The sequence below is a fragment of the Polaribacter sp. NJDZ03 genome (genome assembly GCF_019263805.1).
Taxonomy (GTDB): Bacteria; Bacteroidota; Bacteroidia; order Flavobacteriales; family Flavobacteriaceae; genus Polaribacter.
In genome coordinates this window covers 3,731,442-4,078,668 of the sequence record NZ_CP079195.1, presented here as the reverse complement: position 1 = coordinate 4,078,668, position 347,227 = coordinate 3,731,442, and the positions used below count along the sequence as shown (strand labels likewise).

Genomic DNA, 347,227 nt, shown 5'->3' with positions numbered 1-347,227 from the left:
TTAATTTTAGCGATTTTTTTGTTATAATAAAGGGTATAAAAAGGGCTTTTGATGCCTTTTTTAAGGTGGTACAAAAATGTGAATAAAATTCAGTATAAAAAAATCAATTTGCTATTGATTATTAACTATTTTTTACGTAGAATACACAAAACACTAATTAATTATATCACTTGAAAAAATCTATAACAAAAACTAGAATTCGATACTCAGAAACCGATCAGATGGGGGTTGTGTATCACGGTAATTACGCGCAATTTTTTGAACTAGGCCGCACAGAATGGATGCGATCTTTAGGGGTTACATACAAAGATATGGAATTAAGCGGGATAATGCTTCCTGTTATTTCTATAAATTTTAAATTTATAAAATCGGCCTTGTATGACGATGTTTTAACCATAAAAACAATATTGAAAAAGAAACCAATGGTTAAAATTGAGTTTGAGTATGAAATTGTAAATCAGAATGACGAGCTCATTTGTACAGGAAGTTCTGTTTTAGCTTTTATGAATTCTAAAACGATGAAACCAACTCGCTGTCCAGATCATTTATTAAAAGGTTTGGGGTATTAACAGTTTAATAAAAAAAAGGCTTTTCTTAAACTAAACTATTACTCTAATTCTTTAATATCAACTTTATATAAAGTATCAAAAATAGTATAAATTGCTTGTGCATCTTTTTTTCTGATAGAAATGGTGTACTCGCAATTCATTTCTAATTTTTGATTGGTAATCTCAATATTTTTCTCTTTGACAACTCTTTGTACAGCATTCATCATATCGTACTCAAAAGTTAACTTATAAAAAATATTGATGGTTTTTTCTAAAATATCAGCAGCTTCTAAACTAATTTGAGCAGACGTTTTGTACGCAGAAATTAAACCTCCAACACCTAATTTTGTACCTCCAAAATAACGGACAGAAACAATTAAAACATTCGTTACTTCAAATGATTGTATTTGACCATAAATAGGTAAACCTGCAGAATTATTAGGTTCTCCATCATCATTTGCTCTAAATTTTACATCTTCAATACCTAATTGATAGGCATAACAAAAATGACGTGCAGCATGATGTTTCTTTCTTAACTCTTCCAAATGTTCTTTTACATCTTCTTCTGATAAAACAGGGAAAGCATACCCAAAAAACTTAGACCCTTTTTCTTTAAAAAGCGTTTCTTCAGATGGTTTTTCTATAGTTTTATAAACGTCTTCTAACATATTAAGCAATGGTTACCAATACAATTCCTAAAATTGCCAATGCAACTCCTATTTTATTTTTTAAACTAAATTTTTCTTTAAACAACAATAATCCAACCAAGGTAGATACTACTACAACAGATACATTATTTATGGTAAACAAAGTAGAACTTTCAATTCCTGCTGTTTGCATTGCTTTAATTAAAAATACAATGGTAAAGTAATTAGGAACTCCTAAAATAATACCTGCAATTATATTTTTAAATTCAAAGGGTTCTTTTTTCTGAATCGTTTTAATTAATAAAATTAGCAATCCAAATATTGCTGCAAAACCAAATAAACTACCAGAAAAAAGAGATGCTTCATTTTTCTGAACAAAATTAACTTCTACATATTTAAGAGTTGTATCTATAGCTCCAGAACCAAAAAAGAGTAATATAGGAAATAATAATCCTGCTTTTTTTAAGCTGTTCTTATCCTCTTTTACAGAAGCTAAATACACAGAAACTAACGCAATTAAAATTCCTATAATTTTTAAATATGTTACTGATTCATCATATAGTAAAACACCAAAAACTACCGGAATAACTACAGACATTTTACCTGCAACAGAAGCCACTGAAACTCCATTTTGCTGTGCTGTATTTGCCATTACAAAAAAGATAGCAACAAATAATGCTCCTAAAACAATAGCTCCAAAAAACCATGGTTTTTCAGGTATCTCATTAATAGAAAATGTAATTTCAGACAAACCGAAACCAAAAGCGAAAGCAACCAAATAATTTACAACAATTGCTTTTAAAGTATCAATTTTATAAATATCAAAATATTTAAAGATGACAAATAGTGAGGTTGAAAAAAGAATGCTGAAAATTAAATAAATCAAAATAAATTTTCCTTTTTTGTAAATAATTCTGTTACCTCTTCTTTACCCGGAATTAAATTCCAAGTATGAATGCCTAAAGTATTTGCAGAAACTGTATTTTCTTTAGTATCATCTATAAAAAGTGTTTCTTCTGCAATTAAATTATTCTCATTCAACACAAATTCATAAATATCAGTATTTGGTTTTCTTAAATGAATTTCGTGTGTTAAATAAAACTGTTCGAAACAAATTTTAAAGGAATTATAGAATTCCATTCCAACATTATTTTGAATCCAAGAAATATGTAAATCATTGGTATTGCTTAATAAAAATAATCTATACTTTTTACTTTCTGCTAATTCCTGAATAAACTTTAATCGGTTTAACGGAAAATCTAACAGAATAGAATTCCAAGCTTTTACTAATTTTTCTTTTGGAACATTGAACTTAGCTTCAAAAAAAACAACAAACTCTTCTGTAGAAATCAGTCCCATTTCATACTCGTTCAAAATTGGCAAATTGACTTCTGCTTCTTGCGAAATCCCTAAGTCTAGTAATTCATTTGCAAAACGTTTTTTATCTAGGTTGATAAAAATATCGCCAAAATCGAAAATGATGTTTTTAATCATTTGTATATATTTTTAAAACATCTGTTTTGATGTTTATTTCTTCTTTAACTACTTTCTTAAAAACAGGTGCCTTCACTCCTACTTTAAATGTGGTTTCTCCAACAAAAACACGAGCTTCATCCCAAATATTTTCATCAATAAAAGTTTGTAAAGTTTGACTACCTCCTTCTATAATTACAGATTGAATTTGGTGTTTTTGTAAAACATCGCAAACTTGTTTTGCTATATTATTTTGAAAATCAATTGCTTCAAAAATGATTTTATTTCTATTTTCAAGGGGTTGAAACCCCTTGCTATTCAGTATTTTTTTATCACAAATAACAATCGTCTTTACACTTCCGTCTAGAATATTACTGTCTTCCGGAATTCTTAAAGTACCATCTAAAACAATTCTAACAGGGTTATGCCCCGTCCAACTCCTTACATTTAACTTCGGGTTGTCTGCAATAACCGTATTTGTCCCTACTAAAATTGCGTGTTCTTGTGCTCTCCATTTGTGGACTAATTGCTGAGAGTATGGATTGGAAATCCAAACTGGTTTCTGTTCAACTTTTGTTAAAGGAGCTACAAATCCGTCTTTAGTTTGTGCCCATTTTAAAATAATATAAGGTCTTTTTTTATTCTGAACCGTAAAAAAACGATTGTGATCTTCTTTACATTCATCTTCTAAAACCCCTACAATAACATTAATTCCTGCATTTATAAGACGTTCAATTCCTTTACCTGCAACCAAACTATTAGAATCTACACAACCAACAACTACATTTTTCAGTTGATGTTTTACAATTAAATCTGCACAAGGAGGCGTTTTACCAAAATGAGAACAAGGCTCTAAAGTTACATAGATCGTTGCCTTTTTTAAAAGCGCTTTGTCTTTTACAGCATTAATTGCATTTACTTCTGCATGATTACCTCCATAAGCGGATGTAAAGCCTTCTCCAATAATTTTATTTTGATATACCACAACTGCACCAACAGAAGGATTAGGACGAGAAGTACCTATTCCGTTTTTGGCAATTTGCAAACAACGTTTTATGTAAGTTTTATGATCGATAACTATAAATTAAAATTTTATTTCCTGAATTTGATCTATCGGATATACACTAGAATACCCAAAAACCTTGTATTTTAAATCTCCTGTAAATTGCACTTTTATAGATTTATTTAAAAATGAATTTAACAAGCCTCCTAATATTCCGTTTTTGTTATTGTCAAACACTTTTCTTGCAGGAATAACTACCGTTAACGGAATAGAAAATTCCTTTTTTGCAGGCACTTCAAATTCATCTGAAGAAACCTGAGCAACTTCCGCTCCATTAATAATTACCTTAATTTCATCCGTAGAAAGTACACCACCAACATCATTAGGGTTTTCAAAAAAAGCTGCTGCTTTTAAACGAATAGTATCTCCTTTAAAAGAAGCTACCTTTACATTATCTACCTTTATAAAAATGGGTTTTTCTCTTACAGAACAACTTGTAATTAATGTAAAGAAAAGTATAAAATATAAAAGATTTTTCATGTTCAATTTTTAAAAAAATAGGTAACTTGCTCCTGCAAAAATACAGTAATAAATGACAAATTCAGATTTTATCATAAGAGAAATTCAACCTAAAGACAACCCACAATTGGCAATTGTTATTAGAGAAGTACTTTTAGAAATGGGTGCGCCAAAAATTGGTACTGCTTACGAAGATAAAGCAACAGATTTAATGTTTGAAAAATATAACACACCTAATTCTTTTTACTATGTTGTAGAGCATAATAACAAGGTAGTTGGAGGCGTAGGAATTGCACAATTAGATAATTTTGAAGGGAATACGTGCGAGCTTCAAAAAATGTATTTTTTACCGATAACACGAGGAAAGGGTTTGGGTTCTAAATTAATAAATACTTGCTTAGAAAAAGCAAAAACAATTGGTTTTGAAAATTGTTACTTAGAAACTATGCCTTATATGAATGCTGCACAAGCATTGTACAAAAGGAATGGCTTTGTAAATCTTGATAAGCCTATGGGAAATACCGGACATTATTCTTGCCCTGTTTGGATGTTAAAAAAATTATAAAATTTTGATTTACACTATTCTTTTATCTGTTCACCTTTTACTCTTTAGTTGGGCTTTTTATAATATTTTATATTTTGGTGTAAAACCGTCTAAATCTTTAAGCTGGATTTTAATTACACTCTTATTTCCTTTCATGGGTGTTTTTGCTTTTATTTTATTCGGAATTAATAGAAGAAAAATAAAATACTTTGAACTTAAAGAAACTAAAAAAAGGAAAGATTATATTGAAAAGAATCTCAAAAATGAAAAAAATAAAAATGTAGCTTTACTTAAGAGCCACAAAGCCTCTAAAATATCTAATCTAATTTTTAATAACACAAATTTACCACTACAATTAAATAATGATGTTGTTGTTTTAAAAAGCGGAAAAGAAACTTTTGAAGCACTTTATAAAGCCATTAAAAGCGCTACATCATTTATTCATTTACAGTATTATATTCTAGAAAATGGAGAAATTTTAAATAACATAATTACTTTATTAGAAGAAAAACGAAAAGAAAATGTAGAAGTTCGTGTTTTATACGATTCTATAGGAAGCTTTCCGTTAAACAAAAAAACCATACAACATCTTAAAGAAATAGGTGTAGAAATTTACCCAGAAACTCCTTTTAAATTTGGAAGTTTTCTTTTCTCTTTAAATTATAGAAACCATAGAAAAATTGCCATTATAGATAATAAAATTGGTTTTACAGGTGGCGTAAATATTTCTGATGAATATATTACAGAAGACACCAATTTAGGTATTTGGCAAGATGCACATGTACAAATATCTGGTTGTGCAGTAGCAGACTTACACGACACTTTTTTAAAAGATTATTACTACGCAACCGATATCAATTTAAGTCAGAAAGAAAAATACAACACTGTTTGTAACGCTGAAGGAAACACTACAATGCAAATTGTTTCTAGCGGTCCAGATTACAAACAACCGGTTGTAATGCAACAATATTTAAGCCTTATTAATTTAGCAGAAAAAAGTATTTGTGTTTTAAACCCGTATTTTATACCTACGTATTCTATTTTAGAAGCTTTTAAAATTGCTGCTTTAAGCGGAGTAAAAGTTACTTTATTATTGCCTAAAGTTACAGACTCTAAAATGGCTACCTATAGTATGTATTCTTATTTTGAAGGTTTATTAAAAGCCGGAGTAGAAATTTATTTAAGGGACGATTTCTCGCATAGTAAAGTTATATTTATTGATGATGAAATTACCTCTATCGGCTCTACCAATTTTGATTGTAGAAGCTTTGAACACAATTACGAATTAAATGCTTTGATTTTTGATGAAGTAATTACCTCTGAAATTTCTACTGAATTTAACGAAAGAAAAAATTTAGCTAACAAAGTAACTCTAGAAGATTTCTTAAACAGATCTAACAAACAAAAAACACTTGAACGTCTTGCTAGATTTTTAAGCCCTTTATTATAAATTATCTATGACACTTCAAAATTTTCGTATTTTTTTTAATAGTGAATTATCAACGATGTATCCAAAAACAGAAATTGATTCTTTCTTTTTTTTGTTGATACAAGCAAAACTGAACCTACAAAGAATCGACACCGTTTTAAAACCAGACTTTTTAATTGATGAAAGTATTTTATCAGAATTAAAAAGTATTGTAAAAAGACTTCAAAAAGAAGAACCTATTCAGTATATTTTAGGAGAAACTGAGTTTTATAGTTTGCCCTTTTTAGTAGATGAGAACACCTTAATACCAAGACCAGAAACCGAAGAACTATTAGAATGGGTTATCAATGAAGTTCTAGAAATAAGAAGTAAGAATCAAGATAAAAACTTAAATATTCTTGATATTGGAACAGGTACAGGTTGCATTCCTATTTCTTTGGCTAAGAACTTAAATAACGTTTCTATTTCTGCTATTGATGTTTCTTCGGAAGCTTTAAAGAAAGCAAAACAAAATGCAGTTTTAAATAAAGTTGACATTACTTTCTTAGAAATAGATATTTTAAAAACTAAAGAATTACCTAAAAAATATGACTTCATAATTTCTAATCCTCCTTATGTTAGAGAATTAGAAAAAGTAGAAATCAATAATAATGTATTACAAAACGAACCACATTTAGCCCTTTTTGTTGATGACGAAAACCCATTAATTTTCTATAAAAAAATTGCAGATTTAGCAAAACAAGACCTTACCAAAAACGGATTGTTATTTTTTGAAATCAATCAATATTTAGGAAAAGAGACCGTAGAAATGCTACAACAAAAAGGGTTTAAAAATATAGAGCTAAAAAAAGATTTTTCTGGTAATGATAGAATGATAAAAGCTGCATATTAAAATAAAAATTAGATCTTATTAAAAACGATTATCACCATCTAATAAATCTCCTATTCCACCTAATACACTACCTTCTCCTCGTTTTCCGCTTCCTGTTCTTGGCGCCATTGCCAAAACTCGTCCTGCCAATCTGCTAAAAGGTAAAGATTGAATATATACCGTTCCTGGCCCTTTTAACGAAGCAAAAAACAATCCTTCACCTCCAAAAACGGTGTTTTTAATACCGCCAACAAACTCAATATCATAATCTACATCTTGGGTAAAACCAACAATACAACCAGTATCTACTTTTAAAACTTCACCAGGTTGTAATACTTTTTTTGCCATGGTTCCTCCTGCATGAATAAAGCTTAAACCATCTCCTTCTAATTTTTGCATAATAAAACCTTCGCCACCAAATAATCCTCTACCTAGTTTTTTAGAGAATTCTACTCCTATAGAAACACCTTTTGCAGCGCATAAAAATGCATCTTTCTGGCAGATGAATTTCCCGCCAAACTCAGTTAAATCAATCGGAATAATTTTACCAGGATATGGAGAAGCAAATGAAATTTGTTTTTTACCAAAGCTATCATTTGTAAAAACAGTCATAAATAAACTCTCTCCGGTCAAGATTCTTTTTCCTGCAGAAAAAATCTTCCCTAACAAACCCGTTTCTTGATTAGAACCATCTCCTAAAATAGTATTCATTTTAATATGGTCATCCATCATCATAAAAGTTCCTGCTTCTGCAACAACTCCTTCTTGCGGATCTAACTCTATTTCTACAAACTGCATTTCTTCACCAAAAATTCTGTAATCTATTTCGTGTGCATTTTTATTTGATGAGTTTTGTGAGGTTCTATCTTGAAACATAATAGCTATTTTAAGGTTTATATATTAATTAGATGATTTAAGTCTGTTTTTGTTACAAAAACACCTATTATATTTTTATAATTTAATAAAAATACCAGTAACAAAAACAACATTTATAGACAATAATTATTCTATAAAATTAGCGTAAATAAGTAAAAGATTGTTTTAATAACACTAAATTAACCTTTAATTATTTCTATCCTTTCACAAAACTATTACTTTTGATATCAGATAAGTTAAACAGTAATAAATCTAATATTAAAAATAAAAACTATGAAATATTTATCTCCAGAAATAGAAGCTTTTTACAAGAAATTTGAAACTTCAAAACCATTAGCACGTACAAATGTATCTTGTGGTATTTTTCAAGATTGTGATTATAATGAAGAAAGACCTGAGCTATACAAAAAGAAAGACTAATACCAATTAACGTAAAATTACTGATTGAATTTGTTTCTTTTCACTTAGTAACTCAATAGAAAATAGCATCGTAACTGTAACTATTATTCGATTTTTCATTTCTTAAGATGAATACATAATGCAAATTTATGTATCAATCATTTTAAAATTCATTTCTAAGAAACTATTTCTTCACTCTTAAACTCCAATGGAATTGAAATCTAGAAACAACCACTCCTTCTTTATTTTTCCCTTCGGATGTTAAAACAATAACTTGCCCTTCTCCCGTCTTTATAGATGCTTTAATTGCCTCTCTAATTTCATTACCTCCCTTACAAGAAAAAAGAATTCTTCCCGTAGCTTTTTTAAAAAACTGCGCTTCTTGTTTTGTCACTAACATAGATACTTTTACTTTAGAATCATCAATAGCTTTCATTACCAAGACACCTGTTGGCATTTCTGCCGCCATACCTTGTGCTGCCCAAAACATACTTCTAAACGGATTTTGATTCATCCACCTATATTTTATAGAAACTACCACTTCTGTATCTGTAATTGTACGCACTCTTACGCCTCCTAAATATGCTAAAGGCAATTTTACAAGGTTAAAAAGATTGACTTTTCTTGGGGTAAATTTCATTTTATATATTTAATTAATTTTAGAAACTTCTATTAAAGTTGACAAGGTAGTTAAAATAAACGAAACAAAAACTCAATAAAAACAGTAGTTACAAGCCTTTTTTACCAATTTTATGTCACAATAAAAAATGTTAACAAAATGTTAAATAAAAAAATAAACAGTACTATGCTTTGCATAATACCTTCTTAAAGACATATATTTGCATAAGAAAGTATTATATAGTTTATAAATTATGAAACAAAATAACGAAAACACCAATGCCTTTTTAATACATATTTCTGCTTTCGCAGGATTTATTTTTCCTTTTGGTAATATAATTACACCATTAATTGCATGGCAAACGTTAAAAGACAGAAGTAGCTTTTTAGATAAACACGGCAAAGAAGCAATTAACTTTAATATCAGTTATTCTCTCTATATTTTTATTTTGACATTATCTTTTATTCCTGTTTTTATTGGTTCAATTTTTAGAAACTTCGATAATCTTGACAACTTTAATCATATTAACATCAATTTTGAGACTTTTAATTTCTTCGGAATTATGGGTATTGCATCTCTAGCAGGAATTGTAGGCATCATTAAAATTGCATTGATAATTATAGCAGCATTAAAAGCTAAAGAGGGAGAAAGTTATAAATATCCTTTCACAATAAAGTTTATTAAATAATCATTTAAAATCACAATAAATGAAGATAGAAAACACAAAAGCACAAATGCGAAAAGGTGTTTTAGAGTATTGTATTTTATCCATCTTAAAAAATGGAGATGCTTATACATCTGAAATTTTAAAAACGCTAAAAGGTGCAGAAATGATTGTGGTTGAAGGTACCATATATCCTTTATTAACACGTTTAAAAAACGCAGGTTTATTAACCTATAGATGGGAAGAATCGACCTCTGGACCACCAAGAAAATATTATGTTTTAACAGAAAACGGCGGTCTATTTATAAAAGAATTAGACAAAACATGGAGCAATTTAGTAAGTGCAGTTAACCAAGTAATCAGCAAAAAACCAACCACAAATGAATAAGACAATCAACATAAATTTAGGCGGATTTTTCTTCCACATAGATGAAGTTGCCTATCAGAAATTAAAGCGATATCTAGAATCTATTTCTAGATCGTTAAGCGATGATCCACAAGGAAAAAATGAGATTATTGCAGATATAGAAGCACGTATTAGCGAATTGTTATCAGAAAAAATAACAGACGCAAGACAGGTTATTAATGAAGGTGATATAGAAGATATCATTAAAATTATGGGCCAACCAGAAGATTATGCTGGTGCCGAAGAAGAATATAGTGACGCTAATTATTCTTACACTAGAAATAACACTACCGGAAAAAAATTATTTAGAGATGGTGAGGATAAATTTTTAGGTGGAGTTGCCTCTGGTATTGCTCATTATTTTGATATTGATACCATCTGGGTTCGTCTTGGTTTGTTAGCCCTTTTCTTCGGAGCTGGTTTTGGAGTAATCTTATACATTATCCTTTGGATTTTGTTGCCAGAAGCTAAAACTACGGCAGAAAAACTACAGATGGAAGGTGAACCTGTAAACATCGATAATATCGAAAAAAAGATTCGTGAAGAGTTTACAAATGTTTCTGAAAATGTAGCTGATTTTGCCAACAAAGCATCAGAGAAATTTAAAGACGGAGCCAATGAGTTTTCAGAAAAAATGAATAAGACTTTTTCGGGAAAGACAAAAAAAAATAACGGATTACAAGATTTTATCAACACTATAGGCAAGATTATTCTGGTATTCTTTAAAGTGATTGGTAAGTTTATTGGAATTCTACTGGTATTTATTGCTGGTGCGGTTATTTTATCACTAATTATTGGTGGGTTTTCAATAGGAAGTTTAGAAGTATTAAATGTTAATGGCGAGTTTTTACAATATCCACCATTTTTCTATGATGCTATTTTACCAAAATGGGCACTAACACTTGCTGCTTTTTTATTAATAGGTATTCCTTTTTTAATCTTATTTGTACTGGGTTTACGCATATTATCTAGTAGTATAAAACAAATAAGCAAGCCAACATCACTAACCCTTTTAGGTATTTGGGTAATCGCTTTATTAACCATGATTTTTACAGGAATAGAATACGGAACCTCTCATGTAAATGATGGCCAATTTGTTAAAAAATCATCATTAAATATTGTAGAAAATGATACCGTCTCTTTAAAAATGGTCAATAATGATGAAATCTATTATAAACATAATTTAAATAGAAGTTCTCGTATACAAGAGGTTGAAATAGACGGAACAAATAAAATATACTCTAATAATGTTAGCGTTGATGTTAAAAAAAGCAATACAGATGAGGGATATATAATTCTTGAAAAAGAATCCTCTGGAAAAACAAGAAATAGTGCAAATGCAAATGCTGAAAAAATTGAATATAAATTTGAAATCATCAATAATACTATTGTTTTAGATGCTTATTATTTGTCTGACTTTAAAAATATTTGGAAAGATGAAGAAATTAATATAACAGTTTATATACCTAAAGGTAGCACTGTTTATTTTGATCATTCTGTAAAAAACTTTTTAAATGACGTAGAGAATCAAACAGATATTTACGACAAAGATATGGTGAATCATTATTTTAAAATGACCGATGAAACCTTACAATGTACAGATTGTGTAGATGATTTAGATGCAGAAGAAGTTATTTAATACAATTCAACCAAAAAAAACAACAATTGAGTAACCAATCATTGATTTTAAGCGTCTATTAAAAGAAATTTACAATCTAATTAAATCCAAACTCATGAAAAATTCAGTATCAAAAATTATTGCAATTCTATTTATAGCAACTCTTTTTACATCTTGTAATGTAGATATGATAAATAGAATTAATGGAAATAAAAATGTAATTACCAAAACAAGAAAAATTGCAGATCAATTTACTGGAATAAAAGTAAGCACAGGTTTAGATGTCTACATAACCCAAGGTTCTAATAATAAAGTGATTGTAGAAGCTGATGAAAATTTACACGATATTATTATTACGGAAGTTGAAGATGGTATATTAAAAATATATGCTGATAAAGGAATTTGGAGAGCAGAAGCCAAAAAAGTACATGTTACCATTAAAGATTTAACTCTTTTAATAGCCACAAGTGGAAGTGATGTATATGGAAAAGAAGTTATAGATACCGATGAAATTTCTATCTCAGCTACAAGCGGAGCAGATATAAATATTAAGGTAAACGCAACAAGTGTAGAAACAAATTCTACCAGTGGGTCTGATATTAATATTTCCGGAATTACAATAAATCATGCTTCTAACGCAACAAGCGGAAGTTCTATAGATGCTTATGAATTAGAAAGTGAAAACACCATAGCTAAAGTAACTAGTGGAGCTAATATTAATATTTTTGCATCAAAAAAACTAGAAGCTAGAGCAACTAGTGGTGGAGATATTGATTTTAAAGGAAACCCAAAAACAGTTGATAAAAAAACAACTTCGGGCGGAAGTATTTCAAAAAAATAATTAACTTTAATTAAGTAAGCAACCAAACTATGGACTCTTTTTTAGAACCTTTTAGAAAATCTATTTTAATAAAAGTAGTACTGTTTTTAGCGATGTTGTTTTACAACTTTGTTTTAAATGCACAAGTTGATACAAATTCAAACTTGTTTAAAACATTAAAAGATAAAGACAGTATTTTATTTGAAAGAGCGTTTAATAATTGTGAAATTGAAAAACTAACCCCAATTATTGCTGATAATTTTGAATTCTATCATGATGTTGGAGGTATCCAAAATAAGGAACAATTTATTGATGCTATTAAAAAGAACCTATGTACTAACCCAGGAAATAACACCAGACAATTAGTTGATAATTCTTTAGAAGTACATCAATTAAACAATAATGGCATTATTTATGGCGCTATTCAAAAAGGAAAACACACGTTTCAACAAAAACAAAAAGGTGTATTAAAAACTGTTGGAATTGCAGATTTTACACACCTTTGGATTTTAGAAAATAAGATTTGGAAATTAAAAAGGGTGCTGAGTTATAATCACCAACCTTATACCAAATAACAATTTATTAGAAAGCTAACTTCTAATATTTATACTAATACTTGGTTTTATTAGTTTACTTGGTAAGTCGTCGTTTTGTAAAAAACGACGCTTACTTTTTTATATACTATAATTTATTTTACTGGCTTTTCAAAAAATGAATCTTTTAAAGTATTTTTACTGATTGCTGCATCTGTAAATACTGCTGCAGGACTTGCTGGTTCTGTTGGCACACCGTTTTCATCAACTTTAAACCAAGTAATTTCTGATGGTAAAATCAATCCGTTTACATTATTCCATTTACCATATTTAATGATATTAAACTTATCACTTGGTTTTTTAGACATAAATGTAGCCGTGTATGCTAACCATTCCATTTTATAAGTTTCTGCATTAAAATACAACTTGTAATTATCATCAGGAGAACTACCAATATTAGATTTAAAAGACATTTTATAACCAGGATAATCTACACCATCAAAAGTTAAAGGTGCAATTTTTTCATACGTAATACCTTCATCCGCTAATACAAAAGGCATTGCATAGAAATAAAAGAACAGGTTATGATAAAAAGCAGGGTTACCTTTAAAAGTTCCTTCTTCTGCTTCGTCTAACCAAACATTTTCTCCGTCGAAACCTACAGAATAATTAGGCGCATTAATTACATTTACACGAGATTGTAAATCTATTGTATGTACTTCATCTCCTTTTTTAAAGGATAAAACCTCAGTATTTCTCCAAGTGTCAATTCCGCCGTGAGCTTCAAAAACTTTCCCTAATTCTTCCGGAAAACTTTCTTTTTTAACTTCAACTTTTTGTACTAATTCCTTAACCTCCTTTTTAGCTTCATTCTTACAAGAAATAGCAATAACTACAACTAACAATAAAAGTACTTTTTTCATAATTCGATGATATATTTAAATTCGATACTTTAAGAGTCGGTTTTATTGTATTTCTTTACAAAAGAAGTGGAATTTAAATGTTAAATTAGAAGTTAGACCATATTTGCATAAATTATAGTCTCTTAAATTTAAGAAAAATGTCAGGTTGAGCGCAGTCGAAACCTATTTTGAAAATCAATTAGTTCTCGACTGCGCTGCGCTCGAACAGACAGTAAGATTGTTATCCACTAATTTCTATCTTATATTTTAGATTGATACGTATACAAATCATAATATCTGCCTTTTGCAGCAATCAACTCATCATGCGTACCTCTTTCTGCAATACTTCCCGCTTCTACTACTAAAATCTGATCTGCTTGTTTAATAGTGCTCAACCTGTGCGCAATAACAATTGTTGTTCTGTCTTTTACCAATTCAGACAAACTTTTCTGAATTAAAGACTCGCTTTCGGTATCTAAACTAGAAGTTGCTTCATCTAAAATAATAATTTTTGGATCTGCTAAAATAGCTCTTGCAATTGCCAAACGCTGACGCTGACCTCCAGAAAGTTTTACACCTCTTTCTCCAATTAAAGTATCTAAACCATCATCAAAACGATCTGTAAACTCATTTACATAGGCTGCATTTACAGCATTTTGTAATTCGTCTTCTGTAGCATCTGGTCTTGGAAACAGAATATTTGCTCTAATTGTTCCTTCAAATAAAAACTCATCTTGTAAAACAACACCTAAATATTTACGATAACTAGATAGCTTTATTTTAGACATATCTTTATTATCAATCGTAATGGTACCCGATTCCGGATTTAAAAATGTTGCAGATAAACCAGCAATAGTAGATTTCCCAGAACCAGAACTACCAACCAAAGCCGTTACAGAACCCGCAGGCACATTAAAATTAATGTTTTTAATCACCTTCTTTCCTTCTTCATAAGAAAAAGAAACATTATCAAAATTAATTTCTCCTTTTAAGTCTTCTAAAACAACCTTTCTATTTTCATCATCTTCCTCTGCAGCCATGTTCATTAATTCTTCGGTTCTATCTAAACCTGCCAAAGCTTCGGTTAACTGGCTACCAATATTGCTCATTTGTACAATTGGCGCCACCATAAATGCTAACAAGAATGTAAACTGAATAAAATCTCCAAAAGTCATGCTGCCTTGTATCATATAATAACCGCCAATTCCCATCACTCCGGTAGTTGCCAAACCAATTAAAAAGGTAGACGAACTAGTCATAATAGCAGTTGCAGTCATACTTTTTTTAACATTCTGATATATATTATCAACACCTTCTTCAAAAATTTTGCTTTCTTGTTCTTCTGCATTAAAGGCTTTTATTACTCTAATTCCGCCTAAAGTTTCTGTTAAACGTCCTGTTACTTCTGCATTAATTTTTCCTCGTGCTCTAAAAATCGGACGAATATATTTAAATGATTTTAAGGCGATTATTCCAAAAATAGATAACGGCACAAATGTAAAAATGGTCATCCAAACATTCATTTTCAACAAAATAACCAACGTTAAAATTGCCGTAAACGAACCTCCAATTAACTGTACCAAACCAGTACCTATTAAATTTCTTACACCTTCTACATCGTTCATAATTCTAGAAACCAATGCGCCAGATTTTGTATTGTCGAAAAAACTGATTGGTAAAGACAAAACCTTCTTTTGCACCTGTGTTCTTAATTCTGATATTAAATATTGCGCCTGAATACTCAATACTTTTGTCAATAAAAAAGAAGTTACTGCTTGCACAAAAATGGCTCCAATAACAATAAATATTAAATTGTATAACTGGCTATAATCCTTATTAGGTATCACCTCATCCATTAAAACCTTACTCTGCATTGGCAGTATAAAGCCAGATAAACTTCTAATAATTATTAAAATTAATCCTAAAAACACCAAATTTCTTCTTGGCCAAATAATGGTTATAAAAGCTTGTTTTAAGGTTACTTTTGGTTTTGTTTTATCTTTTTTAGATTCTTTATAATGTTGCATAATTTATTTTAAAATGTAGAGAAATTTATTGCTCAATTTACATGCCATTAAGTTGAAGTCTGACATACTTGCAAAGTTACAACAAACAAAAGTTGCAGTCTAAAAAGTAATAAACATTGTCTTACAGAACTTGTTTGAGTATCTTAATTGAACACAGCTTAACCTTCCTAAAATTCTAAAATAAATTTAAGTTGAAAATAAATTTATTTTTTCAAACACCCTATAAATCATCAAACACCCTATAAATCAATGGTAGTAATATAAAACGATTCCTTTTTTTATTTCAACATCATATTTAGGGCGTTCCCCAAAAGGGTCGGGCTATTCGCTATATCTTTTTTACAAAAAATAAAAAAGGATGCCGCTTCTATCCCTAACGCAAAACAAAAAATAACCTCTATATTTAATTTTGATTTTCTTGTTTTTAAATTTTCATCAATACTAAAAAACACTTTAAAAACTAGTTCTTAAAAATAGTACGCATCAATAAAAAATCAGTATTTTTTATCATAAAACAATATCATTTCACCAAGTTTTACATAAACCACTTAAAAAGAAAACTTTAAAAAACATATATTTACAATAATCAAATTCTGAAAAAGTGAAAAACACCTATCAAGTAGCAGTAAACAACACCTTCGATTTTAAGATTGACCAAAAAGCGGTTTTAAATCTAGATGTCTTAAAGGTTTCAGATTCCGAATTTCATGTACTAAATAATAATGTTTCTTACAAAACTGAAATTACAAAAGCCAATTTTCAAGAGAAATCATATTCTGTAAAAGTAAATAATACAGTTTATAATATTAACATACAGAACGAACTAGATACCCTCATTAAAGAAATGGGGTTCGAAATTGGTTTTACAAAAGAAATCAACGAAATTAAAGCACCCATGCCAGGGTTAATACTAGACATTACCGTTTCAGTTGGTATGGAAGTAAAAGAAGATGATACCCTTTTAATTTTAGAAGCCATGAAAATGGAAAATGCATTAACATCGCCAAGAGCCGGAATTATAAAATCTATTTCAGTTATTAAAGGAGAGGCGGTTGACAAGAATCAATTATTAGTTGAATTTGAATAAATAAGATTTTTTTTATCCTGCAAGGTTTTCAAAACCTTGTAGGTATCAACCTTTCTATGATTACCATATTTCATAAAACCACTAAATATTATATGAAAAAACTTTTAATAGCCAACAGAGGAGAAATTGCCATTCGTATCATGCGAACTGCAAAAAAAATGGGCCTAAAAACAGTTGCTGTGTACTCTACTGCAGATAGAAATGCACCTCATGTTCGTTTTGCAGATGAAGCTGTTTTAATTGGTGAAGCTCCTTCCAATAAATCTTATTTATTAGGCAATAAAATTATTGAAGTTGCTAAAGATTTAAATGTAGATGCCATTCATCCTGGTTATGGCTTTTTATCTGAAAATGCCAACTTTGCAGAAGCTTGCGAAAAAAACAACATCATATTTATTGGTCCCAAATCTAAGGCTATAAAAATAATGGGAAGCAAATTGGCTGCAAAAGAAGCCGTAAAAGCATATAATATCCCTATGGTTCCTGGTACGGAAGAAGCCATTACAGACATTCCAAAAGCTAAAAAAATAGCCACAGAAATAGGATTTCCTATTTTAATTAAAGCATCCGCCGGTGGCGGAGGAAAAGGAATGCGTGTTGTAGAAAATGATGCCGAATTTGAATCGCAGATGCATAGAGCTATTAGCGAAGCTACTTCTGCTTTTGGAGACGGGTCTGTATTTATAGAAAAATATGTAACCTCACCAAGACATATTGAAATTCAGATTATGGCAGATGCACACGGCAATGTTGTACACCTTTTTGAACGTGAATGCAGTATTCAACGTCGTCATCAAAAAGTAATTGAAGAAGCTCCTTCTACTGTTTTAACCCCAGAGTTAAGAGCAATAATGGGAGAAGCTGCAATTAAAGTAGCAAAATCTTGCGATTATTTAGGTGCCGGTACAGTTGAGTTTTTATTAGATGAAAAACACAATTTCTATTTTTTAGAAATGAATACACGTTTACAAGTAGAGCATCCGGTAACAGAATTGATTACAAATACAGATTTAGTGGAATTACAAATTCGAGTTGCTCGTGGTGAAGCTTTACCTATAACCCAAGAAAATTTAAAAATAAACGGACACGCATTAGAGTTGCGTGTCTATGCAGAAGACCCTTTAAATGATTTTTTACCAAGCGTAGGGAATTTAGAAATATACAAATTACCCGAAGGCAAAAATATTCGTGTAGATAATGGATTTGAACAAGGCATGGACATTCCTATTTATTACGACCCCATGTTATCTAAATTAATAACCTACGGAAAAACAAGAGCAGAAGCCATTGAGCTAATGATTACTGCCATTGAAAATTATCAAATAGAAGGAATTGAAACTACTTTACCTTTTGGACGTTTTGTATGTAAGCACAATGCTTTTCGCTCTGGAAATTTTGATACCCATTTTGTTAAAAAACACTATTCTCCTGAAGCTATAAAAAATCAGCAGAAAGAAGAAGCTAGAATTGCCGCAATTATTGCAGTGAAAAAGTATTTAGAAGATAAAAAGTTATTGAGAATACCTGTTTCTAGCAGGCTGTAGCAGTATTAAGTCGCAGTCGCAGTCGCAGTATTCAAAAAAATAAAAATTAGACGTGTAAATTATTATTTCATATAAAAGTAATTCAAAAATAGTCAACAACAACAACAACAACAACAACAACAACAACAACAACAACAACAACAACAACAACAACAACAACACAAACCTTTGCGTCTTTGCGCCTTTGCGAGAAAAAAAACACACAACACAACTAGCAAAACTTTGCGCCTTTGCGTCTTTACAAGAAAACAAACACAATAATGGAATCAAAAATAAAAATCCTTAACGAAAAAATTGCTCTCGCTTATTTAGGAGGCGGACAAGAAAAAATTGATAAGCAACATCAAAATAAAAAACTAACCGCCAGAGAACGCGTTATGTATTTATTAGATGATGGTTCTTTTGAAGAAATTGGCGCTTTAGTTACACATAGAACGAAAGATTTTGGCATGGAAAACCAAATCTTTTATGGCGATGGCGTAGTTACTGGTTACGGAACCGTTAGTGGAAGATTAACCTATGTTTTTGCACAAGATTTTACAGTTTTTGGAGGTTCTTTATCAGAAACACATGCAGAAAAAATTTGCAAAATAATGGATTTAGCCCTAAAGGTTGGAGCACCAATAATTGGTTTAAACGATTCTGGTGGAGCCAGAATTCAAGAAGGGGTTCGTTCCCTTGGTGGTTATGCAGATATTTTTTACAAAAATGTACAATCTTCGGGTATCATTCCGCAGTTATCCGCAATTATGGGACCTTGTGCTGGTGGTGCGGTATATTCACCTGCAATGACAGATTTTACCATTATGGTAGAACATACAAGTTATATGTTTGTAACAGGTCCCAGTGTAGTAAAAACAGTTACTAATGAAGAAGTAACTAGTGAAGAATTAGGTGGTGCAAGTACACATGCTACTAAATCTGGAGTGGCACATAAAACGTCTTCTAATGATGTAGCGTGTTTAGAAGACATTAAAAAACTTTTAAGTTATTTGCCTCAAAATAATAAAGAAACTCCTACCCTTTTGCCATTTAAATTAGAGGATGAAATTAAGGAAGAACTATCAACAATAGTTCCTTTAGATGCCAATAAACCATATGATATGCATACCGTAATATCAGGAATAATTGACAAAGACTCTTTTTATGAAATACATAAAGATTATGCTGAAAATATTATAGTTGGTTTTGCTAGGTTAGGTGGAAGAAGTATTGGTATTGTAGCCAATCAACCAAAGTTTTTGGCTGGAGTATTAGATGTCAATAGTTCAAAAAAAGCAGCCCGTTTTGTCCGTTTTTGTGATGCTTTTAATATTCCGCTTTTAGTACTAGAAGATGTACCCGGTTTTTTACCCGGAACAGACCAAGAATGGAATGGTATTATTGTACACGGAGCAAAATTACTTTATGCTTTTAGCGAAGCTACCGTGCCAAGAGTTACTGTAATTACCCGAAAAGCTTATGGAGGCGCGTATGATGTTATGAACTCTAAACACATTGGAGCAGACATGAATTTTGCATGGCCAAGTGCAGAAATTGCAGTGATGGGAGCCAAAGGAGCAGCCGAAATTATTTTTAAACGTGAAATTAAATCCGCAGAAAACCCAGATGCAAAATGGAAAGAAAAAGAAGCTGAATATGCCGACCATTTTGCCAACCCTTATAGTGCTACTCAACGTGGTTTTATAGATGAAGTAATTCTGCCAAAAGATACCCGAAGAAAATTAATAAAAGCTTTTTCTATGCTAGAAAATAAAGAAATAGTAAGACCAGATCGTAAGCATGGAAACATCCCACTATAACATCAATTTTATGTGGTAAAAGATGGCACAATCAGTTTATTACTAGTAATTCAGTATCTAAGATATAGATTAGATTTAAATTCCCTCAATTTTTATAATATGAATTGGTTTAGAAAGAAAATATATCCACTTTTTTTGAGAATCCTATAAACAATGTTTTTCTAAAGAAACTAAGTGCTGAAGTTAAAAGTATTCGTTTTGTAGTTTTTTTTAAATAAAAAAAGGCAGCTCCAAATCTAATTTGGAGCCACCTACAAAAAAACTAACTTAACAATAATTAAATTAAATCATATTCCTTTTTCAAGTTTTTATAATCATTAAGATGTTCTATAAATAAATTTCTATTTTTTTTATGCTCTTTGTAAAAAAATAAATCACACGCTAAATCAATACATTCAGTTGGGTTATCTAAGTCATTTTTATATTGTAAAAGTGTACGATATATCCTCTTGTTACTCTCAATAATAGTAGAAACTTCTTTATTTAAAAGATCTCCGTCTAGACTATTCCTTTCAAGGTCATTACATTCTTGTGAAATTTCATTCAGATCTAACATCCATCTATTTACTTCGTTTAGACTACGTTTTTGAATTATTTGATTTTCAGTTTGTTCATTATTTATCTGCATAATTATTATTTATTTTGTTATACTTTCTGGCTGCATTACTTCTAAAACTTTTAATTCTTTTAAGCCTCCTGGAAAATCCCATAAAATTAAATCATCTTTGGCATACCCTAAAACTGCAGTACCCATAGGTAACAATAATGATATTTTGTTTTCTAAAATGTTCCCTTTGGAAGGTACAACCAACTCAAAAGTTTTCTCCCATAAACCATCTAAAGAACAAACTGTAACTAAAGAATTAAGCCTAACTACATCTAAAGGCATTTCTTTTTTCGTTACAACTTTGGTTACATTTCTTAATTCTTCTTGTAGTTTTAAAATATGACTTTTTACCGTTTTTGATTCTACTACTTTGTTTAAATTTAAGAGTTTTTCTAGTATTAAAAACTCATTTTCTTCTATAATTAACTGACCATACTTCATTTTTTCAAAATTTAATTCTATGGAAAACACCACGTTTTACATACACTCTTTCTAATACTTCTGTTACCAAAAGTTAGGCTGCAGAACATAAATCTATTTGCCTATCTTTAATTACGTTTAATACTTTTCCTTTTTGTCTATTAAGCCTAATATGAAGACATTAAAAATAACCATCTAAAATACCTCCAGAATAATATAAAATACTTGGAGTTATAACAATACTATTTTTAACGACACCTTCACTCTCCATCCCTAAAGGAATATGAAAAGTAGATTCAATATTGGTTATATCAAATATTGTTTCATTAGGGTTTCCTTTTACTAATTAAATAGACTCAGAAACTACTTTAAAACGTTTTCTTAAACCTAATTTAGCTAGCTTATTTTTTACATTTCTACACTCAATATCTTTATAATTAAATGAGTTCAATTTCTTTCTCACTTACTTAAAAGCTAAAATCTGATATTGTATTTGTTTCTAATAAATCCTTTTTCTCATACTCACTACAAGACCAAATAGCATTTTTATTTGATGTTAAACTACAGTCTATTTTATGAACACAAGTATTACATAAACTATTATTATTGAAAACCATAATTATCGTTTTAATTACAACTACCTTATGGCAAGCTATATGCCACTTATTTTAAAACATTAAAACACCTGCTCAATTATTTAAAAATCAATAAGATACACGAAATTAATATGTGTCACAAAAAAAAACAGTTGAGGAAATATTCCTCAACTGCTACTTTTTTACTCGTTTTTAAAAATATTTATTTTAATTTTTCTCGAAGTGTTTTTCTATCAATTTTAAGAATTTCTGCAGCTTTTGTTTTGTTGTTGTTTGTGGCTTTTAATACCTTTAAAATATAGCTTTTCTCAAATTCTTTTAAAGACAGTAACTTGTTTGTTTTAGAAAAATCTATTTGATATTTGATATGCTCTGGCAAATGCTCTACATCTACAAAGCTATCAGACATAATAATAGCTCTTTGTATTACATTTTCTAATTCTCTAATATTACCTGGCCAATAATAATTTTTTAAAACCTCTAAAGCTTCTGGTGTAATTTTTAAAAAACGGTCTTTATACTCTATTCCGTATTTAAATAAAAACTTTTCTACCAACAACGGAATGTCCGAAATTCTTTCTACTAAAGTTGGTACTTTAATTTCTACAACTGTTAATCTATAGTACAAATCTTCTCTAAAACGCTTTTTCTCAATTAAATCTTTAAGGTTAATATTTGTTGCAGCAATTACCCTTACATCCACTTTTTCTGCTTTTTGCGAGCCAACTCGTACTACTTCTTTTTCTTGCAAAACACGCAATAATCTTAGCTGAGTTGCTAAAGAAGCATTGCCTATTTCATCTAAAAAAATAGTCCCATTATTGGCTGCCTGAAAAAAACCTTTTCTATCTTTTTCTGCTCCCGTAAATGCTCCCTTTACATAACCAAACAATTCTGATTCTAATAAATTTTCTGGAATTGCTCCGCAGTTTACCGCAACAAAAGGTGCTGAGGAATATTTACCCATATAATGAATAGAACGTGCCACCAACTCTTTTCCCGTTCCGCTTTCTCCATGAATAAAAACTGTTGCTTTGTTATTTTTTAACCGTTCTATTACATCTGTAACCTTTTTCATTGCAGGCGATGAACCTATTAATTCGCCATACGGTTTATGAGTTTCTGCTACTTTTATCTTGGTAATTGTATCTTCTTTCGGTTTTATTTCTAAAGATTTTAAAATAGCCGTTTTAAGTTCTTCTTTTGTAAAAGGTTTTGTAATATAATCTACTGCTCCAGATTTCATTACCTCTAAAGCACCTTCTATAGAAGGAAAACCGGTAACTACTAATTTTGGAATTTTAGGATAATGCTCAGACGTGTATTTAATTAACTCTAAACCATCTACATCGGGCATTTGTAAATCTGTAATTAATAAATCTATAGAAGTGTCTTTTAAAATCTCTAATGCTTCTTTTACAGATATCGCTTTATAAGTATGGTAATTTAAGGATTGTAAATGCCGTTGAATGAGTTCTAAAATTAGAATATCATCATCTACAATTAATATATTTTCTTTGTTTAGCATCTTTTAACTTTTAGGAAAACTAACAACAAAAATAGTCCCTTTTGGTGAATTTGGTTGATGAATTATAGTGCCTTTATGACTTTTAATAATTCCGTGTACAACACTTAAACCTAAACCAGAACCATCTCCAGTAGGTTTGGTTGTAAAAAAAGGATTAAAAATATTTTCAGAATTAGCAGGTTCTATTCCTGAACCTTCATCAGAAATTCTAATTTGTACCTTTTTAGATTTATCAATAACAGCAATATGTATTTTACCCCTTTCTGGTGAAAAATAAATAGCATTGATTACCAAATTAAAAATTACTTGCGTTAACTGAATTTTATCAACTTTTAAATAAATTTTATCAACTGAAAAAGTGACGATACAGCGTATGTGTTTTTTATTAAAACTAGGTTTTAACAAACTAATTGCCTCATTTATAATAATATTGATATCTACAGATACCATTTGCTGAGGCATTTCACAAGAAAAAAACATTAATTTTTTAACAACTTCTCTAGAATAAATAGCACTATTTATTATTTTATTTAAGTCTTCACGCCCAACTTTATCGCCTTTATATTGTTCTTTTAATAATTCTGAAAAGCCTAAAATATTAGCTAAAGGTGTATTTAATTCGTGTGCAATTCCCGCAGTAATTTCTCCTAAAATAGTTAATCTACCTACTCTTTCTATTTGTCTTTTAGCAATCTCTTCTTTTTCATTGATTTCTTTTCGTTCTAAAAAATCTCCAATTTCTGAAGCAATCTGATGTAACAATAATTTTTCTTCTTCTAAAAAAGAGTTTTCAGAAAATTTTTGCTTGGAATAACCTATCGTTACAGATCCTTTAATTTTTCCAAAAGATTTTATAGCAGAAATAATAAAAATAGCATCTTCTCTTTTTTTCCCTTCAATAAAAATAAAATTATCTACTTTAATTTCTACAAATGCTTCTTCAGGAAATCGAACTGCTTCTTTTAAACTTATGGCTATTTCTTTTAATAATTCTTTTAAATCATTAAAACTACTATCTTTAATTAAAGAACTAACTCTATACAAACAAGTTAGTTCTTTAATTCTTTCTTTTAATTTATCTTCTAGCGTAATCTGGTTTTCCATCTACAAATAAAAAATATATCTAATTACTTTCTATTATCAATAATACTTTGTACTATTTCTGGATTTAACAGCGTACTTGTATCTCCTAAATTATCCATTTCGTTACAAGCTATTTTACGTAAAATACGTCTCATAATTTTACCTGAACGTGTTTTTGGCAATCCTTCTGTAAACTGAATTTTATCTAATTTAGCAATAGGACCAATTCTATCTGTAATTAATTGATTGATTTCTTTTTCTAAATTATCATGATTTCTATATTCTCCAGCATTTTTTAAGGTAATATAGCCATATAAAGCACTTCCTTTAATATCATGCGGAAAACCAACGATAGCAGATTCTGCAATTGCAGGATGTTCGTTAATAGCATCTTCAATTGGTGCAGTTCCTAAATTATGTCCAGAAACAATAATTACATCATCTACTCTACCTGTAATTCTATAATAACCAACCTCATCTCTCAGCGCTCCATCACCTGTAAAATACATGTTTTTATAGGCAGAAAAATAAGTCTCTTTATATCGTTGATGATCGCCCCAAATAGTACGTGCAATACTTGGCCAAGGAAACTTGATACACAATCTTCCTTCTACTTGATTTCCTTTTAATTCTCCTCCGTTTTCATCCATAATTGCAGGTTGAATTCCTATAAACGGTAAGGTTGCATAGGTTGGTTTTGTTGGGGTTACATACGGAATTGGTGTAATCATAATTCCACCAGTTTCTGTTTGCCACCAAGAATCTATAACAGGACTTTTTCCCTTACCTACATTATCATTATACCAGTGCCATGCTTCTTCATTAATTGGCTCACCAACAGACCCTAGAACCTTTAAAGAAGATAAATCATACGTATCTAATAATTCTGTTCCGTGTTTTGCCAAAGCTCTAATGGCAGTTGGAGCTGTATAAAATTGATTGATTTTATGTTTTTCTATAATATCCCAAAAACGTCCAAAATCTGGATAACTTGGTACGCCTTCAAAAAGTACGGTTGTTGCTCCGTTTGCTAACGGTCCATATACAATATAAGAATGCCCAGTAATCCAACCGATATCGGCAGTACACCAATACACATCGTTTTCTCTGTATTGAAATGCATTTTTAAATGTATATGCTGTATACACCATATAACCAGCAGTTGTGTGAACCATTCCTTTTGGTTTCCCTGTAGAACCAGATGTGTATAAAATAAATAAAGGATCTTCTGCATCCATTATTTCAGGATTACAATCCGTAGAAGCATTGTCTAATAATGGTTGTAACCATTTATCTCTTCCTTCTTTCATGTTTATATTTGCCTTGGTTCTTTTTGCAACCAATACATTTTCTACTCCCGGACATTTTTCTAAGGCTTCATCTACGATTCCCTTTAAATCGATAGATTTTTTTCCTCTAAAAGAACCATCAGCAGTTATCACCATTTTACAATCAGAATCGTTAATTCTTGTTGCTAAAGCTGTTGATGAAAAACCTGCAAAAACAACAGAATGTATAGCTCCTATTCTTGCACAAGCTAACAAAGAAATTGCTAATTCTGGAATCATAGGAACATAAATACAAACCCTATCTCCTTTTTTAATTCCGTGATCTTTTAAAACATTGGCAAATTGATTTACTCTTTCTGATAATTGTTTATAAGAAATATGCTCTGCAGGTTCATTCGGGTCATTAGGTTCAAATAAAATAGCTGTTTTGTCTGCTTTTGTAGATAAATGCCTATCAATACAATTTTCTGTGATGTTTAATTTTGCACCTTCAAACCATTTAACTTCTGGTTTAGAAAAATCCCAATCTAATACATTGTCCCATTTTTTTCTCCATAAAAAATGCTCTTCTGCTATTTCTTCCCAAAATACTTCTGGCTCTCTTATTGATTTTCTATATACTTTAAAATATTCTTCTAAATGTTTTATGTGGTAATTGCTCATTGTTATTTAGTTAATTGTATTTGATATTCTAAAAATAGAAATTATATTTCTGTTTTAAAAGAACAATGTATTTATTTATGTATTTTTTTAACATAAAAGTCAAAAATAGCTTCTTATTTTATCATTCTAACACTATAAATGCAAACTTATTTCGAAATAACAAACCTTGTTTTATGCCTTGATAATACTACTTTTTATTAAAAAAAACTTCCTCTTCTTTGGTCAATAACCTAGAGTGAATAAAAAAACGAAGTCCTAAAGGAATCTCTAAAGAAAAACTAGCACCTCTACCTTCTGTAATATCTACTGTTAAATGTGTGTGTTTCCAATATTCAAATTGATCTTGGTTCATATAAAAATTTACACCTTTTAAAGTTCCTAAAAGAATATCACTTTCATCTAAATACATGTCACCTTTTTCAAAAATCATTGGAGCAGAACCATCGCAACAACCACCACTTTGATGGAAAATTAATTCGCCATGTTTCTCTTTTAATAATTCTAAAATTTTAGTTGCTTTTTCTGTTATTGTTACTCTTTCCATAATTTCTTGGTATTAAAAAGACTGAATTAAATTAATAATTCAGTCTTTAAGATTATTGACTAACTACTAAAAGAAACCTAATTTATTTTTATCATAAGAGATTAACATATTCTTCGTTTGACGATAATAGTTTAACATCATCACGTGGTTTTCTCTACCAAAACCAGATTTTTTATATCCACCAAAAGGTGCATGTGCAGGATATGCATGGTAACAGTTTACCCAAACTCTACCGGCTTTTATTGCTCTAGGAATTTGATATAATTGATGTGCATCTCGCGTCCAAACTCCGGCTCCTAAACCATAAAGTGTATCGTTTGCAATTTCTAAAGCTTCTGCTTCATCTTTAAACTTTGTAACACAAACAACAGGTCCAAAAATTTCTTCTTGGAAGACGCGCATTTTATTATGTCCCTCTAATATAGTTGGTTTAATATAGAATCCGTTTGCTAAATTACCAGATAATTTATTTGCAGAACCACCAGACAATACTTTAGCGCCCTCTTCTTTACCTATTTCTATATAAGATTGTATTTTTTCGTATTGATCTTTAGATGCTTGTGCACCCACCATGGTATTTACATCGTACGGATTGTCTTGAATGATGGCATTTGTTCTTTCAATAACACGTTTCATAAATGCATCGTAAATATCTTCTTGAACCAAAATTCTAGACGGCGCAGTACAAACTTCTCCTTGATTAAAAGCAAATAAAACCGCACCTTCAATCGCCTTATCTAAATACGCATCATCATGATCCATCACAGAATTAAAAAACACATTTGGAGATTTCCCCCCCAATTCCATGGTTACGGGATTTAAATTTTTAGATGCATATTGCATAATTAATTGTCCGGTTGTGGTTTCTCCTGTAAAGGCAACTTTATCTACTTTAGAACTAGAAGCTAAAGGTTTTCCTGCTTCCGGACCAAAACCATGAACGATATTGATAACTCCCGGAGGAAAAACACCTGCTATTTTCTCCATTAATAAAGTTGCTGTAGACGGAGTTTGTTCTGCTGGTTTTAAAACCACACAATTACCAGTTACTAAAGCCGGAGGTAATTTCCAAGACAACATTAATAATGGAAAATTCCAAGGAATAATTTGCCCAACAACACCTAACGGCTCTTTAATTGTTAATGATAATGTATGTTGATCTAATTCTGATGCGCCTCCTTCTTCCGAACGAATACAAGCTGCAAAATAACGCCAATGATCTACGGCTAAAGGAACATCTGCATTTAAGGTTTCACGAATGGGTTTTCCGTTATCGCACGTTTCTACCAATGCAAACTCTTCTAAATTAGCTTCAATAATATCTGCTACTTTGTTTAACATTGTTGCTCTTTCTGTTGCAGACGTATTTCCCCAGGCTTCTTTTGCGGCATTGGCTGCATCTAAAGCCAATTCTACATCTTCTTTTTGAGAGCGAGGATATTTAGCTATAAAACTATTATCAATTGGTGAGGTATTATCAAAATACTGTCCGCCTATTGGCGCAACAAATTCTCCATTGATAAAATTGTGATACTTGTCTTTAAACTTAGGTTTAGAATAACTCATAATTTAGTGTTTTTTATATATGATTTACCTCTTTTACAAGAGATCTATTAATTAGTATATTGATAATATTATTGCTCAAATAACAATACATTATCAACTTTTGTAAAGTTATTTTATTACATTCACTATAAATTGAACATATTTATTATATTGTAGAACAATTCTATTATTTACAAGAATGTCATTTTATTTTTTATACATTTAATTATGAGTCACTTATTAGAGCAACATAAAAAGCATAGAAAACTAACTACATTAGTAGAAAACAGAACAACTTATAATGCAGATTATGCCGAATTAAATATTTATGAAACTCATAAATATGCAGAAAAAGTGGCTTTAAAGTTCGATTTTCCTATCATTGCAAGTATGCTTACCGGTAAGAAAATAATGCATATAGAAGGCATTCCTTCTTTTGAATTTTACCCTGGAGAATCTGTGGTGATGCCAAGAAATAAAGAAATGATTATTGATTTTCCGTTGGCTAAAAAAGACAATCCTACACAATGTTTAGCCTTAGGTATTGATGGTACAAAAATTAACGAGGTTGTAGATAGATTCAATCAAAATGTTGCCATAGAAAACAAGAATAATACATGGAGTTTAGATAAAAGCAGCAGCCATTTAACTAATAATAACGACGTTAATCAACTTATAAAAAGACTAACCTACACCTTTACCAACAATAACACCTCTAAAGATGTTTTGTTAGATTTAATGATTCAAGAACTTATTGTACGCTTACTACAAACCAATGCAAAAGCTATTTTATTAAACGATACATTGCCTACTTTTAACGGTACAAGAATAGGTATGGTTATTAAATATATAAAAGAAAACCTAACCAATAAAGACATTAATGTAGATGTTTTAGCAAAAAAAGCACACATGAGCGCTTCTCATTTTCATAAAAAATTTAAAAATACTTTAGGTATTTCTCCTATTGATTTTTTAAATTCTGAAAAAATAAAATTCTCTAAAAAATTGATAAAAGAATCTAAAGATTTTAGAATGTCTGAAATTGCATTTAAATCTGGTTTTAATAACACTAGCTACTTTAACAGACAATTTAAAAAAATGGAATTAATGACTCCTCAGCAATTTAAGAAGTCAATTAATTCTTAAATTTTATCAATATTTATTCTACCTTTATTTTTAATTTATAGTGGTAAAAATACAACTACATTATTAAACCTAAATTTTGTTAATAGACTCATTATTTACTTATTGGCACATCATTTTACTGTTTTTTACAGTTGCAGTTTTATATTCTTCTGTCGGTTTTGGTGGTGGCTCTAGTTATTTAGCAATTTTAGCACTAACAGGAATCGTTTTTACTCAAATTAGAGCTACTGCTTTATTGTGTAACATTGTAGTTGTTTCTGGAAACGTGTTCTTTTTTATACAACAGAAAAAATTGAACTTTCAAAAAATAATTCCGGTTGTTTTATTTAGTGTTCCTCTCGCGTATATAGGAGGTAAATTAAAAATAAGTCAGCAATTCTTTTTTATATTATTAGGCGTTACATTACTTTTTGCTGCAATTACTATGTGGATTTCTAAGAGAATAATTTCTTCGGATGAAAAAAACAACAATTCTAAACCGATTAAAAGTGGCCTTTTTGGCGGAACTATAGGTTTTATTTCTGGAATGGTTGGTATTGGAGGAGGTATTTTTTTAGCACCATTATTACATCTTACAAATTGGGACACTCCTAAAAAAATAGCCGCTACGGCAAGTGTTTTTATTTTAGTAAATTCTTTAGCTGGTTTATTAGGGCAATATTCAAATCCTGATTTTATAATTGATTGGAATTTAACTTCTATTCTATTAGTTACCGTTTTTATTGGCGGACAAATAGGCAGCAGAATGAGTAATACGTACTTTACTCCTATTCAATTAAAAAAAGCAACCGCAATATTAATTGCCTTTGTGAGTGTGCGTATTCTTTGGAAATATCTTTTTTAAGAAACCAACTAAATAGTTTTCTACTGCGCTTACACTGTTTTTTTTTAATACATAGGCAAATAGAAAACATAGTTTTTTCATAAAAATGCACTTTTATTAGAGTCCTATTTCCTTCCTTCTTGTCTCTTGTGTTTGTCTCTTGCTTCATGGTTTCTAAATTCTTCTCTTCTGTCTCTAAAAATCCAAACTTTAAAACTAATTCAAATAAAAATTGTGTATTATCTTCAATCAAAATATCTTTGAATCTATCAATTATAAAAAATAAAAAATGTTAGGAATTCTTTTCACGTTATTAATGTTAGTGCTTTTACAAGCCGTTTTAGGATTCGACAACCTACTTTATATTTCTTTAGAATCTAAAAAAGCGCCACTAGCAGATCAAAAAAGAGTGAGAAAAACAGGTATTTTAATTGCCATTGTTTTAAGAATTATACTCCTTTTTGTTTTAGTTTCTATTATTGATTTTTTTCAAGAACCTTTTTCTTTTTTATCCGGAGGAATAGAAAACATCATTCATTTTGCTTTTAACGGCCATAGCATCATTGTTTTGTTAGGTGGTGGTTTTATTATTTTTACAGCCATTAAAGAAATTTGGCACATGATTTCGACCAAAGGAATGGAAGTTTCTGATATGGCTTCAGACAAAGGCACTAAATCTGCTAATGCAGTAATTACAAGTATTGTTATTATGAATTTAGTATTTTCTTTCGATTCCATTTTAGCAGCAATCGGTTTAACGAGCGAAATAGAAAACACTACAACCGCATTTATTGTTATGGCAATTGCTATTGTAATAAGTGGTTTATTAATGTTAATTATGGCTGATAAAATTTCTACTTTCTTATCTAAAAACAGAATGTATGAAGTACTTGGCTTGTTTATCCTTTTTATTGTTGGAATTATGCTAGTTACTGAAGGCGGGCATTTAGCACACATTAAACTTTTTGGCGAAGAAATTGTACCAATGAGTAAAACAACCTTCTATTTTGTATTGGCAATTTTAATTATTGTTGATGTTGTACAAGGTAAATATCAAAAGAACTTATTAGCAAAAAAAAGCAAATAATATATTTTTAAAAACTAAATTTAAGAGGCTCTCTAAAAAGTAATAAATCTTGTCATACTGAACTTGTTTCAGTATCTAAACTTACTGAATTTCATTACTCATAAGAATCTGAAATAAATTCAGATTGACAAAAACTTACTTTTTAGATAACCTCTTTTTTTTATATTTAATTAGTATTGAAGAATTTTAGAAAGGAAATACCATTAATTAGTATTCGCTTTACTTACATTATTATCTACTTTCTCTCCAAACCATATCTATGGTTATTGCACTAGATAGAATTACTATTTTATTGGACTCATCAGTAAAACCTGCTTTTAAATCTACTTTATACTTGTCTGCTGTGGTAAAAATTTCTTTCAGAGGTCCATTCCATTTTTTAGTTATGGTTCCTATTTCTTTCTCAGAAGCATCATTTATTTGAAAGTTCCAAGCTTTCATATCTCCAGTAATTACAGCAACAAGTTCTTCGGATTTGTTATAAATTTTAAAAGTTGGTTTTAATAACTTAAATTTTTGTTTTATGGTACCAATAGTATTGCCTTTAGAATCATCAATGCGAATTGTAGACATAAAGAAAGTCCAACCTCTAGATATGGATGCTTGTAAATTTCCTGACGCATCTTTTATTTCTAAATGAAAAGGCAACATCGTTTTGTTTAATAATAATCTAATCGCTTTTTGTCCTGAAGTTAGTTTTTGATTTACAGAACCAACCTCATTTCCTTTATCATTAAATACTTTATAACAATTTTTAAACTTAAAAATATTGACTTTTTCATCAATAAAATAAGTCTTTAAATCAAAAAAACTTGAATTCATTTATTATCTAATTTTAATCTCCGTTTAAAAATATATAACCTTTAAACTTTTACAAACCTTATTTTTGTTCTTTAAAAAAAGACGAAATATTCATCTTTTTCTTAGCTTCTAATTTTTCATTATTTTGTTTTTGCAACAAATAATCTGTTAAGATTTTTTTTACATAAAGTTCAGAGCTATTGTCTGAAGGTAATCCATTTGCACCAAGTTTAGAAACGCCTAATTCTTCTCTTTTCTTTTCAGCTTTTAAGATATATTCTTCATTCATTGGATTAACTCCATTTTTCCTTCCAGCAGCTTCAGAACTAGAATCGTATCTCTCTACATATTCTTCTTCAAATAATTCAGAATGCATAGATTTTTCAATTTCTTTAAAAAAATTATCTAATTTTTTATAATACTTTTCTTTAATTTCATTCATAGTTTTCTTTTTTCGATGTTATTATATTCAATCCACGTTTTTAGTCTTGCTATATAGAACATTTTAAGATAATTCTCGGACAAGAAGATATTAGACCAATCAAACCTTTTTGCTTGTACACCAAGATAAAAAACAAAAACAGCTAAACCAGCTTTAGGAATCATTTTCAATTCTTTTTCAGATAATTGTCTCATACTTTGGTAGCCATCTAAAAAATATTTCTTTTTTATTTCGTACTCTTTCTTATCCGTTTCAATGTGAAATAACTGGTTACAAAAATAGCCAACATCTAAAACAGGTTCTCCATTTCCACAAAAATCAAAATCATAAATAGTAATTTCTTTTTCATCAGACACCGCCATATTATCATACCAAATATCTAAATGAACAACTCCTTTTTTACAATTTTCAAAATCGGTTTTCTCAAAGAATCCATCAATTCCTTTTATAAATTCCATTTCTGGTAACTCTTCCGAAAAGAATTCTTTTAAATATGTATACGGTAATTTTAACAGTGATTTTTTATCATAAGAAATTCGATCTATAGTTTTGTTAGCTGTAAGATTATGAATTTTAGCCATTAATTCTCCAATTAATGAACATGTTTCAGTATCCAAAAATCTAACCTTATTCCCTTTTGCAAACGAAAAAAGCACAACAGATCTAATTCCTTCTGGTGCTTTTATTTCTTGAATAAATTCTCCATTTATATCTTTAATAGGAAAAGAAACCCCTAAGTTATTTTCACTTAATAAATTTAAAAGTTCAATTTCTTCATTAATTTCAGATTTTGACCTCCAATTATGACTATAAACTCTTAACACATACTTTGTTTCGTTATCTGAAAGGAAATACGTGTGATTCATTCCTGTTCTAAATAATTTGCAATCGAAGTTTTTATGTAGTCCATATTTTTCTTTTGCAAACTCACCCAATTCTTTTGCTGAAATTGTTGAAGCTATTACTGGAAATTCTGTCATTTTTATTTAGTTGTGGTTGAGATCCTTTGTGTTCTAAGAAATTGCGTTTAAATATAATAACCTATCGCCTCTATAATATTTGATAAGATATAAACCGCATTAGACTCAAAAAATTAGTTAAAACAATTATTAATGTTGATAAATTATATAGTCCCTCACTATAATAATGTAATTTTCATCCTATTCATCAATCGCCAAGTATCTCGTATTTTGTAAGTTTTCCTTATAACTATTAGAAATTTTTTATCATTGCTTTTGCATACCAAAGTAATATCTCCTCTCTCTATTTCTAAACTTGGGTCTGGGTTGGCATCATAGCGCACTTTCTGTAAAATAATATCTTTCCATTCAATTCCAAAATCATTACCTTTTTTAATTACTTTTTTAAAATTTTCAGAGGCATCTGTTTTAAAGTTTGAAATTATGGTATTTACATCAGGAATCTCTTTGTCCGGTTGCGTAGCGTGTCCTATCGGAATGAGGTAAGTAATTTCATCTTTAGTAGGCAAACTCTTTAAAAATATTTTTACTTTCTGCTTTTTTAGCGCTTTAAAGACATTGGTTACAATCTTTGTTTTTTCGAAGTTCTCTTGCCCAAAAGAAGTTTGACAGACAAGAAAGGAAGTTATAAAAAATAGGAAGTATATAGGACTTTTCATTTATGAAGTGTTTCGTGTTTTTTAATTTTTACTTTACTCGTTTTCAAATTCACTTTTTCAAAGAATGCATAAATTACTGAATGAATAAAAACAATAATAAGATTTAAACAGTGTTGGTAGTCGTTATTTTTTTAACGTTATATGATACATTTTTTCAAAATCTTTTAAGATAATTGTGTCCTTGCTTTCATATAAAATATTTACACCATTTCCGTTGTTTGCATTTTTTGCTTTAAACTTTGTTATTTCGTTATGCAATGAAAGTGCTACATAATTGTAGCCATAAGAAGTATAACCACCTACATAATGATTTCCTGAAAATGAATTCCCTAAAACAACTTTATCAAATGATTTTGGACTTTTCTCTAAATTCCATATTGGTTTTAATCCATTAAGGCGTGTTTTTTCTAACTCGTCTTTAAATTCACTCGTATGATCATATCTTGTATATAATGCGAATTCTTTCTCCTTGAATTTTAAAACACTTACTGAATTTGATAAAGGATAAATTGAAACTAGATTTGGTTTTAATTTTTTTATTTTATCAGAAGTTAAATTATTTTCTTTTTGATAAACAACATGAACCAAACTATCTATATGACTCTTGATTTTAATATTGTCTTTATCATTTATTTTACACTTATAAACTACATTTAAAGAATCTCTTATTGAAAATGGTTCTCTAGAATTGATGATTAAATTACTTAATTTTTCTTTTTTGAAATTATTTTCAATAGACATTTTATAAACCTCAATTAACTCAGGTTTTTCATTAGGTTGCATAAAATAAATAGTTCCATCTTTACTAATGTAATTATTAGGGACGTTTAATTCTTTTATTTTATTAAATTTTCGGTCTAAAATTATCAAATCACCTTTTTCATTATTGGCAAATAAGTTTTTCTCATTGTACTTAATATCTATTAAATTAGTGTTGAATTGTTTTATAGATATCTTATTATTGGTATGCTCTGGGAAAACTGGAATTTCGGGATGTTTATCTTCCTCCGTTTTTTGATATCCACAAGAAATAAATATCAGAATAAATAATAGAGATGTTATTTTTAGGGCGTAATTCATTTGGTAATTATTGATAAGGTGTTTTATGTTCTAGGAAATTGCGTTTTTTGTACTCTGAGTTAAATCTAATTATTTTACGTTTTGTTCAAACTTAAATGACTCTTTTCCATTTGTTACTACAATTTCATAAATTCCTTTTTTTAAACCTAGATTACAGTTTTGCTTTTTTTCATGCATTTCAGTTATATCAACCGGAACAGCTACATCTATATTTTCTCCTTTCTTAAAAGCTAAAACCATCACAGGAAATTCAATTTTTATCTCTGTTAAATCAATTGAAACATTTTCATTACCGTTTTTAAATAACCAACCAGGTCTATTATCAACGTATTTTGTATTCGGATGAAAAACAGCAATATCAGTCCAAGTTTCTCCTCTTTCATATCTAAACGGATTATTATCTTTATCAATTAAAACAGATGATTCTTTTATATTTAAAGCCTTTAACAAAGGATTATTAAACTCAGATTTACTTTTCTCACTATAAACGACCTGATTAATAGTTAAAGGATTTATGTTTGTGAATTCTGCAAGTCTTCCTGCCATCGCTTTCTCCCAGTAGCTATGTATTCCTTCTGAAGCATGATCAAAACCACAATGAATTAAAAATTTCTCATTCGGCTTCGCATTTATTACTTTTTCAATATTTTTTGCTTGTTCAATTTCTCTAAGTTTTCCATTTACATCTTCTACACTTTCATATGCGAATAAATTATACCCAATCTCTAAAGCATCTCTAACCAAATTCCCAAATTGCGGATCTTTAATATAATGACCTGTTTTAAGAATAGGATATTTTCTATTATTAAGTAATGTATCTAAGTACTTTCCATTCCCTAATGCTTCTAAACCTAAATTTTTATATCCATTATCGTATAGTCCCTGAAGAAGTGATTTTGTAAATACGCGATGATAAGAATTGTGATGCGCTTCATTTATAATTATCACTTGATTCTTCTTTGCAAGTTCAAAAATATAATCTGTAGCTTTAACTTTAGAATACTTTTGGTTTATAGAATCTACTTGATTTTCTGTAAATTTTCGATCCTTTGTTCCCATAGCCAAATCCCATTGGATTAAAGCATTTTTGTAATCTCCTTTTGTTGCATAATCTGAAGCCGAAATTTGATATTTCCAAGCTATAGTGTCTTTTGCTACTTTAGTCTCTATTTCATTAGAAAATTTATATTCTGTTGTAAAATCAATTTGCTCAATCGTTCTTTTTTCTTTTTTACAAGAACTGACTAAAAGAATGACTGTTATTATGTATAATGCTTTATTCATAATTATTGCTAATGTGTTTATGTTCTTGGAGATTACGTGTGTTATCTGAACCTCTTTTTTGAAGAAAAATCGAAGCAACAAAAAACATAACACACTGTAGTTTAGTCGTTTTCACTTAAATGTGTTCTTTAATTCAGAATCATGAATTTCAAATTTTATATTGAATTGACTAATTATCTTCTCAATATTTTTTTTATGCCACTCTTGACATTCTGGATGATAAATAATTTCAAAAGGTAGTTTCTTGAAATTATTAAATTTTAAATATTTTACTTTTATTTCATTAAAATTATTTAATTTATCTACATCTTCGTCTAACAATACTCCTCGATTCTCTAAATATTTTTTTTCAGAATCTTTATTTTCAACCATTATTCGAAATTCTCTTTCGTGATCAAAACTTGAATCTTTAATAAAACCTTGAATGTCAGTTTCTATATTATTCTTTTCAACGTTAGCTATATTTTTAAATCTATGATAAGAAATGGCACCGAATTTTAATTTTTCATATTTACCATTAATTTCAAAATTCCCCTCCAATAATTCTTTATTTAAAACCTTATAAGGAATTTTTATAGCGACACTATCAGGTTTTGAATATAATTGCCACATTGCAACAGACTCATAATTATCAATATACCAACAACTTGCGTAGTTCGTGTCTTGAAAAAGTTCTCTGTGTCGACTTCGTTTATTCCTTTCTGTTGGATTAACCGTTAGAGAAATACTAGCAAAAGTTCCACCTTGTTTTTGCATATCTTTTTTAGCGAGTTCACTAAAATGATTTAAGCGCAAATGTTTTAAAGAACTACCTTCTAATTTATCATCAAACAGATTAAGTCTAACAAGAGAAATTCTTTCACTCAATAGTAAGTCTAATAGTTTGTCAATTGTTAAATATCTGTATAAGAAGGAATTTTCATTAGGTTGATTATAATATGGTTCAATTTTCAATTCATTCATTTTATACGGTTTTCATAAATTACATATAACTCCCAATACCTCTATTTTCAACTAGGTTTTTTTAATACTATTAAACACCTATACTAATTCCAAAATACTATCTTTTAATCTTTGCGTAACAATTTGCAAAATTCTTCTATTAATTTCTGATGCATTATCAGCATAAAAAGTAAATTCATCCGAAGAAAAATGACCAATAATTATCCCTAAAGTAAAGTTCTTATAATTGTTATCCGTTTTAAAAACAGCAGTAATTTTACTTCTTCTTTTCTTATCCGTTAAATCGGTAAAATCTACTTTTCTTTTTATAAGATGGTGCTTAAATGAACTAATCAACAAACTGTGCTGCATTTTTATTACAGGTCTTAATACTTCATTCTGAAATTTTTCCATTTCAGAAGTTCCTTCATTCACTAAATCCGTTAATACTGGTCTCTCTTTTTTATTCATCTAATAATTCGTCTAATTCTAGTTGATAATCGTATTGTAAATCTTCGTGTAACGTAGCAATTGCTTTTTTAATTAAAACCACTTGCCTATCAAAAGTTGCTACTAATCTTACACTCCCTTTTATAGATGGTTTAAATTCTTTTAAACAACGACAAAAATGGAGCAATAACGCCACTTCTGTTTCTTTCTTTTTAGAATACCGAATAAATTTTTTATTGAGCGTTAAAATCTTCCGAACACTTTTTCTAATATAAAAATAACTCTTTGTGTTAATCTCAGAAAACAATACTTCGTTTTGATCTTTTACACTTTGTATGTATTGTTCTTCGTCATGAGATTCGAATAACAAATACGTTAGTAATTCTTTATTCTCTTTTTTAAATTTTGATAAATGCAAACACAACTCTTTCAACTCATTGGCAGATTTATGAGAAAGTTCGTCTTTTAATTGTTTTACAGTTACTGCTTTCATCAACTTTAATTTTTTACAAGATAAAAAAAACCTCACAATAGTTGCCGAAATAAATGCAGCATTAACTGTGAGGTTTGTATTTTAGTTTCCGCTATCGCGGGATAATAATCTTACTGAATACTTGGTACGTTTACTACTTCATTTACATCAGCATCATAATCTACATCAGCAACTTTAAAACCGAAAAGGTTGTAAAAATCGTTGCTATAGCCTTCTAAATCTCCAATTTCAGATAAGTTTTCTGTAGTTGCAGTTTCCCAAAGCTTGTTCACTTCTGCTTGTACATCTTCTCTCATTTCCCAATCGTCAACTCTAATTCTTCCTTTTTCATCCAAAGCTAAATCACCTCCAAATAAACGCTCGCTATACAAACGCTGAATTTGTTCGATACAACCTTCGTGAATTCCTTTTGCCTTCATCACTTTATACAATAAAGAAATGTACAATGGAATTACAGGAATTGCAGAACTTGCTTGTGTTACTAAGGCTTTATTTACAGAAACATACGCTTTTCCTCCAATCGATTTTAAATCGTCAGAAATAGTAAAAGCAGTTGCTTCTAAATGATCTTTTGCAGCTCCAATAGTTCCGTTTCTATATACTGGCTTTGTTACTTCTGGGCCAATATAAGAATAAGCAACTGTTGTAGCGCCTTCTGCTAATAAGTTTTCAGATTGTAATGCGTCCATCCACATTTTCCAATCTTCACCACCCATTACATTTATCGTATTTTCTACATCTTCTCCTTCTGCAGGATTGATAGAAATTTCTGAAACTTTACCTGTATGGAAATCTACTGTTTTATTAGAAAAAACATCTCCAATTGGTTTTAAAACAGATTTATATCTTGTTCCTGTTGTTGGATGTGTTCTTACTGGTGATGCTAAACTGTAAATTACTAAATCAATCTGACCTAAATCTTCTTTAATTAAGTTGACAACTTGTTCTTTTATTTCATTAGAAAACGCATCTCCGTTAATACTTTTTGCATATAAACCTGCAGCAGTTGCTTGTTTTTCAAAAGCTGCAGTGTTGTAAAAACCTGGCGAACCTGGTCTTCCTTCTGTTGCTGGTTTGTCAAAGAAAACTCCAATTGTTGCAGCATCAGAACCAAATGCGCTAGATATTCTTGAAGCCAATCCAAAACCTGTAGAAGCACCTATTACGAGTACTTTTTTAGCTCCGTCTATTTTTCCTTTCGATTTTACATATTCTATTTGATTGATCACGTTTTGCTCACAACCCGTTGGGTGCGATGTTAAACAGATAAATCCTCTTGTTCTTGGTTCTATAATCATGGTTGTTGGTTTTTTACTACTAATAAAGACCTCACAGGTTTTAAAACCTGTGAGGTCTAATCTAATTAGTTTATTTTTATTTCTGTGCTAAAAAAGAATTTACATTCTCTTCAATCCTATTTAATACATTATCTGTGGAAGCTTTTATAAAAGCTTCTCCAGTAATTTGCTCGTATAATTCTATATATCTGTTAGAAATTTCGATGACTTTATCATCTGTCATTGCCGGAATTTGTTGTCCGTCTTTTCCTTGAAAACCGTTTTCAATTAACCACTGACGTACAAATTCTTTAGACAATTGTTTCTGCGCTTCTCCGCTATCTTGTCTTTCTTGATATCCATCCGCATAAAAATAACGAGAAGAATCTGGTGTATGAATTTCATCAATCAATACAATTTTACCCTCTTTCGTTTTCCCGAATTCGTATTTAGTATCCACCAAAATTAAACCACGTTTTGCAGCAATTTCTGTTCCTCTTTTAAATAAAGCTCTTGTGTAATTTTCTAAAACAATGTAATCTTCTTCAGAAACAATTCCTTTTGATAAAATGTCTTCACGAGAAATATCTTCGTCATGCTCTCCATTATCTGCTTTTGTAGACGGCGTAATTAAAGCTTCTGGGAATTTATCATTCTCCTTTAATCCTTCTGCCATGGCAACACCACACAAAGTTCTTTTTCCTAATTTATATTCACGTGCTGCATGACCAGACATATAACCACGAATTACCATTTCTACTTTAAATGGTTCACATAAATGACCTACGGCAACGTTTTCATCTGGATTTGCAAGTAACCAATTCGGAACAATATCTGAAGTATCATTCATCATTTTTGTTGCAATCTGATTTAAAATCTGACCTTTAAACGGAATTTGACGTGGTAAAACAACGTCGAAAGCAGACAATCTATCTGTTGCAATCATCACCAAAAGAGCGTCATTTATATTATAAACTTCCCTTACTTTACCTATATATACAGACTTCTGGTTAGGAAATTTGAAATTAGTATTGTTAATTGTATTCATTATATGTTATGTTGTTGTGGCCGCAAAAATAAACTAAAGACTAGTTACTAACAACTAAAATTTTTATTCTGTTTCTATACTCTTATAAGCACCAATAATTTTACGTACCAATTGATGTCTCACCACGTCTTTATCATCTAAATATACTTGTGCAATTCCGTCTATATCTTTTAAGGCTAATAAAGACTCTTTTAAACCAGAAATTTGTTTTCTAGGTAAATCTATCTGACCAGGATCTCCCGTAATAATAAACTTTGCACTTTTACCCATTCTTGTTAAAAACATCTTCATTTGATTATGGGTTGTGTTCTGCGCTTCATCTAAAATTACAAATGCATTGTCTAAAGTTCTACCGCGCATAAATGCCAAAGGTGCTATTTGTATAACGCCTTTTTCTATATAAGATTCTAAACGCTCATGCGGAATCATATCTCTTAATGCATCATATAAAGGTTGCATATATGGATCTAATTTTTCCTTTAAATCTCCTGGTAAGAAACCTAAATTCTCGCCAGATTCTACTGCGGGTCTTGTTAAAATAATTTTTCTGACCTCTTTTTCTTTTAAAGCTTTAACCGCCAAAGCAACCGCTGTATAGGTTTTTCCTGTTCCGGCAGGACCAACAGCAAACAACATATCATTCTTTGCCATTAAAGCAACCATTTTACGCTGGTTTTCGGTTTGTGGTTTTATCAATCGTCCACTAACTCCATGCACCAAAACTTCTTTCGCTTTTTTAGTTGCTGTAGTTTTTTCTTCATTTCCGTTAGACGTTAAAATTTGTTCAATGCTATTTTCATCTAACTTATTGTATTTATTATAATACTTTATCAATCGCTCTAAACGGGTTTCAAACTCATCTAAAATTTCTGGTTCTCCATAAATTTTTAATTTAGAGCCCCTAGCAACGATTTTAATTTTTGGAAAGTATCTCTTTAATTGTTCAATAGTACTGTTTTGTGCTCCGAAAAAATCTTTAGGACTAATTTCTGTAAGCTCTATAGTGCGTTCGTTCAAATGATTAATTTTTATTAATAAATTACATTTATATTTCAACTAAAAATAACCAATAAATTTTTTAAAATGATTAGATTTGCGTAAAATAATTAACAACTTTTACACAATTAATTAACAGCCCATTTTTTAATGTCTATAATCACTTTAACAACAGACTTTGGCACAAAAGACCACTTTGTTGGCGCTGTAAAAGGAGCTATTTATTCTGAATTGCCAGATGCTAAAATTGTAGATATTACACATGAAGTATCTCCTTTTAGTATTACCGAAACGGCTTATATTTTAAAAAACTCTTACAAAAGTTTCCCTAAAGGAACCATACACATTGTTGGTGTAGACTCAGAATTAAGTGATGAAAACAAACACATTGCGATAGAGTTAGATGGTCATTTTTTTGTATGTCCAGATAACGGTTTAATCTCTATGATTGCTTCGGAAATTCAACCAAGTAAAATTGTAGAAATCAATATTCATGATAGAATAGAAAGTAGTTTTCCTGTTTTAGATGTATTTGTACAAGTAGCTTGTTTTATTGCTAGAGGAGGAAACTTAACGGTTATAGGAAAAGAAATTCCTGAATTTAAAAAGATTGTTGAAATTCAGCCAAAGACAAATCAGCAGCAAAATCAAATTTCTGGAGGTATTATTTATATTGACAATTACGGAAATGTAATTACCAATATCAGTAAAAAAATGTTTAAAGAAATTGGCAAAGGAAGAAATTATATTGTGCATGCAAGAAAACATTCTTTTACAAAAATATTCAGTAAATATAATGAAGTAGTAAGCAATGAATCTTACAGCAACCAGCAATATGAAGGTCATAAATTGGCTATTTTTAATTCTGCTGGTTATTTAGAAATTGCAATTTACCGAAGTAATCTAGATACAGTTGGTGGCGCATCTACCCTGCTAGGTTTAGGTTATAGAGATGCTATAATTATCGATTTTATCGATGACATAAAACCAGATTTCACTCACTTAACCTAAAAACATGTTTGTTAGAATTGTAAAATTAAGTTTTCATACCAAACACATCGAAGAGTTTTTATTAATGTTTGAAGAAAAAAAAGCATTCATTAGAGCTTCTAAAGGTTGTAACTTATTAGAATTATATCAAGACAAAACAAACCCAGAAATCTTTTTCACCTACTCTTATTGGGAACAAGAAGAAGATTTAGAAAATTACAGAAACTCAGCTCTTTTTAAAGATGTTTGGGCAAAAACAAAGGTGTTTTTTAACGACAAACCACTTGCATGGAGCGTTGATAAAAAAGTGAGCTTACAATAAAAAAATTAAGACAAATATAAATAAATAATGGATTTCGATTTTACTACTTTTCCTGTTTTAGAAACAGACAGATTAACATTAAGAGCAATAAACTTAGAAGATGCTAAAGCAGTTTTTGGTTTAAGAGCAAACAAAGAAGTTAACAAATATATACAACGTGAGTCTCTTAAAAATCTTTCTGAAGCTAGAGCTTTTATAGACCAAGCCACTAATTTAGTAGCAGACAACAAAGGGGTTTTTTGGGTTATTGAATCTAAAAATAGTGCAGAATTATTAGGTACAATTGGTTTACGTAATTTTGATGTTGCAGAAAATTATGCAGAAATTGGATACGAAATTCACCCAGACTACCAAGAAAGAGGTTATATGACGGAGGCTTTTGAAGAAGTATTAGAATATGCTTTTGAAAAAATGGAATTAAAAACCATAGAAGCTTTTACGCACAAAAATAATCTTGCTTCTATTACGTTATTACATAAACTAGATTTTGATTTGCAAGTAGACAGAACAGATGAAGGTTTTGAAGACAATAGAATTTATAAGTTAGAAAAATAGAAACTAGAGATCAAAATAAAGAGTCTTCGACAAGCTCAGACTGACATCAGAAATATTAATTGGTTCTTGAAATTAATTTAGTAACATCTTAAAAACTAAGAACAATTAAAAAAGCAATGTCACACTGAACTTGTCGAGGTGCTTTTGATAAATAAAACTAGTCTGCTACAAGCTTAGACTGATATTATATAGATTCATTGTCATTTCGAATTAACAAAATTAGAAATAAAAAGAACCAAGTAAACGCATAAACATTTTACATTGATAGCGATCTTAAAGAAGGAATTCAACTCATTTTTTGCAAGCCCAATTGCCTATTTAGTTATTGGTGTTTTCTTATTGTTAAACGGTTTGTTTCTGTGGGTTTTTAAAGGCGATTTTAATATTTTAAACGCAGGTTTTGCAGATTTAACTTCGTTTTTCTTCTTAGCTCCCTGGGTATTTTTATTTTTGATTCCGGCAATTACCATGAAAAGTTTTGCTGATGAATTTAACAACGGAACCATAGAACTCTTAAAAACAAAACCAATTTCCGACTGGCAAATTGTACTTGGTAAATTCTCGGCTTCCCTCCTATTAGTTATTGTTGCTTTAATACCTACACTAACTTACATTTACACCATTTATCAATTAGGAAACCCTGCCGGAAACATAGATTTTGGTAGTACAATTGGTTCTTATCTTGGCTTATTATTCTTAGCCTCAACCTATACTGCTATTGGTTTATTTACATCTACACTTTCTAAAAACCAAATAGTAGCCTTTATTTTAGGTGTTTTTATCACCTTCTTTTTATTTTATGGGTTTGATGTAATTTCCGATTCTATCGGTAATAATTTAACCCTTAAAAAAATGGGATTAAACGAACATTTTAAAAGTATTTCTAGAGGTGTAATTGACACACGAGATATTGTATACTTTTTAAGTGTAACTGTATTCTTTTTATTCAGCACTAAAACACGTTTAGATAATGAATAAAAATATAAAAAATAGCATCCTTATAATTGTTGGATTGATTCTCTTAAATGTCATCAACCAATCAATTTACAAACGTTTCGATTTAACAGCAGATAATCGTTACACACTTTCCGAAACCACAAAAAACATACTTTCTAAAGTAGACAGTCCTTTATTTGTTACCGTTTATTTAGAAGGAGATTTCCCATCAGAATTTAAAAGACTGCAAGCAGAAACAAGACAGTATTTAGAAGAGTTAGCAACAACTAATTCTAACATAAAAATCAATTTTGAAAACCCAGATAATCAACGAGAGGAGCTGATTAAAAGAGGTATGTTACCTAGCCAGTTAACCGTTGAGGAAGATGGTAAATTATCTGAAGCTATTATTTTTCCGTTTGCAGAAGTAGCACACGGTAAAAAATCTACCGTTGTTTCTTTATTGCCAAATGCCATTGTAGCATCGCAAGACGAACAACTACAAAAAGCCATTGAAAACTTGGAATATAGCTTTTCTAATGCGATTAATTCTGTTACCCAAAATAAACAAAAAAGTGTGGCTGTAATTACTGGAAACGGAGAGTTACAAGATATTTATCAATATAGTTTTTTAAGTGAAGTTGCTAAGAAATATAAATTAGCAAAATTTACATTAGACTCTGTAGAAATCAATCCGCAGCAAACTCTTAAAGATTTAACGTCTTTAGATTTGGCAATTATTGCAAAACCAACTGAAAAATTTACTGAAAAAGAAAAACTGACTTTAGATCAATTTATCGCCAATGGCGGAAAAACATTGTGGATGCTAGACAATGTGCAAGCAGATCAAGATAGTTTGTTCAATTCTGGAAAGATGTTAGCGTATCCAAGAGATTTAAACTTAACAGATCTATTATTTTCTTACGGAATAAGAATTAACACCACTCTGATTAAAGACTTATTTGCTGCTCAAATCCCTTTAGCAACTGGTAAAGTTGGGAATCAAACGCAGTTTAAAAATTTAGATTGGTTTTTCCATCCTTTGGTTGGTGGAAATCCAAATCATCCAATTACAAAAAATGTTTCTCCTGTTAGATTGCAATTTGCAAACCAGATAGATACGTTAAAAAACAACATTAAAAAAACACCTTTATTATTAAGTTCTACTTTAACGAAAAGAATTGGAACACCTAGTTTTATTGAGCTTCAATCTATTGCTGATGAAGTAATTGAAGATGAATACAGAGGCGGAAATCAGTTAGTTGCAGTTTTACTAGAAGGTAATTTTAAATCGGCTTATAAAGACAGGGTAAAACCATTTGAAACTCCGCTTTTTAAAGAGCATGCAACCAAAAATAAAATGGTTGTAATTTCTGATGGTGATATTGGAAAAAATCAGATTTTAAAAAAGCAACCGTTTGATTTAAATAGAGATAAATGGACGAATCAACAGTTTGGTAATAAAGATTTTCTTTTAAATACTGTCGATTATTTATTAGATGATGCAGGTTTAATTCTGCTTAGAAACAAGACTTTACAGATTAGAACATTAGACAAACAAAAAGCGTTTAAAGAACGTACTTTCTGGCAGTTTTTAAATGTTGTTCTCCCATTGATCCTTTTATTTACCTTCGGGTTTGTATTTAATTATTTGAGAAAGAGGAAGTATAGTAGGTTGTAACACGGAGATTCACAGAGAGAAAACGCAGAGATTCGCTGAGTTTTTTCTACAAATTAGCGCTACTTATTTTTACTTATTGAATCACTATTTTTATCTAGGGTTCTGTCATTTCGAAATGAGCGTTTTTTAGTCTTTCGACTTCACTCAAGATAAACTAAAAGAGAAACCTCGTAAAGTTGTTCTGTTTTGCCTTATCACTCATATGAGACTTCTCATTACTTCGAAGTGACAATTTGAACTCACACTTAGCTGATCTAAAAAGTTTTCAATATCGTCTATCAAAAAAAACACTCACCTCCACAAACGCACTGTCATTTCGAACGAAGAATGAGGAGAAATCTCACAACAATTAGCTAATTAAAAAGACTTCTCAATTGTAAAGAAAAGCTTATTTCAAAATGACACTAAACTCTCTAAATATCTAACAAGTCATCATGAATAAAAGTATACCCTAAAACTTCTTGTACTTTTTTAGAGCTGATAATTTTCCATTCATAGACTTCATTATCTTCAAATTCTGGCATTTCAAAATCGTTGCTTAATTTTGCTATGGTATAAAACTCTCTTCTTGTTGGATGATGATTAGAGCAGGCATTAAAAGTTTCATTCCAACAATCTTGTGCTATTATTTCCTGAATAATTTCTATACAATCGTCTTTATGAATCATATTCACAAATCCTTTTGGCTGCGGAATTTTTCGTCCATTTTTAAACCAATTGTAAGGTTGTCTAACATCACCAAATAAACCAGCAAAACGAATTATTGTGGTTTCAAAAAAAGTGTTTTCTCTAAATAAATTTTCAATTTCAGTTAAAGGCGTATTTAAAACGGCATCTTCTTCTGTCATTACTTTATTCAATTGTCCGTAGACAGAAGTAGAACTGATAAAAATTACTTTCTGAACTTCAGAATTTTCAATTTGAGAAATTAAGTTTTCAAAACCATCCACATCTTTAGAAGTTATGGCAATGATTAAAATATCTGTATGTAAGAAATCATCAAACTCTTCAAATTCAGAAATATTAACAATATAAGGTTCTATACTATTCATTTCTAAAAGTTCTAGCTTCTCTTCACTCGTAGTAGAACCTTTTACAAAACAGCCTTCATCTAACAATGAAATCGCTAAAGATTTTCCTAACCAACCACAACCTAAAACACTAACATTTCTCATAAAAAAAGACTTTTTAATTCTACAAACTTAACAAAGATACAATCCTTTTTAAGGTTTTGTTAACAATTCTATTATTTTGAAGTTGTAATTTCGACTATCAATAAAATCACTAAATAACCATTAATTATGAGTAGAATTATTTTATCATTATTTGTCGCAATTTTTACATTATCTGTAAATGCACAAATTAAAACACCAGCACCAAGTACAGCTCAAAAAATTGAACAACAAGTAGGTTTAACAGACGTAACTATAGAATACTCTAGACCAGGAGTAAAAGGAAGAACTATTTTTGGAGATTTAGTACCATTCAATGAAGTTTGGAGAACTGGGGCAAATGAAAATACTAAAATTACATTTTCTACAGATGTTACAATAGATGGTAACGAATTAAAGAAAGGAACCTATGCCGTATACACAAAACCAGGAAAAGAATCTTGGGATGTATATTTTTATGCAGATGCTACAAATTGGGGGAATCCAGAAAATTGGGATGAAGCTAAAGTAGCTGCACATGCAAAAGCAACTCCACAAACAATGCCAATGGTAATTGAGACTTTTACAATTAGTTTTGATGACATCACAAATAATTCTGCTGTTTTAGGAGTTATGTGGGAAAATACCTACGTAGGTTTTAAAGTTGAAACACCAACAGACACTATGGTTTCTAAACAAATTACAGCTATTATGAACGGTCCTGCTGCTGATGATTATTATGCAGCTGCATCTTACTACTTAGAATCAGATAAAGACATTAAAAAAGCGCAAACTTGGATTGATAAATCGGTAGAAATGATGTCTGATTCACCTAAATTTTGGGTATTAAGAAGACAAGCATTAATTCATGCAAAAGCAGGAGATAAAAAAGGAGCTATTAAAGCTGCGAAAGAATCTTTGAGACTTGCGGAAAAAGCAGGTAATGCAGGTTATGTTAAAATGAACACAGCATCTTTAAAAGAATGGGGAGCAATGTAAATTATTTTCCCTTTTAATATAATTTAAAATCTCAAGCTTTCACTTGAGATTTTTTTGTTTCTATACTATTTTCATCTAATTTCGCCACCTATTTTTATATTTACAAATCGATAAGAAAAATGAAAATTAAAAGAAAAAGAAAATTAATTTCATATTCTAACCTACTAGACCAACCCATAAAATTTAATCCATTTGTTTTTAATCGCACCTTTTTACTTTGGGCGCTCGTAGGATTGATTGGTGGTATAATTGCAGGTACTTATTGGATTGTTTTAGAATTTTTAATTCATAAAATCGCTTTTTTTGAAGGCTTCTTAGTAATCCCTACAATGGCTATTTGTGGTTTATTAGCTGGATTAATTATCCATTATATTGGAGATCCTGGAGAGATAGATTTAATTGTAAATAACATCCGTTTTAATAAAGGAAAATTAACTCCAAAAAACAACCCATCAATGGTACTTTCTTCACTACTTTGTGTTGCCTCTGGAGGAAGCCTTGGTCCGGAAGCCCCTTTAGTACAAGTTACAGGTTCTACTGGTACATGGTTAGGAAAAATTTTTAGATTAAAAGGAGAAGAATTACGCTCTCTAAGTATTGCTGGTATGGCTTCTGGTTTTACTGCTTTGTTTGGAGCTCCTTTAGGAGGAAGTTTATTTTCTTTAGAAATATTACATCACAAACATGCGGTAGAATATTACAAAGCTATAATGCCTGCTTTGGTTGCAAGTTGTTTTAGTTATATTGTTTTTTCTTTAATTATCCATTTAGGCTTAGGTGCTACTTGGACTTTACCTACGTATCAATACTCTGGAACCTTTGATTTTGGTATTGCCGTTTTATTAGCAATAGCAGCAACAATTGTGGGTTGGATATTTATCTATTGTACAAAATTTTTAAAATCTGTTTTTAAAAAAATAAAAACAGCTATTTATATTAAAACCTTAATTGGCGGTATAGTACTTGGTATCATTTCTTATTATTTCCCTTTAACAAGATATTTTGGACATGAGGAGATTAACTCTCTATTAAACCGTGATTTCTCTATTACCTCTTTATTTTTAATACTCATTTTTAAAATTATTGCTATTTCTGTAACCGTAACGTCTGGTTGGCGAGGTGGTTTTATAATACCATTATTCTTTGTAGGCACAACACTTGGTTTAATAATTCATCATTTTTTTCCGTCTATAAGTGTTTCCTTAGCAATTATTTGTTGCATGGCAGGAATAAATGCTTGTGTTACAAGAACACCAATGAGTACTACTATATTACTAGCTACATTAACTGGTTTCTCTTATTTTATACCCATTCTATTTGCTAGTTTAACAGGTTATTTTTTAGCACCAAGAACTGCATTTATTGGTTCTCAAATGGACAAAAAAGCATAGTATTTAAAGATTAGGAATAAACAGACTAGAACGTTTTATTTTATTCAATAAACAAACGTGTTATCTATAAATTGACAATTAAAATCTATTTAAACATCATTCTTTTTAGTTATTCGTAAATATTTAAACCTACTTTATTATCTACTCTTTTTGATATAACTTTGTAGGCTGTTTATCTACAAAACTGTAAAGAAAAAATAGATGGTACAAAAAAAATTAAAAAGAACGTATAGGGTTACTAAATATATAATCTACAAAGAAACTTTAATAGATTATAAAGAAAAATTTTGGTCTTTTCTTGGTGCTTTTATCGGTATCTGATTAATTGCTTTTATACAATCTCAATCATTCAGCAAAGTAGAAAACATCTTTTTAATTGGTTCTTTTGGTGCCTCAAGCGTTTTAATTTATGGGGCAATACAAAGTCCTTATTCACAACCTAGAAATCTTATCGGTGGACATCTATTATCCGCCTTTGTTGGTATTAGCGTTTTAAAATTTTGTCCTGATATTATTTGGATCTCGGCTCCTTTAGCTGTTTCAACTTCCATTATACTAATGCAGTACACAAAAACATTGCATCCTCCAGGAGGAGCAACTGCCTTAATACCAATTATAGGAACAGAAAAAATCACTTCTTTAGGCTATTTTTATATTTTATCTCCTGTTCTAACAGGCGTTTTAATATTGTTTGTAACCGCTATTATTTTTAATAATATGACTAAAAATAGAAGCTATCCAACAAACAGAAAGTCTACCAGAATATTTAAAACGAAAAAAAGATTAGCAAAAATACTCTCTAATTTTACTGTGAAAGTAAAATAATTTCATCTTTATTATTTTTCTAAATGCTCTTCAATATCTTCAATATGATGTTGCAGTGCTTGTATAGAAATCTGTAATTCCTTTATCAATAATCCAAGAGAAATAATTAATAAAATTAACGCAAATCCGAATACCCAAGCTGCCACTATATTTAAACCTATATAAATTAAAAACATGGTTACCACGCAAAATAACAAACTAGAAATTCCGAATATTTGCATCCATCTTGTTAAGTTTAAACGCAACTTTAAGTTCTTAATTTGCCTTAATAAGGAAGTGTCTTTCTTTTCTAAATAAATATCATGTAAATTTCTTATCACCGCTGCATAGGCCAAAAACCGATTTGTATATGCTAGCATGATTAAAGATATTGCCGAAAATAAAAGCGCTGGTGTTGTTAAAGTTAGTTCTTCCATATAACTAACAAATTTAAGAAATAATGAACATCTAATAAAAAATCAAGCACTATTTTATTACTAAAACAGGTATTTAAAAATCCAACAAAAATAGTACATTTGCGGCATGCGTATAGATATTATTTCAGTAGCCCCAAATTTATTAGAGAGTCCGTTTAATCACTCAATTATTAAACGAGCTAAAGACAAAGGTTTGGCAGAAATTATAATTCACGATTTACGTGAATATGGTTTGGGAAATTACAAACAAATAGACGACACCCAATTTGGTGGTGGTGCTGGTATGGTTATGATGATTGAGCCGATTGCAAGTTGTATTAAAAAGTTGCAAGCAGAAAGATTGTACGATGAAGTTATATATATGACTCCAGATGCAAAAACATTAAATCAATCTACCGCAAACACACTTTCTTTAAAAGAGAATATACTTATATTAACAGGTCATTATAAAGGTGTAGATCAAAGAATTCGTGATAAATACATAACCAAAGAAATTTCTATTGGAGATTATGTTTTAACAGGAGGAGAATTAGCCGCTGCGGTACTAGTAGATGCTGTTGTTCGTTTAATTCCGGGTGTTATTGGAGATGAGCAATCTGCACTTACAGACTCTTTTCAAGACAATTTATTATCGCCACCAGTATATACAAGACCTTCGGAATTTGAAGGAATGAAAGTTCCTGACATTCTATTGTCTGGAAACTTCCCTAAGATTGATGACTGGAGAAGTGACCAAGCCTATAAAAGAACAGAAGAAATAAGACCAGATTTACTTGATGAAACTTCTTAAAGAAGTATTATCAAAAGAATGTTTAGCCATAAAAAGTACAATCTTTTATTAAAATTAATAATGGAACGTCTATAATTTTTTAGCTTTACTATTGAGCTAATTATCAGGTTAAAAAATAATTAGTTTTTATTTTATCAACAAAAAATAATGACTACTTTTGCAACCGCTAAATTAACCTCTGACGAAAAAATCGTGAACGTTGTTTTACAAAACCAATTAAATTAAAAGATATGGAATCTTTAGTAAAATTTGTACAAGACGAATTTGTAGCAAGAAAAGAATTTGCAGAATTTGCAGCAGGTGATACAATCACTGTTTATTACGAAATTAAAGAGGGAGAAAAAGTACGTACTCAGTTTTTTAGAGGTGTAGTTATTCAAAGAAAAGGAGTTGCAGCTTCAGAAACATTTACTATCAGAAAAATGTCTGGTACTATAGGTGTAGAAAGAATTTTTCCTGTAAACTTACCTTCTATTCAAAAAATTGAAGTTAATAAAAGAGGTAAAGTACGTAGAGCTCGTATTTTCTACTTTAGAGGTCTTACTGGTAAAAAAGCTAGAATTACTGAAAAAAGAAGAAAATAATCTCTTTTTACTTAGATTTAAAAAAAGCGTTGTGAGAAATCACAACGCTTTTTTAGTACACAATTATTAACAACTACAGTTAACAGATTGTTAACAACAAAAATGTTAAAAAAGAAATATATCTATAAACAAATCGTATATTTATGATATAATTTACAAGTTAACTACTAAATAACCTGTAAATAGATAAAGTAACGTTCTTTATATAATATTGTTAATCATAAAAACTAAACTGAAACTTCTATTTATTTGAAAGAATAAAAAGAAAATTAGATTTATTCATTGTGTAAATAGTTCTTAAGTCTAAAAAGATTTATTTTTAATGATTACAATTGAAACATTAATAAAAATTTTAAAAAAGTAGAATGCTTGATTAAAATTAAGGATGTTTCAAAAACTGAAATAGCAATAAGTAATCTCTTTATTAAAGAGGTATAAAAGGTAACTTTTATTTGATATTCTAGTAATACAAACAGTACTTAAACACTATTTCGAAGAAGCCATATCATTACAAGAAATTGTATGATATGGCTTTTATTTTGTTTTTAACTCACATTCTTAGCAATACACTTAATTTATTATTAAAAACACACCAAATCAACATAATTAATGATAATTAATCAACAAGAGTATCATTATTAATTCATAAATTTGTTCCACTTTTTTTTACGAAATGCATTTCGTTAAAAACAAAATAACATATAAAAATATATCTCAAAATGAGTAAAATAGCTAAAATTGTTTACACTAAAACTGATGAAGCTCCTGCTTTAGCAACACGATCTTTCTTACCTATCGTAAAAGCTTTCACAAAATCTTCTAATATAGAAATTGAAGTAAAAGATATCTCTTTATCTTCAAGGATACTTGCTAATTTCTCAGATTATTTAAAACCAGAACAACAAGTAGAAGATGCTTTAGCTTTTTTAGGTGATTTTGCAAAAAATCCAGAAGCTAACATTATTAAATTACCAAATATTAGTGCTTCTGTACCTCAATTAAAAGAAGCAATATCTGAGTTACAAGAAAAAGGTTTTGCTCTTCCAAATTATCCCGATGAAGTTAAAACAGACGAAGATAAAGCTGTTTTAGCATTGTATAATAAAGTAAAAGGTTCTGCTGTAAACCCCGTTTTACGTGAAGGAAACTCAGACAGAAGAGCTCCTAAAGCAATTAAAAATTACGCTCGTAAAAACCCACATTCTATGGGTGCATGGTCTTCAGACTCTAAAACGCATGTTGCAACAATGACAGAAGGTGATTTTGCAAATAATGAGAAATCTGTAACTGTAAAAAATGCAACTTCAGTAAATATTATTCATACCTCAGAAAAAGGAACTAAAACTATTTTAAAAGAGAATTTAGCCCTTTTAGATGGTGAGATTATTGATGCTACTATAATGAGTAAAAAAGCATTAATATCTTTCTTAGAAGAGCAGTATGAAGATTCTTTAGACAAAAACGTATTGTTTTCTTTACACATGAAAGCAACGATGATGAAAGTAAGTGACCCAATAATTTTTGGTCATGCAGTTCGTGTATTTTTTGCAGATTTATTTAAAAAGCATGGAAAAACTTTTAAGAAAATTGGTGCAGATGTAAACAACGGTTTAGGAAACCTTCTTTCTAAATTAAGTGAGTTACCTAAAGAAAAACGTGACGAAATTAGACAAGAAATAAGATATGCTATAGATCATGGTCCGGAATTAGCAATGGTAAATTCTGATAAAGGAATTACAAACTTACATGTACCTTCTGATGTTATTATAGATGCTTCTATGCCAGCTATGATTAGAACTTCTGGTCGTATGTGGAATGCTGATGGAAAATTACAAGATACGAAAGCAATTATACCAGATAGTGCTTATGCAGGTATTTACTCTGCAACCATAGATTTCTGTAAAAAACATGGTGCTTTCGATCCTACAACTATGGGGACTGTTCCTAACGTTGGTTTAATGGCTCAAAAAGCAGAAGAATATGGTTCTCATGATAAAACTTTTGAAATTGCTGCTGCAGGTAAAGTCTCTGTAATTGATGCTTCTGGAAAGAAACTTTTAGAGCACAAAGTTGAAGAAGGTGATATCTGGAGAATGTGTCAAGCAAAAGATTTACCAATTCAAGATTGGATTAAATTAGCAGTAACAAGAGCAAGAGCTTCAGAAACTCCTGCTGTTTTTTGGTTAGACAAAAACAGAGCTCATGATGCAGAAATTATTAAAAAAGTAAAAAAATATTTACCAGAACATAACACTGAAGGTTTAGATATTAGAATTTTATCACCAATAAAAGCAACTGAATTTACTTGCGAAAGACTTATAAAAGGAGAAGATACTATTTCTGTTTCTGGTAACGTTTTACGTGATTATTTAACAGATTTATTTCCAATTTTAGAAGTTGGTACTTCTGCTAAAATGTTATCTATTGTTCCGTTAATGAATGGTGGTGGATTGTTTGAAACTGGTGCTGGTGGTTCTGCTCCAAAACATGTACAGCAATTTGTTGAAGAAAACCACTTGCGTTGGGATTCTTTAGGTGAATTTTTAGCTTTAGCAGTTTCTCTAGAACATTTAGGAACAGCAAATAATAATTCTAAAGCATTAATTTTAGCTGAAACGTTAGATGAAGCTACAGATAAGTTCTTAGAAAACGATAAATCTCCTTCAAGAAAAGTTGGTGAAATAGACAATAGAGGAAGTCATTTTTACTTAGCTTCTTATTGGGCAGAAGGTTTAGCTGCACAAGATAAAGATGCTGAATTAAAAGCTACTTTTTCTAAAGTTGCTGTAGAGTTAAAGAATAACGAATCTAAAATTGTTGCTGAATTAAACGAGATTCAAGGAGACTCGGTTGAAATGGGCGGTTATTATTTACCAAACGAAAATTTAGCGGATGCTGCAATGAGACCTAATGCTACCTTAAATATTATTTTAAACGCTATTTAGACTTCTAAATACAATATTTTTAATAAAAGCCGATGTTTATACATCGGCTTTTATTGTTTATAAATCCTATATAAAAAAAATAGAATTCACTTTATATTAAATTTTAGAACCGTATTTTTATTTTACAAATTAAATCATTAAACAAAATGTTTCGTTTTAAAAAAGCACTTTTACTACTACTCTTATTTAGTTTTACGGCTTTTAGCCAAGAAAAGCATACTGTTAGTGGTACTATTTATGATAATAGTAATAATGAAACTTTAATTGGTGTTTCTATATATTTCCCAGAATTAAACTCGGGTACTACTACCAATCAATATGGATTTTATTCCATTACACTCCCAGAAGGTACATACAAAATACAGGTTAGTTACTTAGGGTATTCTACAATTATTGAAACCATTAATCTAAAAGATAAAGAGATTAAAAATTTCAATTTAAAAGAAGAATCAGAAAGTTTAGATGAAATTATCATAGAAGGAAATGTAGAAAACTTAAATGTTAAAACTCCACAAATGAGTGTTAACAGACTTACATCTGCAACGATTAAACAAATACCTGTAGTCTTAGGAGAAGCAGATATTATAAAATCTTTAATCTTACTACCCGGAGTAACAAGCGCCGGAGAAGGCGCATCTGGTTTTAACGTAAGAGGTGGTGCTGCAGATCAAAATTTAATTTTATTAGACGAAGCAATTGTTTTTAATTCATCACATTTATTTGGTTTCTTCTCCGTTTTTAATCCAGATGTAATAAAGGATGTAAAATTATATAAAGGAGGAATTCCTGCAAATTACGGAGGTAGGTTGTCTTCTGTTTTAGATATTTATCAGAAAGAAGGAAACAGTAAAGAATTTAAAGTTACTGGAGGAATTGGCTTGGTATCCTCTAGATTATTAATTGAAGGACCAATCAAAAAAGAAAAAATTTCTTTTTTAGTGGGTGGTAGATCATCTTATGCACATTTGTTCTTACCGTTATTTGATATGGATAACAAAGCATATTTTTATGATTTAAATACCAAAATAAATTATAGAATTGATGACAGAAACAGTGTGTTCTTTTCTGGTTATTTTGGAAAAGACGCTTTTGAAATTAGTGATAATTTTGTAAATACTTATGGAAATAAAGTTGCCAATTTACGTTGGAATCATCTTTTTTCTGATAAACTATTCTCTAACCTATCAGTTATTTATTCTGATTACTTTTACGGATTAACTCTAGATTTTGTTGGTTTTGAATGGGATTCTGGTATAACAAACTACAACCTAAAATATGATTTTAACCATTACATCAATAATAAATTTAAATTGAGTTATGGTATAAACAACATCTACAACAAATTTAATCCTGGAGAAATTGTACCAAACAGAGAGGATTCTGGAATTCTACCTGAAAAATTAATTGATAAATATGCCAACGAATTTGCAGTCTATTTAGATGCAGAACATAAAGTAAGTGAAAAGCTAAGGTTGCAATACGGACTTCGTTTTAGTAATTTTACAAGACTAGGCCAAGATGAACTAAATGTTTACGCAAATAATGAAGCTGTACTTTATAATAGTGAGTTTAAAAAATATGAATCTGCAGATGCTACAGACACAGAATCATATAAAAGAAGTGATGTTATTAGCAGTTTTAATAACTTTGAGCCAAGAATTTCTATGTCATATATTTTAGATGACAATACATCTATAAAAGGAAGTTATAACAGAATGGCACAGTATTTACATTTATTATCTAACACCTCTTCCCCTACTCCGTTAGATGTTTGGGCACCTAGTGGAAAATATATAAAACCACAACTTTTAGATCAATATGCTGTTGGGTATTTTAAAACTTTAAAAAAAGGTGATTATTCTATAGAAACAGAAGTTTTTTATAAAGACATTCAGAATAGAATAGATTACATAAACGGCGCTAACTTGGTTGCCAATAATGAAATTGAAACGGTAATTTTAAACGGAAAAGCAAGAGCTTATGGCTTAGAGTTTTTGCTTAAAAAAAACGCAGGAAAATTTAAAGGTTGGTTTTCTTATACCTTATCTAAATCTGAACAATTAACACCTGGTAGAACAGCTGCAGAACCTGGTATTAATAACGGAGAATGGTACAATACTGCTTATGACAAAACACACGATTTTTCTATTAATGGAAGTTACGACTTTAATAAAAAATGGAAGTTTAATGCAAACTTTGTTTTTCAGACAGGGCAACCTACAAATTACCCTGTTGGACAATATGAATACCAAGGTTTAAATGTGCCAATTTACAATGATAATAGAAGAAATGCAGATAGGTTACCGGCCTATCACAGACTAGATATTTCTGCAACCTTAACTCCAGAAAAGAATGCGAATAGAAAATGGCAAGGAGAATGGGTTTTTGGAGTTTATAATCTGTACGGACGCCAAAATGCAGCATCTATTAATTTTACTCAGAATAGTGAAACTTATAGAAATGAAGCAATACAAACTTCTATTTTTGGCTTAGTGCCTTCTGTTACTTATAATTTTAAATTCTAAACCTCTTAGAAAGGTTTAAGTACTATTACTCTTATGAAAAATGTAAAAATTATTATCGTTTTATGTATCATCCTTTTTGCAAGTTGCGAGAAAGTTGTAGATATTGATGTACCCTCTATAGAACCAAAATTAATTATTGATGCTTCTTTTGAAGTACTTTTTAGTGAAAGTCCTGTTGTTGCAAATACGAATGTAAAGCTTAGTTTATCTGCAGATTATTTTGATGATGAAATTCCGACTGTTACAAATGCAATTGTTACTTTAACCAACTTATCAACTAACACCATAATTCCTTTTGTAGACACAAATGCTAATGGAAGTTTTAGTCCAATAAATTCTTTTATTCCTGAGGATGATACCGAATATGAATTAACTGTAATCTACAATAATGAAACCTACAAAGGAAAAGCTACCAAAATAAAATCTACCGTTATAGATAACATTACACAAGGTGATGAAACTTTTTTTTCTGAGGATCAAATTGAGTTGAAAATTTTATTTTCGGATAATGAAAATGAAGAAAATTACTACATTTTTAAGGTTAATAAAAATAATTTTGTAAATATAGACGATACCTATTTTAATGGTTCTAATTATAATTTCTCTTATTTCTATGAAGATGAAAAGATGGAATTACCTAAAGAAATTGACATTAAATTGTATGGAGTCTCTAAAGATTACTACACTTATTTTGCCATTTTATCTAGTCAGAGTGGAGAAAGTGGTGGTGGTCCTTTTCAATCTATTCCTTCATCATTATTAGGTAATATTGTTAACACTACAAACGAAGATAATTTTCCATTAGGCTATTTTCATATTGCAGAAACAGATACATACACCATAGGCTTGGTAGAAAAAAAGTAACTGTCTAGTACTGTTATTGGCGCTGCGTTAGGGATTGAAACGGCATCCTTTTTTATATTTAGCGAGTTAGCTTCTTGTTACTAAACAATGTACTAATATTACTTATGCAGTTACTTACATAAATAAAATTATAAAAAAGATATAGTGTAAAGCCCGTTAAAACGCCCAAAAACATTTAAGATTCGTATGGAATTCTGTATTTTTGACCAATGAATTTTATAAAAACAACAGAGCAAGATTCTAACTACAATCATCTAGAAAAGATGTCTGTAACAGAACTATTAAGCAATATAAATAACGAAGATAAAACGGTACCTTTAGCCGTAGAAAAGGCTTTACCAGAGATTGAAAATTTAACGACACAGATTGTAACTAAATTACAAAACGGTGGAAGGATTTTCTATTTAGGGGCAGGTACATCGGGCAGATTGGGTGTTTTAGATGCCTCTGAATGTCCGCCTACTTTTGGTGTTTCGCCAGAAATGGTTGTTGGTATTATTGCTGGTGGAGATACTGCTATTAGAAATGCTGTAGAATTTGCAGAAGATTCTAAAAACCAAGGTTGGTTAGATTTACAGGCGCACCATATTTCTAGTAAAGATGTGGTTGTTGGTATTGCTGCTTCTGGCACCACACCTTATGTGATTTCTGCTTTGGAAGCATGTAATAAAAACAATATTGTTACGGGGTGTATTGCTTGTAATAAAAATAGTCCTTTAGGCAACGTTGCTCAATTTCCTATAGAAGTGGTTGTGGGACCCGAATTTGTAACCGGAAGCTCTAGGATGAAAGCAGGAACTGCTCAGAAATTAGTGCTAAATATGCTTTCTACAGCAACCATGATTTTATTAGGTAAAATTAAGGGCAATAAAATGGTAGACATGCAACTTTCTAACAAAAAATTGGTAGAAAGAGGTGAAAAAATGTTAGTTTTAGAACTAAATATAGACCAAACCGAGGCAAGTGCGTTACTTACTAAATATGGTAATGTTAGAAACGTCCTTAAAAACTATAAAAATGAGTACTAATTATAACTTATTGGGTAAGGGTTTAAGAAATTTAAGTATTTTACTTATTCTTTTTATAGCTTCACCTGTATCACTTACAATGGGTTTTAAAGCTTTAAAAAAGTTTAACAATACACCTCAAGCATACCTCTCTTACCTTATTCTATTTGCTGCTGTAATTATAATTATATTTACCTTGTACTTTGCTTTTAAAACTTTTAACATTCTACTAAAAGCTATTTTTAATAATTAATGAGTACAGACAAGACTAACGGAATTATAGTAATTCTCTCTTACCCAGACACTGTTGTAAGGCCTGCTTATTGGGAGCCTTCTAGTAAAATATGGCCCCTAATTGGTATTGGTAGTAAGCACGCTGTGCAAGCTGGTCATGCGGCATTATTGTTGATAAAAAAAGACGAAACTGAAATTAATTATTTCGATTTTGGCAGGTATATTACAAGTTACACTAATGGCCGTGTTAGATCTAAAGAAACAGATCCCGAGCTTTTGGTTTCTATAAATGCTGAATTTGAAAATGCAAAATTAACCAACTTAAAAGAAATTTTACTTTGGATTGAAAAGCACCCTGAAAAGACACATGGAGACGGAAGATTGGTTGCAAGTATGCATACTGAGATTGATTTTGAAAAAGCGAATAATTATATTTTTCAATTAATAAATGAAAAAGAAATTCCATACGGAGCTTTTATAAAAAATGGTACCAATTGTGCTCGTTTTGTAACAGATACAATTATTGCCTCTTCTTCAAATAAAAAAATTAGAAAGCTGTTAAAAAGATCTAATTTACTAACACCAAGCCCTATTGGAAATGTAATTAAGGGAAATACGGATAACCTTATTCATAGTATTTACAATCAAAAAATTGAAGATTATAAGAATAGATCTATTCTTAAAGAATACAATACTTCTTTTTTTAATAAATTTGATATTGAACCTAACTTAATTGGCACAGAGCATCCAAATAAAAAGGTTTTTGAATTAAAAAAAGGTACTTGGTTGGGCGGAATTGGAAGTGGTGCCTGGTTTAAGATTGAAGCACAAATTGATGCTGAAACCTATAGCATATCTAGATTTGATTCTGAAGGAACAAAAGATTTTTATGCTAATTTTAGCATTGATAAAAAATGTTTTAATTATTTAGAAGAGCATCAATTTATGTATCCTACCAATTGTAAAGAAGCTGTTATTATGCAAAACAATAAGTTGTATATTTTACAAATTAACGCCTTAAATAGGTTTTAACTTCTTTCTATAGTTACTTTTGGTGTTGTTGGATTAAAACCAAAATCTGCGTCTGGTAATTCTATTCCTAATTGATAAATAATATAACCAATACTAGCAAAATGATGAATTGCATGACTGTGTGCTTGCATTAATATAGCTGCTAGGGTATAATTTACCGACTTTACTCCCAAACCTAAATCATCCGTAACCAATACTGTATTTTCTAAATCTAGCGTATTAATTTCTTTTAATTTATAAATTGTTTCATTAAAATATTCAATACCTAATTGAGTATGTAATTCTAATAATTCGTTTCTGTTTCTTTTATTTAGGTAAATAGACTTTGTCTCTAATCCGTCTAAAATACAAGAAAATACGTCTAAAATATGACGCATATGGCAACCTATGCTAGAGTAATAAGGAGCTACCGAGTTGTCTGAATATTGTTCATTAGAAATTGTATTTAATAAAGAGATACCTCTCTGTAAGTTTTTCTCAATAGCTTCAATCATAAAAAATAATTTTCCTTTTTGTCGTTAATTTTTTCATGAATTTACGAGTTCTTATCTATATTTTCTAATAAAACACAAACATTAAGCTAATTAATTCATAATCAATAAATTAAATAGTAAGTAAAAAAGTATATCTAAGACCAGTAAATGCCTATTTCCTTTTTTGGCACGTTCTTTGAAATTATAATAATCAAATACGGAAGCTGAAAAGTATATTAGAGTAAGCAAAACCCTAAAACCATATATTATGAAAAAAGGTATACTTATATTCATAGGAATGTTCTTTCTTGTAGCAACTACTAAAGCAGAAAACAATAAAGAAATACCTAATAAAATTAGGTTTAATTACTCATACGAAAATACAGTAAATTTTATAGAACGCGATGTTGAATTCTTTATTTTTACCAACGGTGAATTTGATTTTAATACGCATTATACTTCTAATAGAAATAGAAAAGGTGTATACATAACTAGAGATTATAGAGGTAGAATTCAAAGAATAGGAAACTCTTTTATAAACTATGATCATTATGGAAATGTAACCAGAATTGGAAACGTTTTTATGAAGTACTATAGAGGACAATTAACCGATGTAGGAAATTTAAAAATTAGATATGATTATTGGGGAAACCCTGAATTTTACGGAAATGTAAAAGATAATTATTATCACCATAACGGTATAAGAGTCAACTTAAATATTGGAAATATATTTGATTATAATAATTCTTATTTTTCACACAGAGATTTTTCTAGACATTACTCTAAAATTAGAGAAGACCATAATTATTATTACTATAGAGCAAACCCAAATGCTAAAATTGGTAAAAAAAGTAAAATTTTAAGAAGAAGAAAACAAGCGCCAGCTACCAGAAGAAATAATACTACTTATAGAAAATCGGCTACAATAGATAGTAATAGAAGAACTGTAGTAGACAGAAGAAATAATGTAACAACAAGAAGACCTGCTACCTTAAATACAAAAAAAAGTAGTACCATTAACAGAAGAAGTAATAATACCTCCTCTAGAAGACCAACAACAGTAACTAGAGGAAAGACAACTTCTATTACAAGAAATGATAATAGTTCTAGTAGAAAACCAACTGTAGTTAAAAGAAAAACTAAAAAGCAGAAAGAAATTAAAAAGGATGAAAAGAGCAGAAAAAGAAGAAATTAAAATAACAGGTATTTATACATTATAGTAATAAAAATTATTTTTTGATTTTTTAGTATAATTACTTAAATAATATCTCAGTAAACCTACTACTGATTTGTTATAATATTAAAAAATAAAGGCCTCATTTTTTTAAAGAAATGAGGCTTTTATTTTTATCTATTTTATTTTTTAAAATTTACTGACTAGTACTTAAAATTGAATAGAAATCTAAATAAGTCCAAAATCTTTAGCAATAGCAACCAAATGCGCGGGGTTGTTAGCATTAAAATGTATTTTTAGAGTCTTTAATCTTTTTTCTATAGCACTAATACTAGAAGGAGATATCTCTTTTTCTTTTAATTTTTTACTAATTGCTTCTTGTAATAAACCTTTAGACAAACATTCCATAAGAAAAATATCTGTATCTGTTATCTCTATTGCCTTTTTGGGGTGAATTGCAGAGTTTAAATCCGGAGAAATATAAAATTCATCTGAAGTAGAAATAAAGTGAATTGCTTTTTTTAAATCTTTTAATCCATTTCTACTTTTCCAAACATACCCTTGAATTTTAAGTTTTTTGTATAAACTCTGAATTCTATATGATTTATCTTCTACAGAAAAAACAATGATTTTTAAATCAGAAAATTCTTTTCTAATTTTTTCTATGAGTTCATCACCAGATTTTAATTCTTGTGGAGTTCCGTCATTTTCAAAGGATAAATCAGAGATAATTAATTGATAAGGTTCTCCATTTAAAAAAGCTTTTTTAATTTTAAGAAAAGCTTCATCACAATAAGAAATATAATCTACTTCTTTTATGTTTAACCCTTCTAAGGCCATTTTAATTCCGCTATTAATAACATCAAAATCTTCTACAACTAAAACTTTTTTAAACATTCTTAATTTTTAAATTGAATTTTTACTTTTAAACCTTTGTTGGATTTATTTTCAAAGTTAATGGTTCCATTAATAGTTTTTATACGGGTTTCCATATTTTTAAGTCCATTTTTTAAAATAATAGTATCTTCCTTAAATCCTACTCCATTATCTACATAACTTATTTCTAAATTATTATTTATTTTCTTACAGGCTAAAACCACTAAACTTGCTTTGCTATGTTTTTTCATATTTACAAACAACTCATTAAAAACTCGATACAGAACAATCTGTTTGTCTTTATTTAAGTTATTTAAACCTAAAGAAGACATGTCTTTTAAAATAATTTTACAAGCATCAGAATTATAACTTGCCACTAAATTTCTAAAATAATTTTCAAAATTACCACCTGTTTCTATGGAGTCATTTTGGTGAGAAATTGCTCGTGTTTGTAAATAGATTTTATCTAAATCATTTATAATTTCTTCGGTTTTAATTTTAGGGTTTTGAACTTTTGTAAGCGTATTAAAAATATCATTCCCTAATTCGTCGTGTAACTTTTTTGCTATTCTTGTTTCTGTATTATAACTTTCTTCTAAAATTCGTTTTTTGTGTTGTACTTTTCTTCTATAAATTAAAAACAATAAACCAGAAATTAACACTACTCCTAAAATTAAAACATTCTTTTTCAGATTCTCCTCTCGCTCTGCAACTAATTTATTTTCTATAGCAAGGGTTTCAAATTTTAGTTTTTGCTTCTCCTCTTCTTCATAATTGTATTTAATTTTAGCAAACTTATATTGACGCTTAGTTTCTGCCGTTTGTAAACTATCTCTTAAGCGAATGCTCTCTTTATAATAATTAATAGCATTTTGGGGTGTTTGCAGATTTACAATTTTATCTAGTGCTTCTATTTGATCTTGTGGACTTTTTTCTTTTTTTGATATTTCATACATTTTATTCGCATAAAACAATGATCTACTCCTATTCTTCTCATTAAAAAATTCTGATAAATGACTGTAGCTTGCGATCAATCCAAAGTTATCTTTTTGTTCATTTCTTATTGATTCTGCTAATAATAATTCTTTTAAAACATGCCTATTTGAATTACTTAACCATTTTGTATGTGCTAAATTATCAATAATTCTAGCTTTAGTTCTTTGATTTGAAATAGTATCTTTTAATAAATCTTCTAGAATTGAAATTGATTTTGAATACTTCTTTTGCTCTTTAAAAACAAGAGCGATATTGTTTTTATAAATAATTTTTGAGCCTTTACTTTTAGAAATACCAATACTTTTATTATAGTAAGAAATCGCATCTTTATATAAAGACTGGTAGGTAGAATTTAAAGCCATACAATTAAATACTCTTGCTCTTAAATTTACCTCTTTATCATTTAAATACTTTAAAGCTTGTACGGCCGTAGAATCGCTAATAGAATAGCTACCAAAATCTGATTCTAAAATTGATAAATTAATTAAAACTTTACTTGTATAGATGCTGTCTTTAGTATTAGTAAAATGTTTTTTCGAATTAGAATAAAAATAATAGGCACTATCCTTTAAACTTATCCTATTAAAATAAGAACCTAATTTAAAAAAGATTTTTCCTTTTAAATTATCATCTTTTTCTACATTTGGTAAGTTTAACATTTTTTTTGAGAAGAAGATAGCACTGTCTATTTTATGCAACTTGCTATATAAATAGCTAATATTATTATAGATAAAATACGTATCTGCAATGTCTAAATTTATATCTTCAGAGATTCTTTTTGTAAAGCGAACTTTCTCTTTATAATCTAATTTTGAATAATCAGATGTTCTAAATAAGTCCTTAACATGAGACTTTTTTATTAAATTATTTTCAATTTCAACCTCTTTTTTACACGAAAAAAATGATAACAGTATCAAAAAGAGGAATGTAACTTTTACTTGGTTCATTCCTCTAAAATACTATTTATATTTAGAAATACTAATTCTGCTTTACAGGATCTTCTTCCTCTATAGGATCTTGCCCTCCTTCACCTCCAGTTGCAGAAACCTCTAATTTTACAGGTGCTATTTCTAAGTTTTCATCTAAATCTGTACAGGATGTAAAAACACTGTTTGTTAGTACTATTGCAAATACTAAAAATACTTTATTCATGTTACTTTCTTTTAAAAATTAAACAAAAGTGTTGCCCTCCGAATTTTAGAATTCAGCTTATTTGTTATTCACAACACATTAAAATTTAAAAGAGTCGCGCGCCTCTTTAACGGGAAGTTGTAGCATGAAATAGCTTTGTAATCTTGTTTTCCCAATCAAAAAAACATCACTATGTCATTCTAGTTTTTTAGTAATAATTTCCTTTCTTTTTTTTAGAAAACTATTCCTGCTGCAAATATCCGAAGTGAGTTAAAGTTAGCAGTAGTCAAATAATAGTCAGTTTTTAACCAATCTAAAATTGTCTATTTTTAGACAGTGTCAATCTTGTTCTGTCTAAATTGTCTACTTTTGGACAACCAAACAACTAAGGATGATTAAAGTACTTGTGACTGATTTTTTCAATGAAATTGAAAAAAAAGAACTTAAGAAGAATAAAAATGCACAGGCCACTTTTTGGGTAGAAGAACTACAAGATGTTAGTTCTAATGATAAAAATTATGTCAGTGTAAGAAAAGCTACACGATTATATAATAAGTATGTTGAAGAAAGAGAACAGGTAATTGTTAAAGAACCTAATAAATATCTTTTAGACTTTATGTCTCAATATTTGGGTTGGTCAGACTTTGAAGCATATCAATCTAAAAAAGAATCAACAAAAGAAATTATTGAAGAAAAAGTAAATTTTATTTCCAAGGTCTTTGAAAAGGAATTTGTGCTAAAAAAACACAAGAAAAAATTTATTGGAAGTTCTATTTTAATGCTTTTCCCTGCATTGTTTGTTCTTAATAGTTACAATACAAATAATTCTGAAACATGTATTCTGTGGAAAAAAACACATTTTGAAAAGAGTGATTGTACCCTGAAAAATACAATAGATAATTCTTTTTATAATATCAATATCGAAAATTTCAAGAAAATTGAAGTCACCAAAGAAACTCCTTTCTTTAAAAATGGAAAGCCATTAATTTGGTATGGAAAATCTGCTAAAAGAAAAATGGAGTATTTTACACAAAGAGGTGTTCATCCAGAAACATTAAAGGAGCTAGATCCAATTACAAAATATATTATCGACAAATATGTCGTTTGTGAAAAAAATGATGAAACTATTGCAAACTAGAAAGAGGTCATCTAAAAAGCAATAAACTTTGTCATGCTGAACTTGTTTCAGCATCTCAACACAATGATAAGCAAGCAATATGATAACCTGTAATAAATTCAGGTTGCAAAAAAGAGGTTGTCTAAAAAGCAATAAATCTTGTCATACTGAACTTGTTTCAGTATCTTAATTTACTGAATATCAAATTTCAAAAGAATCTGAAATAAATTCAGATTGACAAAAACTCACTTTATAGACAACCTCTTTGTAAAATATAATTTCGAAATATTATCGAATTAATTTTCTATATTTAATTCGTTTTGGCATTAAATCTCCACCTAAACGTTTCTTTTTGTTTTCTTCATATTCAGAGAAACCACCTTCAAAGAAATATACTTCACTATTCCCTTCAAAAGCTAAAATGTGTGTACAAACTCTATCTAAAAACCATCTATCGTGACTAATTACAACCGCACAACCTGCAAAGTTATCTAAACCTTCCTCTAATGCTCTTAGTGTATTTACATCTAAATCATTGGTAGGCTCATCTAATAATAAAACGTTTCCTTCTTCTTTTAACGTCATTGCTAAATGCAAACGGTTACGCTCTCCACCAGAAAGTGTATTTACTTTTTTGTTTTGCTCACTTCCAGAGAAATTAAAACGACTTAAATAAGCACGAGAATTTACTTGCTTGCCTCCCATCATTACTAAATCTTGTCCGTCAGAAAAGTTTTCCCAAATTGTTTTTTCTGGGTCAATATCTGAGTGTGCTTGATCTACATATGCAATTTTAGCAGTTTCACCTACATTAAAGCTTCCTGCATCTGGAGTTTCCTCTCCCATAATCATTTTAAAAATGGTAGTCTTACCAGCTCCATTGGGACCAATAATACCTACAATTCCTGCTTGCGGAAGATTAAATTCTAAATTGTCATATAATAATTTATCTCCAAATGCTTTAGAAACACCGGTTGCTTCTATAACATTTGTTCCTAAACGTGGTCCATTAGGAATGTAGATTTCTAATTTTTCGTCTGTTTGTTTCTGGTCTTGACTCATTAACTTGTCATAATTCTTCAAACGTGCTTTTTGCTTTGTTTGACGACCTTTGGCTCCTTGACGAACCCAATCTAATTCTCTTTCTAATGTTTTTTGATGTTTAGAAGCTGTTTTACTTTCTTGTGCCATTCTCTTAGATTTTTGATCTAACCAAGCAGCATAATTTCCTTTCCAAGGAATTCCTTCACCTCTATCTAATTCAAGAATCCAACCAGCAACATTATCTAAGAAATATCTATCGTGCGTTACAGCAATAACAGTTCCTTTATATTGTGCTAAATGGTGCTCTAACCAGTGTACAGATTCAGCATCCAAGTGATTGGTAGGCTCATCTAATAATAAAATTTCTGGTTCTTGTAATAATAATCTACACAAAGCAACACGTCTTTTTTCTCCACCAGAAAGTACCCCGATTTTCTTATCAGAATCTGGCGTTCTTAACGCATCCATTGCTATTTCTAATTTGGTATCTAACTCCCAAGCGTTTGCTGCATCAATTTTATCTTGCAAAACCGCTTGTTGTGCCATTAGTTTATCCATCTTATCTGCATCAGAATACACTTCTTCCAAACCAAACATGTCGTTTATTTTATTGTACTCTTCTAAAATTGCAACTGTTTCTGCAACTCCTTCTTTTACAACTTCTAAAACTGTTTTCTCTGGATCTAATTGTGGTTCTTGCTCTAAGTACCCAACTTTATAACCTGGTGCAAAAGTAACTTCACCTTGAAAATTCTTTTCTACACCTGCAATAATTTTTAATAAAGTTGATTTTCCTGATCCATTTAAACCAAGAATACCAATTTTTGCTCCATAATAGAAGCTTAAGTAAATATCTTTTAAAACTTGTTTCCCTGTTGATTTATAAGTTTTAGACAACTTATTCATCGAAAAGATTACTTTCTTATCGTCGCTCATTGTATTATATATTAAAAAATTGAAAATTAAAAAGTTCTAAGCATCTGCTTAAAACCTAAAACTATTACTGTAAACTAAGACTGTATATTATTTTATACTCTACCTTTTAATGCATTAAAAACCCATGCAATACAAAAGAAACCAAAACCAACTGCCGCAAATCCCCATCCAGCAACTTCATTATATCTAAAAGCCCCTAAAGCTATTAAGCCTAAGCCAACAAGTATCATAATAAGCGTAGCAAAGCCTAATACTGTATTTTTATTCATTCCCATAATTCGTAATTCGTTAGTTTGATTGGCAAATATCGGTAATTATTTGGTATTGCCCAATTATAGCCTTTAGTAAAAAGCCTTTAAAAATAGTAAGTAATAAAGTAACTCGGAATAAAGATTTAGTTTCTTCCAAGTTTACGCACTGCTACCCATTGTTTCATTTTTTCTCTAGAATCACATGCAGGATAACCAACAACCGATTTACCAGCAGGAACATCTGCAATAACACCAGAGCCAGCACCTACTTTGGCACCAGAATGTATAGTAACATGATCTTTAATAGAAGCACTTCCGCCAATAATTACGCCATCTCCTAAAGTTACAGAACCTGCTAAACCACTATGTCCTGCCATAATACAACATCTTCCTAAAACAGAATTATGACCTATTTGCACCAAATTATCAATCTTGCAACCATCACCTAAAATAGTAGAACTAAATTTACCACGATCTACACATGAATTTGCGCCAATTTCTACTGCGTTTCCAATTACAACATTTCCAATATGAATAATTTTTACTAAACCTCTACCATCCGGACTTGGTCTATAACCAAAACCATCTGCTCCAATACTTACATTTATATGAAAAATACAATGACTTCCTATCTTAGTACGTTCTCTAATAACCGTTCCAGACCAAATTACAGTCTCGTTGCCAATTGTGGTGTCATCAAAAATAGAAACATTAGGATAAATTGTTACATTATCTCCTAAAACTACATTTTTACCGATATAAGAATTTGCACCGACTTTACATCCTTTTCCTAATTTAACTGTTTTATCTATTACTGCCGTCGGATGAATATCCGTTTCAAAATAAGGAGACTCTGGCTCAAAAGCTTCTAATAAAACTGCCATTGCCAAATCTGGATTCTTCACTTTTATAAATGCTTTTCCTTCTTCTGGAGTAATTTTTATTCCATCATAAACAATAGCAATACTAGCGTTAGAGGTTTCCCACAATTTTGCATATTTAGAATTCCCTATAAAAGTAACATTCCCTTTTATGGCATTTTCTATTTGTTCTGGAGCATTAATTTTGTCTTTACAAATACCAATTTGTTCTCCTTTTACAAGCGATGTTATTTCTTCTACAGAAAATGATTTCATAGATTATTTTTAATTTTTTCTAAATGTACTATAATATTTATTAACACAAAAAAATCCTATAAACATAGGATTTAATTCAGTTATTGTCTTCTCATTCCGCTACCTCTACTAGGTCTAGAATTTTGATTATTGTTTTCTGCTTTTTTAGGCTGTAACCTTTCTATGATGCTCTTTTGATATTTTAACCACTTCTTATCTTGTTTTTCTGATAAAACACCTCTTAGAATTTCATTGAGTTCTTTTTCATGTTCATGAACATTCTCTTTAATTGGTCTAGTGACTTCTCTTATCTTTTCTCTTATGTTTTTATTACTTTCACTATCTCTTTCATTAGACATTGCGTTCATTAAAAGATCTAAATCCGTAAATTTTTCAGCATTTAAGAATAAAATTTCTTTTACTTTAAAATTATAATTTCTTAATGCTTTGGTTGCTGAATATTTTTTGTCATCATCTTTAATCTTAACTTTCTTTATCACCTCATCAACATCATAATAAAAAATACCCGCAATTTCTTTTGCACTCAGTTTTTTAACCTCTTTTGTTTGATTCAATTCTGGGTTTTGTCCTTGTTGTCTTCCTCCACCACCACCTCTAGAGCGTTGTGCTACAATATTAAAAGTAAAAAAAAGGATTACAATAAAAAGTATTTTCTTCATTATCTAGTTTATGTTTCTTATTTAGGTGCAAGCTACTAAAAAAACTTCTACTTCTATTTTTTGAAAATATAATAATTTATTAAAATATTTTATACTTTAAAGGTTTGCCGCTAATCGTGCACCCTGATTAATTGCTCTTTTTGCATCTAATTCACTTGCAAAATCTGCACCACCAATTACATGCACCCTTTTACCCGCATCTAATAAAGGTTGATACAATTCTTTAAAAGGAACTTGACCTGCACAAATAACAATGTTGTCTACTTTTAAAATTTCTGCTTTTTCATTCTGAATATAATGCAACCCTTCATCATCAATTTTTGTGTAAGAAACTTCACCAATAAATTGGACTTTCTTTTTCTTTAAAGTCGATCTATGAATCCAACCGGTAGTTTTACCAAGGTTGCCACCAAACTTACCTTTACTTCTTTTAAACATAAAAACTTCTCTAGGAGACGCTTCAAATTCAGGTTTCACTTCTTCAATTCCAGCTCTTGCTTCTAAAGATTTATCTATTCCCCATTCTTTTAACCAAGCATCAATATTTAAGGATGTCGATTCTCCTTCATGCGTTAAATATTCTGAAACATCAAAACCAATTCCGCCTGCACCAATTACTGCAACACGTTTTCCTACTGGTTTTTTCAATTTTAAAACATCAATATAACTTAATACTTTTGGGTGATTAATGCCTTCTATTTTTAACGCTCTAGGTTTAATTCCTGTTGCAACAATAATTTCTTCAAAATCTGAATCTTTTAAATCTTCTACAGATACCCTAGTATGTAATTTTACAGTTACATCATGGAGTTCTATTTGTTTGTTATAATAACGCAAGGTTTCATAAAATTCTTCTTTACCCGGAATTTGTTTTGCTATATTAAACTGACCACCAATTTCTTTGTCAGCATCAAATAAAGTAACCTTATGACCTCTTTGTGCCGCAATTGTAGCTGCAGATAAACCCGCAGGACCTGCGCCAATAACTGCTATTTTCTTTTTAAATACGGTTTCATAATAATTCAATTCTGTTTCATGGCAAGCTCTAGGATTTACCAAACAACTTGCCACTTTTTGTTGAAACACATGATCTAAACAAGCCTGATTACAACCAATACATGTATTTATTTCATCTGCTTTTTCTTCAGCTGCTTTATTTACCCATTCTGGATCTGCTAAAAAAGGACGCGCCATAGAAATCATATCTGCATCTCCTTCTGCCAATATTTTTTCTGCCGTTTCGGGCATATTTATTCTGTTAGAGGTGATTAAAGGAATCGATAATTCTTCTTTCATTTTTTTAGTAACCCAAGTAAAAGCTGCTCTAGGAACTGATGTAGAAATCGTTGGTATTCTGGCTTCGTGCCAACCAATTCCAGTATTTATAATGGTTGCTCCTGCTTTTTCTATCTCTTTTCCTAATTGTACTACTTCTTCCCAAGAAGAGCCGTTTTCTACCAAATCTAGCATCGATAATCTATAGATTATAATAAACTCTTTACCAACAGCATCTCTTGTTTGTTTTACCAATTCAATTGGTAAACGCATTCTGTTTTTATAACTTCCTCCATAATTATCGGTTCTTTTATTGGTTCTTTTTACAATAAATTGATTGATTAAATAACCTTCAGATCCCATAATTTCAATACCATCGTAACCTGCTTCTTTAGATAATCTTGCTGAATTTACAAAATCTCTAATAGTTCTATTAATTCCAGATTGTATTAACTTAAAGGGTTTAAAAGGTGTTATTGGCGATTTTATTTTGGAAGGTGCAACATTAAACGGATGATAACCATAACGACCTGCATGTAAAATCTGCATACAAATTTTCCCACCTTCTTTATGTACTGCAGCTGTTATTTTCTGATGTTCTTTCGCATGCTTTTTTGTAGACATTCTAGCTGAAAAAGGAGCTGTCCAACCTTGTATATTAGGTGCAATACCTCCAGTAACAATTAATCCAACTCCTCCTCTTGCTCGCTCTGCATAATAAGCCGCAATTTTTTCTAAACCGTTTTTTTCTTCCTCTAAACCTGTATGCATAGAACCCATTAAAATTCTATTTTTTAACGTTGTAAAACCTAAATCTAAAGGTTCAAAAATGTGCTTATATTTCATAATCTTGGAATTAAATTTACTATGCATGCATAATACTTTGCAAGATATGTTTATTTTTTGAAAAGAAAAAACCTCAAAGAAATGATTCTTTGAGGTCTTATTTATTTAAATAGATGTTACTTACATTGGAACTTCAATCAATAGTAATTCAGAATTAGCGAGACTGTTAATTATAAAACTATCTGTTTCATAAATTCCTATTGCATCTCGACTACCTAGTTTTGTTGAATCAATTTCAAAATCACCAGAAATATTCATTACATATACTCCACGATTCTTACTTTTTAACTGATACTTAAAATCTTGATTTTTATCTAAATCAATTCTAAAAATTTGTGCATCTTGATGAATTTTCAAACTATTTTCATCGTCAGAATTAAAAGAATTCACCAATAATTGTAATTTATTTTTTCTATCTTTTATATCAAATTCCTTTTGATCATATCTTGGAGTAACTTCATTTTTTTCTGGCATTATCCAGATTTGAAATAAAGCTAAATGTTCATTTGCAGAACCATTTATTTCTGAATGATAGACTCCTTTTCCGGCAGACATTACTTGTACTTCACCAGGCAAAACGGGAATCCAATCATTTGCCATGTTATCTTTATGTTTTAAAACACCTTTTAATGGAATAGTAATAATTTCCATGTTCTTATGAGGATGTGTACCAAACCCCATGCTTGGTGCAATTAAATCGTCATTTAAAACTCTTAACGCTCCAAACTGTATTCTCTTAGGATCATAAAAATTAGCAAAACTAAACGAATGATTTGCTTCTAACCATCCATGATTTGCATTTCCTCTTGTGGCTGCAGTATGAATTATTTTTTTCATAATTATCTAATTTTATCCAATAAATCACTTAAAAGAGTTGCTTCCTCTTCCGTTAATTTTTCTAAAAAAGAAAGATTTTTATTATCATCTATGTTAGATAATAATTCTAAACCTTTTTCATTAATTTTCACATATACAACTCGTCTATCCTGCTCACAACGTTCTCTTTCTATTAAGTTTTTTTCGCAAAGTTTGTCCATTAAACGCGTTGCATTTGGCGCTCTCTCAATCATTCTATCCTTTACAATCTGTACCTTAATTCTATCTTTTGCTCCACGTAAAATTCTTAGAATATTGTATTGCTGTGGCGAAATTCCAAAAGGTTTAAAAAACTCATTCTCTTTGCTACTTAACCAATGTGCAGTGTATTTAATATTGATTAAAGCCTTTAACTTATTACTTGCAAATTTCGATTTTATGTCTTTAGAAATGTCTCCCATGTCTCAGTATTCAGTATTCAGTATTCAGTATTCAGTATTCAGTATTCAGTATTCAGTATTCAGTATTCAGTATTCAGTATTCAGTATTCAGTATTCAGTATTCAGTATTCAGTATTCAGTATTCAGTATTCGAAAATTAAAAAATGTCCTTTAAATAACAACATTTATTCTTCTTTTTTTGTCATTTATCTTATGTCTGAAGCCTTCTTTTTCTTGTTTCTTGATTCTTGTTTCTTGTTTCTTGTTTATTGTTTATTGTTTATTGTTTCTAAAACTTTTAAAAAACCACCACATAGTAACATAGAAAACATAGCTTTAGTCTTATGTCTTATGTCTTTTTTAGTCCGCAGTCTTATCTCTTATCTCTTAAAACTAAAAAACCTACGCTCTTAAACTTAAATCTTGCATTATTTTATTAAACTCTTCTGTAGTTGGAGTTAAATACACTTTATCATCTACAAACAACGTTGGATACTTTGCTACGCCATCATACAATTCTTTGCTATGCTCTCTTGCTTCTACATCTTTAGAAATATCTTTATAGATATAAGGAACATCGGTTGAATTCAAAAAATTTTTAAATGCTACTGTATAGGCATGTCCTGCTCTTCCGTATAAAACTATTTTCATTTTATTATTGATTTACTGCGTTTTCAAATGTTGTTACCTTCTCCTTTAAGCTTGATAAAAATGCTATATCTACAATTGTACCTTCTTTAAAATTATCATGAAAATTAGGTAAAGAGAAAGAAATTAATTCTTTAGCTCCTTGTCTAGAAAATCTTGCAATAGCTGTTTCTAAAACTGAAAGTCCGCCTCTTGCTCCTGGTGATGTTGCCATTAACAATAAAGGTTTGTCTCTAAAAACATTTCCTTCTATTACCGAACTCCAATCGAAAATATTTTTAAAAGCAGCTGCATAAGATCCGTTGTGCTCTGCTAAAGAAAGGATAAAACCATCGTAATTATCTAATAAAGAAGTAAACTTTTTAGCATCCTCTGGAATTGCTTTTCTATGCTCATCTTCACTATAAATTGGTAATATAAAATCTCTTAAATCAATTATATCAAATGAAGTATTTTCTAAATTTTCTGTTGCAAATGTTGCCAATTGTTTATTGATAGATGTAGAACTTGTGCTACCTGCAAATGCTAATATTTTTTTCATATTCTAAATTTTATTAGTTTTCTATACTATTACATCGAAAAAGCGTAATCACTCAAACTGACTTTCTGTAACTGAAAACAGTAAACTATATTACAAAATACTGCTAACTATTCTGGTTTCTCCTTTTACCATTTTTGCAACGGGGCATTTCCCTGCAAAGACCATCAGTTTTTTTCTTTGTTCTGCTGTTATTTCTTTTTCGAAAGCTATTTCTTCTGTTAAATACGTTCCGTTTTCGTCTTGATGCTGGGTAACATTTACTGTAATTTCTCCAATATCCCAACCTCTTAACTCTGCATAGGTTCTTAACGTCATAGAAACACAACCGCCAATTGCCGTTAATAAATATTCTACTGGAGTTGCTCCACTATCATCTCCTCCAGCTGCAACAGATTGATCCATTGTTAAAAAGTGATTTCTTGTTTTTGCTTCTGCTAAATAGTTTTTGTTTCTTAAAACTACTTCTGCTGTTTTAAGCTCTTCCATTTGTTATTTTTTTGTGAGTAACATAAGAAGTAATTAAAAAGATCATTGCTGCAATAGATGCTCCTTGTTCTCCGTCTCCAATCATTACATGAGCAAAAAAAGCAAAAATAAATGCGAAGAAAAAACCTGCATACGCCCACTCTTTTATTGTTTTATTTGATAAAAACCATAATGCGACCAAACCTAATAATTTTGCTATTGCATACGGATAAATGATGTATGTAGGGTAACCAAAATTAGTAAACATACCTACTACTGCTTCATGATTGAAAATATACATGCCTGCAGAAAAAAGCATGATTACAGTTAATAATGCCGTAGAAATATAGTATATAATTTTAGTAGTCTTCATCTCGAATGGTTTTTAAATTCTCGACAAAGATATAATATAAAAAACTATTTACCAAGGAAAATAAATCCAAGGAAGTATTTTTAACTAAAACAATACAACATACTGTTCAGATAATTTAAAAAAAATTAATCATTGCCGTAGACAAGAGCTGTAAAGTCTGAGTTTTCTAATTTTCCAAAATAATCTGCAATTGTAATATGGCGTAACTTATTAGTGATTTCATTTTTATTATAAGGAACACCAATTAATAACTTTTCAAGATTAGCAATGGGTTGTCTGCCAAAGAAATCTCCAAAAATTTTAAAGTCAGAAATATGTCCTTTTTCAACAAAAATACGCACATCTATTTCTCCGATTGGAAAACGCTTATTACGTTGGATATTAAACTTAGGTGAGTTTCCAAAATTCCAATCCCACAAATCATATTTTGTTGCTTTTAATTCTTTTACAGCTTTCCACTCTGCTTCGGTTAATTTATGAATTTCAAAATCTTCTTTAGCTTCATACAAACCTGTTAGTAATTGCTTTTTAAAATGATCCATGGTGATAGGTTCTTTTAAAAATTCACTAATATTTGCTACACGACTTCTAACCGATTTATGTCCTTTAGATTGAATTTTACTCATTTTTACTTGAAGTGCTTTCCCTACTTCGCTCATATCTGTATCAAACAATAAAGTTCCATGACTAATCATTCTTTTTCCTGTAGAAAATTGAGCTGTTCCAGAAATTTTCTTTTCATCAACTAGAATATCATTTCTACCTTTTAACTCGGCATGTACGCCCAATTCATTTAAAACACGAATTACAGGTTCTGTAAACTTTTTAAAATTACTAATACTTTTTCCGTCATGATTGGTAATAAAACTGAAGTTTAAATTTCCTAAATCGTGATAAACGGCTCCTCCGCCAGAAATACGTCGAACTACTTTTATATCATTTTTATCGATATATTCTTGGTTAATTTCTTCTATCGTATTTTGATTACGACCAATAATTATAGATGGCGCATTAATATAAAATAATAAATAATCTGTAGAAGCATCAAAATTTCTTAACGCATATTCTTCTAATGCTAAGTTTAATTTAGGATCTGTACCCCCCTCATTATCAATAAAAATCATAGGTTTTATTTAGTATACCAATTTAAGTATTTAAAGTCGCTTTAAAATACATTTTTAGTTTTTAACTATTATAATTATAAAAATGACTTGTCTGTCTGAGCAATTCGACTTTGTTCAATACAAGCTTATTCGAAGACTTTTTTTGGTTATTGAATGTCCTTCGACAAGCTCAGGAAGACATTTAGATTCTCAATTGATTTAGCGACGTAATAGAATAAAATTAGTATTAATTACAGCTAACAAATATAACGATTTTCTAAAGTTTTTCTAAGTATATAAACCTAAAATAACAAATGCACAAGGGAATTTCAGAACCAAAAAAAAGTCAACTTAAAAAAACAAAATTGACTGTTTTATATAAGTTGGCAAACAAGCTTAGCCCCGATTGAATGGTCTGTTTGAGCTCTTTTTTGTTTTTTTAACAAAAAAAGCGAGTAATGAAAGCGGGAAATAGCTACAAAAACTACTGATTCTCTTTAATAGAATCTATTTTTCTTTGAAGCTTTTCTATTTCTGTACGTTTTTTATCTTGTGCAGACATTAGCTTAATTGAATCTAATATTTGCTGATTTTTATCTTGATTAGAAATTAATTTTATAGAATCTAAAACTTGTTTGTTCTGCTCTAAAATTGTTTTTTGCTTTTCGAAGTACAAATTAGATCCTTCACTCGTTTTCCAAGCTTCATTTAATTGGTTGTAAACTTCCTCGTTCCACGTACTTGGTTTTTTAGCATTTATCCAAACAACATCTCTATATTCACTGTCAATTAAGGCTAAATCTGGCGTTGCAGAACCATCAAATTGTTCTGGATTGTCTGAACTTATTGTAGAAACTGTTCCTAGAAAAAACATCCGTTTTCTACCTGCAATATTCTTAATATAAGGTCTAAATTCTACGGGTGTATTTGAGTTCCAATCGTACTCTTTTTTAGATTCTTTTACTTTTAAAGGCATTGCAGAAACGCCTGCATATCCTTGTTTTTTTGATGCATGATCGTAATAATAAAACCTATCTGTACCGTCTGCGGGGATAAATACACTGTAACTTAAACTGGTTCTTTCATTACCTACTGGCTCTAAACCAAACCAGTGATATAAGCCGCTAAAAGCAGCTGTTTTGCTGTCTGAAAAATCGAAATCGGTTACGTAAGGTTGTGCATTTTGATCTTTTGGTACGGTAGGAATTTTTACGGCACTTTCCATGTTCCAAGGTAATGGATCTGAAAAACCTGCTAAAAATTTTAAACTTTCTGCTTGCAAACGAGATACGCGCTCTGACAATGTGTTTTGCTTGGTTAAATAGGCATAATTTTTCATTTCATCTGGCGAAATATAGGTTCCTTTACCAATGGTAATTCTTTCTAAATAATCTGTAAAATTATGTTCTCCGTTATCTATAACCACAACACCGCCAAAACTTGGGTATGGAAAAAAGAAGCCTTTCCACTTTATTAAACTCACCACTTCTACCCAAGCGCCTTTATCATTTTTCATGTAATACGTGTCACTTGGCTCATAATTAAAAAGCATCCAAGGGTTTAAACGTTGCACAACAGCATTGTAGGTATTTCTACTGAATTTTAAAGATTCTCCGATTGAAAATGTAACTGAAATTCTATTTTCTGATGAAAAACGCGGAAAAGGTGTGGTACTTGACACAGAAAAAATCTCTTCTGTATTGTCTTTTAGTCCTTGCCAATAATATTTTTCTGTTGGCTGAATTGCCATGGTCCATTGATTGTTTCCATCTACTCTTACCAAATGTGGTAGTGATACATCTTTGGTTTCTCCTACCGACTCATTTGCCATAGAAAAAATGTTTCTTAATGGCTGAATTCTTTCATTTTGAGTTAATGGCAACTCATGAATTTCTATCTTATTTAAATCATTAAAAACATTATAAGTCTTCATATAATCGTAGAAATTTAAATTAAAACCTACATAATATAAGATTCCGAAAAATGCTGATAATAAAAATAAAATTCCGATTCTTTTACCAACACCTACCGATCTTCTGAAACCACGTAAACCTAGAAACAGTAATGAAAAGCATAATAAAATTATGAAAATAAATTTTCTAACAAATATTAATGCTGGCTGATAATCGTCTCTAAAAAAGAATAATAAAGCCAACAATATTATAAAAAACATAATGACTCTCTTCTTTTGCTTTGCTCCTTTACTCCAATAATTCTTAATCATAATTTTATCTTGTCATTGCGAGGCTCTTGATAAAAAGTCGTGGCAATCTATTTATTTATTTATTATTTCTATTTAAAGATTACTTCGTTGTAAAACTACTCGTAATGACGAATCTTTACAATAATCCTTTATCTTTTAATCGTTCTCTTGCGCTTTTCTCCTCAACTTTTGGTACTTCTTTTGTTACCTCAACTTCTTTAGCTTCTTTTGTTTGAAAATCTTCTATAAAATCTTTTCCTTTTTCTATAACTTCTTCTAGTTTATCTTCAAAAGCTTCGGTTTGTTCTTCTATAATTTCTGATGATTTAAAAACAACTCCTGCAATATAAGTTCCTAACAAAGTTCCGAAAATCATGGATGCAAACAATGAAATTGTTGCATAATTTATAGGAATTAAAAATTGTACAATTAAAATACCTATTAGAAATAAAACAGCGATATAAACAAACCTTAAAACAAAGTTTTGTTGAAATACAAACCCTTTTGTGTCTGTATCTTTCATTTGTAATTCTTCTGAATTCATTACTTTATTGAAGAATAGATACATTTTATTACCTCTTGATTCTCTCCAATAAATAACAATTCCGAATAAAATTGCTGCAATAAATATGATGATTTCTATGGTCATTTTTTTATAGATTTTCCTGCAAGTTTTTTTTTAACCTTGTAGGTTTATTGACTAACTAATACTTTTTATACCTACAAGATTTTTGAAACCTTGCTGGGTTTAGTATTTAATTTATTTATCCTTTATAAAAATACACAAATTTAAAACTATAAAGCCTAAAACCCACTCTTAACTGTTTCTATTACCCAATCTTGTGTTGAATTTTCTAAAGTTTTAAAAACTTTGTAAAACTGCTCTTTATCATACCAATACAGAAACAACATATCTTTCGGAGCAATATTAACCAATAAATACCAAATTAAATCTTGATGATTCGGTTTTAATGATGAATGTGGTTTGTGCAATGCAGTGTAAACTACCTCATCAATAATATCTTTTGGGTTTGCATTTTTAGAAATCTTCTTTTTTTCTAAGAATCGCTCTAATCCCATTATTTTTTTTCTTGATGAAATATCAATTTTGTTTAAATAGCTTTTAAATAAAATTTCTTCTTCTAAAATATCTTTTACAGGATGCGCTGTTTCTTTTAAATATGAAGAAAAAATAAATTTCTGAATTCTTTTATATCTTTTCTTAGTAATTTCTTCTTCTAAATCTAATTCTAAAACATTATAACTGATTAATTTATCAATCATTTCTTTATGAGAAATATGATACATTAAAACATCATACGTTGTGTCTTTTATAGCTTCTTTATACGTAGCTTCATTTTCGAAAATAAGCACCGGAGTTACTAAATCTCTTAATAAAAAAACACCTTCAAAAGCTTTTGTATAAAAGGAATCTGTTGTAAAAGTTATTTCTTCTATGTTTAGATTTCGTTCTCTTAAATCTCCATATTTTTTTGCTGATGTTATCAGTTTTTCATGAACTTTTTCATCAATAAAGTTGTTATCAGTATAAAATAAAGCTACCAACTTTAATTGTTCTTCCTTGGCTTTGTGTAAATTATCAATTAAATGAAATTTTATGGTAATGTCTTTATACCTTAAAACATCTAAAGGTTCATAAAAAACATCTATTTTTTGATCAAATTCTACACAAACTGCCGAATCTCTTGTAATATCATTGATGGTTTTTTCGTGTTTTTTAAACACCATTTTCATCAATTCTCTGTCAAAAGAATTAAACGGATTATACACTGGTAATCCTTTTTGCTTTGGTGTAATAATTATGGCATACGTATTTGCTTCACCATTATTTAAGTAAAAAGAGACTCCTTTTTCTTCTGCTATTTCCGGACTCCAACCTACTCCGTCTATGGTAAATGAAGTTAACTTAGTAGCTGTAAAACCTAGTTTAATTAAACATTTATTATAGCGTTCTACCAATTTTCCGCTAACGGAAATAGACTCGCTTCTGTATAATTTGGCTTTTATTAGTTTTTGCATAGTATTATTACACTGAGTTTCACTGAGAACTCACAGAGATACACAGAGTTTTTTCAACATTATTCTCCGTGAAACTCTTTAAAAACTCTGTGTATCTTTGTGTTATTATTTTTAATTTATCAATTTATGAATAATAGCATATTGCAACAACACAATGGTTCTTGTATCTACTATTTCACCTTCATTTAACATTCTTACAGCTTCGGTAAACAGAATTTCTAAAACTTCAATATCTTCTGTTTCACTTTCTAAACCTCCACCTTCACTCACCTTCATATCGTCTGTATATTCAGCAACAAAAAAGTGCATTTTTTCGGTTAAAACTCCCGGTGATGAATAGCCTTCATATACTTTTTTGACGGATTTTAAACGGATTCCAACCTCTTCTTCTGTTTCTCTTATGACACATTGTTCTGGATTATCTAAATCTAATAATCCAGCAGGAATTTCAATTAAAAATCCGTCTTTATTATCATGTAAAAGAGTCGGCAATCTGAATTGCTTGATTAAAACTACCGTTTTTTTAGTGGTATTGTACAATAAGATTCCTGCTCCATGACCACGCTCATAAACTTCTCGCATCTGGTTTACCCAACTTCCATCAGACATTTGATACTTAAACTTGAATTTATTTAACGTGTAATAATTATCTGACAATAATGTCTTTTCTATATCTTTTATTCGATTACTTTCCATGATCAAATGTTTTTCTTGCTTCTAAATCGATATTCATTTGGTTGACTCTCGCATCTACTTTTCTCTTAAAATCTGTATCTGCAATCGTGGCTACATTGTCTAAATAACGTACGACTTCTTGTCTTCTTATTTCAGAAAAATTTAATCCTTTCATGTTGCTTTTCATCAATTCTTGCAACATATTAAACTTGGTTTCATATTTCTGTTTGAAGTAAGTTTCCGGATTTTCAAACCAATCTTGTTCTAAATCGAAATCTGTTAATCGCAATGAAATTGCAGATTGAATATTTCTAATATCTCTTGATGAAAAGAAAGGAAATATATGTTGAATTTCTTTATATAGACTCGAAAAAAACTGATGATCTGTCGTTTTATGAAGTTTTTCTGCTTTATCGTACGCTTCTAAAACTCTTGCTTCAGATGGTTTTTCTACAGAACCCAAAACATCTCCCATATTTTTTGACAATCCTTGGTCTTTTAAAAACTGATAATTAGCTGGGTTTTGCATATTCACAAAATCTGGCATTGTTTTTTCTAACTTTTTCCACCAAATATAATCTTGATCTAGAAAATCGTGTTCTGTTCTTGCTCCATCAATTTTGAATCTACCTTGTACTCGAGAAATAACTGCCTTGTCTAACATTTCTGGTAAATTGGTAAATAATCCGATAGACGAATTTCCATAATTTACAGCATAAGCACCTTCTGTGTATCGTAAGAAAACTCCGATTACTTCTTTTACTCCGGCAGAAACTCCTTGTGTAGTTCTTTCTTGTAAATTATTTTCTGCATCGTCAATAGGTGCAAAAATTAATTTTGTTGGGTCTTGCATTGGCTTCATCCATTCTACCATTTTTTCTGCAGATCCTCCTTGAAAAGTAGAAATCAACGTGTCTGGCATTGGATGAAATAAAAACGGAATCTCTAAATTATCTGCATGTTCTTTTAGTCGTGTTGCTATCGCCGCAATTAACATGGATTTTCCCGTTCCTGGGATTCCATACCCCATAAAAACTGGCATAAAACCGCCTAATTCCTGAAACGGATTTTTCTTTGCATCAAAATCGTAACTCAACATTCTTTCTGTTAATCTACGTGCAAAATGTTTGGCATCTTTATTCCCTACAATTTGCTCGAACTGAATTTTATTAAAGGCTATACTTTTAGCGGTTCCCGAAAAAACATTGTCCCAACCTGAAACAGCAAAATCAGATTTTTCTAATTTATACGTTCTATCTACAATGGTTTCTGTGTATTCTAAACTGCTTTTTCTAAGTTGAATTTCATCAATTAAAGCCTCGTAAAAAACCACCGTAAAATCTATCACATCTTTGTCGGATTTTACAATCTCTGGATGTCCTAAATATTTATCGAAATAAAACAAAGAACATGCTATTCCTTTTAAAGGTGATAAAAGCGAAACTTCTGGAATTCCCGCAAACTTTTGCTTCATCACAGATAAATCATCTGAAGCATGTGGTTTTAAATCGTGTAAAATTTTATAGGAAGTCGCAAATAATTGAAAAGCTGTTGCTGTTTGCATCTTACTTTCAAACTCTCTTTTTCCTTGAGAATCTAAAGCAGATTTTCGTTCGTGTAAAGATGATAAACCAGACGAATCATAATAATTATCTTTAATCCAAATTCCTAAAGTGAGTCCTTCTTGCACTGCATACAAAGTCTGATTCAAATACACAGGAATTGCAATTGAATCTGGTAATAAGCGCTTTTTTAAAGCTAAAATAGTTTTAGAAACTGAAGTAACCTCTACATTGCTTCCAGAATTAGCTCTCGACAAATACAATAAAATTGATTCGTCTTTTGCGTCTTTGTCTTTATTTTTTGCTCTAGCACTTTGTTCCCATTGAATACTTTTTAAATAACCAGAAGCTTCATCTCTGAGCATATCTAATTCGTTTTGTTTTATTGGGAAAGTTGAGTTTTTTTGCATCTTTTATTTAATTTTCATTTAACTGAACAAACTTTATATTTTTTAGACGTTTTTTAAAAAAAGTTTGGAAGACTTTTTCAACGTTTAGTTTAGCATTTTTTTCGCAATAATTTGGCTAAAGCCAATATAATATTCAATAACTAAACACAGGTTAAAACCTGTGACAATTCAAAATTTTAATAAATACAATCTTATGATAGTTTTTAATAGCTTGTCAATTTATCAACAGGTTTAAAAATTTAAACAATACAAGGGCTTTAGCCAAAATTATATTTTTTTTTCAGGTATTTAACTCCAAAATAAACATTCCATACACACAGGTTAAACCTGGGACAATTCAAAATTTTAATAAATAATATTACGATGGATTTTAATAGCCTGTGGATTTATCCACAGGTTTAAAAATTTAAACAACATAAGGGCTTTAGCCTAAATTATATTTCTTTTTCAGGTATTTAACTCCAAAATAAACATTCCATACACAGGTTAAAACCTGTGACAATTAAAAATTTTAATAAATACAATCTTATGATGGTTTTTAATAGCCTGTCAATTTAACAACAGGTTTAAAAATTTAAACAATACAAGGGCTTTAGCCAAAATTATATTTTTTTTTCAGGTATTTAACTCCAAAATAAACATTCCATACACAGGTTAAACCTGGGACAATTCAAAATTTTAATAAATACAATCTTATGATAGTTTTTAATAGTCTGTAGATTTATCCACAGGTTTAAAAAATTAAACAACATAAGGGCTTTAGCCGAAATTATATTTCTAACTTATATTTTTTTTAACCTTTAAAAGAGTTCTCAACAACCCTATTTTCATACAAACTGTAGACTGCAAACTGCCTACTTTAATCCACTCAACTCTATCGGTGGTTTCGCCAATTTATCTAATGTTCTTGGTGTCTGATTATACAATAATTGAATAATTCTATGAGGCGCTAAAACGTATTTTTGTTGAATTACCTCACTCCATTTTTGCATGGTTTGCTTCGAGAAAAAACTTCCTTCTGTAAACGTATCTCCAGAAAAAACCTCATCTATTTTTAAGGATAAAGCATACGATTCTAAAGGAATTTCTTTTTTAGCAATTCCGCCTAAAATAGTATGTGTTATTTCGTTTTCGTCTTTTGCAAAAACATTATGAAAAGGTCCTAAATCGATTCTTTTTAGATGCTTGGGTTGAATGTCTGGTAATTTTCGATCAATATTATACGCCATTGTGTCTAAAGACATTTCTCTATCGGCACTTTCTTTTAAGACTTCGTAAATTTTTTCTTTGTCAATTTTTCCATCGTAATCAAAATATAAATAACAAATAAAAGGTCGGTTATGACTTACATCATAGAAACTCCAACTTGTCATATATTGATAATTATCTCCTTCTTTTGCCGTTGTAATTTTACCTTGTACAAAACGGTTGAAAATGTATTTTTTTTCTACGGATGTATAATAAACAATAGAAGAAGCTTTAAATAAATCTAATCTTTTAATTGGTTGTTTTTTTACTAAAAGTGTATTTAAAAATTCTGCTTTTAGAATCTCTGTATCCTTTAAATTATTTACATAATCGTTTTTTAACTCTAAATCGTTGTACAAAAACCGGAATTCTAAATAATTAGGGAAACCAGAATCTGTTAAATCGACTTTCATATTATCCTCTTCGTCGTACATATATTTAATACGCATGGCTTCGATAGAATATAAAAGTAAATCTGAATATTGCTTAAAAAGTAACAACTCTTGGTATGTACATAATTGCTCTTGTTGTACACTTACAATGAGTTCTTTTAAGACAAAATCTACCATTTTATGGTAAAAAACATATTGTTCTTTTGAGTCTAAAAGTGCAGAATCTAAAGGTGTTGTAATCATTTTTAAAATTTAAGAATATCGTTTAAAGTTTTTTTAATTACTTCAATATCTTTTAATGGAATTTTACCTATTTTTTTATCCAATCTGGTTTTTGAAACCGAACGAACGTGAAACGTTAATACTTCAGAAATTTTAGTCAACCCGTTTATTTCATTTGGGTTGATAATTAAATTTCCTTTATAATTTTTCACACTTGTGGTTAACGGACAAACAATTACAACTTGTAAATGTTTGTTTAACATATTACCACTTATAATAACTGCGGGTCTTCTGCCACTTTGCTCACTTCCTTTTACAGGGTTTAAATACAGTTCCCAAATTTCTCCTTGCTTCATTTAGTTCGCATCTGCATCGTTAAGTTCTGTAAAATACTCTTGCATCCCTTCTTCTGCAACCTTTAAAATATCTTTATCTGTAGCTGCTTGTTGATACGATTTTATATAACTCGCTTTTTCTACTTGCTCTAAATACAGTTCTAAAGCATTTTCTATGAGCCTATTTTTAGGAAGTTGTAACTCTTTTGCCAAAACAGATAATTTTTCTAAAAGACTATCTGGTAAAGAAGATGTAAATGTTGCCATTTTATATTTATTTTTTACAAATATAATTTATATTTATGAATTATATTTATAAGTATTAATAAAAACCAAGCTTAACCATTTTATTTTCAACACGATAGACAATTAAAAACCTATTTAATATTCAAATAATTAGCAAGTACGCCTGCGTTAAGGATTGAAATGGCATCCTTTTTTCTTTTTCAGAAAAAAGATATAATGGAAAGCCTGACCCCAATTTTTCATTGGGGTAACGCCCAAATTATTATTAGTCTATATATATTAACAGATTGCTTCAATCGTACCTCTTTCGCAATGACGTTAACTTAACAAATCATCATTAGAAGTAGCTGCTTTTGGTTTTGCTGCCGGAGCATCATCACCTTTTGGTGCAGTTGCATCTGCTTTGTAATAGTCTTCGAAAATCTCTTTCATGTCTATTCCGTAACGGTCTGCAAAGTTCTTTTGAATGTCGATATCTTTCTCTCTAATTTCGTGCAAAGCCTCTGCGTACGAGCTGTAAACACCTGTCATAACTTTTTCGTGTACCGGAATATTGTCCATCATTTCTTGACGGGCTCTGGCACTTGCAGAATGCATAGATGCTAACGTTTCTCCTATATGTTCATCGGTTTTAACACCTAAATGTTCTAAAATTGCTGCAAATTCTTGATCTGTTCTTGCCTTTAACGCCACCACATAACCATCGTAATACTTTAATCTTTCTTCGGTATCCGACTTTAATTTTGCTCTGTGGGTTTGTAGATTAGAACGTAAAGAAGTCAATACTTTAATAGTTAAATTATGCTTGTGCACAAAGCTATCTTTACTTGCCGCTAAGGTTGTGTAGGCATTTTTAAGCCCTTCTAGCTCCTCTACTTTTTGCTCAATTGCGGTCATTTTGCCAATCGCCTCTGAATAAGCGGTAGATTGTTTATCTGCAATTTCTTCTAATTCTTGACGAGATTGCTTTAACAATGCATATTGCTCTTCTAATTGATCTTCTACTTCTTTCTTTTTTGCTAACGCTCTGGTATGATTTTTAGATGCCTCAACAATGGCATCTTTTAACTTTTCTTCTACTTCTTTAATTTCTACTTCTCTATTTTTAAGTCGGGTTACGGCTGCTTGAGATTTGTAGGAAAGCTCGCTTAACAAAGTCTGAATATCGGCACTTTCTATACGTTGCTGAAACAATGCTTTTGCTTGATTATCTGCACCTGCACGTAATTTTTCTGCTGCTGCAAATTCTACTTCTTCTTTTTTAATCTTCGATTTTCTTCCCCATAAATTGTTCCACCAAGTATCTGCTTTATTTTGAGCATCTTCTAATTCTATTCTAGCTCTCTCTAATCCTTTTTGAGCATCGTCAATCACTTTTTGTTCTGATGGATTTAAAGCCGAAAATTTCTCGAACATGATACCAACTTCGTCTTGGTAATCTGTTAGGTCTTTAATAGCATCTAAAAGTGTACTTCTGTCTTTTTCTGCCATGTGCACAACATCATCTAAGGTTGCGTTCAGTATTTTTTGGCGAGATTCTGGATCGTCTTCTTGTGCCAATTTAGATTTCATGGTGTCAATTGCTTTTCCCCAGTTTACATCTACTGTTTCCGTTTTTTTGTTGGCACTCGTTTCTAGTAAATCAAAATCTTCTGACATAGTATTTTTGGTGTTTTTTTAAGTTGAACAATTTTTAGACAACCAATTTCGTTAAAAATTTTCAAATAAAAACAAAATCGCCTCTAAAATATAAGTAGCTAAAGTTCTTTATTTGTTACAATAAATTGAATATTTATTAAAAAATGATGCCTAATTATCACAGAAACCTAGCGTTTATTAAATTTTAGCATCTGAAATTAAATATTTTTTAATATTGAAAATCTTGTATTCTCTACCCTAACCTTGTAGAGAATTATTTAACGATTACCATAGATTTCGACTGCGCTCAACCAGACATGTTACTTATTTTTAAGTAAAATTCACATAATTAATTACCACTAGTACAAACCACACTTTAAAGAAGATTAAATCACCTTTTAAAACTTAAATAATACAGATCCTTTTTTATAAAGTATCCGTATTTTTACATCATGGAATTTAAATTGGTATCAGAATTTTCTCCTACGGGAGATCAACCACAAGCAATAAAAGAACTTACACAAAGTATTAATGATGGTGAAAAATATCAAACGCTTTTAGGTGTAACGGGTTCTGGTAAAACATTTACCGTTGCAAATGTGATAAAAAACGTAGATAAACCTACCTTAGTTTTAGCGCACAACAAAACATTGGCGGCTCAATTGTATTCTGAGTTTAAGCAATTTTTCCCTAATAATGCCGTAGAATATTTTGTTTCTTACTACGATTATTATCAACCAGAAGCCTATATTCCCGTTACCGGAACCTTTATTGAAAAAGATTTATCTATTAATGATGATATAGAACGTTTGCGTTTAAGCACTACTTCTTCCCTACTTTCTGGTAGACGAGATGTTATTGTAATTGCATCGGTTTCTTGCTTGTATGGTATTGGAAATCCGGTAGAATTTAAGAAAAACGTGATTCCTATTCATGTAGATCAGCAAATTGCACGAACAAAATTTTTACATCAATTGGTGCAAAGTTTGTATTCTAGAACCGAACACGAGATAAAAAGTGGAACCTTTAAAGTAAAAGGTGATGTAGTTACTATTTATCCTTCTTATGGTGATAATGGTTATAGAGTCCATTTTTTTGGTGATGAAATTGAAGAAATAGAATCATTCGATTTAGAGAATAATACCGTTTTAGAAAGCTTTAGTGAACTGACCATTTATCCTGCAAACTTGTTTGTAACGTCGCCAGATATTTTACAAAATGCCATTCATCTTATTCAGGAAGATATGATGAAACAGGTAGATTATTTTAAAGAAATCGGGAAACATTTAGAAGCAAAACGTTTAAAAGAACGAACTGAATTCGACTTAGAAATGATTCGCGAATTAGGCTATTGTTCTGGTATTGAGAATTATTCTCGTTATTTAGACGGACGAGAACCGGGTACAAGACCGTTCTGTTTGTTAGATTATTTTCCGGATGATTATTTAATGGTGATTGATGAAAGCCACGTTACCATTCCGCAAACGCACGCTATGTATGGTGGCGATAGAAGTAGAAAAGAAAACTTGGTTGAATATGGTTTTCGTTTGCCTGCGGCGATGGACAATCGTCCTTTAAAGTTTGAAGAGTTTGAGGGTGTACAAAACCAAGTAATTTATGTTTCTGCAACGCCTGCAGATTACGAACTAGAGAAAACTGAAGGTATTTTTGTAGAGCAAGTAATTAGACCTACCGGTTTATTAGATCCTGTAATTGAAATTAGACCAAGTCTGAATCAGATTGATGATTTAATTGAAGAAATACAACAAAGAGTAGAAAAAGACGAGCGTACTTTGGTAACCACCTTAACCAAAAGAATGGCAGAAGAATTGACTAAATATTTAACAAGAGTAGATATTCGTTGTCGTTATATTCATTCTGATGTTGATACTTTAGAGCGTGTAGAAATTATGCAAGATTTGCGTAAGGGTATTTTTGATGTTCTAATTGGCGTCAACCTTTTGCGTGAGGGTTTAGATTTACCAGAAGTTTCTTTGGTCGCTATTTTAGATGCTGATAAAGAAGGTTTTTTACGTTCGCACCGTTCTATTACACAAACTGTTGGTAGAGCTGCAAGAAATGTAAATGGTTTGGCTATTTTATATGCTGATAAAATGACCAACAGCATGCAAAAAACCATTGACGAAACCGAACGCCGACGAGAAAAGCAAATTGCCTACAACACCAAACATGGCATCACTCCGACTCAGATTAACAAAAAAATTGATGATACTTTGTCTAAATCCGCCGTTTCTAGTTATCATTATGATAATGCAAAACAGGTGGCAGCAGAACAAGATTTACAGTATTTACCAAAAGAGGAAATAGAAAAACGTATTAGAGAAAAACGCAAACACATGGAAGCTGCCGCTAAAGGTTTGGACTTTATTGTTGCTGCTAAACTACGTGATGAAATTGCTCTTTTGAGAGAGAAGTTGTAGTGGTTTGATTGTAAATAAGAAGCTTAGAAACTTTTTTTGTATTTTTGCTTAAAAGGATATACTATGCACACAATACAATTAAAAATCAGCGAAAAAGTTTATGACAAATTTATTTGGTTGTTAAGCAAGTTCAATAAAGACGAAGTTGAAATTGTTAGTGAGAGCGCTGATTTTAATGGGACAAAAGATTATTTACAACAAGAATTAAATGAAATTGAAAGCGGAAAAGCTAATTTTATTTCTCAACAAGAATTTGAAGATCGGTTAAACGAAATAGCCTAGCCTTCTTATGAATATTATTTATAAAGATACTTTTATCGAAAGGTTAGAAAAGCAATTAAAATACATTTCTAAAAATAGTCCGAATTCTGCTCAAAAATTAAAAAAAGAACTAATTCAAAGGATAAAGGACATCCCTAAATCTCCGTATTCATTCCGAAAATCAATTTATTTCGAAAACGACTCTATACGAGACTTAATATACAAAGGCTATACGATAGTCTTTAGAATTAATGAAAATCAAATTGAAGTATTTGGATTCACAAAATTTCAAAATAAACCTACAGAATGAACATCATTATAAAAAAATACTTTAAAACGTTATTCAGAGACAGCAACTTTATTATATAATGCCTAGTAATGCTAAAATTATGGGAGTAAATATGGCAGTAAACAATCCGTTTAAAATAAGTCCCATACTAGAATATGCTCCAAATCGTTGACTTATAGCCATCGCTTGAGCCGTTCCAAGCGCATGACCTGCAGTACCCATTGAAAGGCTTCTAGATATTGGGTTTTTCACTTTAAAAAGTTGTAAAATTTTAAAACCTGCTACGGAACCAAAAATTCCTACCATAACAACCATTGATGCCGTAAGAGATGGAATCCCTCCTATTGACTGAGAAATATCAATAGCAAGCGGAGTCGTAACAGACTTAGGTGCTATCGAAATTATTACATCATCTGATGCTCCTAACCACTTAGCAATAAGAACCCCCGAAATGATACCTACTATAGAACCTACTAATTGTGAAATAAAAATAGGGATCACTTGTTTTTTAATTTTGCTTAATTGAAGATATAAAGGTACTCCTAATGCTACAATAGAAGGTTTTAGAAAAAACTCAATAAACTTACCTGCCTCATGATAAGTTTCATAAGAAATACCAGCTAATTTTAAAATGCCTATTACAGCAATTATTGTTATTAATATAGGATTTAGAAGAACTGAGTTGGTTTTATTTTGAAGATATTTTGTCAACCAATAAATACCTACAGTTATGGTTAATAACATATAAGGTTCTGAAATCAGTTTCATTTTTTGTCTTTTGCTAGTTTCTTTAATTTTATTTTTCTCAACACCTGATGTGTAAAACTAGTGCTTAGTAAAACTAAAACAGTACTCCCCAGAATTGCTGCTAGTATTGGTACTAATTCTTTTGAAATTAAATCTAAATAACACATAATAGCTACGCCAGGTGGTATAAAGAAGAATACCATGTTATCTAAAAGAAAATCAGCAACCTCCTGTATCCATTTAAGTTTAATGATTTTAAAATGAAGTCCTGCTGTTAATAACAACATTCCTATGATACTTGAGGGAATTTTAATTCCAGTGAAATAAACGATTATCTCACCTAGAGCAAGACACATCAGTATTATAAATAATTGTCTAATCATACTATTATTTTTCTACTACAAAAGTAATGTTATATAAGAATAAAGAACTATTAATTAATATTAAACAACAATATTATTTTCTCTAATATTTACTTAAAAAAGAAAGATTCACTAATAGAATTTTAAGGATAAAAAAAATGATTTTAAAAGAAAAAACGAACCTTATAAGAAACAATACACTGTACAACTACATTATACTTTTTTCAAAAGGAAAACCAACTTTATATATTTCTTTTAGAATAAGACATATGTCTATTAAGACTCACTGCGAAAATTTTTAGATTATTTTATAAATAAACATAAGCACCATTGACAAAAATTTAAAGTTTATCATAGTCGTTAAACCAGTGCTGTTTTATGATAGAACCTGTCGGGTTTTGATAAAAAAAAGAATGTTTTAATTATTGATTTCTTGGCTTAAAAAAGTAAATTAGCTAACTATGAATATCAAACATTGAAACCTTGGATATTCTTATTAATGTTCTACACAATTAATGAAAAAAAATACAGACATAAAAAATAAGATATTTTCATTTATAAAATTTGGAAACAAAGACAATATGATTGACTTTATTGAAAATGGAACAATTTATTTTAATACTATAGAATATTTTAAAAAATTAGAGGAACAAATTGCAAGAGGTGATAAATATGAAGGAACTACAAGAATTCAGAATTTTCATGAATCTGACAATTATACATTAACTATAACTGATCCTGAAACAAAAAAGGAAATTAAAATAAAAAATTCTAAAATTCATTATCACCAATCTTTAAATGATATTAAAGGAAATTTATTTTCAATGTATTGCTTAAAAACTCCTGAACTACTTGCAAAGGACTTTAAAATTGATCAAAAAGTTAAAAATTTTGGAAGTCATTTTGTCATGATAAGGGATTCAGATAAATTCTTAGAATTAGTATCTAAAGAGCTGGAAAAACAAAATATTCCATTCAAAGGAAAATTAGTTAACTATTATCAAAAGGAAAAAATAAATGGAGAGATAACTCCTTTTGACAAAACAACAGAGTATGAATATCAGAAAGAATATAGAATTGTTTTATTTTCAAATGAAATAAAGCCAATTATCATACAAATTGGAAATTTAAGAAAGATTGCAGAAATATTTGAAATTAAAGTAATAGATAAAATAAAGTTTAAATGGGAAAAAAAAACTGTGTAGAACACCGTATAAACTTTATTGCTGGTTTTAGCTCACTTGGGAAATTCCTTCGGAATTTCGCCGTTCGTACTTTATTTACTAAATTCACTGCTTAAACAACGTAACAAAGCTTATACAACAACGCTGTAACACATATAAAATTCTAGAATGATAATCTATAACAACCATCAAGACTTAAGATTAATCAATGATGAAAAAATAAGGGAATTAGCATTTTATTTTTTATCTAAATTCAAAAGCGAAACTACTTTTGAGTTAAAAGTTAAACCAATAAAATCAAATGGAGAACTTAATAAATATGATTTTCAAATTAGAGATAGAGAAAAAAAATATATAGATTTTTTTGGAAAACATAACACACACGAATTTGCTCTTTCTCTTGGAAAAAAAGCTTTTACATTTTACTTTCGACTATATCATAAAAAATTTGCTAATAAACAAAAATTTAAACATATCGAAATTATTGAATCCAAATCCCAAATTAAAAGACATAACTCAGTAGGAGAAAGCTATATTCTAGTGAAGAAAAAAGAGGATATTGATGAATTAATAAATTTTGTTTTTACAAAAATTTTAAAGAATAATAAAATCGTCAAAAAACCTCATCAGACATGGGACGAACATAAAGCATTACAACAAAAAGAACTAGAAGAAGTTGAAGAACTAGAAGAAGTTGAAAAACTATCAAAAAAAGAAAGAATAGAAAAATTAGCTTTATCAAATCCAATCCCTGAAAAAATCACAACCATTAGAACCGAATACAAACATAATCCAATAGTAGTCATAGAAGTTTTAGAAAGAGCATTAGATAAATGTGAAAGATGTGGAAACATAGCTCCTTTTATTAAAGACAGAAATAACTTACCTTACTTAGAAGTTCATCACAAAATACAGTTATCAAATGGTGGCGAAGATACTATTGAGAATGCAATAGCTTTATGCCCTAATTGTCATAGACACGCACATTTTGGTAAGAAAACATATAATCAAATAGAGAATAAATAACGTGTTACAGAACTGGTATATTTTATTGTTTCGATCTAGTAAACTTAAAAAAATCCTCGCACACAAAAACAGAACTTTCGAGATATACAAACTCATCAGCATTTAAAAATGACAAAAAAAGAACAAGTAACAGACCAAAAAATATCAACAGAAACGATATACATTGCAGGCGGTTGCCTTTGGGGAGTACAAGAGTTCTTAAAATACATCCCTGGTATACTTGAAACCCAAGCTGGAAGAGCTAATGGCATTACCAAATCTACCAAAACACCCTATGATGGTTTTGCCGAATGTGTTAAAACAACCTTTAACGCTAAGATTGTTTCAGTTGAAGATTTAATACATCATTTATTAGAAATCATAGATCCTTATAGCATCAACCAACAAGGAAACGATATCGGCGAGAAATACCGCACAGGTATTTACAGCAATCATCAAAATCATCTATTAAAGGCAAAAAATTACATTCAGAAAGTAGAAGAGACATTAAATCTCAAAAATAAAATCATCAAAAAAATAGCAATTGAAGTCCTTCCTTTAACAAATTTTATCCCAAGTGATGCAGAACATCAACATAGATTAACCTTGCACCCTAATGACCATTCGTATTGTCACATTCCTTTAGATATATTGCATAAGTATAAAAAAAATAGCAACTAATAGTTAGCTAGGTGGCTAAAAATATATCAAAATTGTAATTTAAACGAAATATAGAAAAGAGAATCTTAATCAGTCTTTATACTTTTAATTATCGAGGATTTAGAGCTATTTCTTTTATTAAGGTACTCATTAAGTGCAAGAGAAGCGAAAATAAGACTTCCACCAATTAAAATCTTTTGAATATCTGCTTCTTTATTCCATATAACAAGGTTGACAATTAAGCCTATTGGAACTAATGCATTATTCATAATTGCTAACGAGCCTGCATTTACCATGACCACACCTTTGTTCCAAAAAAAATAACCTACACCAGAAGCCACAGCTCCTAAATATATTAGTATTCCCCACTGAACGAATGTAGTTGGCAACTTTTCTGTTGAACCAAAAATGAAAAAAGCAATAAGCGCTACTATAAACGCACCAATAAAAAACAATCCAAAAATAGTATGCTTTGGGGTACTTTCTAATTCAGGTGTCGATTTTAATAAATGCTTGTAAGCAACTTGACCAACAGCAAAGCAAAGATTAGCTCCCTGCGTAATCATAAAACCTAAAAACACGTTTTCATTAATGCTTGAGTATTGAATATAAGCAGCTCCTAAAACAGCTATAGAAGCAGTAAGCAGGTGTCTTTTATGAAATTGTTTGCTTAAAATATCATTTATTAAAGTAATATAAATTGGTGTCAGTACACTAAAAAGTAACACTTCTGGCACCGTAAGAAATTGAAACGATTGAAAGTAAAAACAATACATCAAGCCTAATTGAACCGATCCAATTCCGATTAGTTTTAAAATTATGTCCGCTTTAATTTTCTTCAACCTTAAAAAAGGTAAAAATAACATTGTTGCGATACCAATACGCATCAATACAGAAAACCATGCATCTACATAGCCAGAAAGATAGACACCTATTAAGCTAAACGAAAAAGCCCAAACCATAGTAACGCCAAATAAATACTTCATAAATAAAAAACTGATAAACAATAAACAATTAATTAGACATCACTTCAAAGCTAATCTATACTTTTTTCAAACAGCAAACCACCTTTATACATTCCTTTTAAAACAGGACGAATATCGATTCCTAATTGTGTTAGGCTATATTCTACTCTAGGCGGAACTTCCGGAAAAACCGTTCTAATAACTAAACCATCATGCTCTAACTCTTTTAACTGTTTAGACATCATGCGTTCGCTAATATCCGGCATAAGCCGAACCAATTCACTATACCGTTTATCACCCTGAAAAAGATGTAAAATAATGGTGCCTTTTCTTTTTCCTTTAATGGTATTTATAAAAGTATCTATAGGGCAATAACTTTTTTTCATTTTTTTTTCGGCTTACACGCTTTATAAACAGACAAAACAGCACAAAATGTTCGTTAGGGTACAATTTGTAAGTTCTTGTTTATCAGTTTAATTTAAGCGAACTTTGATGTAAAAATAAGAATAATACACAAAAGAACAATATGGATAATCAATCGAATTACAAAGCTTTTAGAGTAGAAGAAAAAGATGGAAACTTTATTTCTTCCATTAAAGAAATTGCCTTTACACCATTAGAACAAGGCGAAGTCTTAATAAAAGTACAATACAGTTCTTTAAACTATAAAGACGCGTTGTCTAGCATTGGAAATAAAGGTGTAACTAGAAATTATCCGCACACCCCAGGAATTGATGCTGCCGGAACAGTAGTTTCTTCAGAATCTACTAAATTTAAAGAATCGGACAATGTTATTGTCACTAGTTACGATTTAGGAATGAATACAGACGGAGGCTTTGCAGAATACGTTAAGGTGCCCGCAGATTGGGTAGTGAAGTTACCAGAAAATCTTTCTATGAAAGAAGCAATGACGATTGGAACAGCAGGATTAACTGCAGGAATGTCTGTATTTAGATTAAGCGAAATGGTAAAACCCACAGATGGCGCTATCGTTGTTTCTGGTGCTACAGGCGGCGTTGGATCTACAAGTATTGCTATCTTAAAAAAAATGGGCTATAAAACAGTGGCAATTACAGGTAAAGAATCTGAAATTGACTTTTTAAAGAATCTTGGAGCTGATGAAATTATAATGCGAAAAGATTTTGAAGAAATGGCTAAAAAACCACTTTTAAAACCACTCTTTGCTGGAGGAATTGATACCGTAGGAGGCGAAATTCTTGAAAATATTATAAAATCTACCAATCTAATGGGTGTTGTAACTTGTTGTGGAAATGTAGCTTCACCAAAACTTGAGTTAACCGTGTTCCCTTTTATTTTAAGAGGTGTTACTTTAATTGGTATTGATTCTCAAAATTACCCAATGACCTACAGAGAAAAAATATGGAACAAATTAGCGAACGAATGGAAAAATGATCGTTTAACCGAAGCTTCTGCAGAAATATCTCTACAAGAATTAAACGAAAAGATTGCTTTAATGTTACAAGGAAAATTAAAAGGAAGAACCTTGGTAAATTTGGATTTGTAAAATATTAAATAATTGATAAAAACCTTCTGATATTAGAGGTTAAAAATATCAAATAAAATGCCCCCAATGTTTAGATTTTCAACCATAGGGAGAAATCACATAAAGTTACCTAATATCAGGTTTCTCCTTATCTCGAAATGATACTATTTTGGTTTTAATAAAAACCTAAATAGTACTTTCTTTAAGAAGGTTATAATCAATATTTAAAAACTAAATTAAGTTTAGTTTCATAAAGAACTTACTTTTTCAGATACACAAACAGTAAAAATAAAATAATGCTAATACCTTCTTATATAAAATTCAAAAAGAATATTTCTTAACTAAATTATTTATCGTAATATTGCAATGAATAAATAAAGAAACAAAATGGGATTAGCAAAAACTGAAATGTTTACCGATCAACAAAATGAAATTGCCTTGTTTGCAAAAGTTTTTGGTCATCCAGCAAGAGTTACTATTTTACAACATTTGTTTAAAATTGATTCTTGTGTATGTGGAGATTTAGTAAGTGAAATAGGATTGGCGCAACCAACAATTTCTCAACATTTAAAAGAATTGAAACATTTAGGGTTGATAAAAGGAAACGTAGAAGGAACTCGCGTTTGTTACTGTATTCACAAAGAAAACTGGACAGCAATGAAAACAGTGATGTCAGAGTTTTTAGATCAAGATGTATCTCAAAAAACAGATTGCTGTTAAAAAAATTTATAAATATTAATCGCAAAATTGCAATAAACAAATATAAGAATATGAACCTATCAGAAGTAAAAGTAGCATTAAAAGCTTTAAAAACAATTGGTTTTCAATTACCAAACGGAGAATTAGTACCCAATCATTTTCATGTTACAGAAGTTGGAAAAATTACCAAAAATTTTATTGATTGTGGAGGAACCGTTAGAAACGAAGAAGTAGTAAACTTTCAACTTTGGAACGCAGATGACTATAACCACAGATTGCATCCAGAAAAACTATTAAACATTATAGAACTTTCTGAAAAGGTTTTAGGCATCGGAAATCTAGAAATTGAAGTGGAATACCAAGCAGAAACCATTGGTAAATTTGGTCTTGATTTTGATGGAACAAACTTCTTACTAACTTCTAAACAAACAGATTGTTTGGCAAAAGACAATTGCGGAATTCCGGAAGAAAAACCAAAATTACAATTTTCAGACATACCAGTTGCAAACACTTGTACACCTGGAGGCGGTTGTTGCTAAATAGAACATGAAGTTCTATTAATTTTAATTATAATACTCAAAAAAATCTGCGAACATCTGCGCAATCTGCGGGAAATAATATTAATCTATCCAATATTACCCCACAGATTTCACAGATTTACGCAAAATAAAACAACACTCCTATTGTTTTAAAAAAAACTTAACAAGCTTACCAAAAATAAAAAAAATCAACTTTTAGAAATAATGATCACAACACAAACTACCCTATTTTCAGAAATAGAAAAGGTAATTAAAGGTTTAAACTTTGCCTCGATTACAGAAGAACGTAAAACTGTTTTACAGCCGTTAGCAGATTTTATTCAGGAAAAAGTTTCTAATCAACAAGAAATTAGAATCAACTTTATTTGTACCCACAATTCTAGAAGAAGTCATTTATCACAAGTTTGGGCGCAAGCAATGGCGAGCTATTTTAACGTTAAAAATGTATTTTGTTATTCTGGCGGAACAGAAGCTACTGCTCTTTTTCCAATAGCTGCTGAAACGTTGAAAAATCAAGGTTTTCAGATTAAAAGAATTGCTGAAGGTAAAAACCCTGTTTATAGCATAAAATACGGAGACAATGCACATCCTATAATTGGGTTTTCTAAAAGGTTAGATGACGATTTTAACCCGAAATCTGAGTTTGCAGCAATTATGACTTGCTCGCAAGCAGATGGTGGTTGTCCGATTATTGCAGGTGCAGAAAAACGCATTCCAATTACTTTTGATGATCCAAAGGCATTTGACAACACACCTCAACAGGCAGAAAAATACCAAGAAAGAAGCTTGCAAATTGCAACGGAATTATTTTACGTTTTCTCACAAGTAAATTTATAAAAATGGCTTCAAAAAAATTAAGTTTTCTAGATAGTTATTTAACCTTATGGATATTTGTTGCCATGGCAATTGGAGTGAGTTTAGGGTATTTTATTCCTACTTTTCCAAATATTATCAATTCATTTAGCAGCGGAACCACAAATATTCCTATTGCCATCGGATTGATATTAATGATGTATCCGCCTTTGGCGAAAGTAAACTACACACTTTTACCTAAGGTTTTTAAGAACACCAAAATCTTATCCATTTCACTAATTTTAAACTGGATTGTTGGTCCTGTTTTAATGTTCTTTTTGGCGATTACTTTTTTACGCGACTACCCAGAATATATGGTCGGACTTATTTTAATTGGTTTGGCGCGTTGTATTGCCATGGTTTTAGTTTGGAATGATTTAGCAGAAGGAAGTGCTGAATACGGAGCAGGATTAGTCGCTTTAAACAGTATCTTTCAAGTCTTTGCATACAGTTTTTATGCGTGGCTATTTATCACGGTGCTTCCACCCTATTTTGGTTTTGAAGGTGCAATTGTAGATATTTCAGTTGCAACCATTGCAGAGAGTGTGGCTATTTATTTAGGAATTCCGTTTGTATTGGGAATTTTAAGTCGACTTATTTTAGTTAAATTAAAAGGAGAAGATTGGTACACAAATAAATTTATTCCTACTATTTCGCCTATGACATTAATTGCATTGTTATTTACAATTGTGGTAATGTTTTCTTTAAAAGGAGAATTAATTGTAGAAATACCAATGGATGTTTTAATTATTGCGGTGCCACTTTTAGTCTATTTTACTATTATGTTCATCATCGGCTTTTTTGTTACTAAAGCAACAGGAGCAGAATATGACAAAACAGCTGCCGTTGCATTTACAGCAGCGGGTAATAATTTTGAATTAGCAATAGCTGTTGCAATTGCTGTTTTTGGTCTAAATTCCGGACAAGCATTTGCAGGTGTCATTGGTCCATTGGTTGAAGTACCTGCTTTAATACTTTTGGTGAGAGTTTCTTTTTGGTTGCGTAAAAAATATTATTTAAAAGCGTAATTATTTTCAGTAATTTAATATCTAAAAAACTAAATTTGCTTTTACGTATTTAAGATCTTAAAATAATGAATTTAACCATTGAGAACATATTATTAGTTGGCTCTATATTACTTTTTATAAGTATTATTGTTGGTAAAACTTCTTATAAATTTGGAGTACCAACTTTAATCCTTTTCTTAGCAATAGGTATGATGGCGGGTTCAGAAGGTATTGGAGGTATTCGTTTTGACGATCCTAAAATGGCACAATTTATAGGTGTTGTTTCTCTAAACTTCATCTTGTTTTCTGGTGGTTTAGACACCAATTTTAAAGCGATAAAACCAATTCTTAAAGAAGGGTTTGTTTTATCTACCGTAGGGGTTTTACTTACTGCACTTACCTTAGGTACTTTTGTTTGGTATGTTACAGATTTTACAATCTATGAAAGTTTGTTGTTAGGTTCCATTGTATCCTCTACAGATGCTGCAGCTGTTTTTTCTATTTTAAGATCTAAAAATTTAGCTTTAAAAAACAATTTAAGACAAACCTTAGAACTAGAAAGCGGAAGTAATGATCCTATGGCCTATGTGCTAACATTGGCTTTTTTAACTTTAGTAATCAACCAAGATTTAAGTATTACTTCTATAATTCCAATGTTTTTTCAGCAAATGATTTTTGGTGGAATTGCGGGTTTTGGTTTTGGTAAGTTAAGTAAGATTATCATTAATAAAATTAAACTAGACTTTGAAGGATTGTATCCTGTTTTAGTAATTGCCCTTATGTTTATTACTTTTTCGGCTACAGATGCTGTTGGTGGAAACGGGTTTTTAGCAATTTATATTTGTGCTGTTTATTTAGGAAACCAAGATTTAATACATAAATCTACCATTTTAAAAATGTTTGATGGTATGGCTTGGCTTATGCAAATTGTATTATTCCTTACCTTAGGTTTGCTTGTTTTTCCTTCAGAAATAATCCCTTATATGGGCGTTGGAATGTTAATTTCTATCTTTTTAATTTTAGTTGCCAGACCTGTAAGTGTTTTTATCAGTTTACTGTTTTTTAAAATGAAACTTCGCAGGCGTTTGTATATTTCTTGGGTTGGTTTACGTGGCGCTGTGCCTATTGTGTTTGCAACCTATCCGCTTTTAGCGGGAATAGATAAGGCAAATGTTATTTTTAATATTGTATTTTTTATCTCCGTAACCTCTGTATTAATACAAGGTACCACATTATCTCTTTTTTCTAAATGGTTAAATGTTGCCTTACCAGAAAAGACAAAACCTTTTGCAGAGAATGAACGCTATATTTTAAATTTACCTAAATCTGCTATGAAAGAATTAGAAATTCCTGCAGATAGTACCGCTGTTAATAAACGGATTGTAGATTTACACTTTCCAACCTGTGCATTTATTAGTATGATAAAAAGAGATGGTAAATTTGTACGCCCTGGAGGCGCAACTGTTATTGAAGCAAACGATACGCTTGTTATTTTATTAGATAATGACCACAGTTTAAAAGAAGTTTGTGACGCATTTGATAAAAACGGAATGAGTTATCGTGAAAATATATCCGAAGAATAAATAGTAACCATTTTTATAAAAAACAACCTTTTATTCTATCATAAAATTAAAAAATATTTAGGCATTATATAAATCTAAGGCAGATTAAATTCAATCATCTATTTGCAATACCATTGCAACAATAAGTTCTTATATTTGCATCAATGAAATTTTTAACATTTTTATTAGCCATTTATATTTTTGCGCTCAACTTAACACCTTGTGCAGATTTTGTGGTGCCTAATGATATTGTTAAAACTAAAACGTCACAGATAACAGACGATCATCAGCATGAAGGCACAGACTTGTGCTCTCCTTTTTGCATTTGCCAATGTTGTCATGTAAATGCTACAGATCTTCAAGTAACATTTATAAAAAATAAGGTTTCTGAGATTTCTACACAAGATTTTTTCTTTTTAAACGGCTCAGAGAAAAATTATACTTCTTCTATTTTACAGCCTCCAATAGCATAATTCAGTTTTTTAGAGGATACTTATATCCAAACTTGAGCATTTAGCTCATTTAATTTCGAACAATTCTAATTGAATTGTATCGAGAAATCTCACTGAATTAAACCTTTTTTTATGATTAATAAAATCATTGATTTTTCAATCAATAATAAATTTATTATTGGTTTGCTCACGCTTACCATTGTTGTGGCAGGTATTTGGAGCATGACCAAAGTACCTATTGATGCCGTACCCGATATTACCAACAACCAAGTACAAGTAATTACCCAAGCACCTAATTTAGGTACCGAAGATATTGAGCAAATAATAACCTATCCGGTAGAAGTTGCTATGAGTAACCTACCAAATGTTCAAGAAATTCGTTCTATTTCTCGTTTTGGTTTATCCGTAGTTACTGTTGTTTTTGATGACGCTATGGGCACGTATTTACCACGTCAATTAGTTGCAGAAAAACTGAACGATATTAAAGCTCAAATTCCCGAAGGATTTGGAGAACCATCTATGGGCCCCATCTCTTCTGGTCTAGGAGAAATTTATCAGTATACCTTAAAAGTTAAGCCCGCATTTAAAGACAAATACTCAATTACCGATTTGCGAACTATGCAAGATTGGATTGTACAACGTCAAATGGCCATGGTAAAAGGTGTTGTTGAAGTTAACGCCATAGGCGGAAAAATTAAGCAATATGAAGTTGCCGTAGATCCGAATGAATTAAAAGCAATTGGATTAACCATTACCGATGTTTTTGAAGCTTTGGAAGCTAATAATCAAAATACTGGAGGTGCTTATATCGAAAAAAATCATCAAGCAAACTTTATTCGTGGAGAAGGATTGGCTAGAAATTTAGAAGATATTAGACAAATTGTTATAAAAAACACCAATAATATTCCAATTACTATTGGTGATATTGCAACCGTTCAATATGGAGCAGCCATTCGTTATGGCGCATTAACCCAAGACGGAGAGGGCGAAGTTGTTGGTGGTTTGGTAATGATGCTTAAAGGTGCAAACTCTAACGAAGTTATAGAAGCCGTAAAGTTAAGAATGACTGAAATAGAAAAGTCGTTACCAGAAGGCGTTGTTATAGAACCGTTATTAGATAGAAGTAAATTAATTGGCGAAACCATTTCTACCGTTTCCGGAAATTTAGTGGAAGGGGCTTTAATAGTCATTTTTGTGCTGATTTTCTTATTAGGAAACTGGCGCGGTGGTTTAATTGTTGCCTCCACAATTCCGTTGTCTTTATTATTTGCTTTTATACTAATGCACGTTTTTGGCGTTTGGGCAAACTTAATGAGTTTGGGTGCTATCGATTTCGGAATTATTGTTGATGGTGCTGTAATTATTGTAGAAAGCACCGTTTTCTTAATAACATCACAAGTACTTAAAAAGAAAAAATTATCTCAAGAAGAACGTAACGGAATTGCTTCTAAATCTTCTAAAAAGATGATGAATGCTGCCTTTTTTGGTCAGCTTATTATTCTAATAGTTTTTCTACCAATTCTTGCACTAGAAGGTATTGAAGGAAAAATGTTTAAACCAATGGCATTGACTTTCATCTTCGCTATGATTGGTGCTATGTTATTATGTTTAACCTATGTACCAATGATTTCTGCCTTAATTTTAAGAGCTCCAAAATCTGATAAAAAATCGTACGGAGATCGTTTTGTGCATTGGGCAGAACGCAAGTATCAACCTTTATTAGAAAAAGCCTTAAAAAAAGGGAAATTGATTATTGGTGTCTCCGTAGTTTTATTCGGAATTACAGTATTTATGTTTACAAAAATGGGTGGCGAATTTATTCCACAATTAGATGAAGGTGATATTGCTTTTCATGCCATTTTAAAACCAGGAAGTTCACTAACAGAAACCATTGAAACGACTACAAAAATTGAGCAAATTGTAAAAGCCAAGTTTCCTGAAGTAGAAAAAGTTGTGAGTCGTATTGGTGTTGCAGAAATACCTACCGACCCAATGCCAATGGATATTGCTGATGTTTTTGTAATTCTAAAACCTAAAGATCAATGGACAACGGTAACTTCTAAAGATGAGTTGATTGATAAAATGAAAAAGGCTATTGAAATGATTCCTGGGGTAAATTACGAATTTACACAACCTATGGAAATGCGTTTTAATGAGTTATTAGAAGGAGTCCGTGAAGACATTGCCATAAAAATTTATGGCGAAGACATTGATATCCTTTCTCAAAAAGCCGAAGAAATTACTAAAATTATTGCAGGAACAGAAGGCATTGGTGATATGAAAGCGGAAGCTACCACAGGTTTACCACAAATAACCATTACGTATAACAGAAGTAAGTTAGCGCAATACGGCTTGCAAATAAACAGTCTGAATAAGATTGTGCAATCTGCATTTGCAGGAGGAAATGCAGGTATTATTTTTGAAGGTGAAAAACGTTTTGATCTAGTAGTCCGTTTAAATTCTAATAATAGAAAAGACATCTCAGACGTACAAAACTTATTTATCAACTTGCCTTCTGGTGTACAAATTCCGCTTCGCGAAGTTGCCGATGTAAGTTATAAATCGGGTCCAATGCAAATAAGTAGAGACAACACCAATAGAAGAACCTATGTTGGTATTAATGTTAGAGGACGTGATGTAAAATCTTTAGTAGAAGAAATTAAAGTAAAATTAGATGCAAAATTAAAATTGCCAGCTGGTTATTTTATCCGCTATGGCGGTGCTTTCGAAAACTTAGAACGTGCTAGTAATCGTTTGCAAACTGTTGTTCCGATAGCATTGTTACTTATTTTTGTATTGATTTATTTTGCCTTAAAATCATTACCACAAACCTTAATAATTTACATCGCAATACCTATGGCAACCATTGGCGGTGTGGTAGCATTATGGCTTAGAGATATGCCTTTTAGTATTTCGGCAGGCGTTGGTTTTATTGTGCTCTTTGGTGTTGCTGTTCTTAACGGATTGGTAATGATTAGCGGATTAAATGAACTAAAAGAAGAAGGTGTTACTAATTTAAAAGACCGAATTATAGAAGGTACAAAAAGACGTATTAGACCCATAATGTTAACGGCCTTTACAGATGTTTTAGGTTTTTTACCAATGGCAATTTCCGCATCTGCAGGCGCAGAGGTACAAAGACCTTTAGCAACAGTTGTAATTGGTGGGTTATTGACCTCTACGCTATTAACATTATTCGTTTTACCTATTTTATATCATTGGGTAGAAAACAAAACATTAACTTTTAAAATGAATAAAAAACTCGTAACAACTACAGCTGTTATCGTTTTTATGCTCTTGTTGCCAATTGCAAGTAATGCACAAGAATCTACAGATAAACTACCAGTTATTTCTATAGAAGATGCGGTTCAATTATCAAAAGAAAACTATCCGAGTTTAAAACAACGTCAGTTAGAAATTGATAAACAACAATCACTAAAAAGTACTGCGTTCGATTTTGGAACCACTCAAATATATACAAGTGGAGAAGAAATCAGTAATGATTCTGGTGTGTATACCTCCATAGGTTTGGGGCAATCTAATATTGATGTATTAGGAATTTCATCAAAATTAAAATTACAAAAACAACGCATTCAATTGGCAGAAAAAGCATTTCAGCTTTCTGAATTAGATTTAGAACTAGAAGTTAAAAAAGCGTGGTCTAAAGTATTTCAGAATAAAAGGAATTATAAATTATACAAAGAATTAGATTCCATTTATGTTAATTTTGAAAAATCGGTAGCATTGAATTATGAAGTAGAAACTATTTCTAAATTAGAGTATTTAGCGGCTAAAAACCAACGTTTACAAATTCAGAATAAAACAGAACAAGCCTATAGCACTTATATTATTGCGCTACAACAGTTTAATTTATGGTTTGTTTCTGATGAATTTTTCACTGTTTCTGATCAATTTGATGGTTTAAACACCATCAATTTAAAGACAATTACCGCTGAATCGCATCCTTTATATGGTCTTTCTCAATTACAGGTTGCAGAAGCAGCTGCTAATTATAAAGTTGCAAAAGCAGCAAATTTACCAAAATTAAATCTTCAAGGTGGCTTACAAAAAGTTGGAGGAAATTCTGGGTTTTACACCTATCAAGCAGGTGTAACTATTCCGTTTTTATCGGGAACTACGAAAGCACAAATTAAAACGGCTAAAATAGATAAAGCCATTGCTGAGGCAAATGTAGCGTTTCAGAAAAAAGAAGTGCAATCTAAATTATTTAAAGCGAAAGAAAATTATCAAAAATGGAAATCCTCTTGGTTATTTTATAAAGAACAAGTTTTACCGCTAATAAAAGAACAAAAAACGGGTGCTTTATTTGCATATAAAGAAGGTGAAATAGATTATACCGCTTTTACACAACTAATAAAAGAGGCTATTCAATCTGAATTAGAGGCACAAAACGCATTAACAAATTATCTAGAAAGTACTTTTGAATTACAATATTTTAAAAATTAAGAAAATGAAAAACACAATATATAGCATCTTAACCGTAGTTCTGTTTTCTACTTTATTAGCCTCTTGCGGACATAAAAAAGGCGATGGACATACAGATGATAAAGAAGTTAGAACGGAAGTAAAGGAAGAAGAACATTTTGAAGAAGCGATGCTTTCTGCGCAACAATTTGAAGCTTTAAAAATGAAAGTAGCTATCATTGCTTTAAGGCAAATGAGCGGTTATGTAGAAGCAAATGGAACCTTAGAAGTTCCGCCACAAAATGAAGCAGCAATTACAACCGTTGTAGGTGCAAATGTGGTTTCTATTGAAGTGATTGAAGGAGACCAAGTACATAAAGGTGAGGTTGTGGCCTATTTATCTCATCCGAATATTATTAAAATGCAAACGGAATACTTAAATGCTTTTAGCAATCGTAATTTCTTGCAAAAAAGTTTTGACCGACAAGATAAATTATACAAAGCAGGTGTTGGTTCTGGAGCAAATTTTCAGAAAGCAGCAGCAGAATATGAAGCTTCAAAAGCGTTAGTAAACGGAATGGCAGCTCAATTAAAATTATTGAATATTAATACTGCATCGGTAAGAAACGGCACTATTTTTCAACGTATTGCATTACGTACACCTATTGAAGGTTTTGTACAAAAAGTTGAAGTAAAAATGGGACAATATGTAGATCCACAAACAGAATTATTCGAAATTGTAGACACACATCACGTACATGCAGATTTAATGGTTTTTGAAAAAGATGTGTATAAAGTTAAAAAAGGACAAAAAATAACTTTTAACTTAACGTCAATGCCAGATCAAGATATGACTGCTGAAATTTACTCGGTAGGTAAAACTTTAGAAGAGAATTCTAAAGCTGTTCATATACACGCAGAAATAGAAAACAAAGAAGGACATTTAATTCCGGGAATGTATATTAAAGGGAGAATTCAAGTACAAAATACAGAAACAACAGCATTACCTGAAAGTGCAATTACAAAAGAAGGTGAGCGGTTTTATGTGTTTACTGTAGAAAAAGAAAATGATGCTTGGAGTTTTAAGCCTGTAGAAGTTATTCCTGGCCAAAAAGATGGAAATTGGATTGCGGTAACATTTCCAACAAAAATAGACATAAACACTAAATTTGCTTATAACAATGCGTATTACCTTATTGCAGAAATGAAAAAAGGAGACGCAGAACATTCACATTAATTATGCAAACAATAGAACAATTTTTAGAATCAAACAATATACGAGTTACGGCAATGCGCTTGCTTATTTACAAGTTTCTTGCAAAGAAGCAAGTTGCTGTTACCTTAACGGATATTGAAAATGCTTTTGAAAAAGCAGATCGCACAACATTATACAGAACCATTAAAACTTTTGAAGAAAAGTCCATTGTACATCAAATTGATGATGGAACAGGTATTACAAAATATGCACTTTGTGAACAAGGCTGTAATTGTGAAATTGAAACAGATTTGCACCTACATTTTCATTGCAATCATTGTAATGAAACGGTCTGCTTAACAGATCATAAAATTCCACAAATAAAAGTACCCGATGGTTTTATTTCAGAAAACATCAACCTTGTGGTAAAAGGTATTTGTGATAAATGCAGCGGACAATAATGCACTTCCGTTGCATTGTATTTTATAGCACCTTTGATTTATAATTAAAAACCTAATGAAAAAACAGCAACTCAATTTAAGAGATATAAAACCAAGTTCAGAAAAAGAACATCATCATCACCATGATCATGATGATGGCCATAATCACGATGGAGGTCCAGGTGGTTTTAAAGCCTATATTCCGGCAATTGTTAGTTTTACAATACTGATGATTGGTATTGCCTTCGATTATTTTGATATTTCTTTTTTTAAAGATTGGCTCAGAATTATTTGGTACGGAATTGCATATCTACCCGTAGGACTTCCTGTAGTTAAAGAAGGATGGGAAAGCATTAAAAAAGGAGCTGTTTTTACTGAATTTTTCTTAATGTCTATCGCAACTGTTGGCGCATTTGTTATTGGCGAATATCCAGAAGGAGTTGCGGTAATGTTATTTTATGCCGTTGGCGAATTGTTTCAAAGTGCCGCAGTAAATAGTGCAAAAGGGAATATCAAAGCACTGTTAGATGTCCGCCCTAAAGAAGCCAATGTTTTTAGAAACGGAAAAATAGAAAGCGTAACACCAGAAGAAGTTGCTATTGGAGAGAAAATTCAAGTTCGAGTAGGAGAGAAAATTCCGTTAGATGGTATTTTAACCTCAACAAAAGCATCTTTAAATACCGCTGCGATATCAGGAGAAACCAAACCGAATACCATTACAAAAGGCGATACTGTATTTGCAGGAAGTATTAATTTAGAAAATGTAATTGAAATTGAAGTTACCAAAGAATTTAAAGATAGTTCTATTGCTAGAATCTTAGATTTGGTACAAAATGCGACTGCTCGTAAATCTAAAACGGAATTGTTTATCAGAAAATTCGCACGGATTTACACGCCAATTGTGGTGTATTTAGCGATTGCCATAACATTTGTACCTTACTTTTTTGTAGCTAATTATGTGTTTACAGATTGGTTATATAAAGCCTTAATCTTCTTAGTAATTTCTTGTCCTTGTGCTTTGGTTATTTCTATTCCGTTAGGCTATTTTGGCGGATTAGGAGCTGCTTCTAAAAACGGAATCTTATTTAAAGGCGCTTCATTTCTAGATACCATGGCCAAAATAAACACGTTGGTTCTAGATAAAACAGGAACCGTAACGAAAGGTGTTTTTAAAATTACAAACATTAAAACGATTGGTTGGGAAGAAAAGGAATTTATGAAATACCTTTTTGCCATAGAAGAGCAATCTACACACCCAATTGCCAAAGCTATTTTAGAATATAAAGCCGATACTCCACATTTTAAAGTAACTGAAGTCTCGGAAATTGCAGGAAAAGGTTTAAAAGGAACCGTTAATGGAAAAGCTATTTTGGTTGGCAATAAAGCTTTAATGACTACTCATAAAATTGAAGTTCCGAAAGAAGTTGAAACCATTGTAGAATCGAATGTTTTAGTTGCTATTGACGGAGTCTTTGCTGGTTATGTAGTAATTGCAGATGAATTAAAAGACGATGCAAAACAAACCATTATCAACCTACATAAAGTTGGTATTAAAAACATTATAATGCTTTCTGGTGATAAAAATTCTATTACGCAAAAAGTAGCATCAGAATTAGAAATTAAAATCGCCAAAGGTGGATTATTACCAGAAGACAAATTACATGAAGTAGAATTATTAAAGCAAAATCCTGCAAATAAAATTGCATTTATAGGTGATGGTATTAATGACGCACCCGTTTTAGCAGCAAGTGATGTTGGTATAGCTATGGGAGGTTTAGGGAGTGATGTTGCCATTGAAACTGCTGATGTTATTATTCAGACAGATCAACCATCAAAAGTAATTAAAGCGATAAAAATAGGACGTTCTACACGACAAATTGTATGGCAGAACATTGCGTTAGCATTTGGAGTAAAATTAATTGTAATGATTTTAGGTGCTAGTGGATTAGCAACCATGTGGGAAGCTGTATTTGCGGATGTTGGTGTAGCTTTACTTGCAATTTTAAACGCTGTTAGATTGCAAAGAATGCATTGGGATTAAAGATTATATTCTTCACTTTTTATCAAAAAAAACGTCTCAAAGAAATAGAACTTAATTCATTTCTTTGAGACGTTTTTAAAGACCTTTAAACTTCTTAACTTTTATAGTCTTTACTATTAAGATTAGTTTTCACTACCCCAAGGAGCAGAAGGTGTTTCAATTTCTTTTGTGATATCAAACTTTACAGAAAAGTATCTTTCAGAACCAATTCTTCTTAGACTATATGTAAAACTTGTTTTATCAATAGTTACCCACCAAACATTGGTAGCTGCTGCCGGAATTAATTCTGCAGTTAGTTTATCCGCAGGAAAAACTTGAAGATTTGCTAATCCAACATTCGAACTCAAACCTCCATATTGTGTAATCTTATATTCTGATCCATCTTTGTGCCTATGATCGTGTTTTAACTGAATCAAATTATCTTTATCCCTTGTAAAAACCCATGTTCTAGATTTGTCATCACCCACAAAAAAAGGAATTCTAATGGTATTTTCTTCACAAGAACGCACATGCATTACTAACTTCTCACCAGTAAAACCATCGCCTTCTTTTCCGCCTGCAACAATTTCTCCTTCATAAGATTTGCCACAATGTGTTGTTAAAGCATCCCAAAACACTACAGAATTTGGTACACCTTGTGCCAATAATTGAATTGGTAACAATAATAGAATTACTAATTTTTTCATATTTTAATTTTAAATAATCAGATGAAGATACACTTTTTAAGCATAAAAAAACGCCTCATTTACATGAGGCGTTTTAAATATTTATAAAACTTTAAATATTAAGCTCCTAAAACTTCAGCAACTTTATCTGCAGCTTCTTGAAATTCTGTAGCAGAAATAATTTCCATTCCAGAATTGTCTATTAATTGTTTTGCTTCTACAGCATTTGTACCTTGTAATCTACAAATAATTGGCACCGTAATTTTGTCTCCCATACTTTTGTAAGCATCTACAACACCTTGTGCAACTCTGTCACAACGTACAATACCTCCAAAAATATTTACTAAAATTGCTTTTACATTTGGGTCTTTTAAGATAATACCAAAAGCAGTTTCAACTCTTGCAGCATCTGCAGTACCACCAACGTCTAAAAAGTTAGCAGGCTCTCCTCCAGATTCTTTAATTAAATCCATAGTTCCCATTGCCAAACCAGCTCCGTTTACCATACAACCAACATTTCCGTCTAAATCTACATAGTTTAAACCTGCAGCTTTAGCTTCTACTTCAATTGGGTTTTCTTCACGTAAATCACGCATTGCTGCATAATCTTTATGTCTATATAATGCATTTTCATCTAAAGAAACTTTAGCATCAACTGCCATAATTTTAGAATCAGATGTTTTTAATACTGGGTTAATTTCAAACATAGCAGAATCAGAACCAATATATGCGTTGTATAAATTAGTAACAAATTTTGTCATTTCTTTAAAAGCAACTCCAGATAAACCTAAGTTAAAAGCTACTTTACGTGCTTGAAAAGGCATAATCCCTAATAAAGGATCTATTTCTTCTGTAAAAATTAAATGCGGAGTTTCCTCTGCAACAGTTTCAATATCCATTCCACCTTCTGTAGAATACATAATCATATTTTTACCAGTTGCTCTGTTTAATAAAACAGACATATAATATTCATCTGGTTCAGCATCTCCAGGATAATATACATCCTCACAGATTAAAACTTGATTTACTAATTTTCCTTCTGCAGAAGTTTGAGGAGTAACTAACATCATCCCTAAAATATCATCAGAAATACTTTTTACTTCGTCTAAGTTTTTAGCCAATTTAACTCCACCACCTTTACCACGACCACCTGCGTGAACTTGTGCTTTAATTACATGCCAACCAGTTCCTGTTTCTTCTGTCAGTTTTTTTGCAGCTTCAACTGCCTCAGCAGGAGTACTTGCAACAATTCCACGTTGAATTCTAACGCCAAAACTGTTTAATATTTCTTTTCCTTGATATTCGTGTAAGTTCATCTGTAAATGTTTAAAAACGGATTCAAAAATACAAATTCAAATATAAAAAGGTGCATAATTTTGATTAAAAAAAAATCTTATGGAAATACACCTATTTTATTTAAGATAACTTTAACATTTAAAGATTGTAACACTCTTAACCTTAAGTAGTCTTTCTTGTAGTTAACATTATTTTATGATATTCTAAAAAAGGATACATATAGTAGTTTTACATACACATAATCAACCAAAAAATTATATGTTTAAAAAAATCATTTTTTCACTAATTACAGTACTAGCAATTCCTAATTTGTCTGCACAGTATAAAGAAAATCGAAAAAAAATAAAAACGACAAGAGTAGATAAAGCTCCTAAAATAGATGGAATTTTAAACGATAAAGCTTGGGTAAATGCAGAATTATGTACAGACTTTGTTACATTAAGACCAGATAACGGTAAGCTTGTATCTAAAGAATACCAAACAATTGTTAAGGTTATTTATGATGATGAGGCTATCTATATTTCTGCCCAAATGAACGACCCTGATCCGGAAGGAATTCCGCAAGAATATACAACTAGAGACAATTTTAGTCAGGCAGATTTCTTTTTAGTTACCATAAACCCTAATGACGATGGTCAAAACCCCTTTCAATTTCTAGTACAAGCTACCGGAAATCAAGGAGATGCTAAAGTTTCTAACGGAGATGAAGATTTTAATTGGAGTGCTGTTTGGCAAAGTGCCGCAAAAATAACAGAGAAAGGCTGGAATGTAGAAATGAAAATTCCCTACAGAGCACTTCGTTTTGCAAATAGACCTGTACAATGTTGGGGTTTTAATTTCCACCGAAGGTTAGAAAAATTAAACGCCCAACATACATGGACACATATTAACAATGCTGTTGGAAGATGGACACAATATGATGGTTTAATTGAAGATTTTAGAGACATTAAACCACCAACTAGATTAAATTTTTATCCGTATGCATCTGCAACTGCCAATACTTTTGAAGGACATACAGATTATGATTGGAGTTTTGGTATGGATATTAAATATGGTTTAACAGAAAATTTCACTTTAGATGCTACTTTAATTCCAGATTTTAGTCAGGTTGGTTTTGATGATGTTGAATTAAATTTAGGTCCGTTTGAGCAGCAATTTACAGAGCAAAGACAGTTTTTTACGGAAGGCACAGAATTATTTAACAAAGCAAATCTTTTTTACTCTAGAAGAATTGGTAGTTCTCCAATAGATCAATTTAATGTAGAAAGCACCTTATCTGCCGATGAAGAAATTACAGATTACCCTGGTAAAGTGACCATGTTAAATGCTATTAAAGTTTCCGGAAGAACAAAAAGCGGATTGGGAATTGGATTTTTTAACGCCATCACCGAAAAAACAGACGTAACTATAAAAAATAATGACACAGGAGAAACACGAAAAGAAGTTATAAATCCATTTACAAACTACAATATTTTAGTTTTAGACCAACAGTTTAATCAGAATTCTACGGTAACATTAATCAACACAAACGTAACAAGAGACGGCAAATTTAGAGATGCAAATGTAACTGCTTTAGATTGGCACATAGAAACCAAAGACAGTAAATACAATGCAGATGGTTCTGTTAAAATGAGTAACATTTCTGATGATATAAACAACCCAAATACCGGGTATACGTTTGATAATAGCTTCGGATATAATTCTGGACACTGGAACTGGGAGTTGGGTTATAATTTTGAAAACAAAGATTTTAATCCGAATGATTTAGGGATTCTTTTTAGCAACAATGAGCAAACAATTTACGGAAGCTCTGGCTGGAAAACCTTGCAACCAACAAAAAGGTTTAACAATTATAATTTTAGCTTTTATAACCAAGTAAATTTTCAACATTTTTCTGGAATTTATACAGGTTATAATGCTGGCTTTGGCGCTAGTGCACAAACAAGAAATCGATTTACTTTTGGTGGAAACTTAAATTATAACACAGAAGAAAAAGATTATTTTGAACCGAGACAAGGATCTACAAGCGGCATTTATTTTCTGCAACCAGAAAGAAAAAATATAAATGTATGGATTTCTACCAACTCACAAAAAAAACTAGAAGTAAATGCAGATTTTTATTACTCTGCTTATAACAACTACAATAAGGCCGCTTATGGCTTTAGTATTGCGCCTCGTTACAGATTTACAAATCAGTTTTCACTACAATACCAATTAAATTATAATAAAAAAAATAACGATTTAGGTTATGTAGATAAAGTAAACACCAATATTATCTTCGGTAAAAGAGATCGAAAAAACTATACCAACACCATTGCAGGTAAATATAGTTTTAGCACCAATTCTTCTTTATCACTTAGTTTTAGACATTATTGGGGTGCTGTTAATTATAATGATTACTACAACCTTAACACAAACGGAGAATTAGATGTGAACTCAACATATACAAGCGAAAATGTTAATTTTAATAGCTGGAATTTAGACCTGAATTATATTTGGCAATTTGCTCCCGGAAGTCAGTTAATTGCTTTTTACAGAAATGCTATTTTTAATGAAGACACAAACGCAGACTTAAATTTCAGTAAAAACCTAGACAACTTATTTGAGGAATCACAAAGACATACGTTTTCTTTAAGACTCGTTTATTTTATTGATTATAATAAATTGAAAAATATATTTTAAACTTCTTACCTTATAAACACAACGGATATTCTTAACAACTAAGGATATCCGTTTTTTTATGAGTAAAATTAAAGTCTTTTTTATACATTCGTTACAAAGTTTTAAGTATGATAATAGGTAAAAACATTCACAAATATTATGGGGATGTAGAAGTTTTAAAAGGAGTAGATTTACACATAAAAAAAGGAGAAATTGTTGCTATTGTTGGTCCGTCTGGAGCAGGTAAAACAACCTTACTTCAAATTTTAGGTACTTTAGACAAACCTCAAAAAGATGAAAACTATGAACTGAAATTAAACAACGTTTCTCTTAAAAACTTAGCAGATAAAGAACTTTCTTCTTTTAGAAACCAACATATTGGCTTTATTTTTCAATTTCATCAATTATTGCCAGAGTTTACAGCATTAGAAAATGTTTGTATTCCTGCTTTTATTGCAAAAAAATCGAAATTAGAAACCGAAACAAGAGCTAAAGAAATACTTACTTTTTTAGGTTTATCTCACAGAATAAGCCATAAACCCAACGAACTTTCTGGAGGAGAACAACAAAGAGTTGCCGTAGCTAGAGCATTAATAAACAACCCTTCTGTTATTTTAGCAGATGAACCTAGTGGAAACCTAGATAGCGAGTCTGCCAAAAACTTACACGAATTGTTCTTTAAATTGCGTGACGAATTTGGACAAACCTTTGTAATAATTACACACAATGAAGAATTGGCTAACATGGCAGACAGAAAACTAACCATGATTGACGGTAAAATTATAGAATAGTGTAACATTTCTAAGTTTAATACTACTTATAAATAAACCTAGATAATGAAAGAAACCTTTAAGAATGTAATTACCTATTTAAAAAACCCAGTACCAGGCCTAGATACCAATAAAAATACTGGTTATCGTATTAAAATATTCTTTCACTTATTTGTTATTAGCATAGCAACTAGCATTATAATAACTCCTTTATTTAGTGTACTTCAAGAATTACAATTGGTAGATTTTGAAACGCATAAAATAGAAGAAATGTTTAAAGACATGTCTTTTATTCAAATTTTACTACTAGGTTCTATCCTTACTCCTATTTTAGAAGAAGCTTTATTTAGAGCACCAATCACTATTTTTGTAAAACCAAAATCGTTTAAATATGCCTTTTATATTTTTACACTAATTTTTGGTTTTATACATATTAGCAATTTTGAAATCACCACAAACGTACTATTACTCTCTCCTATATTAATATTACCACAATTATTAGTTGGTGGTTATTTTGGATATATAAGAGTAAAATTTGGCTTATTATGGGCCATGTTACTTCATGGAAGTTATAATGGTTTTTTATTTTTAATGAGTTTTTTATTTGAATAGATAAATATGAAGAAATCTGAATTAAAAGAATTTTTAGACGAGAAAGTAGTTCTATATAACACCCCAAATTTTATTGAATCTGATCCGATTCAGATTCCACATTTGTTTACAAAAAAGGAAGATATTGAAATTTCTGGCTTTTTAACGGCAACTATTTCTTGGGGAAACCGAACCATGATTATTAAAAATGCCAATAAAATGATGGATTTTTTTGATCATTCTCCTTTTGATTTTGTGATGAATCATGAAGAAAATGATTTAAAATCTCTTGAAAACTTTGTGCATAGAACTTTTAATGCAATCGATTTACAACAATTTATAAGGTCTTTAAAACACATTTATACGCATCACAATGGATTAGAAAATGTGTTGTTGGTTGATAAAAAACAGACCGATTACAAGAATGCAATTCATCATTTAAAACAAGTTTTTTTTGAAGTTGACCATCAACAAAGAACTCAAAAACACATCTCAGATCCACTAAAAAATTCTGCTGCAAAAAGGATAAATATGTTCTTAAGATGGATGGTTAGAAACGATAATTCTGGAGTAGATTTTGGCCTTTGGAAAACACACAAACCTGCAAATTTATCGTGCCCTTTAGATGTACATTCTGGTAATGTTGCACGTAAATTAAAACTACTTTTAAGAAAACAAAACGACTGGAAAGCACTTGCTGAATTAGACACAAATTTGCGAAAACTAGATCCAAAAGATCCTGTAAAATATGATTTTGCTTTGTTTGGTTTAGGAGTATTTGAAAAGTTTTAGAAATCTTCTCCCTTAAAAAAAAGGCAAATAAAACAGTCTATTTTACACTAATTAAAGGTTCCCATTCATCCCTTTCTCTGCTATTTCTATTTTAGAATTAAAGACTATTATTTCGTTTTAATTTCAAAAGATTATCTTACACCTTTGTAAATCTATTTTTAAAATTTAATTATTTTCGATTCACATCTAAACATTATAAATGCAGTTTAAAAACCCAGAAATATTATACTTTTTAACACTATTAATCATCCCGATTATAGTGCATCTTTTTCAACTGCAAAGGTTCGTAAAAGTTCCTTTTACAAACGTAGCATTTTTACAAAAACTAGCACAGCAAACACGTAAAAATTCACGCATAAAAAAGTGGTTAATACTGGGTACTAGAATGCTTTTATTCACTGCTATTATTTTTGCTTTTTCACAACCTTATTTCAGCAATAAAACCGCGAACCAAAAGCAACATAACTTTATCTATTTAGACAACTCTTTAAGTACAAATACAAAAGGAGAAAGAGGTAATTTATTACAAATAGTAGCCCAAGAAATTATTAAAAACACATCAGAAAAAGATGTATATTCGCTGCAAACAAATTCTAATTTCTACGACAGAATTACAAAAGAAACTCTAAAAAATGTATTGTTACAGGTTAAAGAAACTTCAAAAAAATTAGATTTAACCACCGTTTTATTAAAATTCGACTCCAACACACAGGATAAAACAAACACTCTAAATAAGATACTATTAATATCTGATTTTCAGAATACTTATAAAAACGAGTTTACAAATGTAACACCCTCTTTTTCTACAATAAAACTAGAATCTTCAATAAAAACCAACATTTCTATAGACAGTATTTTTATCAATAATTCTGATGCTAATAATGCTACACTTAATGTTCTTATAAAAAACCAAGGAGCAGCAAAAAACAATATTCCTATTGCTGTTTACAATAACAATAAACTAATTAGCAAGCTCTCCTCCTCTTTTAAAAAAGACACCATAGAAACCATTCAATTTAAAGTTCAAAATCAGGCAGAATTCAATGGTAAAATAGTCATTAATTTTAGCGATACTTTCGCCTTTGATAACGTGTTTTATTTCACCTTAAAAAACGATCAAAAAATCAATGTTTTATCGATAGGAAAAAAGACTCAATTTCTTCCGAAAATTTACACTAAAAACGAATTTAACTTCACACAATCTACGGCTCAAAACACCAACTATAATTCCATTTTAAAACAGCAATTAATTGTACTAAACGAGGTAGAAAATATAACTGAAATTTTATCAAATAAAATAATTGAATTTTCTAAAAACGGAGGAAGTCTTGTAATTATTCCACATAAAAACCTGAACATAAACTCATACAATTCTTTATTTAAAAACTTAAATATAGGCCAAATTCAACCTAAAAAAACAGACAGTTTAAAAATTACAAATATCAATTACAAGCACCCACTTTTTCAAAATGTATTTTCTAAAAAAGTAACTAATTTTCAATATCCAATAGTGCAACATTATTATCCTTTCATTTCAAATAACACAAGTACAATTGTTGCTTTTGAAAATGGTACCCCCTTCATTTCACAAATTAAAAATGGAGAAAATAAGACCTTCTGGATATCGAGTTCTCTAGATCTAAAAAACAGTAATTTTATTAATTCTCCTTTAATAGTTCCTGTGTTTTTCAACTTCGGAAAAATGAGTTTTAAACACCCTAAATTATTCTACAGAATTGCATCAGAAAACACCATTGATATTGAAACAAATATTGAAAAAGACAAGGTATTGAAAATTGCAAATTCTGAAAATTCTTTTATTCCGTTGCAACAGAAATTTCAAAATAAAGTAAGCATCACCACAAAAGAACAACCCTTAAAATCTGGCTTGTATAGCATCTTAAAAAACACAGATACAATTCAACATATTGCATACAATTATGCCAAAGAAGAAAGTTCGCTAAACTTTCTAGATTTGAATGAACTCAAAAAAAACAATAAAAATATTACAGTTTCTAATTCGGTTGCAGACGTTTTTAAAGAAATCAATAAAAAAAATAAAGTTCATTGGCTTTGGAAATGGTTTTTATCGTTGGCAATTGTATCTTTGCTTTTAGAAATTTTGATTTTAAAATTCTATAAACCATGACCACGCTTTTAAAATCGGCTACGATTATAGACACTTCAAGCCCATATCATCATCAACAAAAAGACATTTTAATTACCAACGGAATTATCGACAAAATCGAAGATTTGATAGAAAACAATAATTATCAAGTTATAACACTAGATAATTTACATGTTTCTTGTGGTTGGTTTGATACGAGTGTTTCTTTTGGAGAACCTGGCTTTGAAGAACGAGAAAATATTAAAAACGGCTTAAACGTTGCTGCAAAAAGTGGCTTTACAGCTGTCGCAGTAAACGCAAACTCAAACCCTGTTATAGATAACAAGGCTGCGGTTGAGTATTTAATACACAAAGCAAACGGATTTGCTACCAACCTCTACCCTATTGCTGCGCTAACGCAAAACAGCAAAGGTGTTGACATGGCAGAATTGTATGACATGCAACAATCTGGCGCTATAGCTTTTGCAGATTACAACAAACCAATAGCAAATGACAATTTGATGAAAATTGCGCTTTTGTACGCTCAGAATTTTGATGGTTTGGTATTTAGCTTCCCTAAAAACAACTCTATTGCCGGAGAAGGAATTGCAAATGAAGGTGTTAATAGCACCAGATTAGGCCTAAAAGGAAGTCCAGCTTTAGCAGAACACATACAAATTGCAAGAGATTTATATTTATTAGAATACACAGGCGGAAAATTACATATTCCAACTATTTCTACCACTAAATCTGTTGAGCTAATAAAAGAAGCTAAAAAGAAAGGATTGCAAGTTACCTGTAGTGTTTCTGTGCATCATTTAACTTTATCTGACGATGAATTACATGGTTTTGATAGCAACTTTAAAGTAAACCCTCCTTTAAGAACTAAAACCGATTTAAAAAGCCTGATAAAAGGTATTAAATCTGGCGTTATAGATATTATTACCTCAGACCACAACCCAATTGACATTGAGCATAAAAAATTAGAATTTAGTGAAGCAAAAGATGGAACCATTGGATTAGAAAGTTCTTTTGGAGCAATTAATTCTGTTTTAGAATTAGAAGATTTTATAGAAAATATTACAAGCAAACCAAAAGCTATTTTTGGTATAGAAAATCTTTCTATTCAAGAAAACAATAAAGCTGAAATTACTTTATTCAATCCTGAACAGAATTACACTTTTACAAAAGAGGATATTTTATCAACCTCTAAAAACAGCGCTTTTTTAGATAAAAAATTAAAAGGAAAAGCTTACGGAGTTTACGCTAACAATCAATTAATATTAAAATAAACAGTATGCAAAATCAAACAGCAAACGAAGGAAAAACAATGGCAATTATAAGTCATTTTTGGATTATAGGTTTAATCATAGCTTTTTTCATGAACAACAGCACAAAGAATTCTTTTGCTAATTTTTACATCAGACAAATGATAGGCTTAAATTTAATTCAATTTTTAAACGGATGGATTGTCTATAAGTACCTAGGAGGAACAGCAGGAGTAATTGTAAGTGCTATTTTATTGGTTTTATGGGTTATTTCATTAATGGGAGCCGTTAAAGGTGAAGAAAAAATTATTCCTGTAGTTGGAGATCAATTTCAAGAGTGGTTTAAAAACATATAATCAAAACAAAAAACACAGTATACAAAATGAGCAATTTAAATTACCTGGTAAGACAACCAAAAACACCAACAGAAAATCCACCTTTATTAATTCTTCTACATGGTTACGGAAGTAACGAACAGGATTTATTTTCTTTTGCTGAAGAATTACCAGATAATTTATTAATAGTAAGCGCTCAGGCACCTTATACAATGGGATCTGGAGCTTATGCATGGTACGCTATTAACTTCGATGAAATAAATGGTAAGTTTTCCGACTTAAAACAAGCTAAAGAATCTGTAGATAAAATTGCTGTTTTTGTTGATGAAATAAAAGCAAAATACAAAACAGACCCTAACAACACTTTTTTATTAGGTTTTAGTCAAGGTGCTATTCTAAGTTATTCTTTAAGTTTTTTCTATCCAAATAAAGTACAACATGTAATTGCACTAAGTGGTTATATTAATAAAGAATTACTCCCTACCAACATTTCTAAAGAAATTACCACTAACTATTATTGCTCTCACGGAACAGTTGATCAAGTTTTACCAATAGATTGGGCAAGAGAAAGCAAACCTTTTTTAGACAATTTAGGCTTTAATAACACCTATTCAGAATATCCGGTAGGTCATGGTGTTGCACCACAGAATTTTTATAGTTTTAAAACCTGGATTGAAGAACGTTTATAGTTTTGTTTATTTTCGATAAACAAACCACCCAACCCAATAAAACGAAAGAATAAGATTTTAAAAAACCTCAAACATTCGTTTGAGGTTTTTTATTTACAAACAAATTAAACGGATCACTAGTCTAAGATTTATCTTTTGATAAATTTTAAATACAAATAAAGACTAATAATGCATCCATCATTAAATTATAAAGCATGAATACGCTAATAAAAGTAATTGAAGTAGAAGAAATTTTGACAATAATTCCGCTTTTAACAAAATTAAACTCAAAAACTCCTTTAGAAATTTTAAAAGAACGAGTTATAGAAATGTCAAAAAACACCAATTACGAATGTATTGGCTTATATGTTGATGAAAAATTAGTAGGAATTTCTGGACTTTGGTACACTACAAGACATTATATAGGAAAATCTGCAGAACCAGATCATGTAATTATAGATGAATCTACCCGAGGACAAGGACTTGGAAAACAATTCTTTAATTGGATAAACAACCATGTTAAAAACAAAGGATGTGAAGCAATAGAATTAAATGCCTACTCAGGCAATACGAAGTCTCATAAATTCTATTATAATGAAGGATACGACATTTATGGTTTTCATTTTTTAAAGGTATTAAGAGCTGATAAAAAATTTTATTAATTTTTTTAAAAAAAAGCTTGCGGAACTCAAAAAACATATTATATTTGCAACCGCTTACCAATAATGCGAAAGTAGCTCAGTTGGTAGAGCGTCAGCCTTCCAAGCTGAATGTCGCCGGTTCGAACCCGGTCTTTCGCTCAAAAGACTTCATATTTTATATGAAGTCTTTTTTTTTGTTTATTATATTAAAAAGATTTAGCGGTTTTTTAAACCTCTAAATTCTTATCATAAGGAATACGATCTAAAATATGATTAATCACATTTATACGCGCTTCCGTTTTTCTATTTGCTCTAATTATCTTCCAAGGAGAAAGTCCTGTATTTGTTTTTTGAAACATTGCTTTCTTATACTCTGTATAATCTTCCCAAAGCAATTGTGCCTTCTCATCTAACTTAGTCATTTTCCATTGCTTTAATGGATCGCTTTTTATGTCTGCAAAACGTTTTGCTTGCTCTTTCTTAGAAATAGACATATATATTTTAACTAAATGAATACCCGATTCTAAAATCATTCTTTCAAAATCATTTACCTGATTCATAAAGACATTATATTCTTCTTTAGTACAAAAATTATTAACAGGCTCTACAACCGCTCTATTATACCAACTTCTATCAAAAAACACTATTTCTCCTGCTTTAGGAAACTGCTCTACGTATCTTTGAAAATACCATTGAGACTGCTCATCTTCCGACGGTTTCGGCAATGCTACAATACGCATATGACGCGGATTGATACGCTCTGTTAATCTTCTAATTGCTCCTCCCTTACCTGCAGCATCTCTTCCCTGAAAAACAATAATTATTCTTTCATTATTATTGATAGCCCATTTTTGTAAACGGATCAATTCTACCTGTAAACTGTCAAGCTTTCTTTGGTAATCTACATATCTAATGGCTCTATCTATATTTAGAGGTTCTTTAGATAAAAGAGCCAACAAGCCTTTCTTAGAATTTAATTTTTTTAAATTTTTAGGTGATATTTCCATATTAAATTTAATCTATATTAGTGTTAGATCTATAATAACGCATTACAACATTAGGATCTGGGTTTAAAACTGTTTTTGCTTCTTTATCGTCATAATCAAATTGAGATAAAACATGTCTAATAGCTTCTAGCCTTGCTACTTTTTTGTCATTCGTTTTTATCATCATCCAAGGACTGTAAGAGGTGTGTGTCTTTGAAAACATTTCTCCCTTATAATGCGTATATCTGTCCCAAAGAATTTGACCTTGTTTATCTACAGGGCTAAATTTCCATCTTTTTAATGGATTTTCTTTTCTGCCCTCAAAACGTTTTAGCTGCTCATCTTTACTAATTGATAGCCAAAATTTAATAATAACAACACCATCTTCATACATCATGTGCTCAAACTCTGGCACTTGTACCAAAAACTGTTTGTATTGTTGGTCTGTACAAAACCCCATAACAGGCTCTACAACTGCTCTATTATACCAACTTCTATCAAAAAAAACAATTTCACCAGGGTTTGGTAATTCTTTAATATACCGCTGAAAATACCATTGTCCTTTTTCTATTTCTGTAGGCTTATTTAAGGCCACCAATCTACTAGAACGTGGGTTTAAGTGCTCCATAAATCTACGAATATTACCACCTTTACCGGCAGCATCTCGTCCTTCAAAAATAATTGCAACTCGCTTGTTATTATTCGAAATCCACCTTTGTAATTTAACCAACTCTATTTGAAGTAACCTTAGCTCTTCATTATATATAATTGTTTTCTTTACTTTCTTACAAGCCTCATTCTTTTCACCTATAAGCGCTAACAATTCTTTACTGTTGGTAACACCCTGAAAGTCTTCTGAACTTAATCCTTCTTTAATATCCATAAATTCTATTTACTCGGACTAAAATAACTACTTTTTTTTAGAAATACATGAAAAAAAAATCATTTTAAATAAGTTATTTTATATTTGTTACTTATGAAATACTTAATACTAAGCCTAGTTGTCTTTATATCATCCTATTCAATTGCTCAAGAAAAATTTTCAAAAGAAATTAGTCTAATTACAGACAACGATTTATATGTTTCTACCGTTAGAGATCGATATTATACAAGTGGAGTCTTTTTAAGTTATAGCTATCTTTCTAAAAATAAAAAAGAGTCTTTAGAAAAACGTATTTTAGAATGGAAAATAAGTCAAGAAATGTACAGTCCATTTAAGGCCACTGTGCAAGACATTAATAACCATGATAGACCTTTTGCAGGTTATTTATATGGAAGTTTCGGAATAAAAAGAATCTATAAAAATAACCAAATTTTTAGCACCACTGCCCAAATTGGAGTAATTGGAGCTAATTCTTATGCCGAAGAATTACAAGAATTTATACATAATGTTTATGGTTTTAAACAAGCAATAGGCTGGGAATATCAAATAAAAAATGCTTTTGCGTTAAACTATAATGCAGAATATTTAAAAACAATTTTAAAAAATAAAAGTAATAATTTTGACATTACCTGGACCAATCAAGTAAACCTAGGCACAGTTTACACCAATATTTCTACCGGAGTTTATAGTAGAATTGGGTTAAAGCCTCTGCAAGACTTAGCAAACTCTATTGCATTTGATACAAATCTAAATAATGAACAAACAAATTATTTTAGAGAAGTAGAATCTTTTTTTTACATAAAACCAACGCTACGTTACGCCGCCTATGACGCTACTCTACAAGGAAGCTTCTTAAACAAGACTAGTCCAATTACCAACTATTTAATACCTGTTGTTTTTGACCTAGAATTAGGATTAAAATTTACCGTAAACCGTTTTAACTTTGGATACTCATTTCATTACAACACAAATAAATCTAAAGATTTAAGATTTACAAACGGACATAGATATGGCAGAATTGCAATTAACTATCTACTGCATTAAAATAGCAATAGTTAGTTGTATTTATTTATAGGTTTAGCAACGAACTACAATTCATAATAAAAACAACCTTATAAGGCTACTTTTACTTCAACCTAAAATTATTCCTCAAAAAACTCCCCTTTAAAACCAATTAAATATAATTTTTCTTGCGCTCTAGTTAATGCAGTATACAACCACCTATAATATTCTTTAGAAACACCTTCTGGTAAATAAGGTTGCTCTATAAACACTGTTTTCCATTGTCCTCCTTGAGATTTATGACACGTCATAGCATAAGAAAACTTAACTTGTAATGCATTAAAAAACAAATTCTTTTTAATTTCCATAAACTGTTTAGACTTCGATTTTAAGTGAGCATAGTCTTCCTTTACTGCTTGATATAACCTATTAGATTCCTCATAAGTTAAAGAAGGGGTTTCACTTGTTAGGGTATCTAGCAATAAAACAGTTTCAAAAGGCTGCATATCTGGGTAATCAATCATCCTTACCTCTACTTCTGCAAATTTAAAACCATACAACTCTTTAATAGAAAATATTTTTAAGACCTCGCAAATATCTCCATTGGCAATAAAACCTGCGGTTGAATTTTCTTTTAACCAGAAATAATTGTTTTTTACGACCATTATATAATCCCCAGCAGAAATTTCATTTTCTTGCCCACGAATTTTCATTCTAATTTGCTGATTATAATCATTAGCTCTTTTGTTAGAACGCACAATAAATGCAGTATCCTCTACTCCATCACTCTCATAAGCAGTAACCAAAGCATCTTCTATATCATAACCATCATCTAACCTTACAATATCGGGAAAATCGATATCAAACTTAAAATTAGTAGTATCATTTTGAATCATTAACCTCAACAAAGTAGCATTTGCTAGAATACCAGAATCTTCATGCTGACGCATAACTTCATCTAATTCAATTTCTGTTACATTTTTATGATAATCATACACCAAAGTATCTTCTTCTAAAGCAGGACTAATATTTAACTTTACAGGAGGTAATTGAGCAGTATCTCCTATAAATATCAACTTACATTGATGACCAGAGTATACATACCTAATTAAATCATCTAATAAAGAACCAGAATCAAATAATTGCTGATTTTGTCTACTATCTGGAATCATAGAAGCTTCATCCACAATAAAAATAGTATTTCTATGCTTATTAGGTTGCAAAACAAAACCTACAGCACCATTTGACTGTTTTTTTGGAAAATATATTTTTTTATGAATTGTAAATGCTGGTCTTTTAGAATATAAAGAAATTACTTTAGCCGCTCTACCAGTTGGTGCTAGTAAAACTGCCTTCTTACCAATAGTACCCAAACTATTAACATAAGCACTAATACTTGTTGTTTTCCCAGTACCAGCGTATCCCTTTAATAAAAACAAAGCATCTGTATCTTCTGTAAAGCTAAAATTGCTTAGAAGATTTAGTAATTTATTCTGTTTAATTGTTGGTGAAAATTGAAATTTTTTCAATAATTCTGCGTAAAAATCAGTCGTTTTATTTATCATATAAAAATTAATACAACAAAGATACATCGATTTGTAAATAAAAGTTTTTATCATTAAAAAAAAATTGTAGATTTGCCTTAGGACTATTAAAAAAAATACTTAACAATGGGATTACTTGGAATGATTTTGGCAGCGGTTATAGTTGCAATATTACTAGCTTTTATTATAGTTAAATTTTTACCATTAAAATTAAGGTGGATTGCCTCTATATTACTTTTGGCTTTAACCGCTTTTTTAGTTTCTAAAATATACTACGGTATAATGGAACCTATTATTTTTAACAAAACCAAAGTGGTTAAATACAGCAAAGTTGTTAACAACTTAAAAATAATTAGAGATGCAGAAGTTAAACATTTTGAAGTAACAGGACAATATACTAAAGACAAAAACGCTTTAATACAGTTTATTGATACGGCAAGATTAGCCTTAACAGAAACAAAAACTGTTGTAGAGAAAGAAGATAGAGGTGGTGGAATTATTATTGATGTAGAGAAGAAACAAACAGACACTATTGGTTACGAGCCAGTTTCTAAGTACTTTAAAGGTAAAAACTACAAAGAGATGTTTAAAGTACCTGGTGTAGATGGAAAAGAGTTTGATATTGAAGTAGGAACAGTAGAAAAAGTACCAGGAATGGTAGTACCAACTTTTTATGTTAAAACAGGTAAAGAAGACATTTTAAAAGGGATGAATGAATCGCTTCTAAAACAAGAATTAGAGCAAGTTGCAACAGACCAAATTAGAGGAGAATATGTTTCTGTTGGTTCTTTAGATGAAGTTTCAACTGGTGGTAATTGGCCTCCTGCTTATGATAAAAAAGACAGTGATAAAGAAGAATAGTAGAAATACTGTAACACACTCAAAAGATACAAAGTTATCCATCCAATTTAATTTGGATGGATTTTCTTTTTGTATCATAAATAATACTACAAAAGAAACAAGTTACTTTTCTGAATATATTTTTAAGGAAAAACAACTAACTCCAGAAAATCTCTTAAAGAAAATAGAAGAAATTTTTAAAACAGATATTCATTTACAAAAAGATTTTTTATCTGTATTAGTAATTCATCAAAACAATTTATTTTCACTGGTACCTGATCCATATTTTTCTGAAGACATACTTTCTGAATATCTTAATTTTAATATTAAAACATTAGCCACAGATTTTATAGCTTATGATGATATAGAAAGTATAAATGCAAAAAATGTATATGTACCCTATGTAAATATTAATAATTACTTATTTCAAAATTTTGGAGCGTTTGAATACAAACATCATTTAACTGTTTTAATTGAAAAATTAATTTCAGCTAATAATACTGCTGATAAAAAAGTGTTTGTAAATGTTTCTAAAGAAAATTACGATATTGTTGTATTAGAAAATAAACAATTACAATTTTCAAATTCATTTAATTTTCAAACAAAAGAAGATTTTATCTACTATATCTTATTTACATTTGAACAATTAAAGTTAGATGTAGAAAAAATAGCTGTATTTTTTACGGGAAATATTGAGCCAGAATCTGAAATATACAAAATCACGTATCAATACATTAGAAATGTTTCTTTTTTAGAAAGTAAGAACCCAATTTTTAATGAATTAGATACTTCTAAACATTCAAATTATATCCTTTTAAATTCATGAGAATAATTTCTGGAAAACACAAAAGCAGACGTTTATCAGCGCCTAAGAACTTACCTGTTCGCCCTACAACAGATATGGCAAAAGAATCGTTATTTAACATCTTAAACAATACATATTTCTTTGATAGTATTGCTGTTATAGATCTTTTTTCTGGTACAGGAAACATTAGTTATGAATTTGGTTCTAGAGGAACAAAAGATATTTATGCCATAGATGCACACTTTGGTTGTATCAAATACATTAACGAAACTGCTAAAGTTTTAGACCTACCAATAAACACTTTTAAAAGTGATGTTTATAAATTTTTAGAAAAGACTTCTTTACAAGCAGATGTTATTTTTGCTGATCCTCCTTACGATTTTGAAGAAGAACAATTTTTAAAAATTGTAGATTTAGTTTTTACTAGAAAACTACTAAAGGAAGAAGGTGTACTAATTGTAGAACACTCTAAACACACCGACCTTTCTAAACACGAAAACCACAGCTATGATAAGCGTTACGGAGGAAATGTATTTAGTTTCTTTGAAAACGAATAATTCTCATCAATTAAAAGTTTACTCATAAAAAAACACGGCAAATGCCGTGTTTTTTTATGTTTGAAAAATATAATATATCTACAAAAGAGACTTTATAATATCTGCAACCGTAATTCCCTCTGCCTCTGCTTTGTAATTTTTTACAATTCTGTGCGATAAAATAGGAATAGCTACTGCCTTTACATTTTCTATATCTGGAGAAAACTTTCCGTTTACAGCTGCATGTGCTTTAGCTGCTAAGATTAAATTTTGAGATGCTCTTGGCCCTGCACCCCAGTCTAAGTAAGATTTTACTAGATCTGTTGCTTCTTTAGATTTTGGTCTTGTTTTACCAACTAAACCAACTGCATATTCTATTACATTATCTGCAACAGGGATTTTACGAATTAATTTTTGAATTTCAACAATTTCTTCCGCAGAAAATAATGGGTTTATAGTAGTAATTTTATTACCTGTTGTACTTTTTACAACTGCTACCTCTTCTTCAAAAGAAGGATATTCTAAATAAATAGAAAACATAAATCGATCTAATTGAGCTTCTGGTAAAGGATAAGTTCCTTCTTGCTCAATTGGATTTTGCGTTGCTAATACAAAGAACGGTAAATCTAATTTATAATGATTTCCAGAAACCGTTACTGAACGCTCTTGCATTGCTTCCAATAAAGCTGCCTGCGTTTTTGGTGGAGTTCTGTTAATTTCATCAGCAAGAATAATATTAGAGAAAATAGGGCCTTTAATAAATTTAAAATGCCTGTTTTCGTCTAAAATTTCACTACCTAAAATGTCGGAAGGCATTAAATCTGGTGTAAATTGAATTCTTTTAAAACCCAATCCTAAAGCATCTGACACTGTATTTACTAATAAAGTTTTAGCCAAACCAGGTACACCAACTAATAATGAGTGACCTCCGCAAAAAATAGATAGTAAAGTAAAATTAACAGCTTCATGTTGACCAATAATTACTTTACCTATTTCTGTTTTTAGTGCGTTGTATTTGTCTACTAAATCTTTTACAGCTTTAACGTCAGACATTATTTATTTACTGCTTTTTTCCAATTCTTATCAAACGTACATTTACTATGTGTAGGTCCGATGTTAATATAAGTATCTTTTATTTTTTCTTTAGACCATTTTGTAATGGTTTCTTCTTTCTTTTTTTGAAGTGCTAATTGCTGTACTTTAACATAATCGTCAATAATATTTGCAACATGCGTATCTGTTCTACCTTTCATTAAAATGAATTTAAACATTTTATCTCCAGATCTTTCTTCATCATAAAAAGGGTCTGTCATTTCACCTTTTTTAAGATCACTAACTCTTGCATAAAAAGCAGGATCCATTCTTGTTAAATCGAATTTAGATTCTCCTGTAGATGGGTTAATAATAAGCCCTCCACTATTTCTAGTGTCCTCGTCATCAGAATATTTTTTAACAGCTTCCTCAAAAGTTAAAGCTCCTTCTCTAATTTTTTGAACAATACTATCTGCTTTTACTTTAAGTTCATTCATTTTAGAATCTGGAACTTCTGGTTGCATTAAAATATGAGAAGCAACTCTTGTATTTCCTTTAACTGCATGTAATTGCATTATATGATAACCAAATTCAGATTTAAATGGTTTAGAAACCTGACCAACATCTAAAGTAAAAGCCATTTCTTTAAATTCTTTAATAAAAGCAGATTCTTTTGTTACCGAATATTCACCTCCATTGGTAGTAACTCCAGGATCATCAGAATTAATAATAGCTTTCATTCTAAAATTAGAACCTTCTTCTATTTCTTTTTTTAATTCATTAAGTTTATTAATAACTCTTTCTGTTTCTTCTTTGGTAGGTACTGCTTTTAAAACTACTTGAGCTAATTCTATTTCTGCAGGAAACTGAGGTAATTCATCTTTTTCTTTTAATCCATTAAAATACAAACGAACTTCCTCTGGAGTAACATCTATTTTTTCAGTAATCTTTAATTGCTCTTTTTCAATTAAAATATTTTCTGTTTGCACGGTTGTTAATTCCTTTTTTAAATCTTCTAAATCATTAAAACCATAGGCTTTAATAACTTTATCTACATTACCATATTGTTGTGTAAAATACTGGATACTTCTCTCTACTTTATCTGAAATTTCGGCATCTGAAACAGTAACACTATCTACAACAGCATGGTGTGCCATTAATTTCTGTTGCATTAATTCTTCTAGCATTTCGCAGTCTGTAATTTGCACTTTTCCTTCGCTCCTTACCTCTACTTCTTGCTTAAATTTAGCAATATCAGAATCTAAAACAATGTTTTTACCAATAACAACGGCTACACCATCTATTTTTACTTTTTGTGCAGAAGTTTGCAGTCCTAAAAAGCATAAGAATAGTGCTAAAATTGATGATTTAATATATTTTAAAATTGTTGTTCTGTGTTGCATCTTTTACTATTATTTTTTCTATCTCTCTTAATAATTCAATTTTACGTTTATGTAAAATCATTTGTTCTATAGTTGGGGTAATATAACTTAATGGTGCAATAGAATTACGTTCTAACACGTCATTAATAGCCACCAAATATAAACCTATTGAGTCTTGTTTTTCGATGAATTTTGTTTTTTTTAACAGTATTTCCTTTGAAAAAGGAAGTTTTAACAAAATGTTATCTAATTGTGTCCAAACAGAGTCGTTAAATTGATGAGATTTAAAACTCAACTCTTGTTTTTCTAATTTTTCTAGATCACTAATATCATCAGATTTAAAGAGTTTTAAAATATCCTTTTTATCTTTAATATTTTTATCTACATGAAGATATCTTATTTTAACAAGCTCTTCATTTAGTTTAAAATTCTCCTTATTCAACATATAATATTCCGCTAATTCCTCTTCAGAAATAACAGTATCTAATTGTTGTTTTACAAGTTGTTCTTTAAAATTATTAATTAATAAACTTTCTTTATAATCTTTAACTAGATTGTCTATTTGGTTTAACGATTCTAAAGAAATATTATTCTTAGCTTTTTCTAGCAAGAGTCTTTTAATTGCCCAGTTTTGAATATAGCTTTTTACCAATACAAGGCTGTCTACACTGCTTATATTTTTAGGTAATACGTTTACTAAATCTTTTTTAAAAAGCTTTCCCGTATTAACAGAAGCCACAACTTCTGAGGTATTTATTTCCTTTTCTTTCATTGTAAAAAAATCACAAGAAGAAAATAGTACTACACAAAATAGAAAAGCAAAATATTTCATCATTTATTTTCGTAAAATTTAATTAACTTTTTCAATTCCTTTTTATTCACCTTCACTTTACTTTTCTTTCTTAAATCTGCAATCCAATTTTTGTCTAAAAAGTTTTGGTAATCATTAATTACCTGTCCTTTAACACTATTTAAATCGGTTGTTGCATAAGTATCCGTTTGGCTCTCAAAGAACTTTTGCAAGCCAATTGAATCATTAGAAGACTTTGCCCAAATTTTTTCTTGCATCAATTCAAAAAGCAATAAACCATCTTCATACTCTTTTAAAGTATAGGCATATTCTGGTTCCGTATAAATTAAATTCTCTTTATAGTACGTAAGAATTTGATCTTCTTTAAACATTTCAAAAAGTTTAAAAACAGCTAAATGTCTTCTATTTCTAATATAGCTTATAAAAGTTTCTTGTGTAATATTTTTATCATTTATACTAATTAAAGTATTCTGTAATGAATCTTTTGGAATTGCTCTTAGATTTTTACGATCTAAAATCTTTTTAGCTTCCTCGTATTCTGTAATTGTGTACTCTTTTTTTAATTTATTTACAACTGCATCTTCAGACAACTGCATTCTAGAGCTCTTTTTTATTTTTTCTTTTAATTCAACTTTCATTTCATCAAAAGATTGAATAGGATGTCTTTTTAACAATTTAACAATATGCCAACCAAACTGACTTCTAAATGGTTTAGAAAAATCTGATACGTTTTCTAAGGCAAAAGCTGCATCATCAAATGATTTTACCATTTTCCCTGCTCCAAATTTACCTAACTTACCTCCATTATTTTTAGAACCAGGATCTTCTGAATATTTTTTGGCTAAATCTTCAAAAAGCTCTTTATTCTTTAATTTTACATAAATACTATCTATCTTCATTTTACCAACAGCAGTGGTGTCTCTTATTAAAATATGTGCTGCTTCAATTTCTCCTTTAGATTCTTTTATATCATCAACTTGCATAATATGATAGCCAAATTGTGTTTTAAATGGCATAGAAATTTCACCAACCTTAGTAGCATACGCGGCAACTTCAAAAGGATACACCATATTAAAAGCAGAGAAATAGCCTAAATTACCACCATTTCCTTTTCTGCCTGTTTTAGGATCGTCTTGCGCAGACCTATCTTCTGAATATTGTGCAGCTATTGCTTCAAATTTTTCACCTTTTATAATTCTTTCTCTTAGCTCTAAGATTTTATTATAAACCATTAAAGTATCTCTGGGAGATGCTTCTCTTGGCAGTCTCATTAAAATATGTTTTGCTTTTACCTTATTTTTTGTTCTAAAATAAGCCTCTTTTACCAATTGATCTATAAAAGTAGTGTCTTGTAAATAAGGTGCAGAAAGTTGGTTTTTATAAGACTCCATTTCTCTTTTATAAGAGGGCAACGTATCTAAATGAATAGCATAAGCTTCTTTTACTTTTAGCTTATAATTAATGTATAAGTCTAAATTATTTGTAATGCTTTTGGCTTCTTCATTATCTATAGCGTCTAAATTTTTTTCATAGATTCTTTTAAATTCAGAAACAGTTGTTTTTTCTCCATCTATTGTAATTAACGTTTTCTCTTTCTTTTGTGAGAAGACAGATATGGATGCAACTAAAACAAATAATAAAACTATTTTTTTCATAAACACTTAATTATAATGATATGATTCCTTTAATTTTTTCAGCTTTTAAATAATATGAAATTACTTTATCTGAACTTTCTATCTTTAATACGATAGAAACACTCACATATTTCCCTGTCTTAGACTTTTTTGTATTTATTACTGCTCCTGAGTCATTAAATAAATCTTCTACTTCTTGAACCTGATTACCATCTGTAGGCACAATAAATTTATACATATAATCTGCAGGAAAGCTAGTAGTATCATCTAATTGATCTTTTAACTTTGCGTAAAATTCTTTTTTATCACTCATAAAAATACTTTCTTAAATCTAAATTAATTATAGATAACAAGCCACAAAATTACATTAAAAATTAGTTTTATAAAGAGATTCATTTATTTTTGTGAAATGCAACAAAAAATAGTCTTAATAGGTGGACCTGGAACAGGAAAAACTTCCGTTATAAATGAATTAACAAATAGAGGGTGTTTTTGTATGCCCGAAATTTCTAGAGAAGTAACCTTAGAAGCACAAAAAAAAGGAATAGATCAACTGTTCTTAACAGAACCTTTATTGTTTAGTCAAATGCTTTTAGAAGGCAGAGAAAAACAATTTATAGAAGCAAATAATAACAATAAAGAACTTGTTTTTTTTGATAGAGGAATTCCGGATGTCCATGCATATATGGACTTTTTTAAAACCGACTACCCATCAACTTTTTTCGAAAAAAGCAATCTTTACAAATACACTAAAATTTTTCATTTTGCTCCCTGGAAAGAGATACACACCACTGATAATGAACGCTATGAATCTTTTGAAGAAACATTAGAAATTGACAAGTTTTTAATAAAATCTTATACAGATTTAGGATACGCAATAATTAATGTTCCATTTGGAAATTTAAAAGAAAGAACCGATTTTGTTATGAATTCGCTTGCTTGCGAATTATGATTTCGCCAAAAGAAATATTAAAAAAATATTGGGGCTTTTCTGAATTTAGACCACAACAAGAAGAAATAATTACGGCATCTTTAGCTCAAAAAGATGTCATTGCATTACTGCCAACAGGTGGTGGAAAATCTATCTGCTTTCAAATTCCGGCTTTGGCAAAAGAAGGTGTCTGTTTGGTTATTTCACCTTTAATTGCTTTAATGCAAGATCAAGTAGAAAACTTAACTCAAAAAGGAATAAAAGCCACAACCATTAAATCTGGTGCTACACAAGATGAAATGATAACGTTGTTTGACAATGTTAAATTTGGAGGCATAAAATTCTTATATCTTTCTCCAGAAAGGTTGCAGTCCTATTTTATTCAACAGAAAGTAAAAGAATTAAACGTTAATTTAATTGCTATTGATGAAGCACATTGTATTTCTGAATGGGGACATGATTTTAGACCTTCATACAGAAACATCAATATCTTAAGAGAGTTAAAACCAAATATTCCTTTTATCGCTTTAACAGCAACAGCAAACCAAAAAGTTCTTAGTGATATTGAAAAAAACCTTGAATTAAAAGAACCGCTACTTTTTAAAAAATCTTTTTATAGAGAAAATTTAGCCTATCAAATATTTACTATTGAAGATAAATTACAACGTTTACTTCAAATATTTACAAAAACAAAAACTCCGGCAATTGTTTATGTCAATTCTAGAAAAAAAACGACTCAGATAGCCTCATTTTTAAACGCAAATAACTTTAAAAGTTCTTTTTATCACGGTGGATTATCATCCGTAGAAAAAAATATTTCCTTTGAAAACTGGATGACAGAAAAAACACCTATTATGGTGGCAACAAATGCCTTCGGAATGGGAATTGACAAAGCAAATGTTGGTTTGGTTATTCATTTAGACTTACCTACAAGTATAGAAAATTACGTACAAGAAACTGGTAGAGCTGGTAGAAGTGGTAAAAAATCGTTTGCGGTTTTGTTATTTAATAAAAGTGATATTTTATTATTTAAAGATCGATTAGAAAAAACACTGTTAAGCATTACAGAAATTAAAGAAATACATAAAAAATTATATCAATATTTTAGAGTTTCTATAGGTGAATTAAACGAAGAATCGCATTCTTTTAATCTTTTAGAATTTTCTAAAAAATATAATTACTCCGTATTAAAAGTAGATACTGCTCTTAAAATATTATCCAACAACGGAATTATAGAAATTAGCAATCTATATAACAAAAAATCTACGTTGCAATTTATTGTAAACAGTAAAACGGTATTAAATTATCTAGATAAAAATTCAATTATTAAAAATTTTACCAACTCTATATTAAGAACCTATGCTGGTTTATTTGAGGAAGAAGTAAAGATTGATGAATTTTTTATCGCAAAAAAAGCGGGTTTAACCACTAACCTTGTTTTAGCAAATTTTGAACGTTTAGAAAACGATAATATCATTGCATATAAGCCTGTAAAAAATGATGCCGAACTTGTTTTTTTATTACCTAGAGAAGATGATTACACCATAAATAGGTGCTCTAGAGAAATGAAGCAATTCATCCATCAGAAAAAACAAAAATCTGAAGATTTAATTGCTTTTGTAAATAACAATTCCGTTTGTAGAAGTAATCAGGTTTTAAGTTATTTTGATGAAATAAAAACAGAAAAATGTGGTATTTGCGATGTTTGTATTTCAGAAAACAGAAAGCCTACTAAAAATTTATCATCAGAAATAATGCTACTTTTAAAGAATAAGCAAGTTTTATCATCCCAAGAAATTAGTGCTTCTTTAGTAGCAGATGAAAAAGACATTTTAATACATTTGCGACAACTATTAACAGATGATAAAATAAAAATTAATCATCAGAATAAATACCAATTAATCCACTAATTATGAAAGATATGCGTATTGTTTTTATGGGAACTCCAGATTTTGCTGTTACTATTTTAAAGCATTTGGTAGAAAATGATTATAATGTAGTTGGTGTTATTACAGCGGCAGACAAACCAGCAGGAAGAGGACGAAAATTAAATGAATCTGCCGTAAAAAAATATGCAACTTCTGTAAATTTACCGGTTTTACAACCTACCAATTTAAAAAACGAAGCTTTTAATATAGAATTAAAAAATTTAAATGCTGATGTACAAATTGTAGTTGCTTTTAGAATGTTACCAAAAATAGTTTGGCAAATGCCTAAATATGGTACTTTTAATTTACACGCTTCTTTACTACCAGAATATAGAGGTGCAGCACCTATACATTGGGCAATTATAAATGGAGAAACTAAAACGGGTGTAACTACTTTTTTTATTGATGATAAAATTGATACCGGAGAAATTATCTTACAAAAAGAAATAGCGGTTTCGGAAACAGAAACAGTTGGTACGCTACATGATAAATTAATGTTTTTAGGAGCCGATTTAGTTGGTAAAACAATAGACCTAATTGCTACAGAAAAAGTAAACACTACAAAACAACCAGATTTAGAAGAGAAATCTGCATCTAAATTAAATCCAGAAAATTGCAGAATAGATTGGACAGATTCTTTAGACAACATCTATAATAAAATTAGAGGTTTAAATCCTTTTCCAGCATCTTGGACTATCATTAAAAATGAAGAAGAAGAAATAACTGCTAAAATTTATGCCATTAGAAAAGAAATAGAAGAAGAAGTTCATGTTTTTGAAATTGGTAAAATTATAGCGACTAAAAAAGAATTAAAAGTGGCTGTTCATGGCGGTTTCATTATTATTGATGAAATAAAACTATCAGGAAAGAAAAAAATGGATGCCAAAAGTTTATTAAATGGCTATACTTTCTCGCCAGAAGCAAATGTCTTCTAAAGCCTTTATCTGTAAGGTTTTTACAGGTTTTTGTGTTTTACAACTACCTTTATTAACAATTTACACATATTTATTAACAAAAAGGTGCTTTTTTTGCACTCAAATTTGCGTAAACCCTTAATCCATCTATATTTGTTAAGCTATTAAGCAAAAAATATTCAATTAATATTAAAAAATTTATTTATTATGAACAAGTCAGATTTAATCGATGCAATGGCTGCTGATGCAGGAATTTCTAAAGTAGCAGCTAAAGCGGCATTAGAATCTTTTACAGACAATGTAACTTCTGCTTTAAAAGGTGGTGATAAAGTTGCTTTAGTTGGTTTTGGTACATTCTCTGTTTCTAACAGAGCTGCTAGAACAGGAAGAAACCCTCAAACAGGAAAAACTATTGAAATTGCTGCTAAAAACGTAGCTAAATTTAAAGCTGGAGCTGGTTTAAGCGACGCTGTAAACTAAAACATATAGTTTTAAAGTATATAAAAAGCTCTCTTTTTTAAGAGGGTTTTTTTTTATGCTTTTTTTTATTATATTTAACATATCTTTTTTAAATCAAAAATTTGAAACTAAATAAAGGAAAATTATTAATTGCAGAACCAGCTATTTTAAATGATAGCGCTTTTAATAGAACTATAGTCTTATTAACAGAACATACCTCAAGTAATTCTGTTGGGTTCATTTTAAATAGACCTTTAGAGTATACTATTAATGATTTACTGCCAGAAATTGATTGTAATTTCCCGGTATATCAAGGTGGCCCTGTAGAACAAGATAACTTGTACTTTGTACATAAGGTACCACAACTCCTTCCAGACAGTATAGAGGTTGCTAACGGAATATTTTGGGGAGGCAGTTTTGAGTGTTTAAAAGACTTATTAAATAATGACACCCTAAAAGCATCAGACATTCGTTTTTTCTTAGGATATTCTGGTTGGGAAAAAGAACAACTAGACCAAGAAATGAATCAAAATTCTTGGTTTGTAGGTGACAATGATTTTGAAAATATTTTTTCTATGGATGATGAAAACCTCTGGAAAAATAAATTATTACAAAAAGGAGGTAATTATAAGCTTTGGGCAAACGCTCCTAGTGATTTCAATTTAAATTAAATACCTGTAATTTGTAATACTTTTAAATTACCTGCTATTTTATTTCCTATTTCCGTAGTAAACACTTTTTTCTTATAACCAGTAACTGGTTGTACACCAATAATTGCATTTGTTATAAATACTTCATCAGCTTTTTGTATTTCAAAAGGTGATATTGACGTTTCCTCTAGCGTAAAATCTTTATTTTTAGATAAAATCTCTATTACCTTATTACGGGCAATCCCTTTTATACAACCTTCAGAGAGTGCAGGCGTTTTAATAACATTTCCTTTAATTACAAATATATTTCCATTAGTAACCTCTACTACTCCCTTTTTTTCATTTAATAAAATACAATTGTCTAAATCATTTTCATCAGCAAAAATACTAGCTAAAGTATTCAGCATTCTATTATTGGTTTTTATGGTTGATAAAAGCCCTGAATAATTGTAAAAATCTTTATAAACATCTAAAGAGTATGATTCTTTTATCTGATAAGAGCTTTCGGTAGCTTCTATAGTGTAATCTATTTTATTGGTTTTAGGTGTATACAAACCACCGTCTTTTCTAAAAACATTTAATCGGACTCTATACGTATTTGCATCCTTTTGAGTTGCAACTGTTTTTAAAATTTCTTGTTCTAAAAATTCTAGCGTAAACTCCATAGGAATTTTCATACGTAACATTCTCATAGAGGCCATTAATCTAAAATAATGATCTTCCCAAAAAACTACTTTTTTATGCATCACTTTTACAGTTTCAAAAATGGCATCACCATATTTAAAAGCTCTATTTTCTGATGATAATTTTATATTTTCTGGACTTATTAACGCTCCATTAAAGTTAATCATAAATACATTTTTTTAGAGTTGCAAAATTAATGTTTTTTAAAATATTTTAGCATAAAAAAACTCAACAATAATGTTGAGTTTTTTATTTTAATAATATGTGTTAAACCACAAAGAATGCAACGTTTTTTAACTGAATAATACAGTGCTGCCAATACATACTAAAACCTATGCTCCAATTGTGTGTCTTAATTCATCTATCTGATTTTCCCATAGTTGTTTTGACTCTTCTACTTCATCTTCATCATCTGCAAAATCTGTAATAATTAAAGAAACATCTTTAGTTAATGCATCAACTTGAATCTTAATTTCAAAATAACTGTCATCTCCTTCACTCTCTACCCATTTAAAACGGACTCTATCATCTGTTTTTTTTGTGATTAACTCTGCAATCTCTTCTTCTCCTTCCCAAGTAAAGCTATATTCTTTACCTCTAGAGTTCACTTTATCTGCAAACCACTCTTGCAAATTAGAAGGTGATGAGATGTACTGATACAACATGTGAGGCGATGCGTGAATAGCTATTTCTAGTTCGAATTTTATTTTATCCATTATTATTTTCTTAGGTTGACAATATAGTTATTAATTCTTTTTAAAAAAAATTTAAAACAGTTCTTGCCAGTTTGTAAAATTCTATTATATTTGCAGCCTCAAAACCATGGCGAGGTAGCTCAGTTGGTTAGAGCGCAGGATTCATAACCCTGAGGTCACGGGTTCAAATCCCGTTCTCGCTACAAGTATAGTACGAAAAGTCAAGATTTATATCTTGACTTTTTTTGTTTAGGTACAACATAGGTACAACAAATTGATTTTTTTTACTCATCATAGTAGAACAATACAAATTACCTTAAAAGCTATTAATTGCTATAATAAGCATTCAAAACAAGACATCTTTGTGTCAATATTCTTATTTAAAAAAAAATAACCTCTTTATTTCTATATACATACTCTTTTTAAATTTATTTTTTTTTTAAAACTTCATGACTTACTGTGAATTGATTTCAAATTGTATTTTTACGTGAGCAATCACAAGCTTCTTTACGTTCCTCCTTACTCTCACTATGTTGTGAATTGATTTCAAATTGTATTTTTACGTGAGCAATCACAAGGGCGGGAATCCAAACCACAATGAGAGGTTGGTTGTGAATTGATTTCAAATTGTCTTTTTCTCCTTTGATACCAAGCAATAGAATTTCATCTGCTACCACTTCCGTAACATATCGTTTTTCACCTTCTTTGGTTTCGTAAGAACGGGACGTTAATTTACCTTCAATTGCAACTTCTTTTCCTTTGCCAACATATTCCGCAACTATTTCAGCAATTTTCCCCCATGCTACAATAGCATGCCATTGGGTATTTTGTACTTTTTCTCCATCTGAGTTTTTATAAAACTCATTCGTTGCCAATGAAAAATTAACAACTTTTTTCCCATCCTCTAGGGTCTTAACTTCGGGTACATTTCCTACATTCCCGATTAACTGTACTTTGTTTTTTAGTGTGCTCATAATAATATATTTAAAGATTAATTAAACCCTATCTGAACTATTCAGACAGTTTGCTATTATTTTTTTTTGAAGTGATTTACTTATTATATCTAGAGCGTTTTCCTTTTTTGTTTTTTTTGGTGCCGCTTCCTTTTTGATGTTTTTGTATGATTTCATAAGTTTTCATTTTGATTTACTTCCCATAGTGCCTTCGCTGTTTCCTTTTTTTGTTGCTGATACATTTTCATTATTTTGAATTGAGAAAGACTTATAAAAAGTGAGGCGCAGCAAAACGGTTTATGCAGTCTGTTCAACTTCAAAATCTTGGTATTTTGCTGTCAAAAAAGGAAGAAATAGTGAGGTCTGGACTTTAATCGAGATATCTATGTGAAGTACAAAAACATAGGAAGTGGCTCCAAATGATAAAATAATATTCCTATGTAGCGGAGGCATTCATAATTTTTGCTCAGGAATGAAGTGCACCATTCAGCGGTAGCAGAATGGGTAACGAAATGGAAAGCGAGAATTATGAATTGTGTCCAAGACTTTTTTAGAGAAGCTTTTTTTACGAAATGAAGCTTTTCGCGAAATGCAGAAAAATGTGCTGAACGAGGTCTAAAACAATAAAAATGTACTTCAATGGGTCTTGAATACTTACAAAGATATCATCCGAAAAAAAATAACTAACATTATTAAACACCAAGTTTTTAAAATTTATTTTTTTTTATAAATAATATGAAAATTAGCCGATTCTAAGTATTATATCAATTAAAAAACTCATCTTTTCACTAGAATTAAACTGTACAAACACCTAAAACACTTCCTTTATTAATATAAATTTCTTTACTTGTAGAGAGAATAGTTTTAAACATGAATAACAATCTATTACACACTGTAATACAAAAGATTAACACTATCTGTCAAGTTGTATCTGTACAACACTAAATTCTATAATTATATTAAACCAAAGCAAATATGAAGGGAAAATACAATCTTTTTAAAACTGTCAGAAAATTGTTAATGTTAACATTTATTTCTGTGGTATTTTTTTCATGTAAAAAAGAAACTACACAAAATGAAGTTTGGAGTTCAAAATCAGATATCTTGTTTTTAGATTTCGAAAAAGAAGACATTAATAACAATTTCATTGACATAAAAGGAAGTCACAAAATTGTTAAAAATAATAGAAATCATGCATTAGAAATTTCCTTTAAAAAAGATGAAAAAATTACAGGAGTTAAATTAACACCGAAAAATAATTTCAAATTAAATAAAAGCAAAAAATATAGTTTAGTTTTTGATGCAAAAAGTTTAGGGGACGAAACTACTTTTTTAACAGTTTATGCCGAAAACGGAAATGGAGAAAGAGTAAGAAGAATTACAAACATTGATACAGGTGAATTCAAATCATATTTCTTTGAACTCACCTCAAATAAAACTGACATAAATAGTGGTTTAAGAGATACTCCTAAAGCTTGGAAAACCGAAGCAACTCATATGAAAATTAGTGGACTTCTATATAATATGGATTTTTCTGAAATAGCAGGAATAGACTTTTTTAGATTAGAAGGTTTAAAAGACAAAACTATTTTAGTTGATAATATTAGAATTGTAGAAAGCCCAGAAAGAGATCCAAATTTTTTAAAAGGAATTGTAGATAAATTTGGGCAAAATGCAAAAAGAGATTTCCCTATAAAAGTACATTCTGATGAAGAACTAAAGAAAATTGCTGATGTAGAATTAAAATCTTTAGCAGAATATACGTTAATGTCAGATAGAAGCCAATATGGTGGATGGAAAGATGGTCCTAAATTAGATGCAACGGGTTATTTTAGAAAAGAAAAAGTTGATGGAAAATGGGCTTTAATAGATCCAGAAGGTTACTTATATTTTTCAATTGGTTTAGCAAATGTACGTATGGCAAACACTACAACGTATACAGGTATCGATTATACAGATGAAAAATTATATCATAGAGACCCGGAAGATGTAACTCCTGAAGACTCTAAAGGTATTATAGAAATACCTACAGAAACCATGAAAACAGCTCATGTAGTTAATAAACTTAGAAATGACATGTTTCTTGAATTACCAAAAATTGATGATGCTCTAGCTAATCATTATAGTTATAGAAGAGAATCTCATTTTGGGCCTATAGAACATGGACAAACATATAGTTTTTATAGAGCGAACTTAGAACGTAGATATGGAGAAACAAGCAAAAATTCTTTTTTTGATAAATGGTTAGAAGTTACAGAAAACAGAATGCGTAATTGGGGATTCACGTCCTTTGGAAACTGGATTGACCCAGCATTTTATCACAGAAATAACTTACCTTATTTTGCTAACGGATGGATTATTGGAGATTTTCAAAAGGTATATTCTGGTTCGGATTATTGGGGACCAATGCCAGATCCTTTCGATCCAGAATTTGAAAGAAGAGTAATAAAATCAATTGATGTTGTTTCTAAAGAAGTCGAAAACAATCCTTGGTGTATGGGTGTTTTTGTTGATAACGAAAGAAGTTGGGGGAATGAAAGTTCTACAAAAGCACATTATGGATTGGTTTTAGATGGTTTATCTAAAGGAAAAGATAGCTATTTAAAGCAACAGTTTATGACTATTTTAAAGACTAAGCACAAAACTATTGGAAACTTAAATAAAGCTTGGAAAACAAATATAGCTAGTTGGAAAGAACTTGAAAAAGGTGTTGATTATAAAAAACAAAATGAATTTCCTGAAGGTATGGTGGCAGATTTTTCTGTAATGCTCACAGCTTTTGCTACCAAATATTTTAAAACTGTTCATGATATTTTAGAAGATAAAATGCCAAACTATATGTACATGGGATGTCGTTTTGCTGTTTGGGGAATCACAAAAGAAGTTCGTGAATCTGCAGCTAAATATGTTGATGTTTTTAGTTACAATCATTACAAAGAAGGTATTGGTACTAAGTACTGGAAATTTTTAGAAGAAATAGATATGCCAACCATTATTGGAGAATTTCACATGGGAGCACCAGATTCTGGGTTATTTCATTCTGGTTTAGTTCATGCAGCAGATCAAAAAGATAGAGCTAATATGTGGGCAGATTATGCAAACTCTGCAATAGACAACCCATATTTTGTAGGAGTACATTGGTTTCAATATTTAGATTCTCCACTTACTGGTAGAGCCCACGATGGTGAAAATTATAATGTAGGTTTTGTCTCTAATACAGATATTCCTTATCCACCAATGATTAAAAAAGCAAAAGAAGTAAATTCAAATTTATATACAAGAAGGTTTGGTAAAAAAATAAAAAAGTAATTAAAAAATGAAACGTTTACTTAAAACAAAATCGAAACAATTATTAGCCCTTGGGTTTCTATTAATTTCTCTTATCAGTTGTAATAAAGGTAAAGAGAAAAACAATCCTATAAAATTTATAGACGTAACTAAAGAAGTCCATTTAAATACAGAAAAAAACTGGAAATATGGCGGACCAACTATCGCAGACATCAACAATGATGGAAAATATGATTTACTTTTAGGTAATCATGACAACACACCTATTCAATTATTTTGGGCACAAGAAAACAATACTTTTAAAGAACAAAAAGGGCTTTTCCCAAAAGCAGATTTACATGGAATGGCTGCAGGTGATTATGATAAAGATGGTGATTTAGATTTGCTAATTTCTTTAGGAGGCGGAAACGGGTCAACACCACAACCTCAACGCTTGTTACGTAATGATAATGGGAAATTTGTGGATGCTACAGAAGAAACTGGGTTATCAGAAATGGGAGCTCGTGGTCGTTCTGTAAGATGGATAGATTTAGATAATGATGGTGATTTAGATTTTCTTCAAATTAATGCAGAACAAATGGTCAATGAAGAAATTCCAAGAAATCTATTATTCGAAAATAATGGAAACGGAACATTTACTTATAAAAAGAGTGAAGCTTTTGAACAAATTAATGCAGAACGTTTACTAATTACAGATTTTAACAATGATGGAATACTAGATTTACTAACATTTTCTCCTTATGCTGCCGCAGAATTTTGGAAAGGAAATAACGATTTTTCATTTACCAACTTATCTAAAGAATGGTTACCTAAAGAGTTACAGAATATAGACCAGATGAGTACTGCTGCACAGGCAGACATAGATAATGATGGTGATTTAGATTATTATTTAGCAAGAGGTAAAAGTTATTATCAAATTGCAAATAATTCTATTTCTTTTGATGAAAAACTGAAACGATTAGATTTAAGAGATGAAGGAAACAAAAGTCATGATGGTATAACTTTTTATGCGGATGCAGCTATACAACTTTCCGATTTTTATCGTTTTCCTAGAGGCCCTGAAAAACCAAGTATTCCGTTGTTTATTGGAAGTTCTAAAACCGAACATAAAATGCCTTTTGACATTCAAAAAGTAACGCAAAATGAAGCGAATGGATTTCCCGAAAATTTAGACAAAAGCGGATGGTACTTAGGCTATTTGGGTGAAGGAAAATGGCGTTTAGAATGGTTATTAAAAACCAATTTAGCATGGGATGTGAGAGCATCTGTTGTTGGTGTTACAAAAGTAGTACCAGATTGGACTCCTCAAGACTTGGGTGTTCCAGATGTTTTGTTGATTAATGAAGGAACTCATTTTATAGATGGGTCTAAACATTTGCCTAAAGAAAGCTTGGAAAACAATTGGGGAATAACTACAGGAGATTTTGACAACGATGGCTTTAATGATTTCTTCTTATATCGTTTTGGTGGTTTAATCCAAAGAAGTGAAGACGTGATTTTTAAAAATAAAGGAAACTTAGAGTTTGAATCTATTTTAACACATGGAGCAAACAATATTCCATCTAAATCTCATGGAGATATGGGGGCAACTTTCGATTATAATTTAGATGGTAAAATAGATATTTTAAGTGGAGATGATGATAATGGACAATGGCATTTATACGAGAACGAAACAGTTTCTGTAAACAATTATGCCCTATTTAGAGTTGGTAATTCTAAATCTAATGTAGATGCTTATGGCGCTAAAGTTTACATAACAACAAAAATTGGAAAACAATTCAAACTTATTGGTTCTAGTAGTGCTTCTCATGCTCAAAGCTTTTTAAATACTGTTCATTTTGGTCTAGGAAAAGAGAAAGTAATTGAGAAAGTAGAAGTGGTTTGGAGAAGTGGAGAAAAATCAACTCTTACCAATTTAAAAGCAAACAAAATCTATCAATTTTAAATAAGATGAAACAAATTAGACTAGAAATAGAAAACAAAGTTGGCTATATCGTTATTAACAAACCAAAAGCCAACAGTTACGACCTTGATTTTATGACCTCTTTATCAGAAATTATTGATGAAGCAAATCGTAATAACAATGTAAAAATAATAGCCATAAAAAGCGAATTAGAAAAGTTCTTTTGTGCAGGAGCAGATGTAAAGGTTTTTCAACAAAATTCTGTTGCTGAAAACAAAAAGATGGTTATACAAGCCAACTTGGTAGCCTACAAAATTTCTAAAAGCCCTAAAATAGTAGTTGCTTTATTAGATGGTCATACTTTAGGTGGTGGTTTAGAACTGGCATTAGCTTGCGATATTCGTTTGGCAAGTGATGGTCAATATTTAATAGGGTTACCAGAAATCAATTTAGGATTGATGCCAGGAAATGGTGGAACTCAAAGATTAATCAGAATTGTAAACCAAAGTAAAGCTTTAGAAATTTTAATTTCAGGAGAACCAATCATAGCAAAACAAGCTTTTGATATTGGATTGGTAAATCAATTATATGCTAAAGAAAATTTTAAAGAGCAATCTAAATCTTATTTAGAAAAATTAGCAAAAGGACCATTATTGGCAATGATAGCCATTAAAGAATCTGTTCATAAAGGAATAGAGCTCTCTCTTGAAGAAGGATTAAAATTAGAGACACAATTAGCAGATGGATTGTATGATACTCCAGATGCACAAGAAGGATTAAAAGCCTTCGTAGAAAAAAGAAAAGCAATCTTTAACTAAAAATAGTATTTATGGAAACAACAGTATACAGATGTTACATTAACGGAGAGTGGATTGAAAAAAGTTCAGGAGAAAAGATTGATGTAGAAAACCCAGCAAATGGAGAAGTATTTGCTGAAATTTACTCGAGTAGTTTAGACGAAGTACAACAAGCATTAGAAGCTGCTGATAAAGCGCAATTTGCTTGGCAAATGTTACCAACTCAAGAGCGTGCAAATTATTTGTATAAAATTGCAGAGAAGTTAGAAGAAAGAAAAGAGCATTTTGCCAAGTTACTGGTAATGGAACAAGGAAAAACTCTTGTAGAAGCTCGTTACGAAGTTGATGATACTATAAGATATATGACGTATTCTGCTGAAGCAGGAAGACGTATACAAGGTGCTATTTTTCCTTCAGACCAACCTAACGAACAACTTACTATACACAAAGTTCCTTATGGAGTTACGGTAGGTTTAATGGCTTTTAATTATCCTTTGGCTTTAATTGGACGTAAAATTGGTCCTGCTTTAATTACAGGAAATACAATGGTTATAAAACCATCAGAATTAACACCAATAACTGCATCTGAATTTTGTAAAATAATTGATGAAGTTGGCTTACCAAAAGGAGTTATTAGTATGGTTGTTGGTCATGGACATACTGTTGGTGCTGCATTAGTAGAAAATCCAATTACGAGGTTAATTTCTATGACTGGAAGCACAAGAGCAGGACAAGCTATTTACAAAGGTGCTTCGCAAAACGTGGCAGGATTAGTATTAGAATTAGGTGGAAAAGCGCCTTTTATAGTTTTAGAAGATGCTGATATTGACAAAGCTGTTGAAGCTGCTGCTATATCTCGTTATGCAAATTGCGGACAAGTATGTATTTGTAATGAAATGGTTTTTGTTGATGAAAAAATTGCAGACGAGTTTACAGAAAAATTAATAAAAAGAGTTCAAAAAATTACAGTAGGTAACCCAATGACAGATGTAAACATGGGACCAAGTTTAAGCGCTGCTGCCTTAAAAAGAATCGATGAAGTTGTTCAAAAAAACATAGCACAAGGAGCAGAATTAGTTTTAGGTGGTAAAAGACCAGAAGGTAAAGAATTTGAAAAAGGAAATTGGTATGAACCAACCATTTTAACAAATGTAAAACCAGGTGATGCAACCGTGCAAGAAGAAATGTTTGGACCGGTTTTACCAATTGTTAAAATTAAAGGTTTTGAACACGCTAAAGAATTATTAAATAAACGAGATGATAGTTTATCTGCTTATTTATATACAGAAAATCATAAATTAATAATGCGATCTATTCAAGAGTTTGAAATAGGAACCATTTTTATTAACAAACAAATTGTAGGCTACATTCAAGGGCATCATTCTGGTCATAAAAAAGCTGGTATTGGTGGTGAAGATGGAGTTTACGGTATCGAACAGTATTTACAGAAACGAACAATTTACATGAGTTACGAATAAATTATAAACCTTCCATAACTAACGTCAATCAATAGGAAATGACTCAATGGAAGCCACATGTAACCCATAAAAACAAATAATATTAGTACATGAAACAATTAAAAGGAATAACTTGGAATCACAGTAGAGGATTTACATCAATTGTAGCCGCTGCCCAACGTTTTACAGAATTAAACCCAGATGTTGAAATCGTTTGGGAGAAAAGATCATTGCAAGCATTTGCAGATGAACCAATTAATGAATTAGCAAAACGCTACGATTTTTTAATTATTGACCATCCTTGGACTGGCTTTGCTGCTAGAACAGAAGTAATTTTACCATTAAATAAATTTTTATCAGATGAATACTTAAAAGACCTAGCAGTAAACACTGTTGGTAAATCTCATGAAAGTTATTCTATAAAAGGAAAACAATGGGCTTTAGCTATTGATGCTGCTACACCTGTTGCAGCGAGCAGACCAGATTTGTTCGAGAAATTAAATTTAAAATTCCCAGAAACTTTTGATGATTTAATAGAATTGTCAAAAACAGGAATGGTTGCAATTCCAGGAATCCCACAAGATACTTTAATGAGTTTCTATATGATTTGCTCTACACTTGGTGAAGATGTTTGTACTTCTGATAAAGAAGTTATTTCAGAAAAAACTGGAATAAAAGCACTTCAAATATTAAGAGCTCTTGGTAAAAATATCAAAAAGGAAAATTATGATTGGAATCCTATTAAAGTATATGAAGCAATGACTTTAACGGACGATTATATTTATAGTCCTTTCGCTTATGGTTACACCAATTATTCTCGTGAAGGCTATGCTAGAAAGCATTTAAAGTTTCATGATATGGTTGCAATTGATAATCAAAAATTAATAACAACTTTAGGAGGTACTGGATTAGCTATTTCTGCAAATACTGAGCATCAAGAAATTGCTGGTAAATTTGTAGAATATGTAGGTTCAGAAGCAACTCAAAAAGGTGTGTTTTTTGATAACGGAGGTCAACCAGGACATAGACAAGCTTGGTTAGATAAGCGTGCAAATGATTTAACAGATAATTTCTTTAAAGATACTTTACCAGCGTTAGATAGAGCTTTTTTACGCCCAAGATATCATGGTCATATGTATTTTCAAGATAGAGCTGGTGCGCCAATTAGAGAGTATATGATGAATGGAGGAGATGAACAACAGCTATTAAAAGATTTAAATGAGTTGTATTTAAAATCATTAAAAGAATAACTATGAAATTACCTTTAGAAGGCATTTTGGTATTAGAATTCTCTCAATTTATGGCTGGACCATCTGCAGGATTAAGATTAGCTGATTTAGGTGCAAGAGTTATCAAAATTGAAAGACCTGGTTCTGGTGAAGCAGGAAGAGGTATTGCTTTAAAAAACTTATTTTTAGATGGCAGTAGTTTGGTATTTCATACCGTAAATAGAAATAAAGAATCTTATACTGCCAATTTAAAAGATGCAGATGATTTAGATCGTGTTAAAAAATTAATAGAACAAGCTGATGTTATGACACATAATTTCCGTCCAGGAGTTATGGAGAAAATTGGCTTAGATTATAAAACGGTTCAGAATATAAACTCAAAATTAGTGTATGCATCTGTTACTGGTTATGGTACAGAAGGTGAATGGGTTAAAAAACCAGGTCAAGATTTATTAATTCAGGCGATGTCTGGTTTTGCAAAGTTAACAGGAGATAAAGATGATAATCCAACTCCTGTTGGTGCTGCTGTTTCCGATTTAATTACGGGAACACATTTGGCTCATGGAATTTTATCAAGTCTTTTAAAACGTATCAAAACGAATAAAGGGGCTTTGGTTGAAGTGAGTTTATTAGAATCTACACTAGACCTTCAATTTGAAGTTATTACCGGCTATTTAAGTGATAATAATCAAAAACCAAATAGAGCTAAACAAGGAAATGCACATGCATATTTAGGCGCTCCTTATGGCGTTTATCAAACAAAAGATGGTTATTTATCTTTAGCAATGGGCTCTTTAACAAATTTAGCTAACATTCTTAACATTTCACAATTAGCATCTTATTCTGACCCCAATTCTTGGTATGAAAAACGAGATGAAATAATGGATGTTCTTCGTGCTTTTTTAATCGAAAAAAACACACAAGATTGGTTAGATATTTTAGAACCTAAAGGAATTTGGTGTTCTGATGTTTTTGATTATAAAAAATTATTGAACCATGAAGCATATGATGTTTTAAAAATGGATCAAAAATTACCATTAATTTCTGGCGAAGAAATACACACAACACGCTGCCCAATAAGATTAAATGATGAAAGGCTTTTTAATAAAAAAGCAGCACCAAGAGTTGGACAAAATACAGAAGCAATTATTAAAGAATTTAATCTATAAATAGGATGAAACCATTAGAAGATATATTAGTTATAGATTTAAGTCAGTTTTTATCTGCACCTTCTGCTACTTTACGTTTAGCAGATTTGGGAGCAAGAGTTATTAAAGTAGAGCGCCCTAAAACTGGAGACATTAGTCGTCAATTACATGTTTCTAATCTAAAGATGAATAATGAATCTCCTTTATTTATAGCTGTTAATAGAAATAAAGAAAGTTTTGAAGCAGATTTAAAAAACGAAGTAGATAAACAACGTGTTTTAAAATTGATTGCAAAAGCAGATGTTTTAGTTCATAATTTTAGACCTGGTGTTGTAGAACGTTTGGGTTTTGATTATGAAACTATTAAAAAAATAAATCCAAAAATTGTTTATGGAAATATTTCAGGTTATGGAGATGAAGGTCCTTGGAAATCTAAACCCGGACAAGATTTACTTGTGCAATCATTATCTGGTTTAACCTGGTTAAATGGGAATGATGGAAGTGGCCCTACACCTGTAGGAATTGCTATTGCAGATATTTTATCTGGCTCTCATTTAGTACAAGGTATTTTGGCTGCTTTAATTAAAAAAGGCAAAACAGGTATCGGTACAAAAATTTCTGTAAGCATGTTAGAATCTATTATAGATTTTCAATTTGAATCTATTACCACGTTTTATCATGATGGAGGAGAACCAACTGTTCGTCCAAAGAGTAATAGTGCACATGCTTATTTAGGCGCTCCTTATGGTGTTTATAAAACACAAAACGGCTATTTCGCTTTAGCAATGGGCTCTATTCCTTTTATTGGAGAATTAATTGGTTGCAATGAATTAGCCGAGTATCCAGAACCAGCAAGTTGGTTTACAAAACGTGATGAAATAAAAACGATTTTAGCCAACAAATTAAACACCAATACTACAGAACATTGGCTTTCAATTTTAGAGCCAGCAGACATTTGGTGTGCTAATGTTATGGATTGGGAAACACTTTTTAATCAAGATGGATTTAAATCTTTAGACATGATTCAGAATGTAAGAATGGGTGATGGATATGAGTATAAGACAACAAGGTGTCCAATAAAGATTGATGGTGAGTATTTTACATCAACCCTAGGATCTCCAAGTTTAGGTGAACATACAGATAAAATATCTCAAGAATTTTTAGCCTAAAATTACAGACATTATTTTATTTATTCGAAAAAGTAAACCTCTCTATAAATAAGAGAGGTTTACTTTTTTTTATTACTTAGAAACTATTTCTAAAGGAAGAATTTCATCTTCATACATATCTCCATCGCTAGAAGTAAAAGTGACTCTAAGTTGATAAAAATGGTTTTCTTGTAATTGGTTAGACGGAATATAATCTTTCAATGAAAAAGTCATATTTGCTGTTCCACTTGTTGTTTTTAACGCTTCTTTATTTACAAGAACCACATCTTTTACAGGTATCCATTTACTTTTAAAATGACGTAACCAAAAACGAATTCCGCCTTCATCTGCCGAAATCACTTTGTTTCCAGATCCTGCATGATATTTAACAGTCACTTTTAAATTATCACTCACTTTTATCTGGTGATTCCCATACTTTTCCTTGTTTAGTATTTTAACATAAGGTGCAGTATAAGGAGCAACCGTAACTTTAATTTCTGATGAAATAGAATTGTCTTTTGAAGATGCTTTTACAATTGCTTTTCCTGGTTTAATTGGGTTTGCATTACCATTTTTATCAACAGTAAGAATATTTGTATTACTAGATGTCCAAATAATTTCAGAATTGGTCTTATTTTTTGGTAAAACGCTTACGTCTAGAGTTTTATTTTTCCCTTTATATAATTCTATTTTTTCTGTTTTAAAAGAGATTGAAGTAACTGGTGAGTTTTTATTAGAATCAATATTTACATAATCAGTATTGTAAATATTGTTCGCTTCTTTGTTTTTAAACGCTACAGTTTCTCCATTTCTCCATCTAACTTTAATACTTTTTATTTCAGATTCATTTCCCAATCCAAAATGTACAATGTTCATTAAACTTTGGGAAAATATTTCTCCTGCAGAACCAACTCTTTTTCTATATTCATTATCAGCTGTTTTTACAATAACTTCTGCAGAAATAGGATCCACATTAGATTTTGGAGAATAACCTACTTTAATAGTTACATGCTTGTTGTCTGACTTTGTTTGATTATTGTACAAATACCATTCTCCGTTTTCACTACCATTTAATAAATCTAATTGCCCATCTAAATCAAAATCAAAAGCTTGCCCCATATCTCCATTCCCTGGTCCACCAACATCATTTGCTCCATGCATTGTTGTTGTTTCAAAAGAATTATTACCTGTATTTAATAACATATAATCAGAAATTCTTGCTCCTACTCTACCCCAACGATACACAAATAAATCTTGATGACTGTCATTATTAAAATCTCCAGTTGTAACACCTAAAGCGTTTCCTCCTTTAGGAATATTCCAAGCTTTAGAAACATCTGTAAATTTATCTCCATCGTTTCTTAATAAAACATCGGCATTATTTCTGTTTTGCGGAATAAAATCTGGAGTAACACTTGTTACACCAGAAAGACTAAATCTGTATTGCCAAAAGAAATTACCATCACGAACCAAAGTTGCCTTCCATTCATTGTTTCCTAAATAACCGATATAGAATCCATTTTTAGAAATATCATCTGCCCATCCTTTTGCTTCTTCTGGGCTAATTTCTAACTCATCACCAGAATTTACAATTTTTGAGACCTTATTTTCCCCTAAAAAAATAGGATAATCTTTACCTAAAATAGCTCCTTGCGCCAAGTAATAATATTTATGTAATTTAATTTTGTTTTCAGCTGTAAAACTAAAAACATCATCACCTTTATAACCTCTAGTTTTTATGGCTAATTCTTTTGTAATAGGATTAAAATCTACGGAAGGAGTTTCTCCTTTTCCATGTTCAAAGATCATTCCTTGAGCCAAATACAAATCTAAATCTCCGTCATTATCAATATCAATGTCCGTAACAGCCATGATTTGTTTTGAAGAACGAACTTCGTCTGGAATTAACGCTGATACATCTGTAAATGTAAAATCTCCATTTCCTTTCCACAACGTTAAAGGGCCGTAAAAAATAATATCGTCAATATTATCGTTATTAAAATCGGTTACCAAAACTCGTGATTCGTCAACATCTTCGAGTCCTTTTACAGATCTATATTTAAAAGTTCTATCTCCGTTATTTTCATAAAAAAAATGTTGTGGTTTATCAAATTTCAAACTCGACTCGTTAATGATTAATAAATCAAGATCCCCATCTAAATCTGCGTCTATCCATCTAGTACTGCGCCCTCTACCTCCTTTTTCTACACCTACATCACCAGTGTACATAATAAATTTATTATTTTCATTAAGGTAGAAATTAAGCCTAGTAGGAATAGCTCCATTACCACCTCCTTCTTCTAAAACAAGATCTAAATCGCCATCATTGTCATAATCCCCAAGAGAAGTACCATGCAAATCATGTTTAAACCATCTTGCAAGGTCTTTGTTATGTTTTGTTACTGTACCATCTCCATTATTCCAATATATCTTACTCGTTTCTGCATTATGGTTGTTTGCAATAAAATCATAATCTCCATCATTATCTATATCTGCTATTGATGGTCCTCCATATTTTAATGAACTCACTTTATCTAATCCTGCTTGTACAGAAATATCTTTAAAAACAGGAATTTCTAATGCTGACACCTCTTCAAAATACAGACTGCTTATCGTTAAATTTTCATCTAAAGCTTGAAAACGAATTTTTACATCACCAATTTTAGGAAAACGAATTACACTCGTTAAATTCTGAATTCCTTTCTTTGGTATATTAAAGTCATCCATTAAAAGCTCATCATTTACAAAAACACTTAAACTTGCATATGCTGATGGATTATTAATAGTAAGAATGATTTTTTTTGTTAAGTTTCCTTCAACTTTATAATTTAGAATTTCTGGATTATCAGTAGAGACTTCTATTGAATTTAAAAGAATGTTATTGTTTTTACAAGAAGTAATAACACTAAACGTAAATACAAATAAAACTAGTAATATTAAATTTTTCATAATGTTGCTTTTAAGTAATAAATGTATCAATTTATTAAAAAAAATGATTGATTTACAACTTGACAAAAACTTGAACAAAACATAAAACGTTAGTAATTAAAAGATTATTTCATTATTAAAAAACAGGAATTTCATTTAGGTCAATACCTAATAGTTTTTTTGAAATTAAATTTAACTCAACAAAATCTGCTTCTATATGATAAGTAGTTTGTTTATGATATATTTCTTCTTGTGGTTTTAATTCTTTGGATGATGATAAAGATTCAAACTCATAAAATGGCCAATTGTAGCCCAAAGATTTATTTACTTCGCCATTAAAAATATTAATTACATCTCCATCGTAAGGAGCAGTGTTTTTTGGAAAACAATTTAAGTAATCACCATCATTTTTAAAATTGAAAGTAACAATGGTTAGCAAATTGTTTTTACGAGAATAACTTCCCATAATATTCTTAGTATTTTCTGGTGGAATTCCTATTTTCCCTAATAATTGAGCATCACTCTTGTAAAAAAGTGTATTATTTTTTATTCGATATCTAGTTTTTTCTTTAGTGCCGAAATATGTTTTTAAACTATCTAAAGGTTTTTCTAAAGGAATAATAACTTTGGTATCTACAGATGTTAATATACTTCCTATTTCCCAAATAGATAAAAGCCCTTTGTCTTTAGTCCATTGAATGGAATCGATATTTTTCAACCAAGTTTCTGCACTAAAACCTACTACAGAAATATCAATATCCGAAGATATTTTTAAATCAGTATTAATTGTTTTTCTATCTAGAATAGAAATTTTTCGTTTTGTATTTATTTTAAATAGATAATTGTTAGCATTTACAATCTGTAAATCAGCTTGATATGTTATCGATTTTTTAGAACTACTTACTTTTTTAAATTGCTTAGAATTTAAATCTTCTTGCACTTTTATATCCTCTCCTTCTTGCCTTTTATTCTGCTCAAAGAAAGTAGCAAATTTACCATATTCAGGGCCAAACCAAACTCTACTTTCACCACCCAATCTTGCCATTGTTATTTGGTCTTTTTTATCAGTAATCAAATCCCAATTAATCCAACCATAACTTTTACCTTCTAAACCATTAGAAGAACTTGTAAATATTCTTCCTTGGTATTTACCAGAAACAGCAATCATAGATTCTCCAGATTGTAAAACTTCCAAACCTTCAATAGTTTGTAATTTTTCTAACGCTTCTCCAAAATTTCTTTCTTTAATATTTTCTTTACAATTCATAACTAATATCATCAATAAAATAAATAATAAAACCCTCACAGTATTTTTACCACTTTGTAAAATATCCATCTTTTTTAATTAGTTGTATTATTTTGCCCTCTCAAAAAAGGTACACATTATTTTTTTATCCTCATGTTTAAATTTAATTAAAAACGATGTATTATCATTATAGGTCATCAGTATTACTTCTTGATAAAAACTTGACAAGTCTAATTTTAAATGATTTTGCATTATTCATCTACTTTATAAAATGCTTAAAGAATTTTCAATTAATCTCAGAATAGGAATCCTAACGAAATAAAAATATATTAGATAATATATACTAAATAAAAAAAGTGGTTATTTTTAGAACACTATAAAGAATATAATCTTATTATTTGAAGAATGTTGCTCTATACTGAGCAGGCGTTTTATTTGTAAATAGCTTGAATTTTATATGGAAAAAAGAAAGATTTGGATAACCTGTTTCAAAAGCTATTTGTTCTACCGAGGTTTCAGATTCTTTTAATAATTCACAAGCTTTACTAACTCTATATTCATTTAAATAGGCAGTAAACGTTTTATTAAATGTCTTTTTAAAAAACTTAGAAAAAGAAACTGAAGTCATAAAAACTAAATCACCTAATTGCGCAGCATCAATTTTGTTTTGATAGTTTTTATCCACAAAATCGATAATATTTTTAATTCTATCTGAAACCAAAGAATTCACATTAAAACGTGCTACTAAACTTAGTACTTCATATTTTTCTAAAGATAATTCATGAAGTAATTTTATAAATTCTATTAGCCTAAGTGTAGGCGACATTTTTTTCATTGAAACCATTTCACCACCTACATCTTTTGCCGTAATATCATTAAAAATTAACAATAAACCACTACTAAACAGCGATTTACTTTGTTTTTTTTGTAGTTATTTATTTTTAATAGGAAAAGTTTAACGTATATAAATTAAAGAACAATCCTGAAAAAACACCCATTAAATTAGAAGAAAAGGTAGCTTATAAAACCATGGGATATTTAGAAAAAGTAACGGATGACTTTTACAAACACGTTCCAAAATCAACAAAAATAGAAATAATTTCTGAAGGTTATATTTGGACAGAAGGACCTGTTTGGGTACCTAAAGAACACTGTTTATTATTTTCTGATGTTACAGAAAATACCAATTATAAATGGACGGAAAAAGAAGGTGCAAAACCTTTTTTAAAACCAAGTGGGTATACCGGTAAAACAAAAAAACTACAAGGTTCTAATGGATTATTTTTAGATAATAATGGTTATTTAATTCTATGTCAAACAGGAGACAGAGTTATTGCTAGATATAAAGGGAGTTTTACAAAACCGATGTCTAACTTCGAAGTAATTGCCAATAATTTTGAAGGAAAAAGGTTTAATGCTCCTAATGATTTGGTAGTTGATAAAAAAGGAAATATTTATTTTACAGATCCTAATTTTGGAATAGAAAAAGGGACAAAAGAAATCGATTATCAAGGTGTTTATAAAATAGACATAAAAGGAAAAGTAACCTTGTTAACTTCTAAGTGGAAAACACCAAACGGAATAGGTTTATCTCCAGATAATTCAAAATTATATATTGCCAATTCTGAGCCTGTATTGTTTATTTCTTATAACCTTTCTCAAGATGGAACACTAAGTAATGAAAACATTGTTTTAGACATGAGAGAAGCTTTAAAGAAAAGTATTGCTAAACAATTGCCCGATGGAATGGCTGTAAAAAAGACGGAACTATATTTCTTACAGGTCCTGATGGTGTTTTTGTAATTGATCAAAATGGTAATCATTTAGGAACTATAAAAACAGATAAATTAACATCTAACTGTGCTTTTAATGATGACGAATCTGAACTATATGTTTCTTGTCATGAATTAATATTAAGAATAAAATTAAAATGAATATGAAACCATTTTTTAGAAAAATTATTTAAGAAAACAACTGTAATTGGAGTTCTAAGAAGATATGATAAGGAAACAACCTTAAATATTGCAAGAACATATCAAAAACAAGGTTTTACTAGCTTAAAGGTTACTAGAAATAACCTAATGTTTTTGATCTTATTGAAGTATTCGTAAAAGAATTTGACGGAAAATTAAATATTGATTGCGGAACAATTTTGTCTATTAAAGATGCAAAAAAAGTTTTAAAATCTGGTGCAAATTTTATTGCAACACCAATAGTAGATAAAAAAGTAATTAAATTCTGTGTAAAAAAAATTCTGTTTTTCCTGGTGCATCTTCACCTACAGAAATGTTTACTGCTCATAAATTAGGTGCTAAAATGGTAAAGGTTTTTCCTTCTGCCAACAAGAGGCATCTTTTAGAAAATATGGAAGCATACAAAAATGCAGGAGCTAAAGCTTTTGGAATGGGAGGTTTCCTTTTTGACCCAGAAATGATTGCTAATAAAGATTAGGATGCGTTAGGAAAACATTTTAATAAATTTTGAAATAAAAAAATACCTAATCAAAATATAAAATCTATTTAAACTAACATAGACAAATATTAAAACACTTAATTTCAAATAGTTAAAATCAACACTAAACAATATCAAGTTTATGTCAAGTTTATGTCAAGTTCAATTTTACTGTTTTTATTTTAATAAAAAACAACTTTGTATTAACCAAATTTTAAATTCAAATTAATCATATGGCAGAATAAAATAATGAAAAGGTAATGTTACCAATTACTCCGTAATTCTTTAACATTTACTTTTAAACCGATTAAAAGTAAACAATAGCAGAACTTCTTAGATTTTATAAACCTAAAATCAATAGAAACAATTAATTAACAATTAACAATAATTAAATTAGTATATGAAACAGCAAATTACTAAACTAATAAGTAAGAGTTTCTTGTTAGTGTTATTACTAACATTAATGAGTGCACAAAACTCCTATTCACAAAAAACCATCACAGGAACAGTTAGTGATGAAAACAAAATGCCTATTCCTGGTGTAAGTATTCTTAAAAAAGGAACAACAACGGGTACAACAACAGATTTTGATGGTAATTTTACCCTTTCAGCATCTACCGAAGATATTCTTATCTTTTCTTTTTTAGGATATGCAGCACAAAATATTACAGTAAAAGAACAAACAGTAATTAATGTTGTTCTTGCTGAAGATGCAAGCCAGTTAGAAGAAATTGTAGTAATCGGTTATGGTACTGCTAAAAAGAGTGATATTACAGGATCTGTATCACAAGTAACTGCTAAATCCTTTAAAGACGCACCCGTTGTTCGTGTTGAAAATGCATTACAAGGTAGGGCTTCTGGAATAACTGTATCTGGAGGCGGGCAACCTGGGGCAGATATAAAAGTAAGAGTAAGAGGGGTTAACTCTGTTACAGGTAATAATAACCCACTAGTAGTTGTAGATGGTGTTTTTGGAGGAGATTTAAAATCATTGAATCCAGATGACATTTCTTCTATGGAAGTCTTAAAAGATGCATCTGCTTTAGCTGTATATGGCTCTAGAGGTTCCAATGGAGTTATTTTAGTAACTACCAAAAAAGGAAAAAGTGATAAAACTAAATTTACTGTAAGTCAGTTTGCATCCGTGTCTTCTTTTGCAAAGAAAATTGATAAGTTAAATTCTGGTCAATTTGCTAGAGTTTTAAATAATGAAGCATCCGATCAAAACAACCTTCCTTTTACAACTCAACAAATTGCTAATTTAGATGCAAACCCTATTGATTACGAAGATTTAATATCACAAACGGGTATTGGATCCAATACACAAGTATCTATGAGCGGTCGTTCAGACAAAATAAATTATTTTGTTTCTGGTAACTATTTAACACAAGAAGGTACACAAATTAATACCAATTATAAAAGAGGTTCTTTTAGAGCTAATTTAGGTATTGAAGTAAATGACAGGTTAAATATTGGTTTCAATGTTTATGGAAGTAGAGAATATACTTTAAACAACCAAGATGCTTTTGCGCGTTTTAATGGTAGTATTTTACTAAAAGCACTAACCTGGGATCCTACTTCTCCTGTAAGAGATGCAAACGGAAATTATATTTACAGAACTAGTAATGCAAATAATGGATATAACCCAATCTATAATTTAACGGAAAGTAAAGATGAGGTTATAGGAGATCGTTTAAATGCAACTTTAAATCTAAATTATAAAATTAATGATAATTTTACCTACACATTAATAACAAATGCAACAAGATATAATGGAAATACAGAATCTTTTAGATGGGAAAAAGACCCTGCACAGGGTGTTGGATCTAGTTTTAATATTTTATATTATAATAATTATAAACAGACTACGCATCAAATTAGTAACATTCTAAATTGGAAAAAATCTTTTAATAAACACAATTTAGATATAACAGGAGTCTATGAATTTCAGGGTGCTGTTTCTAAAACCAATGCTTATAGTGCATTTGATGTTAATGTTCCTAGTTTTTACCATGGAGACAATAGTAATAACGAATTTTTCACCAATGGAGGTGCTAGAACTTCTATTCAATCTTATTTAGGACGTGTTAATTATAATTTTGATAACACAATATACCTTACAGGTTCTTTAAGAGTAGATGAATCTTCTAAATTTCTAAAAGGAAATAGAACAGGTTATTTCCCTTCTCTTGCTGCTGCTTATAGCTTAAATAAATTAAAATTTATTGAAGATGGAGAATTTTTATCTAATTTAAAATTAAGAGCAGGATGGGGACAAGTTGGTAATGAAAACATTAATGCACTTGCCTCTTCTTCTATTACGAATGATTCTGGTTTGTATTCTTTTGATGGTAATACAGCTCAGACCGGGCAAACGTTAATTCAAATAGGAAACCCAGATTTAACTTGGGAAACCACAACTCAAATTAATGCAGGTGTAGATTTTGGTATTCTTCAAGGACGTTTTACGGGGTCTTTAGATTATTATAAAAAAACAACTAAAGATCTTTTATTACAAACAACTGTTACAGGTACTTTATATCGAAAATATGAAAATGTTGGTGAGGTAGAAAATAAAGGTTTAGACATTTCTCTTTCTGGTGATATTATTAGAAATGATAACTTTAATTGGAATACCTCACTTAATGTTTCTCTCTTAAAAAATAAAGTTATAGCACTAAATGGAGATTTAAATCAAATCCCTGGTAATAACTTAGTAATTGGAGGTTCACAAGCTAGAGTAGATGTTATAAAGGTGGGAGAACCAATAGGTACATTTAACGGATATACTTTTTTAGGAACTTGGAAAACAAATGAAACAGCATTAGCCGCTACTTTTGATCGTGTTCCTGGTGATCCAAAATATTTAAGAGATGAAAACGGAGAATTCGTTTTAGGTCCTATTGGTAATGGTTTACCAACAACTTCTTGGGGCTTTAATAATAGTTTTACGTATAAAGATTGGAATTTTAATATCTTTATTACTGGTGCTACCGGATTTGATGTTTATAATTTTGTTTCTGCAGCATTAAACGGAGGAGCTGCTGCTTTTAGAGATAATCTATCCCCTTCTAGATACAATACTTGGACAGCTGCTAACGAAACGGAAATTCCTAGAAATGGTGCTAGCAACCTTTTAAATTCATCTAGGTGGATTGAAGATGGTAGTTTCATTAGATTAAGTAATGTTAAGTTAGGTTACAATCTAAAAAACTTAATAAAAGGTGTTAGTAAACTAGAAGTTTATGCAAGTGGGCAAAACGTATTCCTTATAACTAATTATTCTGGATATGATCCAGAAGTATCTTCTACCCCAATAACATCTGACCCTGGAATTTCTGCGCCTGTAGATGGTGGTGCCGGATTAGATCAAGGTGCATATCCAAACCCAAGAACATTTACGTTAGGGCTAAAATTAGAGTTTTAATCTAAAAAAAAAAAAATGAACAAAATAAAAATAAGTACAAAATATAATAAAACCGCTAAGTTATTAGTAATTTTTATAGTTGTTTTTACTACCTTAAATTTTCAAAGCTGTGCAGAATTAGATCCAGATCCTTTAGAATTTAATTTACCTCCAGAAGTATTTTCTAATTTAGATGAAATGGACAAAGGAATATCTGGTATTTACAGTAAAATAGTAAATGCATCTAGATGGACTACTTTTTATGCTCCTGCTTGGGCGGGTGATGATATGACAACCTGGGCTTCTGGTAATAAAGCCGATTTTAGAGAGTTTGACCAAAGAAATGTACAAGCATCAAATAGTAGACTATTATCTAACTGGAATGCAATTTTAGATGTAATTAACACTACAAATTCAGTTTTAGACAGGTCTAAAGGTTTAGAAAATTTAGCAGTAGATCAAGATTTATTAAATAGATATATTGGCGAAACTCACTTTATAAGAGGTATTATGTTCTACCAGTTAGCTAGAGTTCATGGTAGAATTCCTCTACCACTAACTACAATTCCTGATCCAAATATTTCTAGAGCAACACAATTAGAAGTATTTCAACAAATAGAAGCAGATTTATTAGAAGCAGAAAAAAGATTACCTAATGTTTATCCAAGTTTAAAAGAAGGTGCTTCTAGACCTAATAAGGGTTCTGCTAAAAGTATTTTAGCTCGTTTATATATGGATTGGGCTGGTTTCCCTTTAAAAGACAACAGTAAATATACAGATGCAGCTAATATTGCTAAAACAGTTATAGATAATGCTAGTACATATAAATTTGGATTGGTAGATGACCTAGAAAACTTATGGACAGTTGCAGGCCGATTTAATAATGAATCTGTTTTTACACTTACTTATTGTAACTCTTGCGGTGATGATAGAATTGCAAATTGGAAATATGGAATTGTAGGTTTAAATGATAGTGCAGGTGGATGGAGTGAAACATTTGGTGAAATTAAATTTTATGAAGATTTCCCTACAGGACCTAGAAAAGAAGCTACATATAGAATGGATTTAGATTGGAGAAACTTTAGTTCTGCTAAAGATCAAAAAAGTCCTATTTTTAAAAAAATAGCAGGTCCAAAAGGAGATTTACCAAACTCATTTATTACCAATAGAAACGACTTCTTTATGCGTTATGCAGAAGTTTTATTAATCTATGCAGAAGCTTCTGCTAGATCAGGTGCTGTAACTGCAGATTCTTGGGAAGCATTAAATAAAATACGTCGTAGAGCATCTGGTTTACCATTTGCTACACCAGATGCTACCGTAGATCTATCTAGTGGCGATTTAGCTGAATTAGCGTTTACAGAACGTAAATGGGAGTTTGCAGGAGAATATTTAAGATGGTATGATTTAATGCGATTAGAACGTGTTCAAGAAGTACTAGGTAATAGAACTCCTTCAGGCACAATTGCAGAACATAATCAAATCGCTGGTAGTTTAAGTACTGATAATTATTTTTCTCCTATTCCTGCAGAAGCATTAAATAACAACCCTAATTTGGGTAATTAATTTTTAAATATTTAATTTTAAGTAAAACGGTAGGATATTTTATATGTCTTACCGTTTTTTACTTATAATTCTTATAAAAAAACATGTCAAACTTAACTATAATAAATACAGCATTTTTTGTTAAATCAATCTTTTTTTTAATATTGATTTCTCTTTTTTCTTGTGATAAAAAAATAAAAAAGACCACTATAAAAGTAGACGTAAAAAAACTCTTCATTACCGTTTTACCTAAAGATTCTGGAGTCGATTTTCAAAATTCATTAATAGAAAGTCCAGATGCTAATTATTTTCAATACAATTACATGTATATAGGTGCTGGTGTTGCTACAGCAGATTTTAATAACGACGGATTGGTCGATATTTTATTTTCTTCAAATACGTCAGACAATAAATTATATATAAATAAAGGCAATTTTAAATTTGAAGATATTTCTAAAAAAGCCGGAATTATTAAAAGACCAGGCTTTGATACTGGTGTAACTATAGCAGATGTTAATAATGACGGCTATCTAGACATCTATCTATCTAGAGGTGGTTGGATTGATGAAAATCATCAATTTGCAAACATGTTATATATTAATAATGGCGATTTAACATTTACAGAAAAAGCAAAAGAATTGGGTTTAGACGATGAAAACAGAACCATAAATGCCATCTTTTTTGATTATGATAATGACAACGATTTAGATGTTTTTGTTTCTAATGCAGGAGATATTATTAATAGAAGTCAAACAGATATTATAGATCTTTTAGCTTTACAAAAAGATCCAAAAACCATCACCCTAAAAGGTAGCGATCGTTTATATAATAATGATGGTACTGGTCATTTTACTGATGTTTCTATAAAATCTGGAATCTTACCAGAAACCGGGTTTGGTTTAAATCCGCAAGTTGCCGATTTAAATAATGATGGTTTTTTAGATATTTATGTTAATAACGATTTTAACATACCAGATTACGTATATCTAAACAATGGAAACAGTACTTTTTCTGAAGGCAGAGACAAAGTAATCAAGCACATGGCTTTTAATACCATGGGCGGAGATGTAGCGGATATTAATAATGATGGTCTTTTAGATTTAATGACATTAGACATGAATCCGGAAGATTATATTCGTTCTAAAACCACAATGGGTATGACCTCTATTGAAAATTTTGAATCTATGACAAAGTCAGGATATCATTACCAATACATGCACAATATGTTACAAGTTAATAATGGCAATGGAACGTTTAGTGAAATCAGCAAAATGGCAGGAATTGGAGATACCGATTGGAGTTGGTCTTTATTATCCGCAGATTTCGATTTAGACGGGCACAATGATATTTTTGTAACAAATGGCGTTTTTAGAGATGTAATTGATAGAGATTCTAACAATAAAATTTTAGCTACTTTACGGGCAAAAGGACGAAAACCAACCAAAGAAGATTTCTTTGAATATGCTAAAATGCTACCTCAACAAAAACTAACTAACTATTTCTTCAAGAATAACAGCGACCTAACCTTTAAAAATACTTCGGATGAATGGAATAGTGGAAAACCAACATTTTCTAATGGAGCTGCATATGCAGATTTAGATAATGATGGTGATTTAGATTTAATTGTAAATAATATTAATGAGCCTGCAACTATCTTAAAAAATAACGCTCGTGAAATAGAAAACGGTAACTTTTTACAATTTTCTCTAAATGGTCCAAGTAATAATAAATTTGGAGTGGGTACAATTGTTAATTTATATATGAATGATGGGGCTATACAAACTAGACAACTAATTAATACACGTGGCTTTTTATCTGCCGTTTCCAATAAATTACATTTTGGAATACATAAAGATGCTAAAGTTTTAAAAGCAGAAGTAGTTTGGCAAGATGGTAAACGTCAAAAAATACAGACCCCTGCTATAAACACAGCTATTGTTTTAGAATATTCTAACGCTACAGACATTCCTAAATCAAAAAAAACAAGGCTTTCTACACTATTTTCCGAGGAACAATTTAAGTATACACATAACGATCCTTATTTTAATGATTACCACAAGCAAGTATTATTACCGCATAAATTATCTCAAACAGGTCCTGCGGTAGCTAAAGCTGATATTAATAATGATGGTTTTGATGATGTCTATATTGGAGGAGGAAGAAAACAAGCTGGTAAATTATTATTAAGTACCCCAAACGGGAGCTTTAAAACTACTAATATTCCAGATTTTATTAGAGATCGAAACCAAGAAGATGTTGGTGCTACATTTTTTGATGCAGACGGGGATGGAGACCAAGATTTATATGTGGTAAGTGGTAGCTATGAATTTGGTCGTTTACCAAAAATGTTATTAGATAGGTTGTACATCAACAACGGAAAAGGGAAATTTAGTAAATCTACTACCGCCCTACCAGAAATGGTTTCCGCAGGTTCTATTGTTGTCGCTAATGATTATGACAATGATGGAGACCAAGATCTTTTTGTTGGCGGAAGAGTAATCCCTGAAAAATATCCGTTTGCTCCAAAAAGTTTTCTTTTGGTGAATAATGGTGGTAAATTTACTATTGCAACACCTAGTCTTGCTCCAGATTTAGAATTTATAGGCATGGTTACAGATGCCGTTTGGACAGATATAAATAATGATAATCAAGTGGACTTAATTGTTACTGGAGAATGGATGGGTATTGAAGTTTTCATCAACAAAAATGGTAAACTTATAAAAAGCAACGAGTATCTAGCATTAAAAGATGCCAAAGGTTGGTGGAATAAGATTTTAGTTTCTGATGTTGATAATGATGGAGATAAAGACATTATTGCAGGAAATTTAGGTACAAACTATAAGTTTCATGCATCCAAAGAAAAACCATTTCATATTTATACAAACGATTTTGATTTTAACGGTGTTCAAGATATTTTTTTAGCAAAATACTATAATAACAAACAAGTTCCCGTTAGAGGAAAAGGTTGTACTGCACAACAATTACCACATTTAAAAAATAAAATAAAATCTTACAATGAATTTGCCAATAGTGATTTAGAAGGTATTTTAGGCTCGCGAATTAAAAGCGCTTTGCACTACGAGGTAAATCAGTTTAAATCAGGTATTTTTAAAAATGATGGAAAAGGTACATTTAAATTTGAACCATTTTCTAATCATGTTCAAAAATCACTTATAAATAGTATTATTTCTGAAGATATAAATGATGATAATATTAATGACTTAATTCTAGCAGGAAATAATTACATGTCTGAAGTAGAAACTACCAGAGCAGATGCAGGAACAGGTGTTCTATTACTAGGTGATAAAAAAGGGTTTTATAAATACGTGTCTAATGTTACCACTGGTTTATTTGCTGATAAAGATGTAAGAAATATGTTAATTCTTAATTCTAAGAAAGGTAAACTACTGCTTGTTATCAACAATAATGATACACATAAGTTATATGCGGTTCTAAATATATCTAAAAAAAATTAGTGAAATAAAATACAATATTTATACAAGCATATTAATTATATTTAAGGTGTTTATAATTACACAGCATTAGCATGATTTTACTTAACTCTTTGTTATACTCTTTTAATGTTTATTATAAACAAATTATTCCTTTAAACGGAATAGAAACTAAATAAAAAAAGGAGGTTAACAATTGTTAACCTCCTTTTTTTATTATATTATAATTAAATTTTAAGTCTTAATAAACTTTATCAAAAAAAATAAATTTTATACTGAGTTATTCATTTATCCAAATAAAAATAAATTTAGTTTTTTAGAATTTTTTGTCTACTAGTAGATCCATCTTGAGCAGAAATTTCTAAGAAATAAATTCCTTTCGTTAACTTTTGTAAATCAAAATTAACAGCGGCATCATTAAAATTCTTTGAACAGATTAGCTTACCTCTTACATCAAAACAATCTATCTTATTAATTAATTGACTAGCATTAATTTGTATTAATTTAGAGGTAGGATTTGGGTAAATATTTACTTTAAAATTATTTTTTACATCCTTTACAGATAAACTACTAGTTGGTTTATAGGCTCTAATCCAATCAATCTTAAATGTATTATTTTCTATGTTTGATAGCTCCGAATTTGTAGGAACAACAGACTTTTCGTTTGCTTTTCTCCATCCTTGTTCTTCAACAGTTATCATAATATCCATTGCTTTAGATAGCCCTGTTCTAGTATCATTGCTTGAGTCCCCTTGATTTACTGAATTAGTAAAAAACAAAGGATCTATTTGATCTTTTCCTTCCCTTTTAGATACTTGAACACCATCTATAAAATGGTAAATATGCCAAGGGTCTTTCCAATAAACTCCATAGGTGTGATATGAATCTTTCCACTTAATATTTCCATTTCCGTCGTTTCTTCTTATCCAAGTTGGGTTTGGAGCTGGATTTCCATTTCCAGATGCTAGTTCACTTGGTTGCCAATCTTTAAAAGGTGATCTTATAAAGACGTGATGACTTACATGCATTCTTTCTCCCCACCAAGAAAGATCTTCTTGTGCACTATCTGAATATGTAGCGCCATAGCCTTCCATAAAATCTATTTCTTGTGTATCGTCTGGGCTTAATAACCAAGCTCCATTTGCTAAAACAGAGTTCATTATTTTAATTTTCGCTTCAATATAAACAGGATATTGAATTGTATTATTAGAATGGATCGCACCTGCATTAACACTACTACTTAAATATCTAGTAGCTGTTAATTTTAGTTCACCTCCATTAACTGATGAATGTTGTCTAGTCCATACTGTAGAACCAGGACCTGTCCAAACATTATGATAGAAATCATCCCACTTACTTTTAAAAGTAGTTCCTTTATTTGCAGCAGGTGCTGTATAATTAAAATCGTCAGAAACATTAGATTGTAACACCCAAGTATCTCCTCCATCTAATGTTACAGGAACTGCAATTCCGTTCCAATCTTGGCTTGCTAAATTTGAAATACTAAACAAACAGATTAATATTAATAATGTATTTTTCATCATACTCTTTATGTTTTCAGCTAAACTAATTAATATTGTAATTAAAAGTTACTTTTTTAACTGAACTAAAACTTGACAAGCTAAATACTTCAACAAAAACTGCATAAAACTCACTAAAAATCAATACCTAAGACCTTTACAACTATTTTTAATTTTAGGGAAATTAGAGAAAAAAAAAGAGATAACTCAATATAAAATTGAATTATCCCTTTTAAAATTATAAAATAAGCTTTACTTTTTACTCAAAACCTCTTGCAATTGGCATTTTTTGATCCGCTTCTGGAACTCCATCTTCACCACCTAAACTAGGGTAATATCTAAAGTAACTAGCCCAACCAAATTTTTCCTTCGTTTCAAAAGCTTCTAAACCAATAGCTCTTAATTCTTTTCTATCTTTTTCTTTATCTGCTACTAATAACATATAGTCATTTTCAGAAATAGAATTTCCATCTGCATCAACAAGAGAAATTTCTGTATAGAATTTATCTCCTATTACTCCTGGAACTTTACAGGAAACATCAACAAATTTCCCTGAACTATCTCCTCCAATTTCAGAAATATCAAACGTTTCTAATTTGAATACAGATTTATTATTATCCAAGTATTTGATAGTAACTTTACAGTCTTTAAATGATTTATAATAATCATTTACAACCCATAATTCTCCTTTAAATTCTTCTCCTGGTAACCAACGTCTATTATTGTGTTTCATCGTAACTAAAACAGGTTGATATGCTTTTCTCACATAGTCAAAAGATAATTTTTTCTCTTGATAATAATCTACAATTCCCCATTTCATATCTGGAGCAAAAGTGATATAGTGACAAATACAAACAGCACTTGTTTTAGGTTTTCTCGTTCTAAAATGCTCTAATGCATATTGAAAAATAACCCCTTGTGAAATTTGAGTAGCTTCAACAAATTTTTCTAAACCGTCTCTACTTTGATCTCCTAAAACTTCAAAATTTAAAGTTCTTAGTGCATCAAAATCTGTCCAATGGTGTCCCCAACTTGGTCCTGGAGGCCATACTTCATCCGCAGGAATAAACTTCTTAATACTTTCTACATTCGGACAAGAAGAAATTGCTAATTCAGGAATTACTGCAAAATCTAAACTAGGGAAATATTCTTCCATTACAAACTCTCCTTCACCATAGAATAAATCATTCGCATGGAAACTTTCGTTTGGTTTAAAACCTAAATTTAAACCAACCTCATCACTTAAAGGTGAAGAAGGTATAAAATGTAAAGGTGTATAAGGTTTAATAGCCTCACCAAGTGCATTTACAAATTCTAAATTGTGTTCTGGGTCTGAAGCTGTCATAAACAATTCTTCTGAACCTTCTAATAACACTAAACAAGGATGATTACGTTGCGCTTTTACAGATGAAATAGCTTCTGCAAAAACAGCTTGTTTAAATTCTTCATCTTTTGGTAAAGACAAACTTGCTAATGGTAAAACATCTTGCCAAACTGTAATACCTGCTTCGTTACATAATTTGTAGAATAAAGGAATTTCTTCTGGATGCCAACCAAATATTCTTAAGTTATTAAAGTTACATTCTTTTGCTAAACGAATTAACTCTACATATTTACTTGGATGTGCACGACCCATAAAAATATCTGGTGGTCCTCCCCAAGTTCCTGAACGCATAAAATGACGTCTGTCATTAATCATAACTGTCCAAGGATTTTCTACCTGTTCTAAAGTAAACCCAGGATTGTGTACCATTTTTACTTCACGAATTCCAAAAGAAGTATCTGTTGTGTCTAATAAAGTATCTTCACCTTCAATAACAGTAACTTTAGCATTATATAAGTTTTGATCTCCTAAATCCCAAGGCCACCAAAGTTTTGCACCATCAATATCTAAACTGATTTCATAGTTATTAGTTCCTTTAGAAACTTTAACTTTTTGCTGAACTTGATACGTTTTAGATTCGAAATTTTCACCTTCAACTTCAATGTTAATAGCTATTTCTCTTTCAGCATCTTCATGATTTTTTAACTCAATTTCTACATCTAAACGAGCAGAATCTTCAGTTAATATAACCGGTTTTACATACGTATCTTCAATAGTAACCTTACCTGTTGCTTCTAAATAAACTGGTTTCCAAATTCCTGTTGGAGGTAAACTTACCCAATAATCTCCATGCCACGCAGGTTTACGTCCTGCAACTTGACTATATCTTCTTGGTGCTGGATGTAAACGAACCATTAAAACATTGGTTCCGAAACGCAAGTTTTCGAAACGAATATCTTCTGATACATCAAACTTGAATTTTGAAAACATTCCTTCATGAGAACCTAAAAATTTTCCATTCAACCAAACATCACATCCAAAATCTACACCATCAAAAACCAATTGAATGTGTTTCTCAAACATGTTTTTAGGTACATCGAACTGACGTTTATACCACCATTCATTTTCTGGAACCCATTTTGCTTTTACACTATTTCTTCCAAAATGCGGATCCTCTATTCTACCTGCTCTCCATAAATCTGTATACACATCTCCAGGAACTTTCGCAAAAGACCAATTAAATGAATCTCCTGTAATATCAAAGTTTAACTCATGAAAACCAACTTTAACACCTTCGTCTGGCCTTATACCTTCAAATTGCCATTTGTTTCCACTTAAATCAAAAACAACTTTTTCGTTAGACTCTTTGCCTTGTTCAGCTAAGTAGTCTCTTTCTTCTTGACTAATATTCTTCATTTATCTCTATTTTTATATTCTTATTTATCTTCTAATTTCCATGTTCTTACCCAATCAATTCTCATGGTATTAATTGTATCATCACCTAAATCTGATTTAGGAGGAAGACCACCTAGATAGTTTCCTTCATTCGTCCATAAATCAAATATTATTTCTAAATCACGCGTAAATTCACGACCTGCATATGTTTGTCCCCCTCTATCTTCACCTACTACAACACTTCCAGCAGGTTCTCCATTTAAGTAAAATTGAATGTGTTTAGCATCTTTCCACCAAACTCCGAAAGTTTGATATGCTTCATTCCATTTTACTCCTTTTAAAGGATTATTATTTGATAAATTGGTGTTTATAAAATTGTCTTCATCTCTAATTTCCACTGGAGATTTACTTGCATCAGCATGAAAATATTGCGAATTCATTCTTGTTGGAAATTCAGGTTGACAACCATTGCAAGAAGGTTTTGAGTTGTTCTCGATAATATCAATTTCATCTCTGTTATTAATATCACCATTATTTAACCAATATGTATTGTAGGCAGAAATGTGAGAAGATTTTATTCTAGCTTCTGTGTACATAGGATATTTTGTTTCAGCTATAGAATGAATTCTTGCTGTTTGAAACCATCTCCCATCAGGGTTACTTTCATTTAAAGTTGCTTTTAACCACAATTTACCGTCTGTAACTCCTGAGTTTTGTATAGACTGAGACATGTAAACGGGAGCAGGATAATTCCAAGTAGATTTAAACCATTTACTGCTATCCCAAGAATCAAATTCATCAGACATCGATTCAAACTTTACCCATTTTTTATCTGTTGGAGTTGTATCTTCAATAGAAACAAATGAAGGAAGACTTGGATCAATATTACTAAAAGCACTAGCACTTGGTGCAAATTTTGTTACAGTTATTGCAACCGATGCAGAATCTACATCACCATCAACATCTGTTATATTATATGCAAAACTGTCATCTCCAAAATAATCAGCATTAGGGATATATTCAAAAACACCATCACTTACTTCAGTTATAGTACCATTAGTTGGATCAGTTTTTATACTATAATTATCAGTACCTCCACCATCATTTCCTAAATGATCATTTGAAGCTACATTTACTTGATTTGAAGTCCCAGAGCTACTATTTTCATCAACACTTAAAGTGTCATCAACTGCTGATGGTGTATCGTTTATTTCTTGTGGTTCTTCGGGCTCTGTTGAGCTACTTCCGCAAGCAACTATAACTATCGTAGTTATCAATAAAATAATTAAATTTGTTTTTATATATCGTTTTTTTAATCTCATGGTTTTTATTTTTTTGATAATGATTGATTAGAATTCTTGTTTTCTAAATTGTTATTCTTTCTATATTCATACATAGAATAGGTAGTTTCTTTTACTTTTTCTATAAAATCTTCATGAGGATTGTCTGTAATATCAACAAAACCTACATTATAGTTTTCTCCATCAAAACGTCCAGTATTTGGTTCATCTATATATTGAAACCAATGAGCACCAACGATATTTGGGTTTCTTAATGCTCCTTGTATATAACTTTTAAACATTTCTCCTCTTTCTGTTTGGTCTTTTGCAGCTTTAATTCCTACATGTAGACTTCCTCTATCTAAAGCACCAAACTGAAACTCACCAATCATAACTGGTTTATCAACTCCTTTTGGTAACGAAAAATCTGCAATGCTATATTCGTATTTATTAAAGCTCATAATATCTAAATAATGACTCGCAGCTGTTAAAACAACATCATTATTTGCCCAAGCAAATCGGCAACCTAAATAGTTTTGATTTGGAGCAACCGATTTTAACTCTTCATTAATAGTTCTAAAATATGTTTCTGCAATTCTCTTATAAAAATTAACTAAATCTGTTTTTGCGAATTCTCTATTAGGTATTTCTGTAGATGTTAATAAATGTTCCCAAGATTTATAAGACGATTTCCAAGAGATGTTTAAAGCATTAACCATTTTGTATTTCTTTTTTAAATCATTGATGAATTCTATCTTTGCAGGTTGATTTTCTGGACTTTTTAAAGTACCAACAGCCAAAGAACCTAACTGCCCCCAAGACAATTCGTTATCAACAAAAAAACCTAAACACCAAGGATCATTAGCTCCTCCTTTTTGAGATTCTACAGAATTTCTAACAGCTATTCTAAAATTAGGATCAAACACATCATGAAACTTTCCCCAAAAACCTTCTGAACCTTTTATTTTAGGTGTATCTTTTATCCAAATAGAACCAACATATGCTGTTCTTTTTTGTTTTGTTACTCCTATATCAGACATAAAACCAACGGTATTCATCCCCCAATCTTTTATTCTTTTATGAGCAACATCTTGAAATGTTTTTAACCAATCATCACCATATTTTTTATATAAATTATTCTGATAAAAGTTAAACGTTTTATATGGTCTCTTATCTTTATAAAAACCATGGGTTGCATAATCTACTTCTTGATAAAACTGAGCAGAAGAATCGTCTTTTTTTGGTAAATATTCAAAATAATTTTCTCGTTGAGAAACACCTGTAAAAACCGAGTTTGAAGCGACACAGTTTAAACCTGCTGTCCAAAATAAATATCCTTCTGGGTCCACCATCCACCATTTATCTGCTACTTTTTCTGTTCTAAAAAAACCTGTTGCTTTTAATTTTGGTCCTTTTAACCAACCTCCAAAAGTGGCTCTATCTTTTGGCCCTTTACCGTTTTCTAAATAAGCTAATTCTGCCTTAGCAAATTCTTTAATTTCTTTATCAGAATGAATTTTATTTTTCCAATCTTGATGTTTATATTGTCCATATTTATCTATGAAAGGTAAAAATCCATCAGGGCTTTTTTCTTCATATTTACCAACAGCTCTAACATTATCAATTGTAAAATTATTAGGTTCTGTATTGTATCTAGAACAGAAAGTTAGCTCAGTAACTTTCGTTAAATCTGCTTTAATCTGTCCAGGAACTCCACGTAAACCATTAATCTTTATTTGTGGTTTAAAAATCCAAGGAGTCCAAGCTAAATTAACAGTGATTGTTTTACTTTCTCCTGGTTTTAAATCGATATAATCTGAACAATACCATCTTAACAACCCATCAGGATCATTACCAACAAAAAGTTCTACTTGCATTTTTTCATCACCCACATTAGAAACATCTGCTTTTACTTGATAGTAAGAGGACAAATTCCAAGGTTTTCCGTTAGGGCTCATTAATTTTACGCCCGTTTCTCTTAATGTATTTCCGTTGTTAACTTGTAAATAATTATTTTTTTCTGATGAAATAATTTCGAAAGTTGCATCTTGAGGTTTTACTAATTGAGTTTGAGTTTCATTCTCAAAGTCAAATAAAACCATACCATCTTCATTTGTAGAATCATTTTGTGAAATATTACTTTTAGAAGAATTACAACTCATGAAGTTAAAGTTTATAATCAACCCAATTACTATAATCAGTTGCCATTTATTCTTTTGAAGAATATCCATTGAAGTTTTTATTTTAGTTAATTTCTTCATTTTTTATCGTTTTTATTAGAGCAGTTCTTTTATTTTTTAAAATACAGAAATATTTTTAATTTCCCATGTGCCACTATCTGCATTACAAGCAGGTTGCACCGCCATTTGCATTAACCTAGCATTAACTTCTTTAAAATCTAAAAGGTTAATAATGTATGTTACATATTCTGTACTATTTGACTTTATTGGGATTGTAATCCATTCTTGTTTTTCCCAATCAATTGATTTTGTACCTGAAGTCCAAAAACTGGCATCTTCATTTCTAGAATAGATAGCTACTTTCATTTCGGTTGCAGCACTATTATTTTTGATTGTATAAGAAATTTTATTACAAACTCTCGTATCTGTATATAACCAAGGCGCACTTTCTATAATTGCTTTTTTGCCTGATAAATTACCAGTAAGTATTCCTTTTTCTTTTAAATTTACTGTTGTACCTTGTAATGATTTCCAACCCATTGTACTGTTTTCAAACTTCCAGTTTCTTCCAGGACCGGGATACATTCTATCATCCTTAGGGATAATTACAGTTCCATCTTCATTAAAGAACACAGGTTTTAGACTTGCTCCGCGATAAAAAGCACTGATGTCATGATTTTCTTGTAACACATACCATTGCTGGTCTTTCCATTGAAAAAAACTTGTATGACCCCCTGCTAAGAAAGCTCCTTTAAAATTGTATGGACCATATAATTTTTTAGACATTGCATATTTGTTCCCATAAACTAAATAATACCAATCTCCTCTTTTAAATAACGTTGGTTTATCATCTGTAGAAATTTCTTTTCCTGTTGCATCAATAACAGAAATAGAAGTTGGTTTACTTTCTAAAGACTTCATATTTTTAGATAATGTGGCCATGTAATAGGTGTTCACTCCAAAACAAATAGTGTAGACATCGTTTTCTATATATATTTCTGGGTCATATGGATTGACAGGTACAATTCCTTTTGGTAATAAAGGTTTTCCTAATAAATCTTTGTATTCTCCATCTATTTTATCTGATACCATAACACCAGTATCTATATTTCGATTTGAAAAAAACCAATAATATTTTCCATCTCGTTCACAAATATCACCTGCCCAACAATTTGGTTGATCACCAATATAAGTTTGAGTAGGTAGAATACTTTTATGGAAATTCCAATTTATTAAATCTGCGGATGACCAAATTTCCCATCTATCCATTGGAAAAGCACTTTTTGCATCCCAGGATTTATCATGACCAGCAATTATAAAAACGGTATCATTTTTAACCCAAGCATGAGGATCTGCCATACCATGTTCTGGTACAATTATATCTACTTTTAAAGCATTTGGATTAACGCCTACAAATAGTTGCTTTTCTTGTTTACAAGAAAGCAATATTATAACACAAATAAGTAAAGTTGATATATTTTTCATTTTATTAATCTTTAGCTAAATACATAATTATTTAACTAACATTTCTTCTAATTCTTCCAAAGATTTTCCTTTAGTTTCAGGTACTTTTAACCAAATAAAGACGAAACCTATCACTGCAAATATTCCGAAAAGTAAAAATGTACCTGCATTACCCAGCGATGCTAATTCCCAAGGAAATAACAATTGAACTAAAAAGCCAACACCAAGATTTATAAACCCAACAAATGCAATAGCAATACCTCTAATCTTAGTTGGAAATAACTCTGAAAATAGCACCCACATTACTGGACCTATAGACATTGCAAATGCCCCAACGAATCCTATAATTCCGATAAGAATTAAAAGCGTATTCATTTTGGCAGAAGCTGTAACAAGGGTAGACTCATGTATTCTTGCACTTTCTTCACCTAAAGTTGAAACTATTGCAGCTTTAAAGTCAAGATCGTTTTCAAATACTTTATCTTGAAGTTGCACAATTTGGTCATGATTAATTTCTTTTGGAAGATTTGCTATTGCTTCTTGTGAAAGCGTATAAGTAGCATCATTAAATCCATAACTTAATAAAAATAAACAAATAGAGATCCCTGCCATTCCAATAATTAACAAAGGTTTTCTTCCAAATTTATCAATAACTAGCATCGCTACTATTGTAAAACCTAGGTTGGTTACACCTACCAAAGCAGCCTGAATAAATGAAGCGTTTGTTCCAATACCCGTTTGTTCAAAAATCATTGGGGCATAAAACAAAACAGCATTAATACCAACTATTTGTTGAAAAACTCCAACAATTATTCCTATGATAATTACTTTACGCATTGATTTTTTAAACAAATCACTAACCTTAGATTTTGCTTTATTCTTATCTTCATGAATATTTTGTTCTACTGCATTCATTTGTAAAACTGCTTCTTCTTCAGAAACCACCTTTTTCATGATTGTTAAAGCCTCTTCTTTCTCATTTTGAGTCATTAACCACCTTGGACTTTTGGGTACCAAATTTAACCCTAAGTAATAAAAAATTGCAGGAACAGCTTCTAAACCTAACATCCATCTCCAATTCCATTTATCAAAACCTAACGTTTTAGTCCATTCTGCATCAGAGTTTCCCCATTTAAGAATTAAATAGTTTGTAAAAAATGCGATAGAAATACCCAATACAATGTTTAGTTGATTGAAAGAAACTAATTGACCTCTTTTTTCTGGAGGCGCAACTTCAGCAATATACATTGGTGCTATAATTAATGCTGCACCAACAGCAAAACCACCAATCATTCTAAAAATAATTAACCAAAAGAAATTCCCTGCTAAGGCAGAACCCACAGCAGAAATTGTAAATAATATGGCTGCAAATTTTAAAATTCTTCTTCGTCCATGTTTATCACTCATTGGGCCAGCAATTAGCATTCCAACTGCTGCTGTTAAAGTAATTGAACTTACTGCCCAACCTAATTGAAGTTTTGTTAAATTGAATTCTGGTTCAATAAATTTTACGACTCCAGAAATTACTGAAGCATCAAAACCTAATAAAAACCCACCCAAAGCAACAATAGCTGCAATTTTTATTACAAAGAATTTTTTAGTTGACATATTTTTAGTTTTAGTTAATTCGTTTTTTACTATGTTATTTTTTCTCCTTTTGCAGTATGATGTGTCATTTCCCAAGTTGTAAACCTTTGGATATATTGATAATCATCATTCATATATTTATGTGTTAAACCCCAACGTAAAATATGAGTAGGATGAACTTCTTGATTTACAGATCTGTTTAAACCTATTGCATGAGGAGCTCCTTTTATAACACTTTTAATTTCAAAATTAATGCCATCTGGAGACCATTGAACTGTGTTTTTTTCTGGTCCATCTGTAGTAATTAAAGATGCAATTCCGTCATTATATTTCCAAACACAAATTTCATGTCCGCTATTTGAAATAGGATTGTATTCCGATTTCACATAAGGTCCTTTTGGGTTATCAGCAATAGCAACTCCATGTCTTATTTGTCTTCCTCCAAATGTGATAGCTTCACCCATTTGTTCTCCTTTGTAATACAAATAGAATTTACCTTTAAAAGGTATAATACAAGGGTCATGTACTTTATGACTATCAAAATCTCCTTTTTTCTCTACTGCAAATCTATTTTGAGTTTCACCTTTCCAAACACCATTATCAGCAGGTTTTAAGATTGGTTCCTCACTTTTTTGCCAAGGACCATAAGGTTTATTTGACCAAGCCAAACCAACTTCATTTTTTATACGAACTGTATAATCTCCTGTTATAGTTTGATATGATAAATAAAACATACCTTCATGCTCCATAACTTCTGGTGTAAAAACAGAACGATTATCATAAGTTCCAGATTCACCTCTTTCTACAGCTAAACCTTCTTCTTTCCAGGTAATACCATCATAAGAAGTTGCGTACCAAATATCACATCTATCCCAAGGAAAAACTTTGTCTTCAGCAATGTTTCCTCCAAATCCTTGAGTTGGCCCAATACTTCTGCTGTACCAAACAAAATATTTTCCTTCAAACTTTATAATAGCACTAGGATCTCTTCTTACCACTCCTTCTTCATAAGCTAAATCACCTTTCAAATCTTCAATCTGATAATCAAAAAACCAATCTTTACCCAAATCTGTTGGCCATTTTAAAGCTCTTTTACTTGCTGCGCTTAACTTACCTTTATTAGTAATTCCTAAGAAATCTTGCTGCTCGTCTGTTATTTCGATACTCATATTTAAATTTTATTCTTAATATTTAAACTTATAAACAGTTGCACTTTTATATTCTTCTCCTTTTTTTGTTATCGATTTTGGTGAATTTTTAATATTTGGACCATTTGGATATCTCTGTGTTTCAAAACAAAAACCGCTATATTTTCCAAATTTCTGACCATTTTCTCTTTCTAATTTGCCTGAAGTATACGTTCCTGTATAAAATAGTACACCAGGTTCTGTTGTTGATATTTCTAACGATCTACCACTTTCTTCACATAAAAATTTAGCTACTTTTTTTAATTGAAAATCACTCTTATTAAAAATGTAATAATGAGCAAACCCATCATTCATTTTTTTATGTATTTCCTTAATTTTTTTAGGGCTTCTTAAATCATCAACTTCATTATCTAGGTGTACAATTTTATCTAGAGCTGAACCTGTTTCATCCATTGCTAACTTTTTGTTTGCCAAAATTGTAGCCTCATGATTTTCTATTGATTTATTAAAACCTGATAAATTAAAATATGTATGATTCGTTATTGCTAAGGGAGTATCTTCATCAGGAACTGCATTATATTCTATACAAAGTTCATTTGCATTTGTTAAAGTAAAAACCACTTTAATAATTACATTACCTGGAAATCCTTCTTCAAGATTTGCACTAACTAAAAACATCTCAACACTTGCTTCATTATTATTGTCTACAATTTTAGCATCCCATATTTTTTTATCAAAACCTTCAACACCTCCATGTAAATTATTGTTACCACAATTAGTCGCCAATTGATAAGTTAATCCGTTTAGATTAAATTTAGAATCTTTAATTTGTGCACAATATCTTCCAACAGTACTTCCAAAATATGGAGCGTTTGTTTTATATTCCTCTAAAAAATAACTCTCAAAGTTGTTAAAACCACAAACAATATCTTCTAGCTTACCAGACTTATCTGGTGTAATTATAGAAGTAATTGTAGCTCCGTAATTGGTTATTTTAACTTCAACCCCATTAGCGTTTTTTAAACAAAATAGATTTACCTCTTGCTCTTTAAAAGTTCCAAATATTGATACTGCAGTACTCATTAATATATTTTATTTAATGCTATTAATTTTGCTTATAAGGAGCTAGTTTGTCCCAATTAAATTCTACTCCAACCCCTGGTGTATTAGGTGCTACAGCTCTATAATTTTCTACCACTAAAGGTCTCATTGTATATTCATCAATAGGAAAACTATGTACTTCTAACCAACCTGCATTGGACTGAGAAGAAACTAAACTTACGTGCAATTCTTGCATTCCATGAGAACAAGCAGGTATGTTATTTTTGTCTGCTAATTTTGCTGCAGCTAACCAACCTGTAACACCTCCACAATTGGATGCGTCTGGTTGTACAAATGCTAGTTTAGATTGCTCTATAGCATATTCAAATTCATGAATAGTATGTAAGTTTTCTCCCATTGCTAAAGGAAAACCTGTTGCATTAACGATCTCTGCATATCCTTTGTAGTTATCAGGAATTGTAGGCTCCTCAAACCAAGTAATATTATATTTTTTAAAACCTTCAATTGCTTTAATTGCTTTTTCTACACTCATAGAATAATTAGCATCTACCATAAAAGTAACATCTGGACCAATAAATTCTCTTACTGCTTTTATACGATCTAAATCTTCTTGTAAATTTTCTCTACCAATTTTAATTTTTACTGCATTAAAACCATTTGCTAAATAAGTTTTCATGTTCTTTAACAACTTTTCTAATGGAAACATTAAATCAATTCCACCACAATATGCTTTACAAGTATTATTTGTTCCACCTGCAACTTTCCATAAAGGTTGATTAAGTTTTTTACAACGGATATCCCACAAAGCAATATCTATTGCAGAAATTGCGAAAGAAGCAATTCCGCCACGACCTACATAATGAATGTGCCATTCTAAAAAATCGTAAATACTTTCAATATCATCACCATCTTTACCAATTAGCGCTTCTGTAAAATCGTATTCTACCATTGCTTTTATAGCACGACCACCTTTACCTCCAGTATATGTATAACCAGTTCCTTCACTACCATCTTCTAAAGTAACTGTAACGGTTACTAATTCAAAATGAAAATGGTCTCCATGTTTAGCATCAGAAAGTACTTCTGCTAAAGGAACTTTAAATAATTTGGTTTCTATCTTTGCTATTTTTGTACTCATTACATTGTTTTATGGAATAAAAAATAAACGGGTTTTTACAGCATTTATAAAAACCCGTTTTATTAAATATTAAATTTCATTCTCTCCTTTTACATAACCAAAGTTTGCAAGGATTCCTCCATCAACATATAAAACTTGTCCATTAACAAAATCTGCTGCTTTAGAAGCTAAGAATAATGAAGCATTACCTACATCTTCTGGTTCTCCCCATCTGTTTGCAGGTGTACGTGTCATTACCAAATCGTTAAATGGGTGACCGTCAATACGAATCGGTTCAGTTTGAGCAGTTGCTATATAACCAGGCCCAATTCCGTTTATTTGAACGCCATATTTTGCCCATTCACAACACATATTAGCAGTCAATAATTTTAAACCACCTTTTGCTGCTGCATATGCTGATACATTTTGACGACCATAAACGCTCATCATAGAACACATGTTTATAATTTTACCTTCTCTACGCTCAATCATTCCTGGAGCAACACGCTTCGCCATAATTAAAGGCGCAACTAAATCTACATTAAGTACTTGCTCAAAATCAGAAATTGGCATATCTAAAATTGGAATACGCTTGATAATCCCTGCATTATTAACAAGAATATCTATAGGACCTACTTCTGCTTCAATTTGACTAATTCCTTTATCTACACCTTCTTCACTACAAACATTGAAGTTAATTGTAAAAACATCAATACCTTCTTTAGCGTATTCTGCTTTACAAGATTCTAGTTTTTCATCATCAATATCGTTAACACACAGTTTAGCACCTGCTTTAGCCAAAGCTTTCCCACAAGCCATTCCAATTCCGTGAGTTCCTCCCGTTACAAGAGCGACTTTACCTGATAAATTAAATAATTCTTTCATTATATGTTTTCTTTTGTTTTTATTATTTCTTAAGGTTATAAACTACAATCCATTAGTACTTTCATTCCGTCAGGATTATTGTCTATGTTTTCAAAAACTTGTTGAATGTTACTTAAAGGCTGCACATCAGTAATCATATCGATGAAAGGCAACTCATTTGCAGTGATTAATTGGATCGATTTTTCATAATCTTCTTTTTCATAAACTCTTGCTCCAATTAATTTTAATTCTTTCCAGAAAAATTTAAATAAATCAATCGGTTTTTTCTCACCATGAATTGCAACCATCAAAATTCTACCTCTAATACCTGCAACTTCAGTCATTACATCTAATGCGGGTTGAACTCCTGCAACTTCAAAAACAACATCTGCTAAACGTCCGTCAGTTTTTTCTCTTACATATTCCACTAAATCAATATCTATTGGACTTACAGCATCAAAACCTAATTCTTTTGCTTTTGCAATACGTTTTGGGTTTACTTCAGAAATAATTACATCTGCACCAACTTCTTTAGCTACTAAACCAACTAATAATCCTATTGGACCACCACCTAAAACAACTGCAGTTTCTCCTTTTACTAATCCGCTTAAGCGAACATCATGAGTTGCTACAGATAAAGGTTCTATTAATGCTGCTAATTTTAAATCGGTAGTATCTTTTAACTTGTGAAGTGTAAATGCAGGAACATTCCAATATTGTTGCATTGCTCCTGGGCTATCAATTCCAATAAATTTTAATTCCTCACAGATGTGATTAAAACCTTTGTCTGATGCTTTTACTTTTCTGTCATCTAACGGACGAACAACTACTTTTTCACCAACTGAAAAACCAGTAACACCTTCTCCCACAGCATCAATTACTCCAGACATTTCATGGCCAATAGTTTCTGGTGTATTTACTCGTTTATCCATCATTCCATGATAGATATGTACATCTGTACCACAAACTCCTACATAAGCTACTTTAATTCTTACTTCACCTTGTTCTGGAGCTGCGATTTCCTTGTCTATAACACTAAAGGTTTTATTACCTTCATATTGTGTTGCTTTCATCTTATTGAATTTTAAATTATTATCTTTTGTTAAGAGAATAATCTTCTTTAAAATGAATTTGGTTTTTACAAATACGAATTCAACCCAAGAAAATTATTCTTAGGTTAAAAGTATATGAAACAGTTTGGAAATAAATGAAAAGAGACTTGACAAAAACTTTACTAAATGTAATTGTCAAGTTGTTCAGTTTGGTAAAAGCCTATATTCTATAGAGAATTAATGTATTCTTCTAAATTAACATTTCTTTCTAGGCTCATTTTTTTACGTATTCTATGTCTTACTGTATGCACTGATTCTACAGAAATACCAAGTAATCTTGCCATATCTTTACTAGAAAAGTTTAATTTAATTAAAGCGCAAATTTTTTGATCTCCTTGACTTAATTTAGGGAATTTAGCAAAAATAACATCATAGAATTCTTTATTTACATCTATAAAACGCATCTTAAAATCATCCCAGTTTTTATTATTATTGACAGAGACAGACCTTAAAACTTTATTTATTTCATGAATTTTTACTTTATCGCCACCTTCTCTAACTCTTGTTTTCAATTCTTTTAAGAACTCATCTTTCTCTATCAATTGTAATGCAGAAGTAGCTAGTTCTTTGTTTTTTAGAGACAATAGTTCTTTGGTTTTTTCTATTTCTAATTCTTTTGTTTTTCTTATTAATTCTTTTTCTGCATGATGTTTTGCTCTTAAATGTTTAAAAAAGAAGAAACCTAATACAAGTAAGAATATTAAAGAACCGATAAGAATAATTCTTTGCAGCTTAATGATTTGATCCTCTTGCTCTAAATGCTTAAGATACTGTTCTTTAATTATTTTTTCTTGTCTTTCTTTCTCTAACCTGTAATCATCTTTTATTTCTAATAAAGACTGATTTTCCTTACTTCTACTATCAAAAAAAATACGATCTAGCTCTTTAGCTTTTTTTAAGTTTTTAAAAGCTTTTTGATAATTATTTTTTAATAAAAATACGTCGGATAATTTCTCATATACTAAAGGTGTAAAATCTATATGACTTTTATATTCTTCTGAAACCTTTAATGCTTTTAAATAGTATTTTTCGCTCTTATCAACGTCACCTAAACCCTTATAAGCATCTCCCCAATACTTGTAAACAAGCACCATATAAGATGGTGTATTCGTATTAAACCAAGGGTAGATGTCTTCCATTATCTTAAGAGCTTCTTTTTCTTTGTGCTCTTTAGTAAGCAGAATTGCTTTTTCAAAATCTAAATAAGATTTTGGTGTCAAAGATTCTTTTGCTCTATAATAGAGATAACTTGAGTCTAAATATTTTTTTGCTAAATCTGGCTTATTCAACTCTCTGTAGGTAGCTGCAATAGAATAATAATATGAAACTAACCTTGCTTTGTTTTTAAGACCACGAGAATCTAACATTTTTTTCTGTAACCCTAATGCCTTTGTTAAAAACTCAATTGCTTTATCTTCTCTTTTATAATAACTATAAACCCTTCCTAACCGATGATAAATAACAGATTTTACTCCATTATTTTCAATATTATCCATTAACAATAATGCTTTCCAAAGTACATCATATGACTTGGCATATTTAGCACTCGTTTCAAAAACAAAACCTTCTTGAAATAATGCTTGTATAGCATTTAAGGTATCTTTAGATTGTAAATAAAGCGAGTAACTTTTCTCGAACAAAACAACAGAACTATCTGGATTAGAATTCTTTAAACTAAATGCTTTATTATATATTTTCTTAGCTATTTTTGATTCCTCTTGCGCATAAAAATCAATAGGTTTTAATAAAACAACAATACTAATTAATAGAAGAAAAAGAGGTTTTAAATTCATAAAATCAATGTAAAATGTAAAAAAGGTTTAGTCAAAAAATACTTTTATCAAGCTAAAGGTAACTTATTGTTTTAAAAAAACAATAAGTTATTACTGACTTTTTAATTTTTAAAAATAAAGAGCCTAAAACCTAGTGTTTTTAATGTTTTTCATTCTAATTGTCAAGTTTTTGTCAAGTTGATTATTCACTTAATTTACAATATACTTAGTTATTGACGAGTTCACAGCCGCAAGTATATTTCTCTAAAAAAGTATTTTGCCGCATCAAAATACTTTTTATGAAAAAATTACTACTTATAATTATTATTGCATTTACATCAAGTCTAATCGCACAAACATCAATTTCAGATTTTGAAACTGATGATATTAATAATCCTAAACCAGATTGTGACGCTGCAGCAGAATGGCTTACAGACCCAAACGTACCTTTAATTTCTTTAGTCGTTAATCCTAAAAACACTGGCATTAATACAACAATGAACTCTGTTAAGTATACAGAAACTGCTAGTTCAAATAAAAACAACTCATTACAGCTTGCTTTTAATGGAAATACCACAAAAACAGGGTTTGCTTTATCTGCAAATAAGTTTTTTAAATTCATGGTATATTCTCAAAATCAAACAGATTTTGATATCACTTTACATTTAGGAAATGGAAATGTAAATCATTTTGAAATTACTAAAAGTTTTTCAACAACATTAAATACTTGGACAGAAGTAGAGTTTGATTTCTCTGGTAATGATACAGACGCAGTAATAAATAATGCTGGAGGATGGATATCTAATATAAGAATTCATTTTAACGAAGGTACAGTTGGTGCTGACGATGTTTATTTTGTAGATGAAATAGCAATGACTCCAACATCAACAGTAACTCCTGTTGTTGCAGATATTTTAACAGTTCCTGCAACTTTGCAAACATTAACTCCTATCACAACAAATTATATAGTTTCTGGTAGCTTATATAAAAGATTAGACGTTCAATTAACCTCAGCTACTAGTTATGCAAATTTCTCTTTATATGCAGATGGTAAAATTATTGCTGATAATATAGATGTTTCAGGATCTGGCACTTTTTCTTTAAATAGTATTGTAAAATTTTCTGTAACAGGTGCAACAGAATTAAAGTTAGCAGCTACAGGAAGTGATTTAATAATAGATAGTTTTAGTTTAACAGATGTTTCTAATGTAGTAATTCCTGAATATTCAGATGAAACTGCTGCTGCAGGAATTATAGATGAACCAAGTTTAAAATACGCAGGTCCAACAATTGCAGATATGGATAATGATGGTGATTATGATTTAATCTTAAATAACCATAATGATTCACCAAGTAAATTGTATTGGAATGATGGTGACGGAACATTTACAAAAAACGCTACAGATTTATCTCTTTGGACATTAATGGATTTACATGGTTCTGCAGCTGCAGACTACGATAATGATGGAGACTTAGACTTACTGATCACCTTAGGTGGTGGAAATGGATCCGCTCCTACCCCTCCTGTGTTCTACAAAAACAATAATGGTACTTTAGAAAGAAGTGATGCAGCTGTAGGAATTACAAAAGGAGCAAGAGGTCGTTCTCCTAGATGGGCAGATTTAGATTCTGATGGAGACTTAGATTTAGTACTTATAAATGCTGAAGGAATAAATGGGGATAATGGGGAACAACACATTTTCTATAGAAACAAAGGCGATGGAACTTTTGAAACTATAAACGTTGCAGGTGTTGAAGATGCAAATGGAGAAAGAATTTTATTGACAGATTTAGATAATGATCATATAGATGATATTGTAATTTTCTCTCCACTATCAATTTGGAAAGGAAATGGAGATTTCACATTCACGGATGTTTCTACAGCATGGTTACCAGCCGATTTAGTTGGTAGTTATTCTATTACATCTATGACAGATATTGACATAGATAATGATGGAGATTTAGATTTATATTTAGCGAAAGGGCAAGGCTATTTTGGAATTGCAGATAATAATGCTACCGACTTTTTACCACAAATAAAAAGGTTAGATATGAGAGTATCTGGTAGCCAAGGAACTTTACCTTTTGAAGTAAAAGCAGACAACTCAATTACACTTTCTGGTTTCGAATTTGTAACGAGAAATGCTTATGCGGACGGTTATCCTGTGTTTCTAGGAAGCGCAAAGCAAGAAAACACCATAGCGGATAAAACAACTACTTTAGAAATAACACAAGCTGCTGCAGATGGTTGGCCAACTGCAAGAACGGAAAACGGTTTCTACATTGGTCATACAGGAAATGGTGTTTGGAAAATGGAATTTGTTCGTAATGCAGATATATTTTGGTCTATTCATGCTAGAATTGATGATGTAACAGAATTTACACCAACTGGTTGGATACCAAACAACAGAAACTACCAAGATGTACTATTAATGAATAACAATCAGACTTATACCAATGTTTCTGATGCTTGGAATATCCCTAAGGGAGGAAATCATTGGGGTGTAACTAAAGGAGATTTTAATAATGATAGTTTTGAAGACTTATATGTGTATCGGTTTGGGTATTTAACAAATAGAGTTTCAGATTACATGTTACTAAATACAGGACAAGGTAAATTTGAAATTACAACTTCTCATACTGCAAATAACAGAGGTGCTTCTAGTCATGGAGATATGGGGCAAGCTTTTGATTATAATCAAGATGGAAAGTTAGACATTCTAAATGGTGATGATGAATATGGTCTTTGGCATATGTATAAAAATAATATGTCTAATAGCAACAATTATGTAACTGTAAATGTTGGTTATGCTCCAAATTCTAATGTAGATCCATTAGGTGCAGAAATTACGGTAACAACAGATAACAAAGTTTTTAAAAGAAGAGTTGGTTCTGCTGGTGAAGCACATTCACAAAGTTTATTAAACATTGCGCATTTTGGCTTAGGACAAGAAAATCATATTGTTAAAGTAGAAGTAAGATGGAGAGATGGTGAAATGTTAACCATTCTTGATGAAGGCGTTAATAAAATAATAGATACTAATACTGTAGATCCAACAGATATTACAATAACACCTAACCCATTAGAAGTAAGAGTTGGTGAAGATGAAGGTTTATCATTAGCTTTCTTACCAGTAAATGCAAGTCAAGATGTTACTTGGTCTTCTAGTGATGAAACAATTGCAACTGTAGATAATGAAGGTAATGTAACAGGAGTACTGGAAGGTACAGTTACAATTACGGCAACTTCTATTCCTGCAAATACCATTTCTGGTTCTGCTACTATAAATGTAGTTGCTTGGTATGGAATTAATATTGCATCTATAACAATAACTCCAGAAACTGCGGATATAGTTGGTGGACAAAAAATAACACTTACATCAGAAATTACTCCAGCAAATGCAGACGATTTAACAATAACTTGGTCTAGTTCTAACGATGTTATTGCAACTGTTAATTCAAACGGACAGGTTACCGGTGTTGCAAGTGGTACTGTTACAATAACAGCAACTACAACAGATGGAGCCAAAACCGATACATCAATAATTACAGTTACAGAAAGCGTAACTGCTTCTTTAACTTTTGATGATGCATCCAAATACACAACAACTGCATTTAGTACTGGAGGTGATTTAGTGATAACCACAAATTACCATGCAGGCTCTGGCCATAAAGTTATTGCTAAAGAATATGGTGGAATTAAATATTGGTTAAGACACCTAAATGCTGGTTGGGTTCCTCAAAATGATTATTTAGTAGTAGATGCTTCTGCATTAGATACTGAATCAGGAACCTCTACAGCAACTATTTCTTTAGAAAACGCAATACCAACTGCAGATTTACCAAGTGGAGATTTCTATTGGTTATGGATAACTTTTTACTCAAGTGATGGAGACAAACATATAACCCTGCAAGCACTTAATATAAATATTGTAGAAGGCTCTTTAAATGTTATTGATATTAACAAAAATGGCTTGCTTTTATATCCAAACCCTGCAAACACCCATTTATTTGTGAATCCTGATTTAAGTAATACTTTTTTTAAAATAATTGATATTCAAGGAAGAGAAGTTTTAAAATTAAAATCAGACAATTCTGGTAGAATTGATATTAATAATCTTGCTCCTGGAATCTACTACTTAAAAAACAATAACAAAACAGGAAAATTTATAAAAAAATAAATAGATACAATTCTGTTTAATAATTGCTATGAAAAAAAATAACTCAATTATTAACTAAAACAACAAAATTAAAAACAAATTACTTTTTCGGGGATTATTCTTCTTAATAGGAATGTCTCTATAATTACAAACTAGTATTGCTGACATGGAAGATAATGGTGGTGATAAAGAAGATGTTCTTATACAAGCAAGCTGCAAGTATGGAAGCGCTAGAAACTGGGTTTTAATGTATTAAGGATGCTAAATTTAAAAGTCTCAACTTATTCTATAAGTTGAGACTTTTTACCTTTACATAATTTAAATCTTTATTCTAACCAAAAGTCTAGTTTAGAAGTATCAGAAGAATTCTTACCAACAAAAACTTCAAACGCTCCTTCTTCAATTGTTGTTTTATAATCAAGACCTATAAACCTTAATTTATCTGAGGTAATATAAAAAGTAGCCGTTTTCGTTTCATTTGGTTTAAGTTCTAAACTTAAGAAGTCTTTTAATTCTTTTACTGGTCTTGTTACCGAACAAACTTTATCATGAATATATAATTGTACAATTTCTCTTCCGTTGTATTTTCCTTTATTAGTAACATCAACAGAAACTTTTATACTATCATTTTTATTCATTGTAGTTTTATCAAGCTTTAAATTTTTGTAAGAATAACTATTGTAACTTAATCCAAAACCAAAAGGGAATAATGGATCAGAAGTAATATCTCTATGAGTTGTTGTATATCTATTATTCTTAGGTCCTGCATTAAAAGAATGACTGGTTTTCTTATAATTATAATAAATAGGAACTTGCCCCTGATGAAAAGGAAAAGTAACCGTTAATTTCCCTGAAGGATTATAATCTCCAAACAAAATTTCAGCAACTGCTGTACCACCTGTAGTTCCTGGCATCCAAACTTGTAAAACAGCGGTAGATTTTTTTACAACATCTGTTAAAACATAAGGTCTTCCAGAAACAATTAAGGTAATAATTGGTTTTCCTGTTTTTGCAACTGCATCTAATAATTGTTGTTGCGCTCCTGGTAAAAGCAAAGATGCTGTACCTCCTCCTTCTCCACTCATCCATTCTTTTTCTCCTAAGGCTAATACTATAACATCCGCATTATTAGCAGCTCTTACAGCGTCAGCAATCATTTCTACTCCTTTTATTTCAAAATCTTCTACAATACAACCTTGAGCATAAGAAATAGTTGAGGTTTGTGGAACTCTCTTTTTAATTCCAGCAAAAATAGAAACAACATCATTTGGGTTACCTTGACTAGACCACCAACCTAATAAATCTTTTTGTGCTTTTGCAAAAGGACCAATAATTGCAATTCTTTGTTTCTTCTTTAAAAGTGGTAAAAGGTTATTCTTATTTTTTAAAAGCACCATACTTTTTACAGCCATCTCTTTTGTTGCTTGTATGTTTTCTTCGGATAAAAGTTCTTTAGCTTCTCGTTCTTCATTAAAATACGCATAAGGATCTTTAAAAAGACCCGCTTTTTGTTTTAACAACAATACGTTTCTTACCGAATTATTTAAAACAGCTTCAGAAATAATTCCTTTTCTCACCATTTCTGGAAGTAAATTCACATATTTTTTAGTAGACATATCGATATCATTCCCTGCTAATAAAGACATTTTTGTAGCAATGGTATCATTTTTCGCAATTCCTGTTTTCACTAAATTACCAACCGTTTCCCAATCTGTCATTACTAAACCTTTAAATTTTAGTTCATCTCTTAAAACATCTTTCAATAAAAAATTATTTGCTACTAAAGGCACTCCATCATAAGCAGAATATGCGGTCATTACACTAGATACACCAGCATCAATTGCTGCTTTAAAAGGAGGTAAATGGGTCTCTCTTAACTCTCTTTCTGAAAAATCTAAAATATTATAATCTCTACCAGCTAAAGAAGCTCCATAACCAACAAAATGTTTTACGGTTGCTAGAATATTGCTATTTTCTTTATTAGATTCTTGAAATCCTTTTACTCTAGCTGCAGCAATTAAACTTCCTAAATAAACATCTTCTCCTGCTCCTTCTAAAATTCTTCCCCATCTAGGATCTCTTGCAATATCTACCATTGGCGCAAATGTTAAATGGATTCCTGCGGATGATGCTTCTCTTGCTGCAATCGCTGCCGATTTTCTAATTGCTGCCAAATCCCAACTAGATGCTTCTGCTAAAGGAACTGGTGCTATGGTTTTATAACCATGAATTATATCTTCTTGAAACAGCAACGGAATACCCAATCTTGAGTTTTCTACTGCAATTTTTTGCAGTTCATAATTATTTTTAACTCCTATCGATTTTTGTACATGACCAACCAATCCTTTTTTAATCCAAAGGTGAACTGAATCAGTTTTATTAAAACCTGTTGTTGGAATTAAATTTAACTGTCCTGCTTTTTCTTGAAGTGTCATTTTTGAAATTAAATCTTCTATAAAATCTTTCTTTACTTCTTTTTTAGAACAAGAAAAAAGGAAGAAAAAAGAAATTAAAGTAAGTAGTGTTCTATTTTTCATAAATTTATTGTAAATAAAAATCAATTGAATTTAATCTTAAATTCAATTGATTAAAAAGATTAATTTTAAGAGCTCTTATTTTTTCAAGAACTTTGTGTAAGTTTTATTATCATAAACTAAAAAGTACATTCCTGTACTTAAAGCTGAAGCATCAATACTTCCTTCAAAATTTCCTTGTTTAACAATTTTTCCAAGAGTATTTGTAATTTTATATGTTTCAGGCAAATTTTGTCCTTTTAAAAATATTGTGTTTTTTACAGGATTAGGATACATTATTAAAGCTGTTTCTTTTGTAAAATCTGTTGTAGACAAAGCTGTTATTTCTGCGGCACTCCTTATATAAACTAATGGAGTATCACTTGCGCCATCACCTCCATAAATAACAGTACCTCCATCTGGTGTATATGCTAAATAAGACAATACTCTGTAAGTTAAATCTGCATTAGCAGAACTTAACGTTGCATCTGCAGGAATTGTATAAGTACCTGTCATAGCGTATACAAAATAAGAAGGATCTGGATCACCTATACTTTTATTAGCCCATACACCATCTATATGATCTAAATTAGCTACAGCTTCATCTTGAACTCCAAAAAGGACAAAACTTTGTGTATCATCAACGCCATTTGTGGCCCCAAGCGTATGCGTTATAGAAAAATTAATTTCTTGTCCAGGCGAAAACGTTACTGCTTCTTCTCCGTTAACTTGATAATCTGCTTTGTTTGCCCAACTAAAGGTAGGTTCTACTCTTTGAGAAAATGCTAGCGAACTCATAAAAAGTAATAATAAAGTAATTTTTTTCATGTTAAATGTATTTTAGTTAATAAGCTCTAAAATTACAGTATTACTCTTTTTATTGGTAACTTATCGTCTTGACATAAACTAAACAATTCTAAAAAAAAAGTTTCTTTTACTCAAAAAAAAAACTCTTTATAGATTTTTTTATCCTTTTTAAAGTAAAACGTATTTAGAGACACACTTTTAACAATTATTATAACCTGATCTTTTTAATATAAAAAATGATAAAATTTTATAACATAAAAGATTCTCTATGCTTTACACCTTTTTTATTTTAATAAAAGAGAACGTTATACTATAAAAAATTAAATAACGTAGTTTTTAAATTGCCATTAAACTTAAAAATAAATTGAAACTTTATCTATTATAAATAAAATTATATTTAGACCTATTTTAAATTAAAATAAGAACAGAATTTTATCTTACTATAACTTAAAATCATAAAAAAATGATATTTATAATTCAACTTTTAAATTTGTTTTTAAGGTAAAAAGATAAAAAAGCACCCAAATCAAACAACTAAATTACCTTTATTCTATTCTTATTTAACTTTTTTAAGTATCGTTTCTGACAAAACAGTGACTAAAAATAAATCTCCTTTTAATAGCTGTTCCATTAGAAAATTACAACTTGACATGTCAAGTTCATAATTGAACACACTTATTTTATCAAAAAAAACATCTTTATAAAAAAGGATTAAAAAAAACATAAATCACTACAAAACAAACAAATAACAACACAAAGACCTGTTTTTAAAAATATAATTATTACTTAATCTAAACAAAAAATAAGAAAAACAAGTCCTTAAAATAATTTTAACAAAAAATAAAAAAAAGACTCTTAAGGAACTGTTAATTTTAACAAAAAATTAAAAATTTAACCTGTTCAGTTTTTGTCAAGTACCTTAAATTGGTGTTTTGTAAGAAAAACACAATATTTGGGTATGATAATTCAAAAATCGATAAAAAAATGAAATTAAATTTGCAAAAATGCAATTACAGAAAAATGCTATTAACAGCATTACTTCTGCTTAGTTTTGGTTTTATCCAAGCACAAAATGTTACTATAAAAGGAACAGTAAGTGCAGATGGAGATTCTTTACCTGGAGCTAGTGTAATTGTAAAAGGGTCTAGCAATGGACAAAGTACTGAAATGGATGGAACTTATGAATTAAAAGCTAAGTTGGGAGACATTTTAGTTTTTAGTTATTTAGGGTACAAAACAAAAGAAGTAATAATTAAAACTGGTAAAACCACTATTAATGTAACATTACTTTCTGACGCTTCTTTGTTAGATGAGATTGTTGTTGTGGGTTATGGTACTCAAAAGAAGAAAGAAGTTACAGGAGCTGTTGTTAACGTTGGGGCTGAAGAAATTAGTAGATCTCCAGTAGCCGACTTAGGTGCAGCAATACAAGGTAAGGTAGCAGGTGTAAACATACAAGCATCAAGTGGTAGACCAGGAGAAGCTGCAAACGTACAAATTAGAGGTTTAGGATCTGTTTCCTCTGGTGCAGCTGGACCATTATATGTTGTAGATGGTATTCCTTATGAAGGGAACCCAAACATTTCTCCAGATCAAATTGAATCTTTAGATATTTTAAAAGATGGAGCTGCTGCTTCAATTTATGGTACAAGAGCTTCTAACGGAGTTATTTTAATTACTACAAAAAAAGGAAAAGCAGGTAAAATGAAAATTGACCTCTCAACCTATACAGGTATCCAAAGCATTACTTCTGGAACCCCTTTAATGAATACAGCTCAACAACTGTATAGTTTAGAGATAGCTACAGAACAGTTAGGATCTCAACCACAAACTTTTTTTATTAACGCAAATGCTTTAGATTTTGATACGAATTTTGTAGAAGACGTTCAAAATGATAATGCTGTTATTCAAAATGTTAGTTTAAATATTTCTGGTGGTGTAGAGAACTTAACCTTAAACTTTAATACCAATTACTTTAAACAAGATGGTGTTCTAATTAATTCTGGTTTTAATAGGTTAGCTAATAGATTAACTGGGCAATTTACCAAGGGTAAATTTAAAGCCTTTGCAACTCTTGGTTATACTATTGAAAATAGAACACAAGAACCTTATGCTCTTTACGAATATAGTATTGGTCAATCTCCTTGGAGCAGACCTTTAAGTGATATTCCATCCATTGGAGAAAATAGTGTTACACTAGATGTGGAGAATGAAATATTTTACGGTTACCTATCTCGTCAATTAGAAAATATAGACGAAAGAGAAACAAAGTCTAGCAATATTGCACTTAATTTAGAGTATGAAATTGCAAAAGGTTTAAAGTACAAACTAAATTTAGGTTCAAATGAATATAACTATTATAGAAAATTCTTCCGTCCTCAATATTTAGCATACGCTAGAGATGGAACACTTAATGCAACTGCTTCAACTGAACAAGCCTTGCTAAATGAGGATTATATATTTTCTAAAAGAGAATCTATTGAAAACATTCTTAATTATTCTACAAACTTCGGAAAACACAATCTTAATTTATTAGGTGTAATTTCTTACGAAAGATTTAAACAGAGAAATTTGGGAGTTGGTGTCATATATAGTAAAGATGCTAGTAACAGCCTTCAAACTTTAGGTTCTGGTGCAGAAGGAATAAAGCCTACTAGTAACAATCAAACAAGTACTTTGGCTGGAAAATTAGTAAGAGCTCAATACAATTATGATGAAAAATATTTATTATCTGCTAGTTATAGACGAGATGCGTCTTCAAAATTTTCGGAAAATAATAGATATGGTAATTTCTTCGGATTTTCTGCTGGTTGGAATGTTAGTGAAGAAAATTGGTTTAACGTAGATGCAATTAGCAATCTTAAATTAAGAGGAAGTTGGGCAGAAGTTGGTAACCAAGGTATTGCACCTTATCAGTTTACAGCAATTATTGAATCTGGTATAAATTATCCGTTTGGTCCTAATGAAGAATTAAATTTTGGTTCTATTCAGCGTCGTTATGTAGATCCTAATATTAAATGGGAAACTACTATTTCTAAAAATATTGGTGTAGATTTATCTATGTTTAGTAATAAACTAAACATTACTGCAGATGTATATCAAAATGACAAAAAAGATATGCTTTTACAAGAGCGCCTTCCTGCATCTTCTGGTACTTACCATACACGAGCTTCAGGAGTTTATGATGTTAAGCAAATTAACGCTGGTGACATGGTTAATAAAGGACTAGAACTTTCTTTAAGTTACAAAGATCGAATTGGAGATGACTTAAAATATAGTATTTCAGGTACTTTTACTAAAAATATAAATGAAGTAACCGATTTAAACGGTATAGATAGAGGTTATGCCAATGGTAGACCTACAACCTCTTTAGGCGAAAATATAGATTACACTACTTTTTTAGCGAAAGGCTATGAAGCAGGCTCATTCTTTTTATTGCAAAACGATGGTGTTATAAAAACACAAGAACAATTAGATGCCTATAATTTGCTTGACGTATCAGCTACAGGTACGCCTCAATTAGGAGATATGATGTATAAAGATACTAATAACGATGGTGCTGTTAACGATAATGACCGTGTTTACTCTGGTTCTGGACAAGCTGAGTTTGAAGCCGGTTTAGGGTTAAACTTAGATTATAAAGGTTTCGATTTCTTTGTACAAGCTTTTTATTCTCATGGCGCAGAAGTATATAATGGGTCTAAATTGTACGCCTATACTCAAGGAAGACATACAGATTTATATAACATGTGGTCTCCACAAAATCCAACATCAGATGTTCCAACTTTTAGACGAAGTGCATTTCATAATAATGTAAGAGCTGCTTCTAATTATTTCTTAGAAGACGGAACGTATTTAAGAATTAGAACTTTAACACTTGGATACACTATTCCTGGTATAGAAGATATTGGTATTGATAAAGCTAGAGTGTATTTAACTTCAACGAATCCATTTACGTTTACAAATTACTCAGGGTATGACCCAGAAGTTGGTGGAGATGGAATCTTTACAAGAGGTGTAGATAGAGGGAACTACCCAGTTACTCGTCAATTCATGTTAGGTCTTCAATTAAGCTTTTAAAAAATAAAAATCATGAAATTAATAAAAAATAATACATTACTATTTGCTCTTGTATGCTCGTTATTCTTCGTAGCATGTGATGAAGATAGTTTTTTAACAGAAGTTAATCCAAATGCAATTACTACAGATACTTTCTGGAAATCTGAAAGACAATACAACAGTGCATTAACCACTGTTTATGGTGCATTACAGTTTCAAAGCATTAGTGGAGGAGAACTAATATACGAAATGGTTATGGGAGATATTGGTGGTACAGAATCTTGGTACAGACCAAATCTTTTTAGAAACTTAACCTATAACGATGGTATTTATCATGTAACGGATAAATGGAACGAACTTTATGTAGGTATCTTTAGAGCAAATCAAGTTATTCAAAATATACAAGATGCAGATGCTAGTCTTTTTACAGGTAACTCAAAAGCAGAAATTGAAGCGCAAGCAAAATTTTTAAGAGCCTTCTTTTACTTTCAATTAGCACATACTTATGGTGGAGGTGTAATTCACGATAAAGTAGCAGAAACTAAAGAAGAACTTTCTAAACCTTTTTCTACTATTGCAGAAATTAATGCCGCAATAATACTTCCAGATTTAGAATTTGCAATGAATAATTTACCACAATCATGGGAAAGTAACGATATGGGAAGAGCAACTTGGGGTGCTGCAACATCACTGTTAGGAAAGGTACATTTATACAATAAAGAGTGGCCAACAGCTGCTGGTTTATTTAAACAAGTTATAGATTCTAAAGTATATAGTTTAACCAAAGATATTTCAGACAACTTTCAGCATGAAAATGAATTTAATTCAGAATCTATTTTTGAAGTAAATTATTCTTTCGACTTAGCTCCTGGTGTAAATGGAGGTGCTGTTGATGATACTCCTTGGCAAACTAGTGCTGAATCTTCTTCAATTGCATCAGAAGTTGGATCAATACAATATGGAGGTTTTAATACTTTATTAGCTTCTTATAACTTACAAGAAATGTTGGTTTATGATGAAGTGGACCCAAATAATTCTATCAATAATGGGAACATAGAATCTACAAGAATGAATGCTACGATTGCAGTTAGATTTATGGAAGGAAAATATTATGGTTTGGATTTTGCTGATGTAAAAGGTTTTGGATTTGGACAAAGTGCTTATGTAAAAAAACACTCTAATTGGTATCATTTACCATCAGAACCTGCTAACCGCAGATCTGGTATTAATTTTAGACATATTAGATATGCAGACGTTTTATTAATGTATGCAGAAGCTGTACTTGGAGCAAGTGATGATTATGCAACAGCCATAGAGTATATAGATATGGTTAGAGCTAGAGCTGGAGTAATAACACTTCAAAAATACATGGACGATAATGGCGGTAAATTCCCACAATTACATGTTAGTAAGCAAGTACATGGAGCACACCCAATGGTACAAGCCAATGCACAAACAGTATTAACTCACCTACAACGCGTAGAACGCGCAGTAGAATTGTGTTTTGAAGGTCATAGATGGAAAGATTTAGTAAGATGGGGTATTGTAAAAGAAGTATTTACAGAGTTAAGAGCAGACGAAGTTTGGAGACTGGAAAACACTGACCTTTCATTTGATACTGCTCCATTATACATACCTGGTAGAATTAGACCCGATTTTGCGTTAAGTGCTACTAACTACAATGCGGAAAATCATAACTATTTCCCTATTCCTATACAAGAATTACAGACTAATCCGAATATAAATAACTAATTATGAGAAATTTAAATATATATAAGATATTATGCATTTCGCTTCTTGCCTTTTATGCATGCGATGATGAACAAATGTTAAATTTACCAGAAGCAAATCATAGGGTTATTGTTACTTCAGAAGCAAATGTTGAAAACAACATAAATATTGGTGGTCATATAGATTTTGGTGATATTTCTAGTGGAGTTGCTTCACGTACCTGGACCTTTCCAGAAAACGTATCAAGCATCTTTGGTTCAGACAAAAATACTTCTGGAGAAAATACTGTAAAAGGTTTCTTTAATGAAGTTGGAGTGCATAATGTAACTTTACACCAAGTTTTTAAAGGAGATGTTTATCGTAACGAAGACAGCTCAATGCCTAGTGGTTTAAAAGAATTAGACACTACAATTGTAGTAACTGTTTTAGCAGCTGTTAAAGCACAAATTACTGGTAATTACTTAAATGATGATGGATCTTTAGGTGCGCCAATTTCAATATCTGATGCTGCATTAAATGAAGTTACTGCAAGTAAAAAAGTAAGATTTTCTTATACTACAATTGGTGCTCCAGAAGTTTTTAATTGGACTTTTGGTACTAGTGGAGTTGATCCAACAACATTTGGTGGTACAAATACTGAAGTAGATATACAATATAAATCTTTAGGGAACTATGATTTAAAATTTATTGCCTCTAGATTAAGACCTTTTGGTGGTGATACTATATTTCTAAAAGATTTAATTAAAGTAATACCTTCTACAGAACCGGTATCGTTAGATGCTGTTAAAGCAAATGAAGGAAAAATTGACTTAGAATTTAGTAGAGATATGGATCCAGATTCTTTTGATGTTTCTACATTTGTAATTTCTTTAGAAAATGGAGGTACTACAATACCTACTTCTATAGTATCAACAGAAATTAAAGCAGGAGAAAACAATATTATTACTATTACTTTAAATGAAGTTATCTATAATAATGATACTGTAAAAGTTTCTTATACACCAGGAACTTTAAGAACCACAGATCAAGTAAATGCAACTGTTTTTAAAGATAAACCTCTTGAATTTAATTTAACTAATATTTTAAAAGGTTCTAATTTTGATTATAGTTTTGAAAACTCTACAGATGTAAATTGGCCATTAGCATGGGGCTCTGCTGGTATTTGGAATATTAATACAACACAAGCACAAGACGGTAACTCTAGTGCTTATGTAGAACTACCTGCAAGTGCAGATGGCTTTACTTGGGTACAACATGTAAGCAATGGAGCACAAAAAAAAGTTAGTTTTAAAGCTGGTAAAACTTACGAAATTGGGGCTTGGGTTTATTTATTAGACAATGGTAATTCTACTGGTTTTGCTCCAGATGTTAGAATCTATTGGAAAAGTACTGGAGATTACGATTGGAATGCTCCTGCCGTAGCTATTTTATCTGATGATATGCCTACTGGTACATGGGTGTATCAAAAAGCATTTATTAATTTCGGTGCAGATGGTGATTATGAAACAATAATTAGAGGGTGGAATAATAAAAACCCAAATAACGTTAAGTTTTACATCGATAATTTAACGATTGCAGAGGTTACCATAAGACCTTAATTTTATAATTAAGTATAGTTATTTAACTACAAATAAAGCCTTTAAGATTATTCTTAGAGGCTTTATCATTTACTCTGTTTTCTTTTATAAAAAGAAGGTGTATTATTTGTAAACTTCTTAAATTGTCTATGAAAAAAAGGAACAGACTCATAGCCACAAGCAAAACAAATTTCTCTTACAGACCAATCGGTGTCCATTAACATTCTTTTTGCCATATTTATCTTATATTGATTTAAAAAAGTAAAAAAAGGCCTTCCCATTATTTTATTAAAAAAACGAGAAAAAGACTGTTCAGACATATTTACTAAATCTGCTAATTCTTTTAATTGTATTTTTTTATGATAATGGCTTTCTACATAATCGTGTACTTTTCGAATGCGAGAACTATATTCTGAAGGCAAATCATCTATAAAACTTTTTTCTGAGAGTTCTCTATATTCAAACCTAGATAGTAATACCAATATATTTTGAAATTTTAAATACAATTCCGTTCCTTCTAAAGTCAATAATTCTTTTAGTAAAGTAAACACTTCAGAAGCATTTTCTTTTGTAAACAAAATACCTTTCGATGCCGCTTTTAGCATTTTAAAAACACTTTCCATTTCCGGTACTTTAGCATAAATACCCGTATTCCATTGAATAACAATTGAAGAGCAACCAGTATTGATTATCGAATTATTTTTCCAACAATGCGGCACATTTGTTCTTACTAAAACCAACTCACCTTCCTCAAACGGACCAACATAATCGCCAATAAATTTGGTTCCACTACTCTTTTCTATAAACGTAAGCTCATGCTGAGGATGAAAATGCCAAGGTGCATAAAACCGATCTCCAGAATACCTAAACGCAATAATAGATTTCTGATTATTTAAAGCTACTTTTTCAAATTTCGGCTGCATAAGTCTCTATTACATCTCAAATATATGCAATAAACAAAAACACACAACATAATAAGGTACTTTATTGCATAAATAAGGGAATCTTTCATTTCATAAATAGATAATCTTTGACAACTCTAAAATGTCAATTTAAATAATATGAAAGCAAGCGAATTTCCAGATGCGTTTAAAGATGCAAGACAAAAAGAAGGTGTTGGTAAAATGAATGACCAAGATGATCCTGTAACGATGGTTTTGCGTCATAAAGAAGTACGTAAATGTGCGCATCAATGGCAAGCTTTTCAATCTGGTGGAGATGAAGTTGGACGAATTGTAATTCCGTCTGAAGTAAAAATTAGAGACACTAGGCAAATTCCTTTTGAAGTAGATCCACCGCAACATAAATCGTTTAGAGACATTTTAGATCCTTGGTTTAAAAGACCTTTAAACGAAGAATATTCATCAAAAATAACAACCATTATTGAAGAGATTATTGATGAATCTTTAAAAAGTAATGAAGTTGAAGTTGTTGCCGATTTTGCTTTAAAACTACAATCTAGAGCTTTAACATTACTATTAAACATACCGTATTCTGAAGCCAATTTATGGATTTCATGGGGAACACACGTATTTAGAAGTGATGATTCTGATTTAGATGCAGACAAAGCAAATATTTTATATGATTATATTGATAAACAAATAGATTTGGCTATAGAAACACCAAGTGAGAGTTTGTATTCTGTGCTTTTAAATTCTGAAGTTGATGGTGAAAAAATGACAAAAGAAGAAGTAAAAGGCGTATTGATTTTAACTTTTGCAGGTGGTAGAGATACTGTGATTAATGCAGTTACAAACTCTATAGCTTACTTTGCAGGGAATCCAAAAGCTTTGGCGGTTTTAAAAGAAAAACCAGAAATGATTAACAATGCCGTTGAAGAATTGGTTCGTTATTTCTCTCCATTAACTCAAATGGGAAGAGTAGCAACTAAAGATACTCACGTCTGTGAACATGCTATTAAGGCAGATACAAGAATTTCTTTAAATTGGGCATCTGCCAACAGAGATGAAAACGTTTTTGAAACCCCAAATGAAGTCGTTTTAGACCGAAAAGTAAACCCACATGTTAGTTTTGGTTTTGGAACTCATAACTGTTTAGGAGCAACGCATGCTCGTCAAATTTTAAGAATACTATTGGCGAAATTATCACAAAAAGTAACTTCAATAGCAATTCTAGATTCAAAAGAAAATATAGAAAATTTAGGAGAATTTAATAGAAAAGTAGGTTTCGATTCATTGAACGTACAATTTAAAAAATAGTATAAAATGGCAAAAATAACATTTATAACAGCAGACAACGAATCAATAACTGTTGAAGGTACTTCTGGTTCAGTAATGGAATTAGCAGTAAATAATAACATAAAAGGAATAGATGGAGATTGTGGTGGTGTTTGCTCCTGCGCTACATGTCATGTACATGTTGAACCAGAATTTGTAGCAAAAACAGGGCAAGCAGAAGAACTAGAAAATGATATGTTAGAATTTGATGATTTAACAAACGAATACAGTCGTCTTTCTTGTCAGCTTCAAGTAAGTGAAGATTTAGATGGAGTTGTTTTTAAAGTTGCAAAATAAATTTTGATGTTAGATACAGCGAATCAAGTTTGTGTAGTTATTGGAGCAAGTCATGCAGGTGTTAATTTTGCTTTCAATTTAAGAAAAGAAGGTTGGCAAGGAGAAGTTATATTATTTGATTCAGATCCAAATATTCCATATCACAGACCTCCATTATCAAAATCTTACATCATCGATGGAGATTTAAATAGCAACCTTTTAAAACCGCTTGAAAGCTATAAAAAAGACAACATCACTTTAAAATTAGGGGTAAAAGTTTCTTCAATTAATAGAAATAACAGAACAATTTCTATTGAAAATAAAGGAACTCAAAAATATGATAAATTAGTAATAGCAACAGGTGCAAGACCATTTATTCCACCAATTTCTGGAATAGATTCTGCCGCCAATTTATTTCCTATGAGAACAGCTAATGATGCAATAGAAATAAAAAAAGCTATTGATTCATCAGAAAAAAAGCGAGTAATCATTATTGGTGGAGGTTATATTGGTCTTGAAACTGCAGCGTCATTAAAAAAGACAGGTGCATCAGTAACAGTTTTAGAGAGAGAAGAACGTATTTTAGCTAGAGTTACCGCTCCAGTTATGTCAGATTATTTTATGGAATTACATCAACAAAATGATGTTCAAATTCTTACAAATAACAATGTCTCTTTTATAAAAACTGAGAACGGTCTGAATACTATTTTTTGTGATAATGAAACTTCTTTTGAAGCAGACATTGTCATTGTCGGTGTTGGTATTAGAGTAAATACTGAACTTGCTGATACTGCTGGTTTAGAAATTGAACAAGGAATTAAAGTCAATGAATTCTCACAAACAAATGACGAGAATATTTATGCTATTGGTGATTGTACTTTTCATTACAACCCACACTACAAAAGATATCTACGTTTAGAATCTGTTCAAAATGCGGTAGATCAAAGTAAAGTTGCAGCGGCATCAATTTGCGATAAACAACTTGTTTATGACACGATTCCCTGGTTTTGGTCAGATCAATATGATGTAAAACTACAAATGGTTGGTTTATCAAATGGGTATAATGATGTGATTGTTAGAAAAGAAGAAACGGAAAACACTAGTTTTTCTGTTTGGTATTTTAAAGATGATGCATTATTAGCTGTAGATGCAATAAACAATGGAAAAGCCTTTGTTTTAGGTACAAGATTTATCAAAGGGAAACAAAAAATTAATAAAACGAAGTTGGTTGATGTTTCAATACCAATGAAACCTACAACATTTTTATAAAAAATAAATTTATGAGTATACAATCTAAATCTGCAATTGCAAAAGGGGATGGTTCTTTTATTATTGACACGATAACAATCTCAGACCCAAAAGGGGATGAGATTATTGTAAAAATAAAAGCTGCTGGTTTATGTCACACAGATCACGATTCTTTAAACTGGGGAAAACCAATTATTTTAGGTCATGAAGGTGCAGGAATTATAGAAAAAATTGGCGCCGATATTACCGATTTTAAAATAGGTGACAAAGTTATTTTAAACTGGGCAACACCTTGTATGAAATGTTTTCAATGTCAAGAAGGCAACCAGCATATTTGTGAAAATAATTCACCTGTAACTGCTGGTGGAAATGGTTATACTCCTGGTCATGCACATTTAGAAGGCTCTAAGTGGAATAATCAACCTATAGAACGTTCTTTTAATATTGGTACGTTGGCAGAATATGCTTTGGTAAAAGAATCTGCTTGTGTAAAATTAGAAAGCGAAATGCCAATGCCTTCAGCAAGTATAATTAGTTGTGGAGTAATGACAGGTTACGGTTCTGCTGTAAATACAGCGAAAGTTACTGCCGGAAGTTCTGCCGTAATTTTAGGAACTGGAGGTGTTGGTTTAAACGTAATTCAAGGTGCTAGAATATCTGGAGCAGCAAAAATAATTGCCATTGATATTAATGCTGAACGTTTAGAAATGGCAAAACAATTTGGAGCAACCCATACTATTCTAGCAAATAAAAATGATATTGGATTGATGAAAGCATCAGAAGAAGTAAAGAAGTTAACAGAAGGAAGAGGTGCTGATTTTGCTTTTGAGTGTACTGCTATTCCTGCTTTAGGCGCTGCTCCTTTAGCGATGATCAGAAATGCTGGAACCGCTGTTCAAGTTAGTGGAATTGAAGAAACGATTAATATTGACATGAACCTTTTTGAATGGGATAAAATTTACATCAATCCATTATACGGGAAATGTAGACCACAAATAGATTTTCCGAAATTGGTGAATTTATATGATAAAGGCGATTTATTATTAGACGAAATGATTACCAGAACATATCCTTTAGAAGAATTACAACAGGCTTTTGATGATATGTTAGCGGGTAAAAATGCAAAAGGTGTAATTGTATTTTAATATGAAAAGTAGCTTTAAAACCGTAGAACTTTCAGATTTAAACTTTGAATCTCAAGGATTAAGATTCTTAACCGTAAAAACGCCTAATTTAAAAGGAAGAGGAGACATTTGCCTATATGTTCCAGAAGTTGATAATTTTGATAACCTTCCTATTTACATCTTATTACATGGTGTTTATGGAAGTGCTTGGATTTGGGCAATGAAAGGTGGTGCGCATGTAACTACAGAAAAACTAATTAAAAATAACACGATTAAACCTGCGATTATTGCAATGCCTTCTGATGGACTTTGGGGAGATGGTTCTGCATATTTTTCTCATCATCAAAAACAATTTGATAATTGGATTGTAAATGATGTGATTACTGCAATAAAAGAAAATATTCCTGAAGCAAAAAACTCAACTTCTACTTGCATAGGTGGTTTGTCTATGGGCGGTTATGGTGCTTTATCTTTAGGCGGAAGATTTCCTGAAAAATTTAAAGCAATTTCTGGACATAGTTCTATTACAAAACTAGAACAAATGCAACTGTTTACAGATGATTCTTTAGACGAATATCTAAAGGAAAGTAAAACGTCAAATTTAATAGATATTTTAAAGAAAAATAAAACAAGCTTACCTCCTATTCGTTTTGATTGTGGTGTTAATGATTCTTTATTTGAAGCTAATAAATTACTTCATAAAGAACTTATAAAGGAAAATATCCCCCATAATTTTGAAGAATTTAAAGGCGGACACGAATGGTCTTATTGGATAGAGCATTTAGAAAAAACATTACTTTTTTTTGATAAATTGGTTTAAAAAAATCTTACATATAAGATTATTGAGTTAGTCATTTAGTTTCCGTATCTTATAGCTTTAAAACATTGATATATGGATAATTTTGAAGGTCAAGATATACTAAACTTTATAAAAGAACTACCAAATGATGAAGCCTGTAAAGCTTATTTATCAAAAATAAAATGGCAGGATGGTTTTAAATGTAGTAAATGTGGACATACAAAAGGTTGTGAAAAAGCTGGATATAATTATCACTGTTATGCTTGCCATCATGTAGAAAGTGCTACTGCAAATACACTTTTTCATAAAGTTAAATTTGGATTGCAAAAAGCGTTTTGTGTTGCTTTTGAAATGAGCACAAATAGTAAAAGTACTTCAAGTATTCAAATGGGTAAACGCTTTAGTATTCGTCAAGGAACTGCATGGTATTTTATGCAAAAAGTTCGTAAAGCAATGAAAAGTAGTCAAAAATATCCTCTAGAAACCTTAATTCATGTTGATGAGTTTACTGTTGGAGGAAAAGAAGAAGGAAAACAAGGTAGGAGTTACGATACAAAAAAGAAAAAAGCCGTAATTGCAGTAGAATTAACAGATAACAATAAGGTGAAAAGAGTTTACATTAAATCTATAAACGACTATTCTGCAAAATCATTAACACCAATTTTTGAAGAACACATAAGTAAATCTGCTAAAATAATAACAGATAAATGGAGAGGATATGAACCTTTGAAAGAAGTTTATAACATTGAGCAAATCTATAGTAATAATGGTGCTAACTTTAAACAATTACATGTCATGATTATGCAAGTTAAGTCTTGGCTTAGAGCAATACCAACTCATGTAAGTAAATGGCATATTCAAGCTTATTTTGATGAATTTTGTTTTAGAATTAATAGATCTCAATTTCAGAAAAGTATATTTCATAAAACAATTGAAAGAATGGTAGTTGCCAAACCAGTTTATCAAAATCAAATAAAACAGAAGCTAAACGTATAACTCAATTAAATTATTTAAACATTCATCACTAATCTCCAAACTATCCTTATCTATAACACCACTCATTAAAAGTACTTACGAACCAAATTATTAATAGATAATATTAGAAATTCATATCAACTATTAAAATTCAGGATAATCACTTTTATCTTTTGGCAATTGTATTTCCTTACCATTATACTTCCAATATTCCGATTCTTTTAAAGAAGAATGAACTTCAATCTTAAAGTCAGCAGAAATATGAATTAAACTTTTTTCGTAATTACAAGAATCAAATAAGTCGTGAATATCTGATCGTAATAAAATGCCGTTTGTTACTGTACTTGTATGTGCTCCAGAATAAGGTTGAATATGAGCTGCTTCTAAAATTTCTAAAACTTCACATCCAGTTACGGCACAAGTATTATCGTAAGCCTTTAAAAGTTCTTTTCTAAACTTTGATTGACCTAAACGCTTTTTTACTTTTTGATAAGTGTATTCTAGATCTTCTTCATTTAATTCAGTATCTATTAAAACATCAAGAGAGTTTTTAAATAGTTTTTCTAAATCGAAATCCTTAGAATAGAATAATAACTTTTTAGTACTATTTCCTCCTGTAGAAGATTTACTTTGTCCTGATTGCTTTATAGACTTTTTTATATCCTTTAAGAAATCTTCGAAACTTATTAATTTACTTAGATCTATTTTGAAATCACCATCAATTAAAATTTTGCGTTCACTTGTCGTTGTATAGTTTGAAGAATTAGAAGCAACATAAATTTCTAAATCTGAAACTTTAGCATTCTGTATTTTTTTTAGAACATAAGCTAATAATAGACTGTGTTCTGGGTTTCTATAATTATCAGATCCTTTTGTTCCTCCACGTGATTCTATAATCAATCCTTTCAGGACTATCTTTTTCTCTAAACCATAGTTTAGTTTCGCATCAAATTCTGTTTTAATTTCTTTCATTTTTTTCTTTTTTCTTTTATTTTTTTTACAAACTCTCCACAACTTGTCCTGAGCTTGACGAAGGATCCACCAAACCACTCATTAAACGTGGTAACAAAATATCTCGCGCTTCTTTTAAGTGTTGGTTTTGGTTGTATAGAATTTCAATTAAATCATATTTTGGTGAAATTTGTTTTTCAAACTCTAGTAAAATATCCTTTGATGGTTTTTTGAATTTAATACCTTGAATTATCCCTTGACTAATATTTTCTTGAGCAGCTCCCATTCTGAAATTCAAAATATATTCCTTTTGATTTAACAGAAATTGATGTAGAAAGTATGATTTATAAATATCATCTTTTACTAAAAAACCACAGCAAGCTTGATTAGTAGAAGCTTCAAAAGTTAAGAATGTAGTTTCTCCAATAGTATTTCCATACATAGCTAATAAAACTGTTTTCTTCGGAAATAATTTAGCAGATGATTTTGACAAACCTAATTTTGTGATCTTCTGTTCAGAATCTATCAAGATAAAATTTTTAAGCTCACCTGTTCTTACCCAAGGAATTGTCCCATTTTCATAATACTCTGATTCCTTTTTTCTACTTGGTGTTCCGCCTGAAGAAGTTTTTGCAAACTCTCCTAAAGTTGAAATCTCCCACCCAAAAGGCAAACCACTAACCACATCAATCTCCACATTCTCATAACCAGGAAATTTAAAACGTACAAACCACTCTTCATAGGTTTGTTGTGCTTGTTCTTCTAATAATTTGATGCGTTTAAGGTTGTTTTCTATTAAATCATCATAAGCCGATAAAATGGCTACTATTTTGCGTTGGGTTTTTATTGGTGGAATAGTAACTTTTGCATCAGCAATATCATTTGCACTTACAGCTGGATAATTTGCTCCTTTTTCAACAGAAACTAAATATGATGTAAAAGAATCTTCAGAAACTATATAATATAAATATCTTGAATCTATCTTTTCTTCAATCGGAGATAATATTGCAAATCCTGTTGAAACTACTGTGTTCTCTGGAAAATCATTTAAATAACAATAAGTTTTATTTCCAGGTCTTACAGTTGCAATAATTGAATCATTTTTAATTGGTATTCTTTTAGCTCTTGATGGTGCATCATTTTTAGAAATATTATTACTAAAATCTACATTTCCAGAACCAACAGATGAAATATCTAAATACGTAATGTCTTCAAAACTAAAATTCTTATTAATATTTTTATTATTAATATTACAAACATCTCCTAACTTAATTTGTTTCCAACCTTCCATCATAACTTCACCGATTGAATTTGATCCATTAAACTATTGGCTTCGGTGTTTAGTTGTGCTAATTCGGTATGTATTTCTTGCATTCTGCCTTTGTAGTCAAAATCCATATCAATATCAATCTTAACACCAACGTAACGTCCTGGAGTAAGGCTGTAATCTTGTGCTGCAATTTCTTCTAGAGAAGCTATTTTACATAAGCTTTCTATGTCTTGGTATTTTCCCTTTTGGGAAATGTTGGGTTAGCCAGTTATTTGCATCATGAGATTGCTTCGTGCCTCGCAATGACGGTTCTTTTTGCAATGACGGTTCGTTGGTGCGAAAAGCATCCATAATAGCAGTTAAACCTTCTAATTGGTCGTCGCTAAACTCGTTAATAGTTGTGCTTACTTTTTTAAAGGTGTTACGCGCATCTATCATTAAAACTTTGTCTTTGTTTTCTGCTTTTTTTCCTTTGTTAAAAAACCAAACATGACAAGGTAAACTTCGTGTGTAAAAGAAATTGTTGCTTATAGCTACAATACATTCAACATCACCAGACTCAATTAGTTTTTGGCGGATTAGTTTTTCGGCATTTCCTGCATCGGTTGCAGAACTTGCCATAACAAAACCTGCTCTTCCTGTTTCATTTAAATAACTATGAAAATACTGCATCCACAAATAGTTACCATTGCTAATGGTGCCTTTTCCTGTAAGTGGTGCGCCAAAAGGTAAACGTTCGTCGTCTGCTAGAAACTTATTTTTCGCATCAATTTTATCGACATTAAAAGGCGGATTTGCCATGACAAAATCGCACTTTCCAGTTAAGTGATGCGGATTGTTATAAAAACTATTGGCTTCTATAATTTTGCCTTCTATACCATGTATGGCAAGGTTCATTTTTGCCAAACGGGTATTGTTGCTTTTTAATTCTGTACCATAAACGGTAATCGCCTCGTTAACGCTTTTGTTTTCATGGTCTTTTATAAAATGAGCGGTTTGCACAAACATACCACCAGAACCCTCTTGGATCAACACAAAAAGTTGTGGAGTAAAATAAAAAGGAAGAACTTTGACTTTTAAATTACTTCTATTTTGGATACTTCAATTGAGCTTATTAAATTATTACTACCAGAAATACTTGTTAACTATTTTAAACTTACCAAACACGAAGTTAAAAATGAAGAACTCCATTTCTATTTCACTGAGTTAAACACAATTCCTGAAGAATTTAAAACACTTAAATTAAGCTCTAAAGGATTTTTTCCAGAAGCCACTATTCAAGATTTTCCTATTCGAGGTAAAAACGTTTTTCTACATGTTATTAGAAGGCGTTGGATTGATGATAATTCTAAAAAATTAGTGATAAGAGATTGGCAGTTAGTAGCAAAAGGCACTAGAATTACTAGTGAATTTGCTGCTTTTTTAAAACAAATCAGTCTGTAATAATGCTACAAGTACATCTGTTGTAGCAACCTTTTACGGAGTAAGCCCTAGAAACTTACAGAGACAATACAAAGATTATTTAAGTGATTTTAAGCAATGGAACCAAAAACCACATGCTGAACAATGGTTGCTTTTTCCTGAAAATACTGGAAGCTATCTTTCCATAGATGAAACAGCATTTTCTAATGGAGATTTATATACTATCGTGACTAATAAAAATGCGAATGGAAAAAAAGGTGCTTTACTGGCCATGATTAAAGGCACTAAAGCAGAAGATGTTATTAGAATCCTTAATAAAATCTCTTTAAAACAACGAAAAAAAGTAAAAGAAGTAACCTTAGACATGGCAGCAAACATGGGGTTAATCGTTAAAAAATCATTTCCAAAAGCAGTACTAGTTATAGATCGATTTCATGTGCAAAAATTAGCTTTAGATGCTTTGCAAGAAATTAGAATTAAACATCGTTGGGAAGCAATAGATAAAGATAACGACGCCATAGAAAATGCTAGAAACAACTCCTTAAAATATGTTCCTAAACTACTACCAAATGGAGATACTCTAAAACAATTATTAGCTAGAAGTAGATACCTATTGTATAAATCTAGTAACAAATGGACTAACTCCCAACAAGAAAGAGCTGAAATACTTTTTAAAACTTATCCAGATATAGAAAAGGCATACAATTTATGTCAAAACTTATCCTGGATTTACAATCAAACAAAAGATAAAACCGTTGCCTTAACTAGACTTGCTAAATGGGATGAAAATGTAAGACAAGCGAAGTTTAAAAGCTTTAATACCATTGCTAGAACAATGTCTATACATTATCAGAATATACTCAACTATTTTGACAATAGAAGTACAAATGCTTCTGCAGAATCGTTTAATGCTAAAATAAAAGCATTTAGAGCACAATTTAGAGGTGTTAGAAACATCAAATTTTTCCTTTTTAGACTCTCAAATATTTATGCCTAATTTCTAAATCCCACAACTTTTGGACTTGATCCAAACTCTTGGTAGCTTTTTGGCAAAATACCCGCTAAATCTGGATATTCGGCTTCAATAAGCTTCATAGCATTGTTAATGGCTTCGGCTATGTTTTCGCCTTCAGGCAAACCTGCTAAGTAATCATACTTTGCTTTTTCGGGAATAAACATAGCGCCTTGTCCTGCAAAATCGTCTTTATTGGCTGCTCGTTTTTTTCCTGTACGCGGATTTATTGGTAAGCTGTTTTGCACTTCAACCTTAGCATCTTCGTATCTGTTTTGTGCAAAACGTAAGAGTACTAAACCTAATAATGGGTCTTTGTATTCGCCTGCTGTTAATTTAGAGTTTGCTCTAAGATCATCGGCTGCGTCCCAAAGTTCGGTTTCTAATTGTTTTATATTGGTTTGGTTCATTTCTATTTTTTATGCTATTGCGGAATAGCCGTATTGTTAGTTTTGTACTTGAAAGGAAATTTTGTTAATCACCTCCAAAAACACTGTCGTAGCTCATAGAATCTTCATCAAAATCATCATCATGGCGATCTGGAAACATACGATCTAACTCTTCTTCTGGATCAAATTCTTGAGAATTTTTTACAAACTTTTCTATTTTTTTAATTAGTTTTTCTAGTTTATCTAATTCCATAGAAGCAGGTACTTCTTCTGTGGAAACAAAATTGTACTTCGGATGTTTTTCTGCTTGTTGATATAAGTAATCCGTATCAAACTTTATTTCTTCAATTAAATGATAGAATTCTCTTTCTTCAATGTCAGATTTTTTTTCTTTTAATTTATTGAATGCTTTTTGATGATTTTCGAAGTATGTCATTTGTTTTTTTGCGCAATTTAAAATACAGATACGCCAAAACATGACGTATTTAAGAAACTATTTAGTTTTCTTTTTCGGAAAATTAAAAGTAGTAAATTCCATTGGTATTTGATTACGGTTTCCCATAATTATGTAAAACTATAATTAGCATAAAATAGCCTAAAAATGCTTACTTACTATTTTAAAAACCAAATAAACTCATAACCAGATAGCTACATTTACATTCATTAAAATCAACAGTAAAAAAAGATCAAATATAATTTTGAAAAACTACGCTTTTATTTATTGAAACCAAATTAGTCTTTGGCTTTTCTTCTGTTGGTTAGAAGCCCTACTCCACAGCTATCTAAATAAAATAGTCACCCTGTTTTTTTTATAATAAATTCAGAAATAGCAACTTTTTACTTTTTTTGATAATTTACATTAGATTGATCTATAATTATTATTCCTCACCATTTTTAAAATCGCATCATCTGCAAGCTCTTTTGTATATACCATTAAGTAATCACAGTTTATACAATGTCTTCACGTTAAATTTGCAACCTCTAACTTATCTCAATCTATTTAATACAAGCAATTCATTCTCTTTACAATTTATACGTTTTTTTTATTGAAAGCCTTTCATTTTCTTCAAACCTAATGAGAATAAACGAAACAAAGGTTTTGAGACTCCTTTTTGGCTATTAAGTCAGTTTTGTTAATTTTTTATATCATTTAAACAAAGAACAATGCAACTGCCATAAAGAACAAGTTACGATGTATGAGCTAAAAAAGCATACAAATAAGAAAATCAGCTAATTATCAATATAAAATGATAACTAACTGATTCTAAAAAATGACAACTTTTAAAATACTACTTTATTCGTATGTTAAATATGCAGAAACTAACCAATGATTTAATTTATCTCCGTCTACTGGTGTAGCAGCAATTTTTATTTTTAATGTGTGATCTCCCGCTTTTAAATCTCCTAAATTAACAACCATAGGCTTTACAAAAGAGCCTGGACACCAATTAGATCTAGATAAATCTGATGAAGCAATACGTTCTTCAATTTCTTTAACTTGATAAGAATGAGTTTTAGAATCTATATAAGATGCAGAATCTTTTCTAATCCAAACGCCAGAAGTAGGGTTAAATCTTCTAAATGAAGCACAATCATCTCTCCAAGGAATGGTATCTAAAACCAATTTGTTGTTAAAAAACACACTATTCTTAATTTTGATAAATTCATCACCACCACTATGCCCTCCATGACCTGTTGTAATATAATGTAATTTTACATTTTTTGCATTCTTTTTTAAATGTATAGACTGCTCTAAATTATTATGAGCGAAATTGTCTGGTATTTGCTGTCCGCCTACATAAGGTATTGTATTCACCAAAGGCAATACAGATACTTTTTGCTGTTTTCTATTAGAGTACGTTAGTTCTAAGTCAAATTCATATCCTTCTGCTGTCCAAGTATCAATCCAAACACCAACGTAAAATGTACCTGTTACTAAACTCTCTAAATCTGTAATGTCATTTTCCCAAACTACTTGTTTTTCCCAACTTGGTATGTATACTGGTCTTCTATATTTTACTTTATTATCGCTGTAATACCCTACTCCAAAAGGAGTCATAAATCGCATTAGTTCTACAACAGGATTGTAATTTGTTCCTTTTACAAAACCGGCATATTTACCATCGATATAAGAATCTTTTGGAAAATCATTCTTTTTTTCTGTAACAGAAAGTATAGATAGTTTTTTTGGATCACTTACTACAAAACAAGAACCAGATTTATCCCAACGATCACCATTTGAGCGTACAGTTATTTTTATTTTTACGTCTGTTCCTTTTTTAAACTCTGGAATGCTTACTTTTTTATACACCAATCTTCCGCTCATTAAGCTTACTGCCTCTGAGTCTGTACCTTTTTCGCCACCAAAATTTAAAACTTGTTTATTAAATACATTAATTTTAGTAATATTTTCTTGCGCAAACAAATTAACACAAAGCACTAATAAACCGATTGTTATACTATTTTTAAACTTCATTTTATTCTAATTAATTATTATTTATGTAATGTATACTTAATAACAACAGGTAGGTGATCTGACGGAAATTTACCATCTTTAGAATCACTTAAAGTTGCATATTCTAATACTTTAACCTGTTCTTTACTTGTAAAAATATAATCTATTCTATCTACAACTGGTTTGTTAAAATCAAAAGCATTAAAGGTTCCGATAGGCCCAAAAGGTTGTGATTCACTTGCTATCTTAGCATCATTAAAGGCATTGGATAATAATTGAATGGGTGCTGTTTCTGGTTTCAAGTTAAAATCTCCCATTACAAGAACAGGTAAATTATCTGTGTTAAATTCGGCTATTTTATCAATGATTAATTTAGCACTTTTTACTCTCGCTATGTTACCAATATGATCAAAATGCGTATTAAAAACCCAAAACTGATCATTATTAGACTTATTAATTAAAAGAGCGAACGTACAAATTCGCTCCATAGAAGCATCCCAACCAACCGAAATTTTATTTGGTGTTTCAGACAACCAAAATGTACCTTTATTTAGGACATTAAATTTTTCTTTCTGATAAAAAATAGCACTGTACTCACCTTTGGTTTTACCATCATCTCGTCCAACTCCTACATAAGAATAACCTACCAAATACTATCTAAATACTGTACTTGATGCTCCAAGCCTTCTTGTATACCAAAAACGTCTGGACTATTATACACTATTTGATTACTTAAAAAATCTTTTCTATTGGACCATCTGTTTACACCATCGTTCGGGTTATCATACCTAATATTATAGGTCATTATTTTATAGGCTTCTTTTTCCGAAGTACAAGAAAATAAAAAACAGACTAAAAGTAAAATAACCGTTTTTTTCATATTATTTATTTATTTATTGGTGAAAATCGGATAGCTTGTCCACCACCACCAGCTAATTTTATAGTTAGATTGGTTTTTGAAGTCACTTCTTTTTTTAGAATATCAATTTCTGTCGGATTGGTTTTCCAATCGGCATTCATACCATCGGCATAGATTTGAGCGATGTACGTTTTATTCTCTTCAAGAAAACTTAACTCTATATCTAATTCTCTTTGGCTCTCATCTGTAATGCTTCCTAAAAACCAATCATCACTATTTTTATCTTTTCTAACAATGGTTATGTAATCTCCTATTTTTCCATTAATCATTTTTGAAGACTCCCAATCTGTAGCAACATCTTCAATAAATTTAAAAGCAGGTTGATTTTCATAATTCTCTATCAAATCAGATGCCATTTGCATTGGGCTATACAACACAACAAATAAAGCTAATTGCTTTGCTAATGTTGTATTTACTCTGGAAGTTCCATCATCTAAATCATTCCATTTCACTCTGTTTTTAGCGTTTTTATATAAAATATCAAATACACCAGGTGTATAATCTATTGGTCCTGCTAAACCTCTTGTAAAAGGCAAAATTGTATAATGTTCTGGTGGATTCCCTGAACTCCAAGCATTCCATTCCATACCTCTTGCACCTTCACGAGTCATCATATTTGGATAGGTTCTTCTTATTCCTGTGGGTTTAATCGGCTCATGAGCATCAATCATAATTTTATATTTAGTAGCAGTTTTAACAACCTCTCTATAATGATTTACCATAAACTGCCCATGATGAAATTGACCTTTTGTTTGAATGCCTCCTGCGTAACCCGTTTTTACAGCTTTAACCCCCAATTGTTGATACATTGAAAAAATAGGTTCTAATTTATTTTCAAAAGATTGTGCAGCCCCACCAGTTTCAACATGACCAATAAATGAAATGTTTTTTTCAGTTGCATAGTTTGTAACTTCTTTCAAATTAAAATCGTCGTAAGGTGTTACAAAATCGAAAGCATCCTTCTTTCCCCAATTTTCCCAACCTGTGTTCCAGCCTTCAACTAAAACACCTTTAATTTTATGTTTGTCTGCAAAATCGATGTATTTCTTTGTTTCTTCGGTTGTTGCTCCATGTCTTTCACCTAAAGTCCAAGTTTGTGTTCCTAAGTGCATTCCCCACCAAATTCCAATATACTTCATGGGTTCAACCCAAGACACATCTTCAATTTTATTTGGTTCATTTAAATTCAAAATTAAATTAGACTCCACTAAATCTTTTGCATTGTCTGTTATTTGAATGGTACGCCAAGGAGAAACCATTGGTGTTTTTGCTTTTACTTTAACACCATCTGGCCACGGTGCCAAATCACTTTTAAAAGAAAATGAGGCCGCTTTATTTTTCTTTAAAGTCATGCCTGCATAATTTGTTAAATTCGCTTCATGAATACTTATAAAATTACCAGCTTCCGTTTCTAATGTTATTGGTGTATTTGCTGACTCAATTTCATTTAAAGATGCATTTTTATAGAGTGTTTCGTATGATTCAAAATTTGCTGGAATATACCAACCACTATGGTTTTTCACGAAATTAAATTCCGTTAATTCTTGTGTAATTAGAAGACTGTCTACATTTTTTTGTTTAGGAATTTCATAGCGAAACCCAATACCGTCGTTGTAAACTTTAAAATAAAGATTCAGTTTTCTTTTGAATCCATCTTTTTCTTGTAAGCAAATTAATAGTTGATTGTAATTATCTTCTATTACACTTTTTTCTCCCCAAGCTGTAGTCCATTTGGTGTTGGATTGTGTAATGCTATAATCTGTTACTATAAAGTTTTTAGATAAAGGATTTGCATTTTTAAATTCGTACCCTAATTTTGAGGAATTTATAATTACAGAATCTTTAAAATTAACCATGTAAGATATACCACTGGTCGTCTGTATTGATACCCCAATTTTGTTATTTGGTGATTCAATTTTTAAAACCTTTTCACTAGAGCAGCTTACAAATGAAAAAATTAACAAGAATGCTATATAAGTTTTTTTAATCTTCATCTTTATTTAATAAATTTTAATTTACGATTGGCCTTATTTAGCCGAACGACCTACATTAGAGCGAAACGTTAGTTTACTGGTAGCATCGGTTACTTTTTTAAACTTTAGAACGATTCCCTTTTTATAGATTAAAGCGACTACCTTGTAAACTTGTTACTTCTTTACCTCTAACTTTTTTACCTTTAAAGTTGATAGATTGATGCCTAAAAATGGCACAGCTTGATTCTACTTATACTATTCCTTTTAAGCAAAATAAAAAGGAAAATTAGAATTAATTTTTATACCAATAACTTAATTTATATTAAGTTAATATTTTGTATTCTAGTAATTTACGATTCTAAAATCAATAGCCCAGTCTTTCTTTTGCATCTTCTTGATTAAAATCAGATTTTTTAAAGGTATGAGCTTCTGTATTAAATACGTGCTCATTAAAATTAAATTCACCTTGAGAAAAAGCTATATAAAAGTATTTGAATGTTTCTGCAAAAACATAAGTAGCTAAATAATCTTTTGGCTCTTTTGTTCTAACATCTTTGATTGAATTGTAGGCTACATCATTTCTACAATACTTATTTATATCTTTCCAATACTTCTTAATCATATTCAAATACTCTTCCTTACCTGTTATTTCATGAAGGTAATATGCTGACTCAATTATTTCTGGGTTTATTTCTGATTCTGCATATTCAATTCTATCCTCATCATATTTATATCTAGTTGGTAGAAGTCCATTTTTATCCCACAACCAATCCCAAGTTTTTTGATTTTTTTCTGCGGCAGAAATATCTCCAGAAATTGCTTGTATAGCAGGGAAAAAAGCATCGTATAAAGATACAGAGCGTTTTAATACTTTACCTGTTTCCATATCAACAATAGTGTAGAATGTATGTCCCTCGTATTCATCTAACAAATATTCATCAATTTTAGATTTACTAAAGTCCCAGATTTCTTTAATTTCAGGATCAGGAAAAATCATCCAACTTTTATACATATATTCATAATAAGCATCAACTCCAGCCTGCAGATGGTGCCATTTTGTACCAACCCATTCACCTGTATTTATGTTTATTTGCTCACCAGGCAAACCTATTTTTGATTTGCGATTAAAGACAGCTTTTGTTGCTTTTTTAGCAGCTTGATAGTATTTAGGATCCTTTGTATAATAACTTAAAATACCAAACTCAAATAAATAAGTGGCTGCTTGTGCAACGTTAACCACATCACCTTTTCCTTCTCCTAAATTACCTGCTAACTTGCCTGTTTTTAAATTAACTGAATGAGCAGGAATTCCTGTAGGAGTATTAAATGCTGGTAAAATTCTATCACCAAAATCTTTAGTTTTAGCTAAAATAGCTTCGTTTTTTGTGTAATGATACATTGATAATAAACCACCTAAAATTCTTATGTTTACCTCAAAAGTTTGAACATATAAATCTTTATCCCAATCCATTGCGAGCGCATAGTCTTCAATTTCTTTAGCTTCTTTTTCTAAGCCCATTACTTTTAAGGTGCTATAAGCGTCTATTGGAGAAATTCCCAAAGAACCTTCATACCAATCTTTGTGTGATTTAGATAAAGGTAATAAAACATCATGACCCCAAGCATATTTTTTATAAGCATTCCAAGAGCGTAATGTTTCTTTTTTAACTTCATCTTGGAGCATTGAAATTTCTTTATCCTTTACTTTCTGTTTGGTTTTTGTTTTATCTTCTTGCTTACAAGAAAGCAACATGAATACACTAAAACAGATAACTATTAGTTTATTGATTTTAATCATTTTTACTTAGTTTATTTTTGAATAATTTTTAAATTTTGACCATTAACAAATTCATCATTTGAAATAAAATAACTCTTATAATTTTTTCCGTTAAGTTCTATTCCTTTTATAACAGCTTCTTTATTACCAACTCTTTCAATTATAATTTTTTTGTTCTTATAATATCTTGTGTCTAAATGAATGGTAATTTTATCAAATGTCGGTGCTGTAATTGTGTACATAGGATCTGCAGGAGAAACTGGATATATTCCCATCATGCTATAAATTAACCAAGCAGACATGGTTCCAGTATCATCGTTTCCAGGCAAACCTGCCGGTTTATTTGTAAAATATGTATGAATTAAATTGGTAACACGTTGTTGTGTTTTCCATTCATATCCTTTTGCATAGTTGTATAAATAGGGGTAAGCAATATCTGGTTCATTCGCCATATCAAATTGTTTTTTCTCAAAAACTTCATCTAATTTAGCAACGTATTCTTTTTTACCTCCCATTAACTTCATTAGGGCTTTTGTATCATGTGCAACCATAAAAGTATATTGCCATGAATTCCCTTCTATAAATCCGACATTTTTTTCGAAATTAGCACCTTGATTAGGATTAAAAGGCGAATGCCATGAACCATCATCATTTTTTGGACGCAATAAATTAAATTCCTTGTCAAAGAAACTTCTATAGGAAACAGCACGATTAGAAAATAATTTATAATCTTTTTTCTTCCCTAATTTATTTGCCAATTGTGCGATTGCAAAATCACTGATGTTATATTCTTGTGTTGTTGAAACAGAACCGCTATTGGTTGTTTTTGTTGATAAATATCCGTTCTTTATATAATCTTTAATTCCTGGTCTTAACGAGTTGTTTTCTAGTTGTGTAGCGCTTTTTCGCATGGCTTCATACGCTTTTTCAATATCAAAATCTTGTATGCCTCTTAAATACGTATCTGCTAGAATAATTCCTGCAGGATCACCAACCATTGTGGTTGTTTCGGTTGCATTCAGTTCCCATTTAGGTAACCATCCGCTTTCATCATAAATATTCAACATACTTTTAACCATATCCGATTGTTGTTTTGGATAGATCAAAGACATTAAAGAATGAAGGTTTCTATAGGTATCCCAAAAAGAAAATACGGTAAATCGTGTTCCGTCAGTTTTTGCAGTTTTGCGTTTTCCCATTGTTGGATATTCGCCATTCACATCATTTAACGTATTCGGGTGAATTAATGTGTGGTACAACGCTGTATAAAAAATAGTTTTATCATCTTTTGTTCCGCCTTCTACTTCAACTTTAGATAATAATTGATTCCATTGTGAAGCAGTATTTTTATAGATAGCATCAAATGATAAATGTTGCGTTTCCTTTTCTAAATTTTCTCTGGCATTTTCTATACTAACGTAAGAAACACCAATCTTAACCTCTACTTGCGTTGGTTTTTCAAAATTATAAGTAAAATAAGTTCCAATACTATCGCCAATAACCTCTTTTCTATAGTTTTTATAAAAGCGTTTTTTGCCATTATATCCCATCCATTGTCCTTCTACACCTTCGTTTTTTCTAGTTTTTTTCCAAACTCCAAATTCATCAGCTGGTTTACTAAATTTTGCAACAAAATAAACAGGATATGATTCTTCTGGTTTGTAATAACAAAATGAACCCACATTACGCATGCCTTCTATTTCGGTTGGCGATACTACTTTAACCATAGCGCCTTCTTCGTTGGTTAAACCCAAGCCTAAATTGATTAAGATGTTCGATTTTCCTTTTGGAAATGAATATTTACTTACGCCAACTCTGGTGGTTGCAGTAAGTTCGGTTTTTACATCATATTTTGAAAGTTGAACACTGTAATAACCAGGTTTTGCAACCTCATTTGTATAAGTCGTTCCGTATTTTAAATGATCTGTTTCCAGTTCTCCTGTTGTAGGCATCGCTAAAATAACACCCAAATCTGGACATCCAACGCCACTTAAATTTACATGAGAAAATCCTGTTAAAAATGTATTCTCATTTACATAAGGAGTAGACAACCATTGGCTATCTTTTTCTAAAGGTAAATTTTTAGGACCAGCAACATTAAAAGGCGATACACTTGCCATTCCTCTTGGTGCAATTGCACCAGGATTTGTTGCTCCAAAATTAGATGTTCCAATAAATGGGTTCACATAATCGATAGGTTCTTGTGCATTAATACACGTTAAAAACGATATCATAAAAATTAACAAACAAGTATCTTTATTCATAATTGAATATTATTTTTTAAGTTTTTTACTTAATGAATATGGCGTATTTTCAGGTTTACTTGCCCACGCTTTATTTGGTACAGCATCCATATTAAATTCTAAAGAACCACCATCTTGAACAGCATCTGAGTATAAAAAACTATTATTCCATGGTTTTCCATTTAACGAAGCAGATTCTATATACACATTCTTTTCTGAGTTATTGCTTGCTGAAATAACAAAGGTTTTTCCGTTTTCTAAAGTCAGCGTTGCTTTTTTAAATAATGGACTTCCAATTACATATTCATTAACAGCAGGTGTTACTGGGTAAAAACCTAAAGAACTAAATACGTACCACGCAGATGTTTGTCCATTATCTTCATCCCCACAATATCCATCTGGGGTTGCAGAATATAACTTGGTTAAAACCTCACGTAATTTTTCTTGTGCTTTATAGGATGTATTTGCATAATTATACAAATAGATCATGTGTTGAATCGGTTGGTTTCCGTGTGCATAATTTCCCATGTTGGCAATTTGCATTTCAAGAATTTCATGAATTCTAAAACCATAATAAGAAGCATCAAAATTTGGTGGCATTTCAAAAACCTCATCTAATTTAGCTTCAAAAATTTCTTTTCCTCCCATGAGGTCAATCAAACCTTGGGTATCATGAAAAACAGACCAGGTATAATGTAAACTATTTCCTTCGGTAAAAGCGTCTCCCCATTTTAAAGGATTAAAAGGAGATTGAAAAGTACCGTCTTCATTTTTTCCTCGCATTAAGTTAGTAGAGGAATCAAATAAGTTTTTATAATTGTAAGATTTCTTATAAAAATGGGCGGCTACCCCATCTTTATTTAGTTTTTTCGCCATTTCTGCAATGGTAAAATCTGCAAATGCATATTCTAATGTTCTTGCTGCATTTTCATTAATCCCAACATCATAAGGTACGTAGCCTAATTTATTGTAGTAATTTGCTCCTTCTCTACCAACAGAATTTACTGGACGTCCTTCTACTTCATTTGCATTCTTTAAAACAGCTTCTAAAAGTACGCTTACATCTTTTTCTTGCATGTTTCCTTTTAGAAATGCGTCAGCAATAATAGTAGCGGAATTAGAGCCAATCATACAATCTCTATGCCCAGGACTTGCCCACTCTGGCAACCAACCAGATTCTTTATAGGTATTTGCTAGCCCTTCCATAATTTGTGTATTTAACTCAGGATACATCATATTAAAAAATGGAAAAACAGCTCTAAACGTATCCCAGAAACCATTATCTGTAAACATATAACCCGGTAAAACCTCTCCGTTATAAGGACTATAGTGTATTACGCTTCCTGTAGCATCATACTCGTAAAACTTTCTTGGAAATAATAAAACACGATATAAACATGAGTAAAAAGTTCTAACATTGTCAATATTATCATCTTCAATAACAATTCTTTGCAATTCTTTTTCCCAAGCAGCAGCCGCTTTTTCTTTGGTATTTTCAAATGAATCGTTCCCTATTTCTGTTTTTAAATTTAATGCAGCTTGCTCATGACTAATAAATGAGGATGCTACTTTAACATTTACTTCTTCTCCCTTTTTTGTTTTAAAACCAATAATTGCTCCAACGTGTTCTCCTTTATTGTCTGTTGAGTTTTCTATTAGCTTCCAACCATCTCCCCAAGTGTGGTTTAATTCGAAATCTTTATCAAATTCAGCCACAAAATAATTATGAAAATTATCTGGTACGCCTCCACTATTGTTTCTACAATAACCAATAATTTTTCTTTCCTTCGGAAGGATTTTCACCATCGATCCTTTATAAAAAGCATCTAAAATAATGAAAGCCGAATCTGTTTTTGGAAATGTAAATTTAAAATGTGCAGCACGTTCTGTAGGTGAAACTTCTGCAGTAACATCATAATCTGCAAGATATACACTATAATGATTTGGTTTTACTATTTCTGCTTTATGCGAAAAATAAGAAGCACGTTCTTCTTCTTTATATTTTAAATTACCTGTAACTGCCATTAAAGAAAAGGCCGCATAATCATTAATCCATGGACTAGGCTGATGGGTTTGTTTTATACCTCTTATCGTTTTATCGTCGTACTTATAAGCCCAACCATCACCCATTTTGGCAGTTTGTGGTGTCCAAAAATTCATTGCCCAAGGTGTTGCAATTGCTGGGTAGGTGTTTCCGTTTGATAAACTAAAATCGGAATCTGTACCCATCAATGGATTTACATAATCAATAAGAGCAGTCGTTTTCTCTTTTTTATCTATGGTCTTTGTTGGCGAATCACATGCCATAAATAAACCAATACTTGCAATTAATATACTCTTTAAAATATGTTTTATCATCTTTATAAATTCAATTATTAATTTTTCTTAACTACAATAACTACGTTCTTGAAAACATTGAGAAAAAACTTAAAAACCATTAATTGTTTGCTTTAGTTCTTTTTCCTTCTCAACACTTCCATCAATACATATTAATGCTGTTATTTATTTAATTCTACAGCATTTCCATGTCCTCTATACAGTTTTAAAGCATCCTCTAACTCAACTTCTAAAATAGTTGTATAAGCATCCAAATTATTTTCTTTAGGAATTTCTATTCTTAAAATTCCAGGAATATTGTTCCAAGCGGCACCACCGTTTCTTTCGAAACTAAGTTCTTGCCCACTACCTACAACTTTAATAGATTTTATTTTATTCTGAATTCCTTTTAATGAAATGTAGTTTTTAGGAGCATCAAAAATGGCTAAATAAATTTTAGTTTCATCTTTACTTAAAAGTGTTGGTCCATAAAAATGGCCATAAGGCAAACCTGCTTTTGAGTTAAAAACAGCTGTTTCATGTTTCTTAATCCAAGTTCCTAAGGCCTCTAAACGCTCTAATTGCGGTGCTGCAATAGTACCATCTGGTTTTGGACCAATATTTAATAACACGTTTCCTCCAGAACCTATAACTTCTACAAAAGTTCTTACAATTTGCGATATTGGTTTGTAATTTGTATCCGAAGGAAAATACCCCCAATTATCATTCATTGTCATACAGAATTCCCATGCTCCTTCTGGTCTTACTACAGGAATCCCTTGTTCTGGCGTACTATAATCCCCATGTGTTTTTAGCCTAGAATTAACAATAATTTTTGGGTTCCATGTTAATAATGAATCCTTTAAAGATTCTGCTCTCCATTGTTCGCTAGATTTTTCCCAATCTCCATCAAACCAATATAAATCTGGATTAAATTTGGTACTTAACTCTTTTAACTGCCCTGTATTAAATCTTATAAATCGCTCCCAAGGTGTTAACTGGTTTTGCCTTTTCTGAGGATAGTCTTTTCTGGTATTAGGACGTGGAAAAACCACATCGTAATCTGGATGCGACCAATCTATTAAAGAATAATACAGACCTACTTTTAAACCTTCGTTTCTTAAAGCGTCTACATAAGGTGCCACTAAATCTCTTTTTGCAGGTGTTTTTTCTATCACATTTAAATGACTAAGTTTTGTGTTCCACAACGCTACACCATCATGATGTTTTGTTGTTAAAACAGCATAACTAGCTCCTATTTTTTTAAATAATTTTGCCCAAGCTTTAGGGTTGTAATTTTCTGCTGTAAAGCCTTTTCCTTGTGCCATATAATCATCATAAGAAATACGTTTATGATACATAGACCAAGACTCGCCAATACCATTTACACCATAATATCCCCAATGTATAAACACCCCTAATTTAGCATCTTGAAACCACTCTAAACGCTGTTCTTTAGTCAGTTTTTCTTGTGCCGAAACTTGACTCGCAAACAAGAAAAATAAAACAATTGTTATATTTAAATACTTCATATTTTAATTTATTATAATTTCATCAACAAATAACCAAGCGTTTCCTCCTTTAGGCGTTTTTCCTAAATTTTTAGCAATCACTTTTACATATCGTACAGATTGTGCTTCAAAAGAAACTTTAAAATCCATTAAATCGAACGAAGGGTTTTTAGCATACGCTCTTTTTTCTACCCCCACTTCTGTATAATTTTCACCATCGTTAGAAACAAAAACAGTTACCGCTGTTGGAAAATAAATTTGAGGACCTTGATTTTCTAGCGTCCCTACAATTACTTCTTTTATTAAAGTTTGCTCTCCCAAATCTACCACAGCTTCCATGTCTTTCTTTAACCATGCTTGCCAATGACCGTCTGTATAATTTTTTGTTGCACGCAAAGTATTTACCAAACCAAACTCTCCTTCTCCTTGGTATCTATCATCATAAATTTCTTTAAACGTTACTTTTTTCCCTACAGCTTTATGAAACTTAATAGTGGTATTAAATGCAACGCCTACTGGTTTATCATCCTTGAATAAAGATGCATGAACCTCTGTTGTTTTATCAATTTTTATAGGTGTTGAATATCTTATAGCGTTTTCTGATAGTTTGTCTTCATTTAATGTATAACGAATATCTGAATCTGTAAATTCATTGTTCAACACTAAAGTAACTTCCTCTGTATCCATATTAATTTTTACATCTTCCATCACCAAAAATGCACTTTTTGCATAATTAATATCGATTACATCATAACGTTTAAACATGCTAGTCATTCTTAATGAAAAATCTTCCCAATTACGAGATTCTTTTGTTGACCAAAGTGTTTCTGACAATGCAGCCAATCTTGGAAAAATCATATATTCTGAGTGAGATTCTGTTTTAATTTGTTCAGACCAAAGGTTTGCTTGTCCGCCTAAAACATGATTTGCTTCTGTTTCTGTCATTCCTTCTACAATAGGATCAAAAGTGTACACTTTACTTAACGGAGTATAACCTCCCCAAGCCAAAGGCTCTTCGTTTTGTGGCCCTTGATAATGATCAAAATAACAATGAGAACCCGGTGTCATAATAACATCATGTCCTTGTTTTGCGGCTTCTAGTCCGCCGGCAACACCTCTCCAACTCATTACAGTTGCTTCTGGTGCTAAACCACCTTCTAAAATTTCATCCCAACCAATTAAACGTTTTCCCTTAGAGTTTATCAAACGTTCCATTCTTTTGATAAAATAACTCTGTAACTCTTCTACATTTTCTAATTTTTCTGAACGCATTCTTTTTTTACAATCAGCACATTTTTCCCAATTGGTTTTTGTTGCTTCATCACCACCAACATGAATATATTTTGATGGAAAAATATCCATTACCTCTACTAAAACATTCTCTAAAAACTCGAATGTATGCTCTTTTCCTGGACAATAAATATCCGTAATTGGCCAAACACCACCAGAAGGAACACCAATTGGTCTTTCATGACACGATAATCCTGGATATGCTGCAATTGCAGAAGATACGTGCGCAGGAATTTCTATCTCAGGAATAATTTCAACATTTTTTGTTGCTGCATACGCTACTAAATCTTTTAATTGGTCTTGCGTGTAAAAACCACCATAAGTTCCTTTTTCATCTGGTGAAGTTTCATCTCTACCATCCCAATGTTTGTCTTCTTGGTCTACTCTCCAAGCACCAACTTCTGTTAATTTTGGATATTTTTTAATTTCGATTCTCCAACCTTGGTCGTCTACTAAATGTAAATGAAGTACATTCATTTTAAGCATTGCCAAACGATCTATGGTCTTTTTTAAATAATCAATTTCAAAAAAATGACGTGATACATCTAACATTAACCCTCTGTATTTATAACGAGGATTGTCTGTAATACTAAGATTTGGTATTTGCCATTGTTCATTAGAAACTACGCTCTCACTTTCAATACTTACAGGAAGTAATTGTCTAAGCGTTTCTATTCCATAAAGAAAACCTGCGTTTCCGCTAGCACTAATGATTACTCGACTAGAGTTTACTTCTAACTTATATGCTTCCTTCTCTAGATTTTCATCTACCGTAAATTGAATAAAATTATTTTCAGGAGCTTTTTCAGAGATACTAAGCGTCCACCCTGCAGCATTCTTAAATTTATCAATTAAAACTTTAGTTACTTCTTTTTGAGAAGCATCTGTGGTTACAAATGTTGTTTTGCCAGTAAATTCAAACGATCCTTGTTCTAAATTTAATGCTACCGGTTTCGGAATAACAGTAATATCTTCTGTTGTGAAAACTTTTGCTTCTTTACTTTTTTGGCATGATGCTGTTATGGCTATTAAAACAAAAACTAACATCGTTTTAAATACATTCATTCTAACCGGTTTTTATATTATTAATTTTTATTAAGTTAGTTTACATTACTCATTTTATGTAAAAGATCATTTCTAAACATAATTATCTCTTACTGTTCAGTTTTTTTTTAATCATCCCAAGACATTTTAAATGCGGCATCTTCCATTCTATTACCACTTTTCTCATCTGCAACCGCATAATTAAATCCAGATCGCAAACTGTAGCCTGCATGTTCACCTTTTTTATTTACTGCTATAAAACCAACTTGTAAATACTCCATATCTTTATGGTTTTTATGTTTTGCATAAATGCGTTCTACAATTTCTTTACAAGCTTCATAAGGAGATTTTCCTTGGCGCATTAACTCAACTACCATTGCACTTCCTGCGGTACGCAAAACAGCTTCTCCTAAACCTGTTGCAGCAGCAGCTCCAATATCATTGTCTAAAAATAATCCTGCTCCTATTATTGGTGAATCTCCAACACGACCATGCATTTTCCAAGCAGCACCACTTGTAGTGCAACCTCCAGAAATATTACCGTCTTTATCTACAACCAACATAGAAATGGTATCGTGATTTTCCATATTGATAACTGGTTTGTACTTGGATTCTTCTATCCAGTTTTTCCAGTCTTTTTCAGCTTCTGCTGTTAGTAGGTTTTCTTCTTTAAACCCTTCAGACAATGCAAATTGAAAAGCACCTTCTCCAACAAGCATTACATGCGGTGTATTTTGCATTACTTTTTTAGCTACTGAAATAGGGTGCTTAATTCCTTGTAAAAAGGAAACCGAACCACAATTACTGTCATGATCCATAATACAAGCATCTAAAGTTACCTTTCCTTCTCTATCCGGAAATCCGCCATAACCTACACTTCTTACTTTTGGGTCTGCTTCTGGAATATTCATTCCTGCTACAATAGCATCAACCGTAGGTTTACCCTCCTTTAATTGTTTCCAAGTTTCTTCATTTGCAGGCAAACCATGATTCCATGTAGAAATTATAATCGGTTTAGATCCTTTACTAATTTCCATGCTTCCCGTAATTTCAGATTTGGTCTCTACAGACTTATCGCAACTTAAAATTGCACCAATACCTACTGTTCCTAAAGCTGCTTTTTTTATAAAATTTCTTCTATCTGACATGCGTTGTTTTTTTATTGATACATTTTTGAGGTTAAAGCCATTGAGTTTTTAGTATTCTTATTAGGAGTGCTTCCCATCCTAAAAATCAATTCGCCACCGTTCATAATTTCCTTATGTGTAATGTAATTACGTTCTATTAACTCGTTATTTAATGAAATAGACTGTATGTATTTATTGTTTGAACTATTGTTTAGAACCTCTATAGAAAATGTATTCCCGTTTTCTAAATGAACTAAAGCAGTATCTACAATTGGTGAACCAAAAGCATAAACGCTTTGTGCTGGATTTGTAGGGTAAAAACCCAAAGCACTGAAAATATACCAAGACGACATTTGTCCGCAATCTTCATTTCCGCAATGTCCGTCTGGTTCATTTTTATATTGTGTTTCTAATATCTGACGCACCAATTTTTGAGTTTTCCATGGTTTATCAATATAATTATATAAGTAAGCTACATGATGACTTGGTTCGTTTCCATGTGCATATTGTCCAATCATTCCGGTACTAAAAATGGGTAATTTATCTTCTGGAAGCGGATCTAACGTAAACATTGAATCTAATTTCTTTTCAAAAATATCTTTACCACCTATAATATCTGTTAACCCTTCGATATTATGCTGAACCGACCAAAAATATTGCCAAGCATTACTTTCACAGAAATAAGGTGAATATTCTTTAGGAACAAAGTTTTTAATAAACGAACCGTCCTTTAATTTTGGACGCATAAACCTACTTTTAGAATCGTAAACATTACGCCAATTCTCCGATCTTTTTAAAAACACTTCATAATCATCAATCTTTCCAATGGCTTTTGCAAACTGAGCAATGCACCAATCATCATAAGCGTATTCTAATGTTTTAGAAACCGACCAATTTTCATGTTGCTCGTCAACAGGTACGTAACCCAACGCCATGTATTCATTAATTTGCCTAGAATTATCTTTGGCACTTTTTAAACATGCTTCATATGCCAAAGCGGTATCAAAACCTTTAATACCTTTAAAATAAGCATCTACAATTACAGGAACTGCATGATAACCAATCATCATATTCGTTTCGTTTCCTTGCAAAGACCAAACTGGCAGCAACCCTGTTTCCTCATAATGAGCAAGAAGTGAATTTACCATATCTGAAACCCGATTAGGGTGTAAAACAGTGTACAATGGATGTGCAGCCCGATATGTATCCCATAATGAAAAGGTATCATACCTATTAAATCCTTCTGCTTTCATAACGCTATCATTTGCACCTTTGTAGTTTCCGTTATGATCACTTAACAAAGTAGGTGCCAACATAGATTGATACAGCATGGTGTAAAAAATTCGCTTTTGAGTTTCATCTTTAGTAGTAATAACTATTTTACTAAGTTCATTTTCCCATTTGGTTTCAGCTTCATCTTTAATAGCATCAAAATTAAAATGAGGAGCTTCTACTTCTAAAGATTTATAAGCACCTTTAATATCTGCCGTTGATACGCCGGTTTTTAAAATTACTTGTTCCCCTTTTGTAGTAGCATAATTTAAACTAATTCTTATATTTTTAGCGGTAGCAGGCGATGTTGTTAAAGTATCATTTTTAAATAATTGATACGATTCAAATGGTTTAGATACTTTTATTACAAAATATGCTCGCTGGTCTTTTGCCCAACCTGTAGATTTTCGATATCCTTCTATAGTAGTATTATCAACAACCCTAAAATGAGTTTCCGTTGGGCTATCCCAATTTAAAGCATAACCTAAATCTATATGAATCTGAGTAGCTTTATCTTCTGGAAAAGTATACCTATGAACACCCGCTCTTTCTGTAGTGGTTAATTCTGCTTTAATTCCATAATCTAATAAATCTACCGAATAATATCCTGGAGACGCAGTTTCTTTGGCATGTTTAAAACTAGAAAAAGGCTTAAAGTTATTAGCTTCTATCCGTTTAGAGGATCTGCTGTTGGTTGGCATTACTAAAATATCATACAAATCTCCGGCACCTGTTCCTGTTAAATGCATGTGAGAAAAACCAGAAATTATAGAGTCTTTATAAAAATACCCTGCTATTCTATCCCATCCAGGAATACCAATATCTGGACTCAACTGCACCATACCAAAAGGAACCGTTGCTCCTGGATAAGTATTACCTGGTCCATCTGTTCCTATAAATGGATTTACAAAACTTATCAATTTAGATTGAACAAATACATCTTGGGGCTCTTTACATTGAGATAAAAGAACAATACACAATAGCGCTATAAAACAAATCTTATTCATTCACTTTTATTCTAAAATATTTATTTTTAAGTAGAAATACTTCTTGTTAACCAGTTAAACGAACTATACAACCGCTACTTGAGCTTTACCATTTTTATAACCAAACCAAACAATATACGCATAACAAAGTATAATTAACAATAATGCATTTTTAAATGCGATATAATCTGTTAAGAAACCAAACATTGGAGGAATAATTGCCCCACCAACAATAGCAGTACATAATAAACCTGATGCTTTTGGTTTTAAGTGTCCTATACCATCTATAGCTAGGGTAAAAATGGTTGGAAACATAATAGAGTTGAATAAACCAACTGCCAAAATACTCCACATACTAACCAAACCAACCGTACTCACAGATAAAATAATTAAGGAAATAGAAATGGTGGCAAAAATAGCCAACACTTTTCCTGGTTTTATAATTCTGGTAAGATATGCACCTGCAAACCTACCAATCATTGCACCAGACCAATAAAATGTTACAAAAACACCTACAACTGCTTTGTCATCTCTTTCTGCCAATCCAGAGTTTAAAATGCCTTCTGCAATGGTTCTCATAAATCCGTTTTCTTTAATAACCGATACAAGATTCATGTCTAAGAAATAGTTTACTAAGTAACTACCAATAGCAACTTCTGCCCCAACATAAAAAAAGAGACCTAAAACTCCTTGCATTAATTTCTTGTTTTTAAAAGCCTCTCGATATGTTCCTGAAGAAGTTTCTGAAATCATATTTGGTAATTTTGCAAACAGAAAAATAATTGCTATAACTCCTATAAAAACAGCCAACCCTAAAAAAGGAGTTTGCACTGCTGCTGCTTCAGAAGTTAAGTAAGCTTCTTTTGCAGCTCCTTCTAATTCTGCAATTTGATCTTTGGTTTTTATAACATCACTTAAAATAAACAAAGCACCAACCGCAGGTGCTACTGCAGTACCTAAAGAGTTAAATGCTTGAGAAAGATTTAAACGACTAGATGCTCCGTCTTCAGAACCTAATACAGCTACAAAAGGATTGGCTGCAACTTGTAAAACAGTCATACCTGCTGCCAAAATAAAATATGCCAACATAAAAATACCAAACTCACGATATGAAGCTGCTGGATAAAACAATAAGCACCCTAAAGCCATGGTTGATAACCCCAAAATAATTCCTTTTTTATATCCTATTTTAGATAAAATATAACTTACTGGAATAGACAATAAAAAATAGGCACCAAAAAATGCAAACTGCACCAAGCCTGCTTGAAAATAAGTTAATGTAAATAATTCTCGTAAACGAGGAATCAAACTATCTACGAGTACAGTGATAAATCCCCATAGGAAAAATAACACCGTTAATAAGATAAATGCTGAGCGATAGGATTTTTGATTCGTCATAATTTTATTTTTTTACTATTTAAAACGTACAATGATTTTCTAATTTCTACTTAAAACTATCTTTGGTTTCTTTAATAACTTTTAAGTACTCATCGGTTAACTGTGGACCATCAAAAAAGGTAACCCCTTTTGCTCCATTTTCTTTTGCTAAAATAATTGCTTGTTTTAGTTCTGCTGATGATGTGAATGGTGGAATATAAATACCCGTATTAACTGCAATATTTTCTGATTCTACATCAGCAACACTCTGTTTGGTAGCATAACCAATCCAATCTATTTCTTCATTATAAAAACCATGATAAATCATTGGGTATACCTCATCAATATTCCATTTATCCCAACGCTGACGTACCATGTGGTCTGCCATTTCTGGATACGGAAATACAGCTGCTGTTAATTTTTTATTGTGTTTGTGTACAAGTTTATATGCATCATCTACAATCGCTTTTATAGCGTTTAATCTGAAGTTTTTCCACTCCATATCAATGGCTGTATTTTTACTTTCTCTTGGGTTTTTATGGTGAATTTTCTCAAAAGCATTGATGCATTCATCACAATAACAGAAATCGTATTCGGCCATTTCTGTATCTTGTACTAAGTCGTATTTAGGAAGTAATCCAATAGGTAAAAAAATATCTGGAAAACGGATATAATCTAAATGTACACTTTCAATTCCTTCTACTTTTGCCAAACCTTCTACCAAGCCTAAAATATGATTTCTAGATTCAGTTCTTGTAGGACACAGCCATTGATAATACCCAACATACGGTCTTGTATCAAAGCAAGATTTACCATCTCTACTTACCATATACCATTCTGGATGCTTTAATGCAACCGTATCTCCTGGACGATTTACAGCCATAATCCACGCATGTACATTTAAACCTTCTTCCTTTGCTATAGGAACTAAACGTTCTAATTCTTTAGGATCTGTTCCTGTATTAATTAAAATTTCATCAATTCCGCCAGCTTTATATTTTTTAAATTCAGACTTATAAGCCTCATTTGTTTTTTCTTTATTAGAAGTTATCCAAGTACCAAAAGTAAATTCATCAACTTTCTTTGCTGAAATATCAGAAGATTTCACTTCTTTCTCTTGTTGCAATTGATTACAGCCTACTATTAAAAAAATAGACCAAACAAATAATGTAAATTTTGTCTTCATAAAAACCTGTTTTTATACGTTAAAATTATTTTAATCCTTTAAAAAGTGTGTTTAATAACTCTTGATCTTTGTCTAAACTATATTCCCAGAACATCGCTCCACCAAAACCATTTTCCTTTATAAATGCTGTTTTTAATTGAATATCTTTAGACGTTTCCCAAGAAACAAATGTACTATCGCTTTCACTCCATAAATAGGACGCTTTTGCAGATTCATCGTACATTTCTTTATATTTTCCTTTAGCAATTTTTTCTTTAAGTTCTTTGTAAGACACAATATAACCGCCTTCTTGAGAATGCTCATTTAACCCATCATCTGTAGAACTCACCTTTTTCCATTGTCTTCCGTAAAAAGGAATCCCCATCACTAATTTATCTGCTGGCACACCCGCTTCCAAATGTCTTTCCATAGCATCTACTCCGCTATTTACATTGTATGCATCTCTTTCTGAAGGATATAAATTTGCATGATGCCCCGTTTGATAATACCAACCTTGATAAAAATCGTAACACATTACATTTATAAAATCGAGGTATTTATGTGCTTCTCCCAAATCAGTTTGTTCTATGTAAGTGTCATCAGATCCAGTAGCAATGGTTAACAAATAATGGGTATTATTTTTCTTTCCTTCAACATCTAAAGCTTTTCGAATTTCTGCCAAAAGCAAGGTAAAATTATCTTTATCTGAAGGACGAAAAGGATTGTCTTGTCCACGTTGACCTGGATATTCCCAATCTAAATCTACGCCATCAAAACCATGTTCTATTAATAAGTTTACACAACTTTCGGCAAACTTTATTCGAGAGTTATCAAAAGCTGCCATCGTAGAAAATTGATCTGACCAAACCCAACCGCCAACAGAATACAATACTTTTAAAGTTGGATTTTGTTTTTTTAAGGATATCAACGTCGCAATTTTTGCTTTATCTGTCTCTAACTCAAATTTTGCTTTACCATCTACAATATTTGCAAATGCAAAATTGATGTGTGTTAATTTAGTTGCATCAATTTTAGAGAAATCATAGTCTTCATAACCTGCTGCGTAACCAATTATTTTATAATTTTCAGTTTGCTTTTCTTGCGGTACACTATTTTGTTTTTCTGCAGTTTTATTACATGCAAAAAACAACGGCAAAAGGAATATGTATTTTATAAACTTCATCTTATTTATTTTTTCACAAAAGTACCATCTTCTTTTATCGTCATCAATTTATTGGAAAATGGACTCTTTACAAAAATAGTCCAACCAAAACGATGATTAATAAGCGTTGGTTTTATTGTTTTTCCATCTACAATTATTGCAGAGGAAGCTATTTTATTAAGAGAAGTTGACCAAGTTTTATTTGTTTCATAATACTGTTTTTGAGCGCGGTATAATTTATACAATTCCCATTTAATTTTTTCATCATTAGAAACTTCAAACGTGTCTTTTTCACCAACTTCTTTGGATGAAAAATAAACATAGCCCCACTTTTCTGGTTCGTGCATATTAATGACTCCTTGTGGAGACCAAACCCAATTGTATTCAGAAAGATGCTTACCGTTCGCATCTTTTTTACGTTCATATTTACCATCTGTAATTTGGTAATCCCAATTTACTCTAGAAAAATTCACACGCCAAAACTGATCTTTAGGAACATTATTCTCAAAATAAGATTTCTTATAAACACTCCAAGGAATTGCCATTTCAAGAGTCCACCCTTTGTCTGTATCATTTGGGTTATTTAAAGTACCATCAATGGTAATGGCAGTTTTCATTCCGGTTGCAGTCCAATCATTTAAAACAACATTATTTTGTTCTCTATAGGGTTTTGTAATAAATAAATCCCAAATGGTATTGATTGCATTTACTTCTATTTCATAATAATTATGTGTATCTCCATCTGGATCAACAAAAACTTCAAAATCGTTATTATGAAAAATAATAGCATCATGCTCTGTAATATCTGCCCAAACGTGCGGCTCTTCCATTTTTGCTAAAATGTAAAAATACGTATCGTCCCACAGCATTTTAATCTGGGTTTTATAGGCTGGCTTTTTTATTCCTTGAATATCTATAAAAGGATCCGACCAGTTTACTTTACTCCAAGAAACATCATTTTCATTTCCATCAATAGCAATTGCTTCAGCACTATGATACGCAATATAGTTTTCTGGTATAATGGTCTTTATTTCTTGGGCATAAGATGCCATCGAAATCAAACAAAATAAAGGTGCTAAATATTTTAATTTTAAACTCATTTTTAATATTCTTAAGTTTGGCTAAAGCCAATTATCCACTCATTATTCATAACACAGACTGATGCCTATGCCTATTTATAAACTATGCTCTTTTGTATATTGAATAACTTCACTCAATTTACCAAAAGCCATTGCTACCACTGTATCTGCAGCACCATAATAAATAGCTAATTTATCTTCTTCTACATCGTGTAACGCTGCACAAGGAAATACAACATTAGGCACATCACCAGTAGTTTCATATGATTCTGCTGGTCCTAATAAATAAGGTTGCGTTCTGTATTTAACTTTGTCTGGTTCATTTTCATCTAAAAGTGCAGATCCCATTGCATAACGGAACCCATTGCAAGTATTTATTACTCCGTGATAAATCATTAACCAACCTTCGTCTGTTAAAATAGGAATTGGACCTGCACCAATTTTGGTACATTGCCACGCACTATCTTCAAAAGGTGTTGCTTTCATTACACAACGATGTTCTCCCCAATATTTCATATCTGGGCTGTAGCTAATGTAAATATCACCAAACGGAGTATGTCCATTATCACTTGGTCGACTTAACATTGCATATTTACCATTTATTTTCTGCGGAAATAAAACACCGTTTCTATTAAAAGGTAAAAAAGCATTTTCACATTGAAAAAATTCTTTAAAATCGAAGGTATACCCAATTCCAATTGTTGGTCCGTTATAACCATTACACCAAGTAATCCAGTATCTATCTTCAATAAATACCACACGTGGGTCGTATTTATAATCAGACTCTATCATTTCGGTATTTCCTGCTTCCATTTCAATTGGCTCATGATTGATATCCCAATCAATTCCGTTTTTACTAAAACCAGCAAAAATATTCATTTGTACTGCTTTGTTATCACATCTAAAAACACCTGCAAAACCATCTTTAAAAGGAACAACAGCACTATTAAAAATACTGTTAGAAGATGGAATGTCATACCTGTTTATCACAGGGTTTTCCGAATATCTCCAAACTACATCATTGCAACCTTCTGGTTTATCTTGCCAAGGAATTGATTTCATATTTTCTTTATTATTTAATGTCAATCTTATTATTTTTAATTCGGAATTTTTCTCACTTTATCTAGCCATGTAAACTTCAAAATAATAGAAGTCACCAAAAATACGCCTAAAGAAATAAACGCTTTCGGGTAATCTCTTATTAGAAAATAGATAGGCAATACAATCATACTAGATTGCCAAACAATACCTATTGCACAGTTTAACATATCTGACCAAAATTCAGAATTTTTCTCAATTTTATGATTCTCTTTCTTTAATTCTTTTAATACCGGCTTCCAAAATCCCCAAGGATGTACATTTGTATAGAATGCTTTTAAAACCTTTATATCTGTAGGTTTCGTTAAAAAGGTTCCTAAAAATGAACCAAGTAATGAAAAACCAAATATGACTGGGAATAAGTAAATAGCAGAAACATTAGACAAGTCATATAAAAGTGAGCCTTCTGTAAAATGGGCTTTATTTTGATCTAATAGAAATTGCAAACTGGCAATAATTAAACCAGATAACATTCCCCAAAAGTATCCCCAACCGTTAAATCTCCACCAAATCCATTTTAAAAAATTAGCTGCTACATACCCACCAAATAAAGAGCTTGTAATCCATAATGTTAGTGAGTTAATAGAATCTGCAAAAAAGCCCATAAAAACACCCAATCCTACCACTGCAAAAGAAGCCAAATGACTCGCTTTAATATAGTGATCATCCGTTGCTTCTGGTTTAAAATATTTTTTATAAATATCGTTAACAATATATGCAGGTCCTGCGTTTACAAATGCGGAAAAGGTAGACATAAAGGCAGCTAAAAGTCCTGCTAAAAGCAATCCTTTAATACCTACAGGAACGTGAAAATTAATTACTTGTGGTAGTAAAATTTCTAAATCTCCACCTACAAAATTGGGATTTGCAGCCATTTGAGGAGCTAAAACTACCAACGCAATAACTACAACACCTCCAATTAATAAATAGCGAGGAATAAACAATACCAAATTTGTAAAACCACTCATGTAAGCAGCTTCTTTTACTGTTTTTGTTGATAAAATACGTTGCATATCGAAACTTGGTGTTGGACCAGCAATACTTGCGAAGAATCCTTTAAAAAGACTCATACCAATTAAAGCTCCAAACATTTTATACCCTTCGGAATCTACCAAATCATTAAATTTTTGATACTTAGAATCCCAATGTGTATCTAACTCCCATCCGAAGAAAACGTTTTTCCACTCTTCTGTAATTACACTTGTAATTTCTATATCACTAAAAGCAATAAAAGTATAGCCTGCAACCAAAACACCTGCAATAACCATTATTCCGTATTGTAAAACCTCTGTTGCCACTACAGAAAACATTCCTCCTTTTATTGTATAAATAGTAGTTAGAATAATTATAATGAGTGCATAAGATTGCTCTGAAGTTAAAATTTCTGAAGCACCTATTATAAAAGTCATATCCCAAGGTAAAATAACGGTCATAAACTTACCTACACCTTCAAAAAAGTAGGCAATAAAACCAATGGCAGCAACCACAGCAAACAGTGCTACAATTTTATGAGATGCTCGTCCTGCTTTATCATCGCCAAAACGTGTTAAAATCCATTCAGACCCCGTCATAATATTAGAGCGCCTAATCCAAACGGCTAGGAACATCATAATAAAAATCTGATTCCATATGGGCCAAAGCCACATTAACATAAAACTCTTTGTTCCGTATAGAAAAAGCCAACCTACCATTAAGGCTGTTCCAGAAATATCGAACATCCCAGAGCCATTACTTAACCCTAAATAGTACCATTTTATAGATTTACCTCCTAAAAAATAAGAATCTAATCCTTTAGAAGCTCTTTTTGAAATCCAAATTCCAACAGCCAGTGTTAGAATAATGTAAATTGCTATAATTGAAATATCTATTATATTCATTAGAGGGTAATTATTAGTTGATTAGTTATTGTTGGTTACCTATTACTCCCCAATTTTTATTAGGTTTAGCCCCCATTACAAAATGTAAGCTCCCTCCTTTTAAAATAGCATCGTGTGAAATAGCCGTTTTATTAAAAACTTCGCCATTAAAAGTTGCCGATTGAATATAGAAATTTTTGTCAGATATATTTTCTGCTTCAATAGTAAATGTTTTACCATTAGGAAGATTCATTGTTGCTTTTTCAAAAATTGGAGTTCCAATTTCATATTCTCCAGAAGCCGGATTCATAGGGTATATTCCCATAGAACTCAACACATACCAAGCACTCATTTGCCCACAATCTTCATTACCACTCAATCCGTTTGGTGTTGTATTATATTGCGTATCCATAATAGTACGTGCCCAAAACTGAGTACGCCAAGGTTGTGCTGCATGATTAAACATATACGCAATGTGGTGACTCGGTTCATTACCATGTGCATATTGACCGATAAGCCCCGTAATATCTGCAGAAACATTATCGCCAGTAATTTCTGAGCTTTCTGTAAATAATTGCTCTAAACGATTTGTGAAAACTTTATTACCACCATGAATTTCTATTAAATTATCTACTGCATGAGGTACAAACCAACTGTGTTGCCAAGCATTTCCTTCAGTATAATCTGTCTGCTCTCTGTGGTTAGAATGTTTTGGATCGAAAGGTTCGTTCCACGATTTTCCATCTTGAGATTTCCCACGCATGAAACCACTTTCTTTGTCAAATAAATGTTGATATGCTTTAGATCGATTTAAGAAAAATTGATAATCATCTTCCTTTCCTAACATTTTTGCCATTTCTGCAACACACCAATCATCATAAGCATACTCTAAAGAAATGGTTACAGATTCATCTATTAGATTATAAGGAATATATCCGTATTTTTTATAATGATTTAAGCCACGTTCGTCTTGCAGCATGGTAATTTTCATTGCCTCGTATGCTTTTTCCTCATCAAAACCACGAATACCTTTTCTATACGCATCTACAATTACAGGTATGGAATGATAGCCCGTCATTGTATTTGTTTCGTTTCCGTACAAAGTCCAAACTGGTAATATTTTTTTAGGTTCGTAATATGCCAACATAGAGTTAATCATATCCGATGCTTTATCTGGAGCAATCAAGGTTAATAAAGGGTGTTCTGCCCTAAAAGTATCCCAAAGAGATAAAGTAGAATATGCAGTGTAATTTTCTGCAGTTACAATACTATCATTCTCCAATCTAAACTGTCCGTTTTTATCACTAAACGTAACAGGAGCTAGCTGTGCATGATACAATGCGGTATAAAAAATAGTTTTTAAAGAGTCTGTTTTTGTTTCTACATTAAAACTAGACAATGCCTTCTCCCAAGAGTTCTCTGCAGAAGTTTTTACGCCTTCAAAATTAAAATCAGAAGTATCTAAATTATCTTTTGCATTTTCTATACTCACAGATGAAAGTGCTACTTTTACTTGCAATTCATTTTTATCATCTGTATCAAAAAATAATTGTGTGGATGTTTTTTTGCTTTTTGCTGATTCTTCAGCTGTTAGATTACCATCAGCATACAACTTATGACTGACAATTGGCTTCGAAAATTTAGCGACAAAAAATACTTTTTGATTGTTAGCCCAACCTTTACTAAATCTAGTTCCACTTATAGTGAACTCGTCTTCAATATTTAAAGAAGTTTCTAAAGGTCTGTCCCAATTAATAGCAAAGCCTAAATCTATGACAACAGAATTTTTATCTCCTTTTTTAAATGAATATTTATGATTTGCTATTCTTTTAGAGGTTGTTAACTCTACATTAACATCATGATCTTCTAAAAAAACTTGATAATATCCAGGAGATGCTTTCTCATTTTTATGACTGTAAGAAGATTTATAAGAAATACTATCTCTAGACTGTGGGTTTATAGTTAAATCTACTTCTTTATTTACCGGCATAAAAATAATATCAGCCAAATCTCCAATACCTGTTCCGCTTAAACTTAAGTGGCTAAAACCCACCAGAACATCGTCTGAATAATGATAACCAGAACACCAATCCCACTCACTAATACCGTTTACCGGACTTACCTGCAACATACCAAAAGGCACAGTTGCACCAGGATACGTATGACCATGTCCTCCAGTACCTATAAAAGGATCTACATAGCTTATTGAAGATTTTTCTTGAGTATTATTTATGGTTTCTGAATTTTTAGAGCAGCTTACCATTAAAATAGAACAAAGAATAATTAGGTGTTTTTTTTTCATGTGTATGTATTAAACAAAATTATAAAACTCAATATTTACTTTTATCAAAACTAAAATACTTAAAAGAGTTTTCTTTTTTATGAATAAATAGTATCATTATTTTATAAATATCCTCAACTAATAATTTTAATTCTAAAATCAAAAAGACAAAATCTATTTATTCTATAAAAATTCATAAATTTAACCACAATTAAAATAATTTTAGACGGACAGCACAACAACTCTCCTAAACATCAAAAAAAAGATTTTTATTAATGAATTTTGAATCTAATCACCTTTATAAAATATCTTTTTGGCACCACATTATTTTTTGGTCTATTTATTTTCTTTTCAATACATTTCGTTGGGGCAGTTATTTTAATGACTATTTGTATTCTCTAAAAACAAATTTATTAGGTTTTCCAATTCACATCTCTTTATGTTATTTTAACATCCTTTTTTTGATGCCAAAATTTCTATTCAAAAGAAAATATACGTTATACATTTCCCTATTTTTTATTGCAATATTTTTAATGGTGGTCACAAAATTTAATTTAACTTATTTTTTAATAAGTAATGAAGTTTGGCCAGAAGGCCCTGAGCCTATTAATTCGCTGTCATTAAATTACGTTTTAGACATGATGATAGGAGAAGTATATGTGATAACTTTTATTACAGCCATTAAGGTTACTTTCGATTTTTTAGAAAAGCAAAAACTAGTTGCAGATCTTGAAAAAACACAATTGGAAACTGAATTATTGTTTTTAAAAGCGCAAGTATCTCCTCACTTTTTTTTTAATACACTTAACAATATTCATTCTCTTGCGTTAGAACAGTCAGAAAAAACATCCAAAATAATTTTAAGACTTTCCGAGCTCATGCGCTACTTACTTTATGAAACAAAATCTAATCGACAATCTTTAATCAATGAAATACAATGCATTCAGAATTATTTAGATTTAGAAAAAATTAGGCATGATGAATTGTTACAAATTTCTTTGTCTATTTCTGGAGATATTCAAGACAAAGAAATTTCTCCTATTTTACTACTTACTTTTGTGGAAAACGCTTTTAAACATGGGGTTAATAAAAATATAGGTGTTAAAAAAATTGATATCGATTTTACTATAAAAGGAGACTTCCTCTATTTTACAATTACCAACCCACTACCTGCAGTATCAGAAAATAAAAGTACTTTTGAACATTCCAGTGGTATAGGTTTAGAGAATGTAAAAAAAAGGTTAACTTTAGGCTATAATAAAAACGACTATAAACTAACTATAAATACTAATGATAAGTTTACTGTAGAGCTAAAAATTAAAGTAACTTAATTGTACTTATTTTTTCTATAAAACTTTTCATGAATGTGAAGGTGTATGAAAATAAAATGCTTAATTATTGATGATGAACCTTTAGCGGTTAATGTTGTAAAAAATTACTTAGAACAAATTGAAGATGCAGAATTAGTAAACTCTTTTAACAATGCAATTGATGCTTTAAATTTTATAAAAAACAATAAAGTTGATCTTATATTTCTTGACATTAACATGCCTGTTTTAGACGGACTTAATTTTATTAAAAGTCTAAAAAACCCACCTTTAATTATAATTACTAGTGCATATACGGAGTTTGCTATAGATGCCTACGAATTTGATGTTATTGATTATCTAGTAAAACCTTATGAATTTCATAGATTTATGAAAGCCATAAATAAGGTATATAGTAGATTAGACATTAACAACGCTACAAACCCTGTTAAGAATACACGCCAATATCTTTTTATTAAAATTGATAAGAAAAAAATGAAAAAAATTTTCTTAGATGAAATACTGGTTATAGAAAGTCTTAAGGACTACTTAAAAATCAACACCACTAACGGCAAGTTTTTAATTCACAGCACCTTATCTAGCTTTACAGATTTATTACCTAAAAATAATTTTATTAGAATACATAGATCCTACACTATTGCTATGAATAAAATTGATGCTGTAGAAGGTAATAGTATTGAAATTGATGGAATGAGGTATGTTATAGGAAGATCTTACATAAATGAAGTAAAGGATATAATCTTAAAATCTTCTATTTAATTTTTTATAACAAGAACATACAATACCAAATAAATTTACAAAATAAATAACAATAAAAAAGGGAGAGCTATTAAGCTCTCCTTTTTCTTTACATCTAAAAACCAAGTATTACCTTTTTGGCATCCTTAAATTTTAATTTTGCTGTGCCCACCATAATGGTGTAAATACAGTATCTGGTCCTCCTAACTTACCAACTGCTTGTTGGTATCCTCCAGGAATATTACTAGAAAAATTTGAAGGATACTTTAAACGTTGACCATAAAAATCAATACTATTGGTCATAAAATTTCCATTTGTTAATTGTGGCATGTCCGTTAAAGGCTTTTCCACTGCTGGATTCTCGAAAAATGGTAAACCTAGTCTTCTATGATCACTCCAAGTTTCTAAAGGCAACAATGGTGTTTGCCCAATAATTATGATTATTAGTTTAGAAATGATCTATTAAAACTGAATTTATATTATTAAAAAATAAAATAAAGTTACAACTACTTGCAACTCTATTTTGAACATACTAACAGAAAATAAGATTACTTTAAAACATGAGTTTCTATAAACCATTAACATCCCACCATAATCTAGTACTTATCTTATCTGGTCCATTAATTTTCCCTAAGACATCATCAATTCCTTTAGGGTTTTCTGCATATTCCTCCTCTATAAAACGCATACGCTTTATATGCTCCCCCACTAAAACAACTCCGTCTCCTGAATCACTATCATTTTTATAAACAGGTTCTATAGCCGGAAAACCTGTTCTACGAAAATCAACCCATGCTTCATTAGAATTTGGAAAACCAGCAATCCATTTTTGGGTAATAATACGTTCCAATTTAATTGAGTTAGTAGATGTTTCATCCCACATAATTGTAATATTTGTTTGTGCATCGAAAGCATTTTCTGTTGCTACATCTGCTGCAGGATCCTTATAATCAATAGGCTTACTAACGTCATCTGATAAATAATCATCAACACCTTCTGCCCCCCATTGTTGAAAAGAAGCTTTTACACCTTCTTCGTAATAATCTTTTACAGACATAACACCAACATCCCAACCTCTTAACCTAGCTTCAGCAAGCATAAAATTAATATTTGAATAACTTAAAACTATATAATCTGGATTTGTGGTGAAATAAACTCCAGGCTTAGAAAAAGAAACTCTTTTCTCTTTAGCATTTAATATTGCTCCATTTTTAACACCTTTATATGGGTATTCTGGATGAGACGCAACTAAATCTTCCATATTCCCCCCTGTTACTGGAGCAAAAAACTTACTAATTCGCTGATCCCTAAACCCTACTAAAAAAGACTCCATGGTTGCTGACATTCTTGTATCATTATAGCTATAACCAATAGTATTAAGAGGATGTCTCTCTGACCCCAGCTGAACTTGAAAATTATCTGCATTGCTTTCTAATACACCTAATTGATGCGAAGTTGCTTTCTCAGCTTGTTCTTGAGCTAGCTGGGGATCGACATTACTTAATCTCATAGCTAGCATCAAGCGAAGACTATTCGACAATTTTAGCCATTGAGACACATTACCATTATAGGCAATATCAAAATTTTTAAATCCCTCAAAATCTATATATTCTATTAAAACCTTATTAATTTCATCAAGATCTTCAAAAAACTTTTTATAGAGTACTTCTTCACTATCATATATAGATACTGTGTTGCTTGCACCATAATTAGAATAAATGACAGGTCCATGTAGTGAGGCTACTTTCTGAATACCGTAAATACGAATAAGTTTTGCCCAAGCCTCAAATTGAGGTTGATTTTTTTCACGTGCTCGTTCTATAATTTGCTTGGAGGGTGCCATTATTTCACTATAAGTACTATTCCAGGTTTCATTTTTCCACACCATTTTATAAGTTGTATTATTAGCACCTCCTGCAAATGGAGTTGGAGGCGCTAAATAACCAACCCAAGAATCTGTAGTAAGGTTTTGTGCTATTTGATATTTAAAATCTGTTGTATTAACCAACATTCTAATCATTCCAGGAAAAAAAGCTCCAAGATCATAATAGTCTTGCTCTAAAGTTTCATTCGAAACTCCATAAGGGTCAGTATTAATATTTTCAAAATTACTAGTACAACTTAATGAAGTTAATGCAATGCTGAAAATTATAAATATTTTTATATTAATTAATTTCATGAGAATTTATTTTAAAATTTAAAATTTAAATTAAGTCCGTAAGACGCAGTAGAGGGAAGGTTAAATAAATCAAAGGACTGAAAACTATTACCTGTATTAAATGCTAGATCAGGGTCAAAAGGCGCTTTTTTATAGATAAAAAATAAATTATTAGCTATAAAAGAAATACTTGCTCCACGAAAAAAAGAAGTCTCTTTAAAACCAAAATCATAAGATAACGAGACTTGTTTTAATCTAATATTGGTGGCATCATAAGCATAATTCTCCATAATCCCGTCGCGTCCCCCTACAGCTTTATAATAGATTTCCGGGTTTACAGAAGTCACTGGGTTACCACTTAAATCTACTCCATTAATATTTACTTGTCCATTATCTCGTGCTACAGCTGTTCTTTCAGAAACACCATAAGCATCAAGTAAAGCCTCTGTTGCACTCACTGCCTTTCCTCCAAATTTACCATCGATTAAAAGACTAAAGTTCCAGTTTTTATAGCTGATATTATTATTCCACCCCAAAAGAAAATCTGGTTGTGAATTTCCAATTTTCTCATACTCACTAGTTCGTTGTGGCGCACCATTATCATTTATCAAAATTCTACCATACTCATCCTTTTCAAATTTATATGTATAAATATCCCCAAAAGAACCTCCTTCGACAATGTAAAGTGCATAACCTTCACTTCTTGAGATTTCATATCTACCTTGTAGTTCAGGATGTAATTCTAATATTTTATTTTCGTTAGTAGAAAAATTTACTGTTGTATCCCATCGTAAATCATTAGTCTTAACTGGTGATCCTGTTAGAGAAACCTCAAAACCAGAATTTCTTATATGACCTGCATTAACATAATAAACACTATATCCAGAACCTGAAGGTGCACTTAACTCAAGAAATTGATTCTTATTATCAATTCTATAATAGGTTAAATCTATACCTAGGCGGCTGCTAAGAAAACGCCAGTCAGTACCAATTTCAAAACTATTTTGGTCCTCTGGTTTTAGTTCAGCAAAAGGCTTTTTTGTATTTATTACTATACCATTACCATCTATTTCGTTTAATGGAAGTGTAAAAAAAGCAGGCACTTCGTTAGACACTATAGAATAAGAAGCTCTAATTTTTGAAAAAACAATAGATTCTGGTAAATCAAACATTTCACTTAGTAACGCTGTAGCACCAAATGAAGGATAAAAATATGATTTATTCTCAGTAAAAGCTAATGTAGAGCTCCAATCATTTCTACCCGATAGATCTAAAAATAACATATCCTTATAGCCGAGTTGAACATTAGCAAAGAGACTTTGTTTTTCCATTTGACTATCTACAGATTGCTCTATTAAAGCATTTTGAGAAAAATTCTGAAGGCTAAAAATGTTTGCATACTGTATTCCATAATTATCAGAATCTGCCTGGATACCTTTACCTAATTCACTTTTCTCATAACTACCACCAGAAATAAACCCAATATCAAAATCCCCAAATTCATCATTATAGCTAAATATACCATCAGTGTACATTTTTGTACTTGTAAAGTCATTAAATCGATATCTTCCATTTTCATGAGCTAAACTTCCTGCTGTTCCAGCCTTAATTTTCTGTTCCCATTCGCTTCTAGCATAATCATAATTTGCGCGAACTTGAAATTTCATCTTATCATTTAAATCATACTCAGCAGCAACACTAGCAATTATCCTCTTTTTATGATTTTCACTTTTATTATTATTTATTATCCAATATGGATTTTGCTGTTTATCACTATCCACAAACCAATTCTGAAGCATAAGATTTCTACCTTCATCATAAACCTCATAATCATTTTCAAACTGGCTAAAATCTTTATTTCTTGGAAATAAATATAAACCCGTTAAAGGATTAAAGTAATAACCTGAGGATGGTTTATTACTTATTTTTTCAGTACTTAACATCACTCTAGAGCTAATCTTCAATTTATTATCTAAATATTTATTGGTCTGTTTGAAGGTTACATTATGCCGAATGTATTTATTTCCTGGTGTCACACCTGCAGAAGTTGTGTTAGCATAAGATAAATAGGATAAACTTTTCTCAGAACCACCACTTAAAGTTAGCGAATTAGTTAATTGATAACCATTGTCAAAAAAATCATCTATAAAATCAGGATTATAATTTTCACGTTGTGTAGACCAACTTTCATCACCTTCATTATTTATAGCTCCATACCTATATTGCATATCTGGTAAGTTTATCACATTTTGAAACAATATACCAGAAGATATATTCCCACTTAGTTTACCAACAGTTCCACTTTTAGTTGTAATTAATATTACACCATTAGCCCCTTGACTACCATAAAGAGCAGCTGCATTAGCTCCTTTAAGTACTGAAACATTCTCAATATCATCAGGATTAATCTGAGACAAACCATCTCCTCCATCTCGACTATCAAAAACACTATTTTCCTCACCCCCTGTAGAGTTATTTGCCATAGGAATACCATCTATTACAAATAATGGTGAACTTACACCGAATACACTTTTATTTCCTCTAAGTATAATTTTTGATGACCCACCAGCACCTGCTGCACTTTGCTTTATTTCTAATCCAGAAGTTCTTCCCGCTAGACTATTTACAAAATTAGCCTCCCTAGTTTTCGATATTTCATCACCATCTACATCCTGCTGGGAATAAGATAATGTTTTCTCTTTTCTTTTAATACCAAGAGCTGTTACTACTATTTCGTCTAATTGACTAACATCTGGTACTAATGTAACATTAATAACTTTCTGCCCATTAACTTCAATTTCTTGCAAAGCAAACCCCATATAAGAAAATTGCAGAATAGCACTTGCCCCTACTACATTAATACTATAATTACCATCAAAATCAGTTGTAGTACCAGCAGTAGTGCCTTTAATAACTACACTAACCCCTGGCAGCGATAAATTGCTTCCTGCTTCTACAACATTCCCTTTTACAGTTATTTGTGCCTGTATACCGTATGTGCATAGAATGCCCAACACAAACAGTAATTTAAGTACTTTTTTTGTCATAATTTTTTGATTTAAGTTTAATTTGTGTTTAAATTAACAAAATAAAATACAATCAATTAATTATTTTCGACTAGCAACTAAACATAAGTGGTGTTGGTTAAAATTATTGATTAAGAAAAATATGCAACTTTCATATAGGACATGCAAAAGATTATGTTAAATAATTGTAATTTACTCTAAAACTGAAGTAAAACCAAACGCACCAACTACAGTAACTTTATCTACAAGCCAAGGCCCGCTATAAGGTTTTGATGTTAAAAAATAATTATCTCCTAAAACATACGTGAAGCGATTTCCTTTTGATATGAGATTTTCCGAGAAAGTTAACCTTATCTTTTTTGAGTTATCTGCTAAGTCTTCTATTTTTGAGATTGATAATATTTTACGGTTATTTAAAGCAAACAAATGATTTTTAACAGCATACAAAGCACTTTCAAAAACTAAGCACCCCTTGCACTACAAGTGTAGGGGTTTAAAAACAGGAATGAAAGTCCCCCCTTAATCACTCAAGGATAAAATTAGAATTATCATCACTGCCTTTCCTCCTGTGATGTTCCAAATACTCATTAACCATTTTATCTGTTATAACTCCACTACTCCAAACACCATAACCACTTGACCAAAAATGATTGCCCCAATATCGTTTTTTCAAAGAAAGAAACTCCTGCTGAAGCTTTCGTGATGAACCTCCTTTCAAACTTTTAACAATATAACTTACATTAAGTTTTGGAGCATACTCTATATGCATATAAACATGATCGGGACTAATAACTCCTTTTAATATTTCAATCCCTTGTACCTCGCAAATTCGAATTAGAGGTTCTCGACATCTTACTTGAATATCACCTTTCAAAACTTTGTATCTATATTTTTTAGACCAAACAATATAACAAGTTATACGACCTACAGTATGCGAACCTTTTCTTACCTATACACTCATACATGCGAATGTATAGATTTTTTCACATTACCAAAGTTCTGCAATTAAATTGCAAGGTTTAAAACCCTAACTTGGGACCAATAAATAACAATAAAAAAGGAGAGCTATTAAGCTCTCCTTTTTCTTTACATCTAAAAACCAAGTATTACCTTTTTGGCATCCTTAAATTTTAATTTTGCTGTGCCCACCATAATGGTGTAAATACAGTATCTGGTCCTCCTAACTTACCAACTGCTTGTTGGTATCCTCCAGGAATATTACTAGAAAAGTTTGAAGGATACTTTAATCGTTGACCATAAAAATCAATCCTATTGGTCATAAAGTTTCCATTTGTTAATTGTGGCATGTCCGTTAAAGGCTTTTCCACTGCTGGATTCTCGAAAAATGGTAAACCAAGTCTTCTGTGATCATTCCAAGTCTCTAAAGGCAACCATGGTGTTTGCGCAATAAACTTTTGAGTAATAATCTTTGTTAAAAGGTCATTCTTTACTGCTCCATTTTTATAGATTGTATTATCTGGATACTGTAAATTCATTGTTCCAGGTAAGTTTGAATATCCATCTAAATAAGTTACAAGAACAGAAGAAGAAGGCTCTGTAGTATGCGACCAACTAACAGAAGTACCTACTCTACTGTAATCTTGAGAAGTTAAATAGTTAGTTAAATGACTAGAAACACCATTATATGCAAAACTTTGTGCAATTCCCTGCTCATAAGCTACTTGACCAGTCATAGGAACTGCCCAACCTTTTACTGCAGCTTCAGCTATTAAAAAGTGAGATTCCCAAGAAGCAAAGAAGATTCTACTATTAGAGTTATTTCTATACTTATTAGCTAAACGAGGTAATGTACCTGTAAAACCATACACTTTGTTTTTAGACCCTTTGTCTCCCCAATTACCACCTGGGTAAGCGTTCCATGTAAAAGCTGACTCTATTTCTTTAACAATATTATCAGAAGCATCTACAAGGCTTCTTTTAGTAGTGCTAGCATTACTGTTCCATGAAGGGTATGAGTTAAATTCTGGATCTGAAAAATCTCCTGGAATTTTAAATAAATCATACGCTCTAGGATCTATCTTATTGTGCAATCCGTCAAAAAAGAAACCTGCTGAAGGATCATTCGTCATAGACGTAAAATGATCATCAAACTTAAGCCCCATATAATTTGCAGGCTTAATATAGCCGTGCTTATCTGCAGATAACAAATTTTGAGAAGTTACCCCACCTAAACCAATCATTAAATTGTTAAGTGTTGCAGAAACCTCATGATCCCACCACTCTCTAGTCATTACACCTGTATAATCATTATAACCAGCTACTTCTTTTACAGAAAAATTATCTGCTGCATCTTCAATATAAGCATTACCCACTGCACTTTCAAATTCTGATTGTGCTTTTGCAGGATCTACTTCAGACAAACGCATTGCTAAACGCATTCTTAGAGAATTCCCATATTTTTGCCATTTTTTAAAATCATACTCAAAAGCTGGGTCTAATTTCTTTAAAGCATCATTAGGGTTAGAAACTGTAAGATCTAATGCACTTGTAGCTTCACCTAATTCCTGTAACATATAATAATATACATCTTTAACATCACTATATACTGGATTTACACCTTCAAAACCATTAATAGGAATAGGTCCAAAATTATCAGTCATTTCACTCATAATATATGCACGCCAAATTCTTGCAACCTGTTTAAGGTTTGGTGTATGTTCTCTAAAATTACCTGAAGCTATTTGCTCATCAGCAATTTTAATCCCTGCATTAATATTTCTTAACCATGAAGATACATATCCGTTGTAATAATCACTAGACCATCCATCATTTGCGCTTCCTTCTGACAAAGTACCAACCCTTGTCATTCTTCCTGCATCATTCCAATAAAGAACAAAAATACGTTCTGAAATATGTGGATTTTGTTGAACACCACCTATAGCGCTGTTAATAAAATATTCTATTTGTACTTGATCTTCATTTGCTGCAGTTGGATTGATATTTATCTCCTCAAAATCTGAACAAGACATAAATGCGAATAGCATTAGAACAAGTAAGTTTGTATTTTTTAATATTTTTTTCATTACTTATATTTTTTAATTTTTAGAAACTTAATGATAGATTTAAAAACACGCTACTTGTTGTAGGAGGAGAAAGATATTCAAAACCTGTAGCATTTGTAGACGTAGCAAAAACTGATTCTGGATCTATACCATTCAAGTTATTTTTTATCATCCACACGTTATTTGCAGAAATTCCAATTTTAGCATTTTGAATCCCTGAATCCGTTAACCACTTACTTTTTAAATTATAATTAACATTTACATTTCTTAACCTGATGTTTGTAGCATCAAAAATATTCGCTTCAGTTATACCTAAGTTACCTGTTCTTGCAGTAATAGCTGTCCAATAATCTTGTGATGAAACTGCAGTATTGTTTGCCGTAAAACCTCCACTACCATCACTAACTACTCCTTCTACGATAAAATCTGCTCTATCTCCATTAACTACTGTTGCTGATGCGTTTCCAGATGCTTGTAATGCATGGTTAGATCCAGAGAAAATCTCTCCTCCTAAACGTGCATCAATTAAAAAACCAAGAGTTAAATTTTTATAAGTAAACGTATTAGAAATACCAACCATAGCATCTGGCTGTTGCTCACCTAATTTAAATTTTTCTGATGTTGCAGTTGGCAAACCATTACCATCTACTATAATTTGTCCAAAATTAGCACTCGCTTCATCAGCTACTCTTGCATATTTAGTTCCCCAAATTTCTCCATAAACTCCATTTTCAATAGCTAATACAGCTAAATTATCAAAACCTCCTAGAGCATATTGAGTCACATCTTCTGCTAAGCTTTCAATAGTGTTATCATTTTTAGAGTAGTTTACACCTAAATCCCAATTTAAACCTTCTGGATTGTTAAGAATTCTACCATTTAAAGACAATTCAAAACCTTTATTTTGAACATCACCAGCATTTACTTTTTTAGAGTTATAACCACTTAAAGGATCTAAAGGCAAGTTTATTAACTGGTTTGTTGCATTAGATTGGTAGTATGCAAAATCTAAACTTAAACGGTTATTAAAAAATCTACCTTCAAAACCAATTTCTTTAGATTTAATTAACTCACTTTTTAAGTCTGGATTAAACAATACATTATTAGTACCTGCAGTAGTATTACCATTTACGTCATTATCAATTGTATAGAAGTTATACAGTTCATAAGGAGATAAATCATTTCCTACAGTTGCATAAGATGCTCTTATTTTACCAAAATTCCACCAACTAGGCATGTCTACATCTTGTTTTCTTAACATCTCTGTAAAAACAAAAGAAGCACTTACAGATGGGTAGAAAAAAGATCTATTTTCTTCACTTAACGTAGAAGACCAATCATTACGACCTGTAAAATCGACAAATAAATACCCATCGTAATTAACCTGGAATGTACCATAAATAGAATTTGTTTTTCTATTACTAGAACCTTGATTAATATTTGCTGGATTTACTCCATTATTTAATGTAAATAAGTTTGGTACAACTAAATCACCAGAATGCCCACTAATATTATTAGAAGATCTAGACATTAAATTTCCCCCCAAGGTTGCAGACCCTCCAAATTTACCTAAGATATTATCTTTACTTGCAAGTAATAATAAGCTGTAATTTTTCTCGATAAAAGAATCTTTACCAAAACTATATATACCTGTATTATTTCCTGGGCTACCAGAGTATAATTTAGTTTCTGTAGTTGTGGTGTATAAATCTGCTCCTGCTTTTAATTCTGAACTTAACCAGTCATTAAATTTATACTTTAATGATCCATTTAATAAGAAACGATCTCTTGCATCTTCACTCAATCTGTTTTTTGCAGACCAATATGGATTTTCTGCATTTTCAGAAACAAACCATCTCATGTTACCAAATTGATCTGAACTTTCTTCAAATTGTGTAATATCTACAGAGACTGGTAATTGTGCTAACGTAGCAAAAGCATTGTTATTATTACTACCATTTAAAGGTCTGTTACCTGCTTGCGTATTAATATACTGCACCTTTACATCAGAAGTCCATTTATTATCTTCACCAAAATGAGAAACCGCTCTAGTAGTTAAGTTTAACCTTTCTAATGTAGACCCTGGAATATTACTTTCATTCTCTAAATAATTTACAGAAGTATATAATGATGTTGCATCTGTAACTTGTTGTTGAAATGATACACTATAATTTTGATTAAATCCTCCATTATAAAAATTATCGATATTATCATACGCTCTTAAAGTAGTTTGATCACCTTTAAAATCCGTTACAGTCTGACCCGTAATTTGAGGTCCCCAACTTGCACGAGAATCATTTACATACACACCTTCATTTCCTTGTCCAAATGACTGTTGAATTTCTGGTGTTATAAATAATCTTTCAAAACCAGTAGTTACAGAAACTGTAATACCAAGACCTTTTCTAGATTTACCCGTTTTAGTAGTAATTAAAATCACACCGTTTCCTGCACGAGAACCATACAAAGCAGCAGCAGAAGCACCTTTTAACACCGTCATCGTTTCAATATCATCGGCATTTAAATCTCCAAGTCCATTCCCTAAATCTTGAGAAGGATTAAAGAAATCTGTATTCTCTGCTCCTGTAAAGTTATCCATAGGAATTCCATCGACAACAATTAAAGGTTGGTTATCTCCAGATAATGAACTATTTCCTCTCAATACTATTTTTGAAGAACTAGCAGGACCATTACTACCTTTTATAATCTGTACACCTGCAACCTTACCTACCAAAGCATTAGCAACGTTAGACTCTCTTGCTTCTGTTAAACTCTCTCCTTTTACTTCTTGAACCGCATATCCTAAAGATTTACGTTCTCTTTTAATACCAAGAGCTGTTACTACTATTTCGTCTAATTGACTAACATCTGGCACCAATGTAACATTAATTACTTTCTGCCCATTAACTCCAATTTCTTGCAAAGCAAACCCCATATAAGAAAACTGTAGAATAGCATTTGATCCTGCTACATTAATGCTATAATTACCATCAAAATCAGTTGTAGTACCAGCAGTAGAGTCTTTAATAACTACACTAACTCCTGGCAGCGCTAAATTGCTTCCTGCTTCTACAACACTCCCTTTTACAGTTGTTTGTGCCTGCATACTGTATGTGCATAGAATGCCCAACACAAACAGTAATTTAAGTACTTTTTTTGTCATAATTTTTTGAATTTAGTTTTATTTAAAGTTAATTTAAGTTTAAATTAACAAAATAAAACACAATCAATTAATTATTTTCGACTAACAACTAAACATGAGTGGTGTTGGTTAAAATTATTAATTAATAAAAATATGTAACTTTTCTATGTAACAAGCGCTAATATTATGTTAAATAATTGTAATTTACTCTAAAACCGAAGTAAAACCAACCACACCAATTCCAGTACTTTATCCACAAGTCAAGGTCAGCTATAAGGTTTTGATATTAAAAAATAATTATCACCTAAAATATACGCTAAGCTACCTCCCTTTTATAAGGACTGTCATGAGAATGTTAACCTTATCTTTCTTGAGTTTTCAGCTAAGACTTCTATTTTTGAGATAGAAGATGTTTATGACTATTTAAAGCAAACAAATGATCTTTTACAGTATACAAAACACCATCAACTAATAAATTTGGTTGAATAGCAATTGGCTCATAAAACACTATAAATCGAACACCTAAATAACTATTACTGAACTTAAATTAATTGAGTCGCTTGGTAATCTACTTCTCCATCATAGAAATCCAATTTGCTAAAACTTCATAACCATGGACATGATAATGACAACCATCTGATAAAAAATAACTTCCATTCTCAGTCTTGGGATTTTCTAAAAAACCGTGGCAGGTTAGAATCCGTATTTTTTCATATTTCTTTACAAACGCTCTTTGAGCCTCTCTAATATTTTGATGTCCTATATTAGAATTACACCCTAGAGGAGTTTGAATGATATAAAATTTTTCAAACGAAAAATCAGTTTTTAAATCGTTTTATAACCTTTTAATAGCTTTTTTTATAATGCACTATAGTGACACCTATTTACTAGCTGATGAAACCTTAAAAAATGTTTTTGAGCTTCGCTTAATATTAGAAATGGTAATTATAAATCTGTTGTTTGATAGAAAGATAGAGAAAGAATTTAGTTGAGCTAGAAGAAATTGCTAGTAAAATAGAAAATAAAAACTCAGCAAAAGCTATTCTTTTTAGCTCAGAAAGCGAAGTTCCCTTTCACGGAAAATTAAATGAAATGTATGTAAACAAAACGTTACAAAAGTTTCAGAATTTATTATTACTTGTATTTCATTATGTACATACTAAAAAACTACCTGACGTAGAGACCTACATGTAGGCTAAGAAGTTTTAAATGCATAGAAAACTTTTGAAAGAAGATAACAAAAAAGCACTTAGAATCACATTTTGATAGAATTTTAAATAATTCTACACAATAACTTTTACGATAATCTTTTTAAGTATTAAAATGCAATTTAATCTGAATTCAGGTAAATGAATATCATCTGTAAAAAACAGTGAATATTCCCTTATATAATGTCTGTAATTAAGTTGTGCCTCTTAATACAAAAAAAGGAAACCTAAAGTCAATATCATATATATAATATTGGAATCTTTTTTCATTTGATTAATTTATTTGGTCAATTTGTATTATATAATACAATATTATGTTTTTATGATAAAAAATTATGACCTAATTATTTCCAAGAGAAAATTATATAATATCTATAAGGTATCAATTTTAAAGTTAAAATAGATACAAAAAGAGTAGATAATTGTGCTAATATTATTAAAAGAAGGAGAATTATCTTTATTTCGATAGCTTAAATTAACTCAGAAATAAAATGTTGCAAGAAAATGAAATACATACAGAAAAAACTTTAGAAAATTAACTTAAGAGAATTAAAGCTATAATTTCACAATTACTAAATTGATATCAAGAGGTTTTAGAACTAGTGATAGTCCGTTAAAGTAATAAATTATCTAGTTTACATCTAAAAAATAAATTAGACCGATCACGATAAAATATTCTCAATACAACCTACAATTAAGTTGAACTAAAACTCAACAACTTTATCTAAAGCATCATCAATATCTTGTTGCATAAAATTAGACTGATACAAAATAGTAGTTGTAATTGAAGAGTGTCTGTATAACTTTTGAAGCATTTGAATTGTAATTTTATCACCTGAAATATTACCAAAACTATGACGAGCAATGTGCATTGTTAGCTTTTTATCAATACCAGCTTTATCTGCTACCATTTTTAAGCGTCTATTAAAGTTTCTTGTAGCAGTCTTTATTCTCGTTTTTAAATATCTGTCATCATCTAAATCAACACCTTCTAATTCTTTAAAAAGATAAACTGTTTCCTCATTTTTCTCTAACTGACTAAGAATACCTATTACTTTATTTGGAATTTTTAAAGAAACAAGTTTTTTATTTTTGCCCATTCTATAATGCAACCTATTATCTAAAAAATCTGTCCACTTCAATAATAAAACATCACTAACTCTAATTCCGGCAAAATAAAAACTAAGTAACCAAGCATTTAAGGCATATTGTTGTGCCTGAGTGAGGTCTTTTATATTTTCTAAAATTTTAATTTCTTCAATAGTTAAACCTATCTTAACTGATTCCGGAAACCTTATCTGATACTTCCCTCTACCAAATGGATAACTTACATTTTTAATCGAAAAATCAGAAATAGCAATATTCAGAATTGTTCGGATTGTAATCATATAATTTGCAATCGTTCTTTTAGATAGATTCCTTTTAGTTGATAAATGATTTTCAAATTCCTTCATCAAACGTACATCAAAATCACCTAAGTTAAATGTATCTTTTTTAATGAAATTTTTAAAAACTTGAAGGCGCTGTTTTTCTATATCTACCTGATGGAATTGTTTTCGATTTTTTAATTGATTCAAATAATAGTTTGATACTAGAAAAAAGTCTTCGTTTTTTTTATTTAAAACTTTACTTTTTATGGCTGTTACCGACTGATAGTTCGTTTCCATCTCAGCATCAATTAACTTTTTATTGACCTCAGACTTTTTATTCAAAATAAGTTGATTGATATACAAAAAATCTGGATGTGACTTCTTAACAGCACAATTTTTATTATCCCAGTCAATTTGTTTTATATATTGACCGATATAAATAAAAGTAGCTTTTCTATCTTTTATAATCCTAAGTACAATATAGGATATAATTTTTGAGAATTTGCTTTTTTCCTTAAAACTGCTTTAATTGAAGACACCTTAATAAATTTATTAAGCTAAAGATACAAAATCTAGGTACAACATAGGTACAACATTTGATGATATTATATGATATTATTCAATATCAAACAAAATTAAAACACAACTAACTAATTGACCTACAGATAATTTAGTTTTATTTAATATCTCTAATTTATAATTCATAACCCTGAGGTCACGGGTTCAAATCCCGTTCTCGCTACAAGTATAGTACGGAAAGTCAAGATTTATATCTTGGCTTTTTTTTGTTTAGGTACAACAAATTGATTTTTAACATCCTTATAAAATCATTCAATAACTTTTCTTTCTCTCTTTCTCAAAAAATAATAACCAAGCAAGAACAATCTAAATATAATAGAAAATTTAGCACGAGCTTTACCTACGTATTTTAAAACAAAAATAAAGTCACTTAAAAACATAAACACAACAATACAAACAACTTACATTTTACATTTCGGATAAACCAGCGCAAGTAAAAGGTAATATTTAGCATGAAATATGCTAACATATAAATTAATTTTATAGATATAAAAAACTAATATTTTAAACACTATAAACCATTTATTATGAAAAAAAATTACTTTAAAATTTTATTTATGGCTGCAGTCCTTTTTACTACCATAAAAATAGCTGCACAACAAGGACCTACACATTATCAATTTACAGCCGATGCTCAATCTTGGGTCAAAGGCTATGGTCCCGGAACAGTATCTTGGGATGATGGAACTACTACACCTTCTTCTGATGGGGCACTAACTTTAGACAGAACTGAAGCTGGTACAACAAATAACAATGCCAATATTAGAAGAGGACAAGGTGGAGATGATGCTTTTATTGTATTCGATGCAGACGTTTACAACTACATTAAAGTTAAAGTTTATAACGAAACAGAGGCTATAAATGTACAAGTACAAGGAAAGTTTAGACCCGCAGGAACAACAGATGAACCTTCTAGCATTGATACTCAAAATAATAATGGCGTATTGTTAGCTAAATTTGCTGGTGGATTTCAAACAATATATTTAGATGTGTCTGCTATTACAGGAGAGGTTACTACATTAGATATATTATTTAGAGCTGGTAGTGCTTTAACAGACCCATCAGGAGCTAAATTATATATTGATGAAATTGAATTTTTAACAGAATTACCTCCTTCTACATATTCTGAATTTATTAAAAACCCTAGTTTTGACGATGCTGTAGGAAGCTATACTTTTAGGGGAAATACAACTCAATTAGGTAGAGAATTATCTACAGATTTTGCTAAAGATGGAACCAAAAGTTTTAAAAGTACTTTTACTAAAGATCAAGATGCTCAGTTTTGGTACTTTAATGATTTTTCACAGCCTTATGCTGCTGGAATTATTACTGACGGAAAACAAGCCAAGGTAACAATGTGGGTAAGATCTACTAGAACAGCACCTATAAGTATTTCAGTAAGATTAAAAACTACAAATGCTGCAGGAGGAGACTCTAAAGTAGCTACAGGTTGGCCAACAGCTTCTTTTAGCACCAGTGGAACAGCAGATACTTGGGAAGAATTAACTTTTACAATTCCTCTTCCTCAAGACCATACAGATCCAGCTTCAGAAATACGTAATATAGAAATGTGGCTAGGTTATATAAATAACGAAGAAAATGTAGCTTTAAACGGTGTAGCTGGAGACGTTGTTTACTTTGACCAAATGACTGCAGTTATTGAAGATGCTCCAACAGCAGGTGTGAGTTCTCAACAATTAGAAAATGTAAACATGTATCCAAACCCTGTAGAAAATAAATTATTTATTAATTCTAAAGAAACGCTTAATAAAGTTGAAATCTTTAACTTATTAGGTAAAAAAGTACTTTCTACAACAAATACAAAATCTATTGATGTTTCTTCTTTAAGCAAGTCTGTTTATTTAGTTAAAATATCTTCAGACAAAGGAATTTCTACAAAGAAATTAGTTAAAAACTAAATAATTATTTTCCACAAATTACGTACTTTATAAAAGCTAGCAATTTAAAATTGTTAGCTTTTTTTGTTTACAGATTAACAGAAGAAAACATATAGTAATACTCATGTTGTGTGTTATCTTCTTTATGTGACATCTCCAAAAAAGCAGAAGTGACCAGCTTTATTACCAATAAAGTTCCTCACAATTTGGTCATTTCGAATACTACTGAAATCAAAATATATCTTGATTGAAAGTATCTAGCGTAGCTAAAAGAAATCACATCATATTACGTATATTGTATTTAACCTCTTTATACAACTTCTCCTAAAAAAGTCGAAGAGACAGGTTTAAATTGATTCATTAATTTTAAAGCAAAAGAAAACCCTACAACTTCTCAGTTATAGGGTTTCATCATTTATAGTATTTTCTGCTTAAGCTTTAAGTTGTGCAGTAATTTCTTTAAAAGTATTCATTACTAAACCAACATCTACCGCATAAGAAATATATTGTACGCCAATATCTTTCCACATTTTTGCTTTTTCTGGTGTTTCTGTAAAAGTACCTACAAACTTACCGTATTTTTTAGCAGTTTCTACAGCGCCTTTCATAGCATCTACTACTTTAGGGTCATTAACTAAACCAGGAACACCACAAGATTGAGATAAATCATAAGGACCTAAAAAGATCACATCAATACCATCTACTTGTACAATTTCTTCTAAGTTATTAATACCCTCCATTCCTTCTATGTGAATAATGGTAGTAATATCATTATTTGCTTTTCCAAAATGATCTGCTGCACTAATATTTGTATACTCTGCTGCTCTTACATATCTGCACATACCTCTTTCTCCTTTCGGATAAAACTTGGTAGACTTCACCAATCTTTCCGCATCTGCTTTTGTACATATTTGCGGAACCTGAATGCATTTAACTCCAATATCTAAAGTTCTTAGAATTAAAGTTTCAGAATTTTCTGTAACTCTTACAACAGGTGTAATTCCTCTAGCTTCTGCAGCTCTAATCATATTCTGAGTAGATTCTATGCTATAAGGACCATGCTCCATATCTATAATAACAAAATCGAAACCTCCTAAAGCAGCAATTTCTACCATTGCAGGATCTTGTACTTTACAAAAAGGACCGTAAAGTGTTTTACCCTCCTTTAAACTAGCTTGTAATAAATTTTTCGCCATAATTATAGTGCTGATGTAATACGTTTCTTAACTAAATAATCATCTAAAGCAAGGTGTGAACAATCATGTCCAATTCCACTATTTTTAAATCCACCGTGTGGTAAATAAATAGCATATTTTACACCATTGATTTGAATTTCTCCAAACTCTAAATCTTCTGTAAATCTTTCTATTCTCTTGTTATTGTTTGTAAAAATATAAGAAGCTAAACCAAATTCGGTATCGTTTGCTAATTCTAAAACTTCATCATCCGTATCAAAAGACATTACACCTGCAATAGGTCCAAAAGTTTCTTCTCTAAACAATTTCATTTCCGTTGTAGTACCAGAAATAATGGTTGGTTGCATCCAGTTTCCTCCTTCTGGTAAGCCTTCAGGAATTCCTCCTCCATATTCTAATTTTGCTCCTTTACTTACTGCATCTTCTATCAACGTAAACATTCTATCTCTAGATCCTCTAGAAGCCAAAGGCCCCATAAATACGTCTGGATTTTCTTTAGTACCAAAACCTATTTTTAATGCGGATGCTCTTTTTACATATTCCTTTAAGAATTTGTCATAGATATTTTTATGAACGAAAATTCTGTTTGCAGCCACACAAATCTGACCTGTATTTCCAAATTTTAATCCGATTGCCAAATCTAAAGCCAACTCTAAATCTGCATCTTCAAAAACAATAAAAGGAGCATTTCCTCCTAATTCCATTCCTAATTTTTTGATAGAAGTTGTACTATCAGCAATGATTCTTTGTCCTGTTTGCGTAGAACCAATCATGGTAATTACTGCAGGAATTTTACTGGTAGTCATTGGTGTTGCCACTTCGCTACTAGAACCTGCTAAAATGGTAACCACACCAGCTGGAAAATTGATGCTTTCTAAAATTTCACCTACCATATATGCGGATAAAGGTGATAAACTAGATGGTTTAATAATTAAAGAACATCCAGAAGCTAATGCCGGTCCTATTTTATAACCAACATTTAATAACGGAAAATTCCATGCTAAATAAGCAATAGCAACTCCTGCTGGTTTAGAAATCATTTTATGAGTATGCGTACCATCATAATCAGGAATTTGCTCTTCTCTTAAATTTTTCATGGCATTTGGGTACCATTCTAATGACTCTGTAAGTCTTAATATATCTTCTTCAGAACCTACATAGGTTTTCCCCATTTCATGCACCATTGCATTTCTTAACTCATCTGATTTTTCTAAAATTGCATCACGCAATTTTAACATCCAAACGGTTCTTTCTATTAAAGAAAGTTTAGACCAATATTTAAAACCTTTTTGTGATGAGATCAATGCTTTTTCTGCATCTGCTTTTCCTGCTTTTGCAACCTGAGCAATTACTTCTCCTGTTGCTGGGCAAATAACATCTTCTCTTTCTCCACTAACAGCATCTACTAACTGACCATCAATGTATAATTTTTTATATCCGAAGTTTTGAGTCTTCATATGCTTGTTTATTTATTTAATAATTTTTCAACTTCTATTTCATTGGTAGTACTACTGATACAATACTTACGTAAAACATCTTCATCTACATCAATCCCTAAACCGGGTCTATTTGGTACTTCTAACATACCATCTTTCATTTCTAATTTAGGAAATGTTAAGTTGTCTCTTAATCCGTTTTCTGTTTGATCAAACTCTATTAAGTAATCTGCTTGATACATTCTCCCAGGAATCGCCTCTAAGTTCGCTATAAAATGCAAACCAACATGTAAACCAATAGAAGTTCCCCAAGTATGTGGTATTAAATCGATACCATTCGTACTTGCCAAAGCAGCAATTCTTTTTGCTTCTGTTAAACCTCCACTTGCACAAACATCTGGTTGTAAAATATCTACAGATTTATTTTTGATTAATTCATTAAATCCAAAACGTAAATACTCACATTCACCACCAGCAATAGGAATAGTAGTTTTTTCTCTTAACTCCCTATATTGTTCATAAAACTCAGGTGATATAGGTTCTTCAAACCATTTGATATTGTATTTCTCTATTTTTTTTGATAATTCTACAGCTTCTCTAAAAGTATACGCATGATTAGAATCTACCATTAAATCTATATCCGGTCCAATAGTTTCTCGAATAAGTTTTACGTTAGCAACATCTTCTTTAATACCCAAACCTACTTTCATTTTCATGGCTTTAAAACCTTGAGAAACGTATAATTTAGCTTCTTCTACAAAACCTTCAGAAAAATTATTGTGATTTGTAAAGTATAAACCTGTTGCATAAGGTTGTATCTTCCTTCTATGAGCACCACCTAATAAGGTTGAAACTGGTAATCCTAAAATTTTACCTTTTAAATCCCAGATAGCAATATCTATAGCACTAACTGACGCCATATAAACACCTCTTCTAGAAAAATCTAACGTCTTCCGGTACATTTTGTTCCAAATTACTTCATTTTCTAAAGGATTTTCTCCTAGCACAGTTGATTCTAATAATTTTATACCTGCTTCTACCATTGTAGCAGGACCATAAGCCTCTCCCCAACCGTGTTGACCGTTAGAGGCTGTTACTTTAACAACACAGATACAACGTTCTGCATATTCCCATTGTGAAAAGAAAAAACTTTTAGATAAAGTATCTTTAAGAACAAACGCTTCTATTTTTTCTATTGTCATTGTTTAGTTATTTAGTTGACTCTTTAGCAATTATAAATTACAAATCTGTAATTATGCTAGATGTTAAAAGTAAATAATAAGCTGTTTTTGGTAGGCTTCATTTTTATCTAAAACAAATCATATATTACCTTTTAATTCCTACTTAAAAGGTAAATAAAGAAAGTTTAAAAAATTATTTTTAATACTTGTAAGATAACTTTTATATCATTTAGATAAATAAAAAACATAATTTAGTTAAAACAAAAAAAGGCTACAGATATCTGTAGCCTTTCTTATTAAGTTAAAAAATAATATTAATTATAAACTTCTTCTTCAGAAACTTTTACATTAAAAATAGTCGTTCCGTCTACAGTTAACGTTCCTGCTCCTGTTGTTTTATCTGCAGATAAAACATAATTTACAGTTGCTTCACCCTCTAACTTATTTACTTCTACTTCAAAATTAGTATCAGTAGAAGAATCGGCAAAACCAGAAGATGTATAAGATTCTAAATTTACTTCTGTAGAATATTCTACAATTACACTAACTTCTTTGTATATATTAATTTTAAAAGCGGCATTATTACCTGTAATGTCTGTAATGGTAAATACTGGTGTTAAAGCTGTCGTAGACTCTTCAAAATTGCTTTCTTCATCACAAGAAGTGAATGCCAAAACGATTGCAAAAACGGCAATATATTTTATTATATTTTTCATCATTATTTCTAATTTAAATTATGGTCTATCTTCTAATTTAATAAGTGTTAACTCATCTAAATACATCAACTGTTCTGCAGTAGTAATTCCAACATTATCTTCTGCTAAAACTCTTAATGTAGTTCTTCTTTTTGCATCACTGCTTGTTAAATCTGCCGGAATAACAGCAGGTGCATCTGCAAAAACACGTACCCATTTACCTTTTTCGATACTTGAAATATCAAAATGTAAATAATCTAAAACAGGATTACCAAATTCCATTCTAAAAGTAGTTAAGGTTGTACCAGGCTCTACATACACCCAATAAGACACTTGGTAAGTTCCTGCTGGCATACCATTTGGACCATCTGCTAAACCAAAACCAAAAAGATTTACAGTAGGTATAGCAACATTTGGCAGTTTATATCTCATACTAGCACCACCTGCGTAAGCTTGATCTGTGCTACGTGCCCAAATTTCTTCTCCAGATCCAAACTGACCATTCCCATTTCCTCCAGGAATAAAAAACTTACCTGTTGCAAAAGCATTATTTACACCACCTCCTTCAGGCTCAAAACTACCCCAAGAATTTGATGGTAAAACATTGTTATCAAAATGCATTTGTACTTTTTGATTTGCAAAAGGAGCTAACACTCTTTCGTCTGCTGAAAGAATAGTTGTACCATTATAAGAAACCGTAATTACATCAGAATTATAAATAGGCGCGGATAATATTAACTCAATAAAAGTGGCATTACCTTCTTTTACTCTAGCTGTTTGCACAGTGAAATCTTCATCTAATCCTTTAGCAGCGTTTTTTACATTCACAGTAAAATTAGCTTCTTCTCCAGAAAATGCTTTTAACTCTCCAGTAACTCTAAACTCTATTACTTCATTTTCATTTTCTGTTAATGCTTTGTCAAAAACAAAAGGTTGTGAAGACTGAATCACCTTAACTTTTAATGGTATAATTTTTTCAGCAGAAGCAACTGGTGCATTATCTTCTACTCCGTCTACAGTTTGTACTTGTCTTAAAGATCTTATGGTTCCTGCATTATAGGTACCCAATTTGTAAAACTTTACATCTTGAGATAATTCTGCCAAAGTACCTGCCTGACTAGGTACTCCATCTGGAATTAACCACGTTACTCTGTTAGGTCTACCGGTAGTAGATTTATCTACAAAAGTTAATCCGGTTGCTGCCTCTACTTCTATAACTGGCCAAGTACTTTCATCTTTAATATCAGGAATATCCGTTTCTGTAACATTTAATACTTCTGCACCGTCTTTTAAAACTGAAAAAGCAGGTAAAATATTTGCATAAACATCAAACAAAAACTCTACGTCCATTACATGTTCATCACCTTCTGTTGATGAATTTGCTATAACGTATGCTGCTCTATCCTCCGAAACATTAGGAGTTACTTCCTCAGTAAATTTATTTCGTAATCTAATTTTAGTTAAACCACTTTTACCAAATAAAACATGTGCCTTACTTTCTGAACTAGACAAACCAACGTCTTCATTAATAAATTTTGATAAGGTATCACTAGAAGTGAAACCATCTTTTAGAAAATGATCTCCATCCTCTAAAATCCATTCGTGACTTGTAGCTCCTTGAGATAAATCGAAGAAAGAAATATAAGTATCTATGTTTACTTTAAACTTTGCATCTATATTTGGTCTATTTGGATCTAAACCAATAAGCCATGAAACATCAGACAAATCATCTGGTGCTGTGTACCCTTTATAAGAATCTTCTTCACAACTTAGCAAGGCCAGTAAACTGAAGAAAAGTATATATTTTTTTATATTTTTCATGATATATCTTTTAATTTATGTTTGGGTTAGAATTTACCTCTGCAAAAGGAATAGGATACGTACCATTTTTAGATTCATCATAATTTAAATATGGTGTATCATATTCATAATCTACGGTAGTAAAAGTTCCTGAAGGTAATTGGTTTACTAATTGAGGAAAATTCCCTCTATCAACCGTTTGGTTGTTACTTCTTTTTGTATATGAAAAGTCTACTCCGTAATATACTTCTTCAGACAATTCTTTTAATCGGTCTTTAAAACCATAGTTATCAGATTTTTTCCATCTTTGGAAATCTAAAAATCTTATATTATGACCTTCTACTCCCATTTCTAAAGGTTTTTCAACTCTCATTAAACGTTGCATCAATTCATCTGCTGTATATTCTGCATCAGTATCTTCTTTGTCATACGTACGAGTAGTATCTCCATTTGGTCTTCCTAAAAGCACCAATCCCCATCTTTTTCTAATCTGGTTTATTAATTTGATTGCTCCTTCTACATCACCTGTTTTTATTTTACATTCTGCTTGCATTAATAAAACATCTGCCAATCTATTAAGAGTTACATTTTTAGTAGAATATGCTTGTCCACCAGGAAGTTGACTTTCTGTAGAAACAATATCATCATTGGTGTACTTTTTCCACCAACCGAAGCCCCAATTGGCTCCTCCAAATCTACCGTATTCACTGGTAGTTCCTGTTAAGTAATACGTTGTTTCATTGTCATCTACAACAGCCATCATAGAAGAGTTTCTTAATGGTACGCTTCTTAAACTAACTTCAGATGTATTAGGATCTGTATAGTAATTTCTAGAATCTAAAGGATCCATAGGTTCTGTTTTGTATGCATTTACAATCCATGCTGGTCCAGTTGCAGAACGTGTTTGTGCTGTACGAACGTTTATCCAGTTTGTACCTGAATCTCCATCCCAAGGTGGTAAATCTAATCTTGTGTTTTGTTCAGAAAAATTAATTTCTAAAATAGATTCTCTATTAAATTCACCAGCAGTTGTAAACAACTTCGTTAAATCTGTTTCTAAAGAATAACCATGATTATTAATTACATCATCAAAATAAACCATTGCTTTACTATAGTCTAATTCGTATAAATAGCTAGTCCCTAAAATTGTTGCAGCTGCACCAGAAGTAACTTTAGCCAAATCATTGTCTGGGTATTCTCCATTTTTATACAAGTTAGCATACGCATATTCTAAATCTTCTCTAACAAAACTAATTACATCCGACGCAGGAGATAATGCTTTTGAAAAATCTTCATTGGTAGCAGGTACCGCATCTCTAATTATAATACTTCCATCATTAAAAGAGGTATATAAATAAAAGTGAAATAAACCTCTAAAGAATCGTGCTTGTGCCATTTGCGAAGTCCAATTTGCTTCATCTGTTGCTGTTTCTTTTATATTATTTAAAGCTTCTATTACTTGGTTTGCTCTAAAAATACCTAAATAAGAATCTTGCCATTTGTTTAAAATTGCCAAACTACTTCCATTATATAAATGTAAATAGAAATCTTCTGTATTGTCTGGATTTGGGCGTCCATAACCAGGATACCCCATATCTGAACGTAACATTTCTTCAAACTTATTTAAAATTGCTGGCTTATGTAACGTTTGATAAACAGCATTTAAACCTGTTTGAGTTTCCGCTAAATTTCTCCAATAATTATCTGTAGATATTAAGTTTGGGTTCTTTTGTTCTAAAAATTCATCTGCATCACAAGAGCTTAACACTCCTAAAGTAAAAATGAATATAAAATATTTAAAAATTAATTGTTTCATCACAAATAAGTTTATATTAAATTAAAAATTAATGTTTACTCCTAACATATATTGTGAGGATATTGGTCCAGTATTTTTATCTAAACCTCTTGCTTGTATTCCCCCACCTACTTCTGGATTGTAACCAGAGTATTTAGTAATAGTTAATGGGTTTTGAGCTCTTACATAAAAACGCAATCTGCTAAGTCCCATTTTGTCTAAGGTATTTTTAGGAAAACTATATCCCATAGAAACTTGTCTTAATCTTAAATAAGAACCATTTTCTAACCAAAGATCACTATACCCTAAATAGTTGTTATGTCTTGTAACATCGTTTCTATAAGTTGGTACTGTAGAGTTTTGATTTTGTGGAGACCATTGATAAATTTGATCTTTATGTCTACCAAAACCATATGCCCAAGCATCAAAACCATTCATTATCTCTTGCCCTAATGCAGCATACCAGTTCATTGAAAAATCCCAATTTTTATAGTTTGCGTTAAAAGTATATCCTAATTCATATTCTGGTAATCCACTACCACTATAAACCCTGTCTGATTCATCTAAAACACCATCATTATTTTGATCTATAAACTTCGTATCTCCCATTCTTGCATTTCTATCAATATTGTTTTGGTATTCTGCAAGTTTTACTTCTGTATCTAAAATTCCGTCTGTTCTCCATAAGAAAAAAGCTGCTGCCTCACGACCAACTGCCAATGCAGTAACTCTAGATTGTTGTGGTGCTCTACCTACTAAACCACTATCTGTAGTTAATTGGAATTTAGTATCTCCACTAATTTTTGTAACTTCATTCTGATTTGTAGAGAATGTACCATTCATTCTATATCTAACATTACCAATATTCCCTCTAAAACCTAACGCTAATTCTAATCCAGAATTAACCATATCTCCAACATTTAAAACTACAGTTGCATTGTTACCACCACCTGCTGAATTAGGAATAAAAACTGGAAATAACATGTTTGATTTATCTGAGTGATAATATTCCGCTGAAAGCGTTAATCTGTTTCTTAAGAACCCAAAATCGAAACCAATGTTTTGTTGTGTTGTTTCTTCCCATTTTAAAACTCTGTTTACAAAGTTTTCTTGAGTAGCTCCTAAACTTACAGAACCTGTAGAAGTTGCGTAATTTATATCTTGAGAAATACCTGCAGAATATAAATAATCTCCAATTCTATCTACACCAACAGTACCCTGACTTAATCTAAGTCTAAAGTTATTAACTGCATTTTTGTATTTATCCCAGAAAGGTTCATCAGAAACATTCCAAGCTAATGCGATTGATGGAAATGTACCCCATCTATTATCTACCGGAAACTTAGAAGAACCATCTCTACGTAAACTAGAACTTAAAATATATTTTCCTTTATAACTATACTGAAGTCTTCCTATTAAACCTATTCTTGTTTGCTCATAATCATTTCCAGAAGAAACAAACTGAGTACCAGTTGCTCCATTTAAAACCTGAACATCATCATTAGTGGCTCCATTTCTTGTTGCTGTAAAAGCTTCACTTTCATTTTTTTCTCCATTTATAAAAGCTGTAAGTGTTACATCATGTTTTTCATTAAATACTCTGCTATAAGTAGCTCCAAAATCTGCTATCGTATTTGTTGTAAAACGAGTTCTGTTAGAAACAAAACTATCTTCTGGTTGACTTTGTAAAACCGGTGGTGTTTGATTATTATAAATCTCTTGATAAGGTCTGTAAATTTTACCAATACTATTTATAGATGTTAAACCTAAATTACTAGAAAGGCTTAAATGTTCTGTAGCTTGATATTTTAAATTAAGTGTTGCTGCAGCTCTTGTAGTTTTATATACATTGGTTGTTCTTAAACTCTCAATAACCCAACCTAATCTATTTACATCATCTCCACCTTGAGACAATTCATCTAAATTATCTAAATTAAGTCCGTTTTGAGTTGGTCTATACACAATAGATTGTGATAAAAGATTTCCCTGAGGAATATCTCTAGTATCTTTATTCATAGAAACACTAGACTGAATTCTTAGTTTATTTTTTTCGTAAACTGTACTTGCTCTAATATTAAAACGGTTATATGCTGAATTAATTTGTAATCCTTCTTGACTAAAAAATCCTGTAGAAACATTATACGTAATATCTTCTGTACCTCCAGAAACATTTATATTATAGTCTTGTGTTGGTACATCATTAGTGAAAATTAAATCACTTAAGTTGGTTTCATTTAAAAAAGTTTTTGGTTGTTGTAAAATCTGTAAACTTACTTGATCATCAAAACCACCATTTACATTTCTATTTTGAACAACATCAAAATAAGTTTGCTCTACAGAATTCATTAAAGGCACTGCTGCTCTTCTATGTTGTATAGCATAACTTGCATTAACTCTAACTTGTAAAGAACCTGGTTTACCCTGTTTAGTAGTAATTAAAATTACACCTGTAGCTCCACGAACTCCATAAATTGCGGTTGAAGCAGCATCTTTTAAAACGTTAATAGTTTCAATATCTGACGGCGGAATTCTTGGGTCTCCATCTTGTATCACTCCATCAACAACATATAAAGGTGTATTGTCTCCAGATAATGAAGTAACACCTCTAATTAATATTTCTGATGTTCCTCCTGGTTCTGATGAAGAAACAATGTTTACACCAGATACTTGCCCTTGTAAAGCAGCTCCTAAATCTGAACTAACAATACTCTCTAGATCTTCTGCTTTTACTTGAACAACTGCACCTGTAATTTCTTTCTTTTTTACTGTACCATAACCAATTACTACTATTTCTTCTAAGCTTTCTACAGAAGGATCTAAAACAACATTCATTGTTGCATTTTTAACCTTTAGTTTTTTCTGTATCATACCAATATAGCTAAACTCTAAAATATCTCCAACATTTGCTTTGATAGAGAAAAGTCCATCAAAATCTGTTGAAACCCCATTTTGAGTTCCCTTAACAATTACACTTACACCAGGAATTGGACCCTGATCTTCTGAACTAGTAACTGTTCCAGATACCTTAATTGATTGCGCATTAGTGCTAAACTGACACAACAACGCGAAGAGTAAAAGCAAGAAACTGCCCGCCTTGGCTTTCCTCAATAATAAATTTAAAATTTTCATGTATTTAATTTTTGAACTTAATTGAACTTGATTGATTCTCTAATCTCTTATGGTAAAAAACAACTGCTAATTTATAGTCTTTCTTTTTTTAACATAAAATTACAGCTACAAAGTAACAGTATAATCGGAATTATGTATATGTGGCAATTATCTTATCATTACTGTATTTTATCCTTAATGTATGCTAAATTAATATAAAAGGTAATTTTATACTAATGGTAAAATACTATTGAAAATTATATTTTTAAAGAATCTAAAACGTGGTTCACTGATTTAAAATCTCTTACTACAATATCGATTCCCTTTACAGATTTATCTACCGATATTTTTTGACGAAGCTGTAGCACTTTTAATGGATTAACTTCTTCTAATATTACCTCTTCTACAATTTTACCATTACTGTCTTTAAGAATCAATACAGCTTGTCCTTCTATAAAAACACCATAAGAGCCTTCTAAACTTTTGGTTTCTTTATTAAAATGTAATTTTTTAGTAATAACGCCAGTAAGGTTTACATCTAAAACAGGGGAAGTTTCAATTTTTGCAGCTCCTTGTATTTCTTTATATGTAAAACTTTCTTTTGGTTGAAGTGTATATAAAGGTGTTTTCACTTCCGTTTCAATATATCCCGTTTCTAAACCGCTACAAAAAATAGCCATATTTATTCCATGGTCATATTCTTTAGCCGCATCATAAGGTTCCATAATTTTCACAAAAGCGGTGTTTGTAATTTTGTTTACATAGCAAATCCAAGATTTGGATGATATAATATGTAAACCAGCCATAGTGTTATATTCATACTCAACTTCATAAATTCCAGGTGCTACTTCTCCTTTCCAATTATCTCCTATATTAAAGTATTTTTTAATGTGCTCCGGATTGTTTTTATCAATCTTAAAACGATTTCTGTCAATGTAGTTCCAGCGTTGTTGTGGTGTTGCAGAAATTTCAAATTGTTCTCCACTTGGTAATTTTAAGTCTTCAGAAAAAGGAATAAAAGCACTAAAATTATGTCCGTCTTGTAATTTTGAATCGCTCCAAGAAACATGCTGACTAGAAATCATCAATCCTTTTTTAATTGTTTTGTCTCCAACATTTTTTAAGGTATGATTGATATACACCAAGCTAGAATTGGGTTCTATATACAAACTTCTAGCATATTGAATTTTCTCTTCTATTTTATCTGGGTATAAAAATTTCTTTTCTTTTCCGTAATAAAAAGGAACTGGTAATTCTTGCACTCCAGATTTTACTTCTATCGTTTTTTTTCCTTCGGAATTTTCTCCGATAGAAACCTGATAAGGAGCATCTCCAATTACAACTGGAGGTGGCCAACGATTACTTTTATTTCCATTTTTATCGATGGATGAGTTTTCGATAGGCAAAGGCACTAATCGATACCCTCCAAAGTTTCGCCACTCATTCATTTTCACCTCATCTGAAGTTCCAAAAGACTTCCCTAATAATTTTGGATTTACCCACAAAGACGGAACATCACCTAAATTATATTCTAAAATTCTTCCGGCGGCTTCTGGCACAACTGCCAAACTGATGTATTTGTTTTTAGCAACATAGACATCGTTCCATACCCAATTGTTGTAATTTTTTTCTATGGATATTGTTTTTTCTTGCTGAGAAAAACTAGAGATACTTACCAGTAACAATAAGCACAGTGTTATTTTTTTCATAGTATTTTTTTTTAAGTTTAATGATTATAAAAAAAGCCTCAAAAATGAGGCTTCCTAAATTGAAATTTTATGAAGAATATTATTTTGCAGGACTTTTACTACCTACTTCATAAATTGTATTTAAGTCTTTTATAGAAACAGTTGCTTTCTCACCATTGCTCCATACAACTTCTGCAGCATCAATTTTATTACAAGTTCCTAAACCTACATGTAAATAGGTATTAAAAGGATGCGAAAACGAAGAAGACGTTTCACCAACAACTCTTTTGTAGACCTTTCCACAAGATTTAATCGTTAAAACAGCACTTGTTGCTGTTGCTTTACCAGAAGGAGAATACCCAACTTTAACCGTTACAAATTTATTTGAATTTGATGCATAGTCATTTGTAAATAAATGCCATTTTCCTCTTTCATTAGAAACTATAAGATCTAAATCGCCATCATTATCATAATCAAAAGCATCTGCTCCCATACCAGTAGATCCTAATTCTTTGGTAATAATTCCGTGATTTTCATCGCGTTTAAAAGATTTTCCTTCTTGATTTAAATATAAAATCTGTTTTGTTTCTTTTGATGATTCTCCATAACGCAACACAAAAATATCTGACCAACCATCATTATTAAAATCAGCAATTGCAGTACTGCTTGTTTGTTCCTTAATATTAATTCCTAAAATTTTGGTTACTTCTGTAAATTTACCATCCTTATTTTCTAACAATTTTGCAGGTAAATCTTTTAGCTTAATAATTTCTGGTGAAGTCAAAACATTGTGTAAAACAGCAGAAGTTGGTGAATTTGTATGTCCGCCAATTCTCCACATTCCATCACCTAAATAGCCAATATACAAGGCTTTCTTTTTGGTATCTGTTGGGTATCCTGTAGCCTCTTTTCTAGTAACCGTTAAATCTTGATGCCCATGATTATCCTCTGTACGTTTCCAAAGTTTCTTATTTGCACCTAAATAAACATCAAAATTAGGAAATGCCATTTGTAGATTCTCTATTTTTAAATCGCCTGCTACTTTAATATTATTGTAATCAAATTTTGTTCTTCTAGCAAAAAAATAAAAATGTTTGTTTACAGCATCATAATCACTTTCTGCATCAAAAGGATGTTTAGAACGAGTTAGAAATAAATCGAAATCTCCATCATTATCATAATCTATTTGCGAAACACTGTTTACCAAATTTGTATTAGCTAAACTTCCCAAAACTTCTTTGGTTACTTCTACAAAACCATCAACTAAACCTTTAACCAACACCAATTCTCGCCCTCCGTGAAAAAGTATGTCTGTAATACCATCATTATTATAATCTAATAAAGTAGTACGCATCCCCATTCTGTCTGCGTTAGATATGTAACTGTTAAATTTAAAGGTTGATTTAGCATCATTTCTATATAAAATATTTCCTTTTTTTAAAGCCTTCAACGTAGGAAAAGCTGATGTTACTAAGTCTAATTTTCCATCTTTTTTGATGTCGACAAATTTTGCAGCCCTTCCTCTACCTTTTTCAAAGTGCTTAAACTCGCCACCTTCTTCTATACTTCTATCTTTATTGACATGATAATATCTAGGTTTTCTAGGATTTTTGCCATCTCCTCCACCAGGTTGCACAATAATATCTACGCGTCCGTCAAAATCATAATCACTAATAGCTATTCCATGCGTATCTCCAAAAATAAAAGGATCTCCTAATTCAAAAACACCTTTATTATTCCAATATATTTCTACTCTTCTAGAATGTTCTGTCAATAATAAATCTAAAAATCCATCTTGGTCTAAGTCTGCAATTACTGCATTGTCAAACTTTCTTCTATTTCTATCTTCTAAAGGAATAATCCCACTCTTTTCAGAAAAGGTAAGTCCATTATTTTCTTTTGAAGTTGAAGACACTGTAGTAATTACAGTTGATTTTGACTGTGTAACACATCCAATAGCAAAAACACTTAACCCAAGTATTGCAAATAGAAAAACCTTTTTGTTTATGATCATTTACGTTTCCTTTAATTTTTTGCTAAATTACCTTTCCAACCTTTGTTAAACTGTACTAATAATTGCTTTACCAATTCTGGATTTTCATCAGCAACATTTTTTGTTTCTGTAGGGTCTTTAACATGGTCATATAATTCTACAAACAAAGGCTCACTTTCTGGTTTGGTATAATCTTTCCAAACAATCAATCTATAATTTGCTGTTCTCATTCCATAACCCATTAAGTTATTTTCAAACATTTCTCTGTCCCATTTAGAACCTACTTGCTTTTTAATTTTAGCTTCTTGCTCTTCAATTAAAGGACCAAAATAGGTTTCACGCATTCCTTTAGACAACGGATTTGCAGCCCATTCTCTTAAAGCTGGATTTGGAAATTGACTAAAAACAGCCGTTTTCCATTCTTGTTTTGGATCTGATAATAAAGGCACAAAACTTTGTCCTTCTAAATGTTTTGGCAATTCTAAACCTGCCAATTCAGATAACGTAGGATACATATCTACCAACTCTACCAAGGCATCAGTACTAGAACCTCTAACTTCTTTTTTCATATCTGGAGTCCAAATAATTAAAGGCACTCTTGTACCAATTTCATAATTGGTTGCTTTACCCCAAATACCCATTTCACCTAAATGCCATCCGTGATCTGACCAAACAATAATAATGGTATTTTCTCTTAAACCAGCCTCATCTAAAGCGTTAATCATTTTACCAATTTGAGCATCTACATAACTTACACAAGCTAAATATGCATGCTTTAGAACTCTTGCTTGTTCATCACTAATAGGCCCTTTTTTAGGGATTCCATATCTAGCACGCAACTCAAAAGAAGGGTGTAATCCCATTGCTGCACCACCTTCTGGCGCATTTGTTTGATCCGTTAATTTAATATCTTCAGGGTTATATAAATCCCAATATTTTTTAGGTGCTAACCAATCTAAATGTGGTTTTTTCATTCCCATTCCTAAGAAAAAAGGCTTGTCAGGATTTTTCTCTAACATATCTTTCATCGTTACAATTGCCAATTCTGCGTTGTAACCATCTTCATAAAAAGTATCTGGCACATCTGCATTTTCATAAGCGGGTCCTTTTCCTAAACCATTTCTTGGCGCATCTTTACCATACTTAGCAATCATATCTGCCTGGTTTTTTTTAAACATGGCCTGACTTTCTGGATTTGCAAAACCACCCGGAGTATTGCTTTTTTTAATTGTCATTTTATCATAAGCAGGTTCTCTACTCCAAGACATTCCTAAATCTGCAAAGGCTGTTTTATGATAAATTTTACCTGTATATGTAGTTTCGTATCCGTTATTTTTAAAATGCTGCGGAATGGTAATAATATCAGGATTTGCATCTCTAAAATACGTGAAATTTTCGATTACCTTAATCGTTTCTGGTCTTGCACCCGTCATTAAACTTGCTCTAGAAGGACTACAAATTGCTTGCTGACAATACGCTTTATTAAACATCAAGCCATCTCCTGCCAATGCATCTAAGTTTGGCGTAATTGCAATTTCCGATCCGTAAACACCCAATTCTGGACGTAAATCATCAATAGCTAAAAAAAGAATATTTGGTTTCTTTTTAATTTCGGTTTTTTCTTCGGCCTTAGACTTGCAACCAAATGCAATAGCTAGCACTAAAAATAGTTGAATGAATCTCATTATTTAAATTTTTGAAGTATCAGTTAATAATATACTGCAAATTACAGTACTATTCTGAGATGAAATTGCTGAATTATATCTTTTAATATATCAAAATTACCATACTTATAAAAAGTGAAGAGATAAATGATGATTACAACAAAGATTTATTTCTTCTCTTGAAACTATTTAAAATTTCATTTTGTTCTGCTGATAAATTTTGATTTCGTAAAAACCAATAAGTTCTTCTAGCTTTTATAAAATCTGCTTTCAATAAAGGAAAAACGTTTTCTACCACTTTTTTAGAATTCGGATTTTTAGATTGCATTAAATCTAAAAAAAAAGAAACTTCTTGATAGGTTTTTAACTTCTGAATATCATTGCTTAAGCGATCCAAATAAGAAGTTGGCACCTTATAATTTATTGATTTTAAAGATCTAATTGTCGCTAATTTTTGGGCAGTTCCTCCACTTACAAACACCTCTTTGGTGGCAGAAAAATAAATGCTCGAAGGTGACTTTTCTAAATAATAAAAGGTTGATTTTAGTAGAGATTCTTCTTCTAAAACTCTTTCGGTTATCCTATTGATAAAAGGTGTTTTATAATTTTTTCTTCGTTCTAAATCAATTAAAGCAATATCAAAATAAGTGTGATTTTCATCAACCAAAAAAACTTCTAATTGTTGCTCTGTTACCGACTTACCTGTAATTTCTTTAATTTTCTGAACAATTTCTCCATATGCCCAATGCCACAATGTAAAACACGTTAAAGCAGCGCCAGGCACTGTATCTTCTTCATCTAACTCTAAGGCTGTTGCCCCAGAAACGGCATCTGCATCCCCATGTTCATCAACTACCGTTAGTATTTCATCAATATAAACGTCTTTAAAAGGAGATGCTATATTTGCTAGAATACTGTGTAATTTCGGATAATCTTCCGGATCAAATATAGCATCTTCATATTTTTCTAGTGTTGCTCCATTTTCTAATTCATAACGTTGGTATTCACCTAAATTATTCCAAAATATTCTTACGGGAATAACTTTGCAAACTTGCTCTAAACAAATTACAGATTGCACATCCATATAATAATCTGTAGGAAGTCCGTTTTCATCAACATTCTGATTCAGAATAACTGCTACAGATTCCTTTTCCCCAGGATGATTGACAACGATTTTATGTTGAATGGGTTTAGTTGAATTTAAAGGAACCTCAGCGCCACTAATCAAAAAAAGTGGAAGCAATATCCATAAATATGTTTTTACAAAGTTTATCATCAAATACTAAAAAAAGTTAGTGTTTTTAGACCTCACAGGTTTTAAAAACCTGTGAGGTCTTTAATTATTATGCATAACAACGCAATTCGAACAACTTCACGTTTTCTGCACCATAAGTTTCTGTCATTTTTACTCTAATAGCGGTCGTTTTTACGCTGCTAAACTTCATTTTAATCAAACGTGTTCGATTGTCCGTAATAGCACCTAATGCTACCCATCCCCCGTTAACTCTTGCTTCAAAACTTAAAGCTTTCAACATTTCTTTAGGAACGGAGTTTCCATACAAATCGTCGTTTTTACTGTCTTTACGCATCATAATATTACGTTTTACATTGGTATCACACTTAATTTCTATGGATGATAATGTAATTGGAGATTCCCATTCAGCCTGAATTTCAGCTGAAAGTCCATCTGATTGCCAGTGATTAATTTCTCCGTAAATATCTCTCGAAATTCCGTTTGTTAAATTTTTAGCATCACCAGAAGAAGTAGATGAACCAAAAATGGTACTTGCTTTTTTAGCCAAATCTTTTGGGTCGTTTGCATTTCTCTTCGGAATAAAAACATCATCTCTCATTAATTGCTCTTGTAATTCATTAATATGCTTTTGACCAACTTCTCTTGGCAAAACATTGTATTTATTACAAATTGTAGCTGCTGTCCCCACCGCTTGACCTTGCAAAGCACACGTTGCCATAATTCTACTAGAAGAAAGTGCAATATGCGTCTGACTTACATTTCTACCAGCAAACAATAAATTAGACACATTTTTAGAATACAAACTTCTAAATGGAAATTGATATACTTCTTTAAAGTGATAATGAAAATAACTTGGTGGCTCAGAAATATTTTCAATTCCACCAGGATTGTGCTCATCTAAAGACCAACCTCCAAAAGCAACCGCATCTTCAAAATGTTTGTGCTATGTCATGTCTTTTTCAGACAAAATATGATCTCCTACAAAACGACGAGATTCTCTTCTTCCGGGTAAAGAACCTACCCAATCTAAGGCTAAGTTTTCCGCTTCCGGAAATTTTCCTGAATTTTTAATATAATCCCAAACCCCATGTAAATAGCCCATTAATTTATGTCTATTTACTTCTGCTTCGGCAATAATATCATCTTCACTCCCAACTTCTATCCACCAAATTCCTTCATGAAAACCTGCAAATTTCCTCCTTTCACTTGCACCTTCATGCGTGTATTTAATAGCATAAGAAGGAGGAGAATATTTCATCGGTTTCCCCATATCTTTAGAAGACATTAATAAAGTTGCCCCCATTTGCCAACCATCTGGCTCGTCTGGTGCATATTTTTCATTAAACTCTGCCTTTCCTTCTCTACCTGTTCTATATTCCGCGCCAGAAGTTGCAGCTAACAATCCATCACCAGAACAATCTATAAAAATAGGAGCATTTATAGTAAACATTATTTCTGTAGTTGCTTGCCAACACATTGCAGATTTTATTTTATCTCCATCCATAACGGCTTCAATGGCTTGGGTATTTAGCATTAATGTGATGTTAGGTTCTCTCACCACAAAATCGTACAAAACATGATCAAAAACAGGAAAAGCTTCTTGCTCATTTTCAAAACGATTGTGTAACAAAATTTCTTCAATGATCCCTGTTTCTCGTTCTGCTTTTCCTTTTATATTGTTTACTCCGTTTAAATGCACGCACATTTCACTTGAAGCATTTCCACCCAAAACGGGTCTATCCTGAATTAAAACAGTTTTAGAACCATTTCTTGCCGCAGCAACTGCTGCACAAATTCCTGCGGCTCCACCACCAATTACAGCGACATCATATTCATCTGTTTTTTTTCTTGAATTTGTCCCTGTTTTCCCCGTTCCTAAATGATACCATTTATCATTTTCTCTATCATACACCATGTCATTTGCACTTGCGCATGAAGTTGCTATCATTGGTATTGCTCCCACCGCTATTGCAGCTGTTGCTCCTTTTTTGAAAAAATCTCTTCTTTTCATTTTTATATTGTTTTTGTGTTAAGCATTAAACTCTCTCCCAAAGGCGCAGGAGTAGAAAGAGTGATGTGTCAAAATAATAAAACTCACTCTTTCATTATTATTACACCAAATCGTAAAAAAAACGTATTCATTTGCGCCTTAGCGTCTTTGCGAGATGTTTTTTAAATAGGCCTATTTCCCTGCCAACCTTTATTAAATTGTAGCATTAATTTTTCAACTAATTTCGGATTTTCATTAGCAATATTCTTCGTTTCCGTTGGATCTGTTTTATGGTCATACAATTCTACAAAAACGGGTTCCTTATCTTTATGCAATCTATCTTTCCAAACAATAAACCTGTACTGTTCAGTTCTCATGGCATAGCCCATTAAGTTGTTTTCAAACAAATCTCTGTCCCATTTATCTTTTTGTTGAAGTTTTATTTTCTCTTCAACTTCCTTTAACAATGGACCAAAATAAGTTTCTCTCATAGCTTGTCGTATTGGAAAAGCGCCCCATTCTCTTAAAGCAGGTGATGGAAACTGACTAAAAGCAGCCGTTTTCCATGCTATTTCAGGGTTCGATAATAAAGGTTTAAAACTTGTGCCTTCCACATGTTTAGGAATTTCTAAACCTGCTAATTCTGCTAACGTAGGATACATATCTACCAGTTCTACCAAGGCATCTGTTGTTTTTCCTTGACTTCCTTTTGGCATGTCTGGAGTCCAAATTAATAATGGAACTCTTGTAGCAATCTCATAATTCGTTGCTTTACCCCAAATCCCCATATCTCCTAAATGCCAACCGTGATCACTCCAAACAATTATAATTGTGTTTTCTCTTAGGCCTTCTTTTTCTAAAGCCGTAATCATTTTACCAATTTGAGCATCCACATAACTTACACACGCTAAATATGCATGTTTTAAGGTAATTGCTAACTCTTTATCAATAGGGCCTTTTTTAGGAATTCCACTTCTAACTCTTAGCTCAAAAGAAGGATGTAAACCCATGGTTGCTCCGTTTTCTGGACTTTCGGTTTGGGTTGATAGTTTAATTTTTTTTCTATCGTATAAATCCCAATATTTTTTTGGAGCTACCCAATTTAAATGTGGCTTGTTAAATCCTAATCCAAGAAAGAAAGGCTTATCACTTTTAGCATTCATCTCCTTCATGGTTGCAATAGCCAATTCTGTATTATAACCATCAGAATAGGTATTATCAGAAACATCTGCAGATTCATAAGCAACACCAGAAGCTAAACCATACTTGGCTACAGCACCATATTTAGCAACCATTTCTTTTTTTGTTTTTACACGATCTTCATTGTTCTTTTTTAATGCAAATCCTACTGGTTTTTTAACACCTTTCATACTATCTAAAGCAGGTAATCTACTCCATGATTTCTCATCATCTAAATCTCCATGATGAAAAATTTTACCTGTATACACAGTTTCATATCCGTTATTTTTAAAATGTTGTGGCAAAGTAACCACATCCGGATTTGCTTCTCTAAATTTGATGTAATTATGAAAAACACCACTAGTTTCAGGACGAATCCCTGTTAATAAACTTGCTCTAGATGGACCGCAAATTGCCTGCTGGCAATACGCATTTTCAAACAATAATCCTTGTGTTGCTAGTTTATCTAAATTAGGACTTACAGCAATATCAGATCCGTAACAACCCAATTCTGGACGTAAATCATCAATACCTATAAAGAGGATATTAGGTCTTTTCTTAATTTTTTCTTGTTGATTTTCAACTTTCGATTTACAACCAAAAGCAAGTGTTAAAATCAAAATTAATTGAACTATTTTCATGTGATAAAAAATTACTTTTATTATTTATTTGTTAACTCTAAAATCTTTTTTCTCATTATTGGATTCCAGATTTCATATCCCAATTTATTTAAATGCATTCCATCCTGAATAAAAATATCCGTTTTCAATGTTCCATCTGCATGCAACATCGGAGTGGCTAAATCAATAAAATAAACATTTTTTTCTTTTTTACTAAAATCCAAAAGCTGTGTATTAGCAATCGCTTTGTTCTTGCGGATATCTTTCCCTATAAAATCATCTACCATTACAGGTTTCATAGAAAGTAGTAAAATAGGTGTTTTAGGAAAATCAGCTTTAATCTTCTCTACCAGTTTCTTAAACACATCTACAGCTTCTTCTGGCGCTTTTCCTTGCTCAATATCAATATCACAATAAATGGCGATAATTGAAGGATTGTATTTTTTTATAAGTGCGTTGTAATGAAATATAATTTCATGCATATTCATACCTCCAATTCCTCTGTTAATAACAGAAAAATTTGGAAATGAAATAGACGTTTTCCAACCAGCAATACTAGAACTACCAACAAATAAAATTGAATTTTCTGGAAATGAATTCTTATCATCAAAATTCTGAAAATTAGCAACTGCTTTTTCAATTCTATCGTTCCTTTTTATACTGATAGTATTACTAGTTTTTCTAAATTTATCTTGATTTTGATGAAACAAAGACATCGCCTTTTTATACTTTTCTGGATGTAAATTATAATCTAATTTATGATCCTTCCAATATGTTCTAGATTCTTTATAAAAAGAATTTCTAACGGCATCAGTTACCACCTCTTTTTTCAAGGAATTCTGAAGAAAATCTACAAACTGTGTATCGTTAAATTTGGTTTTTTCTTGGGAAACAGTAGCATTACCAAGACACAAAAGCAGTATTAAAATTAGTCTAGACATTTTATATTTTTTTTGGTTATCAATGAATTTTTGTTAATTCTCAGCTCTAATATTGTTAATTAATGTTGTTTTTTATATCCTGAATGGTTTCAAAAACCTTGTAGGCATAAAATTTGAAAATAAATTAGTTTATTTACTAAACCTACAAGGTTAAAATAAGACCTTGCATAAGCAGAATAATATTAATCTATCGCCAAAGGCAACCAAACACTCATTTCTGAAACACCTCTATTCGACCAGGCAAAATAAGGTACGAATTGTACATTATAATTCTCAAATTTTGGATTTGATAATGTTCTGTACATTCCTTCTTTTTTATCTTTTCTAATTTTAATATTTCCTGAAATAGTAGCAACTCCATTTAATAATTCCGGTTTATAAGTTGCTGTTAATTTTGATTTTATTGGTAAATACACATCTAAAATATCAGTTCCTTTTGGTAAATCTGGCGTTTCTACGCAATACACAACTGGACCTCTTTTTATAGCTGCTTGATTTCTTACTTCTTCTATTAATGGATTCCCTTCTAACAATTTAATATCCATAGGAAGATTTAAAGTAATAACATCTCCTTTTTTCCACTGTCTATTTAAATTTGCAAAAGTCCCTGGTTTTCCAGCTGTATTTTGAGTTTTTCCATTTACAGAAATTTCAAAACTAGTTGCCCAATCTGGAATTCTTAATAGTACATCAAAGGCATCATTTTTACATTCATCAATTGTAATCTTTATGTTTCCATCCCAAGGATATTGAGTTTCTTGTTTTAATTTTATGACAGATCCATCTTGTAATTTTGTATCCAATTTATTCGCTCCATATAAGTTTGTAGCAATTCCGTTTTCTGATAAACTATAAGCCCAAGCAGAAGATTTAGCAATAGTTCTCACTAAGTTTGGTGGACAACAAAAACAAGGAATATAGCCAACTCTATCGGGATAATCTGTACCACCCATTTTATGATTCGCAGTTCTTCTTAGCGGATTTGTATAGAAATACGAATCTCCTTTTAAGCTGATACCAGAAAGGGCACTATTGTACAAAACCAACTCCATAACATCTGCATGCTTAGACTCTCCTTTTATATTCAATATTCTATAATTAAACATGGCGTTACACAAGTTTGCACAGGTTTCATTATAAGCATGTGCATTGTGCATTTCATAATCTACGGTAAATGCTTCATGTACAAAATCTCTATTCGATGAACCTCCATCATGTTTTTGTCCGCAAGCTCCAGTAACAAACATTTTTTTATCTACAATGTTTCCCCAAATTCTATCTAAGGCATCAATTAAAGCTTTTTCTCCAGTTTCTGCATACACATCTGCTGCTCCTGCATAATAATACAAGGCTAAAACAGCATGACCAACAGCTTCATCTTCTTCTCTTAACGGAGTTCTCTCTTGTGTCATATCACCAATATTGTTATATCTAACTGATGGATGCGTTTTTACTTTCGACTTCCCTCTCATATTGATGAAAATTTCTGCCAACTCTAAATATTTTTTATTTTTTGTGGTTCTATACAATTCTACCAATCCCATAATCTGGACTTGATTAAACCCCATACGTGCTAATTCTGCAGATTGAGGTTGAAAAACATCATATAAATTATTTGCGTTTTTAATTGCGATATCTAAAAAATTAGTTTTCCCCGTAACTCTATAATAAATACAAGCAGCAATATATAAATGACCACTATTGTACATTTCATGATACTTTCTTTCGGAAAATGGTTTTCTATTTTTATTGGTGGTTATCTGTGTTTGTAAATACCCATTTTCTAGTTGTGCTTTTCCTATAATTTCAATTAAATCATCTAACTCCTCAATAATTTTTGGATCCTTATTAATTGCATATATGTAAGTTGCAGCTTCCATCCATTTATAAAAATCACCATCATGCCAACTAAACCCTTTATGCTTGCCTTCTTTTAGTCCTGCCGCTATTTTAAAATTGTTTAAAGCATGACCAACATCACCTTTTAAAACTTCCCCCATATAAGGCACCATTACTTCCTCTGCAACTTTAAATTTATCGGCCCAAAAACCATCTGTCCATTCACAATCGCCAATATTTAAACTTTTTAATTTAACATACGGACTGTTGGTATAATTAATAATTCCTTTACTGTTATCTAAATCTAAAACATTTGTTTTACTGGTGCTAATTGCTAACTGTTTCGGAGCCTCTTTAGATTCCTTACACGCTATAATCAGCAAAAAATAAAATAAGATAATAGGTAGTTTTTTCATTTTATTTAGTTTAAATATTCACTTGTGCATGTCCTCCTAAAAATCCAGTATAATCTTTTAAATCATCCACTACAATTAAAAGAATATTTGGCTTTTTACTTTGAACAAAACCATTTAATAAGAAGCTTACTAAAAAAATGGTAAAAAACATTCTTAATAACCTGTAATTACTCGTGAGTTTATTTTTAACCAAAACTATGGAATCATATTAAAAATCACACTAAAAAACCAATTACAAAAACTTAACATTCATTATAATTTTTATTTAAACAACTTAATACAAATAATTGTTTATATTTAAAAAAAACATTATATAATACTGTATATGAAAACATTAAACAACTTACAAAAAAGTTTTTACCTTATAATTATACTTAACATTAGTGTTTTACAGTGTTTACAAGGACAGCAATTAAAAACTCATTTTAAAGAGCATATAATTCCTTTAAATATGCCTTTTGATTCTATTTCTATTTTTTTAACTAAAACAAAAGAACAAGCAGTAATAAAAAAAGACAGCACTTTATTAATTAACACCCTTATTACTCAAAGTAGATTTAATAGATTTAACCTAGATTACTTAGAAGCATTTAGTTTTGCAGGTGAAGCCCTTTTTATATCCGAAGAATATAAAAGCCCACTTTTAATAGCAAAAGCCAATGAAGAATTAGGTGTTTTAACCTATCTATATAAACAAAACGAAGAATCTGAAAGCTATTTTATTAAAGCTCATGAACTATATAGAAAACTATATAAGCATCACAAAATTGACGTATCAGAAATTTACAAATCTTATTATAATTTAGTTTTACACTATCAACGTATTGCGGACAAAGAAAACCTACAATCTTATATTGATAGTTGTATTGTTCTTTCAAAAAAAACGAAACTACCTCCTATCTATTCTATTTTTCTTGACGAAAAAAAAGCAAGTATTAGCGAGTGGAATAGTGCTCCAAATGAAGCATTAAAACTACTAAAAAATGCAGCACAGCAATTAGAAAATAGTGGACCAAATTCTGGATTAAAAAACAAGGACAAGAAGTTTTTGCTAATTATTTATGGCAGAATTGCAATCATCTATCATAAAAAGAACGACCTTAATGAAGCAAAATTTTATTTTGAAAAATTCGCTAAAATAAAGGGCGATTTAGGAGAAACAACCTTCTATAAATCGTTTTTATACTCACGCTATGCGGAAGTTTTAAAAGAACTAAATTTATTTGCACTAGCCTATGAATATGAAAAAAAATCTAATGATATCAGCAACGCTTTACTAAACCCTAGAAACGAAAAAAACAAAGGTTTTTTAACCATTAAAAACTATTACAAAGAAGAACTTATTAAAAAAAGAGAGCAATTAAATATTAAAAACTTAGAATTGGCTAAAGAAAAAGAAGCCCTTCTTAATTTTAGAATTACGATGTTTATCATCCTATTTTTAGTAATTATTTTAACCTTAATTTTTAGACAAAGAATTAAAAATTTAAAGTTTGAAAAAAAGCAGCAAAACTCTAAAGAATTATTAGACGTTAAGAACAAGGAACTCACCACAAACACGCTTCAATTAATAGAAAAAGAACAAGTAATAAAACAGTTAAGCGATTTTATTAAAGAAGCAAATCCGGGAAACAAATCAAAAATAATTTTAAAAACAATAGAAAGAAGTTCTACCAGTTTATGGGATTCTTTTAATAGAAGATTTAATCAACTTAACAAGAGCTTTTATGAACGCTTACAAGAAAAAGTACCCGATTTAAGTAGAGCAGACAGAAAGCTTTGTGCATTGATAAAACTTAACTTTTCGGGAAAAGAAATGGCACACCTTTTAGGAATTTCTTTAGGAAGTGTACATGTTGCAAGACACAGATTGCGTAAAAAAATGAAACTGGAAAGACATCAAAATCTAACCAGTTTCATTACTTCTATATAAATACAACCTCGTATTTATTTAGTCTATTTTTTAGTAGGCAAATCTGTTAACATATCTACTTCAAAAGTTTCGTTGTATTGTGGCATTTTACCGGCTCTCCATAATTCTTCATCTTTAGCTGAATAATACCATAATGGTTGCACAAAACTTTGCGTCCATTTTTCAGTTTCAGCCACCATTTTTTTAAGACGTTCTGGATATCTACCTCCCATATTTTTCTTCTCACCAATATCTTGGGTAATATTTGTTAATCTCCAAGGTTCATTACCAACACGGGTAATTTTCCAATCTCCTAATCTTGCGCCCACATCACTAAATCCATGACGATATCTTAAACAGTAAATCATATCTTCTTTATGCGCATCTGTTTTATTAATCACCGATTCCATAATATCTTTACCTGCTATTTTTTTGTCATTCGGAATCTTAGCATTCGCTAATTTTGCAAACGTAGGATATAAATCTAAAGAAGAAACAGGAAAATCAAATTGCTGACCTTTCGCTATTTTATTCGGATAATGAAAAAACATTGGTACTCTATAACCGCCTTCCCAAGCATCTCCTTTACTACCTTTAAGAGGATAGTTATTAGCTCCGTGATCAAAATTACCACCATTATCACTCAAAAATACAATTAACGTATTGTCATATTGGTTGGTTTCTTTTAACGTTTTTACAATCTCTCCAACTCCCCTATCTACGGCATATACCATTGCAGCATACGTTCTTCTGTCCTTATCTTTAATACTCTCAAATACTTTTAAATCTTCTTCTTTAGCCTCCAAAGGTACATGTGGCGCATTGTACGCTAAATAGATAAAGAAAGGGTCCTTTTTAGTGGAAGCCAATTTAATATCTTTAATTGCTTCTCTAGACAACGCATCTGTAACATATTCGGTTTCTTTAACTTCTTTACCGTTATGTTCTAACGGAAGAATATAATCACGAATTTCTTTTCTTCCCTCTTTTAACTGTTTATCATATTCCTTTTGATATTTTGCCGGAAAATAATTATGCCCTCCACCAAGAAAACCATAAAAATTATCGAAACCTCTTTCATTCGGATGAAATTTAGGAGCACTTCCTAAATGCCATTTCCCTAAAGCACTTGTATAATAACCAGCATCTTGCAATACTTTAGACATATAAGTTTCTTGTGTAGGAATCCCCATATTATCAGCATCATTCATACTAGAATTACTATGAAGATTAAAAGCTGTTCCCATTTGTTGTGGGTAACGACCTGTTAATATAGAAGCCCTACTTGGTCCGCAAAAAGGATGCGCTACATACGCCGAAGTAAAAATGGTTCCGTCTTTGGCCAACTTATCTAATTCTGGTGTAATAATATCTGTAGATCCATTAAAACCAACATCATTATACCCAAGATCGTCACACAAGACGAATAAAATATTTGGACGCTCTTCTTGCGCTGTACATCCCATTACGCTAATAAAAGTTCCGAAGAATAATAATTTTAGTTGTTTTAAAATTTGTTTCATAATATGCTATGATTTAAAATAATATTTATTTAGTATCTGTTAAATTTTTACATTTAAGCGTTCACTATTTTTAGATTTTGAGATAATCTCAAAAAGCTTTATAGGTGTATTTCCTTCACCAATTTCAATGGTGTAAGAACCTAATTCTAAAACTTTAGGTTGATATATTTTCCCTTTAATTCTAACTGAAGAAACGATTTCTCTCGTAGCACTTTTTCTAATAGTTACTACTTGGTTTTCCTTTGACAAATCTAACGTTGGTAGTAAAAACGATTCTCGTGGATTAAAATTATCGAACTGAGAAATTGTTATTGGCCAACCTTTATACTGTTTAGAATTTGGGTTCATAATATCTACATTTCTGCCCCAACAATCAAACGTAATGGTTCTCTTAGATTTGTTGTATTTAATAACTCCAAAACCTGCAACTCTAGTAGATAATTTCCCACCTTCTTTTATTTCTTCTGACGAAGGATTTCCAACTGCTTTTACGGTAATTTTATTTTGAAATCCATCTAAAAAATCTCCCGTATATTTTGGTGAATTCTTATCTCTATTTTTTCCTGGATTTTTAGGATCCCACCAACGCATCCAATAATTAGCAATTGCAGGGGTTACAAAAGAGTAACTTGCATCTCCCCAATTGTCTACACCATGTTTTACAAATGTTGCTAAATGCTGATCTCCACCAATCATTGGTGAAAAACTTTTTCTAATTACGGACAAAGCTTTGTTTCTACCAGATTGTGGCCAACCATTGGTATCAAAATCTGCAATTATTTCTCTATCATGTTTGCCTGTATAATTATTAACCATCGCAAAAACACTTTGAGTTAATACTGTTTTCATTTCAGCATTTTCCCAATCTGTAGTCCAATCTTCCAAAAATTTTAATTGACGCTCTCCCAATAATTTTGCAGTAGGAATGTCTAATTTTCGAGTATCAACCGTTGGATCAAAAATAGCATCTCTGGTTCCTTCAGGAAAAATATCTGGCGCATATTTAGGTAAATCTAATAAACCCGACTTAAATTTCCGATCTTCTAAAATAGCAAAACTGATGCCTCCCCATTTTAAATCTGTATAATAAACACCAATACCTTGCTTTACAGGAGCAGCATCATAAGGGTCTGGCAAATGACTTGTTTGCGCTCTTTCTACTTCTTTTACATATTCCGCAGGTCTATAATAACCTCCTGAAACTCCACTTAACGTTGGTGAACTATCGCCTTCTGCTCCCCATAAATTTCCTTGTCCAACATCATGATCATCAACAATACAAATGGTTGGTGTATTTCTAATGATTTCTTTAAAATCTGTCCCAAATTTTAACCAATACAAATAATGCTGCGCATGATCATATACTTGATCTCCAGAAAAGAATAATAAATCTGGATTTAGTTTTATTAGATTTTCTACAATATCTGTTCTTGGAATATCTCCACCATGTCTTGGATAAATAGAATTACAAGTTAAAGCCGCTAAAATAAAATTCTCTTTACGAATTGGATTTTTACGAATAATTCCTTCATAAAAAGCTTTGTTATTATGCACAACTCTGTACTTAGCTTCTTTGGTATCATCCCAATTATCAATTCTAAAAAGAGATGTATAACCTGGATATCTAATTGCTGCTTTCGTTTTTTCTACCCATTTGCCATTTTCTTCTATTTCTAAAGTAGCTTCAAAAGGTTCATAATTTATAATCGGATAAAATTGTGCTGTCATTTTCACAGTATTTTCATGTACTGTATACATGGCAAATGCAATTCTATCTTCTGGTTGTAAATTTTTTGGTAAGGACAAAATTTGCCCTTTGATAAAAGATGTTACAAATAAAAATATGATAAATGTTAAAAATTTATTTTTCATCCCTAAATTATTTACCAATTACAACTGCAGTATTAGTTGCTTTTACTGTTTGTTCTAAAACTTCACCATTAGAATAGGTCACTTTTACTTTCACAGATTTACTACAATCCCCTAATCCAAAATGAACAAAAGTGTTGTGGTTTAAAGAATATTGAGAAGCTGAAGTACCTACTCTTTGTATTTGATTATTTCCGCAAGAAGAAATAGTTACCAAAGCACCTAGAGGAGAAATATTTCCTTTTTTAGAGTTTCTAACCTCTACAGTTAACGATTCATTTCCGTCAGCTAATTCATTTTTATATAAATGCCATTTAGCTCTTTCATCACCAATAACAACATCTACATTTCCGTCTTTATTATAGTCAATACTTTCTACTGTCATTCCTATTCCACCTAAATCTTTGGTCATAATATTATGTCCTTCTTTTGCTTTAAACCCAGAATTACCATTGTTTAAATACAAAATAGATTCATTTTCATACACCAATTTACCTCTTCTAATTACCAAAAGATCATCGAAACCATTGTTATCATAATCTGCAACGGTAACAGCCATGGTATGTTCTTCTAAAAATACATTTGCTTTTTTAGTAACATCTACAAACTTAGACCCTTTGTTTTCTAATAAAATATCATTTAATCCTGCTGGATGTTTAGATTCTGTGTAGTTTTTTACATTATGAACAACACCTGTAGCTGGTGCCCAAAGATATCCTGCAATTCTCCATTTTTGGTTTCCAACATATCCAATATACCACCCTTTTTTAGCACTAAAATCTGCATTATCAGGGAAACCTAAAGCATCGCTCATTACCAAATTAATATCTTTTCCAGAATGTGTTTCTCCATCAAAAACATAATCGTAAGATGCTTCTCCTATATAATAGGTATCATTATTTGGCCATTGAGATTGAAAGTTTTCCAATTTTAAAACTTCACCTGAAACAAAATCATCTAATTCTAACTCTCCTCTTTTTGAATAGAAACCTAAATCTTGCGTTTCTTTATTATAGAACGTTTCTCCTTTAGTAAACTCTAATCCTCTAGTGAAAAACAAATCCATATCACCATCATTATCATAGTCTATTTCTGCAATTGCAGTTACTTCATCAATATCATAAGGCAATACTTTTTTTGTAACATCGGTAAAAGTTAAATCGCCATTTCCTTGATATACGATTACATTTTTATCACCATATAAAATAATATCAATAATGTTATCATTATTAATATCTGTAATCAAAGTTTTTTGTCCGTTTACTTTACTTGCTGGCAAAGTTGAATGAAAAATTAATTCTCCTGCATCATTGTTTTCATATATATAGTTTTCACTTGCTCCTTTTTTTGCTCCATCAGGAAACGCAAAATTTAACAAATCTAAATCACCATCATTATCTAAGTCTGCAAACTTTACAGTTCTACCACGCATTAATGCTAAAGGCACTTCAAAATCTGTCATCGGAATAAACTCTCTTCCTTTTACTTTGTACATTTTAGAGTTTCTAGCATTACTACCAGAACCTCCACCACGTGACATAATAATTTCTAAGTTTCCATCATTATCAAAATCGCCCACAGAAACTCCGTGTAAATCTCCCATGATAATATCAAAAGGTTTTGCAAACTTCCCTTTATTATTCCACTGAACTTGAATTGCGTAACCATGGTCATTTATCAACAAATCTGGATATCCATCTTTGTCTAAATCTGCCACCACTGGCGAATCCCATTTTCTTAAATTCTTTTCTTGCCTCGGAAATTCTTTAGAAACTTCTTTAAAAGAACCGTTTTGTGCATTTAAAGAATTTACGCCAATAAAAGAGGCAATTGCACCAAGTATCAATAAGTTTTTAAAGTTGAATTTTCTTTTATTCATAATTGTATATTTCGTGTGATGTTTAAATCTAATTATATTTTATTTTCTGGCTTCAAGAACCGAAATAAAATCTAGAAATAGTTCCTTTATTGTACCTTATCATATTCCTATTTTACCATAGTTTATTACAAAAAAAGAAACAGCTTACTCTTTTCAGTTTCCTGAATTGATTAAGCTGTTTTATCAATAAAAAAGTTGTTAATAAGGCACTTAAGCCCCTTGTGTTATTTAATTATTCCAAACAACCGGCATAAACACGGTCATTTCTGCTTGCCCTCTATTACTCCAAGCGTAATAAGGCACTAATTGCGTTTTAAAAGACTTAAAGACCGGTTTTGTAACAGTTTGATACATGTCATCCGATTTACCTTCTCTTAATAAAAGTTCTGTTTCTATTACCGTAACTCCTCCTAAAAATTCTGGTTTGTGCACAGCTTTTAAAGGAGCATCTCCTTTTAAATACACATCTAAAATAGCTGCTCCTTCTGGTAAATCTGGAGTTTCAATAGTATATACAATTGGACCTCTTTTTACTGCTAATTGATTTCTAACTTCTTCTATTCTGTTATGACCTTCAATAAAAGTTGGTTCCATTGGCATGTCTAAAACAATCACATCTCCTGCTTTCCAAGATCTATTGATGTTTGCAAAATTACCTGGATTTACAGCAACACCTGCATCTTCTCCATTTACTTTTAAAGTACTACCAACTGCCCATTTCGGAATTCTAACTTGAATATCAAAAGCTTCACTTTTACATTCATCAACAGTTATTTTCACCAAACCTTTCCAAGGATACTCTGTATCTTGAGATAATTTTAATGCAGAACCATCTAACATTTTTGTGTCTAAATTGTTTCCACCGAATAAAACAACAGAAACACCATTTTCTGATAAATTATACGCCCATCCAGAAGTTTTACAAATTGTTCTTACCAAGTTTGGAGGACAACAGAAACACTCTAAATATGGTTGTCTTACAGGACTTTCAGTTACGTCATCGTGCGAATCGTAATTTCTAGAATTGTTGACCATTCTTAAAGGATTCGAATAGAAATAATCTTTCCCTTCAATACTAATTCCTGATAAACCAGAGTTATATAAAACTAATTCTATAATATCTGCATATCTAGATTCGCCATTAATTCCCATCATTCTATGACTAAACATGGCGTTACATAAGTTAGCGCACGTTTCGTTATAAGCGGTCATATTTGGCATCATATACGCATCTATGAAACCTTCTTCAATCATATCTAAACTTGTGGATGCACCATAATGTGCTTGCCCAACAGCTCCTGTTACATACATTTTTTTGCCTGTAACGTTTTCCCATAATTTGTCTAAAGAAGTCAATAAAGCTTTTTCACCAGTTTCTGCATACACATCTGCTGCTCCTGCATAATAATACAAGGCTAAAACAGCATGACCAACAGCTTCTTCAGATTCTCTAAAAGGCGTTCTTTCTTGCACCATATCTCCAATCGGGTAACCAACTGTAGTAGAATCGTGCTCTATTTCGTAAGTTCCTCTTCGGTTGATAAACTTTTCTGCTAATTTTAAATACCTTTTGTCTCTAGTAGTTCTATACAATTCTACCAAGCCCATAATCTGAGTTTGATTGAATCCAAAACGTTGATAATGCTTAGTGTCTGGCATAAAATAAGCATGTAATAAATCTGCCATTTTAACCGCGATATCCAAGAAATTACGCTGACCTGTTAATCTAAAATGAACAGAACCTGCAATAAATAAATGTCCGAAATTGTACATTTCATGGTACTTTCTGTTTTCAAAACGATCTACACCTTCTGTTATTTGAACGTGCGTATGTATATACCCATCTTCTTCTTGAGCTTGCCCAATAATATCGATATATTCATCTAATTCCTTTAATAAAGATTCATCTTTAGTTTGCGCATAGATATACATTTTAGCTTCCATGAATTTAAAGAAATCTCCATCATGCCAATAAAACCCTTTGTGTTCACCTTCTTTTTCTCCGGCTGCAATTTTAAAGTTGTTTAATCCATGACCAATATCTCCACACAATAAATCTCCCATATAAGGAAGCATTGTATCTGCAGCAGTTTTTACCTTTTCCGACCAAAAACCAGAAGTCCAATTACAATCACCAAAATTGATACTCTTTAACTTTACAAACGGACTTTCTGATGTGTTTGTAATTGCGTTCTTATGAAGATTTGAAGTAGTACTCATAAAATGTATTTTTTAACGTAAGTTTTATTAATGTTGATTTTTTAATTATTTTTTCTTGATAACAATATTGTCTATTAAAAGTTTTGCTGCTCTAGTTTTTGGCAAATCTTCTTTTCTAATTTCAACCGCAATGGCATCTTTTTTTCCTGATGCAACTGTTCTAGAAATAGCACTTTCTACTGTAATCCATTCACGTCTTGGAAGCTTTCTAAGATCTCTAAAAGTTACTTCTAATTCTGGATCTTGTAAAACCAAGTGAATTTTATCTGCAATAACACCTTGATCTAACCAAACTTTTGCCGAAATTGTAAATTCACCAGCTTCTAATTCCAATGAACCCTCAGGAGCCATAGCAACGGCTTTTTCTACTTCTAAACTTTCAGTTTTACTAAACCCTGCAAACTCTAAACTATTTACACCTTTGTAATAATCGCCATAAGCAATTGATAAATATTTTTCTGAGCCACCATCTATTGTCCAAAATTTCTGATACTCATCTGGCACAGAACTTTCTGGTAATAAAGTTAAAGGTCTTCCGTTTTCTTCAAACAAAATTGGTCCTTCAAAACCATAAAAAGCTGCGTCTTCAGCTAATAAATTATCAGATGGTTTTTGCCAAACTCTCATATATTCAATCTCGAAATCTACTGGTAACTCTTCTTTATGAGGCAAGCCTAACCAAAAGAAAATCTCTGAATCTAACCAAATTTCCATTGGGTTGTTTAAAACAAAAGAAGTTCCTAATTCATCTTGTGTAAAATGACGAATCATTTTTCCATCAATAAATAATTTTAAATAATCTTCACCCCATTCTGCTCCATATACATGAAAATCATCCGCTGTGCGGAAACCTAAATCCAATTCATGATTAAAAATCTTAGTAGGACGTTGAGCTGGTGGACTCCAATCATGCGCTGTTGCTAAATAAGAATCTTCTCTAATATTTCCTTTTTTGTTTTTAGGATTTCCCATTAACTCATAAATATCCAATTCTTGCTCATGTCCAATTGCCCAAAATGCACCTGTAATAGCTGCGTTACCAACCTTAGATTTCACCTCCATATAACCGTATAAAAAACGTTTATTGGTTAAAACACCTGCTGTAGTAACTGGCATTGGCGTTCCGTCTTTATAAATACCATATTGAGATGACCCCATATTACCATCTGCATAGCTTTCTTTAATAAATGGATAATCTGGTTCCCAAGCTGTTCTTAGCTTTAACTTATCATTTTCTACAATAACGTTTTTAGCAACAAATTGAGAAGGAGCTCGTCCTTTCCAAATATAATATTTATCATTTAAGCCTTCTACAAACCATTTTACAGTATCTATTTCAGTTCCTTTAAACTCATCACTTAACGCTTCATTTAAAACCCAACCACCTTCATTTTGTTGGTCAGAAAATGGCATTGGAGATGTTATTTCTGTTTTAACTTTTACTGCTGATTTATTTTGCGCACAACTTACACTCACAAGTGATAACAAGCCTAATAAAGCGATAAATGTATACTTCTTAAATTGTATCATTCTATTATATTTTTATATTTAGTTATTATTGTATTTCTTCATTTCCTCTTTTACCAACTCCGGAGTTCTATAACGATCCATTCTATCAATGTCATATTTTTCAAAAGTTTGTTTTAACATCCACATCGGACGCTCTAAGGTCAATTCCCATTCAAATAACTTTTTAAACATGCTTTTTAAACGTTCTGGTTCTGCTGAAGCCAAATCTTTTTGCTCAGTTAAATCTTTAGAAACATCATACAATTCTGCTGGTCTATCTGCAAAACGGATTAATTTCCAATCGTTATGTCTATAAACAGCACGCGTTTCTTTTTTCCAAAATAAATCTTCGTGTGGTCTTGCACTGTCAGCTCCACTAATAAAAGGCATTAAATCTACACCATCTACTGCATCTAAATCTGCAACATCACCACCTCCAGCAGCATAAAATGTTGGTAATAAATCAAACGTACTAACAGGGTAATTATACACCTGGTTTGATTTTAATTTTTTAGGCCATTTTACTAAAAAAGGAACTCTTAATCCACCTTCTAAATGGTTCGATTTTGTTCCACTTAAAGGCAAGTTTAAAGAGGCATTTTTATCTGTTGGACCTCCATTATCATTAGAAAAAACAATAATTGTATTATCATCTAAACCTAGTTCTTTTAACTTATCTAAAACCTTACCAGAAGCTCTGTCTAATGCCAATGTCATTGCTGCCACTTGTTGACGCTTTCCTTTTAAATTAGGAAACTTTGCCATATCTTCTGGAGTAGCTTCCATAGGCGTATGAACTGCGTTAAAGGCTAAATAGATAAAAAATGGTTTGTCCTTATTTCTTTCGATAAAAGAGATTGCTTCGTCTGCAAAAACATCTGTAGCATACCCTTTTGGTTCTTCAAAATGACCAAAATTTCTTTCCATTTTATTGTCATGGTGAATGCCTTTAAAATTTTTGATTGGAAAAAAACTTCTTGCACCACCTCTAAAACCGTAAAATTCATCAAATCCTCTTTTTAAAGGATGAAAACGATCTGCATTACCTAAATGCCATTTTCCGTAGGCAGCACTTGTATATCCTAATTCTTTTAAATAATCTGCGATTGTTTTTTGGTCTAAAGGCAAGCCCATATCATCTCCTAAAAACTTTGAGTTTTCACTCATATAACCAGGAACATTTATTTCTCCATACCCAAATTTTTGTTGATATTTCCCTGTAATTAATCCTGCTCTAGAAGGACCACAAGTAGCATCTGTTACATACCCCTGCGTAAACTTTACGCCTTCTTTAGACAGCTTATCTAAATTAGGTGTTATCATTACGTCACTTCCTTGAAAACCAAAATCGGCATACCCTGCATCATCAGAAAACAAGAAAATAATGTTTGGCTTTTTTTGAGCACAACTAGCCATTGCTATTGCCATACAAATAAATAGAATACTTTTTTTCATCATAAATTGAATTCGTTGAATCTAAAAATATAGATTCTTAATTAGCTTTTTTAATTTCAATATCGTCTATGTATAATTTAGCGGCTTTTGTTGCAGGTAAATCTTCTTTTCTGATTTCTATAACCATTCCATCATTAACTGCAGATGCTGCTTGTCTTGAAACTTTCTTTTCTACCGTAAGCCATTGTTTTCTCTCTAGTTTTTTTAAACCAGAAAAAATTAATTCGGTTTTTGGATTCATTAAAGTAACATGGATAGAATCTGTAATTCTACCTTGATCTAACCAAACTTTCATTGATAAATTATAGTCTCCTGCAGGAAGTTTTAAAGAACCTTCTGGTGTTTTTGCTACTACTTTTTCTACGTTTAATGAATCATTTTTACCATATCCAAAAAACTGTAAAGCTTCTACACCACTTGCATAATGTCCTTCTGTAATTTTTAAGTATTTTTCTGAACCTTCACTAAAAAGCCAAAACTTTTGATACTCATTTGCAGTTGCATCTTCTGGAACCATCGTTAAAGGCTTTGTATTTTCTTCAAACAAAATTGGTCCTTCAAAACCATAAAAGGCTCTATCTTTTGCTAATAAATTATCTGACTCTTTTTGCCAAACTCTTACATATTCCGCTTCAAAAGTTGCTGGTAATTCTTCTTTATGAGGAACACCTAACCATTTAAAAATTTCTGAATCTACCCATATTTCCATTGGATTATTTAAGACCCAATCTGTACCTAACTCATCTTGTGTAAATCCATAAATAAATTTCCCATCTCTAAAAATGTTTAAATGATCTTCTCCCCATTCTACTCCATATACATGAAAATCGTCTGATGTTACATACGTCAGTTTTTCATCATAACCAAAAGCTTTTGTTGGTCTCGTAGAAGGTGGGCTCCAATCATGAATTGCTGTTCTATTCATATGCTTATCTATAGAGCCTTCCTTTGCAATTTTTGGCACTGCCAATTGCTCGTACATGTCTAACTCTTGCTCAAAACCAATTGCCCAAAATGCAGCTGTCATTGCTGCATGTGGTGCTTTAGATTTTATTTCCATATAACCATTTAAAAATCTCTTTTTACTAACAATTGCAGCTGTTGTTACAGGTAAAGGTTTCCCTTCATGCACACCATAGGTATCTTTATTAGCACCATCTGCATAACTTTCTTTAGCAAAGTTGTAATCTGGTTCCCATTGTGTTTTTAAGATTAAATTTCCGTCTTTAACAACTACGTTATGCGGAGCATATTGAGAAGGAGCTCTACCTTTCCAAATATAATAATCACCATTTTGTCCTTCTACAAACCACTTTGTAGTATCTATTTCGGTGCCTTCAAACTCATCACTAATGTCTTCATTTAAAACCCATTCACCTTTGTTTTCTGGATCAGAAAAAGGTAAAAAACGTTGCTTTATTGCAGTTTCTGTAACAGGTTCCTTAGTTTTATTAGATGATTCACATCCAGTGCTTACAAAAGTGAATGTTCCTAAAAGAAATGCTATTAAATATATTTTTTGATATTTCATTTATCTTATTTTTATTGTTATTATTTTCTTTGAAGCTTCGCTTGAATCTCTTCTAAAGAAAGTCCTTTCGTTTCTAAAAGGTATTTATATAAAATAATTAAGCCCACAAGTACAATACCTGCGTAAATTATAAAAGTTGTAGCGGCTCCAAATATTTCCATTTCTAAAGGGAATAAGTATTGTACCAACGCACTAACTGTACTAGAAATTAAAGCAAATAATGGTATGGCAACTCCACGATTAGAAATTGGAAAAATTTCAGAAAGTAACACCCACATAATTGGTCCTATAGAGAAATTAAATGCGGCAATAAAAGTTAAAATACCTAGTAATATTAAAATTGCATTCATGTGTGCAGTTTCTTTAAATATTACACCAGAATTATCACGCGCAGACTCTACTCCAAGAATATCACTTAAAGAATTCTTAAACTCAATATCACTATTAAACTCTTTTCCTACAATAGCATTTAACTTTTCTATGTTAGGAATATCTTTCATTTTAACAATAGCATCTTGCGTTACTTGGTAAGTTGCTTGTTTAAACCCGTAAGAAACGGTTGATATACTTATAATAATTAATATTAAACCACCAATTACTAATGGTCTACGACCAAATCTATCAATTAAAGATAATGACACTAGAGTAGCTACTAAACCAATTACACCAATCCAAATAGTACTAGAAAATGCTGCATCTGTTCCTAAACCTAATTGCTCAAACATGGTTGGAGCGTAGATCATAACTGCATTCATACCCGTAAATTGTTGAACAACTGCTAATGTAAAAGCAATAATTAAAACAATTCTTGTTTTACTACTAAAAATCTCTTTTAACTGACTAACTGTCGATCTATTACCTTCTACACTATCAACACTTTCAACCATTTGCTGAATTTGTTCATTAACTTCGTTTTCTGGGTATACTTTTGCTAGCGATTTTTTTGCTTCATCAATTCTGTTTTTATAGACTAACCAAGCCGGACTTTTAGGGATTATAAACAATAATAAAAACCAAATAATAGCAGGAATTATCTCTATACCAAGCATCCAACGCCATCCGGTTTCAGCTAGGTTTAAATCTTGTACCCATTGCAAATCAGACCCCATTTGTTGTAAAATCCAATAATTAATTAAATAGGCTGCTGTAAAACCAATTCCCATGTTTATTTGTAGTGTAGAAACCAATTTACCTCTTTGCGCTACAGGTGCAATTTCACCAATATACATAGAAGCTAAAGTAACAGAACTAAAGGCTAATCCGCCTAAGAATCGAAACCAAAATAATGCTAAAAATGATGGGGCAAAAGCAGAACCAACTGCAGAAACAATATAAAATATTGCTATAATCTGTAGGGTAAGTTTTCTTCCAAATTTATTTGCAGAAAAGGCAGTTAACGGTAATGCTATTAACACTCCAATACCTGGCGCAGAACCAATTAAACCAACTTGTGAAGCCGTTAAATTAAATTCTTGTGTAATAAATTTAAATCCTCCCGAAATTAATACAGCATCTAAACCAAAGACAAACGACCCTATAGCTACGATGATAGCATATAAGAAAGCATTTTTAGTGTGTTTATTCATTTTATGATTATTTAGTTAATTGACTCTTTTACTGCCAATTATTTTTATAACGACAATAATTGTCTAGCAAACAAAGTAAACCTAATTCAGACTTAATCTGTTAATTAAATTTACCAACTCTTAACCCTATTTTACCTTACAATTAACTTTTAATTAAATTATAAGTCTAAACGAACCACATCTACAAAAAGAGGGCCAACAGGCAACCTATCTGCTTTAATATACGCATGAAAATTACCTTCTCCTTTTGGAAGTTTTACATTTTTAAAAACTATTCTTTTTTGATTCTTGTTTAACGGTAACTTCAAATGAACTTTCCCATATTTTAAATGGGCAACTCCTCCGTTTTCTAAGATAGGTAAATCATAAGAAACATTGTAAACTCCTTCTTCTGTTTTTACTTGCCAATACCCTAATTGATTGTCTTCTACAACTCTTGGACCTCCATAATCGAAACGAGAAATTACACGCGGGCCTCCCCAATCGAAACGAGATAAATTAACATGAGGCTGTATTTTATTTCCTAAATAAATTTTCTGAATTCCTCTTGCATCTCTTTCTTCCGTTACCTCATCAAACCAATTTTCATATCGACTTAACATTTCATTTACAATTGATGGATGCTCTTTTGCAATGTTTATTCTTTCACTTGGGTCGTTCTCTACATCATACAATTCTAAGTTTTTAACCACATTTTTTAACTCGAAATCTGTAGGTTGATGTACAATTCCGTGTGGAGAATCATGCGGACTTACCAATTTATACTTTGGAGTTCTTAAGCTAAAGTGCATGTATTTAAAAGGTGTTGGTCCGTAATGCATTTGCACAACAAAATCACGTTCTTGTAAACTTTCTGTATCGTTTTTAGTCCAAAGTGGCAATAAAGAAGTTCCGTCTATCTTTCTGTTTTTTGGTGATGCAACTTTAGCCGCATCCAACAAAGTTGGAAACAAATCTATAATTGCCCCCATAGTTGCTGTTTTATTTTTTGGCCTGATTTTTCCCGGCCATTTCACATAAAAAGGCACACGAATACCAGCATCATAAACACTTGTTTTGGTTCCTCTTAAATTAGCAACCCATCTTCCAGGATAATGATCGTTCTTAGTCCTTCTTGTTCTTGGCCCATTATCAGAAAGAAAAATAACAATCGTATTATCTTCAATTCCTAATTCTTTTAATTTACTTAAAACTCTCCCCACATTATAATCAATATTATCAATCATACCGTACGTAAGCGCATTGTCTTCATGCAAACCCATTTTTCTAAAAGGAGCCGCTCTCTCATCGGGAACCTGTAGTGGAAAATGAGGTAAATTAGTTGCTAGATATGTAAAAAATGGTTTTCCGTCTTTTTTACTCATAAAATCTAATGCTGCGTCTGTAAAAATATCATCGCAATATCCTTTGTATTTAGTTGATACATTATTGTGTTCTAAAATCGGGTCGAAATACGTGTTTCCAGCAGGACCTGCAGCTTGCCCGATTCCGCCACCTTTATGCACCAAAGCTTCTTGAAAACCTTGATCTGTTGGTCTCATTGGTGCATTATCACCTAAATGCCACTTTCCGAAGATTCCTGTTTTATACCCATTTTCAGATAAAACCTCAGCAATAGTAGTTTCTGTAGTGTGCATAAAATGATCTACTTGTGTAACCGCTGTAACGCCTGTTCTGTAAGGATATCTCCCCGTTAGTAATGCTGCTCTTGATGCAGAACAGTTTGGATAACTAAAAAAATGTGTCATTTCTACACCTTCTTTCCCTATTTTCTCCATATTTGGTGTTTTTAAATACGGATTTCCGTGTCCGCCTATATCTCCATAACCTTGATCATCACTCATCATAATGATAATATTTGGTCTTTTTTGTGCTGATGTCTTTTCAACAGAAATAAATCCGAAAAGCATCAGTATTAAAATTAAATTTTTATTCATGTTTTAGTATTTTATGATAGAAATTATTTTTTTTGATACAAATTAATCATCTTTTAAAACAAAGGTTCTTGATACAAAATTTCTGAAAAAAGAAATTTCACTCGAACTGACTGTATGTATTATCTGTCTTAATAAACAGAATATCACGTAAAGTGAATTTGAATTATTTGATTTTCCTGCACCGTTTTAGAAACCTTGTAAGTTATTTTAACATGCGTATTTTACCAATTGGTAAAAGAACCATCCTCTTTTTTTAAACGAGGTGCTTCTACCATTTTAAACCCCTCTTTTATTGCCAATTCCTCATTAAAATCGACACCTAAACCTGGTGCATCAGTCAATTTATAACGAGTTCCGTCTATTTGTGGTTGTATTGGATAATAATTAGCATCATCTAAACCAGGGTTTTCTACATGCGTATTCATTTCTTCTAACCAACTAAAATTAGGACTTGCAGCTGCCACATGTAACGTAGCTGCTGTACAAATAGGTCCTATTGGGTTGTGCGGCATTAAATCTATATAATGAGATTCTGCCATAGAAGCCACTTTCATTGCCTCTGTAATTCCACCAACGTTGCACACATCAATTCTTGCAAACTGTGTAATACCTCTTTCTAAGTATGGTAAAAACTGCCATTTACTCGCAAATTCTTCTCCAATTGCAAAAGGAACATTGGTCATTTTTCTAAGTGTTTCATAAGCTTCTGGAGATTCATCACGAATAGGCTCTTCTATAAAATCGATGGTTCCAACAGGCATTCTCTGTAAAAAAGAAATGGTTTCTGGCACTGTTAATCTGTGGTGATAATCGATACCAATTACCGCTGCAGTACCTACTTCTTTTCTCAACTCAATTAACCACTCTGCAATAATGGCAATAGATTGTCTCGGTTCAAAAACAGACGCAAATTTTCCTTCTTCATATTCCGCAGGTGCTAAGCGCAACATCTTCCATCCTTCCTTCAATAAAACTTTAGCTCTGTTAATTAATTCTTCTTTGCTACTAAAACGTAAAGAAGCAAAACACTCTACATAGTCTCGCTGCTTTCCTCCTAATAACTCATAAACAGGAACTCCTAAATCTTTCCCTTTAATATCATACAAAGCCATATCTATCGCAGAAATTGCAGCGGTTAAAACTCTACCACCTTCAAAATACTGACCTCTATACAAGTCTTGCCAAATAGCACCTATTTGACGCGCATCTTTACCAATTAACAAAGGTCTAAAATGATCTAAAGCACCAATTACCGCCAATTCTCTACCTGTTAATCCGGATGCTCCCCAACCATAAATACCGGTTTCTGTTTCTACTTTTACGTTTAACTGACTTCTACCCGCAATGTTTACAGGGTATGTTTTTATTGCTGTTATTTTCATTATATACTATCTTGTGTTACTTCTTTTAATTCTATTCTTTCTACTTTTCCTACTACAAACAAGAAGGATAAAAACCCTATTAATGTTAAAGCTCCGATGAAAAACAAAGCCGGACTAAAATCTCCATCTTGTACTAAAAATCCTATTGCAGATGGAACAATAACTGCGGATAACCCTCCAATTAAATTAAAAACACCTCCTACCAAACCAATAATTCTTTTGGGTGCTATTAGGGAAACAAAGATCCAAGTGATGGACGCTAAACCGTTTCCAAAAAAGGCAATTGTTAAAAATAAAATGATGTAAAATGTACTATCTGTAAAATTAGCTCCTATAATTAAGGTTGATAAAGACAAGCCTATTAGAACAGGTAATTTTCTTGCAAACTCTGGCGATTTTCCTTTTTTGATTAAAAAATCCGAAGAAAAACCTGCTAGTAAAACACCACAAAAAGCAGCTAAAAACGGTATGGAAGCTAAAAAACCAGATTGTATAAAATCTAACCCTCTGTATTCTACTAAATAGGTAGGAAACCAAGTTAAAAAGAAAATAGACATAGATCCCATACAAAACTGACCAATGTAAATCCCCCATAATTTACGATGTTTAAATGCTTCGTAAAAATCATTCCAATTAAACTTTTCTTTTACAACAGCCTCTTTTTTCTTTTGTGTAAATCCACCTCCATCACTAATTAACTTTAACTCAGACTCACTTACTGTTTTGTGCTGATCTGGATCTCTATAAAAGATATACCAAACAACAGACCACAGTATCCCTATAATTCCAGAAATGATTAAAAGTCCTCTCCAACCAACTTTGTCCTGAATTATAGTTAACAAAGGAAACAGAAACGCCAAACCAATAAATTGCCCCGAAGTATAAATGGCAATGGCAGATGCTCTTTCGGTTTCTGGAAACCATTTGGTAACAATAGCATTATTTGCAGGATAAGATGGTGCTTCGAAAACTCCAATACCAGCTCTTAAACCTAATAAAAGTTTAAATGAATTTACAAACCCTTGAAACAAGGTTGCTATAGACCACATCAATAGCATAAATGCATACAAAAACCGTAACCTTACTTTATCTACAATAATTCCTCCAGGAATTTGTAAAGCAGCATAAGCAATACCAAAAACTGAAAAAATTAATCCCATTTGTACTGTAGAAAGCTCTAAAGATTCACTAATTGCAGATGCTGCAACAGAAATATTAGTTCTATCTAAATAATTGATAACAACTGTTCCAAAAATAAGGGCGAGCATGTTATATCTTTTTTTTGTTGTTTTTACCTTTTTCGGCATCGATTTTATATTTTGTGTTAAGTTTTTTTTAATGATACTAACCTCTAATTTTGTTTAATAGAAAATGCTGAGGAATATATCCTCAGCATTTTCTCAAATCAAATTCAAATAATTCTACTATGAAATAAAAAATATTTTAATAACCATCATTCTGAATTAATGCTGATGCTTTTTGAATTTCTTGATTAGGAATTGGTAAATAATATTGCTTATCAAACCAAGGTCTAGTAACAACATTATACTCTGTGTGCGTTACCACTCCTGCAGCTCCTTTTTCCCACTTCAATCCTTTAATATCAAATCCTAAATTAGCAGGATTCATCCATCTTCTTTCATCCCAAAAGTTATGACCTTCAAAAGCTAATTCTATACGTCTTTCTCTTTTAATTGCTTCTTTAAGAGCATCTCCTCCTAAAGTTATTGCTGGTTGTAAAGCTCTTGTAGAAACTTTGTTTAAATAAATTTTAGCTTCTGCATCTTCTCCCATTTCTGCTTTTGCTTCTGCATAATTTAAATATACTTCTGCTAAACGATATAAAACATAAGGACGTCCAGCAGAAATATCTGTAGTTGTCGTTAATTCTTCATCTTGAAACTTTCTAATATTATATCCTGTTTTAGAAGAATGATTATCATTTCCAGAACTTCCAACACTAGAGCCGTTAGCAGAGTCTAACCCATCTGCCTGTGAAGCATCTGTTGCTAAAGCATAATCTACAGCTCTACCTCTAAACATAGCACCTTGATAATTTAAATCTGCATAATACCTCATCTCTCTATTTGCATTTGGAGTTGCAGCAACATAAGAAGCACCACTTGTAGTAGAACCGTCTGCCATATTAAACTCTAACGCAAAATTATGTGTTGGAGATGATAAACCCCAACCACCATAACCGCTTGGAGACTGTGTTTGGTCTGGTAACGAATTTACATCTAAACCAAAATCATATAAAGTTTCTCCATAAGGTCTTGCAAAAAGAATATCTTGGTTTGCTGATAAAAACAACTTTTGATACGCTGCTGCATTTGGAGTCGCAATTAAATCTCTTCCCCCTACTAAATCAATTATTACTTTTGCTGCATCTGCTGCATCTTTCCATTTTGTTGCTTTTGCATAGTCATATAACGGACCACTTGGTAACGTAGCAGGATCGTGTAATTTACTAGCTGCAAACAATAAAGTACGAGCCTTTACTGCTAATGCTGCTAATTTTGTAGCTCTACCAAATTCTGATGCAGGTCTTGTTTCTGGTAAAATAGCTGCAGCTTCATCTAATTCTTTTACTATAAAAGTAACACATTCTTCATAAGAATTTCTAGGAATATTAAATTCAGACCCTAATCCAAATGCAGTTTCAAAAATTGGTATACCACCAAACATCTTAATCATTTTAGAGTAGATATTAGCTCGTAAAAATTTCATTTCTGCTTTTAGACCATTAACCTTTTCTGGATTTACAGCCATCGCTTCACTATCATCAACATTATTTAAAAATTGATTGATTTCATTTACAAAAAGAAAATAGTCTCTCCATTTATTTCTAAAATCTCCTACGTTAAGAGAATTCCATCCATTACCACTTAAACCAAGTCTATTTAAATTCTTAAAATTAAACTTAGCTTCAAAAGAACCTGCTTCGATATTATATCTTCTTGCCCACCAAATACTTTTGTTTAACCCCCAACTCTCTGTACTGTTGTAGGCAGAATACACTACTCTTTCTAACTGCACTGGATCACTAAAGATTAAATCACTAGGGTAAGAATCTAAAGAGTCTGTATCTAAAACATCTTCACAACTCATCATAGAGAAAAAGCCGATCGCTGCAAATAAATATATTAATTTTATTTTTTTCATTGTATCTATTTTTTATGTTAAAAAGTAAAATTTAAACCGAAAGTATACATCTTTAAAGAAGGGTATGTTGCACCTCTAAAGTTATTGTATCCTGTTGCCTCTGGATCTAATCCTAATTTTTGAATTTCTGAAAACATAGTTAACAAGTTAAAACCTCTTGCAAAGATTTTAATATCTGCAAATTTTGTTTTCTCTTTTGTTAATGTATATCCTAATTCTATTTCTTTTAATCTTAAGAATGATGCATCATGTATCCAAATATCTGCTCCTTGAAAATTTTCTGGATTATCACTTTGATTACCACTAAACGTATCATTTAAACCAAAAGCTCTTGGATACCTTGCATTTCTGTTTTCTGGTGTCCATCTTTGATTAAACACATAATCTGGCTTTGCCCCGTCTTGATCGAAAAACACTAATGCTTCTGCTTTGGCTTGCCCTTGTAATAAGAAACTAAAGTTAAAGTTCTTGTAATTTAAACCACCTATAATACCATATTGTATTTGTGGCACGTTAGAAGTTTGTCTTCTAACACGATCATTCTCGTCTATTTTTAAATCTCCATTTGTATCTAAGTAAATTGGTTCTCCTTCTACAGTACCTGATAATTTTACTTCAGTAGCATCTACTTGCGCTTGGTCTTTAAAGATTCCCGCTGTTGGGTATACAATATAAGAACCAATAGGACTTCCTTCTAATCTTATTGCATCTGGTGTATTTGCTGGTTGCGGTAAGTAAACAATCTTATTTTTGGCTTGTGTTAAATTAAACCCTAAATTATATCCAACATTACCTATTTTATCTGCCCAACCTAAAGTAACCTCAACACCATAACTATCTACTCTACCTAAGTTTTCATCTGGTAATTGTACTCCTGTAAAATCTGGAACTTCACCACCATTGTCTACTAAGATATCTTTTCTATTCTGATAAAAATAATTTACCTCTCCAGTTAATCTATTATCAAACATTGCAAAAGTTACAGCAAAGTTTTTCATAATTGCAGTTTCCCAAGTTACATTTGGATTCGGCGCAACACCTGTTCTGTAACCATTATTTGTTATACCATTCTCTCCAAAAGCATAATAATTTGGTCTTGTATTGGTGTTGTTATTATTAAAATCTCCACCATAAGAATATTGAGATAAGAATTGAAATCCTGGTATTCTATCATTCCCCATTACAGCATAACTACTTCTTAAATTAAGAGAATTTAACCAAGAAACATTTTCTAAAAAACTTTCTTTTCCAATAGCCCAAGAACCACCAACACTATAAAAAGTACCAAATCTATTCTCTGAACTAAATCTACTAGAACCATCTCTACGTAATGTTAAATCTAAAAAGTATTTTTTATCATAATCATAAGACAAAGAACCTAAATAACTTAACGATGCTGCTTCACTTGCAGAACCATCCGTTAGTTGAGATTCTGGATCTCCTGCAAATAAATACGGAAGGTCTACAGAAGGTAGGTTTCTGCTTTGTGCATAAAAACTACTTGTTTGTGATGTTTGCTGCTCGTAACCAATAAAACCATTTATAGAATGTACATCATTAATAGTAGTACTATATCTTAAAGTGGCATTTAATAAGGTTTGATCAAACTTCCAAAAAGTATCTCTTAAAATATTTTCTTTACCATTTTGAGAAAAACCAACTTCTGGATTATAATCTCCACTGGTTTGATCTAGTCTATAAATTGTCCAAGGAGTATAAAAAGATTTTTGGTCGTAATTCATTTTTCTTAAACCAACATACCCATTAAAACTTAACCCTTTTGTTATTTTATCTAACTTCCAATCCATAGCAAAACGACTTCTTAAGTCAGTATCTTTTCGGTTTGTAAACCCAGATTCATTACTAGACATTACTAATGGGTTTGCACCATTTTCTCCACCCCAAGCAGGTAACCCGTTTGGATACACACCAACATCTGTTGGTCTATTTGTATAAATATGCTTGTAAATAAAACTTGCATCTACACCTGGTTGTTTATTTTCTGAAAATCTACCTGATATATCTGCACTTAACTTTATATCATCTGTTAATTTAACATCTAAGTTAGAACGCAATTGACTTTGGTTAAAATTTAAATCTCCAGAAGCAAACAGACCTTCTCTACTCATCATGTCTCCACTTACAAAGTATTTTACGTTTTCACTACCTCCTGAAATAGAAATAGAATTTCTAGTTTCTGGTGCATTTTTAGCAAACGTTAACGCTGCCCAATCTGTACTTGGGTAGTTAATAGGATCGGTACCTGAAGCATACTTATCTATATCTGACTGTGTAAATGGTAATGTAATTCCTTTTCTATCTGCAATTTCATTTTCATAAGTTGCATATTGCTCTGAAGACATTAAGTTTGGAAATGCTGAAAATGAAGAAATACTATAAGAAGTAGATACCTTTACTTTTGCTTTTCCAGATTTACCTCTTCTTGTAGTTACTATAATAACACCATTTGCTGCTCTATTACCATAAATAGCTGCTGCCCCATCTTTTAAGACACTTAAATTAGCTATATCTTGTGGTGCTAATTGATTAAATGTATCAATACCTGTTTGCACACCATCAATTAAAATTAAAGGCGCATTATTGTTTAGTGTAGACTGCCCTCTAATTAATAAAGACACATCTCCACTAGAACCAGGATAACCACCTCTATCTGAAACAATTAAACCAGTTACCCTACCAGAAAGAGATTTAGCAACTTCTCTATTAGAAGTGTTTTCTATTTCTTCTGCTTTTAATGTACTAACAGAACCTGTTAATTCTCCTCTTTTCTTAGAAGTATAACCAACAATAACAACCTCATCTAAACTTGCTACATCTGGTAACATTGTTACGTTTACTACTGCTTTACCACCGGCTAAAACTTCTTGCGTTTTATAACCTATATAAGAAAATATTAAAGTAGCATTTGCATCTTTTGCCGATAAAGAATAATTACCATCAAAATCTGTTACAGTACCTGTAGTACTTCCTTTTACCTGAACACTAACCCCAGGGATTGGTCCACTCTCATCTGAAACGGTTCCAGTAATATTTTGCTGAAAGCTAGCTTCATTAATATTGTTATCATCTACCTCTAATGAGCTTGCATTTGCAAACACTGGAAATGTGATTAAACAAATTGATAATAGTCCGATTACCCTATATTGTTTTATAAAGGATACGTACGAACTATTATCAAAAAATAGTTTTTTTCTCATAATTAATTGGTTTTTTGAATTATTATAAATTATGAATTTGATAAAAAATCAATTCATTATTCAAATTTCCAAAAAATAAACCACCTTATTTTTATGAATCTTACCTCTCATTAACACTAATTTACCTTAATTATATGTTAAATTAACCACATAAAAACTTGTTTTATTTTTACAACTACAAGTTGATGCAAGGTTTATTTACAAAAAAACTCGCAATAAATATTGCGAGTCGTTAGTTGAAAAAAAATCTCTTAATTATAATTTAATGATCTTTTTAATGAGAAGGTTTTCGTCTGTTTTAATTTTTATAATATAGATTCCGGACGATAAATTAGAAACATCTATTCTTGGGTTGTTTACGTTGGTCTCTTTTACTTTTTTAACCGACTTACCAGACGCTGTAAAAATCTCGACTTCTAATTCACTTAAAGTCCCGCTATAATTTACGTTAAAATAATCTCCAGAAGGGTTTGGAAAAATGCTTAATTTCTTAAAAATCTGGTCTGCAGTACTTAAAGTACCTGCTGTACCAATATTACCTGAAGTATTGCTAGATGTTTTATCAAAACTCCACAAGTTGTATTCTTTATCTTCAGAAAACGACCAATTATTAACGTTATTAATACTTGCTCTTAACTGCACTGGCGTACCCGATAAAGCACCTGTATAAACTCCGAAATCATGTTTTTCTCCTACAGTATTAGCATTTACTCCATTGGTTAAAGCAGTTGGTAATTCACAAGCAGAGTTTCCGCCTCCTTTACCCCATCCTAGAGCAGTATTTATTCCTGTTATCCATACAGCTGAATTTGCATCCGCTGGAAGCGCAAAAGGATCTACCTGAAAAATTAGAATACCTTCTCCATTTACAGAAAAATCGAAATCTCCATCACTTGCTTCCGCAACTTTCCCTGTATAATCATGAATAGTTGAACCTACAACCTCTTCTACATTATTTACTACATGTTTAACCAGCCCATCATCATCTAAAATAAAAATATCACCAGTACTAAAAGCAGCACCTGCAGCCCAAGTCCAAATATCATCTACACTATAATCTCCTGTAAATTCATTGGCAGTATTGCTCCAAGTTCTATTAGAAATAGATAGCTTGGTGGTTGCGCTAATGTCTTTTAAAAGCATAAATGCCAATTTCCCTTTACCATATTTCCAACCTACAATTGCAATATCTCCTGCAGTTAATGTTGTAGACGCAATAACATCAAAAATATTAATTTCTTCAGTTGCATTCTTTATACTACCAAAAGTTGTTGATGTTAATGTAATAATAACCGTTTCACTTATTTCTTCTATTCCATCTTCTGCAGCAGCAATAATTATTTGTGCAGAATTTGTTCCATTTAAAATAGTAGCTGTTCCTGATAATGATGTGTAGTCTGTTCCGTCAGTTGCAACGCCAGTTACAGTATAGGTAATGTCTATATTTTCGGTAGCATTCATTCCTTCTGGTAAACTTATGGTAAAAACACCATCAACACCTCCTTCTATAGCATCTGTAGTTTTAGCTATTGTAATTTCACTAAGCTCTCCTTTTAGTTTTAGTAATGAAGTTTCAAAAAGTCTGTCATAACCAGGTAAAGTACCATCATTCCAAAGAAAACTATGTACATGACCGTCTCCTACTCCGTCTCCATCTATGTCTTCATTATCATTATCATACCAAGCAGGTTTTACGTCTTTAAAATCAACCACTTTTGCAATTGCATTGTCTAAAATAGTTTGCACAATTTTATCTCCATTTGGCTCGCTATTTCTAACGTTTGTTTCTTCTCCCGGATCTGTAGAAATGTCAAATAAATTCCACTGACCACCATTTGCAGTTTTTACAATTTTCCATTTGTCATAAGCAATTCCACCATTATGGAACCCATTTTGTGGTCTCATCAACAATATACCATCATCTGGTCTTGCATCTTGTCCTGCAATTAATTTATCCATAAAATCTACCCCATCAATAGTTTTTTCTGCCGGCACTGTTGCACCTGCTAAACCAACTAACGTTGGATACAAATCTAAAGAGCTAATTTGATGATTATACGTAGCACCACCAGTAATTTTATTTGGCCAATGCACAAACATTGGTACTTTATGACCTCCTTCTTTAACACTTCCTTTTCCTGCATCTAATGGCCAGTTTACAGCACCTTTACTGTGTGTATAACCACCATTATCACTTAAAAATATAATAACCGTATTGTTAAATTTAGTCATGTCTTTTTTAAGTTCTGTAACAAGTTTCCCTATATTAGTATCCATGTTGGTTACCATTGTAGCATACGTAATACGAGCTTGCACAAACTTTTCTATCAATTCTGCTTTCTTAACAGGATCAGATTCCTTGTTTACAGGTGTAGATTCTGTAATGTATGGACTATTTCTAATTAAGCTTTCAAAATTAGGATTGTCTAATTTAAACTGAGCTTCTTCTGCGGCCGGAGCTTGTAAAGGAGTGTGTGGTGCATTGTAAGATAAATACATAAAATACGGTTCTGTAGAACCACTTACACTATTTTGATACTGAATTGCTTCATCTGTAAGCAAATCTGTTAAGTAATCTTCATTTTCAGCATCACTGAATTCACTTTCTGCAACATAACCTCTATCTCTCCAAATTGGATCTTGATATTCGTTTGTAACAGGATTGCTACCTCCTAATCTGTTATAAAAACCATCTTCATAAACACTTTCGAAGTAATTTTTTCCACCTCCTAAGAAACCAAAGAAATAATCAAAGCCTCTATCTAAAGGTTGATATGCTCCATCTTTAAACCCTAAATGCCATTTACCAAAAGCAGCTGTATTATAATTCGCAGTTTTAAGTACTGTAGAAAAATAAGTTTCATTAGTGGGCACGCCTAAAGTGGATGTAATATCATTAGGTAAATTATATTGTGCACCAATTCTGTGCGGCATCATACCTGTTAAGATGGCAACCCTACTTGGTCCACAAAATGGATGGGCAACGTGTGCATTTTTTAAGACAACTCCGTTATTTGCCAAAGCATCTATATTGGGTGTAGGAATCACACCTCTATCTTCAGGAAAACTTCCATCTCTGTTAAAACCTACATCTCCGTAGCCTAAATCATCCGCTAAAATTACAATGATGTTTGGCTTTGTGCCTTGCGTTTGGGCATAGTTACTCCCCGAAATTAGGACTGTAAAAAAGAATATATAATATTTAAAGTAATTGTTTTTCATAGTTTCAGTTTCTAATTAATAATGATTTTTTTAGTTTGTTTCGTATTTTCTGATGTAATTGATAAAAAGTAAATTCCCGATGATAGATTAGAAACACTTAACTTAGAATTAAGAACATTACTTTCCTTTACTTTTTTTACAGATTTCCCTAAGGCAGCAAAAATTTCTATTTCTAATTGCTGCTGTATTTCTCTAAAATTGATAGAAAGTTCATCATTTACAGGATTAGGAAAAATAGTAAATTGACCTTTAGATTGCGTTGATACAAGCAAAGTACCAGCAATACCAATATCTCCTGCAGTATCATTAATCCTTTTATTGAATGACCACAAATTGTAGGTTGTATCTTCAGAGAAAATCCAATTACTTGCATTATTAATACTTGCTCTTAATTGCGCAGGTGTGCCAGATAAAGCACCTTTATAAACGCCAAAATCGTGTTTCTCTCCAACACTATTTGCATTTATGCCGTTTGTTAAGGCAGATGGTAATTCGCTATAAGAATTCCCTCCACCAACTCCCCAACCTTGAGAAGTATTTATACCCGTTATCCACGCTGTCGAATTTCCGTTTGTTGGTAATGCAAAAGGATCTGCCTGAAAAATCAAGATTCCTTCTCCGTTTACCGAAATATCAAAATCGCCATCACTTGTTTGATCTACTTTTCCTGTATAATCATGAACAGTTGTACCTACGACAACTTCAGTATTACCAACAACTTGTTTAATTTGTCCATCTGAATCTAACATCAAAATATCTCCAGTTTTATACTCACTTCCTGCAGTCCATGTCCAAATATCATCAACCGTAAAATCTCCTATAAATCCATTAGAAGCATTGCTCCAAGACCTATTAGAAATTGATAATTTTGTTGTTGCACTAATATCTTTTAAAAGCATAAATGCAAGCTTTTCGCTTACAGATTTCCAACCTAATATTGCAATGTCTCCTGCCGTTAACGTTGTGGATGCAACAAAATCTGATATAGAAATACTCGCTACAGTTGTATCTACTGTTTTAGAACTAGAAGATTGTAAAGTAATGGTAACTGTTTCTAAATCTTCTTCAATTCCGTCTTCAACAGCGTCAATAATTATTTCAGATGAATTCGTTCCGCTAGCAATAGTAACTGTTCTTGGTATTGAAGTATAATCTGTTCCTTCCGTTGCACTTCCATCCACTAAATAGGTAACATTAATATCTTCTGTAGCAATCTCTCCATTCGGTAACGCCACTTTAAAACTTCCATCAGTAGTTCCTTCAATAGCATCAGTAGTGCCAATTATAGATATTTTACCTGTTTGTTTTTGCCAAACTCTAATATATTCTATTTGATATTCTGCTGGAGTCTGCAAATCTGAAGCATCTGGCAAACCTAACCAAGGAAAAGTTTCAGAATCAAACCAAATCCAAGAAGGAACATCTGTTACCCATCTATCTGGTTCTGCTCCGTTTTTTGTTAAAACAGATTTTAAAATTGTACCATCTGGATGTAAAACACCATCAATATAAACTTTTATATATTCTGCAGTCCACTCAAAACCATATACATGAAAATCGTCTGCAGTATTATTTGCTGCTTGTATATTTCTAGTATGCGTTGTACCTATTTTACCAAGTTCTTTTTGTTCTTTAAAAATTTCATTGCTTGGATCCCAACTGATAATGTTAAGCTTTAACCTTTTTTTCCAAGCATCATTGGTTTTATGACCTCCAAACATTTCAAACATGTCTAATTCCGCTGCACCACCTGGTTTTCCTGGTCCTGGACCTGTAGTCCAAAAAGCACTTGTTATTTCTGCATTTGCTGCTTTAGATTTAATTTCCATATATCCATATTGAAATTGTTTTTTACTAATTACCGCAGCAGTAGTTATTGGTTTAGACACTCCATTATACACACCTAATTGATTGCCACTATTATCTTTTGTAAATGGATAATCTGGCTCCCATTTTGTAAGAATTTTCAACTTTCCATCTTCTAAAATTGCATTATCTGTAGAAAACTGAGCAGGAACTCTACCTATAAAATTAGATTGATATTTTCCATTTCTACCCTGAATTAACCATTGATCTTCATTTATAGTAGCTGCTTCAAATTCGTCTGAAATATCAGTGTTTAAAATCCAATCTCCTGTATTTTGAGGATCAGAGAATGGCAATGTTTGTCCATTTATAGTAAAACCCCATAATGATATCATCATGAAAGCAACACTATATTTAAAAGTTGTCGGAAAATGCAGTTTTGTTAAATACATGTATATTTTAGTTTAACTCCAAAACTACATGATAAATTAGCATAGAATTAAGCTAATATTAACCACAAATGGTAGCTTATTATCATAAGCTACCATTTTGTGATTGATAAAAAATATACTCTTTATAAAATAAAGGAAAACTGTTATTGTACTTAAATAAAAAAGAAATAAGAGACTAGATATCTTCTCTAAACTTCTTTGGAGTAGAACCCATTATCTGTTTAAATTGTTTATTAAAATTAGTAATTGAATTAAAACCAACAATATAACAGATTTCTGAAACTGGTAAATTTTCTTGCACTAAGATTCTAGAAGCATTTCTAATACGAATTTCATTTAAAAACTGGGTAAATGATTTATTCGTCATTTTTTTAAAAAACCTACAAAATGAATTTGTTGTCATGCAAGCAACATTAGAAATATCGTCTAAACTAATACTAGAAGCATAGTTATCTGATATAAATTTTAAAACCGTATCTATACGCTCAGAACTTTCGGTGGTTGTTGTCTGCCTCATGTCTGAGGATGATAAAACTGTTTTATCTTTTTTATCAACCAAAGATAATTTATGTAAAATACTTAAAACTTTAATGTGTTTTTCTGTTGATGACAATCTTGGAAGTGACATAATATCGTTATGTAAAAACTTACTCACATTTTCTCCAAAAGACAAACCAAACTTACACTCTTCTAATATTTTTTTTACGTTGTAAAAATCTGGCATTTGAAGAATCTCGTTTCCTAAAAAATCGTCTGTAAATTTAGTTACAATAGTCTTTACTTCTTTAGTACTTTCTTCTTCGTAATAAGAAGGATCATTCCTCCACAAATGTGGTAAGTAAGAACCCACCAAAACTAAATCTCCTGCAAAAAAAGGAGCAACACTATCACCTACAAAACGAATTCCGTTACTTTTAGAAATATATAGTAATTCGAATTCTTTATGATAATGCCACGCAGCATCTAAACAAGGAACATCCCTAGTATAAATGTCTAGTTTTTTATTTACAGGGGTATCAGATTTTTTTAATACGAGTTTCATTGCTAACAAATATAATAAAATATTTTTTGAAATTGAATTCCTATTTTTAACTCACTACTTCAATAAACATTGATAAAAAAACAAAATAAACCTTTAATCTAATTTAAAAGTTTCATCAAACTTTGGCATATTATCTTTTTTCCATTCAACACCCGTTTTCACATTGTGCCACCAAAATGGTTGAATATGTAATTTACTCCAATCTTCTGCATCTTTTACTAAATCTTGTAAGATTTCTGGATGTTGATTTTTTACATCATTTTTCTCTTCAATATCATTTGTAATATTGAACAATTTCCATTTTTGATTGTATGCTTTTACAGCTTTCCAATCATTTTTTCGAACACCAACATCACTAAAACCATTTCTGTGACGCATCACAAAAATATTATCATCTTTATAAGAATCTTTATTCATTAAAAAATTATCCCAAATATTTTTACCGTCTAGTTTTTTTCCTGTAGGAATTTCTGCTTCTGCTAATTTTGCTAAAGTTGGATAAAAATCTAAAGCAGAAACGGGTGCATTAAACGTATTACCTGCTGGTACAACATTTGGCCAATTGAAAAACATGGGTACTCTATAACCACCTTCATACGCACTTCCTTTTCCTTCTTTTAAAGGAAAGTTTGTTGCTCCAGAAGTCGTTTTTCCTCCGTTATCACTTAAAAAGATAATTAAAGTATTTTCTAACTGATTAGAATCTTTTAATGATTGTAAAATTCTTTTAACTCCACGATCTACAGCATACACCATAGCAGCATAGGTTCTTCTTTTTTTATCTTTTATATGAGAAAACAACTTAAGATCTTCTTCTTTTGCTTCTAAAGGGGTATGAGGTGCATTATATGCAAGATATAAGAAAAAAGGATCTTCGGTTTTACCTGCATCTGTAATAAAACGAACTGCTTCTCTAGAGAAAGCATCTGTTAAATATTCTGTTTCTTTTATTTGTTTACCATTGTGTTCTAACGGATGCAAATAATCCCAAATTAATTTATTTCCATTAGCTTCTTGTTGTGCATACGCTTTTCTATATTGCTCTGGAAAATAATTATGTCCTCCTCCTAAAAAACCAAAGAAATCATCAAAACCTCTTACATTTGGATGAAATTCTGGATTAGAACCTAAATGCCATTTACCAATTGCACCAGTATTATAACCTGCTTCATCTAACACTTTACTAATAAAAGTTTCTTCTAAAGAGATTCCTTTCTTAATAGTTTCTCCACTATTTGGAGGTAGGTTAAACTGAGCTCCAATTTCATGTGGATATCTACCCGTCATTAATGCTGCTCTACTTGGTCCACAAAAAGGATGTGCTACATAAGCAGAAGTAAAAATAGTTCCGTTATTTGCCAAAGCATCTAAATTGGGTGTTGGTATGTCTTTAGACCCGTTAAAACCGACATCTGAATATCCCAAATCATCACATAAAATAAATAAAATATTTGGTCTTGCAGGAGTTTCAATGGTTGAAGTTGCTTTTGCTACTGTTTTAGAATTGCTCTTATCTTTAGTAGAAGTACAACTAATTGTAGCTAATAAAAAAAAGGCAGAAATAATAGTTACTATTTTTCTCATTTGATGGTATTATTAATAATAAAATTGATGCTGTAAACTAAGAAAAGGTTGCCTTCTATCATTAATTAGAAAGCAACCTTCTTTTTTGTTCTAAAAAAAGTTATTTAACCTCTTTTAATTCTTCTCTCATTCTCTTAAAAAACGGAGCCAATTCTTTGTAATTTTTTCCTGTTAACTTAATAACACCATTGTTAAATGTTTTACTTGCTTCACCGTTTTTAGCTTTCTTTTCTTCTTTGGTAATTGTACCTGCTTTTGCCTCTTTTTGAGACTCTCCATAAGCTATAACCATAGCAGTTCTTAATTCTGTAAGCTCTTTTTGTTGTGCTTCGTTTAAATTATATTCTTTAGCAGCAGCTTCTACAAAGTATTTATTTTGTCTTTCTTGAAATTTATTTTGTCCATAGGTAGCAGAAAATGATACTACTAATAATAATGTTAAAATGATTTTTTTCATGATATTTAATTTTAAGGTTAATGGTTAATTACTGCTATTTTTTATTATTTTTTTTGCCAAATCCTTACATACTCAATTTCGAAGTCTACAACTCCGTCCTCTTTTTCTCCCTCTGGACTATTTAATTCTAAGTCTTCTTTACTATCTGGAACTCCGTGCCAAGGAAACGTTTCTTGATCTAACCAAATAGAAATGGCTCCGTCCATAACCCAACCGTTAGGATAGCCTTTTTCTTTAGCATACGCATCTACTTGTTCTTTTGTTGCGCCGGTTTTATAAACACCATCTACATATAACTTAAGTCCGTTTTCATTCCATTCAATTCCATATACATGAAAATCGTCTGCCACTCTAAAACCATAATCTAAATGCTCTGTATACACACTTTTACCTTTCCCTTCTTTAGACCAATCGTGTATAGACCACCAAAGCTCTCTGTCTTTTCCATTTGCTTCTTTAACAGGTTGTCTATGATCTCCAAATTGTTCAAAAATATCTAATTCAGTTTTATTTCCTATCGCCCAAAAAGCACTTGTAATTTCTGCATCTGCAGCTTTACTTTTTATTTCCATATAGCCATATTTAAAAAATTTACGACCAATAAAACAAGCTGTTGTTAAGTTTTCGAATTTAGCAACTTCACCTTCTTTTTTACCCCAAGGTTTTTGCACATCATCAGAAAAAGGAAAATCTGGCTCCCAACGCGTTTCTAAAATTAGTTTGCCATCTTCTAAACGGTAATTTCTTCCTGAAAATTGAGATGGAGCACGTCCTTTCCAAACTTTTTTGTTTGGGTTATCTGGGTGTTTGTAAAAAGGTTTTCCGCCTTTAAACTTCCCAACTATATACCATTTATCCTCGTCTATTGTATCATCTTCAAACTCATCGGAAGCATCCGTATTTAAAACCCAATTACCTGTATTTTCTGGATCTGAAAATGGTAAAACTTTAGTATCTGATTTAACAGAGGTATCTTTTGTAACATTCTTTTGATTACCACAAGCTAGCAGTAAAAGAGGGATACTAAGGAATAATATTCTTTTTATAATCATTTTATTCTTTTTTAAAAATTAAGCTTTAAAACTTAATCTTACAAAGAAAAATAAAATTAATGTACACCCTTTATTTAAAATTACCCTCTTATGATTATAATTTATCCGTTAATTAAAGTTTAGTTAACCTTTAAGTGATGAATTAAAAAAATAAAACAAAAAAGGCACCCTTTAAATTATAAAGAACACCTTTTCCGTTTTTTGTAAATTGACTTAAAAAGAATACTTTCCTTAAAAGCTATAATTGTTAGATTTTAAATCTTTTGCTTCCGCAGAAATAGTTCCGTTTAAAGAATTCCCTACTCTTATTAATGCAGTTCCAATACCTGCTTCTGCTTTAATAACATCCGGATTCATAATTTCTAAATCACCTGTTAAAGTAACGTTTATCTCTTCTGAATAATCTGTGTTAATTGTTCCGTTTTCATCTACAGCAGCAATGTAGCAAAACACCACATCGTTAACTCCTGCTTGTGGTTGCTTTCCGCTTTCATCAATCCAAATTTTTAATTTAGTTGGTTTTTTAGCAGTTCTAACACTATCTTCAGATACTTTTTTTCCGTTGATAAAACCTACCGCTTTTAAAGTTCCCGCTTCAAAAGAAGGTACTTTAAATGTAAATGGAGGATGATTTAATTTGTCTGTATTTTTATTCTGATCTGGTTTTTGAGTCGCAATTAATTTATCATTCAAAAACAATTGAACCTCATCTGCATTAGCAAACACTCTTACATCTAAAGGCGATTTTTCATTCCAAAAAGTAGCCAACTTTAAGATATTTGCCTCGTCTGAATCTCTCTGACTTTGATAAAAATAATATCCGAATTTTGGCAATCTAAAAAGATCCATTACTCCAGAGTATTCAATATCTGGATGATATCCTCTGTTATAATCATACATTACCCAATAACTATCTGAAAATGCTACCGTGTGTAAATTATCATTATGCGATTCTTGTAAATTGAAAGCCATGTTTAACAATCTTTCCTCTCCATTAGCTCTAGATTGACGACTGCTTAGTTCTGCTCTCATAGAGTTTGGTAAATTATCTTGATTTAAACCTGCATTTTTAGAATGATATTCCCAATCTCCATACTCAGAAACAGAATATGGTTGTCCCTCTTTTAAAGGGTGTGGATGTAAAATTCTATGTTGGCGTGCTTGAAAATAAATATCATATACATCATCCATCCATCCACAAGAATACACATTCTCTCCAGGATATTCTGCATGCGTAATTCTATTTAATTCTGTCATAAAAGGAACTGTCATTTCTTTCGTTTCATTTAAAGAAACTTCCCAAGCCAAAACAGAAGGTCTGTTTCTATCTCTTCTAATTAATTCTGATGCAGATCTGTAGCAATACTCTCTAAAAGCATCGGTATCATTATAATATTGCCATCCCATAATTGCATCTACCACTACAATACCCAACTCGTCACAAGCATCTAAAAAAGCTGGAGATTGCGGGTAATGTGATAATCTGATATAATCGAATCCACCATCTTTAATCTTTTTAGCATCTCTATATTGTGCATTATCAGACAAAGCATATCCTATAAACGGATAATCTTGATGACGATTTACACCTCTTAAAAATGTTTTTACACCATTAATTTCTAATTGATTTTCTTTATCAAACGTAAAAACTCTAATTCCGAAATTTGTTACTTCTGCATCAATTTCATTCTCATCAATAAAAATCTTCGTTTCTAACTGATATAAATTAGGATCTTTAGGCGACCATAATTTTGCATCATTTAAAGTGAATAATTCTTTGATTTCTATATCACTTACTGCTGCTATTTTTTTGGTTGATGATTGTTCTTTTACCAAACTTCCATCATAAAAAATACTTTGAACAATTTTAACTTCTTTTTCTTCTTTTTCTTCGTTGATCACATGCGTTTTTACAGCAACTTCAGAAACAGCTTTAGAAACTTTCGGATAGGTAATAAAAATTCCACCCCCAGCAACTTTATTCGCCAAAACAGGATCTGAAATATATACTTTGTCAGAAAAATGCAACCAAGCATTTCTATACAAACCACCATACATATTAAAATCTAACCTTTTTAATGGTTTTGGTCCTGTAATATCGTTGTCTGTATTGTCTAATCTTACAGCAATTATGTTAGCATCTCCTTTTTCTACATAGTTTGTAATATCTACTTTTACAGGTAAATAACCTCCATGATGTTCTGAAACTAAAGTTCCGTTTATCCAAATTTTAGAAAAATTCATAGCTGCTTCCAATTCTAAAAACACTTTCTTTTTAGATGGATTTACAGGAACATTAAAACTTTTTCTGTACCATGCAATTCCTTGCCATTGGTCATTTACAACTTGTGGTTCTATGTTTGTGGTGTGTGGTAAGCTTACCGACTCCCAAGAAGTTGCATCGAAATTTGGTTGACTAAAAGAAGCATCTGAATCTGTGGTTTTAGCTAATTTGGTAAACTGCCAACCTTTATTAAAATTAACTTTTGCTTCATAATTAGCTTCTTCTTTACAAGAAGTTAAACTGATGGCAATGATCAGTAAAAATGAATATTTTAATGTGTTTATAAAATTGATCTTCATAGGTTTTGTTTTAATTTAAACGCAAAGTTCGCGAAGGTTTTTCAGTAAGAAAGTATACTTCTTTGTCTTATTTTTTTAATGATTTTTTATACAACTGGCTATACTTTTTATAACCAACTTCTACTCCATTTTGCATATCTTGATACGCTTTTGGGTGTTCTTTTCGAAACCATTTTACAAAAGGTTGTCCAGGAACATCAACCGGATTGTAAGTGTCACTTACCGGCGTCATTTCTTTATCAAACTGAACCGTTTCTGCTCTTAATTCTTCTAATACGTCTTTATATTTTTCGTTTGTAGCTAAATTATGTAGTTGAAATGGGTCTTCTTTTAAATTGTACAATTCTTCGTTTGGTTTTGTAGACTCAAAAAATGGTTTTTGGTTTTCATTCAATTTTCCTTCTTTGTACAATTTTCTCATAATATGTACTGCAGGTCTATAAAACTCTAAATACGCTTGTTCTGCATCATAAGAAACTTCTGGTTTGTCATTTCTAATATAAGACCAATCTCCAGAAGTTACAGCTCTTGATTTTTCTTCAATTTCATCCCATAAATCTCTTGCTCCATATACATATTTTCTATCAAAATTATTATTGAAAATTGGTTTCCCTGTCATGTAGTTTGGGACATCGATTCCTGCAAAATCTACAATTGAAGCAGTTATATCTGTTGCAGAAACTACCTCTTTTCTTACTTCTCCTCCTTTAAATTGTTTTGGGTAATAGATAATAAAAGGAATTCTTAAACCTGGATCTTGTAAATATCCTTTTCCTCTAATATTACAACGACCATTATCACCTATAAAAATAACAACAGTATTGTCTGCCATTCCCTTATCTTCCAATTCTTTAAAAATCATTCCCACTTCATTGTCCATGTACTCGATTTGGTCTAAATATTTAGCCCAATCTAAACGAATTGCAGCATCATCTGCCATATAAGGTGGCAATGTCAAGGTTTTTGGATCTACTGGATGTTCCGATTTTTCTCTTACTTCATCCCACCAATCTCCTCTATGTGTAACTACCAACTGAATTTGCGCAAAAAAGGGTTGGTCTTCTTTTTCGAAAGTATCATACTTATCAAACAAACCAAATTCTGTCTTTCCATCCCAATTACCAATTGGATCGTGTTTAAAGTTTACATCAATTTTTCTACCTTTTTTCATTACAGCATGATTACCTAAAATAGTAGTGTATCCTGCATCTTTTAATAATTTTGTAAATGGCTTAAACTGATTATCTAAAGGCACATCTCTGTTGCTTCTGTGATTGTGCGAATTGGTTTTTACTTGATGTGTACCAATCATCATTGCAGACCTACTTGGTGAGCAAATTGGGTTGGTTACAAAAGCATTATCAAAACGAATTCCTTGGTTTGCCATTTTGTTTAAATGAGGCGTTTTTACATTTGGCATTCCGTACGTTTCTAAATCTGTACTCATGTCTTCTGCCATGATCCAAATTATATTTGGACGCTCTTTTTTCACTTCAACTTGAGCAACTTTTTCTGTGTTTTTTTTACAGGCTGATATTGCAAGAATAATACAAGTAGTTAGTGTGATAAATTTAATTGATTTCATATATTTTATTATTTGTGTAATTGTTTAAAAGTTTAACTGTGTAATTGACTAGACTCGGTTAAACAATTTAACAATTACACGTTTACACATTTTTACATTATTTAAATACTCCTCCAGAATATGGAAAATGTGGATTTTTCACACTTTCTCTTTTTAGAATTTCATTTGCTTTTTCCACCAATTCTGGGTGTTGTTTAGAAACATCATTCTTTTCATATAAATCTACAGATAAATCATATAATTCTGTGTGGTAATTATCGCCCATTCTTACTGCTTTCCAATTTCCAAAACGAGTAGCTTGTTTAAATCCTTTTACACTTCTTCCTTCCTGAATTTCGAAATACAGAAAATCATGTTTTTGTTGATTTCCTTGGTCTAATAATTCTGGTAAAATAGAAATTCCGTCTGTTTTGTTAGGTGATGTTGTTTCTGCAACTTCTGCAAATGTTGGCATGATATCATAAAAAGTTGCTGGATGATTTGTTGTTGTTCCCTCTGCTATTTTATTTTTCCAATAAGCAAACATTGGCACTCTTACTCCGCCTTCATACACATCTCTTTTATATCCTTTTAAATCTCCAGAACTATTAAAGAATTTATAATCATGATGATTTTCACCTGTCGGACCATTATCACTAGAAAAAACAATTAAGGTATTTTCTAATTCACCACTTGCTTTTAATTTATAAAACAATCTTTTAACTTGTGCATCCAACATGGTAATTCTAGCTGCGTGTCTTCTTTCTATTTCTGGCCATTCTTCTATTCTATCGGCATACAAATCTGTTTCACTTAAAAACAACTCATGTGCATGCGGTGTTCTATAAGACATGTATAAGAAAAAAGGTTTCTCATTCGATTTTTTATCTAAATAATCTAACGCAAAATTTGTTCTAAACTCATCTAAACATTTGTGTTTATTATAATTATAAAAAATAGAATCTTGATTGTTGTTTACCCAATGTACACGTTCATCAATCTCTCTTCCATTAACATCTTTTCCCCATTGTTCTTGCACGGCATAATCAAAACCACGTCCTTTTGCCCAGGTAGAAGTATCTTCTGGCACACCTAAATGCCACTTACCAATCATTGCTGTTTGATACCCTGTATTTTGCAACATTTCTCCGATTGTTTTTTCTGATTTCTTTAAAGCAATTCTATCCCACTTTCCATTAATATCTCCTTTATTTCCTCGAATATTAACATGACCAGTATGCAAACCAGTCATTAAAACAGCTCTAGAAGGTGAACAAACAGAAGTACCTGCATAAAAATCTGTAAATCGTTTTCCTACAGAAGCCAAAGAATCTAAAAAAGGGGTTCTAATTTCTTTTTGTCCGAAAGAACCTAATTCTCCATAGCCCAAATCATCTGTTAAAAGAAAAATAATATTTGGTTTTATTCCTTTATAACTTTCTTTAGAATTTACCGTATCCTCTTTTTTTTCTAAATTATTACAACTTGTAAATACACATAAGCATACCAAAAAAACGGTTACATATTTTAATAACTTCATAAATATTCTTTTCGTGTTAAATATTACTTTATGATTTCTATGTAAAATTGAACAAAAAAAGAAACACATTTGTTTTTGCAGATGCAGAAAATGTATTTTAGCGTAAATTAAGTACTATAAACTAGGTTTTTAGACTCTTATTTATCTTCTTTTTACCACTATTTATCTTAAAAGTATAACTTAACACCACGTAACGTCCTAGGCTTTGCAAATTGGTTTCTTCAAAATAATTTAAAGTACTTCTTCTATAAACATCTATATTTTTATCTAAAAGATCTATTAAAACCAATTTAATAATATTATTTTTAGGTGTTAAAGCGTATGATATTGCAGCATTCCAAATAGGTATTTCTTGTTGTATTAAAAACTTATTATCTGTATACACCAAATAATCGAATTGTGTGTTTACGTTTAATCTTTTAGAAAAATCGAAATCTACCATACCAAAATATTTTTGGGTGGTAAATTTTCTATCTAAATTATTCTCTATAGAAAAACTAGTATTATTAACAACGTACGTTGCACCTGCTTTTAAATCTACTTTTCTTTTACTATTATTTTGAAGGATTAAACTTGTTAAATAATCTTTAGAAACCACATTATTTAATTCATAATTCACAATTGAATTTGCAGCATTATTAGAAAATTTATTTTTAAGACTCAACCTTACTCCTAAACTATTTATTTTTTTAGTAATGTTTAACAAGGCATTAAAACGAATCTTTTCACCACTATTTTGATAACTAATTGTTCTAATATATTCATCATCTATAGTTACATTTCTAATAATTGCATCCGTAGAATTTGAATACTGAATTTTACCATTAAAATTAAATGACGAATTAAAATCATACACATTTGCTGTGGCAGATATGGAGTTTGTTTTTTCGTTTTTTAAATCTGGGTTTCCTGTATTAATTGCATACGGATTTATATCATTATAAAACGGATTTGCTTGATTTGCTCTTGGTGCTTTTATATATTTTCGATATGTAAATCTAAATTTCTGACCTCTTTTAGGTTTGTATTGAAAAAATAAAGATGGGTTTAGATAGAATTTTTCTCTGATAAATTGAATTTTATCAACTTCTCCAAAACTTCGATGTAATGTTTGTAGCTCTAAACCTGTAGATATATTTAAAACAGATTTATTATAGCTATGAGAAAATTTTGTTTTAAAACTATTTTCAGAATATTTGTAATAATATTCTATGGCGTCTTCTACTGTAGTGGTTTTTATTGTCTTTCTATTTTGATTGGTATTTTCTGTTCCTGTTAAAATTTCTGAAGATGCTTCTGTATTAAAATAATGATTTCCTCCTAAAGGCTCTGTATATTTTACTTTCACCAAAATATCTGCAGAACTCAAATCTTCGTCTCTTAAAATTTCAAAATTTGTGGTAGACGGATTCGTTTTATTAAGGTTTCTTTCAATAAATGTATTCTGATTATTATTTTTAGTATAATTGTTAATTACAGCTTTAAAACTTGTGCTGTAACTTCTTCCCTTTTTTGGTAATTTACGGTAAAAATCTACATTTAGATTTCCATATTTTTTAAGATTTGAATTTGATGATGTATTGGTATTTGTTGTCACCAACTCATCCATTGTGTCAAAAAATAAACCATCTCTAATTAAATCAGAATTTATCTTGTCTAAAAAAAACTTTCCTTTAATACGTAAACTACTTGTTTTATTTGCTTTATTCTCATAATTAAAGTTCAAATTATGATTATCTGAAATATTCAAATACTTGTTTTTAGAACTATAGTTAAAGTTATTGGTATTAGAAAAGAACACTCTTTTTGTATCTGAAACACCATTATTTTCAGAAAGGTTATAAAAATAATCTACGTTAAAAGATTCCTTTTTTCGAAGTTCTTTTCCGTAATTAATACCTGTAACTACCGTTTTTAAAAAGCCACTTAAACTTTTTTGAGGATTTATAAAATCGTCTTCAGAATCATCACTAGAATCATCTGCAATACCATCTGCATTTTCTAAAAACCCTTGAATATTAGAACCCGTAACATTAATATTATTAAACTTACCAATTACAGACAATTGCGATTTAGAATTAAATTGATTGTAATTTAGATTGCTAAAATATCGGTTATCTAAACCTAAACCCGCTGCAACCTTACCAAAACCTCTATTTTTTTTCGACTTTTTTAATGTAAAATTAATAACAACTTCTTTATTACCATCATTAATACCTGTTAACTCTGCTTCATCACTATTTTTGTCGATTATCTCAATTTTGGCAATTGCATCCGCAGAAATATTTTTTAAAAAGATGGATGGATCTCCTCCAAAAAATTCTTTTCCATCAACAAAAATCTTAGTAACCGTAGTTCCTTGCGCAATAATTTTGCCTTCTTCCATTTCAATACCTGGAAGCTTATTTAATAAACCATCAATATTGTCATCAAAATTAACTTTAAAAGAATTGGCGTTAAAACTAACTGTATCTTTTTTAATTTGAATAGGAACAACCGCCGTAATAACAATTTCATCTAATTGACCAATGTCTTCTTTTAAAATAATGTTTTTTAAATCGATTAACTTTTTGTTGTAAATCAGTTTTTTAGAAAACGTTTTAAAACCCAATAAATCTAATTGTAAAACAATGGTATCTTTCGGAATATCATTTAGTAAAAACATTCCTTTTTCATCTGTGGTTGTATAACTTAAAAAGGTATTGTCTTTAGGGCTTAATAATGCTACAGACACCATTTCTAAAGGAACATTTGTTTCATCTGTAATTACACCTTTTATACCTGATGATTGACTCTGAATACTTATTGAAAAACAAAATAGGAACATTAACAATGCTCCTATTTTAAAATTTATTTTGGTTGAAAACATATTTTTTAGACTATTTGAAGACCTAATGGTTTAATTAAAAGGAAAAAATTCTGATGTAGTTCTTGAACTTAACATTAATCCTTTTAACTCTACAACAATTTTTGGGTGTAAACTTGCAATATTTGTAGTTTCAGAAACATCTTTAGATAAATCATATAATTCAAAAGCACCTTTTTTATCGCCTTTTAAATTCATCTTATTCCAAACACCTTTCCAATTTCCTTTTCTAATTGCTTTTCTACCGCCTCTTATATTAAACTCCCAATATAAATGCGCATGTTCTTCTTGATTCTTTTTATTTAATAACGTTGGCAAAAAAGAAATACCATCAATTTCTTTCGGGTTTTTAGTATTCGTAATTTCTGTAATTGTAGGTAAAACATCCCAAAAAGTAGAAACGTGGTCTGTTACACTTCCTGCAGCAATTTTAGTTGGCCAAACAGCTATAAATGGTGCTCTAATTCCGCCTTCATATAAATCTCTTTTGTAACCTCTAAACTTACTATTACTGTCAAAAAAATCGGGATTCGTTCCTCCTTCAGGAGATGGACCATTATCACTAGCAAACATTATAATAGTGTTATTTGTAAGCCCTAATTCTTCTATTTTTGCTATAATTTCACCAACATAGGCATCTATTCTTGTTACCATAGAAGCATAGGTTGCTTTTGGTTTATCACAAGGTGAATATTCATAAGTAACAATATTTGGACCATAATCTGAAGTATATTTATTGTCTGCGGTATAAGGTGTTTCTTTAAATTTACCATCATACATTTTAAAAATAGAATCGTTTGGAGAAATAAGTTCTACATGTGGCAGTACTAAAGGAATATATGCAAAAAACGGTTTGTCTTTATTATCTTCTAAAAACTGAAGTCTGTGGTCTCTAATTTTATCTGGAGAATACGTAACTTTATGTGTCCAATCATTCCCCTCTAAAGAATCTATTTTTTGATTGTGATTTAAATAAGGAGGATAATAACGATGCGCTAACTTTTGATCATTATAACCATAAAACTCATCAAAACCTTGATTGTTTGGATCTCCTTCTCCAAAACCTAATCCCCATTTACCAAACATACCAGTTACATACCCTGCTTCTTTTAAAATTTCTGCAATGGTTACCGAGTTTTTTGGCAAGGGAACTTGACCTTCTTCGTCTTCTACCAACTGTCTATTTCCTCTAATTGGCGTATGTCCTGTATGTTGACCTGTCATTAAAGTTGAACGAGAAGGTGCACAAACTGCAGAACCACTATAGTGCTGGGTAAATTTCATTCCTCGCGTCGCTAAAAGGTCTAGGTTTGGTGTATGAATTTTTGTTTGACCATAAGATCCTAAATCTCCAATACCCATATCATCTGCCAAAATATAAATGATATTTGGTTGCTTCTGTTTTACCAAAACTTTCTTACTCTCTTTTTCTTGTGCACAAGAAATTGCAATTGTAAAAACAAAGGCACCCCATAAAATTAATTTAATCTTCATAATTTAAACCGTTTAATTGGTGTTTTTTCATTTATAGACATTATTGTCCGATAAAAGACATAAGACCGCTTCACTTTTAAAATCAAGAACCAAGACTTGACTCTAACTCCGTAACAAAGAGATGTAACTTAAATTAGTCTGCCTTTTCTCAAAAATTTTACTTTAAAAAAGCAAGGGGATCATCAAAAAACACGTAAAACCACTTATTTTTAAAAGATTTATCAAAATAAAACAATCGGACACTAATGATTTATAGATTAAAAAAGAAAAGACATTTAACAACTCTAGGAGATATTAAATGTCTTTCTAATTGTTATTAATAAAAACTATTACAAAAGTTTAATACAACTTTTAAATTATCTAAATTGTACTTCTTTAACTCCATTTGTAAAATCGACACCTCTTAACTTCACAAAAACAGCTTTCATTTCTGCTAATTTTTCTGGATTAGATTCAGCTAAATTATTTTGTTGTCCTTTGTCTTCTTTTACATTATAAAGCTGCTCATAAGGAAAGTTACCAACTTCGATACCTACTTTTTCTCTAAAGTTTTTTCCTTTATAATCTGGTATATATACCCAATCTCCACGTCTTAAAGCTGTTTTTCCTGTAGCTTCAATTACTAAGTTATCTCTTCCTGTATCACTTTTACCTAACAAGGTGTTTAATATATCTTTACTATCTGTAGTCATTTCTGCAGTACCTGTTAAGTTTGCAAGAGAAGCTAATAAATCCATCTGACAAACAATAGCATCTGAAACTGCAGGTTGTATTTTCCCTTTCCAATACGTAATAAAAGGAACTCTTGTACCTGCTTCAAAAATACTGTATTTACCACCTCTAAATCCTCCTTTAGGATCGTGTTTCCCTAATTTTTCTACGGCATCATCATAATAACCATCATTTAAAACAGGGCCATTATCACTAGAAAAAACAACTAATGTATTTTCTAAAATTCCTTCTTCTTTTAAAGTATTCATAAATTCTCCAATCACCCAATCTGCTTCTAGAATTACATCTCCTCTTGGTCCCATTCCAGATTTACCTACAAACCTTGGATGTGGCGTTCTTGGCACATGTGGCTGTTGCATTGCATAATATAAAAAGAAAGGTTTGTCTTTATGTGTTTTAACATAATTCTGTGCCTTTGTTAAAAAATGATCTGCCATGTCTGTATCTGTCCATTTTGCAGCATCACCACCTTTCATAAACCCTATTCTTGGAATTCCGTTTACAATACTATTGTTATGACCATGATGCCATTTCATCGTTGTCATTTCTGGATTAGAAATTGCCGTTGGTTCTCCTTCAAAATTCTCTTTATAACTTATTTCAATAGGATCATTTTTATCTAAACCAACAACATTTCCATCTTTTATGTATACGGTAGGAACTCTATCCTGCGTAGCAGCCATAATATATGAACTTTCAAAACCAACTTCATTTGGACCTGGAGAAACTCTTTCGTTCCAATTTACAATTCCGGTTCCTAAACCTAAGTGCCATTTACCAACAATTGCTGTTTGGTACCCTTGTTTCTTCAACATTTTTGGTAAGGTTTGTTGCTCTGTAGTAATTAACAAAGGCGCTGTTCCTGGTAAAATTTTAGCATCTTTATTTCGCCAAGGATACACACCTGTTAATAAAGCATACCTACTTGGTGTACACGTTGCCGAAGAAGCATACCCATTTGTAAATTTAATTCCGCCAGACGCTAATGCATCTATATTTGGCGTTTGTAGTTCTGTAGCTCCGTAGGCACTAATATCTCCATAGCCTAAATCATCTAAATAGATAACTACAATATTTGGTTTCTGTTCAGTCTTTTTTACTTCTTTTTTCTCTGGTTGATTTTTACACCCAATTGCAAAAACGAAAGTAAAAACTAATAAAAAATTTAATTTAACGATTCTCATTATCTTGTTTTTATATATTATCCTTTGTACATAAAAGTTATTCATTGGAAAAAAATACTCCCATCTCAAATTGAAATGGGAATATCATTCTATTTTAAATTATCTAGGTTCGATAATTAATAAATCAAAATTATCTAACCATAGTTTTTGAACGATAGCATCATCTTGACCTGTATTTTCGATATTAAGATCGAATCTACCAGAATTAATACCTCCTAAAGTTATTTCTGGTAACGTAAGTTTTACCCATTTCCCTTTTTCTGTTGCTGAAATATCAAAATTAAAAGTTGCATCAGAATCTGCATTAAAAGAAAACTGAATAGAACTCATAACAGTAGAATTTTCGATATAAACCCAAACAGAAGGAATATATGTACCTGCAGTTACAGGGCTTAAAGTTGTAAAACCAGCTCCTTGTAATCTTGCAATTGCAGGAATTCCGCTAGCTGTAGTTTCGAACTTCATAGAACTATTACCTTGATAAGACATAGCATCATCTCTCCAATAATATAATGGGCCACCTTCATTATTTTTGTTATGTTGTGCAAAATACCCTTCTGTATTTGCTTTTTTAAATTGATTACCAGAACCACCCCATTCTTGTTCATAGCCCGTATAACCTGGTATATTCATAGCTCCTTCAAAATACATAACAACTTTTTTGTTCTCGAAGCTTTCTAAAACTCTAGAATCTACAGATTGTATATCGCCCGAAGTATAAGCAACAGTAACCACATCACTGTTATAAATTGGTGCTGCTAATGTTATATCTATCTGCGTTGCATCTTCACTATTAATTGCAACTGATTGCACCGCAATATTTTGATTGAAACCTGCTGTTGTATTTGCTACATTTACAGTAAAATTATCTTTTTCTGATGTAGCTAAAACACCTATTTCTCCTGTAAGTTTAAAAGAAATAACTTCTGATGCATCTTCTTTTAAACCTCCATTAAGAACAAAAGGTTTTGTAGATGGAATTACTTTAATTTTTAAAGGAATTAATTTTATTACTTCTCCTTTTGGTTTTGGTTCTTTTCTGCTAGAAGTAATGTCTCCAGCAACAAAATCTCCTAAACTATTATATAAAACATCTACAGAATCTGCACTGCTTTTATCTTTATCTCCTCCTTTAAATGTCCATGTTCTAGCGTCTGGTTCTCCTGAAGTAGTCATATCTACATACGTAAGTTGTTCACCGGCTTCTATGCTTACTGTTTTCCATGAAGCAACATCAGCAATACTTGGCATATCTTCTTCACCAATACTTAATACAACTTCTGTACCTTTAAGCACCTGAAATACTGGTTTTAAATCATCATAAACATTAACCGTAAATATTTTATCAACCAACCAAGTACCATCTGCTTGTTTTACAGACTCAGTTACAGAATCTTTAAAAACATTTTTAAGTGCAATTTCTTTAATTCCTGGTGTATTAAACAGCACATTTATTTGCTGATCTTCTAAACTTGTTGGCCCAGTAGCTTCTATAAAATCTGAATAGATTGAATTATCCGAAGAAAACTCTTTAGACAAAGAACTAGTACCCTCTGGTATACTCCAGCTATGGCTTACCGCATTCGCAGAAACATCATATAATCCTATAAACTGATTAAGTGCCACTACATAATCTCCTGTAGTAGTATTTTGTGTTGCTATCCAAGTAAAACTAGAGAAATCTCCATAAGGTGCATCATATTCATTTTCACTACATCCAAATGCTGACAGTATCAACATTAATATAATTCCTATTTTTTTCATTTTTTTCATTTTAGATTAGTTAGAAATTTTTGGATTATTTATGGTTTCACTTGCAGGATACGGTAAATACCCATCTGTATAAAATTCTGCTGCTGCTAAAAATTCTGGTACTATTTGAAAATCGGTTTCAACTGTACTGACACCTTCCCTTACCAAACTAGCTGTTCTTGTTCCTGTTCCTGTAGCTTCTTCGTTTAAATACTCATAATCCGTAGCATAAAAATTTCTTTCACTTAATGCCGTGTAACGCTCTTTAGCAATTCCCCATCTACGTAAATCAATATTTCTTGTAGAAAAACCTTCTACACATAATTCCATAGGATATTCAAATAATTGTAAACGTGTTCTTACTTCTTCTTGTGAATCATACGCTGCACCTTCTAAGGCTAAAAGTCCCCAACGTTTACGTACTGCATTGGTATATGACAAAGCACCAGCAATATCTCCCGTTTCATTTAAACATTCTGCCATCATTAAATAAACACCAGACAAACGGTTTAAAACAACATTTTTACCAGATTGCCAACTATTAACACCTAATGTATTTTCATCATTAGTAATATCATGATTGGTGTACTTTTTAAAATAACCATATTTACCTGAGGTCTTAAAATTTTGTAAAATAGCAGCAGATGGTGATTGATAATACTCTGTATCTTCATCATTTACAACAGCAAGCATAGCAGAATTTCTTAAAGAAACTTTTCTTAGCCTTACAACACCTGCTCTATCTGTTACCGTATTTCTTGGATCAGTAGGATCCATTTCATCACTAGCATAAGCATGAATTAACCATGCTGCAGCTGTAAAAGTTTCTAAATTACTTGACCCACCACCACTTCTTGGCGCTGAATATCTTGCACTTCTTGTTATAAAATCGTCTTCATTAAAAGAATTATCTTCTGCTTTATGCATACTATAATTAATTTCAAAAATAGATTCTGAGTTAAAATCACCTGCTTTTGTAAATAGGATACTTGCATCTTGTACTAAAGCGTATCCGTAATCTTTCTTTTTATTATTAATAATATCATCAAAATAATCTTTGGCTACGGCATAATCTCCTTCATACAAATAACTCATTCCTAAAATAGTACCGGCTGCACCTGCATCTACTTTTGTTTTTGGCAACATTTGTCCAGGTAAATTGGTATAAGCATATTCTAAATCTTTTCTAAAAAAAGCGATTACTTCTGCAGATTCTGATGCTGCTTTTGCAAAATCGGCAGGTTTTACCGGATTTACATCTCTAATAATAATTTTTCCTTGTTTAAAAACTGAATGCAAATAGAAATGTGCTAAGCCTCTAAAAAAACGTGCTTGTCCCATTTGTAAAGTCCATTTTTCTTGACTTTTTAAATCATCAGTCATCCCATTTAAACCTTCTATTACTTGATTTGCTCTAAAAATAACTTGATACAAAGCGTTCCATCTTAATTGCACTTCATTTGTATCTTCATTTATTTTTTGTTCGTACCAATTCTTAGCAAAAAGAGATACATCTTGACCATCTGCTGGAGACCTGTCATTAAAACGACCACCAGGATATCCTTCATCTGATCTCCAGGATTCTACACGTGCATTTACGATATACTCATTTAACATGGCACCATACACCGAAATTAAATTAGTTTCAGATTCTTCTAAAGTAGACCAATAAATGTCTGCAGATATTTCATTCGGATTCACTTCTTCTAAATAAGAATCACATGAAAATAATGTTAAAAACATTACCGTTAAAGAAATTGTTTTAGCTATATATGTTTTCATTTTGTGTGTTTTTAAAAATTAATATTTAAACCGAAACTATATATTGCTGCAAGCGGATATCTTGAGTTATCTATACCTCTTCTGGCAACATTGTTAGAGCCAACTTCTGGGTCATAACCAGAATATTTTGTAAACGTAAGTGCATTTTGTGCTGTAAGATAAAATCTAAATTTATCTAGACCAATTTTAGAAGTAACCTCTTCAGATAGCGTATACCCTAATGAGATTTGCTTCAACCTTAAATAATCTCCATTTTCTAACCAGTAATCTGTAAGTCCAGAATAATTATAATGATCAGAAGCATCACCTCTAAAGATTGGTATTTGAGAAGTTGGGTTGTTTGGTGTCCACATATTCTTTAAATCTTGATGACGCTCATAATTATAAGAAGCTGCTTTATTACCATTTAATACTTCTGCACCAACGGTACCATACCAATTCATAGATAAATCGAAACTTTTATAATTCCAGTTTAAATTAAGACCATATTCAAAATCTGGCAATCCACTACCTTTATAAACCCTATCAGAATTGTTTATTTTCCCATCATTGTTAGTATCAACATAAATTAAGTCTCCTTTTTCTGCATCTTCTCTTCCTTCTAAAGATCTATATGCTGCAAGCTGTTCATCCGTTTGTACCACACCGTTGGTTTCATATAAAAAGAAAGAACCAGCCTCACGACCAACTGCAATAAATGACACTGTAGATTCGGTTGTTTCATTTACCAATCTTACACCATTATTAGGCACAATAGTAACGCCATCTTGCATTTTTGTAATCTTGTTGCTATTGGTTGTAAAAGTAGCTCCCAATCTTAAATTACTTTCACCAACTTTTCCTCTATAGTTTGTAGCAAATTCAAACCCTTTGTTTTCCATATCTCCAATATTTAAAACTAAAATATTATCATAATATGCACCTGCAGAACCAGGTAATGTTACAGGGAATAACATGTCTCTTTTTTTAGTATTGTAGTAATCTGCAGTAACTGTAATTTTATTTCTTAAAAAAGAAAGATCTACACCAACGTTATTAGATACAGAAGTTTCCCATTTTACATCTGCATTTGCATAAGATATAATTGATGTTCCAAATTCTTCTCCACTATCTCCTTCATCAAAAACATAATCTCCAAAAGGAGCAATTGTACTCGCATATTCATAATCTGCAAAACTATCGTTACCAACAGTACCATGACTTAACCTTACTTTAAGACTATTAACTGTAGCTTTTATTGGTTCCCAAAAATCTTCATCAGAAACATTCCATGCTGCAGAAATAGAAGGGAAAGTACCCCATCTATATTCAGATCCAAACCTAGAAGAACCATCGTATCTTGCCAATGCAGAAACTAAATACTTTCCTTTATAATTATACTGCAACCTTCCAATAGTACCTACCGTTTTTTTATTGTAATTATCAGTAGTTCCAGAAATATCTGGATTATAACCACTGTTTACTAATTGGTTTATAGTACCGCCATCTAACACCAATAAATTATTATTAGAAACTCCCTGAATAGAAGCGTCAAAGGATTGATGATTATCTTCCTCTAAAGCCAATGCTACTGTAGCTCCAATACTATGATTACCAAATTTCTTTTTATAATTTAAGCTGGCATCCCAACTAAACTTATTCGTTCTAGAAGCAATGGCAATGACTCCACTTCTTGTGTCATCAGTTATTACTTCATCATTTTCTAAATCATATAAAGAAAAACTTGGTTTAAAAATATTTCTGATATCATTCGTAACAGAAACCCCTACTCGTGTAATAAAGTCTAACGATTCTGATAATTTTCTATTTACACTTAAACTTGCATTGATACGATCTCTATTACTATTATCTAATTGTCTAAGCGCCTGATTTAAGGCTACAGAAGGAGTTCTAACACCACCAATTGCGCTACCATCTACAGATTCTTCATCAGGATCTATTGCTGGGTAATATGGTTTATATCTACCTGCTTGCACAATTAGACCTGCACTAGACCTTCTCCTTTTTTCGATGGTAAAAGATAAACTTCCATCTATTTTCCAATTATCTGTATTATACGTTGTACTTGCTCTACCGTTGTATCTTTTAAAGTTTGAATTTACAATAGAACCATCTTGATCAAATAAACTACCTACAACATTATATGTAAATTTTTCTGCACCACCAGAAACACTAAAATCATAATTTTTAACCTCTGCATATCTATTTAATACATAGTCATCAAATTTATTATCATTATTAATCCATTCTGGGTAACGCGCAACAATATGATCAAAACTAATGGCAGTATATGCATTTCTATTTACTTCATAAAACAATTGTCCTTCTGTATTCATTAAAGGGGTTGCCTCATCTCCAACAGTCTGTAAACCAAAAGTATAATTAAAACCAACATTCATTTGCCCTGCTTTTCCTTGTTTGGTAGTTATTAAAATAACCCCCGCAGCTCCTCTTGCACCATATATAGCTGTAGATGCAGCATCTTTTAAAATATCGATACTTTCAATTTCATTAGGACTTAATCCTGGATCACCAATTTGAGGAATACCATTTACAACAAATAATGGTGTATTTGAACCAATTAATGAAGTTACCCCTCTAATTTGAATATTTGCTGCTTCACCTGGTTCTCCTGAACTAGCTGTAACATTTACACCTGCAACTTGCCCTTGTAATGCAGAGGCAACATCTGGTGTTACAAACTTATCTATATCTCCAGTAACCACTCTATTTACAGCTCCCGTTAATTCTTTTTTCTTAACAGTTCCGTAACCAACCACCACAATTTCTTCTAAAGATTCTGTATCTGAATCTAAAGAAATATTTAATTGTGTTTTTGTAATTTCTACCTCTTTATTCTGCATGCCTAAATAAGCAAACACTAAAGTTTCTCCTATTTTAGCTTTAATAGTAAAATTACCATCAAAATCTGTACTTACACCTCTCTTTGTACCTTTAACGACCACAGAAACTCCCGGTAAAGGAGTATTATCTGCACTATCTGTTACAGTACCATTTATTGTAGTTCTTTGTGCACTGGCATCAAAACTACAGAACAATATAGCAAATAAGCTTAGTAGGCTATATGCTAATATTTTGTTTTTTAATAAAAAGTTTAATTTCATGGGTTGATTTTTATTCGTTTTTATTCAAATTAGTTTTTTGTCTTTTTACTATTGTTATTTATCATAATTATTGAGAAGAGTTTAGGAAACAGCTTCAACCTAATTTAAAATAACATATAAAAAAAAAGATCATCTAACTAGTAATTATTCTGTTCTAGAACACCTTCAGACAACGTAACTTGATCTAAAGGTATTGGCATTACCTCATGCTTGCCTTCTACAAACCCATAAGGACTTAATAAAGCTTCTGCTCTACCAGTTCTTACTAAATCGTGAAAACGAAAACCTTCTCCAGCCAACTCTACACGTCTTTCATGATAAATAGCATCTAATAAAGGTTGACCTGATAATGTACCTAGTAAATCTGGAACTACAGTAGGTAAAGCAGTACCTCTTGCTCTAGTTCTAACTTTGTTAACATACTTAATTGCCTCTGCAGGGTTTGTGCTATAAATAGCTTCTGCATACATTAAATACGCATCTGCAAGTCTAATAATACGAACATTATTAGAGCTATTTTTACTTCTACTTGTTGTTGGTATTTCATATTTAGTATAAGGAGCCCAAGCATATTTTCTTACATACCAATCGGTACCGTAAGTAGCATCACTAAAATATAAAGTAGCATCTAATCTAGGATCGTTTGCCTCATACTCATTTCTTAAACCATCTCTTGCTTGCACAAAACCACCTCCTTTATTACTGTTTGGACTTACACGTTGCGGTATTCCACTACCTGATGCAGTTGCATCTGAAAGAAAGCTAATTTCAAAAAGAGAACCAGAATTCCACTCTCCTTCTGGTTCAAAAATAGTAGAATAATCTGGTGTTAATTCAAAACCTAAAGCAAATAGTTGATTTCCGTACGTTTCTACTTGGCTCATTTTATTTTGATATAAAGAAACTCTCATCATCATTCCTAAAGCAGCTCCTTTATCTGCACGACCTGTATAATCAGAACCTTGACTTAATCTTGAAGGTAAATCTGCTATTGCAATTTTTAAATCATCTTCAATAAAAGTGTAAGAAGCTTCTTTTGTTGCTCTTGGTACATTATACTCTCCAATACCTAAAGGTCTATCTATAATTGGTACTCCTCCAAAAGAATTTACTAAGTTTAGATAATAGAAAGCACGTAAAAAATGAGCTTCTGCTAAAATTTCCTTTTTCCTTTCAGTATCATCAAAAGTAATATTGGGCACATTTTCAATCACCAAATTTGCATATAAAATACCTTTATAGCTCACTTTCCATAGTTCAGCCATTATAGGGTTTGTTGTAGAAATTGCCCATTTATCTCTTTCAAATAATGGTGCATTATTTTCGGCAGTACGTCCTCCTTTAATAAAGTCGTCTGTACCTATTTCTCCAAAAACCATATCGGTTCCCATTACTGCCCAAAAATTAGTACCGTACAATTCTCTTAAAGAGGAGTATGTTGCTATTAAAGCTTGCTCTGCTTGTACTGGATTGGTATAGAAATCTTCTAAAACAGGTTCTCCAAAAGATTTAGAATCTAAGTTGTCTGAACAAGAAACCATTGTAATTATTACAACTAGTAAACTGTACTTTATATATGTCTTAATATTATTATATAATTTCATAATGAATGCTTTTTAAAAGTTAATATCTAGTCCTAAAGAAAATGATCTTGTAGATGGGTATCTACCTCTGTCAATTCCTATATCTAAAGATGTTCTACTACCATCGTTTTGAGTTTCATCTACACCCAGTTCTGGATCTAACCCACTATAGTCTGTTATGGTAAATAAATTTTGACCCGCTACATAAATTCTAGCTTTTGAAAAAAATGTTTTACTTAAAACGTCTTTTGAAAAATTATACCCTATTTGTACATTTTTAAGTCTTAAGTAAGATCCATCTTCAACAAATCTACTAGACTGCTTGCTGTTATTAGCAAACCCATCAAATGTAGCTCTAGGTATAGAATTAGTAGTACCTTCTCCAGTCCATCTTCCTAAATATTCAGTATTTAGATTAGAGTCTAACTTTCCATCAAGCAAATATGAGGTAGCATTAAAAATTTTATTCCCTTGTACTCCTTGAAAAAACATTGTCATATCAAATTGCTTATATGTCATATCAAGATTAATTCCGTAAGTAAAATCTGGTAATGGAGAACCTATAAAAGTTCTATCATCATCGTTAATTGAACCATCCTCATTTAAATCTTTGTACCTAACATCTCCTGGTTTATTTCCATTTAAACTAGCATTGTTGTCTATTTCATCTTGATTTTGAAAAATTCCAATTGCTTCTAATCCGTAAAAAGAAGCGATAGGTCTACCTGCTTCAGTTCTACTAATACCAGTATAACCGTTACCAGTAGCTCCTGTGCTAATAACACTCCCTTTTGTTGCTAAACTAAGTACTGTATTGTCTATAAAAGCAATATTACCTCCCACACTAAAGAAAAAATCATTCATTCTTTTCTTATAATTTAATGAGAATTCTAGTCCTTTATTTTCAATCTCTCCTGCATTTATTGTTGGAGGTGATTGATAACCAGAAGTCTGTAAAATTGGAGATTCTAACAACATATTAGAAGTTGTTTTTATAAAATAATCTGCCGTAAATGTAAGTGCATTATGTAACAAACCTAAATCTAAACCTACGTTTGAAGTAGTTGTTGTTTCCCATTTTAAATCTGGATTACCAGGGCTTAATGGCGCTAAACCAACTACCGTTGTTTCATCATTACCTAATAAATAATTTTCACTAGTGCTTAACGTACTAAATATTGCAGAATTAGGGATGTTTTGGTTTCCTGTTTCTCCCCAACCAACACGGAATTTGAATTGATTAATGACATCAATATTATAAAACTTTTCATTATGAATATTCCATGCTAAGGCTAGAGATGGAAATTGAGCAAATCTATTGTTGTCTCCAAATCTAGAAGAACCATCAATCCTATAAGTACCTGTAAATAAATATCGATCATCATAATTATAATTTAGTCTACCAAAATAAGACAATAATGATGAGCTAGAAATAGTACCATTATTTGTTGATGAATCTATAGCTCCTGAACCCAATGTAGGATTCTCGATTCCCTCTGGAATTGCACTTCTACTCGCTAAAACATTATTAAAATCTAATTGTTGAGTTTCATGTCCTAACAAGGCGCTAATACTATGCTTTTCTTTAATTGTAGTATTATAGCTTAACGTATTAGACCAAACACTTACTCTATTCTCTGATCTTAATAAACTATAAATATTTTCTGGTCTATTTTGTTCTGCCGAGATGAAGTATTCAGATTGAAAGTTGTCCATCTTTCTGTTATTAACTTCTAAACCATAATTAGATTTAAACTTTAAACCTTTCATAAGATCAGCCTCTACAAAAACGTTTCCTAAAAAACTTTCTTTTGTTAAAGGTGTTTGTTCATACAATGTTAAACCCACAGGGTTTCTAATCTCTGTAGAATATAAAGGTCTTGCAGGTGAACCATCTGTATTGTAAATTGGAGAGACTGGGTCTACAACAAATCCAATAAAAGCTGTTTTATTATTAGAATTCCCCCCAAAAGAAGCTACAGCATTAGAGCTTGATTTTGAATACTGTATATTTTGCCCTACTCTAATTTGAGGTTTTATTTGATACGTACTATTTACTCTAAAGTTTGTTCTATCAAAAGACGTATTGCTTACAATTCCTTTCTGTTTTAATTTACCAAAAGAAACATAATAAGATGTTTTTTCTCCTCCACCAGATAAAGATAATTGATGGCTTACAATAGTACCTGTTCTATAAACAGCATCTTTCCAATTATAAGACTCTAATGATGATGGATCTGCAAAAGCAGCTTCTGGAGTAGCTCCATCATTTACTTTTCCTTCGTTGTAAAGAGTTGCCCATTGCTCTGCATTCATCACGTCTAGATTATCAATTCTATTTTCAATACCTGTGTAGGTTTTGTAAGAAATCGTAGATCTATTTTTACTTCCTACCTTTGTAGTAATTAACACTACTCCGTTAGCACCTCTAGAACCATAAATAGCAGTTGCTGATGCATCTTTTAATACTTGAACCGTTTCTGCATCATCCATATTTACATTGGTAATGTCATTAACAGGCACTCCATCTACAATATATAATGGGTCTGCATTATTAACTGTACCAACACCTCTAATTCTTACCGTTGGTGTAGAACCTGGTTGTCCAGAACTTTTGGTTACTGAAACCCCTGGAGCTCTACCCTGAATTGCTTGTGCTATAGAAGTACTTTGAGTTTTAGTAAGCTCTTCTGCACTTACTGAAGATACAGAACCTGTTACATCAGATTTTTTTACACTACCATACCCAACTAAAACAATCTCATCTAATTGCCCTACCTCTTCTTCTAAAGCAACATTAATGTTTGTTTGATTGTTTACTTGAACTTCTTTTGTAGCGTATCCTATGTAAGAGAAAGTTAAAAAAGCTTTTTGGTCAGATACAGAAATAGTATAAACACCATCAAAATCGGTTGTTGTACCGTTTGTACTACCTTTTTCTAATACACTTACACCAGGTAAAGGTGTACCAAATTGATCTGTAATAGTCCCTTTTATAGCTACTTTTTGTGCATACGCATCAAAACTACAGCATAAAATAGCAAATAAGCTTAGTAGGCTGTATGCTAATATTTTGTTTTTTAATAAAAAGTTTAATTTCATAAGTTGAGTTTTATTCGTTTTTATTCAAATTAGTTTTTTGTGTTTTGTACTCTTAATTATCTTTTTTATTTCATTAGAATTGAAATTTCAGAACTGTTAATTAAAGGTTAAACATCTCTTAAATCATAGTTAATCTTTACTGCGTATTAAAATTAATATTTTTAAGAAGTTCATTTGTAGACGTTAGTAAATTAAATGTGCTTCTTAGTAAATCGAGACACAAAAACGAAGTAAACACCTATAAAACAACTATTTAAAATAAATAAAAAGTTAAATATTTATTTATTAAGACTAACTTTAAATGGTAAATTACTTATAAGCAGGTACAAAATCACGTTCCCAATTTTGAATATCTTCCTTTAAAGTAGCTTCAATTTTTAAACCTGTGCCAATTAAATCATGCTGCTCACTAATGTCTTTGGTTACATTAAATAATTGGAATTTACCAGAGTGGTATTTTATCAATTTCCAATCTCCAGAAATTACGGCTGCGTATTGATCTTCGTAACTTCTCAAGAAATATAAATTACGTTTTGCAATTTCATTCCCTTTTAAAAGAGGTACTAAACTAACTCCCTGTATCGCATCGTTTTGGTACTTTTTACCAGAAGCTAACTCTACTAATGTTGGGTAAATATCTATAGATTGTACAGGAATATCGGTTTCTGTATTTGGTTTGGTTACTCCTGGATACGAAATTAACAACGGTACTCTTGCTCCACCTTCTCCTAAAGTATTACCTCCTTTTTTACCTCCACTTAATGGTGCGTTTGTATAAGCACCTCCTTGATCTGACAACACAATAATTACGGTATTATCTTCAATTCCTTTTTCTTTGATTGCTTTTCTTACACGCCCTACAGATGCATCCATTGCTTCTACCATAGCTGCATGATGTGCGTATTTACCTTCTAAACCAGCATCTTGATACTTTTTTAATAAATCTTTTCTTCCTACAGAAGGTCCGTGTACAGAATAGTACCAGAAAGACAACATAAAAGGAGCTGTTTTATCGTAATTCTTAATAAAATCTACCGCTCCATCCGTTAAAACATCCGTTAAATAATCTCCTTCTTTATAATCCTTCATAAAATTTCTTGGATCTCCATTTTTAAAGAAAGGAAAGTAATAACTCTTAGGGTGACCGTTATCTGTTGTACCAAACTCAGCATCAAAACCTTGATCTATAGGATACTTCCCTACATGACCAACATGCCATTTACCAATAAAATAATTGTAATATCCGTGCTTTTTTAATTCTTCTGCATAGGTAACTTCCTCTAAAGGCAAATAATTTATAGAAGGTCTTTGTACAGGATCAGTAGGCCATAAATTATATTTTTCGTTGATAAACAACTCTTCTTCCGGTACGTGTCTAGACATTTCTAACCTTGCAGATTCTTTACCTGTAAGCAAAGAAACTCTACTCGGACTACAAGTTGGTGTTGGAATGTATGCTCGTGTAAAATCTAAACTTTCTTTTTTAAATTGATTTAAGTTTGGCGTATTAAAAGTAGAATTTCGATATCCAATATCAGACCAACCATAATCATCAACAAATAATAAAACAATGTTTGGTTTTTTATATGTGTTTGTAGTTGTAGGCTCTTCTGCATTCTTTTGCTTATTCACTTTACAAGATAATAAAGCACAAGAAATAAATACAGAAACCATAAATGCACTATGTTTTACAAATAAATTCATCTTTTAGTTTATTTAATAATTATTTTTTTAGTTATTATTTTATTTTCTGATTCAATACGAATTATATAAACACTTTCTGATAATTGAGAAGTATCTATACTTATTTCATTGTTATTTTTAACAACATTTTTAACCAATTGACCTATTAAATTATAGATCTTAATCTTCGCATTAAAATCACTTTTCACCCTTAAAACTTGTTGATTTTCTAATTGATAAATAACAACATCATTCATCAATTCTTTATGGGTATTTAATGTTTCTGCTACTGTAGATGTTTGTAAAGGGTTTGGAGTATTTTTATCTTCACCAGTAATCCAAATTGGAGAACCATCAATATCACAACCTTCAAAATCGTTTTCTCCTCCATCGGTAATTAAACCATCTGCCCTAACTTCGGATGAAAACCCTGTATGCGTAACATTGTCTAAAACAATTTTATACCTTCCGGCAGGGTTTCCTTTAGAAACATACTCTTCTAAAGCTAAGTAATAAACAGGTGCTAAAGATGGAGCTTGATAAGACTCGTCGTCTAAATTTTTATCCGAACTAATGTAGTTTCTTAATGCACAAGGAATGTGTCTTAATCGTGCAGCTCTTACTTGTGCATTTACACCATACGTGGCAGAAACATTGGCAATGACAGACTCTTCTGAAAAAGTTCCTGCACTATGCCCATTTATTGCGTTTCCATTGGCATCCGATTGCCCTTTATCTTTTGATAAAAAACCAAAATTAATAGAAACCACAGCTTCACAACTTACTCCCAAAATATCTCTAACATCTACCATTCCTTGCGTTATGGTATGTGGAGACATCATAACTGCATGTGCTCCGTTTGTACAAGAAATGTTTCGTCCGTAAACATTATTAATTACAAGCGTTTTATCTGTTACATATAAATCGGCTAGACCAGAAAAGCCCGACTCTAAGCGTAAAGTAACACCACCTTCACCTGATAGGTCTCGAAATAAGGTATTTTGTATAACTTGGTTTTGGGTTAAACCATAACCATAATGTGCTTTTTTAATATCTAAATTTTCTATAATTCCAAAAGAGGCAAACTTTGCTGGTTCATTTGTATTTCCAACAGCTCCAGATGAAACTGCATTAAATTTTGTATAATTGTCTAAAACTACAAAATCTGCTAACCTAAAATTAGTTGTATTTCCTAATTGAAAAGCTCTTATACCATCATTAGGTTGCATGTCTGAAAAATCAAATGTAAACTTCTCTCCATTTGTACTTTGAAAACTCCAATTAGAAACATTTTCAAAATTATTATCATATCCAACTCTAAACATAGAATTCATTGGGGTTGTTTTAAAAATAACCTCTGGATACACACGAATATGCACCCCTGTTTTTATATGAATTTGCCCCAAAGTATACGTGCCCGCATTTATGGTTAAAACTCCTCCGCCAGCATTAGACAAACTATTTATCATACTTTGTAAAGCAGCGGTTGAACTAGCTCCATTAGGAAAACTCAATTGATTTGCAGTATTAATACTAGGGTTGTAAAAATAACTATCTGCTAGAAGTGCTCTGTCTAGAGGATTTTGAGCAAATACAACGCTTATAAAAAAAAAGCAGCACCAAGATAAAAATCTATCTTTTGAAATTTTCATAAAATTCAATTTTAGAATTATTTGACTCCTTTATTTCGTTTTATTTTTATCGAATTAACATTTTCTTTTACTTCTATTTTAATAGGGAAATTGAAGTTTTTAAATTGATTTTTTTCAATGATTACATCTTCACAAAAGTCTAAATGTACTGCTGGTAAAGTAGATCCCATAGGATAATCTGTACTTAATTCGATAATATTACCAGTAACTTTTAATCCTTTTACAGAAAAAGCATCTACTAAATGACCATTAAAACTTTTAATAATATTGTTACTAAAATCTATATTTCTATGAAATTTATCTTCACCAATTCTTTGGTCTTCTGTAAATAATGGGGCAGCCAATAATGGATAAGATTCTCCATTTCCAAAACCAATCGTATTAAAAATATTGTTTCTAATTACAACATCATCTACACCACCAGACTCATACCATTTGTTATTATCACCTTCAATTAAAATACCGTGCATTTGAGATGAAAAATAATTATTTTCTATAACCACTTTTCCTTTTGTAGTAATTAATGCTCCTCTTGCTCTGTTTTCTCTAATGATATTTTTATTCATGTACAGATCCGGATACCAAGTAAGGTTTTCTAAAGAAAGTTTTCCTTCTGGCAATTTTGCAGGAACTTCTGCTACGGTAATTAACATTCTTCTTTCATTTAAAACTTTAACTTTTTTTATTTCTGTTTTAAAAATTGGTAGAATTGTTTCTCTTGACATAATCATTACCTCATCTCCTTTTTCACCGAAAATAAAGCCCCACTGTTGCACATGACTTGTTTCACATAAAAAGGTATTATTACCCAAATATTTTTCAACTTTTACATAAGCTCCATGAACGTTTATACCATCATCTAGCATGTGTTCTAACAAACAGTTTTCTAACTTAATGGTTCCTTTACATCCTAAAAAGTGAGTAGCATCTGCTCTTGTAGAAATTGTTCTATCATCTCTAGAAGTAACTATAAATGTGTCCAAAGAAATGTTTTCGCATCTTTCTGCAATTAAGGCCATTCCTCCTGCTGCTAAAACAGTAATATTATTTAAAACGTTGTCTTTAGAGTTTGATAAATGAATACCAGGTGCAAATCTATTTGCTCCCGGACTATTGCCATACGTTGCAAATACAGTTCCTACTGGAGGTAAACTTTTAGTATAATCGATAAACTTTGCCGTTTTATGATCAATCTTAACAATCTTTGCTGTTTTATGAGATTGTGGTTTTAAATAGTAATTTTTTGTCTGCCAAATAGGAGATCTTGTAGCAGGGTCAAAAGCCATATTCTGACCAATTTCATCTTGCCAATCGTAATGGTTAAATAATATTTGGTTATTCTTAACCTCAAAACCAAATTTTTCATTGGCAACATCAACTGTAAAAGAATTTTCTTCTTTATTATTTTCTGTTACCGTTAACTCATTTACAAAAGATTTTTCCCAATCAATTGTAAAGTTTTTTAGTGTTGTATTTTTAGAACCTTCTA

The 347,227-nt window shown here is 31.0% G+C and carries 263 protein-coding genes, 2 tRNA genes and 4 pseudogenes (1 of these 269 running past the window's edge); 99 read left to right on the top strand and 170 right to left on the bottom strand.

Annotated features, from left to right (window positions below; genetic code table 11):
• The first annotated feature begins 170 nt into the window (after window positions 1-170).
• Window positions 171-569, top strand: a complete 399-nt coding sequence (locus tag KV700_RS17195; RefSeq protein WP_166383176.1) for a thioesterase family protein — start codon at window positions 171-173, stop codon at window positions 567-569.
• Between the two features lie 38 nt (window positions 570-607).
• Here KV700_RS17195 and KV700_RS17190 read toward each other — a convergent pair whose 3' ends face one another.
• Genes KV700_RS17190 through KV700_RS17170 form a run of 5 tightly spaced genes read right to left on the bottom strand, consistent with a single transcriptional unit; the run spans window position 608 to window position 4,211 of the window.
• Window positions 608-1,216 carry a YigZ family protein gene (locus KV700_RS17190; RefSeq protein WP_218598640.1) on the bottom strand — a complete coding sequence of 203 codons (609 nt, stop codon included), beginning with the start codon at window positions 1,214-1,216 and terminating at the stop codon, window positions 608-610.
• Window position 1,217: 1 nt separating this feature from the next.
• Window positions 1,218-2,081 (bottom strand): EamA family transporter, encoded by an 864-nt coding sequence (locus tag KV700_RS17185; protein WP_218598639.1) that lies wholly within the window; start codon window positions 2,079-2,081, stop codon window positions 1,218-1,220.
• Window positions 2,078-2,689, bottom strand: coding sequence for an HAD-IA family hydrolase (locus KV700_RS17180; RefSeq protein ID WP_218598638.1), 612 nt, complete (start codon window positions 2,687-2,689; stop codon window positions 2,078-2,080). The genes KV700_RS17185 and KV700_RS17180 overlap by 4 nt, the downstream gene beginning before the upstream one ends.
• Window positions 2,682-3,749, bottom strand: a complete 1,068-nt coding sequence (ribD, locus tag KV700_RS17175; protein ID WP_218599881.1) for a bifunctional diaminohydroxyphosphoribosylaminopyrimidine deaminase/5-amino-6-(5-phosphoribosylamino)uracil reductase RibD — start codon at window positions 3,747-3,749, stop codon at window positions 2,682-2,684. The genes KV700_RS17180 and ribD overlap by 8 nt, the downstream gene beginning before the upstream one ends.
• Window positions 3,750-3,752: 3 nt before the next feature.
• On the bottom strand, window positions 3,753-4,211 hold the full coding sequence (locus KV700_RS17170) for an LEA type 2 family protein (protein ID WP_218598637.1): 459 nt from the start codon (window positions 4,209-4,211) through the stop codon (window positions 3,753-3,755).
• A gap of 52 nt (window positions 4,212-4,263) precedes the next feature.
• Between KV700_RS17170 and KV700_RS17165 the strand changes: the two genes are divergently transcribed.
• Genes KV700_RS17165 through prmC form a run of 3 tightly spaced genes read left to right on the top strand, consistent with a single transcriptional unit; the run spans window position 4,264 to window position 7,055 of the window.
• Window positions 4,264-4,755, top strand: a complete 492-nt coding sequence (locus KV700_RS17165) for a GNAT family N-acetyltransferase (protein WP_166383166.1) — start codon at window positions 4,264-4,266, stop codon at window positions 4,753-4,755.
• A 4-nt stretch (window positions 4,756-4,759) separates the two neighbouring features.
• Window positions 4,760-6,184 (top strand): cardiolipin synthase, encoded by a 1,425-nt coding sequence (cls, locus tag KV700_RS17160; RefSeq protein ID WP_254712940.1) that lies wholly within the window; start codon window positions 4,760-4,762, stop codon window positions 6,182-6,184.
• A 7-nt stretch (window positions 6,185-6,191) separates the two neighbouring features.
• The gene (prmC, locus tag KV700_RS17155; RefSeq protein WP_218598636.1) at window positions 6,192-7,055 is read left to right on the top strand and encodes a peptide chain release factor N(5)-glutamine methyltransferase; all 864 of its coding nucleotides are present in this window, start codon (window positions 6,192-6,194) and stop codon (window positions 7,053-7,055) included.
• 18 nt (window positions 7,056-7,073) lie between these two features.
• Here prmC and KV700_RS17150 read toward each other — a convergent pair whose 3' ends face one another.
• Window positions 7,074-7,910 carry a TIGR00266 family protein gene (locus KV700_RS17150; RefSeq protein ID WP_218598635.1) on the bottom strand — a complete coding sequence of 279 codons (837 nt, stop codon included), beginning with the start codon at window positions 7,908-7,910 and terminating at the stop codon, window positions 7,074-7,076.
• A gap of 273 nt (window positions 7,911-8,183) precedes the next feature.
• Here KV700_RS17150 and KV700_RS17145 point away from each other — a divergent pair, with 273 nt between their 5' ends.
• The gene (locus tag KV700_RS17145; RefSeq protein WP_166383160.1) at window positions 8,184-8,330 is read left to right on the top strand and encodes a hypothetical protein; all 147 of its coding nucleotides are present in this window, start codon (window positions 8,184-8,186) and stop codon (window positions 8,328-8,330) included.
• 163 nt (window positions 8,331-8,493) lie between these two features.
• Here the strand turns inward: KV700_RS17145 and KV700_RS17140 are convergent, their stop codons facing one another.
• A complete protein-coding gene (locus tag KV700_RS17140; protein ID WP_166383158.1) occupies window positions 8,494-8,949 on the bottom strand; it encodes a DUF4442 domain-containing protein in 456 nt (151 codons plus the stop codon).
• 232 nt (window positions 8,950-9,181) lie between these two features.
• Between KV700_RS17140 and KV700_RS17135 the strand changes: the two genes are divergently transcribed.
• The 5 genes from KV700_RS17135 to KV700_RS17115 all read left to right on the top strand — a co-directional run bounded on the left by KV700_RS17135 (window position 9,182) and on the right by KV700_RS17115 (window position 13,011).
• A complete protein-coding gene (locus KV700_RS17135) occupies window positions 9,182-9,616 on the top strand; it encodes a DUF4870 domain-containing protein (protein ID WP_218598634.1) in 435 nt (144 codons plus the stop codon).
• A 19-nt stretch (window positions 9,617-9,635) separates the two neighbouring features.
• Window positions 9,636-9,980 (top strand): PadR family transcriptional regulator, encoded by a 345-nt coding sequence (locus tag KV700_RS17130; RefSeq protein ID WP_166383154.1) that lies wholly within the window; start codon window positions 9,636-9,638, stop codon window positions 9,978-9,980.
• Entirely contained in the window at window positions 9,973-11,637 is a 1,665-nt protein-coding gene (locus KV700_RS17125) for a PspC domain-containing protein (protein ID WP_218598633.1), read from the top strand. Before KV700_RS17130 ends, KV700_RS17125 begins: the two co-directional genes overlap by 8 nt.
• Window positions 11,638-11,731: 94 nt before the next feature.
• A complete protein-coding gene (locus KV700_RS17120) occupies window positions 11,732-12,457 on the top strand; it encodes a head GIN domain-containing protein (RefSeq protein ID WP_218598632.1) in 726 nt (241 codons plus the stop codon).
• 29 nt (window positions 12,458-12,486) lie between these two features.
• Window positions 12,487-13,011, top strand: a complete 525-nt coding sequence (locus tag KV700_RS17115) for a nuclear transport factor 2 family protein (protein WP_218598631.1) — start codon at window positions 12,487-12,489, stop codon at window positions 13,009-13,011.
• 113 nt (window positions 13,012-13,124) lie between these two features.
• Here the strand turns inward: KV700_RS17115 and KV700_RS17110 are convergent, their stop codons facing one another.
• Together KV700_RS17110 and KV700_RS17105 are read right to left on the bottom strand one after the other, a co-directional pair.
• Complete coding sequence (locus KV700_RS17110; RefSeq protein ID WP_218598630.1) at window positions 13,125-13,892, bottom strand: DUF6503 family protein; 768 nt, start codon at window positions 13,890-13,892, stop codon at window positions 13,125-13,127.
• A 239-nt stretch (window positions 13,893-14,131) separates the two neighbouring features.
• On the bottom strand, window positions 14,132-15,898 hold the full coding sequence (locus tag KV700_RS17105) for an ABC transporter ATP-binding protein (protein ID WP_218598629.1): 1,767 nt from the start codon (window positions 15,896-15,898) through the stop codon (window positions 14,132-14,134).
• Between the two features lie 601 nt (window positions 15,899-16,499).
• Between KV700_RS17105 and KV700_RS17100 the strand changes: the two genes are divergently transcribed.
• The 3 genes from KV700_RS17100 (at window position 16,500) to KV700_RS17090 (ending at window position 20,331) form a co-directional block, all read left to right on the top strand.
• Window positions 16,500-16,985 (top strand): acetyl-CoA carboxylase biotin carboxyl carrier protein subunit, encoded by a 486-nt coding sequence (locus tag KV700_RS17100; RefSeq protein WP_218598628.1) that lies wholly within the window; start codon window positions 16,500-16,502, stop codon window positions 16,983-16,985.
• Between the two features lie 92 nt (window positions 16,986-17,077).
• The gene (accC, locus tag KV700_RS17095; RefSeq protein WP_166383140.1) at window positions 17,078-18,529 is read left to right on the top strand and encodes an acetyl-CoA carboxylase biotin carboxylase subunit; all 1,452 of its coding nucleotides are present in this window, start codon (window positions 17,078-17,080) and stop codon (window positions 18,527-18,529) included.
• A 260-nt stretch (window positions 18,530-18,789) separates the two neighbouring features.
• Window positions 18,790-20,331 (top strand): acyl-CoA carboxylase subunit beta, encoded by a 1,542-nt coding sequence (locus KV700_RS17090; protein WP_218598627.1) that lies wholly within the window; start codon window positions 18,790-18,792, stop codon window positions 20,329-20,331.
• Between the two features lie 277 nt (window positions 20,332-20,608).
• Here KV700_RS17090 and KV700_RS17085 read toward each other — a convergent pair whose 3' ends face one another.
• From KV700_RS17085 to KV700_RS17050, 8 genes are all read right to left on the bottom strand, one after another.
• Window positions 20,609-20,959, bottom strand: a complete 351-nt coding sequence (locus tag KV700_RS17085) for a hypothetical protein (RefSeq protein ID WP_218598626.1) — start codon at window positions 20,957-20,959, stop codon at window positions 20,609-20,611.
• Window positions 20,960-20,968: 9 nt separating this feature from the next.
• Window positions 20,969-21,379, bottom strand: a complete 411-nt coding sequence (locus tag KV700_RS17080) for a GreA/GreB family elongation factor (RefSeq protein WP_218598625.1) — start codon at window positions 21,377-21,379, stop codon at window positions 20,969-20,971.
• Window positions 21,380-21,825: 446 nt separating this feature from the next.
• Window positions 21,826-21,975, bottom strand: a complete 150-nt coding sequence (locus KV700_RS17075; RefSeq protein WP_218598624.1) for a hypothetical protein — start codon at window positions 21,973-21,975, stop codon at window positions 21,826-21,828.
• Between the two features lie 181 nt (window positions 21,976-22,156).
• Entirely contained in the window at window positions 22,157-23,482 is a 1,326-nt protein-coding gene (locus KV700_RS17070; RefSeq protein WP_218598623.1) for a sigma-54 dependent transcriptional regulator, read from the bottom strand.
• 3 nt (window positions 23,483-23,485) lie between these two features.
• Complete coding sequence (locus KV700_RS17065) at window positions 23,486-24,586, bottom strand: sensor histidine kinase (protein WP_218598622.1); 1,101 nt, start codon at window positions 24,584-24,586, stop codon at window positions 23,486-23,488.
• 23 nt (window positions 24,587-24,609) lie between these two features.
• Window positions 24,610-26,517, bottom strand: a complete 1,908-nt coding sequence (acs, locus tag KV700_RS17060; protein ID WP_166383128.1) for an acetate--CoA ligase — start codon at window positions 26,515-26,517, stop codon at window positions 24,610-24,612.
• 187 nt (window positions 26,518-26,704) lie between these two features.
• Window positions 26,705-27,061, bottom strand: coding sequence for a DUF779 domain-containing protein (locus KV700_RS17055; protein WP_218598621.1), 357 nt, complete (start codon window positions 27,059-27,061; stop codon window positions 26,705-26,707).
• 66 nt (window positions 27,062-27,127) lie between these two features.
• Entirely contained in the window at window positions 27,128-28,627 is a 1,500-nt protein-coding gene (locus tag KV700_RS17050; protein WP_218598620.1) for an aldehyde dehydrogenase family protein, read from the bottom strand.
• A gap of 207 nt (window positions 28,628-28,834) precedes the next feature.
• Between KV700_RS17050 and KV700_RS17045 the strand changes: the two genes are divergently transcribed.
• The 3 genes from KV700_RS17045 to KV700_RS17035 all read left to right on the top strand — a co-directional run bounded on the left by KV700_RS17045 (window position 28,835) and on the right by KV700_RS17035 (window position 31,662).
• Window positions 28,835-29,752: an AraC family transcriptional regulator gene (locus KV700_RS17045; protein ID WP_218598619.1), complete on the top strand. Its 918-nt coding sequence runs from the start codon at window positions 28,835-28,837 to the stop codon at window positions 29,750-29,752.
• 76 nt (window positions 29,753-29,828) lie between these two features.
• Complete coding sequence (locus KV700_RS17040; RefSeq protein WP_205860379.1) at window positions 29,829-30,596, top strand: sulfite exporter TauE/SafE family protein; 768 nt, start codon at window positions 29,829-29,831, stop codon at window positions 30,594-30,596.
• A gap of 268 nt (window positions 30,597-30,864) precedes the next feature.
• The gene (locus tag KV700_RS17035) at window positions 30,865-31,662 is read left to right on the top strand and encodes a TerC family protein (protein ID WP_166383120.1); all 798 of its coding nucleotides are present in this window, start codon (window positions 30,865-30,867) and stop codon (window positions 31,660-31,662) included.
• Window positions 31,663-31,893: 231 nt separating this feature from the next.
• On the opposite strand, the gene KV700_RS17030 is transcribed toward KV700_RS17035, so the two are convergent.
• The 12 genes from KV700_RS17030 to KV700_RS16975 form a co-directional block, all read right to left on the bottom strand.
• Window positions 31,894-32,484, bottom strand: coding sequence for an LURP-one-related/scramblase family protein (locus KV700_RS17030; RefSeq protein ID WP_218598618.1), 591 nt, complete (start codon window positions 32,482-32,484; stop codon window positions 31,894-31,896).
• A gap of 58 nt (window positions 32,485-32,542) precedes the next feature.
• A complete protein-coding gene (locus KV700_RS17025) occupies window positions 32,543-32,905 on the bottom strand; it encodes a hypothetical protein (RefSeq protein WP_218598617.1) in 363 nt (120 codons plus the stop codon).
• Window positions 32,902-33,885: a phosphotransferase gene (locus KV700_RS17020; RefSeq protein WP_218598616.1), complete on the bottom strand. Its 984-nt coding sequence runs from the start codon at window positions 33,883-33,885 to the stop codon at window positions 32,902-32,904. The genes KV700_RS17025 and KV700_RS17020 overlap by 4 nt, the downstream gene beginning before the upstream one ends.
• A gap of 158 nt (window positions 33,886-34,043) precedes the next feature.
• A complete protein-coding gene (locus KV700_RS17015; RefSeq protein ID WP_208889765.1) occupies window positions 34,044-34,544 on the bottom strand; it encodes a hypothetical protein in 501 nt (166 codons plus the stop codon).
• A gap of 123 nt (window positions 34,545-34,667) precedes the next feature.
• Window positions 34,668-35,624: a hypothetical protein gene (locus KV700_RS17010; RefSeq protein WP_218598615.1), complete on the bottom strand. Its 957-nt coding sequence runs from the start codon at window positions 35,622-35,624 to the stop codon at window positions 34,668-34,670.
• A 69-nt stretch (window positions 35,625-35,693) separates the two neighbouring features.
• A complete protein-coding gene (locus KV700_RS17005) occupies window positions 35,694-36,908 on the bottom strand; it encodes a hypothetical protein (RefSeq protein WP_218598614.1) in 1,215 nt (404 codons plus the stop codon).
• 111 nt (window positions 36,909-37,019) lie between these two features.
• On the bottom strand, window positions 37,020-37,871 hold the full coding sequence (locus tag KV700_RS17000; RefSeq protein ID WP_166383107.1) for a hypothetical protein: 852 nt from the start codon (window positions 37,869-37,871) through the stop codon (window positions 37,020-37,022).
• Window positions 37,872-37,949: 78 nt separating this feature from the next.
• Complete coding sequence (locus tag KV700_RS16995; RefSeq protein ID WP_166383105.1) at window positions 37,950-38,321, bottom strand: glyoxalase; 372 nt, start codon at window positions 38,319-38,321, stop codon at window positions 37,950-37,952.
• Complete coding sequence (locus KV700_RS16990; RefSeq protein WP_166383103.1) at window positions 38,314-38,793, bottom strand: hypothetical protein; 480 nt, start codon at window positions 38,791-38,793, stop codon at window positions 38,314-38,316. The genes KV700_RS16995 and KV700_RS16990 overlap by 8 nt, the downstream gene beginning before the upstream one ends.
• 110 nt (window positions 38,794-38,903) lie before the next feature.
• Window positions 38,904-40,091, bottom strand: a complete 1,188-nt coding sequence (gene fabV / locus KV700_RS16985) for an enoyl-ACP reductase FabV (protein ID WP_166383247.1) — start codon at window positions 40,089-40,091, stop codon at window positions 38,904-38,906.
• A 76-nt stretch (window positions 40,092-40,167) separates the two neighbouring features.
• The gene (locus tag KV700_RS16980) at window positions 40,168-41,118 is read right to left on the bottom strand and encodes a phosphoribosylaminoimidazolesuccinocarboxamide synthase (RefSeq protein ID WP_218598613.1); all 951 of its coding nucleotides are present in this window, start codon (window positions 41,116-41,118) and stop codon (window positions 40,168-40,170) included.
• A gap of 63 nt (window positions 41,119-41,181) precedes the next feature.
• Window positions 41,182-42,135 carry a PhoH family protein gene (locus KV700_RS16975; RefSeq protein WP_218598612.1) on the bottom strand — a complete coding sequence of 318 codons (954 nt, stop codon included), beginning with the start codon at window positions 42,133-42,135 and terminating at the stop codon, window positions 41,182-41,184.
• Window positions 42,136-42,264: 129 nt separating this feature from the next.
• Here KV700_RS16975 and KV700_RS16970 point away from each other — a divergent pair, with 129 nt between their 5' ends.
• From KV700_RS16970 to gldG, 5 genes are all read left to right on the top strand, one after another.
• The gene (locus KV700_RS16970; protein ID WP_165733588.1) at window positions 42,265-43,125 is read left to right on the top strand and encodes an S-adenosyl-l-methionine hydroxide adenosyltransferase family protein; all 861 of its coding nucleotides are present in this window, start codon (window positions 42,265-42,267) and stop codon (window positions 43,123-43,125) included.
• A 4-nt stretch (window positions 43,126-43,129) separates the two neighbouring features.
• The gene (locus tag KV700_RS16965; protein WP_166383095.1) at window positions 43,130-43,426 is read left to right on the top strand and encodes a putative quinol monooxygenase; all 297 of its coding nucleotides are present in this window, start codon (window positions 43,130-43,132) and stop codon (window positions 43,424-43,426) included.
• Window positions 43,427-43,453: 27 nt separating this feature from the next.
• Complete coding sequence (locus KV700_RS16960) at window positions 43,454-43,981, top strand: GNAT family N-acetyltransferase (RefSeq protein WP_218598611.1); 528 nt, start codon at window positions 43,454-43,456, stop codon at window positions 43,979-43,981.
• A gap of 261 nt (window positions 43,982-44,242) precedes the next feature.
• Window positions 44,243-44,959, top strand: coding sequence for a gliding motility-associated ABC transporter permease subunit GldF (gldF, locus tag KV700_RS16955; RefSeq protein ID WP_218598610.1), 717 nt, complete (start codon window positions 44,243-44,245; stop codon window positions 44,957-44,959).
• Window positions 44,952-46,598: a gliding motility-associated ABC transporter substrate-binding protein GldG gene (gldG, locus tag KV700_RS16950; RefSeq protein ID WP_218598609.1), complete on the top strand. Its 1,647-nt coding sequence runs from the start codon at window positions 44,952-44,954 to the stop codon at window positions 46,596-46,598. Before gldF ends, gldG begins: the two co-directional genes overlap by 8 nt.
• 413 nt (window positions 46,599-47,011) lie before the next feature.
• Here gldG and KV700_RS16945 read toward each other — a convergent pair whose 3' ends face one another.
• Complete coding sequence (locus tag KV700_RS16945) at window positions 47,012-47,773, bottom strand: dTDP-glucose 4,6-dehydratase (protein ID WP_218598608.1); 762 nt, start codon at window positions 47,771-47,773, stop codon at window positions 47,012-47,014.
• 126 nt (window positions 47,774-47,899) lie between these two features.
• Between KV700_RS16945 and KV700_RS16940 the strand changes: the two genes are divergently transcribed.
• From KV700_RS16940 to KV700_RS16930, 3 genes and pseudogenes are all read left to right on the top strand, one after another.
• Window positions 47,900-48,748 (top strand): DUF2911 domain-containing protein, encoded by an 849-nt coding sequence (locus KV700_RS16940; protein WP_166383084.1) that lies wholly within the window; start codon window positions 47,900-47,902, stop codon window positions 48,746-48,748.
• A 119-nt stretch (window positions 48,749-48,867) separates the two neighbouring features.
• Complete coding sequence (locus tag KV700_RS16935) at window positions 48,868-50,139, top strand: chloride channel protein (protein WP_218598607.1); 1,272 nt, start codon at window positions 48,868-48,870, stop codon at window positions 50,137-50,139.
• A 201-nt stretch (window positions 50,140-50,340) separates the two neighbouring features.
• Window positions 50,341-50,964 (top strand): annotated as a pseudogene (locus tag KV700_RS16930) (HPP family protein).
• A gap of 11 nt (window positions 50,965-50,975) precedes the next feature.
• Here the strand turns inward: KV700_RS16930 and KV700_RS16925 are convergent.
• Complete coding sequence (locus KV700_RS16925; protein ID WP_166383078.1) at window positions 50,976-51,380, bottom strand: DUF2721 domain-containing protein; 405 nt, start codon at window positions 51,378-51,380, stop codon at window positions 50,976-50,978.
• Between the two features lie 106 nt (window positions 51,381-51,486).
• On the opposite strand from KV700_RS16925, the gene trmD reads away from it, so the two are divergent.
• The 8 genes from trmD to KV700_RS16885 all read left to right on the top strand — a co-directional run bounded on the left by trmD (window position 51,487) and on the right by KV700_RS16885 (window position 61,361).
• On the top strand, window positions 51,487-52,170 hold the full coding sequence (trmD, locus tag KV700_RS16920) for a tRNA (guanosine(37)-N1)-methyltransferase TrmD (protein ID WP_166383076.1): 684 nt from the start codon (window positions 51,487-51,489) through the stop codon (window positions 52,168-52,170).
• A gap of 230 nt (window positions 52,171-52,400) precedes the next feature.
• Complete coding sequence (gene rplS, locus KV700_RS16915; RefSeq protein WP_068450019.1) at window positions 52,401-52,754, top strand: 50S ribosomal protein L19; 354 nt, start codon at window positions 52,401-52,403, stop codon at window positions 52,752-52,754.
• A gap of 719 nt (window positions 52,755-53,473) precedes the next feature.
• Window positions 53,474-55,699: an NADP-dependent isocitrate dehydrogenase gene (locus tag KV700_RS16910; RefSeq protein WP_218598606.1), complete on the top strand. Its 2,226-nt coding sequence runs from the start codon at window positions 53,474-53,476 to the stop codon at window positions 55,697-55,699.
• Between the two features lie 146 nt (window positions 55,700-55,845).
• Window positions 55,846-58,224 (top strand): TonB-dependent receptor, encoded by a 2,379-nt coding sequence (locus tag KV700_RS16905; protein ID WP_218598605.1) that lies wholly within the window; start codon window positions 55,846-55,848, stop codon window positions 58,222-58,224.
• Window positions 58,225-58,257: 33 nt separating this feature from the next.
• A complete protein-coding gene (locus KV700_RS16900; RefSeq protein ID WP_218598604.1) occupies window positions 58,258-59,088 on the top strand; it encodes a DUF4249 family protein in 831 nt (276 codons plus the stop codon).
• 209 nt (window positions 59,089-59,297) lie between these two features.
• Window positions 59,298-60,116 carry an N-acetylmuramic acid 6-phosphate etherase gene (gene murQ / locus KV700_RS16895; protein ID WP_218598603.1) on the top strand — a complete coding sequence of 273 codons (819 nt, stop codon included), beginning with the start codon at window positions 59,298-59,300 and terminating at the stop codon, window positions 60,114-60,116.
• Window positions 60,106-60,348: a DUF6095 family protein gene (locus KV700_RS16890; RefSeq protein WP_166383066.1), complete on the top strand. Its 243-nt coding sequence runs from the start codon at window positions 60,106-60,108 to the stop codon at window positions 60,346-60,348. Before murQ ends, KV700_RS16890 begins: the two co-directional genes overlap by 11 nt.
• On the top strand, window positions 60,348-61,361 hold the full coding sequence (locus tag KV700_RS16885; protein ID WP_166383064.1) for a DUF6695 family protein: 1,014 nt from the start codon (window positions 60,348-60,350) through the stop codon (window positions 61,359-61,361). Before KV700_RS16890 ends, KV700_RS16885 begins: the two co-directional genes overlap by 1 nt.
• Here KV700_RS16885 and KV700_RS16880 read toward each other — a convergent pair.
• Window positions 61,358-61,855 (bottom strand): DinB family protein, encoded by a 498-nt coding sequence (locus tag KV700_RS16880; RefSeq protein ID WP_166383062.1) that lies wholly within the window; start codon window positions 61,853-61,855, stop codon window positions 61,358-61,360. The two genes, KV700_RS16885 and KV700_RS16880, sit on opposite strands and share 4 nt — an antisense overlap.
• 247 nt (window positions 61,856-62,102) lie before the next feature.
• On the opposite strand from KV700_RS16880, the gene KV700_RS16875 reads away from it, so the two are divergent.
• Window positions 62,103-63,029 carry a hypothetical protein gene (locus KV700_RS16875; protein ID WP_218598602.1) on the top strand — a complete coding sequence of 309 codons (927 nt, stop codon included), beginning with the start codon at window positions 62,103-62,105 and terminating at the stop codon, window positions 63,027-63,029.
• Between the two features lie 207 nt (window positions 63,030-63,236).
• Here the strand turns inward: KV700_RS16875 and KV700_RS16870 are convergent, their stop codons facing one another.
• The 3 genes from KV700_RS16870 to KV700_RS16860 all read right to left on the bottom strand — a co-directional run bounded on the left by KV700_RS16870 (window position 63,237) and on the right by KV700_RS16860 (window position 66,032).
• Complete coding sequence (locus KV700_RS16870) at window positions 63,237-63,905, bottom strand: response regulator (protein WP_218598601.1); 669 nt, start codon at window positions 63,903-63,905, stop codon at window positions 63,237-63,239.
• A 2-nt stretch (window positions 63,906-63,907) separates the two neighbouring features.
• Complete coding sequence (locus KV700_RS16865) at window positions 63,908-65,797, bottom strand: sensor histidine kinase (protein WP_218598600.1); 1,890 nt, start codon at window positions 65,795-65,797, stop codon at window positions 63,908-63,910.
• 61 nt (window positions 65,798-65,858) lie between these two features.
• On the bottom strand, window positions 65,859-66,032 hold the full coding sequence (locus KV700_RS16860) for a hypothetical protein (protein ID WP_218598599.1): 174 nt from the start codon (window positions 66,030-66,032) through the stop codon (window positions 65,859-65,861).
• 370 nt (window positions 66,033-66,402) lie between these two features.
• Here KV700_RS16860 and KV700_RS16855 point away from each other — a divergent pair, with 370 nt between their 5' ends.
• A complete protein-coding gene (locus KV700_RS16855) occupies window positions 66,403-67,149 on the top strand; it encodes a hypothetical protein (protein WP_166383054.1) in 747 nt (248 codons plus the stop codon).
• 267 nt (window positions 67,150-67,416) lie between these two features.
• Here KV700_RS16855 and ettA read toward each other — a convergent pair whose 3' ends face one another.
• The 21 genes from ettA to KV700_RS16750 all read right to left on the bottom strand — a co-directional run bounded on the left by ettA (window position 67,417) and on the right by KV700_RS16750 (window position 88,653).
• Window positions 67,417-69,108 carry an energy-dependent translational throttle protein EttA gene (gene ettA, locus KV700_RS16850; RefSeq protein ID WP_218598598.1) on the bottom strand — a complete coding sequence of 564 codons (1,692 nt, stop codon included), beginning with the start codon at window positions 69,106-69,108 and terminating at the stop codon, window positions 67,417-67,419.
• A gap of 92 nt (window positions 69,109-69,200) precedes the next feature.
• Window positions 69,201-69,377 carry a CAL67264 family membrane protein gene (locus KV700_RS16845; RefSeq protein ID WP_240914557.1) on the bottom strand — a complete coding sequence of 59 codons (177 nt, stop codon included), beginning with the start codon at window positions 69,375-69,377 and terminating at the stop codon, window positions 69,201-69,203.
• A gap of 125 nt (window positions 69,378-69,502) precedes the next feature.
• Entirely contained in the window at window positions 69,503-70,495 is a 993-nt protein-coding gene (lpxD, locus tag KV700_RS16840; RefSeq protein ID WP_218598597.1) for a UDP-3-O-(3-hydroxymyristoyl)glucosamine N-acyltransferase, read from the bottom strand.
• 80 nt (window positions 70,496-70,575) lie between these two features.
• Window positions 70,576-71,154, bottom strand: coding sequence for a hypothetical protein (locus KV700_RS16835; RefSeq protein WP_218598596.1), 579 nt, complete (start codon window positions 71,152-71,154; stop codon window positions 70,576-70,578).
• Window positions 71,155-71,250: 96 nt separating this feature from the next.
• The gene (locus KV700_RS16830; protein WP_368384776.1) at window positions 71,251-73,278 is read right to left on the bottom strand and encodes an FAD-dependent oxidoreductase; all 2,028 of its coding nucleotides are present in this window, start codon (window positions 73,276-73,278) and stop codon (window positions 71,251-71,253) included.
• Window positions 73,279-73,395: 117 nt separating this feature from the next.
• Entirely contained in the window at window positions 73,396-74,112 is a 717-nt protein-coding gene (locus KV700_RS16825; RefSeq protein ID WP_166383044.1) for a pirin family protein, read from the bottom strand.
• A 2-nt stretch (window positions 74,113-74,114) separates the two neighbouring features.
• A complete protein-coding gene (locus tag KV700_RS16820) occupies window positions 74,115-74,552 on the bottom strand; it encodes a MarR family winged helix-turn-helix transcriptional regulator (protein ID WP_166383245.1) in 438 nt (145 codons plus the stop codon).
• Window positions 74,553-74,933: 381 nt separating this feature from the next.
• Window positions 74,934-75,182 (bottom strand): glutaredoxin domain-containing protein, encoded by a 249-nt coding sequence (locus KV700_RS16815; RefSeq protein WP_166383042.1) that lies wholly within the window; start codon window positions 75,180-75,182, stop codon window positions 74,934-74,936.
• Between the two features lie 4 nt (window positions 75,183-75,186).
• On the bottom strand, window positions 75,187-75,720 hold the full coding sequence (locus tag KV700_RS16810; RefSeq protein WP_166383040.1) for an NADPH-dependent FMN reductase: 534 nt from the start codon (window positions 75,718-75,720) through the stop codon (window positions 75,187-75,189).
• A gap of 90 nt (window positions 75,721-75,810) precedes the next feature.
• Window positions 75,811-76,206, bottom strand: coding sequence for an OsmC family protein (locus KV700_RS16805; RefSeq protein WP_218598594.1), 396 nt, complete (start codon window positions 76,204-76,206; stop codon window positions 75,811-75,813).
• Window positions 76,193-76,558: a DoxX family protein gene (locus KV700_RS16800; protein WP_218598593.1), complete on the bottom strand. Its 366-nt coding sequence runs from the start codon at window positions 76,556-76,558 to the stop codon at window positions 76,193-76,195. The genes KV700_RS16805 and KV700_RS16800 overlap by 14 nt, the downstream gene beginning before the upstream one ends.
• A 125-nt stretch (window positions 76,559-76,683) precedes the next feature.
• A complete protein-coding gene (locus KV700_RS16795) occupies window positions 76,684-77,682 on the bottom strand; it encodes a lipoate--protein ligase (protein WP_218598592.1) in 999 nt (332 codons plus the stop codon).
• Between the two features lie 463 nt (window positions 77,683-78,145).
• On the bottom strand, window positions 78,146-79,885 hold the full coding sequence (locus KV700_RS16790; RefSeq protein ID WP_218598591.1) for a hypothetical protein: 1,740 nt from the start codon (window positions 79,883-79,885) through the stop codon (window positions 78,146-78,148).
• Between the two features lie 115 nt (window positions 79,886-80,000).
• Window positions 80,001-80,513, bottom strand: a complete 513-nt coding sequence (locus KV700_RS16785) for a hypothetical protein (RefSeq protein WP_166383030.1) — start codon at window positions 80,511-80,513, stop codon at window positions 80,001-80,003.
• A 155-nt stretch (window positions 80,514-80,668) separates the two neighbouring features.
• Window positions 80,669-81,904: a DUF6638 family protein gene (locus tag KV700_RS16780; RefSeq protein WP_218598590.1), complete on the bottom strand. Its 1,236-nt coding sequence runs from the start codon at window positions 81,902-81,904 to the stop codon at window positions 80,669-80,671.
• Between the two features lie 111 nt (window positions 81,905-82,015).
• On the bottom strand, window positions 82,016-82,600 hold the full coding sequence (locus KV700_RS16775; protein ID WP_166383026.1) for an NUDIX domain-containing protein: 585 nt from the start codon (window positions 82,598-82,600) through the stop codon (window positions 82,016-82,018).
• Window positions 82,590-84,551 (bottom strand): AAA family ATPase, encoded by a 1,962-nt coding sequence (locus tag KV700_RS16770; protein ID WP_218598589.1) that lies wholly within the window; start codon window positions 84,549-84,551, stop codon window positions 82,590-82,592. The genes KV700_RS16775 and KV700_RS16770 overlap by 11 nt, the downstream gene beginning before the upstream one ends.
• 854 nt (window positions 84,552-85,405) lie before the next feature.
• Window positions 85,406-86,434: a hypothetical protein gene (locus KV700_RS16765; RefSeq protein ID WP_218598588.1), complete on the bottom strand. Its 1,029-nt coding sequence runs from the start codon at window positions 86,432-86,434 to the stop codon at window positions 85,406-85,408.
• 2 nt (window positions 86,435-86,436) lie between these two features.
• Complete coding sequence (locus KV700_RS16760) at window positions 86,437-86,769, bottom strand: type II toxin-antitoxin system PemK/MazF family toxin (RefSeq protein WP_218598587.1); 333 nt, start codon at window positions 86,767-86,769, stop codon at window positions 86,437-86,439.
• Entirely contained in the window at window positions 86,770-87,015 is a 246-nt protein-coding gene (locus KV700_RS16755) for a ribbon-helix-helix domain-containing protein (protein ID WP_166383018.1), read from the bottom strand.
• Between the two features lie 297 nt (window positions 87,016-87,312).
• Entirely contained in the window at window positions 87,313-88,653 is a 1,341-nt protein-coding gene (locus tag KV700_RS16750) for a microtubule-binding protein (protein WP_218598586.1), read from the bottom strand.
• Between the two features lie 431 nt (window positions 88,654-89,084).
• On the opposite strand from KV700_RS16750, the gene uvrB reads away from it, so the two are divergent.
• The 3 genes from uvrB (at window position 89,085) to KV700_RS17415 (ending at window position 91,644) form a co-directional block, all read left to right on the top strand.
• Window positions 89,085-91,073, top strand: coding sequence for an excinuclease ABC subunit UvrB (gene uvrB / locus KV700_RS16745; RefSeq protein WP_218598585.1), 1,989 nt, complete (start codon window positions 89,085-89,087; stop codon window positions 91,071-91,073).
• Between the two features lie 63 nt (window positions 91,074-91,136).
• Window positions 91,137-91,355 carry a tRNA pseudouridine synthase A gene (locus tag KV700_RS16740; RefSeq protein ID WP_218598584.1) on the top strand — a complete coding sequence of 73 codons (219 nt, stop codon included), beginning with the start codon at window positions 91,137-91,139 and terminating at the stop codon, window positions 91,353-91,355.
• A 7-nt stretch (window positions 91,356-91,362) separates the two neighbouring features.
• Window positions 91,363-91,644, top strand: a complete 282-nt coding sequence (locus tag KV700_RS17415; RefSeq protein ID WP_218598583.1) for a type II toxin-antitoxin system RelE/ParE family toxin — start codon at window positions 91,363-91,365, stop codon at window positions 91,642-91,644.
• A 51-nt stretch (window positions 91,645-91,695) separates the two neighbouring features.
• Here the strand turns inward: KV700_RS17415 and KV700_RS16730 are convergent, their stop codons facing one another.
• Together KV700_RS16730 and KV700_RS16725 are read right to left on the bottom strand one after the other, a co-directional pair.
• A complete protein-coding gene (locus KV700_RS16730) occupies window positions 91,696-92,391 on the bottom strand; it encodes an LrgB family protein (RefSeq protein WP_218598582.1) in 696 nt (231 codons plus the stop codon).
• Entirely contained in the window at window positions 92,388-92,753 is a 366-nt protein-coding gene (locus tag KV700_RS16725) for a CidA/LrgA family protein (RefSeq protein ID WP_166383010.1), read from the bottom strand. The genes KV700_RS16730 and KV700_RS16725 overlap by 4 nt, the downstream gene beginning before the upstream one ends.
• Before the next feature lie 494 nt (window positions 92,754-93,247).
• Between KV700_RS16725 and KV700_RS16720 the strand changes: the two genes are divergently transcribed.
• The 3 genes from KV700_RS16720 (at window position 93,248) to KV700_RS16710 (ending at window position 95,602) form a co-directional block, all read left to right on the top strand.
• Complete coding sequence (locus tag KV700_RS16720) at window positions 93,248-93,937, top strand: hypothetical protein (RefSeq protein ID WP_218598581.1); 690 nt, start codon at window positions 93,248-93,250, stop codon at window positions 93,935-93,937.
• Window positions 93,938-94,084: 147 nt separating this feature from the next.
• The gene (locus KV700_RS16715) at window positions 94,085-94,942 is read left to right on the top strand and encodes an HNH endonuclease signature motif containing protein (protein WP_218598580.1); all 858 of its coding nucleotides are present in this window, start codon (window positions 94,085-94,087) and stop codon (window positions 94,940-94,942) included.
• A 108-nt stretch (window positions 94,943-95,050) separates the two neighbouring features.
• Window positions 95,051-95,602: a peptide-methionine (S)-S-oxide reductase gene (locus KV700_RS16710; protein WP_218598579.1), complete on the top strand. Its 552-nt coding sequence runs from the start codon at window positions 95,051-95,053 to the stop codon at window positions 95,600-95,602.
• A 65-nt stretch (window positions 95,603-95,667) separates the two neighbouring features.
• Here KV700_RS16710 and KV700_RS16705 read toward each other — a convergent pair whose 3' ends face one another.
• Together KV700_RS16705 and KV700_RS16700 are read right to left on the bottom strand one after the other, a co-directional pair.
• Window positions 95,668-96,567 (bottom strand): EamA family transporter, encoded by a 900-nt coding sequence (locus tag KV700_RS16705; protein WP_218598578.1) that lies wholly within the window; start codon window positions 96,565-96,567, stop codon window positions 95,668-95,670.
• A 50-nt stretch (window positions 96,568-96,617) separates the two neighbouring features.
• Entirely contained in the window at window positions 96,618-96,932 is a 315-nt protein-coding gene (locus KV700_RS16700) for a helix-turn-helix domain-containing protein (RefSeq protein WP_218598577.1), read from the bottom strand.
• 140 nt (window positions 96,933-97,072) lie between these two features.
• On the opposite strand from KV700_RS16700, the gene KV700_RS16695 reads away from it, so the two are divergent.
• The 11 genes from KV700_RS16695 (at window position 97,073) to KV700_RS16645 (ending at window position 111,262) form a co-directional block, all read left to right on the top strand.
• Window positions 97,073-98,071, top strand: coding sequence for a YhdH/YhfP family quinone oxidoreductase (locus KV700_RS16695; RefSeq protein ID WP_218598576.1), 999 nt, complete (start codon window positions 97,073-97,075; stop codon window positions 98,069-98,071).
• Window positions 98,072-98,437: 366 nt separating this feature from the next.
• Entirely contained in the window at window positions 98,438-98,770 is a 333-nt protein-coding gene (locus KV700_RS16690) for a helix-turn-helix transcriptional regulator (protein ID WP_166382995.1), read from the top strand.
• A 50-nt stretch (window positions 98,771-98,820) separates the two neighbouring features.
• A complete protein-coding gene (locus tag KV700_RS16685) occupies window positions 98,821-99,288 on the top strand; it encodes a DUF6428 family protein (RefSeq protein WP_218598575.1) in 468 nt (155 codons plus the stop codon).
• 204 nt (window positions 99,289-99,492) lie between these two features.
• Complete coding sequence (locus tag KV700_RS16680) at window positions 99,493-100,125, top strand: low molecular weight phosphatase family protein (RefSeq protein WP_218598574.1); 633 nt, start codon at window positions 99,493-99,495, stop codon at window positions 100,123-100,125.
• A 2-nt stretch (window positions 100,126-100,127) separates the two neighbouring features.
• A complete protein-coding gene (gene arsB / locus KV700_RS16675; protein WP_166382989.1) occupies window positions 100,128-101,168 on the top strand; it encodes an ACR3 family arsenite efflux transporter in 1,041 nt (346 codons plus the stop codon).
• A 65-nt stretch (window positions 101,169-101,233) separates the two neighbouring features.
• A complete protein-coding gene (locus KV700_RS16670; protein ID WP_166382987.1) occupies window positions 101,234-102,730 on the top strand; it encodes a potassium/proton antiporter in 1,497 nt (498 codons plus the stop codon).
• A gap of 143 nt (window positions 102,731-102,873) precedes the next feature.
• Entirely contained in the window at window positions 102,874-103,182 is a 309-nt protein-coding gene (locus KV700_RS16665) for a DUF6660 family protein (protein WP_166382985.1), read from the top strand.
• A gap of 111 nt (window positions 103,183-103,293) precedes the next feature.
• Window positions 103,294-107,628, top strand: a complete 4,335-nt coding sequence (locus tag KV700_RS16660) for a CusA/CzcA family heavy metal efflux RND transporter (protein WP_218598573.1) — start codon at window positions 103,294-103,296, stop codon at window positions 107,626-107,628.
• Window positions 107,629-107,632: 4 nt separating this feature from the next.
• Window positions 107,633-108,823, top strand: coding sequence for an efflux RND transporter periplasmic adaptor subunit (locus tag KV700_RS16655; protein WP_166382981.1), 1,191 nt, complete (start codon window positions 107,633-107,635; stop codon window positions 108,821-108,823).
• 2 nt (window positions 108,824-108,825) lie between these two features.
• Window positions 108,826-109,242 (top strand): Fur family transcriptional regulator, encoded by a 417-nt coding sequence (locus KV700_RS16650; RefSeq protein WP_218598572.1) that lies wholly within the window; start codon window positions 108,826-108,828, stop codon window positions 109,240-109,242.
• Between the two features lie 55 nt (window positions 109,243-109,297).
• Window positions 109,298-111,262, top strand: a complete 1,965-nt coding sequence (locus KV700_RS16645; RefSeq protein WP_218598571.1) for a heavy metal translocating P-type ATPase — start codon at window positions 109,298-109,300, stop codon at window positions 111,260-111,262.
• Window positions 111,263-111,384: 122 nt separating this feature from the next.
• Here the strand turns inward: KV700_RS16645 and KV700_RS16640 are convergent, their stop codons facing one another.
• Entirely contained in the window at window positions 111,385-111,948 is a 564-nt protein-coding gene (locus KV700_RS16640) for a hypothetical protein (RefSeq protein ID WP_218598570.1), read from the bottom strand.
• A 98-nt stretch (window positions 111,949-112,046) separates the two neighbouring features.
• A complete protein-coding gene (gene sucC / locus KV700_RS16635; protein ID WP_166382973.1) occupies window positions 112,047-113,243 on the bottom strand; it encodes an ADP-forming succinate--CoA ligase subunit beta in 1,197 nt (398 codons plus the stop codon).
• A 238-nt stretch (window positions 113,244-113,481) separates the two neighbouring features.
• On the opposite strand from sucC, the gene KV700_RS16630 reads away from it, so the two are divergent.
• From KV700_RS16630 to KV700_RS16585, 10 genes are all read left to right on the top strand, one after another.
• A complete protein-coding gene (locus tag KV700_RS16630) occupies window positions 113,482-115,905 on the top strand; it encodes a DUF5916 domain-containing protein (protein ID WP_218598569.1) in 2,424 nt (807 codons plus the stop codon).
• Window positions 115,906-116,012: 107 nt separating this feature from the next.
• Window positions 116,013-116,675 carry an ABC transporter ATP-binding protein gene (locus tag KV700_RS16625; protein WP_166382969.1) on the top strand — a complete coding sequence of 221 codons (663 nt, stop codon included), beginning with the start codon at window positions 116,013-116,015 and terminating at the stop codon, window positions 116,673-116,675.
• 45 nt (window positions 116,676-116,720) lie between these two features.
• On the top strand, window positions 116,721-117,266 hold the full coding sequence (locus tag KV700_RS16620; protein ID WP_218598568.1) for a CPBP family intramembrane glutamic endopeptidase: 546 nt from the start codon (window positions 116,721-116,723) through the stop codon (window positions 117,264-117,266).
• Between the two features lie 6 nt (window positions 117,267-117,272).
• Window positions 117,273-118,037, top strand: a complete 765-nt coding sequence (locus KV700_RS16615) for a TIGR02757 family protein (protein ID WP_218598567.1) — start codon at window positions 117,273-117,275, stop codon at window positions 118,035-118,037.
• 199 nt (window positions 118,038-118,236) lie between these two features.
• Window positions 118,237-120,186, top strand: coding sequence for a BatA domain-containing protein (locus KV700_RS16610; RefSeq protein ID WP_218598566.1), 1,950 nt, complete (start codon window positions 118,237-118,239; stop codon window positions 120,184-120,186).
• Entirely contained in the window at window positions 120,183-121,436 is a 1,254-nt protein-coding gene (locus tag KV700_RS16605; RefSeq protein WP_218598565.1) for a dihydroorotase family protein, read from the top strand. Before KV700_RS16610 ends, KV700_RS16605 begins: the two co-directional genes overlap by 4 nt.
• 5 nt (window positions 121,437-121,441) lie before the next feature.
• The gene (locus KV700_RS16600; protein WP_166382958.1) at window positions 121,442-121,768 is read left to right on the top strand and encodes a hypothetical protein; all 327 of its coding nucleotides are present in this window, start codon (window positions 121,442-121,444) and stop codon (window positions 121,766-121,768) included.
• Window positions 121,769-121,794: 26 nt separating this feature from the next.
• Window positions 121,795-122,436: an alpha/beta hydrolase gene (locus KV700_RS16595; RefSeq protein ID WP_166382956.1), complete on the top strand. Its 642-nt coding sequence runs from the start codon at window positions 121,795-121,797 to the stop codon at window positions 122,434-122,436.
• Window positions 122,437-122,630: 194 nt separating this feature from the next.
• Window positions 122,631-123,077, top strand: a complete 447-nt coding sequence (locus tag KV700_RS16590) for a GNAT family N-acetyltransferase (protein ID WP_218598564.1) — start codon at window positions 122,631-122,633, stop codon at window positions 123,075-123,077.
• Window positions 123,078-123,142: 65 nt separating this feature from the next.
• Window positions 123,143-123,215 (top strand) — tRNA-Gly (locus KV700_RS16585).
• A gap of 68 nt (window positions 123,216-123,283) precedes the next feature.
• Here the strand turns inward: KV700_RS16585 and ppk2 (KV700_RS16580) are convergent.
• Window positions 123,284-124,063 (bottom strand): polyphosphate kinase 2, encoded by a 780-nt coding sequence (ppk2, locus tag KV700_RS16580; protein WP_166382952.1) that lies wholly within the window; start codon window positions 124,061-124,063, stop codon window positions 123,284-123,286.
• A gap of 7 nt (window positions 124,064-124,070) precedes the next feature.
• Window positions 124,071-124,925 (bottom strand): polyphosphate kinase 2, encoded by an 855-nt coding sequence (gene ppk2, locus KV700_RS16575; RefSeq protein ID WP_166382950.1) that lies wholly within the window; start codon window positions 124,923-124,925, stop codon window positions 124,071-124,073.
• A 93-nt stretch (window positions 124,926-125,018) separates the two neighbouring features.
• On the opposite strand from ppk2 (KV700_RS16575), the gene KV700_RS16570 reads away from it, so the two are divergent.
• Window positions 125,019-125,969 carry a lipid A deacylase LpxR family protein gene (locus KV700_RS16570; RefSeq protein ID WP_166382948.1) on the top strand — a complete coding sequence of 317 codons (951 nt, stop codon included), beginning with the start codon at window positions 125,019-125,021 and terminating at the stop codon, window positions 125,967-125,969.
• A gap of 98 nt (window positions 125,970-126,067) precedes the next feature.
• Here the strand turns inward: KV700_RS16570 and KV700_RS16565 are convergent, their stop codons facing one another.
• Entirely contained in the window at window positions 126,068-127,492 is a 1,425-nt protein-coding gene (locus KV700_RS16565) for an ATP-dependent RecD-like DNA helicase (RefSeq protein ID WP_218598563.1), read from the bottom strand.
• A gap of 105 nt (window positions 127,493-127,597) precedes the next feature.
• On the opposite strand from KV700_RS16565, the gene KV700_RS16560 reads away from it, so the two are divergent.
• Genes KV700_RS16560 through KV700_RS16550 form a run of 3 tightly spaced genes read left to right on the top strand, consistent with a single transcriptional unit; the run spans window position 127,598 to window position 129,673 of the window.
• Entirely contained in the window at window positions 127,598-128,332 is a 735-nt protein-coding gene (locus KV700_RS16560; protein ID WP_166382944.1) for a hypothetical protein, read from the top strand.
• Window positions 128,301-129,137 (top strand): DUF3822 family protein, encoded by an 837-nt coding sequence (locus KV700_RS16555; protein ID WP_218598562.1) that lies wholly within the window; start codon window positions 128,301-128,303, stop codon window positions 129,135-129,137. The genes KV700_RS16560 and KV700_RS16555 overlap by 32 nt, the downstream gene beginning before the upstream one ends.
• Window positions 129,134-129,673, top strand: coding sequence for an RsmD family RNA methyltransferase (locus tag KV700_RS16550; RefSeq protein ID WP_208889834.1), 540 nt, complete (start codon window positions 129,134-129,136; stop codon window positions 129,671-129,673). The genes KV700_RS16555 and KV700_RS16550 overlap by 4 nt, the downstream gene beginning before the upstream one ends.
• Before the next feature lie 78 nt (window positions 129,674-129,751).
• Here the strand turns inward: KV700_RS16550 and KV700_RS16545 are convergent, their stop codons facing one another.
• Genes KV700_RS16545 through KV700_RS16525 form a run of 5 tightly spaced genes read right to left on the bottom strand, consistent with a single transcriptional unit; the run spans window position 129,752 to window position 134,824 of the window.
• Window positions 129,752-130,705, bottom strand: coding sequence for a MoxR family ATPase (locus tag KV700_RS16545; RefSeq protein WP_218598561.1), 954 nt, complete (start codon window positions 130,703-130,705; stop codon window positions 129,752-129,754).
• Window positions 130,705-132,087 (bottom strand): peptidylprolyl isomerase, encoded by a 1,383-nt coding sequence (locus KV700_RS16540; RefSeq protein WP_218598560.1) that lies wholly within the window; start codon window positions 132,085-132,087, stop codon window positions 130,705-130,707. Before KV700_RS16540 ends, KV700_RS16545 begins: the two co-directional genes overlap by 1 nt.
• Window positions 132,053-132,901 (bottom strand): hypothetical protein, encoded by an 849-nt coding sequence (locus KV700_RS16535; RefSeq protein ID WP_218598559.1) that lies wholly within the window; start codon window positions 132,899-132,901, stop codon window positions 132,053-132,055. Before KV700_RS16535 ends, KV700_RS16540 begins: the two co-directional genes overlap by 35 nt.
• Window positions 132,898-134,532 carry a peptidylprolyl isomerase gene (locus tag KV700_RS16530; protein WP_218598558.1) on the bottom strand — a complete coding sequence of 545 codons (1,635 nt, stop codon included), beginning with the start codon at window positions 134,530-134,532 and terminating at the stop codon, window positions 132,898-132,900. Before KV700_RS16530 ends, KV700_RS16535 begins: the two co-directional genes overlap by 4 nt.
• Before the next feature lie 10 nt (window positions 134,533-134,542).
• A complete protein-coding gene (locus tag KV700_RS16525) occupies window positions 134,543-134,824 on the bottom strand; it encodes a DUF493 family protein (protein ID WP_166382934.1) in 282 nt (93 codons plus the stop codon).
• A 96-nt stretch (window positions 134,825-134,920) separates the two neighbouring features.
• On the opposite strand from KV700_RS16525, the gene KV700_RS16520 reads away from it, so the two are divergent.
• The 5 genes from KV700_RS16520 (at window position 134,921) to KV700_RS16500 (ending at window position 139,414) form a co-directional block, all read left to right on the top strand.
• Window positions 134,921-135,463 (top strand): AAA family ATPase, encoded by a 543-nt coding sequence (locus KV700_RS16520; RefSeq protein ID WP_166382932.1) that lies wholly within the window; start codon window positions 134,921-134,923, stop codon window positions 135,461-135,463.
• Window positions 135,460-137,352 (top strand): ATP-dependent DNA helicase RecQ, encoded by a 1,893-nt coding sequence (locus KV700_RS16515; protein WP_254712939.1) that lies wholly within the window; start codon window positions 135,460-135,462, stop codon window positions 137,350-137,352. Before KV700_RS16520 ends, KV700_RS16515 begins: the two co-directional genes overlap by 4 nt.
• A gap of 2 nt (window positions 137,353-137,354) precedes the next feature.
• On the top strand, window positions 137,355-138,305 hold the full coding sequence (fmt, locus tag KV700_RS16510; protein WP_218598557.1) for a methionyl-tRNA formyltransferase: 951 nt from the start codon (window positions 137,355-137,357) through the stop codon (window positions 138,303-138,305).
• Between the two features lie 186 nt (window positions 138,306-138,491).
• Window positions 138,492-138,764 carry an HU family DNA-binding protein gene (locus tag KV700_RS16505; RefSeq protein ID WP_068449845.1) on the top strand — a complete coding sequence of 91 codons (273 nt, stop codon included), beginning with the start codon at window positions 138,492-138,494 and terminating at the stop codon, window positions 138,762-138,764.
• A 92-nt stretch (window positions 138,765-138,856) separates the two neighbouring features.
• A complete protein-coding gene (locus tag KV700_RS16500) occupies window positions 138,857-139,414 on the top strand; it encodes a YqgE/AlgH family protein (RefSeq protein WP_166383234.1) in 558 nt (185 codons plus the stop codon).
• Here KV700_RS16500 and KV700_RS16495 read toward each other — a convergent pair.
• Entirely contained in the window at window positions 139,411-140,244 is an 834-nt protein-coding gene (locus KV700_RS16495) for an aminotransferase class IV (protein WP_166382930.1), read from the bottom strand. The two genes, KV700_RS16500 and KV700_RS16495, sit on opposite strands and share 4 nt — an antisense overlap.
• Before the next feature lie 165 nt (window positions 140,245-140,409).
• The gene (locus KV700_RS16490; protein WP_166382928.1) at window positions 140,410-140,793 is read right to left on the bottom strand and encodes an START-like domain-containing protein; all 384 of its coding nucleotides are present in this window, start codon (window positions 140,791-140,793) and stop codon (window positions 140,410-140,412) included.
• A 108-nt stretch (window positions 140,794-140,901) separates the two neighbouring features.
• Here KV700_RS16490 and KV700_RS16485 point away from each other — a divergent pair.
• Window positions 140,902-140,975, top strand: a tRNA-Met gene (locus KV700_RS16485).
• A 417-nt stretch (window positions 140,976-141,392) separates the two neighbouring features.
• Here the strand turns inward: KV700_RS16485 and KV700_RS16480 are convergent.
• Window positions 141,393-141,746 (bottom strand): annotated as a pseudogene (locus tag KV700_RS16480) (single-stranded DNA-binding protein); the annotation flags it as partial.
• 999 nt (window positions 141,747-142,745) lie between these two features.
• Here KV700_RS16480 and KV700_RS16475 point away from each other — a divergent pair.
• The 7 genes from KV700_RS16475 to KV700_RS16445 all read left to right on the top strand — a co-directional run bounded on the left by KV700_RS16475 (window position 142,746) and on the right by KV700_RS16445 (window position 152,716).
• A complete protein-coding gene (locus KV700_RS16475; protein ID WP_254712938.1) occupies window positions 142,746-145,034 on the top strand; it encodes a beta-galactosidase in 2,289 nt (762 codons plus the stop codon).
• Between the two features lie 7 nt (window positions 145,035-145,041).
• On the top strand, window positions 145,042-146,958 hold the full coding sequence (locus KV700_RS16470; RefSeq protein WP_218598554.1) for a CRTAC1 family protein: 1,917 nt from the start codon (window positions 145,042-145,044) through the stop codon (window positions 146,956-146,958).
• A gap of 5 nt (window positions 146,959-146,963) precedes the next feature.
• Window positions 146,964-147,734 (top strand): enoyl-CoA hydratase/isomerase family protein, encoded by a 771-nt coding sequence (locus KV700_RS16465; RefSeq protein ID WP_166382920.1) that lies wholly within the window; start codon window positions 146,964-146,966, stop codon window positions 147,732-147,734.
• A gap of 11 nt (window positions 147,735-147,745) precedes the next feature.
• Entirely contained in the window at window positions 147,746-149,191 is a 1,446-nt protein-coding gene (gene aldA / locus KV700_RS16460; RefSeq protein ID WP_218598553.1) for an aldehyde dehydrogenase, read from the top strand.
• A gap of 89 nt (window positions 149,192-149,280) precedes the next feature.
• Window positions 149,281-150,420 (top strand): ABC transporter substrate-binding protein, encoded by a 1,140-nt coding sequence (locus KV700_RS16455; protein ID WP_218598552.1) that lies wholly within the window; start codon window positions 149,281-149,283, stop codon window positions 150,418-150,420.
• 2 nt (window positions 150,421-150,422) lie between these two features.
• Entirely contained in the window at window positions 150,423-151,568 is a 1,146-nt protein-coding gene (locus tag KV700_RS16450; protein ID WP_166382914.1) for a CaiB/BaiF CoA-transferase family protein, read from the top strand.
• A gap of 5 nt (window positions 151,569-151,573) precedes the next feature.
• Window positions 151,574-152,716 (top strand): CaiB/BaiF CoA-transferase family protein, encoded by a 1,143-nt coding sequence (locus tag KV700_RS16445; RefSeq protein ID WP_166382912.1) that lies wholly within the window; start codon window positions 151,574-151,576, stop codon window positions 152,714-152,716.
• A gap of 72 nt (window positions 152,717-152,788) precedes the next feature.
• Here KV700_RS16445 and KV700_RS16440 read toward each other — a convergent pair whose 3' ends face one another.
• From KV700_RS16440 to KV700_RS16430, 3 genes are all read right to left on the bottom strand, one after another.
• Window positions 152,789-155,644, bottom strand: coding sequence for an FG-GAP-like repeat-containing protein (locus KV700_RS16440; RefSeq protein ID WP_218598551.1), 2,856 nt, complete (start codon window positions 155,642-155,644; stop codon window positions 152,789-152,791).
• Between the two features lie 115 nt (window positions 155,645-155,759).
• Entirely contained in the window at window positions 155,760-156,959 is a 1,200-nt protein-coding gene (locus KV700_RS16435) for a DUF6786 family protein (RefSeq protein ID WP_218598550.1), read from the bottom strand.
• 304 nt (window positions 156,960-157,263) lie between these two features.
• Complete coding sequence (locus tag KV700_RS16430; RefSeq protein ID WP_218598549.1) at window positions 157,264-157,758, bottom strand: AraC family transcriptional regulator; 495 nt, start codon at window positions 157,756-157,758, stop codon at window positions 157,264-157,266.
• 140 nt (window positions 157,759-157,898) lie between these two features.
• On the opposite strand from KV700_RS16430, the gene KV700_RS16425 reads away from it, so the two are divergent.
• The 5 genes from KV700_RS16425 (at window position 157,899) to KV700_RS16405 (ending at window position 167,747) form a co-directional block, all read left to right on the top strand.
• On the top strand, window positions 157,899-158,672 hold the full coding sequence (locus KV700_RS16425) for an SMP-30/gluconolactonase/LRE family protein (protein WP_218598548.1): 774 nt from the start codon (window positions 157,899-157,901) through the stop codon (window positions 158,670-158,672).
• Window positions 158,673-159,155: 483 nt separating this feature from the next.
• Window positions 159,156-159,320 (top strand): hypothetical protein, encoded by a 165-nt coding sequence (locus KV700_RS16420; protein WP_166382902.1) that lies wholly within the window; start codon window positions 159,156-159,158, stop codon window positions 159,318-159,320.
• A gap of 400 nt (window positions 159,321-159,720) precedes the next feature.
• The gene (locus KV700_RS16415) at window positions 159,721-162,747 is read left to right on the top strand and encodes a TonB-dependent receptor (protein ID WP_166382900.1); all 3,027 of its coding nucleotides are present in this window, start codon (window positions 159,721-159,723) and stop codon (window positions 162,745-162,747) included.
• 15 nt (window positions 162,748-162,762) lie between these two features.
• Window positions 162,763-164,292, top strand: a complete 1,530-nt coding sequence (locus KV700_RS16410) for a RagB/SusD family nutrient uptake outer membrane protein (RefSeq protein WP_166382898.1) — start codon at window positions 162,763-162,765, stop codon at window positions 164,290-164,292.
• Between the two features lie 83 nt (window positions 164,293-164,375).
• Window positions 164,376-167,747, top strand: coding sequence for a VCBS repeat-containing protein (locus tag KV700_RS16405; protein WP_218598547.1), 3,372 nt, complete (start codon window positions 164,376-164,378; stop codon window positions 167,745-167,747).
• Between the two features lie 284 nt (window positions 167,748-168,031).
• On the opposite strand, the gene KV700_RS16400 is transcribed toward KV700_RS16405, so the two are convergent.
• The 12 genes from KV700_RS16400 to KV700_RS16345 form a co-directional block, all read right to left on the bottom strand.
• Window positions 168,032-169,267 carry a T9SS type A sorting domain-containing protein gene (locus tag KV700_RS16400; protein WP_166382894.1) on the bottom strand — a complete coding sequence of 412 codons (1,236 nt, stop codon included), beginning with the start codon at window positions 169,265-169,267 and terminating at the stop codon, window positions 168,032-168,034.
• Between the two features lie 235 nt (window positions 169,268-169,502).
• The gene (locus tag KV700_RS16395) at window positions 169,503-171,983 is read right to left on the bottom strand and encodes a glycoside hydrolase family 2 protein (protein WP_218598546.1); all 2,481 of its coding nucleotides are present in this window, start codon (window positions 171,981-171,983) and stop codon (window positions 169,503-169,505) included.
• Between the two features lie 20 nt (window positions 171,984-172,003).
• On the bottom strand, window positions 172,004-173,284 hold the full coding sequence (locus tag KV700_RS16390; protein ID WP_218598545.1) for an Ig-like domain-containing protein: 1,281 nt from the start codon (window positions 173,282-173,284) through the stop codon (window positions 172,004-172,006).
• 5 nt (window positions 173,285-173,289) lie between these two features.
• Complete coding sequence (locus tag KV700_RS16385; protein WP_240914554.1) at window positions 173,290-175,503, bottom strand: beta-agarase; 2,214 nt, start codon at window positions 175,501-175,503, stop codon at window positions 173,290-173,292.
• A gap of 36 nt (window positions 175,504-175,539) precedes the next feature.
• A complete protein-coding gene (locus KV700_RS16380; RefSeq protein ID WP_166382888.1) occupies window positions 175,540-176,907 on the bottom strand; it encodes a family 43 glycosylhydrolase in 1,368 nt (455 codons plus the stop codon).
• 27 nt (window positions 176,908-176,934) lie between these two features.
• Window positions 176,935-178,569, bottom strand: a complete 1,635-nt coding sequence (locus tag KV700_RS16375; protein WP_302849983.1) for a sugar porter family MFS transporter — start codon at window positions 178,567-178,569, stop codon at window positions 176,935-176,937.
• Window positions 178,524-179,642, bottom strand: coding sequence for a glycosyl hydrolase (locus KV700_RS16370; RefSeq protein WP_208889874.1), 1,119 nt, complete (start codon window positions 179,640-179,642; stop codon window positions 178,524-178,526). The genes KV700_RS16375 and KV700_RS16370 overlap by 46 nt, the downstream gene beginning before the upstream one ends.
• 15 nt (window positions 179,643-179,657) lie before the next feature.
• On the bottom strand, window positions 179,658-180,704 hold the full coding sequence (locus KV700_RS16365) for an aldose epimerase family protein (RefSeq protein ID WP_208889875.1): 1,047 nt from the start codon (window positions 180,702-180,704) through the stop codon (window positions 179,658-179,660).
• A 22-nt stretch (window positions 180,705-180,726) separates the two neighbouring features.
• The gene (locus tag KV700_RS16360) at window positions 180,727-181,821 is read right to left on the bottom strand and encodes a mandelate racemase/muconate lactonizing enzyme family protein (RefSeq protein WP_218598543.1); all 1,095 of its coding nucleotides are present in this window, start codon (window positions 181,819-181,821) and stop codon (window positions 180,727-180,729) included.
• A 69-nt stretch (window positions 181,822-181,890) separates the two neighbouring features.
• A complete protein-coding gene (locus tag KV700_RS16355; RefSeq protein WP_166382878.1) occupies window positions 181,891-182,685 on the bottom strand; it encodes a gluconate 5-dehydrogenase in 795 nt (264 codons plus the stop codon).
• Window positions 182,686-182,720: 35 nt separating this feature from the next.
• Window positions 182,721-183,737: a zinc-binding dehydrogenase gene (locus KV700_RS16350; RefSeq protein WP_166382855.1), complete on the bottom strand. Its 1,017-nt coding sequence runs from the start codon at window positions 183,735-183,737 to the stop codon at window positions 182,721-182,723.
• A 206-nt stretch (window positions 183,738-183,943) separates the two neighbouring features.
• Complete coding sequence (locus KV700_RS16345; RefSeq protein ID WP_166382853.1) at window positions 183,944-185,569, bottom strand: tetratricopeptide repeat protein; 1,626 nt, start codon at window positions 185,567-185,569, stop codon at window positions 183,944-183,946.
• Between the two features lie 278 nt (window positions 185,570-185,847).
• On the opposite strand from KV700_RS16345, the gene KV700_RS16340 reads away from it, so the two are divergent.
• Window positions 185,848-189,729 carry an Ig-like domain-containing protein gene (locus KV700_RS16340; protein ID WP_218598542.1) on the top strand — a complete coding sequence of 1,294 codons (3,882 nt, stop codon included), beginning with the start codon at window positions 185,848-185,850 and terminating at the stop codon, window positions 189,727-189,729.
• Between the two features lie 305 nt (window positions 189,730-190,034).
• Here the strand turns inward: KV700_RS16340 and bglX are convergent, their stop codons facing one another.
• Both bglX and KV700_RS16330 read right to left on the bottom strand, forming a co-directional pair.
• A complete protein-coding gene (gene bglX, locus KV700_RS16335; RefSeq protein ID WP_218598541.1) occupies window positions 190,035-192,245 on the bottom strand; it encodes a beta-glucosidase BglX in 2,211 nt (736 codons plus the stop codon).
• A 75-nt stretch (window positions 192,246-192,320) separates the two neighbouring features.
• Window positions 192,321-193,049 (bottom strand): T9SS type A sorting domain-containing protein, encoded by a 729-nt coding sequence (locus KV700_RS16330; RefSeq protein ID WP_218598540.1) that lies wholly within the window; start codon window positions 193,047-193,049, stop codon window positions 192,321-192,323.
• Window positions 193,050-194,012: 963 nt separating this feature from the next.
• Between KV700_RS16330 and KV700_RS16325 the strand changes: the two genes are divergently transcribed.
• From KV700_RS16325 to KV700_RS16315, 3 genes are read left to right on the top strand one after another with little or no spacing between them, the layout of a single operon-like run.
• Window positions 194,013-197,108: a TonB-dependent receptor gene (locus tag KV700_RS16325; RefSeq protein ID WP_218598539.1), complete on the top strand. Its 3,096-nt coding sequence runs from the start codon at window positions 194,013-194,015 to the stop codon at window positions 197,106-197,108.
• A gap of 12 nt (window positions 197,109-197,120) precedes the next feature.
• The gene (locus KV700_RS16320) at window positions 197,121-198,839 is read left to right on the top strand and encodes a RagB/SusD family nutrient uptake outer membrane protein (RefSeq protein ID WP_166382842.1); all 1,719 of its coding nucleotides are present in this window, start codon (window positions 197,121-197,123) and stop codon (window positions 198,837-198,839) included.
• 2 nt (window positions 198,840-198,841) lie between these two features.
• Window positions 198,842-200,416: a hypothetical protein gene (locus tag KV700_RS16315; protein WP_166382840.1), complete on the top strand. Its 1,575-nt coding sequence runs from the start codon at window positions 198,842-198,844 to the stop codon at window positions 200,414-200,416.
• A gap of 65 nt (window positions 200,417-200,481) precedes the next feature.
• Here the strand turns inward: KV700_RS16315 and KV700_RS16310 are convergent, their stop codons facing one another.
• Entirely contained in the window at window positions 200,482-201,318 is an 837-nt protein-coding gene (locus KV700_RS16310; protein ID WP_166382838.1) for an AraC family transcriptional regulator, read from the bottom strand.
• 138 nt (window positions 201,319-201,456) lie between these two features.
• Here KV700_RS16310 and KV700_RS16305 point away from each other — a divergent pair, with 138 nt between their 5' ends.
• The 6 genes from KV700_RS16305 (at window position 201,457) to KV700_RS16280 (ending at window position 207,075) form a co-directional block, all read left to right on the top strand.
• Window positions 201,457-202,614 (top strand): cytochrome P450, encoded by a 1,158-nt coding sequence (locus KV700_RS16305; protein ID WP_166382836.1) that lies wholly within the window; start codon window positions 201,457-201,459, stop codon window positions 202,612-202,614.
• 6 nt (window positions 202,615-202,620) lie between these two features.
• Window positions 202,621-202,929 (top strand): 2Fe-2S iron-sulfur cluster-binding protein, encoded by a 309-nt coding sequence (locus KV700_RS16300; RefSeq protein WP_166382834.1) that lies wholly within the window; start codon window positions 202,621-202,623, stop codon window positions 202,927-202,929.
• A gap of 6 nt (window positions 202,930-202,935) precedes the next feature.
• Complete coding sequence (locus tag KV700_RS16295; protein WP_166382832.1) at window positions 202,936-204,177, top strand: NAD(P)/FAD-dependent oxidoreductase; 1,242 nt, start codon at window positions 202,936-202,938, stop codon at window positions 204,175-204,177.
• 11 nt (window positions 204,178-204,188) lie between these two features.
• Window positions 204,189-205,301 carry a Zn-dependent alcohol dehydrogenase gene (locus KV700_RS16290; RefSeq protein WP_218598538.1) on the top strand — a complete coding sequence of 371 codons (1,113 nt, stop codon included), beginning with the start codon at window positions 204,189-204,191 and terminating at the stop codon, window positions 205,299-205,301.
• Window position 205,302: 1 nt separating this feature from the next.
• Window positions 205,303-206,100, top strand: a complete 798-nt coding sequence (locus tag KV700_RS16285) for an alpha/beta hydrolase family protein (protein WP_166382828.1) — start codon at window positions 205,303-205,305, stop codon at window positions 206,098-206,100.
• 72 nt (window positions 206,101-206,172) lie between these two features.
• Window positions 206,173-207,075, top strand: a complete 903-nt coding sequence (locus KV700_RS16280) for an IS1595 family transposase (RefSeq protein ID WP_165734421.1) — start codon at window positions 206,173-206,175, stop codon at window positions 207,073-207,075.
• Between the two features lie 123 nt (window positions 207,076-207,198).
• Here the strand turns inward: KV700_RS16280 and KV700_RS16275 are convergent, their stop codons facing one another.
• From KV700_RS16275 to KV700_RS16260, 3 genes are all read right to left on the bottom strand, one after another.
• Window positions 207,199-208,026, bottom strand: coding sequence for an HNH endonuclease (locus KV700_RS16275; protein ID WP_218598537.1), 828 nt, complete (start codon window positions 208,024-208,026; stop codon window positions 207,199-207,201).
• Window positions 208,027-208,051: 25 nt separating this feature from the next.
• Window positions 208,052-209,299 carry a restriction endonuclease subunit S gene (locus tag KV700_RS16270; RefSeq protein ID WP_218598536.1) on the bottom strand — a complete coding sequence of 416 codons (1,248 nt, stop codon included), beginning with the start codon at window positions 209,297-209,299 and terminating at the stop codon, window positions 208,052-208,054.
• A 186-nt stretch (window positions 209,300-209,485) separates the two neighbouring features.
• Entirely contained in the window at window positions 209,486-210,310 is an 825-nt protein-coding gene (locus KV700_RS16260) for a class I SAM-dependent DNA methyltransferase (RefSeq protein WP_218598535.1), read from the bottom strand.
• Between the two features lie 57 nt (window positions 210,311-210,367).
• Between KV700_RS16260 and KV700_RS16255 the strand changes: the two genes are divergently transcribed.
• On the top strand, window positions 210,368-210,718 hold the full coding sequence (locus KV700_RS16255) for a transposase (RefSeq protein ID WP_218597728.1): 351 nt from the start codon (window positions 210,368-210,370) through the stop codon (window positions 210,716-210,718).
• Between the two features lie 127 nt (window positions 210,719-210,845).
• The gene (locus KV700_RS16250) at window positions 210,846-211,694 is read left to right on the top strand and encodes a transposase (protein ID WP_218598260.1); all 849 of its coding nucleotides are present in this window, start codon (window positions 210,846-210,848) and stop codon (window positions 211,692-211,694) included.
• Here KV700_RS16250 and KV700_RS16245 read toward each other — a convergent pair.
• The 20 genes from KV700_RS16245 to KV700_RS16155 form a co-directional block, all read right to left on the bottom strand.
• Window positions 211,691-212,119 carry a type I restriction-modification system subunit M N-terminal domain-containing protein gene (locus KV700_RS16245; RefSeq protein WP_218598534.1) on the bottom strand — a complete coding sequence of 143 codons (429 nt, stop codon included), beginning with the start codon at window positions 212,117-212,119 and terminating at the stop codon, window positions 211,691-211,693. The two genes, KV700_RS16250 and KV700_RS16245, sit on opposite strands and share 4 nt — an antisense overlap.
• Before the next feature lie 64 nt (window positions 212,120-212,183).
• Window positions 212,184-212,534, bottom strand: a complete 351-nt coding sequence (locus tag KV700_RS16240) for a hypothetical protein (protein ID WP_218598533.1) — start codon at window positions 212,532-212,534, stop codon at window positions 212,184-212,186.
• An 858-nt stretch (window positions 212,535-213,392) separates the two neighbouring features.
• Window positions 213,393-214,574, bottom strand: a complete 1,182-nt coding sequence (locus KV700_RS16235; RefSeq protein ID WP_218598532.1) for a PNGase F N-terminal domain-containing protein — start codon at window positions 214,572-214,574, stop codon at window positions 213,393-213,395.
• A 17-nt stretch (window positions 214,575-214,591) separates the two neighbouring features.
• Complete coding sequence (locus KV700_RS16230) at window positions 214,592-215,203, bottom strand: endonuclease/exonuclease/phosphatase family protein (RefSeq protein WP_368384765.1); 612 nt, start codon at window positions 215,201-215,203, stop codon at window positions 214,592-214,594.
• Window positions 215,197-215,433 (bottom strand): hypothetical protein, encoded by a 237-nt coding sequence (locus KV700_RS17410; RefSeq protein ID WP_368384764.1) that lies wholly within the window; start codon window positions 215,431-215,433, stop codon window positions 215,197-215,199. The genes KV700_RS16230 and KV700_RS17410 overlap by 7 nt, the downstream gene beginning before the upstream one ends.
• 5 nt (window positions 215,434-215,438) lie before the next feature.
• Entirely contained in the window at window positions 215,439-217,466 is a 2,028-nt protein-coding gene (locus KV700_RS16225; RefSeq protein WP_218598531.1) for a glycoside hydrolase family 97 protein, read from the bottom strand.
• Window positions 217,467-217,809: 343 nt separating this feature from the next.
• Complete coding sequence (locus KV700_RS16220; protein WP_165734242.1) at window positions 217,810-219,243, bottom strand: glycoside hydrolase family 47 protein; 1,434 nt, start codon at window positions 219,241-219,243, stop codon at window positions 217,810-217,812.
• An 11-nt stretch (window positions 219,244-219,254) separates the two neighbouring features.
• Entirely contained in the window at window positions 219,255-221,456 is a 2,202-nt protein-coding gene (locus KV700_RS16215; RefSeq protein WP_302850000.1) for a GH92 family glycosyl hydrolase, read from the bottom strand.
• Between the two features lie 39 nt (window positions 221,457-221,495).
• A complete protein-coding gene (locus tag KV700_RS16210; RefSeq protein WP_218598529.1) occupies window positions 221,496-223,823 on the bottom strand; it encodes a GH92 family glycosyl hydrolase in 2,328 nt (775 codons plus the stop codon).
• Window positions 223,824-223,963: 140 nt separating this feature from the next.
• A complete protein-coding gene (locus KV700_RS16205; RefSeq protein ID WP_218598528.1) occupies window positions 223,964-225,313 on the bottom strand; it encodes an alpha-L-fucosidase in 1,350 nt (449 codons plus the stop codon).
• A gap of 3 nt (window positions 225,314-225,316) precedes the next feature.
• Window positions 225,317-227,647: a family 20 glycosylhydrolase gene (locus KV700_RS16200; protein ID WP_218598527.1), complete on the bottom strand. Its 2,331-nt coding sequence runs from the start codon at window positions 227,645-227,647 to the stop codon at window positions 225,317-225,319.
• Window positions 227,648-227,754: 107 nt separating this feature from the next.
• Entirely contained in the window at window positions 227,755-228,774 is a 1,020-nt protein-coding gene (locus KV700_RS16195; protein ID WP_218598526.1) for a N(4)-(beta-N-acetylglucosaminyl)-L-asparaginase, read from the bottom strand.
• An 11-nt stretch (window positions 228,775-228,785) separates the two neighbouring features.
• A complete protein-coding gene (locus tag KV700_RS16190) occupies window positions 228,786-231,032 on the bottom strand; it encodes a GH92 family glycosyl hydrolase (RefSeq protein WP_218598525.1) in 2,247 nt (748 codons plus the stop codon).
• A 63-nt stretch (window positions 231,033-231,095) separates the two neighbouring features.
• Entirely contained in the window at window positions 231,096-232,409 is a 1,314-nt protein-coding gene (locus KV700_RS16185) for a sugar MFS transporter (protein WP_165734230.1), read from the bottom strand.
• Between the two features lie 46 nt (window positions 232,410-232,455).
• Window positions 232,456-233,574 (bottom strand): family 10 glycosylhydrolase, encoded by a 1,119-nt coding sequence (locus KV700_RS16180; protein WP_218598524.1) that lies wholly within the window; start codon window positions 233,572-233,574, stop codon window positions 232,456-232,458.
• Between the two features lie 25 nt (window positions 233,575-233,599).
• Window positions 233,600-234,736 (bottom strand): glycoside hydrolase family 18 protein, encoded by a 1,137-nt coding sequence (locus KV700_RS16175; protein ID WP_218598523.1) that lies wholly within the window; start codon window positions 234,734-234,736, stop codon window positions 233,600-233,602.
• A 5-nt stretch (window positions 234,737-234,741) separates the two neighbouring features.
• Window positions 234,742-235,815 (bottom strand): carbohydrate-binding family 9-like protein, encoded by a 1,074-nt coding sequence (locus KV700_RS16170; protein ID WP_218598522.1) that lies wholly within the window; start codon window positions 235,813-235,815, stop codon window positions 234,742-234,744.
• 75 nt (window positions 235,816-235,890) lie between these two features.
• Complete coding sequence (locus KV700_RS16165) at window positions 235,891-236,856, bottom strand: glycoside hydrolase family 130 protein (RefSeq protein ID WP_218599877.1); 966 nt, start codon at window positions 236,854-236,856, stop codon at window positions 235,891-235,893.
• 35 nt (window positions 236,857-236,891) lie between these two features.
• Window positions 236,892-238,769: a sodium:solute symporter family protein gene (locus tag KV700_RS16160; protein ID WP_165734220.1), complete on the bottom strand. Its 1,878-nt coding sequence runs from the start codon at window positions 238,767-238,769 to the stop codon at window positions 236,892-236,894.
• A gap of 25 nt (window positions 238,770-238,794) precedes the next feature.
• A complete protein-coding gene (locus tag KV700_RS16155; RefSeq protein WP_218598521.1) occupies window positions 238,795-241,050 on the bottom strand; it encodes a GH92 family glycosyl hydrolase in 2,256 nt (751 codons plus the stop codon).
• Between the two features lie 512 nt (window positions 241,051-241,562).
• Here KV700_RS16155 and KV700_RS16150 point away from each other — a divergent pair.
• Together KV700_RS16150 and KV700_RS16145 are read left to right on the top strand one after the other, a co-directional pair.
• Window positions 241,563-242,360 (top strand): sensor histidine kinase, encoded by a 798-nt coding sequence (locus KV700_RS16150; protein WP_368384763.1) that lies wholly within the window; start codon window positions 241,563-241,565, stop codon window positions 242,358-242,360.
• A gap of 45 nt (window positions 242,361-242,405) precedes the next feature.
• Window positions 242,406-243,116 carry a LytTR family DNA-binding domain-containing protein gene (locus KV700_RS16145; protein WP_218598519.1) on the top strand — a complete coding sequence of 237 codons (711 nt, stop codon included), beginning with the start codon at window positions 242,406-242,408 and terminating at the stop codon, window positions 243,114-243,116.
• 132 nt (window positions 243,117-243,248) lie between these two features.
• Here KV700_RS16145 and KV700_RS16140 read toward each other — a convergent pair whose 3' ends face one another.
• The 7 genes and pseudogenes from KV700_RS16140 to KV700_RS16110 form a co-directional block, all read right to left on the bottom strand.
• Window positions 243,249-243,509 (bottom strand): SusD/RagB family nutrient-binding outer membrane lipoprotein, encoded by a 261-nt coding sequence (locus KV700_RS16140; RefSeq protein ID WP_254712937.1) that lies wholly within the window; start codon window positions 243,507-243,509, stop codon window positions 243,249-243,251.
• A 154-nt stretch (window positions 243,510-243,663) separates the two neighbouring features.
• Window positions 243,664-245,274, bottom strand: coding sequence for a SusD/RagB family nutrient-binding outer membrane lipoprotein (locus KV700_RS16135; protein WP_218598518.1), 1,611 nt, complete (start codon window positions 245,272-245,274; stop codon window positions 243,664-243,666).
• Window positions 245,275-245,285: 11 nt separating this feature from the next.
• Entirely contained in the window at window positions 245,286-248,267 is a 2,982-nt protein-coding gene (locus KV700_RS16130; RefSeq protein WP_218598517.1) for a SusC/RagA family TonB-linked outer membrane protein, read from the bottom strand.
• A gap of 535 nt (window positions 248,268-248,802) precedes the next feature.
• Window positions 248,803-249,225: pseudogene (gene tnpA / locus KV700_RS16125) on the bottom strand (IS200/IS605 family transposase); the annotation flags it as partial.
• Window positions 249,226-249,409: 184 nt separating this feature from the next.
• Complete coding sequence (locus tag KV700_RS16120; protein WP_218598516.1) at window positions 249,410-251,323, bottom strand: SusD/RagB family nutrient-binding outer membrane lipoprotein; 1,914 nt, start codon at window positions 251,321-251,323, stop codon at window positions 249,410-249,412.
• A 19-nt stretch (window positions 251,324-251,342) separates the two neighbouring features.
• Window positions 251,343-254,465, bottom strand: coding sequence for a SusC/RagA family TonB-linked outer membrane protein (locus tag KV700_RS16115; protein WP_218598515.1), 3,123 nt, complete (start codon window positions 254,463-254,465; stop codon window positions 251,343-251,345).
• Between the two features lie 1,891 nt (window positions 254,466-256,356).
• Window positions 256,357-257,445 (bottom strand): site-specific integrase, encoded by a 1,089-nt coding sequence (locus tag KV700_RS16110; RefSeq protein WP_254713015.1) that lies wholly within the window; start codon window positions 257,443-257,445, stop codon window positions 256,357-256,359.
• Window positions 257,446-258,128: 683 nt separating this feature from the next.
• On the opposite strand from KV700_RS16110, the gene KV700_RS16105 reads away from it, so the two are divergent.
• On the top strand, window positions 258,129-259,520 hold the full coding sequence (locus KV700_RS16105) for a T9SS type A sorting domain-containing protein (protein WP_218598514.1): 1,392 nt from the start codon (window positions 258,129-258,131) through the stop codon (window positions 259,518-259,520).
• Window positions 259,521-259,930: 410 nt separating this feature from the next.
• On the opposite strand, the gene KV700_RS16100 is transcribed toward KV700_RS16105, so the two are convergent.
• The 16 genes and pseudogenes from KV700_RS16100 to KV700_RS16025 all read right to left on the bottom strand — a co-directional run bounded on the left by KV700_RS16100 (window position 259,931) and on the right by KV700_RS16025 (window position 284,446).
• Window positions 259,931-260,695 carry an HpcH/HpaI aldolase/citrate lyase family protein gene (locus tag KV700_RS16100; RefSeq protein WP_166382822.1) on the bottom strand — a complete coding sequence of 255 codons (765 nt, stop codon included), beginning with the start codon at window positions 260,693-260,695 and terminating at the stop codon, window positions 259,931-259,933.
• A 2-nt stretch (window positions 260,696-260,697) separates the two neighbouring features.
• Entirely contained in the window at window positions 260,698-262,152 is a 1,455-nt protein-coding gene (locus KV700_RS16095) for an NAD-dependent succinate-semialdehyde dehydrogenase (RefSeq protein WP_218598513.1), read from the bottom strand.
• 8 nt (window positions 262,153-262,160) lie between these two features.
• On the bottom strand, window positions 262,161-263,333 hold the full coding sequence (locus KV700_RS16090) for a mandelate racemase/muconate lactonizing enzyme family protein (protein ID WP_218598512.1): 1,173 nt from the start codon (window positions 263,331-263,333) through the stop codon (window positions 262,161-262,163).
• Window positions 263,334-263,626: 293 nt separating this feature from the next.
• Window positions 263,627-264,031, bottom strand: a complete 405-nt coding sequence (locus KV700_RS16085; RefSeq protein ID WP_218598511.1) for a hypothetical protein — start codon at window positions 264,029-264,031, stop codon at window positions 263,627-263,629.
• Between the two features lie 15 nt (window positions 264,032-264,046).
• Window positions 264,047-265,828: a hypothetical protein gene (locus KV700_RS16080; RefSeq protein WP_218598510.1), complete on the bottom strand. Its 1,782-nt coding sequence runs from the start codon at window positions 265,826-265,828 to the stop codon at window positions 264,047-264,049.
• A 10-nt stretch (window positions 265,829-265,838) separates the two neighbouring features.
• A complete protein-coding gene (locus tag KV700_RS16075; RefSeq protein WP_166382812.1) occupies window positions 265,839-267,623 on the bottom strand; it encodes a RagB/SusD family nutrient uptake outer membrane protein in 1,785 nt (594 codons plus the stop codon).
• Between the two features lie 21 nt (window positions 267,624-267,644).
• Entirely contained in the window at window positions 267,645-270,731 is a 3,087-nt protein-coding gene (locus tag KV700_RS16070; protein ID WP_218598509.1) for a TonB-dependent receptor, read from the bottom strand.
• A gap of 236 nt (window positions 270,732-270,967) precedes the next feature.
• Window positions 270,968-272,419 (bottom strand): hypothetical protein, encoded by a 1,452-nt coding sequence (locus KV700_RS16065; RefSeq protein ID WP_218598508.1) that lies wholly within the window; start codon window positions 272,417-272,419, stop codon window positions 270,968-270,970.
• 79 nt (window positions 272,420-272,498) lie between these two features.
• Window positions 272,499-274,412: a CRTAC1 family protein gene (locus tag KV700_RS16060; RefSeq protein WP_218598507.1), complete on the bottom strand. Its 1,914-nt coding sequence runs from the start codon at window positions 274,410-274,412 to the stop codon at window positions 272,499-272,501.
• 11 nt (window positions 274,413-274,423) lie between these two features.
• The gene (locus KV700_RS16055) at window positions 274,424-276,076 is read right to left on the bottom strand and encodes a sulfatase (RefSeq protein ID WP_218598506.1); all 1,653 of its coding nucleotides are present in this window, start codon (window positions 276,074-276,076) and stop codon (window positions 274,424-274,426) included.
• A gap of 133 nt (window positions 276,077-276,209) precedes the next feature.
• A complete protein-coding gene (locus KV700_RS16050; protein ID WP_218598505.1) occupies window positions 276,210-277,298 on the bottom strand; it encodes a hypothetical protein in 1,089 nt (362 codons plus the stop codon).
• Between the two features lie 100 nt (window positions 277,299-277,398).
• Window positions 277,399-279,225: pseudogene (locus KV700_RS16045) on the bottom strand (FAD-dependent oxidoreductase).
• Between the two features lie 257 nt (window positions 279,226-279,482).
• Complete coding sequence (locus KV700_RS16040; protein WP_218598504.1) at window positions 279,483-281,120, bottom strand: sulfatase; 1,638 nt, start codon at window positions 281,118-281,120, stop codon at window positions 279,483-279,485.
• 20 nt (window positions 281,121-281,140) lie between these two features.
• Window positions 281,141-282,040: a GDSL-type esterase/lipase family protein gene (locus tag KV700_RS16035; RefSeq protein WP_218598503.1), complete on the bottom strand. Its 900-nt coding sequence runs from the start codon at window positions 282,038-282,040 to the stop codon at window positions 281,141-281,143.
• A gap of 182 nt (window positions 282,041-282,222) precedes the next feature.
• On the bottom strand, window positions 282,223-284,295 hold the full coding sequence (locus KV700_RS16030; protein WP_218598502.1) for a glycoside hydrolase family 127 protein: 2,073 nt from the start codon (window positions 284,293-284,295) through the stop codon (window positions 282,223-282,225).
• A gap of 10 nt (window positions 284,296-284,305) precedes the next feature.
• Window positions 284,306-284,446 carry a hypothetical protein gene (locus KV700_RS16025; RefSeq protein WP_218598501.1) on the bottom strand — a complete coding sequence of 47 codons (141 nt, stop codon included), beginning with the start codon at window positions 284,444-284,446 and terminating at the stop codon, window positions 284,306-284,308.
• Window positions 284,447-284,620: 174 nt separating this feature from the next.
• Between KV700_RS16025 and KV700_RS16020 the strand changes: the two genes are divergently transcribed.
• Window positions 284,621-286,228 carry a hypothetical protein gene (locus tag KV700_RS16020; RefSeq protein WP_218598500.1) on the top strand — a complete coding sequence of 536 codons (1,608 nt, stop codon included), beginning with the start codon at window positions 284,621-284,623 and terminating at the stop codon, window positions 286,226-286,228.
• A gap of 23 nt (window positions 286,229-286,251) precedes the next feature.
• On the opposite strand, the gene KV700_RS16015 is transcribed toward KV700_RS16020, so the two are convergent.
• The 33 genes from KV700_RS16015 to KV700_RS15855 form a co-directional block, all read right to left on the bottom strand.
• Window positions 286,252-287,730 carry a sulfatase-like hydrolase/transferase gene (locus KV700_RS16015; RefSeq protein WP_218598499.1) on the bottom strand — a complete coding sequence of 493 codons (1,479 nt, stop codon included), beginning with the start codon at window positions 287,728-287,730 and terminating at the stop codon, window positions 286,252-286,254.
• Between the two features lie 39 nt (window positions 287,731-287,769).
• Window positions 287,770-289,602, bottom strand: a complete 1,833-nt coding sequence (locus KV700_RS16010) for a metallophosphoesterase family protein (RefSeq protein ID WP_218598498.1) — start codon at window positions 289,600-289,602, stop codon at window positions 287,770-287,772.
• Window positions 289,603-289,609: 7 nt separating this feature from the next.
• Window positions 289,610-291,478, bottom strand: a complete 1,869-nt coding sequence (locus tag KV700_RS16005) for a CRTAC1 family protein (RefSeq protein ID WP_218598497.1) — start codon at window positions 291,476-291,478, stop codon at window positions 289,610-289,612.
• A gap of 228 nt (window positions 291,479-291,706) precedes the next feature.
• Entirely contained in the window at window positions 291,707-293,698 is a 1,992-nt protein-coding gene (locus KV700_RS16000; protein ID WP_218598496.1) for a glycoside hydrolase family 127 protein, read from the bottom strand.
• 45 nt (window positions 293,699-293,743) lie between these two features.
• Window positions 293,744-295,228, bottom strand: coding sequence for a family 16 glycosylhydrolase (locus tag KV700_RS15995; protein WP_218598495.1), 1,485 nt, complete (start codon window positions 295,226-295,228; stop codon window positions 293,744-293,746).
• 18 nt (window positions 295,229-295,246) lie between these two features.
• Window positions 295,247-296,665 carry a sulfatase-like hydrolase/transferase gene (locus tag KV700_RS15990; protein WP_368384762.1) on the bottom strand — a complete coding sequence of 473 codons (1,419 nt, stop codon included), beginning with the start codon at window positions 296,663-296,665 and terminating at the stop codon, window positions 295,247-295,249.
• A 34-nt stretch (window positions 296,666-296,699) separates the two neighbouring features.
• Entirely contained in the window at window positions 296,700-298,193 is a 1,494-nt protein-coding gene (locus tag KV700_RS15985) for a family 16 glycosylhydrolase (protein ID WP_218598494.1), read from the bottom strand.
• A 20-nt stretch (window positions 298,194-298,213) separates the two neighbouring features.
• Window positions 298,214-299,779 (bottom strand): MFS transporter, encoded by a 1,566-nt coding sequence (locus KV700_RS15980; RefSeq protein WP_218598493.1) that lies wholly within the window; start codon window positions 299,777-299,779, stop codon window positions 298,214-298,216.
• Between the two features lie 158 nt (window positions 299,780-299,937).
• Window positions 299,938-301,716, bottom strand: a complete 1,779-nt coding sequence (locus tag KV700_RS15975) for an arylsulfatase (protein WP_218598492.1) — start codon at window positions 301,714-301,716, stop codon at window positions 299,938-299,940.
• A gap of 221 nt (window positions 301,717-301,937) precedes the next feature.
• Window positions 301,938-303,098, bottom strand: a complete 1,161-nt coding sequence (locus KV700_RS15970; protein WP_218598491.1) for a mandelate racemase/muconate lactonizing enzyme family protein — start codon at window positions 303,096-303,098, stop codon at window positions 301,938-301,940.
• Entirely contained in the window at window positions 303,098-304,366 is a 1,269-nt protein-coding gene (locus KV700_RS15965; RefSeq protein WP_254712936.1) for an MFS transporter, read from the bottom strand. The genes KV700_RS15970 and KV700_RS15965 overlap by 1 nt, the downstream gene beginning before the upstream one ends.
• A 175-nt stretch (window positions 304,367-304,541) precedes the next feature.
• Complete coding sequence (locus tag KV700_RS15960) at window positions 304,542-306,263, bottom strand: RagB/SusD family nutrient uptake outer membrane protein (RefSeq protein ID WP_218598489.1); 1,722 nt, start codon at window positions 306,261-306,263, stop codon at window positions 304,542-304,544.
• Between the two features lie 17 nt (window positions 306,264-306,280).
• The gene (locus KV700_RS15955) at window positions 306,281-309,481 is read right to left on the bottom strand and encodes a TonB-dependent receptor (protein WP_218598488.1); all 3,201 of its coding nucleotides are present in this window, start codon (window positions 309,479-309,481) and stop codon (window positions 306,281-306,283) included.
• Window positions 309,482-309,736: 255 nt separating this feature from the next.
• Window positions 309,737-312,703 carry a sulfatase-like hydrolase/transferase gene (locus KV700_RS15950; RefSeq protein ID WP_218598487.1) on the bottom strand — a complete coding sequence of 989 codons (2,967 nt, stop codon included), beginning with the start codon at window positions 312,701-312,703 and terminating at the stop codon, window positions 309,737-309,739.
• A gap of 11 nt (window positions 312,704-312,714) precedes the next feature.
• Window positions 312,715-314,907, bottom strand: a complete 2,193-nt coding sequence (locus KV700_RS15945; protein WP_218598486.1) for a T9SS type A sorting domain-containing protein — start codon at window positions 314,905-314,907, stop codon at window positions 312,715-312,717.
• A gap of 229 nt (window positions 314,908-315,136) precedes the next feature.
• Complete coding sequence (locus KV700_RS15940; protein ID WP_218598485.1) at window positions 315,137-316,003, bottom strand: AraC family transcriptional regulator; 867 nt, start codon at window positions 316,001-316,003, stop codon at window positions 315,137-315,139.
• Window positions 316,004-316,096: 93 nt separating this feature from the next.
• Window positions 316,097-317,587 carry a sulfatase-like hydrolase/transferase gene (locus tag KV700_RS15935; protein WP_218598484.1) on the bottom strand — a complete coding sequence of 497 codons (1,491 nt, stop codon included), beginning with the start codon at window positions 317,585-317,587 and terminating at the stop codon, window positions 316,097-316,099.
• Window positions 317,588-317,687: 100 nt separating this feature from the next.
• Window positions 317,688-318,044 (bottom strand): hypothetical protein, encoded by a 357-nt coding sequence (locus KV700_RS15930; RefSeq protein WP_218598483.1) that lies wholly within the window; start codon window positions 318,042-318,044, stop codon window positions 317,688-317,690.
• A 44-nt stretch (window positions 318,045-318,088) separates the two neighbouring features.
• Window positions 318,089-319,096 carry a family 16 glycosylhydrolase gene (locus KV700_RS15925; RefSeq protein ID WP_218598482.1) on the bottom strand — a complete coding sequence of 336 codons (1,008 nt, stop codon included), beginning with the start codon at window positions 319,094-319,096 and terminating at the stop codon, window positions 318,089-318,091.
• Between the two features lie 231 nt (window positions 319,097-319,327).
• Window positions 319,328-321,679: a glycoside hydrolase family 2 TIM barrel-domain containing protein gene (locus tag KV700_RS15920; RefSeq protein ID WP_218598481.1), complete on the bottom strand. Its 2,352-nt coding sequence runs from the start codon at window positions 321,677-321,679 to the stop codon at window positions 319,328-319,330.
• Between the two features lie 67 nt (window positions 321,680-321,746).
• Entirely contained in the window at window positions 321,747-323,264 is a 1,518-nt protein-coding gene (locus tag KV700_RS15915) for a sulfatase (RefSeq protein WP_218598480.1), read from the bottom strand.
• 97 nt (window positions 323,265-323,361) lie between these two features.
• Window positions 323,362-324,783 carry a sulfatase-like hydrolase/transferase gene (locus KV700_RS15910; protein ID WP_218598479.1) on the bottom strand — a complete coding sequence of 474 codons (1,422 nt, stop codon included), beginning with the start codon at window positions 324,781-324,783 and terminating at the stop codon, window positions 323,362-323,364.
• 121 nt (window positions 324,784-324,904) lie between these two features.
• On the bottom strand, window positions 324,905-327,652 hold the full coding sequence (locus tag KV700_RS15905; protein ID WP_218598478.1) for an outer membrane beta-barrel protein: 2,748 nt from the start codon (window positions 327,650-327,652) through the stop codon (window positions 324,905-324,907).
• A 30-nt stretch (window positions 327,653-327,682) separates the two neighbouring features.
• Window positions 327,683-329,143, bottom strand: a complete 1,461-nt coding sequence (locus KV700_RS15900) for an arylsulfatase (protein WP_166382750.1) — start codon at window positions 329,141-329,143, stop codon at window positions 327,683-327,685.
• A gap of 356 nt (window positions 329,144-329,499) precedes the next feature.
• Window positions 329,500-331,059 (bottom strand): arylsulfatase, encoded by a 1,560-nt coding sequence (locus KV700_RS15895; protein WP_218598477.1) that lies wholly within the window; start codon window positions 331,057-331,059, stop codon window positions 329,500-329,502.
• Window positions 331,060-331,158: 99 nt separating this feature from the next.
• Window positions 331,159-332,823 carry a SwmB domain-containing protein gene (locus tag KV700_RS15890; protein ID WP_218598476.1) on the bottom strand — a complete coding sequence of 555 codons (1,665 nt, stop codon included), beginning with the start codon at window positions 332,821-332,823 and terminating at the stop codon, window positions 331,159-331,161.
• A 15-nt stretch (window positions 332,824-332,838) separates the two neighbouring features.
• Entirely contained in the window at window positions 332,839-334,593 is a 1,755-nt protein-coding gene (locus KV700_RS15885) for a RagB/SusD family nutrient uptake outer membrane protein (RefSeq protein WP_218598475.1), read from the bottom strand.
• An 11-nt stretch (window positions 334,594-334,604) separates the two neighbouring features.
• A complete protein-coding gene (locus tag KV700_RS15880; protein WP_218598474.1) occupies window positions 334,605-337,718 on the bottom strand; it encodes a TonB-dependent receptor in 3,114 nt (1,037 codons plus the stop codon).
• Between the two features lie 137 nt (window positions 337,719-337,855).
• Complete coding sequence (locus KV700_RS15875) at window positions 337,856-339,322, bottom strand: RagB/SusD family nutrient uptake outer membrane protein (protein ID WP_218598473.1); 1,467 nt, start codon at window positions 339,320-339,322, stop codon at window positions 337,856-337,858.
• 12 nt (window positions 339,323-339,334) lie between these two features.
• A complete protein-coding gene (locus tag KV700_RS15870) occupies window positions 339,335-342,403 on the bottom strand; it encodes a TonB-dependent receptor (protein ID WP_218598472.1) in 3,069 nt (1,022 codons plus the stop codon).
• Window positions 342,404-342,712: 309 nt separating this feature from the next.
• The gene (locus KV700_RS15865) at window positions 342,713-344,107 is read right to left on the bottom strand and encodes a sulfatase (RefSeq protein WP_254712935.1); all 1,395 of its coding nucleotides are present in this window, start codon (window positions 344,105-344,107) and stop codon (window positions 342,713-342,715) included.
• Between the two features lie 8 nt (window positions 344,108-344,115).
• Complete coding sequence (locus tag KV700_RS15860; protein ID WP_218598471.1) at window positions 344,116-345,738, bottom strand: T9SS type A sorting domain-containing protein; 1,623 nt, start codon at window positions 345,736-345,738, stop codon at window positions 344,116-344,118.
• A 17-nt stretch (window positions 345,739-345,755) separates the two neighbouring features.
• A protein-coding gene (locus tag KV700_RS15855) for a right-handed parallel beta-helix repeat-containing protein (protein ID WP_254712934.1) crosses the window boundary here: on the bottom strand, window positions 345,756-347,227 show its 3' portion. It continues 349 nt past the right edge of the window; the window shows 1,472 of its 1,821 coding nt (coding positions 350-1,821); the start codon falls outside the window, past its right edge; the stop codon is at window positions 345,756-345,758.

Coding starts and splice junctions, on each gene's coding strand:
- KV700_RS16545 (WP_218598561.1), bottom strand. CDS start 130,705: ATGTCTGACGTTAAAGCTGTAAAAGATTTAGTAGACAAATACAACGCA.
- KV700_RS16760 (WP_218598587.1), bottom strand. CDS start 86,769: ATGAAGCAAGGAGAAATTTGGGAACTGTATTTAAACCCTGTAAAAGGA.
- KV700_RS16425 (WP_218598548.1), top strand. CDS start 157,899: ATGGGATATTTAGAAAAAGTAACGGATGACTTTTACAAACACGTTCCA.
- rplS (WP_068450019.1), top strand. CDS start 52,401: ATGGAATCTTTAGTAAAATTTGTACAAGACGAATTTGTAGCAAGAAAA.
- KV700_RS16880 (WP_166383062.1), bottom strand. CDS start 61,855: ATGATTGAAGCTATTGAGAAAAACTTACAGAGAGGTATCTCTTTATTA.
- KV700_RS16095 (WP_218598513.1), bottom strand. CDS start 262,152: ATGAAGACTCAAAACTTCGGATATAAAAAATTATACATTGATGGTCAG.
- KV700_RS15970 (WP_218598491.1), bottom strand. CDS start 303,098: ATGAAAATAACAGCAATAAAAACATACCCTGTAAACATTGCGGGTAGA.
- KV700_RS16345 (WP_166382853.1), bottom strand. CDS start 185,569: ATGAATTTAAAACCTCTTTTTCTTCTATTAATTAGTATTGTTGTTTTA.
- KV700_RS16145 (WP_218598519.1), top strand. CDS start 242,406: ATGAAAATAAAATGCTTAATTATTGATGATGAACCTTTAGCGGTTAAT.
- trmD (WP_166383076.1), top strand. CDS start 51,487: ATGCGTATAGATATTATTTCAGTAGCCCCAAATTTATTAGAGAGTCCG.
- KV700_RS16785 (WP_166383030.1), bottom strand. CDS start 80,513: ATGACCATAGAAATCATCATATTTATTGCAGCAATTTTATTCGGAATT.
- prmC (WP_218598636.1), top strand. CDS start 6,192: ATGACACTTCAAAATTTTCGTATTTTTTTTAATAGTGAATTATCAACG.
- KV700_RS17180 (WP_218598638.1), bottom strand. CDS start 2,689: ATGATTAAAAACATCATTTTCGATTTTGGCGATATTTTTATCAACCTA.
- ppk2 (WP_166382952.1), bottom strand. CDS start 124,063: ATGGAAATATCACCTAAAAATTTAAAAAAATTAAATTCTAAGAAAGGC.
- KV700_RS16660 (WP_218598573.1), top strand. CDS start 103,294: ATGATTAATAAAATCATTGATTTTTCAATCAATAATAAATTTATTATT.
- KV700_RS16640 (WP_218598570.1), bottom strand. CDS start 111,948: ATGAAAAAATTAGTAATTCTATTATTGTTACCAATTCAATTATTGGCA.
- KV700_RS15905 (WP_218598478.1), bottom strand. CDS start 327,652: ATGTTTTCAACCAAAATAAATTTTAAAATAGGAGCATTGTTAATGTTC.
- KV700_RS17190 (WP_218598640.1), bottom strand. CDS start 1,216: ATGTTAGAAGACGTTTATAAAACTATAGAAAAACCATCTGAAGAAACG.
- KV700_RS16390 (WP_218598545.1), bottom strand. CDS start 173,284: ATGAGATTAAAAAAACGATATATAAAAACAAATTTAATTATTTTATTG.
- KV700_RS16115 (WP_218598515.1), bottom strand. CDS start 254,465: ATGACAAAAAAAGTACTTAAATTACTGTTTGTGTTGGGCATTCTATGC.
- KV700_RS16820 (WP_166383245.1), bottom strand. CDS start 74,552: ATGGGAGACATTTCTAAAGACATAAAATCGAAATTTGCAAGTAATAAG.
- KV700_RS15960 (WP_218598489.1), bottom strand. CDS start 306,263: ATGAAAAAAATAAAATTAATATATTTATTTGCAGCGATCGGCTTTTTC.
- KV700_RS15930 (WP_218598483.1), bottom strand. CDS start 318,044: ATGAAAAAAATCATTTTAACATTATTATTAGTAGTATCATTTTCTGCT.
- KV700_RS16405 (WP_218598547.1), top strand. CDS start 164,376: ATGTCAAACTTAACTATAATAAATACAGCATTTTTTGTTAAATCAATC.
- KV700_RS16395 (WP_218598546.1), bottom strand. CDS start 171,983: ATGAAGAATATTAGTCAAGAAGAAAGAGACTACTTAGCTGAACAAGGC.
- KV700_RS16995 (WP_166383105.1), bottom strand. CDS start 38,321: ATGAATAAAAAAGAGAGACCAGTATTAACGGATTTAGTGAATGAAGGA.
- KV700_RS16455 (WP_218598552.1), top strand. CDS start 149,281: ATGAAACAATTAAAAGGAATAACTTGGAATCACAGTAGAGGATTTACA.
- KV700_RS16855 (WP_166383054.1), top strand. CDS start 66,403: ATGATTAAAGTACTTGTGACTGATTTTTTCAATGAAATTGAAAAAAAA.
- KV700_RS16750 (WP_218598586.1), bottom strand. CDS start 88,653: ATGTCAGAAGATTTTGATTTACTAGAAACGAGTGCCAACAAAAAAACG.
- KV700_RS16720 (WP_218598581.1), top strand. CDS start 93,248: ATGAAAAAAAATACAGACATAAAAAATAAGATATTTTCATTTATAAAA.
- KV700_RS16945 (WP_218598608.1), bottom strand. CDS start 47,773: ATGAGAAATGTTAGTGTTTTAGGTTGTGGTTGGTTAGGAAAATCTTTA.
- KV700_RS16555 (WP_218598562.1), top strand. CDS start 128,301: ATGATAAAAAAGACAGTGATAAAGAAGAATAGTAGAAATACTGTAACA.
- KV700_RS17025 (WP_218598617.1), bottom strand. CDS start 32,905: ATGAATGAAATTAAAGAAAAGTATTATAAAAAATTAGATAATTTTTTT.
- murQ (WP_218598603.1), top strand. CDS start 59,298: ATGAATTTTATAAAAACAACAGAGCAAGATTCTAACTACAATCATCTA.
- KV700_RS16835 (WP_218598596.1), bottom strand. CDS start 71,154: ATGAAGAAAATACTTTTTATTGTAATCCTTTTTTTTACTTTTAATATT.
- KV700_RS16215 (WP_302850000.1), bottom strand. CDS start 221,456: ATGATATCGTTTTTAACGTGTATTAATGCACAAGAACCTATCGATTAT.
- KV700_RS16280 (WP_165734421.1), top strand. CDS start 206,173: ATGGATAATTTTGAAGGTCAAGATATACTAAACTTTATAAAAGAACTA.
- KV700_RS15910 (WP_218598479.1), bottom strand. CDS start 324,783: ATGAAGTTATTAAAATATGTAACCGTTTTTTTGGTATGCTTATGTGTA.
- KV700_RS16625 (WP_166382969.1), top strand. CDS start 116,013: ATGATAATAGGTAAAAACATTCACAAATATTATGGGGATGTAGAAGTT.
- KV700_RS15985 (WP_218598494.1), bottom strand. CDS start 298,193: ATGAAATATCAAAAAATATATTTAATAGCATTTCTTTTAGGAACATTC.
- KV700_RS16155 (WP_218598521.1), bottom strand. CDS start 241,050: ATGAAAAAAAAACACCTAATTATTCTTTGTTCTATTTTAATGGTAAGC.
- KV700_RS16445 (WP_166382912.1), top strand. CDS start 151,574: ATGAAACCATTAGAAGATATATTAGTTATAGATTTAAGTCAGTTTTTA.
- KV700_RS16935 (WP_218598607.1), top strand. CDS start 48,868: ATGAAAATTAAAAGAAAAAGAAAATTAATTTCATATTCTAACCTACTA.
- KV700_RS16160 (WP_165734220.1), bottom strand. CDS start 238,769: ATGAATATAATAGATATTTCAATTATAGCAATTTACATTATTCTAACA.
- KV700_RS16075 (WP_166382812.1), bottom strand. CDS start 267,623: ATGAAACAATTAATTTTTAAATATTTTATATTCATTTTTACTTTAGGA.
- KV700_RS16860 (WP_218598599.1), bottom strand. CDS start 66,032: ATGAATAAAGTATTTTTAGTATTTGCAATAGTACTAACAAACAGTGTT.
- KV700_RS16525 (WP_166382934.1), bottom strand. CDS start 134,824: ATGAGTGATAAAAAAGAATTTTACGCAAAGTTAAAAGATCAATTAGAT.
- KV700_RS16070 (WP_218598509.1), bottom strand. CDS start 270,731: ATGAAAATTTTAAATTTATTATTGAGGAAAGCCAAGGCGGGCAGTTTC.
- KV700_RS16550 (WP_208889834.1), top strand. CDS start 129,134: ATGAGAATAATTTCTGGAAAACACAAAAGCAGACGTTTATCAGCGCCT.
- KV700_RS16435 (WP_218598550.1), bottom strand. CDS start 156,959: ATGGATATTTTACAAAGTGGTAAAAATACTGTGAGGGTTTTATTATTT.
- KV700_RS16645 (WP_218598571.1), top strand. CDS start 109,298: ATGAAAAAACAGCAACTCAATTTAAGAGATATAAAACCAAGTTCAGAA.
- KV700_RS15935 (WP_218598484.1), bottom strand. CDS start 317,587: ATGAGAAAAATAGTAACTATTATTTCTGCCTTTTTTTTATTAGCTACA.
- KV700_RS16505 (WP_068449845.1), top strand. CDS start 138,492: ATGAACAAGTCAGATTTAATCGATGCAATGGCTGCTGATGCAGGAATT.
- KV700_RS16560 (WP_166382944.1), top strand. CDS start 127,598: ATGGGATTACTTGGAATGATTTTGGCAGCGGTTATAGTTGCAATATTA.
- KV700_RS16015 (WP_218598499.1), bottom strand. CDS start 287,730: ATGAAACAAATTTTAAAACAACTAAAATTATTATTCTTCGGAACTTTT.
- KV700_RS16420 (WP_166382902.1), top strand. CDS start 159,156: ATGTTTACTGCTCATAAATTAGGTGCTAAAATGGTAAAGGTTTTTCCT.
- KV700_RS17090 (WP_218598627.1), top strand. CDS start 18,790: ATGGAATCAAAAATAAAAATCCTTAACGAAAAAATTGCTCTCGCTTAT.
- KV700_RS17105 (WP_218598629.1), bottom strand. CDS start 15,898: ATGCAACATTATAAAGAATCTAAAAAAGATAAAACAAAACCAAAAGTA.
- KV700_RS16805 (WP_218598594.1), bottom strand. CDS start 76,206: ATGGAAGAGCTTAAAACAGCAGAAGTAGTTTTAAGAAACAAAAACTAT.
- KV700_RS16415 (WP_166382900.1), top strand. CDS start 159,721: ATGAAACAGCAAATTACTAAACTAATAAGTAAGAGTTTCTTGTTAGTG.
- aldA (WP_218598553.1), top strand. CDS start 147,746: ATGGAAACAACAGTATACAGATGTTACATTAACGGAGAGTGGATTGAA.
- KV700_RS15865 (WP_254712935.1), bottom strand. CDS start 344,107: ATGAATTTATTTGTAAAACATAGTGCATTTATGGTTTCTGTATTTATT.
- KV700_RS16610 (WP_218598566.1), top strand. CDS start 118,237: ATGCAGTTTAAAAACCCAGAAATATTATACTTTTTAACACTATTAATC.
- KV700_RS17080 (WP_218598625.1), bottom strand. CDS start 21,379: ATGAAGTATGGTCAGTTAATTATAGAAGAAAATGAGTTTTTAATACTA.
- KV700_RS16235 (WP_218598532.1), bottom strand. CDS start 214,574: ATGAAGTTTAAAAATAGTATAACAATCGGTTTATTAGTGCTTTGTGTT.
- KV700_RS16100 (WP_166382822.1), bottom strand. CDS start 260,695: ATGGCGAAAAATTTATTACAAGCTAGTTTAAAGGAGGGTAAAACACTT.
- gldG (WP_218598609.1), top strand. CDS start 44,952: ATGAATAAAAATATAAAAAATAGCATCCTTATAATTGTTGGATTGATT.
- KV700_RS16365 (WP_208889875.1), bottom strand. CDS start 180,704: ATGAGTACTGCAGTATCAATATTTGGAACTTTTAAAGAGCAAGAGGTA.
- KV700_RS16040 (WP_218598504.1), bottom strand. CDS start 281,120: ATGAAAATAGTTCAATTAATTTTGATTTTAACACTTGCTTTTGGTTGT.
- KV700_RS16440 (WP_218598551.1), bottom strand. CDS start 155,644: ATGAAAAATTTAATATTACTAGTTTTATTTGTATTTACGTTTAGTGTT.
- KV700_RS16755 (WP_166383018.1), bottom strand. CDS start 87,015: ATGGCAACATTTACATCTTCTTTACCAGATAGTCTTTTAGAAAAATTA.
- KV700_RS16620 (WP_218598568.1), top strand. CDS start 116,721: ATGAAAGAAACCTTTAAGAATGTAATTACCTATTTAAAAAACCCAGTA.
- KV700_RS16005 (WP_218598497.1), bottom strand. CDS start 291,478: ATGAATAAAAGAAAATTCAACTTTAAAAACTTATTGATACTTGGTGCA.
- KV700_RS16450 (WP_166382914.1), top strand. CDS start 150,423: ATGAAATTACCTTTAGAAGGCATTTTGGTATTAGAATTCTCTCAATTT.
- ettA (WP_218598598.1), bottom strand. CDS start 69,108: ATGAGCGACGATAAGAAAGTAATCTTTTCGATGAATAAGTTGTCTAAA.
- sucC (WP_166382973.1), bottom strand. CDS start 113,243: ATGAACTTACACGAATATCAAGGAAAAGAAATATTAAACAGTTTTGGC.
- bglX (WP_218598541.1), bottom strand. CDS start 192,245: ATGAAAAATAGAACACTACTTACTTTAATTTCTTTTTTCTTCCTTTTT.
- KV700_RS16190 (WP_218598525.1), bottom strand. CDS start 231,032: ATGAATAAGATTTGTTTTATAGCGCTATTGTGTATTGTTCTTTTATCT.
- lpxD (WP_218598597.1), bottom strand. CDS start 70,495: ATGAAATCATTTTCTGTAGAAGAAATAACATCGCTTGTAAAAGGAGAA.
- KV700_RS16710 (WP_218598579.1), top strand. CDS start 95,051: ATGACAAAAAAAGAACAAGTAACAGACCAAAAAATATCAACAGAAACG.
- KV700_RS15890 (WP_218598476.1), bottom strand. CDS start 332,823: ATGAAAAAAATAGGAATTATATTAATGTTGATACTGTCAGCATTTGGA.
- KV700_RS16965 (WP_166383095.1), top strand. CDS start 43,130: ATGTTTGTTAGAATTGTAAAATTAAGTTTTCATACCAAACACATCGAA.
- KV700_RS16775 (WP_166383026.1), bottom strand. CDS start 82,600: ATGGAAAGTAATCGAATAAAAGATATAGAAAAGACATTATTGTCAGAT.
- KV700_RS15990 (WP_368384762.1), bottom strand. CDS start 296,665: ATGATGAAAAAAAGTATTCTATTTATTTGTATGGCAATAGCAATGGCT.
- KV700_RS16305 (WP_166382836.1), top strand. CDS start 201,457: ATGAAAGCAAGCGAATTTCCAGATGCGTTTAAAGATGCAAGACAAAAA.
- KV700_RS16410 (WP_166382898.1), top strand. CDS start 162,763: ATGAACAAAATAAAAATAAGTACAAAATATAATAAAACCGCTAAGTTA.
- KV700_RS16310 (WP_166382838.1), bottom strand. CDS start 201,318: ATGCAGCCGAAATTTGAAAAAGTAGCTTTAAATAATCAGAAATCTATT.
- KV700_RS16000 (WP_218598496.1), bottom strand. CDS start 293,698: ATGAGTACTACTTCAAATCTTCATAAGAACGCAATTACAAACACATCA.
- KV700_RS16060 (WP_218598507.1), bottom strand. CDS start 274,412: ATGATCATAAACAAAAAGGTTTTTCTATTTGCAATACTTGGGTTAAGT.
- KV700_RS16330 (WP_218598540.1), bottom strand. CDS start 193,049: ATGAAAAAAATTACTTTATTATTACTTTTTATGAGTTCGCTAGCATTT.
- acs (WP_166383128.1), bottom strand. CDS start 26,517: ATGAGCAATTACCACATAAAACATTTAGAAGAATATTTTAAAGTATAT.
- KV700_RS15900 (WP_166382750.1), bottom strand. CDS start 329,143: ATGAAGATTAAATTAATTTTATGGGGTGCCTTTGTTTTTACAATTGCA.
- KV700_RS16540 (WP_218598560.1), bottom strand. CDS start 132,087: ATGCAACACAGAACAACAATTTTAAAATATATTAAATCATCAATTTTA.
- KV700_RS16680 (WP_218598574.1), top strand. CDS start 99,493: ATGATCACAACACAAACTACCCTATTTTCAGAAATAGAAAAGGTAATT.
- accC (WP_166383140.1), top strand. CDS start 17,078: ATGAAAAAACTTTTAATAGCCAACAGAGGAGAAATTGCCATTCGTATC.
- KV700_RS16385 (WP_240914554.1), bottom strand. CDS start 175,503: ATGAAGAAATTAACTAAAATAAAAACTTCAATGGATATTCTTCAAAAG.
- KV700_RS17030 (WP_218598618.1), bottom strand. CDS start 32,484: ATGAATTCAAGTTTTTTTGATTTAAAGACTTATTTTATTGATGAAAAA.
- KV700_RS17140 (WP_166383158.1), bottom strand. CDS start 8,949: ATGAAATTTACCCCAAGAAAAGTCAATCTTTTTAACCTTGTAAAATTG.
- KV700_RS16815 (WP_166383042.1), bottom strand. CDS start 75,182: ATGAAAATAGTTTTATACGGAAGAGCAGGACATGCCTATACAGTAGCA.
- KV700_RS16740 (WP_218598584.1), top strand. CDS start 91,137: ATGCACACAATACAATTAAAAATCAGCGAAAAAGTTTATGACAAATTT.
- KV700_RS16055 (WP_218598506.1), bottom strand. CDS start 276,076: ATGAGATTCATTCAACTATTTTTAGTGCTAGCTATTGCATTTGGTTGC.
- KV700_RS16380 (WP_166382888.1), bottom strand. CDS start 176,907: ATGAAAAATATATCAACTTTACTTATTTGTGTTATAATATTGCTTTCT.
- KV700_RS15860 (WP_218598471.1), bottom strand. CDS start 345,738: ATGAAAATTTCAAAAGATAGATTTTTATCTTGGTGCTGCTTTTTTTTT.
- KV700_RS16315 (WP_166382840.1), top strand. CDS start 198,842: ATGAGAAATTTAAATATATATAAGATATTATGCATTTCGCTTCTTGCC.
- KV700_RS16990 (WP_166383103.1), bottom strand. CDS start 38,793: ATGAAAGCAGTAACTGTAAAACAATTAAAAGACGAACTTTCTCATAAA.
- KV700_RS17120 (WP_218598632.1), top strand. CDS start 11,732: ATGAAAAATTCAGTATCAAAAATTATTGCAATTCTATTTATAGCAACT.
- KV700_RS16470 (WP_218598554.1), top strand. CDS start 145,042: ATGAAACGTTTACTTAAAACAAAATCGAAACAATTATTAGCCCTTGGG.
- KV700_RS16400 (WP_166382894.1), bottom strand. CDS start 169,267: ATGATGAAAAATACATTATTAATATTAATCTGTTTGTTTAGTATTTCA.
- KV700_RS16220 (WP_165734242.1), bottom strand. CDS start 219,243: ATGATTAAAATCAATAAACTAATAGTTATCTGTTTTAGTGTATTCATG.
- KV700_RS15955 (WP_218598488.1), bottom strand. CDS start 309,481: ATGAGAAAAAAACTATTTTTTGATAATAGTTCGTACGTATCCTTTATA.
- KV700_RS16925 (WP_166383078.1), bottom strand. CDS start 51,380: ATGGAAGAACTAACTTTAACAACACCAGCGCTTTTATTTTCGGCAATA.
- KV700_RS16030 (WP_218598502.1), bottom strand. CDS start 284,295: ATGAAAAAACTACCTATTATCTTATTTTATTTTTTGCTGATTATAGCG.
- KV700_RS16535 (WP_218598559.1), bottom strand. CDS start 132,901: ATGATGAAATATTTTGCTTTTCTATTTTGTGTAGTACTATTTTCTTCT.
- KV700_RS17070 (WP_218598623.1), bottom strand. CDS start 23,482: ATGCTAAACAAAGAAAATATATTAATTGTAGATGATGATATTCTAATT.
- KV700_RS16900 (WP_218598604.1), top strand. CDS start 58,258: ATGAAAAATGTAAAAATTATTATCGTTTTATGTATCATCCTTTTTGCA.
- KV700_RS16465 (WP_166382920.1), top strand. CDS start 146,964: ATGAAACAAATTAGACTAGAAATAGAAAACAAAGTTGGCTATATCGTT.
- KV700_RS16780 (WP_218598590.1), bottom strand. CDS start 81,904: ATGCAAAAACTAATAAAAGCCAAATTATACAGAAGCGAGTCTATTTCC.
- KV700_RS16020 (WP_218598500.1), top strand. CDS start 284,621: ATGAAAACATTAAACAACTTACAAAAAAGTTTTTACCTTATAATTATA.
- KV700_RS16570 (WP_166382948.1), top strand. CDS start 125,019: ATGAAATACTTAATACTAAGCCTAGTTGTCTTTATATCATCCTATTCA.
- KV700_RS17020 (WP_218598616.1), bottom strand. CDS start 33,885: ATGACAGAATTTCCAGTAATAGCTTCAACAATTTCAGCAAAAGAATTG.
- KV700_RS16700 (WP_218598577.1), bottom strand. CDS start 96,932: ATGAAAAAAAGTTATTGCCCTATAGATACTTTTATAAATACCATTAAA.
- KV700_RS16285 (WP_166382828.1), top strand. CDS start 205,303: ATGAAAAGTAGCTTTAAAACCGTAGAACTTTCAGATTTAAACTTTGAA.
- KV700_RS16655 (WP_166382981.1), top strand. CDS start 107,633: ATGAAAAACACAATATATAGCATCTTAACCGTAGTTCTGTTTTCTACT.
- KV700_RS16325 (WP_218598539.1), top strand. CDS start 194,013: ATGAAATTAAATTTGCAAAAATGCAATTACAGAAAAATGCTATTAACA.
- KV700_RS17135 (WP_218598634.1), top strand. CDS start 9,182: ATGAAACAAAATAACGAAAACACCAATGCCTTTTTAATACATATTTCT.
- KV700_RS16080 (WP_218598510.1), bottom strand. CDS start 265,828: ATGAAAAATATAAAAAAATATATACTTTTCTTCAGTTTACTGGCCTTG.
- KV700_RS17165 (WP_166383166.1), top strand. CDS start 4,264: ATGACAAATTCAGATTTTATCATAAGAGAAATTCAACCTAAAGACAAC.
- KV700_RS17055 (WP_218598621.1), bottom strand. CDS start 27,061: ATGGAAAGAGTAACAATAACAGAAAAAGCAACTAAAATTTTAGAATTA.
- KV700_RS15995 (WP_218598495.1), bottom strand. CDS start 295,228: ATGATACAATTTAAGAAGTATACATTTATCGCTTTATTAGGCTTGTTA.
- ppk2 (WP_166382950.1), bottom strand. CDS start 124,925: ATGGATATTAAAGAAGGATTAAGTTCAGAAGACTTTCAGGGTGTTACC.
- KV700_RS16530 (WP_218598558.1), bottom strand. CDS start 134,532: ATGAAAAAAATAGTTTTATTATTTGTTTTAGTTGCATCCATATCTGTC.
- KV700_RS16885 (WP_166383064.1), top strand. CDS start 60,348: ATGAGTACAGACAAGACTAACGGAATTATAGTAATTCTCTCTTACCCA.
- KV700_RS17410 (WP_368384764.1), bottom strand. CDS start 215,433: ATGAAAAAAACGGTTATTTTACTTTTAGTCTGTTTTTTATTTTCTTGT.
- KV700_RS16010 (WP_218598498.1), bottom strand. CDS start 289,602: ATGAAAAATAAATTTTTAACATTTATCATATTTTTATTTGTAACATCT.
- KV700_RS15945 (WP_218598486.1), bottom strand. CDS start 314,907: ATGATGATATCATTATGGGGTTTTACTATAAATGGACAAACATTGCCA.
- KV700_RS16870 (WP_218598601.1), bottom strand. CDS start 63,905: ATGTTTAAAAAAGTTTTAGTTGTAGAAGATTTTGATGTTATTAATAGC.
- KV700_RS17145 (WP_166383160.1), top strand. CDS start 8,184: ATGAAATATTTATCTCCAGAAATAGAAGCTTTTTACAAGAAATTTGAA.
- KV700_RS15940 (WP_218598485.1), bottom strand. CDS start 316,003: ATGAAACTCGTATTAAAAAAATCTGATACCCCTGTAAATAAAAAACTA.
- KV700_RS16360 (WP_218598543.1), bottom strand. CDS start 181,821: ATGAGTACAAAAATAGCAAAGATAGAAACCAAATTATTTAAAGTTCCT.
- KV700_RS16685 (WP_218598575.1), top strand. CDS start 98,821: ATGAACCTATCAGAAGTAAAAGTAGCATTAAAAGCTTTAAAAACAATT.
- KV700_RS16180 (WP_218598524.1), bottom strand. CDS start 233,574: ATGAAGACAAAATTTACATTATTTGTTTGGTCTATTTTTTTAATAGTA.
- KV700_RS17035 (WP_166383120.1), top strand. CDS start 30,865: ATGTTAGGAATTCTTTTCACGTTATTAATGTTAGTGCTTTTACAAGCC.
- KV700_RS15895 (WP_218598477.1), bottom strand. CDS start 331,059: ATGAGAATCGTTAAATTAAATTTTTTATTAGTTTTTACTTTCGTTTTT.
- KV700_RS16200 (WP_218598527.1), bottom strand. CDS start 227,647: ATGAATGTATTTAAAACGATGTTAGTTTTTGTTTTAATAGCCATAACA.
- arsB (WP_166382989.1), top strand. CDS start 100,128: ATGGCTTCAAAAAAATTAAGTTTTCTAGATAGTTATTTAACCTTATGG.
- KV700_RS16605 (WP_218598565.1), top strand. CDS start 120,183: ATGACCACGCTTTTAAAATCGGCTACGATTATAGACACTTCAAGCCCA.
- KV700_RS16705 (WP_218598578.1), bottom strand. CDS start 96,567: ATGAAGTATTTATTTGGCGTTACTATGGTTTGGGCTTTTTCGTTTAGC.
- KV700_RS16600 (WP_166382958.1), top strand. CDS start 121,442: ATGCAAAATCAAACAGCAAACGAAGGAAAAACAATGGCAATTATAAGT.
- KV700_RS16105 (WP_218598514.1), top strand. CDS start 258,129: ATGAAAAAAAATTACTTTAAAATTTTATTTATGGCTGCAGTCCTTTTT.
- KV700_RS15980 (WP_218598493.1), bottom strand. CDS start 299,779: ATGAATAAACACACTAAAAATGCTTTCTTATATGCTATCATCGTAGCT.
- fabV (WP_166383247.1), bottom strand. CDS start 40,091: ATGATTATAGAACCAAGAACAAGAGGATTTATCTGTTTAACATCGCAC.
- KV700_RS16170 (WP_218598522.1), bottom strand. CDS start 235,815: ATGAGTTTAAAATTAAAATATTTAGCACCTTTATTTTGTTTGATTTCG.
- KV700_RS16905 (WP_218598605.1), top strand. CDS start 55,846: ATGTTTCGTTTTAAAAAAGCACTTTTACTACTACTCTTATTTAGTTTT.
- KV700_RS16520 (WP_166382932.1), top strand. CDS start 134,921: ATGCAACAAAAAATAGTCTTAATAGGTGGACCTGGAACAGGAAAAACT.
- KV700_RS16290 (WP_218598538.1), top strand. CDS start 204,189: ATGAGTATACAATCTAAATCTGCAATTGCAAAAGGGGATGGTTCTTTT.
- KV700_RS15920 (WP_218598481.1), bottom strand. CDS start 321,679: ATGAAGATCAATTTTATAAACACATTAAAATATTCATTTTTACTGATC.
- KV700_RS16825 (WP_166383044.1), bottom strand. CDS start 74,112: ATGAAAAAAATAATTCATACTGCAGCCACAAGAGGAAATGCAAATCAT.
- KV700_RS16035 (WP_218598503.1), bottom strand. CDS start 282,040: ATGTCTAGACTAATTTTAATACTGCTTTTGTGTCTTGGTAATGCTACT.
- KV700_RS16245 (WP_218598534.1), bottom strand. CDS start 212,119: ATGAACCAAACCAATATAAAACAATTAGAAACCGAACTTTGGGACGCA.
- KV700_RS15915 (WP_218598480.1), bottom strand. CDS start 323,264: ATGAAATCAATTAAATTTATCACACTAACTACTTGTATTATTCTTGCA.
- KV700_RS16150 (WP_368384763.1), top strand. CDS start 241,563: ATGGTGGTCACAAAATTTAATTTAACTTATTTTTTAATAAGTAATGAA.
- KV700_RS17005 (WP_218598614.1), bottom strand. CDS start 36,908: ATGAATAAAGCATTATACATAATAACAGTCATTCTTTTAGTCAGTTCT.
- KV700_RS16350 (WP_166382855.1), bottom strand. CDS start 183,737: ATGAAAGCAACACAATATGAAGGTAATAAAACCTTTAGTGTTATAGAC.
- KV700_RS16845 (WP_240914557.1), bottom strand. CDS start 69,377: ATGAATAAAAATACAGTATTAGGCTTTGCTACGCTTATTATGATACTT.
- KV700_RS16650 (WP_218598572.1), top strand. CDS start 108,826: ATGCAAACAATAGAACAATTTTTAGAATCAAACAATATACGAGTTACG.
- KV700_RS16475 (WP_254712938.1), top strand. CDS start 142,746: ATGTTAACATTTATTTCTGTGGTATTTTTTTCATGTAAAAAAGAAACT.
- KV700_RS15885 (WP_218598475.1), bottom strand. CDS start 334,593: ATGAAAACATATATAGCTAAAACAATTTCTTTAACGGTAATGTTTTTA.
- KV700_RS16890 (WP_166383066.1), top strand. CDS start 60,106: ATGAGTACTAATTATAACTTATTGGGTAAGGGTTTAAGAAATTTAAGT.
- KV700_RS16490 (WP_166382928.1), bottom strand. CDS start 140,793: ATGGATAAAATAAAATTCGAACTAGAAATAGCTATTCACGCATCGCCT.
- KV700_RS16565 (WP_218598563.1), bottom strand. CDS start 127,492: ATGATAAATAAAACGACTGATTTTTACGCAGAATTATTGAAAAAATTT.
- KV700_RS16770 (WP_218598589.1), bottom strand. CDS start 84,551: ATGCAAAAAAACTCAACTTTCCCAATAAAACAAAACGAATTAGATATG.
- KV700_RS16665 (WP_166382985.1), top strand. CDS start 102,874: ATGAAATTTTTAACATTTTTATTAGCCATTTATATTTTTGCGCTCAAC.
- KV700_RS17130 (WP_166383154.1), top strand. CDS start 9,636: ATGAAGATAGAAAACACAAAAGCACAAATGCGAAAAGGTGTTTTAGAG.
- KV700_RS17045 (WP_218598619.1), top strand. CDS start 28,835: ATGAGTCACTTATTAGAGCAACATAAAAAGCATAGAAAACTAACTACA.
- KV700_RS16940 (WP_166383084.1), top strand. CDS start 47,900: ATGAGTAGAATTATTTTATCATTATTTGTCGCAATTTTTACATTATCT.
- KV700_RS16960 (WP_218598611.1), top strand. CDS start 43,454: ATGGATTTCGATTTTACTACTTTTCCTGTTTTAGAAACAGACAGATTA.
- KV700_RS16340 (WP_218598542.1), top strand. CDS start 185,848: ATGAAAAAATTACTACTTATAATTATTATTGCATTTACATCAAGTCTA.
- KV700_RS16810 (WP_166383040.1), bottom strand. CDS start 75,720: ATGAAAAAAATATTAGCATTTGCAGGTAGCACAAGTTCTACATCTATC.
- KV700_RS16240 (WP_218598533.1), bottom strand. CDS start 212,534: ATGACATACTTCGAAAATCATCAAAAAGCATTCAATAAATTAAAAGAA.
- KV700_RS16320 (WP_166382842.1), top strand. CDS start 197,121: ATGAAATTAATAAAAAATAATACATTACTATTTGCTCTTGTATGCTCG.
- KV700_RS17010 (WP_218598615.1), bottom strand. CDS start 35,624: ATGAATTACGCCCTAAAAATAACATCTCTATTATTTATTCTGATATTT.
- KV700_RS15925 (WP_218598482.1), bottom strand. CDS start 319,096: ATGATTATAAAAAGAATATTATTCCTTAGTATCCCTCTTTTACTGCTA.
- KV700_RS16120 (WP_218598516.1), bottom strand. CDS start 251,323: ATGAAAAAAATATTAAAAAATACAAACTTACTTGTTCTAATGCTATTC.
- KV700_RS17050 (WP_218598620.1), bottom strand. CDS start 28,627: ATGAGTTATTCTAAACCTAAGTTTAAAGACAAGTATCACAATTTTATC.
- KV700_RS15965 (WP_254712936.1), bottom strand. CDS start 304,366: ATGCTCGCCCTTATTTTTGGAACAGTTGTTATCAATTATTTAGATAGA.
- KV700_RS16135 (WP_218598518.1), bottom strand. CDS start 245,274: ATGAAATTAATTAATATAAAAATATTTATAATTTTCAGCATTGCATTA.
- KV700_RS15875 (WP_218598473.1), bottom strand. CDS start 339,322: ATGAAATTATATAATAATATTAAGACATATATAAAGTACAGTTTACTA.
- KV700_RS16185 (WP_165734230.1), bottom strand. CDS start 232,409: ATGACGAATCAAAAATCCTATCGCTCAGCATTTATCTTATTAACGGTG.
- KV700_RS15975 (WP_218598492.1), bottom strand. CDS start 301,716: ATGAATAAAAATTTAATTTTAATACTGATGCTTTTCGGATTTATTTCT.
- KV700_RS16695 (WP_218598576.1), top strand. CDS start 97,073: ATGGATAATCAATCGAATTACAAAGCTTTTAGAGTAGAAGAAAAAGAT.
- KV700_RS16730 (WP_218598582.1), bottom strand. CDS start 92,391: ATGAAACTGATTTCAGAACCTTATATGTTATTAACCATAACTGTAGGT.
- KV700_RS17065 (WP_218598622.1), bottom strand. CDS start 24,586: ATGGAAAACCAGATTACGCTAGAAGATAAATTAAAAGAAAGAATTAAA.
- KV700_RS16175 (WP_218598523.1), bottom strand. CDS start 234,736: ATGAAGTTTATAAAATACATATTCCTTTTGCCGTTGTTTTTTGCATGT.
- KV700_RS16210 (WP_218598529.1), bottom strand. CDS start 223,823: ATGATAAAACATATTTTAAAGAGTATATTAATTGCAAGTATTGGTTTA.
- KV700_RS16910 (WP_218598606.1), top strand. CDS start 53,474: ATGAGTAAAATAGCTAAAATTGTTTACACTAAAACTGATGAAGCTCCT.
- KV700_RS16025 (WP_218598501.1), bottom strand. CDS start 284,446: ATGTTTTTTACCATTTTTTTAGTAAGCTTCTTATTAAATGGTTTTGTT.
- KV700_RS16765 (WP_218598588.1), bottom strand. CDS start 86,434: ATGATTACAACACCTTTAGATTCTGCACTTTTAGACTCAAAAGAACAA.
- KV700_RS16275 (WP_218598537.1), bottom strand. CDS start 208,026: ATGAAAGAAATTAAAACAGAATTTGATGCGAAACTAAACTATGGTTTA.
- fmt (WP_218598557.1), top strand. CDS start 137,355: ATGAAAGATATGCGTATTGTTTTTATGGGAACTCCAGATTTTGCTGTT.
- KV700_RS16800 (WP_218598593.1), bottom strand. CDS start 76,558: ATGAAGACTACTAAAATTATATACTATATTTCTACGGCATTATTAACT.
- KV700_RS16065 (WP_218598508.1), bottom strand. CDS start 272,419: ATGAAAAAAATAACACTGTGCTTATTGTTACTGGTAAGTATCTCTAGT.
- KV700_RS16270 (WP_218598536.1), bottom strand. CDS start 209,299: ATGATGGAAGGTTGGAAACAAATTAAGTTAGGAGATGTTTGTAATATT.
- KV700_RS16715 (WP_218598580.1), top strand. CDS start 94,085: ATGATAATCTATAACAACCATCAAGACTTAAGATTAATCAATGATGAA.
- KV700_RS16690 (WP_166382995.1), top strand. CDS start 98,438: ATGGGATTAGCAAAAACTGAAATGTTTACCGATCAACAAAATGAAATT.
- KV700_RS16615 (WP_218598567.1), top strand. CDS start 117,273: ATGAAGAAATCTGAATTAAAAGAATTTTTAGACGAGAAAGTAGTTCTA.
- KV700_RS15880 (WP_218598474.1), bottom strand. CDS start 337,718: ATGAAATTAAACTTTTTATTAAAAAACAAAATATTAGCATATAGCCTA.
- KV700_RS16195 (WP_218598526.1), bottom strand. CDS start 228,774: ATGTCAGATAGAAGAAATTTTATAAAAAAAGCAGCTTTAGGAACAGTA.
- KV700_RS16515 (WP_254712939.1), top strand. CDS start 135,460: ATGATTTCGCCAAAAGAAATATTAAAAAAATATTGGGGCTTTTCTGAA.
- KV700_RS16790 (WP_218598591.1), bottom strand. CDS start 79,885: ATGATTAAGAATTATTGGAGTAAAGGAGCAAAGCAAAAGAAGAGAGTC.
- KV700_RS16355 (WP_166382878.1), bottom strand. CDS start 182,685: ATGAAAGAATTATTTAATTTATCAGGTAAAGTCGCTCTTGTAACGGGA.
- KV700_RS16630 (WP_218598569.1), top strand. CDS start 113,482: ATGTTTAAAAAAATCATTTTTTCACTAATTACAGTACTAGCAATTCCT.
- KV700_RS17150 (WP_218598635.1), bottom strand. CDS start 7,910: ATGTTTCAAGATAGAACCTCACAAAACTCATCAAATAAAAATGCACAC.
- KV700_RS16205 (WP_218598528.1), bottom strand. CDS start 225,313: ATGAAGTATTTAAATATAACAATTGTTTTATTTTTCTTGTTTGCGAGT.
- KV700_RS16980 (WP_218598613.1), bottom strand. CDS start 41,118: ATGAATACAATTAACAATACTAATTTCAAATTTCCTAACCAGAAGTCT.
- KV700_RS16495 (WP_166382930.1), bottom strand. CDS start 140,244: ATGATTAACTTTAATGGAGCGTTAATAAGTCCAGAAAATATAAAATTA.
- KV700_RS17170 (WP_218598637.1), bottom strand. CDS start 4,211: ATGAAAAATCTTTTATATTTTATACTTTTCTTTACATTAATTACAAGT.
- KV700_RS16165 (WP_218599877.1), bottom strand. CDS start 236,856: ATGAAATCAATTCCTTGGCAAGATAAACCAGAAGGTTGCAATGATGTA.
- KV700_RS16225 (WP_218598531.1), bottom strand. CDS start 217,466: ATGAAGATTAAAAAAACTTATATAGCATTCTTGTTAATTTTTTCATTT.
- uvrB (WP_218598585.1), top strand. CDS start 89,085: ATGGAATTTAAATTGGTATCAGAATTTTCTCCTACGGGAGATCAACCA.
- KV700_RS15870 (WP_218598472.1), bottom strand. CDS start 342,403: ATGAAATTAAACTTTTTATTAAAAAACAAAATATTAGCATACAGCCTA.
- KV700_RS17085 (WP_218598626.1), bottom strand. CDS start 20,959: ATGCAGATAAATAATGAACAAACTGAAAATCAAATAATTCAAAAACGT.
- KV700_RS16300 (WP_166382834.1), top strand. CDS start 202,621: ATGGCAAAAATAACATTTATAACAGCAGACAACGAATCAATAACTGTT.
- KV700_RS17110 (WP_218598630.1), bottom strand. CDS start 13,892: ATGAAAAAAGTACTTTTATTGTTAGTTGTAGTTATTGCTATTTCTTGT.
- KV700_RS17015 (WP_208889765.1), bottom strand. CDS start 34,544: ATGAAAAGTCCTATATACTTCCTATTTTTTATAACTTCCTTTCTTGTC.
- KV700_RS16795 (WP_218598592.1), bottom strand. CDS start 77,682: ATGATTTTTATTGATAATGAGGGGGGTACAGATCCTAAATTAAACTTA.
- KV700_RS16595 (WP_166382956.1), top strand. CDS start 121,795: ATGAGCAATTTAAATTACCTGGTAAGACAACCAAAAACACCAACAGAA.
- KV700_RS16590 (WP_218598564.1), top strand. CDS start 122,631: ATGAATACGCTAATAAAAGTAATTGAAGTAGAAGAAATTTTGACAATA.
- KV700_RS17075 (WP_218598624.1), bottom strand. CDS start 21,975: ATGGTTTTCAATAATAATAGTTTATGTAATACTTGTGTTCATAAAATA.
- KV700_RS17000 (WP_166383107.1), bottom strand. CDS start 37,871: ATGAATGAATTGAAAATTGAACCATATTATAATCAACCTAATGAAAAT.
- KV700_RS16370 (WP_208889874.1), bottom strand. CDS start 179,642: ATGAGTATCGAAATAACAGACGAGCAGCAAGATTTCTTAGGAATTACT.
- KV700_RS17125 (WP_218598633.1), top strand. CDS start 9,973: ATGAATAAGACAATCAACATAAATTTAGGCGGATTTTTCTTCCACATA.
- KV700_RS17415 (WP_218598583.1), top strand. CDS start 91,363: ATGAATATTATTTATAAAGATACTTTTATCGAAAGGTTAGAAAAGCAA.
- KV700_RS16970 (WP_165733588.1), top strand. CDS start 42,265: ATGTCTATAATCACTTTAACAACAGACTTTGGCACAAAAGACCACTTT.
- KV700_RS15950 (WP_218598487.1), bottom strand. CDS start 312,703: ATGAAAAACAATTACTTTAAATATTATATATTCTTTTTTACAGTCCTA.
- KV700_RS16670 (WP_166382987.1), top strand. CDS start 101,234: ATGAATTTAACCATTGAGAACATATTATTAGTTGGCTCTATATTACTT.
- KV700_RS16875 (WP_218598602.1), top strand. CDS start 62,103: ATGAAAAAAGGTATACTTATATTCATAGGAATGTTCTTTCTTGTAGCA.
- KV700_RS16725 (WP_166383010.1), bottom strand. CDS start 92,753: ATGATTAGACAATTATTTATAATACTGATGTGTCTTGCTCTAGGTGAG.
- KV700_RS16085 (WP_218598511.1), bottom strand. CDS start 264,031: ATGATGAAAAATATAATAAAATATATTGCCGTTTTTGCAATCGTTTTG.
- KV700_RS17115 (WP_218598631.1), top strand. CDS start 12,487: ATGGACTCTTTTTTAGAACCTTTTAGAAAATCTATTTTAATAAAAGTA.
- KV700_RS16295 (WP_166382832.1), top strand. CDS start 202,936: ATGTTAGATACAGCGAATCAAGTTTGTGTAGTTATTGGAGCAAGTCAT.
- KV700_RS16090 (WP_218598512.1), bottom strand. CDS start 263,333: ATGACAATAGAAAAAATAGAAGCGTTTGTTCTTAAAGATACTTTATCT.